The 461,373-nt window shown below is 37.9% G+C and carries 409 protein-coding genes, 1 other RNA gene, 11 pseudogenes and 1 riboswitch (2 of these 422 only partly in view); of the genes and pseudogenes, 182 read left to right on the top strand and 239 right to left on the bottom strand.

What is annotated here, in order from left to right; translation table 11 throughout:
* On the top strand, window positions 1-361 hold the final stretch of the coding sequence (gene fatA, locus SOI76_RS09285; protein WP_104079620.1) for a TonB-dependent siderophore receptor. 1,844 nt of this gene lie to the left of the window's left edge; the window shows 361 of its 2,205 coding nt (coding positions 1,845-2,205); its start codon lies beyond the left edge, outside the window; it ends in the stop codon at window positions 359-361.
* Between the two features lie 54 nt (window positions 362-415).
* Here fatA and aspA read toward each other — a convergent pair whose 3' ends face one another.
* Complete coding sequence (aspA, locus tag SOI76_RS09280; RefSeq protein ID WP_032054960.1) at window positions 416-1,834, bottom strand: aspartate ammonia-lyase; 1,419 nt, start codon at window positions 1,832-1,834, stop codon at window positions 416-418.
* A gap of 417 nt (window positions 1,835-2,251) precedes the next feature.
* Between aspA and SOI76_RS09275 the strand changes: the two genes are divergently transcribed.
* The 4 genes from SOI76_RS09275 to SOI76_RS09260 all read left to right on the top strand — a co-directional run bounded on the left by SOI76_RS09275 (window position 2,252) and on the right by SOI76_RS09260 (window position 5,335).
* Window positions 2,252-2,434, top strand: coding sequence for a hypothetical protein (locus SOI76_RS09275; RefSeq protein WP_104079621.1), 183 nt, complete (start codon window positions 2,252-2,254; stop codon window positions 2,432-2,434).
* A 110-nt stretch (window positions 2,435-2,544) separates the two neighbouring features.
* Window positions 2,545-2,766: a hypothetical protein gene (locus SOI76_RS09270; RefSeq protein WP_080649678.1), complete on the top strand. Its 222-nt coding sequence runs from the start codon at window positions 2,545-2,547 to the stop codon at window positions 2,764-2,766.
* 548 nt (window positions 2,767-3,314) lie between these two features.
* Window positions 3,315-4,208 (top strand): LysR substrate-binding domain-containing protein, encoded by an 894-nt coding sequence (yjiE, locus tag SOI76_RS09265; protein WP_032062278.1) that lies wholly within the window; start codon window positions 3,315-3,317, stop codon window positions 4,206-4,208.
* A 233-nt stretch (window positions 4,209-4,441) separates the two neighbouring features.
* On the top strand, window positions 4,442-5,335 hold the full coding sequence (locus tag SOI76_RS09260; protein WP_003651675.1) for a LysR family transcriptional regulator: 894 nt from the start codon (window positions 4,442-4,444) through the stop codon (window positions 5,333-5,335).
* 47 nt (window positions 5,336-5,382) lie between these two features.
* Here SOI76_RS09260 and SOI76_RS09255 read toward each other — a convergent pair whose 3' ends face one another.
* The 5 genes from SOI76_RS09255 to SOI76_RS09235 form a co-directional block, all read right to left on the bottom strand.
* Entirely contained in the window at window positions 5,383-6,555 is a 1,173-nt protein-coding gene (locus SOI76_RS09255) for a thiolase family protein (RefSeq protein ID WP_104079622.1), read from the bottom strand.
* Between the two features lie 65 nt (window positions 6,556-6,620).
* On the bottom strand, window positions 6,621-8,030 hold the full coding sequence (atoE, locus tag SOI76_RS09250) for a short-chain fatty acid transporter (RefSeq protein WP_104079623.1): 1,410 nt from the start codon (window positions 8,028-8,030) through the stop codon (window positions 6,621-6,623).
* 115 nt (window positions 8,031-8,145) lie between these two features.
* Window positions 8,146-8,787 carry a 3-oxoacid CoA-transferase subunit B gene (atoA, locus tag SOI76_RS09245; protein WP_104079624.1) on the bottom strand — a complete coding sequence of 214 codons (642 nt, stop codon included), beginning with the start codon at window positions 8,785-8,787 and terminating at the stop codon, window positions 8,146-8,148.
* Window position 8,788: 1 nt separating this feature from the next.
* Complete coding sequence (atoD, locus tag SOI76_RS09240) at window positions 8,789-9,493, bottom strand: CoA transferase subunit A (RefSeq protein ID WP_104079625.1); 705 nt, start codon at window positions 9,491-9,493, stop codon at window positions 8,789-8,791.
* A gap of 245 nt (window positions 9,494-9,738) precedes the next feature.
* Window positions 9,739-10,620, bottom strand: coding sequence for a LysR family transcriptional regulator (locus SOI76_RS09235; RefSeq protein ID WP_104079626.1), 882 nt, complete (start codon window positions 10,618-10,620; stop codon window positions 9,739-9,741).
* A gap of 108 nt (window positions 10,621-10,728) precedes the next feature.
* Between SOI76_RS09235 and SOI76_RS09230 the strand changes: the two genes are divergently transcribed.
* The 5 genes from SOI76_RS09230 to SOI76_RS09210 all read left to right on the top strand — a co-directional run bounded on the left by SOI76_RS09230 (window position 10,729) and on the right by SOI76_RS09210 (window position 15,744).
* On the top strand, window positions 10,729-10,986 hold the full coding sequence (locus tag SOI76_RS09230; protein ID WP_250621805.1) for a hypothetical protein: 258 nt from the start codon (window positions 10,729-10,731) through the stop codon (window positions 10,984-10,986).
* A gap of 439 nt (window positions 10,987-11,425) precedes the next feature.
* Entirely contained in the window at window positions 11,426-11,764 is a 339-nt protein-coding gene (locus tag SOI76_RS09225) for a hypothetical protein (protein WP_001260887.1), read from the top strand.
* Window positions 11,765-12,193: 429 nt separating this feature from the next.
* Window positions 12,194-13,615, top strand: coding sequence for a GntP family permease (locus SOI76_RS09220; RefSeq protein WP_205668413.1), 1,422 nt, complete (start codon window positions 12,194-12,196; stop codon window positions 13,613-13,615).
* A 33-nt stretch (window positions 13,616-13,648) separates the two neighbouring features.
* Window positions 13,649-14,434: a 3-hydroxybutyrate dehydrogenase gene (gene bdhA, locus SOI76_RS09215; protein ID WP_104079627.1), complete on the top strand. Its 786-nt coding sequence runs from the start codon at window positions 13,649-13,651 to the stop codon at window positions 14,432-14,434.
* 323 nt (window positions 14,435-14,757) lie between these two features.
* Window positions 14,758-15,744, top strand: a complete 987-nt coding sequence (locus SOI76_RS09210; protein WP_005076090.1) for an AraC family transcriptional regulator — start codon at window positions 14,758-14,760, stop codon at window positions 15,742-15,744.
* Window positions 15,745-15,811: 67 nt separating this feature from the next.
* On the opposite strand, the gene SOI76_RS09205 is transcribed toward SOI76_RS09210, so the two are convergent.
* A complete protein-coding gene (locus SOI76_RS09205) occupies window positions 15,812-17,155 on the bottom strand; it encodes an MFS transporter (RefSeq protein WP_104079628.1) in 1,344 nt (447 codons plus the stop codon).
* Between the two features lie 330 nt (window positions 17,156-17,485).
* On the opposite strand from SOI76_RS09205, the gene tcbE reads away from it, so the two are divergent.
* Genes tcbE through SOI76_RS09180 form a run of 5 tightly spaced genes read left to right on the top strand, consistent with a single transcriptional unit; the run spans window position 17,486 to window position 22,375 of the window.
* Entirely contained in the window at window positions 17,486-18,736 is a 1,251-nt protein-coding gene (gene tcbE / locus SOI76_RS09200) for a dienelactone hydrolase family protein (protein ID WP_104079629.1), read from the top strand.
* Between the two features lie 12 nt (window positions 18,737-18,748).
* Window positions 18,749-19,534: an SDR family oxidoreductase gene (gene bacC / locus SOI76_RS09195; RefSeq protein WP_104079630.1), complete on the top strand. Its 786-nt coding sequence runs from the start codon at window positions 18,749-18,751 to the stop codon at window positions 19,532-19,534.
* A gap of 43 nt (window positions 19,535-19,577) precedes the next feature.
* Entirely contained in the window at window positions 19,578-20,816 is a 1,239-nt protein-coding gene (locus SOI76_RS09190) for a styrene monooxygenase/indole monooxygenase family protein (RefSeq protein WP_205668414.1), read from the top strand.
* 28 nt (window positions 20,817-20,844) lie between these two features.
* Window positions 20,845-21,375, top strand: coding sequence for a flavin reductase family protein (locus SOI76_RS09185; protein ID WP_104079632.1), 531 nt, complete (start codon window positions 20,845-20,847; stop codon window positions 21,373-21,375).
* A gap of 52 nt (window positions 21,376-21,427) precedes the next feature.
* Window positions 21,428-22,375, top strand: coding sequence for a transporter (locus SOI76_RS09180; RefSeq protein ID WP_104079633.1), 948 nt, complete (start codon window positions 21,428-21,430; stop codon window positions 22,373-22,375).
* Between the two features lie 66 nt (window positions 22,376-22,441).
* Here the strand turns inward: SOI76_RS09180 and eutR are convergent, their stop codons facing one another.
* The 4 genes from eutR to antA form a co-directional block, all read right to left on the bottom strand.
* The gene (eutR, locus tag SOI76_RS09175; protein ID WP_104079634.1) at window positions 22,442-23,500 is read right to left on the bottom strand and encodes an AraC family transcriptional regulator; all 1,059 of its coding nucleotides are present in this window, start codon (window positions 23,498-23,500) and stop codon (window positions 22,442-22,444) included.
* Window positions 23,501-23,947: 447 nt separating this feature from the next.
* Window positions 23,948-24,982 (bottom strand): anthranilate 1,2-dioxygenase electron transfer component AntC, encoded by a 1,035-nt coding sequence (antC, locus tag SOI76_RS09170; protein ID WP_104079635.1) that lies wholly within the window; start codon window positions 24,980-24,982, stop codon window positions 23,948-23,950.
* A gap of 5 nt (window positions 24,983-24,987) precedes the next feature.
* The gene (antB, locus tag SOI76_RS09165) at window positions 24,988-25,479 is read right to left on the bottom strand and encodes an anthranilate 1,2-dioxygenase small subunit (RefSeq protein ID WP_104079636.1); all 492 of its coding nucleotides are present in this window, start codon (window positions 25,477-25,479) and stop codon (window positions 24,988-24,990) included.
* 2 nt (window positions 25,480-25,481) lie between these two features.
* Entirely contained in the window at window positions 25,482-26,897 is a 1,416-nt protein-coding gene (antA, locus tag SOI76_RS09160; RefSeq protein WP_104079637.1) for an anthranilate 1,2-dioxygenase large subunit, read from the bottom strand.
* A gap of 219 nt (window positions 26,898-27,116) precedes the next feature.
* On the opposite strand from antA, the gene modE reads away from it, so the two are divergent.
* From modE to modC, 4 genes are all read left to right on the top strand, one after another.
* Window positions 27,117-27,467 (top strand): winged helix-turn-helix domain-containing protein, encoded by a 351-nt coding sequence (gene modE / locus SOI76_RS09155; protein WP_104079638.1) that lies wholly within the window; start codon window positions 27,117-27,119, stop codon window positions 27,465-27,467.
* A gap of 471 nt (window positions 27,468-27,938) precedes the next feature.
* A complete protein-coding gene (modA, locus tag SOI76_RS09150) occupies window positions 27,939-28,724 on the top strand; it encodes a molybdate ABC transporter substrate-binding protein (RefSeq protein ID WP_104079639.1) in 786 nt (261 codons plus the stop codon).
* Entirely contained in the window at window positions 28,721-29,413 is a 693-nt protein-coding gene (gene modB, locus SOI76_RS09145; RefSeq protein ID WP_104079640.1) for a molybdate ABC transporter permease subunit, read from the top strand. Before modA ends, modB begins: the two co-directional genes overlap by 4 nt.
* A gap of 4 nt (window positions 29,414-29,417) precedes the next feature.
* On the top strand, window positions 29,418-30,038 hold the full coding sequence (modC, locus tag SOI76_RS09140) for an ATP-binding cassette domain-containing protein (RefSeq protein ID WP_104079641.1): 621 nt from the start codon (window positions 29,418-29,420) through the stop codon (window positions 30,036-30,038).
* A gap of 46 nt (window positions 30,039-30,084) precedes the next feature.
* Here the strand turns inward: modC and SOI76_RS09135 are convergent, their stop codons facing one another.
* Window positions 30,085-31,689: a PepSY-associated TM helix domain-containing protein gene (locus SOI76_RS09135; RefSeq protein WP_104079642.1), complete on the bottom strand. Its 1,605-nt coding sequence runs from the start codon at window positions 31,687-31,689 to the stop codon at window positions 30,085-30,087.
* A gap of 2 nt (window positions 31,690-31,691) precedes the next feature.
* Entirely contained in the window at window positions 31,692-31,982 is a 291-nt protein-coding gene (locus SOI76_RS09130) for a hypothetical protein (protein WP_104079643.1), read from the bottom strand.
* 413 nt (window positions 31,983-32,395) lie between these two features.
* Here SOI76_RS09130 and SOI76_RS09125 point away from each other — a divergent pair, with 413 nt between their 5' ends.
* Window positions 32,396-33,127 carry a 4'-phosphopantetheinyl transferase family protein gene (locus SOI76_RS09125; protein ID WP_104079645.1) on the top strand — a complete coding sequence of 244 codons (732 nt, stop codon included), beginning with the start codon at window positions 32,396-32,398 and terminating at the stop codon, window positions 33,125-33,127.
* A 42-nt stretch (window positions 33,128-33,169) separates the two neighbouring features.
* On the opposite strand, the gene entS is transcribed toward SOI76_RS09125, so the two are convergent.
* The 4 genes from entS to fes are packed head-to-tail and all read right to left on the bottom strand — an operon-like array spanning window position 33,170 to window position 43,025.
* Entirely contained in the window at window positions 33,170-34,420 is a 1,251-nt protein-coding gene (gene entS / locus SOI76_RS09120) for an enterobactin transporter EntS (protein WP_104079646.1), read from the bottom strand.
* Window positions 34,417-41,568: a non-ribosomal peptide synthetase gene (locus tag SOI76_RS09115; RefSeq protein WP_104079647.1), complete on the bottom strand. Its 7,152-nt coding sequence runs from the start codon at window positions 41,566-41,568 to the stop codon at window positions 34,417-34,419. Before SOI76_RS09115 ends, entS begins: the two co-directional genes overlap by 4 nt.
* A 12-nt stretch (window positions 41,569-41,580) precedes the next feature.
* Window positions 41,581-41,796, bottom strand: coding sequence for an MbtH family protein (locus SOI76_RS09110; RefSeq protein ID WP_003651732.1), 216 nt, complete (start codon window positions 41,794-41,796; stop codon window positions 41,581-41,583).
* A 29-nt stretch (window positions 41,797-41,825) separates the two neighbouring features.
* Window positions 41,826-43,025, bottom strand: a complete 1,200-nt coding sequence (gene fes / locus SOI76_RS09105) for an enterochelin esterase (RefSeq protein ID WP_104079648.1) — start codon at window positions 43,023-43,025, stop codon at window positions 41,826-41,828.
* 266 nt (window positions 43,026-43,291) lie between these two features.
* On the opposite strand from fes, the gene SOI76_RS09100 reads away from it, so the two are divergent.
* The 5 genes and pseudogenes from SOI76_RS09100 (at window position 43,292) to SOI76_RS09080 (ending at window position 47,896) form a co-directional block, all read left to right on the top strand.
* Entirely contained in the window at window positions 43,292-44,062 is a 771-nt protein-coding gene (locus SOI76_RS09100; RefSeq protein WP_104079649.1) for an SDR family oxidoreductase, read from the top strand.
* Window positions 44,063-44,105: 43 nt separating this feature from the next.
* The gene (locus tag SOI76_RS09095) at window positions 44,106-45,344 is read left to right on the top strand and encodes an isochorismate synthase MenF (protein WP_104079650.1); all 1,239 of its coding nucleotides are present in this window, start codon (window positions 44,106-44,108) and stop codon (window positions 45,342-45,344) included.
* Window positions 45,341-47,005, top strand: a complete 1,665-nt coding sequence (locus tag SOI76_RS09090) for a (2,3-dihydroxybenzoyl)adenylate synthase (RefSeq protein ID WP_104079651.1) — start codon at window positions 45,341-45,343, stop codon at window positions 47,003-47,005. The genes SOI76_RS09095 and SOI76_RS09090 overlap by 4 nt, the downstream gene beginning before the upstream one ends.
* A gap of 21 nt (window positions 47,006-47,026) precedes the next feature.
* Window positions 47,027-47,677 (top strand): annotated as a pseudogene (locus SOI76_RS09085) (isochorismatase family protein); the annotation flags it as partial.
* A 24-nt stretch (window positions 47,678-47,701) separates the two neighbouring features.
* Window positions 47,702-47,896 carry a phosphopantetheine-binding protein gene (locus tag SOI76_RS09080; RefSeq protein ID WP_414017397.1) on the top strand — a complete coding sequence of 65 codons (195 nt, stop codon included), beginning with the start codon at window positions 47,702-47,704 and terminating at the stop codon, window positions 47,894-47,896.
* Between the two features lie 56 nt (window positions 47,897-47,952).
* On the opposite strand, the gene SOI76_RS09075 is transcribed toward SOI76_RS09080, so the two are convergent.
* A complete protein-coding gene (locus SOI76_RS09075; RefSeq protein ID WP_104079653.1) occupies window positions 47,953-51,114 on the bottom strand; it encodes a multidrug efflux RND transporter permease subunit in 3,162 nt (1,053 codons plus the stop codon).
* Window positions 51,115-51,331: 217 nt separating this feature from the next.
* On the opposite strand from SOI76_RS09075, the gene SOI76_RS09070 reads away from it, so the two are divergent.
* Together SOI76_RS09070 and SOI76_RS09065 are read left to right on the top strand one after the other, a co-directional pair.
* Window positions 51,332-53,293 (top strand): TonB-dependent receptor plug domain-containing protein, encoded by a 1,962-nt coding sequence (locus tag SOI76_RS09070; RefSeq protein ID WP_104079654.1) that lies wholly within the window; start codon window positions 51,332-51,334, stop codon window positions 53,291-53,293.
* Window positions 53,294-53,433: 140 nt separating this feature from the next.
* The gene (locus tag SOI76_RS09065) at window positions 53,434-53,835 is read left to right on the top strand and encodes a transcriptional repressor (protein WP_004792413.1); all 402 of its coding nucleotides are present in this window, start codon (window positions 53,434-53,436) and stop codon (window positions 53,833-53,835) included.
* A 55-nt stretch (window positions 53,836-53,890) separates the two neighbouring features.
* Here the strand turns inward: SOI76_RS09065 and SOI76_RS09060 are convergent, their stop codons facing one another.
* The gene (locus SOI76_RS09060; RefSeq protein WP_104079655.1) at window positions 53,891-55,669 is read right to left on the bottom strand and encodes a bifunctional metallophosphatase/5'-nucleotidase; all 1,779 of its coding nucleotides are present in this window, start codon (window positions 55,667-55,669) and stop codon (window positions 53,891-53,893) included.
* 248 nt (window positions 55,670-55,917) lie between these two features.
* On the opposite strand from SOI76_RS09060, the gene pqqA reads away from it, so the two are divergent.
* From pqqA to SOI76_RS09015, 9 genes are all read left to right on the top strand, one after another.
* Window positions 55,918-55,992 carry a pyrroloquinoline quinone precursor peptide PqqA gene (gene pqqA / locus SOI76_RS09055; RefSeq protein ID WP_001982218.1) on the top strand — a complete coding sequence of 25 codons (75 nt, stop codon included), beginning with the start codon at window positions 55,918-55,920 and terminating at the stop codon, window positions 55,990-55,992.
* Between the two features lie 75 nt (window positions 55,993-56,067).
* A complete protein-coding gene (gene pqqB, locus SOI76_RS09050; protein WP_104079656.1) occupies window positions 56,068-56,979 on the top strand; it encodes a pyrroloquinoline quinone biosynthesis protein PqqB in 912 nt (303 codons plus the stop codon).
* A gap of 8 nt (window positions 56,980-56,987) precedes the next feature.
* Complete coding sequence (pqqC, locus tag SOI76_RS09045; RefSeq protein ID WP_104079657.1) at window positions 56,988-57,746, top strand: pyrroloquinoline-quinone synthase PqqC; 759 nt, start codon at window positions 56,988-56,990, stop codon at window positions 57,744-57,746.
* The gene (pqqD, locus tag SOI76_RS09040) at window positions 57,743-58,027 is read left to right on the top strand and encodes a pyrroloquinoline quinone biosynthesis peptide chaperone PqqD (RefSeq protein WP_104079658.1); all 285 of its coding nucleotides are present in this window, start codon (window positions 57,743-57,745) and stop codon (window positions 58,025-58,027) included. Before pqqC ends, pqqD begins: the two co-directional genes overlap by 4 nt.
* The gene (pqqE, locus tag SOI76_RS09035) at window positions 58,024-59,178 is read left to right on the top strand and encodes a pyrroloquinoline quinone biosynthesis protein PqqE (RefSeq protein ID WP_104079659.1); all 1,155 of its coding nucleotides are present in this window, start codon (window positions 58,024-58,026) and stop codon (window positions 59,176-59,178) included. Before pqqD ends, pqqE begins: the two co-directional genes overlap by 4 nt.
* An 18-nt stretch (window positions 59,179-59,196) precedes the next feature.
* Entirely contained in the window at window positions 59,197-60,249 is a 1,053-nt protein-coding gene (locus SOI76_RS09030) for a dipeptidase (protein WP_104079660.1), read from the top strand.
* A 580-nt stretch (window positions 60,250-60,829) separates the two neighbouring features.
* The gene (locus tag SOI76_RS09025) at window positions 60,830-61,003 is read left to right on the top strand and encodes a hypothetical protein (RefSeq protein WP_205668417.1); all 174 of its coding nucleotides are present in this window, start codon (window positions 60,830-60,832) and stop codon (window positions 61,001-61,003) included.
* Window positions 61,004-61,254: 251 nt separating this feature from the next.
* Entirely contained in the window at window positions 61,255-61,491 is a 237-nt protein-coding gene (locus SOI76_RS09020) for a hypothetical protein (RefSeq protein ID WP_032056373.1), read from the top strand.
* A 238-nt stretch (window positions 61,492-61,729) separates the two neighbouring features.
* Complete coding sequence (locus SOI76_RS09015) at window positions 61,730-62,317, top strand: hypothetical protein (RefSeq protein ID WP_016141041.1); 588 nt, start codon at window positions 61,730-61,732, stop codon at window positions 62,315-62,317.
* Window positions 62,318-62,334: 17 nt separating this feature from the next.
* Here the strand turns inward: SOI76_RS09015 and SOI76_RS09010 are convergent, their stop codons facing one another.
* Window positions 62,335-63,900 (bottom strand): phospholipase D family protein, encoded by a 1,566-nt coding sequence (locus SOI76_RS09010; RefSeq protein WP_104079661.1) that lies wholly within the window; start codon window positions 63,898-63,900, stop codon window positions 62,335-62,337.
* 225 nt (window positions 63,901-64,125) lie between these two features.
* On the opposite strand from SOI76_RS09010, the gene SOI76_RS09005 reads away from it, so the two are divergent.
* From SOI76_RS09005 to SOI76_RS08995, 3 genes are all read left to right on the top strand, one after another.
* A complete protein-coding gene (locus SOI76_RS09005) occupies window positions 64,126-64,560 on the top strand; it encodes a GFA family protein (RefSeq protein WP_104079662.1) in 435 nt (144 codons plus the stop codon).
* Between the two features lie 194 nt (window positions 64,561-64,754).
* Complete coding sequence (locus SOI76_RS09000; protein WP_057076262.1) at window positions 64,755-65,216, top strand: hypothetical protein; 462 nt, start codon at window positions 64,755-64,757, stop codon at window positions 65,214-65,216.
* 826 nt (window positions 65,217-66,042) lie between these two features.
* Entirely contained in the window at window positions 66,043-66,351 is a 309-nt protein-coding gene (locus SOI76_RS08995; RefSeq protein ID WP_057076263.1) for a hypothetical protein, read from the top strand.
* A 5-nt stretch (window positions 66,352-66,356) separates the two neighbouring features.
* On the opposite strand, the gene SOI76_RS08990 is transcribed toward SOI76_RS08995, so the two are convergent.
* The gene (locus tag SOI76_RS08990; protein ID WP_104079663.1) at window positions 66,357-67,514 is read right to left on the bottom strand and encodes a catalase family protein; all 1,158 of its coding nucleotides are present in this window, start codon (window positions 67,512-67,514) and stop codon (window positions 66,357-66,359) included.
* 182 nt (window positions 67,515-67,696) lie between these two features.
* On the opposite strand from SOI76_RS08990, the gene SOI76_RS08985 reads away from it, so the two are divergent.
* Window positions 67,697-69,568: a phage capsid protein gene (locus SOI76_RS08985; protein ID WP_205668415.1), complete on the top strand. Its 1,872-nt coding sequence runs from the start codon at window positions 67,697-67,699 to the stop codon at window positions 69,566-69,568.
* 227 nt (window positions 69,569-69,795) lie between these two features.
* Window positions 69,796-70,905, top strand: a complete 1,110-nt coding sequence (gene adhC / locus SOI76_RS08980; protein ID WP_104079664.1) for an S-(hydroxymethyl)glutathione dehydrogenase/class III alcohol dehydrogenase — start codon at window positions 69,796-69,798, stop codon at window positions 70,903-70,905.
* 56 nt (window positions 70,906-70,961) lie between these two features.
* Here the strand turns inward: adhC and SOI76_RS08975 are convergent.
* Window positions 70,962-71,225, bottom strand: a pseudogene (locus SOI76_RS08975) (DUF4882 family protein); the annotation flags it as partial.
* 651 nt (window positions 71,226-71,876) lie between these two features.
* Here SOI76_RS08975 and SOI76_RS08970 point away from each other — a divergent pair.
* Entirely contained in the window at window positions 71,877-72,113 is a 237-nt protein-coding gene (locus tag SOI76_RS08970) for a VF530 family DNA-binding protein (RefSeq protein WP_104078647.1), read from the top strand.
* A gap of 195 nt (window positions 72,114-72,308) precedes the next feature.
* Window positions 72,309-74,570: an ATP-binding cassette domain-containing protein gene (locus SOI76_RS08965; protein ID WP_104078648.1), complete on the top strand. Its 2,262-nt coding sequence runs from the start codon at window positions 72,309-72,311 to the stop codon at window positions 74,568-74,570.
* 124 nt (window positions 74,571-74,694) lie between these two features.
* Here SOI76_RS08965 and SOI76_RS08960 read toward each other — a convergent pair whose 3' ends face one another.
* Window positions 74,695-75,999 (bottom strand): MFS transporter, encoded by a 1,305-nt coding sequence (locus tag SOI76_RS08960; RefSeq protein ID WP_104079218.1) that lies wholly within the window; start codon window positions 75,997-75,999, stop codon window positions 74,695-74,697.
* A gap of 298 nt (window positions 76,000-76,297) precedes the next feature.
* Window positions 76,298-76,714, bottom strand: a pseudogene (locus SOI76_RS08955) (efflux RND transporter permease subunit); the annotation flags it as partial.
* Between the two features lie 270 nt (window positions 76,715-76,984).
* On the opposite strand from SOI76_RS08955, the gene SOI76_RS08950 reads away from it, so the two are divergent.
* The 3 genes from SOI76_RS08950 (at window position 76,985) to SOI76_RS08940 (ending at window position 79,283) form a co-directional block, all read left to right on the top strand.
* Window positions 76,985-77,914, top strand: a complete 930-nt coding sequence (locus tag SOI76_RS08950) for a transporter (protein WP_104078649.1) — start codon at window positions 76,985-76,987, stop codon at window positions 77,912-77,914.
* A gap of 32 nt (window positions 77,915-77,946) precedes the next feature.
* Window positions 77,947-78,732 (top strand): cyclase family protein, encoded by a 786-nt coding sequence (locus SOI76_RS08945; protein ID WP_057076305.1) that lies wholly within the window; start codon window positions 77,947-77,949, stop codon window positions 78,730-78,732.
* Between the two features lie 113 nt (window positions 78,733-78,845).
* Complete coding sequence (locus SOI76_RS08940; RefSeq protein ID WP_104078650.1) at window positions 78,846-79,283, top strand: MarR family winged helix-turn-helix transcriptional regulator; 438 nt, start codon at window positions 78,846-78,848, stop codon at window positions 79,281-79,283.
* A gap of 99 nt (window positions 79,284-79,382) precedes the next feature.
* Here the strand turns inward: SOI76_RS08940 and SOI76_RS08935 are convergent, their stop codons facing one another.
* The 5 genes from SOI76_RS08935 to SOI76_RS08915 all read right to left on the bottom strand — a co-directional run bounded on the left by SOI76_RS08935 (window position 79,383) and on the right by SOI76_RS08915 (window position 84,047).
* Window positions 79,383-80,363: a fumarylacetoacetate hydrolase family protein gene (locus SOI76_RS08935; protein WP_104078651.1), complete on the bottom strand. Its 981-nt coding sequence runs from the start codon at window positions 80,361-80,363 to the stop codon at window positions 79,383-79,385.
* Window positions 80,364-80,430: 67 nt separating this feature from the next.
* Complete coding sequence (locus SOI76_RS08930) at window positions 80,431-81,573, bottom strand: FAD-dependent oxidoreductase (RefSeq protein ID WP_104078652.1); 1,143 nt, start codon at window positions 81,571-81,573, stop codon at window positions 80,431-80,433.
* A gap of 14 nt (window positions 81,574-81,587) precedes the next feature.
* Window positions 81,588-82,748 (bottom strand): alpha/beta hydrolase family protein, encoded by a 1,161-nt coding sequence (locus tag SOI76_RS08925; RefSeq protein WP_104078653.1) that lies wholly within the window; start codon window positions 82,746-82,748, stop codon window positions 81,588-81,590.
* A 10-nt stretch (window positions 82,749-82,758) separates the two neighbouring features.
* Entirely contained in the window at window positions 82,759-83,118 is a 360-nt protein-coding gene (locus SOI76_RS08920) for a Rieske (2Fe-2S) protein (protein WP_104078654.1), read from the bottom strand.
* Window positions 83,118-84,047, bottom strand: a complete 930-nt coding sequence (locus tag SOI76_RS08915; RefSeq protein WP_104078655.1) for a VOC family protein — start codon at window positions 84,045-84,047, stop codon at window positions 83,118-83,120. Before SOI76_RS08915 ends, SOI76_RS08920 begins: the two co-directional genes overlap by 1 nt.
* Before the next feature lie 218 nt (window positions 84,048-84,265).
* On the opposite strand from SOI76_RS08915, the gene SOI76_RS08910 reads away from it, so the two are divergent.
* Window positions 84,266-85,429: an MFS transporter gene (locus SOI76_RS08910; protein ID WP_104078656.1), complete on the top strand. Its 1,164-nt coding sequence runs from the start codon at window positions 84,266-84,268 to the stop codon at window positions 85,427-85,429.
* A gap of 74 nt (window positions 85,430-85,503) precedes the next feature.
* On the opposite strand, the gene SOI76_RS08905 is transcribed toward SOI76_RS08910, so the two are convergent.
* Window positions 85,504-87,276, bottom strand: a complete 1,773-nt coding sequence (locus SOI76_RS08905; RefSeq protein ID WP_104078657.1) for an amidohydrolase — start codon at window positions 87,274-87,276, stop codon at window positions 85,504-85,506.
* Between the two features lie 494 nt (window positions 87,277-87,770).
* On the opposite strand from SOI76_RS08905, the gene adeT1 reads away from it, so the two are divergent.
* A complete protein-coding gene (gene adeT1, locus SOI76_RS08900) occupies window positions 87,771-88,766 on the top strand; it encodes a putative multidrug efflux protein AdeT1 (RefSeq protein ID WP_104078658.1) in 996 nt (331 codons plus the stop codon).
* Window positions 88,767-88,809: 43 nt separating this feature from the next.
* Here the strand turns inward: adeT1 and SOI76_RS08895 are convergent.
* Window positions 88,810-88,905: pseudogene (locus SOI76_RS08895) on the bottom strand (hypothetical protein); the annotation flags it as partial.
* A 130-nt stretch (window positions 88,906-89,035) separates the two neighbouring features.
* Here SOI76_RS08895 and SOI76_RS08890 point away from each other — a divergent pair.
* Window positions 89,036-89,671: a PolC-type DNA polymerase III gene (locus SOI76_RS08890; RefSeq protein WP_104078659.1), complete on the top strand. Its 636-nt coding sequence runs from the start codon at window positions 89,036-89,038 to the stop codon at window positions 89,669-89,671.
* Window positions 89,672-89,749: 78 nt separating this feature from the next.
* On the top strand, window positions 89,750-90,451 hold the full coding sequence (locus SOI76_RS08885; RefSeq protein WP_104078660.1) for a hypothetical protein: 702 nt from the start codon (window positions 89,750-89,752) through the stop codon (window positions 90,449-90,451).
* Window positions 90,452-90,593: 142 nt separating this feature from the next.
* Here the strand turns inward: SOI76_RS08885 and SOI76_RS08880 are convergent, their stop codons facing one another.
* The 4 genes from SOI76_RS08880 to SOI76_RS08865 all read right to left on the bottom strand — a co-directional run bounded on the left by SOI76_RS08880 (window position 90,594) and on the right by SOI76_RS08865 (window position 99,484).
* Window positions 90,594-96,653, bottom strand: a complete 6,060-nt coding sequence (locus SOI76_RS08880) for an ATP-binding protein (protein WP_104078661.1) — start codon at window positions 96,651-96,653, stop codon at window positions 90,594-90,596.
* Window positions 96,654-97,133: 480 nt separating this feature from the next.
* Window positions 97,134-98,195, bottom strand: a complete 1,062-nt coding sequence (locus tag SOI76_RS08875; protein WP_068930487.1) for a hypothetical protein — start codon at window positions 98,193-98,195, stop codon at window positions 97,134-97,136.
* A gap of 222 nt (window positions 98,196-98,417) precedes the next feature.
* A complete protein-coding gene (locus tag SOI76_RS08870; RefSeq protein WP_049067824.1) occupies window positions 98,418-98,633 on the bottom strand; it encodes a hypothetical protein in 216 nt (71 codons plus the stop codon).
* 302 nt (window positions 98,634-98,935) lie between these two features.
* Window positions 98,936-99,484, bottom strand: coding sequence for a TetR/AcrR family transcriptional regulator (locus SOI76_RS08865; RefSeq protein ID WP_104078663.1), 549 nt, complete (start codon window positions 99,482-99,484; stop codon window positions 98,936-98,938).
* A 797-nt stretch (window positions 99,485-100,281) separates the two neighbouring features.
* On the opposite strand from SOI76_RS08865, the gene SOI76_RS08860 reads away from it, so the two are divergent.
* Window positions 100,282-100,722, top strand: coding sequence for an HD domain-containing protein (locus tag SOI76_RS08860; protein ID WP_104078664.1), 441 nt, complete (start codon window positions 100,282-100,284; stop codon window positions 100,720-100,722).
* A 34-nt stretch (window positions 100,723-100,756) separates the two neighbouring features.
* Here the strand turns inward: SOI76_RS08860 and SOI76_RS08855 are convergent, their stop codons facing one another.
* The 23 genes and pseudogenes from SOI76_RS08855 to SOI76_RS08745 form a co-directional block, all read right to left on the bottom strand.
* A complete protein-coding gene (locus tag SOI76_RS08855; protein ID WP_104078665.1) occupies window positions 100,757-101,401 on the bottom strand; it encodes a hypothetical protein in 645 nt (214 codons plus the stop codon).
* 11 nt (window positions 101,402-101,412) lie between these two features.
* Window positions 101,413-102,384, bottom strand: a complete 972-nt coding sequence (locus SOI76_RS08850; RefSeq protein WP_104078666.1) for a 5'/3'-nucleotidase SurE — start codon at window positions 102,382-102,384, stop codon at window positions 101,413-101,415.
* A 232-nt stretch (window positions 102,385-102,616) separates the two neighbouring features.
* On the bottom strand, window positions 102,617-103,780 hold the full coding sequence (locus SOI76_RS08845; RefSeq protein WP_104078667.1) for a hypothetical protein: 1,164 nt from the start codon (window positions 103,778-103,780) through the stop codon (window positions 102,617-102,619).
* On the bottom strand, window positions 103,773-105,101 hold the full coding sequence (locus SOI76_RS08840) for a TolC family protein (protein ID WP_205668343.1): 1,329 nt from the start codon (window positions 105,099-105,101) through the stop codon (window positions 103,773-103,775). The genes SOI76_RS08845 and SOI76_RS08840 overlap by 8 nt, the downstream gene beginning before the upstream one ends.
* Window positions 105,098-106,684, bottom strand: coding sequence for a GH3 auxin-responsive promoter family protein (locus SOI76_RS08835; protein WP_104078668.1), 1,587 nt, complete (start codon window positions 106,682-106,684; stop codon window positions 105,098-105,100). Before SOI76_RS08835 ends, SOI76_RS08840 begins: the two co-directional genes overlap by 4 nt.
* The gene (locus SOI76_RS08830; protein WP_171293214.1) at window positions 106,681-107,469 is read right to left on the bottom strand and encodes a hypothetical protein; all 789 of its coding nucleotides are present in this window, start codon (window positions 107,467-107,469) and stop codon (window positions 106,681-106,683) included. Before SOI76_RS08830 ends, SOI76_RS08835 begins: the two co-directional genes overlap by 4 nt.
* A 188-nt stretch (window positions 107,470-107,657) precedes the next feature.
* Complete coding sequence (emrY, locus tag SOI76_RS08825; protein WP_104078670.1) at window positions 107,658-109,205, bottom strand: DHA2 family efflux MFS transporter permease subunit; 1,548 nt, start codon at window positions 109,203-109,205, stop codon at window positions 107,658-107,660.
* A gap of 23 nt (window positions 109,206-109,228) precedes the next feature.
* Window positions 109,229-110,291 (bottom strand): annotated as a pseudogene (locus SOI76_RS08820) (HlyD family secretion protein).
* A gap of 685 nt (window positions 110,292-110,976) precedes the next feature.
* On the bottom strand, window positions 110,977-112,437 hold the full coding sequence (gene iaaH, locus SOI76_RS08815; protein ID WP_104078671.1) for an indoleacetamide hydrolase: 1,461 nt from the start codon (window positions 112,435-112,437) through the stop codon (window positions 110,977-110,979).
* Window positions 112,438-112,529: 92 nt separating this feature from the next.
* Window positions 112,530-113,249: a helix-turn-helix transcriptional regulator gene (locus SOI76_RS08810; RefSeq protein WP_104078672.1), complete on the bottom strand. Its 720-nt coding sequence runs from the start codon at window positions 113,247-113,249 to the stop codon at window positions 112,530-112,532.
* 199 nt (window positions 113,250-113,448) lie between these two features.
* Entirely contained in the window at window positions 113,449-113,877 is a 429-nt protein-coding gene (locus SOI76_RS08805) for a hypothetical protein (RefSeq protein WP_104078673.1), read from the bottom strand.
* A gap of 118 nt (window positions 113,878-113,995) precedes the next feature.
* The gene (locus tag SOI76_RS08800) at window positions 113,996-114,790 is read right to left on the bottom strand and encodes a hypothetical protein (protein WP_063098864.1); all 795 of its coding nucleotides are present in this window, start codon (window positions 114,788-114,790) and stop codon (window positions 113,996-113,998) included.
* A gap of 659 nt (window positions 114,791-115,449) precedes the next feature.
* On the bottom strand, window positions 115,450-115,572 hold the full coding sequence (locus SOI76_RS08795) for a hypothetical protein (RefSeq protein ID WP_000737387.1): 123 nt from the start codon (window positions 115,570-115,572) through the stop codon (window positions 115,450-115,452).
* A gap of 167 nt (window positions 115,573-115,739) precedes the next feature.
* The gene (locus SOI76_RS08790) at window positions 115,740-117,134 is read right to left on the bottom strand and encodes a methylenetetrahydrofolate reductase C-terminal domain-containing protein (protein ID WP_205668344.1); all 1,395 of its coding nucleotides are present in this window, start codon (window positions 117,132-117,134) and stop codon (window positions 115,740-115,742) included.
* A gap of 73 nt (window positions 117,135-117,207) precedes the next feature.
* The gene (locus SOI76_RS08785; RefSeq protein WP_104078674.1) at window positions 117,208-117,975 is read right to left on the bottom strand and encodes an NUDIX hydrolase; all 768 of its coding nucleotides are present in this window, start codon (window positions 117,973-117,975) and stop codon (window positions 117,208-117,210) included.
* Between the two features lie 60 nt (window positions 117,976-118,035).
* The gene (locus SOI76_RS08780; RefSeq protein ID WP_104078675.1) at window positions 118,036-119,529 is read right to left on the bottom strand and encodes a nicotinate phosphoribosyltransferase; all 1,494 of its coding nucleotides are present in this window, start codon (window positions 119,527-119,529) and stop codon (window positions 118,036-118,038) included.
* An 11-nt stretch (window positions 119,530-119,540) separates the two neighbouring features.
* Window positions 119,541-120,425, bottom strand: coding sequence for a phosphoribosyltransferase family protein (locus tag SOI76_RS08775; protein ID WP_104078676.1), 885 nt, complete (start codon window positions 120,423-120,425; stop codon window positions 119,541-119,543).
* 274 nt (window positions 120,426-120,699) lie between these two features.
* A complete protein-coding gene (locus SOI76_RS08770) occupies window positions 120,700-121,314 on the bottom strand; it encodes a hypothetical protein (RefSeq protein WP_104078677.1) in 615 nt (204 codons plus the stop codon).
* Entirely contained in the window at window positions 121,307-121,681 is a 375-nt protein-coding gene (locus SOI76_RS08765; protein WP_104079221.1) for a mCpol domain-containing protein, read from the bottom strand. The genes SOI76_RS08770 and SOI76_RS08765 overlap by 8 nt, the downstream gene beginning before the upstream one ends.
* A 183-nt stretch (window positions 121,682-121,864) precedes the next feature.
* On the bottom strand, window positions 121,865-122,326 hold the full coding sequence (locus SOI76_RS08760; protein WP_104078678.1) for a Mov34/MPN/PAD-1 family protein: 462 nt from the start codon (window positions 122,324-122,326) through the stop codon (window positions 121,865-121,867).
* Window positions 122,316-124,082 (bottom strand): E2/UBC family protein, encoded by a 1,767-nt coding sequence (locus SOI76_RS08755; protein WP_250621791.1) that lies wholly within the window; start codon window positions 124,080-124,082, stop codon window positions 122,316-122,318. Before SOI76_RS08755 ends, SOI76_RS08760 begins: the two co-directional genes overlap by 11 nt.
* 4 nt (window positions 124,083-124,086) lie before the next feature.
* Window positions 124,087-125,388, bottom strand: a complete 1,302-nt coding sequence (locus SOI76_RS08750) for a CBASS cGAMP synthase (RefSeq protein WP_104078680.1) — start codon at window positions 125,386-125,388, stop codon at window positions 124,087-124,089.
* A gap of 4 nt (window positions 125,389-125,392) precedes the next feature.
* Complete coding sequence (locus tag SOI76_RS08745) at window positions 125,393-126,460, bottom strand: CBASS cGAMP-activated phospholipase (protein ID WP_104078681.1); 1,068 nt, start codon at window positions 126,458-126,460, stop codon at window positions 125,393-125,395.
* A gap of 813 nt (window positions 126,461-127,273) precedes the next feature.
* On the opposite strand from SOI76_RS08745, the gene SOI76_RS08740 reads away from it, so the two are divergent.
* Window positions 127,274-128,341 carry a hypothetical protein gene (locus tag SOI76_RS08740; RefSeq protein WP_031976659.1) on the top strand — a complete coding sequence of 356 codons (1,068 nt, stop codon included), beginning with the start codon at window positions 127,274-127,276 and terminating at the stop codon, window positions 128,339-128,341.
* An 82-nt stretch (window positions 128,342-128,423) separates the two neighbouring features.
* On the opposite strand, the gene SOI76_RS08735 is transcribed toward SOI76_RS08740, so the two are convergent.
* Window positions 128,424-129,575 carry a hypothetical protein gene (locus SOI76_RS08735; RefSeq protein ID WP_104078682.1) on the bottom strand — a complete coding sequence of 384 codons (1,152 nt, stop codon included), beginning with the start codon at window positions 129,573-129,575 and terminating at the stop codon, window positions 128,424-128,426.
* Window positions 129,576-130,113: 538 nt separating this feature from the next.
* On the opposite strand from SOI76_RS08735, the gene SOI76_RS08730 reads away from it, so the two are divergent.
* Complete coding sequence (locus SOI76_RS08730; RefSeq protein WP_104078684.1) at window positions 130,114-130,866, top strand: ATP-binding protein; 753 nt, start codon at window positions 130,114-130,116, stop codon at window positions 130,864-130,866.
* Between the two features lie 351 nt (window positions 130,867-131,217).
* Here the strand turns inward: SOI76_RS08730 and SOI76_RS08725 are convergent, their stop codons facing one another.
* Window positions 131,218-132,021: a sulfite exporter TauE/SafE family protein gene (locus tag SOI76_RS08725; RefSeq protein ID WP_104078685.1), complete on the bottom strand. Its 804-nt coding sequence runs from the start codon at window positions 132,019-132,021 to the stop codon at window positions 131,218-131,220.
* 98 nt (window positions 132,022-132,119) lie between these two features.
* Between SOI76_RS08725 and SOI76_RS08720 the strand changes: the two genes are divergently transcribed.
* Window positions 132,120-132,908, top strand: coding sequence for an AraC family transcriptional regulator (locus tag SOI76_RS08720; protein ID WP_104078686.1), 789 nt, complete (start codon window positions 132,120-132,122; stop codon window positions 132,906-132,908).
* Here SOI76_RS08720 and SOI76_RS08715 read toward each other — a convergent pair.
* The 4 genes from SOI76_RS08715 to SOI76_RS08700 are packed head-to-tail and all read right to left on the bottom strand — an operon-like array spanning window position 132,903 to window position 136,184.
* Window positions 132,903-133,394 carry a GNAT family N-acetyltransferase gene (locus tag SOI76_RS08715; protein WP_104078687.1) on the bottom strand — a complete coding sequence of 164 codons (492 nt, stop codon included), beginning with the start codon at window positions 133,392-133,394 and terminating at the stop codon, window positions 132,903-132,905. The two genes, SOI76_RS08720 and SOI76_RS08715, sit on opposite strands and share 6 nt — an antisense overlap.
* Window positions 133,391-134,155, bottom strand: coding sequence for an ABC transporter ATP-binding protein (locus SOI76_RS08710; protein ID WP_104078688.1), 765 nt, complete (start codon window positions 134,153-134,155; stop codon window positions 133,391-133,393). The genes SOI76_RS08715 and SOI76_RS08710 overlap by 4 nt, the downstream gene beginning before the upstream one ends.
* Window positions 134,152-135,162 (bottom strand): FecCD family ABC transporter permease, encoded by a 1,011-nt coding sequence (locus SOI76_RS08705; protein WP_104078689.1) that lies wholly within the window; start codon window positions 135,160-135,162, stop codon window positions 134,152-134,154. Before SOI76_RS08705 ends, SOI76_RS08710 begins: the two co-directional genes overlap by 4 nt.
* Before the next feature lie 2 nt (window positions 135,163-135,164).
* Window positions 135,165-136,184: an ABC transporter substrate-binding protein gene (locus tag SOI76_RS08700; RefSeq protein ID WP_104078690.1), complete on the bottom strand. Its 1,020-nt coding sequence runs from the start codon at window positions 136,182-136,184 to the stop codon at window positions 135,165-135,167.
* 324 nt (window positions 136,185-136,508) lie between these two features.
* On the opposite strand from SOI76_RS08700, the gene SOI76_RS08695 reads away from it, so the two are divergent.
* The gene (locus tag SOI76_RS08695) at window positions 136,509-137,852 is read left to right on the top strand and encodes a PepSY-associated TM helix domain-containing protein (protein ID WP_104078691.1); all 1,344 of its coding nucleotides are present in this window, start codon (window positions 136,509-136,511) and stop codon (window positions 137,850-137,852) included.
* A gap of 73 nt (window positions 137,853-137,925) precedes the next feature.
* Here SOI76_RS08695 and SOI76_RS08690 read toward each other — a convergent pair whose 3' ends face one another.
* Window positions 137,926-138,978 carry an NAD(P)-dependent alcohol dehydrogenase gene (locus SOI76_RS08690; protein ID WP_057074829.1) on the bottom strand — a complete coding sequence of 351 codons (1,053 nt, stop codon included), beginning with the start codon at window positions 138,976-138,978 and terminating at the stop codon, window positions 137,926-137,928.
* 285 nt (window positions 138,979-139,263) lie between these two features.
* Here SOI76_RS08690 and SOI76_RS08685 point away from each other — a divergent pair, with 285 nt between their 5' ends.
* Entirely contained in the window at window positions 139,264-140,151 is an 888-nt protein-coding gene (locus tag SOI76_RS08685) for an AraC family transcriptional regulator (protein WP_104078692.1), read from the top strand.
* A 94-nt stretch (window positions 140,152-140,245) separates the two neighbouring features.
* Here the strand turns inward: SOI76_RS08685 and yhaE are convergent, their stop codons facing one another.
* From yhaE to SOI76_RS08665, 4 genes are all read right to left on the bottom strand, one after another.
* Window positions 140,246-141,118 (bottom strand): NAD(P)-dependent oxidoreductase, encoded by an 873-nt coding sequence (yhaE, locus tag SOI76_RS08680; protein WP_104078693.1) that lies wholly within the window; start codon window positions 141,116-141,118, stop codon window positions 140,246-140,248.
* A complete protein-coding gene (gene hpaX / locus SOI76_RS08675; protein ID WP_017392709.1) occupies window positions 141,118-142,494 on the bottom strand; it encodes an MFS transporter in 1,377 nt (458 codons plus the stop codon). Before hpaX ends, yhaE begins: the two co-directional genes overlap by 1 nt.
* Window positions 142,495-142,527: 33 nt before the next feature.
* Complete coding sequence (gene denD, locus SOI76_RS08670; protein WP_104078694.1) at window positions 142,528-143,499, bottom strand: D-erythronate dehydrogenase; 972 nt, start codon at window positions 143,497-143,499, stop codon at window positions 142,528-142,530.
* Between the two features lie 213 nt (window positions 143,500-143,712).
* Window positions 143,713-144,648 carry a LysR family transcriptional regulator gene (locus SOI76_RS08665; RefSeq protein ID WP_104078695.1) on the bottom strand — a complete coding sequence of 312 codons (936 nt, stop codon included), beginning with the start codon at window positions 144,646-144,648 and terminating at the stop codon, window positions 143,713-143,715.
* 111 nt (window positions 144,649-144,759) lie between these two features.
* Here SOI76_RS08665 and SOI76_RS08660 point away from each other — a divergent pair, with 111 nt between their 5' ends.
* The 3 genes from SOI76_RS08660 to SOI76_RS08650 all read left to right on the top strand — a co-directional run bounded on the left by SOI76_RS08660 (window position 144,760) and on the right by SOI76_RS08650 (window position 149,404).
* A complete protein-coding gene (locus tag SOI76_RS08660) occupies window positions 144,760-145,935 on the top strand; it encodes a fumarylacetoacetate hydrolase family protein (protein WP_104078696.1) in 1,176 nt (391 codons plus the stop codon).
* A gap of 87 nt (window positions 145,936-146,022) precedes the next feature.
* Window positions 146,023-147,810, top strand: a complete 1,788-nt coding sequence (locus SOI76_RS08655; RefSeq protein ID WP_104078697.1) for an IlvD/Edd family dehydratase — start codon at window positions 146,023-146,025, stop codon at window positions 147,808-147,810.
* Window positions 147,811-147,826: 16 nt separating this feature from the next.
* Entirely contained in the window at window positions 147,827-149,404 is a 1,578-nt protein-coding gene (locus tag SOI76_RS08650) for an aldehyde dehydrogenase (NADP(+)) (protein ID WP_104078698.1), read from the top strand.
* 81 nt (window positions 149,405-149,485) lie between these two features.
* Here the strand turns inward: SOI76_RS08650 and SOI76_RS08645 are convergent, their stop codons facing one another.
* Window positions 149,486-150,106, bottom strand: a complete 621-nt coding sequence (locus SOI76_RS08645) for a TetR/AcrR family transcriptional regulator (RefSeq protein WP_104078699.1) — start codon at window positions 150,104-150,106, stop codon at window positions 149,486-149,488.
* Between the two features lie 166 nt (window positions 150,107-150,272).
* Between SOI76_RS08645 and yhcA the strand changes: the two genes are divergently transcribed.
* The gene (gene yhcA / locus SOI76_RS08640) at window positions 150,273-151,850 is read left to right on the top strand and encodes an MFS transporter (protein ID WP_104078700.1); all 1,578 of its coding nucleotides are present in this window, start codon (window positions 150,273-150,275) and stop codon (window positions 151,848-151,850) included.
* Window positions 151,847-152,932, top strand: coding sequence for an HlyD family secretion protein (locus SOI76_RS08635; RefSeq protein ID WP_104078701.1), 1,086 nt, complete (start codon window positions 151,847-151,849; stop codon window positions 152,930-152,932). Before yhcA ends, SOI76_RS08635 begins: the two co-directional genes overlap by 4 nt.
* A gap of 55 nt (window positions 152,933-152,987) precedes the next feature.
* Here SOI76_RS08635 and SOI76_RS08630 read toward each other — a convergent pair whose 3' ends face one another.
* The 3 genes from SOI76_RS08630 to aptA all read right to left on the bottom strand — a co-directional run bounded on the left by SOI76_RS08630 (window position 152,988) and on the right by aptA (window position 157,545).
* Entirely contained in the window at window positions 152,988-154,379 is a 1,392-nt protein-coding gene (locus SOI76_RS08630) for an amino acid permease (protein ID WP_104078702.1), read from the bottom strand.
* Window positions 154,380-154,483: 104 nt separating this feature from the next.
* Window positions 154,484-156,052: a CoA-acylating methylmalonate-semialdehyde dehydrogenase gene (locus tag SOI76_RS08625; RefSeq protein WP_104078703.1), complete on the bottom strand. Its 1,569-nt coding sequence runs from the start codon at window positions 156,050-156,052 to the stop codon at window positions 154,484-154,486.
* 110 nt (window positions 156,053-156,162) lie between these two features.
* Window positions 156,163-157,545, bottom strand: a complete 1,383-nt coding sequence (aptA, locus tag SOI76_RS08620) for an aspartate aminotransferase family protein (protein ID WP_104078704.1) — start codon at window positions 157,543-157,545, stop codon at window positions 156,163-156,165.
* A gap of 97 nt (window positions 157,546-157,642) precedes the next feature.
* Between aptA and SOI76_RS08615 the strand changes: the two genes are divergently transcribed.
* A complete protein-coding gene (locus SOI76_RS08615) occupies window positions 157,643-158,560 on the top strand; it encodes a LysR family transcriptional regulator (RefSeq protein WP_104078705.1) in 918 nt (305 codons plus the stop codon).
* Here the strand turns inward: SOI76_RS08615 and SOI76_RS08610 are convergent.
* From SOI76_RS08610 to SOI76_RS08600, 3 genes and pseudogenes are all read right to left on the bottom strand, one after another.
* A pseudogene (locus SOI76_RS08610) lies at window positions 158,557-158,673 on the bottom strand (hypothetical protein); the annotation flags it as partial. The gene SOI76_RS08615 and the pseudogene SOI76_RS08610 overlap by 4 nt on opposite strands.
* 87 nt (window positions 158,674-158,760) lie before the next feature.
* Entirely contained in the window at window positions 158,761-159,219 is a 459-nt protein-coding gene (locus SOI76_RS08605; RefSeq protein WP_002047413.1) for a DMT family transporter, read from the bottom strand.
* Between the two features lie 9 nt (window positions 159,220-159,228).
* Window positions 159,229-159,663: a DMT family transporter gene (locus SOI76_RS08600; protein WP_001166493.1), complete on the bottom strand. Its 435-nt coding sequence runs from the start codon at window positions 159,661-159,663 to the stop codon at window positions 159,229-159,231.
* A gap of 102 nt (window positions 159,664-159,765) precedes the next feature.
* Between SOI76_RS08600 and SOI76_RS08595 the strand changes: the two genes are divergently transcribed.
* Window positions 159,766-160,698, top strand: a complete 933-nt coding sequence (locus SOI76_RS08595; RefSeq protein WP_104078707.1) for a LysR family transcriptional regulator — start codon at window positions 159,766-159,768, stop codon at window positions 160,696-160,698.
* 100 nt (window positions 160,699-160,798) lie between these two features.
* On the opposite strand, the gene SOI76_RS08590 is transcribed toward SOI76_RS08595, so the two are convergent.
* Entirely contained in the window at window positions 160,799-162,142 is a 1,344-nt protein-coding gene (locus SOI76_RS08590) for an MFS transporter (RefSeq protein ID WP_104078708.1), read from the bottom strand.
* A gap of 295 nt (window positions 162,143-162,437) precedes the next feature.
* Here SOI76_RS08590 and SOI76_RS08585 point away from each other — a divergent pair, with 295 nt between their 5' ends.
* Window positions 162,438-163,316 (top strand): SMP-30/gluconolactonase/LRE family protein, encoded by an 879-nt coding sequence (locus SOI76_RS08585; RefSeq protein ID WP_000404160.1) that lies wholly within the window; start codon window positions 162,438-162,440, stop codon window positions 163,314-163,316.
* A gap of 93 nt (window positions 163,317-163,409) precedes the next feature.
* Here SOI76_RS08585 and SOI76_RS08580 read toward each other — a convergent pair whose 3' ends face one another.
* Complete coding sequence (locus SOI76_RS08580; RefSeq protein WP_104078709.1) at window positions 163,410-164,141, bottom strand: GntR family transcriptional regulator; 732 nt, start codon at window positions 164,139-164,141, stop codon at window positions 163,410-163,412.
* A 111-nt stretch (window positions 164,142-164,252) separates the two neighbouring features.
* On the opposite strand from SOI76_RS08580, the gene SOI76_RS08575 reads away from it, so the two are divergent.
* The 3 genes from SOI76_RS08575 to SOI76_RS08565 are packed head-to-tail and all read left to right on the top strand — an operon-like array spanning window position 164,253 to window position 167,712.
* Window positions 164,253-165,542 carry an SLC13 family permease gene (locus SOI76_RS08575; protein WP_086376233.1) on the top strand — a complete coding sequence of 430 codons (1,290 nt, stop codon included), beginning with the start codon at window positions 164,253-164,255 and terminating at the stop codon, window positions 165,540-165,542.
* Between the two features lie 7 nt (window positions 165,543-165,549).
* Window positions 165,550-166,362, top strand: a complete 813-nt coding sequence (locus tag SOI76_RS08570) for an amidohydrolase family protein (RefSeq protein ID WP_104079222.1) — start codon at window positions 165,550-165,552, stop codon at window positions 166,360-166,362.
* 9 nt (window positions 166,363-166,371) lie between these two features.
* Window positions 166,372-167,712 (top strand): MFS transporter, encoded by a 1,341-nt coding sequence (locus SOI76_RS08565; protein WP_104078710.1) that lies wholly within the window; start codon window positions 166,372-166,374, stop codon window positions 167,710-167,712.
* Window positions 167,713-167,828: 116 nt separating this feature from the next.
* Here SOI76_RS08565 and SOI76_RS08560 read toward each other — a convergent pair whose 3' ends face one another.
* The 19 genes and pseudogenes from SOI76_RS08560 to SOI76_RS08470 form a co-directional block, all read right to left on the bottom strand.
* Window positions 167,829-168,542 carry a DUF2314 domain-containing protein gene (locus SOI76_RS08560; RefSeq protein ID WP_104079223.1) on the bottom strand — a complete coding sequence of 238 codons (714 nt, stop codon included), beginning with the start codon at window positions 168,540-168,542 and terminating at the stop codon, window positions 167,829-167,831.
* Between the two features lie 251 nt (window positions 168,543-168,793).
* On the bottom strand, window positions 168,794-169,105 hold the full coding sequence (locus SOI76_RS08555; protein WP_001046232.1) for a hypothetical protein: 312 nt from the start codon (window positions 169,103-169,105) through the stop codon (window positions 168,794-168,796).
* 147 nt (window positions 169,106-169,252) lie between these two features.
* On the bottom strand, window positions 169,253-169,393 hold the full coding sequence (locus tag SOI76_RS08550) for a hypothetical protein (protein WP_104078711.1): 141 nt from the start codon (window positions 169,391-169,393) through the stop codon (window positions 169,253-169,255).
* A gap of 201 nt (window positions 169,394-169,594) precedes the next feature.
* On the bottom strand, window positions 169,595-170,452 hold the full coding sequence (locus SOI76_RS08545) for an Imm49 family immunity protein (protein ID WP_104078712.1): 858 nt from the start codon (window positions 170,450-170,452) through the stop codon (window positions 169,595-169,597).
* 66 nt (window positions 170,453-170,518) lie between these two features.
* Window positions 170,519-170,980, bottom strand: coding sequence for a hypothetical protein (locus SOI76_RS08540; protein WP_104078713.1), 462 nt, complete (start codon window positions 170,978-170,980; stop codon window positions 170,519-170,521).
* A 118-nt stretch (window positions 170,981-171,098) separates the two neighbouring features.
* Window positions 171,099-171,578 (bottom strand): SMI1/KNR4 family protein, encoded by a 480-nt coding sequence (locus tag SOI76_RS08535; RefSeq protein ID WP_104078714.1) that lies wholly within the window; start codon window positions 171,576-171,578, stop codon window positions 171,099-171,101.
* A 66-nt stretch (window positions 171,579-171,644) separates the two neighbouring features.
* Window positions 171,645-172,151 carry a DUF2247 family protein gene (locus SOI76_RS08530; protein WP_104078715.1) on the bottom strand — a complete coding sequence of 169 codons (507 nt, stop codon included), beginning with the start codon at window positions 172,149-172,151 and terminating at the stop codon, window positions 171,645-171,647.
* Window positions 172,152-172,252: 101 nt separating this feature from the next.
* Window positions 172,253-172,735: a hypothetical protein gene (locus SOI76_RS08525; protein WP_104078716.1), complete on the bottom strand. Its 483-nt coding sequence runs from the start codon at window positions 172,733-172,735 to the stop codon at window positions 172,253-172,255.
* Between the two features lie 25 nt (window positions 172,736-172,760).
* A pseudogene (locus SOI76_RS08520) lies at window positions 172,761-173,456 on the bottom strand (hypothetical protein).
* A gap of 93 nt (window positions 173,457-173,549) precedes the next feature.
* Entirely contained in the window at window positions 173,550-173,843 is a 294-nt protein-coding gene (locus SOI76_RS08515; protein ID WP_104078717.1) for a hypothetical protein, read from the bottom strand.
* Between the two features lie 98 nt (window positions 173,844-173,941).
* Window positions 173,942-174,496, bottom strand: coding sequence for a TetR/AcrR family transcriptional regulator (locus SOI76_RS08510; protein WP_205668345.1), 555 nt, complete (start codon window positions 174,494-174,496; stop codon window positions 173,942-173,944).
* A gap of 762 nt (window positions 174,497-175,258) precedes the next feature.
* Entirely contained in the window at window positions 175,259-176,161 is a 903-nt protein-coding gene (locus tag SOI76_RS08505) for a bile acid:sodium symporter family protein (protein WP_104078719.1), read from the bottom strand.
* Between the two features lie 74 nt (window positions 176,162-176,235).
* Window positions 176,236-177,876 carry an AMP-binding protein gene (locus SOI76_RS08500; RefSeq protein ID WP_104078720.1) on the bottom strand — a complete coding sequence of 547 codons (1,641 nt, stop codon included), beginning with the start codon at window positions 177,874-177,876 and terminating at the stop codon, window positions 176,236-176,238.
* 137 nt (window positions 177,877-178,013) lie between these two features.
* Window positions 178,014-179,387, bottom strand: a complete 1,374-nt coding sequence (gene fadL / locus SOI76_RS08495) for an outer membrane protein transport protein (RefSeq protein WP_104078721.1) — start codon at window positions 179,385-179,387, stop codon at window positions 178,014-178,016.
* 156 nt (window positions 179,388-179,543) lie between these two features.
* Window positions 179,544-181,367, bottom strand: a complete 1,824-nt coding sequence (locus tag SOI76_RS08490) for an acyl-CoA dehydrogenase (RefSeq protein ID WP_104078722.1) — start codon at window positions 181,365-181,367, stop codon at window positions 179,544-179,546.
* 9 nt (window positions 181,368-181,376) lie between these two features.
* Window positions 181,377-181,838, bottom strand: coding sequence for a MaoC family dehydratase (gene nodN / locus SOI76_RS08485; protein WP_104078723.1), 462 nt, complete (start codon window positions 181,836-181,838; stop codon window positions 181,377-181,379).
* A gap of 2 nt (window positions 181,839-181,840) precedes the next feature.
* A complete protein-coding gene (locus tag SOI76_RS08480) occupies window positions 181,841-182,752 on the bottom strand; it encodes an SDR family NAD(P)-dependent oxidoreductase (RefSeq protein WP_000154577.1) in 912 nt (303 codons plus the stop codon).
* Between the two features lie 44 nt (window positions 182,753-182,796).
* Window positions 182,797-183,552 (bottom strand): SDR family NAD(P)-dependent oxidoreductase, encoded by a 756-nt coding sequence (locus SOI76_RS08475; RefSeq protein WP_104078724.1) that lies wholly within the window; start codon window positions 183,550-183,552, stop codon window positions 182,797-182,799.
* Between the two features lie 12 nt (window positions 183,553-183,564).
* On the bottom strand, window positions 183,565-184,329 hold the full coding sequence (locus SOI76_RS08470) for an SDR family oxidoreductase (protein ID WP_104078725.1): 765 nt from the start codon (window positions 184,327-184,329) through the stop codon (window positions 183,565-183,567).
* Between the two features lie 179 nt (window positions 184,330-184,508).
* On the opposite strand from SOI76_RS08470, the gene SOI76_RS08465 reads away from it, so the two are divergent.
* The 3 genes from SOI76_RS08465 to SOI76_RS08455 all read left to right on the top strand — a co-directional run bounded on the left by SOI76_RS08465 (window position 184,509) and on the right by SOI76_RS08455 (window position 187,266).
* Complete coding sequence (locus tag SOI76_RS08465) at window positions 184,509-185,405, top strand: LysR family transcriptional regulator (RefSeq protein ID WP_104078726.1); 897 nt, start codon at window positions 184,509-184,511, stop codon at window positions 185,403-185,405.
* A 132-nt stretch (window positions 185,406-185,537) separates the two neighbouring features.
* Complete coding sequence (gene yhgD, locus SOI76_RS08460) at window positions 185,538-186,107, top strand: TetR/AcrR family transcriptional regulator (RefSeq protein WP_104078727.1); 570 nt, start codon at window positions 185,538-185,540, stop codon at window positions 186,105-186,107.
* 139 nt (window positions 186,108-186,246) lie between these two features.
* Complete coding sequence (locus tag SOI76_RS08455; RefSeq protein WP_104078728.1) at window positions 186,247-187,266, top strand: MBL fold metallo-hydrolase; 1,020 nt, start codon at window positions 186,247-186,249, stop codon at window positions 187,264-187,266.
* Window positions 187,267-187,323: 57 nt separating this feature from the next.
* On the opposite strand, the gene SOI76_RS08450 is transcribed toward SOI76_RS08455, so the two are convergent.
* A complete protein-coding gene (locus SOI76_RS08450) occupies window positions 187,324-187,692 on the bottom strand; it encodes a hypothetical protein (protein WP_002061057.1) in 369 nt (122 codons plus the stop codon).
* A 407-nt stretch (window positions 187,693-188,099) separates the two neighbouring features.
* On the opposite strand from SOI76_RS08450, the gene SOI76_RS08445 reads away from it, so the two are divergent.
* On the top strand, window positions 188,100-188,648 hold the full coding sequence (locus SOI76_RS08445; protein WP_005074213.1) for an RrF2 family transcriptional regulator: 549 nt from the start codon (window positions 188,100-188,102) through the stop codon (window positions 188,646-188,648).
* 156 nt (window positions 188,649-188,804) lie between these two features.
* A pseudogene (yjlD, locus tag SOI76_RS08440) lies at window positions 188,805-190,009 on the top strand (NAD(P)/FAD-dependent oxidoreductase).
* Window positions 190,010-190,101: 92 nt separating this feature from the next.
* Here the strand turns inward: yjlD and SOI76_RS08435 are convergent.
* Window positions 190,102-190,794 carry a type 1 glutamine amidotransferase domain-containing protein gene (locus SOI76_RS08435; protein WP_032003727.1) on the bottom strand — a complete coding sequence of 231 codons (693 nt, stop codon included), beginning with the start codon at window positions 190,792-190,794 and terminating at the stop codon, window positions 190,102-190,104.
* 156 nt (window positions 190,795-190,950) lie between these two features.
* Here SOI76_RS08435 and SOI76_RS08430 point away from each other — a divergent pair, with 156 nt between their 5' ends.
* On the top strand, window positions 190,951-191,367 hold the full coding sequence (locus tag SOI76_RS08430) for a MerR family transcriptional regulator (RefSeq protein WP_002113932.1): 417 nt from the start codon (window positions 190,951-190,953) through the stop codon (window positions 191,365-191,367).
* Between the two features lie 226 nt (window positions 191,368-191,593).
* Here SOI76_RS08430 and lysl read toward each other — a convergent pair whose 3' ends face one another.
* The 3 genes from lysl to cpo all read right to left on the bottom strand — a co-directional run bounded on the left by lysl (window position 191,594) and on the right by cpo (window position 194,905).
* Window positions 191,594-192,661: a saccharopine dehydrogenase family protein gene (lysl, locus tag SOI76_RS08425; RefSeq protein WP_104078729.1), complete on the bottom strand. Its 1,068-nt coding sequence runs from the start codon at window positions 192,659-192,661 to the stop codon at window positions 191,594-191,596.
* Between the two features lie 15 nt (window positions 192,662-192,676).
* Window positions 192,677-193,915, bottom strand: a complete 1,239-nt coding sequence (locus SOI76_RS08420) for an NADH:flavin oxidoreductase/NADH oxidase family protein (RefSeq protein ID WP_104078730.1) — start codon at window positions 193,913-193,915, stop codon at window positions 192,677-192,679.
* A 159-nt stretch (window positions 193,916-194,074) separates the two neighbouring features.
* A complete protein-coding gene (cpo, locus tag SOI76_RS08415; protein WP_104078731.1) occupies window positions 194,075-194,905 on the bottom strand; it encodes an alpha/beta fold hydrolase in 831 nt (276 codons plus the stop codon).
* A gap of 328 nt (window positions 194,906-195,233) precedes the next feature.
* Here cpo and SOI76_RS08410 point away from each other — a divergent pair, with 328 nt between their 5' ends.
* Window positions 195,234-196,130 (top strand): acetoacetate decarboxylase, encoded by an 897-nt coding sequence (locus SOI76_RS08410; protein WP_104078732.1) that lies wholly within the window; start codon window positions 195,234-195,236, stop codon window positions 196,128-196,130.
* Between the two features lie 96 nt (window positions 196,131-196,226).
* On the opposite strand, the gene SOI76_RS08405 is transcribed toward SOI76_RS08410, so the two are convergent.
* From SOI76_RS08405 to dapA, 8 genes are all read right to left on the bottom strand, one after another.
* The gene (locus tag SOI76_RS08405) at window positions 196,227-199,667 is read right to left on the bottom strand and encodes a pyruvate carboxylase (protein WP_250621792.1); all 3,441 of its coding nucleotides are present in this window, start codon (window positions 199,665-199,667) and stop codon (window positions 196,227-196,229) included.
* A 53-nt stretch (window positions 199,668-199,720) separates the two neighbouring features.
* Complete coding sequence (locus SOI76_RS08400; protein ID WP_104078733.1) at window positions 199,721-200,890, bottom strand: hypothetical protein; 1,170 nt, start codon at window positions 200,888-200,890, stop codon at window positions 199,721-199,723.
* Between the two features lie 102 nt (window positions 200,891-200,992).
* Window positions 200,993-202,507 (bottom strand): alanine/glycine:cation symporter family protein, encoded by a 1,515-nt coding sequence (locus SOI76_RS08395; RefSeq protein ID WP_104078734.1) that lies wholly within the window; start codon window positions 202,505-202,507, stop codon window positions 200,993-200,995.
* A 765-nt stretch (window positions 202,508-203,272) separates the two neighbouring features.
* A complete protein-coding gene (locus SOI76_RS08390; protein WP_086376209.1) occupies window positions 203,273-203,986 on the bottom strand; it encodes a GntR family transcriptional regulator in 714 nt (237 codons plus the stop codon).
* A 35-nt stretch (window positions 203,987-204,021) separates the two neighbouring features.
* Entirely contained in the window at window positions 204,022-205,044 is a 1,023-nt protein-coding gene (locus SOI76_RS08385) for a proline racemase family protein (protein WP_005110721.1), read from the bottom strand.
* 12 nt (window positions 205,045-205,056) lie between these two features.
* Complete coding sequence (locus SOI76_RS08380) at window positions 205,057-206,535, bottom strand: aldehyde dehydrogenase family protein (RefSeq protein ID WP_104078735.1); 1,479 nt, start codon at window positions 206,533-206,535, stop codon at window positions 205,057-205,059.
* Window positions 206,536-206,562: 27 nt separating this feature from the next.
* Window positions 206,563-207,819, bottom strand: a complete 1,257-nt coding sequence (locus tag SOI76_RS08375) for an NAD(P)/FAD-dependent oxidoreductase (RefSeq protein WP_005110708.1) — start codon at window positions 207,817-207,819, stop codon at window positions 206,563-206,565.
* A gap of 122 nt (window positions 207,820-207,941) precedes the next feature.
* Window positions 207,942-208,817 carry a 4-hydroxy-tetrahydrodipicolinate synthase gene (gene dapA, locus SOI76_RS08370; RefSeq protein ID WP_104078736.1) on the bottom strand — a complete coding sequence of 292 codons (876 nt, stop codon included), beginning with the start codon at window positions 208,815-208,817 and terminating at the stop codon, window positions 207,942-207,944.
* A gap of 625 nt (window positions 208,818-209,442) precedes the next feature.
* Between dapA and SOI76_RS08365 the strand changes: the two genes are divergently transcribed.
* The 6 genes from SOI76_RS08365 (at window position 209,443) to SOI76_RS08340 (ending at window position 215,660) form a co-directional block, all read left to right on the top strand.
* Window positions 209,443-210,777 carry an aspartate aminotransferase family protein gene (locus SOI76_RS08365; RefSeq protein ID WP_104078737.1) on the top strand — a complete coding sequence of 445 codons (1,335 nt, stop codon included), beginning with the start codon at window positions 209,443-209,445 and terminating at the stop codon, window positions 210,775-210,777.
* Between the two features lie 16 nt (window positions 210,778-210,793).
* Entirely contained in the window at window positions 210,794-212,296 is a 1,503-nt protein-coding gene (locus SOI76_RS08360; RefSeq protein ID WP_205668346.1) for a CoA-acylating methylmalonate-semialdehyde dehydrogenase, read from the top strand.
* A gap of 98 nt (window positions 212,297-212,394) precedes the next feature.
* A complete protein-coding gene (locus tag SOI76_RS08355) occupies window positions 212,395-213,174 on the top strand; it encodes a helix-turn-helix domain-containing protein (RefSeq protein ID WP_104078738.1) in 780 nt (259 codons plus the stop codon).
* A gap of 99 nt (window positions 213,175-213,273) precedes the next feature.
* The gene (locus SOI76_RS08350; RefSeq protein ID WP_104078739.1) at window positions 213,274-214,032 is read left to right on the top strand and encodes an SDR family NAD(P)-dependent oxidoreductase; all 759 of its coding nucleotides are present in this window, start codon (window positions 213,274-213,276) and stop codon (window positions 214,030-214,032) included.
* A gap of 109 nt (window positions 214,033-214,141) precedes the next feature.
* Window positions 214,142-214,897: an SDR family NAD(P)-dependent oxidoreductase gene (locus tag SOI76_RS08345; protein ID WP_104078740.1), complete on the top strand. Its 756-nt coding sequence runs from the start codon at window positions 214,142-214,144 to the stop codon at window positions 214,895-214,897.
* A 10-nt stretch (window positions 214,898-214,907) separates the two neighbouring features.
* Window positions 214,908-215,660, top strand: a complete 753-nt coding sequence (locus tag SOI76_RS08340; RefSeq protein ID WP_104078741.1) for an SDR family NAD(P)-dependent oxidoreductase — start codon at window positions 214,908-214,910, stop codon at window positions 215,658-215,660.
* 53 nt (window positions 215,661-215,713) lie between these two features.
* On the opposite strand, the gene SOI76_RS08335 is transcribed toward SOI76_RS08340, so the two are convergent.
* On the bottom strand, window positions 215,714-216,919 hold the full coding sequence (locus tag SOI76_RS08335) for an MFS transporter (protein ID WP_104078742.1): 1,206 nt from the start codon (window positions 216,917-216,919) through the stop codon (window positions 215,714-215,716).
* 71 nt (window positions 216,920-216,990) lie between these two features.
* Window positions 216,991-217,695: an SDR family oxidoreductase gene (locus tag SOI76_RS08330; protein ID WP_086376201.1), complete on the bottom strand. Its 705-nt coding sequence runs from the start codon at window positions 217,693-217,695 to the stop codon at window positions 216,991-216,993.
* Window positions 217,696-217,815: 120 nt separating this feature from the next.
* Here SOI76_RS08330 and gcvA point away from each other — a divergent pair, with 120 nt between their 5' ends.
* Window positions 217,816-218,700 (top strand): transcriptional regulator GcvA, encoded by an 885-nt coding sequence (gene gcvA / locus SOI76_RS08325; protein WP_104078743.1) that lies wholly within the window; start codon window positions 217,816-217,818, stop codon window positions 218,698-218,700.
* Between the two features lie 126 nt (window positions 218,701-218,826).
* Window positions 218,827-219,738, top strand: coding sequence for a LysR family transcriptional regulator (locus tag SOI76_RS08320; RefSeq protein WP_104078744.1), 912 nt, complete (start codon window positions 218,827-218,829; stop codon window positions 219,736-219,738).
* A gap of 9 nt (window positions 219,739-219,747) precedes the next feature.
* On the opposite strand, the gene SOI76_RS08315 is transcribed toward SOI76_RS08320, so the two are convergent.
* Entirely contained in the window at window positions 219,748-220,209 is a 462-nt protein-coding gene (locus SOI76_RS08315; protein WP_104078745.1) for an Lrp/AsnC family transcriptional regulator, read from the bottom strand.
* Window positions 220,210-220,316: 107 nt separating this feature from the next.
* Here SOI76_RS08315 and rarD point away from each other — a divergent pair, with 107 nt between their 5' ends.
* Window positions 220,317-221,219 (top strand): EamA family transporter RarD, encoded by a 903-nt coding sequence (gene rarD / locus SOI76_RS08310; RefSeq protein WP_104079226.1) that lies wholly within the window; start codon window positions 220,317-220,319, stop codon window positions 221,217-221,219.
* A gap of 63 nt (window positions 221,220-221,282) precedes the next feature.
* Here the strand turns inward: rarD and SOI76_RS08305 are convergent, their stop codons facing one another.
* From SOI76_RS08305 to hmgCl, 3 genes are read right to left on the bottom strand one after another with little or no spacing between them, the layout of a single operon-like run.
* Window positions 221,283-222,611, bottom strand: a complete 1,329-nt coding sequence (locus tag SOI76_RS08305) for an MFS transporter (protein ID WP_104078746.1) — start codon at window positions 222,609-222,611, stop codon at window positions 221,283-221,285.
* Between the two features lie 50 nt (window positions 222,612-222,661).
* Entirely contained in the window at window positions 222,662-223,855 is a 1,194-nt protein-coding gene (locus SOI76_RS08300) for a CaiB/BaiF CoA transferase family protein (RefSeq protein WP_086376197.1), read from the bottom strand.
* Between the two features lies 1 nt (window position 223,856).
* Window positions 223,857-224,795: a hydroxymethylglutaryl-CoA lyase gene (gene hmgCl / locus SOI76_RS08295; protein WP_086376196.1), complete on the bottom strand. Its 939-nt coding sequence runs from the start codon at window positions 224,793-224,795 to the stop codon at window positions 223,857-223,859.
* 218 nt (window positions 224,796-225,013) lie between these two features.
* Between hmgCl and SOI76_RS08290 the strand changes: the two genes are divergently transcribed.
* From SOI76_RS08290 to SOI76_RS08270, 5 genes are all read left to right on the top strand, one after another.
* Window positions 225,014-225,937, top strand: a complete 924-nt coding sequence (locus SOI76_RS08290; protein ID WP_104078747.1) for an SMP-30/gluconolactonase/LRE family protein — start codon at window positions 225,014-225,016, stop codon at window positions 225,935-225,937.
* 44 nt (window positions 225,938-225,981) lie between these two features.
* Window positions 225,982-227,253 (top strand): CitMHS family transporter, encoded by a 1,272-nt coding sequence (locus SOI76_RS08285; RefSeq protein WP_104078748.1) that lies wholly within the window; start codon window positions 225,982-225,984, stop codon window positions 227,251-227,253.
* Between the two features lie 165 nt (window positions 227,254-227,418).
* Window positions 227,419-228,189: an IclR family transcriptional regulator gene (kipR, locus tag SOI76_RS08280; protein ID WP_104078749.1), complete on the top strand. Its 771-nt coding sequence runs from the start codon at window positions 227,419-227,421 to the stop codon at window positions 228,187-228,189.
* Window positions 228,190-228,677: 488 nt separating this feature from the next.
* A complete protein-coding gene (locus SOI76_RS08275) occupies window positions 228,678-229,022 on the top strand; it encodes an SMR family transporter (protein ID WP_104078750.1) in 345 nt (114 codons plus the stop codon).
* A complete protein-coding gene (locus SOI76_RS08270; protein WP_104078751.1) occupies window positions 229,023-229,580 on the top strand; it encodes a TetR/AcrR family transcriptional regulator in 558 nt (185 codons plus the stop codon).
* A gap of 66 nt (window positions 229,581-229,646) precedes the next feature.
* On the opposite strand, the gene SOI76_RS08265 is transcribed toward SOI76_RS08270, so the two are convergent.
* Window positions 229,647-230,174, bottom strand: coding sequence for a TetR/AcrR family transcriptional regulator (locus SOI76_RS08265; RefSeq protein WP_414017396.1), 528 nt, complete (start codon window positions 230,172-230,174; stop codon window positions 229,647-229,649).
* Window positions 230,175-230,525: 351 nt separating this feature from the next.
* Between SOI76_RS08265 and SOI76_RS08260 the strand changes: the two genes are divergently transcribed.
* The 7 genes from SOI76_RS08260 to yddG all read left to right on the top strand — a co-directional run bounded on the left by SOI76_RS08260 (window position 230,526) and on the right by yddG (window position 237,518).
* On the top strand, window positions 230,526-231,092 hold the full coding sequence (locus SOI76_RS08260) for a TetR/AcrR family transcriptional regulator (protein WP_104078753.1): 567 nt from the start codon (window positions 230,526-230,528) through the stop codon (window positions 231,090-231,092).
* A gap of 9 nt (window positions 231,093-231,101) precedes the next feature.
* Window positions 231,102-232,199, top strand: coding sequence for an alcohol dehydrogenase family protein (locus tag SOI76_RS08255; protein ID WP_104078754.1), 1,098 nt, complete (start codon window positions 231,102-231,104; stop codon window positions 232,197-232,199).
* Window positions 232,200-232,300: 101 nt separating this feature from the next.
* The gene (locus tag SOI76_RS08250) at window positions 232,301-233,425 is read left to right on the top strand and encodes a mandelate racemase/muconate lactonizing enzyme family protein (RefSeq protein ID WP_000695106.1); all 1,125 of its coding nucleotides are present in this window, start codon (window positions 232,301-232,303) and stop codon (window positions 233,423-233,425) included.
* A gap of 326 nt (window positions 233,426-233,751) precedes the next feature.
* On the top strand, window positions 233,752-235,086 hold the full coding sequence (locus SOI76_RS08245; protein ID WP_250621793.1) for an MFS transporter: 1,335 nt from the start codon (window positions 233,752-233,754) through the stop codon (window positions 235,084-235,086).
* A 202-nt stretch (window positions 235,087-235,288) separates the two neighbouring features.
* Window positions 235,289-235,495, top strand: coding sequence for a type II toxin-antitoxin system Phd/YefM family antitoxin (locus tag SOI76_RS08240; RefSeq protein ID WP_000816059.1), 207 nt, complete (start codon window positions 235,289-235,291; stop codon window positions 235,493-235,495).
* 41 nt (window positions 235,496-235,536) lie between these two features.
* Complete coding sequence (locus SOI76_RS08235) at window positions 235,537-236,451, top strand: DMT family transporter (protein ID WP_205668347.1); 915 nt, start codon at window positions 235,537-235,539, stop codon at window positions 236,449-236,451.
* A 158-nt stretch (window positions 236,452-236,609) separates the two neighbouring features.
* Window positions 236,610-237,518 (top strand): aromatic amino acid DMT transporter YddG, encoded by a 909-nt coding sequence (yddG, locus tag SOI76_RS08230; protein WP_057070260.1) that lies wholly within the window; start codon window positions 236,610-236,612, stop codon window positions 237,516-237,518.
* Between the two features lie 47 nt (window positions 237,519-237,565).
* On the opposite strand, the gene SOI76_RS08225 is transcribed toward yddG, so the two are convergent.
* The 8 genes and pseudogenes from SOI76_RS08225 to SOI76_RS08190 all read right to left on the bottom strand — a co-directional run bounded on the left by SOI76_RS08225 (window position 237,566) and on the right by SOI76_RS08190 (window position 245,342).
* Complete coding sequence (locus SOI76_RS08225; protein ID WP_000097917.1) at window positions 237,566-238,180, bottom strand: MarC family protein; 615 nt, start codon at window positions 238,178-238,180, stop codon at window positions 237,566-237,568.
* Between the two features lie 76 nt (window positions 238,181-238,256).
* Window positions 238,257-239,429 (bottom strand): hypothetical protein, encoded by a 1,173-nt coding sequence (locus SOI76_RS08220; RefSeq protein ID WP_000049454.1) that lies wholly within the window; start codon window positions 239,427-239,429, stop codon window positions 238,257-238,259.
* Window positions 239,430-239,634: 205 nt separating this feature from the next.
* Window positions 239,635-239,988, bottom strand: a complete 354-nt coding sequence (locus SOI76_RS08215) for an ethanolamine utilization protein EutQ (protein WP_000665859.1) — start codon at window positions 239,986-239,988, stop codon at window positions 239,635-239,637.
* 13 nt (window positions 239,989-240,001) lie between these two features.
* Complete coding sequence (locus SOI76_RS08210) at window positions 240,002-241,318, bottom strand: NAD(P)/FAD-dependent oxidoreductase (RefSeq protein WP_104078757.1); 1,317 nt, start codon at window positions 241,316-241,318, stop codon at window positions 240,002-240,004.
* A gap of 17 nt (window positions 241,319-241,335) precedes the next feature.
* Window positions 241,336-242,541, bottom strand: coding sequence for an FAD-dependent oxidoreductase (locus tag SOI76_RS08205; protein WP_228289834.1), 1,206 nt, complete (start codon window positions 242,539-242,541; stop codon window positions 241,336-241,338).
* A pseudogene (locus SOI76_RS08200) lies at window positions 242,530-242,691 on the bottom strand (rubredoxin); the annotation flags it as partial. The pseudogene SOI76_RS08200 and the gene SOI76_RS08205, both read right to left, overlap by 12 nt.
* Before the next feature lie 28 nt (window positions 242,692-242,719).
* Window positions 242,720-244,150, bottom strand: coding sequence for an aldehyde dehydrogenase family protein (locus SOI76_RS08195; RefSeq protein ID WP_044103496.1), 1,431 nt, complete (start codon window positions 244,148-244,150; stop codon window positions 242,720-242,722).
* 1 nt (window position 244,151) lies between these two features.
* Window positions 244,152-245,342: an aromatic ring-hydroxylating oxygenase subunit alpha gene (locus tag SOI76_RS08190; protein WP_104078758.1), complete on the bottom strand. Its 1,191-nt coding sequence runs from the start codon at window positions 245,340-245,342 to the stop codon at window positions 244,152-244,154.
* A 328-nt stretch (window positions 245,343-245,670) separates the two neighbouring features.
* Here SOI76_RS08190 and SOI76_RS08185 point away from each other — a divergent pair, with 328 nt between their 5' ends.
* Window positions 245,671-247,374: a BCCT family transporter gene (locus SOI76_RS08185; protein WP_057070266.1), complete on the top strand. Its 1,704-nt coding sequence runs from the start codon at window positions 245,671-245,673 to the stop codon at window positions 247,372-247,374.
* Window positions 247,375-247,617: 243 nt separating this feature from the next.
* Window positions 247,618-249,309 (top strand): BCCT family transporter, encoded by a 1,692-nt coding sequence (locus SOI76_RS08180; RefSeq protein ID WP_104078759.1) that lies wholly within the window; start codon window positions 247,618-247,620, stop codon window positions 249,307-249,309.
* Window positions 249,310-249,356: 47 nt separating this feature from the next.
* Here SOI76_RS08180 and SOI76_RS08175 read toward each other — a convergent pair whose 3' ends face one another.
* The 4 genes from SOI76_RS08175 to abaQ form a co-directional block, all read right to left on the bottom strand.
* The gene (locus tag SOI76_RS08175; RefSeq protein WP_000695009.1) at window positions 249,357-250,283 is read right to left on the bottom strand and encodes a LysR substrate-binding domain-containing protein; all 927 of its coding nucleotides are present in this window, start codon (window positions 250,281-250,283) and stop codon (window positions 249,357-249,359) included.
* Window positions 250,284-251,000: 717 nt separating this feature from the next.
* The gene (locus tag SOI76_RS08170; protein ID WP_104078760.1) at window positions 251,001-252,575 is read right to left on the bottom strand and encodes an aldehyde dehydrogenase (NADP(+)); all 1,575 of its coding nucleotides are present in this window, start codon (window positions 252,573-252,575) and stop codon (window positions 251,001-251,003) included.
* Window positions 252,576-252,585: 10 nt separating this feature from the next.
* On the bottom strand, window positions 252,586-253,584 hold the full coding sequence (araD1, locus tag SOI76_RS08165) for an AraD1 family protein (protein WP_104078761.1): 999 nt from the start codon (window positions 253,582-253,584) through the stop codon (window positions 252,586-252,588).
* 10 nt (window positions 253,585-253,594) lie between these two features.
* Window positions 253,595-254,899: a multidrug efflux MFS transporter AbaQ gene (gene abaQ, locus SOI76_RS08160; RefSeq protein WP_032003735.1), complete on the bottom strand. Its 1,305-nt coding sequence runs from the start codon at window positions 254,897-254,899 to the stop codon at window positions 253,595-253,597.
* A gap of 169 nt (window positions 254,900-255,068) precedes the next feature.
* On the opposite strand from abaQ, the gene SOI76_RS08155 reads away from it, so the two are divergent.
* Both SOI76_RS08155 and pdhR read left to right on the top strand, forming a co-directional pair.
* A complete protein-coding gene (locus SOI76_RS08155) occupies window positions 255,069-256,802 on the top strand; it encodes an IlvD/Edd family dehydratase (protein WP_104078762.1) in 1,734 nt (577 codons plus the stop codon).
* 83 nt (window positions 256,803-256,885) lie between these two features.
* A complete protein-coding gene (gene pdhR, locus SOI76_RS08150; protein ID WP_002113901.1) occupies window positions 256,886-257,602 on the top strand; it encodes a FadR/GntR family transcriptional regulator in 717 nt (238 codons plus the stop codon).
* A gap of 68 nt (window positions 257,603-257,670) precedes the next feature.
* On the opposite strand, the gene SOI76_RS08145 is transcribed toward pdhR, so the two are convergent.
* Together SOI76_RS08145 and catM are read right to left on the bottom strand one after the other, a co-directional pair.
* The gene (locus SOI76_RS08145) at window positions 257,671-258,465 is read right to left on the bottom strand and encodes a TorF family putative porin (RefSeq protein WP_205668348.1); all 795 of its coding nucleotides are present in this window, start codon (window positions 258,463-258,465) and stop codon (window positions 257,671-257,673) included.
* 81 nt (window positions 258,466-258,546) lie between these two features.
* Window positions 258,547-259,461 (bottom strand): LysR family transcriptional regulator, encoded by a 915-nt coding sequence (gene catM, locus SOI76_RS08140; RefSeq protein ID WP_104078763.1) that lies wholly within the window; start codon window positions 259,459-259,461, stop codon window positions 258,547-258,549.
* A gap of 100 nt (window positions 259,462-259,561) precedes the next feature.
* On the opposite strand from catM, the gene catB reads away from it, so the two are divergent.
* The 8 genes from catB to pac all read left to right on the top strand — a co-directional run bounded on the left by catB (window position 259,562) and on the right by pac (window position 268,689).
* On the top strand, window positions 259,562-260,668 hold the full coding sequence (gene catB, locus SOI76_RS08135; RefSeq protein ID WP_104078764.1) for a muconate/chloromuconate family cycloisomerase: 1,107 nt from the start codon (window positions 259,562-259,564) through the stop codon (window positions 260,666-260,668).
* A 23-nt stretch (window positions 260,669-260,691) separates the two neighbouring features.
* Complete coding sequence (gene catC, locus SOI76_RS08130; RefSeq protein ID WP_000897235.1) at window positions 260,692-260,982, top strand: muconolactone Delta-isomerase; 291 nt, start codon at window positions 260,692-260,694, stop codon at window positions 260,980-260,982.
* Between the two features lie 160 nt (window positions 260,983-261,142).
* Complete coding sequence (catA, locus tag SOI76_RS08125; RefSeq protein WP_075383079.1) at window positions 261,143-262,063, top strand: catechol 1,2-dioxygenase; 921 nt, start codon at window positions 261,143-261,145, stop codon at window positions 262,061-262,063.
* A 135-nt stretch (window positions 262,064-262,198) separates the two neighbouring features.
* A complete protein-coding gene (catI, locus tag SOI76_RS08120; protein WP_017386040.1) occupies window positions 262,199-262,870 on the top strand; it encodes a 3-oxoacid CoA-transferase subunit A in 672 nt (223 codons plus the stop codon).
* A gap of 18 nt (window positions 262,871-262,888) precedes the next feature.
* A complete protein-coding gene (gene catJ / locus SOI76_RS08115) occupies window positions 262,889-263,542 on the top strand; it encodes a 3-oxoacid CoA-transferase subunit B (protein WP_000121798.1) in 654 nt (217 codons plus the stop codon).
* Window positions 263,543-263,961: 419 nt separating this feature from the next.
* Window positions 263,962-265,176 (top strand): 3-oxoadipyl-CoA thiolase, encoded by a 1,215-nt coding sequence (gene pcaF / locus SOI76_RS08110; protein WP_104078765.1) that lies wholly within the window; start codon window positions 263,962-263,964, stop codon window positions 265,174-265,176.
* Between the two features lie 10 nt (window positions 265,177-265,186).
* Entirely contained in the window at window positions 265,187-265,966 is a 780-nt protein-coding gene (pcaD, locus tag SOI76_RS08105) for a 3-oxoadipate enol-lactonase (RefSeq protein ID WP_104078766.1), read from the top strand.
* Between the two features lie 260 nt (window positions 265,967-266,226).
* Window positions 266,227-268,689: a penicillin acylase family protein gene (pac, locus tag SOI76_RS08100; RefSeq protein WP_104078767.1), complete on the top strand. Its 2,463-nt coding sequence runs from the start codon at window positions 266,227-266,229 to the stop codon at window positions 268,687-268,689.
* 68 nt (window positions 268,690-268,757) lie between these two features.
* Here the strand turns inward: pac and pad are convergent, their stop codons facing one another.
* The 13 genes from pad to SOI76_RS08035 all read right to left on the bottom strand — a co-directional run bounded on the left by pad (window position 268,758) and on the right by SOI76_RS08035 (window position 283,037).
* Window positions 268,758-270,245 carry an NAD-dependent phenylacetaldehyde dehydrogenase gene (gene pad / locus SOI76_RS08095; RefSeq protein ID WP_104078768.1) on the bottom strand — a complete coding sequence of 496 codons (1,488 nt, stop codon included), beginning with the start codon at window positions 270,243-270,245 and terminating at the stop codon, window positions 268,758-268,760.
* 33 nt (window positions 270,246-270,278) lie between these two features.
* A complete protein-coding gene (locus SOI76_RS08090) occupies window positions 270,279-271,496 on the bottom strand; it encodes a hypothetical protein (protein ID WP_104079228.1) in 1,218 nt (405 codons plus the stop codon).
* A 144-nt stretch (window positions 271,497-271,640) separates the two neighbouring features.
* The gene (gene tynA, locus SOI76_RS08085; protein ID WP_104078769.1) at window positions 271,641-273,956 is read right to left on the bottom strand and encodes a primary-amine oxidase; all 2,316 of its coding nucleotides are present in this window, start codon (window positions 273,954-273,956) and stop codon (window positions 271,641-271,643) included.
* Between the two features lie 207 nt (window positions 273,957-274,163).
* Window positions 274,164-275,078 carry a transcriptional regulator FeaR gene (gene feaR, locus SOI76_RS08080; RefSeq protein ID WP_057052367.1) on the bottom strand — a complete coding sequence of 305 codons (915 nt, stop codon included), beginning with the start codon at window positions 275,076-275,078 and terminating at the stop codon, window positions 274,164-274,166.
* Window positions 275,079-275,276: 198 nt separating this feature from the next.
* The gene (locus SOI76_RS08075) at window positions 275,277-276,233 is read right to left on the bottom strand and encodes a p-hydroxyphenylacetate 3-hydroxylase reductase component (protein ID WP_104078770.1); all 957 of its coding nucleotides are present in this window, start codon (window positions 276,231-276,233) and stop codon (window positions 275,277-275,279) included.
* A gap of 44 nt (window positions 276,234-276,277) precedes the next feature.
* Window positions 276,278-277,231, bottom strand: a complete 954-nt coding sequence (locus tag SOI76_RS08070) for a PDR/VanB family oxidoreductase (protein WP_104078771.1) — start codon at window positions 277,229-277,231, stop codon at window positions 276,278-276,280.
* A 34-nt stretch (window positions 277,232-277,265) separates the two neighbouring features.
* Complete coding sequence (locus SOI76_RS08065) at window positions 277,266-278,003, bottom strand: SDR family NAD(P)-dependent oxidoreductase (RefSeq protein WP_057086177.1); 738 nt, start codon at window positions 278,001-278,003, stop codon at window positions 277,266-277,268.
* A gap of 10 nt (window positions 278,004-278,013) precedes the next feature.
* A complete protein-coding gene (locus SOI76_RS08060; RefSeq protein ID WP_001056937.1) occupies window positions 278,014-278,499 on the bottom strand; it encodes an aromatic-ring-hydroxylating dioxygenase subunit beta in 486 nt (161 codons plus the stop codon).
* Window positions 278,500-278,509: 10 nt separating this feature from the next.
* Window positions 278,510-279,787, bottom strand: coding sequence for an aromatic ring-hydroxylating oxygenase subunit alpha (locus SOI76_RS08055; RefSeq protein WP_001084470.1), 1,278 nt, complete (start codon window positions 279,785-279,787; stop codon window positions 278,510-278,512).
* Between the two features lie 29 nt (window positions 279,788-279,816).
* Window positions 279,817-280,344 (bottom strand): nuclear transport factor 2 family protein, encoded by a 528-nt coding sequence (locus tag SOI76_RS08050; RefSeq protein WP_104078772.1) that lies wholly within the window; start codon window positions 280,342-280,344, stop codon window positions 279,817-279,819.
* 10 nt (window positions 280,345-280,354) lie between these two features.
* Complete coding sequence (locus SOI76_RS08045; protein ID WP_000387550.1) at window positions 280,355-280,714, bottom strand: hypothetical protein; 360 nt, start codon at window positions 280,712-280,714, stop codon at window positions 280,355-280,357.
* Between the two features lie 28 nt (window positions 280,715-280,742).
* Window positions 280,743-281,891 carry an acyl-CoA dehydrogenase family protein gene (locus SOI76_RS08040; protein WP_060706136.1) on the bottom strand — a complete coding sequence of 383 codons (1,149 nt, stop codon included), beginning with the start codon at window positions 281,889-281,891 and terminating at the stop codon, window positions 280,743-280,745.
* Between the two features lie 36 nt (window positions 281,892-281,927).
* On the bottom strand, window positions 281,928-283,037 hold the full coding sequence (locus SOI76_RS08035) for an amidase (RefSeq protein WP_104078773.1): 1,110 nt from the start codon (window positions 283,035-283,037) through the stop codon (window positions 281,928-281,930).
* Between the two features lie 149 nt (window positions 283,038-283,186).
* On the opposite strand from SOI76_RS08035, the gene SOI76_RS08030 reads away from it, so the two are divergent.
* The 3 genes from SOI76_RS08030 (at window position 283,187) to SOI76_RS08020 (ending at window position 286,766) form a co-directional block, all read left to right on the top strand.
* Window positions 283,187-283,654: a MarR family winged helix-turn-helix transcriptional regulator gene (locus tag SOI76_RS08030; RefSeq protein WP_009392094.1), complete on the top strand. Its 468-nt coding sequence runs from the start codon at window positions 283,187-283,189 to the stop codon at window positions 283,652-283,654.
* Between the two features lie 398 nt (window positions 283,655-284,052).
* Entirely contained in the window at window positions 284,053-285,402 is a 1,350-nt protein-coding gene (locus tag SOI76_RS08025) for a spinster family MFS transporter (RefSeq protein WP_009392087.1), read from the top strand.
* A 107-nt stretch (window positions 285,403-285,509) separates the two neighbouring features.
* Window positions 285,510-286,766, top strand: a complete 1,257-nt coding sequence (locus SOI76_RS08020) for an OprD family outer membrane porin (protein ID WP_104078774.1) — start codon at window positions 285,510-285,512, stop codon at window positions 286,764-286,766.
* Between the two features lie 39 nt (window positions 286,767-286,805).
* Here the strand turns inward: SOI76_RS08020 and SOI76_RS08015 are convergent, their stop codons facing one another.
* The 4 genes from SOI76_RS08015 to SOI76_RS08000 are packed head-to-tail and all read right to left on the bottom strand — an operon-like array spanning window position 286,806 to window position 290,640.
* The gene (locus SOI76_RS08015) at window positions 286,806-287,549 is read right to left on the bottom strand and encodes an SDR family oxidoreductase (RefSeq protein ID WP_086376173.1); all 744 of its coding nucleotides are present in this window, start codon (window positions 287,547-287,549) and stop codon (window positions 286,806-286,808) included.
* Between the two features lie 15 nt (window positions 287,550-287,564).
* Window positions 287,565-288,263 (bottom strand): histidine phosphatase family protein, encoded by a 699-nt coding sequence (locus SOI76_RS08010; protein ID WP_104078775.1) that lies wholly within the window; start codon window positions 288,261-288,263, stop codon window positions 287,565-287,567.
* Entirely contained in the window at window positions 288,260-289,381 is a 1,122-nt protein-coding gene (locus SOI76_RS08005; RefSeq protein ID WP_104078776.1) for a phosphotransferase family protein, read from the bottom strand. The genes SOI76_RS08010 and SOI76_RS08005 overlap by 4 nt, the downstream gene beginning before the upstream one ends.
* A 17-nt stretch (window positions 289,382-289,398) precedes the next feature.
* A complete protein-coding gene (locus SOI76_RS08000; RefSeq protein ID WP_104078777.1) occupies window positions 289,399-290,640 on the bottom strand; it encodes an acyl-CoA dehydrogenase family protein in 1,242 nt (413 codons plus the stop codon).
* A gap of 89 nt (window positions 290,641-290,729) precedes the next feature.
* On the opposite strand from SOI76_RS08000, the gene leuO reads away from it, so the two are divergent.
* Window positions 290,730-291,650: a LysR family transcriptional regulator gene (leuO, locus tag SOI76_RS07995; protein WP_014206919.1), complete on the top strand. Its 921-nt coding sequence runs from the start codon at window positions 290,730-290,732 to the stop codon at window positions 291,648-291,650.
* Window positions 291,651-291,692: 42 nt separating this feature from the next.
* Window positions 291,693-292,505, top strand: coding sequence for an IclR family transcriptional regulator PcaU (gene pcaU / locus SOI76_RS07990; RefSeq protein WP_104078778.1), 813 nt, complete (start codon window positions 291,693-291,695; stop codon window positions 292,503-292,505).
* An 88-nt stretch (window positions 292,506-292,593) separates the two neighbouring features.
* Here the strand turns inward: pcaU and SOI76_RS07985 are convergent, their stop codons facing one another.
* The 20 genes from SOI76_RS07985 to chuA form a co-directional block, all read right to left on the bottom strand.
* Window positions 292,594-293,466, bottom strand: a complete 873-nt coding sequence (locus tag SOI76_RS07985; RefSeq protein ID WP_104078779.1) for an MBL fold metallo-hydrolase — start codon at window positions 293,464-293,466, stop codon at window positions 292,594-292,596.
* A 4-nt stretch (window positions 293,467-293,470) separates the two neighbouring features.
* A complete protein-coding gene (locus tag SOI76_RS07980) occupies window positions 293,471-293,884 on the bottom strand; it encodes a YeeE/YedE family protein (RefSeq protein ID WP_032003759.1) in 414 nt (137 codons plus the stop codon).
* A gap of 4 nt (window positions 293,885-293,888) precedes the next feature.
* Window positions 293,889-294,302, bottom strand: coding sequence for a YeeE/YedE family protein (locus tag SOI76_RS07975; protein WP_104078780.1), 414 nt, complete (start codon window positions 294,300-294,302; stop codon window positions 293,889-293,891).
* Between the two features lie 135 nt (window positions 294,303-294,437).
* Window positions 294,438-294,896 (bottom strand): DUF6438 domain-containing protein, encoded by a 459-nt coding sequence (locus SOI76_RS07970; RefSeq protein WP_014206923.1) that lies wholly within the window; start codon window positions 294,894-294,896, stop codon window positions 294,438-294,440.
* Window positions 294,897-295,551: 655 nt separating this feature from the next.
* Complete coding sequence (gene quiA, locus SOI76_RS07965) at window positions 295,552-297,978, bottom strand: glucose/quinate/shikimate family membrane-bound PQQ-dependent dehydrogenase (RefSeq protein ID WP_104078781.1); 2,427 nt, start codon at window positions 297,976-297,978, stop codon at window positions 295,552-295,554.
* An 82-nt stretch (window positions 297,979-298,060) separates the two neighbouring features.
* Window positions 298,061-299,380, bottom strand: a complete 1,320-nt coding sequence (gene quiX, locus SOI76_RS07960; protein ID WP_104078782.1) for a carbohydrate porin — start codon at window positions 299,378-299,380, stop codon at window positions 298,061-298,063.
* 69 nt (window positions 299,381-299,449) lie between these two features.
* Window positions 299,450-300,904 (bottom strand): nitrous oxide reductase family maturation protein NosD, encoded by a 1,455-nt coding sequence (gene quiC / locus SOI76_RS07955; RefSeq protein ID WP_104078783.1) that lies wholly within the window; start codon window positions 300,902-300,904, stop codon window positions 299,450-299,452.
* A gap of 19 nt (window positions 300,905-300,923) precedes the next feature.
* Entirely contained in the window at window positions 300,924-301,751 is an 828-nt protein-coding gene (aroD, locus tag SOI76_RS07950; RefSeq protein ID WP_104079229.1) for a type I 3-dehydroquinate dehydratase, read from the bottom strand.
* Window positions 301,752-301,820: 69 nt separating this feature from the next.
* Window positions 301,821-302,450, bottom strand: coding sequence for a protocatechuate 3,4-dioxygenase subunit alpha (pcaG, locus tag SOI76_RS07945; RefSeq protein WP_104078784.1), 630 nt, complete (start codon window positions 302,448-302,450; stop codon window positions 301,821-301,823).
* A 14-nt stretch (window positions 302,451-302,464) separates the two neighbouring features.
* The gene (pcaH, locus tag SOI76_RS07940; protein WP_000077913.1) at window positions 302,465-303,190 is read right to left on the bottom strand and encodes a protocatechuate 3,4-dioxygenase subunit beta; all 726 of its coding nucleotides are present in this window, start codon (window positions 303,188-303,190) and stop codon (window positions 302,465-302,467) included.
* 10 nt (window positions 303,191-303,200) lie between these two features.
* A complete protein-coding gene (gene pcaC, locus SOI76_RS07935; RefSeq protein WP_104078785.1) occupies window positions 303,201-303,614 on the bottom strand; it encodes a 4-carboxymuconolactone decarboxylase in 414 nt (137 codons plus the stop codon).
* Window positions 303,615-303,629: 15 nt separating this feature from the next.
* On the bottom strand, window positions 303,630-304,985 hold the full coding sequence (pcaK, locus tag SOI76_RS07930; RefSeq protein ID WP_104078786.1) for an MFS transporter: 1,356 nt from the start codon (window positions 304,983-304,985) through the stop codon (window positions 303,630-303,632).
* Window positions 304,986-305,027: 42 nt separating this feature from the next.
* Window positions 305,028-305,813 (bottom strand): 3-oxoadipate enol-lactonase, encoded by a 786-nt coding sequence (gene pcaD, locus SOI76_RS07925; protein WP_104078787.1) that lies wholly within the window; start codon window positions 305,811-305,813, stop codon window positions 305,028-305,030.
* Window positions 305,810-307,168 (bottom strand): 3-carboxy-cis,cis-muconate cycloisomerase, encoded by a 1,359-nt coding sequence (gene pcaB, locus SOI76_RS07920; RefSeq protein WP_104078788.1) that lies wholly within the window; start codon window positions 307,166-307,168, stop codon window positions 305,810-305,812. Before pcaB ends, pcaD (SOI76_RS07925) begins: the two co-directional genes overlap by 4 nt.
* Window positions 307,169-307,170: 2 nt before the next feature.
* Window positions 307,171-308,382 (bottom strand): 3-oxoadipyl-CoA thiolase, encoded by a 1,212-nt coding sequence (gene pcaF / locus SOI76_RS07915; protein ID WP_104078789.1) that lies wholly within the window; start codon window positions 308,380-308,382, stop codon window positions 307,171-307,173.
* Window positions 308,383-308,394: 12 nt separating this feature from the next.
* A complete protein-coding gene (pcaJ, locus tag SOI76_RS07910) occupies window positions 308,395-309,048 on the bottom strand; it encodes a 3-oxoacid CoA-transferase subunit B (protein ID WP_004792017.1) in 654 nt (217 codons plus the stop codon).
* An 18-nt stretch (window positions 309,049-309,066) separates the two neighbouring features.
* A complete protein-coding gene (locus tag SOI76_RS07905; RefSeq protein ID WP_104078790.1) occupies window positions 309,067-309,738 on the bottom strand; it encodes a 3-oxoacid CoA-transferase subunit A in 672 nt (223 codons plus the stop codon).
* Window positions 309,739-310,078: 340 nt separating this feature from the next.
* Complete coding sequence (gene ispD, locus SOI76_RS07900) at window positions 310,079-310,795, bottom strand: 2-C-methyl-D-erythritol 4-phosphate cytidylyltransferase (RefSeq protein ID WP_104078791.1); 717 nt, start codon at window positions 310,793-310,795, stop codon at window positions 310,079-310,081.
* Window positions 310,761-311,150: a cell division protein FtsB gene (ftsB, locus tag SOI76_RS07895; RefSeq protein WP_005069056.1), complete on the bottom strand. Its 390-nt coding sequence runs from the start codon at window positions 311,148-311,150 to the stop codon at window positions 310,761-310,763. The genes ispD and ftsB overlap by 35 nt, the downstream gene beginning before the upstream one ends.
* A gap of 315 nt (window positions 311,151-311,465) precedes the next feature.
* Window positions 311,466-313,646, bottom strand: a complete 2,181-nt coding sequence (gene chuA / locus SOI76_RS07890) for a TonB-dependent siderophore receptor (protein ID WP_350308354.1) — start codon at window positions 313,644-313,646, stop codon at window positions 311,466-311,468.
* Between the two features lie 370 nt (window positions 313,647-314,016).
* Between chuA and SOI76_RS07885 the strand changes: the two are divergent.
* Window positions 314,017-314,696: pseudogene (locus tag SOI76_RS07885) on the top strand (hypothetical protein).
* Between the two features lie 306 nt (window positions 314,697-315,002).
* The gene (locus tag SOI76_RS07880) at window positions 315,003-315,680 is read left to right on the top strand and encodes a DUF421 domain-containing protein (RefSeq protein ID WP_032053889.1); all 678 of its coding nucleotides are present in this window, start codon (window positions 315,003-315,005) and stop codon (window positions 315,678-315,680) included.
* Window positions 315,681-315,763: 83 nt separating this feature from the next.
* On the opposite strand, the gene eno is transcribed toward SOI76_RS07880, so the two are convergent.
* From eno to pyrG, 3 genes are all read right to left on the bottom strand, one after another.
* On the bottom strand, window positions 315,764-317,053 hold the full coding sequence (gene eno / locus SOI76_RS07875; RefSeq protein ID WP_002121066.1) for a phosphopyruvate hydratase: 1,290 nt from the start codon (window positions 317,051-317,053) through the stop codon (window positions 315,764-315,766).
* A gap of 63 nt (window positions 317,054-317,116) precedes the next feature.
* Window positions 317,117-317,974: a 3-deoxy-8-phosphooctulonate synthase gene (kdsA, locus tag SOI76_RS07870; protein WP_002121042.1), complete on the bottom strand. Its 858-nt coding sequence runs from the start codon at window positions 317,972-317,974 to the stop codon at window positions 317,117-317,119.
* Between the two features lie 30 nt (window positions 317,975-318,004).
* Window positions 318,005-319,642: a CTP synthase gene (pyrG, locus tag SOI76_RS07865; RefSeq protein WP_104078792.1), complete on the bottom strand. Its 1,638-nt coding sequence runs from the start codon at window positions 319,640-319,642 to the stop codon at window positions 318,005-318,007.
* A 223-nt stretch (window positions 319,643-319,865) separates the two neighbouring features.
* On the opposite strand from pyrG, the gene SOI76_RS07860 reads away from it, so the two are divergent.
* On the top strand, window positions 319,866-320,342 hold the full coding sequence (locus tag SOI76_RS07860) for an internalin (RefSeq protein ID WP_032053892.1): 477 nt from the start codon (window positions 319,866-319,868) through the stop codon (window positions 320,340-320,342).
* Between the two features lie 241 nt (window positions 320,343-320,583).
* A complete protein-coding gene (locus SOI76_RS07855; protein WP_032053894.1) occupies window positions 320,584-321,429 on the top strand; it encodes a metal-dependent hydrolase in 846 nt (281 codons plus the stop codon).
* Between the two features lie 67 nt (window positions 321,430-321,496).
* On the opposite strand, the gene SOI76_RS07850 is transcribed toward SOI76_RS07855, so the two are convergent.
* From SOI76_RS07850 to fadH, 4 genes are all read right to left on the bottom strand, one after another.
* Window positions 321,497-322,591: a YheT family hydrolase gene (locus tag SOI76_RS07850; protein WP_104078793.1), complete on the bottom strand. Its 1,095-nt coding sequence runs from the start codon at window positions 322,589-322,591 to the stop codon at window positions 321,497-321,499.
* Window positions 322,592-322,610: 19 nt separating this feature from the next.
* Window positions 322,611-323,327: an SGNH/GDSL hydrolase family protein gene (locus SOI76_RS07845; protein WP_068531030.1), complete on the bottom strand. Its 717-nt coding sequence runs from the start codon at window positions 323,325-323,327 to the stop codon at window positions 322,611-322,613.
* Window positions 323,328-323,365: 38 nt separating this feature from the next.
* A complete protein-coding gene (locus tag SOI76_RS07840) occupies window positions 323,366-323,773 on the bottom strand; it encodes a nuclear transport factor 2 family protein (RefSeq protein ID WP_104078794.1) in 408 nt (135 codons plus the stop codon).
* A 71-nt stretch (window positions 323,774-323,844) separates the two neighbouring features.
* Window positions 323,845-325,869 (bottom strand): NADPH-dependent 2,4-dienoyl-CoA reductase, encoded by a 2,025-nt coding sequence (fadH, locus tag SOI76_RS07835; protein WP_205668349.1) that lies wholly within the window; start codon window positions 325,867-325,869, stop codon window positions 323,845-323,847.
* A 135-nt stretch (window positions 325,870-326,004) separates the two neighbouring features.
* Here fadH and SOI76_RS07830 point away from each other — a divergent pair, with 135 nt between their 5' ends.
* Together SOI76_RS07830 and SOI76_RS07825 are read left to right on the top strand one after the other, a co-directional pair.
* A complete protein-coding gene (locus tag SOI76_RS07830) occupies window positions 326,005-326,565 on the top strand; it encodes a PadR family transcriptional regulator (RefSeq protein ID WP_032053900.1) in 561 nt (186 codons plus the stop codon).
* Window positions 326,566-326,567: 2 nt separating this feature from the next.
* Window positions 326,568-327,485: an alpha/beta fold hydrolase gene (locus SOI76_RS07825; RefSeq protein WP_104078796.1), complete on the top strand. Its 918-nt coding sequence runs from the start codon at window positions 326,568-326,570 to the stop codon at window positions 327,483-327,485.
* 48 nt (window positions 327,486-327,533) lie between these two features.
* On the opposite strand, the gene SOI76_RS07820 is transcribed toward SOI76_RS07825, so the two are convergent.
* From SOI76_RS07820 to argC, 6 genes are all read right to left on the bottom strand, one after another.
* Window positions 327,534-328,589 carry a 3-deoxy-7-phosphoheptulonate synthase gene (locus SOI76_RS07820; protein WP_104078797.1) on the bottom strand — a complete coding sequence of 352 codons (1,056 nt, stop codon included), beginning with the start codon at window positions 328,587-328,589 and terminating at the stop codon, window positions 327,534-327,536.
* A 424-nt stretch (window positions 328,590-329,013) separates the two neighbouring features.
* Window positions 329,014-329,376 (bottom strand): YnfA family protein, encoded by a 363-nt coding sequence (locus SOI76_RS07815; RefSeq protein ID WP_016140792.1) that lies wholly within the window; start codon window positions 329,374-329,376, stop codon window positions 329,014-329,016.
* A 3-nt stretch (window positions 329,377-329,379) separates the two neighbouring features.
* Entirely contained in the window at window positions 329,380-331,656 is a 2,277-nt protein-coding gene (gene clpA, locus SOI76_RS07810) for an ATP-dependent Clp protease ATP-binding subunit ClpA (protein WP_016140791.1), read from the bottom strand.
* Window positions 331,657-331,665: 9 nt separating this feature from the next.
* Entirely contained in the window at window positions 331,666-332,079 is a 414-nt protein-coding gene (clpS, locus tag SOI76_RS07805; RefSeq protein WP_002121129.1) for an ATP-dependent Clp protease adapter ClpS, read from the bottom strand.
* A gap of 9 nt (window positions 332,080-332,088) precedes the next feature.
* Window positions 332,089-332,847 carry a DUF6776 family protein gene (locus SOI76_RS07800; RefSeq protein ID WP_079284188.1) on the bottom strand — a complete coding sequence of 253 codons (759 nt, stop codon included), beginning with the start codon at window positions 332,845-332,847 and terminating at the stop codon, window positions 332,089-332,091.
* A 75-nt stretch (window positions 332,848-332,922) separates the two neighbouring features.
* On the bottom strand, window positions 332,923-333,978 hold the full coding sequence (gene argC / locus SOI76_RS07795) for an N-acetyl-gamma-glutamyl-phosphate reductase (protein WP_104078798.1): 1,056 nt from the start codon (window positions 333,976-333,978) through the stop codon (window positions 332,923-332,925).
* Between the two features lie 184 nt (window positions 333,979-334,162).
* On the opposite strand from argC, the gene SOI76_RS07790 reads away from it, so the two are divergent.
* Window positions 334,163-335,683: a hypothetical protein gene (locus tag SOI76_RS07790; protein ID WP_104078799.1), complete on the top strand. Its 1,521-nt coding sequence runs from the start codon at window positions 334,163-334,165 to the stop codon at window positions 335,681-335,683.
* On the opposite strand, the gene SOI76_RS07785 is transcribed toward SOI76_RS07790, so the two are convergent.
* Entirely contained in the window at window positions 335,680-336,360 is a 681-nt protein-coding gene (locus SOI76_RS07785) for a SprT family zinc-dependent metalloprotease (protein WP_104078800.1), read from the bottom strand. The genes SOI76_RS07790 and SOI76_RS07785 overlap by 4 nt on opposite strands.
* Window positions 336,360-337,031 carry a ribose-5-phosphate isomerase RpiA gene (gene rpiA / locus SOI76_RS07780; protein WP_002046900.1) on the bottom strand — a complete coding sequence of 224 codons (672 nt, stop codon included), beginning with the start codon at window positions 337,029-337,031 and terminating at the stop codon, window positions 336,360-336,362. Before rpiA ends, SOI76_RS07785 begins: the two co-directional genes overlap by 1 nt.
* Window positions 337,032-337,132: 101 nt before the next feature.
* Between rpiA and ilvA the strand changes: the two genes are divergently transcribed.
* The 3 genes from ilvA to ntpJ all read left to right on the top strand — a co-directional run bounded on the left by ilvA (window position 337,133) and on the right by ntpJ (window position 340,831).
* Complete coding sequence (ilvA, locus tag SOI76_RS07775) at window positions 337,133-338,680, top strand: threonine ammonia-lyase, biosynthetic (RefSeq protein ID WP_171293210.1); 1,548 nt, start codon at window positions 337,133-337,135, stop codon at window positions 338,678-338,680.
* A gap of 144 nt (window positions 338,681-338,824) precedes the next feature.
* Window positions 338,825-339,475, top strand: coding sequence for a potassium channel family protein (gene trkA / locus SOI76_RS07770; RefSeq protein ID WP_005069007.1), 651 nt, complete (start codon window positions 338,825-338,827; stop codon window positions 339,473-339,475).
* 18 nt (window positions 339,476-339,493) lie between these two features.
* Window positions 339,494-340,831: a TrkH family potassium uptake protein gene (ntpJ, locus tag SOI76_RS07765; protein WP_017386029.1), complete on the top strand. Its 1,338-nt coding sequence runs from the start codon at window positions 339,494-339,496 to the stop codon at window positions 340,829-340,831.
* A 39-nt stretch (window positions 340,832-340,870) separates the two neighbouring features.
* Here the strand turns inward: ntpJ and pldA are convergent, their stop codons facing one another.
* From pldA to SOI76_RS07750, 3 genes are all read right to left on the bottom strand, one after another.
* Complete coding sequence (pldA, locus tag SOI76_RS07760; RefSeq protein WP_104078802.1) at window positions 340,871-342,022, bottom strand: phospholipase A; 1,152 nt, start codon at window positions 342,020-342,022, stop codon at window positions 340,871-340,873.
* 21 nt (window positions 342,023-342,043) lie between these two features.
* Entirely contained in the window at window positions 342,044-344,983 is a 2,940-nt protein-coding gene (locus SOI76_RS07755) for an insulinase family protein (protein ID WP_205668350.1), read from the bottom strand.
* 251 nt (window positions 344,984-345,234) lie between these two features.
* Window positions 345,235-347,325 carry a TonB-dependent receptor gene (locus SOI76_RS07750; RefSeq protein WP_104078804.1) on the bottom strand — a complete coding sequence of 697 codons (2,091 nt, stop codon included), beginning with the start codon at window positions 347,323-347,325 and terminating at the stop codon, window positions 345,235-345,237.
* A gap of 238 nt (window positions 347,326-347,563) precedes the next feature.
* Between SOI76_RS07750 and SOI76_RS07745 the strand changes: the two genes are divergently transcribed.
* The 8 genes from SOI76_RS07745 to SOI76_RS07710 all read left to right on the top strand — a co-directional run bounded on the left by SOI76_RS07745 (window position 347,564) and on the right by SOI76_RS07710 (window position 353,240).
* A complete protein-coding gene (locus SOI76_RS07745) occupies window positions 347,564-348,568 on the top strand; it encodes an adenosine kinase (protein ID WP_104078805.1) in 1,005 nt (334 codons plus the stop codon).
* A gap of 16 nt (window positions 348,569-348,584) precedes the next feature.
* Window positions 348,585-348,893: a Rieske (2Fe-2S) protein gene (locus tag SOI76_RS07740; protein ID WP_002121079.1), complete on the top strand. Its 309-nt coding sequence runs from the start codon at window positions 348,585-348,587 to the stop codon at window positions 348,891-348,893.
* Window positions 348,894-348,918: 25 nt separating this feature from the next.
* Window positions 348,919-349,527 (top strand): OB-fold-containig protein, encoded by a 609-nt coding sequence (locus SOI76_RS07735; protein WP_002121106.1) that lies wholly within the window; start codon window positions 348,919-348,921, stop codon window positions 349,525-349,527.
* Between the two features lie 378 nt (window positions 349,528-349,905).
* Window positions 349,906-350,100 carry a cytochrome oxidase putative small subunit CydP gene (gene cydP / locus SOI76_RS07730; protein ID WP_005073962.1) on the top strand — a complete coding sequence of 65 codons (195 nt, stop codon included), beginning with the start codon at window positions 349,906-349,908 and terminating at the stop codon, window positions 350,098-350,100.
* Window positions 350,100-351,686 carry a cytochrome ubiquinol oxidase subunit I gene (cydA, locus tag SOI76_RS07725; RefSeq protein WP_104078806.1) on the top strand — a complete coding sequence of 529 codons (1,587 nt, stop codon included), beginning with the start codon at window positions 350,100-350,102 and terminating at the stop codon, window positions 351,684-351,686. The genes cydP and cydA overlap by 1 nt, the downstream gene beginning before the upstream one ends.
* Complete coding sequence (gene cydB, locus SOI76_RS07720) at window positions 351,683-352,828, top strand: cytochrome d ubiquinol oxidase subunit II (RefSeq protein WP_104078807.1); 1,146 nt, start codon at window positions 351,683-351,685, stop codon at window positions 352,826-352,828. The genes cydA and cydB overlap by 4 nt, the downstream gene beginning before the upstream one ends.
* Window positions 352,829-352,838: 10 nt before the next feature.
* A complete protein-coding gene (cydX, locus tag SOI76_RS07715) occupies window positions 352,839-352,940 on the top strand; it encodes a cytochrome bd-I oxidase subunit CydX (RefSeq protein ID WP_000270276.1) in 102 nt (33 codons plus the stop codon).
* On the top strand, window positions 352,941-353,240 hold the full coding sequence (locus tag SOI76_RS07710) for a cyd operon YbgE family protein (protein WP_004791954.1): 300 nt from the start codon (window positions 352,941-352,943) through the stop codon (window positions 353,238-353,240).
* Window positions 353,241-353,252: 12 nt separating this feature from the next.
* Here SOI76_RS07710 and SOI76_RS07705 read toward each other — a convergent pair whose 3' ends face one another.
* The 6 genes from SOI76_RS07705 to SOI76_RS07680 form a co-directional block, all read right to left on the bottom strand.
* Window positions 353,253-353,777, bottom strand: a complete 525-nt coding sequence (locus tag SOI76_RS07705) for a GNAT family N-acetyltransferase (protein ID WP_104078808.1) — start codon at window positions 353,775-353,777, stop codon at window positions 353,253-353,255.
* Window positions 353,778-353,855: 78 nt separating this feature from the next.
* Window positions 353,856-354,527: a DUF2057 domain-containing protein gene (locus SOI76_RS07700; protein ID WP_104078809.1), complete on the bottom strand. Its 672-nt coding sequence runs from the start codon at window positions 354,525-354,527 to the stop codon at window positions 353,856-353,858.
* Window positions 354,528-354,750: 223 nt separating this feature from the next.
* A complete protein-coding gene (locus SOI76_RS07695) occupies window positions 354,751-355,347 on the bottom strand; it encodes a nitroreductase family protein (protein ID WP_104078810.1) in 597 nt (198 codons plus the stop codon).
* A gap of 189 nt (window positions 355,348-355,536) precedes the next feature.
* Window positions 355,537-356,649, bottom strand: coding sequence for a signal recognition particle-docking protein FtsY (gene ftsY / locus SOI76_RS07690; RefSeq protein ID WP_002121114.1), 1,113 nt, complete (start codon window positions 356,647-356,649; stop codon window positions 355,537-355,539).
* A 120-nt stretch (window positions 356,650-356,769) separates the two neighbouring features.
* Window positions 356,770-357,096, bottom strand: a complete 327-nt coding sequence (locus SOI76_RS07685; RefSeq protein ID WP_104078811.1) for a hypothetical protein — start codon at window positions 357,094-357,096, stop codon at window positions 356,770-356,772.
* A 99-nt stretch (window positions 357,097-357,195) separates the two neighbouring features.
* Window positions 357,196-357,555, bottom strand: coding sequence for a hypothetical protein (locus SOI76_RS07680; RefSeq protein ID WP_002120892.1), 360 nt, complete (start codon window positions 357,553-357,555; stop codon window positions 357,196-357,198).
* Between the two features lie 216 nt (window positions 357,556-357,771).
* On the opposite strand from SOI76_RS07680, the gene SOI76_RS07675 reads away from it, so the two are divergent.
* From SOI76_RS07675 to SOI76_RS07665, 3 genes are all read left to right on the top strand, one after another.
* Entirely contained in the window at window positions 357,772-358,005 is a 234-nt protein-coding gene (locus tag SOI76_RS07675; RefSeq protein WP_104078812.1) for a hypothetical protein, read from the top strand.
* Between the two features lie 202 nt (window positions 358,006-358,207).
* On the top strand, window positions 358,208-358,582 hold the full coding sequence (locus tag SOI76_RS07670) for a DUF2750 domain-containing protein (RefSeq protein ID WP_032053918.1): 375 nt from the start codon (window positions 358,208-358,210) through the stop codon (window positions 358,580-358,582).
* 144 nt (window positions 358,583-358,726) lie between these two features.
* Window positions 358,727-359,158 carry a CBS domain-containing protein gene (locus SOI76_RS07665; protein WP_032053919.1) on the top strand — a complete coding sequence of 144 codons (432 nt, stop codon included), beginning with the start codon at window positions 358,727-358,729 and terminating at the stop codon, window positions 359,156-359,158.
* 55 nt (window positions 359,159-359,213) lie between these two features.
* Here SOI76_RS07665 and argD read toward each other — a convergent pair whose 3' ends face one another.
* On the bottom strand, window positions 359,214-360,422 hold the full coding sequence (argD, locus tag SOI76_RS07660) for an aspartate aminotransferase family protein (protein WP_104078813.1): 1,209 nt from the start codon (window positions 360,420-360,422) through the stop codon (window positions 359,214-359,216).
* Between the two features lie 227 nt (window positions 360,423-360,649).
* Between argD and grxD the strand changes: the two genes are divergently transcribed.
* Window positions 360,650-360,991, top strand: coding sequence for a Grx4 family monothiol glutaredoxin (grxD, locus tag SOI76_RS07655; RefSeq protein WP_002120913.1), 342 nt, complete (start codon window positions 360,650-360,652; stop codon window positions 360,989-360,991).
* 47 nt (window positions 360,992-361,038) lie between these two features.
* Here grxD and SOI76_RS07650 read toward each other — a convergent pair whose 3' ends face one another.
* Entirely contained in the window at window positions 361,039-361,362 is a 324-nt protein-coding gene (locus tag SOI76_RS07650) for a hypothetical protein (protein WP_104078814.1), read from the bottom strand.
* A 234-nt stretch (window positions 361,363-361,596) separates the two neighbouring features.
* On the opposite strand from SOI76_RS07650, the gene ltrA reads away from it, so the two are divergent.
* On the top strand, window positions 361,597-362,496 hold the full coding sequence (gene ltrA / locus SOI76_RS07645; RefSeq protein WP_057075240.1) for a LysR family transcriptional regulator: 900 nt from the start codon (window positions 361,597-361,599) through the stop codon (window positions 362,494-362,496).
* 47 nt (window positions 362,497-362,543) lie between these two features.
* On the opposite strand, the gene map is transcribed toward ltrA, so the two are convergent.
* Window positions 362,544-363,338, bottom strand: coding sequence for a type I methionyl aminopeptidase (gene map / locus SOI76_RS07640; protein ID WP_032053925.1), 795 nt, complete (start codon window positions 363,336-363,338; stop codon window positions 362,544-362,546).
* A 353-nt stretch (window positions 363,339-363,691) separates the two neighbouring features.
* Between map and brnQ the strand changes: the two genes are divergently transcribed.
* The 3 genes from brnQ to SOI76_RS07625 all read left to right on the top strand — a co-directional run bounded on the left by brnQ (window position 363,692) and on the right by SOI76_RS07625 (window position 366,116).
* Window positions 363,692-364,993 (top strand): branched-chain amino acid transport system II carrier protein, encoded by a 1,302-nt coding sequence (gene brnQ, locus SOI76_RS07635; RefSeq protein ID WP_104078815.1) that lies wholly within the window; start codon window positions 363,692-363,694, stop codon window positions 364,991-364,993.
* 189 nt (window positions 364,994-365,182) lie between these two features.
* Entirely contained in the window at window positions 365,183-365,602 is a 420-nt protein-coding gene (locus SOI76_RS07630) for a GlcG/HbpS family heme-binding protein (RefSeq protein WP_032053927.1), read from the top strand.
* 259 nt (window positions 365,603-365,861) lie between these two features.
* Window positions 365,862-366,116, top strand: a complete 255-nt coding sequence (locus SOI76_RS07625) for a hypothetical protein (protein WP_004791919.1) — start codon at window positions 365,862-365,864, stop codon at window positions 366,114-366,116.
* A gap of 25 nt (window positions 366,117-366,141) precedes the next feature.
* Here the strand turns inward: SOI76_RS07625 and SOI76_RS07620 are convergent, their stop codons facing one another.
* Window positions 366,142-366,597 carry a hypothetical protein gene (locus SOI76_RS07620; RefSeq protein WP_104078816.1) on the bottom strand — a complete coding sequence of 152 codons (456 nt, stop codon included), beginning with the start codon at window positions 366,595-366,597 and terminating at the stop codon, window positions 366,142-366,144.
* Window positions 366,598-366,738: 141 nt separating this feature from the next.
* Between SOI76_RS07620 and SOI76_RS07615 the strand changes: the two genes are divergently transcribed.
* The 8 genes from SOI76_RS07615 (at window position 366,739) to uspA (ending at window position 378,431) form a co-directional block, all read left to right on the top strand.
* Window positions 366,739-367,599 carry an alpha/beta fold hydrolase gene (locus SOI76_RS07615; RefSeq protein ID WP_104078817.1) on the top strand — a complete coding sequence of 287 codons (861 nt, stop codon included), beginning with the start codon at window positions 366,739-366,741 and terminating at the stop codon, window positions 367,597-367,599.
* 321 nt (window positions 367,600-367,920) lie between these two features.
* Window positions 367,921-370,773, top strand: a complete 2,853-nt coding sequence (gene ptsP, locus SOI76_RS07610; protein ID WP_104078818.1) for a phosphoenolpyruvate--protein phosphotransferase — start codon at window positions 367,921-367,923, stop codon at window positions 370,771-370,773.
* 15 nt (window positions 370,774-370,788) lie between these two features.
* Window positions 370,789-371,736, top strand: a complete 948-nt coding sequence (gene pfkB / locus SOI76_RS07605; protein ID WP_104078819.1) for a 1-phosphofructokinase — start codon at window positions 370,789-370,791, stop codon at window positions 371,734-371,736.
* Window positions 371,723-373,441 (top strand): fructose-specific PTS transporter subunit EIIC, encoded by a 1,719-nt coding sequence (fruA, locus tag SOI76_RS07600; protein ID WP_104078820.1) that lies wholly within the window; start codon window positions 371,723-371,725, stop codon window positions 373,439-373,441. The genes pfkB and fruA overlap by 14 nt, the downstream gene beginning before the upstream one ends.
* A gap of 847 nt (window positions 373,442-374,288) precedes the next feature.
* Window positions 374,289-374,753, top strand: coding sequence for a MarR family winged helix-turn-helix transcriptional regulator (locus tag SOI76_RS07595; protein ID WP_002121027.1), 465 nt, complete (start codon window positions 374,289-374,291; stop codon window positions 374,751-374,753).
* Window positions 374,754-374,947: 194 nt separating this feature from the next.
* Window positions 374,948-375,163, top strand: coding sequence for a hypothetical protein (locus SOI76_RS07590; RefSeq protein ID WP_016145543.1), 216 nt, complete (start codon window positions 374,948-374,950; stop codon window positions 375,161-375,163).
* A gap of 585 nt (window positions 375,164-375,748) precedes the next feature.
* On the top strand, window positions 375,749-377,845 hold the full coding sequence (ykoW, locus tag SOI76_RS07585; protein ID WP_104078821.1) for a putative bifunctional diguanylate cyclase/phosphodiesterase: 2,097 nt from the start codon (window positions 375,749-375,751) through the stop codon (window positions 377,843-377,845).
* Window positions 377,846-377,987: 142 nt separating this feature from the next.
* On the top strand, window positions 377,988-378,431 hold the full coding sequence (gene uspA, locus SOI76_RS07580; protein ID WP_032053937.1) for a universal stress protein: 444 nt from the start codon (window positions 377,988-377,990) through the stop codon (window positions 378,429-378,431).
* A gap of 53 nt (window positions 378,432-378,484) precedes the next feature.
* On the opposite strand, the gene gdhB is transcribed toward uspA, so the two are convergent.
* On the bottom strand, window positions 378,485-379,924 hold the full coding sequence (gene gdhB, locus SOI76_RS07575; RefSeq protein ID WP_057075232.1) for a glucose/sorbosone family PQQ-dependent dehydrogenase: 1,440 nt from the start codon (window positions 379,922-379,924) through the stop codon (window positions 378,485-378,487).
* 403 nt (window positions 379,925-380,327) lie between these two features.
* Between gdhB and SOI76_RS07570 the strand changes: the two genes are divergently transcribed.
* Together SOI76_RS07570 and ybaR are read left to right on the top strand one after the other, a co-directional pair.
* Window positions 380,328-380,960, top strand: a complete 633-nt coding sequence (locus SOI76_RS07570; RefSeq protein WP_104078822.1) for an SOS response-associated peptidase family protein — start codon at window positions 380,328-380,330, stop codon at window positions 380,958-380,960.
* 226 nt (window positions 380,961-381,186) lie between these two features.
* Entirely contained in the window at window positions 381,187-382,641 is a 1,455-nt protein-coding gene (ybaR, locus tag SOI76_RS07565; protein WP_104078823.1) for a SulP family inorganic anion transporter, read from the top strand.
* Between the two features lie 45 nt (window positions 382,642-382,686).
* Here the strand turns inward: ybaR and aprA are convergent, their stop codons facing one another.
* From aprA to kynU, 5 genes are all read right to left on the bottom strand, one after another.
* A complete protein-coding gene (gene aprA / locus SOI76_RS07560) occupies window positions 382,687-383,865 on the bottom strand; it encodes a S8 family peptidase (RefSeq protein WP_104078824.1) in 1,179 nt (392 codons plus the stop codon).
* Between the two features lie 559 nt (window positions 383,866-384,424).
* Complete coding sequence (locus tag SOI76_RS07555) at window positions 384,425-384,706, bottom strand: DUF6527 family protein (protein WP_104078825.1); 282 nt, start codon at window positions 384,704-384,706, stop codon at window positions 384,425-384,427.
* A gap of 598 nt (window positions 384,707-385,304) precedes the next feature.
* Window positions 385,305-386,051 carry an alpha/beta hydrolase gene (locus SOI76_RS07550; protein ID WP_104078826.1) on the bottom strand — a complete coding sequence of 249 codons (747 nt, stop codon included), beginning with the start codon at window positions 386,049-386,051 and terminating at the stop codon, window positions 385,305-385,307.
* A gap of 7 nt (window positions 386,052-386,058) precedes the next feature.
* Window positions 386,059-387,465 (bottom strand): amino acid permease, encoded by a 1,407-nt coding sequence (gene pheP / locus SOI76_RS07545; RefSeq protein ID WP_104078827.1) that lies wholly within the window; start codon window positions 387,463-387,465, stop codon window positions 386,059-386,061.
* A 40-nt stretch (window positions 387,466-387,505) separates the two neighbouring features.
* Window positions 387,506-388,756: a kynureninase gene (gene kynU, locus SOI76_RS07540; RefSeq protein ID WP_104078828.1), complete on the bottom strand. Its 1,251-nt coding sequence runs from the start codon at window positions 388,754-388,756 to the stop codon at window positions 387,506-387,508.
* 147 nt (window positions 388,757-388,903) lie between these two features.
* Here kynU and gigD point away from each other — a divergent pair, with 147 nt between their 5' ends.
* Together gigD and SOI76_RS07530 are read left to right on the top strand one after the other, a co-directional pair.
* Window positions 388,904-389,353, top strand: coding sequence for an Lrp/AsnC family transcriptional regulator GigD (gene gigD / locus SOI76_RS07535; protein WP_004791887.1), 450 nt, complete (start codon window positions 388,904-388,906; stop codon window positions 389,351-389,353).
* A 29-nt stretch (window positions 389,354-389,382) separates the two neighbouring features.
* Complete coding sequence (locus tag SOI76_RS07530) at window positions 389,383-389,919, top strand: GNAT family N-acetyltransferase (RefSeq protein WP_104078829.1); 537 nt, start codon at window positions 389,383-389,385, stop codon at window positions 389,917-389,919.
* Between the two features lie 36 nt (window positions 389,920-389,955).
* Here SOI76_RS07530 and SOI76_RS07525 read toward each other — a convergent pair whose 3' ends face one another.
* The gene (locus tag SOI76_RS07525) at window positions 389,956-390,249 is read right to left on the bottom strand and encodes a hypothetical protein (RefSeq protein ID WP_014206979.1); all 294 of its coding nucleotides are present in this window, start codon (window positions 390,247-390,249) and stop codon (window positions 389,956-389,958) included.
* 426 nt (window positions 390,250-390,675) lie between these two features.
* On the opposite strand from SOI76_RS07525, the gene yrfG reads away from it, so the two are divergent.
* The 4 genes from yrfG (at window position 390,676) to recX (ending at window position 393,511) form a co-directional block, all read left to right on the top strand.
* Complete coding sequence (gene yrfG / locus SOI76_RS07520; protein WP_205668351.1) at window positions 390,676-391,362, top strand: HAD-IA family hydrolase; 687 nt, start codon at window positions 390,676-390,678, stop codon at window positions 391,360-391,362.
* On the top strand, window positions 391,346-391,774 hold the full coding sequence (gene hslR / locus SOI76_RS07515; RefSeq protein ID WP_104078830.1) for an RNA-binding S4 domain-containing protein: 429 nt from the start codon (window positions 391,346-391,348) through the stop codon (window positions 391,772-391,774). The genes yrfG and hslR overlap by 17 nt, the downstream gene beginning before the upstream one ends.
* A 145-nt stretch (window positions 391,775-391,919) precedes the next feature.
* Window positions 391,920-392,966: a recombinase RecA gene (gene recA, locus SOI76_RS07510; protein ID WP_016140739.1), complete on the top strand. Its 1,047-nt coding sequence runs from the start codon at window positions 391,920-391,922 to the stop codon at window positions 392,964-392,966.
* Between the two features lie 62 nt (window positions 392,967-393,028).
* Window positions 393,029-393,511, top strand: coding sequence for a regulatory protein RecX (gene recX / locus SOI76_RS07505; RefSeq protein WP_104078831.1), 483 nt, complete (start codon window positions 393,029-393,031; stop codon window positions 393,509-393,511).
* Window positions 393,512-393,524: 13 nt separating this feature from the next.
* Here recX and ffs read toward each other — a convergent pair.
* Window positions 393,525-393,621, bottom strand: an RNA gene (ffs, locus tag SOI76_RS07500) — signal recognition particle sRNA small type.
* A 314-nt stretch (window positions 393,622-393,935) separates the two neighbouring features.
* On the opposite strand from ffs, the gene SOI76_RS07495 reads away from it, so the two are divergent.
* A complete protein-coding gene (locus tag SOI76_RS07495; RefSeq protein ID WP_104078832.1) occupies window positions 393,936-394,811 on the top strand; it encodes a YbgF trimerization domain-containing protein in 876 nt (291 codons plus the stop codon).
* A gap of 58 nt (window positions 394,812-394,869) precedes the next feature.
* Here SOI76_RS07495 and lpxA read toward each other — a convergent pair whose 3' ends face one another.
* The 12 genes from lpxA to rimO form a co-directional block, all read right to left on the bottom strand.
* Window positions 394,870-395,658, bottom strand: coding sequence for an acyl-ACP--UDP-N-acetylglucosamine O-acyltransferase (gene lpxA, locus SOI76_RS07490; protein WP_032053955.1), 789 nt, complete (start codon window positions 395,656-395,658; stop codon window positions 394,870-394,872).
* Window positions 395,655-396,140, bottom strand: a complete 486-nt coding sequence (fabZ, locus tag SOI76_RS07485; protein ID WP_002115603.1) for a 3-hydroxyacyl-ACP dehydratase FabZ — start codon at window positions 396,138-396,140, stop codon at window positions 395,655-395,657. The genes lpxA and fabZ overlap by 4 nt, the downstream gene beginning before the upstream one ends.
* 6 nt (window positions 396,141-396,146) lie before the next feature.
* Complete coding sequence (gene lpxD, locus SOI76_RS07480; RefSeq protein WP_057075219.1) at window positions 396,147-397,217, bottom strand: UDP-3-O-(3-hydroxymyristoyl)glucosamine N-acyltransferase; 1,071 nt, start codon at window positions 397,215-397,217, stop codon at window positions 396,147-396,149.
* 4 nt (window positions 397,218-397,221) lie between these two features.
* Window positions 397,222-397,722: an OmpH family outer membrane protein gene (gene ompH, locus SOI76_RS07475; protein WP_104078833.1), complete on the bottom strand. Its 501-nt coding sequence runs from the start codon at window positions 397,720-397,722 to the stop codon at window positions 397,222-397,224.
* Between the two features lie 41 nt (window positions 397,723-397,763).
* Window positions 397,764-400,271 carry an outer membrane protein assembly factor BamA gene (bamA, locus tag SOI76_RS07470; protein ID WP_205668352.1) on the bottom strand — a complete coding sequence of 836 codons (2,508 nt, stop codon included), beginning with the start codon at window positions 400,269-400,271 and terminating at the stop codon, window positions 397,764-397,766.
* A 36-nt stretch (window positions 400,272-400,307) separates the two neighbouring features.
* The gene (rseP, locus tag SOI76_RS07465) at window positions 400,308-401,663 is read right to left on the bottom strand and encodes an RIP metalloprotease RseP (protein WP_104078834.1); all 1,356 of its coding nucleotides are present in this window, start codon (window positions 401,661-401,663) and stop codon (window positions 400,308-400,310) included.
* A 1-nt stretch (window position 401,664) separates the two neighbouring features.
* On the bottom strand, window positions 401,665-402,861 hold the full coding sequence (gene ispC, locus SOI76_RS07460; RefSeq protein ID WP_104078835.1) for a 1-deoxy-D-xylulose-5-phosphate reductoisomerase: 1,197 nt from the start codon (window positions 402,859-402,861) through the stop codon (window positions 401,665-401,667).
* On the bottom strand, window positions 402,862-403,686 hold the full coding sequence (cdsA, locus tag SOI76_RS07455) for a phosphatidate cytidylyltransferase (RefSeq protein WP_016140731.1): 825 nt from the start codon (window positions 403,684-403,686) through the stop codon (window positions 402,862-402,864).
* Window positions 403,686-404,438, bottom strand: coding sequence for a polyprenyl diphosphate synthase (uppS, locus tag SOI76_RS07450; RefSeq protein ID WP_016140730.1), 753 nt, complete (start codon window positions 404,436-404,438; stop codon window positions 403,686-403,688). The genes cdsA and uppS overlap by 1 nt, the downstream gene beginning before the upstream one ends.
* 5 nt (window positions 404,439-404,443) lie before the next feature.
* On the bottom strand, window positions 404,444-404,998 hold the full coding sequence (gene frr / locus SOI76_RS07445; RefSeq protein WP_016140729.1) for a ribosome recycling factor: 555 nt from the start codon (window positions 404,996-404,998) through the stop codon (window positions 404,444-404,446).
* An 85-nt stretch (window positions 404,999-405,083) separates the two neighbouring features.
* Entirely contained in the window at window positions 405,084-405,812 is a 729-nt protein-coding gene (gene pyrH, locus SOI76_RS07440) for a UMP kinase (RefSeq protein WP_000852257.1), read from the bottom strand.
* 51 nt (window positions 405,813-405,863) lie between these two features.
* Complete coding sequence (gene rimO / locus SOI76_RS07435) at window positions 405,864-407,207, bottom strand: 30S ribosomal protein S12 methylthiotransferase RimO (RefSeq protein WP_002115588.1); 1,344 nt, start codon at window positions 407,205-407,207, stop codon at window positions 405,864-405,866.
* Between the two features lie 341 nt (window positions 407,208-407,548).
* On the opposite strand from rimO, the gene glnL reads away from it, so the two are divergent.
* The 5 genes from glnL to SOI76_RS07405 all read left to right on the top strand — a co-directional run bounded on the left by glnL (window position 407,549) and on the right by SOI76_RS07405 (window position 412,804).
* Window positions 407,549-408,658 (top strand): nitrogen regulation protein NR(II), encoded by a 1,110-nt coding sequence (gene glnL / locus SOI76_RS07425; protein WP_002115631.1) that lies wholly within the window; start codon window positions 407,549-407,551, stop codon window positions 408,656-408,658.
* Complete coding sequence (glnG, locus tag SOI76_RS07420) at window positions 408,645-410,138, top strand: nitrogen regulation protein NR(I) (RefSeq protein ID WP_002115702.1); 1,494 nt, start codon at window positions 408,645-408,647, stop codon at window positions 410,136-410,138. Before glnL ends, glnG begins: the two co-directional genes overlap by 14 nt.
* A 265-nt stretch (window positions 410,139-410,403) precedes the next feature.
* The gene (gene adeN / locus SOI76_RS07415) at window positions 410,404-411,057 is read left to right on the top strand and encodes a multidrug efflux transcriptional repressor AdeN (protein ID WP_057075211.1); all 654 of its coding nucleotides are present in this window, start codon (window positions 410,404-410,406) and stop codon (window positions 411,055-411,057) included.
* Window positions 411,058-411,169: 112 nt separating this feature from the next.
* The gene (argF, locus tag SOI76_RS07410) at window positions 411,170-412,087 is read left to right on the top strand and encodes an ornithine carbamoyltransferase (protein ID WP_016140724.1); all 918 of its coding nucleotides are present in this window, start codon (window positions 411,170-411,172) and stop codon (window positions 412,085-412,087) included.
* A gap of 192 nt (window positions 412,088-412,279) precedes the next feature.
* Entirely contained in the window at window positions 412,280-412,804 is a 525-nt protein-coding gene (locus SOI76_RS07405; protein WP_057075210.1) for a protein tyrosine phosphatase family protein, read from the top strand.
* Here SOI76_RS07405 and ispF read toward each other — a convergent pair.
* Complete coding sequence (gene ispF / locus SOI76_RS07400) at window positions 412,792-413,283, bottom strand: 2-C-methyl-D-erythritol 2,4-cyclodiphosphate synthase (RefSeq protein WP_002115651.1); 492 nt, start codon at window positions 413,281-413,283, stop codon at window positions 412,792-412,794. The two genes, SOI76_RS07405 and ispF, sit on opposite strands and share 13 nt — an antisense overlap.
* Before the next feature lie 100 nt (window positions 413,284-413,383).
* On the opposite strand from ispF, the gene SOI76_RS07395 reads away from it, so the two are divergent.
* Window positions 413,384-414,028 carry a hypothetical protein gene (locus SOI76_RS07395; RefSeq protein ID WP_205668353.1) on the top strand — a complete coding sequence of 215 codons (645 nt, stop codon included), beginning with the start codon at window positions 413,384-413,386 and terminating at the stop codon, window positions 414,026-414,028.
* A gap of 44 nt (window positions 414,029-414,072) precedes the next feature.
* On the opposite strand, the gene SOI76_RS07390 is transcribed toward SOI76_RS07395, so the two are convergent.
* From SOI76_RS07390 to SOI76_RS07380, 3 genes are all read right to left on the bottom strand, one after another.
* Entirely contained in the window at window positions 414,073-415,317 is a 1,245-nt protein-coding gene (locus tag SOI76_RS07390) for a D-amino acid dehydrogenase (RefSeq protein ID WP_104078837.1), read from the bottom strand.
* A 176-nt stretch (window positions 415,318-415,493) separates the two neighbouring features.
* Window positions 415,494-415,582: riboswitch (glycine riboswitch) on the bottom strand.
* Between the two features lie 149 nt (window positions 415,583-415,731).
* Entirely contained in the window at window positions 415,732-416,223 is a 492-nt protein-coding gene (locus SOI76_RS07385; protein ID WP_104078838.1) for a hypothetical protein, read from the bottom strand.
* A 241-nt stretch (window positions 416,224-416,464) separates the two neighbouring features.
* Window positions 416,465-416,908, bottom strand: coding sequence for a BLUF domain-containing protein (locus SOI76_RS07380; RefSeq protein WP_205668354.1), 444 nt, complete (start codon window positions 416,906-416,908; stop codon window positions 416,465-416,467).
* 227 nt (window positions 416,909-417,135) lie between these two features.
* Here SOI76_RS07380 and SOI76_RS07375 point away from each other — a divergent pair, with 227 nt between their 5' ends.
* The gene (locus SOI76_RS07375) at window positions 417,136-417,399 is read left to right on the top strand and encodes a hypothetical protein (RefSeq protein ID WP_104078840.1); all 264 of its coding nucleotides are present in this window, start codon (window positions 417,136-417,138) and stop codon (window positions 417,397-417,399) included.
* On the opposite strand, the gene SOI76_RS07370 is transcribed toward SOI76_RS07375, so the two are convergent.
* A complete protein-coding gene (locus SOI76_RS07370) occupies window positions 417,394-418,095 on the bottom strand; it encodes an alpha/beta fold hydrolase (RefSeq protein ID WP_104078841.1) in 702 nt (233 codons plus the stop codon). The genes SOI76_RS07375 and SOI76_RS07370 overlap by 6 nt on opposite strands.
* Window positions 418,096-418,268: 173 nt before the next feature.
* Between SOI76_RS07370 and SOI76_RS07365 the strand changes: the two genes are divergently transcribed.
* Entirely contained in the window at window positions 418,269-418,562 is a 294-nt protein-coding gene (locus tag SOI76_RS07365) for a hypothetical protein (protein WP_032006888.1), read from the top strand.
* Between the two features lie 97 nt (window positions 418,563-418,659).
* Here the strand turns inward: SOI76_RS07365 and fumC are convergent, their stop codons facing one another.
* Both fumC and galE read right to left on the bottom strand, forming a co-directional pair.
* A complete protein-coding gene (fumC, locus tag SOI76_RS07360; protein WP_104078842.1) occupies window positions 418,660-420,054 on the bottom strand; it encodes a class II fumarate hydratase in 1,395 nt (464 codons plus the stop codon).
* Window positions 420,055-420,170: 116 nt separating this feature from the next.
* Window positions 420,171-421,178 carry a UDP-glucose 4-epimerase GalE gene (galE, locus tag SOI76_RS07355; RefSeq protein ID WP_032053980.1) on the bottom strand — a complete coding sequence of 336 codons (1,008 nt, stop codon included), beginning with the start codon at window positions 421,176-421,178 and terminating at the stop codon, window positions 420,171-420,173.
* A gap of 65 nt (window positions 421,179-421,243) precedes the next feature.
* On the opposite strand from galE, the gene tusD reads away from it, so the two are divergent.
* Genes tusD through tusE form a run of 4 tightly spaced genes read left to right on the top strand, consistent with a single transcriptional unit; the run spans window position 421,244 to window position 422,639 of the window.
* A complete protein-coding gene (tusD, locus tag SOI76_RS07350) occupies window positions 421,244-421,612 on the top strand; it encodes a sulfurtransferase complex subunit TusD (RefSeq protein WP_104078843.1) in 369 nt (122 codons plus the stop codon).
* Between the two features lie 44 nt (window positions 421,613-421,656).
* Window positions 421,657-422,007 carry a hypothetical protein gene (locus tag SOI76_RS07345; protein WP_104078844.1) on the top strand — a complete coding sequence of 117 codons (351 nt, stop codon included), beginning with the start codon at window positions 421,657-421,659 and terminating at the stop codon, window positions 422,005-422,007.
* Window positions 422,008-422,024: 17 nt separating this feature from the next.
* A complete protein-coding gene (locus SOI76_RS07340) occupies window positions 422,025-422,309 on the top strand; it encodes a DsrH like protein (RefSeq protein WP_104078845.1) in 285 nt (94 codons plus the stop codon).
* An 18-nt stretch (window positions 422,310-422,327) separates the two neighbouring features.
* A complete protein-coding gene (gene tusE / locus SOI76_RS07335; RefSeq protein WP_002115694.1) occupies window positions 422,328-422,639 on the top strand; it encodes a TusE/DsrC/DsvC family sulfur relay protein in 312 nt (103 codons plus the stop codon).
* Between the two features lie 2 nt (window positions 422,640-422,641).
* On the opposite strand, the gene SOI76_RS07330 is transcribed toward tusE, so the two are convergent.
* On the bottom strand, window positions 422,642-423,505 hold the full coding sequence (locus SOI76_RS07330; RefSeq protein WP_205668355.1) for a DMT family transporter: 864 nt from the start codon (window positions 423,503-423,505) through the stop codon (window positions 422,642-422,644).
* Window positions 423,506-423,628: 123 nt separating this feature from the next.
* Here SOI76_RS07330 and SOI76_RS07325 point away from each other — a divergent pair, with 123 nt between their 5' ends.
* Window positions 423,629-425,020 carry a PLP-dependent aminotransferase family protein gene (locus tag SOI76_RS07325; protein WP_104078847.1) on the top strand — a complete coding sequence of 464 codons (1,392 nt, stop codon included), beginning with the start codon at window positions 423,629-423,631 and terminating at the stop codon, window positions 425,018-425,020.
* Between the two features lie 16 nt (window positions 425,021-425,036).
* On the opposite strand, the gene SOI76_RS07320 is transcribed toward SOI76_RS07325, so the two are convergent.
* The 12 genes from SOI76_RS07320 to SOI76_RS07265 all read right to left on the bottom strand — a co-directional run bounded on the left by SOI76_RS07320 (window position 425,037) and on the right by SOI76_RS07265 (window position 441,288).
* Entirely contained in the window at window positions 425,037-425,519 is a 483-nt protein-coding gene (locus SOI76_RS07320) for a winged helix-turn-helix transcriptional regulator (protein WP_005068860.1), read from the bottom strand.
* A gap of 216 nt (window positions 425,520-425,735) precedes the next feature.
* Window positions 425,736-426,971, bottom strand: coding sequence for a molybdopterin molybdotransferase MoeA (gene moeA, locus SOI76_RS07315; RefSeq protein ID WP_104078848.1), 1,236 nt, complete (start codon window positions 426,969-426,971; stop codon window positions 425,736-425,738).
* Window positions 426,971-427,894: a bifunctional molybdenum cofactor biosynthesis protein MoaC/MoaB gene (moaCB, locus tag SOI76_RS07310; protein ID WP_000799986.1), complete on the bottom strand. Its 924-nt coding sequence runs from the start codon at window positions 427,892-427,894 to the stop codon at window positions 426,971-426,973. The genes moeA and moaCB overlap by 1 nt, the downstream gene beginning before the upstream one ends.
* A gap of 23 nt (window positions 427,895-427,917) precedes the next feature.
* Complete coding sequence (gene moaE, locus SOI76_RS07305) at window positions 427,918-428,403, bottom strand: molybdenum cofactor biosynthesis protein MoaE (RefSeq protein WP_013197471.1); 486 nt, start codon at window positions 428,401-428,403, stop codon at window positions 427,918-427,920.
* Window positions 428,404-428,406: 3 nt separating this feature from the next.
* On the bottom strand, window positions 428,407-428,661 hold the full coding sequence (locus SOI76_RS07300) for a MoaD/ThiS family protein (protein ID WP_031962498.1): 255 nt from the start codon (window positions 428,659-428,661) through the stop codon (window positions 428,407-428,409).
* The gene (gene moaA, locus SOI76_RS07295; RefSeq protein WP_104078849.1) at window positions 428,662-429,702 is read right to left on the bottom strand and encodes a GTP 3',8-cyclase MoaA; all 1,041 of its coding nucleotides are present in this window, start codon (window positions 429,700-429,702) and stop codon (window positions 428,662-428,664) included.
* Window positions 429,703-429,932: 230 nt separating this feature from the next.
* Window positions 429,933-432,206, bottom strand: coding sequence for a molybdopterin-dependent oxidoreductase (gene fdhA / locus SOI76_RS07290; protein ID WP_104078850.1), 2,274 nt, complete (start codon window positions 432,204-432,206; stop codon window positions 429,933-429,935).
* A gap of 148 nt (window positions 432,207-432,354) precedes the next feature.
* On the bottom strand, window positions 432,355-432,984 hold the full coding sequence (gene mobA / locus SOI76_RS07285; RefSeq protein ID WP_005068841.1) for a molybdenum cofactor guanylyltransferase: 630 nt from the start codon (window positions 432,982-432,984) through the stop codon (window positions 432,355-432,357).
* The gene (nasA, locus tag SOI76_RS07280) at window positions 432,981-435,761 is read right to left on the bottom strand and encodes a nitrate reductase (protein WP_104078851.1); all 2,781 of its coding nucleotides are present in this window, start codon (window positions 435,759-435,761) and stop codon (window positions 432,981-432,983) included. The genes mobA and nasA overlap by 4 nt, the downstream gene beginning before the upstream one ends.
* A gap of 18 nt (window positions 435,762-435,779) precedes the next feature.
* The gene (nirD, locus tag SOI76_RS07275) at window positions 435,780-437,402 is read right to left on the bottom strand and encodes a nitrite reductase small subunit NirD (RefSeq protein ID WP_104078852.1); all 1,623 of its coding nucleotides are present in this window, start codon (window positions 437,400-437,402) and stop codon (window positions 435,780-435,782) included.
* A gap of 13 nt (window positions 437,403-437,415) precedes the next feature.
* Entirely contained in the window at window positions 437,416-439,962 is a 2,547-nt protein-coding gene (gene nirB / locus SOI76_RS07270; RefSeq protein WP_104078853.1) for a nitrite reductase large subunit NirB, read from the bottom strand.
* A 27-nt stretch (window positions 439,963-439,989) separates the two neighbouring features.
* Window positions 439,990-441,288 carry an MFS transporter gene (locus SOI76_RS07265; protein ID WP_228148547.1) on the bottom strand — a complete coding sequence of 433 codons (1,299 nt, stop codon included), beginning with the start codon at window positions 441,286-441,288 and terminating at the stop codon, window positions 439,990-439,992.
* Between SOI76_RS07265 and SOI76_RS07260 the strand changes: the two genes are divergently transcribed.
* From SOI76_RS07260 to nasF, 3 genes are all read left to right on the top strand, one after another.
* Entirely contained in the window at window positions 441,182-441,418 is a 237-nt protein-coding gene (locus tag SOI76_RS07260) for a hypothetical protein (protein WP_228132447.1), read from the top strand. The genes SOI76_RS07265 and SOI76_RS07260 overlap by 107 nt on opposite strands.
* Window positions 441,419-441,786: 368 nt before the next feature.
* On the top strand, window positions 441,787-442,377 hold the full coding sequence (nasT, locus tag SOI76_RS07255) for an ANTAR domain-containing response regulator (protein ID WP_016140698.1): 591 nt from the start codon (window positions 441,787-441,789) through the stop codon (window positions 442,375-442,377).
* Window positions 442,378-443,400 (top strand): ABC transporter substrate-binding protein, encoded by a 1,023-nt coding sequence (gene nasF, locus SOI76_RS07250; RefSeq protein ID WP_104078854.1) that lies wholly within the window; start codon window positions 442,378-442,380, stop codon window positions 443,398-443,400. It abuts the gene before it with no gap.
* 23 nt (window positions 443,401-443,423) lie between these two features.
* Here nasF and SOI76_RS07245 read toward each other — a convergent pair.
* A pseudogene (locus SOI76_RS07245) lies at window positions 443,424-443,519 on the bottom strand (hypothetical protein); the annotation flags it as partial.
* Window positions 443,520-444,026: 507 nt separating this feature from the next.
* On the opposite strand from SOI76_RS07245, the gene sbnA reads away from it, so the two are divergent.
* From sbnA to accC, 11 genes are all read left to right on the top strand, one after another.
* Complete coding sequence (sbnA, locus tag SOI76_RS07240; RefSeq protein ID WP_104078855.1) at window positions 444,027-445,031, top strand: 2,3-diaminopropionate biosynthesis protein SbnA; 1,005 nt, start codon at window positions 444,027-444,029, stop codon at window positions 445,029-445,031.
* Window positions 445,032-445,052: 21 nt separating this feature from the next.
* Window positions 445,053-446,066, top strand: a complete 1,014-nt coding sequence (gene sbnB / locus SOI76_RS07235) for a 2,3-diaminopropionate biosynthesis protein SbnB (RefSeq protein WP_003652251.1) — start codon at window positions 445,053-445,055, stop codon at window positions 446,064-446,066.
* Between the two features lie 71 nt (window positions 446,067-446,137).
* Window positions 446,138-447,778 carry an IucA/IucC family protein gene (locus SOI76_RS07230; protein ID WP_104079234.1) on the top strand — a complete coding sequence of 547 codons (1,641 nt, stop codon included), beginning with the start codon at window positions 446,138-446,140 and terminating at the stop codon, window positions 447,776-447,778.
* A gap of 3 nt (window positions 447,779-447,781) precedes the next feature.
* Window positions 447,782-448,987, top strand: a complete 1,206-nt coding sequence (yuxJ, locus tag SOI76_RS07225; protein WP_104078856.1) for an MFS transporter — start codon at window positions 447,782-447,784, stop codon at window positions 448,985-448,987.
* Window positions 448,984-452,511, top strand: a complete 3,528-nt coding sequence (locus tag SOI76_RS07220) for an IucA/IucC family protein (protein ID WP_104078857.1) — start codon at window positions 448,984-448,986, stop codon at window positions 452,509-452,511. The genes yuxJ and SOI76_RS07220 overlap by 4 nt, the downstream gene beginning before the upstream one ends.
* Entirely contained in the window at window positions 452,504-453,277 is a 774-nt protein-coding gene (locus tag SOI76_RS07215) for an HpcH/HpaI aldolase family protein (RefSeq protein WP_104078858.1), read from the top strand. The genes SOI76_RS07220 and SOI76_RS07215 overlap by 8 nt, the downstream gene beginning before the upstream one ends.
* 153 nt (window positions 453,278-453,430) lie before the next feature.
* On the top strand, window positions 453,431-455,701 hold the full coding sequence (gene iutA, locus SOI76_RS07210; RefSeq protein WP_104078859.1) for a TonB-dependent receptor: 2,271 nt from the start codon (window positions 453,431-453,433) through the stop codon (window positions 455,699-455,701).
* Window positions 455,702-455,967: 266 nt separating this feature from the next.
* Window positions 455,968-457,293: a Y-family DNA polymerase gene (impB, locus tag SOI76_RS07205; protein WP_104078860.1), complete on the top strand. Its 1,326-nt coding sequence runs from the start codon at window positions 455,968-455,970 to the stop codon at window positions 457,291-457,293.
* A gap of 235 nt (window positions 457,294-457,528) precedes the next feature.
* Window positions 457,529-457,984, top strand: coding sequence for a type II 3-dehydroquinate dehydratase (gene aroQ, locus SOI76_RS07200; protein ID WP_002115614.1), 456 nt, complete (start codon window positions 457,529-457,531; stop codon window positions 457,982-457,984).
* Window positions 457,985-458,001: 17 nt separating this feature from the next.
* The gene (gene accB, locus SOI76_RS07195) at window positions 458,002-458,421 is read left to right on the top strand and encodes an acetyl-CoA carboxylase biotin carboxyl carrier protein (RefSeq protein WP_000354611.1); all 420 of its coding nucleotides are present in this window, start codon (window positions 458,002-458,004) and stop codon (window positions 458,419-458,421) included.
* A gap of 17 nt (window positions 458,422-458,438) precedes the next feature.
* The gene (gene accC, locus SOI76_RS07190) at window positions 458,439-459,806 is read left to right on the top strand and encodes an acetyl-CoA carboxylase biotin carboxylase subunit (protein WP_104078861.1); all 1,368 of its coding nucleotides are present in this window, start codon (window positions 458,439-458,441) and stop codon (window positions 459,804-459,806) included.
* Between the two features lie 46 nt (window positions 459,807-459,852).
* Here the strand turns inward: accC and SOI76_RS07185 are convergent, their stop codons facing one another.
* Together SOI76_RS07185 and hcaT are read right to left on the bottom strand one after the other, a co-directional pair.
* Window positions 459,853-460,356 (bottom strand): hypothetical protein, encoded by a 504-nt coding sequence (locus SOI76_RS07185; protein WP_002115710.1) that lies wholly within the window; start codon window positions 460,354-460,356, stop codon window positions 459,853-459,855.
* Window positions 460,357-460,515: 159 nt separating this feature from the next.
* A protein-coding gene (gene hcaT / locus SOI76_RS07180) for an MFS transporter (RefSeq protein ID WP_205668356.1) crosses the window boundary here: on the bottom strand, window positions 460,516-461,373 show its 3' portion. Its footprint extends 306 nt past the window's final position; 858 of the gene's 1,164 nt are visible here — the last part of the coding sequence; its start codon lies off the right edge, out of view; it ends in the stop codon at window positions 460,516-460,518.

Below are 461,373 nucleotides of genomic sequence, written 5' to 3'. Positions count from 1 at the left end.
TATTGATAATGACAGCTACAAAGGTCATCAAACTCAAAATGTACCGAAAGTACGCGCAACTGCACAGTTATCTTATAAAGTTCCGTCAGTTGAAGGATTAAGATTATTGAGTGGCATGCAATACAGTAGCAGTAAATATGCAAACAAAGAGGGAACTGCAAAAGTAGGCGGATATAGCGTCTTTAATATTGGTGCTGCCTATAAAACAAATTTTGCTGGGCATGACACAACTTTTAGATTCAATATTGATAACCTATTTAATAAGAAATATTGGCGTGATGTAGGCGCATTTATGGGTGATGACTACTTATTTTTAGGTAATCCTCGTACAGCTCAGTTCTCTACAACTTTTAGTTTTTAAAATATAAAACAAATAAAAAAGGAGCTTCGAAAAGCTCCTTTTTTATTTCAGGAATTAAGCCGACATTTTTGGTTTAACCATATTATTAATCGACAAGATATCATTAAGCACTTGTGCCGATAATAAACCTTCATTTTGAACTAAAGCCAATACGCTTTGTCCAGTTTCGTTTGCGGTTTTAGCAATACGAGTTGTAGTTTCATAACCTAGATATGGGTTAAGTGCAGTCACGATACCAATTGAGTTTTCAACCAAAGCTTTACAGTGTTCAGGGTTCGCCGTAATTGTATCAATACACTTAGTTTGGAACATTGCCATTGCTTTACCGAGCAAGTCCATCGATTCAAATAGTTTGAATGCAATAAGTGGTTCCATTGCATTTAACTGTAATTGACCAGCCTCAGCAGCTAAAGTTACAGCCAAGTCATTTGCAATAATTTGGAAACAAGCAAGGTTCATTGCTTCAGGTATAACTGGGTTTACCTTACCCGGCATGATCGAGCTACCCGGTTGGCGAGCTTCTAAATTAATTTCATTAATGCCAGTACGTGGACCACTTGAAAGTAAACGTAAGTCATTGGCAATTTTTGAAAGTTTAGTTGCGGTACGCTTTAATAAACCAGATAAAAGAACAAAGTCACCCATATCTGAAGTTGCTTCAATTAGATCAGGAGCAGATTTAATTTTCTTACCAGAAATTTTTGCAAGTGCTTGAATCGCAAGTTCACGGTAACTATATTCAGTAGTAATTCCCGTACCAATCGCCGTACCACCAAGGTTCATATAGGCTAAAACATTTGGAATAAGCGTATTAATTTGCTCAAGGTCTTTTTGTAAAGTTACTGCAAAAGCACCAAACTCTTGACCTAATGTCATTGGCACAGCGTCTTGTAACTGTGTACGGCCCATTTTTAAGATGTGAGCAAATTCTTGAGATTTATTGCGGAAACTTAAGATTAAATTGTTAAAAGGAAGATTTAGTTCATCTAAGCTTAATAACAAACCTAAGCGAATTGCAGTAGGGTATACGTCATTTGTTGACTGTGACATGTTAATGTCGTTATTAGGATGCAAATATTGATATTGGCCTTTTGCATGTCCCATATATTCTAAAGCGACGTTTGCTAATACTTCATTTGCATTCATATTGGTTGAAGTACCAGCACCGCCTTGCATCATATCAATCGGGAACTGGTCGTGAAAATTACCACGAATAAGTTGATTACAGCTATATTCAATCGCTTCAAATTTAGTCTGATCTAAGCTTTTAAGATTATAGTTCGCTTCAGCACAAGCAAGCTTTACCATTGCTAAAGCTTTAATAAGGTGAGGGAAATTTCCGACCTTGCTTTGAGTTAAATTAAAGTTTTCTAGAGCACGTAATGTTTGTACCCCGTAGTAGTCGTTATTATTGATCTCTCTATAACCAATAAGATCCTTCTCAATACGGGTGGTAATTTCAGCGTTCATCATTAAACTTCGAATTAGTAAAGAAGATAATTCATATTAGATTTCGAAATGCTTCACTTCTAATGCATTTATCAAGTTGATTATGCATTTTTTGCATATCAAGTTTTTAATTTTACAATGAATGCACTAGGAGATTCCGTTTTTAACTATCAATTCGAATGGAATTTTGCTATTTAAATTAATAACTTAATATTAAGATAAATTTAATTTCAAAATTTGTTTTATGAAGTAGATAATTATCTAATTTTTTAAAAATAACTTTTTAAAAAAATATAGGATTGATTAATTTAAGTGAAATATCAACTTAATTATCTATATTATTTTCTTTTAAAATGAAGCTTATCTAACAAATTTATATAAAAATGTGATGCATTTCACATAAAAAGCACTATAATACGAAAAAATCTTAGTTTTAAGTTTATGTTAAAAATCACAGCCGCATTAATTATCTTGGGAAGTTTTACATACTATGTACTTTGCCACGGTGAAGAGAAAAGTGAGTCTAAAACTTCTCGTCTGCTTAAAGAAGCAGAGCAATCTATTGCTTCTGCTGAAACCTCTGTAAACAAGGCCAATAGTATTGTACCCATATCTTATAAATAGCCCGCAGTTCTTAGGTTAACCTTTTATATCATCCATCAAAATATTGTTTTACTTAAACTTTCTTAAAATTTAGGTAAAAGACTGTATGTATAGAGACAAAATTCATGAGAATGAAGTTTATCGCCTATGATCCCAACTCTGGGGAAAAATTAAACTTAAAAGAGCATATTCACCATATGGATAAATACACCACTTATATCTTTTTTAGCGATGAAAAAGACAATATGGTTTTTAATCCCCAGAAAAAGCAAGTTTTTGAAATTACTCAATATACTTCTAATATGATGGTTGAAATTTCAAGGAAGCTATATTATCTCATTGGTGAATATTAGAAATTCATTTTTTAATTCAATCTTAAGCTAAATACTTTAGTAGAATAGTCAGGTTTTTTTGTTTGGGCTATACTGCAAACATATCTTCTGATTTAGATGAATTTATTAAATCAAAGAGCTTAAATCCTGAAATAGGCAATATATTAATTTTTCAGTTTTACATTCCGTATTCTTCCCCAAGGTGCGGACTTTTTTTATTAAAAATAAAACTTGAGTAAATTTTAGGATTATTTCTGTTTTTTATTAAGGTGAAATTTGTTATTTACTTGAATTATATTAACCTTAGTTTTTGATTTAAAATAATTTTTAGAATAATAATTTTATCTTTTTATGAGTTGTTGAGTTAAATCAAAGTCTTTTATTCTCTTAAGCTCGTTTCTATGTCAGAATTATTCAATACCTATTTTTATTGTTTGGCTTTGCCAATCCTTCATCGCATTTTTGCAGGTACTCCCATGTTTTACAGTTTTTATTCATCTATTCAGCTATTTATTCAGCTTCCCAACCAGACAAATTAAGGACATAACTATAAAAAGGGAATGCATAAAATGAATTTAGAAGTACGTTGGGTAGAAGACCTTTTGACACTTGAACGAGAGCGTTCTATTTCAAAAGCAGCCGAAAAACGATTTATTAGTCAATCTGCGTTTACGCGTAGAATTCAGCAAATAGAAGAGATGATTGGAGCTGAAGTCATTATTAGAAATAATAAAAATAATATTGAATTTACAGACATCGGGCGAATTATGCTGGTCATGTCTAAAAATATTGAGAAGCAGGTAGAAGAAACAGCAAAGCTGATTAAAAACATCAAAAATGAAACCGAATCTACTATTCGTTTTTGTGTGGTTCACTCATTAGCATCGGGTTTTTTAACGACTTTTTTAAAAAAATTTCCAACGTTTATGCGTGATTTAAAAATTGAAATTGTCGCGACGAATAGTGGTGAAGGCTTATCTCTTTTAAAAGAAGGTGCCTGCGATTTTATGATTTGTTATGCAGATCGATCTAATATCAATCGAGTTGGCGATGATATTTTAAGTGGCATCAAGATCGCTGAAACAGAGATTGTTCCAGTGTCAGCTACCGAAGCAGATCATACGCCTAAGCATACAATTCAGAGTAATTTTTCATTACTTGCTTATAGTAAACATGCTTATTTGCGTAAATTGGTCGATCAATTGATTGAAGGTAAACTGATCTATAAAACCTTATATGAAACTGACAATGCCACCAACTTGAAAGAGCTTGTATTACAAGGTTTAGGTGTCGCATGGATTCCAAAAATTAATGTAGAGGAAGATCTGGCTACCGGGAAATTGGTCATGTTGGACCATAAAGAATATTGCCTGCCACAGGATATTTATATTTTTAAAAATAACTTGAGTGATAACAAATCAGTTCAGCAAATCTGGAAGGGCTTCCAAACTCAGCATGATTAAAATTTATAATGATATGTGATGTATTTAACATATTTACATACAAAGTAATCAATTAAATAGCTCATACCTTTGTCTTTGTGATGAAAGGCTTTATAAAGCATTGCTCATGGTCTAGATTCTTTGTTAATTTAGACCATATATCAATAATTCAGAAATCTAGTAAGCATTTTTATATCTGCTGTGCCTGATTTCATTCCTTTTGAATGGATTATTTGATCCAGACGGAGACAATTTTGTTTGATCTAGATAGTAGATTACTAAATATTTTTTATCATATTTATCGGTTTAAAAGTGTTTCAATGGCTGCTGATGCGATTGGCCTTACACAACCGAGTGTTAGTAATGGACTCAACAAAATCCGTCAGCATTTTAATGACCCGCTTTTTATTCGTGTTGGGAATGAAATGATTCCAACCGAATTAGCAAAAGAGATTTTTCCACTCATTAGTGAAGTGATTGATAAAGTAGAAAGCATTAATAACTTTAGTGTGAACTTTGATCCGCTAACTTCAGATCAGCTTTTTACAATTGCGATGACAGATGTCTCTCATCTGGTTTTATTACCGCAATTAACCAACTATTTAAAAGAGAAAGCGCCTTTAATTCGCTTGAATATTAGGCCGATTACGCCAGAAACCAGCTACCAAATGGCAAATGGTGAAATTGACCTCGCAATTGGTTTTTTACCCCAGTTAGAAGAAGGCTTTTATCAACAAAAGTTTTTTAAACAGCATTATGTGGTGATTAGCTCTAAAAGCCATCCTCGTTTAGACCCAAATAATTTCACTTTAGATGATTATATGCGCGAATATCATATCGATATTGATGCAGGAATCGGGCACTACCATATTAAAAATGAATTACAGAACAAAGGATTAGATCGAAATATTTTAATTCGATTACCGAGCTATCTTGGAGTGGGATTAGTCGTTCAAGAAACAGATGCGATCGCAACGGTACCGTATTATTTAAGCCAAGTCTTATTGGTGAGAGAAAATTTACAGATTTTACCGGCACCTCTAGACTTTCCAACTTATGATGTTAAACAACATTGGCATATGTCTTGCCATCATAAAAGTAGCCATAAATGGTTCCGTCAAACCTGTTATGAACTTTTTAAAGTCTAAAAAAAAGATGTAAGAAAAATTCTTACATCTTCCGTGCACTTTAATTTTTAGATTTCAATTGCAACAGCTGTAGCTTCACCACCACCAATACATAATGCAGCAACACCTTTCTTCTTACCAAGGCGTTTTAAAGCATAGATAAGAGAAAGAATAATTCTTGAGCCTGTTGCACCAATTGGGTGACCTAAAGCACAAGCACCACCATGTACGTTGACTTTTGCTTCATCAATGCCGAGCTCATGAATTGGTGCCATTGCCACCATTGCAAAAGCTTCATTAATTTCCCAAGCATCTACCTCGTCAACTGACCAACCAGCGCGCTCTAGCACTTTTTGAATTGCACTAATCGGAGCAATGGTAAATTCACTTGGATGCTGTGAGTGAGTCGAAGTTGCAACAATTTTCGCCAAAGTATTTAAACCATGACTTTGAGCATATTCTTCAGTGGTGAGTACTAACGCAGCCGCACCATCAGAAATTGAGCTTGAGTTTGCAGCAGTAATTGTTCCATCTTTACTAAAAGCTGGGCGTAATGTTGGGATCTTCTCAAGATTGGCTTTTAATGGCTGTTCATCTTGATCGATAACTTCAACACCTTTACGTGTTTTGACTTCAACAGGAACAATCTCTTCTTTGAAATAACCTTCAGTAATCGCAGTGTGCGCTTTTTTAAGTGAAGAAATTGCAAAGTTATCCATTTGCTCACGTGTAAAGCCTTTAGTGTTTGCCATGTCTTGCGCAAACGAACCCATTAAACGGCCTGTTTCAGCATCTTCAAGACCATCTAAAAACATATGGTCCTTAATTTCACCGTGTCCCATACGGTAACCACCGCGAGCTTTCGGTAAAATATAAGGTGCATTGGTCATAGATTCCATACCACCGGCAACAATAATATTGGCACTGCCTGCTTTTAAAGTGTCTGAAGCCATTAACACCGCTTTCATGGCAGAGCCACACAGTTTATTAATAGTCACTGCACCGACATGGTCAGGTACACCAGCTTTACGCATCGCTTGACGAGCTGGACCTTGGCCTATGCCTGCACTCAATACACAACCAAAAATAACTTCATTTATTTGGTCAGGTGCAACGCCTGCACGTTGAATCGATTCACGAATGACAGCCGCGCCAAGTTCTGGTGCAGTTAAAGCGGATAGGCTGCCTTGAAAACCGCCCATTGCAGTACGGCTACCTGAAACTATAACAATTGAACTCATCTTAATATCTCTTATTGATGTATTTGCTAAATTTGCCTTTAGCCGAAACTAAAGGCGCCAGTAAATTAAAAAGTAGGTGGGGTGTAGCTAAGCGTTCTTCCAAAGAACCACAATAAAAATAAAACTAACGGAAAATGCACAACGAGCTGAGTGACTGTAAAACCAATCACATCTTTTGCTTTTAGTTTTAGAATGCCTAACATTGGAAGCATAAAGAATGGATTGATTAAGTTCGGTAAAGCTTCGGCTGCATTATAAATTTGTACAGACCACCCTAAATGAACTTTCAAATCATTTGCTGCCTGCATGACATATGGGGCTTCAATAATCCATTTTCCACCGCCAGATGGCACAAAGAACCCAAGGATGGCAGAGTAAATTCCCATCACAATTGCAAAGGTTTCTTTTGAAGCGATTGAAACGAAAAACTCAGCTATATAATGCGACAGCGATAAATCTTGACTGTTTAAAGCTTGCGTCATAATAAAAGCGATGCTTCCGTAAAGTGGAAACTGAATTAAGATTCCTGATACAGCTGGAACTGCCTTTGAAACAGCATTTAAGAAGTTTCGTGGTGTGCCATGCAATGCTAGACCAAGCATTAAGAACACAAAGTTGTAGGTGTTTAAACTTGAAATAGCAATGATTGGATTGCTTTTTGAAAACTCAAAAAACATCCAGATTAAGCCTAATGCGACCACAATAATCGTTAAGATAGGCGAGTTTTCTAACCAGTCACCTGGACGATTAGATTTCTCATCATGGGGTTTATCTTCTTCAAACTGAACATCAAAACTATCAATCGTTTTAACATTATTACCTTTTGGAGCTGACCAATAAGCGATTGCGATTGAAACAATCACCAAAATAATAGTCATCGCAATTGATTGCCAAAGGAAAATCGTTTCAGTAAATGGAATAACACCAGTTAGGTTGTAAATTGACTCAGGTAAACTGGTTTTATTCGCTTGAAGCTGTGCTGCCGAAGAGCTGATTCCAAGAGCCCAAGTTGCACCCATACCAATGATTGCTGCCGCAGCCGCAGCGCGGTAATCCATGTTCAGCTCTTTACGTTTCGCTAATGCAATCACTAAAAGTGCAGTAAGAATCGTGCTTACTGCCCAATTGACCAGTGAAATTAACAAGCTGACGGTTGCAACTAAAACAATAGCACCACGTCCAGAATTTGGAATACGTGCCATTTTTTGAATGAGGTATTTTACGGGCTTAGATACGGAAACGACATAACCTACAATAATGAGCATCGTCATTTGCAGGGTAAAGGGAATAAGGCTCCAGAAACCGTTACCGAAGGAAGTCGCGACATCATGTATCGGCGCACCAATACCTAAAGCGGCAACAGAGACAATAATGACACCAAGTAGAGCAAAAATATATGAATCAGGAAACCATTTTTCAGACCAGTCACTAATCTGAAGAGCAAATCTTTCAAAAATTCCTTGCTGTTTTTCCATAGCTGAAAAATCCTTCTCGTTCTTATTTATAGACAGCACATCCGGTGCTTAAAAGGGCTAAGACTTAAGCTCACTTTGTAACTTAAGTCTTATATAGCTAATCAAAAATTAAAATTTACGCAACTAAGGTTTTATAAAACTCAACACCTGTAGCAGCTTGAATCTGTTCAAGCGTGACATCTTTAGCAAGTTCAATCAGCTCTACGCCTTGTGGTGTAATGTCCATTACACCTAAGTCAGTAATTACGCGATGAACCACGCCTTTACCTGTTAAAGGTAAGCTACAGTCTTTCACGATTTTTGGCGTACCATCTTTTGCGCAGTGTTCCATAAGCACAACAACTTTTTGGACACCAACAACCAAGTCCATTGCACCGCCCATACCTTTGACTTTTTTACCCGGAATCATCCAGTTCGCTAAGTCTCCTTTTTCAGAAACTTCCATTGCACCTAAAATGGCAATGTTTACATGGCCACCACGAATCATGGCAAAAGATTCTGAGCTTGAGAAAAAAGCAGCGCCGGGACGAGCAGTAACCGTTTGTTTTCCAGCGTTAATTAAATCAGCATCAATAGTTTCTTCAGTTGGAAACTCACCAATGCCTAATAGACCATTTTCAGATTGAAGCCAAACATTAATATTTTCTGGAATATAGTTTGCAACTAGGGTAGGTAAGCCAATACCTAAATTGACATAAAAACCATCTTCAAGTTCTTGTGCAGCACGTTGTGCCATTTCATTACGTGACCAAGCCATTTTATACTGCCTCCGTGCTTAAAGTTTTATGCTCAATACGTTTTTCAGGTGACGCATTAAGTACAATGCGGTTTACATAGATACCCGCTAAATGAATCTCATCCGGATCTAATTCACCAATTTCAACAACCTGTTCAACTTCGGCAATTGTAATTTTTCCAGCCATCGCACATTCAGGGTTAAAATTCTGAGCAGTTTTACGGAATACTAAGTTACCAGCCTTGTCTGCCTTATAGGCTTTAACAAGAGCTACATCGGCTGTTAAAGATTCTTCTAAAATGTAATTTTTGCCGTTAAAAATACGTTCTTCTTTACCTTCAGCAATGAGTGTACCTACACCAGTTTGTGTGTAAAATGCTGGAATTCCAGCACCTCCAGCACGTAACTTTTCAGCTAAGGTGCCTTGTGGGGTTAGTTCAACTTCTAATTCACCATTTAAATATTGACGCTCGAATTCTTTATTTTCACCCACATAAGAAGAGATCATTTTTTTGATCTGTTTGGTTTGAAGCAATATACCTAAACCGAAATCATCTACACCTGCGTTATTCGAAATACATGTGAGACCAGTCATACCACTTTGCTTAACTGCAACAATTAGTTTTTCCGGAATTCCACACAAACCAAAACCACCAACAGCAAGTGTTTGATTGTCTGCAATTACATCTTTCAGTGCTGCCTCTGCGTTAGCATAAACTTTATTCATTCTGTTGTTTTCCTATATCCCTTAGTGTTTCTAGTTTTAGCATCACATTTTGTGTTATAGAAGTTAATTTTTTTAAATGATTAATAAGTATAATCAATGAATAATACCAAATTAAGTATAAAACTTAAGACGCATATAAGCTAAAAAATTTAAAAATCAATATACAACATATTGAAACTTATAGGAATTAAAGAATTTAACTTATCCATAAGCTTAACTTATACTAAAAGACAATCTTTAATTTTTTAAAATTTATATTGAACGAGTGCCTCAATAAATTGAGCAGAAATATTTGAAATTTCAAAGTTCTTTTTATAAACAATTCCTACTGTTTTATGAATGGCTTCATCTTTTAAATCAATCAGAACGTTATGTTCTTTATCAATGTGTTTAGCAAAATGCCTTGGAATTGCACTTACCCCAATTCCATAAGCCACAAAACTTGAAAGAGATGAAATTTGATGACATTCAACTTTTAAATCGAGCGTTATATTATTTCGCAAACAATTTTGCTCAACTAAATAACGAACAATTGAAGGTTTCTGCAATGTCACGAATGGATTTGAACAAAGCTCTTGCCATGTAATATAAGATGATTGAGCAAGTGGATGAGTCTTAGGTAATAAAGCTAAGAAATCTTCTTCGAATAGTGGCTTGAATTCTAAGCCCTCGGTGAGATCAGGTTCAAAGCAGATACCAAGCTCGAAAATACCATCTTGTACTTTTTCTATAATAGTTTCGTTTGGAATATCGTGAATTGAAAAGTTCAGGTTGGGGTGAAGCTCTAAAAACTGATGAATCACCTCAGGCAAAATTGCATGAGTCACAAAGGGCATTGAAGCGATACTTAAAGTTCCACGATTAAGCTTAAAACGTTGTTTGACATCGTTCTCCATTTCATCCCAATTGGCGAGTAATTTTTTTGCATAGGGAATTAGGGATTTACCTTCTTGGGTAAGCTCAACACGACGTGTATTACGATTAAACAATTTTCCGCCTAACTCTTCTTCTAAGCTTTTAATAGTGAGGCTTAAAGCAGACTGGCTTAGATGTAGCTCTAGTGATGCATTGGCATAGTTGAGGGTACGTGCAAGAGCTAAAAAAGCTTTTAATTGTTTAAGCGTCATTTCATTCCTTTAGATTGCTCAGCTCACCTAGAAGGGTAATTTATACGAAAATTTATCTAATATGATGTTTTTTTGAAAAAAAATTAAGAAAAAGAAGTAGAGAATAATGTGTTTATACTCAATATTAAAATTATTAAATTTTGGTCATGGTTCCAACCTGGATTTGCTTCAATAAAAATTCACTCTGAAATTGATACCGAGATTTTAGATACTAAACACCCTAAGCGTCCGCCATTTAAAATCTATAGTAAGGTAACTAGATCAGCTCAAGTAGCGAACGAGTCAAAGTGGGTTGAGAATATTGACAATGTGCTCAATGACTATGAAAAGAAATTGATTATCGAGCTTTCTAAGCAAAGTCAGTAAATTTATTAAGTATCTGATACTTATTTAAATTAAAAAGCACCTTTGGGTGCTTTTTTGTATCTTAGTATTTTAATTCATAAGCTGTATTATTATTAAGAGATATAGAAAAGGGAGTTAAGAATTACAAATAACTTTTGTAATGAATTGTGGTAGATTTTTAATAATTAAGCTTTTGATAATATTTTCGTATACCATTACCTGATTAAAAAATAATTAAAATCTCTAAGGTAAAATTGAATGAATAAGATAGCCGGAATTTTGATAGTTGCTCTTCTTTTTTGTATTTTTGCTAACTGTGAAAGTTTCAAATTATTAAAATTTGATCAAAACACAAGTGCTAAAATTAACAAAACTCTTCCTAAAAACTAATCCATCTAAGGGTGGTTTTTTTATATCTTGAACCTTTAAATTTTACTTATTAATAATAAAGGGTAATTTCATGAGAACAACATTAATTGGAGCTTTATTCTTAACGTTTGGAGCCTCGGTAAGTGCCGCATCGAAAATTGAAAAAGAGGAAACAAAAAATTTTTCAACAATGAAGCAATGCATTGAATGGTTAGATTCTAAATATCCAAATAGTAAGTGGCATGACAACAAAGGTACTTCTTGGAAATTAGAAAATAATAATTCAAATTTTCTATCTGGGTTTACTCATATTCCTAGCGAGGAGAATCAAAAACTAATACATTCAGTGGCCATTTATTGCAAATTAAAAGAAACAAGCACCGAAGGCCTTTTCTATGAAGGAAAATATATTGTTATAGAGGCTATTTAGTTTAGATTTTGATTGTCTGAACCCACACATCAAGTGGGTTTTCTTACTCGCTAATAGATTATTGATCTCAACTAACAAAATATTTATTAAATTAATTTATAAAATATATTATTCAATTGGCTTTATTAAATAATATAGAAATATTAATTTAATTTACTCAATAATTAATAAGTTTTATAAAACAATAATATTTTTTAATAATTAAATTTTACCAAGAGAGCCAAATAAGTGCTTGTAATTTATTGTTATTTAAAAATTTTAATAAATTACATTGTTTTTAAATATTTTAGTGATATTTTATTTTTAAGCTCATTTACCTATTACCACACATGGATATTGTGATTTTTATCATTATAGGTTTGGGATAACCTAAATATCTTTTGGTAATTTTATTGAACCTAATATCTATTCTTTAGGGAGAAAGAATATATGTGGGAATTATTTGTAATTCTACTTTCGCTTGGGCTGTTAATGTATACAGCTTACAAGGGATTTTCAGTCATTCTCATGGCACCAATTTGTGCCTTACTCGCTGTTCTTCTCATTAACCCTGCCAATGTCTTACCATTTTATTCGGGTGTATTTATGCCCAAAATGGTGAACTTTATTAAAGATTACTTTCTTGTATTTTTGCTGGGGGCAATTTTCGGTAAAGTTGTTGAAATGTCAGGAATTGCTGAGTCTATTGCTCGAACCATTGTGAGATGGATTGGGGCAAAAAAAGCAATTTTAACTGTTGTACTTTTAGGTGCAATTTTAACCTATAGCGGTGTGAGTCTTTTTGTTGCTGTATTTGCCATTTATCCATTTGCAAACCAGCTATTTAGACAAGCGAATATTCCAAAACGCTTAATTCCGGGAACCATTGCCCTTGGTGCATTTACCTTTACCATGGATGCATTGCCGGGTACGCCACAAATCCAAAACGTAATTCCAACCACATTCTTTGGCACCAATATTTATGCCGCACCATTTTTAGGAATTATTGGTGCCATTTTTGTTTTATGTATGGGTTTGGCTTACTTGGAATGGCGTCGCCGCGCTGCTGCAAAAGCAGGTGAAGGCTACTCTGGCTTTGGAGTAGACAATACCTCGTCTCAAGAAATTGAAGCCGATATGAACTTGCAAAATAATGGAAGTACGGCGCGTCAGTTCTTTGCTTTTGTACCTCTTATTCTTGTTGCTGTAATGAACAAATATTTGTCTAAAGCAATCAAAGAGTGGTATCCAAATGGTTTTGATTTTGCCACTGTCGGTCTAGCGGATTACACCGTAGATGTTGCGAAAACTGGTGCGATCTGGGCAGTAGGCCTTGCACTTATTGTCGGGATTATTTCTGCAATTTTATTTGATTATCAGCGTGTAGTGACGAATTTCAAAGAGGGCATTAATGCCAGTATTGGTGGCTCACTTTTAGCGGTGATGAATACAGCTTCTGAGTATGGTTTCGGGGCAATTATTGCGTCATTACCAGGCTTTGCTCTGATTAGCCATGCAATGAGCAGTACCTTTACAAATCCTTTAGTGAATGGGGCTGTGACCACAACCGTTTTAGCGGGTATTACCGGTTCAGCTTCTGGTGGTATGAGTATCGCTTTAAGTGCAATGGCTGAACATTATAACGCCGCGATTTTAGCCGCCGGTATTCCACCAGAAGTTATGCACCGTGTGGTTGCGATGGCATCGGGTGGTATGGATACGCTTCCGCATAATGGTGCTGTTATTACTTTACTCGCTGTTACAGGTTTAACCCATAAACAATCTTATAAAGATATTTTTGCAGTCACGGTAATTAAAACGTTAGCGGTATTTGTGGTGATTACGGTCTTTACCGTAACGGGTATTGTTTAAATCAGCGCGTTATAAGTATTAAGGAGTAAATAAATGACAAAACTTTTAGACGGTAAGGTCGCTTTTATTACAGGTTCTGCAAGTGGTATCGGTCTAGAGATTGCTAAGAAATTTGCTCAAGAAGGTGCCAAAGTTGTTATTTCTGATATGAATGCTGAAAAGTGTCAAGAAACGGCGAACTCACTTAAAGAACAAGGTTTTGATGCATTATCTGCACCATGTGATGTGACCGATGAAGATGCTTATAAACAAGCAATTGAGCTCACTCAAAAGACCTTTGGTACGGTTGATATCTTAATTAATAATGCTGGTTTCCAACACGTTTCATCTATTGAAGAGTTTCCAACGGCTGTTTTTCAAAAGTTAGTTCAGGTCATGTTAACTGGAGCGTTTATTGGTATTAAACATGTTTTTCCAATCATGAAAGCTCAGAAATATGGCCGTATTATTAATATGGCTTCAATTAATGGCCTAATTGGTTTCGCCGGAAAGGCAGGTTATAACAGTACTAAACATGGCGTAATTGGCCTAACAAAAGTTGCGGCATTAGAATGTGCGCGTGATGGCATTACGGTAAATGCTTTATGTCCGGGGTACGTAGATACACCACTGGTTCGTGGGCAAATCGCAGATTTGGCTAAAACGCGTAATGTAAGTTTAGACAGCGCACTTGAAGATGTTATCTTGGCAATGGTTCCTCAAAAACGTTTGTTATCTGTTGAAGAAATTGCTGATTATGCAATTTTCCTTGCGAGTAGCAAAGCAGGTGGGGTAACAGGCCAAGCTGTTGTTATGGATGGTGGTTACACCGCTCAATAATTTAAGTATTTTATAAAAGCCGCTTATTTAAAATAGGCGGTTTTTTTATTCATTAAAAATTTACGATAGTCTGCTGTTCAAGATTATGATTTATCTCTAAGATATTTTTGATAAAAATCTAATAAAATAAGTTTGTTAAGGTATGAAATTATACTTTTAAGGTATTTAACTTATTTCCATTTTTAAAATCTAATAGAGTATGAGAAAGTAATCTTTACTCTCTTTCTTGATTCGATATTTTCAGGAAAACTCGTCAATTAAAGGATATTAATTGGCATACAAGTTGCTTTTTTAGCAATAAGTTTTAGCTAGGTGAAAAGGATATGATATCACTCAGCCAACAGATGGAACTCAATCATTATTCACGCAAAGCAGAATTTGCGCAGAATTTGATGTCCACGATTTGTGGTGAACACCGTCTAGATACAATTTACAAAGACACTCTCGATTTTCACTATGACGGAATGCGTTTGCCTAATAAAAAAATGGCGATCGGAACAATCAGTTATGGTGCAAACGTTGCCATCAACATCTCAAATTTAAAAGCTTATAGCATTAGTTTGCCTATACAAGGTCGACAAGCTCTCAACATTCGTGGTGCTCATTATCAATCTGATGAAAACAGAGGCCTCATTGTTTCAAATAACGATCAGCAAGATTTGATTATCGATAAAGACTGTAGAAAATTTCAGGTGGTTATTCCTGAGCGAAGTATGCAGATTGTCCTTGCAGATCTACTCAATAAACCTATAGAAACGCCTATCATTTTTAACCCTGAAATGCACTTAGACTCTGAGCAACTGATTGGAGCGTGGTGGAAGAATATTCAGAATTTTTTACAGCTAAAATCGCAATATAGCAATTTTTATGGTTTACAAATGTTATCTGAGGACTATGAAAATTTTGTAATTAAAGCCTTACTATTATCTCAAGAAAACAACTACTCTGAAGCCTTAAAGTCACTTTCACATCAAGATGAGCCAGCTTATATCCGTAAGGTTCGTAATTTTATTATTGAACATGCTCATGAAGAAATCTGTGCAGAAGACTTGCAGCGTCTGGCTGGGGTTTCAAAATCAAAATTGTATGATGAATTTCAACAATACTACGGCACCAGCCCAATGTCGTATTTAAAAAAATATCGCCTCCAACAAATTTACAAAATCCTGAGCACCACAGGTGCAGATAGAAAGGTTTCTATTTCAAAGCTTGCCTATGACTGGGGCTTTAACCATTTAAGTCGTTTTTCTCAAGAATATCGTGAAGAGTTCGGCGAAAATCCAAGTGAGACCAAAGGCAAAATTTTCTGATATTTAATTTTCCCAATAAAAAACTGATTTAGTTGCCTAAATCAGTTTTTTATTTATTGATTAATATTTATAGACTTTCTTCGAGCTTTAACACTTGTTTGTTTTTAGATTTCTCATAAATCACTTTCAGGCTAAGTGCAATAAATGAGATGAATGTTGGTAGCGCGAGAATAAAGAAAATACCGCTTAAGCTTAGGTTGAAAGTGAAAATGAGCGAGCCAAAGAAAGCACCTAAAATTGCACCAATACGACCAATACCATGCATCCATGAAACACCAACTGCACGGCACACTGCTGGATAGAACATAGCTGCAAGTGGCAGTAATGAAGACTGAGCACCTGCGAGTAAAGCACCAATTAAGAAGATAGTAAGACCTAACAAGAAAATATTTGAGCTTACTAGACCTGCAACAATAAATAGGGCGAAGGCAATTAGATATGAATATTTAATCACTGTAGTTGGGTTCAGTTTATCCATGTACCATCCCATAATGGTTGCACCAATTACACCACCAAAAGGGAAAATCGCGGCAATTAAACTAAACTGTTGGGTACTGAAACCAGCTGTTTTTAAAATTGTTGGCATCCAGCTTGTTAAAAGATAGAACACCAAAAGACTAGTAAAGCAGCAGAGCCAAAGCATGCTTGAACCCCACAGGTATTTACCTAAAACGATTTTAACCGGATTTTCATCTGATGCAGTTTCTGCTTGAGTTAAAACAAGTTTTACCGGCTCTTGAAAAGAATGGCCTTGAATATTTTCTAAAATACGCTGAGCTTTGTCTTGTTGATGACGTGTAATTAAGTATTGAGTTGATTCAGGTAATTTAAGCAATAAAGCAACCACTAGAATTAGGGGAATGCTTCCGCCAATAATAATCACCTTAGCCCAGCCATAACTTTCTAATAGATAAGCTGACAATACACCGCCGCAAGAAATACCCAGCATAAATCCACAGCCAGCAAGACCTGTAAGAAATGCTTTACGTTTTACAGGCATATATTCTGAGACAATGGTACTGATGTTTGGCATGGCCGCGCCTAGACCTACACCTGTAATAAAGCGATAAATCATTAAGTCTTGAGTTGAATTGGCAAAGCCACACAAAATGGTAAATATGGAAAACAAAAGGCTTGTAAAAACAATAACACCTTTACGGCCAAATTTATCGGCTAAGGGTCCCGAAATGATTGCACCAATTGACATGCCAACTAAGGCTGCACTTAAAACTGGTGCAAGTTGAGGCTTGGTAATTCCCCAGTCATCTAGTAATGCCGGAGCAACAAAACCAATAATTCCTGTGTCTAGACCATCACAGAAAAAGACAAAAAAGCCTAGGATAAAAACCATCCACTGTAAGGGAGACAGTTTTTCGCGGTTGATAATCGTGTTTGCATCTATCGTTTTCATATGTATTCCTTCTTAAAATTATTTAATTCCCTGAGTAATTCAATGTATTCGTTACAAAACCTGTATCTTTGATTGAACTATTTTTAGCCAATCGTCACTATCCAATAAGTCCTAATCTTCATCCATTTTTTCCAAATTAGATAAAAAGCATTAATTTAATTTTTTAATTTAAACTTTTGAAATATAGATATTTCTTTGTTTTTAATTTTTTATCCAGTTTGATTGTTTTTGATAATTGCGCAGAGATTGGATAGTGCTTGCAGCTTTTGGACAGTCTAAAAAAAAATTCGGATAGAAGATAAAGCCATAACAATGTCAGGAGTTGACACTATGGCTGGTCAAACCATTCAAATTAAAACTGCATCTGGAAAGCAGTTCAGTGCATATCTAGCGACACCAGAAACAGGAAAAGGACCGGGTGTGGTGCTTTGTCAGGAAATCTTTGGGGTGAATGCAGCAATGCGGGAAAAGGCAGATTTTCTTGCAGAAGAAGGCTATACCGTTTTAGTTCCTGATCTATTTTGGCGTGTAGCACCTAATATTGAACTCGGTTATACACCAGATGATTTTCAAAAAGCTTTTGAACTTTATCAGCAATATGACGAAAACCTCGGTGTTGAAGATATTCAAGACAGCTTAGCTTTTTTAAAGACACGACCAGAATGTGATACCTCTACAGGTCTCGGCGTGGTTGGCTATTGTTTAGGTGGAAAGCTAGCTTATTTGGCAGGCTGTCGACTTTCGGAAGTGGCATGTGCCGTAGGTTATTACGGTGTAGGCATTGAAAAAGCGTTAGATGAGTTAGCCAACGTAAAAGGACGTTTGGTTTTACATATTGCAGAACTGGACCAATTTACACCGCCAGATGCGAGACAAGCGATTGTCGATGCAGTTAACCAATATTCAAATGTACAAGCTTATGTTTACGAAGGTGTTGATCATGCCTTTGCACGACCAAAAAGCAACCATTACCACAAACCTTCAGCACGCTTTGCTCACGAACGTACAGTAACAGCTCTACATGAAACGATTGGCCCGAAATATGACTTAGTTACACTATGGGAAGAACATATTCGTCATGAGTTCGATACACGTGACGTCCCCGCAACTATGGCAACAATGGTCGCAGAACCTTATGTCAACCATATTCCAACGTTAACTGGTGGGGTAGGCCAAAGCCAGCTTGCTCGTTTTTATCAGTATCACTTTGTTCATCAAAACCCAAAACATATGAAGATCACTTCGATCTCTCGTACGGTTGGCTCAACGCAAGTGGTAGACGAGTTCATTATGAGCTTTACCCACGATGCTGAAATTGACTGGTTATTACCGGGTGTAAAACCGACTGGTAAATATGTCGAAATTCCAATGTTAGGTGTGATCCAGTTTAGAGGGTCAAAGTTGTGCCATGAGCATATTTACTGGGACCAAGCGTCGGTACTCGTTCAAATTGGTTTATTAGATCCAACGGGCTTACCAGTTGCAGGTGTCGAGACAGCGCGAAAACTTCTTGATGAAGATCTTCCTTCCAATACGTTGATGCCATCTTGGTCAAGTAGTGAAGGTAAGCCAGTCAGTTAAGGAGTATTTGCAATGAATATAAATTTAAGAGGAAAAGTCGCTGTGGTGAGCGGCGGTGCAACACTCATTGGTAAAGCTGTTGTACAAGCCTTGGTGAGTGCAGGTGCTCATGTCGCTATCTTAGATATTGATGCCAAAGGTAAGGCGATTGCCGAAAGCTTTAACCATGACGTGATGTTTATTCAAACCGATTTAACCAGCGATGCGGCTATTCAACAAGCTGTGGCGGATATTCACCAACATTTAGGTGAAGTGAGTTACTTGGTCAATCTGGCATGTACCTACTTAGATGACGGTTTTAAATCTTCACGTCAGGATTGGTTACAAGCACTAGATCTTAATTTGGTCTCTACCGTTGAGCTGAGCCGTGCTTTATACAATGACCTAAAAAAGCAGCAAGGTTCAATCGTTAATTTTACTTCAATCTCGGCCAAAGTGGCACAAACAGGGCGCTGGTTATATCCAGTGTCTAAAGCCGCGATACGTCAACTCACACAAAGCATGGCAATGGATTTTGCTACCGATGGTATTCGCGTCAATTCAGTTTCTCCGGGTTGGACATGGTCTCGAGTCATTGCAGAAGTCAGCGGTAATAACCGCGAAAAGGCCGATAGCGTGGCAGCCGATTATCACTTACTAGGTCGATTGGGTCATCCCGAAGAAGTCGCCAATGTTGTTTTGTTTTTATTGTCACCCGCTGCGAGTTTTGTCACCGGAGCAGATTATGCGGTCGATGGCGGATATTCAGTGATGGGCCCTGAAGGATCACAGCCCGCTATTCCACGTTTAGCCGAATAGCACAGCGTTTTAAAAGCACATTTAGAAAATTATGGAGAATATTATGCGCCGTATTGCAATTGTTGGAGCAGGACAGTCTGGTTTACAGCTTGGTTTGGGTTTATTAGATACAGGCTATGACGTGACCATGATTACCAACCGTACTGCCGATGAAATCCGTCAAGGTAAAGTTATGTCAAGCCAGTGTATGTTTCATACCGCTTTACAAGCTGAACGTGACTTAGATTTAAATTTTTGGGAAGAACAATGTCCAGCGGTAGAAGGCATTGGGCTAGCTTTAGTTAACCCTGAAAATGGTAGTAAAGCATTTGAATGGAGCGCTCGTCTTGAGCGCTACGCTCAATCGGTCGATCAACGCGTCAAAATGCCATATTGGATGAAAGAATTTGAACGCCGTGGCGGTCGATTGGTGATTCAAGATGTAGGAATAGAAGAGTTAGAACAACTCGCAAACGACTACGAGCTTGTATTGCTCGCCGCTGGTAAAGGTGAAGTTGTTAAACAGTTTGAACGTGATGATGTACGAAGTGTTTTTGATAAACCGCAGCGCGCTTTGGCTTTGACCTACGTCAAAAATATGAAGCCAATTTCACCTTATTCACGTGTGACTTTTAACATTATTCCTGAAGTCGGGGAATACTTTTCATTTCCGGCACTGACCATCAATGGACCCTGCGACATTATGGTATTTGAAGGTATTCCAAATGGGCCAATGGATTGCTGGCAAGATGTGAAGACACCTGAACAGCATTTGCAGTGCAGCTTGAACCTACTTAAGAAATTTGTGCCTTGGGAATATGAACGCTGCGCAAATGTTGAATTAACCGATGCTGGCGGTTATTTGGCAGGGCGTTTCCCGCCGACGGTACGCAAGCCCGTTTTAACCTTACCGTCTGGCAAAAAGATTTTTGGCATGGCAGATGCCTTAGTGGTCAATGATCCAATTACCGGTCAAGGCTCAAACAATGCGGCTAAGTGTAGCAAGATCTATTTTGATGCCATTTTAGCCAATGATAATCAAAGCTTTAGCGAACAATGGATGGTTCAAACTTTTGAACGCTATTGGGCTTATGCAGAAAAAGTCGTGGCTTGGACCAATAGCCTGTTAGTACCACCGCAGCCACATGTTGTTGAACTATTAGCAGCCGCAAGCCAAAACCAAAGCATTGCTTCAATTATGGCCAATAACTTTGATGACCCGCGCGCCTTTGCTCCGTGGTGGTTTGATGCAGATCAAGCTCAGGCATTCTTGGCCTCAAAAACCGCAGCAAAAGTCGCTTAAGGCCAAAATATCAAAGGGAGATATGAAAATGGACACAATTGAAACTTTAGCTTTACAAACGATTAATGCCGAAAACCCAAGAGAAATTCGTAATTTGCTTGGTCAGTTTGCAACTGGCGTTACCGTGATTACCACTCGTGGTAAAGATGGTCGAAAAATAGGAATGACAGCCAATTCCTTTTCATCTCTGTCGTTAGACCCGCCATTAATTTTGTGGAGCCTTTCAAAAACGGCGCCAAGTTTGCCTGATTTTGTAGAAGCTGAATATTTTGCCATTCACATGTTAGCGCAAGAGCATCATCAACTTTCTGGGCATTTTGCTCGAGGTGCCGAAGACAAATTTGCAGGCATTGCCCATCAACAATGCAATGCAGGCGTTCCAATTTTATCCGATGCACTCGCAACCTTGGTTTGCCGCAATGTAAATCAATATGAAGGCGGAGATCACCTGATTTTTATTGGTCAAATTGAACAATACCAACAGCGCCAAGGTGAACCATTGGTATTCCACGCAGGAAAGTATCGGATTGCCGCTGAGCATCCAGAATTAGCAGGTTAATTCACCATAATCACGATCAATCCGGTCGTGATTTTTTATAGGAAATAAGAAGATGAAAAGCACTTTAATTAAACATGGCTTTTTAGCAGGGACATTGTTGGGTTTGCCATTAGTTTCTCATGCCTACGATTTACCGACCGTAAACTTAGGTATGACCAGCTTTCTCGACGGTGGATTACCCGCAGGGCCCGGCTGGTATGCTCAAACCTATTTTCAAAATTACGATAGCAATAAACTGGTCGATGCCAATGGACAAAATTTAGGTTTACCTAAAACAGATTTAAATTATCAAGTATTGGTTGAACAGATTAGTTATTTATCGAATGTCCGAGTAAAAGATAAAGCCAGCCTAGGTATGAATTTTTTAATTCCTTTTGTCAGCAAAATGGACATGGATGATGGCTTAAATAATACTGCTATTAAGGCCCAAAGTGGCTTTGGGGACATCATGATCGGACCTTTTATTCAGTTCGATCCAGTCATGGGCGCACAAGGACCGAGGTTTGTACATCGTTTTGAGTTTCAAGTGAATTTACCTACTGGCGAATACGACCAACAAAAAGATATTAACCCAAGTAATAATGCTGTTTCATTTGATCCTTATTGGGCTGCCACATATTGGTTTAATCCCAAATGGACTGCTTCAACACGCATCCATTATCTCTATAACTTTAAAAATAATGACCCAAGCTATGCGTTTGCTGGAGCAAATGATATACAAGCTGGGCAAGCAATTCATGCAAACTTTGCAACAGACTATGCCATTACCGAACAGTTCCGTTTAGGACTAAATGGCTACTGGCTAAAACAAGTGACAGATACTGAAGTTGATGGTGAAAAAGCCAAAGGTCGACGTGAACAAGTCTGGGCGATTGGTCCGGGTGCGATGTATAGTTTTTCTAAAAATGATCACTTGGTTGCAAATGCTTATTTTGAGCAAGATGCTGAAAACCGCCCAGAGGGAACACGACTACAAGTTCGTTATGTTCACCATTTCTAATCTATAAACAATTTATAAAAAAGCCTTTTATATCTAAAATATAAAAGGCTTTTATCTATTTTTAGTTTATGAAAAAATTGAAGTAATTAAGCCTGAACCTTCAATGTGACCAGAACGGCGGGTAGAAGAAGGTAATTCACCATAACGGCGTTTATACTCTTGAGAAAAACGGCCTAAATGGCTAAATCCCCATTTAAATGCAACGTCAGTGACCGATAGATTTTCATTGTGCATCAGCTCTAAATGGGCTTGTTCAAAACGTAATTCTTTTAAATAAGACATTGGGGTTGTCCCCAAATAGTTTTTAAAACCAGTAAATAACGTTCTCACACTCACGCCAGCATGTTCAGCCAAAATTTCGACATTAAGCGGCTCATGTAAATGTTCTTTAATATAGGCTTCTGTACGCTTTACGAAATAAGGAGAGACTGTTTTTTCTTTATGCTGATCAAGCTTATGTAATGCATTGTTGGGCTGACCATAAATGAGTGCATTGAATAGATTCGACTCAAACTGTTTAAAGGCTAAAGGATGATGAAGCGGGTGTTGATCACAGGCTAAAGCATCCATCAGTGTTCTAACGAGCTGTAAGAAGTAGCCTCCACTTTGTGTAGAAAAGTCTAATTTTGGGTCAAAAACGAGTAAATTATTTTCTGAATCAGCAATGTGTTGACGGCAATGGTAAGTAAAATCATCCTTTGAAACTTTTAGAATGAGCTGTGGTGAGTTCGCGTGCCAGCGCATACGTAAAGATTGCTGTGGAGAAATAAGAGAAGCAACTTGAGAATAAGAAATAAACTTTTGTGAACCAAACTCGATTTCTGCATAGCCTTGAGTTGGAATTTGAATTAAGTAAAAGTTATCAAGGTGATCTGGTTCAATAATGACGTCCGCACCATATTCCAAACGACTAATAGACAATGCACCTGTTTTAACATGGTGCATGGTTGCACTGAAATCTCGCTTCTGTTGAGAGATTTTAAGATCATGCGGTTTAAAAATTTGACCTACATTTCGGCAGGTTTCGCTTAAATCGTGGTGATCAAACACCAGATTATGATTGGTAAAGATAGACTCATTTTGAAAATGGCGCCCACTGAGTTCTGGGGAGTTGGCTTGGTTCATATTTATCCCTTTTGGCTCACTCCTGTATTTACTGTGCAAAATGTATGAAGCCTTAGCTTTGCAACACGTAAATACGGCACTTAAAAAAAATAAGTTACTCGCAAATTACAATGAGATATAAGCAAAATACAGACCAATTTAACCGCTAATTAATATGATTTTCTCAAATTTTTACGTTGGATTTTGTCCATCAATTTAATACATTCGAGAAATAGAATAGGAGGATATAAAAGGTGCTATAACTTAATCTCATCATGATCTTATTCCTTAAGATCTATCAAAATTTATAGCAAATCCGAGTGAGCTGGTCAATTTATTTTGTCGGAATTAATTATTTTATATTATTGATATATAAAAACTTTTAATTTAAATGCAAAAATTCAATATACCCCTTGCAGAGTATATTGAATCATTTCAGGTTTAGTAGTTTTTAAGCTATTTATACTTTTAACGTGAGGTATTGCTTTGTAAAAACTTCTCGCTATAAATACGATAGTTTTGCAAAGCTTGCTCATCCAACCAATTTTTAACGGCTTCAATCATTGGTGGTGGGCCACATAAATACATATCAAAAGCCTGCTCGGCCAGTTGATCTTTATTTAAGTGCTCGTGAATATAGCCTGCTTTACCTTGCCAAGCTTCCGTTGCCTTAGTCACAATCGGGTGATAACTAAAGTTGGGTAGCTGTTCAGCATAGGCATGTAAACGTTGTTGTTCACATAAATCGGTTTCATTATTTACGCCGTAATACAACTGAACGGCAGGTGAGTTAGGCTGATCAACCAAGTTATCAAGCATACCTAAAAATGCAGATAAACCTGTTCCACCTGCTACAAAAACCAGTGGTCGCTCTACTTCACGTAAATAGAAACTGCCAAGCGGTGCTTCAATAATTAAGCTTTGTCCTACCTGACAACGATCACGCAAGTAATTACTCATGACGCCGTCTGGCAAGAGACGAATTAAAAACTGTAATTGATTGGTTGCGTTTGGTCTATTTGCAAAAGAATAAGAACGCCAGTCTTCAGTATCTGGAATTTGCAAACGAGCATATTGACCTGGCAAAAACTGAAGTTGTGCAGCATGACTGCTCGCATCAAGATGCAAAATTGCTGTTGTTTCAGAAACCAGCTCAACCGCAGTCACTTTGGTTTCAATTTTTAAAGTATCACCAGCGTTACAGATCGCAGAATCATGATCGAAATAAAAAGCTGCATCTGATTTCACACGCGTCTGGCAAGCTAACATTTTGCGCTCAGCCAAATCACGTTCACTTAATGCATCTTCATCAACATATTCTTGTTCATAAATACCAGTTTCACACTGACCCTGACAGGTACCACAAACACCTTCACGGCAGTCTAGCGGTAGGTTAATTCCTTGACGAACTGCTGCATCAAGCAACAATTCGTCGTTATTTACCGAAATGAAAAAGGTTTTGCCATCGGCAAAGTTAAGTGCAACTGAATGTCCCATTTTCATTCCCCTTAAACGTGATAGAAGTCTAAAACGGAATCAATTTTGTCATTCAGCAAAATGCTGTGCTGACGACTAATGCGGAAACCATCTGCTGTTTGGCGTAAAAGATAAGTAGCGTGTCCGTAAAAACAGCCTTCTAAACCTTGACGGTTATACAGCGTTTGCCATGCAACTTTTGCTTCAATTAATCCATCATCCAATGTTTTAACTCGAATGTTGTTTATGCTGTGCAACGTACGTGGTAACGGAGTTGCAGACGCAGCTTTTCCGGTACGAATACGGAATACACGGTCTTCGAGTCCAGTACGGTCCGCATAATAAATATAAGACAAGCCCTGATTTGGATCTTGAACATAGTTATGGTCATCAATCCACTGTGGGATATGATATTTACTATCTTCATCGTAAAGCTCTAGATAGGCATCCCAGTCATAAGCATCGCAAAGTTCTGCTTTTTTGTACAAAAACTGAGATACAGCAAAATGTAGTTCTTGTGACATGGTTACACCTCATCCATTACGGCATTGTTTTCAAAAGTAATATCTTGCATTTTCAATGCTTTCTTGTTTAAGCCATCAAGCATTAGACGTTGCCAGTGTCCATGCTGGTTTACATAGAGTCCTTCATGGGTAAATTCACGGCCAGTAATGACGGGTTGAATGCCTAAGTCTTGTGAGTTTTTAGTTGCACCGTATTCCCAGGACTGACAGCCACGAGAAATATCGCTCCAACGTTCAAGACGCGCTTGAAAACCTTTTTGCTGTTCACGGAATTCGACTAAATCGTCTGGTGTACCAAGTCCTGATACGTTAAAGAAATCTTCAAACTGGCGAATACGGTTACGGCGTGCTTCTGCAGATTCACCTTTAACGCCAATACATTGGCTGATGACTTCAGTTTTATTCCATGCCACAGGACGAACAATACGAAGCTGTGAACTAATTTGATCCATGAAGAATAGGCTAGGGTATAAGTTCAAGTTTCTTAAACGGTGCATTGCCCATTCTGCATATTTTTCGCCATATTTTTCAACCATATATGGCATAACTGTACTGTAGCCCGGACGAACTGTTGGATTTGGCATGTCACTAAATAAAACACTATGGCCATTCTTAAAACTAAACCATCCATCGTCAGTTTCTGAGTCACCGGCACCTAACTTGCTGTAGTCAAGCGTATCGAGTTCTTCACCTTTTGATGCATTCACTTGTTGACGGTGTTGGACTGTAGAGACATAGTTATAGTGAACAGTGCTGACATGGTAACCATCTAAGCCATTTTCATTTTGTAGCTTCCAGTTACCTGCAAAAGTATAAGATGACTTGCCTTGAAGTACTTCGAGTTCACCTGTTGGCGATTGGTTGATCATTAAATCAAGAAACAATTTTACATCGCCCAAAAAGTCTTCTAGTGAATCTGTTGCTTGAGTATCAAGGCTTACAAATACAAATCCACGATAGCTGGCAATACGGCCTTGTTTTAAACCACGGCTTGATTTATCAAAATCTTCACAATATTCACCAGGTGCTTTGACTTTCACCAAACGACCATCTGACTTATAGCACCAAGCATGGAATGGACAAGTAAATGTAGATTGGTTGCCTTTAGCAACACGTGTTAAAGTCGCTCCGCGGTGTTCACAAGCATTGACCATGGCATGTAATTCACCTTTTCCATCACGGCTCACGATAATCGGTTGACGACCAATTTGAACGGTTAGGAAATCATGATTGTTTGGAATTTCACTTTCGTGGCATGCATAAATCCAAACCTTTTCAAAAATAAGTTCCATTTCCAAGTCAAATAGTTCAGGCTCAGTAAACATATTACGTGCAATACGAAACACGCCATCATTAGGACGGAAGTCGATACATCCATCTATAAAATCATTCCATTGTTTTAAATTAGATGAGGTCATTGCTCAATCCTCCAATCAATCAGCTTTTAACTGATTGAACCGCGATTAAGCCTTTGCCTCTATCCGTTTTTTCCAGAACTTTATCCACTTTGTGCAGTTTTGATTTTTTAATCAAACTTTTTTAAGAAAGAGTAGAGACTTAAATTTGTATGTATTTCAACCTATTAAAGTTCCTTATAATGTTAAGTAGCATAAAATGAGATTTTGTGAACTAAGTCTATGAAAGAACAAAACTTAAAATTACAAATTAGAATTCTTTTAGAGCAAAACATTGCATTTGGTCCAGGTAAGGCAGACTTACTCGAAGCAATTGAAAGAACTGGATCGATCTCACAAGCTGCAAAATATATGAATATGAGCTACCGCCGTGCATGGCAATTGGTCGATACAATGAATCAGTGCTTTGAAACAGCTTTAGTTGAAACTCAAACAGGCGGAACACATGGTGGTGGGGCGGCCGTTACAGCTTTGGGCCAGAAAGTCTTACAACATTATCGCCAAATGGAAATCAATGCTCGACAAGCCTTAGAACATGATTATCAAATCATGAGTAGCTATTTAAAACGCTAAATAAAAACTCTCATAGCGACTGAGTTTTTTAATGTGGTATAGCTTTTGCTTCATATAAATTGCACGCTGAAAAAGCACTGCTGCAATTTTCAGTTACACAGACAATGGCGTCTATTCTGCACTATCGTAAAAGATGGTTTTGGATAGGCGTTTTTTATTGCGTATCTAAAAAAGTAGCTGGCATAAACGACTGATCTTTATGGTTATCTCTATGTGTTTTTTGGCATAGGGATAATCATAAAACCAATTAAATTATTCACTAAAGTTTAAAAGAAAATAAGTTTTATATAGTGCTCTTTAACGGTTAGCCTCACTACCGAGTGCACCAAAAATGAAGTTTGAAATACAAATTGCGCTATTTACCTTCATTCCGATCATCTATATTTGACGAATTATACTTTTCATAATCTTTATGTAGCGCTATATTCTTGGATATATATCGCTGCAAAAAACGACAAAAAGGTAAACATAATGGTAAGTGATACGAAGATAAGAAAGTTGGCTTTAGTCTGTTCAGTCCTCAGCATAGGATTGGTCTTTAATGTTCCAACCAAAGCTGAATCGGTTACCGTTTATGCAGCAGCGAGCTTAACGAATGCGATTAACGATTTAGAAAAAATTTATGAAAAACAAAATAAAGTAGAAGTTAAAACTTCATATGCCGGCTCATCGACATTAGCGAAACAAATTGAAGCTGGGGCACCAGCCGATGTATTTATCTCTGCTGATACCCAGTGGATGGATTATCTGCAAAATAAAAAATTAGTTGCAGCAAGTGACCGTATAAATTTATTAGGCAACCGTTTGGTGCTAATTATCCCAAAAGGGCAGTCATTAAACATAAAATTAGATAAAACCAATGATCCAAACAAAGTATTTAAAGGCAAGATTTGTACAGGAGATACCAAAAGTGTGCCTATAGGCAAATATGCTAAACAAGCTTTTACTAATTTAGGTTGGTGGAGTCGTATTGAGCCAAAGTTAGTTGAAACAGAAGATGTTCGGGCGGCATTAAATTTCGTTGCACGCGGTGAATGTCAGGTTGGGATTGTCTATGCAACTGATGCAGCGATTAGCAAAGATGTGAAGGTAGCTGGCGTATTTCCGGAAAATACGCATTTGCCAATTACTTATCCTGTAGGGTTGATTAAAAAGAACTCAAACTCAGTAAAGTTCTATCAGTTTTTACAAAGCAACCCAGCCAAAGCTGTCTTTAAAAAGTATGGCTTTAGCGTGTTGGTTCCAGTTAAACCATGATGTTTTCTTTAACCCCAGAAGAGCTCAGCGTTCTGTATCTTTCTTGTAAGGTTGCAGCAAGTTGTCTTGTGGTCAGTATTATTCCTGCAATTTGTGTGGGATGGTTTTTGGCACGTAAAGAGTTCTGGGGCAAGTCATTCATTGAAACATTGGTGTTTTTACCTTTGGTTTTACCGCCAGTTGTTCCTGGTTATTTGCTTTTACAAGTTTTTGGGAGCCGCGGCTTTATTGGACAACATTTGGCACCGCTTGGAATTGATTTTGCATTTAACTGGAAAGGCGCTGTTCTTGCTTCGGCAGTGATGGGTTTTCCGCTATTGGTGCAATCGATTCGTCTAGCGATTGAACTGGTCGAGCAGCGTTTAGAAATGGCAGCAAAGACATTAGGTGCCTCATCTTTAGGGGCTTTTTTTCATGTCACTTTGCCTCTAGCTAGCAGTGGTATTTTAATTGGTGCTATTTTATGTTTTTGCCGCAGTTTAGGTGAGTTTGGGGCAACCATTACCTTTGTGGGTAATATTTCTAATGAAACACGGACTTTACCTTTGGCCATGTATAGCCTAATGCAACAACCCGACACCGAGGCCGCTATTCAAAGGCTTATTGTTTTATCGTTAAGTGTAGCTTTTCTGGCATTATGGTTTGCCCAGTGGTTTCATCGTTATCAAAAGAAGCGTTTAGGGCGGTAAAATTATGTTGATTGATTGCCGTTTTCAGCTACAAATGGGTCAATTTCATATTGAACCTAATTTCCAGTCGGATGCTTCTGTTATTGGGCTATTTGGTGCATCGGGTTCAGGTAAAACATCGATTTTACATGCCATTGCAGGGTTGAACACACCGCATAGTGGACTCATTAAGATACAGGACCAAACATGGTTTGATTCAGATCAAAACATTAACTTGAGTACCCAAAAGCGGCATGTTGGATTGGTTTTTCAAGATGCTCAGCTTTTTCCGCATAAAACGGTAAAGCAAAACTTATTATTTGGTCTTAAGCATCTTTCCCAACAAGAACGTCACTTTGAAGCAGATTACATTATTGAGTTATTAAAGTTAGGGCAATTATTACAACGTATGCCCATTAAACTCTCAGGAGGGGAAAAACAGCGCGTGGCACTAGGTCGAGCATTGTTATATTCACCTAAGCTGTTATTACTTGATGAGCCGTTATCAGCACTGGATGCAAACCATAAAGCTGAAATTATTCCTTTTTTTCAGAAAGTAAAAGAGGAAATAAAAATTCCGATGATTTATGTGAGTCATGATATTCAAGAAATTAAACAACTGACCGAAACAATGTGGATTTTATAATTTTTCATATTTCACACATTATTTCAGCCATGTTGATTTATGGTTGTTAGCTAGCCCATAAACTACCAGTTGGAGCAGATTTTCGGCGATCTTGGGCTTGTTGATAAAAACGCCAAAAAGCGAATGCAAAAATGACAGCTAAGAAATCAACTACTAAGATTTCTCCGCCATGTATCCATAAGCCACTTTGAGGAATGAAGTAGGCTAAAAGGGATGTAAGCGGAATCGAAAATAATACCAAAACCAAAGTTAATAGCAGTTGTGGTAAAGCTTTCGCGTAGCCAATCACAAAGGTATAAATCAAAGTCAGTAGGAAAATCGCATAATAACCATACATAAAAAGGTGATTCATGCTTTCAATGTTAAGCGCTGCGAAAAGCCAACGACTGGCCAACATTGTACCTACGACAGCTAAAACACACCCTAGGCACGCGCCTATAGTTAAGTTCGCGAGGAACACCACATCTTTACGTTGAACAGGAACAGGGTCTTCAGCACGCTTTTGCTTACGTGCACGAGTTTCAACCCAAAGAATGTTGCCCGTATAAAATAAGAAGGCACCACCAACACCTAAAACAAAATAAATCCAACGTACGCCAGTACCACCAAAACTGCCAAAATGCAGGCTAAACATGGCGTTGATTAACTTATTCCCAGCATCAGTCTGTGTGTTAATACCTTTATGATTAAAGTGCTCAACTGCATATGGATTCATACGCATAAAGTCATGATTTGCACCGCGCAACATCTGATCTGAGCTATAGAGAGCAATTCGTGCATTGGCTTTTTCAGGTTTGTCTAGGCCACTGAACTGGATATAGTCAACTGAATATTCAGGTGCTACTTTTTTAGCTTGAGCTAATATTTGCTGCACATCAATGTGCGTTTGTTTAGGTTGAATCAGCGCTGGGGGAGAACGCTGAAAAACAGGCTGTCCTTTGAGTGCAAGTTGTCCAATCGCATCATAAAAAAGGTCATGAAAAGCAAAGACAATAACGCTAATACTAATAATGATGTGGAACGGTAAGCTCGTAATTCCAATCACGTTATGCGCATCTAGCCAAAAGCGCTTTTTATTTTTGCCAGGCCGAATAACAAAATAATCCTTTACCAAGGTTGGTAAAAGTATGATCACTCCTGAGAGCAGAGCAAGAAAATATAAAATTGAAACCACGCCCATCACATAGAGACCTAATCCGTGATGGCCTGTCATGCCCGGTATGCCTGCTGTTTCATGCAACTGTTCAATTAGCCAGCCTGCTTTAGATAAGTTTTCTTGGGCAACGATTAACTGACCTTTATCGTCTAAGCTTGCCATCCACGTAGACTGAGCAGCATTAAAACCATCGCCACGTTCATGTTCACTCCACGTAATAGGTGCATAGTGAAATTCATTGGACGATAAATTTAGTGTGAAGTTCTTTTGTGCAGCAGGATAGGCAGTCTGTACTTTTTGAATAAGCTCATTATATTGGTCGGGTGAGACTTTCGGTAAAACTTGCTGTGTTGGCGTAGCCCATTTACTAATATGGTGCTGAAACATGCTGAGCCCACCAGCAAAGAAACAGATAAAAAGCAAAATCCCAGCACATACACCCACCCAAGTATGCATGCTTTTTGCTAATTTCATGATGTCTGAACGTACTTTCATGTTTAACCCCGCAATACAAAAATACAGCTATACGCTAGGGCATTGGCAATCAATAAATACATAATCGCTTTTCGTCCGGTCGTGAAAAAATAACTGCCAAACATAATCGGCATCCAAACCCAAGGAACACTCCACATACCCACTTGCACCAATAAATCCATGGCAACATAAGGCTGGCCTAATAAAACAATTAAATTCCCAATCGCGATAGAAAGACTTAGACCTAAAACACCACCTGCAAACGTTTTACTCCACCAGTCTGGCTGGATTGGAGACTGAATTTTAACTTTCATGAAATCAGTTTCCGTTTAAAAAGCGCCATAAAAGGGAGGAAAGACCACGCAAAAATGATGAGCATGAACCAGCAAAAAGCGGCAACCACTTTTGGTAAGCTTGCAAAGAGAGCAATAAATCCAACGCCTAATAGCACTAGACCCATATACTTAAAGAAAGGAGGAAGATGTTGAGACAACAGATTTTGATTGCTATGACTACAATAGATACTGACCGCTCCCAACAGGGTCAAAAAAATTCCTATAAGTTTCATAATCGATGTTTATAAGTAAATTAAAGTCAAAATTTACCCAACAGTATAGGTAAATAATAATTATTATCAAATGATAAATATAATTATTTATAAATTTGCAGTGAGTAAGTTAAGATAGGAGATTACTCATTAAAAATATTTATTTTGAAGTCGAATACAGTGGGTCATTATCTATATATTCCTGAACAAATCAGTACATCAATTTATGAAATTTCGAACCCTATTTTTTTTACATCAGAGCTATTTTGTTATGGGCTAGATTTATCAAAAACGCAGCATTTGCATATAGATCAAGAATTAGAGCATCCCCTAAAAATTGCTCAAGCGCGTGTCGAACGTAAAAATGAGTACTTATGTGGCAGAGTATTGGCTCAGGCAGTTTTAAATCATCATTTCGGTTTAGATCAGCCCATAACCTCTATGCATGAACATTTACCCATTTGGCCAACCCATGTTTTGGGGAGTATTAGTCATTCACAAAATAAGTTAATTGTTGCGCTCTCTAACAATGCGATTTATTTGGGAATTGATATTGAGCAATGGGTGACCTCAGAATTTGCTCAAGAGAGTGCACATCTTATTTTAACGCCATTTGAGTTTGATTTATGGAAAAGTAAAGCGGCTGAGTTTTTTGATTTTGCCCGCTATGTGAGCTTAATTTTCTCTGTAAAAGAAAGCCTATATAAAGCGGTTTATCCCACTGCAAAGCAATATATTGATTTCTTGGAAGCATCTATAGTCGATATTAATTTTGAAAATCAAACATTAACGCTAAATTTTTTGCCGGAAATTCAGCAGCGCTACCAACTCTTAGAACGCTATGACGGTGGCTGGACCATAGAACAAGACCATATTATGACTTGGGTTTTTCAGGCACGAAATTCTTCTTAAAATAAAAGAAGGCAACGAATTGCCTTCTTTCTTATTTAGAGTTTAATTTTCTTGTAACTTAGGATCTTGGAAGCCTGTTTCACGTATATCTTGAGAGTTGAATAAGAACATAAAACCGACTGCAAAGCTTAATATGCCAAAGAAGAGGATACTTCCTGATATTGGTAAAAACCGAGTTAAGAGACCTAAAGTTGTAGTGGCAATCGAATCGCCTAATGCATCTTGTGCAAGCCAGATTGAATTAATACGCCCTAAATATTCATCAGGTGTATGTCCTTGCACAATGCTGTATTGAAGCAAATTGGCAATCGACATCAAATATCCGAAAACACATAAAATGGGCAAAGTCACGATGAGCCAAGGTGAAAGCCCAATCATAATCATGCAACTAAAAACACCTAAGCACGTATAGAGCATGACCAAGCCGGGTCTGAGTAAACGTGTTGTCCAGCCACTGAGTAAAGCTCCTAAAGTCGAGCCTAAAGGCACTGCCGTATACATAAGCCCGAGTTCGAATGCACCGCCGTGAAAAATTTCATCTGCCATTTGCGGAAAAATAATTCGAATAGCACTGCTAAAACTAAGCAATGTACCTATTAAAATCGTGCTGCCGACTACTTTATTTTTAAAGACGAATTTAAAGCCTTGGACTAATTGACGAAGAGGACTTTCGCCATTTGATACATGTTGCGGTTTAAGCGCAGGTAGTTCCATTAATAAAAATACAGTAAGTAAAGTACCCACCGTTGAGACCCAATACACGGTTGCAACACTACTAGCAGCAATTAATATACCGCCGATTGCTGGTGAAATAACGGTTGCAAGACGTACGGATACCATACTGATCGCACGGGCTTGTACAATATTTTCGCGCCCTACAATTATAGGCATGATCGCCATCATTGCCGTTACACCGAGTGCACCAAAGAAACCATCCCATGCTGAAAGAAAGTAAATGGTATAAAGCGAAGGATGCTCAAACATGGCATTAATCGCGAGGCCAGCAAAGCCTAACCCACATACACCACGTGCCAATAAAATTAGCCATTTTCGGTCTTTGCGATCTGACAGCAAACCACCAAGTAATAAACCAATAAACATGGCAATGCCTTCAAAAGCCATTGCAACGGCAACGTTAAGCGAGTTACCCGTGATGTCGTAGACTTGTTTGGGAATAGCCACGACTAACATGCCAATCGTTAACAATGATAATGTGCGGGCAATAAATACATGTCGAAAATGAGCATTACGTTTTAAAAGACTAAAGTCGGTCAATAAAGATTTGAAACTCATGGTGTACGCTCCTCTAAACCGCGCGCTTGACAAATCATGCGGTTTAAAATCGGGCCAAGTGTTTCAAGCTGCTCTGGAGACAATATATCGGTATGGTCAGCTTCGCTTAGTCGAACAATATTGAGTTTTTTAACTAAAGGTGACCATTGTTGTTCTGGTTGGATATACGGCAGCAAGTCTTTTTCAGCGACAACTAAGTGTAGTTCACCATCAAAGTGCGGCATCTTATACGGTTTTAATAAACGGACGGCATCGCGATAGTTTGCAAAAATATCCTCTTGTAAACGACGGGTTTCTTCATTTAATGCCGTATCTGCATCGGCTAAAATATCATTGAAGAATTGAAGCTGTTCTTGTTCAGCTTCAGCATTCATTTCCTCTACCGACAAATCTAACCACTGATGAATTTCAGCAGGGTAAGTGTCTAATAAGCCGAGATAATCAACTTTTTCACCTTGTTCAGTGAGCTTCGCTGCAACGGCATAGGCCACAGTGCCGCCAAGTGAATAACCTAGTAACGTATAAGGTCCTGTTGGTTGTTGCTTGCGAATAATCTCAAGTTGTTTTTCAACCAGTTCGTCCATATCAGTACTATTTGCCAATAAGCCATCTGGTCGAGGTGACTGTAATCCAATAATTGGTAAGTCAGAATGCAAATAACGATTCAGCACTGTATATTGCCATGCTGAACCAGAACCTGGGTAGAAACAGAACAATGGATGCCCAGAGCCGGAGCGGATTGGCAAAATAGGTTGCATGCCAGTTTGTTCAACTTCTGCCAAACGTTCTTGTGTAAGAAGTAAAGCTGCTAAACGTTGAATCGTGACATGACTCATCAATTGGCCAATTGGAATGGTCCGCTTGAATACCTTTCGGATTTCAATTGCAAGCTTCATCACCAAAATGGAATGTCCACCAATCGCAAAGAAGTCTTCGTTCACGCCAATATTTTGATCGGTGTTTAAAACTTGCTGGAAAATACGTGTCAGTTCATGTTCAAAAGCAGTGGTGGCGTACCGTTTTTCTGTATCTGAATGAGTAAGTTGTGGTTGTGGCAGCGCTTTACGGTCCAGCTTACCATTATGACTTAATGGGAATTGCTCAACTAATATATAGTGCGTTGGCACCATATATGCAGGAAGCTGTTTCGCCAATTGTTTCTTTAACTGTTCAATGTCCATAGGTGCTGTTGTTTGTAAGTAAGCGGCCAATTGAACATCAGCTTTATTTTGTTCAGAAGAAATAGGATGTACAACCACATCTAGACCGCTGATTAAGCGTAATTGCTGTTCAGTTTCACCCAGTTCAATACGTTGCCCACGTATCTTTAACTGGTCATCAGCACGGCCCACATATTGAATACTGCCGTCTGCATGCCATCGAGCAATATCACCAGTGCGATACATGCGTTGACCTGCTGCGAATGGATTTGCCACAAAACGTGATGCTGTTAAGTCTGGTCGATGCAAATAACCCATGGCGAGTTGATGGCCTGCCAAATAAAGCTCACCGTCCACTCCAACAGGAACAGGACGTAAGTATTGATCTAAAATATAAAGCTGGGTATTCCAGACTGGATAACCAATCGCAACGCTACTTTCTTCAGGGTGTAATCCTAGTGTTGCATCCATATAACTCACATCTACCGCAGCTTCCGTTGGGCCATATAAGTTATGTAGCTCACAGCTAAAGTGTTCGGTAAATGATTTTGCTAAAGCCGTTGGCAAAGCCTCACCACTACAGAATACTCGGCGGATTGGTAAACTTTGACGCTGAGCAGATGACAAAATTTCGGTAGCAGCATTTTCAAAAACAGCCAACATTGAAGGTACAAAATGTAAAGTTGTTACCTGATATTTTTGAATGAGGCTTAATAATGCCAATGGATCACGGTGTGCATCTACAGGTGCCATAACCAATCGTGCACCCACTAAATATGACCAGAAAAACTCCCATACTGAAACATCGAAAGTACATGGCGTTTTTTGCAAAATCGTATCGTTGGCTGACAGTGGATATTCTGATTGCATCCATAAAATACGGTTCACAATGGCTTGGTGAGAAACCATGACACCTTTTGGCTGGCCTGTTGTACCCGATGTATAGATTAAATAGGCCGGATGCTGTGGGGTAATAACTGTCGTTTTATAGCTACTTAAATCAACCTTTGTTTTATCAAACAATTCATTAAAACCAAAGGTAGCTATTGATGGGTGAACAATAGCAGCTAGATCTTTTTGTTCACCAATCACAAGTTTAGATTTAGCATCCTGCAACATAAATTTGATGCGTTCAGACGGATGTTGTAAATCAATAGGTAAATAAGCTGCACCTACTTCAATTACTGCCAAAATCGCAATACTCAGTTTGACTGATCTTGGCAAGGCAACAGCAACAATATCTCCAGCCTGTACACCCGCTCTTTGCAATTGCTGTGCTAAAGCACAAACTTGCATACGCACTTCATTAAAACTGAGCTGATGATTTTCATCAGATAACGCCGTTTGTTCAGGCGTAATTCGAGCTTGTTCTCTGAGTAATTGTTGTAACGTGCTCTGACGAACATAGTATTGGGTTTGATTTGTTTTCTGAATTAAATCGCGCTCTTCAGCCAACTGTAAGCGATAATGAGCTAGAGAAGTCTCTGGTTCATTTAATGCAATTTCAATCAATTGAACCATTCGCTCTAAGAAATGTTCTGGCTGATCAATTACACCACGCTGCTCAAGTAATAGCTCAATTTGATGATCAGGAATAACTAACAAAGCAAGCGGGTAATGGCTATAACCACGATTTGTGAGTTTGGAAATCGCAGCATCACCAAGTTTTTGCTGTAAATACTGGTTATCAGGGTAGTTTTCCACGACTAACAAACTATCGAAAAGATTGCCTTGTCCCACTAATTGCTGAATTGCACCCAGACCCAAACCATCATGTTCTAAATGTTCAACATGTAATTGCTGTAACTGAGTCAATTGTTCCCAAAGTGTTTGCTGCATGTTGAGCTTTACACGTACTGGAATCGTATTTAAAAACAATCCAATCTGCTGCTCTAAACCATTGATAGGTGCTGAACGCCCAGAAACAGGGGTACCAAACACAATATCTTCACGGTGAGCATAAATATTTAAAGTCATTGCCCAAATCATTTGCATGAAAACATTGAGCGTGATGCCTTGCTGGCGTAATTTGTGCTGAAGTTTTGCGCCCAACTCAGCACTTAAACGATATGAAGTTTCCTGTACAGCTTGCTGTGCTTGATTAAATAAAATAAGTGGCTGTAAATCTGCTAAATCACGTTGCCATATTATTTTTGATGTTTCATGGTCACGTCCAGATAAAGCTTTAATCACTGTTTCATAACTATATTCAAGCACTGGCAATTGTTGATTAGTTTGCTGATAGGCTTTAATAAAGTCTTGTAAAAACAGCGGAGTTGACCAACCATCTGTTAACAGATGATGCACCATAATCAATAATTCTGAATGTTCTGGAGCATGTTGAATTAGGGTTGCCCGAATTAAGCCATAGGGTTGGTCGAGGTGAATCGGTTGCTGCAATGCTTCTTGAATTGTTTGCTCAAGCAGATCGGGAGTGACTGAGCAAAACTGAACTGGCCAAGCTTGAGTAGGATGTAATGAATAGATAAAAACAGGTTCTTCAGCTAATTCACTATCAAAATGCCCACCTAATTGAGGGTGTCGTTTTAATACGGTAATCAACGCTTGCTGTAAACGTACCGGATCAATGTCTCCATTTAAACTAAGACGAGTAAAGGCATTATAGTTCGATTGATTTTCTATTTGAGATAAGAACAGCATGCCTTTTTGCAAAGGAAGTAAAGGTAAAATAGTGCTGTTTTTTCCATATTTTTCTTGTACCTTTTGTTCTAGGTCTGCTGAAAATAAAGGTTTTGAAACGGCCGCTTGTTGTTCATCTAAACGGGTGAGTTGCAGTGCCATAGCGGCGACTGTTTTAAATTGGAATACATCACTTGGTCTTAAGCCGTAACCACGTTGGCGTAATTGAGTACAAAGCATAATGGCCGAAATACTATCGCCACCTGTCATAAAGAAGTCGTCATCAATCCCAATGGCGTCAAGCTTAAGAACAGATGCAGTAATTTGACATAAAAGCTGTTGTTCAGGCGTTTCGGCCATTCGGCTATGGGTACGAATTTGAGGCTTTGGCAGTGCTTTTTTATCGACTTTGCCACTTACATTTCGTGGAAATTCGGACATAACCGTTAGGGCAGAAGGCACCATATATTCAGGTAAGTTTTGACGTAACTGACTTAGATATTGCTGACTTAATTGCTCACTGGTTTTTTCATCAAGTTCAATGTCTTTGACCACACAATAACCGAGTAAACGATGACTGTTATTAATCGGTTCTGCAATGACTACTGCGCTTTCAACATTGGCTAAAATCGAAAGCGCATTTTCAACTTCACCAATCTCAACTCGATAACCACGAATTTTAATCTGGTCATCACAGCGCCCCATAAACTCCAGTTTACCCGCACTATTCCAGCGGACTAAATCACCCGTACGGTACATACGCTGTCCATGTTCAAATGGATTCGCTACAAAGCGGGTAGCACTTAAGTCAGCTCGGCCTAAATAACCATTGGCAATACCAAAGCCAGAAATATACAGCTCACCAATAACCCCAGTCGGGCATCGTTGCAAGTGGCGATCTAGTACATAGGCCTGTGTATTACCAATAGGGTTACCAATGACAGGGCGAGCTGTTTGCTTTAATTCTGCTCGGAAAGTATCAACCGTATATTCTGTTGGGCCATACAAGTTATGAGCAAAAAGTTCTGGCTGAGCATTCAGCTGTTGCCATAAAGCTAACGGTGCAGCTTCACCACCAATCAAAATAAGACTTGGTTGATGCTGATTTTCAGAAAATAAACCATTCGTCATCATTTGCGCACAAAAAGATGGCGGTAAATCGAGTGTATCGATTTGTCGTTGTTGAATTTCTTGCACTAAGCCAAATGCATCACGACGCATGTTTTCATCAAAAATATGTAGCTCTTGGCCCCATAACATCCAGAAAACTTGCAACCAAGATGAGTCAAACGAGAAAGAGTGTGTATGCGCTGCACGTAACGGACGGTCAGGGAAACGCTCTTTTACCGCTTCTAATACAGGCCAGTAAATGGTTGGTTTATGCGACAAAATGAGGTTGAGTAAAGAACCATGTGTATTCATTACTCCTTTAGGGCGACCCGTACTTCCTGAGGTAAAAATTACATACGCGACATCTTGGAAATCAAATTTACGATTTTCGGAAGCAATATCACTCGCATCTTGCTTTCGAATTTGTGTTTGAACATCTTCCTGATCGAGATATAACTGCTGAATATTTTGTGGCAATTGCTGTGCAAGTGCTTGTGTGGTTATTACAAATAATGGATTGGCATCTTCACACATCATCTGCATACGATCGATTGGGTAATCTAAATCGAGAGGTAGGAAACTCGCACCAGAATTTAATACGGATAACATCACCACAACTGAGTCAATTGAACGAGGAATAGCTCCAGCAATGACAGTTTGCTTTTTGGCTCCATTTTCTTGTAAAAAACGAGTCAGTTGATTCACTTTTACAGCAAGCTCAGCAAAACTAAGATGCTGAAGGTTTGGACGTTCACCACTCACAATGGCGGTACGTTCAGGATATTTTTTCACCTGCTCATAAAAAATATCTAAAACATTATTATATTGTTTAGGGTGACTAACACGCGGACCAATACCACTTTGGGTCAGGGCAGCAAGCTCTTGTGGTGTTGTAATATTAAAATTGCTACATGGCTGTTCTGGACGAATCAAGGCTTGTTCGAGCAATAATGTTAGGCGTTGACCGTGGTTAAATAGCTCATCTTGTGTATAACGCTGCGAATCTGCACGTAGTTCGATAATGAGTTCATGATCTTGAACAATAAAGGAAAACTCAAAATCATCAATTGGTCCTGTAGAAATATGGTGTGTTTTGACATTTTCACCATCTACAACCAAGTCTTGATCAAAAGCTTTATAATTTAAAATAGGACCGTACATTCGTTCATGAATATCGATACTATTTAAATCTCTTAAAATTTGTTCTGCATCGTATTTCTGATGCAGACGAATTTCTCGTAATTGCTTTTGTACATGTTGAGCTAAGCTCACCCAACTGTCTTTTTCAGCAACTTTAAACTTCACAGGTAGAACATTTACCGTAGGTAAGGTTGAGCGAATCGCTTTTGAACCTAAACGGCGCATAAATGGAATACCGTTAACCAACTCGGCTTTATCGGTCATTTTGTAAATATAATGTAATGACAATGACATCATCATGTCATTTAAAGCTAGCTTGGATTGCACAGCTAAAGCTTGAATTTGCTCTAAAATTCCTTGCGAAAAACGCAGCTGATGCTTAACAAATGTTGCTGTAGTTTTTGCCGCTAAATGATGAGTACTTAAACTAACTGGACTTGGTAAATCTTCACAGTAAGTTTTCCAAAAAGCTTGGTCTACTTTAAATTGATGGCTATTTTCATATGCTTGACGTTCCGAAATAACATCATTGACGCCAATGAACGGAGAAACTGAAAGTTCTTTTCCTTCTTGTAATTGTTGATATAGCTCAACAATACGTTTGGTTAAGTTAATCATGCTAAACCCATCAAGCATGATGTGGTGATAACGTTGATACCAATACACTTTATCATGCGTCGTAAATAGCACCTGACGAAACAGTTGAGATTCACCAGCTTTAAGTGATTTAGCACATTGACGGTCTGATGGCATCCAGTCCCATAAGCGTTGTTGAGCTTTTTTAGGCGTTAAATGACAAAAATCAAATTCTTCGATTTGAAACTGAATTTGATTATTGAGTTCAATAAATGGTTGAGACGCTTCAGATGAATATGAAGCAATGACCGTATCGGCTTCATTTAAGCCGATTTGAATTGCTTTTTTAAACGTTGGGATATCGACAGTTTTTGGTAGTTCCAAACAATGCGCAATGGTATATAAATCTTCAATTGAACTTAAATGATCGGCAAGAAAAATACCGAGCTGAGTAGAGGCCAATGCAAAACGAGCGGGTTGAGAAAGGTCCGGAGTAAATTCATTATTTAATGCCTGATTCATGACAATACTCCTTTACGCTTGTTGAAAGGGGTTAATCGCAACCCAGTGTTTTTCCACATATGCAATACACGAAGCCCGTGTATCCGGTCCATGCTGAACATCCCACCCCGACGGCACTTGATGTTGAGCAGGCCATAAACTGAACTCACCTTGTTGATTTTTTAAAACCTGAAAAGACAAACTTTCGTTATCGAAAGGATTAATATAGTTTTCCTGTAAGTTGCTCATGATATTGTTATCCTTGATGAAACAAATGGTTATAGTGAAAGAATTTTTTGCAATGCCTTAAGCAAGTCGATACGCCAGTTCACGGCATCATGTCCGCCTGAAAAACTGTGAAAGCTCACTTGATTGAATGATTGCAATTGTTGATAAAGCTGTAGGGCATCGTCCCGCATATCGGTTTCATACGTGCCGGCACTGATATAAATTTGAGTTGTTTTTGATAATGGATGAGATCGGTTTTGAAGCAGTTCTAAAATATTCCCTTTATATTTTTGACCTAACGTGCTGTTCGAAAAATCTGACCACCAATAAGATCCAGATTGTAAAATCAGAGAAGTAAAAATGGTCGGGAACAACAAAGCGCTATGTAAAGCGCATAATCCACCTAAACTTTGACCGCATAACGTAATGTCTATTTTAGAAATAAAGGAATATTCTTTTAGAAGCGTTTCAATAAGTTCATAAACCAATGCCTGACTAAACGCATCATGACAACCATAATCTTGTTGGCGTTGTTGACTATTTAAACTATGAACAAAAACATAAACTGCTGGACGAATCTTATTTGAATCAGTCAAATGCTGAATTTCGGGAATAATCGAAAGCTCTCGGCTCCAGAGTTGGCCATCAAGCAAAATGATAAGTGGTAAGTCTTCTTGAGTCGATTGATGACTAATAAAAACGTCGACTAAATAGTCCTGCTGGCATAAGCGACTTGACCATTGAAATGTCTTTGTAATTGGGTAATCGCCTATTAAAAATTTTGTGCTTTCGAGTTGAATTTGATTGATGTATCGAGCCAGATGTCCCGTGTAAAACCGATGTTGATTGAATGGATCAATTTGAGCACTCTGTTTAAGCTGGGTTTGCCACCATGCGCGTCGCGTTGCTGCACAATCTGTTTCTGGGGCTTCCTCACTAGCAGTAACTACAACATAACTACCAGCCCAAGCTAGAGGCAACTCTATTTCAAAAAAGTACACATCTGTCCCAGCTATACGGCTAAAACGATTCCACTTTTGATAGATAGAAGGGCTTTGTGAATAGATATCGATATAAACAAAAAGGCTTTCTTTGAGTTCAGAACTACGCCAAATAAAGGTACATAGCGCTTTATTTTTTTGTAGGTTGACCAGCGGGCTACCTAGTTTTTTTACGGTATTCCACCAGACTTCACTCCCAACATTGATTTGTTGAAATAGGGGATGTAAGGGTTGAGAAAATGGCTTCATTTTGAGTCCATCTCGACAAGAAAGCGCGGTCAAATTATCAGAATGATTCTCATTAGTAAATGAAAACAATTATCATTATAATCAATAAAAAAAGATGGGTTTTATTAATATTATTTAAAAACAATAATTTAAATTAGGTTTATGGTTAATAAATAACTTGATTTAGATTGTAATCTTATGTTTGATATTTATCGCACTTGATAATAATGATAATTATTTGCAATTATGTGGCGCAATTTAATATTCGAGTCAAATTGGAGTAAAACATGAGCTCTACCATCGTAGTCACAGGTGCTGCAAGAGGTATTGGAGCTGCTATTGCAAAAAAATTATTGCAGCAAGGGTATCAAGTGATCGGCATCGACCGACAGGAAAACCCAGAACAATGGGAAATCACTCAAAAGCTAGAAGAACGTGAAATATCGCGTTGGCAAGGCTTTCAGCAAGATATTACTGATCAAGAAACAACAGCAAAGCTCATTAACAATATTTTAAACAAATATAGCGTGACAGGTTTAGTGAATGCGGCAGGCGTTTTGATTATGCGTTCTATGCTTGAAGCAAACACAGAAGACTGGCAAACACTTTTCGCAGTAAATGTCATGGCACCTATTGCGATTAGTCAACAACTGGCCAAGCATTTTTGTGAAAAAAAGCAGGGAAGTATTGTCACGATTAGCTCGAATAGCTCACGGATGCCACGTATACAACTTGGCATGTATGCAACGAGTAAAGCTGCATTGAGCCATTACTGCCGTAATCTTGCGCTTGAAATCGCACCTCACCAAGTAAGGCTTAATATTGTTTCACCAGGCTCTACGTTAACCCAAATGCAGCAGCAGCTCTGGACAGATAATTCACCTCCGCCTGCGGTAATCGATGGAGATTTAAGCCAATACCGTACAGGCATTCCCTTAAGAAAATTAGCCCAGCCTGAAGATATTGCGAATACGGTCAGCTTTTTACTTTCTGATCAAGCTGCACAAATTACCATGCAAGAAATTGTGGTTGATGGAGGAGCCACTTTAGGCGTTTAAACATTCATTCATTACAACAAAATAACTGATAAGGAGTTGCGAGATGTCGGCACAGCATCCGTATTTTATCCAACGAGAAAATTTTACTGAAAGCCGCGTTGCATTAGCACAAGAAATTTTAAATTGTGGAAATGACGCAGGTTTTATTTTCACAACGCCAGAATACACCATCAATAGTCATCAAAAATTACGAGATATTCAAGTCACAAAAAATAGCCTTTTAAAAGATTGGCTAGATGAAGCACGAGCTCAATTACAGCTTGCAATAAATGACGGTTATAAAGACGTCAAAATTATGGGTGGACTACCATTTTGCTCGGCAGCCGATGTCAATTTAATGCTCATGCAAAATGCAAAAATCTATCAGAAAGTACTCTATGCACAATCCGATATTGATTTTGGTTCTTTATCTTTAGAAAAGGCGGATTATTTCCCTTTAGGTGAACATTACCAACAGCAAGTTGAGTATTTAGTTCAGCAAATGCAAGCAAAAAAACTTGATAAAGCCGTCCTTGCTCGTATTTTACAACTTGAGTTTGAACAAAATATTCCCGTCTCGGACTTATTTTATAACTTAGCTAAGCATAATCCCGAAGGCTATAACTATGCAGTCGCGAGGCATCCTCAAAGTGAAGGATGGTTTGTCGGTGCAAGCCCCGAACTTTTAATTGCAAAGCAAAATACAAAAATCTGCAGTAAACCGGTTGCTGGCACATTGGCTCGTGATGACGATCCAACCCTAGACCAAAATAATGCCAGAGCGTTACTGGCTTCACAAAAAGATCAACATGAGCATGCACTCGTCATCGAAATGATTGCCGATGAGCTCACACCTTTTTGTAAGCAGTTAAAAGTACCTAAACAACCATCCCTCATTCGTACCAAACGTCTTTGGCACTTGGCATCCCATATTACCGGCGAACTTAAGAAAGCCGATACACATGTTTTTGACTTAATTGAACGCTTGCACCCAACACCTGCAATTTGTGGGGAGCCTAGTCCAATTGCGAAAGAACTAATTCAGCAACTTGAACCATTTAACCGTGAATTATTTGCAGGGACTATGGGCTGGGCAGATGAACAAGGTAATGGTGAATGGTCGGTGACTGTTCGCTGTGCCCGAATTTATCAGAATATTGCCCGTTTATTTGCTGGTGCAGGAATTGTGGAAGCTTCTCGTCCGCAAGCTGAACATGCTGAAACTGCCGCTAAATTTCGTACTGTACTGGACGGATTCCAGATTTCACCCAATCAATTGGCAATACAAGGACCAAACACATGACAACACAGGTTTATCTGGATGGCGCCGTGCCATATCCAGCAGAGTTTGCTGAGATTTACCGTAAAAAAGGTTATTGGCTTGGACAAAACTTGAGTGATTTCTTGCGTGAAAGTGCTCAAGAATACCCGCAAAATATTGCGGTATACGATGGGGATAAAGCCGTTAGTTACGCTGAGTTTGATTATTTAGTCGATTGCTGTACAAGTCATCTATATCAATATGGACTAAGAGCGGGTGATAAAGCAGTTGTACAAATGCCGAATCACTATCAGTTCTATATTTTATTTTTTGCACTGATTCGGCTTGGTGCTTTACCTGTAATGTCTTTACCTGCACATCGCTTTGCAGAACTTAGTAATTTTTTTAAACAAACTCAAGCAAAAGCTTATTTCTGTGCTGATTTTGGAGCACAAAAATTTGACTACCGAGAGCTTGCCGAAAAGCTTCAGCAAACTGCTCCTTGCTTACAACATGTATTTGTCCTTGGAAATGCCGATAAATTTGTAGCGGTTCAAGATCTATTAAAAGAAACCCATATTTCAGATGAGGTGATTTCGCCAACTACGGCAGATCAGGTTGCTTTCTTACAACTTTCAGGTGGAAGTACTGGTGTTCCTAAACTAATTCCACGTACCCATGACGACTATTTATATAGCGTACGCGAAAGCGCAAAAATCTGTCGTCTCACTCAGTCATCACGTTTACTCATGGTTTTACCTGCGGCACATAACTTTTCAATGAGCTCGGCTGGTTCTTTAGGCATTTTTTATTCGGGTGGTGCTGTGGTTTTAGGAACTGATCCAAGCCCTGAAACTGCTTTTTCATTAATCAAAAAACACGGTGTGACTGATGCTTGCTTGGTTCCTGCTTTGGTTCGACCATGGATGGATAAAGCAGCGAAAGATCAAGATCCAATATTGTCGACTCTTCGTTGCTTGCAAGTCGGAGGAGCACGTTTACCTGATGCCGTTGCCTCACGCCTAATTGATGAGTTCCAAGTCAATCTACAACAAGTTTTTGGCATGGCAGAAGGACTGGTGAACTACACCCATTTTGACATGACGAAAGAGCAAATTATCCATACCCAAGGTCTAAAAATCTCGCAAGATGATGAAATCTTGGTGCTGGATGATAACGATCAGCCAGTAGACGCTGGGGAAGTAGGGCATTTGCTGACTCGTGGGCCTTATACCATTCGCGGCTATTATCAAGCACCAGAGCACAATGCTCGTTCTTTCACCCCGGATGGTTTTTATCGAACAGGCGATTTAGTGCGTATTCGCGAAGATGGCTGCATTGTGGTAGAAGGCCGTTCAAAAGAACAAATCAATCGCGCTGGTGAAAAAATTGCGACCGAAGAGGTTGAACAAGCTTTATTAACTCACCCACAAATCCGTTTGGCAGCACTAGTTGCTATGCCTGATGAGATTATGGGGGAAAAAAGCTGTGCATTTATTGCATGGCAAGCACAAAGTGATGACCCAAGCCCCATTCGTCTTGCAATGTCAGTTCGTCAACATCTTAAGGATTATGGACTGGCTACCTACAAAATTCCCGATCGAGTCGAATTTATCGAGCAATTTCCATATACAGCCTTTGGAAAAATCGACAAAAAAAAATTACGTCAACAACTTGAAACTAACACCAATGTTCTTGCTTAAAGATGAAAAAGGAAAAATTTGATGAGTATTCCTAAAATTGCTAGTTACAGCATGCCACAAGCGCACGAGTTTACAGCGAATAAAACACATTGGCAGTTGCATACCAATCGTGCTGTTTTATTAGTACATGATATGCAGCAATATTTTTTAGATTTTTATGATCAAACTCAAGCGCCTATTCCAGAGCTTATTAAAAATACCAAAGAACTGATTGAAACTGCGCGTAAGTTTAATATTCCTGTGGTCTATACGGCACAGCCCGGTAACCAGACACCTGAACATCGCCAGTTATTAACTGACTTTTGGGGAACTGGCCTAAAAGATGATCCGAAAATCACTCAAATTTTGCCGGAAATTTCCCCTCAAAAGAATGATACTGTCTTAACAAAATGGCGTTATAGCGCATTTAAGTTTTCTCCACTTGAACAACTCATGCGTGAGTCAAACCGCGACCAGCTCATCATTTGTGGTGTTTATGCTCATATTGGCTGTCTTATGAGTGCAGCGGAAGCCTTTATGCTAAATATCCAGCCATTTTTATGTGGAGACGCGCTCGCTGATTTTAGCCGTGAAGAACACGATATGGCTTTAAAATACGCAAGTACACGTTGTGGGCAAGTGATGACAACTCAGCAAGTCACACGAGCTTGGGCGCTTGAACAAGCTGCATCACCACTTACTGAAGAAGGTATTGTTTTGGCAGTTAGTGAACAGCTTCAGATTCCAGCTTCAGACATTCAGTTAAATGATGATTTGCTCATGCTTGGGCTTGATTCGGTACGACTCATGACATTAGTGGGTAAATGGCAAGCTTACGGTGCACAGGTGAGCTTTGAAGATTTAGCTGAACAACCAACCTTAGAGGTTTGGATTGAGAAGCTAGTCGCTTAAATTGAAAGAATAAAAAAATGGCAGATTTAATATCTGCCATTTTTTTATTTTAACTTTTAAAAGGATGTATTGTCCTTTTTTATACGGCTATTAAATCTCAAAGTTCGACTTAACCATGGTTTACTCATTGACCACTGAAAATTCGGTAAACTATGAACCACAACAAAGAAGAACACAGTAAATAGCGGTACCAGTAAAGTACCAAACACGACACTACCAAATACGCTCATTCCAATTTCATATCTGCTCGCAGCACCTGCACCAGTTGCAAAAATTAAAGGAATCACACCCGCACCAAAGGCAAGAGATGTCATCAGAATCGGGCGTAAACGCAGCTTTAAAGCCTCACTTGCCGCATCGATTTTACTTTTTCCTTGTTTGAGTGCTTGAGTCGCAAACTCAACAATGAGAATCGCATTTTTACAAGATAAGCCAATACCTGTTAATAGGGCAATTTGAAAATAAACATCGTTAGGTAGCTTAAAAATCCAAGCAAAAATAATAGTGCCTGTAATACCTAGAGGAAGCCCTAATAAAATAATAAAAGGAACTTGCCAGCTTTCATATAAGGCAGCCAAACATAAGAAAATAAATAGAATAGAAATGAGATATAAATAGATCGCTTGGCGGCTAGATTGTTGCTCTTGTAGAGAAAGACCGCTCCATGCTACATCTATACCAGACTGTTTACTGACCATATCACTTAACTGTTGCATTGCCTGACCTGAGCTAAAGCCTGGACTTACATTGGCTTCAAGTTGAATGGCAGTTAGTCCCATAAATCGGGTAAGAGCTTCTGGGCCACCTGTCCACTGACTTTGCGCAAAATGAGCAAGGGAAAGCATTCCACCTGAGTTATTGCGTACATGCCAATACGCTAAATCCTCGGGTTTAGAACGAAACTCTGAATCACCTTGCATAATGATTCTTTTAATTCGGCCTCGTTCAACAAAATCGCCAACATAGTTTCCACCCCAAGCAGTCGATAGTGTTGAACGAATTGCTTGTTGGTCAATTCCTAGCATTTTGGCTTTATTTTGGTCGAGTTGAATAAATACTTCAGCTTTATCTTCACTTACCAGAGGACTTAGGTTTTCAAAGGCCGAATAATTTTGAGATTCTTTTTCTAAGGCTTTATATTGTTTAATTAATTCATTGCGCCCTTGACCATTTACATCTCTAAGCCAAAGTTCTAAAGCATCAGATTGACCTAAACCAGATACACTTGGTGGCATTCCTACCATGACTTTAGCCGGCAAGTTTTTTTGTAAATATGCTTGGGCACGTTCACGAATAGCACTCGCCGTATTAGCTTCTCCTTTACGCTCATTCCAATGTTTAAGCGAAACAAAGGCCATACCTAAATTTGGACCGCTCCCTGAAAAGTTTTGTCCATTTACGACCAGTACGGTATTTATATTTTTACCTTCATGTTCAAAGAAATAATTATTGACGAGTCTTCCAATTTCTTCGGTTTGGCTCATTGAAGCACTGTTATGCAAACTATAGGGAACAGCAAGTAATCCTTGATCTTCATTTGGAATAAAGCTTGTAGGCAAACTGCGGTAAATCATCAATAGAATAACCGCGATGCCCACAACCAACAGACTGGAAAATACTTTAAACTGGATTAAACGAACAGATAAAAAACTAAAAGCTGATCTGAATTTTTGAAGAGCAAGCTCAAGCATTTGTCCCCATTTTGGTTTTTTATGATGTTTTTTTAATAAAACTGCGCACATTGCTGGCGTGATGGTTATAGCTACAAATAGCGATAACAACATGGCTGCTGCTAATGTAATAGAAAACTGACGGTAAATCATACCCGTCGAACCACTAAAAAAAGCCATTGGAATAAATACCGCGGTTAAGACCAGCGTAATACCCACCAATGCACCGCTAATCTCTTGCATCGACATCAAACAAGCTTCACGTACACTCAGTTGTTGTTCGTGCATGAGACGTTCAACGTTTTCTACGACTACAATCGTGTCATCAACCAATAATCCAATCGCTAAAACCAGTGCAAATAGCGTAAGCGTGTTAATACTCATCCCAAATAGATATAACACTACAAATGTGCCACTAATGACGATCGGAACAGTAATGGTTGGAATAAGAGTTGCACGCCAATTTTGTAAAAAGAGATACATCACAATAACAACGAGCACGATTGCTTCAAGCAACGTGATCATGACCTGCTTAATTGACTCTTCAATAAATGGTGTATTGTCTCGTGGATAAACGACTTTATATCCTGCTGGTAAATGCTGGCTAAGCTGAGCCATTTTTTCTTTAATAAGAGCAGAAGTCTCGATTGCATTCGCATCAGGGCTTAGAGAAATACCTAAACCTGCCGATGGGTAGCCATTAAGTGTATTAATGCTTTCGTAATTTTCTGCTCCTAACTCGACTCTCGCGACATCTTTTAAATAAACAAGACTACCGTCAACATTTGCTTTAACGACTACCGATTTAAAGTCATCAATTGTTTTTAAGCGCGAACCTGCTTTTACTTTTGCATAAATATTTTGATCAGAAGCAGAGGGCATTGCACCAATCGAACCAGCAGCAATTTGGGTATTATAATCTTCGAGGGCCTTTTCAATATCACTCGGCACAAGTTGGTAATTTCTAAGCTGATTTGGGTTTAACCAAATGCGCATGGCATAACTTGAACCAAAAACATCAACTTCACCAATTCCTTGTAATTGACTTAAAGGTTGTTCAAAGTGATTCACCATATAATCAGACAAATCAATATTGCTGGTTTTTCCTGTTTCATCATATAGCCCCACAATCAGCAGCATATCGCCAGTGGTTTTCCATATGTTTACGCCTTGTCTTTGAACTTCCTCAGGTAAACGGTTTAAAGCACCATTAATTCGGTTTTGTACTTGGAGCTGCGCTTTATCGATATCTGTGCCAATTTTAAAATGAATATCAATGCTGCTCGTTCCGGACGATTCACTATGTGACGTAAAGTACAGCAAATTATCCAGCCCCTTTATTTGTTGTTCTAAAATTTGGGTCACACTTTCTTCTACGGTGTCAGCAGCTGCACCACGATAGTTTGCAACAACCGTAACACCGGGCGGTGCAAGGTTTGGATAGCGTTCGACAGGCATGGCTAAAGTGGCAAAAAAACCAAAAATAAGAATAGTGATTGCAATGACACAAACAAAGATAGGGTGGTAGATAAAAAAACGAGAGAGCATTGTTATGTCTACTTTAAGATTGTTTTAAATAGGTTTTTAGGCACACGAAAGTTTAATGTTAACGCTTTTTTAAGCCACAAACAATAATGATTATCATTATACAACTAATAATTATTTTTATCTTGAACAGTAAAAGTCATGAGTATATGATGCTCGGCACATCATAAATGATAATAATTATCATGTGGTAATCATTATCCAGAATAAGGGCCGAGAAATGACGTTAACTAAAAAGGCGCTGGTGGTCGCCATCTCAACACTGCTTCCGTTTGCAGTTCAAGCAAATACAGATAGTGAACAGCCGAGTAATAATGAATCAGTTCAAAAACTTAAAACTATTGTAGTTTCCGCTGCATTAAAAGAACAAGATGTAGATAAAGCACCTGCATCCATTAGTGTGATCACGAGTGAAGAGATTGAACGTAGTGCGGCGCTCAGTCTTGCTGATGTTTTACAAAAACAAGCTGGGGTTTATAACTATAACAGCGGACAAGATAAAATCGTTATACGGGGAATGCTAAATACATCAGGTAACTACACCTTAATTCTTTTAAATGGTAAGCGCATGTCATCTAATGGTGCCATGTGGCGAGGTAATGACTTTGACTGGAGTGCAATTCCTTTAAATAGTATTGAACGAGTAGAAGTGATTCGAGGACCAATGTCATCTCTCTATGGAGCAGATGCTATGGGCGGAGTCATCAATATTATTACTAAGAAAGCCGAAGACGGGCAGCTGCATGGTTCTGTCTTTGGCCAATATAACCGAGCAGACCGCGGAAATGGAAAAGATCAATTCCGTTACGGATTTAACTTATACGGCGGTTTAACCGACAATCTAAGTTTTACTTTGGCAGGAGATGCCTATAACCGTGATGCATGGTACCGAAATGGCAAACCAGATCCAGATGGGGCTTACTTTGTAGAAAAAGATACTAAAAACGTAAATGGTACATTAAGTTGGAACATTAATGACCAACAAACTTTAGACCTAGATTTGGGTTATAACAACGATAAACGCCCACTGACCCAAGATGCGGCAACTTCAATTCAAGAATCAGAAATGAAACGAACCAATGTGGGAATTGCTCACCGCGGAAAATGGGGTTGGGGTAAAACAGAAGCTTACATTGGTAAAGAAACAGCTAAAATTTCTGACTATGACAGCGAATATGATGCGCCACAAAATCGTCAATATAAGCAAGAAAATTTAATTGCTCGTGCTTTTGCGAACTTTGACTGGCTCATGAATAACACCACAGCAGGTTTTGATTATAAAGACCAAAAAATTACAGACGTTGTGAGCTATATCGGCACTGGAAAAAACCAGCAGAAGAGCTACGGTGTATTTGTTCAAAACGATACCCATATTAATGATGCACTGACCTTAACTTTAGGCGGCCGATACGACGACTTTGATGACTTTGATGGTAAATCGACTGGTAAAGCTTATTTGTCCTATGAACTCGCTGAAGGTGTTGTCTTAAAAGGTGGTGTAGGCCAAGCTTATAAAGTTCCGGCTCCTGCACAGTTAGACATCAATTACTCAATGATTTCATGTGGTGGTAGTTGTCACATTCGAGGTAATCCTGACTTAGAACCAGAAGAAAGCACCAACTATGAAGCATCCTTAATTGTGACTCGTCCAAACTGGAATGCTGGTATTACCGTTTTCCAAAATGATGTGAAGAATCTGATTGAAGCCATTACTTTAAGTGATGGAGACCCGCGTTTAGTGGGTGATTTTAGAAAAATCTGGACCAATGTAAGCCGTGCAGAACTCAAAGGAGTCGAACTTACAGGTGGTTATGATTTCACGGATAATTTAGGTGTTAAGGCAAACGCTACTTACCTCGATGCAAAAAATAAAACCACAGGTAAAGACTTAACTGAACGACCAGAATGGCTGGCTAATGGTTCAATTTCTTGGGCACCCGTTGAAGACTTCCGCGTAAATGCAGGGGTAAGCTACGTTGGTAAGCAAATGTACTCCGCAACTAAAGAGTTACCAGCTTATACCACTTATGACGTGACATTTACTTCACCACTTTCACCACGCTTAACATTGGACTATGGTGTGAAAAACCTGACCGATGTTGATCTGGAAGATAAAAATAAAACCTTTAATACCAAACTTTATGGCCGTAATTATTTTGTAAAAGCGACTTATAGTTTCTAAGGTAAAACGAAGGGCAAAGCCTATTCATAGGGGAATAGGCTTTGCTTTTTTTAACGTACAAATATCCATAATTTTCAAGTAAGTATAGACAAAATAATTTTAAGAATTTCTATACTTTTCAACATTAAGGCTAATTAATCATGACGGCAACTTCAAAATCATTATTAAATGGACTACCAATAAAAAAATCGAGAATTCAGGTTTTTGAAATTTTAAATCAAAATCCACAAGGCTTAAGCGCGGTGAGCATTTATGCACAAATTAAAAATGAACATAAAATTACGCTAGGAACAATTTATCGAATCTTATCTGAATTTGAAAATCGCAAGCTCATCAAAAGGGTATTCTTAGGAAAAAGTAAGAGTATCTATAAGCTTAGAAAAGATAAGATGAGCTGTAACTTGATTTGTCTAAAAACGGCAGAAGCAACCAGTTATGAACATGAAAAAGTAAAAGAGCTACTGCATGAAGTTATAGATGTTATTTTTGCGAATACAGGAACTAATATCAGTAGTATTGAACTTAATCTCTATACAGAATAAGAACTATAAATAAAAACCAAAGGACAGCCTAAACTGTCCTTTTTTATTAAATTTACTATTTGATGACTTTAATACGTGTTGTAGCTGGAATAATTAAAGGTGAATTCTTAGCGACATAGCTTTCAAGGGCATCAATATCTTGACCGCCACCTACACGGTTTTGGCCTTCTTTTAATACCGTAAAGTTGTCACCACCATCTGCCAAAAAGCTATTTACAGTCACGCGGTATACTTTACTGTCAACCAGCGGTGAACCAACAACCATGATGTTACTTGCTCTTGGTGAAACAGCCGCATTTGCCGCATATTGATAACTCAACTCTTTAGATGGTTGTAAAATTCTAGGTGAATTTGCATTTGCACCAGACCATTGCTGTTCAAGTACATCTCTAATCTGTTTGCCAGTTAAGCTCAGAGTCACAATAGAGTTACCAAAAGGTTGCACCGCAAAAACATCTCCAAATGTAATCTGGTTACTACTGTTAATGAGTAGGTCGGCACGGACACCACCTGGATTCATTAACGTAAAATCAGAGCCTTGGTTACTTGCTTTTAACGCAAACGCTTGTTGAGCATCGGCAATCATAATACCGAGCGGGCTTTCACCACTTTCGACTTGAGTACGACTCACCACTGCTGTTGCAGTTCCGATCACACGACTTGAAATGGTGGTCACAGCTTGGCGGTATTTATCTAAAATCGCTTCAATGCTTGGGGTTTTACTAAATTTTTGATAGAGATCGGTAAGGCTTACCGTGGTTGTGCCAGAGGTATAGGCCTCACTTTGTACAGGAACTTGTTTGGCATCTTTTTTAATGATATCACCAGTTTTACCATCAAGTTCAACCTTGATGTCAGTAATGAGCGTGCCATATTGTCCAGCTGAAGTAAGCAAGAACGGTTTTGCCGGATTTTTTGTTGCATAGTCACAAATATAAGATTGATGTGTGTGACCTGAAACAACAATATCCACTGCCGGATTAAGCTTATCCAAAATTCCTAAAATCGGGCCGCTTAAGCCATCACATGTTTTTTCATTAAACTTCGTACTTGGTGCTGCACCTTCATGTACCACCACTACAATTGCTTCAATTCCTTGTTTTTGTAATTCAGGAATCAAGGCGTTTACCGTATCGGCTTCATCACGAAACTCAACGTCTTTAATACCAGCAGCAGAAACAATACTTGGCGTTGCTTTCAGAGTTAAACCAATAAATGCAACTGGAATTCCACCATAAGTTTTAACTTTATAAGCAGGAAAAATTGTTTTACTGGCGTCATTTTTCATTGCTACGTTAGCAGCAAGGAAATCAAATTTTGCACCACTAAAGTTTTTATTAATTTGGCAAGGCGCAGTGCTTGTATATTGCTGACATCCACCGTTCTTTAAACGGCGTAATTCATCTGTACCACGGTCAAATTCATGGTTACCCACAGCATTAAAGTCAATTTGAATATCATTCATGACTTCAATGGTCGGTTCATCTAAAAATAAAGAAGAGGTTAGAGGAGAAGCGCTAATTAAGTCACCTGCTGAAACTACAGCATTATTTGGATTGTCTGCTTTAAGTTTTTTAATCGCATCGGCGAAGTAACTCACTCCACCCACAGGAATACGAACAGATTGAGCAGCATCATTTGGATTTGGTGCCTCGACATAACGCTTAGGTGGCTCAAGATTTCCATGAAAGTCATTAAAAGCTAAAATATTTACGGTTTGATTGCTTCTTTGGGCAGGTGGTGCGGTGTCATTATCATCATCATTACATCCCGCCAATAACGCTACTGCCAGAGAAAGTGTTGTTACTTTAAAAAGTATTGTTAAATTTTTCATTTTTTTATCATTTGATCAATTAAGACGGATAAAAAATACGCTTTTAGTATGAATGTTTGATGAAACATCCAATAAGCAAATATGTTCGAAATATTAAAATTTGGACAAAGAATACAATTATCGAACAATATCTTAGCTAGGGGTGGTCTACAAACCCAATTTTTTTATTTAGAATAAATTTTTAATTGCCTTATAAATCTTAATCAAGTGATTCATTTCATAAGATTAATATGAACCGGAGATAATTTATGCAATGGACTAAACCAGCTTTTACTGATTTACGCATTGGTTTTGAAGTTACTATGTACTTCGAAGCGCGTTAATCAGTTTCATCCAAATATGTCATAAGCCCTAGTCTTGTTCTAGGGCTTATCTCTTTCTAATAAGATATTAATTTTATGTATATTTATGTTTTAGGTTCAGCTGCCGGAGGCGGGTTCCCGCAGTGGAATTGTAATTGCCCGAACTGTCATGGTGTACGCACAGGTACAATCCAAGCCAAAGCTCGTACTCAATCATCAATTGCTGTTTCTGAAAATGGGTCAGACTGGGTTTTATTAAACGCATCACCTGATATCCGTCAGCAACTTTTCGAATTTAAAGCAGCTCAACCAGCACGTAAATTGCGTGATACAGGAATAACAAGCGTTATTTTAATGGATAGTCAGTTAGACCATACGACTGGGCTTTTAACCTTACGTGAAGGTTGCCCAATGAATGTATGGTGTACAGAAATGGTCTACCAAGATTTAACGAGCGGCTTTCCAGTTTTTAATATGCTCAAACACTGGAATGGTGGTCTTCAATACCATGAAATTAATCCTAAACAAGCCTTTAAAATTGATGGTTTCGAAAATTTAGAATTTTTGCCCTTAATTATTAAAAGCGCTGCGCCACCATATTCACCGCATCGAAATGATCCACATGACGGCGACAATATTGCTTTAATTATCAAAGATCATAAGACACAAAAGCAGTTATTCTATGCACCGGGTCTTGGAAAAATTGACGATCAAATCATGCAGATTATGCAGAGTTCAGACTGTGTCATGATTGATGGTACGCTTTGGACAGACGATGAAATGCAACAAACAGGGGTTGGAACTAAAACTGGCCGTGAAATGGGGCATTTATATATTAGTGGCGAAGGTGGTTCATTGTCTTATTTAAACCAGTTGAGTACACCTAAAAAAGTGCTAATTCATATTAACAATACCAATCCAATTTTAAATGAAAACTCTAGCCAGTTTGCTGAGCTTAAAGCAAATAGTGTAGAAGTTGCCTATGATGGCATGCAGATTGAACTCTAAGGTGAAACATGACTCAAACACCTGAAGCTTTAACGACTGAACAATTCAAACAAGCTATTATCGATAAAGGTCAGTACTATCATATCTATCATCCATTTCACGTGATGATGTATGAAGGTAAAGCCACCCAGCAACAAATTCAGGCTTGGGTTGCAAACCGATATTACTATCAAATTAATATTCCGCTTAAAGATGCGGCAATTATGGCAAATTGCCCTGACCAGCGAGTCCGTCAAGAATGGATTCAACGCATGATCGATCAAGATGGGGAATATCCAGATGGCGGTGGTCGAGAAGCATGGTTACGCTTAGCCGAAGCTGTGGGCTTGAGTCGTGAACAAGTTATTTCTGAAGAACTGGTATTACCGGGTGTTCGCTTTGCAGTAGATGCATATGTGAACTTTGCTCGCCGTGCTTCATGGCGTGAAGCAGCAAGCAGTTCTTTAACTGAACTTTTTGCTCCACAAATTCATCAGTCACGACTTGATTCATGGCCACAACATTATCCATGGATTGATGATAAAGGCTATGAATATTTCCGTTCTCGTTTAAGTCAGGCACGCCGTGACGTTGAACATGGTTTAACAATTACACTTGATTCATTTACAACTTTAGAGCAACAAGAGCGAATGCTTGAAATATTGCAGTTTAAACTGGATATTTTATGGAGCATTTTAGATGCTTTAACACTTGCACATGTTCACAATGAAGCACCATATCACACTGTGACAAGCAAACGAGTTTGGCACAAAGGACTATTTAAATGAATAAAGGGCAGTTTGATTTAAACCTTGTGCCGACATGGCGACAAGGTTACCGTTTTCAGTTCGAGCCAGCTCAAAATGGTTTTGTGATTTTATATCCTGAAGGCATGATCAAGTTAAATGAAAGTGCAGGAGCAATCGGGCAATATATTGATGGGCAGCAAAATGTTTCTACAATTATTGCCCAGTTAAAGCAAAAGTTTGGTGATATTGCTGAGATTGATCAAGATGTAGTGGACTACATGCTCGTCGCAAAGCAACAACACTGGATTGATTTAGTATGACAGAAGGTGTTGGCCTGCCTTTATGGTTATTAGCGGAACTCACTTATCGTTGTCCGCTACAATGCCCATATTGCTCAAACCCATTGGACTATGCTCAGCATAAAAATGAGTTAACTACTCAAGAGTGGTTTGATGTTTTTGATCAGGCACGACAGATGGGTGCTGTTCAACTCGGTTTCTCTGGTGGTGAACCACTGGTACGTCAAGATTTAGAACAACTCGTTGCACATGCTCATCAACAAGGGTTTTATACCAACTTAATTACCTCGGGTATGGGCCTTACCGAACAACGTATTGCTGATCTAAAACAAGCGGGTTTAGACCACATTCAAGTGAGCTTTCAAGCTAGTGACCCTGTGGTGAATGACGCCTTGGCAGGTTCAAAGCATGCTTTTGAACAAAAGTATGAAATGTGCCGACTGGTTAAGAAATACGATTATCCAATGGTGCTTAACTTTGTTATTCATCGACATAACATTGACCAGATTGAACAAATCATTGAACTTTGCCTTGAGCTCAATGCAGATACAGTTGAGTTGGCAATTTGTCAGTTTTACGGTTGGGCTTTTTTAAACCGCCAAGGTTTATTACCCACACAAGAGCAACTGACACGTGCGGAACGGATTACCAATGAATATCGCGAAAAATTAAAAGCGCAAAATCATCCTTGCAAACTCATTTTTGTAGTGCCTGATTATTATGAAGAACGGCCAAAAGCTTGTATGAATGGCTGGGGTAAAATTTTCTTTACAGTTGCTCCAGATGGTATGGCGTTGCCTTGCCATGCAGCACGACAATTGCCAATTTCATTTCCAAACGTCCGCGAACATAAATTGTCAGATATCTGGTATAAATCAACTGGATTTAATCATTTCCGTGGTGATGCATGGATGCCAGAAGGGTGCCGTAGTTGCCCAGATAAAGACCGAGACTTTGGTGGATGTCGGTGTCAGGCCTATATGTTGACTGGAGATGCGGCTAATGCCGATCCTGTATGTGGGAAATCGCCGTATCATCAAATGATTGAACAAGCGCGGGCAGAAAGTCAGTTGGCTGCACCTCTGCAAAATTTAGTCTTCCGTAATAGTAGAAACTCCAAATCTTTAAGCGCTACACAAAATATTCCAGTCCACACGATTACAGACATATAGCAAGTAATAGGAATGCTCATGAAGCCTAGCCATATTCCAGTTTTTGATGGACATAATGATGCATTAACACGTTTATGGCTAAGTGATCATCCAGATCCTGTACATACTTTTATTCATGACCGTTTAGCTGGCCATCTTGATTTAAAACGCTGTCAAGAAGCTGGTTTTATTGGTGGAATGTTTGCGATTTTTTTACCTCCATATGGCTATGTGCAACAACATCATCCCAATAGATTATTTGATCAGAATGCTGCTGATTTTACCCAACAGCAAATTGAACAAATTTGTTTAGAACAACTCGATTTAGCTCACCAACTTGCTCAGTATTCTAAAAATATTAAAATCTGCACATCGGTTCAAAATATTCAGGATTGCCGGGCAGAGAAAAAGCTAGCAATTGTATTGCATATGGAAGGTGCTGAAGCTTTACAGCAAAATCCTGATTTACTCGATGTATTTTATGAAAGAGGCTTGCGTAGTATTGGCCCACTTTGGAATAGACCTAGCCGCTTTGGACATGGTTTAAATGCTAAGTTTCCTCACTCACCTGACACAGGAGCAGGTCTCACGAGTGATGGCAAAGATTTTATAAGACGCTGTGCTGATAAAAAGATGGTGATTGATGTTTCACATATGAATGAGAAAGCTTTTTGGAATACTGTAGATATATTGCAGCAGCCAATTGTAGCAACCCATTCTAATGTGCATGCCTTATGTCCTCAAGCACGCAATTTAACTGACCCACAACTCAAAGCAATCCGAGAAAATAAAGGGATGGTAGGGGTAAATTTCGATGTCGCTTTTTTACGATCGGATGGACAACGAAATGCAGATACATCCATTGATGTAATTTTGGAACATTTAGAATATTTAATGGATCATTTGGGCGAAGAGCATGTGGGCTTTGGTTCGGATTTTGACGGTGCACTTATAGGTACTGAACTTGAAGATGTGACAGGCTTACATCGCTTAATTGAACATATGCAACAGCGTGGTTATTCTAAAACACTGATTGAAAATATATGTCTTAATAATTGGGTGAGGGTGCTTGATAGAATTTTGGGTCAATAATGAATGACTAAACAGAGTTAATCTACAGAATCATAACTATTTTTTTATTGGCCGAAATGACTAAAAAAAATACAAATAGTTTAATTGTCAACCATTCGGTATATTCACTACACTCAACCTTACTGAATGTAAGAACATTTGGTATTTCAGGTCTTTTGTGGTTTTCACATCGCCCATTTCTTTATGAGAAGTAGAAATGGGTTTTTTCTTATCCCAATCAAATAAACGTGATAGTCATCACAATAATCGCCAATTATTGGTAAAACCCCTCAATCCCATCTTGACTAAAAGTTCAGCATTAAATACATTTGTATTGTATTTAAAGATAATAAGATTGCTTAGAGCAATTCATAATACTGCTTAATCCTGAAATACAGTAAAAAGCCTGTTCTTTTTTAGAATAGGCTTTTTGCTTTGTATCAAAATTTATTTTTTCAGAATATTCTACTCTTCAATTAACATAAAAAATAAACACCTTACAAAAGCGGAGCAAATGAAAGCCTTTAAATAACAAATTTTGTGCTATTAATTTAAGCTAATTGCTCAAAAGTTACTCCGTTAATCAAAGAGGTGCAAAATGTTGAAATCAATTATAGTGTTGGGAACCGGTATTGCGATTGGCATGTGTATGTACAAGAAAAAGCAAAAGAACAGTAAGAGCTTTAACACAGATAGTGATACTGACACATTGATGAGTAAAGACACTGCTAAAAATAAAGACGATAGTTCGCTTGATAATGCAGTACAAGTTTAGAATTAAATAAAAAAGGGTTCAGTTAATGAACCCTTTAATTTTTATTAAAAGTAAAAATTTATCAGCAATATTTAATTTTAATAGTTTAACTTAAAAATAATCTTTAAATTAAATAATTACTCAACTATTCATTTAATTATTACAAAAATATGATTAAAACAAAAAAAACACTTTCATTATTAAAATTTACATATTGTATCAGTGAAGTCCTTATTATTATTGATGCGGATAATAAAAAAATGGAGACTAGAATGTCAAAGCGCCATATTTTAAAGGAAGTAAGTGCCAAAAGTATGTGTGGTATGGAAATCGTTGTTGAACAAATTTATGAAAATATTTATGAAAAAAATTTTGTCCAAGCTGAACAAGAGCAGAATTGGTTACCACTTTCTAAAATTGTGATTTCGGATAAAGTCATTAATTTAGATCAGGATAATACTTTTGCTCATCCAAGAACGGGTAAAGTTTTTAAAGTCCTTAATTCTTAATATTTTTGTGTGAGTATCTTTTTAATATTTCTAAGTGATTGAGGCGAAGTATAAATATGTCTCGCCTTACACTTACTTAAGAACAAAAAATATTTTTAAAATAAGCATTCTTCAACAATGCTCATTTTTGTGACATCCTTTAACGCTTTAATGAAGAGAAATTGCATTTCATGACTCGTGATTAACTAAAAAATAGGTTAATTTGTTGATAAGATTTTTAAGTAACTACTGATTTTTTATGATAATTGAGATAGAAACACATCCACTTGAACCTTTTTTACCTGAAAATGCTCGTTTACTCATGTTAGGCAGTTTTCCACCACCACGTAATAAATGGAAGATGGATTTTTATTATCCAAATTTCCAAAATGACATGTGGCGTATTTTCGGTTTGATCTTTTTCCAAGACAAAACTTACTTTTTAAGTGAAAGCCAAAAAAATTTTAATGAAGAACGTATTCGAAATTTCTTGATTGAAACTGGTATTGCAATCTTTGATACGGCTTACCAAATTAAAAGGTTGAAGGGGAATGCTGCTGATAAATTTCTTGAAATCGTAACGCCGACAGATCTTGCTGTTTTGCTTCAGCAGATTCCTCTATGTCAGACTATTATGACCACTGGCGACAAAGCAACTGATACCTTAATTTCTGTTTTACCAGAACACACCGAAAAACCGCTTATTGGAATGTCTACCTCGACTTACTTTGCAGGACGTAACATCAATTTATACCGTCTACCATCGTCTTCTAGAGCCTATCCATTGGCACTAGAAAAGAAAGCAGAGGCTTATCGAAAATTTTTTAAAGAAATTGGGATTTTATAATTAAAGCTAAAACGCTTTTACATCATCCATTCAATTGGTAAATATGAAACTGCTTTAACCATGGTACGTTGAAAAAGGCTCGTATCTGGGTCTTTGTCGTATTCAATAATTTTTCCATCTGCCTGATAATCTAACCAAATGATCTTTCCTTCATTATTTAACTTAAGCTGGTAGGCAACTTGTGGTAAATGCTGATCAAGCATGACTGAAACTTGAGCTTGTAGTTGACTCGACTCAATAACAAGGCCAACCTCAGTATTTAAATAGGTTGAACGTGGATCAAAGTTAAATGAACCAATGAATACTTTACCGTCTACGTCAAAAAATTTGGCATGTAAGCTCGATTTATTTTTACCTTTTGCAGGGATTACACTTCCTGTAACTACTTCATACCATGTTCGGCGTCTTCGTTCTAAAAAGGGCTTAAACTCAAATAGTTCTACACCACTTTTGAGCATCTCGACTCGATATTGACTATAAAAAGCATGCACAATTGCTACATCATTTGCAGCGAAAGAGTTAGTTAAAACCCTGACTTTAACTCCCTGTACTTTTAACTGTTTTAAATAATAAGTTCCTTGCTGAGTCGGTACAAAATAAGCTGAGGCTAATTCAATATGCTGCTCAGGTTCACCCATAATGGCCATAACTTGACTATAAAGCATCTCTTCTTTAGAGGCTGACCCTAAGATTTTTTTAGGTGAATCTGCAACGAAATATGCTTTTGACCATTGAATTGGATAATTTTGTAGGAGCTCTTTTAAATAAGTTTGTGCATCAGAAAGTTTATCTTCAGTTTGAATATGATTTTCACTTTCATGAAGTAGATCATGATAGTGCTGCCTGAGTGATTGTAAGTGGTGGACAGCACATGTTCCTATGAGCTCGGTAGCATTTTGACTTAAATCACTTTGCCAAAAATCATTAAATACGACTTGAGCATGCTGTACTGTATGGCCATAAAATAAAATATCTAAATCTGTAAACTGAAACTTACTACTTGCATCAAAATATTCACTGCTGATATTTCTACCGCCGGTTACAGCAATCATGCCATCTGCAATAATTAATTTATTATGCATGCGATGGTTTACTTTTTTGAATCGAAAAATATAGTCCAAGATTCTTAAATATCTAAATTTATATGGATTAAATAATCGAATTTCAAAATTAGGGTGGTGTAGAAGACTCCTGAGAACGCCATCAAGCTTTATTCCGTTTTGATCATCGATGAGTAAACGGATTTTTACGCCACGATCTGCCGCCGTTAGCAACTCATGCAGCATTAAGTTTCCAACAAAATCATTGGTCCAAATATAGTATTGTAAATCGATCTTTTCTTTTGCATTTCTAATGAGGTACATACGAGAAGCGATACTGATAAAGGCATCATCTAGTGCGACAAAAGCAGTTAATCCTTGTTTAGTTTTTTCTGCTGCATGCTCATCATTTAACCAATTAAAGCTATTCGTCACTGTATCATTCTCATCAGGGTCGTATGTACCGTTATACGAAGGTGTATTTGTAAAGCCCCAAGCATTTAATGCCATATTACTATACTGCTGATACAGTTGATTAATCATGTAAGCTTTTAAGTCGCATCCAAGATAAGCACATCACAGCATTTTTATATTCAATTTTTATGTCAAAATTCATATTAAACGCTATAAATATATTCTGCCAAGTCTCAACTCTAGCAATTTCTTATATTTATAGGTAACTCTAAGAAAACATATCTATTTAAAAATATAAAGATAAATTTATCCCTTTTTAAGCTTAATGCTATATTCAACATTATTTTTCAGAGGATACTCGAGATGAGCCATGTAGGTTCTTGTCTATGCAATGAGATCAAATTTTCTATTCGTAATGAAATAAACACGGTTTATCATTGCCACTGTAGTCTCTGCCGTAAACAAACCGGAACGGGATCAAACGCAGCAACGTTAGTGAATAAGAATAGATTTGAATGGTTATCAGGTTTAGAACTTGTCCGCACCTATAAAAAAGAAACTGGCTTCACGTCTTCATTTTGTAGCAAATGCGGATCACCAGTACCTAACTTAGTGGGCAGTACCGACTTTATGTGGATTCCACTAGGGCTATTAGATCAAGATATTGTTGTGCTAAAGAAACTTAATTTTTGTATGGTTTCAAAAACCAATTGGGCAAATACAATAGCGGCTGATGAGTCCTATAACCAACTTCCCACTTTAAATGAACTAAAAATACTTTTTGATTAAAGTAAATTCTTATCAAAAAAATGAGACTTAGTTTGCATTAAATTTAATTTTTTCGGATGGTTATGCTTGCAAGTTTCACAAAAACACATTAATTACAATTGGCAGCACAACAATTACATTAGAAAACATGATATCTATCATACTTCCTTAAAAGGCTGAGTGAGTAGCTTAACAATAAAAGGGAGAAAATAGAGATGCCACAATATTTAATCATCGCTGAGAACGTGTATAAAAAGATTGAGGACAAAAATTTATTTTCAGAAAGCTCGGCAGAAAACTTAAATCAACTCGTGGGTGCAATTCGTAATGAAATTAAAGGCACCAAATTTAAACTTAAATACAATTTTATAGATTTTGAAGAATGCCTAACTAAGCCTTTAGAGGAATGTGCCATAAAGTTAGACATGAGCCTTATGCCGAAATATAAAAATAAGGATGAATATATACTTTGGCTCGCAGGTTTCATTGAAAGAATTACGACAGGAGGAGAGACGAAGCTTCCACCAATCTCAAAATTTATACCTCCAGATTTTAAATTTAATTATGACGAACTATCAAAAGTATCGACTTCCACTTCGACTCGAGATGATGGAGAGATGATTATCAATTACTTCAAATCAGATGCTTTTACTAAAATTATAAAAGAAGAAAAATAAGTACATAAGAAATATAGAAGTGATCGTCCACTACACTTCTATATGTCGCTGTAAATTCAGCAACCGCCTACTGGGGCGGTTTTTTAATTTAGAGTTCTTATTCCTAAAAAATATATTGTTATATCTTTTCACAAAAGTTTGCATAACGCACAGAAACAGGCTCATTGGCCTAAAAACAGATACATCCTTCAATGTTAGTTTTAAGTTTACTTAACTATCTTTTGGAGATAAGTATGTTTAAAGCTATGTTTTTCTTTGGTGCTGGTGCTGTTTTCGGTTACTGCTGTAAACACAAGGAGGATAAAGCTAAAGAGGAAAACTCATCAAAATAAGCTAAGTACATTGATAAAGAACTTGCTACTGAGTCGGTTTTTTATAAGGAGGTGTCTATGCTCCAAAATTTTAGACAAATTTTCTGTATTCATGTATGGGAATATGACTTTGATATGACTCATAATGAAATTAAAGAATGCAGGAAATGTGGAAAAATTCATAAAATGAAAATTTTCCAGAAACTTACTTAAGGTCCAAAAAGAGTACTTTTTAGTCTTAAGTAAATATTAAAAATTAAATGGGCTTAATAGATTAAATATATTGAGCCTATTTAATATCAATTTAAAATCCGAGTATTTTAGTCAATATTAAATACCTACTAATTTAATCAGAATAAAAAACCAAACTAAATCACATTTTAAAACAATAAATAGTTATACTAGTCACAACTTGTGAATTAAAATTAAAAAACTAGAAACAATTTAATAAAAATTAAAAACTTATTTTTATAACTTTAAACTTATACTTATAAATAATTAATAAGGAGGTAGAAATGCCAAAATATTTACTATTAGCAGAAAAAATTAATAAAAATATTAAAAATAAATATTCAAACAATCATTTGAAGAACTTAAACAATCTTATTCTAGAAATCAAAAAAGCTATTGCAGGTACAGAATTAAAATTTTTATATAACTTTGTGAATTTTGAAGGCACTGTAATTAGCGTTAAAAATGAATTACCCATTAGATTAGACGTGAGCTTGATTCCAAGACATAAAAGTGAAGATGAGTTTATTTTATGGTTGGCAGATTTCATTGATCGTATCACTATAGATACAAGCAAGGGCATTAATGGATAAAGTATTTAAGGTTCTTGCCTAGGTGCTGAATTCATATCATGCCGAACTCTACTGATATTTTCATAAATGACTTTACGCATTCTATTTACTGCACCTAATGGTCTATGTTCCGGTAAGGCGTGCCACGGCGTAAAAGATAGATTTTCACAAAACTTATTTTGTTCAGCTATATCAAAATTCTGCTTTGGAATATGGATAGTCGCCACTTGATAGAAAGGAGCTGCTTTCTCATCCCATTCTGTCATTGAATCTTCTACTGACATTTTGCTTGAGGTTCGTGGCTGAATAAGAAATTCCATACAAGCATCTGTACTTTGTAAAGTGCTCTTTAAAGCTTCCCTTAAATAATTATGACTAGGATTTTTAGGTAGATTGTTTGGTGGCATTGAACAGGCACGAACTGAATATTTGACTGCTCTTCGATCATTATCCAGCCCTAACTGATAAGGAACCATAGACCAGTACCGTGCATATAATGGATTTGCGATTTGCGAATTACGTGCTCCGAGTGCATTCATGGTTCCTTTAAAACCTAGGGTAATCGGAATATGGAGTTTTCTGATCATATTATGGCTATTCACATCATTCATGAAAGAAAGATATCGTTTAGCATCATTGGCAAAAAAGACCGGATGATTAATCATAATAAAATCTTGAGTGGTTGCTTGCTTTTCACTTTCTAAAATTTTTTGTCCAGACACACCTAGAATTTTGATTGCTATACCACGCGCATCTTTATTAATGTCCGCATTAGAGGCGTCATTTGAAACATTTGAAAAGCGAATCCATGCTTGATAAGTTTGATCTGGAATAAATATCCCTTTAGTCAATTGAGTGGGTATATTTTTTGAAACATGAAATTCAGCTCGCACACAGCCATGCGCTTTAGGATGTGCATCACGTAGAGCATTTCCAGCCCTATATTGTTCACGGATCGACTTTTCAATCACTTGGGCTATATTGTGAGCGATGAGTTCCTCATTAGGTTGTAACTTTTCTCCTAAAACTGGATCGATCTCTGGATAAGCAATATTCTCTGAAGAGGGCTTCACTGATAAGGGTGCCTGAGAGTGTAAAGTTTCACTGCAACCTGTTAATACAAATACAAGAGGAGTAAATACATACAAAACCTTAAAGTTTATAGGCTGTATAAAATTTGCCATTTATTATCTCCTTAGTACAAAAATATTTTAGGTAATATTAAGTTTTCTTGTTTAAGATCATTTTGAACTTTATAAAAAATAATCACTGTAAATAAATTAAACTCCATTGTTACTTATCTGAACAATGCAATAAAAATTATTATTTAAGATAAAACCTCTTAATACATTAAGAGAATGTAGACATGATAACTAATCGACAAAATGTGCAAAATAATTCTAATTCATCACCTCACCCAATCACTCAAAATACACTTATTGATCGGTTTAGTCCTATTTACTGGAAAATAGACGGACCACAAACCATGTCTTTTGCCATTACGAATTATGGGAATGGATTTGAGGCATCTTTTAGATCACGTATGGCAAATGACTTGGTAGGAATTAGTTGGGATTCTTCCGATACTAAAGATCATAAATTTTTAGCGTATGAAACCAAATATAGCTATGCAGGGGTAGTTTGGGATTTCGATATTGAATTATCTGCCTCTATGCCGGTGCTAAACAATCCGAGTTTAACGCCGACTTTAACGGTGTACTATAAAGATAATGGTGTAGATAAAATTGCATATATTGTCCTATTTAATTACGCAAATAATCCTTCATCGCGAACGGCGCACATCCGTATTAACTGGGATACAGTAAAAGCAGGTTTTTCGGCTACAGATAGCTTTCCGGTAACTAATATTCAGCGAATTTCATTCTCTGGATTTACCAGTGACTATAATAGCCAATCCGCCACGCCTTTAAGCCAACCAAAAGATGGCTACATTCGTCTGACCAACTCAGTCGTGACTGGAACAAATGCAAAGTTAAATTTGAGCCGTGTGGTTGTCCCTCAGCACAATTATGGTATCTGTACCAGCTATGACGACCACTATGATTTAAACCCCCAGCGCCTAGTCAATAATATGGTCGCTTTGGGATATCAAGGTTTGGTTAATCACTATTGTGGAATGTCACATTATCCTGAAATGACATGGAAAAGTGATATTAATAAATGGCAAATACCAGATACGTTGGTAACAGGTGAGGCGGTCGTTAACTCATGTACCCGTAAATGGCATGAGAAATATGCTCAGGCTTTACATAGCGCAAGTATGCAACCCATCTTTGGGGTAAGCTTTGAAATGTATTCCTTGGGGGCTAATGAATATTGGGCACAGCGTGACTGGAATAATAACTTAGGTCGGACAGGTTATGAGCCACCTAGCTATTTCTTTAGTTTAAGCCATCAAAATGCTTTGGCCTATCTACATAAAGTCTTTATTGAATTTGCAGATACAATGGTTGCAGGGGGATGTGATGTAAACATGCAGATTGGTGAACCTTGGTGGTGGTATAACACGGGTACAAATCTACCTTGTGTATATGACTATCCAACTAAACTGGCATTTAATGCAGATACGGGTTTATATGCGCCAGATCTTGGCACTATTTACGAAGCAATGAATAAAACAGGAACGCCATATGATGAGTTTAAAACATGGCTTAGAAATAAATTAGGACAAACTTGTCAAAACATTCGCACCGTGATCAAAGCAAAATATTCCAGTGCAAAAGTTAGCCCACTTATTTTCTTTCCTTCTATTCAATCTCCAATTCAGACATTAGCAACTTATATTAACTATCCAAGCCAACACTATTCATATCCTAATTTTGATTACATGATGACAGAAGCTTATGACTGGTTATTAGAAGCTCGCCTAGACTTGGCACATCAGGCAGTTTCTCAAATACCGATACAAGGGCTAGGCTATCCTGCCAATAAAGTCATTTACTTATCTGGATTTGTTCCTGATGAATCTATTGCTTATATTTATGGGTTCGACAAAAACAAACCTTATCGCACACCTATCTGGCAAAGAATTTTTGGTGATATGAAAAACAATGTTCCTCTCGGTTTAATGAAGCAATTTATTTGGGCCTATCCACAAGTTATGTATGATTCAATTACGATTGATACCACTCAAGCCCCAAATGGCTTCTTTGTTGAAAATACGCTTTATTCGCCAATTAGTGATAACACACCATATCCACCAGATATTTACCTCTAAGTAAAAATAAGCCGCTTATAAGCTAATGATTTGATAAGAAACCTCTTCAAGTAAGAGGTTTTCTTCTTTTTTAAATGTAGGCTTGCTTAGATGTATCTGACTGGCTATGCTGTGATGGATTGTCATGAAAGCCAATTTAATTTAAGCAAAATTAAGCTCTTGTATTATCAATATATAATCTATTTTGCTCGACTATAAATACCGAATGATTTAAAGGAAACCCAAAGATGAAATCTCGTGCAGCTGTCGCCTTTGCCCCAGGAAAACCTTTAGAGATTGTTGAAGTTGATGTTGCACCACCTCAAGCGGGTGAAGTTTTAATAAAAATTACCCATACGGGCGTTTGTCATACCGATGCTTTTACATTATCTGGCGATGACCCAGAAGGTGTTTTTCCTGCCATCTTAGGTCATGAAGGCGCAGGTATTGTGGTTGAAGTGGGTGAGGGCGTAACAAGCGTTAAACCTGGTGACCATGTGATTCCACTTTATACAGCTGAATGTAAAGAATGCTTATTCTGTAAATCTGGAAAAACTAACCTGTGTGTTGCGGTACGTGCTACTCAAGGTAAGGGTGTAATGCCAGATGGCACCACACGTTTCTCATATAACGGCGAACCAATTTACCACTACATGGGTTGTTCAACATTTAGTGAATATACGGTAGTTGCAGAAGTCTCTTTAGCTAAAATCAATCCTGAAGCGAATCACGAACAAGTTTGTTTACTTGGATGTGGTGTGACAACGGGTATTGGCGCCGTGCATAACACAGCAAAAGTACAAGAAGGTGATTCGGTTGCTGTATTTGGTTTAGGCGGTATTGGTTTGGCTGTTGTACAAGGTGCACGTCAAGCGAAAGCAGGGCGCATTATTGTCGTAGATACAAACCCAGATAAATTTGAACTTGCTAAACAGTTTGGTGCTACCGATTTCTTAAATCCAAAAGATTATGATCAACCTATTCAGCAAGTGATTGTAGAAATGACAGGTTGGGGCGTAGATCATTCATTTGAATGTATCGGTAACGTCAATGTTATGCGCTCGGCTCTAGAATGTGCACATCGTGGGTGGGGACAATCAGTCATTATTGGTGTTGCTGGTGCAGGCCAAGAAATTTCGACTCGTCCATTCCAGCTAGTGACAGGCCGTAAATGGTTAGGTACTGCTTTTGGTGGGGTAAAAGGCCGTTCACAACTTCCTAAAATGGTCGAAGATGCTATGAAAGGTGAAATTCAACTTGAGCCTTTTGTGACTCATACTATGCCTTTACAAGACATTAATACTGCTTTTGATTTAATGCACGAAGGTAAATCAATTCGTACTGTTATTCATTTCTAAATGAAAGAAAAAAGGGCTGTGATTCAGCCCTTTTTTACCACTTATAATTTTATATCTTAAATGGCATTACCACACATGTCTGTTGTGCCCTGAGGATAGTTAAACTGTAGCGCATTACGGTCAGTAATGAGTTCATTAGACAAATCTTGTCCAAATAATTGTTCGGCATCTATTGATATATCACTTGAAACAAAAAAGCGTATATTCTCAAGTGGCGCAGGCAAAGTAGATTTATATCCTTGATCAACACCATTTATAATAAAACCAACTTGCTTAGTGTTCTGATTAATATAAATACCTAATCTTTGGTATCCACTGGAGAACAGCAATAGAATACTCAAAACCGAGAGAAATCATTTTTTATTTAAGTTTTTATAATTACTATTTGGTGTAAGAAATTTTACTTTAAGAAAAAATGATCTCCAGAAACAGAGCTACAGAGCTACAGAGCTACAGAGCTACAGAGCTACAGAGCTACAGAGCTACAGAGCTACAGAGCTACAGAGCTACAGAGCTACAGAGCTACAGAGCTACAGAGCTAAGGATATTCTTAAAGGGAAACTAAGCCAAGGAAAAGACTAGATTATTGAATTATTAACTGTTCGTATAATGTATATTATGTTAAATATAATATTTGGAAACCTACCATATATAAGGCTCTGGCTACTCTATGTTGCTGCTACGCTGTTTATGCTTCACTACACTGAATTATAAAAAGCTTATTCAACTGCACATGTTGCTCAAGCAACTTACTAAGTCGCGGCAAACCTAACTACGTACTTAAACTGGCTTAACCCTATTTCTAATCTTCGTCAGAATAATTCTCTAGGTAGTTTCCTATAAACTGAAATCAGTCAGTTTCGATAATCAATTACAACCTAATACGCTTTGGAATGTGTTTCCGCAATCCCTCTCATTTTCTAACTAGCTCAGGTTATAATAATGGACTCCCAAAATATTGTTGATCTATTATGAACGCCTCCAATGACCCTTTACACGGCAAAAAACTTGCTGACATTTTGGATGAATTATTGGATTACTACGGTGGATTCGAAGGCTTAAGTCGCAAAATTGAAATTAGATGTTTTTGCATAGATCCAAGTGTTAAATCCTCATTACAATTCTTACGGACCACACCATGGGCACGTGAAAAAGTAGAAAACTTATATTTGTATGTCTTACGCCAAAAAAACAAACAGAAATCGTAGCTATCAAAATCCTAGCTTCAGTATTTTAATGAGTGGTGGACTACCACCACTCTTCTAGATGCTTCTCTAGATAGCGTCCTAACAATTAAGCCCTATAAGTTGAATATCTAAACTATTTACTTAAGAAACATATACATCCCTTACATAAATTTTATTTTACCTTTACTATAAATCCCTAAATTCAAGTGATCACACATGACTAAAAGAACAATAAATATTTATAGAGCCAGACAAAATAACCTTAAAAATATTTCGTTAAAAATCCCTAAACATGAAATTGTTGTCTTTACTGGAGTCTCTGGTTCAGGTAAATCTTCTTTAGTTTTCGAAACTATTGGCGCAGAGGCTCAAAGACAAATCAATGAAACTCAAGATAGTTTTGTACGCAATCGTTTACAACATTTTGGGGTGGCTGACGTTGATAAAATTGAGAATTTAAATGTACCTGTCATTATTAATCAAAAGCCTTTAACAGGTAACATTCGCTCAACAGTGGCAACAATTACAGATATTTATGCCAATCTTCGCTTGTTATTTTCCCGCATGGGAGAACCATTTATTGGATATTCGAATGTTTTTTCTTTTAATCATCCAAATGGCATGTGTCCACAATGCGAAGGTATTGGTTTAAAGCAAACAATTGATATTTATAAAATATTAAATTTAGATAAATCCTTAAATGAAGAAGGCGCTATCAATTTTCCTACCTATCAACCTACAGCATGGCGTTGGACGCGATATGCAGATTCAGGTTACTTTGATTTAGATAAAAAGTTAAAAGATTATAGTGAAAAAGAATGGGAATTATTGTTATATGCCCCTCAGCACAAGCCTTTAAATCCAACAAGTAAATGGAGAAAAACTGCACTTTACGAAGGACTAGTGACCAGATTTGAACGTAACTTTTTAAAAGGTGAAGCGCAAGAAAGAAATCGTTATCGGAATAAACTTGAGGATATTATTACCCCCAAAGAATGTTCTTTATGTAAAGGTCAACGACTTAATCAAAAATCGTTATCTTGTAAGATTAACGGTAAAAATATTGCTGATTGTACAGCTCTATCTGTATCAACACTTTTAGAGTTTATAGAGTCCATAAAAAGTGAGAAATTTGAAACCGTTTTACATGAACTCATTAATAAGCTGAGTAACTTAAACTTAGTTGGTCTCAGTTATTTAAATCTTAATCGTGTGAGCAATACATTATCGGGCGGTGAATCACAACGAATCAAAATGGTTAAACATTTGGGTAATAGTCTAGTTGATCTACTCTACATTTTTGACGAGCCAAGTATTGGGCTGCATCCAAAAGATTTAGATAATATTATTAAAATCATTCAAAAGATTAGAGATAAAGGAAATAGTGTTTTACTGGTTGAACATGATCCTGATCTTATTAGAACAGCTGACCATGTTATTGATATGGGTCCTCTTTCTGGTGTCAATGGTGGTCAAATCATTTACCAAGGAACTTTCGAAGAATTAAAGAACTCATCAGGTTTAACAGGTGAGTTTTTTAGAAGGCCAAATACCTATAAGAAAACACCCCGTATGAGTAATGAATGGATTTCGATTAAAAATGCTCATTTATTCAATCTAAAAAATATTGATGTCGATATTCCCAAAAATTGTCTAAGCGTTATTACAGGTGTTGCGGGTTCTGGAAAAAGTACGTTAATCAGTAAAGTCTTACCACAACGATATCCTGAAACAAAAGTGATTGATCAATCTGCAATTACTGCAAGCATTCGGTCAAATTTACTGACCTATCTAGATCTTCTTGATCCGATTCGCCAACTATTTGCAAAAGCAAATAAAGTGAGTGCTAAGCTCTTTAGTTTTAACAGCGAAGGTGCTTGTCCTCAGTGTAAAGGATCAGGTATCGAGAAAATTGAACTTGCATTTTTAGATGATGTTGAAATGACATGTGACCTTTGTCACGGCTCAGGATATGCCCCAGAAGTGTTGAAGTATCATTATAAAGATAAAAATATTGCTGAAATTCTAAAAATGACTGTTACAGAAGCTAGTCACTTTTTTGAAGATCGTAATTTGCAGCAGCAATTTAATTCATTGGTAAGCTTAGGGTTAGACTATATTGCAATTGGCCAACGCTTAAATACCTTCTCAGGTGGCGAGCGCCAAAGATTAAAACTCTCAAAAGAGCTCAATGAAACGGATAATATTTTTGTATTAGATGAGCCGAGTACGGGCTTACACCCCTCTGATACTGAAAAATTGATTAGTTTATTAAATAGCTTAGTTGAAAAAGGTAATACGATCATCGTTATCGAACATAATTTAGACATCATTAGTCAAGCAGATTGGATTATTGATATTGGTCCATTAGCTGGTGACAAAGGTGGTGAATTGGTGTTCTCTGGAACAGTCGGCTCCCTACTCTCTGCAGAAAAATCTTTAACAGGTCAATATTTGAAAAAATATCTAGAGCTGTAACAATTTAATTGGCTAGCTTGACACAATCAAATTTTAAATGTGAAAGCCCTCTCGACTCTCACACCACCAATTGCTGTAAGGAATACTCAAGCAACCTCTCCGGTTCATTCATTTGTAAATAGCGTTATGATCGGTACTTAGCCTGAATCATCAGCATAACAATAACGAACAATGAAGGTATAGCCGCAATTACAAATAAATGGGTAATGACCAGAAATTGAGAAAGATAGCCACCAAATAACGGACCAATGACCGAACCTAAACGGGCAATGCCAATACTCCAGCCCACACCAGTGGTACGAAGTGAAACTGGGTAATAACTCGCAGACAGTGCATTAATGGCAGGTTGCCCACCAACAATCGCAAAGCCAGCAATAAAAATGATGACAAATAATAGAACGATATGGCTAACAGCATAGCCAATTAAAGCAACACTAATCACTGCAACCAAAAAAACAGGAATTAATACTTTATAAAACCCAGTTTTATCGATTTTAAGACCCATCACAACACTACCAATCGTACCGCCTAATTGTAGAGTAGAGCCAATCATCAATGCCTGATTTAATGAGAGTCCTGACTCTTTAGACAAAGTCGGTAGCCAGTTCGCCAGAAAATAGAGGCTGATCATATTTAAAATACTAATGATCCAAATAGAATAGGTAAAAAACGCACGCTTATTTTTAAATAACTCAAGCGGTGACTTCTTAACCTGAACTTCAGTCGTATTGATGATTTTCATCTCTGAATTGAATGTTAATGCAGGATAAAATTTATTTAACCAAAACAAAATTTTGGGCGTATTTTTACTATTTTCACTTAAAAAATATAAAGACTCTGGCAGCTTAAAGAACGTAATAAAGAAAATAATTAAAGGAACAATACCGCCAAAATAGAAAATCGCTTGCCATCCTCCCCAAGGAACCAATAAGGCGGATATGCCTCCTCCTAACATTGCCCCGACCGTATAGCCACAAGAAATGACCATCATGGTGAAAATACGAGATTTATATGGAACAATTTCGGAGCTATAAGCCATAACATTTGGCATGATACCTCCTAAAAAAATTCCTGTAACAAAGCGGATTGCAGTCAATTGTTCAATGTTGCCGACATGTGGTGTTACCAGCATCAATATGGAGAACATAAAGGTTGAGATCAGTAGGATTGGACGGCGGCCAAAACGATCGGAAAGAGAACTTAATAAAAATGATCCGACAAACAAACCAAATAAGCTGGCGCTAAACACAATGCCTAACATAGTTTTATGAACGCCCCATTCTTCAATAATCATGGGGGCTGCGTAAGCCATGGACTGAATGTCATATCCATCCATAATCATCAGCAATAAACAGGTTAACAAAATAAATTTCTGATATCGCCCAACTTTCTGCTGATTGATCAGATCACTTAATGCAACTTCTTTCATGGTCATCCTTTCTCCATGTTGCGCTTTAAATTATTCTCATTTTAATTACGTTATTCATAATTAATTTACGAATAACGTAAAACAAAAATAACAATATTATCCCTACAAAGTCAAAAGATTATTTTTTGATTTATCGCACGGCGCTCATGGCCTACTCATCACACCATATTTTTAAATTATTCCTTTTCACTCAAATACTTGATTTAAAAAACAGCTCTAGCATGACATCCTTTTCTTTCAATCTTAAATTTCAATCAAGCATCAGAGGAAATTGTGTATTTCCCCTGATGCATTTAACTTAAGATGAGATTTTTTTCTTAGAAGATAGCTTTTCCACGGCGCCCAAAATGAAGATAAAGAACACAGGAACAAAGAAAATAGCCAGAATCGTTGCCGAGATCATGCCACCAAATACACCAGTACCTAAGGCATGTTGAGTCTCAGAACTTGCACCTGTTGCAATCACAAGAGGAATTACACCGCATGTAAAAGCAAGAGAAGTCATCAAGATTGGTCGTAAACGAAGTTTGGCTACTGCAACTGTGGCTTCAATCAAACTCATTCCTTCCTCTTTGAGCATCTTTGCAAACTCAACAATCAAGATGGCGTTCTTTGCGGATAGACCAATAATCGTAATGAGTCCAATTTTGAAGAACACGTCATTCATTAGACCTCTCGACCTAATGGCAATAATTGCACCGAAAATACCAAAGGGTTTTTATAAGAGCTATTAAACTAAAGAATACCCATATTGTTGACATATCAACAATATGGGTATTTAATGAGCTATCGGATGAAATTTAAACGCATAGGAGATGCTCATGATCGGTAAATACATAGAAAAATAAAATTTAAGTTATTAAATTAATTAATTTTTATTTTCATCTTTCTAAAAGATGGATAAGGACCTTTATTGCTCTAAAAAAGCTAGATGACAGGATTATCTCCAAACATCGGACCGTTTGGATTGTACAAGGAACAAACAATGTATATTCACTTTAAATACCCTCCATTCATTGCGATAGCTAGCCTTTCATTAGTTATAGCATCAGGACAGACTTTGGCAGCGCCAAATGGTAACCCTACTCTGCCTGGCGGCACCACCCAATTTTTTATTGCTGAATTTCCTCCAATTACTGGAAATTATCTTCAAATTATTTCTAGTTATTCTACGGCGGATCAATTTAATGATCAGAATGGTGATAAAAAATATGATCAAGACCTTAAAGTGGCTGCACAAACTTTAAGACTTACAACTACTTGGGATAAGAAGATTTTAGGATCAGATATTACGATATCTGAGATTATCGGAACGTATGTAGATCTAAATAATAAAATTCAAACACCATATGGAAATGTCAAACTTAACGATGATGGACTTGCAGATGTTTTATTTGAGCCATTAATTCTTCAATGGAATAAAGGACAACAGAAACAATGGCAAATGGTTGCTGGCTTAGGTTTTGTTTTACCCATCGGTACTTATAGTAAAAGTCATGATGTGAATGTCGCAGGCCACTATTTCTCAATCGCACCACGCGTAGCTCTTAAATACAAGTTTGAAAATGGACTTGAAGCAGCCATAAGTCCGATGGTTAATTTCAACTGGAAAAATTCAGATTCTAATTACAAAACGGGTAATGAAATGACCATTGATTACTTACTTGCTTACCACAGCAATAAATGGCGCTTCGGAGCGACTGGATATTATTACACTCAACTTGAAAATGACGAATTAGATGGCCAAGAAATTAAAGATTCAAAAACGAAATCATTTTCTATTGGGCCCGCTATCCAATATCAATTTATGAATGGAAAAGGCCCATTAGTTAGTGCGAGCTGGATTAAAGATGTGGAGTCTGAAAATAAAGCTGAAGGTCAAACTTTCTGGCTAAGTGCAGCAATCAAATTTTAAAAGAATTAATATTTTTTCAAAGGTACAAAATTATGGAAAATTTTCTTAAAGATCGTAAATATATTGATCTCTCCGTTACTTTAGAGAATAACCCATATACAGACCCTCCTCCTTTATTGCCAAAAATTGAATATATGGATCATCAAGAAGGTTGGCCTGAAATGGAGGCTATGTTTCCCGGTTTAGAGTTAAAAGATTTACCCGGAGAAGAAGCGTGGGCCGCAGAGCGTTTAATTATTACCACGCATAGTGGAACACACATGGATGCACCTTGGCATTACAGCTCTACAACTGATGGCGGAAAACCTGCTTATGGAATAGATGAGCTACCTTTAGATTGGTGTTTTCGACCAGGTGTAAAACTTGATTTTCGTAATAAACCAGATGGGCATGTAGTATCAGCATCTGAAGTGCAAGAAGAATTAAGCAGAATTGGATATACACTTAGTCCTTTAGATATTGTACTTATTAATACCTCAGCTGGGGCTTATTTTGGACAACCTGAATATTTAGGTAAAGGTTGTGGAATTGGTCGTGAAGCAACTTTATGGATGCTAGAACAAGGCGTTCGAGTAGTTGGTACAGATGCGTGGAGTTGGGATGCTCCCTTTAAATATACAAAAGAGAGATTTGCCGAAACAAAAGATGCTTCTATTATTTGGGAAGGACATAAAGCTGGTCGAGATATCGGTTATGGACAGATGGAAAAATTAGCAAATCTAGAAAGCCTACCTGACTATGGATTTTTAGTCTCATGTTTTCCTTATAAGATTAAACATGCTTCCGCAGGTTTTGTGCGTGCTGTTGCTATCTTATAAAGATTAAAAATAAGATAAATATTAAGGATATATTTTTCTACAAAGTTAAATATATCCTTAATTTATTGATTCTGTATAATTTCATTCTCTCCTCTAATTACTACGATCATCGAATGCAAAAAATTAATATTGACCGTCATGCAACAGCACAAATCAATATGTTAGCAAACAAGCTTATGTTGAAATCAAGTACCGCTTATACACAAAAATTTGGTATCGGGATGACTGAATGGCGGATCATTTCAGTTTTATCCAGTGCTTCTGATTGTTCAGTACAGAAAATTAGCGATATTTTAGGATTAGATAAGGCAGCGGTAAGCCGCACAGTTAAAAAGCTTGAGGAAAAAAAATATATTGAAGTTAATGGACATTCTGAAGATAAACGCACCTATGTTATTAACTTAACTTCAGCTGGACAAGAGCTTTATGACATAGCTTCAGATTTTGCACTTGAGAGAGAGAAGCAACTTCTTGAAGAACTGGAAGAGTCTGAAAAAGACCAATTATTCAATTTATTAAAGAAACTGCGTAACAAAGTTGATCAAATGTAAAATATAAAAAAGCTTTGTAGGTAGTTATTCTATAAAGCTTTTTTATAAACTAAGCGACCATTATTTTTAAGGGATACTATTTAACATTTAAACTAGCCATCATGAACAAGGAATAAATTTAGTTTTAATAGCCCCAAATATTGATTTCTTACTTTTATCGAAGACATTAATTTCGATGGTTTCACCAAATTGAATAAATTCACTTTTGGCTGCCCCATGTTCAATCACTTCCAATGCAATTTTTTCGGCTAGACAAGCAGAACCGGTATGTTTTGCATCTTTATTCGATACAGTGCCTGACCCGATAATGGTACCCGCCTTAATGTTACGGTTATAAACTAGGTGAGAAATAAGATCACTAAAGGAATAATCCATCTCTTTTCCATTCGGTGCTCCAAACCACTGATCATTGCGTTTAACTTCAATATTTAAGGCAATTTTTTCATTTTCCCAAGCTTTTCCAAGCTCATCAGGTGTAACGGCGACTGGGGCAAAAATGGTGGCGGTTTTTGCTTGAATAAAGCCGAATCCCATTTTTATTTCACGATTTAAAATACCTCGCATGCTCACATCATTTAAAATCATGACTAACTTGATGCTAGATTTAATTATGTCTTTTGAGCTTCCCATTGGAATATCTGAAACAGCTACAGCGAATTCTGCTTCAAAATCGCACAGATCTCTTGTCGAAGGAAAAGCATAATCATCTACACCTGAGCGGAAGTCATCACTTTGGCGTTGTATTAAAATCGGAATCCCTTCCGGTTCTTCATTTTTAATTTTGTAGGCTTCTTTCATAATTCGGCCATGATTTAAAAAAGCAGAGCCATCTACAAACTGATAACAGCGTGGTAAGGGCGCTAAAGTTTTTTGTGTATCAAATACAAATCCATTTTGATCAGGGTTGTCATTAAATAATTCATAAGCTTCATATAGCTCATTTTCCCACTCATCCCATTGTTCTAATAGTTGCAGCATGGTTTGTGCAAATTCTGGAATAGGTCGAGCAAATTTTAGATCACGGCTTACAAAAACTAGTTGACCGTCACGAGTTCCATTTTTTAATGTGGCAAACTTCATGTTTCACCTCTATTCTTTCAAAAATTTAGCCCAAAGATCTTGCACTTCTTCGGGCCAGTTTTAAGTTTTAAGCCTTAAGCGGCTGTGTTAATGCTTCAAATGCTTTAGTTGCCAACTCTCGATGCTCAACAGGTGAGCCATTACTCATCTCAATTTCACCTAGACGAGTCGAGACACTAATAACCATTTTTGCTCGATCAAAGTGCCGTACTTGATACCGATTTAAAGCGTCTTCTAAAGGCTGATCTTTTACTAACTCTTCACTTAAAAGGATGGCACCTTCAATTGCGAGTCCCGCTCCTGAGGCAAGATGCGGAGTTGTGGAATGTACTGCGTCACCCAATAGAACAACACGACCTTTATGCCAAGACTCTTCAACAAGTAAGGTGTGTAATGGACGATAAAGAATATCTTCTGCTTTAATTTTTCCTTGATCGATATCAGCTTTTACTTCCTGAACAACGCTACCAAATTCAGCTAATAAACCAGATAACTTTTCAGGCCATAGATGCTGTTCAATAAAATCATCACTTTCATGACGGTCTAATACGCACATATAGCTTTGTGAATCACTAATAGGACTAAAAGAAGCCTTAAGCGTTTTACCAATCAGCATTGAAAAGTTATTAAAATATTTTGGCACTACAATTCGCCATGCCCCTTGGTGGGTAAAGGTACTTTCAGGTAATTCAGGAAAGACCAGATGGCGTATTTTTGAATGTATGCCATCAGCTCCGATCACTAAATCAAATTGTTGCTCCCGCCCATTCGTAAATAGAACCTTGACGGAATCTTTGTTATTTTCCAACTTGTCTACAGTTGTACCCAAAATAACGTTTACGCCTAACTCACGTAATTTATTTTCCAATACTTCAGCAAACTTGGTGCGCATCACTCCAATACTATTTGCGGCTAAATCTTCCGCACCAACTGCTGGCTTAATGGGTGCTTCGGCAATCTTATGTCCATCTGATGTGTACATGTCGAATTGTGAAAACTGACCAGATACTTTAAATAACTCTTGTACGACACCAATTTCTTTAAGTGCTCGGAGTGTTGCCGCACTTAAGGTAATACCAGCACCTATAGGTTTAAGCGTATCTTTAATTTCAATTAAAGATACGTTTTTTCCAAGCTTCTTAAGTTGGATAGCTGCGCACATGCCACCTATGCCACCACCGATAATGGCAATATCTACGATCCCTGTCATATTGTTTCTCCAATTTACTTTGAGGTTCTACCGCCTAAATGTTCTGCCAACCAATCCGCAATATACGCACCAGCATTTAATGGATTATCAATTGAACTGTGTTCAACTCCTCCCATCTCATCATCAATAACCAATAGCTCTTTATCTGGCGAATTAATTAATTGATCATAAGTTTCATAAGCATATTTCAATGGAATCTGGCGATCCTTTTCACCATGAGTCACTAAGAAAGGCACTTTAATGCGGTCAAGAACTCCATTAAGGTGCATGTTCTCTGCTATCTCAAAAAATTCTTTCTGGTCTTTAGCCCCAAATACCCATTCCACATGTTTCCAATAATGAGGAACCGGGTTTTCGCCTTCACGTTTTAGACGAGCTTGTTGTACTGCTCGCCAATCATGATTTGCCCCCCAAATTGCTGCACAACAAAAGCGAGGTTCAAAAGCAACAGCTCGTGGGCAATAATATCCACCTAAAGAAATACCAAAAGCAGCAATTCGATTTTGATCAATTTCCGGTTGTTCACATAACCAGTCAACAATGGGAGTAGCCCATATTTCAGAGTTATAGACAGCACGTAGATCTTGTAAGCGAATCGCCTCTCCTGTACCTGGTTGGTCAACCATAAGTACTGATATTCCACGCTCTACGAGTTCATCAGCTAAAGGGCTGTAGGACATTAATTCTTTGGTAGAATCAAGCCCATTCATCATGACAACAATGGCCTGCTTTTCATCTGTCGTTTTTCCTTTTGCATAAATCGCGCTTAGATGGCTATTTTGATAAGGAATTTCTACTCGTTTAACATCATCTTTCTTATATTTTCGGTATAGCTCAGCTAACTCTAAATAACGTTTATATACTTTTAAACGTTCAGGATGCCCTTGTTCTTGCATACGCTCTGCAATTAAATAATATAAGGCAGCACGATAATATTTTTTCGCGGCAGACAACTCTCTGTTTTTCTCAAGATCTTGTTCAGCCATCTTAATCAGCTTATCTGCACCGCCAATCCACGCATGAAGAAACTCGACAGTGCCAACATCTGCATCATCAGAAGACTTTTCTAATAATGGACGGCAAAACTCATCAATTTCACCGATACTTCCACCATGTGTTGCAGCAATAACGGTGGACATACTCCAAACATAGTTTTTTGGAAAATAAACAAACATAAAAAACCTCTTAACCCTTAAGATTGATTAAACTTTTCGATTCAATATAAATCTCACCATCTATTACGTGATGCTGAATCTTTCTTAACTTTTTCCCTTTACATGGGCCTGCAAAACACTCTCCAGAAACTTTGTCAAAATGTGCAGAATGGGCATAACAAACAATATGTTTCCCATCAGCCGATAAAAACTTATCCTTTTGATATTCCAGTGGACGATGGTTATGTGGACAGTCATTTACCCATACCGCTACTTCTGTATCTGTCATAACCAAAAAAAGCTGATCATTTACTCCGTCTAATGAAATTCCTTTCGCAGTGCTTTGACTAAGTTCCGAAGTTTTTGCGATAAAAATATTTTTATTTGACATTATTCTCCTGGTGACCATTTTTTACGTTGGTCAAATAAGAAGACTTGTGAGGCGTCACTTCCCATTGGCATTGCACGTGGTGTCCAATTGTCATCGTGCAAGTCCATATCTGCATCAAACTCCATCGTTCCACCAAATGGGCTATTGAAATACCAAAAGAAATTACTTCCCATAATGTGGCGGCCTGGTCCCCAGAAGCTCTTATATCCTTTCTGAGCAAATTCCCAACCATTTCTTAAAACCTCATAACCTGATCCAAAATGGAAAGTAAAATGATTTACACCCACCATATGTGGATTAAAGCTTTGAATTAGAAATAAAGAATGGTGTTCATTTAAGCCAGCTGGACGCATAAAAGGTCCAATATTGATAAAACGATCAGTCGTGATGAAACCGAGTCGATCGGCATAAAAAGCTTCAGCCTTTTTATGATCTGGAACGAAATAAACGACATGAGAAAGAGATCGTGGTGTTTTACTATGATCTTCAAGCAATACGCCACATTCATTAATGGCACGCCCAGGTTCTTGACCCGGTACATTTATCCCTACATGAGGGGCAACTATTTTACGTTTACGTGTAATACGAAATGCAATTGCAAATCCACTATCATCAAAAGAATGGATTGTTCCTTCATCGTCAGTATTCACTTCTCTATCTTTAGAAAGTTCTGCTGCAATAAGGTCTAATTCATTTTGATCAGCAACGCCGTACACTGTTTCACGGATATTAGGTGCTGGAGCATTCGCTTTTGGTAAAGATGGGTCTGTATCTAATTTAAAAACAATAGTACCGCCATCTAAAGCTTCGTAAATTCCCCCACGTTCATTTTTTTCAACAAGATTTAAACCGTAATCTAGCAAGTACTGGTGACACGCATCTAAGTCTAATACTCCAAAAACCAGACTTTCTAAACCAAGAATGTTCATGCATTCAACTCCATTTGAGAAACTTCAAACTAAAAACTCGAAGGCTTCTAATTCATCTGGAATTATTAAAATACAAATTTCGTTGATGTGTCAACAATTATTGTTGACACATCAACATGTTTCATCTTATCTTTTATTTAGGATGTTTTTTGTCCACTCATACAATGATGGACTAAGGAAAAATCTAATCTTTAAAGGGATTATTTAAAGGAATAAGGATGATGCATAAAATCGAAAGTAAGCGAGGAATGCTTGCGCTCATGACGTCTCACTGTGCAGGTATGGTTGATTTGGTTGCCTTACCAATCTGGATAGGCACACTCATTGCGAATTATCATTTTGGTTTTCAACAAGCGGGTGGCCTAGTCACCCTGTTCTTATTAGGAGCAATGCTTGCAAGTTTAATATTTGCGCCTATTTTTAACCGTTTTAATCCTAAATGGCCCGTTTTTATTGGATTCCTTTCTGCTTGCTGTGCTTTTTACTTAGCCTCAAAAAATACTCATTTTTCAGTATTAGCAATATTACATCTGGTAGGTGGCTTTTCTGCAGGCCTTGCCTTGAGCTTCACTCATGGCACTATGGGAAGAAGTATAAATCCTCATAGAATATTTGGATTTGCCGGTCTAGCACTTGGTATTTTTGCTATTTTATTTTTAGCAGGTTCTTTAAATTTAATTAGGAATTTTGGCGGCTCTACACTATTTTTGATTCTTGCCTCAATTATGGCTGTTGCAGCGTTTATTGCTTTTTTATTCTATCCCCAAGTCAATAAAAAACAGGACAATATTCAATTTGAATCGTACCATCGTCCTAAATTTTCAAAATATATTTGGTGCTGTATTTTTGGAATATCTTTATTAGCCATGACAAATTCTATGAATGTCAGCTTTTATGAACGTATTGGAATTGCACGTGGTTTTGGAGAAAGTTCTGTTGCACTGACATTAATTATTTACGGTATTGTTTCTATTTTTCCAGCGCCGATCGCGGCTTTCACTCAAAAGTATTTTAATCCACTCGCCGTTATTTGTATTGGTCCCATCTTTCAAGCCATATTTTCATTAGTGCTTACCCATAGTCATAACTATTTTCTTTATACGGTGGCTGGGTCATGTATGGTTTTCACTATTTTATTTACTCATACGTATGCTTTTGGATTACTCGCCAGACTTGAGCCAACAGGCCGAGCTGTTGCCGGAACCCCTGCCATGTTAATGTTCGGTGCAGCCTTAGGACCAATATTAGCGGGGACTTTAGTTCAATATATTAGCTTTGAAGCTATTGGGATCATGGGCTGTATTTTGGTTATTGGTCAATTGATTTTATTTAATATAGTTAGAGCCTATTACACTCATCATGGTATAGCTCAAAATGCTTAAATTCTAAAATTTATGTTTGAGCCAGCAAGTGAGCTGATTTTTCTTCAGCTCACCTCAAACTCTAAATAACGAGTTTATTGTTGATAAACTTTCTTTCCATTAAAAATGGTCCATACCACTTTTGTTTCAGCCAACTGTTCAGGTGAAACATTAAAAATATCTCTATCTACAACAATCATATCGGCTTTTTTGCCCGGTTCGAGCGTGCCGATGCTTTTATCCAAATAAAGCGCTTTTGCCGAATTAATCGTATAAGCCTTAAATACTGTATCTCGGTCGATTGCTTCTGCTGGGTTTAAAACTTCGCCTTCATTACCTTTTCTGGTAATTGCTGTCGCCATAGCAACAAAAGGATTGGCTGTTGAAACTGGTGCATCACTTGCGCCCGCAATGGTTGCGCCGTTAACTAACAATGAATGTGCTGGATACATGCCCTTATAAGAAGTAGCATCTATATAAGGTTTTACCAATTCTTTGTTAAAACTGTCTTCATAGGCCCACGCCAATTGCATGGAGGCAATCACATTATTTTGTTTAAAGCGCTTATAGTCTTTAGGGTCTACGAGCTGAAGATGAGTAATGCTATGAGGGACATTGCTCTGACGCTTTGAACGAGCATATTCAAATGCAATTAAAGATTCATGTACAGCTCGATCACCAACAGCATGGATATGAACCAACATATTTCGCTTATCAGCTTCATCAACAACTAACTTAAAAGTATTGGGGTCAAATAACAAAGTCCCTTGTTTATTACTATTAGAATAACGACCAAGTAATGCAGCCGATTGGGCTGGAAACTCTAATACCCCATCCGCAAAGACTTTTATACCAATTAAATTAAAGTTATCTATATTTTTATATTTGCTATTGATTGACTCAATGATGTTAAACACCTGAGGTGTACTTTTTGAGTTAATGACATGCAACCCTGAAACTCGCGCTGTTAACTCTCCTTTCTGAGATAATTCTTTATACATTGGAATCATCCCTAGGGTTTCCTCTGTATTTTTAATATTAGTAATTCCTTTATTGGGACTAGCATTTGCAGCAATGTCCATCCATGCCGTTAAGCCCAAACTATTATAGTATTTGACCGCTTCTTTAGAGCCTTTATAAAGTAGTTCGTGTGATACAGATGGAATTTTATCACTCACCATATCCCAGCCTGAATCGACCACAAATCCAGTGGGTTCGAACTTATCATTATGTGCAATGTTTTGCTGATCCTCTGGGCTTAATTGCTGAATAAAGTTTGCGTCTATACCAGCTTTCTTAAGGAGTGCTTGGTTTGCCCAAGCTGTATGATGGTCACTGCCGACTAAAGCAATTGGACGATCTTTCCATTCATTATTATTAAATACATTCGATAGTTGGTCAGCCAATTCCCAATATTCTGACGACAAACCATTTAAAAATAAAACATCTCCAGCAACACCCGTACCATCAAGGCTAGCTTGTTTAAGTTTTGCTTCTACTCTGGAAATATCTATGGAGGTATCGCCGCTATCCATGGTTGCTAATACAGCCTCAACACCAGAAGCTAAAGCATGAATATGGCTATCAATTAATCCTGGTATTAAAACTTTATGGTCCAGATCAAAAACTTGCGTATGACTATCTGCAAGTTTTTTGATTTCTTCGTTACTACCTACTTTTAAGATGGTTCCATCATGGGCAACGGCGATAGCCTGTTGTAAAGAATCTTTATCTTTAGCGGTATAAATCTTTCCATTAATATAAATACTTTCAGCACTACTAATATCAGTACTATCATTGTCTGTACATCCCAAGTTTATAAAGAGCAAACCTAGGCTAAGCACTAAAAATCCTTTTTTAAAACTCATTGTTAACTCCAAAAATCATTCAAATTCTAATAATCGTTTTCTAATCTTCTTGTTGATCTATTTGCATCAAATGTTTGAGTACTGAGGTCTATCCATTGCCTACAGTTTTATTACTCTTGATACACTTAAACAGATCTATACGATGTCTTGCGCTACTTGCAAAATTCTCTATTTCACTATTGGGTATGCCCGTTAGTTCTGAACCCGTAATTGCAATTTTTGTTTTTAAGATTTCCATAAATTAATCTCCATTGTGGAATGGATAAACTAATTTTTAAGTTTATTTAAGGATATAAAAAGAATAGAGAAAATACCGATTTATGAGATTTTTGTCCGCAAATCGGACATTAAACACTCTAATAAATCATTAAATGACTTCCTGAACCAAAGCTGTCTTTTGACCTTTTCTCTTTAAATTCTTATTGAAATGTCATATCTAATCTAATCAAGATTTATAAAATCGTTTTTATAATTTAAATAATGGATAATTAAATATGGATCGTTTTAAAACTATTTTACTTATTGCAAGCACATGTTTAACAACAACTCTTTATGCCAAGCAACAAGTCGTGTGTGTGTTTGACCCCATTGGTAAGTCAGGAGATGCTTTCGCTTTAGCCAAAGACTATGCACTTGAAGCCAAAAATTGGGGAGCTGATCTATCTTTAAAAGCATATGTTGATGAGCGCGTTGCGGCTGAAGACTTAAAAGTTGGAAAATGTGATGGGGCTATTATTAGTGGTTTACGTGGCCGTCAATTTAATAAATATACAGGATCTTTAGATGCGGTTGGCGCATTAACAAATATGAAAACGGCAATTAATGCCTATAAGCTGTTGTCTTCACCAATGGCCGCAAAAAATATGGTGGTAGGCCCTTACGAAATTGCTGGCTTAGGGACAATTGGCCCTGCATATTTATTTGTAAATGATAGAAGTATAAATACACTCGCGAAGGCTGCTGGTAAAAAAATTGGGGTATTTAAATATGATGAAGCCCAACCCAAGCTTGTTCAACATGTTGGAGGTCAGGCTGTATCTGTAGATGTGACCAATGCTGGTGCGAAGTTTAATAACCATGAAATTGATATTGTGCCCGCTCCTATTGTGGCATTTAAACCTTTTGAACTACACAAAGGTTTAGGTGAGAAAGGAGCAATCATTCGTTTTCCTTTGACTCAAATTTCAGCAAACTTCATTATTCGTAAGGACCAGTTTCCAGCAGGTTTTGGACAAAAGTCGCGAACTTGGGTAGCAAGCCAATTAAATAGAACTTTTGGCATTATTGCTAAATATGAAACTGATATTCCTTCAAAGTATTGGATGGATATTCCTAAAAATGAACAATTGAATTATATGAAAATGATGCGAGAAGCACGCATACAGCTAACCAAGGCTGGTATCTATGACCCTAAAATGATGAATTTTTTGAAAAAAGTGAGATGTAAAGAAAACCCAAGTAATTTTGAATGTGCGTTAAATGATGAATGAATACTCAAAACATGTACACATCTTATTTTAAGAAGCTCTACCCTCAGTTATTCATTTCCTCGCGGGCTTGTTGTGGTATTTTACCCGACCACTCTTTATAAGCCCGTGTAAATGAGCTGTGCTCGGCATAACCTAACAGCTGAACATATTACTTACTAATATCATTTCAATATTAAGATAAGTTAACTTAGTGCTATCTTTGACTTAAAGCTATTATGATGAAAAGTGTTGTGCTCTTAATACCTAATTTCTAATAGAGAAAGCGTTTTATGAATGTTTCGCCAATCATTGTACTTGATTTCGAGACCACAGGAGTCAGCCCTGAGGCTGGTGATCGTATTACAGAAGTCGCGGCTTTACGTATTGTAGAAGGTGAAATCACAGAACGTTTTGTTTCATTAATAAACTGTGGTGTAAATATTCCATACTACATCACAAAGTTGACTGGTATTACTCAAGATATGGTTAATCATGCTCCTTTAGTGGAAGAAGTCATTCCTTCTCTATTGGACTTTATTGGAACAGATCCTTTACTTGCTCACAATGCAGGATTTGACGAGAAATTCCTAAAAGCAGAAAGTATTCGACAGGAGTTAAGTCCATCACACAATGGACTCATTTGTTCTTTGAAACTTGCTCGCCGTATTTTACCTCATCAACCCAGTTATCGACTTGGGGCAATGGCAGACTTATTTAATATTAAGTTTAATGGCACAGCTCATCGCGCAGAAGCAGATGCTGAAGTTACGGCTCAATTATTCAACTATCTTTGTATGAATATTTGTCACACATATGGCTTCAATAGCATTGATCAAGATTTATTATTAGCCATTAATAAACTTACGATATCTAGAGTACCGAAATACCTAAAAAATATAGCTGCCCAATCCTTAGTTCTTAAATAGCAATCCATAGGCGACATTCCCTGCTAATTTACAGGTGTCCTCATGACAAATTTAAGATCTCATTTTTCGACGTAAATCATGAATAGAAAATTAATCAGTACTATTGTTCTCATTTCTGTATTTGGAGTTACTGCTTGTAGCAAGGCATCAAATGAACAAACAAAGATAGATACTACTGCGAAAAGCAGTTCTCAAAACGTAAAAACGGAATTATCCGAAAGTGATAAAGCAATTTTAGATAGATATGAAACAATTACAAATGAAGTTGTAATGTCTGGTGAAGATGAAAAGATAAAACAAACTTTAGCACCTTTAATACCTGAAATTAAGAAAGTTACTGCCAAGAAACAAAGAGAAATGGCATTGATGAATATTTATATGCTGTCTGGTATGTACAAAGAGGCTTATGAGTTAAATGAGCAACAGATCAAAGAGAAACCCTTGCCTCAACGGGTAATGTTCAGATGTACATTGCTTGAAAAATTAAATGAGGCCAAAGTAAAAATTCAACAGTGTCACGAAGCTTCAGCCCGACTCATACAAACCGAATTAACTAAATCATCTAACAAAAATGATCCCCAGTACAGAGACGCCGAATTTGTATATTTAACTGAAATGTATAAAGCTGGTCACACTGACTATAAAGCTAAAATACAGAAATTTATTGATGAGACTAAAGATGTCGCATCAAAAGATAGATATAAGTCTTTGTATGATGCAGATATTGAGTCATTTTATGGTACTGATTCACCAAATTATGTACCAGAATCATTAAAGTAAAACTTAAATGAAAAGCCCTGTAGACTCAGGGCTTTTTAAATTGCTTTAACGTAAATAAAAGTATCTGACTTAAATAGTCTAAACTAGCTATATATTTCGTTCGTAAGCGTTCTATTGGTAAGACAATTCATTCACTACAAAATTAAATATCAATGCTCTGTATAAACTGATAATTAACTAAACTTGAGTTGTACATTATGTTAAGTTTAGCAAATATTTCAGGATGTACTATTAAGTCCATACCTTTTAGCGTGTATGTCTCAGAGCTTATTTGCTCTTCACGTACTTCCCATGATCTCAATCTAAGAAATTCTTGTCCTTGAGAATCTTTTAGGCAAAGTTTCTCATTAAAATCTGCAGGCATATAATCAGGAGTAATTAATAACAGTTCAACAGGTGGAGTAAATATAAAGTCTTTGCCTAACATATCAGTGGAAATTGATACACCAACTAGAGAAGTCAATCCCCCTCCCAAATGGATCATTATTTCACCATTTTTTGTCCACCATAAATTTTCAATACCGTCTTTCACTGGCATAAAATTCTGAGGAAGACTAGATAATTGAGATATTAATGAAAGCCCAGATATATTCTTAATCAACTTATTAGGTCTTGAAAAACTATGTTCTTCATTAATATATTGAGTTTCCATACAAGCTAACTGTACCCAATTTTCATACTTTGGATCATTCTTAACAATAGTAATAGGACTTATTCCATTTGTTAGCTCATTTGGAAGGGGTAACGCTGGTCTTGTTACCCGACTTTGATAAATTCCTAAATGTGACTCTATATTAGGTAACATATGGAAAACGAGCTGTTCTTCTGCTTCTAATGACCATAGACCTTCTGCTTTTAAATCTTGTTGAAGGGCTTGCCCACAATTGTTCAACTCTGCAATAAATAGTTCTTCTCTCCAAGTAAGTCCATCTACAGGAGGAATAACATCTCTTGATCTCCCATAAATGAGTTCAATAGTTTCACTCATTAATTCCATATTGAAATTTTTCTTCAATTCTGCATCTAGAAAAGACTCTATTTCTGAAGGCAAACTAGGAACATATAAGCTTAAAGTTTCTAAGCTCTTAGTTGGATCTAATTGCATAATATATGGATTAGGTAAATAGGTCTGAGAGTTGCTTCCAGAATAACCATTTATATTGTTATAAGCCTCATAACTTAGTCCTGCTCTATCTAATAAAGAACGGCTTATGACTTGGGCCCCCCATATAGAAGAATTTGCATATATTTCTAATGTATCCTTAATCCCTTTACTCAAAGTAAACGGTTTATCTTCAAGCAGGAATATAATTTCTAAAATTAGCAGTAATGATGAGGTAGGCGTGCTATTACAAGCAAACCATGTTAATGGTTTAGATAAAAGATTAGGTAAATATTTTAAAATGCTAGTAAAACTTGTTAATGTTGCAAGTTTTCTAGATTTTCTGGGTTCAGATAATCTCAATAAAATTATTAAAATTAAACTCTCATCTATATCATGTCCAATTGGATCAGAAGATCTATATTCAGCAAAATAATGAGAGATTTTAGTTAAAGTTAGACGATGTTCTATGACGCTAAAAGCCTCATGCCAACAATCAATTGCTTCAGTGTAATACCCCCAATCTCTCAATCTTTCGATCAAACTTTGCGTAATACCTGCACCATAATCTGTATATTTTAATCTTCTTCCTAATTCTTCTGAAAATACCTTTGTTGTTAAATCCTCATTAAGACTTTTAGCAGTTAGTAATAAATTTTTCTGCTTAGAACCGCCAATACTACTCCATCCTCCATTCCCTCTAGATTTCATATAAGACAGAGTATAGGCAATAGCTGCTAAGTCGGAGAGCCCAGCATTTTCAAGGCATTGGGCTAGGCTAGCTAAAGGGTGATCTTCCGACCATGAAAAAACTTCTCGGCCGTAGAAGAAGAGAATTCTTTCGGCATCATTTCTATTCCCCTCTATACTTAGCTCTTGCAATTTATATGAAAGATAGACATTAAGTTTTTGATAATTTTTATTCTTTGTTTTTTCAATAAGTCTAATACATTTAATTATATCTCCAAGAGTGGCATCCTCTGGTGGATGTGGAACTATTTCAGGATAAATATAATCAGGATTAACTTTAGATAGTGAATCCCTTCGTGAATAATTGGTTGAGCTAGAAGTCTTTTTAGGTTTAATCTGACATTTAATCGGATAACCAAGATTATTGGAAACTACTTCTAATTCTTTAATGGCAGCTTCATTATATTTGTAAACATCATTAGAAACTTGGGCAGCCAATAAATGGAGTCTATTTTCTACAAATTGAGGATAGAGAGTATTTAATTTCAAAGTGCATTCTAGACGTTCTTTTACTGCTGTAAGATCATCATTTTCATATTCAATTTCAAAAGGTATAGTTTGCCATAAGCTATCAATTATTAACGGATTTGCTTGATCTAATAGCTTATTAGCAACTAATTTAAGCGCCTCAATAGTTGGCCAACTTTCATGAAAGTTTTCCTCAACAATTGTTCTTGCTAACACATCTAAAGCAGCTTCAGGATATATATCCAACAGCTCTTTAAACCAACGATTTGGTGTATGCTTAGTACTTCTACCATCTGTATGTCTTAATACAGATGAAATTAGTGGCTGTAATTTTTCTAAAGCTATTAAACATGCTTCCCTAGATTCATGAGTAATTACAGAAACAGTATCAATTATCTCAAAAAGCGTTATATCCTTCCTAAAACCGTAGCTAGTTAGATATATGCCTATGTCTTTCCATTCTTCATAAGCTTCTGGCTTATTATTATTAAAAAGGATTTGAGAATATTTCAACTTTAGTTCAGCATGAGTTGAGTAATATGTTCCATTACTTTCAACATGCTCAATTTCAGCTTTTAAAGCTTCCAATATGTACCTATTGATATTTTCGATATTGGAGTAAGGTTCAAGTAGATTAAAAATAACATCACTTGAAACTGGTCCATTAACTTCTCTATCAAGTCTTGTTGTGGTATTTAAATTAACTTGTTTGAGTACTTCTAAGATATGTGCCCATTCTTCTTCAGTTTTTACTAATCTTAATCCTAACCCTATTGTATAGCTGATAGTCCCATGAATTGCATATAGATCACATGCTCTTGGCCTACCCACAAATGGATGACTTTCTTCCAAAAGAATATTAAAAACTTCTTTGATATTATAATCTTCTGCTTTTTCTGCACAAAATACATTAATAACAAATTTTAACCAGCATCGATACCACCCTGTACCTCGAATTCTTCTAAGTTCTCGATTTAATACTTTATCAAGTTGATCGGAATGAGCTAATATCCTGATTGTAGCTACCCATAATTTCAAATTATTTTTTTCGGGATGACCATCAAAACCTAAATTTATAGAAAAAATTTTTCTTCCATCAATGACTAGATTATTTAAATTTATTCCATAATCTAATAATTGTGAAACCAGAATAGGTGACGTTGTGAGCTTTAATGCACATTCAGCATATTCTCTCGCATAGGAGTGTGCATGTTGTTGATGATAGAAATCAGATAAGCCCCAATATAATCCATATGAAATTAAACTTCGATTCTCATAATTTCTAAATTTTTCAGCTAATCTTATTACCGTTTTAGTTAAATTATTCTTTAATAATCGGCATGCTAAACACTTAATAAAATAAACAGGAATATCTTGATTTCTTTTAAATTGATTTAAATAATTTAAAATTTTTCTTAATATTTTAAAACCTAAACCTAAACCTAGACTTAAGTAAGCTTGTACTAGTGCTAAGGTATTTTCTTCAGAAGTTTTTAACTGTGTTAAATGATCAAAGTAGTCAGATAAATAAGTTCCATCCTCATAAGACATTTCAAGATTAATGTATTCTCTCCATGGAGCGATACCTCCCATATCATCAACAATCAAACAAGCTTGCATGCCATTTAAATAATCTAATGTAGGTCGACCATCAAAAAGTAATCTTTCGGATAAAGCTTGATGACCAAAAAGCCTACCATATGTTAACCAATAATCTTTGCCTCCTAATCGCTCTTGCTCATATGTATGAAGAGCCCGACGTAACTCATTACATCTAACTAATATTGCCCAATTTTGATCGTATGAAGCAATATTGGCTGTGATTGCAATATTATTTTGAATAGCATCTACAGTATGGCCATAATTAATACTTGTAGATACAAAATCAAATGAAACTAAGTCATAAATCTCATTCGATTTATTTGCATTTTTTAAGGCAGATAACAAAAACCGATAGCTCTTAGCATTTTCATAGAAACCTTTATCCTTCATCCAATCAATCACTGGATCTAAAATATCTACTAAATTAATCCCTTGTTCTTTTAGCTCTTCTCTAATAAATCGCCGGAAACTTTCATGGAATACTCTAAGTCCACCTTGGGCTTCAATTTGGACAAATACAGGTTCAAATACCTTTAGGGCAGCAGATACATGACGTGCTTGGTGGCGAGGATACATTTCCTTAAGTTCACCTTCAGTAATAGAAAATTCTATTACTGCAAATAAATCTGCAACGAAACGACCTTCATCTGAAATTTTTTCATATAAATATTTGTAATAGACTTTAATATCACCATTAATAATTGGCAGTTGGTTTAACCAATCTTCAGGTTTTTCAGTCGGATTTTGTTTTAAATTAGAAATTATCCCTTTACATAAATACCTTGCATATAGAGGTATGCTATTGGCTTTCTGGGCAACTAGACTAAATATTTCATTATGATTTTCAATACCATGCTCTGAAAATAGAGTGTCTAATTCATGTAGCTTACATAGTTCAATTGTGTCTTGAAGAGTCCAATCAGGTATATAGTAAGTTGAAACATCATCTTCCCTTCGTTTTAAAATTGGGTCTAAGTGTTCTCCTGGTTGTGTTCCTAATATAAGCTTTATCCCATTTGGAATATCTAAAGATGCTAGTCTTTCTATTATATCAGTTTCATTATCATTCAGATTAGATGATGCTGACTTAACTCTAGAAATATGATCTAAACCATCAATAATTAAAATAACCTTCTCACTCCGAGAAGCTAATTCATTTAAGGCATTTTCAAAATTTGAAATATCTGCCGAAAGTCCAATCTTTGAACTGAATGGTGTATTAATTGAATCTTGTAATTCAGCTAATAAATTAGCAAAGAATACATCTGTAGTAACCCTTCTTTCAGATATTTCATCATTAGGGGATAGATAACAGTAATGTCGTGCAACAATTGCATCTTCTTTTAAAATTTCTGACAAATTTGTTAATTCCCATGATTTCCCTGAACCTGGAGGTCCAATCAAAATATGGAATTTTTTGTCGTTATCTAATTTTAAAATGTTTTCTCTAAAAATAGGACGATCATAAAAATATTTTTTATCTAATGGAAAAGCTTGTGAAACTCTGCCAAAATCTGTTCTTATTTCAAGATGCTTAACAATCTCTTGAGTATCAAGTTTGGATTCATTAGCTCTTGCCCACGTTGCAAGTGCGATTGCTAATGCTGCAACATCCTCTACTTTACGCTCACTATTAGGATATTGGCCAATCCCTATCTTCTCATGTAAGAGCGTTAATAATTCAGTTTCAACACGACTAGGTGAAAATAAATCGCTTGATGCATGAGGTAGCTCAAGCTCGATAACAAATTTTTTACAAAACTCGATAAAGTCTGATCTATTAAAATCTGTTCGATTTTTTAGTGGCTTCCATAAAGGAGTCTGATTTTGAGGCCATATTTTTTCATAATCTAATCGATATATTTTTGAATGAATAGTATCAAAAATAGGATTTCCTGCTATCTCTATTAAACAGTCGTGATATTTATCTTCAATTAATGGAGCATTCCAAGTAGCACATAGGCGATATTCATCTGCTGGTTCAGTAGCTAATTTATTTGTTAAAATTAGTCTATCAATAGTTAAGTTTGCACTAGTTTTATTAGTAAATTCAGAGAGAGCAAGTGGCTTATTAGCATCTGTACTATGTTTGATTTGAATTTTAGTTTTAAATCCATCTTTTTTTATAATTTGTAAGTCATCAAATCTATCATCATCTAATTGTTTCTTATCGACAGTAACGGAATCAAATTTCTCAATAATACCTAATACAAAAAAATATGCAGTAATAATATCTTGATAACGATAACCAGCATGTGCTGGTTTAAGGTTTCCACTCATATCAATCCTAATGGCTTATTAACAGCAACTACAAGTTATTGATTAAAAAATTGTATTTTATATGAAATTTTCTGCTCTGTGTTGTAGCTAGTTCTTTACGCGTCACTACACTGAATTATTAAAAGCTTCTTCAACTGCATCTGTTGGTCAAGCAACTTACTAGGCCTTGGCGCTCTTAATAACTTAAACTGACTGAACCCTATTTCTAATCTTAGCTAGAGTAATTCTCTAGAAAGCTTCCTATAAGTTGTCATTACACTTTTATATTTACCCTAGTGAACTACACATCACCTTTATGAGATGTTGCGTAGTACTGATGTACCTGATATGCTTTACCCAAGCGATCGTTGACATATTTCAAATAATCTTCCGGCATAAATGAACGTGTGGATTCACTTGGTGTAAAGTCACTCACCTTGAGCGGTAAATATTTTTCATAAATTGCTCTTAATAAAAAACCCACCAGATGGTGGGTTCAGATTAAAAATTTACCTTTCTTATTTCTTTAAATCTTATATTAGGCAATCTATAACCATCATATTTAAGAGGGTGTTTTAGCCTTTTTAAAAAAGGGTTAATATTTCGATTCATAGTATTAATAAGATATTCATTGTGTTCTTTACCTAAGCTCTCCCACCACTCAGGTGACATAAAAATATTTTCAAAAAAATGAAATGTCATTTTTAATAAATGGTTAAACTTGTAATTATCTTTAATATTTAAAAATGAATCAATAAATTTATCAATGGGATTATTCTCAATATTGAGCCATGTAAAAACAAAATAACCCTTATCGTTACTAGAGAAACTTGTACAACCTAGAGAATAAAATGGATTAAAATCCCTTGCTAATAGATCTTGAATTATTTTCCCATCAAAGCCTTGTTCTGGATATACTGCACCGCTAACCATAAACGGTAATGTCTCATCAAATTCTATAATTAAAGCCTTAACTTTAGCATATTCTTGGTTTTCTAGAATTTCATCCATTAAAGGTTTAAGTCTACTAATATCATCAATAGCAATTCTCATACCGGTAAAGTGATCATCCAAATAGCTTTTTAATAATATTTTTGTTTGAAATGGTATTTTTTCATTTGATTCCAAAATCTTATAGTTAGTCTCTCGATCATTATAGTTAATCTTTTTATTATATACTTCTTTAGCATATGCTCGATAAAACAACAGAAAACACTGCTCAGGACTTCCTATAAAATCACTTATTTCAATGGGTGCAAATAAGGCTCTATCATGTTTCCCACAGAACCCCTTAAATGTGGAAGCTTTATTAATTCCATTTAACTGGGGCAGAATTTTTCCTTTTGATTCATTTAAAGCTAGTAAGTCCTTTTTATCGAAAGAATATACATGCCCATTCCTTTCAATTTTTTTTAAACTGCTACTTTTAGGAACTGTATGAGAATTAATAATTTTCCCTTCACATTCTATTCGTGTTAAATTTTCTGCTAAACACATTTCTACAGAATAACGCTTTAGAAAAGCGGCCCCTACTTCAACTATTTTCTTTCTATCTTGAGTCAACTTTTCACCAAATTTTTATTTAAAACCTAAAGTTTAATAATACTAGAATTTAAATAATTAATAAAAACAAAAAAATCTTAAATGATTCAAACCAAATATCCTCATAATTAGACAATGCTGTTCAACGTCACCATATAGACTGACTGGGATGCCCGTCATTTATTGGAGAATCTCATCTGAATGTCTTGCACTTAATATATAAAAAATACAATTAGATAATTTTTAGATTTCATAAGCTACTCCAGTATCCGGATGATAAAAATAACCTAATCCTTCTATTTGAATTCTTTTTTTGTCGATTAATACATACTGTGGAATAAAGTTATATTCCGTTGGCTGATCTATTGATATAGATTTCACAGCACTACATAAAGCAACAACTTCTAAAATGCTTCCATCCGTACCTTTTGCTTGAATCAACTTTTCGTAAAGCTTCATTTTTTATTCTCATTAATAAAAAGTTCAGTTTATTAATTTTTTTGATTGGAAGCAAATAGCTGTGCTTGTTTAAAGGCAACTATTCTCAAGCGTACTTTTTTGAAGTTCACTCAAACATACTCTAAAAAGAAGATGTATTAAACTCAGACACTATAATCTTGAAGGATTTAAGCAGGAAATACATCTAAAGTAGTGAAAAACACATCATCTTCATGTTTATCGAATACAAATAAATTCAAGTCGTCTTTTCTTAAAAAATTGAGTAATCATCTTTCTTCTCAAAGTTATTTAAATGAAATAAATTACCTAAACTGTAATAAAAACACCTCCAATACCCTTTCATCAACTTCACCCAAACTTAAACGCTGAATAATTACGCCTTCGATCATATATAAAAATAATTTGGCATCGGTAAAGGAAACATCGGAGTTAAGGACTCTAAGCAGGCTATAGATTTCGTTGGTGAGCCATGTTCTATATCGCACGGCGGTTATGTACGCTTTTGGATGGGTCAGTTTTGTTTCAAAAATAGCTTTAAATAATAAGTAATACAGCCCGTCTAGGTCTGTGTGTAAAAGATAGAGTTTTTTGAGTTTATCGATTGCGTTTGTGCTGCGGTCATATTCAACCAATGAAATCACTTTTTCTTTTAGGCGCTCTTTTTGCACAATCAGGCAGATTTCAATCAACCGTTCTTTAGAGTGAAAGTAGTTATAAAAAGTCGCTTTGGTCACTTCACACTCTTTCACAAGTCTGTCGATGCCGACTAGATGAAACCCATTGTAGTGAAATAACTCAATTGATTTATTTACGACTTGTACTGCACGTGTTGGGAGAACTATTTTTGGCATATTTTTACCGTTATAAAAAATTATTGTTGTATATAAATGAGATATAAAAACCGCTGTCTTTTGGGAGAAAAAAGGCATAGCAAAGCCGTAAAGACTGTGCACAGCACATCTCAAGTTTGAATTGTCTAAGTTTTAAGTAATAACGAGCTAAAGCCTGAAAAAGCCTTATGGCGATCAAGCTGCGTTAAATGTTTTAAGCCGTGTTGTTATAGCTTTTGGCAATGGCTGCCAAGAAATGATGAATGTACAAAGCCAACTCCTTATATATGGAGTTCTGCCAAGGCATTAGAATTATGGTGGCAGAACGAAAGAGGGTTGACAGACTGGTACGACGCCAGCACACCCGAGGGTGTCCCTCTCCCGTCCTACCGCTACGGGAGGGAACGAGGAGCTTACACATAAGACTATTCCTCAGAAGAAATAATCCTGATGCGGTCGTATAGCAGTCTGTCAAAACTGCCTGGCAATGTAGGCCAGCCCGCAAATGGTAATCTCCAATATTTGAAGTGTCAATGTGAAATTGGCTAGAAAATATTTAAATAATTATTATTTTTCATTTAATTACATAATTAAGGATATTCTTAAGTAATATTTACAATCTGCTTTTATATCATTAAGTTAAATTTTAAAGTTGAAAAAATTTAAGGTCGGTTTTGTTCTTATCAAACAAGAATGAATAAATAAAAATGAACGATTACTCTTATGCCTAACTTAAGTATTCAGTATAAAATTATGACTTAAGCTACCCATCTCGCCCATTAGGCCGTGTCATATACTTAAATTAATAAGAGCAAAAAATGACTCAAAATAAAGTTGAATTAGCAGAGAAATTATCAAAAGAATCTCATCAAAGTCAAAAGTATGGTTCTCATGATTACTTTGATTACCATATTAAAGGTGTGGTCAATTCATTAATCGAGCACCAATTTTCAGAAGTCTATATTATTACAGCCCTTCTACACGATAGCGTTGAAGATACACCTCTTACCCTAGCCAAAATCGAAAGTTTATTTGGAAAAGAAGTCCGTGATGCCGTTGATGCATTAACTAAACGAGAACCTGAAACACGCGAAGAATATTTAATTCGTTGTAGTTTGAATCCGATCGCTCGAGTCGTGAAACTTCATGATGCAGCCTTTAATGCGCATAACTCACATAAAGAAAATAATCAATCACGAGTAGATTATTATCTTCAAACCATGTTGATTGTTTCAACGGCGCAAGATAGGTTGGGATGAAAAGACAACGAAATGAATCCGTTGCCTTTTGTGTTTAAGATTGTGCAAATGCCCAAATGTCTTTTGATGCAACCGTGTCAGATACAAGCCTAAAACTCATAGGTTCTAAATCTTCATCTATCACAACATAACCTTTCGAGTTATTTTTTAGCGCATCACACTTGTTATCGGTCAGTTGATAGTTTGCAGTATTGGCTAATGCGCTTTCAGTAATAACACCTGTAAACACACAATTTGGGTCTTTCGAGACAATTTTGCCTTGTGCATTCACCTCGGCATTGACCGTTGTTCCATCTGAAAATGATAAATCGTAATTGCCGACCAATTGATTCAGCGTAATTTTCTGATCATCAATTTTTTCATAATGTGCTAATTCAACTTTCATCGCTTGATTAGACTGGTTGCTTTGCCAAGCTTTGGTTTTTGCGTCATAGCTCATCACAATTTTGGCACGGTTTTCGTCATCATCTAAAACCAATAATTTAGAACCATCTGCACCAGAATAGTATTTACCCGCCATAGGTAACTCTTGATCCGTTTCGGTACTAATAATATAAGTGCCGACATCTAAGCTCGGAGCTAGTGCAGGTTTTTCAGTCGAGACTTGGTCATCATGATCATTGTCATTACACGCCGCCAATCCAAACCCAAGAAGTAAAACCAACAAACAACGTTTCATGGTCTTCTCCCTTACTTGTTAAATAGGCTTTTTAAACGAATTTTGAGCCATTCTTGAGCTGCTGGTCGCTGATCATAAGCAACTTGCATTGCAGTTACAGCAATTTTGCTTTGCATGACGGCGCTTTCATCCGACATTTGAGCTGCGGTTGGCGCTGATGGTGCCGCATCAATTCCTAGACCAAATTGGTTAGTGCCTTTATTGTCCTTAGTTACTTGGAACTTCAGCTTATATAAGTCATAAGTTCCAATTTTGGAAAAAGCAAAAGGTGTGCTGGTTGTTAAATTTTTAGGAAAATTCACATTTAGCGTAATGCCTTTTGGCAACAACTGACCCTTGCCTGCCTTAGCTTGTAATTCTTTTAATAACACTACGGTTTGTTTTGCCACAATTGCAGAGTTAGGGTTGTTTAACGTTTTATCATCTACCGTGTTTGTATCGGCGCTTAATGCAATAGACGGAATGCCACGACCTGCCGAAAACTGTACATTGCCAATCGTGCCAGAGTGCACAACGACTTTTCCGACATTTTGTCCTTCATTCGGGCCAGATAAAACTAAGTCCGGCGCTTTACCCCAGCGTTTTGGTGCAACTACATCTAGTCCATAAACTGTTGCCATCACTGGTGTGCCATGCGTGTAGTTCCAGTCACCATTGGTATAACCTGCTTTGGTAAAGGTTCCAGCCGCAGGTGCGCCAACGGGTGCTGCACCATTGTGACAACCATTTTCAGCCGCAATTTGCTTATCGTTATCCGCGGTAATCGTCGTCGAGCTGTACATCACGATTGCGCCACCACGGCCACTTTGTGGTGAACACGGTACAGACACAAGCACGCTATGACCATTTGCTTTTAATTCATCATAAAGCGCTTTGACATTGCTGGTTAGACCGTCATCGTTAACCAATAAAATATTTAGTGCAAAAGCTGGAGTTGTACACAAAGACAGAATAAGGCCGCCCAATAAACTTTTTTTCATCACTTAACTACCATGTTCTTAAATTTCGTTTTGTATAGTAGTTGCGCTATATGTACGTTTAGTGACTACTCATCAATAAAAATTAAAATACTTTTCCATTAAAAATTAAATAATTATATTATAAATTATTGCTATATTTTCTTTTATAAACTGATCTTCAACTTACTCGCTCATATTCAAAATGACAAAACCCACTTCCGTGGGCTTCATTCAAAGTATCACTTCAAGCTTTAAATTAAATACGTCCAACCTCTAAGTATGGAATCAAGTTTTTATCAAAATTTGGTCTTGGGTCGCCTTCATAACTAATAAAACCATGCATTCCTGTTAAGCGTTCACCTTTATAAAACTGGTTTAACTGATAGCGCGGGTCTTTATGTGAAAGCGTAAAGCTCACCACCCCAACGCCTTGCTGTTTTGATTTGTTATAGGCATCTTCGAGCATTTTATGATGCAAAGCCAAATCTTCTGGATGGCACATAAGCGTATGTAGCACATGGTACTTGATAGAGTCGCCAAGTTTAGGCAAACGCATACCTTTGGTAATTGGAGTTAGCAAGTTATAAACGGGTCTAAAAATTCCAATGACTGAACTGTAATGCAAAATTTTGGTTTGCTTAATACTGTGCTGATCCCATAAACCAAACATGCCCACCAGTTTTTCACCCTTAAAGTAAAGTGAAAAGTCTGATAGTTTTATTCCTGAAAAATACCGATGCCCTTGGGCCAGTTCTTCAAAGTTATAGGCAGGTATAAAGTTATAAAACTCTGCCATGTCGCGAATAAACTGGTTCATGGCTTCCACATGCTGAGCTTCAGCAACACATGTACGGATTTCTTGAATGTCACTCTGCGGAGAAGCCTGCTTTAGAAAAGCCGTGACTTTTCTTTTCGCACCTGTACTCGTCAGACTAAGTGTTTCTATAAGCCCTTCATCATAATAATCGGGCATTCCCGTTTTGCCTGTTTGGATGGCAGCGCGCGCCGCGTGGTTATCATCAAAAATAATCATTTGACTATAGTTCGGTTCATGCATGGTCTGTTTTACATGCTTTGCCAGAACTTTTACCAGTGATTTACCCCGATAACTATGATCTACACGTAAGTCTCCAGCGTATCGCAAGTTTTGAATGTTTCGATCGACATAACACGGGCGGTAACCATTACTATAACAAGCGACATTTTTTTGACTCTCGGTGTCTTCAATCAACACATGTAATTTATATCGATAGACAATGTCGGACGCTCTAAAATAGCTCGGTTCGCGCTGAAAGCTAATTTGTATGCCTTTAGTGGTCATGGGTACGGCGATTAAATCTCGTAAAGCCTGATCATCTGCCAGAGTTGCTTCTCGGGTAATCAGCGTATTGTCAGCAAGTGGTGTATTTGTTTTATTCATTATTCACCTGTTGTGCGGTCTGTGTGGGAACCAAGTTATTTAAACGCCCCATTTGGTCGAGTAGCTGATAGACAAACACCACTTCATCTTGGTCATTCACGGTTTTTTGGGTTTGTGCATCGAGTAACTTTTGCTCGGTATTGAGCAAATCAAAGGTGGTTTTGGTACCGACATCAAACTCTTTACGGGTGTACACAAAGGCAATAGATGCTGCTTCTATGGCATTTGCCAATGCTTCTTTATTTTGTCGAATGGTTTGAAGCTGCGCATAGGTGGTACGTGTACGTTTATTTAAATCTAGTTCAAGACTTCGCGTTTTTTGGTTAGCCAAATCGATATCGGCCTGTGCTTTTTTAACGTTGGCGCGATTTAAGCCATCGTCATAGAGCGGTACATTCAACTGCACCCCAACCATATAGTTATTACTTTCAGAACCAATATAACTCGCTTCATCTTGCTTTCCGGCACGGCTGGTGAGCATGACCGTTGGCCACAGTTCCCGTTTAGTTAAAGCGTATTGTTTCTCGGCGGCCTGCTTTTCGTATTTGCTACGCATTAGAGCTGGATGGTTTTTGGTTTGCGCCAAAATTTCATCTAAGCTCGCAGGAATAGCAGGTAGCTGTTTAATGGCAACAAGGTTATCAGGCGTTACACCCGTTACTTGATAAAACTGTGCTTCGCTTACGGTCAAGTTAGATTGGGCTTGTGTGATATCGGCTTGGCCTTGAGCAACTTGCGCCAAAACCTGAGCCAAGTCTGCACGGGTAATCATTCCCACGTCAAAACGGCGTTTCGACTCATATAAAGACCGTTGTAGATTTGCCATGGTCTTTTGTCTAAGTTCTAAAATGGCTTTCTTTTTTAATACGTCGGTATAGACCATCACGGTATTTAAAATGGTTTCCGATCGTTGATCTGACAAACCTTGGTTTTGTGCAGAAAGCTGACTTTCGGCAACATCAATTCCTAAACGGTGTCGCCCAGAGGTATAAATCGGATAATCTGCCTGCAATTGCAAACTTCGGCCTTTACGGTTTCCTTCGGTTGGAAACAGGACGTGTGAAGGCGTATTTATTCTTTCATAGTCCAGTTGCCCGACTAAATTGACTTTAAGTCCATCACGCTGTTTGGCTTGCTCAAGCATTGCGGTGGACTGGTTCACGCTTAAACGGCTCACTTCAAGCTGACTTTCATGCCTTAAACTGGCAGACAAAGCCTCGTCTAAAGTCATGGCATGTGTATTCGACACAACCAACACGCCTAAATACAAGGCGTGTCGAAGTGTTAAAAACCGAGTATTAAATGGCTTCATCCCTTTCATAGTTGTTCCAAACTATTGAGGGTGACTTTTTTGAGTGGCTCAGGTTTGATATTGCCTTCGATAATGCCATCAAACATGACCAGTTTTTTATAGGCATTCCAGCCATTATTGGCTTGGCGAATTTGAGGCTGGTCGAGCTGCCCCAAGTTTCGTGCAAGTTCATAATGGAAATTTTGACGCAAAATACTGTCGATATATTCATTACTAATGCTGTGATGAATATCACCTTCAAAAAGCACGCAGTAAAATGGTTTAACCTGTTGCTGCGTATCAATCGCAAGTAAAGAAATCGCTTTCGATTCGGTTTCATTTAACTGTGACAATAATTGCTGAGCGGTTTCAGGTGCGAGTTTTTCACCGACCAGATCTACCCCAAAACGGCGGCCTTGAAATTCAAAACACGGAATTTGCTCTATAAAGCCAGTCACCCGTAAGCAATCATCCAAACAGTAGCGAAGTAAGCCATTGCCCGAAGTAATGAGCGGGCTGACCACATCACCTTGTTTAAGTTGCCACGATGGAATAATTTGACCTTGTTTATCGCCTTCTAAATATTCAAATTCATAGAAATGACTTTGGTATGCGAGTGGGTATTGGTCGTTATAGGGAATAGTCACTACACCTTCCGTCGCCCATAGGCCTTTACCTTCAAACTGAACACTGGGTAATTTCTCTTTTAATTTCTCCGCCCAAGCTTTTGAACCTGCAGTGTCCCAACTCGACACCAGACTTAACTTTGGCCAGAGCTTTTTAAAGTCGATCTGTGTGCCGTTTGAACTTGCAATTAAGGCTTGAGCACTTTCAGAGCTACGCGGTGCTGTCACTTCTTTTAATGAAGCCTGACGGCTGCCCCATGAACCACTTTGTAAAACCTCAATCACGTCTTGCTGCAGCAACTCCAAACGTTCAAGTAATTGCAGCGCAAACGTTGGACTCCACACCGAAATCATGGCTAAGTTACGGTTTGCGACCAAATAACAAATGGTGGCAAACAGTGCATCGTCAGCATTTGCTGCAAAGGCAACATTACTTGGAACCGCTTGAGTAAACTTAGACAAAATTCGCTTACCTACACCGAGTAGCGCACTATCGTCATTTAGGTTTTTATCTTTTAAAACTTCACGTTGACTTTCAGGCAACCATGACACCGACCAATAATGTGTACCCGAGCTGAGCTGTGGGCATTTGCGGTATAAACTCGCCATCCACGGCGCAATCGCATGGTCAAGTTCATCTAAAAACAACTTGGTGTATGGAATGAACTTGATTTGCTCACTCGAACCACTGGTCGGTTGGAAACGAACCAGTTTACTGCTCGAGAGTGAAAGCTTTTGTTCACGGTAACGTTGAATGTCTTCACGCCATGCGCCGTAACGTGTCGGAGGAAATGCTTTTACAAACTGCTCATAATTTTGAACCTGTTTATCTTTGGCCAAAGTAGAGGTCTGTAAAATCGAATGCAAAATTTGACGTTGCGTAGTCTCTAAGGCATTAAACTGTTTTTGGAAATTACGGTCAGATGCATCACACCATTTTTTTAAAATCAGATGCGAGCCAAGAGTTAGCCATTCATTAGATTTCATTGGATGGCCTCTCTACGTTTTGTTTTAGACGTTACACAGGCTTCAAATTTTCCCTTACTTGTAGGTTTGGTCATTAGCTTCACTGGGAAACGGGCTATGTCTTTCCAGCCTAACCGACCAATACACGGTAGTTCTGTGCCTGCTTTCCATGTTGGATTCATCTGCTCAAAGAAATGAATATTTGGGTTTTTCTCTCTCATTTCGGCAGTAATTGGTGCGACTTCATCTTTTAATGGCTGATAGTCATCACCAAAGTTTAAAAGGCCTGCTTCACGGTCGTAGTACTCCCCAAAGAATTTCTCACAGTAATGCTCGACAACTTCCGAAAGATGCTGGTTTTCATCTTTAATATTTGGGTAATAGACATAGTAGTTATTGGCGAGCAGTAAGTAGGTTTTATAACCTTTAGAAATGAGGAGCCAATAGAGTTCGTTAAATGGGTATTTGATTCGAAGCTTAATCATAAGTTTGAGCATGGTACTTTGTAGACTACGCGTGCCCCAAAACTTCTTCAAAATGACCGTATCACCGCTAAATAACACGGTGTAGTCTTTACCGTTTAAATAGAAATGCTGCACCACCACAGTCGAAAAACCCACAATCTCATTTGTTTCCGAATCAAAAATTAAGATCGCACCGCTTTTATTTTGGAAATCATCTACGAAAATAGAAAATCTCGTATTTTCATAATACTGTTCGTAAATGGAATACATCACTTTTAATCGTTCAGTATCGATTTGCTCTTTTTCAAAATATTGACCATAAGTCGTGTTTTTCAGGTTCAATTTTGAAATTAGTTTATACGTTGTATTAATCATAATCCTTTAACCTTCCACCTCTAATTTGCGAGTTCCCCGATCTCATCAACCGATTTTAGAAAACTCATCTCAATGTTCTTTTTCTATGAAGGGATACGTTTTGATATGCCCTATTGTTTTTCATTCTTTGAAAGCTGCTCTTTATTTCTAAATCGCTACATGTTCATTTTCTTCCCCCGATCCATAAAGATGGTTAAAAATGCGGTCACAAACATGATGATTGCGAGCATGCGTAATAAGTCGTTAAAGCTAGAGGTCAGTGCCTGAAAATGAATGTTGCGATAGATCACGCTGAGCGCGATTTGCTGTGCATTTGAGCCGACTTCCTGATATTGCGCCGTAAGTTGGTCGAGTCGTTCTGTAAAGATCCAGTTTTGTGGTGTCATAGACTGATTAATCTGGGTGACATGCATGGCAGTCAGCCAATCTAATGATGAGTTAATCAGTGCCAATCCAACCGCGCCGCCGATATTACGCATCAGGTTATAAATACCGCTAGCATCGGCTACTTTGCTGAGTGGCAATGTGCTCATGGCTAAATGCGAAACCACAATTAGACAAATCATGAGGCCAATACCACGGTAAATTTGCGGCCAAAACATAAAGTCATAATCGCTATGAATGCTGAGATGCGAATTGAGCCATACCCCAAAACCCGCCAAAATCATTCCGACAAATACGGTTTTGCGGGTATCAAAATTGGGAATGAGCCACGCAAGGAACGGCGCAAAGCAGAACATGACAATGCCTGTCACCATCATGACGTGACCAATTTGGCTACTGTTCATTTCACGGACTTGCCCAAGAAACACGGGAATCATGTAGCCCAAGCCATAGAGCGCCATGCCAATCACAAAAGTCGTGATAGCACTTAAGGTAAAGTTCTTGTTTTTAAATACGGATAAATCGAGCAAAGGCTTAGGCTGGGTGAAACTTCTAGAGAAGAAAATCATGCCGCCCAGAACGCAGATCATGAAAGCAATCCGAACGCCTGTGTCTGCAAGCCAGTCATGCCGTGCGCCTTCATCAAGGAAATATTCAAGCCCACCCAAAAACATCGCCATACCGACCAAACTAAACCAGTCCATACTTTTGATGAGTGAATAGTTGGCACGGTCGATATTTGGGCCTGAGTAAATGACCGTAGCAATGATGATGCCCGGAATAATATTGATCAAGAACATCCAGTGCCATGAGAAATTATTGGTGAGCCAACCGCCAATGGTTGGGCCAATAGCCGGTCCCAAGGTACTGATCATTCCAAACATCACCAAAGGCAATGAACGTTTTGGTTCTGGAAAAAGTAAGTACAACGCCGTCATGGAGGTCGGAATCATGCCGCCGCCCATAAAACCTTGTATACCACGGAACACCAATAAACTTTCTAAGTTCCATGCCAAGGCACAAAGTAAAGAACTCACCGTAAAACCAATTGCACAGATGGTGTAATACACCCGTGTTGAAAGTACCCTCGAGACAATACTCGACATTGGAATTGCAATAATTTCGGCAATTAAATAAACCGTTTGTACCCAAGTGACTTCATAACGACTTGCACTCATCCCCGCTTGAACTTCGTTTAGAGAACTCGCCACGATCTGAATATCAAGAATCGCCATAAAGTTTCCAAAAATCATGGCAGCAAAAATTGCCCACGCCGTTTTTGCTGGGAATCTCCACTCGGCTTCAAGGTGCTTATTCATTTTTTATTACCTAAAATTTTTTATTAAGTTCTTAGGTCAACGGTGGCACTCACCGACATTCCAGGTTTTATCAAATCAATATGTGGGCTTGAATCTATGGCGATACGCACAGGAATACGCTGAACAACCTTGTTAAAGTTGCCTGTGGCATTGTCTGGTGGCATGAGTGAAAAAGTTGCGCCTGATGCTGGTGAAAAGCTTTCAATTTTTCCGGTATAGGTGATGCTCGGATAGGCATCAAGTTTGAGCTCAACTTTCTGACCAATATGCATTTTTTCAATTTGGGTTTCTTTGAAGTTTGCTTGTACATACAAACTATTTTCAGGAATGATCGCCATTAAGCGAGTTTGCGGAGAAACACGTGAACCTTTCTGGATTGCAAGGCTACCGATCTTACCGTTTACAGGACTAACCACTTTTGATGAAGCCAGATCGACCTGATACAGGTTTAAGTTTGCATTAGCACTTTGAATATCTGCTAAAAGCTGCGCTCGACTGGCCTGTAAACTCCCCAACTGAGCTTCTGCTGCATTTACGGCGGCTTGCGCTTTGCTGAGCTGTGCCTGAGCCGTTAAATATTGAGACTGAATGCCTTCAAAGTTTTGACGGGTAATCACGCCATCTTTTAGTAAATCTTGATAACGTTCAAAATCTTTTCTTAAACGAGTTAAATCAGCTTGTGCTGCCACTACACCACTCTTTGCTTCAGTAATGGAAGACTTAGCAGACTTTTCATTTTGCTGTTGTACACCAAGCGCGGCTTCTTTTAAGCTGACTACAGAACTCGCCTGATCATAACGAGCTTGGTAATCGCGGTGATCTAATACCGCTAAAGTTTCCCCTTTTTTTACCACCTGATTATCGTTAATTAATAGCTCAATCACTTCGCCTGAAATCTTTGGCATGACCCAAGTCACATCGGCTTGCACATAAGCATTATCAGTAGTTTGATAAAATCTGTATACAAAAAAATAATATACGATACCAGCAATTAAAAGTAATAAAAGGACACTAAAAAACACCCCAAGTTATTTTCTTTCGACTTTGGAAATTAGTATCAGTTTCTAGCTGAGCTACGTTATCCATATTCATTCCGTTTATTTGTAATATTCGATTTTTTATTTACACCAATAAACTATTAGCGTCTTTTTTACGTAACTTTTCACTTGGTTTATTCAATGAATCGTGACAGCGTAAAATTTGGTGCAAATTATGATTCTTAAATCGATTAAATATCATTGACCCTTTTGACATATATTTTTTCTATTTACGCCAATACACTGCATGCTATAAAAAATATGTTTAAAAATTATGTAATTTCATATTTTCTAAAAAATTTAATTATAAAAACTTTCTTTTAGTATTAATTTAAATAAACAAAAACAATAACTTGTAAATATAATTATTTATATAAAAGTGATTAATTAGTAGAAAAATTTATTGCATTAATATTAAAAATTAGCGTTTACTTTGTATAACTTATGTTGATTTAATTAGAACAATATGTAATTTAAAGAAATTCTTCGAGAATTTTTATAATATTTATAGAAGCATAAAATATAAAAATTATGGTTTATCAACAATAGTAAAGCACAGCTTATTAAAGATGTACCTATGATTAACAATATTAAATAATATAATATAAAAACTTTTCGACTAAATCCAACTTCTTTTTAAGAAACCAAGTATTATTCAAAAACAAAATTAATCTAAAAAAGAGTTACTTTTAACTCTTTTTTATTTAGAAAATAGAGAATTATTAGTTTATATTTTACTTATTTAGAACCTTAAGTATTTCTTCTAAAGCCATCCCAATCGCAAGTATTTCACCATCTTGATGAGGTAAACCATCAATTTCTAATCCAACGGGTAGTTTCGATTTCGCTCCCTTTCCAATCGGAAAACTCAGCCCTGGTAATCCGATATTACTGCCGGGGTCCGTATTTCGAATGAGTATCTGGAAATTTTCAATTGAATTGGATTGTTCATTTGCTAACGGTGCAACAATCGGTGATGTCGGAAATAATAAACCATGTAAGTTATGCGCTTTAAATGTGTTTTGGTAGAGTTCAAGCAATTGTGGCCGAGCTTCACTGATGGCCTTTTCATAGAAAGGTAAAACAGGAACAAGTTGCCCCGTCTGATCTTGAATTAATTGGGGAAGAATATTCTGTTTAAAAATTACCTGTACATCTGGGCTTGAGATCTGATCGACTACAGTCTCAATAGTCAAATTTACATGATGATCTTTCAAATATTGAATAAGGTCATATTTGCCTTCATAGACGACCACTGGAAATGAAATCGCATGATTGAGTTGTTCTAAATTCGGCATATCAACATTAATAATTTCGACTCCCGCATCTTTTAAAAGCTCAAGTGCAATATGCGCCTGCTCATGAACGTCTTCATCTAAATGATTCCAAAAATATGGATTGATACCGAGCCTAATTTGATGAGGCTGTAATGGTTCTTTCTTTAGCTCTTGAGTAATAAGCTGATCAATTAAAATAATGTCAGATACGGTGTGTGCAATAGGGCCAGCTGTATCGCGAGTATGTGAAATTGGGGTAATACTCTCTTGTGAATATCGTTCTACCGTGGGACGAAAACCGACACAACCATTTAACGCACTTGGCAAACGTATTGAAGCACCAGTATCTGTACCAATCGAAATTGGAACCATTCCTGCTGCTACTGCCACAGCACTACCTGAAGAAGACCCACCAGCGATATGCAATGGATTTACGGCATTTCGTGTACCGACAACGCCTTCAATATGCATGGCAGTATTATAACCTGTTACTCCGAAGGCCAATTCGTGCATATTGGTTTTACCAACAATAATCGCGCCGTGATCAATAAGTTTTTGAATAATCGGTGCGGAGCTTTGAGGCTTAAAATCAGCTAAAGCTGGTGTACCTGCACTATTAGGGAAACCTGCAACATGAATATTATCTTTAACCGCAATTAAAATACCCATTAAAGCTGGACATGTTTTTCCACTAAGCAGGTATTTATCCCAATATTGAGCTTGTTGAATTGCTGAAGCTTTATCTGTGCTAATAAATGCATTTAAAGACTGTTGTTTTTCAATAGCGGCAAAGTAGTGATGCACGAGTTCTTCACAAGATACTTTTCTCTCATGAATCAATTGAGTAATGACATCTACTGAAGCATTTGCTAAACCCTGTAATTCAATCCAATTATTTTTTTCAAGTGCATTTGACATGATGACTTAAAATCCATTTAAGTTGTGATCTTAAGAACTTAGTACAAATTGCTCATTCATTCGCATCCTCAAAATTGAGAATTGTTTTTGTTTTAATGTTGAATGAGTAAAGTCATTTCAGTGCGATTATTACAGCCTATTTTTCTCATAGAGTTGTTCAGATGGGTTCTTAATGTGGTAAAGCTTATACCAAGTAAATTTGCCACCTCTTTATCACTTAAGCCTTTAGAGACTAAATGAACCACTTCTTGTTCTCGTGGAGTCAGACCATATTGTGTTGACAAATCTGCTGGTAAGGCTTGAGTAAAATAAGGTTCAAGCAGATTTAATATTCTTTTTTCACGTTCACCAAACATGTCAGCATCTTTTGCACGCCAAATACGTAAATCGCCAATATCTATACCATTTCGGACAAAATAAATATTTATGCCGTGATACAAACCATAGGCTCTCAAAAACTCATTGTAATAACTTGTTTTTTTAAGGTCTGCAAGAGGCATGACTTCATTTACAAATGTTGGTTTTTGACGTTTGCGAAGCTGTGCAGTAATAGGGTCATCAAATTGCCAAATACACTCATAGTCCTCCATCGCTTTTGGGTCGATTTTCCATATCACACCTTCTTTCGATAAATTATGCGTTGAATCCCAAATATAAGACGCGGCAAAATCAGCACGTAACAAAATGGCAATATCTGCAATGATATTTTCACGTAAATTGTATTGCCCTTTGCCTGAGCCAAGTTTCCATAATATTTCAGAGAACAATGTAAACTCAGACGGGCTGAAATCCTTTTCTAAAAGTGCGGTCATCGTCTACCTATTTAACGAAATCCATCGAATTTTAAGAAGATCGGTTAAGTGCTTCCTCTGAGCTTAATACCAACCCCATCCTTTTCTACAACATATCTATTTTTTGATTTGGTAGGTAATAGCTATATTTTGTTCGTAAAAATATTAATTTTCTAGCTTTCCTAGGGCGCTTTTAAATATTGAAATTCATCTTCTGAAATTACTTATCTAATAGGTACCAAAGGCTTCGATCAACTTTTCTCTCTTTTCTTTTTTTCTCCATTAGCTGTTCATATTCTTCCTCTGAAATTACTTTTCTATTAGGTGTAGATTCAATGTATGGAGAATAACCTCTATAATTAGCAAACTTATTTTCTCTGTAATATTGTGATTTATCATAATCAGTCATATTTGACGTTTGGAATAGAACATCTTTATCTCGCTCAGCCCTTCTAAAAAGTTGATTTGTACGATCTATTTTTTGTTGCATTGCTGACTCAAAAAAAACAACACTCTCACCACTTTTAGTATTTTGAGCCTCTTCATCTTTAGCAATTAAAATAGAAGGTTTTTTTTCGAAAAAATCATCAGCACTGTACACTGGGCCAATAATCAATAAACTTATAAAAATTAATAATATTCTACCCATAAAATTCTTTTGCCCATTATAAAATATTGGAATACGTAAATATTATATAAATTTAGTAAAAAATCTATTGTCCTGCATCTTATTCTAAAGAGTAAAAAAAGCATATTATGGTGCTTTTTTACTCAATTTCTGATAATTGCTGATGAATTCTTTTTATGACAATATTATGCTTTTCTTCAAATGGTTTTAAACTATTGACAAGCATAGCAATTGTCTCGGGAGAAACACCACTGAGACGCCGATCTTGCTGGGCTAATTTTAAAGTAGTCTCAATCTTTGTGAGTGCATTACTAGTATTACTTTGGAAATCATAATCATTTATTGTCAAATCTAATAATTCACAGGTCTTTCTTATAGCATTTTCATAAATTTTTCTATTTAAGTAATCCTCATAATCTGACTCTAGTGATCTTCTTTTTAATTCTCTCAAGTCCCGAATAATCGGTCTCAAATTGTTGATTAAACCAGCATTTATACTTTTTCCTAAATTTTCTGATTTTTCTAAAATAGAAGTTTTAAGGTCATTTTCTAATAGTTTAATTGCTTCATTAGAGGCTGCTTTACTTTCTAATAAAGCTTCATCTACTTTCTCATTCAATTTATTTCTAATTGAAATTAATTCATTTTGTATAGTTTCCTTTTGTAGTTGAGCCTCTTTTTCAAGATTCCTATTATTAGTAAACCAGTTAATACCTGCTAAAAAAACGACTAAAGCGGCAACTGTACCAAGTGACCAATAAACTGTTGAAAGGAATTTATCCTGATAACTTTTCATCACTTCAACTTGAGCCTTTAAAACCTCAATTTGTAAGTTTGCTGCTTCTAAATTTTTCTGAAGTAAAGCATTATCAACTTCTGCCCCATACGCCGTAGCAGAGAACAAAATAAGTAAAGAAAAAATGATTTTATTCACTCTTGTTTTAACCATTCTAAGTTAATGTTATTACAGATATTAATATACTATTTAACTTCTTATTCCAAATATAATTTAACTAAAAATCATCATACGTAAATTACTTAATATTTTATTCGTACCCAATAAAACCATACTGGGTGCGTTCATCATTTACCATTTCTGACCACGAAATTAATAGTCTATCATCGCTTCCATCCATAACTTCACTCTGCCCCATTAAATTCAATATTAAACGTTGTACTGCACGAGCTTGATTGTCATCAATCTGGCACTGCGTTTTAGATTTAGTTTTACGAAACGGATCTGATTCACTCACAAAGTAATTGGCGATAATCTCTCGTTGTTTTTCCCTACCCAACCGTTTTAAATGGCATTGCTTTCAATGCTTTTACCATGTCTGACGCAATTGGGTTGAAAACTCAAAATGTTGAGAAAGCTTTTGAGCGAAGGTATGAATCTGTTTGTCACTCAACAGGTACGGTGCGCTCGGCGAGCATCGAACCTACGACCCTAAATTTCGGAAATCTATCTGTTCACGTGTTTAGTATTTATCACATACATTATATAACCAGTCTGCAAAGTGGTAATGCATGAGTTCATCACAAAGATTCTTTGCAGCATTGTAAAACCCACTCATTGAGTGGGCTTTTTTATTACTAACCGTTTTGCCTGAGGTGATCTTGGAACTCTTGGTCGTGTATTTTGTTGTAATTAACAGGGTCGTAAACGCATCCAGTTAAAACAACAATTACAGTAAGTACAGCAACCAATTTTTTCATTGAGACAGCCTTTCCTTTAACGCAAAAGATTTGCTTTAAGTATACTCCTCGATAGCCATTTTGATTGGACATAATTAAGGCAAACGATTGTTATTTTTAAATTATTGCCATTCTTTAGCATATCATTTGATTTTTTAACAAGTTCAAATCAAGGGTTAATACAAAACTTAAGCTTCTGTTGCTAAATACCAGTTTTTCCAAGAACTGGTCCCTCTCGTTTGAAGTGGTACCGTTGGAATCAATTTCTCTTTTAGTATTTCAGTTTGTGCAACTGCTTTTGCAAGTCTTGCTTTGACTGAGTGAATACATTCACGGTCACCAAATTCACAGCGGTCTAAAGTTGTTCCGCCACAAGGCCCATTGGCTAAACCTTTTGGACAGGTTTCAGGACAAATATACAAAGTGTCACCTAAGCGGCACTGACCACAGCTTTCACATCCCACTAGGCTATGTTTACTCAGCACTTCCGTTTTAAGTAAGAGTTTGGCGATCAAAGCGTTTTCCCAAAAAGATGCTTTGAAAATAAAACGTCCGACGCCTTTGGCAATTTTTGATCCAAACATTGCTTCATGCATAACATGTAGCTGACGATATTTAATTAATTGTTTAGAGGTTGGCTGACGTGAAAAATACGTAATTTCAGGTGAAAACTCTTTGCCTGACGTGACTTGCCAAAGTGAATTCCAAAGCTCTTCTAAGGCTTTAAGCTCCAGATGTCTGTATTGCCCAATGTAGCTTTCAAGCAACATTTGCTCTTCTGGCTTATGACAGGCAGATAAATGAATTCCAGCAAATCCTAAGTGTTTACATATCAAAATCTGTAAAGCACAGCGTAAATAAACGCGGTCTGTATGCCCTGCCTGTTTTTCTTCTGCCAAGACTTTTAACATGTGCGGGGTAATCACAATACCTGCGACTTTATGCTTCACCATAAAATTGGCTCGGCCTAAAGTCAGAGGCATCACACAAGCCAGTATTTGCTGCGAATAATCATGCTTGGTTAAAAATGATTTGGCTTGTTTTAAGGCTTCAATGTCATAGCCCAATTGGGTAATGATAAAGTCAGCACCTGCTTTAATCTTCTTATGCAGTTTTAAATACTGTGCATCACGCTCAGCTTCGACATATTTAAATGGATTAAAGGCAACGCCAATACGAAAACCACCATGCTGCTTGGCAGCCATTACGGCGTTTACAGACTCTAGGTATCGGCTACGAAGCTGTCCGTCTCGACCATTATGATGCTCTTTAAGTTTGTCGCCTGTAAGCAATAACAAGTTTTGAACATTGGCAGACTTGGCTTGTTCTAAAAAGAACTCGAAGTCTTGTATGTCTCGGGCCTTACCTGAAAAGTGTAAGACTTTCTCTATTGAGTCAGGGTAACTTTTGCTGGCTTCTAGCGGCGCGATATCATGATCTGAATGTACACGATCTGCCAATGTCATTGCAGCCGGATACCCTGCAAACTCACGTCTTACAGGATAAATTTCATGTAGTGAAGTGAGGTACTCCACCAACACAAAAAACTGGTTTTGCTGGAAGCAGGGAGAAAGGTGTGACATAGGCAAAGCGCTGACTAAAACATGAAATCAATCATAAGCGCGGCATTATAAATCAAAAGTGCATCAAGATGCGCTAGTCAGAAAGCTCATTGTTTTGCTTGTCTTCACTCTCTTTATTTCTAGGTAATTCGAGTGAACGAGGAAATATAAAATCGAAAGAATCAAGTGCATAGCGGTAAAGCTGAGCTGGTCGTTTGCCTACAATTTTACTGTGGTTGGTTTCTTCAACTGCGCCTGCTTCTATCATACGGCGTCTAAACGCTTTTTTATCTAAGGATTGCCCAAGAATAATTTCATAAATAGTCTGTAGCTCGGTCAGTGTAAATAACTCGGGCATGAGACTAGCTGGCAAAGCGGTATAGCGAGTTTTATTGGTTAAACGCTCTAAAGCTAAGCTGAGCAGTTCATTATGATCAAACGCCAACGTTAAATCTTGTGCTTTTGCTACAGGCACCCATTCACTGTATTCAGCCAAAGCTTGATGTTGATAGGCATTAAAATCAATTAAAGCAAAATACAAAATGGTCACGGCCCAGCCACGCGGATCACGTTTCGCGTTACCGACAGAAGCAACTTGTTCTAAGTAAGGTGAACTAATTCCTGTTTTTTCGACAAGCTTCCGATATGCCGTTACCATCAAATCTCGGTCATGGGTTAAATCGGCAAAACCACCCGGTAAGGCCCATTGGTCTTTGGCTGGAAAGTTGGGCCGCTTAATGAGTAATACCTGTAACTGGCCATTAAATACCGAGAAAATAGCCATATCGACAGTGAGTAAAGGTGCGTCATAATCTCGGCGATCATAACTGGCAAGGAATTCTTGTTCAGTTTGAATAGTCACGTTCAGTCTCTCAATAAAAATGATGAGCCGATACACATGCAACGGCTCATCTAAACTCAGTTATGCGATGGATAAACGCTCACGTATTTGATCCAAAGTACACTCATATTGAAGTTTACCATTTTCAAAGACAGTTTTTAGCGCCCCGTCTTGTTCTTGCTCGGCTGTTTGTTCATCAAATAAGGTAAAGCCATTTTCACTTTCCTCAATACGTAATAGACCTTTCGCCGATTTTTTTACGCCTGAGTCAGTAATCGGGTCTTTAAACAGCTCTCGACCTACACCATTCACCTGTCCCCAAGTCGCTTTCACAGCAAATCCAAAAGTATCGCGAGTTAAGTAGTTATAGGTAAAACTGCCAATCCCAAACACCAAGTTGTTTGAAGCAAAACCTTTGGCTTCTAACCCTTCTAAAATACGCTGTGCACGTTCTAGAGTAATCGAGTCGCCGTAAATTAAACCGACACGTTCATTGAGTACTTTATAGCCTTGTTCAGTTGTTATACCGCCAAATACTTCCCATAAACATTCAACTGCTCCTTTATATGCTGGGCTGCCGACTTCGGCATCTGGGTCACCACAAATAATTTTAACAGGATCACCAGAGTCAGGGCGGAAAACCAATTTAGCCAAGCCTAAAGCATTAGGTTGTCGCGCCAAAATTTCAGGTTTTAAAGCAACCGTAAATTCTGTAATGACTCGCCAAAAGTCCCAAGTGTCAGACACAATACTGACAACACCAGACGGATAAAGCTCGCAAATTAAACGCTTAAATGTTTCTAGCTCACTGTCTTCTGTACCCATACACATCACGCTGTGTTCGGTCGCTGGTACAGATACCCCTATCACACCTGTTGCATTGTAATATTCTTCTGCGTAGTCGATTGAAGCAACCGAGTCTGTTCCAATGAAACTGGTTAAGTGGCCTACTCCTGATTGTGCCGCATCATAAATTCCACTCATGCCACGGCTACTAAAATCGTGTCCTTGCACAGGTACGAAATCGAGTGGTGCGCCAGTTTTTACGGCATATTGAGTTAATAATCGTTTGTACTCGTAGGCAATCGTTGCTGTAGTGCAGCTTTTCCAAAGTTCAGCACTTAACACGGTTTCAATATAGTTGGTGAGCCAAAAGAAACACGGGTCGGTATTAATTACGGTGAGCACAGGTACACGCATATTGACGCGGCTACCTTCCGGCAATGCTTTAATACGTAATGGTAAATAGCCCAAGTCGTGTAATGCTTCAATGTGATCAACTGGTACAGCACCTTCACCTAATGAACTATCCATACGGCGTTTATATGCAGCTACCACCTTGTCTTTAGGTTGCTTAAAAAAGCCTTCATTCCATGTATCGATTAAAAAGTGTTTGATAAAACCCTGAAGACCAAAGAACACCACTTTATCGTCGAAGTCAGGCAACATTTTAGCAAGTCGAGATGAACGCGGCGTAAAGTTTGCGTACACGTACTCTGTACCTGCTGGATACTGACGTCTGTGATCCGCTTTATAAAAATCGATAGCGTTTAATGGATTAAGTTTAATCGTCATCTTTGTTCTCTTTATTCTGCTGCAAAAGCAATTACTGAAATTTTGTCTGATGGTTGTTGTGGAAAGCTGTCTGAGGTGAATAGTTGATCTAACAGTCCATCAAAAACCTCTATTCCTTTACTGAAAATACCGTGGGTCACATATAGAACGACCTTATGGCAATTGAGGCGACGCAGTTCTTTGGCAATACCAATAAAGGTTGCACCGCCGTCGCAAATGTCATCGGTAATGACCGCTGTGAGGCCTGATAAATCAGTCGCATGTACATGTGTACCTAAAATTTTGCCAGTTACCGGATCACGTTTTTTATCGCACTGAACAATAGTGATTGGTTTTTTGCGTTTAGAATTAAAAGCATCTGCGACCCTTTGTGTACGCGCTTTTGCGCCTTTGTCTGGGCAAACCAGCACTGTTTTTTCATCTTTTAACAATGTACTTAGCGCTTCACTCTTTGCGATGATATCGACTGAACTGACATTTACAACTTCGCTAAAAGAAGTATTGGCAGCAAGTAATGCTGTTGTTACTTCACTATGGCAGTCCCAAACAGTCACCTTGCCTTGTTTGCCCGCTTTTTTGTCTGCGTTGATGTTAAGTAGCTTCGTCATCACATCGAGTGAGAATGCTTGGCCTACTGCACAAATACGGTCCTGACGTGCATATGGAAAATACGGAATTTCTAGGTCAACGGTTAAACCCTGAGTCAGCAATATATTTTCAAGTAGTAAATAGTCCATCACATCGTGACTTGAAGTCATTTGCGCGCGGACCAATACGTTGCCAGATAGTGAACCTAACGTTGTCTCATCAATTTGAACATGACGCTCTCCACCAGAAAACTGCGTGAATTTCACTGGAATTTCATTTCTTGCCGCATCTAAAAGCTGGATAGCCATATCATCCTCTTTTTGTCTGATGACCTTCGATGAATATATAGTGGTATAAAGCCACTATATATTGCAAGTCTAATTTTTAAACTTTTTTCAAAGCCGCTGAATGACAGTTGATGTGAGATTTTTGACACATATTTCGAGATTGTTACAATCTCAACCTATAAAAAAATAGAGCCTGATAGGCTCTATTTTTTTGCGTTTTGAATAATACTACTGCTCTAAAACAACAATTGAAACTTCCTTGGAAAAAGCTATCTCACATATGCCAATTACTACGTTAATAAAATGAAATATCCTTTTTAACGCAACTCCCAACTTGGCTGAACCTAATTCTTCCCGTAGTTTTACGATCAGTATAGTAATACCCTGACAACTCTAAAATACAATTATCATCAGTTCCAACGTTACGTATATCAAAAATAGTAGAGCCCGTATATGAGCTCCAATTAGGATCTTTAGGCAATGAACGATATATGTAATAAAGTTTTGGCTCACCACTTTCAATCGTTGGAGTGGTTTCTAAAGTCAAGGACTTTGAAGTTTGCGTATGGATATTGATTTGTGTTTCGAGCAATGTTTGTTTAATCAAAACACGGACTGGTATCACTTGGTTTTTCTCAGTTGTAATTTCACCTTCCCAAGTACCATTCAAATCAGGATATAGTGAAGGATTAACCTTTTTCAAAACTCTCCATAAAGCTCGGGCAGTAAGGCTAGTAGTTAAAGCAATAGTTAGCAATAAAGCAATCCAAGGAGCAATACTTAAAATTTTCACTATCTTGAGATCATTTAACCAATAGCTTTGTACTAACTCATAGGCACCGATACTTAAGATAGTCGTAATTATGGCTATGTATCGCAATAGCGATTTAAAATCTATAATTCTAAACATTAGAATTTAAAAAACAAAAATCATGTAAACGACATTTTCCACTACTTTTAGCAGAAAGTAGCGCTATGTATGCCTCTTGTAAAGTTGAACCTATCCCAGCAGAAAAGCACAACTCTGGTTCAGCTAACCCCTTAATGGACTCAAAAATGAATACTTTGTCTATACTAGTTTGATCAATGTAGCCAGCAACACCATCAGCTGCACAAAATATAATATTGAACCCTTGTTCTTTTAAAAAGTTCGATATCAATAGCGTTTTCTCATTAACTACAAAATTGATTCTAGAGAGTTCATGCACATCATTCTGCAAATATGATGATGTAATCATTTGACCAATATCATCACCATCAATTGTTATATAGATCATATACATCCGGTTATCATTGTATTAGTACATTATACTTAAAGAATGAAGAAACACACTTAATTTTGTTTAATCCACCCAATCAGTAATACACTTTTGTAATAGGCTACTCAAATGATGAATCAGCCTTTATTTTTATAATATTGATGATATGCTTTATTTAAGGCTATTCTAACCTATGAAAATTTATATCTGTTCTAAGACTTTAATTTCTTGATTCATTTTCTTTCCAACCCACCATTTGGTCCTCCCAACAATAATCAAAATTAAAGGGTCTGGGGAACATAAATATTTCTTCCAACTATTGTAATCTACCATAGAGGGAGAAGGTATATCCTCAGGATGAGTATGCCACTCACCTAGATACTGCCATGTACCATTAGATTCACGAAATGCTGTATCAACCTTTTCTTGATGATGTTTACCAATTCGATTAACTGAAAAACGGCTTCGAATATCTGTAAAATTAGGTACTGATACCATTCTAACTACTAAATGAACTCCTCTGCGCTCACCGATGATCACACCAGCACTTTCAGGATTTAAATCCACCAACTGGCGATATGAAAGTAAAATTTTAACTACTTCTGACAAAATAACCACTAAGGCATCATCATCAGCCTTAAAAACTAAATCTTTATCCCGCATTACAAATACCACAGTTAGACTCTGAATGAACTAATTTGGGCTTTAGTGTTCGGCCACCTTCAAATATATGTTCCTTGTAATTCCAAGTTCTTTCATACTCTAACGTTGCAAGCGTTGCCTCTTGAATTAAGGCTGCCGTCATAACGCTTACGGCAGCATCATATGGTATATAGGTACTGCCACAAGATACTTTTTTCTCATTCAAGCCAGCAAATTGCTTAAAGCGAATATCATTTCCATTATGATAAAAAGTAGGATTACTCCAAAGACAGTTAATACATCCATTTGAATAATCAATAAAAACTTTTGATGCACGACCATTACCATCGTTAAAACCATGAATTAGTATTGGTCTCTTCACACCGTCTAATTTACGAAGTAAGTATGCAAGCCGTTTGGCAATAGGTGCTCTGCCAGTCGCATCAATGATAATGTCATAAAAAGATAGATATCTCTCAATTAATGGAAATTCACAATCAAATCCATGAATATTCGTTTTAAGATGGGTTGATGTAGTCAATCTCTCTTGTAATGCCACTGATTTACTCTTTCCAAAGTCTGATGAAAAAAGTGTATGCCTTCCGAAGTTTTGGGGACCATAATTGTCAAAATCGAAAAGATGCAATTTGCCAGTATGAACTCCAGCCCCTGAGCGAATTAGAAGTTCAGATACATAACCACCAATTGTGCCACATCCAATCAAAGCGATTCGCTTTGAGCTGAGATCACCAACATCAGGACGTGATCTATTTCTTGAAAGAACAGTACTCTTATCTGCTTTAATAAATGAAATTCTTTTAAATTTTTTAAAAGCATACTTCCCCGACAAAACAGCAGTAATCGTAGAAAGCTGGATAGCTCGACCACCTTTTTTACCAGTCTTTTTAGTATTTGCATAAGTGGATAACTGAACGGTCTGAGTATCCAACTCCAATATAAGGCCAAGAGTATCTTGTTTCTCAACCTCTAAAAGAATTAAATGTTTTTTGAGTCTATTCTGAACAAAATAGTTCGCTAAATGTGCTTTGGCATTGTGATCAACAGCCGAAAGCCAATCAAATAGCTCCTTTGAGTTTTTGGGAGGCCAATTAACACCTGATAAACGATTGGCTCTAACTTTAATTATAAAAGTGTGAAGTCTCTGAGATTCGATCTCATAGAAACCTCGCTGTATTAACCAGTTTTTGTGCTCATGTTCTGTATTACTGTGATATAGAACAGATTCCTTTGTTGTTTCTTTCTCTAATGATTGATTAAAACTTAGAGTAGAAAATCTATTGTGTAGGTCATGAAAACTCGATAATGAATATACATAGCTTTCCGGCTTCCAATAAGCACTAAATTCCCCTTCAAGCTCCACTTGCTCTATACATCTGTCATGAATTGATTCAACAGAGTTATTTAAAGTAATTTGAATTTGACGATCTACGGTCGTATACAATGAGAGAAGATCATTGGGATTCCAGTCAGCTTCCATTTCTTGTACATAGCATAAATACCAACCATTGTTTACATGTGGAAGCAGCACATCTTGTAGATGTGCTGGTTTGTCAACGATGTACGCATATGGCAAGCTAGTATAAGGATCGTATGTAAATATCAATGCTATCTTGAATATGCCTTCCCTAGTTACAAAATCTTTAACATAAAATTGCTTACTTTGAGACAAATCAGATAGATGTTTGTAGGCTTTGAGATGCCGAGATTCGATATATTCATACCCACATCTCAGCATCAAGCTATGTAATTCACTCACGCACCTACCCGCTTATCATAGTTGAGCTAATTTGAAATGTTGCACTAGCTTGACTTGCTTCATCCTCAAATGCAGGGGCTGCTGTCTGGGAAACAATTAAACTGTAGTCTTTGACACGGTCACCAAAGTTTAAATTCAGAAGGGTGAGAGCTTCGTGTTTAGTATCAGCAACGAAAGCATTTTCTAAATTTGTTAATAGTGTTTGCATTTTCTCAATAATTTCCTTTTCACGCTTCCCGTGTTCGGAATAAGGAGGGAATAATGGTCTTTCATCAGTATCATCTGGACTTTCTACTCCATTTCTAAATGTATTAGGAAGTTCTCTCGCAATGGTTAACATCGTTGAACCGAAGTCTTGATTATCGATGTATTTACGATTCAAAATGTTCACTGTTGCTGCCATTAATGAAATAGATGATGGTCCCCCACCCGCCTCCCATTGAGCATCGCGCCAAGCTTTCAGAAAGCGACAGATTTTACGCAAATGCGGTCCGATTCTTCTGCAATTTTCTTCAAACCAGTCTGAAACAACTTTAGGATCACTTTTCATCCATTTCTGATCATGAGCCCGAATTGCTAAATTTACACAGACTGAGTCGAGTTTATATTTTTTTTGATCTGCAATTGAAACACTGCTGTCATACCCATCATAAGTCAAACGAGTATTAACAGCCTCTTTAAAGAACTGCTCTTTTTCTAAAAATTTATCTTCAGGAATTGCATACATTGGCACATCGACATGTGCATTCATATGGGGAATAGTGATACGTCCACATGTACGTTTCGCTTCAAATGTCCAGCTTGGATTTTCAGCGACCAAAGATTTAAGAGAGGTATCAACCAAAAGTAATAGCAAATGATGACCAATAACAGGTTTTTCATTAAAAAATACCATTGGCAGATATGTGCCATCGTCAATATCCATTTCCTGAGGCGGAGTTACGTAAGGCTTATTTAGTGTGTTGTATGTAAAACTACCTTGTGTCCAGAATCGTGGTGTAAGCTTCAAAAATTCTGCTTTGGCATTACTATCAAGCTGAATGATTAGTTCAGCAAATTTATTCTGGTCTTCTTGAGAAAGGTATCTAAAATTAGTTATAGACATTTCTACACGTAAAAATTCCAATCCAATGTCCTTTTTAGCCTGATTCACTAATTTTTTTGCTTCTACAAAAATATCTCGCGTTCGCTCCCGCACTTTATCTCGCAGTGCTTTTAAAGCATCTTTTTCTCTATCACTCAGAAGTAGCTGTCCCATTAAACCATCTGTACGGTTTGAATAATATTGATGAAAATTCCAGTTCATGCTTTTAGGTTCCCGAATTAGTTGATTTATTGATAAATGGTTCAGCAGTGCATTCAAAAAAATGGCGCAACTCTGCTCTTTCTGTGTAGGCTTCCGCACCTAACTTTTTACCTAATCCCATCAGTGCATCCAAACTACTTCTACATGCATTATCTAACGTAATATCTGAAGATGCTTCATTCGGAATCGTTGCATCCAGCTCAACGTAATTTTGAGAAATTCCTAAAACTTTAAACTCTCTAATCAACATGAACCTTTGTAAGTGCTGATTAGCCGTCATTGTGCTTAAAACGAGGCGTTCTCCCATGTTCCATAAACCATGGTAGCCTTTGCTGCAATTTTTCTCTAAAACCTTCGGACTGATGCAATAATTCTCACTTAATGTTCCTACATTAAGAATTTTTACGTCTTTGGGCTGAGCATCAGGAAAATCAGATTGCATATCGATTAATACTTCACGAATACCAATAAAGCTTGGATTATTGGAAACTAGCCCCCCATCAGCAAAATAATGATTTAAATCACTACAATAATGTGGTTTAAAGTAAGTCGGGGCAGCGGACGTGGCCATCGCAGCATCAATCAACTTTAATTTACCATCTAATGTAAACATGGGGTTATGAGGGGTTTTAAAGAATTTTGGGCACCCTGTTGATAAGTTTACAGACGTAACCATGACTCGACGTTGCAGGTCATTGAAACGCATGCTTTCAGGTATCATGCTAGTTACAACTTCTCTCAACGGTTCGCTATTATAAATAGGGCGAAACAGTGTTAATATTTTCTTCCACTTAAATAGGTGGGCTGGGAAAATCTTTTGAGCATTATTTTTAAAAGTAGCTTGTAATTCTCGCGCACTTTTACCACTAGCTAAACCAAGTGCTAAAATCCCCCCAATCGATGTACCTGTAATTAAATCAAAATATTCACCAATCTTTACATCGGTTCGCCCTTCACGCTCTTCAATAATATTCTCAAGCTCCGCTAAAAGACTGATGGTAAATAAACCACGTACACCACCACCATTTAGACTTAAAATCTTAATATCACGTTTTTTTTCAGTCGCTTCCAAGATATGCTCATTTTTTTATGTTTGTTATTAGATTGTGATTAAATAAAATATTTCAAGCAATAGTAATGTTAAAAAAAGCGACACAATATGTCGCGGTCAAACCCAAAGTACCCAAGTTTTATATATTCAGCAAATTGCCTCATCTTTCTTATTATTCAAATTACTCAGAGCACTATACTTTTTATGATAAAAATCGGAACAATTTTGGAAGTAATTCACAATAAATCTTTATTAATGCTTATATTAATTTCAAGCTACACAGGCCCCACATGCTTATCATAGATTTAGACCTATTTAAATAATCTGTTCAATGAATAGCATTTTGGAAGCCTAGAAGATTCTAGATCTATATAACTCGAACCGCCAAGAATAGAAAACATTACATTAGATTCGAACATCATAATTATGAGTGTTATTTGGTTCTAAATGGTATTAATCATACGAAAAAATACCATTTACTCCCAGCGAAAGTATTCAACTTAAAGATTGCTGAACAATACTTTAAAGTACTTTATTAGTCACATTAATAAAGTGATTGAAGAATTTTCAATAGCTACATTTGTACCATCCTTATAAGATAGAATATATAAAATTTATATTTTTCAGTAATTAGAATAATTTCATCTAATTGAATTTTTGTGCCTATTAAGAAACAAAATTACTTAAGTTCTCAACAAAATTTTACCTAAAATTACTGTAAATTTAATTTTATACACTAAAGGCAAATAGCATCAAATACTTTAAAATTGGATTGATGCTAACTGTCTAAAAGTAGTTGACAAGATAAAATTATACGAAACGGCATAGGTAAAAATGACAACTAATATCGAAACCAAAGAAATTTACAGACTCAACCATAGAGAGACGGGAAGTTTTTTGGGAATCATAGTCCTCAACATAAAAAGTGAAGAAAAACAGTTTCATTATGATGGCAAATTAAATATTGAAGCAAAACTTACAATCAATTTAGATTTTAGGGACAAGAATAGTGAACGTTGGAATTCTTCCGCTTGCTCTTTCTATGCTGGTTTTAACAACAGTCGTTTCTACAATTATCCAGCAAGTGTTTCAAAACATTCGCCTAGTGGTCATGGTGGCATAGACATTAAACCGTTGAAAATCCAAGGTCATCGAGTAGGTACATTAATGATGTCTAAAGTGGTATCTTGGTTAAAAACCTTTCCGCATCACGAAAAAGTACATCCAATTTATTTCGTTCCAGCAGGAAATAAAAATGTTGCCAAGAAATTCTATACCAATGCAGGTATACCTATTAATGATAAGATCATAACGATTGCTGATCTTAAAATACATGAAAGTTGGCAAAGTAATATTGAGTTAATTCCTGAGGAAAAGCTTCAAGAACTAGTTTTTGAATTGTATAAAGAAGAGTCTTTTTTAGTACATCAAAAAGAATTACTAGAAAAACAGTGCATTGAAGCAAGTTCCTATGTACATACACACAATCCTTTAAAAGCATTAATTTCCTATTCAATTGAGCCAAAACTATTGAATAAAAACTTCAAAAATCAGATTAATATATCTCATGAACAATGTGAATCAACTGCTGATTTACTCATTAAGTATGTTGATCGCAATAGGAAAATAGAAGATCTCAAATTTGAAATTGAACGTTTAATAAAACTAATTGAAGAGTACAGACAACAAAAGCTACCTGAAAAGCGTCTCGATAATTTTCTGAATGCATTTAATGCTATGATATATATCTATGCAGAAAGAACACTAATTATTCCTGCAATTATTGTTACTTTATTAAATTTTTTATACCCTGATATACGCTATTATTTAGCATTTTTCTTAATTACCTATTATATTTATTGGTCTACAATTATCTTTAAATTTGGATCTAACCGTTGGTAAAGCAACGGTTATTATTTAAACAAAAATAAAAGAATAGAATAGACTTCTTTTTTCTCTAATTAATAACTCAACCTGAGTTTTTTTATTTGTTAATATTATTGACTAACCCTAAATGGGTTTTCCAAAAAAGCGTAAGCTTTTCTCCAAATCTATCCTCATTAAAATAAATAACTTCTTGTAATACTGCTCTTCCTACTAGATGTTCTAAAGTTTTCCAATCTTGCGCATCCCCAAATATCATAGTCATTGTAATAATATTCTCTTTATCTTGGGCAATAATATTAGGAGACAATGCCGATGGAAAAAATTTGATTGCAAAAGGAATAAGTATTTTATAATCAACACCTTGTAATAGAGAAAGTCCTAGTGGAATACTATAATATAATCTTATAGTTATATTTAGTTCTCCCTGACAATAATAATTTTCAAAGCAGCTGACTTGAGCCCTAGCGAGATATGCACCATCACTGATATGTTGTTGTGGTGAGTTATGATCATTAATAGTTGAAACCATCATGTTAGGATAAGATGTCATAATGGGATCATATTCCCAAATAATCAGTGGTATTGGAACACCAAACGTCTGCTCTCCCTTTTTAATTAAATATAAATCTAATGCTGATAAGAAGTTTGCATAAAAGTTTGAAAAAACAGGATGTTCTTGTAATCTTGGTCGAATTATATGGTAACCATGAAGTGCTTTCTTCAAAATTTCTAGATTTTTTTTCTCAATGCTTATTAACACTGATATCACAGCAAGTGTAAAAACATCAACTAAATCATATTGCTTCAATCTTTTTAAATTTTTCTGGTTTAACTCCTTGATCTGTACTCTTGGTGAACCATCTGAAGCGATTGTTATTTTGAAAAAGGATTGGGTCAAATTTTTATCTAGTGCAAGTAACCACAAATTGTATTCTAATTCGCTACACCTCTCATCTAAAATATTCCAAATTATTGCATGAAACCAATCTGCTGTACCGCTATAAGATTTCTCTACAATATTAACCAAATTTTCCCCAACACTTATTTTTCCTTGTTTATAACGATCAAATAGTCGAGGACGAATCACTTTTCCCTCAACTTTCTTAAAGTTTTTAGGAAAAAATTCTTTTTCTAATGAATATGCAGTTTTATTTGAAGCAGCATTTTGTACTGCATAAAACCAAGCTTGTGTACCAAAGCCTTCAAATAGCCCTTTTTTTGGTCTACCCTTTAATTTTAACTTATTCATAATATTACACTTTATATAAAAATAGAGTCATAAAAATATTCATTTTTAGGTCGTGTTGAGTTTACTCATATTTTTATCAATAATTCAAATCATTATGAATAATACTGATGCGGTTATATGCAGACAAAGAGTATGAGAATTAACTAAGAAAAAAGAGGAACAAAATATGTTTTGGAGAATCTGAGTCAAAGAGAATGTGTATATTCTCACAGTAAAAATCAATTTATTTTCTATTTATTAAGTTAGTAATAATTATATTTTTTCGACTTAATGCGGGAGAAAACTGATGTAAATCTTATTGAAATTATCAAATCACAAAGAAAGGTCAATGACTCATGCTGGAACATGAATCATTGAAGTGTCTTGTGTACGCAGACACTAGCATTTTGTTCAATGAGTGGCTCAAAGTCAATTCAAATAGAACATTATTACCTTTCTCCCTAATTTACTTTAATTATTTTGGAGAAGTTTCCATTATGAAAATTTTAACTGTTATTCAAAAGAAGACTAAAAACTATTTGGGTGGAGGGAATGCAACATGAGCATTAAAAAAAGCGTCATAGTTAACCATTTACAATCTTTAAAACTACTAGGTGCTCTTAACTATTTTGTGGATCACTTTGATGAGATGATGATAAAAAATACTTCAACTATTGAAGTACTTAATCAGCTCTTAATCGCTGAACAGAATCATGTGGCAAATAAAAAAATATTCCGCTCTTTGAAAAAAGCAAATAATAACTATTTGAAGAGATGTTCAATGCACGCAGATTGTACAAATAAGATTGAGTCAAATAAAAATATTTTATTAAATCTTATGAACTTTCAATGCATTAACATTAAGCATAATCTAATTTTTACTAACAGAGTAAATGCTGAAAAAAACTGTCTCATCTCAGCACTTGGTGATCAGGCATTTAAAAATGGATTTGAGATATTATTTTACAATACAATAGAGTTTTTTGAAGAATTTGAGATTGCATATAGACTTGGAACTCTCCCTCTTTTCAACAAAAAATTTTTATCCTGCAATCTATTAATTCTTGAAGATTTTGATTTATCTAATGTCAATATGGATTGGATCGCCCAATTCATTAATTTTCTAGATAAATATACAAATAATGGGTCATTATTAATTATAAGTAGGTATGAAACAAAAATGTGGCTAAACCATTTTGAAAATCCCGTTATCGGGAAAGCACTACTAGATCTTATTATTAATCGATCATATATTTTTAATTCTAAAGGAAAATTTTCGTTTAAGAAACATAGCACCTCACTAAAAGCATAGCTACCAAAAGTCAAGCTAGTTTCCACTTTTTTGGGAATTTTTAATTAAGTGTCAACTAGCTTTTAAGAAAAATATCTTGCATCCTCTATTTGATATATCTGAACATATCAATGATAGAGAAAATCTCAACTTATCTGGCAAAAAATTAAGAAAAGTCTTAACTTATGTGACAAAATGATGCTGAGATCATGTGTCAAAAAAAATTACAATCTATTGATTTTATTTAATAATTAAATCTCAAACTATCTGTCATTTAGCGAAAGCCCTTTAAGACATAAAATTTGCAGTTTTAGAGCATTTAGAAATTCGATATTTAAAAGAGATTATTCTTCAATTAATTGAAATAGAAAGTTAATTTACAAAAAGTATGACGAGTAGAACTATTATTAAAAGTAGCGGATATAACTTTGCCCGCCATAAATCAGGTAGTTTTGAAATAAATTTTTCTGAAAAATATAGCCCGATCCATGTTCCAGCAACCAAGAATAAAGCAGCTTCAAACCAGATTAGTCCGATAAATCCGTTGGGTGTAGATTGCCAAATTGATAATACACAGTAGGTCAGCGTTGCAGTGAAAGACAAAGGCAGCGTGAGAATATTTGCAATAGCCGCAGCCTCTGCCATAGAACTACCCCGACGCCTTAATAACGGAACCGTGATTACGCTGCCACCAACCCCTAAAAGTGCTGCAACCCACCCAATAACTCCCCCTTTAACGAGTTCACTATTTTGTCTATAGTTTTGCTTTTGCACTGATGTCACCATAAAGCCTGGTCGGTAATAACAATCTAGAATGGTTATGAACACATAGCCCATAAATATCCAGCGAAGCCAATTTCCATTAAACAATGAGGCCATTACCGCACCAACAATTCCACCAAGTGCAATACCACCCCATAAAAAGCGGATTTGTTGCCAATCTATATGTCCAGAACGATAGTGTCGAAAGGTTGCAAAACTTGCCGAGCAGAGCATGACAAAAGCTGATGTAGCTACGGCGATTTGCATGGCATGTATGCCGACACTACTTTCATTGCTCCACTTTTGAATAATGACTGTATAAAGCAAAGGTACAGCAACAAATCCGCCGCCAAAACCAAATAACCAAGTGGTTATGCCTGAAAGTAGCCCAAATAAAAATAGCTCATATAGCATCATCATCTTCCTCACGTTTATAGAGGCATGATATAAAATAGCTATATGGCAAACTAACGTAAAAAAGCCATCTTTTTATTTTTTTCAGCCAAAAATATATGCGTAATATTCCAATTAACGATGTAGACCATCTACCGCAAGCGGTTCTAGCGTTAGGGTCAGATTATCCTGCTGATACCTTGTTAGATACGCATAGCCATCGCCGTGCTCAGTTCTTATATGCACCCGAAGGACTCATGAAAGTTGAAACCGAAGATGGTCAATGGCTCGTGTTACCTTACAGCGGTGTATGGATACCGGCAGGTAAACCACATCAGGTATGGTTGTCTAAAGTCAGTACTTATAGTTTGTATATAGAAGTGAGTAATGCCCCAAGACAAGCAAACTATTGCGAGGTTATCCAAGTCTCGCCTTTGTTACATCAACTGCTCATTCAGGCAAATCAGCTACCTGTTGACTACCAACGCGCAGGCCGTGATGGTTCTCTTATCGATTTATTGTTATATGAGTTAGAAGTTGCACCAGCCCTACCTCTATTTATTCCGTTACCTCACAACACATTATTATCTAAACAGTGTGCTGAGTTTATGGAGCATCCTGATATTCATAGCAGCCCTAAAGATTGGGCACATGACCACAATAAAAGTGAGCGGACTTTTCATCGTTGGTTTAAGTCAGAAACTGGCATGTCCTTTCAGGCTTGGCGTAATCGAGTCTGCATCATCTATGCTTTAAATGCCTTAAAAGAAAATATCTCAATTACGGAAATTGCCTTTAGTTTGGGCTATGAACACTCGGCAGCTTTTACCGCAATGTTCAGTAAAATTATGGGTTATCCACCTACCCATTTTCAAAAAAGATTTCATGCGTATGATAAAACGCTATAAAGATTTACTCATGTGTATAGTGTCATAGGTATCGATCCATTCGCGCTGAATAACCTCAAAGCCTTGTAGTCGCCAAAATTCTTCAGCTGCCGGTAAAAATGGATGGGTATGTAAATACAAACTAGTAATAGCATGGTTTTTGGCATGGCTAAACAACATGTTGCATAGCTGAGTTGCGATGCCATTACGGCGGTATTCAGGCAATACAAACAACTTAACCACCTCAACCGTATTGGACGGTAAATTTAAATCAAAACGATGGTCATACGCCCGATAAGCAATCGTACCAATAATACGGTTTTTATCTTTTACCGTAATAAAGCAGCCCAATGAATCATTAACATAATATTGTTCAAAATTTTTTAAATCTTTGGGGACTTGCCCATGATAGATTTCTGGGAATAACAGCTGTCTTGTATAAAGTGCAAATTCTACAGCAGACACATAGTCTGTTTTGCCCACTACCTGATAATTCAACATATTCATAGCCACGAATGATCAGGGATAACGATGGTTTTGTCTTGAATCATGGCTTCATGGAACTCAACATCGTAGACACTTTTTAAAAACTTCGGATCGGTGATTCGTGTTTTAGACTCAGGCTTAACCACTTCGTGTTGGCGCATAAAAAACAAATGGTCTGCAAATAAAAAAGCTAAATTGGGATCATGCATAATTGCAATCACCATAAAATTTTGCCGCGACAACTGACGCAACTTTTTCATTAAATAAGACTGATAATAAACATCGAGATGATTAGTTGGCTCATCGAGCAAAATGACTTTCGGTGCTTGCACTAAAATACGCGCAATCATAACTAATTGCCGTTCACCACCCGATAACTCGGTATAAGGACGGTCACGCAAATGCTCGATGTCTAAATCAAGTAAAGCTTGATCTACACGTTCCCAGTCTGATTTTGAAGGTCTATATCTGCTAAAAGCAGCACGCCCCGTAATCACCACATCTTTAACCAAAAATGGAAATACTGTTTTATGAAACTGTGGTAAAAAACCGAGTAATGCAGCACGATCTTTCCCTTTAAAGCCCGATAGTGGTTTTCCAGAGTAACGAATCAAGCCATCTTTTACGGGTTCTAGGCCCGCCATCAATTTAAACAGTGTCGATTTACCACAACCATTACGCCCTAAAATTACGGAAAACTGATTTTCAGGAAACTCCAGATGAATGTTTTTAAGAACCTGTTTGTGCCCATAGGCATAATTTAACTGATCAATTTGAATCATGCCCAATGAGTCCTCTGTGTTTTCATTAATAATAAGAAAAATGGCGCGCCAAGTAACATGGTAAAAATACCAATTGGTATTTCAAACGTCAGTAAAACCCGAGAAAAATTATCAATCAACAGTAGAAAACTGCCGCCCAACACCATATTGGCAGGAATACTGTAGCGGTGATCTGGTCCAACCAACATTCTCACAATATGCGGCATAAACAGCCCATATAGACTAATAATGCCAGCAGCAGCCACAGACGTTGATGTACATACAGTTACTAGTACAATTAAAAGAAGCTGTTCCCACCTTGGGTTAACACCAACTGCCTGTGCTTCTTCAGCACCAAGTGCCATTAAGTTTAAGCGCCAACGCATTGCAAATAACCCGGCAAGGCCAATACAAATTGGTAGCACGGCGTATTGAATTTTTTGCCAAGAAGCCTGATGTAAGTTGCCCATGGTCCATTGCACAATAGCTTGTAATTTAAATGGATCGCTTAGGTATTGAATAACGGTAAGTCCTGCTAAAAACAGTCCCGAAACAATCATGCCCGATAAAATTACCATGACTAAAGATGTCTGGCTTTCATGTTTTTGATGTGCAAATAAATACGTTAAGGCAACAGCACATACACCAAAAATAAAGGCTGATAGGTTTGGTGAAAGCCAACTTAAAGAAAGTGCCAAAGCTGCACCGAACGCAGCGCCAGATGAGATACCCAGCACATAAGAATCGACCAATGGATTACGAAACAATGCTTGTAAGCCATTACCCGCAGTTGCTAATGCGGCTCCCACCATAAAGGTCAGTAAAATTCTGGGCAATCTGACATTGACCAGAATGTTTTGCATCAACCTAAATTGTTCCGCATCAAAATATGGTGTATCAAAGACCGCTTGTACACCCCAAAGCAAATAATCCCATGCACTTAGCGTTTGAGTTGGCCCAATAAGCAATGAGATAAAAATCATGACGACAGGTAACGGGTAAAACCAATAATATTTTAGTTTTTCCATATTCATTGCACCAACGCTTTTGCAAGGTGCTCACCATACAACTTAGTTAAAATACGCTGTTGTAAAGCACTTACAGGTAAATCAGACTGTTCAGGATAAATACTGTGATTTAGATAAATCGCCGTAATAATGATTTTGATGGTGTGCGGGTTATATATAAATGCAGGACTCAAATTAAATACCTTTCGGTTTTGTACAGCGCTTAAGCCTTGTAATTCTTTTCGTTCATAAATCAGTTTAGGGTTGGTATTCCAAAGCACAATATTGTCAGGGTTCCATTCAATGAGGGTTTCGGGATTTACGTTGGGTTGGTTAGCAGCGGTCTGAACAATATTGTATGCACCCGCTAGCTCAATAAAATCATTGGTAATCGACTGACGTCCCGAGGTAGAAAAAATACGCCCTCCTGACCAAGCATAGTAAATCGATTGTTTATTTGGCTGACGAGCCGTTTTGGCTGCGACTTCTGCCACAATTTCATCAGAGAAATTTAAAATTTCCTGAGCTCGCTTTTGGGCTCCGCTCAGAATAGCAATTCCAGAAAGTTCTTCTTTCACTTGTTTGTAGGTGCCTGACTCCATGACATATACAGCAATGCCAAACTGCCGCAACAGTTCAATCGTTTGGGTTTGCCCGCTCCCCAAAATCACCAGATCTGGTTTTAACAGCACCAGACTTTCAATATTGGTTGCATTTGCCCCTTGTGTAGGCGTAGCAAGCTGTTTATTGGCAATACGTTGATCTATCGTTGAGTAGGCATTAAATAATAAAGGTTGGATGTATACTTCGGCTGGTATGCCAATCACTTTATGACCTTGCCCTAGCATATATAAGCCATCTAAACCTGACTCAAACAGAGAAACAATTCTTTGGGCAGGTTTGGCTACACAGACTTTTGTATTTGTACTATCAAAAACGCATATTGAATGAGAGGATGAGTTTTCTTGAGTTTTTCTATTTTGTTCAGATGAAGAACATCCACATAGAATGAGTAAAGTAAGTAATGAAGCGAATAACTTCATTATGGCACCTTTTGCACAAATAGAGTGCGTAATAAAAAGATGCGTTTATTTGGTGCATTTTTCATGTGAAAAACACACCATAAGAGAGCAAGATGGCTTGAAACATAAGCTATAGAATTATCAAATAAAGTTTGGTAGATAAGATCTTAAATACTAAGCAAAAAAAGCGCCAATTTTACCAAGCAATAAAAACTGTCTAATTATTAGGCTAAGCCCTCTACCTAAGCGCTATTCAAATAATTTAATAGCGCTTACAACTCAATCAACATCAATAGAAATAAATCGCTATAATCCGCCCCAACACCTGATAGACACTCTTTTCTGATGCTGACTGAATCATCCTTCTGGCGTAGTCTTTACCGTTTAATCCATATTTATGCTGGTATTTTTATTGCACCATTTATCTTGTTTGCTGCAATTACCGGTTTACTCTATGCAATTACGCCTCAACTAGAACAAGCCATTTATAAAGATGTTCTATATGTTGAGCCACTAGATCAAACACCACATAAGCTGAGCCAGCAAATTGAAGCCGCAAAGCAAGTAATGCCTAAGTCTGCACAGGTAATTGAAGTTAGACCAGCCTCAAGCACTGACCAGACAACCCGTGTCATTTTCTCAGACCCTATCCACGATTTTACAAGTGAAGCCGTTTTTATTGATCCTTTTACACTTAAAGCTCAAGGCCATCTAGCGGTCTATGGTACGAGCGGGGTTCTACCGTTTCGAACTACGCTCGACCAGTTACATAGCAATTTATTACTCGGAAAATGGGGGCGATTTTATAGTGAACTGGCAGCAAGCTGGTTAGCAATTTTGACTTTAACTGGACTGTATAATTGGTGGAAACGCCGTCAAAATCTTAAAATCAGACAAACACAAAAAAATAAATTACTAAGATGGCATAGCACATTTGGTTTAGTCTTATTTCCACTTCTATTATTAATTGCCATTACGGGGCTTACATGGTCCGAGTGGGCTGGAGATAATATTCGAATTGTTCGTCAGTGGCTCAATTGGCAAACTCCAACATTGGCAACTTCTCTTCAAGAAGATAATTTACCGACAGTGATGCACCATGAACATCACGAAATGCCACACAGTGAAAACCTTAATTTAAATATTGTCTCAAGTGAGTACGATAGCGTTCTTACAATCGCCAGAGCACATGGTATTGATGCAGCACAAATACAAATCAAACCACCAACCAGTGGAAATCAAGCTTGGGAAGTAGCCGAGATTCAGCGTAAATGGCCAACTCAAGCAGACAGTATCGCCATTGATATGGAACAACACAAAGTTATCGATCAACTTGCTTTTAAAGACTATTCACTGGTGGCAAAGCTCACTCGTTGGGGAGTTGATGCGCATATTGGTGTTTTATTTGGCTGGATAAATCAATTGGTACTGGCACTTTATGCTTTGCTACTGTGCATTATGATTATTTACGGATATAGGGCTGCGTTTAAAAACTCGAATTTAAAACTCATGACAAGCCACTTTGTTGGGCAAAGCTTATTAGTTTGGAACCGTGCAACTGGCTCACAAAAAATAGGGTTAATATTGGTGGGTCTAGTGTTAGGACTCAGCTTACCTGTTTTCGGTTTTAGTATTTTGTTTACGCTATTTATTTTTGCTATGCGTAAATACATTCCTTCTAAATCATAACACTCACATTGGTATTAAACTTTTGAGCTGTGCACACTACTCATCGTATGCACAGCCGAAAATGACTACTAAATTAATCTTCAGACAGTGTTTTCATATCAATCACAAAACGATACTTCACGTCGCTCTTTAGCATACGTTCAAAAGCTTCATTAATGTTTTGCATATCAATCATCTCTACTTCAGACACAATATTATGCTCACCACAAAAATCGAGTAACTCTTGTGTTTCTTTAATTCCACCAATGACCGACCCTGCAATTGATTTTCTTCCTAAAATCATAGGTACTGAATTTGCGCTAATTTCACCTAAATATCCAACTAACACAATAGTTCCATTTAAAGCTAAGGTTGGAATATAAGGCTTCAAATCATGGTTATAAGGCACCGTATCAATAATCAAATCAAATTGATTCAACACTGATTTCATTTGAGCTTCATCTGTTGATAACACAACATGATGCGCTCCGAGTTGTTTTGCATCCTGTTCTTTGTTTGCTGAGCGAGTAAATAGTGTCACTTCAGCGCCTAGAGCATTGGCAAGTTTAATCGCCATGTGCCCTAAACCACCTAAACCAACTACCGCGACTTTACTGCCTTTTCCAACATTCCAATGACGCAGCGGCGACCATGTGGTAATGCCAGCACAAAGTAGTGGTGGTACAGCTTGAGCATCCAGATTTTCAGGTACTTTTAATACGAAATCTTGGCTACAGGTAATGCTTTGTGAATATCCACCATAAGTTGGGCGTTGGTCATGGCGATCTACGCCGCCATAAGTCTGGATATTACCTTCTTCACAATATTGCTCGAGTCCTGAATGACAGGCAGAACATGTACGACATGAATCGACCATACAGCCAATGCCGACTAAATCACCAACTTTATATTTTGTGACTTTGGGGCCAATCGACGTTACACGACCTACAATTTCATGGCCCGGCACTATCGGATAAGCACTAAATCCCCAATCGTTTTTAGCTTGATGTAGATCGGAATGACAAACACCACAGTATTCAATTTGAATGACAACATCATCTTCACGTGGGGTTCTACGTTCAAACTTAAACGGAACTAAAGGAGTTTCTGATGACAGCGCGGCATAACCTAAAACTTCAATTGTCATATTTTTTCTCTCATGCTTAATGTAAATAAAGACGATTTTTTCGTTGAACACTCAGCGAGGGCTACAGGTTTTTAAACTCATAAACGTGTTTTAAAAGGTGTTGACTCAATAGGTTGCAACTCATCATCTTTTCGCCATGTTTCTCAGTATAAAAATGAAAGCTATAAGGTGTTGTTCTATTCCTCTTACAGATTTGCCTAATCCTCCGAATTGTTGCACTTCTCACTATTTTTCTTATTTGAAATGCCTACAATAAAAACACAGAGGGTAATCGGTGGAATCTGAATGGCGAATAGGTCTCTAGACAGTAATCAAGAATTAGCTCAACTTGTCGATCAATGGACCCGAGAAAAAGGTACATTCGAAACACCTATTACGGGACTGACTTTATATCGCGCAGAAACATTGACCCAACCAAGTAGCAGTATGATGGATGCAAGTCTATGTATGATTGCTCAAGGTAAAAAACAGGTGATTCTGAGTGAAGAAACCTATACGTACGACTCTAACCATTTCCTTTTTACTGCAATTGACCTGCCTGTCATTGCGCAAGTTCTGGAAGCTTCAGTTGAACGACCTTATCTTTCAATCGTCTTACGCCTAGACCCGTATGTACTCGCCCAAATCATGCTTGAAGCCCACATACCTTTTAAAGATGTAAATACTGAGAAAAAAGGAATGGCGGTTGGAGTAGTCAATTCAGAGCTGAATGATGCTTTTATACGGTTAATAAAACTGCTGGATACACCACAAGACATCCCCATCTTATCTCCTCTTATTATTAAGGAAATTTTTTATCGTTTATTGATGAGTCCGCAAGGCGATCGACTTAAACGAATTGTAGCGGCAGGAACTACAGGCCATCGAATTGTGAAGGCGATTGAATGGCTAAAAACAAATTTTGCAAAACCATTTAGTATTGAAGAACTGGCAAGCACGATGGGGATGAGTGCATCAAGTTTTCATCAACATTTTAGGGATACAACCTCAATGAGTCCCTTACAGTATCAAAAGAGAATGAGATTGACCGAAGCACGGCGTTTATTAATGACCGAAGAATATGACATTTCAACGACGAGTATTCAGGTCGGTTACGAAAGTTTGTCGCAATTTTCCAGAGAATATAAACGTTTTTTTGGGGTTTCTCCCTCAGTAGATATTAAAAATATATAAAAGCAATAAACGCAGACTTTCAAAAATTAATACCATAAAAAAAGCGGTACTTGATTATGTCTATTCATCAAGTACCGCTAAATTTAAAGCAATTTCACACTGGGTTCATTCGCTCAAGTTCACGAATTAAACCAGAATGGTCAAGCTCACCATCTCCAGCAGCAAGCATATTTTCAAATAATTGGCTGACTTGTTGGGCAACAGGTAAATTCAATTCTAGTGATTTAGCATAGCTAACGGCTGTATGAATATCTTTATGCTGGTTTCGAGCAGTGCCTCCCGGTTTAAAATCTCGATTTAACATACGCTCGCCATGTTGCTGTAAAATTGGAGAATCTGCAAAACCTCCTGTGAGTGCTTGTTTTAGCTTAATAGGGTCGGCGCCGGCTTTACTAGCAAGCAATAAACCTTCACTCACTGTTGCAATGGTGGTTGCTACAATCATTTGATTTACCAGTTTTGCGAGCATTCCACAGCCAGCACCACCAACTAAAATTGGGCGCCCCATTGCACTTAAAATAGTTTCAGCCTGTGAAAATGTTTTAGCGTCACCGCCCACCATAATAGCAAGACTTGTATTTTGGGCGCCTTTTTCTCCACCAGAAACAGGAGCATCTAAATATCTAAGTCCTCGTTCTCTACATTTGTCACCTTGTAGTTTCGCAACTTCAACGGGTATCGAACTCATGACAATAACCGTACTTTCAGGTTTTAACTGAGAGATTGCCCCCTGTTCTTTAAACAGGATTTCATCACAGGTTTTTCCATCGCTGAGCATACAAATCAGAAACTCTACATCTTTTCCGACTTGTTCAAGGTCAGAGCAAACTTGGGCACCAGTTTTTTTTAAACTATCTGCTTTAGATAAAGTTCTATTCCAGACTTTTAGCTGATGACCTGCCTTGAGTAAATTCATAGCCATCGGCATTCCCATAATGCCTGTACCCACAAATCCGATGGTCGCCATTATTTCATCTCCGTAGCAGTTCGAACTTTAAGTTGCTGCTGTTCTACTTTTAAGCTATTCGATTTTAACTTTGCTAATAACAACAAGCCCAAACCACCCATCGCTACAAAGCCAGCAATTGCAAGGAATGCCACTGTATAGGTGCCTGTGGTGGTATATAAATATCCAGTTAAATATGGACCAGTAAAACCACTTAAATTACCTACCGAGTTAATTAATCCAATTCCTGCTGCGGCACCCACACCTGTTAGAGTTTGACCAGGAATGGTCCAGAAAATGTTAATTGCGCTAAATACACCAATCGCAAGAAGAATAAAGCCGACAATAATGGCCCAAGGCTGATTCACAATAAGTGCAATCGCAATAGCTAACGCCGCCATAAGTGCAGCACAAGCACCGTGTTTATAACGTTCTTGTTTACGGTCAGAACGGCGGCTCCATAAAACCATCCCAACAGCTGCAAATGCATATGGAATTGCGGTGAGTAAGCCATTTTGAATAAGGCTAATTTGCATACCGAATGTGTTACGGAATGACTCTAAAACACTTGGTAAGAAGAAGAACATCGCATTTGAACCAGAGGTAATACCAAAATAAACAACCGCCATAATCCAAACCAAAGGATTTTTAAACACTTGTTTAATGAGTTCACCTTTAGTTAAAGCAGCATCGGCAGATTGCTCTTTTTCTCTTTCTTCACGCTCTAGTGTAGACATTAACCATTGGCGCTGCTCAGCTGTTAACCACTCTGCTTCTTTCGGGTTATTGGTTAAATATTTAAGACAGATTAACCCTAAAATAATGGAAGGGATCCCTTCTAGCACATACATCAAACGCCAACCTTCATAACCAATGGTATTACCCCATTGCATAAGGCCAACTGAAATTGGTGCTCCAATAATTTGAGCAATTGGCAATCCCAGATAAAACGTGGCAAAAACACGGGCACGATATTTTGCAGGAAACCATAAGGTTAAATAAAAGATCACACCAGGAAAGAAACCTGCTTCAGCAATACCCAGTAAAAACCGTAAAACAATAAACTGCGTACCGCTATGAATAAAACCCATGAGTGCTGCAATAATGCCCCAAGTAATCATGATTCGGGCAATCCAGATTCGCGCTCCAAACCGATGAAGCAAGATATTACTCGGCACTTCTGCAATAAAATAACCTAGAAAAAATACACCTGCACCTAAACCAAAAATGGTTTGAGTAATTCCAAGTGCATCATTCATATGTAACGCAGCAAAACCAATATTGGTCCTGTCTAGAAATGCCATAATGAATAAAATAATGAGAAACGGGATAATTCGGTTCGAAATACGTTTGATTGTCTGCTCTTCGAGAGCAGTTACATTTTTGATATCTTCCATAATAACTCTCACATCAACTGGCGATCACTGCCATTAATTTTGGGTATCTTCTATATGTGCCTGAATCACGCTTTCAAAATTTTTATCTGCTTGGAAACCTAAAGATTCGGCATATTCAGCTTTCACTTGAACAGGCCAACTTTGAACAATACGTTGAATGGTTTTGTCTTCTTGCCATTGCACCAAATCAGTTGCTTGTTTGCCCGCAACTTTTTCAAGCGCCTCAAGCATTTCTTTAACCGTGACTGTTAATCCCGGTAATGGAATAATTCGGTTATCTTGAAGTACATCTGAAGAAATTGATGCCGCTTTAATCATTGATTCAACACAACGTCGCGGTGAAGTAACAAAGACTGGAGTATCTGCCGGTACTGGGCAAATAGCCGTTTCGCCTTTTAATGGTTCTCGGATGATTGAGCTGAAAAATGTCGATGCCGCTTTATTAGGTTTACCAGGACGAACCACAATAGTCGGTAACCTTAAAATACGGCCATCAATAAAGCCTTTTCTTGAGTAATCCGAGACTAGCAATTCTCCTACTGCTTTTTGCATGCCATACGACGACTTTGGTGTAACCACTGTCTCATCTGTCACAACTTCTGGTAATTGACCACCAAATACAGCACAGCCACTCGCAAAAATGACTCGAGGCGTGGTTTGTTTCTTTCTTAGTTCTTCTAATAAATTTAAGAGTCCATACAGATTAACATCCATACCTAAATCAAAATCAGCCTCCGCTGCCGAGCTCACTACAGCAGCCAAATGCCAAACGACATCAATATTTTCTGTAATATGAGCAACTGTAGTTTTATCGGTAATATCACCGACAATCACTTCAACTCTTGGATCTTGCGGTAAATCATCGCCAGCAAATGCATCAAACAGAATAATTTTATCGATGGGTTCAGGTTTATTGTCATCTAAAGTCAAACTGCCAGATTTTAAGATCTCTTTAGCAATTTGTTTTCCAATAAAACCTGTTCCACCAGTGATTAGTACATTCATACAGAGGTCCTTTCCTAGTTTTTATTCACTTAAAAACTTTTGTAATTGTCGTGAATTAAACGATAAGGAGTCCCTGCAATAATTTCCAATGAATAATTTCTAAATATTGATAACTTTTTAATATCAGTTTTATGTTTATAAATTTACTCAATAAAGCAAGTTATCTTTCAACTTGAAAACCTCAAACCGCCCCATGGCTTGAGGCTGAATACTTTATTTACGTTTCGCATTTTTAAGTAAGATATTTATAAATGCTGCTGCAATATCAGAAACTGGTTCATCTTTACGCGTCAAAATTCCATAATCCTGCGCATCTAAAATTAGATCTGTTTCTAAAATCTGCAATTGCCCTTCTTTTACCTGATCGATCACCATGGCTTCGGGTAACATTCCTACCATAGGCGCGCCTTTTAAAATCTGCAAAAAGGTCTGCATCGACATGGTATTAACTGTATTTAAGGGAATTTTAACTTTAGCTCGCGCAAATACGCCTTCCATACGTTGTCGAATTGGCGTGCCTTTAGGATAAAGTACCCACGGCCAATTTAATAATTCTTCTAATGTACAAAACTTTTTCTTGGCACATGGATGAGCATTATTAACAACAATGCAAAACGGCTCTGGGCCTAAAGGTTGGAAATCAAAAAACTGACTTTGCGTCACATCGGTAAAACGACCAATAGCTAAATCTAAAGTATGCTCACTTAGCATTTCCATTAAATGGTCACTGGTTTGCTCAACAACATCGATAGAAAGTAACGGCCATTGTTTTTTGATCTCAATAATTGAGTTTGGAATCACCACTGCGGTTGCGGCAAAAATACCACCAACTTTTAAAAAACCGTGACCACCTAATCGTAAAATTTCAATGTCTTCGACAAAATGCTTTGCATCATTTAACACACGCTGGGCATATCGAATTACATGTTCACCCAAGGCTGTTACTGGCATATTTCTAGGCAGCCGCTCAAAGACCTGAAACCCAAGCAGACCCTCAATTTCCTTTAGCATTTTACTAACAGCAGGTTGACTTAAATTCATCTGCTCGGCAGCTAAATGCATGTTATTGGTTCTCGCCAAAGTTTCCAACAATACCAAGTGTTTAAATTTCAACCAATTATTTAAACTTGTGTAAGTCAAATCTGCCATTTATAAAAATCCTTTTCGATAACTTTTCGTTATTAATAATTAAATTATTACGATTGGTGTTTATTAAATAAGAAACATATCATGATTTCAAATAAAAGAAGGATGCTTTAAATGAACTTTACGTTAAATTCCCAGAACTCATTACCAGACGACGCTACCCAAGGATGTTTAATTGGTCGCGCGTGGATTCCAAATCAAATTTCCGGTCCATCTCCAATTCTTTTAAAAGGTGATCAGGTTTTTGATATTTCTGAAAAGTTCCACACGATTTCCCAGTTACTTGAGAGTTCAGATCCTTTAAAAGCTTTATCTGAAATTGAAGGAAAATTAGTTGGATCAATTGATGATTTATTTGCCAACACAGTCGCTGAACCAGATATCAACAAGGCATATTTTTTAGCCCCTATTGACCTGCAAGTGATTAAAGCAGCTGGTGTTACTTTTGCCGCAAGCATGTTAGAACGAGTGATTGAAGAGCAAGCGGGCGGCGATGCACAAAAAGCCCAATCCATCCGTGAAATTGTACAAGGCGTAATTGGCGATAATTTAAAAACAATTGAACCCGGTTCTGAAAAAGCGCTGCAACTCAAAGAATATTTAATTGAACAAAAAATGTGGTCTCAATATCTTGAGGTGGGTATTGGTACCGACGCTGAAATTTTTACCAAAGCACCTGTTTTAGCAGCCGTAGGAACGGGTCAAAATATTGGTATTCACCCAAAGTCTGAGTGGAATAATCCAGAACCGGAAGTTGTATTGGTTGCAAATAGCCACGGTAAAATTTTAGGTGCGACTTTAGGTAATGATGTGAATTTACGGGACTTTGAAGGCCGTAGTGCCTTACTGTTGAGTAAAGCCAAAGATAACAATGCATCTTGTGCAATTGGACCGTTTATTCGCCTTTTTGATCATACTTTTACTTTAAATGATATCCGTGCTTGCGATGTTGAACTGAAAATTGAAGGGACAGATAACTTTGTGCTTAATGGTGTGAGTTCTATGTCTCAAATTAGCCGTGACCCGGAAGATTTAATTCAACAAACACTGAATGAAAATCACCAATATCCAGACGGTTTCGTTTTGTTTTTGGGTACTTTATTTGCACCTACTCAAGATCGAGAACAAGCTGGGGCTGGCTTTACCCATAAAGTTGGAGATGTGGTTCGTATTCATTCACCTAAACTCGGCACTCTATACAACACGGTCATGACCAGTGACAAAGCAACGCCGTGGAATTTTGGAATAAATGCTTTGATGCGTAATTTAAAGCAACGTGAATTACTATAATTTTCACGTATTATCGATCGGTTGAATTGCAAAATTCATCTCGTAAGTGAACTAAATTTCAAAAAGTATGAGTGAAAGGATCAAAAAATGAATGATCAAAATAAACGGATTTTTTTACGTAGCCAAGAATGGTTTGATGATCCTGAACATGCCGACATGACAGCACTTTATGTTGAGCGTTATATGAATTATGGCCTGACCCGTGCCGAGCTACAATCCGGCCGCCCGATTATTGGGATTGCACAAACTGGCAGTGATTTAACTCCATGTAACCGTCACCACAAAGAACTTGCTGAACGGGTTAAAGCGGGTATTCGAGATGCGGGTGGTATTCCCATGGAATTCCCTGTCCACCCGATTGCGGAACAAACCCGTCGTCCAACTGCTGCACTTGACCGCAACTTAGCCTATTTAGGTTTAGTTGAAATCTTACATGGTTATCCACTTGATGGCGTGGTGCTGACTACTGGCTGTGACAAAACTACTCCTGCATGTTTAATGGCAGCCGCAACAACAGATTTACCAGCCATTGTTTTATCTGGTGGACCAATGCTAGATGGTCACTTTAAGGGTGAATTAATTGGCTCAGGCACGGTGCTTTGGCATGCAAGAAATTTACTTGCCACGGGTGAAATTGACTATGAAGGGTTCATGGAAATGACCACTTCAGCATCGCCTTCAGTCGGACATTGCAACACCATGGGCACTGCACTTTCTATGAATGCTTTAGCAGAAGCGTTGGGTATGTCTTTACCGACATGTGCAAGTATTCCGGCGCCGTATCGTGAACGTGGGCAAATGGCCTATATGACAGGCAAAAGAATTTGTGAAATGGTTCTAGAAGATTTACGCCCATCTAAAATCATGAACAAACAATCATTTGAAAATGCCATTGCGGTAGCCTCAGCATTAGGCGCATCAAGTAACTGTCCTCCTCACCTCATTGCAATTGCTCGTCATATGGGTATTGAGCTGAGTTTAGAAGACTGGCAACATGTTGGGGAAAACATTCCGCTCATTGTGAATTGCATGCCTGCGGGTAAATATTTGGGTGAAGGTTTCCATCGTGCGGGTGGTGTTCCTGCCGTTTTACACGAATTACAAAAAGCTGGTGTATTACATGAAGACTGTGCATCAGTCAGCGGTAAAACAATAGGTGAAATTGCTAAAAATGCAAAAACCTCAAATGCCGATGTCATTTTTCCTTATGAACAACCTCTTAAACATGGTGCCGGTTTTATTGTGCTCAGTGGTAATTTCTTTGACAGCGCCATTATGAAAATGTCTGTAGTGGGCGAAGCATTTAAAAAAACCTATTTATCAGATCCAAACAATGAAAATAGCTTCGAAGCACGTGCAATCGTTTTTGAAGGTCCCGAAGACTACCACGCAAGAATTAACGACCCTGCCTTAAACATTGATGAACATTGTATTTTAGTCATTCGTGGCGCAGGTACAGTGGGTTATCCGGGCAGTGCTGAAGTCGTCAATATGGCTCCACCAGCAGAGTTAATTAAAAAAGGGATTGATTCACTGCCTTGCTTAGGAGATGGCCGCCAAAGTGGAACTTCTGCCAGCCCATCTATTCTCAATATGTCACCCGAAGCGGCTGTAGGCGGTGGGATAGCCTTACTTAAAACCAATGACCGTTTACGTATTGATTTAAATAAACGTTCTGTCAACGTGCTCATTTCTGACGAAGAGTTAGAACAACGCCGCCGTGAATGGAAACCGACGGTATCTCCATCTCAAACACCTTGGCAAGAAATGTATCGCAACATGGTAGGTCAATTATCTACTGGTGGTTGTTTGGAACCCGCAACTTTATATATGCGAGTCGTAAACCAAGACAACCTTCCAAGACACTCTCATTAATTTCAGGATATTTGTTATGACCATTATCGGACACAACTTTATTGGTGGTTCACGCAGCGCACAAGGTACAACCTTATTAAAAAGTATTCATGCTACGACTGGTGAAGCTCTGCCTTATGAGTTTCACCATGCAACCGAGCAAGAAGTGAATCAGGCTTGTGAAGCAGCCAGTCAAGCGTTTAAGACTTACCGCCATACCACACCTGAACAGCGTGCTGTTTTTTTAGAAAACATTGCCGATGAACTCGATGCTCTAGGTACAGATTTTCTTGAAATCGTCTCACAGGAAACTGCTTTGCCACTTGCACGTTTGCAAGGTGAACGTGGTCGTACCAGTGGACAAATGCGCCTGTTCGCCAAAGTATTACGCCGTGGTGATTTTTTAGGTGCCCGTATTGATACTGCCTTACCTGAGCGTCAACCTTTACCACGCCCAGACCTGCGCCAGATTAAAATCGGTGTTGGCCCTGTGGCAGTCTTTGGGGCAAGTAACTTTCCTTTAGCATTCTCAACTGCGGGTGGTGACACTGCTTCTGCACTAGCGGCTGGTTGCTCTGTAGTGGTGAAAGCCCATAGTGGACATATGGCGACAGCAGATTTTGTAGCGCAGGCAATCGAACGTGCCGTAGAAAAATCAAGTATGCCAAAAGGTGTATTTAACATGATCTACGGTAATGGTGTGGGTGAACCTTTAGTGAAGCATCCTTTAATACAGGCTGTGGGTTTTACAGGTTCACTACGTGGTGGTCGCGCTCTATGTGACATGGCCGCAGCCCGTCCACAGCCGATCCCCGTATTTGCTGAAATGAGCAGTATTAATCCGATGCTGATGTTGCCAGAAGCCTTAAAAAACCGTGGTGAAAAGATTGCACAGGACTTGGCAGATTCGGTTGTTTTAGGCTGTGGTCAGTTCTGTACCAATCCGGGTTTAATCTTGGGAATTAAATCAGCCGAGTTTACTCAGCTCATTAGCAACCTAACCGATATTATGGGGGCTAAGCCTGCACAGACTATGCTGAATGCCGGAACCTTAAAAAGTTATGCAGCGGGTCTTGAGCACTTGACCCAGCATCAAGGCATTAAGCATTTGGCAGGTCAAACTCAACAAGGCAATCAGGCACAGCCACAACTGTTTAAAGCGGATGTTAAACTTTTATTAGCAGGCGACCAGCTTCTGCAAGAGGAAATCTTTGGGCCAACCACAGTCATTATTGAAGTTGAAGATAAAGCCCAACTCATTCAAGCCCTACAAAGCATGAATGGTCAGCTGACTGCGACTTTAATTGCCGATGAAGCTGACTTAAACGAGTTTGCAAATGTGGTTCCTGTGCTAGAGGAAAAAGCTGGTCGATTACTCATAAACGGTTACCCAACGGGTGTGGAAGTGTGTGATGCAATGGTACACGGCGGACCATATCCGGCGACTTCAGATGCACGAGGCACTTCTGTTGGAACCTTGGCCATTGACCGCTACTTAAGACCTGTGTGTTACCAGAACTACCCGCAAAGTTTATTGCCGGAAGCCTTAAAAGACAGCAACCCATTGCAGATTTTAAGACTTGTGAATGGTGAGATGACCAGAGAAGCGATCTAATCAATTTAAAAAAGAGACCCATAGTGGGTCTCTTTTTAATTTCTACATCCAGAGCTTATAGATAGAATAAAATTTTCTAAATTAATTTGGTTTGTAATTGATATTTTTTAAAAATAAATCAACTGCATATTCAACCCAAGTGCTAATTTCATTCTCTGATATTAAATAATCAGGATGCGTCAAACATTTTAGATGAGCATCACTTCTTAATAACGATAAAAATATATTCGCAGCAACTTCTGAAGAAGAGCTTAATTCAATTTCGCCCTGTCTAACGGATTTTTCTAGATATCCTGCAATGATATTTGCAAGCCTTTGCGGCCCAACTTCAAAGAATTTTTCGGATAACTCTGGAAATCTTACTGCTTCCGCAATACAAACCCTAAAAAATGCCAACCCTGAATGCGACAATATAAAACAAAGATAAGTTTTTCCAATCTCGGTTAAAGCTGAGCGTAAGTTTTTAGCTTGTGTCTCGACTAAAATAATTTGCTCTTGCATGTTGGTACATTGACGTTCAATTACGGCCGCAAACATCGCTTCTTTATTCTTATAGCAACCATACATTGTTGCTTTTGAAACCCCCGCTTCCTTTTGAATCATGTCTGTCGTTGTGCCACTAAAGCCGTGGATCAAAAAAAACTTTGTTGCTGCATCCAGAATTTTTTGATCTTTTTCATGAGCTTTCGTTAAACCAGACATATTGACCTTATAAAAATTTTAGCGATTTCGTTCTAAGTGTAACTCATCGAAAAGTTCAAAATCGAGAATTGACGGAAATTTAATTAAAGAGTAGAGTACCGATCGGTACAGTACAGTAAATATCTACTCCGTGCAATGAATTGATGTTTAAGATTTAAGGTAAAAGATGAATACAAAACCACTCATCGGTTTAGCAGGTGCAATATTTGCTGCAATGACTGTTGAATTTAATAACCGAATTACCAGCATTACTTTAGTCGACATTCGAGGTGCAATGGGCATTAGTGTCGACTCCGGTTATTGGGTCAACAGTATTTACGCCAGTGCAATGATTATTGGAATGATCCTGTCTACGAGTTGGGCAGTCATTTTTTCTATGCGCAGAGTTCTTCTTTTTGCTATAGGACTTTGCCTTTTTTCTAGCGTTTTAATTCCTTTTAGTCCAAATATCGAAATCTTTTATCTATTACGTGGCTTACAAGGCCTCGCCAATGGTTTAACCATTCCTTTACTCATGGCCTGTGCGCTTAGATTTTTAGGACCTGATATTCGACTATGGGGATTAGCCTGCTATGCATTAACTGCGACGTTCTTTCCCAACTTAAGTGCCGCGCTTTCTGCTTTTTATTTAGATGTGGTTGGTTGGAAAATGATATTTTTCCAAACCATTCCTTTTTGTGCGCTAAGCGCTGCTCTCGTTTATTTTGGGATTCCCCAAGATCCATTGAATTATTCAAGAATAAAAACTTACGATTGGATGGGTGCCATTTTAGCGATTATTAGCTTAGCGAGCCTGAGCACAATGTTGTTGCATGGCAATCATTTAGATTGGTTCCATTCCCAATTAATTTGTGTATTAGCCTTAATTAGTGCGATTACTTTACCTTGGTTTTTCATACATGAATGGCGTTATCCGTCACCATTGATTAAACCGCAAATGCTCGAAATTCGAAATTTTGCTTATGCTGTTTTCGCACTCTTTTGCTTTGTCATTATTGGTATGTCCACAAGCACACTACCACTCAATTACTTAAGTGCTGTACATGGCTATAAACCTACTCAGACCATGTGGATTGGCTTACAAATTGCTGCATTGCAATTTATCTATATTCCTATTGTTGTGAAGCTTTTAAATCAAGCTTGGGTGGATAGCCGATATGTACACGGGTTTGGTTTACTTCTGGTCATTGCTGGTTGCCTAGGTGCAAGTCAACTTGATACTACATGGAATCAAGAGCAGTTTTATTTTTGGCATGCCATCTCATGTCTGGGGCAAACCTGTGTCGTGCTCTCACTCTTAATGATGGGAACAAACAGCGTTCACCCAACCATGGCAATTTATGCATCACCAATGATTAATACCCCGCGTGCGATTAGCGGTGTACTGGGTGTGTGTATTTTGGACTGGGTCAATCGAGTTCGCGGTGAATATCATTCAACCCGGCTGATTGAAAATACAGCCCAACATGTTTTTCAAAATATTCAAGGTCCTGTTATTAATCCTCTTACCCCGCCTGTGCTCACCGCAAATGGCGCAGATCGTGTTTCCGGTGGTTTATCTGCCTTAAATTCTGCGATTCAAGCGCAACAATCAGTTTTAGTTATTAGCGATCAATATCTCATCTTAGCTGGCCTTACCGCTATTTTGTTCATCGTGATGTTGATTTTGCCAGTTCGAACTTATCCGCCACGTATTGCTCTCATTAAGTTAATGAATAGTCATAACTCAGGAAAATCTTTATGAGTACTCTCGAAGCCCAAGACACCACCCATACCGAACCGCCCAAGTTAACCAAGGTGCAATTTCTCAAAAAGCATTGGGTTATGGCTATTGCGTTTATTATTGTCTTAGCATCTATTTTGTGGGTTTTAAAACTTATATTTTTACCCTCTTCGGTTATTGAAACAGACGATGCACGTGTAGATGTAGAGTACTCAACCATTGCCCCAAAAGTATCTGGCAACATTGAGGAAATTTACATTAAAGATCACCAGACCGTAAAAAAAGGCCAACTTTTAGCAAGGATTGATGCACGTGATTATCAAGCTGCTTTGGCTGAGGCAGAATCTAATTATGCAAAAGCACAAGCTGACCTGAGTGAAGCAATGCTCGCAGTGGATAGACAACCGACTGTTATTCGAGAAACTGAAGCACAGCTGAGAAAAGTAGAAGCCGGAATTAAACTCACCAAAGACAATACGGCACGTTATGAGCAATTACAGGCACTTGGGGCCGAGTCTAGATTAATTACCCAGCAATCTAAGACTACATTGACTGAACAATATGCCGACTTAGACAGCAGTAAAGAAAAAGTGATTGATGCACAGTATCAGCTCAACCAATACAAGATTCAGGTACAAGCCAAACAAGCTGCCCTTAAACAAGCACAAGCGGCACTTGATAAAGCAAAACTGAATTTGAGCTATACAGAAGTACGTGCACCTATTGATGGCATGATTGGTCAAAAGTCAGCTAACGTAGGTAACTTTGTGAGCGCTGGTAATCCACTCATGGTGGTTGTTCCTTTAGATCAGGTTTATGTAGAAGCCAACTTCCGTGAAATTGAATTAAAAAAGATTAAAATCGGACAACCAGTTAATGTCTATGTAGATGCTTATAACGTTGAATTAAAAGGTGTGGTAGACAGCTTCTCTCCATCTACTGGCGCATTTTTCTCTCCGATTTCAGCGACCAACGCCACCGGTAACTTTACCAAGATCGTTCAACGCCTACCTTTACGAATCAAGCTTATTGAAAATCAAAAAGACGTTAAATTATTACGTCCAGGTTTATCTGTTTTAGTCTCTATTGATACGACTAAATAGTTAGTCTAAATCTTGGAACATGAGAGAAAAGAGACCATTTACGGTCTCTTTTTAATTAATCTAAATTCATGGCAACCGCTCCGGTTGCTTTACGCTTTCGCGTGACAAACAACCCACAAACCACCACAAGCGAAGTTACACCTAAAGATAAAGTGGTTTCATAACTATATGCTGGCGATAAGAACATATAAGCCAGCACACTTAAAATAATAATAATCACAAACCAAGTAAGCCATGGAAATAACCACATTTTAAATGGTATTTCCGCTCCAGCTGCTTCTAACTTATGTCTTAAACGTAGTTGGGAGAAAGCAATAACCAAGTACACCAGTAAAGCAATTGACCCTGTGCTTGAAAGCAATAAGCCAAATACTTTTCCGGGGAATACATAGTTAATAACACAACACACTAAACCAATAAAAGTTGAAGAAAATACTGCAATTGCAGGTACGCCCGCATAATTAATTTTAGTTACGGCTTGTGGGGCTTCACTACGAGTGCCTAAACGAAATAGCATACGAGAGGACGTATAAATTGCGGCATTCATACAACTCGCAACAGCAATAAATACAACCGTATCAATGATGAGTTTAGTACCTGGTACGTTCAAGCTCATTAAAACGTATTGGAATGTCCCGTACTTCTGTAAATCTGGTGAACGCCAATCGACAAGTGAAACGGCAATAAACATTGAGACCACGAAGAAAAGAATAATGCGGTACAACACGAGATTCGTTGCACGTCTAATTTTCTGTTTAGGGTTTGATGATTCTGCTGCGGCAATTGAGACAATTTCTACACCAAAGAATGAAAATGCCGTAATTAAAATAGCAGATAAAATTCCGCCCATACCGTGCGGCATAAAACCAGCATTATTGTATAAATTGGCAACACCGCTAACATTTTTAGCTAAAGGCCAAATACCTGAAATTGCCAAAATACCAATAACAATGAAACCAATAATAGCCACTACTTTGACTAAAGAGAACCAGAACTCAAACTCACCAAAACTTTTGGTACTAAAAAAATTAGCTAAGCTTAGAAATACAATAAAACAAAATGCGTAGATAGAAACAGAAATGTTCGGAAACCACGAATGTAAAATCTCAGCACCCGCAATGGCTTCAACCGGAATCGCAAGCACCCAAAACCACCAATATAACCAACCAATGGTAAAGCCTGCCCAAGGGCCAATCGCTTTACGGGCATATGTAGAAAATGAACCAGTGTCCGGTTCTAAAACGGCCATTTCACCTAACATCCGCATCACCAGAAATACCATAATGCTGGTAATCAGGTATGCAAGAATTACTGCTGGGCCGGCCTTGGCAATTGCAGAGGATGAACCGACAAATAAACCTGCGCCAATAACACCGCCAATACTAATCATTGTGATATGGCGATTTGAAAGTCCTTCGCCTAATTTTTTTGTTGTATCATTATTCATATTTCAATCCTTAAAAATATATCTATAAAAACAATCTATTACATGTTTAAAATCCTACGATAATGAAAAAGGGAAAACTTAATATTTTCCCCTTGTTGCAATAATTAATTTAAAGTTGGCATTGAAAATTGTTTTGCTTCACGGACCTGAGCAGACGGCCAACGTTGCGTAATAGTTTTACGGCGTGTGTAGAAACGGACACCATCTGGACCATAAGCATGTAAATCACCAAACAATGAACGCTTCCAACCACCAAAACTATGATAAGCAACAGGTACCGGTAAGGGCACATTAATACCCACCATACCAACTTGAATATGACTGCTAAAATAACGTGCTGCTTCCCCATCACGGGTATAGATACAAGTACCGTTACCATATTCATGGTCATTAATGAGTTGCATGGCTTCTTGCATAGTATTCACACGCATAACTTGCAACACAGGACCAAAAATCTCTTGCTGGTAGCTGGTCATGTTTGGTGTGACTTGATCAATTAAAGTTGGTCCAACAAAGAAACCTTTTTCGTAACCTGTCGGTTTTGCATCACGACCATCAACCACAATTTTTGCGCCTTGTTGTTCTGCACTTTGAATATAGGCTTGTACCTTGTCTTTATGTGCTTGGGTAATAAGTGGCCCAAAGTCGTTGCTTGCATCTGCATAGTTGCCGAACTTCAATTTTTTCATTTCTTGAGTTAGCTTATCAATCACGACATCAGCAACTTCGTCACCAATGGCTACTGCTACCGAGAGTGCCATACAACGTTCACCTGAAGAACCAAAAGCTGCGCCTAACAATGAAGCTACTACGTTATCAATATCGGCATCCGGCATAATAATCGCATGATTTTTTGCCCCACCTAATGCTTGGCAACGTTTACCCGTGGATGTTGCAGTACGGTAAATATATTCAGCAATTGGTGTTGAACCCACAAAGCTAATCGCCTGAATACGAGGATGATGCAATAAGGCATCTACCGCTTCTTTGTCACCATTCACCACATTAAACACGCCGTCAGGTAAACCCGCTTGTTTTAATAATTCTGCAAGGTATAAAACCACAGAAGGCGCTTTTTCAGAAGGTTTTAAAATAAAGCAGTTACCGCAGACCAGTGCCATTGGGAACATCCATAAAGCTACCATGGCCGGGAAGTTAAACGGTGTGATCCCAGCGACAACACCTAACGGTTGGAACTCGCTCCATGAGTCGATATCTGGACCAACATTTTTTGAATATTCCCCTTTTAAAAGCTCTGGTGCGCCGCAAGCATATTCAACATTTTCAATACCACGTTGTAATTCGCCTTGAGCATCATGAGAAATTTTACCGTGCTCTTGCCCAATCAAAGCACAAATCTTTTCGGCATTTTGCTCTAATAATTGTTTGAACTTAAACATGACACGCGCACGTTTAATGACTGGTGTATCGCGCCATGCAGGAAATGCTTGCTCGGCTACCTGAACTGCTTCATTTACCGTTTGAGCATCTGCAATTTCGACTTCTTTACTAATTTCACCCGTCGCAGGATTGTAAACTGGCTGTTTTCTTGCCGTTTTAGATACAATTCTTCCTTGAATGAAATGCCCTAGCACTTTTTTGGCTTGTTCACTATGCGTACTATTTTCAGTTGAAACTTCTTCATAGCTAAAATCTTCTAGGCCATTTGTCATTGTTGTTACTCCTTACTACAATTAGTTTTCAGATCAAACTGTATTTTTCATTTAGATTTTGAAGATGGGTCTGTTGGCATTACAGACCTTGGTAAAATGCCTAATAAACCTTAATTCACTTGATAAAGTGCATCGCCCACGGCATTCATTAAGCGATCAATATCAGCCTCAGTGCTGTTAAACATTGGACCGAACTGAAGCGTGTCACCTCCAAAGCGAACATAGAATCCTTCTTTCCAAAGTTTCATACCAAGCTCGAAGCCTCGGATGGTGGCATCCCCATCACGCGGAGCTAACTGCAAAGCACCAATCAAGCCACAGTTGCGAATATCTAAAATATGCGGTGCGCTTTTTAAGCCATGCAGCATTTTTTCAAAAGTTGGTGCTAACGCCGCAGATTGAGCTAACAGGTTTTTCTTTTCTAAAACTTCAAGCGCAGCTAAAGCAGCCGCACAAGCAACCGGATGCGCCGAATAGGTATAGCCATGGGTAAATTCAATGGCATGCTCTGGTAAGTCTTGTTGCATAAAGGCTGAGTAAATTTCATGGCTTGCCACCACACCACCTAAAGGAATAGCACCATTGGTCACCTGTTTCGCAAAGTTCAAAATATCTGGTGTTACCCCAAAGTATTCTGCCCCTGTCCACGTTCCTAAACGCCCAAAACCTGTAATCACCTCATCAAAAATTAACAAGATGTCATGCTGATCACAGATCTCTCTTAAACGTTGTAAATAGCCCGTTGGCGGTACAATACAACCTGCTGAACCGGAAATAGGCTCCACAATTACAGCTGCAATATTTGAAGCATCATGTAGCTCAATTAACTTAAGCATTTCATTGGCAAGCTCTACCCCACCTGTTTCTGCACAGCCCTTGGTAAAAGTTAAATTTGGCTGCAAGGTATGCGGTAAATGGTCTACGTCCATAAGTTGACCAAACATTTTACGGTTGCCGCCAATACCGCCTAAGCTTGTTCCCGCAACGTTTACCCCATGATAGCCACGTGCGCGCCCAATCAATTTAGTCTTGCTTGGTTTACCTTTAATGCGCCAATAGGCACGTGCCATTTTAATAGCGGTATCTGCCGACTCTGAACCCGAGTTAGTAAAGAAAACGTGTTGTAGTTTTTCAGGCATATGCTGAACAATTTTATCTGCCAACTTAAAAGACAATGGATGACCAAACTGAAAAGCTGGCGAGTAGTCGAGCTGACCTAATTGAGCACTTACCGCTTGTTGAATTTCAGGAAGCGTATGACCAGCACCACAAGTCCATAGGCCTGAGAGTGAGTCATAAATTTCACGTCCTGAATCATCAATTAAGTACGACCCTTTGGCACCCACAATCATACGTGGGTCTTTAGCAAAGTTTCGGTTTGCTGAAAAAGGCATCCAGTGTGCCTGATAATTTATATGCATATTATTATTGGTTTGAACCGCGTCCAAAGTATGTTCAGAGTCGCTGAATTTATCCGTATCAAACATAACCATTCCTGTTTATTTTCAAATTATGGTTTGAGTGTACATAGCGTGATAAGTTTGATAAATTCAAATTATCTTGAGTTTAGATTTAAAAAAACAAAACTAAATGAAACCTAAAAAATTAAATCAAGTCACTGATTTTGATATTAAATTACTTAAAATATTTAAAACGGTTTGCGACTGTCATAGCTTTACATCCGCCGAAAGTATTTTAGGTATTAGCCGCTCTGCAATCAGTTTGCATATGAGTGATTTAGAAAATCGTCTTGGCATTCGACTATGTCAACGTGGTCGCGCAGGCTTTGCCCTAACCGACGAAGGACGGGAAATTTTAGAATATATCGAAGTGCTTACGGCAGCGATTGAAGACTTTCGCTCTAAAGTTAATCAAATGCATAATCGTCTTAAAGGTGAGTTTAATATCGGCATTATTAACAACCTTGTGACTATGCCTAGAGGCTATATCACCAACACCTTGACACAACTTGCCGAGGAACATGCTGAGGTTATTATTAATATCAGTATGAGTACTTTGTCAGATATTGAATGCCGTGTACTTGATAACCGTTTGCACGCAGGCGTTATTCCAGTTGTTACGCCTTTGTCTGGTCTAGACTATTTTGATTTATATAGTGAAAGTTCATTTTTGTACTGCGGCAAAAACCATCCGTTGTTTAGCCAGTGCAGCAATATGAATCTAGATGAGTTAAAAACATGGCAAGCGGTTCTTCCTAATTATGCCATCACACCAGAAGCGGCAAAGTTGCATCAGCTTTTAGACTGTAAGGCGACAGCAAGTGACCGTGAAGGCATCGCATTTCTAATTTTAACTGGAAAATTCTTAGGTTTTTTACCCGATCACTATGCAAAAAAATGGGTTGAAGATGGTTTTATGCAAGCTGTTTCAAAGGAAAAAATGCATTACAGCACACCTATTTGTTTAATTACTCACAAGGGCAAAAATCATAATATTATTTTAAAAACTTTTATGGAGATGCTTGAGAAGCGGATTGGTGGGAGTTAAAAATCTTTGTTTTTTAATTTATTGAGCTCAAACATTGCATTTTTATATTCAAGGTATGCCTTTTCACTGATTAGAACCACAGCATCTTTCTCTTTTCGTGTAATTCTAACGGCTAACCTAATATTAAGCATGGCCTCATTATTAGTAGGCTTTACGACCAACAATGAGACCTATATTAATTTCAATATTAAGCCCGTATTTTACCCTTCTACCTTTTTATCCTTACTGCTTGAATAAATAAAATATAAAGCAATCCCTAAGCAAATTAGCGCCCCTAATCGATACAGTGAAAAAGGAAGCGTTTCATTGCCAAACCAGCCAAAGTTATCAATTAAGATACTCATCAAAAGTTGCCCAAAAATCACAGCCACCGTAGCAACTGCAGCCCCAATTCTTTGTACAGCCAGTACCATAATGACAATATAAGGTACGCCACACATGGCACCTAATAACTGCCATTTAGGAACATCTAATAGTGTTAAGGTTTGTTTAGGTTCAAAATAAAAAATAAGAAGAGCCGTAATTAGAGCACCGACCGAGAAAGTCAAAAAAGCACTACGAAATACACCAACTTTTGCTCCAAGTTGACCATTAATTGCGGCCTGTACACTCAGCAAAGCACCACCAATGACGGCGAGAAGAATCATTAAAATTATCATGGCTGTCTCCTACGCTTTTGCCACAAGTACAAGTGCAGCAACAATAAAGATGAGTGCGACTACCCGTTTACGGTCTACTTTCCTATGTGGAGTTCCTAGTAAACCATAGTGGTCGATAATCAGACTTTTAGATACCTGTCCCGCTAAAATGCCAATCATGGTCATTGCAATGCCAATAATTGGAGTGGTAATGGTCAAAATAATGACGTAAGCCGGACCTAAAACGCCACCGAGTAATTGCCAAGATGGAAGTGTAAAAAATGAAGGGCTATTGCGTGGGCTAAAAAACAACATGAGTAAAAAAGTAAGTGCTGCACCCACACCAAAAATACTAAACGTGGCCCATAACTCACCCACTTCCTTTCCTAACGGCCCTAAAAGCCCTGCTTCGACCGATAGCCCCATTCCCCCTAAAATGGTTAGGAGTAGTAATAGAATTTGCACCTACATTATTGCCTCTTCTGTATCTAGGCAACGAATACTAAGGTAGTCAATTCATCAGAAAAACAGCATAATTCATGAATCACTTTTGCAGAAATTGCACAAATGGATTTAACAAATTCGATTGATATCCGCACGCTTCGCTTCTTTATTAGTGTTTACAATGCTCAAAACTTCTCGAATGTAGCGCGTAAAGAAGATGTGTCTGCCTCCATGATTTCTCGCACCATTCAACAACTTGAAGATGCGTTGGGGCAACAACTTTTCTACCGAAATACACGAGCAATCACACCGACCGAATCGGGTAAATTATTTTTTGAATATGCAAAAAGAATTACCGAACAATTTGATGAAGCACAAAAGGCATTGCAAGATAAAACCATAGAACCATCCGGACTCGTCCGAATTAATGCCCCTGTGTTTTTTGGTCAACGGCATATTGCGCCGTGGTTAGCGGGTTTATCAGAACGTTATCCAAGACTTTTAATAGAACTAATACAAACCGATGAATTTATAGATCCGTTACGCGAAAGCACCGATTTAATATTTCGTATTGGTGCACTGACTGATTCATCATTTCATGCACGTATTTTTGCTACACAAAAGTATCATTTGGCCGCCTCTCCTCAGTATGTTGCCAAATACGGTACGCTCGACCACCCAACAGAATTTAATCAACACAAGTGCCTAGTTTATAAAGGTTTTGAAGGTCCTAACCGCTGGTTAGTGAGAAAGCCTGATGAAGAATGGGTACATTACCCCCTTACTCCTTTACTTTCATCGAATAATGCCGAGAGCTTAATGACGGCTGCGCTTCATGGCATGGGAATTGTTTTATTTCCTGATTGGCTGATTGGCGAAGCTTTAAAACAAGGTGACTTAATAAAGCTTTTACCTGAATATGAAGTCGCGATTAAATCACAACCCCAGCATATCGCAGCCATTTATCCCAATGTCCGCCATCCGCCTTTAAATATTCGAGTAGTGATCGATTATTTTGCTGAAATCTATGGAGACACACCGTATTGGCAGAATTAGTTTTCTTATCAATGCCAGCAAAGTATTCCAATATCGACATACTTTGCTGGTATCTCACCATAGATAAAAATAAGACTAAAAACTTGAAATAAATAAGAATTTAATTTGCACTCAAACTTAAATTATCAACTTGTTCTGATTTTTCTTTTTTAATGAGATAACCTAATATCAATTGCAAAATCACGCCAATAAACGCACAACATGACATTAAGAGAAAACACCAGATATACCCCTGATGACTATGCCAGCCACCAAAGCTCGTAAGCAAATATCCCATAATAATCGGTGCGACTGCCCCACCTACATACTGAGCAACTGTAATTAAACTATTTGCAGTTCCAATTGCTCCGGCTGGTGCATAATCTGATGCTGTCGCATAGAAAATAGGCCAAATTGCGTTGGCAGATAGTCCAAAAAACAGTTGTATTGCAATAACGGAAACCACGCCTGAGGTTAAACAAAAACTTGCAATGCTGACCGCCATCCAACAACCACATAAAATCAATGTGAGTCGTCTGCCAATCTTATCGGACAAAGTCGGCCAAATAATTTGCCCCATCATGCCGGTAATTGTAAATACAGCGCTCAAGCCAGCCGATTTCGCCAGATCTAACCCGACAATATTGTATAAAAATGCAGGAAAGATAGTTAAAAAACCAATATAAACCACATGGGTAATTAAAGTACTGGCTGCGGTAAACACAATTCCTCGAGAACTTAGAGTTTGTTTTAAACGTTCCCATGTACTATGCGTACTTGTTTTTTCTTCTCCTTCATCGTGCACAAAATCTGTTGGTGGTGTGAATTGATTATCTACACAAGATTGGTGAAACTCTGAATAACGTTTACGAGTGGAATAAATCGCCCAAAACGTTAATGCCGGTACAGCAAATATAATTCCAAGAAAAAAGGCATAGCGCCAGTTTTGCGGACCAAAATAGGTAATGATGGTGGCCATTGCAACACCGCTAAGTAGCGCTCCAACCGGATAACCTGAGTGATGAGCACCTATGGCAAAACCGCGATGTTCCTTGGGCCACCATTCTGCGGTATTACTCACCCCAACTGGCTCTGCCACCCCACAACCCAAAGAAACCATAATACGTAAGGTTACGAACTTATAAAAACTTGAACTTAAAGATGTAATGCCTGAAAGCAACGAAATAAAAGTAAATCCAATTACTAAGGGCCACTGAAAAATTCCTCGCTTCCAACCGGACGCATGTTTATCACTTAAAGCAGCAACCGGAATACTAAGAACGGCCAAAGAAAGTGTAATTGCAGCAATGGTGTATCCCCATTGCGTTGGAGATAAATTAAATTCATTACAAATCATATTGGCTGCGCGGAAAATCAACTCTCGGTCGTATGCAACAACCACCCAGATAATCCAGCAAATCACTAATGATACCCAAGAGTGGCGATGAACTTTTTTTAGGCTCATTTCTAATTCCTTTTTAATTAAAATGCATCCACATGCTTTTACGTATAACGCTATGTCATTTGTCCACTCTTAAACTATCAAGTCGATTTAGAATTACTAATGATATTTCTACACCACGTAATAACTTATATTTATCAATTTAGTTTTACCTATTTATCTCCATACATTTTTAATTCACAGGACCAATAACAATCTCTTATTAGATAAAGAAAAATTTTCATTGGTTTTTATATTTAGCTTTCATTAATTTAGTTTCATCGATGAATGACTGAATAAAAGGACTAAAAAAGGAATTATGGAAATTAAAGTACTGGTAGATGTAAAAACAAAACTTGGAGAATGCCCAACTTGGGATGCTGTTCGCCAACGCCTATTTTGGGTAGATATTGTTGATGGACGATTATTCTGTTGTGATGAATTCGGTGGGAATATACGGGCGTGGGAAGTTCATAAAAAAATAGGTTCTTTTGCTTTACAAGAAAATTATAACGGCGCAATTGTTGCGCTCGAAGACGGGTTATATCAACTCGACTTTGACACAGGCAACTTAAAATTTATTTGCAACCCTGAACCAGACCTACCTCAAAATAGATTAAATGATGGTCGTGTTGATCGGCAAGGTCGATTCGTTTTTGGCTCTATGAACCGTCTTGAAGATGGGAATACCGCGTCTCTCTATCGATTAGATGCAGATTATAAAATAGAAAAATTAGAAAATAATATTAATACTTCAAATAGTATTTGCTGGAGTCCTGATGGTGCTAAGCTCTATTTTGCAGACACATGGCAAGGTGAAATCTGGTCTTATGATTATGATCTTGAAACAGGGCAAATCTCAAATAAAACTATTTTTTGTAAGATAGATACATCAGACGGTGGTTCAGCAGATGGCTCGACAGTAGATCGTGAAGGTTATTTATGGAATGCAAAAGTATATTCGGGTCAGTTAGTACGTTATCGTCCTGATGGACAAATCGACCGTATTATTGAAATGCCTGTAAAAAAAATTACCAGTGCAGTTTTTGGCGGAAAAAATCTTGATGTCTTGTTTGTTACCTCTATGTCACAACCGCCTCTTCCGAGATTCCCTGATGACAACCAATTGCGAGGCAGTGTTTTTGCCATTTATGGGCTGGGCATTCAAGGAATAGCCGATGCTCGATTTATGGGATAATGACTCACTTCCTACAAGAAATACTTAACCATAAAAGATAGTGAACCAGCTCTGCAGCTCAATAAGGAAATCTTTATTAAGCTGCATAAAGAATTAATTAATTGATATCTCATAATGAAAATTATCGGCCAAACCATAAGACTCACGGTATTCGACCGCTACACCTTCAAGATTTTTTGCGATACGGCATACCTTCACTAAAGGGGCTTCAAGGTGATTATTTAAATAGCTATCTTTAATATTTTTCTCAAAAGTTAACCGTTCTGTTGCAGAAGAAACAAATTGACCGCAGTGCTGATAATAAAAAGGATAAAGTAAGTTACCAAACTCAGCGATTGGAATTTCTTCCAGATTTTTAAATAAGCGTTCAGGCAGCCAGATTCTCTCACTTAATACAACGACATCTTCATGCTTACGGACACGCTCGATATAAAGCAACTTTTCGGTGTGCTCAAGCCCCAACTCGGCATTTACTTCTGGAATTGCATCACACACTTCTACTTTTTTGATTTGTCCTTGTGGCTGAATGAACTCGCCCTTTTTATTACGTAATCTAAAAAAACGAATGAGCGAATTTTCAAAATTAGGTTGTTTGAGGAAAGTTCCTTTTCCTTGCTGTTTAACTAATAAGCCATCTTCAACCAGCCCTTCAACCGCTTTTCTAACGGTTCCTACCGATACGCTATACATTTGCGCAAGTTCTTGTTCACTTGGAATAGGCTCTTCAACTGTCCATTTTGACTGGATCAGTAATTTTTGAAGTTCCCAACGGACCTTTTCGTATCTTGGCAATTTAAAATTTTTAAATGCAGTCTCATCAAGCATTTGCGTTAAACATTATGAAATCGATTTGACAATATTAGCATAGTTCTGTGTAATACAAAAAACCAAACATATATATGTTTAGATGTTTATATATTTATCAAGGAAGATAATATGACTGCATTGATGCTGATGGCTTTAGCCGTATCGATAGGTTTAGGTTATAAAACGAAAATTAATATCGGATTTTTTACGATAGCGTTTGCCTACTTGATTGGTTGCTTTGGCATGGGTCTTAAACCTTCCGAAGTTATTGAATTATGGCCTGTCAAAATTTTCTTTATTATTTTATCTGTCACTCTGTTTTATAACTTTGCTTTGGCTAATGGTGCTTTAGAGAAGCTTGCCAGCCATCTTTTATATAAATGCCGTAAGTTTCCTCAGTTTTTACCTTTAGCAATTTTTTTCGCAGCAACCATTATTGCAGGCCTAGGTGCTGGTTTTTATACAGTACTTGCCTTTATGGCACCGATTACACTGCTGCTGTGTAAAAAAACCAATATGAATATGATTATTGGTGGGATGGCTGCAAATTACGGCGCTTTAGCTGGCGCAAATTTTATGACATCGCAAAGTGGCATTATTTTCCGAAGCTTAATGGAAAATACTGGCATTAGCTCGCAAACAGCTTTTTCATATAGCAGTGGAATTTTTGTCTTAACTTTAATTATTCCAATTGCGGTGTTGGGAATTTATACCCTCTGGAATAGAAAAAGTAATTCAATTGTGATTGAAGATCAAAAGCCTGAGCCATTCGACAAAAAACAGAAACAATCCATCTTCCTTATTATTTTAATGATGTCGATTGTTTTAGTTTTTCCAATCTTGCATCTTGTTCTTCCTGATGTAAAAACGATTAGCTTTTTAAACTCCAAAATTGATATTGCCTTTCTTGCGATTACCTTCTCGCTCATTAGTTTACTTATGAAACTTGCGGATGAGAAAAAGGTCATTGCACTGGTGCCTTGGGGAACACTGATCATGATTTGCGGTGTCGGTATGCTCATCGCATTAGGTGTGAAGCTTGGCATTATTACTACCCTTTCTGAATGGTTAGCAAACAATGTTCCTGTGTGGGTCATTCCCGTACTGTTATGTCTGATCAGTGCCATTATGTCTGTATTTTCAAGCACTCTAGGCGTGGTTGCTCCTACCTTATTCCCAATTGTTCCGGCGCTTGCACTTACCTCTGGCCTAAACCCACTAGTGCTTTTCATTTGTATTGTGGTTGGCGCTCAGTCTACAGCGATTTCCCCTTTCTCGTCTGGCGGTAGTCTCATTATGGCTTCAGCACCAGCAGACATTGACAAAACCAAATTCTTTAATCAACTGTTATTTAAAGCAATTCCTGTAGGAGTCATTGCCGCTTTAATCGCTATTTTCGCTTTAAAATTTGTAATGTGAGATGAAAATGAACTGTATAGATACACATGCACATGTTTTTTCGACTCAGGACCACAGTATCGAAACAGCACGTTATGCACCTGGTTATGAGGCAACTGTACAAAGTTTTATCTCTCATCTTGATGAACATAATTTCACGCATGGTGTTTTGGTTCAACCCAGCTTTTTGGGTACCAATAACCAAGCGATGTTAAACGCAATTCAGCAATCCCCTGAACGTTTAAAAGGGATCGCCGTTGTTCAACATACGACGACTTTTGATGAGCTAGTGAATCTCAAGGCACAAGGCATCGTTGGTGTTCGCTTAAATCTATTCGGTCTTAACCCTCCTGCGCTAAATACGCCTGACTGGCAAAAATTTTTACGAAATGTGGAAATCCTCAACTGGCAAGTTGAGATACACGCACCGCCGAAATATCTGGTGCAGCTTTTACCTCAATTAAGTGAATACAGCTTTGATGTCGTAATTGACCATTTTGGCCGAGTTGACCCTGTTAAAGGGATTGAAGATCCGGATTATCAGAAGTTTTTAAGCTTACTTAACGTAAAACAGCACTGGATTAAAGTGTCCGGTTTCTACCGTTTGGGTGCTACACCCAACAATATAAATATAGCCAAACAGGCATATAACATTTTCAAAGAAAAAGGTTTTTTACACAAACTCATTTGGGGAAGCGATTGGCCGCATACCCAACATGAATCCTTAATAACTTATGAGGACGCATTTAAAACTTTTAAACAGATTGTGTTTGATAAACACGAGCAATGTTTAATTTTAAATCAGAACCCGACCAAGCTGTTTGATTTCCCACGTACATAAGGAGTATGTATGAAAAATGATATATCTATATCGGAAGTAGAAAAGTCAACGATCCGTAAACTTTCTTTTCGTATTCTTCCCTTTCTCATTCTTTGTTATTTCATCGCTTATATTGATCGGGTGAATATTGGATTCGCCGCTTTAACCATGAATCAAGAAATTGGTTTAACTGCTACCGCCTTTGGCTTCGGTGCGACATTATTCTTTATTGCCTATGTTATATTTGAAATTCCCAGCAACATGGCAATGGAAAAGCTGGGAGCACGCATCTGGATTGCCAGAATCATGATTACTTGGGGAATTGTCGGTTGCTGTACCGCCTTCATTACCGGCCCCATTTCTTATTCGATTTCAAGATTTTTACTCGGCGCTGCCGAAGCTGGTTTTTTCCCGGGCGTATTACTATATTTAACGCTCTGGTTCCCTAAACGATATATGGCGCGAATTGTTGCTGTATTTATGGTTGCCATTCCTTTATCTAACTTTATTGGTTCGCCGTTATCTGCCTTACTGCTAGGCTTACATGGTTTACTTGGGTTTAGCGGATGGCAAGTGCTTTTAATTCTTGAAGCATTACCTGCAATTCTTCTTGGTTTATTGTGTCTCGTATGGCTACCTAACACTGCAAATAATGTTAAATGGTTAAGTAAAGAAGAAAAGGAATGGCTCTCAAACACCTTAACTTTTGAAAAAAACCAGTTGTTAAATTCTGAAAAACAAGACAGTGCTGAGCAGAAAAAGAGTAAGTTTAAGCTTCTTATTACCAATAAATATTTATGGTTCTTCGCAATTATTTATGCAGGAAGCTCAGCAACCAGCAATATTTTGTCGTTATGGATGCCTCAAATACTAAAAGCTTTCCATCTGACAGCCATGGAAACAGGTCTGTTAAATATGATTCCGTTTGGCTTAGCTGCAGTTTTCATGATTGTTTGGGGCGTACATGCCGATAAAAGTGGCAATAAGAGCTTAAATACAGCGATTCCATTATTTGTGACAAGTTTGGGTTTGCTTCTTACTATTTTTACTTCGTCTTTAACCTTGAGCTTAGTTTTATTCTCTATCGTTTTGATGGGTAACTATGCAATCAAGGGTCCTTTCTGGGCGTTGGTTTCTGAACGCTTACCACCGACTCTGGTAGCTGTAGGCATCGCAGCGGTCAACACCATTGCGCATATCGGTACTGGGCTTATGAACTCTATTATGGGCATTGTGAAAGATTATTCGGGTAGCTTCCCTATCTCTCTTTTACCGTTATGTATGCTTACATTTACGGGTGCCATGATTGCGTTGTATTTGGGAAGAAAACCATCGTTACCAAAAGCGCAAAAGGTTCAAAAAGCAGTTTAGGTTTTAGAAATAAAAGATTTAATCAAAAGAGACCCATTGATGGTCTCTTTTTTAATTTATAAGAAACTTAAATTCCCTTACTTAAAAACACACTCAATTAGAGGGCCTGCTCAAAGCTACTTAAGTAAATTTACAATATTGGACCACCCCATCTTATGAGCCAAATCTAAAGGAGTCATTGATTGATTATTTACCTCCAGCTTATTCGTATTCAACCTTAAAAGCTCTTGAACAAATAAATAATTCCCCGCTATAACTTCACGATGTAATAATTGATTACCACTTCCATCTTTTTCAGTAATGATTGTAGGGTCTGTATTTATAATATTTATGAACTGATCAAAAATACTCTTACACATAGGATGTTCTTCTAGATTTTCGGGACAATTTTTCTGGTCATAAACTAGAAAAATTTCATCAGGATTACCAAAATCAATTCCCCATGCCTCATCATATTCTTTACGACCTGATTCATCTAAAGTCTTACGATATTCTTGAATCGTAAACGCACCATGAACAGTGCCATTAGATAAGAACATCCAATCAACTATAGACTCAAATTTAAGCCTTACTGTTTCACCAGCTTGCACATTATCAATAATATAAGGTTCGTTTAACAAAGTTCCTGAAATTGTACTCCCATCAAAATCAACTTGATCAATCCACATATACTCAATTAAAGGTTCATTTTTATCTTCAAGGTTTTCTTGGATAAATGCACACTTCACATAAGCCAGTTCTAAAGCAGGAACAATTCGTCGATATTCCCAATAAAGTTCACGCCAAAAATATTTAAATGTACTTATAGCACTCTCAAAAGCTAGAATCATTTCTGGAGATTCATTCTTATGCAATTTATTCATATAATCCATATTACAGTTAATTAATATTAAACTTGTTTACAATAACACTATGATAAATTTAAATATCTTTAAATTTCTTAACTATGACACCCATGTTCAAAGATAAAAAGACCAAGACTAAATAAAAGTAAGCCTCTTGAACCGTAAGAAGTTCGTCAAATTAAAATTACCTTTAAAAAACTCACCGAAGTGGGTTCAATTGCAATCTGTAAAAGTGGTTAATTACATTTAATCGTCTTATTGAAAGTCTTATAGGTACCTGTTGTAATTACTTGAGCTGTATAAATCTGTTGGCTATGAGTTTGATGATTATTATTTATTTCACTAAAGCCTTTACCAGCACAAACGGTTTCAGCCTTTTTGTTTACTTTGTTTTCCATTGCTTCATTAGAACCTAAAATATTGGAAGTGGTTTGAATCATATAATTTCCATTTTCAAGTTTGGTAGCTTGAGCTGGAAACATTTGTGCGCAACCTGTCAAAGAAAGAGTAGAAGCTGCAAGAAGAGTTAGCATAAGATATTTATTCATAATTTCTTAGTTCGTTGAATTAAAAAACAAAAAAGACAAAATATATTTTTAAATTTTAACAGTCAACAATAAAATAAATAAAAACCACTACAATAAAAAAGCCCATCTTCCGATGAGCTTTTTATTTAATTAAGATTATTAAATGCATTAGGCTTTAAATTCTGCTAATACAAAGTTTTTTACTATTTCATCAAAATTAGATTTCAGAAGAGTTTGCTTGCTATCTTTTATAGTTTTATACCAATAACTCGCTGCAACTCCCATACTAATCAAAGCTAACAATTTCATTGCTCACCTCACTTATTGGGAAGAGTGAAACTTAAAGTATCATTCGCGTTTGTAGCGTTCCAACTCGTTTTAGGGAGGTTTCTGTATATTTTTTAATCAATGTGTAATAAAAAAGCGTACATCGTTGGGACGCTTTCGTTGGTCTTTTCAACTACAAAAATTTATCTGAACATGGACAAGTTTTCAAGAAAATTTCGATACTTATCTATTATCTCTTTTTGGGGACCAATCTTTCCAATCACCTTCAAAAGGAGTGAAAATATCAAATTCGCGCATAAATTCCCAAGGCTCGTGATATTCAAGTAAAGGCTCTACAGGCAACCATTCTTTAGGTATCCAAGGAGTATCTATATTTAAATGATATCCATTTCTCCATGCTAGTTTGCTATAAATTACTGCATGAGTCGCAATAAAATGCTCAGTAAAAGTAAATGCGAATTCAAAATTACGGACTTTGGCAATTTTTTGACTAGTTAATTCAGTCAAAATATTTTCCATTTCACCCTTATCCCCATTGGCTAAGGCAAGATAAAAATGATGATCAATTAAATACTTTTTATCCTTTTTTAAATCAGTTTGCAAAATGAGTTCACAACGTTGACGTAATTTATCCCACTCATGATCAAGAGCTAAGATCAACTGGTACCCATGAAAATCGGGTTTACGTGGATTATCACGGTCTTTAATTGAGCCTTGTCGATCATACGATATTCGGTGCTGACTATACCAAGAAATAATCTCTTCGTTATCTGATAATAAAGCATATAAATGTTTATAGGCAGGAAACCATTCTACAGTATCAAACTGAAACACCATACGATTGAGTTTAGCTGCAATAAAACACCACTGTTTAAAACCAATTAAATCACTATCCCGAAACCAAGATACTATTGCGTTAGCTTCAGCATAAATCCCTAACATTCCTATACAAAATGGTACATCACCTTTATTATTTGTAATGTAGTCAATCAAATTAACTGTATTTTCATTAGATTCAGCATGTTGAATTACATGTGCTAATGCTTTTTGATATTCTTCCTTATTTCTAATACTATTCATAAAGGCTGATTTTCCATGAAGGAGCTAATTTTCTTAACATTAAATATTAACTAAAACTCTAATTAACTACTCAAGCATAATATTTGAATCTTCTAATAAATCACCATACTCATAAATATCTTTAAATAAATTTAAGGCTAACTCTAAATCTTGGTTAACATACTTTGCTTTCCATTCATCTTCATGGGGCTCAAAAATATAAATCTCATCAGGATTTTTAGTTTTTCTGTTTACAAGGCGTAAATAAATACCGGCAGGATATTCTTCATTCTCACTAATACTACATCCAAACAAATAACCATATCTAGGGTCACAAACCATGCTGTAGCTATCAATATCACTATATATTAATCGCCCAGATGCTTCAGAATAGGCAGCATCTGTTTTATGAATAATGATACTACCTCCACAAGAAAAAACCTTCTTGACTATATTTGATAGTTTTTCCCAACCCATTTCTTTTAAATCAACTCTTTTCTCTGAAAAAAATGGTTTTCTTAAAACATAACTACAAACATATAAAATCATTAGTAACCTTTAATATTCACTGTACCAACTGCTCCGTCTCCAAACTGCTATTTTTTAAATTACTGGCTCTCTGTTAAATAACAGTATTAGTTAAATAATCAAAAATTATCATAGAATACTAATACTCAATAAATTCATGTAATGAATTTATAAAATGCATAAAGTTATCTGCTAGATACAGAACCTTTCTTTTACCCTCATTCATTCCAAAATCATAGAATTCATCATGTAAAACAAGCACAATCTTAGGTTGATCTTTGATCCAAGGAAATCTGTAATCGAAACAAATAAAATTTCCACCAGGTGTAGATCCAAAGCTAATTAATTTTCCCTCATAGTCATCATCACCTTCGGGAAATTGCATCCCTTCTATTCGAGGTTCATGCAAGTATCCTCCTAACTCTACTGTACTGATATTTAGTTCACCATCAATGTCAACATAATCAAAGCTAGAAATTTCAGGATAGATGCCATCATGTTGAGAAATAAGTTCAACATATTCTGGTGGAAATGTAACTTCTAAGGTAGCTGCAAAATTTTCAATAATTTCTTTATTAATTGCGCCATTTGGATACTGATCCCCAATATCTTGTAGCATTCGATGGTTCTCCACTATTTAAAAAATTTGCCTAATATTCTTAAGTGTCATAAATCACATAGTGCTTTATTTGTACTTTAGAGCACTTTTTTGTAAGTAATTTTCCCAATTCTTCATTAAGCGATTAATATTTTCTGCATAAGAATACAATGATGGATTATATCCATCTGCAGAAGGCATATATTTAATAAAATTATCGATTTCGGCTGGATAATCAAAATCTGTATAAATACGTTCCACCTCATCTAAAGGATCTTCAAAACTTTCTCGATTAAGCCAGAGCCAACTAAGAATTACATATAACCATTTTTGACTGATGTTCTCATATTCATCTTCTTCAAAGTTAGGACATAGTTCATTAATAAATGGAGTGATGTCATTTGATTCAGTCGAGATAAGGAATGACAGCTCAAGTTCAGCTTTAGTAGAGCCCCCTGTTGATACAATATTTTCTGCTTTTTTTATCGGTATTTCTGAAGTAAGAAGATTATTTTCATAGCCCCATTTGATATCACACCATGAAAGGTTCACCTTTTCATTAATAAAATCAGCAGGTATTGGAAACAACGTCATCTCTTTGTGTCTCGGTTCTTAATAAAAGGACTGTAATTCTACTATGTGCAAAATTTTAACAAGTAATAGTTTATTGACTATCAAGCATATATTTAAAAATATTATAACAATTTCAAATTAAGTCTTTTAGCTTCAGCTTGATTGCCATACCACCACACGGCTTTGTATTTCATTGGTGCAGACATTTCTTCATCAACCCCATAATATTCCTCTGGATATTTTGGAGCTGGGCTACCATCTTTAAATCTAGTTAATGTTGTATTATTAACGAATAAATCATATGCCTGTTGATGACAATTTGGGCAGGAAGGTAATGAACTTAAAAACCTTTTTAGATTATCTTGAATATATTCACGATAAATAGGCCCGCTATCTGGAATATTTTTAGGTTTTGTCTCATTTAAAATAGGATCGCTACGTCCTGTTATCCATAGAATAGTATGACAATTCGCACATTGCGCACCCAATGGTTCTGCTCTTTCATATTCATTCACTCCGTACTGCAGACCATTCTGTTGATATCCATTCAAATAATAAGGTACTACAGCTATTTCTCTAGCTGCTACCTGATGTAAAGATCTCATAGGTACTCCTTTTTAGGATTCATTTTTAGAAGAAAAGATAGAATAAAAACATAAAGCAACTACCAAGTCCTATTGCTATCCATGATATTAATTTAGATATAAATCTATCTTCTTTAAAAAAGAATGGAAAAACCCATTTATTGATGTCTATTTCTCTTAGTCAAGATAAATACCAAGGAAAAGTTAAGGCGAATATAAGAGAACTTGTGAACATAGCAACAGATGAAGGTCTCTTGTAAAATTCAGACTCACTCATTTTAAAAAACATTACCCAAAAAATTACTTCTAGAGCGCATAGCACGACACATAAATAAATATAAAACTTACTCTTCAGATTAGTGATAAAAATTGGAGTTAGTGTCCAGAATGGAAAAACGAAACCAAAACCAAGTCTAAAACCATATAAACCATCATGAATTTCAACTAAAAAGCAGCGTAGAGGTACTATTACATAATAAAAAGTAAAAAATATAAGGCTTAAAAACTTAATTCGATTAAGAGTGTTAGAGTCAAGGTCTAAAACAATAGGTTTAGATATTAAATATCCAAAAAAATAATTAGCATAGAAACTAATTAGATAAATAAATATGGAAGAATATGACTCATAGTCAAAAACACTATACAAGAATAAAGATAAAATCCAAAGCAATCCAAAAATAAAGAAATTTTTAGCAATAATAAAAAATGGAGATTTGGTTCTAAGAACTGATGGCTCAATCATAATTTGCACTGCGGCATATCCAATCTATACATAGCCATTCCTATATTAAATTAACTACTATATTCTTTGAAAAATTCAATTCCTATAACTTCCCTAATTAGTATTTCCATTTTGTTTTTTAAATATTTTTAATGCCTCATGTCTGGTTTTTTGTGTATATTTTTTTGGCATGCCTGCTATTTCTTTAAGTATTAAGATTATTTCATCAGAAATATACTCGGATTTTTTACTCAATAGGTTTAGAGCTAATACAGTCCAATATTCAGAATTACTATCAGATAGAGCAAAAATAAGTATTTCTCTAATTTGTTCAAAAGAATAGACTTCAGCAATATTCTCAACTTCTTTATTTTCAAGTATTAATAAACCTTCCCTCACATCTTGCATTAAAAATCCCTCATTATTTGTTTATTTTTCATGATCTACAGTTATAACTTTAAATTTATCTCTAACCTTTAGTTAGTAAAATTTAGAATTAAGCATTATCAAATATTATCCCAAAAAAACCTCTCCACCACCACATCCCTTTCATCCAAACTCTTTGAGCTTAAAATCTGGAACATCAAGCCATCAATTAAGTTTAAAACCATGTCAGCACTTGGTTTTAATGCATGAGTTTCTAGACTAAAAACTAGATTAAAAAGCTCTTTAAGCAGCCATTTTCTATATTCAAGCGCTATACGGTAGGCCTGCGGGTAAATCTGTTTAGTTTCAAAAATGGCTTTAAGCAATAGATAGTACAGGCTATTAAAATTGACATGTAAAACAATAATCTCTTTGAGTTTATCGCTTGAGGTTCGGTAACGGCTTGAGTAGATAATTGCCAGCACTTCTTCTTTAAGTTTGCTTTTTTGAAAAGATATGCACATTTCAATAAGCCGCTGTTTTGAGTGAAAGTAGTTATAAAAAGTGGCTTTAGGAATTTTGGATTTTTTGACAATTAAGTCCACGCCCGTATTGTGAAATCCATAGAGATTGAACAACTCTGTTGCTGTATGAAGAACCTGTAATTTTTTGGAAGATCTTTCTAAAGTTGGCATCATTTTACCGTTATAAATTCTTGTTGTGCTAAAAGAGATAAAAAAGCCTGTGCCTTTTCTGGGAGAAAAAAAGGCACAGCAAAGCCGTAAAGACTGTGCGTGGCACATCCCAAGTTTTATTGTTGCTAAGTTTTAGACGTAATGATTTAAAGCCTGAAAAGCCTATAGGTAATCAAGCTGCTTTAAAATTTTAAGTTGTGTCGAGATAGATTTTGACAGCGACTGCCAATAATTTATGAATGTGCATAGCCAACTCCTTCTTTTGGGAGTTCTGCCAAAGCATTATAAATTATGGTGGCAGAACGGAAGCAGGTTGACGGACTGGGTTCGACATCCAGCACACCCGAAGGTGTCCCACTCCCGTCCTACCGCTACGGGAGGGAACGAGGTGTGCACACAAGACTATTCCTCAGAAGAAATAATCCTGATGTGGTCGATCATCGGTCCGTCAAAACCGACTGGCAATGTAGGCCAGCCCGCAAATGGTAATCTTCAATATTTGAGCTGTCAATGTGAAATTGGCTAGAAATTATTTAATTAAATTATTGTTTTTCATTTAATTACATAATTAAGGAAAACCTTAAATATTGGCTTAACAATTTGCTTTTATAACAGCACTCTAACGCTTTCTTTTTATTATGACTGCGCTTGCTCGGGCATAAATATTTTAAATTTTGAGACTAAAAAAGGAGGTATTAGCCTCCTCTTTTAATTCAAACTCTCAACATCTGATGGTAGTTAAATACTTTTATCTGCCAGATATTACTGAAGATTCTTTGAGTACGTTTTAGTTGATATTTGTGTGATCTCTTTCTTTTCTAGACGATTTAACAATGTGCCAAAGATTGCAGCAACAATGTACATAAATAATGAATAAACGGCTGCTGGCATAGCGGCCATACTGCTTGCCATTACTGTAAAAGCAATGGTCATGGCTAAGGTACTGTTATGAATTCCAATTTCAAACGCGCAAGCTTTTGCCTGAAAGCTATTTATACCCAATAATCGTGGGACAAAATAGCCAACCATTAAACTACATACGCAGAACAGCAAAGTTGCCAATCCAATTTGCCCAATATACGTCATCAGATTTTGATAATCTCGTGCAACTGCTAATATGATGATCGATACAAGAAAAACGATAGCAAAGATACGCACAGGTTTATTGAGCTTTTCAGCCGTATGCGGCGCAAAATGACGGACTAACATCCCGATCCCAACGGGCACTAAAATAATAAGAAAAACTTGTATGATTTTAGAGAATTGCAATCCTACATTTTGTCCATTTTCCATAAAGTGTTGTATTGCAAGATTCACAATTAACGGAAGTGTAAAGGCAGCAATGACCGAATTTATAGCCGTTAAAGTAATATTTAAAGCGATATCTCCTTTATAGAGATAACTAAATAAATTAGCTGTTGGCCCGCCCGGTGACGCAGAAAGGAGCATTAATCCAACAGCAAGCATTGGTGGTAAAGCGAGAACCTTACAAATAATAAATGCAATACCGACTAAAATAACTAGTTGGCAAAATAATGCGATAAATACAGCTTTTGGGTGCTGTCGCACGCGTTTAAAGTCATTTATGGTCAACTCTAGACCCAAACCAGCCATAATAATTGCGAGTGCAATTGGTAAAAATACGGTAATTAATCCTGAACCCATAATCTCATTCCTTTTTTCATTTATTTATGGAGCTTCTAGCCCCATACGCTTATGTTTTTAATTAAAAGTTTTTATTAAACCTTGAGTTCTTTTCTTAAAATTTTACCCACATTCGACTTGGGTAATTCATTGATAAATTGGATATGACGGGGTTGTTTATATCCTGTCAGGTTTTCTTTTGCATAGTTTTGGATTTCTTCAACCGATAAAGAGTCATCTTTTTTGACAATAAAGGCTTTAGGCACTTCACCCGATTTTTCATCTGCAATCCCAACCACGGCGACTTCTAAAATTTTTGGATGTTGGGCTAAAACTTCTTCAATTTCGTTTGGAAAAACATTAAAGCCTGAAACTAAAATCATGTCTTTTTTACGGTCAATAATTTTGGTATAGCCTTTTTCATTCATAAAGCCAATATCACCCGTTCTAAAGAAACCATCAGCAGTCATGACCGCTTTCGTTTCTTCAGGTAAATTCCAATAACCTTTCATAACCTGCGGGCCACGAATTGCAATTTCTCCAGTTTCACCGGGCGCTAATTGGTGACCTTCATCATCCAAAATAGCAATATCCGTGCTCGGTACAGGAATACCGATCGTGCCACTAAAAGTATTAGAGATTGGCGGGTTAAAGGTCGCAACAGGCGAAGTTTCTGATAAGCCATACCCTTCACGGATAATACGTCCTGTCAGTTTTTCCCATCCATCGGCAGTGGATTTCAAAATTGCCATACCGCCGCCTGTGGTAATTTCTAAACGGCTGTGGTCCAATTTATTAAAGCCTTCATGATGAAGCAGTGCATTAAATAAAGTATTTACAGCAGGAAAAACCGTAGGACGAAATTTTTCAAAACAATGCACGAGAGCATCTAAATCACGCGGGTTTGGAACTAAAACAGTGGCATAACCTTTATTCATTGCGCTGTGCAATAAACAGACAGTAAAACCAAAAATATGATAAAGCGGTAAGGCACAGATCGCTATTTCATCTTCATAAGCATCTCGATCGCCAAAATAGCTTTTAAAAACCACATTATTTTGTAATAAGTTGGCGACAATATTTTTATGGGTTAGTTCTGCGCCCTTCGATACCCCTGTTGTTCCACCCGTATATTGCAAAAGCGCAGTATCCTCAAGAACTAGCTTAGGACGTATATAATCTTGGGCATTTGTCTTCAATAAGATTTGCTTAAAAGCGTATTTTTTAGAATCTAAGGTGTTTAATTCAGTAGGTTGCTCGACCAACATTTCAGTCATGGTGGTGGTAATAATTTGTTCAACCGACACTTGTTCTTTGACAGCATCATAAACAGGTAAAAACTGTTCTAATATAAATAAGACTTTTGCGCCTGCATCATTTAATTGATGCTTTAACTCACGTGCTGTATAGAGGGGGTTAATATTGACCAGAATGTAACCTGCACGAATGACGGCAAGTGAAATAATTGGGTACTGAATAATATTGGGCATCATCACGGCAACACGTGTACCTTTTTCTAGCCCTAAACTTTGCAAGAATGTTGCTACTTGTCGGCTATATAAATCGATTTCAGCATAAGAAAAAGATTGATCTGCAAATATAAAAGCCTTTCTTTGCTGGAACTTATTAAAGCTGTTGTCCCAAAAATCGAGAAGTGAAGTTTGTTCATCCGGCAATGTAATCGTACTTTCTATATTCCATTGCTTATATTCATCTAACCAGATCTGATTTGTCATCTTATTGTCCTTTTATGAGAGGGAGAAATGGAACTGTTCCTACTCCACTTTTTATATTTTCTTTAATCTCTTAATCTGCTTACTCTCGTGCAGAAATAAACTCTTTATATAACTAAGCGATCCATCAAATAGTTGAATTAAAATTTATAACCAATTTTCAAACCGTAACCGATTGAATAGTTATTTTTATATTCACCCACATAATATTCACTGCCTGCCTGAGCACCAAGCTGTCCTTTGGCATCACCGAGCCATAGATACTTCATGCCACCTGAAATAAAGTATTTTGAAGTTGGACTATATTGCGCACCAAGACCAACACTGTAATAACCTTTAGCTGGCCCGCCTGTGGACACGCGCTCACCAGCTCCCGAGTCCCAACCTACAGAAACTGAACCCGACCATTTATCGCTTAGGCGTTGCCCAATTCCAAGATTGGCAGACCATTGATCATCATAATAACGAACCAGATTAAAACCATTTGGACGACTTGGCGTTGATAGAACCCCAACAACTTCTGAGATTTCACCGAAACGATACGGTTTAAACTCAAAATCATTCCAGTGAACCCAACGCACGTTACCGAACAATAAAGTACCTTTGCGTAATCCGGTCTGAAATTCCAAATTCACTGACTCTGGCGCTCTAAACTTAGTTGAGCCTGTTGTACCTGCTTCGGGTAAGCCCGCAACAATACGATTGAGTGCCTCCTTGCGAGATTCAGTGAGTTGTCCTATAGAAACCATATACGCCAAATGCTGATCAAGAAAATCACGGCCTTGCTGCGTACTTAACATATCAACCAGTGGCGCATTTTCATTGGCAGTCACTTCATGCATAATTTCTGAACGATAGGTCAATGAGGCTTTAATGGCTTTTTCGGGAATTTGATAACCAAATCCTGCCAACCATCCCCAATCTCCAACTTCTTTGGCATTAAAGTCATAGCCATTATATAAACTGAAAACTTGACCTCTTAAATTGACGTTACTTTTAAATGTCTGATAAACAGGACCTGCATAAAAATTCCAGTTTTTATCCGGTTGATAACCAAATATCAGACTAAAATTTTGCATAACAAAATTCGATTTGGTGTTCCCTGTTACGACTTCTCCACTGGTCTTTTGGGCAAGTGTTGCTGAATCAATGCCCGGTACTAAAATCGTATCACTCGGCTTAGCAACAAAACTGTTATTTCCATAATATTCAGAGTCGGAAGTAAATGGCTGATCGTAAAGAAAACCAAATGAAAACTGAGGTGCTAACTGTAATTTCAAAGCTGCACTGGGACGATAATCAGAGTTTGCAATATCAGAAATACTATTACGTGTTGGGTTTGTACCTGCTTCTTGTCCTTCTAACGAAGTGTCTGAAACAGATAAACTTGCCTCAAAATAATTACCAGGTTGTAGAAATGCAGAAATTGATTGTCCTGTTCGATCAAATGCTGCCGCATAAAGTGGGCTCGTACAAAATGAAGCCATGACCATGACTAATGTTTTCTTTTTCATCTTTTAATCCGTCCTAGATTTTTATTTTTACTTATAGAGCGCTCTTTACTGAACGCCTGATGTTTGTTTTTACATAGTGATTCTTATTAGGCATTTTCTATAAAATCAGGTTGTTCTCCTTTTCTGTCAAACGGCGCGGTTAAGGAATGGTTCTTACTAGAACCATTCTTCTGACATATTGAGTGGAGTCGTCTCTACCGGATCAAGTACCGCTAACCAACTTATAATTTTCGGCATTTCCCAGCCAAAGAAATAATCACATGCGGCAAGCTTCCCACGCAGAAAATCAGGGTCTGTTGAGTTTGGCATGAGTTTATGAATAACTACTGCTTGATCAAGCCATAACCACCCCACCACAAGATGCCCAAAAGCTTCCAGATAATTGGCGGCATTTGCCAGTTGAAGTTCTACATCGGTTAAGGCATGCAATTTCTCCGTTACATTTCGGATGAGTTGCCACTTTTGGTCTAATTGATCTGCATGATCTTTTAAAGAAGGCTCGGCCTTGGCTTGTTCAATCGTATTCATGATTTTTTCATGTAATAGCTTTATTGACTGCCCCTGATTAAGACGAGTTTTTCGTCCTAATAAATCGAGCGCCTGAATGCCAAATGTTCCTTCATGAATGGGGTTGAGTCGATTGTCCCGATAAAACTGTTCAACATTATATTCACGGGTATAACCGTAGCCGCCATGAACTTGAATGGCTAAATCATTTGCTACAAGTCCCCATTCAGAAGACCAGCTTTTCACTACTGGCGTTAATAGATCAAGTAATTGATGGGCTTGATTGCGCTGCTCGGCATCTTCAAGCGAGTGAATATCATCGGTTAATCGGGCTGCATATAAGCACAGTGCCAACGCACCTGAGACATATGCTTTTTGCGCCAAGAGCATACGGCGAACATCCGCATGTTGAATGAGCGGAATTTGTGGAGAACTTGGATTGCGTTCACTACGAGAGCGACCTTGTACTCGAGTTTTAGCATAATCTAAAGCATGAAGATAACCTGTATATCCTAATGCTGCTGCCCCAAGTCCAACCGAAATTCGGGCTTCATTCATCATATGGAACATATAGGCCAGCCCTTTACCAGCTTCGCCGACTAGTTCACCAATTGCGCCTGCTTCTCCTTCGGGTGTGAAACGACCTTCCCCAAAATTCAGCACACAATTCACTGTTCCCCGATAACCCATCTTGTGGTTAATTCCAGCTAATACCACATCATTGCGTTCACTTGGCTGTCCATTTTCATCGAGTAATTTGCGCGGTACGGTAAACAGAGAAATGCCTTGCACACCTGCTGGTAATTGTCCATTTTCATCTGGAATTTTTGCCAGAACCAAATGAACAATATTGTCAGAAATATCGTGCTCGCCGCCTGAAATCCACATTTTGTTTCCAAACAAACGATAACGTCCATCTTTTGTTTTAATCGCACGTGTACGAATATCAGCCAGACTTGAACCTGCTTGTGGTTCAGATAAACACATCGTTCCGAAGCATTTGCCTTCTATCATGGCGTTGACATAGGGTTTAACTTTTTCAGGTTCACCATGAGCCATTAATAAATTTGCATTACCAATGGTTAAAAAGGCATAGCCCGCTGTTCCAGAATTGGCACCGAGTAGATATGCCATACCTGCACGCTCGATGGTATTGGGTAAGTTCATCCCATTCCAATCTGACGGAAACGCTGTACTCATCAAACCTGCGTCAGCAAAGGCCTTAAGCGCTACCCCGACTTCAGGATTGACAGTTACACGTTCACCATCAAAAACAGGTTCGTTACTGTCATTTTTTTTATTATGAGGAGCAAATAAATCGGTTGCCAAAGCCTCGTAAACGTTTAAAACAGATGTATATTCAAAACGGTCCTGTCCTGCAAAAGTATCTCGTTGGCTGAGTTCTTCAACTTTTAGCCAATCGAATAGCAAAAAATCGACATCACGGCGAGAGAGAATTAATTCATTGCTCATGGTTTATTCCTATACATTTACAAGTGTAAGCCACTCGGCCACAAGTGCCGGTTTTGCCTGATCTTCGATTTCAATCGTGACTTCCATGATCAACTGATAACTTCCCTTATTTTTTGGGGAAACATTTTTTAAGTGAAAATTTCCACGCACCCGCTTACCGCTATGTACAGGACTAATAAAACGCAAATTATTGATGCCATAATTCACGCCAGATTTCTGCCCCTGAACAGTCGGCAACACCTGAGCGGCCATCGCTGAAAGTAAAGAAAGTGTTAGAAAACCATGGGCAATCGTGCCACCAAAAGGTGTCTGACGAGCAGCTTCTTCATCCACATGAATAAATTGATGATCTTGTGTGACATCTGCAAAGGTATTAATCATGCTTTGATCAATGGTCATCCATTGCGAGCTACCTAATGCTTGACCTTGCAACTCAACCAGTTGGTCGATGCTTAATGTATTTTTTGTCAAAATTATTCTCCTGCCATTAATGAAGCTTTTTTCAGCTCAAGCTCACCCTGAGCGCCTCCTCTGACAGGCACAAACTCATCTGTTCGGTCTGAAACATCAGCTAAACGTTGTGCTAAGACATGCGGAACTTGTTCATCCGTACCTAAATAAATTCCTTGCGTAAGGGTAATGTGGGCAGCTTCAAAACTACCTGCGCCCGCACAAAGAATCATACGGGTAGGTGCATCTTCGCTAACCAAAGTCGCGATTGCAGGACTGACCGCACTTGGAGCAAGTGCTTTAAGGGCTTCTTCGGGTAATAACCCTTCAAGCATACGAGTTGCAGCTGTTGGTGCTAAACAATTCACCCGAACATTAGATTTTTCACCCTCTAAAGCCAGTGTCTGCATGAGCCCAACCAATGCCATTTTTGCAGCACTGTAGTTGGACTGCCCAAAATTGCCATATAGACCAGAGGATGAAGTCGTCATAACGATACGACCATATTTTTGCTCGCGCATGATATCCCATACCGCTTTAGTGCAATTTACTGCCCCCATCAAGTGGACATCAATCACGGTACGGAAGTCATCTAGTGACATTTTGCTAAAAGTTTTATCTCGAAGAATTCCAGCGTTATTAATTAAAATATCTACACGTCCCCAACGGGCAATTGTTTCATCTACCATCTGTTGAACTTGTTCAATATCAGTGACTGAAGCACCATTTGCCATCGCCTCGCCACCAGCCGCAATAATTTCATCCACGACTTTTTGGGCCGCCATGGTTGAGCCACCTTTTCCGTTTACATCGCTACCAAGATCATTCACGACCACTTTTGCACCCAAACGAGCCAGTAACAATGCATGTTCCCGTCCTAAACCTGCGCCTGCACCTGTAACAATAGCCACTCGATTGCTTAAATTAATTGTCATGATTTTTTCCTAAACATATGAATAAGATGTATTTAATAAATGTTTTAATAAGCTGTCACGCCGCCATCAATTGCAATGGCTTGACCTGTGAGATATGAGTTTTCTTTGGCACACATCATCAGCATCATTGCCACCACTTCGCTTGGATGGCCAAGACGCCTCATTGGCGAGGCCTGCGCTAAAAAGTCTTGTTTCTCTTTGAGTTCACTGTCGACCACCATCGGGGTGGTTGTATAAAATGGACAAATTGCATTAACTCGAATGCCTTTATTTGCATATTCAATCACTGCTGTTTTGGTTAATCCCACCACAGCATGCTTTGCCGCAGAATAGGCAGCCAATTTGGGAGCCGCACCTAAACCGGCAACAGAAGCAACATTCAGAATAATGCCACCACCTTGTTGCAACATCTGACGAATTTGATGCTTCATTCCAAAGAACACGCCTTTGGCATTGACGGCAAAACTCAAATCCAGATCTGCTTCATCGGTATCAATAAAGCTTTTCATAGGCGGACTCATACCTGCATTATTGATCCCGACATCGATTCTACCAAACTGAGTAACTGCACTTTGCACCAAAGCCTGTACATCTGCTTCACAGCTAACATCACACACTTGCGCAACCACCTCCACTCCTGCTTGGCGTAGCGGTTCAGCTACAGTATTTAACCCTTCAATATTCAAGTCACCCAACACTAATTTTGCACCATACTTCGCCAGTTGCTCTGCCAGCAATGCACCCAATCCACTCGCCGCACCTGTGATTAAGACCACTTGACCTGAATAATGTTCGTACATTGCTATTCCTCCCTAAATAGTTAAACCGCCATCAACCACAATACATTCACCATTGGTGTAACTCGCAGCATCTGACACTAAATAAAGTACAGTTCCAGCCATTTCACGTGGTTCTGCGTGACGGCGTAATGGAATTGTGTCCATCCAGCTTTTATAAATATCTTCATTTTCAAATAGTGCCGAAGCAAATTTGGTCTTGGTAAGACCCGGCAATAAAGCATTTACTCGAATACCCAATGGTCCACATTCTTTTGCAAAAGCTTTAGTCATATTCACCACCGCAGCTTTGGTAATAGAATAAATACCTTGTCGATCTCCGGGTTGCAGGGCATTTACAGATGCGGTATTCACAATTGCACCGCGGCCCTGTTCTTTCATTAATTTGCCCGCTTCAATAGACATGAAGAAATATCCACGAATATTGACTTCAACCGTTTTGTTATATGCAGCAATATCCGTATCAAGAATATGACCAAAATAGGGATTGGCGGCCGCATTGTTGACTAAAATATCTAAACGCCCATGTTCCTTACGGATATATTCAAAAATTTCTGCAATATCTTCTAACTTACCCACATGGCAAGCAAAAGCCTCCGCCTTTCCATTTGCTGCAATAATTTCATTAGCAACACGTTGGCAATCTTCAACTTTCCGACTAGAGACAATTACATGTGCGCCTTGTTCTGCTAAAAGTTTGGCAATTTCCTCACCAATACCACGGCTTGCACCTGTAACTAAGGCTACTTTTCCAGTCAAATCAAATAAATGTGTTGCCATATCACTTCCTTATGTACCTAGGTTGTATAAAAATTAGTTGTTATCAACGCTTTCTAAATGTTGTTACCACAAGCGCTACATTCAAAATTCACGGTTTTAATCACTCTATTTCTTACACTATTTCCTGACCATATCTAACTTGTTACAATGAATAAAATGAATTGTTTGAATAACAAACTATGAATGAAATGAATAATAATATTGCCTCTCTTGCTCGTATTGACCTGAATTTATTTCGTGTATTTGTGGCAATTTATAAAGAAAAAAATCTAACACGGGCCAGTGAACAACTTTTTCTAAGCCAACCTGCTGTTAGCCATGCATTAGCTCGTTTACGCGATCATTTTAATGATCCATTATTTATTCGAGATGGACACGGTGTTGTTCCATCACCTTTAGCCAAACGTTTATGGCCTAAAATTGAACAGTCATTACAACTTATGCATCAAGCAATTCAAAGCACACATGACTTTGTGCCAGCACGAGATTTAAAGCATCTCACAATTGCTATGAATGATGAGTATGAAGGAATTTTTTTACCCTCTATTATTCAGCACTTAACTCAATTTAATCCTAATTTGCAGTTAAATAGCGTACGCATTGATCGTAAAAACTTAAGACATGAGCTTTCTACGGGGAAAATCGATTTTGCGATTGATGTGCAACATTCGGTTGAAGATAGCATTGGTTATGAATGCCTTACTAAAGATCAGTTTGTAGTAATAAGTCGCAAGCAGCATCCCTTATTATCCAAAACGAACCTAACCAAAAAAATTTATTTAGAAGCTAAGCACATTACAGTGTCCTCTCGTCCTACAGGTCGTGTTTTTGAAGATTTTTTCTTATCTAAACAAGGTATCAAAAGAACAATTAGTTTCCGCTGCCAACAATATGAAACGGCAATCCGATTAATTACACAAATGGACCATTTACTCACGATTCCTCAATGTCAAATTGCTCATTTTAAAGATACTTATCCTCAAATTAAGGTGCATCCACTACCGATTGATATTGTTAGATATCAGATGAATTTATATTGGGATCAGCAAAAGTCCCATGAACACCAAATCCTATGATGTAAGAGTCAAATATTGCAGCTTATGAATAGTTTATAAAATAGTAAATTTATGACAGTAAAATTCTATTACGCTTGCGCTGCTCATATTTTTATGTATGATTGAGTAATCACTCAATTAATATTTTTGTATATGGCTCGTCCTCGCAGTGAAGATAAACGTAATGCAATTTTAAGTGCTGCTATCGAAACATTGGCAGAGCTTGGCGAGCGTGCGTCTACCTCAAAAATTGCCAAAGTTGCTGGCGTGGCAGAAGGTACTTTATTTACCTATTTTAGTAATAAAGAAGAGCTGCTTAACCAGTTATATCTTTCGCTAAAGGCTGAGTTACGTCAGGTGATGATGCTTAGTTACCCTGCTGATTCTGACCTACAAACACAAATGTCGCACATTTGGCAAAGCTATTTGGACTGGAGTTTAGAAGCTCCCCTTAAACGTAAAGTGATGGCGCAGCTTTCGACCTCAGAACAAATTACTGAACAAAGCAAACAAATTGGCATGCAAACCTTTTGTGACCTCACCCAAAACATTCAAGAATGTATTAATGACGGAAAATTAAGAGATTACCCACCGTTATTTATTGCTTCAATTTTAGGTGCGCTTGCCGAAGTTACACTCAATTTTATTGCCCAAGACCCTTCTCAAACCGAGCGTTATCGCAAATCAGGTTTTGAAGCCTTTTGGCATGCAGTTTCAATATAGATAAAAAATAAGGATGCGCGGCGTCCTTATTTTTGAATGAATTAATAAGTGAGTAAATACTCATTTAAATAATCAAAATAAGCACTTAGCCCAAGTTCTTATTTGTACATATAGGTTTGTTCCAATAAGGAAAAACAAAATGACTATTTCAAACACAACAGACTTGCCTGCTCCCTTAATGCCATCTCAACAACACAATGGCAAATTTAGAAATACGCGTCCGAACCAACACCAGCCTTCTTTTGGCAAAACGCTTCAACTTATGTGGAAGTTTCTATTTAACAAACCTAAAGACACAGTTCCGAACAAAGAAATTCCTGTTTTAAGTTTGTCAAAAGAACAGCTTTTAAGTGCACCCGATCGCTCTCTATTTCGTTTGGGCCACTCAACCATCTTGTTAAAACTTCAAAATGAGTTTTGGTTAACCGACCCAGTTTTTTCAGAGCGTGCATCACCTTTTCAATGGCTTGGACCAAAACGTTTCCATCAACCCCCAATTAGCATTGCCGAATTACCACCCATCAAAGGCGTGATTTTGTCGCATAATCACTACGACCACCTCGACTACCATGCAGTCATGCAACTTAACGATAAAGTTGAGCATTTCTTAACACCGCTTGGTGTGGGTGACACTCTCATTAAATGGGGAATTCCAGCAGAAAAAGTTCAACAGCTCGACTGGTGGGACACAACATCTGTCGATGGACTCGAACTGGTGGCTACCCCTGCCCATCATTTTTCAGGCCGTGGTATGGGTGATAGCAATGCGACTCTTTGGGCTTCGTGGGTAATTATTGATAATGATCTACGGGTATTTTTCAGCGGTGACACAGGCTATTTCGATGGGTTTAAAGAGATTGGACATCGTTATGGCCCTTTCGATCTGACCATGTTAGAAACTGGTGCTTACGACCCCGAATGGCCCGATGTTCACATGCAGCCAGAGCAAACTTTACAAGCGCATATCGATTTAAAAGGTCGTCATTTGTTGCCTGTGCACAATGGGACTTTTGATTTGGCACTTCATGCTTGGGATGATCCATTTGAACGTATTGTCGCTTTGGCTCAAAAAAATAATTTAGCGATTAGCACACCGCAAATGGGTGAACTCTTGAATCTTAATGAACCGAATGTCGAAAATTATTGGTGGCGTTCGTAAGTTTGAAGAAATTATTTGGAGAGTAAAAGAATGCTTTTTCTCTCCAATATTTAAATTTTAACTTTTCTTATGTGCCTTCCAAGGAAACTTAATTGTGCACACAACAAAAACCAGAAATAAAAATTGGGAAATATACATATAGTTGAGCAAGTCTCGCCCTACCTTTAATGTAATCCAAGTGTTGTGAATGACATCACTAAATATAATAAGAAAAGTTAGAATTAAGCCGATACGAGGTCTATAAAATAGAAGAATTGCTGCAAGTGGATCAATAAACGTTAAAGATGTCCAATAAATACAAGTAAATAAAGGCGCATTGTTATAGTCCCAAAACAAACCATGCATCAAAACTGTTTGTAAATGGTTGAACCCTGCACCGATAAGGCAAAGTGCATAAATACATCTAATAATAAATTCAGTTTTCAAAACAACTCTCTTATTCATTCATCATGCTATATAAAAAAATATTTTTATTCAGATAAAGCTATTTAATATTTTAAGTAAAACAATCTACGTAAATATAATTTAAATAACTCTATAAATAAATGATAAATGCCTATCCCGTTTCATCTATCTTACTTATAAGTGGTGAACTATTTGATTAAACACCTGTTAGACATTCTTACGATTAAGAGAACTTAATAAAATATTTTTTATAAATTATTAAAATCTGTTTGTTTAATAAAGTTTAAATTATTCAATCAGATACATTCATAATTAACACTTTTAAATAGCCTTCTTTAAACTAGGACTAACCTTGTCCTAGTTTTATTGTTGACTTAAAACACAGACTACATTAGTCTGTGTTTGTAATTGATCAATTATGAAATTAAATGGCTTATATCACTAGTAGCGTCGAGTATGCGATTCATTGTCTTCTTTTTCTTGTGAACAATGAAGATAAACCTTTGAGTAGTAAGGACCTTGCTGAATTACAAGGAGTCTCTCCGAGTTTTATGGCCAAGATTTTTCCTAAACTTGAAAAGGCAGGTCTCGTTATTGCTCAGGAAGGTGTTCGTGGTGGATATTTACTGGCTCGATCTGCTCACGAAATCAGTTTTTTAGATATCGTGAATGCAATTGAGGGTGAAAAACCGCTTTTTGAGTGTCAAGAAGTTCGTGGAAAATGTGCAGTTTTTAACAATGCCCCGCCAGATTGGGCAACCAGTGGTGTGTGTGCAGTGCATGCAGTCATGCTACAAGCCGAAAAAGCCATGCGAGATGCTTTAGGTGCTCATACACTTGGCGATATTGCAGACCGTTTTGGCCGTTATGCACCTGACGTGTTTTTTAGTGATGTAAATGGCTGGATCAATGAACGCATCGAAGGAAGAACAGCAAAAATGCGTAAAAGTAAAATATCGCGGGATACCCCCGACTAATGAACTGATAGGGTTCGTACCCTAACATAAAATTCCCTTAATTCTTTTTAAACGCCTTCTCAGATTTTTCGGACAATCAGGGAAAGGATTCGCTCACCCAAAATTTTGTGATGAGTTGGAATGTGATGTCCGAAAATCTATCAAAAGGATAATCAAATGAGTAAGCGTATTATTATTGCAGGTTCTGGCTTTGCTGGTTTATGGGCGGCACTCGCTGCACAAAGAGCAATTCACTTAGCGTCGCAAGAACAAAACATTGAGGTGCTGATGGTTTCCCCTAGCCCCAATGTTGGGATTCGTCCTCGTCTTTATGAAGCTGTGCTTGAAAACATGAATCCAGATATTTCAGCGTTATTAAGTGTGGTGGGGGTTAAATTTCTGGCAGGTTGGGTAGATAAAATTAACGCCGATCAACAGACCATCGAAGTTTCAACCACCGATGGCAACAAACAATCCTTAAGCTATGACCGTTTTATTCTGGCAACAGGAAGTGCGACGTTTATGCCCCCGATATCAGGTCTTACCGAATATGGCTTTAGCGTAAGCACACTAGAAGATGCTGAAAAACTAGACCAACATCTTAAAAACTTAGCCAGTAAACCTGCAAATGCAGCGCGTAATACCGTAGTCGTTGCAGGTGGTGGTCTTACCGGGTTAGAAACTGTTACCGAAATGCCTGAACGTCTGCGTAGCATTTTAGGTGAAACTGATGCCCGTGTAGTTTTAGTGGATTCCTCAACAGAAATTGGCGCGGCGATGGGTGACCAAGCTGCTACTGTTATTCGAGAAGCCCTTAACGAGCTGGGTGTTGAAGGTAAAGCTGGACTGCGCGTGACTGCACTTGATGCAACTGGTGTGACCCTTTCTAATGGCGAAAAAATTGAAGCAGAAACCGTGATCTGGAATGCGGGCATGCGAGCTAACTCACTCACTTCTCAAATTGCAGGTGAAAAAGATAATTTGGGCCGTTTGATTGGGGATGCTTATTTACATGCACCCGAAGCAAAAAACATTTTTGTGACTGGCGACACTGTAAAAGTTCCTACCGATGATTTAGGTAACTTTAACATGATGTCGTGTCAGCACGCCATGAGTCTAGGCCGTGTAGCGGGTTACAATGCTGCGGCAGAATTAGTTGATTTACCACTTCATCCATACAGCCAACCGAAGTATGTCACTTGTGTTGACTTAGGTCCTTGGGGCGCACTTATACTGAAGGATGGGATCGACAGGTTCAATTTGTGCGTGATGAAGCTAAAAAAATTAAACAAGAAATTAATACTGTTTGGATTTATCCACCAGCTGCAAACCGTGAAGCAGTTTTTGCAATAGCAAACCCTGATTTTGTAATTGTTCCTTAAGGTTAATTTTTACACGAATTCATTTATTTAAAACCCTAAAAGAAAGCCCATCGCTGGTCCTACTTTTAGGGTTTTATATTTGAATCATTAAATTATGACTTTTCTAGCTCTTCTATTATCGCTAAAGCCGTCTTTTTAGCTGAAAAAGGGTTTTGACCGGTAATTAATTTGCCGTCTTGAACGACATATGGTGCAAAAGGAATAAAAGCCTTTTCATAACGAGCACCATATTCTTTCGCTAACTCTTCGGCATTGTACGGCACTTTTTTTGCCACCCCTGCCAAAACCTCTTCACTCCATGCAAAGCCTGTTAATTTTTTACCTTTTATAAGTCGTTCACCATTTGAAAGTCTGACATTGAGCAAGCCACAATAGCCATGACAAACACTCGAAACAATGCCGCCTTTTTCATAAATGTTTTTGGTGATTTCTTGCAATTCAGGGTTATCTAAAAAATCCCACATCACCCCATGGCCACCTGTGTAATAGATCACGTCATAGTCTTGCCAATTAATATCGGAAGGCTTAAAGGTATTTGCCAGCAGCGTAATAAAAGCCTGATCTTTTTCTCGGTCTTTAACAGATTTATCTGCCACTAAAGGCACAAGCGATTTTGGTTCAATTGGAGTTTTTCCACCATTTGGACTCACAATATCTTGCACATAACCTTGTTTTTCAAACTCATCATAGGCATGGGTAAGTTCACCTAACCACAGTCCTGTTTGTTGATCTACATCCTTATAGCGTGAAACATTGGTCACGACATGTAATATGCGTTTAGACATTTTCTCACCTCATTTTTCATATTTATAATTCTATTCTTTCATCTATCAAAGCATAGAAAGTTGTTACTGAAAGTGTGTGCTTGGTAAAGTTATGAACCTTGCTTTTGTGTTACTATAAGTCTAAAGTTAGCTTGAATGTCAAGAGAGTATGTAGCTATGAATATTAGCGAGTTATCGAAATTAAGTGGTTTAAGTACCCCTACTATTCGTTATTACGAGCAAATTAAACTCTTGCCTAAAGCCAAAAGAAAATCGAATGGTTACCGTGAATATACCGATAACGATTTGAAACAACTTTCTTTAATTCAACAAGCCCAGCAAGTTGGGTTTTCCTTAGCAGAAATTAAAGCATTTTTGCCGTCGAAAGTTGTCGCTTGGGATCATGATGCTCTCATTCAAACGATTGAAACCAAAATTCAGGAAATAGAAATTTTAGAACAAAAGCTAAAAGTCAGTAAGCAAAACTTACATACCATGATTGAAGCTATTAATAACAAACCAGATGAAATTACATGTGAGCAAAATGCAGAACGTCTGATGAATCTCTATTTTGACAACGCAAAAACACCATAATTTCAATTAGAGTTAATCGCTCTCGCGTTGTATAGATGGGTACTGGTATCAACTAAGTAACCACAGCATTTAAGTATCATTTTATAAATCTAAAAAAACGAATTACGGACCCACGCTGTAATTCGTTTTTTCATGCAAATACTATAGAAAAAAATCAGCCAATCTTTTGATAGTGAAAACCTTACTCGGGACCATCAATAAATGTGCTGTTTTAATAAAGGCTTTATTAATTAATGACCAGTGGACCAGAACCCGGTAGTTCGGTCACTAGCTTATAACCCATCAATTTTGCAGGTGTGTATGTACCACCCTTAACGGTATTTTTGAGTAAATAATTCACCACAGTCAGTGAGCCATTTACGGTAAGGCTATAAGCGTTTTCCGTTTGGATGCGGGCGGTTTTGATTTCCCCACGCGTATTTCTTGCTTCACCCCAAACATAGGTAGGTACTTTTGCGCGAAGTTCCTCATTTGGCCCAACAACCGTTTTTTCAATACGCGATTTAATAAACTTCTGTACAGCATTAATTTTTAATACTGGGCGTAAATAGTTCATCATTTTCGCGCCCATAATCATTTTGGGAAATGCAGGTACAAATACTTCAATGTTTGGAATACCTGTTGTATAGAACGCTGTAGATACGTCTCCCCACGGAACACTCATGGCACTTTTTTTACCGTCACCAAAATCAATGGTTCGAACATAATGGGCTAATGGAACGGTGGTAATTTTTCCGTTTTTACGAATTTTTCCGCCTTCGGCCATGCCTTCTGTACTTGTTTTAGCTGTACCTGGTGAAAACCCTGTTCTAGAGTCAAAACCAAGCGCTAAATGAGTCGCATCTGGCAATGCTTCTTTCAGTGCAGCAGCAACACAATCTGTCGGGATCACATCGAAACCGACACCCGGACAAAGCACAACATCGGCTTTTTCAGCTTGGCTGTTAAGTGACTGTGCCAATTCAAATACGGCGATTTCACCAGTAATATCTAGATAGTGAGCACCAGCCTTTATACAAGCTTCCATCATGGGTTTTGATGTTGCTGAAAATGGCCCTGCACAGTGCATCACCAATTTAAAGCCTTGGAGTTGTTCACTTACCGCATCTACGTTATCAAGCCCAAAAGCTTTATAGTCGAGCCCCAACTCTTGAGCAAGTGCAGCAACTTTCGCTTTATTACGACCAGCCAAAGTTGGTTTTAGATCTTGGCGTACAGCTTCACGAGCGATTAACTCGCCCGTGTAGCCATTTGCTCCATAAATTATCCAGTTTGAATCGTTAGGATTTGTCATAACACAACTCACTTATTAAGAAGCAAATGAATAGTCACGCATGCCTTTTTTGTATTGGCGGGTACGGCATGACATCGCTGATTGTTGCAAAATTAAAGCCCAAGCTGGTGAAACATTTGGTTTTGTTTTTTTACCAGCGCTTAAATTACGTAACTGGAATTTCACCACTGCCATATTGGCAAGAGAAGCGAATGTTTTATTTTCCCACGTAATTGGCTTGAGTTCAGGTGAAACATTTTTGCCTTGTTTCCAAGCTTTTGGCAAATTAGGTTCAATCGCTAAAGCTGTGGCGATACCGACCATATCAACACCACTTTCAACCACTTGCTCTGCCACTTGTTTACGGCGTATGCCACCTGTGACCATAACAGGCATTTTGGCAACTTTACGAATTTCTTGTGCAAACTCTAAAAAGTAAGCTTCTCGAGCGAGTGTTCGGCCATCACGTGCTTGACCTTGCATGGCTGGCGCTTCATAGCTACCACCTGAAAGTTCAACCAAATCGACTGCATGCTCATTTAGCATTTTAACCACTTGTTGAGCATCTTCAGCGCTAAACCCACCACGTTGGAAATCGGCTGAATTTAGTTTCACTGCAACAGTAAACTGAGGCGAAACTACTTTACGAACAGCTTCTACAATCTCAATTAAAATACGAGCGCGATTTTCTAAAGAACCACCCCATTGATCTTGGCGTTTATTACTCAGTGGAGAAAGGAACTGACTTAATAAATAACCATGTGCTGCATGAATCTCTACACCAGTAAATCCTGCTTTTTCACCTAAACGCGCCGTATTTGCAAAACGCTGAATCACCTCTGCAATCATAGATTCAGTCATTTCAATTGGCGTGTTGAAGCGATTTGACATTTTGCCAAGATCAAGTGAAATAGCTGATGGTGCCCACGTCTGCTGACCAAGATTGGCTTGCATCTGGCGACCTGGATGGTTAATTTGAAGCCACATCTGAGCGCCTTTTGAGCGCCCAATTTGTGCCCATTTTTTAAAAGTATCCAGATGCTTTTCATCTTCAAGCACGACACCGCCCGGTCCAGTCATTGCTCGGCGATCTACCATTACATTTCCGGTAATGATTAGACCTACGCCACCATTTGCCCAAGCCTGATATAAACGCATTAATTCTTCTGATGGTGCATGGTTTAAATCAGCCATATTTTCTTCCATGGCTGCTTTAGCAATACGGTTAGGAACATATGAGCCATTTGGGAATACTAATTTTTCGAACACTTTCATTGGAATGACCTCATTCAGTATGGCTTTACTTTAAGATTAAAGCTAACTTTAATGTCAATACCTTTTATTATTTCTATATTTATTACTTTCAGTTTCAGTAATTTGTAAGTAAAAAAGAGGCTCTTAACGCCTCTTTTTTTAAAGTTTAAATGTTTTTAATTATTCACGAATAAAGGCCAATAAATCAGCATTAATCACTTCATGGTTTACAGTTAACATGCCGTGAGAAAAACCCGGATAGATTTTGAGTTGGCTATTTTGAAGTAATTCAGCAGATTTTACGCCAGACGTTTTATAAGGCACGATCTGGTCGTCATCACCATGTAACACCAAAACAGGAATGGTGATTTTCTTTAAATCTTCTGTAAAGTCAGTTTGTGAGAATGCCACAATGCCATCGTAATGCGCTTTTGCACTGCCCGTCATGCCCTGACGCCACCAGTTCGAAATGATACCTTCCGATGGTTTCGCATCTGGTCGGTTAAAACCATAGAATGGGCCAGATGGAAGGTCTCGGAAAAATTGCGCACGGTTTGTGAGTACTTGATTTTGAAGGTCATCAAAAACTTCTTTTGGTAAACCTTCAGGATTATTTTCAGTTTGAACCATTAGTGGGGGTACTGCACTGACAAGTACAGCTTTTGCAACGTTTTCCTGACCATGACGTGCAATATAGCGGACTACCTCGCCACCACCAGTTGAGTGTCCAATATGAATAGCATTTTTAATATCGAGATGTTTAACCACTTCTGCAACATCATCTGCATAATGGTCCATATCGTGACCATCCCACACCTGACTTGAACGCCCATGGCCGCGTCTGTCATGAGCCACCACACGGTAGCCTTGTCCTAAAAAGAAAAGTAATTGTGTATCCCAATCATCTGAACTCAAAGGCCAACCGTGATGAAAAAATAAAACTTGGGCATCGCGTGGCCCCCAGTCTTTATAGAAAATGTCTATGCCATCTTTTGTGGTTACATATCCCATCTTTGTACTCCTGCTGAAAATCTGCTTCTAGATTCGTTATAAAGGTATGAATGTTTATCGTAAGATTAAAGTTAGCTTTAAGGTCAATAGTCTCAATCTTATTGTTAAAATAAAATTTATATGAAGACTCTACTGTACTCTGTATCTTTTTAATCTTTAATTGTTTTTTATTTTATTTTTTTTAAATGTCAAAGACTTTACAGCTAGAAATTAAAGTCTTGACTTTAAAGTGAACTTTAACCTTATAGTGCCGACATTGGCTATAAATTAACACGTCTTTATAAGGCAACCGTAGCTACTTGGTCAGTTAATGTTAAAGGTAACACTCATGAATATAAAACAACAATTTACTGAGGTTGAATTTGGGCAACAAAAAGTCAAAGTACCTAAAGGTGGTTACTATGACCGTTTTAGAATGCATCCAGATCTAGATGAAATTGCCCAAGATCCAGCTGCTGGCAACATCGATTTTTTCCGTCATATTCCTAAAAAAATTGTAGAGTCACGTGTTGGTCCTGTTTGGGCGCCGAACTTTTATTATCATAGTGCAAATGTTCAGCTATTAATGCTTGCTCCCATTAAATATATTAAGGCAAAACTTCCTGATGCTTTAACGCCCTTACAACCATTTCCGGGTTATGGGTTAGTCGCCGTCACTTTTTTCTCTTATTCGGTTTGTGACAATGATCCCTATAACGAAGTGTCGATTGCGATTGTTGTACGCAAACCCAAGGCTCGTGGGCCACATATTGCAGAGTTAATGAAATCGATGCGTCAACGTCATTTTCATGCACATGTTTTAGCTTTACCTGTCGATACTGAAATCGCCCGAGTACGGGGTATATATGGTTACCAGCTACCAAAATGGTTAACTAAAATTGACGTCGACATTAATTCAAAAGAAGTTCAAGCCAATATTTTTGATCTTAATGGAAAACTAGATTTAAGTTTAAAAACTGCTGTTCCTACTTTAAAACATATCGATTCTGAAACACATATTAATAAAGCAACCATGCTACATGTAGTCGATGGCAAATGGCATCAAACAGACGTTCAATCAAACGTTCTTTCTTTTGCGCAAAAGCTTTTTCCAAAGAAATTACAACTTGTGAAAAATGAAGGCCCTTTGACAAAGCTGCTAAATGAACTTGGCGCTTCAAAAATTCTCCGCTTAGATGTTATCCAAGATGCTCAGGTAGTACTTAATTTGCCTACTCCGCTATAAATTTATTGTTAAAAATATCACTATTTTTGAAAATATATTAAGAAGCCTGTTGTTAGAGCTTCTTAATATATTGAAATAAAAATATATTTTCGATTTCTAACTTAATGTTAAAACCAAATCCATATTTCTAACTTGCTTACCCGCACTCATTAAAACTTCCTGAACCACACAGTCCTGATCAGCTTTAATGGCAAGCTCCATCTTCATCGCTTCAATGGTAAATAAGGTTTCACCCTTCTTGACCGACTGACCCAATTTCACAGGTACTGTACTAATCATCCCTGGCATTGAAGCACCGATATGTTTCGGATTTGTCGGGTCAGCCTTCGGATGAGCCGTTACTTCTTTTTGGCTTGCCTGTTTAATCTGGACCAGACGCAACTGACCATTCAGCTCTACAAACAGATCAATCACACCATCTTTGGCTTCTGAACGGCCCAGCAGTTTTATTTCCAGTGTCTTGCCGCGTTCAAGTTCGATTTCAACTGGACTTTGCTCTTTTAAACCATAAAAGAAGGCTGAAGATGGAATACTTGATACCGTGCCATACTTCAGTTTGTGCTTCATAAAGTCGTTAAAGACTTTTGGATACATAAGATATGACGCCAGTTCCTGTTCGGTCAGTTGTTTACCAAACATATTTTCAAGCATTGCTTTTTCACCGTTCAAGTCGACTGACGGCATCACTGCTCCAGGACGATCACTTAAAGGCGTTGCTCCTTTTAATACTTTGTGCTGTAACTCTTTTGGAAAACCATGTGCCGGTGTACCTAGCTCACCTTTAAACAGTGAAACCACCGATTCAGGGAAATCAATCTCAAGTTTCGGGTTTTCAATATCTTCTGAATTCAGGTGATTCGACACCATATATAAAGCCATATCACCCACCACTTTAGAGGTTGGGGTAACTTTCACAATGTCACCAAACAATAAGTTGACTTGTGCATAGGCATCGGAAACTTCTGACCAACGTTCTTCAATGCCAAGGGAACGAGCCTGTTCACGTAAATTGGTATATTGTCCACCCGGCATTTCATGGTGATAGACATCGGCCGTACCCGCGCGCATATCCGCTTCAAACGGTGCATAAATATGGCGTACACCTTCCCAGTAAGTTGAAAGCTGTTGCAGGTTATTAGGGTTGAGTCCTGTATCACGATCGGTATTTTGTAAAGCTGCAACCACCGAGCCCATGCTAGGTTGTGAAGTGAGTCCACTCATGGCATCCATGGCGGTATCGACTGCATCAACGCCAGCATCGATGGCAGACAAAATGCTGGCCGCGGCAATACCACTGGTATCATGGGTGTGAAAATGAATCGGCAATCCGGTTTCTTCTTTCAATGCCTTGATCAGCTCACGTGCTGCGGCGGGTTTACAAATACCGGCCATATCCTTAATGGCAAGGATGTTCGCCCCTGCTTTTTGCAGTTGCTTTGCCATATCGACATAGTAGTTAAGGTTATATCTGCGGTTGTTGTCAAAGATATCACTGGTATAGCAAATTGCTGTTTCACACAGCATGCCTGACTCTCGAACTGCATCAATGGCAACCCGCATGTTATCGACTGCATTGAGTGAGTCAAATACACGGAATAGATCAATCCCACCTTGTGCGGCCTGCGTAATAAAGTGACGGACGACATTATCTGGATAGTTGGTATACCCTACAGCATTAGATGAGCGAAGCAGCATTTGGAATAGAATGTTTGGCACAGCTTGGCGAAGTTGAGCCAGACGCTCCCATGGGTCTTCTTTTAAAAAGCGCATCGACACATCAAAGGTTGCCCCGCCCCAACATTCCAGTGAAAACAGCTCACTGGCCATATGAGAATAATAAGGTGCAATCGCCAACATATCTGCGGTACGCATTCGTGTTGCAAATAAGGACTGATGGGCATCACGCATGGTGGTATCAGTGACCAATACCCGCTTTTGATCTAGCATCCAGTTTGAGAAACCCTTTGCACCCAGTAATTTAAACTGGTCTCGGGTTCCACTCGGAAGATGCTGGTTTAAGTTAAATGTCGGTAACTGTGCTGGAGCTGGTACAGTTTCGGGAAGTGAACGCCCTTTGAGTTCGGGTTGTCCATTAACGGTAATGTCACCTAAAAACTCCAGTAACTTAGTCGCACGGTCCTGCTTAGGTTTAAGGTTAAATAGTTCTGGTGTGCTATCAATAAATCGGGTGGTACAGGTGCCTTGTGTAAATAAAGGATGAGTCACCACATTTTCTAGAAATGCCAGATTATTTGAGACACCGCGGATACGAAACTCCTGTAACGCTCGCAGCATACGGGCATTGGCTTCATCCCCACTTGCACCGCGAACTGTGACTTTAGCGAGTAAGGAATCATAATATGGCGTAATGACTGCACCAGTATAAGCTGTACCACTGTCTACCCGCACGCCGAAACCAGTTGCGCTACGAAAAGCAGTGAGACGTCCATAGTCCGGCATAAAACCATTTTTAGGGTCTTCTGTGGTGAGTCGACATTGCAGTGCATAGCCTAATAATTTGATCTGCTCTTGTGGCGGAATAAAACTACTGCCATCTCCGACCGCAGCTCCCTCAGTCACCCGAATTTGTGCCTTAACAATATCAATGCCAGTAATTTCTTCAGTAACCGTATGTTCAACCTGAATGCGCGGGTTTACTTCAATAAAGTAAAAGTCCTCTGTTTCGGCATCCATTAAAAACTCAACCGTACCCGCATGGGTGTAATCTACCGCACGGGCCAGTCTTAAAGCAGCGTCACAAATTTTACTGCGCTGCGTTTCTGACAAATAAGGTGCTGGCGCACGCTCGACCACCTTCTGGTTACGTCGTTGTACCGTACAATCCCTTTCAAACAGATGTACGATATTGCCATGGGTATCCCCCAAAATCTGTACTTCGACATGGCGGGCATGGCGAATCAGTTTCTCTAGATAGACTTCGTCATTGCCAAATGCGGATTTGGCTTCACGACGTGCAACGATAATTGCATCTTCGAGTTCATTTTCATTTTCAACCACACGCATGCCACGACCACCGCCACCCCAGCTCGCTTTAAGCATGAGTGGATACCCCACTTCAGCCGCTAGTAATTGGCAGTCTTCAATACGTTCCGGTAGTGCCGATGTGGCAGGAACAACAGGCACACATGCAACCATTGCAACGTTACGTGCCATTACCTTGTTGCCTAACTGACGCATTACTTCCGGTTTTGGACCGATAAAACGGATTCCCGCTTGGCTACAGGCCTCGGCAAACTCAGGGTTTTCAGACAAGAAACCATAGCCCGGGTGAATGGCATCTACGCCTGCCTCAAGTGCAATACGGATAATATCTTCAATATCCAGATAGGCCGCGATTGGCTTTTTGCCAGCGCCTACCCGATAAGCTTCATCTGACTTAAAGCGATGCAGGGCAAATTTATCTTCTTCTGCATAAATTGCGACCGTGCGGATGCCCAGTTCTGTAGCAGCACGCATCACTCGAATTGCGATTTCACCACGGTTGGCAATTAGTATTTTTTGAATAGGTTTAATCATCTCTTTAACCATCAAATTTATAAATCTCTATGAAAATCTTTTGAGATAACTTTTTAGAAGTTATAGAAGAATAAAAGATTCAATAATCTACTCCACCCTTGGTCATCACCTTGGGCAAAAGAGTCTGCATTTCCGCCTATAAACGGGTCATTTTTTCCGAGCATATATTCGGCCGCGACAGAAAAATGCCCTTTATCTGCCTGAACACCAAAAATATTTCGGGTAGAAGTTTTAAAATCTTTAGGGTCTTTACGCAAAGCACTGTATGTTGCATAGGGGGTTAGAGACCAACCGTAAAGTACATCCTTAAAAACATAATTGATGTCTGCGGTATAAAAATTGCCTTCATTAGCTAAGTTATAAGAACTATCAAATGAACCGATTACGGAATAATCGCGACCTAAAACATCATGATTAGAAACCTTATTTTTGCCTGCGGTTAGCGTAATATTTGCATTCTTATAATTTATCTTACTAAACAGAGCCCAAGCATTTCGGTGACCAGTTTCAGAGTTATCTTTATTTTCAATGTCTGAATACCAGTAAGATGAACCTACATTTAGCTTTAAATCTGGATACACAGATAAAGGAACTTCTTGTTGTACCCGTACAATAAACATATTTTTTTCTTTTACATATGGGTCACTGTCATTATCGGGATCAACATAATTAGCCGAATAACGGGAAGAATCTTTACTATTACCCGTATAATTTCCCGCATCACGTGCGAAAAATGCTGCATCGAGTTTGGTAGTCGTAAAAGGTTTTGTTGAATAGCTGATCCCCAGATTATGTACATCTTCTAAACCAGCATTAATTAAAACACCACCATACCAACTCGTAGACCAGCCACGCCCAGGTCCAAAAGGTACTTCCTGAACACCTAAGGTAACTCTATTATTTTCATTAAACTTGTACCCTAAATTAGCATCAACAAGTGATGAAAAATCGCATAATTTATCGAATTGATAACAACGATATTCAAAGTTTCCGAATAAATTCTTAGCATCGTATTTAACAGCTATTTTTGCTGCGTCAAACTTTAGTTTGTGCTCATTATCAGAATAGTCTTTATCCTGAATATTAGCCCGTAACCAACCGGAAACTGAGACCTCACCAGAATCAGTATTTGCGTCCCCAAATTTTAATGTGTCTGCAAAAAGATGAGGTGAAAGTGTAGATAAAGCTCCGCCAAGAAGAAGATTGATTCTCCATTTTAACATTTCATATTTCCTTTAATATCAAGATTATTCTCTTCTTTAATTTCCTTTTTAAAGAAGAAAGATGGGTGCTTAGACTTATTTAACTCTACATAGGGGAAACATTTAAGCTATTTTACGACTGCTGTTTTTTTTTACAGAAACTGACTTTTCAATAGATGGTGTTATTAGGGACGCTTTTTTCTGATCAGCATATTCCTCCCAATAAGTCGCATTTTTAATACCTACTTCTCTCGGGTCAAACACCGGATCTTTTCCAGCTTTGCGTTGTCTGTCGTAATCTTTTAATACTTTCAATAATGGTTTACTTAACAAAATTAAAGCAATTAGATTGACATACGCCATGCTACCGAAAGTGATGTCACCAAGTGCCCACATTGTTTCGGTACTTGAAATACTGCCCAAGAACAATGCAGTAAGACTAGCAATTTTTGCAATTGTCTTAAAAATTGGATATTTATTTTGACGATCAAAGTACGCAATACCTGACTCAGCAATATAGTAATAGGTCATTAATGTTGTGAATGCAAAAACTAGAATTGCTAGAGAAATTAGCCAAGCACCAGCATCATGAAATACTGTTTGTAGTGCCATAGAAGTCCATTCTGCACCTGCTGCTACGCCAGGTACATGTTCAACTAATGGTGATGTACTACCAGGAGGTGTAACGTTATACATTCCGGTAATTAAGATCATTAACCCAGAGCTAGTTAAAATTAATGCTGTTTCGAAGAAAATAGAGAATGCTTGAATTAGACCTTGTTTAACAGGATGGGAAGTCATCGCAGCAGCAGAAGCAAATGTTGACTCGCCAGCACCTGCGGCACTTGCAAAGACTGCACGGCGTACCCCCCAATTTACAGCTTGACCAATAATCGCACCAAAAACTGCATCCATACCAAATGCACTTTTTACAATTAAAGCAAATGTTTCAGGTATCTGATCATAATGTGCACAGAGTAAAACTACTGTAGCCAAAACATACAGACCTGACATGGTTGGTACAATTTTTTCAGCTGCACGAGCAATACTTTTTACACCACCCCAAATTATTAATCCGATCCCAATAGTCACCACGATACCAGAGATATATGGGGGGATATGGAATGTAGATTTAAAGGTAGTTGCAATAGTATTCATTTGAATACCAGGCATCATAACCGTATAAGAAATAATTAATACGACTGCGGCTATAGCTGCAAAAGGCTTAAGTTTTAATCCACGATCAATATAATAGTGAACACCACCATAATATTGATCGCCCTCTTTAAACTTATATAACTGAGCTACTGTAGATTCACTGAAAGCTAATGCACCTGCAAGGAATCCCATTATAATCATCCAGAAAATTGCACCTGGACCGCCCATACCAACAGCTAAAGCTACCCCTGCAATATTTCCAACACCAATACGTCCAGCTAATGCCATAAATAGTGCTTGTCTTGGCGATATTCCCGAACTATCTTCTTTTTTCTCACGTATTACACGGAACATTTCGCGAAAGTACCGAAATTGAACGCCTCGAGTAATAAACGTAAAATAAATGCCAACACCAAGCGCCAAATAAACTAGCGTATCGCTCCATAGATATCCCACTATGGTATGTATTAATTGTTCCATTTCCGTTACCTTATTCCATTTCCTTATACGAATTAAGCAAGGTTCAGTTTTTTAAAGACGCAAGAACCCTACATAATGCATGTATATGTATTTGATCTATATGCCATAATTACTATTTAGTAGAACTAAAATGGCATAATTGAAAACTTCCTTATCTAGTCGCTATATCCTTCTTGTTCTTTTTAGCTCCTGAAATACTCTTCTAGATTTAGGCCATGACAAAATAGTCTTAAGACTTTTGCAGAGGTACTTACTTGGTTTGAAGAATGAAGAACCCAATTAAAAGTGATTATTAAATTTAATAATCGCTTTATCTGCTCTTTCATACATATAGATAAATTCTTATTTGAAAAAATCAGAAGGTCTTGTTTGGTCGTATAACCAGCTATCCCTACTATTGATCTTTTTAAACGTAGTAGATTTTGTCTCATAATTATTCCCTTTATGACTAATCCAAGCTTTGTATCTCAAAACGATATGTGTACTTGAATGCATCAAATGCTTTTGAAATTTCACTATTAGACTCATCCCAACAGCTAACTTTCTATATGTACAAACTTAGTTTTTCATCCATTTTAAGTTGTGTACAATATTGCATACATTAAAAATATAACGAACTTTATTACTTGTCAATGAAAAAAGATAAAAAATAAACAAATAAAAATATTGATTAAACTCATGTTTTTTAAATAAAAAAACCAATAAAGATCGTCATAAAACAATCTTTATTGGTTTTAATTATTAGATAGATTTGCTGATTATTTTTTAAGTTGCTACGCTTATCTGATCAATTAAGTTTTCTTTCATGTGTTCCATAAAACGATCTCTAAACAGCAAGGTGTGAGCATGTGCCTCACTTTCAGCTTTATCCAGTTCTTTATTAGCTATCGCTTCTATTAGGCTTAAATGATCACTTTCCAAATTATCAAAACTAGTCGATTTAGCTAGATGATCAAAATGTAAATAGAATAGTCGTTGGCCCTCTTCTAATAGCCGCTCATAGTACTCAATTAAGAATGGATTTCGTCCTGCTTTAGCAATCTCAAGATGTAATTGCTTATTTTGTTCAAGCATTAGTTGATAGTTACCTTCTCTTGCTGCTTGCACATAAACAGTATCAACATCTTTAATTCTTTGTATATCATCTTCAGTACAATTGGCTGCTGCCAAACGTGTTACAGCACGCTGTAGAAGGTCTAATGCGCTAATATATTTTGAAAAATCTTGTAAGTTAAACGGCCGAACAATAGTTGTTCTATTCGGCAGAGTCATTGCTAAACCTTCAGCAACAAGACGTGCAAGCGCATCACGAACGGGCGAACGTGAAACCTCAAACCTTTCAGCAAGTGAAATTTCGTCAAGTTGAGTATTCGGTCTTAGCTTTAAAGTTAAGATTTCTTCACGGAGTTGATCATAGACATATTTACCATTATGTCTCTTCTTTACCCCGTCTGTTTCTTTTTTTACTAAACTATTCATAGGCTAGGCCTTATCCAATTCTAACTTTAATTTAATTATATACCTTCTCCCCATGTATCACTTACCATAAAACCTTCTGATAATGGGTCTGTTGGGTCAATACCAAGTTGATGAATACCATATAGCCATGCACGGCCAGTAATATTAGGAATAATCGCAGATTTATCACCAATTTGTACATTACTCGCATACTTCACTTTAAACTGTCCGCCAATAATTGATTGTGAAATTAATTCATCCCCTGGTTGAACAAGTCCACGTTTTGCTAAAGTAGCCAAATTAGCCGAGCTGCCCGTTCCACAAGGAGAGCGATCTACACGGCCTGGTGGTAAAGTTGTACACGTCTGAACTGTTTTTTCATCTAATCGATTTCTAAACATAACGTATGCAATTTCATTAATATCAGAATAAATAGGATGTTGAACATTAAACTGTTGATTAATGAGCTTTCTAAGCTCGATACCTAGTGTCGCTAATTTACGAGCATTATCAGGTACAATCGTTAGATTAACTTGATCAACATTAATAAGTGCATAATAAACACCACCAAACGCGATATCGAATTTGATTTTCCCGAATGGTTCGACATCTATTTCAGCGTCTAACTGTTCTACAAATGCAGGCATCATTTCTAAGGTGACACTTTCACAGCGCCCATCTTTACACTGAGCTTTTGCAGTAACCAATCCGGCTGCCGTATCTAAAACAACATTTGTGACTGGTTCCTGCATTTTTACCATACCCATTTCAAGCAATGCAGTTGTCACACAAATACAATTACTACCAGACATTGGGTGAGTCTTATCTGCTTGAAAAATTGCAAAAGCAGCATCTGCGTTGGGAACTGTAGGAGGTAGCAATAAATTTACAGATATCTGTAAACATCCTCGAGGTTCTTGGATAACAAAGCGACGTAAACTATCATCCACCTCGTTCAAGTAATTAACTTTTTCAACCATGCTATTACCTGGGATATTTAATACCCCTCCAGTAATCACTTTTCCAACCTCACCTTCACAGTGAACATCTACAAGTTGAATCGTTTTTTCCCAACGCATGTCATCACTTCCTTATTGAATATACCAAGCCCATGGTTCTTGACTGTCGTAACTCGTAATCTGTTTAACTTCTAGATAATTTTCAAGCCCCCAGACTCCTAATTCCCGGCCAATGCCACTTTGTTTATAACCGCCCCACGGAGCTTCGGTAAAAGTAGGTTGAGAACAATTAATCCAGATAATGCCAGCTCTTAGTTTTCGAGCCACACGATTACAGCGCTCTAAATCCTTCGACATTACTGCACCAGCCAATCCAAATATAGAGTTATTTGCAGACTTGATTGCTTCTTCTTCAGTTTTAAATGAACGAATACTCACAACTGGACCAAAAATTTCTTCAGCCCACAATGGGTGATCTTCTGGAACATCAGCAAAAATGGTTGGTTCTATAAAATAACCTTTCGTAAGATTTTTAGGTGGTTTTCCACCACTCAAAAGAGTGATGTTATCTTCAATACCACACTGAATTACATCCACAACATTTTGATATTGTTTTTGGTTAACGAGTGGACCAAGTTTCACGCCTTCATCAAAACCATTTCCAATTTTAATTTTTTGGCTCTCTTGTACTAGTCTTTCCATAAGTTTTGGATAGATGCCTTCTTGTACCAAAACTCGAGATGTTGCTGAACAAACTTGTCCTTGGTTCCAGAAAATACCAAACATGATCCATTCAACAGCAGCTTCAATATCACTATCATCAAATACGATAAATGCAGATTTTCCACCTAGCTCCAAACTAATATTTTTAACATTTGAAGCCGCTGATAACATAATTTGCTTACCTACAGGTACACTACCAGTAAATGCAACTTTATCAATATCAGGATGTTCTGTTAAGTACGGACCAATTTCTCGCCCATATCCAGTCAAAATATTTAAAACACCTTTCGGTAAACCCACCTTTTCAGCAATACGCCCTAATTCAACAGCTGTAAGTGAGGTTGCTTCAGCAGGCTTAAGAATCATTGTACAACCTGCAGCCAATGCAGGTGCTACCTTCCATGCAGCCATTAATAGTGGGTAATTCCATGGAATAATTGCACATGCCACCCCTACTGGTTCTTTTGTTGCTACGCAACTAAAGCGATCATCACTCAGCTCTATTTTCTCTTCACTATTTTCATCCAGTGATTCAGCTAAATTTGCATAAAAATCAAAGCAACCTGCAGCATCACTGATATCCCACTCAGCTTCTGGGTAAGGTTTACCATTATCTTTAACTTCTAAAGACGAAATTTCTTTTAGATTATCTCGAATTTCTTTAGCTATTGCTCTTAGATAATGCGCTCTCTCTTTACCTGATAACTTCGACCATGAACCATTATCAAATGCTTCTCGCGCTGCACGAACTGCAAGCTCGGCATCTTCTACTGAAGCACAAGCAACATGAGCAATAACCTCTTCAGTACTTGGATCGATACTTTGGAAAGTATTTCCTTTTCGTGTCGGAGTCCATTTTCCATCGATATATAATTGATCGTAAGTCATATCTATTTATCCTTATTAGTTCAATAATTAAAATCTATTTGCTTTAAATGGTGTGAGATCCACTTTGGTAGGTTGCTGACATAGCATCTCTGTGACTAAACGTCCTGTAGTCGCACCTAAAGTTAACCCAAGCTGCCCATGGCCAAAGGCTAAGGCAACATTTGGTAAACGTGAGCTCATATCAATAATTGGCTTTGTATCAGGCAAAAATGGTCTATAACCAACACCAAATTCCATTCCTTCGGTATTTAATTGAGGTAAAACTTTTTTAGCTTTATCCAAAATAATTTCAGCACGTTTCATATTGGGTTTTGCGCCAGCTGCAGCAAATTCAATCGTTCCACCAATTTGCAGGCCTCTGCTCATTGGGGCAAAACAAAAGCCACCTGACGCATAGATAGTTGAATGCTTAATGTCGACTTCAGGTTTTGGCAAAACGACTTGATAACCCGCAATGCCTGCTAAAGGTGGATCTATACCGAGTTGTTTTGAAAATAGTTGTGAACCAACACCTGCAGCAACCACTGCATAGTCAACATCAATAATTTGATGATTACTTAAAAGAACTTGGCGCAATCTATTATTTTCTTCACGTAATTCGACAACTTCTGCACGTATCCTTTCACCCCCCTTTGCAATAAAACTTTCAGTGAGTGCAGCAATAAAACCTTTAGTATCTTTTACAGCGGTCCAATCATTAAATAACAAACCGTGTTTGAATTTTCCTGTAAAAACAGGTTCTAAGTCTGAAATTTCTTTTTCATTTAGAATTTGATGTTTGAAACCAAAACTTTGTCTTAACTCCAAATATTTCTTCTCATGTTCAATATCATCAGCACTGTCAAAAAGCTCTAAAATAGGTCGTGTGCCTATTAAATCTTTGTCTGGGCAGTCTTCCAACAATACTGCATAGTCTTCATAGACATGTTGAGTTAATGAAGCCAAAGAGCTAGCAATCTCATTTATACGAGATTCTCTTGCACAATTTAAAAAACGTAAAAACCATGGAATAATGCTTGGAAAAGCGGATGGTCTTAATGCTAAAGGTCCCTGTTGATCTAGTAACCAACCAGGAATCTTCATTAAGATCCCTTTTTTTGAAAGTGGAATAATTTCACTCACGGCCATCTGTCCACAGCTCCACTTCGCGGTGCTTTCACCAGCTTCGGATGGGTCAACAACAGTGACTTTAAAACCTTTTTTTTGCAGATAAAGAGCGCAACAGATACCCACTATACCGCCACCAATTACAACAGTATTTTTCAAATTAGATTCTATAGACATTTTTACATTCCATTGATTAATTGAGGTTTTATATTGATGAGATATAATAAAAACCTATCCTACTCTTTTAAAAAAACTTTATTCAACCTATGAGCCTTTTGACTCATAGGTTTCAAATTTACTTACTTATCGATTGCATCAAATGCGCGTTTAAATTCAGCTTTTTCTTCTTCAGTTAAAGGTAATAATGGCATACGTGCATTACCAACTTTAAATCCAGCCAATTCACAACCATATTTAACTTTTTGAACGAATTTACCTGATTCCATAATTGCCATAACTGGGAATAATTGACGCATAACATCCTGAGCGCCTTTAATATCACCAGCATTATATTTATCGATAATTTCAACGACTTTGTTTGGGAAACAGTTAGCCGGACCACAGATCCAACTTGTTGCGCCCCACAAGAAGAAATCCAATGCCTGATCATCTGAACCACATGAAAGCTGGTAGTTATCTTTATACTTTCCACCAATTTCAATAGCACGTAGTAAATTACCACTACTTTCTTTAATACCAATAACACGTGGATGGTCTTTAAAAGCTTCAAGTACTTCGTAACCAACTTCTACATTTGTACGAACAGGATAGTTATATAGAACAATATTAATTTGTGGAAAAGCATCTAAAATCGCATTGTAGTGAGCAATCAACTCTTCTTGAGATGGTAAAGCATAATAAGGAGGTGCAATTAAAAGGTTTGTATAACCAAGATCAACTGTTTGCTGAACCTGTTCTAAAACTTCACGTGTACATGAACCATTTGCACCAGCAATTAAAATACCTCGTTCGCCAACTGTGTCTTTTACTACCTTAAGAATTTGACGACGCTCTTCATTAGTCAGTGCGTAATACTCACCAGTTGAACCTAATGGTACGAAACCTTTAACACCTGCTTTTAATTGATATTCAATAATATCAACCAACGTTTTATAGTCGACTTGGTTATTTTCATCAAAAGGTGTTACTAGAGCAGGAAGAATACCTTGCAACATTTTAAATTTCTCCATAAAAATTTTTAAATCTGAATTTCCCTATCTCGTACAAAATTAAGAAAATAACTAATGTTATTTCAATAACTTAAAATTGAAGATTTAGTATTCAATTCCAGATCATTACATTGTGTACAATATTGCATACACAAACAATATCTGCAATTTTTTTAGATGTCAATCATTCATGAGAAAATTAATTTACCTATAAAAAGAATAGATTTTTCAAAGATATATTTTTTAAGAAAAGGATTTTTCATATTTAACTCATCTTATTTTTAATTAAGATTTAAATTGCGAGATATCTTTTAAATAGAATTATTAGAAATAATTAAGATATTTAAGCCCCCAAATAGATTTTTGTTTTAATTGGATATTTCTCTTTTCCAAACTAAATCTTGCCCGAATGTTAGAAATTTAAATAAAAAAATCTTTTTTGAACTGATTGACAGGATAATTTTTATCTCTTAACCTCATTGCATACAATATTGCATACATTTCAAATTCTACATTTTAATGTATTGAATTTTAGTTATTTAACTCGTCATGCTCATCAGATGAATAATAGAAATATTGGATTTGTTGAGTTAAAGCGATTACTTCGCTAACCATTTTCATAGGAACGATTATGGATATGTCCTCAATCAGTCATGTATCAACCATCGATAACGATGATGTTTACGCAATGGATCGCAAATACGTATTCCATTCTTGGTCAATCCAAGGCAATTTAAATCCTTTAGTTATTAAATCTGGTAAAGGATCGAAACTGTGGGATTTTGATGGTAATGAATATCTGGATTTTAGCAGCCAATTGGTGAATACAAATATTGGCCATCAACATCCAAAAGTAGTTGAAGCAATTGTTAAACAAGCTCAAGAATTAATGACAATTGCCCCTTCAACTGCAAACTTAGCAAGAAATGAAGCTGCAAAAAGAATTGTAGAATTAGCGCCTGAAGGCTTTAATAAAGTTTTCTTTACAAATGGTGGAGCAGATGCCAACGAAAATGCTATTCGTATGGCTCGACTATATACAGGTAAAACAAAAGTTTTATCTTCATACCGCTCATATCATGGCAATACAGGTTCAGCAATTGTAGCAACCGGTGATGCTCGCCGTATTCCAAACGAGTATGCACGTGGTCACGTTCACTTTTTTAGTCCCTATCTTTATAGATCAGAATTCCATGCATCAAATGAAGTGGAAGAATGCGAGCGTGCTTTACAACATTTGAGAAGAATTATCGAAAGTGAAGGACCATCAAGTATTGCTGCAATTTTACTTGAAAGCCTTCCAGGCACCGCTGGAATCTTAGTGCCACCTAAAAATTATATGCAAGGTGTTCGTGAACTCTGTAATGAATTTGGCATCATCATGATTTTTGATGAAGTCATGGCTGGTTTTGGTCGTACAGGCAAATGGTTTGCACTTGAACATTATGGCGTTATTCCAGATTTAATTACCTTTGCTAAAGGCGTAAATTCTGGATATGTGCCAGTAGGTGGAGTGATTATTTCTGAAAAAATTAGCCAGTACTTTGACACTACTTTCTTCCCTGGAGGTTTGACTTACTCAGGTCATCCTTTAGCAATGGCTTCTATTGTGGCAACTATCGATGCTATGAAAGAAGAAAAAGTTCTAGAAAATGTGGAATACATCAGTAATGAAGTTTTAGGACCTGGTCTTAAAAAGCTTGCTGAGAAGCACAATATTATTGGTGAAGTACGCGGTGCTGGTGTTTTCTGGGCAATTGAATTAGTTAGCAATCAAAAAACAAAAGAGCGCGTTTCAGCTCAGACTATGACTGAAATTAAGAATCTTTGTGCACAAAAAGGTCTTTTAACCTTCCTTGCAGATAACCGTATTCATGTTGTACCTCCATGTATCGTTACTGAAGAAGAAGTTCTAGAAGCTTTAAAAATCTATGACGAAGTTTTAACAGAAATTGGTTGCCATTAATTTTAGGAGATAATAAATGAGCGAGTTGAACGTTGTTGGTCATTTGATCAATGGTAAAAAAATTCACGACACTCAAAGAACACAGGATGTTTTTAACCCATCTACAGGCAAAGTTTCTAAACAAGTTGCGTTAGCTTCAAAAGAAACTGTAGAGGAAGCAATCACTGCTGCTCAGGCCGCTTTTCCTGCGTGGAAAAATACGCCGCCCTTACGTCGTGCACGTATTATGTTTAAGTTTAAAGAGCTACTTGAACAAAATGCTGAAAAAATTGCTCATCTTATTGGTGAAGAACATGGAAAAATTTTGCATGATGCAAAAGGTGAATTACAACGTGGTATTGAAGTTGTTGAATATGCATGTGGTGCTCCTGAACTACTAAAAGGTGAATTCACTAAAAACGTAGGTCCAAATATTGACTCTTGGAGCGATTTTCATCCTTTAGGTGTGGTAGCTGGCATTACACCATTTAACTTCCCAACAATGGTGCCATTATGGATGATTCCAATGGCTCTAGTTTGCGGTAATACATTTGTTTTAAAACCTTCAGAACGTGATCCAAGTTCGACCATGTTTCTTGGGGAATTACTCTATCAAGCTGGTTTACCTGAAGGTGTTTTTAACATCGTTAATGGTGATAAAGAAGCTGTAGATGTTTTATTAAGTGATAGTCGTGTACAAGCGGTAAGTTTTGTAGGTTCAACTCCTATTGCTGAGTATATCTATAAGACTGCTGCTGCAAATGGAAAACGATGCCAAGCTTTAGGTGGTGCAAAAAACCATGCGATTGTAATGCCTGATGCTGATCTTGATAATGTTGTTAACTCATTACTTGGTGCTGCATTCGGGTCATCAGGTGAGCGCTGTATGGCCCTATCTGTTGCTGTAACTGTAGGTAAAGAAATTGGTGATCAATTAATTGAAAATCTTTCTAAAGCTATCGGCTCTTTAAAATACGGCGCTTATTCAGAAAATAGTAACGATTTTGGCCCAGTTATTACTAAAGCCCATAAAGATAAAGTTGTTAGCCATATTACAAGTGCAGAACAACAAGGTGCAAAAGTTGTTGTTGATGGCCGTGAAGCAAAAGTTGCAGGTCATGAAGATGGTTTCTACGTAGGTGCAACCTTAATCGACGAAGTTACGCCTGAAATGGACAGCTATAAAGCAGAGATTTTTGGCCCAGTATTACAAGTTATTCGTGTTGATACTATGGAAGAGGCTTTAGAACTCATTAATAAACATGAATATGGCAATGGTACATGTATCTATACTCGCGATGGTGAAGCTGCACGTTATTTCTGCGATAACGTACTTGTAGGTATGGTTGGCGTAAATATTCCTCTTCCTGTCCCAGTTGCTTATCACAGTTTTGGTGGGTGGAAACGCTCCCTATTTGGTGATCTTCATGTCTACGGTCCAGATGGTATTCGCTTCTATACTCGCCGTAAGACAATTACTCAACGTTGGCCATCTTCAAGTGTTAGAGAAGGTGCTCAATTCTCAATGCCAACACTGTAGTTGTTTATAAATATAGCGTTAGAATTAGCCCATTCTGATTTTAACGCTATTTATGTTTTCTAAAATACTCAATATCTTACTTATATAGTTATATGTCTATGAACACTTATCTAAGCGAACCTCATTTAAGTCATAATGATATAGAAAATATATTTATAAACTACAATGCTTTTGATTGTTCAGAACCAAAAAATGGTTTTGGAATTTTCATCTATTGTTATTCCAAAAAATCAAATGTCAGTATAGGTTCATCATTGATTCAAGCACCTCCCTCATATGGTACTTGGATACCAACAAAATATTTAAATGAAAGAATTACTATCAATTCTCAAGAATATTGTGTCATCAGGATCCCCAACGAATTCGCTAATACATTACCACTTGTTGTAAGTACAGTTATTTGCAATTCCATAACAGATTCAATTTTGAGGTACTGTAAAGAGAAAACCATTTCATCGATAAGATCTGAAAAAGATAAGCACCTATATCAAGTATTGTTAGATCAAATTACAGATTCAGAATATTCAAATAGTTTTCTTCCTCTCACAAATCATCCAAAGCTCGCGGCTATACTTCAATATATAAAAGACCACTCTTCTCAAAACATTAATATATCGGCTTTAGCAAAACAATTTGAAGTAAATGAAAGAACCTTAAGTCGACAATGCAATCATGAGTTAGGAATGAGTCTTATAGAATGGAAACAACGATTAAAGATCTTAAATACAATTTCCTTATTAGATGAGAATTCTTCAATCGATAATATTGCTAAAAACTTAGGTTACTCTACAACCTCAGGTTTTATAACCATGTTTAAACAGTGGACAGGATTAACACCTAATAAATATAAAAAAAAAATACTATCCAGATTTAACTAGATAAAATCTCATACTTCAATTTAAACAATAAGTTACATAATAAAGCATTCTACTTAACTTTTAATTTTCACTGCTCACTTTAACTTAAGGAAATCTAAAATGAAACTCTCTTTAGAGGGCCAGAATATATTGGTAACTGGTTCTGAGAATGGTATGGGTAAATCAATTGTAAAGAAATTATCCAGTGAGGGGGCTAACGTCATTATCCAATTTGAAAAGGATAAAAAATTAGCTGAATCATTGCTTGTAGAAGTTGGTAATAAAGGCTGGATTATTCAAGCTGATTTATCAGCTCTAGACGGGCCATTTATATTGTGGGAAAAAGCACTTATAGCAGCAGGTCAAATACATGCGATAGTTAATAATGCCAGTATTCGAACTGAACTAAGTATAGATTCACCTCCTGAATCTTGGCAGGCAATATGGAGAAAAGAGTTTCAAATAAACTTCTTTGCTGCTGCAGATCTTTGTAAAGAAGCGATTGCTCATTTTAAATTAGCCGGTAAAGGTAGAATTATTAATATAACAAGCCGCGCAGGACAACGAGGTTATGTAGCAGAAGCTTTACCTTATGGTTGCAGTAAAGCAGCTTTGATTAATCTAACAAAATCTATCGCACGTTCTTTCGGAAACGACGGTATTACTGCTGTTGCGATTGCTCCAGGATGGGTTCAATCTGAACTTGATGAAAACTCAATTTCTAGCAATGCAGAGCAATCCGCCTTGGCTGAAATTCCTATTGGTGAAATAGTTAAGCCTGAAGAATTAGCTGAATTAGTTTCTTTCGTTCTTATACCCTCACAACTTTCTTTAAATGGTTCAACTATAGATATCAATGGCGGTAGCTATATTCGTTAATTTTCTCTCAATTAAGAATTGACAAACTTAATCATCAAATATAATTTGTATACAAATTTGTATGCAATTTACATGAAGTATTAATAATAACCATTTAAAAGGAAATAAAATGGCTAGATTCATTGGCAAAACAGCTTTAGTAACTGGTGCTGGAGGTGGTATTGGCTCAGCAACTGCTCGTCGTTTAGCAGAAGAAGGTGCTACAGTTATCGTTGCAGATGCCGTATCTGAGACAGCAGAAAAAACTGTAAGTACTATTATTAAACAAGGCGGTAAAGCGGAAACTTTAGTATTTGATTTGACGAATGGAAATGCATGCCGTCAGGCGATTGCAGATGTAGAAGCTAAGTATGGGCATATAGATATATTAGTTAATAATGCTAGTGCTATGCGTCGTGGTGATTTACTGCATACGAATGAAGCTGATTGGTTGTTAAGTTTAGAAGTGAATGTGAATGCCCTCTTTCACTTATGCCAAGCAGTATTACCCAAAATGATTGTTGCTGGTGGTGGAGCAATTGTAAATACAGCTTCTCAGTGGGGTTTAACACCTGCTCCAGGTCATATCGCTTACAATGTAAGTAAAGCAGCTGTAGTCGCTTTTACTAAGAGCTTAGCTCGTGATTATGCTCCTCATAAAGTTCGAGTAAATGCAGTTTGTCCTGGTGAAATACATACACCGATGCTTGAAAAAGGTATTGCAGAAAAAGGGAAAACAATTGCGGACTTAGATGCAATGGTTCCATTTGGGCGCATTGGCAAACCAGAAGAAGTTGCAGCGTTAATCGCTTTTTTAGCATCAAATGAAGCAGCATTTACTTGTGGTGCATGTGTAGAAATTACTGGGGCTCAAGCTGTAGCGTAAGGAAATACTAATGACAAATACTGCTTTAGATCTACAAGATAAAATTATTTTAGTTACAGGTAGTTCACGAGGTATAGGCTTAGCTACAGCAAAGCTTCTTCATAAGCGAGGAGCTAAAGTAGTTATTCATGCACGTTCTTCGACATCTCATTTAGATGAACTATTAAATCAGTTAGATGAAAATGTTCGTTTAGTATTGGGTGACTTAAGTAGTATAAATGGTGCAGAGAATGTTTGGACCAAAGCCATTAGCTGCTTCGGGAATATAGATGTATTAGTTAATAATGCAGGAGCTTGGTTACCATCTGATATCACTTCTAGCCAAGCTTGGCGTGAGGGATGGGAAAGCAACATTGCTATTAATCTTGCAGCTCCTGCTGAATTATGCCGTTTAGCTTTATTACACTTCAAGCAACGACATGGCGGTATTATTATCAATATTACCAGTCGTTCAGCGCATCGTGGTGATGATGCTGAGCATTTAGCTTATGGAGCAGCTAAAGGCGGCTTGCTTGCTTTGACAAAAGGTATTGCCAGAGGATATGGTCGTGACAATATTCTTGCTTATGCAATTGCACCAGGATGGGTTGCAACAGATTTAGCAGAGGGTGCAATTGAGCCTTCTGTATTAGAAAATCTGCCTTTGGGTGAAGTTACTCCTGCGAGTGATGTTGCTGAAATGGTAGCCTTTTTGGCTACTGGTCTTTCCCGTCATACGACTGGAGCAACGATCGATATTACAGGAGCAGATTACGTTCGTTAAAATTAAGTTATTTGAGTATTGGGTCTTTTCCCCCAATACTCTTATTCTAAAAATTAAATTATCTGTTGTTTAGTGTCTTTAAGAAATAAAAAATATAGAAGAATTATTGATAATAAAGTTATACAACCCATTACTCCATAAAGATTTTGCAAGGAAGTAATCGGGATTAATAGGCCTGCAATTGGACCAATTAATAATAAAGCGATATCAAAAAAGGCTGTAAATACACCTAAAGCTACCCCTTTGTTTTGGTCATTAAACTTTTTCATTGCTTCAACACCCATCGCTGGGAAGACCATAGAAAAACCTGTCCCGACAAGAAATGCTCCCGCATAAGCAATTATTCGGTCACCTGATTGCCAAATTGTTAAAAGGCCGATAGCTTCGACAAGAAATGCGCATAGAGCTACATTCTTACCGCCGAAAACTTGAATGGTATTAGAGAAGATAAATCTTACACCTACAAATCCAATACTGAATAAGCTCAAAGCCAGTGCTGCATTACTCCAACCCTTTTCCAAGAAAAATAAAGCTACAAAGGTTGAAAGTACACCAAAACCAAGAGTTCCAACAGCTTGCCCTAAACCGAAAATCCAAACTTTAGAAACTACTGATAAAATTGGTAGACTTACAGGTCGAACATTCCCAGTCCGTATTGCTGTCTTTCTATATGCAAGAAAAAATCCAACAATAGCTAAAATTATAGTCAAAATGGCAAAGCCGAATTGACCAAACTGCGCATTACAAAAGACTCCTAATGGAGCCCCGATTGCCATAGATAGATATGTTGCTGCGCCATTCCAAGAAATTACCCGTGAAGTTTCTGTGGGGCCAGCTAGCTGCATTCCCCAAAGTGTTGCACCAGTACTGCAGTAGCTTTCACTACTACCTAAAAATAGTCTTGAAATTGCGAGAAAGGAAATACTTACTAGTGGATATGAAACTAACAAAAGTGCTAAAAAAGCGAATACTCCACTTAATCCACAACAACTTAACCCTAGAAGAACTACATATCTGGAGCCCTTTCTATCGACAAGCTGACCAGCACTATGGCGAGTCAATAGCGTTGCTAAATATTGTAAACTGATAATTAAGCCAACCAAAAAAGGTGCAAAATTAAGGTCTTTTACAATAAATTCTGGTAAGACTGCTAATGGCAACCCTACCGATAAATAAGCAAAAGCTGTAAAAATAACGACTGAAATGATTTTCCTTGTCACGTCTAAATTAGACTGTTTCCCTAGAGTCAATACTGCCATCTTTTTTACTCACTTAAAAAGCCCCGTAAATTATTTTACGAGGCTTAACCAACTCATTTGATGAAACATATTTAGACAGAGTGAGTGATGCCTCCATCTACACGAATATTTTGTCCCGTAATGTACGCAGCCCCTTGGGAAGCCAGGAAGCTAATAGTTGCAGCAATTTCCTCACTGGTACCATATCTTTGTAATGGTACAGATTTGCGACGCTCTTCTGTTTCAGGAAGACTATCTATCCAGCCAGGTAGAATATTATTCATACGAATATTATTCACTGCATATTTATCAGCGAAAATTTTAGTAAAGGATGCTAAGCCAGCACGAAAAACAGCTGATGTCGGAAACATATCGCTTGGTTCAAATGTCCATGCGCTAGAAATATTAATAATTACGCCTGAATTTTGCTTCTCCATAATTGGAGTCACTAAACGAGTTGCTCGAATGACATTCATGAGATAAGTATCTAGACCTAAATGCCATTGCTCATCTGTAATCTCTAAAATAGGAGCTCGAGGACCATGTCCCGCACTATTAACTAATACATCAACTCTTCCCCATTTTTGATAAGCTTGATCAACAAGGTTACCTATGTCTTGAGTTGATTGGTTTGTTCCCGTCACACCAATACCATTAAGCTCTTTGGCAATGTCTTCTCCTTTTCCAGAAGAAGAAAGAATACCTACATGATAGCCATCTTTATTTAATTGTCGTGCTGCAGCCGCTCCCATGCCACTACCACCCGCTATAATTAGCGCTACTTTTTCTACAGTCATATATGCTATCCTTTAAAAGTGCTAAAACCATGCACACCTTAATATTTTGAATAGAATATCATGGTGAACTCTTCAGCTGACTTTAACTTTTCTCTCTACTGAATGAAGAAAAACTACAGTATGAATCAGGCCAATCGTTTACCCTCATTGAATGCATTAAAAGCTTTTGAGGCAGCAAGTAGACATTTAAATTTTAAACTCGCAGCAGAAGAGTTAAATGTTACTCAAAGTGCAATTGCTCAACAAATTCGCAGTCTTGAAGAAGAGCTAGGTTCAAAATTATTCGAGAGACATTCTAAAGGCGTAACTTTAACTCCAAATGGTAGGAACTACTCTCATAGCATTACTCAAGCTTTTAATTTGATTTTTGAAGCAACTCAGTCATTTCGCCATTCAAATAAACATATTACTATTAGCGTAACTCCAACATTTGCATCTAAGTGGTTAATTCCTCGGCTCAACCAGTTTACTCAAACTCATCCCGATATTGATTTACAGATTTTAGCTACAGAAAGAATTTCACATTTTCAAAATGATGGGGTCGATTTAGCAATCCGTTATGGTAAACCTCCTTTCGGTGCTGGTCTTCATACAGAGTTACTCTTACAAGATTCTTTTATCGCTGTAGCAAGCCCTCACTTAATCCCTTTAAAAAATCAGCCTTTAGAGTTAAATGATTTATATAAATATACTTTATTACATGATGCTAATAATCTTTGGCCCCACTTTTTAGATAAATTAGAAGTAAAAAAAACTAAAAACCTATTTAAAAATATCCGTTTTAATCAAACCTTATTGGCTATTGATGCCGCAGTTGCTGCACAAGGTATTACATTAAGTAATCCCATATTTGTAAGTTCCGACTTAGAAACAGGAAAGCTCATTAAAATTTTTGAGCAAGACTTAAAAATGGAAACTGGATTTTATTTAGTTACACCTCGATATTCTATAAATGCTGAATCTATAGCTAAAGTTCGTAAATGGTTATTTGATCAGTTCAATTAAAAATAATTTTATTTATAGCTTTATTCTTAATAAGGACTTTCAAATTATTTTTTTCTTTTAAAATTATTTCACAATCAACTATATGTTTGGTAAATTTGGTTTTAAAAAGCTTAAAAAACCACCAAAATGAAGCTCAAACAACTACAGCAAATTAGCAATGCTGATATAAAGCTTTTAAAGATTTTTAAAACTGTTTGTGAATGTGGCAGCTTTACATCTGCTGAAAGTATGTTGGGTATTAGCCGATCTGCAATTAGCTTACATATAAGTGACTTAGAGCAAAAAGTGGGATTTAGATTATGCCAACGAGGTAGAGCTGGCTTTGCTCTAACAGAAGAAGGAAAGAAACTATTAGAATATATTGAGATACTTTTAGTATCTATTGAAGATTTCCGCGTAAAAGTTAACCAAATCCATAATAAGCTCAAAGGTGAATTTAATATAGGCATTATCAATAACTTAGTTACAATGCCAAATTGTAATGTTACTTATACATTAAGGCAGTTAAGTAATGAACATCCTGATGTAAAGATAAATATTAGTATGAGTACTCTTTCAGATATTGAGAGTAAAGTATTAGATGGTCGTCTACATGTTGGGGCAATTCCATTTGTTGCTTCCCTATCTGGACTCAATTACTTTGATCTATATGAAGAGAAATCTTATCTTTATTGTGGTGATAAACATCCTCTATTTTCTTCAACCACTTTATTATTAAAAAATGATTTGAAAAAATGGGATCCTGTAATACCTAACTATAATATAACTGCAGAAGCTATTAATTTACATCAATTTCTTAATTGTAAGGCAACTGCTATAGACAGGGAAGGCATAGCATTTTTAATTTTGACAGGAAACTTCCTCGGATTTCTTCCTGATCATTATGCTTCTAAATGGGTACAAGAACAGAAAATGAAACCTATACTTAAATCAGAGATTTCTTATAAAACTAAAATTTGTTTGATAACTAAAAAGAGTAAAGCGAATAATATGATTCTTAATTACTTTTTAGAGAGAATCTATCTTAAAACTGAATGAATATATATTTCACCCTATTTCTGGAATATCAAGTGTAACTTTTACTCGATCAAGTACTACAGTAGTTTTAAACCACTCAACATTAGAATTATTGTGAAATAAGTCATCACAAATTTTTTGAAAACGGTTCATACTAGGCACTAATATTACCAGCATAAAATCAGCCTCCCCAGTAACGTAGTAACATTGTTGTACTTCTGGACCCGAAAAGCTTTTTTTTAAAGTATTTAAATCTGTAACATGAGTTTTATTAACTCGTATTTCTACCAATATTGTAATTACCTGATTTAATTTATCAGGATCCAAAACAGCAATATTTCCAACTATATAGCCGTTTTCACGTAGTTTTTGGATACGGCGTTGTACAGATGCTGTAGACAAATGAACAATATCTGCTAATTCTCGCAGTGGAATAAGACAATCTTTTTGTAAAAGTTCAAGTAAGGCTGAATCAAATTTATCTAATAACATTCTAAACAATAGTGTGAGAAATTTTCTCATTTATGGTAGGAAAAACAAGGCTAATTATCAATCGAAATGAAATAAAATATTTTCATGGATTTCTTACAGTTTTAATTATGCTTAATAATTCAAAAACATTACTTGGTATAATCTTGAATGTGATTGCTTCAATTTTATTTGCTTCAATGTTTGCCTATACATCTTTGCTAGGTTCTTTGAAGGGCAATGAAATGTATGGTTGGAGAATATTACTGACTTTGCCTTGTTTAACTTTATTCATTATTTTAAAAGGAAATTGGTATCAAGTAAGTTATATATACAAACGCCTATTTCAAGATCGTTATTTCTTTTTAACACGAATACTTTCTTCATTTCTTATCGGTTTACAACTTTGGTTATTCATGTGGGCCCCTACTAATGGTTATGGGATAGATGTATCTCTTGGATATTTTATAATGCCCATCACCATGGTTATTGTAGGCCGAATCGCATTTAAAGAAAAAATGTCAAAATTGCAAAATATGGCGTGTATCTTTGCAATACTTGGAATTATCAATATGGTAGTGGTAGCAAAGACATTTACTTGGCCAACTTTACTTATATGCCTGGGTTATCCGATTTATTTCTGGTTAAGACAAAAGACAAATACCAATAATATTGGTGGGCTATGGTTTGATATGCTTTTGAGTTTACCAATTAGTCTATACTTTATTTTTAAGGGAAATATTGGTTCAGCTGAATTGATGAGTGATCCCGAAATAATTTGGTTAATATTAGGGCTTGGCTTAATTAGTGCACTTGCATTAGGGTTTCAATCTCTTTCAGCCCCATATTTGAATTTAACTCTTTTTGGTCTTTTAGTATATGTCGAGCCAGTGTTCTTATTAGCTGTATCAATCTTGCTTGGCTATTCAATTCAAACTGCTGAATGGCCTACTTACATAGCGATATGGCTGGCTGTATTGGTACTCATAATTGAAGGAATAAGAAATATAAGAATAAGGATAAAAAGTTTATAAGATTTTAAAACTATAAAGATGGTAGTCTTTAAATTGAATCAAAGACTACCTTTCACTAATTTATTAAACAGTTTTGGCAGAAACTTCTTTTTTTCTCATTGTCATATAAAGAAGTATTGTCATAAAGGCTGCTAAAAAGAGAATACATCCCATAATCATAAATCCACTTGTGAAGGAACCGGTTGCTGTTTTCAAATACCCCATCAGATAAGGTCCAACAAAACCTCCAAAAGCGCCAATTGAATTGATTAAAGCAATCCCACCTGCTGCTGCCTCTCCAGATAAAAATTTACCTGGTAATGTATAGAAGATTGTTTTTGCTGAAATTGTACCAACTAAAGCGAAAGTAATTCCAATCAATGCGGGAATTAAACCAGACAAGTTCAAAGCAATAATCAGTGCGATCCCAGCTAACACTAGTGCAACCACAAGATTACGAATAGGTTTACCTGTTCGATCGACATGTTTAGCCCAGATTAATAAACCAACTGTTGAGAAGAAATACGGAATAGCGGCAATCCAACCAATTAAGTTTATTTCAACGCCCTGAGCCTTTAACATCTGTGGTAGCCAAATACCAATTCCATAAGTGCCTAGCGTAAAACTAAAAGTAATAGAGCCTAATATCCACACTCTAATATCTTTCAGTGCATCTTTAAAATGATGATTACCTGCTGCTTTTTGCTTTTCATTTGCTAACACGTTTGTTAAAGCGTTACGCTCATCATTGGTTAACCAATGTGCATCTTTAGGGCTATTCTTTAGTACTTTATAAGTGATAACACCTAAAATACACGCAGGTAGTCCTTCAATTAAGAACATCCATTGCCAACCGTCTAGACCCATATGACCATGCAAACCTAATAGCCATATAGATAAAGGTCCACCGACTAAGAATGAAATGGGAGTAGCAATCGTAAATAAAGCCAGAATATGGGTTCTATACTGAGCTGGAAACCAGATAGTTAAAAAGAAAATAACACCAGGAAAAAAACCAGCTTCTGCTATACCTAATAAGAAGCGAATAAAATAAAAACTATATGGTCCAACCACAAATGCTGTAGCAGCAGCTGCGATTCCCCATGTAATCATGATTCGGGCCATCCAGACTCGTGCACCGAATTTATACATTGCCAAGTTACTTGGAACTTCACATAAACAATAACCTACAAACATGATCCCCGCTCCTAACCCAAATTGAGCTGCGGTTAAACCAAGGGTGTCAGTCATTTGTAATGCGGCATATCCCACACTTGTGCGATCTAAATAATTAAAGAAATATGCAAGGGCTAGCAGTGGAATAAAACGCCAAGTTGCCTTTTTGATTGTGCTATCACATGCCACTTGTTGCAAATTGATAGTATCATTTGAAAAGTTGTTTGAAGAGTTCATATATGCAGTCCTTGCATAAAACACGAATTAAAGAACTAATGCTCAAAGCATTAGTTCGATTTAATAATTTGCGAATCTGTTAGTTCTTTGATTTTCGCTTGGTCATAGCCTAAAGAAGCAAGAACTTCAACAGTATCTTCACCTACTTCTGGCACATTCTCACGGACACCGAAGCGTTGACCATTCATCGTAAATGGCAATAAAGGAACCTTTACTTGCTTACCATTTTCTAGAACTACGTTCCCCATCCCTCCTGACTGATTTAAATGAATATCATCAAATAAATCTTCTGGACGTTGAATCGGAGAAAAAGGTAAACCCGCCTGTTCACATAGCTCCATTACTTTTATTTTGTCTAATTGGCTAAGCGTCTCACGAATAATAGGATGGATTTGCTCACGTGCTTTTACACGTTGATTATTTTGAGCAAAATCTGAATTATTTTTTAGAGTTTCTAAGCCAAAAGCATCACAGAATGCAATCCACTGCGAGTCAGTAACTACACCAATAAACACTTGTTCGTTGTTTTTAGTGTTGAAAACGTCGTATACAGCCCACGCTGAAACACGATTTGGCATTGGAGCGACGGGCTTATCTGTCACTGCTCTTTGCATCATGTGCTGTGCAACCAAAAATGCAGAGTTTTCGAATAAACCTGTTTCAACAAGTTGACCTTGACCAGTTAATTGACGTTGGTATAAGGCTGCCACAATTGAATAAGCACAAAACATTCCGCCCATCACATCATTAACAGATGCTCCAGCACGTAATGGACGTCCCACAGGACCCGTCATATACGCAAGCCCAGTCATCATTTGTACGACTTCATCCAAAGCAGTTCGATGTTCATAAGGACCGGGTAAAAAACCCTTCATTGAACCATAGATAATATCGGGCTTAATTGATTTAACCCCTTCATAATCGAGTCCTAGTTTTTTCATCGCTCCAGGTCTAAAGTTTTCAATTACTACATCAGCAGTTTTGATTAAGTCCTTGATAAGCGACATCCCTTTTTCGCTTTTAATATCAACTGACAAACTTTTTTTATTACGGTTATATGTCATCCAGTAACCAGCACCAGACCCCATAAGTCTGCGTGTGTTATCACCTTGTGGTAATGGCTCAATCTTAATAACTTCAGCGCCAAGATCAGCCAGTAGTAAACCACAAGCAGGCCCCATAACCATATGTACGAATTCTAAAACTCGAATCCCAGCCAATGGAAGTTTCTTTTCATCGTTCATGTTACAGGTCCTTTGCATATTTAAAATTTTTACCTACGCCTGCATCTGGAATAAATCCGTATAGTGGCTCTCCCGGTATTCCTTGCTTCAACCACTCTCGCGCTTCAACAAGTCGATCTATATCAATACCAGTACGTAGTCCCATGCTTTCTAATAAGTAAACTAAATCTTCAGTAACAATATTCCCTGATGCACCAGGGGCATATGGACAACCACCAATACCACCTTGTGAAGCGTCAAATGTGGTCACACCCACTTCAATCGCAGCTAAAACATTTGCCAGACCTTGCCCACGCGTATTATGGAAATGGGCACTGCCTGCTAAATTCCCGACTTCCTGTTTTAATTTTTTAAAAAGACTGCGGACTTGGACAGGATTTGCATATCCAACCGTATCTGCTAGACCAATCTCATCTACGCCTAACTTTGCCATTCGATGAGCCATCGATAGGACTTCATTTTCTGTAACAACACCTTGAATTGTGCAGCCAAAAACTGTGGATAGGCCTGCCTCTATTAATATTCCAGGATATTTTTCATTTCTAAGCTGAATAATTGAATTTACTTCTTCATAAACTTCAGCATGGTTTTTATGGATATTTGAGAGTGAATGAGGTTCACTCACTGAAACAGGGATCGTAATTTTTTGAACCCCTGCGTTAAATGCATTTTCAGCACCCTTTAAATTTGGGACTAAAGCTGCAACGAATACATCTTTTAAAGTCAAAGAGTGTTTAACCAACTCTCCGCAATCCGCCATTTGTGGCAGCAATTTTGGAGATACAAAAGATCCAACTTCTATTTCAGTTAATCCTGCTTGAGCTAAAGCTGAAATCCATTTTTTCTTCATATCGGTTGGCATGGTTTGTTTAATACTTTGCAAACCATCGCGAGGTCCGACCTCGCTCACCAATATATCGATGTCCTTTGAATGGCTCATAAGCTGACATTTCCTATTGCACAAGAATAATTTCACATATAACGCCAATAGCGTTCTATCTAATAGAACATAGTTCTATTTTTAATGCAAATTAAAATTTTGATAGCTCAACAATAAAATTCGAAAAATTTAAAAATACTTGACAGGACTAAAAATAATCTAAAAAATAGTTATAAATAGAACATTGTTCTGTAGAATAGAACAGTAAGGATGCTTGTATGAGTCTTTTCGCACCACCGAAAGAATTACAAACTCAGGTTTTTAGTCAAATTCCTGAAGTTTTTTTAAAGCATGTTGAATCAGACTGGGTTCGTGCTAATAAACCGGGACAAAAAGTAACGAGCTTTTTAGAAGGCCCATCTTTCGATAAGCATGGAAATTTATTTATTACTGATATTCCATTTGGACGAATTTTTAAAATATCTCCAGAAGGTCAATGGGACCTTATGGCAGAATATGACGGCTGGCCGAATGGTCTAAAAATACATAAGGACAGTCGAATTTTTATTGCTGATTATAAAAATGGAATCATGCAATTAGACCCCAATACAGGTGAGGTTAGCCCATTTTTAACGCATCGCAAAAGTGAAAGTTTTAAAGGGGTAAATGATTTATTTTTTTCTCAAGATGGGAAGCTTTATTTTACAGATCAGGGCCAGACAGGCATGCACGACCCAACAGGACGTGTATTTAGCTATGACATGAATACAGAACATCTAGAATGTCTTATTAATAATGCTCCAAGTCCTAATGGTTTGGTCATGGACTATGAAGAAAAAGCTTTATTTGTCGCAATGACCCGTGGAAATGCTGTATGGCGTTTACCAATCCAAAAAGATGGCTCCACTACAAAAGTGGGCATTTTTACTGCACTCGCTGGAGGTTTAAGTGGAGCTGACGGAATGGCTTTAGATGCTGATAAAAATCTATATGTTTGTGATGCGGGCCAAGCATGTGTATGGGTGTTTAACCAATATGCAGAACCACTTTATCGCATTAAATCATGTGCTGGCAGAACGATTACCAATCTAGCCTTTGGTGGTCATGAAAATAAGCAATTATTTATGATCGATTCATCTACCGGTTCTATCTTAACTACCCATTTAGAACATTCGGGTAAGCCAATGTTTTCTCATCATTAATTTCTACTTAAAATTTATTTCTTAAGTAAATCAAGGATTGATTTATGTTAGTCTTTTTAAGTTACAGCATGATCGCTGTATTTATGTATGCGGTAATGTCGAAACGCTTATCTGCGCTTACAGCTTTAGTACTTATTCCAGTAATTTTTGCGCTTTTGACTGGTCATGTCGCAGACATGAGTAGCATGATGATTGATGGAATTAAGCTACTTGCTCCCACTGGCATCATGATTACCTTTGCAATTTTGTATTTTTGCATGATGACAGATGCTGGCCTCTTTAATCCGCTTATTCAATTCATTCTCAAAATTGTTAAAGGTGACCCGTTAAAAATTGTTGTGGGCACCGGTATTCTTGGAATTTGTGTCGGGCTAGATGGTGACGGTGCAACGACTTATATTATTGTTGCAACAGCCTTATTACCTTTGTACAAAAAAGTGGGAATTCGACCACAAGTCATGGCAACTATTCTATTACTGTCAATTGGGGTAATGAATATTTTACCGTGGGCTGGTCCATTCTCTAGAGCTGCGAGCGCACTTAAAGTTGATCCGACTGGACTCTTTTTACAAATGTTGCCAGTAATGTGTGCCGGTCTTATTTGGGTCATATTTGTCGCTTTTTACTTGGGTTTAAAAGAAAGAAAGCGCTTAGGTATCCATGAAATTAAACCAGATAACGATCTTATCCATCATGAGCAAAATACGAAAAGTTGGAAATCATGGTTCAATCTGATACTTACTATTCTTCTCGTTTTTTCAATGATTAAAGGTTATTTACCTTTAGCGCCTCTGTTCATTTTGGCATTCTGTATCGGTTTAGTGGTTAACTTCCCAGAACTTTCTGAACAGAAAAAATTAGTCGCGAAATATGCAGATAGTGTTTTAGCAGTTTCTTCTCTGATCTTTGCTGCGGGTATTTTTGTAGGAATCATGACAGGTACAGGAATGATTGAAGCTATTGCTCAGCATCTCATCTCAATTATTCCTGAAACATCTGGATCTTATCTATCATCGATTACTGCTTTTATCAGCATGCCATTTACCTACATTTTGACAAATGATGCGTTTTATTTTGGAATTCTACCTATTCTTGCTGAAACTGCTTCACATTATGGTATAAGCGCAAATGAAATGGCTATCGCAAGTTTAATTGGTCAACCTATTCATTTGTTAAGCCCAATGGTTGCCTCTACTTATCTATTATGTTCTTTAACCAATGTAGATTATGGTGAGAATCAAAAGGCGTCTGTTCTTTGGTGTACTGGGACTTGTGTAGTGATGTACATTGCTGCTCTAGTGATCGGTCTTATATAAATCATGAAAAGTGCTTTCAACATTTGAAGGCACTTTTTATATTCTTTTATGTTTTATCTCGCCACGTACTGACATTCACTAAAAAATCTATTTCATCTTTTAAATTACAGCTATACTTACTTATTCCTGAATCACTTAAAATTAATTGAGTTTTTATATTTTTGTATGACGAAATCAACACAAGATCCTGATAGCCAAATGGATAAGCAAAATTCAGGTGTAGCTGCCGTAGATAGAGCATTACTTATTTTAGATGCTTTTGATATAGATAGCCCCGTCTTATCTCTCGCAGAAATTTCACGCCGTACAAAGTTATATAAAAGTACTATTCTTAGATTATTGAGTTCATTAGAACGTCATGGTTATGTTGTTAGAAATGAAGATGGCCAATTTTCTTTAGGCATTACACCGTTAAAACTATCAAGAATTTATCAAAATTCTTTTAAGCTTAAAGATGTGCTTTACCCGATATTAGAAAGAATTACAAAAGAAACAGGTGAAACGTCTTCATTTTATATTTTAGATAACGATAAGCGCGTGGTTCTGTTTCGCATTGAACCCGCTCGATCTGTAAAGGTTTCTATCTCTGAAGGAGATACTTTCCCAGTCAGTGTTGGTGCTTCGGGTAAAATTCTTCGCGCATTTTCTCAAACTGATGTAGATGAGAATCTACAGCAAATCCAAAATCAATTTTGGGCAAGTTCCTTTGGAGAACGTGATCCAGAAACGTCCTCTTTGTCTGTCCCTGTATTTAGCAATGGTAGACAGTTACAAGGGGCGCTTACCATTTCAGGCCCTTCTGAACGTTTAACACAAGAAAAAATTGCCGAAAATACTTCGCTTTTACTTGAATGCAGTATCCAAGTTTCAAAGTATTTAGCAGGAAGTATTTATGGTTTAGAAGATGCTATTAAACGATTATCAATTTCTATTTGATGTATAAAAATATTCATAATAGCTCTTCATATCTCTAAAGAGCTATTATGATTGTTATCATTATATAGACAACAATTAACAGCTGAGAATATGCCAGATCAGATTAAGGAACAAGTTAAATCTGAAATTGAGCGCCAACTTGCGAAAGGAACACTCGTTAATGATTGACTCAAACATGATGGCAGTAAAGTAATCGAAATTGATTTTCAAAACGTATTCATTAGAAAGTCTTTGTATCAATAAAATTCAAACCATCCAGCAAAAATAGCCAAGCTATGGAGCTATTAAATATTACCATATAAACGAACACTTACTGATTTTTGGAACTAAATGAACTTTTAACGTTGGTTGAAATTTCACCATACGTGTGCTCTACCCATATTTTCTGCCTTGTAGGGAAAATCCCACCTGCTAAAAATAAATAATTTACTTCAAAAAAATTACTATATAACATACCAACCGAACGGTATGTTTGCAGGATAAGTTACATGAACAATCTTTTATTTGCTTATGGACTTCTTGGATTAGCAATAATTTCAGAAGTTATAGGAAGCACTTTTTTAGTAAAGTCAGCAGGTTTCACAAAATTATTTCCAAGTTTAATGGTGGTTATTCTTTTTAGTATTGCTTTTTACTTGTTATCTCAAGTGATTAAAATCATTCCGTTAGGAATTGCATATGCGATTTGGGCAGGTGTAGGAATTATATTAACTGCCATAGTTGGTTATATTATGTTTAAGCAAACTCTAGATACACCAGCTTTAATTGGAATAGCTCTAATTGTGGCTGGAGTATTAGTTATTAACTTATTTTCTCAATCTACAGGTCACTAAATGCAAAAAATACAGCAACCTAAAAAGCAGCCTGAAATCATTCGAAAGAATATTATTGAACAAGCCATTATTCTTGCCTCTGAAAAGGGTACTTCAGGCGTTTCTATACAGAACGTTGCAAATGGTGCTGGAATTACTAAAGGTGGAGTCTTTCACCACTTTGCAAATAAACAAATTTTAGTAGAAGCAATGATTTCAGAGATTATCTCTCATCTGGATCGGAAGGTTGAGGCTTTAATTGCCGAAGATGACACACAACATGGAAAGTTTACTAGAGCATATATAAATACTGCTTTCATGTCTCAAATAGATGGTCTTGTCTCCCCTTGGTCTGCTTTAAATATGACAATGATTAGTGACCAAACATTTAATACAATGTTTGGTACATGGCTTAAAGAAAAACTAAAGCAATACTCAAGTACAGATAGCCACGATGAATTAGAATTCATTCGGTTAGCAAGTGACGGATTATGGTTGCAGACAATTACAGAAATTATAGATATAGAAACTTCTTTAAAATATAAAAATAAACTAATAGAAAGAACCTATTTAGATTGATGTTAGCTGAGCCGAACAGTAATTTTCTCAGCTCGGCCTGAATTTTTAGTTGGTAGCTATAAAATTTTAAATATGATAGATCTTATCAGCAAAATAGCTCCATATATATTCTCTATGGTCAATCTCATCATTTACAAGCGACTGGATAATAGAACTATCAATGATATATATAAGTAATCTCGCTTCTTCAATAGAAGAACTACTTTTAATATTTAATAATATTTCTAGTATTGTATTAATTAACCATTCTCTATACTTAATAACTACTCGATAAGCTTGAGGATACATTTTTTCTATTTCAAATATAGCCTTAAATATTAAATGGTAGTGACTTTTTAAATCAGCATGCAAAAAATAAATTTCTTTTAACTTATCTAAATTCTGGCTTTTTAGGTTTGTACTTAAGATTGAACTTACTTGTTGCTGCAAGGTTTCCTGATGAAACTCAAGACACAACTCAATTAGTTTCTCTTTACTTTTGAAGTGCTTATAAAAAGTCATCTTACTAACATTTGACTCTTTAGAGATACGGTCTACTCCCACATTATGAAATCCATGTTGATCAAAAAGATATCTTGAAGTATGAAGAATCATTGATGAACTAAAGGGAATTTCCATATTTGACATAAATAAACCGCACTATAAAAAGATTGAAAAAATATATGTAAGAACTTCATATATTCCATATTTATAATTATAAAATATAAAAATTATAAAAGTCAGCTAATTAATGTTTATTTTTAATTAACTTGCACTTCAAAATTAATACACAAGTACCTTAAATATAAAATATAAATTCTTATTATTTATTTAATTTTCATTAATTTAAATTTAACTCACTATCTATCTATGACTTTTTCTCATGCATTCATGCAAATTAATCCTTTGAAAATAAGCTAATCACTACCTAATTTAAATATAACGTTCACTATACCTCCTTTCTATATGAGCAAAGCCCAAGACATTCTCAACACTGCCGAAAGACTTTTTGACTTTCAAGGCTTTCATGCAACTGGAATTGATCAGATTGTTCGTGAAGCGGAGGTAACTCCACGAACTCTTTATCGACATTTTCACTCGAAAGAACAATTGATTTTAAAAGTACTCGAGGAAAGAGAATTACGCTTTTTTAGAAAGCTACAGCAATGCATTGAGAATAAAGAAAACTCTATTCCAAATTGGGTAGCCGTTTTTAATGAATTAGAAAACTGGTTCACAGAAGAAAGTGATAGAGGATGTTTATTTTTACGTGCTCTAGCTGAGTATCGTCATAAAGAGACTGAAATAGTGCGAACCGTGCTTATTCATAAACAACGCACACTAGATTTTTTAATGGGCCAATTTGCCAAAACTTCCCCTAATCATTTTAAAGATATAGCTGAAAGTTTGATGCTCATCATTGAAGGTGCTGTTGCTTTGGCTCCTGTTATTGGGGGAAAAGCCGCAATTCAAAGAGCCAGTAAGTTAGCCCATCAACTATTAAAACCTACAACCCACCCATTACTTCACTAGGAGAAACACATGGTACTGCCTACTAAAATGCATGCTGTGCTATTAAACGGACACGGTGGTCTTGACCAGCTTGAATATCGCACTGATGTGACAGTCCCTACCCCAGCAGATGATGAAGTTTTAATTCAAGTTTCAGCAGCTGGTGTAAACAATACAGATATTAATACTCGTATTGGTTGGTACTCAAAGACCAACGAACAAGCTACAAACACTGGTGGAGCTAAAGGTCTTGAAAGTATTAGCGATGATGATGCCTCTTGGTCAGGTACACCTCTTAAATTCCCATTTATTCAAGGTGCGGATTGCTGCGGAAAAATCGTCGCAGTTGGTAAAAATGTGGACCCATCTCGTGTAGGCGAACGCGTCATTGTCCGAACTATGCTACGCGCTTATGTTGATTACCGTCCGTATGAGTGCTGGACTTTTGGTAGTGAATGTAACGGCGGTTTTGCTCAATTCGCTACAGTTAAATCTGCTGAAGCTTATAAAGTAAATTCAGATTGGACAGATGAAGAGTTAGCTTCAATTCCCTGTTCTTATTCAACAGCTGAAAATATGCTCCACCGAATTGGATTAGGCGCAGAAACTGTATTAATTACAGGTGCATCTGGTGGTGTAGGTTCTGCAGCAGTACAACTTGCAAAACGCCGTGGTGCTCAAGTTATTGCTCTTTGTTCATTATCTAAAGCTGATGAAGTATTAGCTTGTGGTGCAGATCGTGTAATTGACCGTAATGCTGACTTAGTTAAAGAGTTAGGTAAAGAATCAATTGATGTAGTCATTGATTTAATTGGTGGACCACAATGGCCTTCTTTATTAGAAGTCTTACGTAAAGGTGGGCGCTATGCAAATGCTGGGGCAATCGCTGGGCCTATTTCGCAGATCGATCTACGTACTGTGTATTTGAATGATTTGACTTTAATGGGCTGTACATTCCAAGAAGATGAAGTGTTTACAAACCTCATTTCATATATCGAGAAAAATGAAATTCGTCCTTTAGTGGCCAAGACTTATCCTCTCAATGAAATCGCTAAAGCTCAAGAAGAGTTTCTGAGCAAGAAACATCTGGGCAAGCTCGTTTTGACTGTTCCAACAGTTCAGGCATAGATCAGATTTAAATGAATGGTGTTACTTATGCTTCTTTCTAATCAATAAGGAAGTCATCAGTAACACCAAGAATAATTAGTCTTAAAGACAAGGATATATTCATGAAAATTAAGCGTATTGAGCTCTATCAAATCGATCTACCTTACTCTGGTGGTGTATATCATCTTTCGGGTGGCCGTGAATATCGTAGCTTCGATGCTTCCATCGTAAAAATTATTGCAGATAACGGGTTAGAAGGCTGGGGAGAAAGTACGCCATTTGGTTCAACATATATTGCATCTCACGCTTTAGGTGCACGTGCCGGTATTGCTGAAATTGCGCCTCACTTATTAGGTAAAGATCCCCGTCAAGTCGATCGTATCAATGAGACCATGGATAATGCTCTTGTTGGGCATAACCACGCCAAATCAGCACTTGATCTAGCGTGTTGGGATCTATTTGGTAAATCGGTAAATTTACCTGTATGTGAATTATTAGGTGGTTCAACTGGTCGTAGACTACCTGTGATTTCTTCTATTCATGCCGACACACCTGACGCAATGCGTGAAAATGTGGCTAAACATCGTGAACTGGGTTATTTAGGTCACTCAGTGAAAATTGGTGCTGTCGATAGCGAGGGTGGGCCAGTCCTAGATGCTGAACGTATTAAAGCAAGTTTGGCTGATCAAAAACCAGGTGAATTTTTTATTGTTGATGCGAATGGTGGCCTTACACCAGAAATGGCATTAAGAATTTTCCGTTTACTCCCGAAAGGTCTCGACTTTGTTTTAGAAGCACCATGTAAAACATGGCGTGAAACCAAATCATTACGTCAACGTTGTGATGTCCCTTTCTCTCTTGATGAACTCATCCAACAAGATGAAGATTTAATCCATGCAATTACTGAAGATCTCATTGATGGAGTGGGTTTAAAAATCTCCAAAGCTGGGGGATTAACTCATTCACGCCGACATCGTGACATTGGTCTTGCAGCTGGGCTTTCTCTAAGTGTTCAAGAAACTGTAGGTTCAGATATTCCATTTGCAGCAATTGCTCATCTTGGAGCAACGATTCCTGAGAGAAACCTACGATGCCTTTTAGATACACGAGGGATGGTAAGCATTCACACAGCAGAATTTGATGCACCGATTGTTGATGGCGGTGTGATGGTCCCTAACAAACCTGGCCTTGGTATTACTGTTGATGAAGATTTATTGGGTTCACCAGTCGCTGTTTGGGGTGACTAAACAGGATTTCATTTAAATAAGGCAAGCTCAAGAAACTATACATTTATGACTGTTTTTAAAAATTAAAACAGTCATCCCTATGTACGTTTTAAGCCAAATTTTAAGACTTCAAAGTTATCTAGACATTCATTTCTAATGAGTGTTATTCCCTTCTATTGTCTTAAATATACCTACTCAATAGAAAAATAACGCTCAAGGACTAACAAAGATGGCGCGAAAAGGATGAAGTATGAGGAGCCACTTTATTCAAAAGTACTCCTCAATCGCCCATAAAAACTAAAGCAAGTACATATGTACAAAAAAGGAAGAAACACAAGGAGCGTATCATGAATCAACAACAAGTGGTTTCCCCACCTCAGTTAATTTCCCAAGATCAAATAGCACGTCGCTTTATGACAAAACTCGCTTGGCTCATGGCAGGCGGGATGTTTATTGATGGATTTGTTTTAGGTTATTTAGGTGCATTAATGCCCTCTATTACAGCCGATTTGCATTTATCAACTACATGGCAAGGCTTAATTGGAGCCGCCTCACTCATTGGAATTTTCTTTGGCGCTCCAATTGGTGGATATTTTTCAGATCGCTTTGGTCGTAAACCACTATTCATGATCGATCTTTTTATCTTCTTCATATGCTCAATTGGACAATTCTTTGCATCTGATCCCTACACACTTTTTATAGCTCGTCTATTAATGGGTGTCGCGATTGGAATTGAATATGCAGTAGGTTGGCCGATGCTTGCAGAATTTGCTCCAGCTCGCCTAAGAGGTAAATTATTGATTTTGACTGAAACCTCTTGGTTTATTGGATATCTAATCTCATATACCCTAGGTTTTATTATGATTGAGAATCACATTGCAAGTTGGAATGTGATTCTAGGAATCAGTGCAATTCCGTCTTTAATTGTTTTATTAATGCGTAGTGGTATTCCCGAATCTCCTCGCTGGCTCATGAGTAAAGGCCGTAAAGAAGAAGCATCTAGAATTGCGCATAAATATTTTACTGAAGAAGACAAGAACGATATTTTAAATCAGAAGCATGCCAACGTTGGACATAAGACAAGCTTCTTTGATTTGTTTAAAAGTAAAAATATCAAAGGCACCACTTTAGTTTCTATATATTTTATTGGTACTTCTGCACCTTATTTCGCAATTGGTGTATTTATTCCAATGATTTTAGAAAAATTAGGTTTGCAAGATGGTATTAAAGGAGGATTGTTCCTCAACACATTTGCTGTATTTGGCACACTTGCAGCTGTATTGTTAATTGAAAAAGTCTCACGCCGTAAAATGGCAATTCTTCCTATCCTTATTTGTACTATAGCGTTAGTCGTAGTGGCTTTAGCAGCAAATCATCCCACATGGATTCTGATTGGTTTCTTAGTTTTCGCATTTGCTAATGCTATTACAGCAGGGATGATTTCAGTTATCCCCGGAGAAGTGTTACGCCCAGAAATAAGTTGTTCAGGTACAGGTTTTGCAGCAGCAATGTCCCGTATAGGCGCTGCTATAGGTGTGTTTTTGATGCCTATGTTTGTTGCAGCACATGGAGCAGCATTAGCAGTTTGGATCGCTGCTGGGGTGTGCTTAATAGCAACAATAATTACCTACCTATTTATGCCTGAAACCAAGGGTAAATCAATGAGTGAAATTTTTCATTAACTCAAACTTTCTGAATAAAAAGCAAAATACTTTCTCTTAAAAAAGAGAGTATTTTGCTTTGAGTCTTTATTTTAAATTGCTCATCAAGAGCAGAAATCGCCTGAATATATGATTAAAACTCATCATATCTTGAAAATATATCCATTGAAGCGAACCGTACATTTCACCTATCTTGAGCATGTTTTAGTCAGGGAGAATACAGATGAAACAGTGGAATTATTCAAATGCTAGAGCACAACTTACCATGATTATGGATCAAGCTGTTGCTGGTCATCCTGTAGAAATTACTCGCAGAGGCAGGGAATCTGCAGTAATTATCAGCAAAGCTTCTTATGAGGCTTACAAGAAAGCCGAATACGATGTTGCTTACTATAAAATTTCAGCTTCTAAAGAAAATTCAGAAGCTTAAATCATCTCCAAAAATTCTCTTTATTCATGCAGCAAGGTTCCATGAAGCTCAATATTTCTTTAATTCAACTTGGTGCCTTGTTTGCATTTATCTCTGCATTTCTTTTTAGCAGTAAAGCTATTTTCATTAAACAGGCATATAGCCTTACTCCATCATTAGATGCCATTACCCTAATGGCTATCCGTATGGGAATTGCTCTACCCTTCTTTTTAGTTATCTGTTGGTTTTGTCGCCATCAAAATCGGAATATCAAGCTAATAGATTTTCTATATCTACTTTCTGTTGGCTTGTTAGGTTATTACATTTCTAGTTGGCTCGATTTCTATGGACTCATGTTTATTACCGCGTCACTAGAGCGAATTATTTTATTCTTATACCCAACTATGACCGTTTTAGCGTCTAGTTTTATCCTCAAGCAAAAATTAAGTTCAAAAACGATATTTGCACTTGTCTTAAGTTACGGTGGTACAGTCATTGTTATGCTACAAGAGCAAAAAACGCTTCCGGATCAACATAACTTCTGGTTTGGAGCAAGCTTAGTATTTGCTAGTGCAGTTGCTTTTGCTTGCTACCTCTTACTTACCCCACCATTAATTAAAAAATTTGGTTCATGGAACTTAACGGGACTATCTTTATCTGCAGCTTGTATTGGCACACTTATACATTTTCTAATGGTAACCAGTCATCCTGTACAACTACTTAGCTCTTTACCTGTACAAGTTATTTGGTACGGAATCTGTTTAGGTTTATTTGTTACAGTTCTACCCACACTCTTATTAATATTGAGTATAGAGTATGTAGGTGCAACACAATCAGCTATTATTTCATCTATTAGCCCAATTGTTACTATTATTTTTTCAGTCTTTCTTTTAAACGAGCATTTAAATACAATCCAGTGGCTAGGGTGTTTTCTTAATATTTTTGGTTTAATGCTCATTACACTTAAAAGAAAGTAAAAATAATAATTATTTTATAAAAATTTATTTTAAATATTTTCATTATTTATTTTCAATGATGATAAAAAGTCATTAACTCATGATTATTTATCGTGCTCGACTAACTATTAAAATACCTATTTAAAAATTATGATTAATTTTTTAATCGGGTCTATCGTATGAGCCGCCAAATCTCAACTTTAATCGGTGTTTCAGCTTTATTACTTTGGTCCACTTTAGTTGGCTTACTTAGGCTTTCTACAGAAAGTTTTGGTCCTATCTATACAGTGACTTATGTATATACCATCAGTGCTATTATTTTATTCTTAACATATGGTCTGCCCGATTTAAAAAAGGTTTCAAAAAAATTTCTTATTTTATCTAGCTTGCTTTTTGTTGTTTTTGAATTGTGTTTTGCCTTTTCAATTACTCTAGCAAATTCATCAGAAAAATCGATTGAGATGAATATTATTTTTAATATGTGGCCAACTTTAATTATTATTATGTTGGCAGTATTAAAAGAAGAAAAAGTAAACTTATTGACCATATTAGGAGTGATCGTAAGTTTTGCAGGTATAGTTATAATTAACTATCACCCAAATCTAAACTTTATTGATAACTTTTTAAAAAACCCAATTAGTTACCTACTTATTTTTTTAGCAGCTATTCTTTGGGCTGTTTATTGTATCTACACCAAAAAGCAAAGTAATGGAACTAATGCTGTTTCGCTTTATTTTATCTTAACAGCTATAGCCTTATGGATTCTTACTCTCTCTACTCAGGGTTTCCATCTACCTCATACGCATGGAATTAACGGCTACCTGTTTGTCTTTATCAATGCTGTTTTTTTCTCTATGGGCTATCTAGCGTGGAATATTGGTATTATCAAAGGCAATATGCCCGTTTTGATTATGCTTTCTTATTTTTCTCCAATTTTCTCATCGGCATTTTCAGCTTTTGTTTTGAACTCCGATTTAACAATCAATTTCTGGTATGGCGCATTAACGGTTACTTTCGGGTCATTGATCTGCTGGTTCTCAATTCGAAAAAACCATGTTCACCATAACCAAGCGAAATTAGCTTCTTAATTTTTTAGTCACAGCCATACTATTTTGGCTGTGACTTTTTACTTTTATCAAACTTTATCAATCAAACGTGTAACACCATTTACAATCATATCGACTGCGATTGTTCCAATTAATAAAGCAGCTAACCTCCCTACAATATCAAAATAACGATCAATATATTTGGCATGGCTATAACGTAAGTGATCATGAGAAAATTTCATTGCTATTAAAACACTACAGCTCACAAATAGTACTAAGGCGATCACTATAGCCGCCTCTAAAAGAGACATACTCATGCCTGTAACTACAGCTGCACTAATTGTTCCAGGACCAATCATAAATGGCATAGCTACTGTGCCAGCCAAATGTTCAGGTGCTCCTCGCATTTCTCCAATAGTATCGGCACCCTGAAATACATACCGATATCCAATCACCAGAAAAATCAGGCCACCAAAAATTAGAAATGATTCAAACCTTACATTTAAGTACCTATTAAAAATTGCTTCACCACCCCATGCAAATAAAAGAAATACCACATATGCAATGAGGCTTCCTTGAATCAAAGCCTTATTAAATACTCTGGTTTCTGTATGACGGATTAGCCCAATCATATAGATACTCATGAGGAATGGATTAAGTAATGAGAAAAATAAAATAAATGTACTAATAAATGGTGAAGACATTTTTATTATTCCTAAACGACTTCAGGAAGCTTTTAAACTTCCTGAAAATTGATAAATGAAAAACCTGTACAAACTTTTAGAAGCTATAAATCAACATTAGATTGAGGAGTTTGTTCCACTTCCCATCATCACCTGCTGCAAGAGAACTACCATTGCCGCCAACAAACGGATCGTTTTTACTCATCACATATTCGGTATATAAAGAAATATTTTTATAGTCCCACGCCACGCCAACAATGTTGCGCTGAGAGTCATCAAATCCATTTTCTTTCTTGTTAAAACCACTAAAAACAACATACGGCGTAACATTGAGCGAATCTTTAACATTCTTAAAAACATAGCTCGTATCAACAGTATAGAAATATCCTTTGTTCGCAATGTCATATTCGCCATCAAAAGAACCGAAAGTTGAGCTAGCTGGACTTAATGCATCTTTATTACTAATAGATTGTCGCCCTCCAGTAAGCACGACATTCAGATTTTTATAGTTAATACGGTTAAATAGAGCCCAAGTGTTTCGATTTCCATCAACAGAAGTTTTTTTATTCTCAATGTCTGAATACCAATAACTTCCCCCCACCGATACTTTGAGATCATCTGTACTTAAAAACTTAAGATCTTGATCGACACGTGCCATCCACATGTTTTTTTCATTCAGGTTTGTTTTGAGTGGATCAGATGAGGTAACAACATTAGCCGTATAACGTGCTGAGTCTTTACTACTTCCGTGGTAGTTACCACCATCAGTTGCAAAATAAGCCAAATCTACTTTAGTCGCAGACGGTAATTCAAAGTGATAGTTCGCACCTAAATTGGAAGCATCTTGCAAACCCATTGTGTTGTTAATACCAGCATAAAAGCTGCTATCCCAAAAACGACCTGGACCGAAAGGAATGGGTTGCACACCTACAGTAATATGATCTGTCGCGTTTAAATGGTAGCCAGCATAGCCATAAACTAGAGTCGAGAAATCACAGAATTTATCGTATTGATAACAACGATATTCGACTTTTCCAAACCAGTCGGGTGACTCATAACCTAGCCTTAAAATAGCTGCATCAAATTTTATTTTCTGATCTGATGCAGACTCGCCGTAATCCTTATCTTGATAATTCCCACGTAAAGCACCTGAAATTGTTAAAGCACCCGTATCACTTTTAGGATCTCCAAAAGTTACTCCGGCAAAAGCAGGTAACGCCATTCCAACTGAAATTAACCCAAATCCAAGTGTTAAATAGACCTTGCTCATTTACAAATCCTTGTTTAAATGAAGATTTGCAGAAAACCTTTCCTGTCCTCTGCTTATTTTTTTCAGACAACACTTCCCTGTTCAGGAGAAGCTCCTGAAATTTAAAATTTTCGTTAATTTGTATTAGCCCTAATTCAAAGCTACGTTCTCAGAAAGAATAAAACGACCCACATTATTTTTTCCTGAACAATATGGGTCGTTTCTTTTATGCAATTCCGTGCAGCTCTTTCCAGTTACCTGGATGTACTACGTAACCAAATACCGCATGTCCACCATAAATTAGCTCGGTTCCTTCAGGAATCCACAACATTTGTCCTGGACGAACTTCATATTTTTGACCGTTAGCAGTAAGCTCAAAACAGCCTTCAATTACAAAAATGACTTCGTCATAAAGTAATTTCCAACTTACCTCTGCCCCTTCCCAACGTGCAAAACCAATACCCATATTTGGGGAAACATCAGCTCCTAATGCTCTTGCAACATAAGCCGTACCATCTGGTGTTTCGCCACGTAAATTGAAATTAAGTTGAGCGCTATCAACTAACTTTACTTCTTTCATCTATTTCTCCCGCTTACAATTCACTACGACTGCGCCATTTTTCAAATCTGATACGTGTTCTAACACCTAAACCTAAGAACGGTTCTGGTGGATTTAAACTAGGCATACCAGTTACATACTGAATATCTTTTAAAGCTTGGGAATCTGAGCCAACAACGAGATCAGCCAATAACGTTCCTGAAATTGTGCCCCATGCTGCTCCTACACCATTGTCGCAAGCACTCGCATAAACGCCGTCTTCTAACTCCCCAAAGAAGTTAGTGAAATTACGAGAAATCGCATAAACACCACCCCATGTATGGGTAAATGGAACATTAGCTAAATTCGGATAACGAGCTAAAAATGCCTTGCGATGATCTTCTTGTATCCAACGACGATTATCATCACTTACATTTGCACCGTATTTTGGGACATGCTTATAAGTGTTACGGATTAGAATACGGCGATCTGCTGTCATTCTTAACGTTGTCCCAGCATGATCAGCTGGAGTAAGCCCCCAATCTAACTCACCCTGATAAACTTTCATTTCTTGGTCAGTTAATGGACGCGTCCAGCTCGCAAAGGTCATAACTGGTAATAAACGGTTCTTCAAATAACCAAATTCACGAGTAAAAATACTAGTTGCCAGCAATACTTTCGGTGTTGTGATTGACCCATGGTCACCCTGTAATAGCCATTGGTTATTACTTTTTTGCAAACTACGAATTGGTGATTGCTCTAATAACTCCACATTGTCTGGTAAGTGGTCACCCATACCACGCACTAAAGCTGCTGGTTGCATCAAATATGAACCAGGAGTAAAAATCGCACGACTATAAAAATCTATACCTAAAACTTTTTTAAGTTCTGCTTTTTCAACCCAACGATATGGTTCACCTAAATCTTTCATTAGATGCTCAAAATGATTGAGATGTGCTTCACCACGCTCACCTACAGCACCTTGATATTTACCGGCGGCAGACCATTGGCAATCAATGTTATGGCGCTCCACGAGGCCTTGTAATTGAGCAATTGCTGAACGATTCAGACTTAATAATTTTTGCTTATGAGAAGGGTCAGGATGCGATAACGCAAACTTATGAGGTAAATCAATTACAAACCCTGAGTTACGACCGGAAGCACCTTCTGCTACACGTTGTGCATCAACTAAAATAATACGGGCGTTCGGTTTGAGTTCAGCTAATCTTCGAGCTGCTGCTAAGCCTGCAAAGCCTGCTCCGATAATGGCATAGTCAGCTTTTTGTGGACCTATTAACTTTTTAGCAGGACCTGCTGGAGGTAATGCCGCATACCAACCACAGGTACTATCATCATTTGGTAAAGCAATCATTTTGTTATTCCCTTAACTTAAACTGTGGATGGACACGAATTTAGTTTTTCAAGCCACTCGCTACGATGGTGCTGTAATTGGCGGCCAAGTAAGGCAAAGCCTGTTAATTTGCCTTGTTCATTGTAAAAACCTGCAGCTAATTCGCCGTCATGTTGTTCCACTTTCCACTCACCTGTTCCCATTGCTGGCAAAACAGAAAGCGGCAAAATTGGTGTTTTTACTAAAACTGGTGTTGATTTCAAATCTGCAGCAGTTGACTGACCTAAAAGATTATTCACCAAAGCTGGTAATGCTTGCGTGATTGGGTTGATATAAGGTGCCCACTGGCCGTTCACTTCTGCACAATCACCTAAAGCAAAAATTGCAGGATCACTACTACGATGATCAAGTCCGGTACAAATACCACGTGCTGTTTCTAGACCAGCTGCTTGAGCAAGTGCAATATTCGGTCTCAGTCCTACGGCACTTAATACCAAGTCAGTCTCAACACTTTGACCGTCTTGGAGTGTTAACTGGTAGCGACCGTTTGCAGATTGAATAGAACGGATACTATTTTGTAATTTCCACTCTACGCCTAACTGGCTTAGAGCATTTTGTAGAGCATGACCTAAAGGTTCTGGAATAAGACGTTCCATTGCCCATTTACCAAGCCCGACAACTGTAACTTTGATACCATGTGCAGCTAAATCATTAGCAAATTCACAGCCGATGAGACCATCACCCAGAATTGTGACATGCTCTTTATTAGATAATTGCTGACGGAAACGGCGATAATCCGCTAGATCATTTACGCTTAATGTTGCAGACGAATCACCATCAATTGGAATTACAACTGGTGTTGCCCCAGTAGCGAGTACGAGTCTGCCGTAAGGATAATCACCAATAGTGGTTTGAAGCTTTTTATTGGCACGGTCAATATGAGTTACTTTTGTATGTGGATAAACGCGGATATTTAAACGTTGTTCCCAACTAAGAGCAGACTCACGAACTAAACTGTCTCCGTCTTTACCTAATGCTAAAGCATTAGATAAAGCTGGTTTGCTATATAAAGCACCATCATCAGCAGTAAATACGGTGATAGACAAGTTTGGAGATTGTGCACGTAGAGTTGAAGCCACTTGATAACCAGCATAGCCGCTACCAATAATAACAACTGGTTCAATAACTGCAGCGGCTGCTACTTGAGGGATTTCGTCCTCTTCAATATCTGTGATATCAAGCATTTCGAAATCAGCTTTACCCACCTGACACTCTGGACACATCCAGTCATCTGGAATATCTTCCCATTTTGTTCCTGGTGCTATCCCGTCATCAGGCCAGCCTTTAGCTTCATCATAGATCCAGCCACAGACAATACATAACCACTTTCTCATCTTGTCTATTTCCCTTATTTCTTACAAATTACACGCTATGTTTCAAACGGATACCGATATTACGAGTTTGAACATAACTGTAGATGGCTTCCTGCCCTTTTTCGCGACCAAAACCAGATAAACCCACACCACCAAATGGTGTTTCGATACCACCGGCAAACCATTCGTTAACAAAGACTTGACCCGCAATAAGACGGTTTGCTACTCGAAGTGTTTGATTCAGATTTTCACCAAATACACCTGCAACAAGTCCAAAGTCCGTACCATTTGCAATTGCAACTGCCTGGTCTTCGTCATCGAATGGCATGATCACCATTACAGGTCCAAAAACTTCTTCTTGAGCAATCGACATATCATCTTTTGCTTCAATAATTGTTGGCAGGACGAAGTAACCTTCTAGATCTGCAGCTTTCCCACCTGTTAAAACATTGGCACCTTCTTCACGTGCCTTATCAATCATGGCAAGAATCTGTTGTTGCTGATCTTTAGATACAACTGGAGTAAGTTCAGCATTACTTTCGCCAATACCTACCGTTAAACTCTCTGCAAGATTAACGACTGCTGCTTTAACTTCTTCATAGCGACTGCGGTGAACCAATAAGCGAGACATCGCTGAGCAAACTTGACCAGAGTTATAGAAAATTCCGACTTTAACGCTACGTAGTAATTGCTCAAGATCAACATCAGCAAAAGCAATTGCAGCTGACTTACCGCCTAATTCCATTACTGAAGGTGTTGCACGTTCAGCTGCATCTTTCAAAATGCGTTGGCCTGTTGGAACTGAACCAGTAAATACGATTTGATTCGTATCTTGATGTTTAACCAGATGAGTACCAACTTCTGAACCTTTACCACAAAGTAAGTTCACTGCACCTTGTGGAAAACCAGCTTTCTCAATAGCTTTGATGAGTAAAATCATTCCTAAAGGTGAAACTTCAGGTGACTTAATTACAACCGCATTACCAGCAGCTAAAGCAGGTGCTAATGAGCGTGCACAGATCGAAACAGGAAAGTTCCAAGGTACGATTTGAACCGATACACCCATTGGAATATATGATGTGAAATCGACATAATCTTTACCTAAAGGTACCGAGATACCTTCAACTTTATCTGCCATTCCAGCGTAGTATTCAAAATAGCGAGCAGCTTCATCGAACTCTTCACGCGCAGTATCAATATTTTTGCCATTTTCACGACACAGGATTAATGCACCCTCTTCAGCAATTTCACGAATCGCTTCTGCAGCTTTTAACATCCATGCTGTGCGCTTTGCAGGACGCACATCTGTTAATGCTCCACTATTTACACATCGACGTGCTGCCGCCATTGCAGCATCTGCATCTTCGATACTTGCTCGAGCCACTGTTGCAAAAGCTTTATCAGTTGCTGGATTGATAACTTCCAATTGGCGAGAAGCATCTCGCCATTGGCCATCAACGTAGTTGAGGTAATGTTGCATATTATGCCTCCAAAGCTTTTTTAGCTTGAGTCGCCAACCATTTTTGGAAGAAGTGAGTCGGTAAATCCATCTCTGGAGAGAAAACTCCACCACCAAAACCAGGTGAATGACGACCTTTTTGCATGGTTTCTACTGCAAATACATCTTCAGCAAATACAACTTTCCATGATTCTAAAGTTGCTTCACGGCATGCATCATATTTAGGGTCAAGTGACTCATCACCAACGTAATAGAGGCGTAATTTTTCAATTGTTTGTTCTGGAGCAATTGGATCAATCATCATTGCAAATGCATGATCAGCTTGAATACCTAACAATACGTTCGGGAACACAGCTACATATTCTGCATGACGCAATTGATCTTCTGGCCAGCTTGGGAATTTTGGTAAATGCGTACCCGCTGTAGCTGACAAGTTATATTTATAACTGCCCTGACCAGCAAAGCGATCTTCGAACATAATGTTGTAATGATCTTCAAGTTTTGAATACGTATTTAATGCTGGGTGTACCCATGGTAAGTGATAAGCTTCGCAATAGTTTTCAACTGTAAGTTTCCAGTTACTTTTTACAGGTAACTCAAAAGTTGAACCTACTTTACTGCTACGAATAAGCTCTAAACCATTTTCACCCAAGAAAGGCTTCCAGCGTTCAACTAGTGGTGCAATATGCTCTTCAAAAGTTGGTGCATCACCAGAGATATTGACGAAAACCATATCCATCCAGATTGCTGAACGAAGAGCTTTTAAACCATGTTTTTCACATTTAAAGCGTTCATCTTTATGTTGGTTAATTCCGCCAACATGTGGAGTACCTTTTAAGTTACCGTTTAGGTCATAACTCCAAGAGTGATATTGGCAACGAATCACACCTTCAATAGTGCCTTCTTCTTGCACCAAAATCATACCGCGATGGCTACAAACGTTATGGAAAACTTGGATTTCCCCTTCGCGGTTACGCATCATTACCAAAGGCATGCCCATAAAATTAACAGGCTTCACATAGCTATTTTTAGGTAAATCTGAAGAAAAACCAATACATACCCAAGTTTTACTTAAAATATTGTCACGTTCAAAATTAAAATATTCGTTACTGGTATATGCTAAATTTGGCATACCATTTGATTCAGTAATAGGATTCAAAACGTTATCGACTTGCTGAACCGTAATTAATTGCTGGCTAACTCGACTATTCATCTGATGATCTCCATATATTTAAAACTAACGCAGAACTCCCTGCGTTGAGATGATTTGCACACTCTGCTATTTCTTTAGAGATTGTGTTAAATATCGATTCATCCGACAAACGACTTTTTAGCTAGGCATATATGAGTTTTTCTCATACGTGAGAAACAGATTTAGCCACTACGATTTTTATAAAAATAATTGCTATCCATGACTAAAACTCACTAGTCGGTGAGAATAAATCAGTTGAGCAATCTTCTCCCACCTTACTACCCTGTATTATTAGTATTAAGCAGCTAATCGTTTTTTTAGCTGTTGGAAACGCATCCAAGGAGTAGTTATGCGTACAACAACAGGAGTCATGAAAGGGCTTAATCCGACTGTTACTATTGTCTCGAAGTTATTACTCTTCATTTTTATCGCTTTTTGCATTTTTAAGGAAAAACAGGCAGGTGAATATTTTCAGCTGATATCAAGTGCCTTATTACAAAATGCAAAATGGTATCTTCTACTTTTAGCAACTTTCTTATTAGGATTTATTATCTATTTATGTATGAGCCGTTATGGCCATATTCGTTTAGGAAAGGATGACGAAAAACCCGAGTATAGTAATATTGCCTGGATCTGCATGCTCTTTTCATGTGGGATGGGTATTGGCCTGATGTTTTGGTCAGTAGCAGAACCAATCAGCCACTATGCAAGTAATCCATTTACTAAAGGACTTTCAGATGAATCTGCCCGGATGGCGATGCAGCTGACATTCTTTCATTGGGGATTACATCCATGGGGATTATTCTGTTTAGTAGCGGTTGCTTTAGGATATTTTGCTTATCGTAAAAATTTACCTTTTGCCATGCGCTCAATTTTATACCCATTAATAGGTAATAAAATTTATGGGCCGATAGGTAATATCGTCGACATCATCACTATCGTAATTACTGCTTTCGGTATTTCACAGTCACTAAGTATGGGAATACTTGAATTAAATACCGGACTTAATCACACTTTTGGCATTAGTGTAGATGTCAAAATTCAGCTCGTAATGGTCGTAATTCTTTGTGCCTTAGCTACCATTTCTTTATTATCTGCAATTAGTAAAGGATTCAAGATCATTGCTGAAGGCAACATGATCATTTCTTATTTATTAGTCTTTATTATTATTTTCATTGGCTCAACTCACTATATCTTGAATACCTTTTTCGAAGGAATTGGTGATTATTTACAAAATATTGTAGGTATGAGTTTATGGAGTGATGCACAAAAGGACTCAGGTTGGCAAAATTGGTGGACTGCATACTATTGGCCTTGGTGGATGACTTGGGCACCTTTTGTTGGTCTTTTCATTGCACGTATTTCTCGTGGTCGCACGATTCGTGAAGTCATTCTAGGTTCACTTGCCGCACCCACACTTTTGACCTTCCTATGGATTGCTGCATTTGGTGGCGCTGCACTCAAAATTGAAAAAGCCAATCATCAACCTGTTGCTCAAGAAGTTGTTGTAACTACTTCACAAGCGACCCCTCCTCCAGTAGCTCCCGTACATGAAATGACTATTGCAGAAGCAACTAAAAAGGAACCAGCACGAGCTGTGTTTGTATTTTTTGATCATCTTGCTTCTAGTCATAACACAAAAGTATTCTTGAGTGCTCTGCTCTGTCTATTACTAGCTATTCACGTCATTACGCTAGTTAACTCAGGCACACTTGTGCTCTGCTTTCTGGATTCCAATGGCGCTACTAACCCATCTGTAGCTATTAGGCTCATTTGGAGCATTATTATCCCATTAATAGGTGGAGGATTACTTTTAACAGGCGGACTATCAGCTATTCAAACAGCTTGTGTAATTGCAGGTTTCCCGATATCCATTCTTTTAGGAATTACCTGTATTTCACTAATTAAAAGCTTAAGGGAAGATCCATTAGCGTGGGTCATGATGCCAGAACATGTTCGTCCTGATTCTTGTAAAACTGAGCAAAAACCAGTTGAGAAACCTAAAGAGAAAAGTTTAACGGAAGCAGATACTCGATATGTAACTGAAACTTAAATTAATTCTAAACAATAGGGATGTTCGCATCCCTATTTTTATTATATTTCTCTAAATTTTTATGAATTATTTGAGCTACCAAATAATTAGTCTCCTCTATTTAAAAATTGATCAATCTATTACAAAAACTCAGTCATTAGTGAGAATAAATCGGTTGAGCTAACTTTGTACTCCTCATTACTCTGTAAATACAAATTCAACAGCTAAAGGTTTAGCTGCTTGTAGCGCATCCAAGGAGGAGTTATGCGTACAACAACAAAAGCCCTGCAGGGGCTTAATCCAACTGTTACCATTGTTTCTAAAGTACTGCTCTTTATCTTTATCGCCTTTTGTATTTTTAAAGAAAAGCAAGCAGGCGAATATTTCCAGTTAATTTCAGACGTGCTTTTACAGAATGCAAAATGGTATCTCCTGCTCCTAGCTACTGCGTTACTAGCTTTTCTAATTTATTTATGTATGAGTCGTTATGGTCACATACGCTTAGGAAAAGATGACGAGAAACCAGAATATAGTAATATCGCGTGGATCTGTATGCTCTTCTCTTGCGGAATGGGTATTGGTCTTATGTTTTGGTCCGTAGCAGAGCCAATCAGTCATTATGTAAGTAATCCTTTTACAAAAGGACTTTCAGATGAATCAGCTCGAATGGCAATGCAATTGACTTTCTTCCACTGGGGATTACACCCATGGGGACTATTTTGTTTATCAGCCGTAGCGTTAGGTTATTTCGCTTACCGTAAAGATTTACCATTAGCTTGTCGATCTATTTTACATCCTTTTATTGGCGATAAAATTTATGGACCTATTGGCAACTTTGTAGACATCATTACTATTGTAATTACTGCTTTTGGTGTCTCCCAAGCAGTCAGCATGGGAATTTTAGAACTAAATGTGGGTTTAAATCATAGTTTTGGTATTAATATCGACGTTAAGATCCAATTAGTTTTAGTCCTTGTTTTAGGCGTCTTAGCAACTCTTTCTTTATTATCTGCAATTAGTAAAGGATTTAAATTTATTGCTGAAGGCAATATGGTTTTATCTTATCTCTTAGTCATTGCTGTTATCTTGATCGGCTCATCAAGATTTATCTTTAATACATTCTTTGAAGGTCTAGGCGATTATTTCCAAAATATCGTAGGTATGAGCTTGTGGAGTGATGCACAAAAAGATTCAGGTTGGCAAAGTGGGTGGACAGCTTACTACTGGCCATGGTGGATGACATGGGGTCCATTTGTAGGTTTATTTATTGCCCGTATTTCTCGTGGCCGCACTATTCGCGAAGTGATTCTAGGTTCTCTTGCCGCTCCAACATTACTTACCTTTATCTGGATTGCTGCATTTGGTGGTGCTGCGCTCAAAATCGAAAAAGCAAATCATCAACCAGCTGCTCAAGAATTAGTTGTTCCTACCACACAGTCGACTACTCCTGTAGAGAAAACAACTAAACATGAGATGACGATTGCTGAAGCAACTAAAGAAGATCCTGCACGTGCGGTATTTGTATTCTTTGACCATATCTCAACCAATCATACAACTACACTGTTTCTTAGCGCGTTACTGTGTTTATTGTTATCTATCCACATTATTACTATAGCCAACTCCGGAGCTCTAGTTTTATGTTTCCTAGATACAAATGGTTCAACCAATCCCTCCGTAACTATTCGCTTAATTTGGGCCACTATTATTCCCTTAGTGAGTGGCGGATTGCTTTTAGCTGGTGGGCTATCAGCAATTAAAACTGCCTGTGTAATAGCTGGTTTTCCTATCTCTATTTTGCTTGGAATAATGTGTGTTTCTCTTATGAAAAGTTTACGGCGTGATCCTCAGGCTTGGGTCATGATGCCAGAACATATTCGTCCTGATTTCTGTAAAACTGCAACTCAGAATAAGGATGAAAAAGCAGAACAGAAAGTTCCACTCGTGATTGAAAATTAAGTACCAAAAAAAGAGCTCTATTGAGCTCTTTTTTTATTTCTTAAATTTTAATTTAAACCCTTTTGCCCAACTTGGCCTGGTAATTGATCTAGCAGCCAACTGCGGAAATGCTTAACACTAGAAGGAATAACTCCCCTATCTGCTGGTTCCAGCATACTGAAATTTGCTTGAGTACGAAGAACAGTCTCAACAGGTCTAACTAAAGCACCACTTTGTAAATAATCATCCACGAGTGAACCCCACGCCAAAGCCACCCCCTGACCATTAATTGCCGCCTGTAAAAGCATTGGATAGTTATTGATATTCACCCTATTTTTTGGTTTTACAATAGGATAATTTACTGCTTCAAACCACTCTGACCAAGTAATCCAATCTTTTTGAGCATCATCTAGATATAATAGAGCTTTTCCAAAAATCTCTTCTGGAGAACTATCTTCTTTAAATTGAGCAAGATAATTTGGACTACAAACAGGAAAAACCTCTTCAGGAAATAAAGTAGTAACTCTCATACCTGCTGGAGGAACACGGCAATAAAATAATGCCAAATCGAAGTCCATTTTGTGCAGATCTGAAATATTGTCTGTCGTTAAAATTCTTAAATCTACGCCCTCATTATTCTGTTGAAAAGCAGCCACTTTCGGTAGTAACCAAAGAGCGGCCATAGCATTGGTCGTAGCCACAGTTATTTGATGCTCTCCTTGCCATTTCTTGATTTCAGCAGTAGCCTGAGCAACATCTAATAAAGCACTATAGATCGTTTGATAGTATTGGAGTCCGGTAGGAGTTAGGGAAATATTTCGATTAGCTCTTAAGAATAATTCCTTACCTAGGTATTCCTCGAGCTGTCGAATTTGTCGACTGATAGCGCCTTGAGTAACATTCAATTCATTTGCAGCTTTTGTAAAACTGAGGTGGCGTGCGGCTGCCTCGAATACAATTAAGCTGTTCATTGGCGGCAATGGCTTAATTTTCATGGACACTCCTAATTTGTCCCATTTCCTTTAAAACTCTTTTCCAATTCGAGTTCTTTTATCCAGCTATTTACTATAAAAACAAACTTTTGAACATTGTAATAGTAAGTAAGCCAGATATTCTCGTCACAAATGGTGTGAATTTCTTCAATTATGATCCATTTCTCAGGAAAGCCCTAAAATCTCATAAATATAATTTAATAAAAAGTGAGTAAAAGTATTCAATCTATGAGTTTTTCTCATTTGAATTTTGACAATAGAAGGTATTGTTAAAGAAGTAGCTCCTTAATGATTTAAAATTTTAATAAACTTTAGAAATTTCAATCACTTATTCATTAGTACATTAAATTTACTCTCTTGTTATCGTTTAAAGAAAATTATCTATTTAATTTAAATTTTTCTTTAGAAGTATTGCTAAATAAACTTATGAAAAGAACCAATTTATTTTAACTTTTAAGTTATCGTAATGAATAATTTACTTATTACTCTTAAAAACAACTATACATTCTATGTTTTTTTACTCTAGATAAGTTTTCTACAAATTAGAAAAATACAAATATTTCATCTTTTCTAACCTTATTTATATATAAAATCTACGCTAGATAATTCTCCGCTTAGATGTTATTCAAGATGCGCAGGTCGTGCTTAATTTGCCTACTCCGCTATAAATTTATTCTTCAGAATATAAAAAAGAGACCAGCTTGTGGTCTCTTTTTTATTTTAGATCGCTTCTCTGGTCATCTCACCATTCACCAACCTTAAAATCTGCAACGGGTTGCTGTCTTTTAAAGCCTCTGGCAATAAGCTTTGCGGGTAGTTCTGGTAACAGACTGGGCGCAAATAACGGTCAATGGCCAATGTTCCAACTGATGTACCTCTTGCATCAGAAGTCGCTGGGTATGGTCCACCGTGCACCATGGCATCGCACACCTCAACACCCGTTGGATAACCATTTATGAGTAAACGGCCTACTTTTTCCTCTAAAACTGGAACCACATCTGCAAATTCTGTTAAGTCTGCTTCGTCGGCAATTAAAGTCGCGGTCAGTTGCCCATTCATGCTTTGTAAGGCCTGAATGAGTTGGGCTTTATCTTCAACTTCAATGATGACTGTGGTTGGCCCAAAGATTTCTTCTTGTAAAAGCTGGTCACCTGCTAGCAATAATTCAACATCAGCTTTAAAAAGTTGAGGTTGTGCCTGATTGCCTTGCTGGGTTTGACCTGCTAAATGTTCAATGCCTTGATGCTCGGTTAAGTGCTCAAGACCCGCTGCATAACTTTTTAAGGTTCCGGCATTTAGCATAGTCTGCGCAGGCTTAGCGTCCATAATTTCGCTCAGGTTGCTAATGAGCTGGCTAAATTCAGCTGACTTTATTCCCAAGATCAAACCCGGATTGGTACAGAACTGACCACAGCCTAAAACCACTGAATCTGCCAAGTCCTGCGCAATTTTTTCACCACGTTTTTTTAAGGCTTCTGGCAACATCAGCATCGGGTTAATGCTGCTCATTTCAGCAAAGACTGGAATCGGTTGTGGGCGGGCTGCTGCCATATCACATAAAGCGCGACCACCACGAAGTGAACCTGTAAAACCTACAGCCTGTATTAAAGGGTGCTTCACTAAAGGTTCACCTACGCCATTACCGTAGATCATGTTAAATACACCTTTTGGAATATTTGATTTTTCTACGGCACGTTCGATTGCCTGAGCCACAAAATCTGCTGTGGCCATGTGACCACTATGGGCTTTCACCACTACAGAACAACCTGCGGCGAGTGCCGAAGCAGTGTCACCACCAGCGGTTGAAAAGGCGAGCGGAAAGTTACTTGCCCCAAAGACTGCCACAGGGCCAACACCGATTTTAATCTGGCGCAAGTCTGGACGAGGTAAAGACTGGCGCTCTGGTAAAGCCGTATCAATACGGGCACCTAAAAAATCACCACGGCGCAACACTTTAGCGAACAGGCGCATTTGCCCACTGGTACGGGCACGCTCACCTTGTAAGCGTGCAAGTGGCAAAGCGGTTTCCTGTGATACGATTTCAAGAAAATCTGTACCCAAAGCATCGAGTTCATCGGCAATATTTTCTAGAAAAATAGCACGCTGTTCAGGTGATGTATGACGGTAAGTCTTAAACGCTTTACTCGCTGCTTCACAGGCCTGATTGATCTCTTGCTCAGTTGCATGGTGAAATTCATAAGGCAAAGCTTCACCTGTCGTAGCATGAATACTTTTTAATAAAGTTGAACTTTGTGCACTGCGTGAACCACCAATAAAGTTGTGTCCGATGACCATTTTAAATTCCTTAAAGTGTTATAACTGAACCGATCGGTAACTCTGCTTGTGTATGAGCAAGTTTGTTTTTAAGGGGAAGACCGAATTCTTTCATTTCGATTTCAAACTCATCATTAACTTGCGCTTGAATACCATCGGCAAAAGATAAAGTGGCTGTACCGAAGTAGTGAATATGAACATCCCCTGCTTTTAAGAATTGTTGATACTTAAAGTGGTGATACTCCAGATTTGCCAAGCTATGGCACATATTGTCCTCACCCGACAAAAACTCTTTTTCCCAAATGATTTGTCCATCACGGCGTAAACGGCTGGTTCCGACTAAATGTTTTGGTAATTCGCCTGTCCGTAAAGCTGGACCAAAACTACAAAAACGTAATTTTGAATGCGCCAGATATAAATAATTACGACGTTCCATCACATGGTCAGAATATTCATTGCCCAGCGCAAACCCAATTCGGTAAGGCTTTAAGTCTTCTCCAATCACATATAGGCCTGCGATTTCAGGTTCTTCGCCGCCATCTTCGGCAAATGGAGGTAAAGGCAACTCTGCTCCCGGCCTTACCACAATTGAACCGTCGCCTTTATAAAACCATTCCGGTTGCGCCCCGATCTGACCTTGTGCTGGACGCCCCTTTTGTAGTCCCCATTGAAATATCCGCATGGTGTCGGTCACTGAGCTATCATCGCTTAAATTTTGCTGATGCATTTTGTCGCGTGCTGATGCAGAACCTAAATGAGTTAAACCTGTACCCGAAACTAAACAATGCGTTGGATCTGGATGGTCTAAAGGCGGCAGTACCTTTAAGTCAGCTAATAAAGATGAATAATCATAGGTTTCTGATTCAAACCCTAATGTCTCAACTTGTTGCTCTAACGAAACTTTATTGCGGATTGCCAAAAGTGCTAAATCACGAACCGATTGAATATTTTTAACCGGATATGCCATGTTGCCTTCTACTTTGGCAACAGCACGTTGATTTACACGATTTTCAAATTGAATAATTTGCATGTTTTATTCCTTACAAAGGCTTTTGAATATTCACTGTTTGTGTTTTTTGACGTTCGAGCTTGGCATAGACGATGTAAGTCAAAATCAGGCCAAAAAGCATAACGATAGATAAGAAATACAAACCAGCAGCCATATTTCCTGTGTATTCTTTTAAAAGTCCGATGCCAAATGGCCCGACATAGCCACCTAAATTTCCGACAGAATTAATTAAGGCAATGCCAGCCGCTGCACTTGCGCCTGTTAAGAAACGGCCCGGTAATGTCCAAAACACAGCAGTTGATGAAAATAGACAGAACGCAACCACGGCCAAAGCAGCCAACTGCATAACTGGAGAATTTAGCCAACCACTTAAAAACATTGCACAAGCGCCTAGGGCGTAGAGAAAACTTAAGTGTCCGTAACGATCGTTCAGGCGGTCAGTACTACGCGGAATAATGAGGAGTCCAATAATTCCAAAAACGTAGGGAATGCTAGATAAGAACCCAATTTGAAGATCAGTACCGCCTCCAAATTGCTTGATAATAGAAGGCAACCAGAGATTTAAACCGTAAATACTTAAAGTCACTGGTAGGTAATACAATGCCAATAAAAGTACGCGTTTGTCTTTTAAAGCATGTAGTGGATTGGCATGTCGGGTTTGGTCATATTCGGCTTCATCTTTAACAAGTTCATTTTTAAGCCATTGTTTTTGTTCAATGCTTAACCATTTCACTTTATCAATGTTATCAGGTAACCAGAGAAATGTCGGTAAAGCCAATAAAACCGCAGGTAAGCCGACTGCAATGAATAACCATTGCCAACCATGTAAGTTTGCAATGCCATCCATTCCAAGTAATAGACCAGCTAAAGGCCCTGCAATCATCATGGCAATGGGTTGTGAAAGCACAAACATTCCCATGATTTTTCCGCGATGTCGCACCGGATACCACTGTGTAATTAGGTATAAAACACCAGGAAAAAAACCCGCCTCTGCTACACCTAGTAAAAACCTTAAGAGATAAAAACTTTTAGGGCCTTGAATAAGCGCCATGGCCATGGTGATGAGGCCCCATGTTAATAAAATGCGGGTAAACCATTTACGAGCACCAAATTTGTCTAAAAGCAAATTACTTGGAACTTCAAAAAGAAAATATCCAATAAAAAATAAGCCAGCTCCTAGACCATAGGCAGCATCACCAATTCCTACATCGGCACCCATATGCAAATGAGCGAACCCGACAGCGGCCCGATCAATATATGCCACCAGATATAGTATGACTAATGCAGGTATCAGCTTAAACGTGACCGTCCGTATTACATCCTTTTCGAAATCCATGTTCGACTCCATTTCCTATTATTTACTTATAGAGCATCTTGCTCGTAAATTATCCTTTCAATTTAAAATATAGTAATACTATTTAAATTTCAAACCTTTTAAAAATAAAATTTATGGTGTATTTTTAATTTAATTAATTCTAATAGTAATACTATATAGGGAAATTTGTATGAATAACAAACAAGTTCTTCGTTCGGCTGCCTGGTTTGGTACAACGGATAAAAATGGCTTTATGTATCGCAGCTGGATGAAGAACCAAGGAATTCCAGATCATGAGTTTCAAGGCAAACCGATTATTGGAATTTGTAATACGTGGTCTGAACTCACCCCATGTAATGCGCATTTTCGAAAAATTGCAGAACATGTAAAAAAAGGGATTTTAGAAGCGGGCGGCTACCCTGTTGAGTTTCCAGTGTTCTCAAATGGTGAGTCGAATTTGCGTCCTACCGCCATGTTTACCCGTAACTTAGCCAGTATGGATGTCGAAGAAGCGATTCGAGGTAACCCTATTGACGGTGTGGTGTTACTGACAGGTTGTGACAAAACCACCCCTGCACTATTAATGGGTGCTGCAAGCTGTGATATTCCTGCCATTGTAGTGACTGGTGGACCTATGCTTAACGGTAAGCACAAAGGTAAAGACATTGGTGCAGGTACAATCGTTTGGCAAATGCATGAAGAACTCAAAGCAGGCAAAATTGATTTAAATGAATTTCTGTCTGCCGAATCTGGTATGTCACGCTCAGCTGGTACATGTAATACCATGGGCACGGCTTCTACAATGGCGTGTATGGCTGAAGCCCTAGGCACTTCTTTACCACACAATGCAGCCATTCCAGCGGTAGATTCGCGCCGTTATGTGTTGGCTCATCTTTCTGGCATGCGTATTGTTGACATGGTTCATGAAGATTTACGCCTTTCTAAAATCTTAACCAAAGAAGCTTTCGAAAATGCGATTAAAGTCAATGCAGCTATTGGCGGTTCAACCAATGCCGTGATTCATTTAAAAGCAATTGCTGGACGCATTGGGGTTGATTTACAACTTGATGACTGGAACCGTGTTGGCCGCGGCATGCCAACCATTGTTGACTTACAACCTTCAGGCCGTTTTTTAATGGAAGAGTTCTATTATAGCGGCGGCTTGCCAGCCGTGATTCGTCGCATGGGTGAAGCCAATCTTTTGCCACATCCACAGGCTTTAACCGTAAACGGTCAAACCATTTGGGAAAACTGCCATCAATCACCTATTTATAACGATGAAGTGATTCGGAAAATAGATAACCCAATTCGACAAGATGGCGGTATGTGTATTTTACGCGGTAATTTAGCGCCTAAAGGTGCGGTGCTTAAACCATCTGCCGCAACACCGGAACTGATGAAACACCGCGGTCGTGCAATCGTATTTGAAAACTTCGATGATTATAAAGCCCGCATTAATGACCCAGATCTTGATGTCGATGAAACTTGTATTCTTGTGATGAAAAATGCTGGTCCTAAAGGCTACCCGGGCATGGCAGAAGTGGGTAACATGGGATTGCCTCCAAAGGTTTTAGCTAAAGGCATTACAGACATGGTCCGTATTTCAGACGCACGTATGAGTGGAACAGCGTATGGCACGGTCGTTTTACATGTTGCCCCAGAAGCCATGGCAGGCGGGCCTTTAGCCGTAGTTCAAAATGGTGACTTTATTGAACTCGATGCCTATGCAGGAAAACTTCACCTAGAAGTGAGTGATGAAGAACTTAAACAACGTCTTGAGAATTTAGCGCCTCCAGCACCGCCAAGTTTTATTGGCGGCTACCGCAAACTCTATGTAGAACATGTTCTACAAGCAGACGAAGGTTGTGATTTTGATTTCTTGGTCGGTTGCCGAGGCTCAGAAGTTCCACGCCATTCCCATTAATATTTATTCTTGAAAAAGATGATCTTGTTAAAACACAAGGTCATCTATACCATAGGATATTCAACATGTCGTAATAGTGAAATATGAGTAAAGCTGACTATAAAAATCCTATTCCAAGCAAAAGCCAACATGCATTAATTGTTCAACAATTGGGATTAAAAATTGTTTCTGGTGAAATCTCAGAAAATGAAAAACTCCCGAGTGAAGTTGATTTATGTGAGGAATATAAAGTCAGCCGTCCTGTCTTTCGCGAAGCAATCCGTGTTTTAAACGCTAAAGGTTTAACTTACTCAAGACCCAAAATTGGGACGGTGGTGAGGCCTAAAGAAGAGTGGCATTTACTCGATCCGGATGTATTATTTTGGTTGATTCAAACGACGCCTGAACATGAGTTTTTTAAAACCCTTTCTACTGTACGACGCGTTTTGGAACCAGAACTGGCTTATATTGCGGCAAGTACGGCAAACGAAGAAGATATTGAACGCATTAAACATGCCTATGATGGGATGGAAAAAGCGACAACAGTTGAAGAGTTTATAGAACCCGATATCCAGTTTCACTTAGCAATTGCTAAAGCAACGCATAATGACTTATTGGCTTATATGTCAAAAATGCTGGTTTTACCTTTACAACAATCCATTCAAGTCACCAGTCTACGCCCAAATTTACAAGGCCATTCGTTACCTAGACATAAAGCGATTTTAACTGCAATTGAAAATAAAGATCCGCTTTCTGCTCGGCATGCTTCACTTGTTCAGCTGGACGACACCAAAATGGCTTACGATTTAATTAAAAAATAATTTTTATATATTTTCTATTTAAAGCCTGATTATTCAAAATAAAGTCATCAGGCTTTTTTATTTATAAATTAGAATACTTTTTTAACTGAGACAGTAAATGTCGAATCAATCGGGTTTGAAATTGGTGCATCGGGTTCACCATTAGTATATTTCTTATAAAACCCATCTTTATCCCAGGCTTTAGTATAGGCTAAGCCAGTAGTCCAGCCATCCCCTAAATCTTTAATCAGCTCGACTTTCATATCCTGAAAATTAGCTTCCGAAAAATTTTTAATTTTTTCATAACCATAGTGAGCACTAAAAGTCCAAGACTCATTGATAGGCTGAGTAAAAGTTAAGTCTAAATAAGTTGTTCCTCGTGAACGTTTACCTGCTGGGCCACCCATCGTATCGGAGTTATAGCCTGCATAATCTGGGGTATAGGTAATATAATATTTAAGAGTCAAAGGTCCATAACCAATTTGAGGCACAATTTCTCCATAGTTATAGCTTGTATTCCCCGTTTCAGGCGTGCTTTCAGCTCCCGGATAGTAGTAATAAAAAACCGTCATTCCGGCCGAAAACTTATCGAAAGTTTTGATATAACCTGCATAAACATCCCACTCAACTGAAGCATCTCGCAAATAGTTAGAACTTACATTCGAGGCCCAAGTTCCCACAAATAATCCATTCGGATTTGCATAATCTAGACCAATTTGTAATGCAGGCTTGCCCCAAGTTTGTTGAAAACCACGTGAAATGTATTGGCTAGCAAAAGTAATATTCGCACTATACGGAGAAATTTTTTCTTGTTCATTTAATTGTTCAGCATGTACAACACCAGTAGACATAATAAGTGAAGCTATCCCTAAAATTTTTCTCATTCAATAATTCCTTTTACATATTACCTATAGGTTTAAAGTTTTAAAATAACATGATAATTCAATTTAAAACGTATTAAAAAGTTATAAATTTAGATTTCTAGATACTTCTTCTTGACTATAGATCTCTTCAATACAATCTAAGATTTTAGGAATGTATGAACTTTGGTCCATGTTACGCATCGATAGAGAAATGGGACTATAGGCTTCTAAATCCAAGATATTTAAATAAGTTAAATTCTTCATTCCAATGTCACAGGCACTTTCGGGAATAATACATATACCCTCACCCGATGCCACTAAACCGAGTGCCATGTGAATTTCGCGGACTTCAGTCAGTTTGGCAGGAACAAGACCTAATTTGGTAAATAAAGCTTGAATAGTAGTCGAAAAGTTCGGTTTAGGTGTGGTTGGATAAGAAAAAATTGTCTCATTGATAATTTGAGATAAATAAATTCCTGATTCTTGGAACTCACTTAAAGGATGTTTTTTATGAATCGCGAGTTTTAATTTTTCTTTTCGAAGTAGAAGTCGCTTAATGGCTGGGTCACTAATTGGTAAGCGGCCAAAACCTAAATCAATTTTTCCTAACTTTAAAGCTTCGACCTGATCTCGTGTGCCACATTCAATAAGCTCGACATAAATGTCAGGATTTTTTTGTCTAAATAGATAAATGACCTGCGGTAATCGTCCATAAAGAAGCGAACTCACATAGCCAACTTTAACAACATTCTCGACCAGCTTCATTTTTTTAGCCATCGAAGCTGCTTGAGCCGTATGCGTTAAAATCTGAACAGCATGTTGGTAAAAAAACAGCCCTGCCTCTGTCACCTTTAATGGACGCGAGCCTTTCACAAACAAATCAATGCCTAACTCTTCCTCTAGCTTTTTGATTTGACGCGTGAGTGGTGGCTGAGCAATAAAAAGCTTTTCTGCGGCTTTAGTCAGACTTTGTTCTTCAACAACGGTAACAAAATAACGTAGATGTCTTAATTCCATTAATATACCTTTTTAGTATCTTAAAATACCGTTCTATATCTATTTTAGGCTATTACATTCTTCTATGGTATGTAAACAAGTTTGAAATAGTTGAAACTTCATGTATAGAACCATAGAAACCATACTTGTGGATATTCCAACTATCCGTCCTCACCAGTTGTCTGTGACTACCATGCGTACTCAGACTTTGGTGCTCGTTAAAATTACGACCACGGATGGTATTGTAGGTTGGGGTGAAGCGACCACCATTGGTGGACTGAACTATGGTGAAGAAAGTCCTGAAAGTGTCAAAGCCAATATTGATACTTACTTTGCACCATTACTCGCATCAGTTAAAGATTTAAACGTTGCTCAAACACTAAAACTGATTCGAAAAAATATTAATGGTAACCGTTTCGCGAAATGTGCCATTCAGACTGCTCTACTTGATATTCAGGCAAAACGTTTAGGCGTGCCGTTAAGTGAAGTTTTAGGCGGCCGTCTGCGTGATAGTTTACCTGTACTTTGGACGCTCGCGTCTGGTGACACAGAAAAAGATATTGCTGAAGCTCGAAAAATGATTGAGTTAAAACGCCATAACACGTTCAAACTCAAAATTGGTTCACGCCCTTTGCAACACGATGTTGATCATGTGATTGCAATTAAAAAAGCACTCGGTGCAGATATTAGTGTACGTGTTGACGTAAATCGTGCATGGTCAGAGCTGGAATGTATTCAAGGTATTCAACAGCTACAAGATGGCGGGATTGATTTAATTGAACAGCCTTGTGCTATTCAGAACACTGAAGCTCTTGCGCGCCTAACACAGCGTTTTGATGTCGCAATTATGGCAGATGAAGCTTTAACTGGTCCCGACAGCGCATACCGTATTGCAAAAAGTCATGGTGCAGATGTATTTGCCGTAAAAATTGAACAGTCTGGTGGTCTGATCGAAGCATGTGAAGTAGCCAAAATTGCAGGCTTAGCTGGAATTGATCTTTATGGCGGCACTATGCTTGAAGGCCCTGTAGGTAGCATGGCTTCTGCTCATGCGTTTGCAACCTTTGAAACATTAGCGTTTGGTACTGAATTATTTGGTCCGTTATTGCTTACCGAAGAAATTTTAAAAGAGCCACTACGTTACGAAAACTTTGAATTGCACTTGCCAACGGCTCCGGGCTTAGGCATTGAAATTGATGAAGATAAAGTTGAAAAGTTACGTCGTTAAGGCAACAGGATAAGGAGTTTCCCATGTTATTTCATGTACGTATGGATGTGCATATTCCACTTGATATGCCAGCCGACAAAGCGAATGAAATTAAGGCTGTTGAAAAAGCCTATTCGCAAGACTTACAGCGACAAGGTAAATGGCGCCACATCTGGCGTATTACAGGCCAATACTCAAACATTAGTATTTTTGATGTCGAGAGCAATGAAGAATTGCACAATATTTTACAAGGTTTACCTCTCTATCCATACATGGACATTGAAGTGATGGCACTTAACCGTCATCCATCTTCTGTTCGTGATGATGATTCGTAAATAGAAAGAATTTTTTAAATGCGATCTCTGAAGTCCATTTAAAAACCAAGCAGATTATTCAGAAGGTAACAAGGAACGTGGCAGCAACCATTCGCTAGCAAAATAAAATGCCCGCAACGCTGCCACCCAAAACCGTATTGCATACTTAAGGAGCTTTAGTATGAACCGTCAACAAATTGATGCGCTTGTAAAACAAATGAATGTCGACACTGCAAAAGGCGAAGTTGATGCACGTGTTCAACAAATTGTGGTGCGCCTTCTTGGGGATTTATTTCAAGCCATCGAAGACTTAGACATCCAACCTTCAGAAGTATGGAAAGGTTTGGAATATTTTACGGATGCAGGTCAAGCAAATGAACTTGGTCTTTTGGCAGCAGGCTTAGGTCTTGAACATTACCTTGACTTACGTGCAGATGAAGCAGATGCCAAAGCTGGTGTTACGGGTGGCACACCGCGTACCATCGAAGGCCCACTTTATGTAGCGGGTGCACCTGAATCTGTTGGTTTTGCGCGTATGGATGATGGTACTGAAACAGGCAAAATCGATACCTTAATTATTGAAGGAAAAGTAACTGATACTGATGGCAATATCATTGAAAATGCCAAAGTTGAAGTATGGCATGCTAACAGTTTAGGTAACTATTCATTCTTTGATAAGTCTCAATCTGACTTCAACTTACGTCGTACTATCTTGACTGATGCTGATGGTAAGTATGTTGCATTAACAACTATGCCTGTAGGTTATGGTTGCCCGCCAGAAGGTACAACTCAGGCCCTTCTTAACAAATTAGGCCGTCATGGTAACCGTCCATCTCACGTTCATTACTTCGTTTCTGCACCGGGTTACCGCAAGCTGACTACTCAATTCAACATTGAGGGTGATGAGTACTTATGGGACGACTTTGCTTTCGCAACTCGTGACGGCTTAGTTGCAACAGCAGTTGATGTAACTGACCCAGCTGAAATTCAACGCCGTGGTTTAGATCATGCTTTCAAACACATCACATTTAACATCGAACTTGTTAAAGATGCTGCTGCCGCTCCTTCAACTGAAGTTGAACGTCGTCGCGCTAGCGCTTAATTGAAAGTGTATGTGAGTTAAAAGTTCGCTTTTGACTCACAAAATTTATTCCATTTATTACTACCATTAAGAATTTAAATAAATTTTTAGCGGTAGTAATAACATCACGTTACCTCATGCTCTAAGGTTTCTCACATGATTGACAAAAGTAAGTCCTCACTAAGCGAGGTTCTATCGCAGATTAAAGATGGTGCGACCATTCTGATTGGTGGTTTTGGTACCGCAGGACAACCCGCTGAACTCATTGATGGTCTTATTGAACTCGGTGTTAAAGATTTAACCATTGTCAGCAACAATGCCGGTAATGGCGATTATGGTCTGGCGAAACTGCTTAAGGCTGGTTCAGTTAAAAAAGTGATTTGCTCTTTCCCACGTCAGTCAGATTCTTATGTATTTGATGAACTGTACCGTGCCGGAAAGGTCGAGCTTGAAGTGGTACCACAAGGTAATCTGGCGTGTCGTATTCAGGCAGCTGGTATGGGGCTAGGTGCTGTATTTACCCCAACAGGCTTTGGGACACTTTTAGCTGAAGGTAAAGAAACCCGTGAGATTGATGGTAAAGATTACGTACTTGAGTATCCGATCAAGGCGGACTTTGCCTTGATTAAAGCCTACAAGGGCGATCGCTGGGGCAATCTGGTTTACCGTAAATCTGCACGTAACTTTGGCCCAATTATGGCGATGGCTGCTGATGTCACTATTGCTCAGGTTTCTGAAGTGGTTGAGCTAGGTGGTTTAGACCCAGAGCACATCATCACCCCAGGTATTTTTGTACAGCACGTTGTACAAGTAGCGCCAGCACAGTAAGCAATAAGGAGAAATAACATGAGCTACCAGAAACTCAGCCGTGACCAGATTGCACAACGTGTGGCACAAGATATTCCAGATGGCGCCTATGTAAACCTAGGCATTGGCTTACCAACCAAGATCGCTAGTTACTTACCGAATGACAAAGATATTTTTCTTCATTCTGAAAATGGCCTATTGGCTTTTGGCCCACCGCCAGCTGCAGGTGAAGAAGATCCTGAACTGATTAATGCGGGTAAAGAGTTTGTGACCATGCTTGAAGGTGGTAGCTTTTTCCATCATGGCGACTCATTTGCCATGATGCGTGGCGGTCACCTTGATATTGCAGTACTCGGTGCATTTCAGGTGGCAGCGAATGGTGACTTGGCCAACTGGCATACAGGTGCACCCGATGCGATTCCTGCTGTGGGTGGTGCGATGGATTTAGCTGTGGGTGCCAAGAAAGTATTTATCACTACAGATCATGTGACCAAGCAAGGTGAGCCGAAGATTGTGGCTGAGCTAACTTATCCAGTTACGGGTAAAAAATGTGTTGACCGTATTTACACCGATCTTTGTGTGATTGACGTGACCAAAGATGGTTTGAAGGTGATTGAGAAAGTGGAAGGTCTTAGCTTTGATGAGTTACAGGCTTTAACGGGTGCAACTTTGATTGATGCGACTCAAGGGTAAGGTTTGCATAGCAAAAATCTATTACACAGTATTCACTATGGTGACAGGCGACATGGATGTCGCCCGTTGGACAGGGAGGCAAGGAAGCCTCCTCTGTTAAACAAAGGTTTTTTGTTACTTTTGACCTTTCAAAAGTAAGGTATCGCTTATGCAACAGACCTACGGATATCACAGTAAATTGCAGCCGTGATGTTATCCGTTGATATGAAAATTTATAAATCATCACAACGGGGTCTTATCTGTTTAAGCCAGATGCCACCAGCTAATTCGTGTCACTTTTTTAAAAAGTAACCAAAAACCTTTGTTACTCAGACACAACTTCCCTGTTGTGCTGAGCAACGAGGCAACATCCATGTCGCCACCGCGAAATACTTACGGAGAATGGCTAAAAAGGCCTGAAGTAAAGGACGAAAGTTAGAATGAAAAACGCTTATATCATTGATGCCATCCGTACTCCATTCGGCCGTTATGCCGGTGGCCTTGCACCTGTCCGTGCCGATGACCTTGGCGCTGTGCCAATTAAAGCACTCATGCAGCGTAACCCGAATGTAGATTGGGAACAGGTCGATGATGTGATTTATGGCTGTGCTAACCAAGCCGGTGAAGATAACCGTAATGTCGGTCGTATGTCAGCACTTCTTGCAGGTCTACCCTATCAGGTACCAGCAACCACCATTAACCGTTTGTGTGGTTCTTCACTCGATGCGATTGCTATTGCTACCCGTGCTATTAAAGCAGGTGAAGCGAATTTGGTGATTGCTGGTGGTGTGGAAAGCATGAGCCGTGCACCCTATGTGATGGGTAAGTCAGACAGTGCCTTTGGCCGTAGCCAGAAGATTGAAGATACCACCATGGGCTGGCGTTTCATTAACCCTAAACTTAAAGAATTGTATGGTGTAGACACCATGCCCCAGACTGCCGAAAACGTGGCTGAACAGTTTAACGTGAATCGTGCAGATCAGGACCAGTTTGCCTTGGTAAGCCAACAACGCACCGCAAGCGCGCAAGCCAAAGACTTTTTTTCTAAAGAAATCGTGGCAGTTGAAATCCCTCAGCGTAAGGGTGATGCTGTTGTGATTGATACCGATGAGCATCCACGTGCATCGACCACGCTTGAAGCTTTAAGCAAACTTAAACCTGTAGTTAAAGCAGAGGGTACGGTCACTGCGGGTAATGCTTCAGGCATTAACGATGGTGCAGCAGCTCTACTGATTGCATCTGATGAAGCAGTTCAAGCTTACAACTTAAAACCACGTGCCAAGATCATTGCCTCAACAGCGGTGGGTGTAGAACCACGCATTATGGGGTTTGCTCCGGCACCAGCCATTAAAAAATTACTGAAACAAGCCAACCTGACTTTAGAGCAGATGGATGTAATTGAGCTCAATGAAGCCTTTGCTGCACAGGCTTTGGCCGTGACCCGTGATTTAGGCTTGCCAGATGATAGCAATAAGGTAAATCCAAACGGTGGTGCGATTGCATTAGGTCATCCTTTAGGTGCATCAGGTGCACGCCTTGTGACCACAGCCTTAAACCAGCTTGAACAAACAGACGGTCGTTACGCTTTGTGTTCAATGTGTATTGGTGTAGGTCAAGGCATTGCTTTGATTATTGAACGTGTTGAAGCACTTTAAGGAGAAACAAATGCCATCTTTTCAATCTGCCGATGCACAAATTAACTATCAAACTTTTGGCGAACCGTCGTCCCCTGCTCTGGTGTTTTCCAACTCTTTGGGCACCAATTATGGTATGTGGCAAAAACAGTTTAATGAGTTAAAAGATCAATTTTTTGTGATCTGCTATGACACACGTGGTCACGGTTCATCCTCTACACCTGACGGTCCATACACTGTAGAACAATTAGGTGAAGATGTTGTCCGCTTACTGGATCATCTGAATATTAGCAAAGCTGCTTTTTGTGGTATTTCAATGGGTGGTTTAACCGGTCAATGGCTGGCAATTCACTACCCTGACCGTTTTAGTCATGTGGTTGTGGCAAATACTGCCGCTAAAATTGGACAAGAACAAGCATGGCTTGACCGTGCAAAATTAGTATGTGAGCAAGGTTTACAACCGATCGCAGCTACAGCAGCTTCGCGATGGTTTACAAATCCCTTTATCCAAAGTCATGCTTCAATTGTCAACAACCTGTGTAACGACTTAAGTGCTGGCAGCGCAATAGGTTATGCCAATTGTTGTGAGGCTTTGGCTAAAGCGGATGTCCGTGAGCAATTAAAAGACATCAAAATTCCAGTATTAGTGATTGCTGGAACCCAAGACCCTGTAACGACAGTTGCAGATGGCGAGTTTATGCAGCAACGTATTCCGCAATCAAAACTTGCAGAAATAGATGCCTCACATATTTCCAATGTGGAACAACCAGAAGCTTTTAATAAAATCCTCAAGGATTTTTTAGTGAACTAATTTCGCTATCAATAAACTTTATTCATCTCTAAAAAGGCCAATCATGGCCTTTTTTATTTACTCAAAATAGAAAATTAAATAACTTGTTCGAGAAGGTATAAATATATACCTCAAATGTAATGGAAAATTACATGGATAAATAACAGTATTTTAAATTCATGAACAGGGCTTGTTCATCCGTGACGTGAATCTAAGAAGATTCTTAAATCGCTCACTTCTACATCATAATGAAAGTAAGGATATCTAAATTGAACATATCTATGCTGAACTCTCGGCCTCACCCTACACGCCCTTTAATTAAATATGGAACATTACTTTTAGGTGCGCTTTTAGCGGGTTGTAATTCCTCATCAAGTTTAGACCCCACACCGACACAAAAGCAGATCACAATTAAGCGCGATAAATTCGGTACACCACATGTATATGCAAATGATACCTATGGACTTTTCTACGGTTATGGCTATTCGGTAGCGACCGATCGATTATTCCAGATGGAAATGTCGAAACGTACAGGACAAGGTACAGTGGCCGAGGTGCTCGGTCCCGACTATCTTCAATATGATATTGCAACACATAGCCGTTTTGATCCAGAAAATATTAAACAGCAACTCGCCGCACTCCCACCAGAAGACCGAGCAATTTTTGAAGGTTATGCCGCAGGTTTTAATAAGCGTGTTAAAGAGGTTTTAGCAGATTCAGCTCTTATGCCTAAAGAGTTTACAGATCATGGTTTTAAACCATCAACATGGCAACCGGAAGATATTGCTATGGTTTGGGTGGGCTTAATTTTAAATCGCTTCTTTTCAGCAAGTTCGGAAGTATCAAATTTAGATTTACTCACGCAACTGCAAAAAGAAAAAGGTCAAGAAGAAGGCCTTAAAGTCTATCAACAATTACGTTGGCTAGATGACCCAAGTGCCCCAACTATTATTCAATCTGCACAAAAAACTCAGCTTTTAGCACATCAACAGCAAATACTTAAAGACATTAGCCCTATTTCAAACAAGGCAGCCAAAATCTATTTAGCTCAAGCTCGCATTGCTTTAGGCAAAAGTGTTGTAGATGGTGTACCTACCGCCAGTAATGCATGGGTCTTAAAAGGTGATAAGACCATTGAAGGCCAAGCAGTTTTATATAATGGCCCACAGCAAGGATGGTATACACCAGCAATTACTTACAGTATTGGTTTACATGGAGCTGGCTATAATTTGACAGGTATAACTCCTGTTGGCTTACCTGCAATTTTATTTGGAACTAATGGCAAAATCGCATGGGGTTCGACGGTAGGTTCACTCGATACTAACGATGTTTATCAACTCACCCTAAATCCAAGTAATTCAAAGGAATATTTATATAAAGGGACATATATTCCATTTGAACACAAGCAAGTAAAAATAAAAGTTAAGAATCAGGCCGACCATGTTTTAAATGTTTATAAAAGTAAACAAGGCTTTGTAAGTACATGGGATGAAAATAACCATACGGCGTATGCGCAAAAACGTAGCTGGGAAGGCGTAGAAATTGAAACCTTATTAGGATGGGCAAATGCAGCGAAAGCCTCAAATTGGGATGAGTTTCTTGCTCAAGCCAAACGTGTCGCAGCCTCTATTACTTGGTTCTATGCCGATACTAAAAATAATATCGGTGTGGCTGCTTTAGGTCGTTTACCTATTCGCCCTGAAAACCAGCATATTCAGCTTCCAGCTAAAGGTGATGGTTCAATGGAGTGGCAAGGTTTTTATGACTTCTCACACAATCCTAAAGAATACAATCCGCAAAAAGGTTATGTCACAAGCTGGAATAACAAAGCCTATGCAGGTTTACGCTCAGATTCGTCAAACTTTTCTTATGTAGATCGGGTCAATGAACTAATTGAACCTTTAGAAAGTAAAGCAAAACTGAGTCAGCAAGAAATTTGGGAAATTAATAAAACGGCTGCATGGTCTGATTTAAATGCGCGTTATTTTGTTCCTTATATGGTCAAAGCTGCACAAAGTCCCAAGGCATCACCGTTAGCCAAAAAAGTCGCGCCATTACTTGCCAATTGGGATCTTAAATTACGCCCTGATAGCGAGGCGAAATATTATCAAGGTGCAGCACCAGCAATTACACGTGCATGGCTTAATCAAATGATTGAACTGGTACTCAAACCAAACCTTTCAGAAAATATTTATAAGCGCTATACCGATACACTTTATCCGGTAAATAATGATCCGCGTAGTGCCCAGCCAGCGAGTGCATCAAAATTAATCTGGAATTCCTTACAAGGAAAACAGGCAAGCGTTCCTCAGGATGTTGATTTCTTAAAAGGACAAACAGCAGATGAAGTCGTATTAAAAGCTTTAGAAAATGCGCTGAATGAACTTTCAAATCAATATCACTCTACCGACCCGAATGATTGGAAAATTCCGGTGGCAACCATGGGCTTTTCCAGCAAAAATTCGGTAGGCATTCCTTGGGCTGATCCATCGCATGAACAACACCTCAGCACTTATGGAAATACGGGAAGCGCTACTTTTAGAGTGGTCTTAAATCCAAATCAAGTCACCATGTGTTCGATTTTAGCTCCAGGACAAAGTGGCTTTATCAATCAAAATGGAAAACCTGATGCCCACTTTGCAGATCAGCTCCCTTTATTTGAAAGTTATAAATGTAAAGATGATGCGGTGAGTCAAAAAGAAATCGATCAAGCGACCCAGCAAACTATCACGTTAAATTATTAGTTTTTAGTTCAACTGATCTTAAAAAACGAGGTTTGTTATTTATAAAAATGACAAACCTCTTTATTAGTTTAATACCGAATCATGACTGATTTTAATTCGGTGTAATCTTCAATAAATGCATCTGAAAACTCTCTGCCAATTCCTGAAGCTTTCACACCACCAAATGGAACTGATGGATCTAAGAATGTATGCATATTAACCCACAAAGTACCTGCTTCAATTTTAGGAATTAATCGCAAAGCTTTCGATAAGTCATTTGTCCAAATACTTGCGGTTAAACCAAAGCGCGACTGATTCATAAGCTGAATAAGCTCTTCATCAGTTTCAAATGGCATTACCCCGACCACTGGACCAAAAGTTTCTTCTGAAAATAAAGGATCATCCGTATTTTTAAAGGAAATTAAAGTCGGTTGTACAAAATACCCTGTCTGATCTAAAGCCTCACCCCCTGCAATAATCTGGTTGTTGGCTTTAGCCATATCTAAATAATGTTTCACTTTATGAAAATGTGGCTGATTAGAGAGTGGACCAAACATACTTCCCTCATCCATAGCCGAACCAATTTTGAAACCAGAGAGAGCTTTAGAGAGTTTTTCTACCAATTCATCATATTTTGTACGGTGTACAAAAAACCGTTCTGGAGATGCACAAACTTGCCCTTGATGCACAAAAGTTGCTTGCAACAAAGTTGGTAAAATCTCATCAATATTTGCATCAGCCAAAACGGCTATGGCATTTTTACCGCCCAGCTCTAGACTTACACGGGTTAAATCACTGCTCATCGCGAGCTTACCAATCGCAATACCTGTTGGTACTGAACCTGTAAAAGAGACTTTCTTAACGAGTGGTGACTCAATTAAATATTGCCCTGTATCCCCCTTACCCGTAACCACATTAATTACACCGGCTGGAATACCTGCCTCAATCGCAAGTTCAGCTAAGCGTAATAAAGATAAGCTGGCAAACTCACTTGGTTTAAGCACAATGGTACAGCCAGTGGTTAAAGCTGAACCGATTTTCCAAACACCAATCATCAGTGAAAAATTCCAAGGCACAATCCCTGCAACCACACCAATAGGTTGTCTTAAAGTAAAGGCCGTATATTTTTCACCTTGCATAGAAGGAATAGACGGTTGCATGGTTTGACCATTAATTTTGGTTGCCCAACCCGCAAAATATCTTAAGAAAATAACGGATTGTGCGACTTCAAGATGTCGTGAAATATTAATAAGTTTTCCTGTAGACAACGTCTCGAGCTGAGCAAGTTCTTCACCATGTTGCTCAATTAAATCTGCTAACTTATTTAGTTTAACGCCACGTTCATACGGCGTAGTTTCAGTCCAAGCATTTTGAAAAGCATGTTCAGCACTTTTAACGGCGCTTTCGACATCTTGTTGACTACCAATACTAATTTGAGCAACCACTTGTTCAGTCGATGGATTCACAATATCCACTTTATCTAAATGCTCGGCAGCAACTAATTTTCCATCAATAAAATGTCCATGTTGACGTGCCATAAATTGTTGCACGCTTTGTAAAATCTGAACTTCACTCATTTTTATTTCTCTCAATTCATTTAAAAGGATCTATTAATAGATGTATTGCAAAATTAACTGCGCATATACATTGGTCTTGTCATTGTAGTTTTGAGTACCACCACTATGGATATCGTGTTTTGGTTTATAAAGTCCCACTAAAGGAATCACGTTGAATTTTTTATTGACCGACCAGACTGAAAAGACATCCAGCTCATGTCCATCTACATTAGTTAAAGACTTATTTACTGTTTTGAACTTATAGGCCAAAGCACCCAGCATAAAATTTTCTTTCAAGTTCATCATGTAAGAAACTTGATGAATATCTGCATTTTTATTAAATGGACCAGCATAGTTTCCGGCAACTTCGCCCTGAAACCATGTACCAAAGCCGACTGTATTTCCATAAAACATAGGGTCGTATTGGTCTGAAAAATGGCTAAAACGGTAGCCTAATGAGGGCGTATATTTTGAAGATAAAAAGCTATAGTTCAGTGCCAAATAACCAGCATTTTCGTGACTATCTTTTTTATCTTGAACTACAAACTCAGTTTTAACTTGTAGCTCTGGTAAAGGTTGATAACTCAAGCGTAAAGCATAATTCTTAAGATCTTCGCGCCCTGAAACCTGTTCAGCATCTTCAAGGTCTAATACATTTAAATAGGTAAACCCGACGCCCTTATCTTTAAGCTGATACATCAGATCAGTCACAAAGAGTTCAGGTGAAAATTGTGCTTTGTTATTTGATTTTAAATAAGCCAACTTTAGCGTTGTATTCTCTTGCGGTTTGTATTGAAGCAAACTTGTAAAATCAAAGCTTCGACGAGCTGCTAGATAATATGCTCCGCCCCGATCGAGTGCACCATCCGCCGGCACTTTACCGAGGTTTAATGCATCACCCGCAATAAAGAACCCGTCACCAATCACGATATTTTGTCGACCAATACTTAAATCATAGGTCGTTAACTCATCTTTATTGTTGCCGTCTTTAAAACCAATGATCCATTCATTCACATCTGTTTTACGTTCTTTGCCATTACTATTTTGGCCTGCGTCTCCATCACCAAATGTTGCCGAGCTAATACCGCTCAAGCTTGCATAGAGCTGATTGTTTTTGAAGGTGTATTGTCCTTTTGCACCATATTTAAGATGACCTTCTTGCCAATTGATTCTTTCATCATCTAGGTTTTCACCGTTATAGCTTTTACCGCTACTAAAAGCCCCCAAAGTTGCTTCAAAAGTCGGTTTAATTTCAAGCTCACCAGCATGCACAGTTGAAAAAAATGAGACAAAGAAAGTTCCTCTCACAACCTGAGAAAATAAGTTTTTCATTGAGAAATTCCTTTTTTGCGAACGGTCTAACCGTGCTCAGGTATGGGTAACCGATTCGTTACCCATTCTGGCTTATTCACATTTTTATTGATGGTCGTGCTGTGTGTTTTGCTCTTCTTCACCCAAGTTTAAAGTCGGGGTGCTGTCAAAGAAGTTCCAAGGTTTGATGAGCGTATTTACCCATTCTGTTGGCATAATTGGCCATTCTTCAGCACGTGCCACATGGGTTGTACCTGTTGTCATCCACACCACAAGATCTTTATTTTCAATATTTTCATTGTTGCCAATGAATTGTCCTAACCCTGTGTCATGAGTCGAACGATTTGAATATTTCCCTTCAGGATAGCGTTCGTCTGGATTGTACTGAGTCACCCAAATTTGCTTATCCATAAAGTTCAAACGTTTAAATAACCATTCATCTTTAGAAAAATTGGCTCCTTTCGCCACAGGGTGTGTTCCACCTGCAAAAGGAATGAGCTGGTAAGAAACCGGATTACCTAATTTATTTTCCTTGTTGAAATTTGTGAGTAAGCGAATGGTAGATGGATCAAACTTTTCAGCTGCATTTTGCTCATTCGTAATGACTTTACTGTCAATTTGCATTGAGCTTGTACGAACACCACCTTTGTCATTGGCTTTCACCACAGGGTCCATATGCATAAAGCTGTTGTTTTCCCCATCTACATCCATGTCTAAGCGGAAGTTATAGATGTGCTGATGGGTTGTACCCACAATATTATGGTCAATTAAAGTTCCATATTTGGTGTCTTCTTTGGCGGTACTGTCATGCATGGTGCGTGATTTAACGCCTTTAACAGCTTCAATACCCGTTGCACCCGCATTAATTCCAATTACACCATTTTGGGAAAATACCCAGTCAAACATGTAATCGTAGTTTCCCACCGTACTAATCCAGCGCACCACAAGTTCACGGCGAGCTTCACTCGCATCCTGGTTGCCAAAAATTTCGTGATGTTTATATTCAGGTCCTGCATAACGTTCAAATACAGCAATGGCATTTGGAATCACTTGTGGCTGGCCTTTGTAGTCTGCAATCACGGCATCAAGTAAAACAGCGTTGTCGGGTGCATCTGTTCCCGGAATAATAGATGAGGTAAGTGTTCCCATACCATATTCGCCAGAGTCCAAATAAGATTTGAAGTACCATCCAATATCAGGATCACCATATGGAACCACCATTCCACCCAAGTTGCCTTCATACATGACTTTACGCTTCACACCTTTATCTTTATAGGTCACCGTTGAAAGTTGTAAGCCAACACGAGAGTCTAACGCCACATGCAAACACCAATTCCCCCAATGTATAGTTTGACCGGTAATGCTAAAGTTCTTACCCTCAGGTTCAGAAATATTGAGTGGTTTTAGCTTACTTGCTACTGGCTTATTCGACATATAAGGTCGATTTGCCATTGGCACAGGAATGATTGCGCCTTCTTCAATCTTAATAATTTTTTCTTTATCTAAATCGACTACAGCAACTAAATTTTCAATTGGATGCGCCCAGTAGTTACCATCTCCTACATCTAGGTAAGCAACGACTTTTAATATATTGAGTTGTTTGTCCAGACCATCTTTACCGCCAAAATATCCAACAGTTAGCGGTGTAGCAATCACTTTCTTCACATTGGTAATACCGCGTTTGCGTAACGCATCTTGATATTCTTTACTTGTCTCAATTACACGCTGTACGGCTTCAAAGTTATCGAGCAACACCATTCCATGAGTGTCTTTAAGTACATTCCATTTGGTGACTTGTTGAGTGTTAAGATTAACTTCACCTTCAATTGCTTGACTCCCCTTTAATAAAATAAATGAGGCAATACGATCTTCTTTAAATTCTTTGTGATTAATAAAGTAATCCCATACTTTGGCTTTTTCAGGTTCTTTAAGCTTTAACTCAGCAAAACGCATATTTTTATAAGCGTATTTCGAGCGATTAATCACATCAAATGTCTTTTGGATTTCATCAGAATTTAAGCTATTGAGCGGGTGAAAGGTATTTTCAACTTTAAAAGTTTGATCTAACCCAGACTGGAAAACTTCGTTAAAAAAATCTTTTCCAATAACAGGTTTACCATCTTTAATTAATAAAGGCACGCTGAGCTTGAAAGGTTTGCCATTCACTAAAACCTGATTTGAGTTTGGCTTGGCTCTAACTACCATAGAGCCTTTGGTAATTGTATAGGTATTGGTAAAGTCATCTTTAACAACTTTAGCGCCTTGCTCACTCATGTTCTGATAAAGTGAGACCATGTCAGCCTTGCCACCATGAGCAAACGCTTGAGTATTGAGTCCCCAAAAGCTTGCAGCGATTGATAAGTTAAGTGCCAGTATTTTTTGTATGTCATTCAATAATCGTTGTTTACGCATTGGTTTCATCCTTATCATCTATCCCTGAACTATCTGAATCAGACAGTTAAAATGCACTTCTTGTGAGTGAAATTCATTAGACTAACTTAATAGTTTTATGGTTATTAAGCTTATCTAACCTGCTCTAATGAATTTAATTTCAACACAGTTACATAGGGCTAGCTTGTTCAAGAATGACGTCGTATTTGTCTAAAAATGACATTCAAAGATGAAAAATTAAACTGTCATACCCTCTCTAAACTCTTTAGGAGAGATACCATAGGTCTTTTTAAAGATTTTTGAAAAATGAGCACCGTCCCAGAAACCCCACTTCAAGGCAATTTGGGTAATCGAGCTTTGTTTGTTCTTTTTATCAAGCAAATCCGCTTTGACTTTTTCTAGGCGTTTTAGCTGTATGTATTTGTTAATAGATAGGTTTTCTTGAAGGAATAAACGGTAGAGATGTCGTAGTGATACTCCAATATGCTCTGCAATTAATTTAGGGGTTAAATCGGGTTTTGCTAAGTTTTCTATAATATAGCGCTCGGCTTTTTCCATCAGATTATTGGAGCTATGAACATTTTTATAATTGATTGTGGGTTTGATTAGAGCAATCAGTGCATCTTCAAAAGCATTGCCATCTTCAGTTGCATACCAAAGTTTGATGTTTTCAGCAGACATATTTTTCAAAATATTCTTGAGTAAAAAACCACTCATATTTTGCGTAATTAGTTTTCCAAAATATTCGGTACTAATATTTTCTTTAAGTAATTTTTCACGTGAGAGATGGACTGAAATCTGGCTGACTAATCCCTGCGGATACATCGAAATTGTTTCGACCGGATCGACCAACACAATATCGCCTTCATTTAGGCTTAAGGTTTCATTTTTATACTCGAGCAGCATTTTTCCCGAATACTGCAAAATCAAAAAACAAAAACGATTATTCACTCGATCGATTTCATCGGCTTTCCGGACAATTTTATTGGCATTATTTTTAATAAAAGCAATTTCGGTATCACCCAATAAAAAGCACTGAACTTCACCAATGAATAAATTACGAGTTCCGTCAAAATCGGTTTCAAAATTGCCGCACACATTTTTAATATGGTGCGTCCATGTGAGTAATGCATCGCTTACATATTGGTTCATCCCTTACCTCTCTATACATGTGCCACCGCTCAAAATTTTGCGTTTGCGGTGGTGCACTGTCTTGGCTTATTTGCAATCTTGTTTTATTGATAAACAAATTGTGTGCCAAAAATTCCTTATCCTTGGAATTGTTTTGATGATAGTCAGCTAGATATGAATAAGCTGATAAATCAATTCAATTTATCAGCTTAATGGGACTTATGCTACTCCTGCAAAGTCTCGCAGCATGGTAATAAAAATATCCTTTTGCTCCTCAGAATACTTTTTAAACACCTCATTTTGGTGGCTATCGGCAATATCAAACAAATACTGCGCCGTTTGTTTACCTTTCTCGGTCAGTGCATACAAATTATCGTGATCGACCAATAATCCTTCAAATTTTAAGATTTCAGCCGACCTTTCAACTTCCTGCATTGGCATAGCAATATCACGCGGTAAATCTTCCTTACTTGAGGCAGTACCACTGGCTAAAACCAGTAAAAGACGTGATTCACTAGTACGGAAACCAGAAGCCATTTGCTTAGGAATATAGTCTGTTTGATAAGCTTTAAAAGCACGGCTCATTAAGTAGCAGACATTATTATATAAGTGCCCATAATGTGTTTGGTCTACGCCGTTCTGTTCAGTTTGTTTAACTTGAAGGCTTGGATGCGGCATGACACAAGAATATGCGCCTTGATGGTAGACCAGTGGGCTTCGGCCTTGGTCATAGAAACGAACCACTTTACCAACAATAATCCAATGGTCACCACCTTCAATCACTTGATAACGTTCGCACTCAAACACCGCAGAACAATTTTCTAAAATGGGTGAGCTTCCTGCACCAAGTTGAAAATTGGTGTCTGCAAATTTATCAATATTACGTCTCGAAAACTTATTAGACAGCTCAATTTGCGTACCCGATAAAATATTGACTGCAAAATGTGTCGCTTCTTCAAATACTGAAAAACTTGACGATTTTTTATCAATACTCCACAAAATAAGTGGTGGGTCGAGTGATACCGAGTTAAAACTATTTGCAGTGACTCCTACTTTTTCACCTTGTGCATTTTGTGCAGTAACAATGGTAACGCCTGTTGCAAAATTTCCTAATGCTCGTCGGAACTGTAGTGGATCGACCGTAAACTCATCTATTTGTTGTAATACATTCATCATCTTCTCCTAAACCTTCTCATACATCCATATAAATCGCGAGAGCATTAGATATCTAAAACTAGTCTTGGTGTTTTAGAGCGTGAACAGCACACCAAGATTTGTTCATTGCTGGCTTTTTCTTCATCAGTAAAATAAACATCTCGATGATCAGGTTCGCCTTCAATCACGTCGCACATGCAGGTTCCGCATACGCCTTGCTCGCATGACATTTCGATGTCGATGCCTTCTTTAGCCAAAGCCTGCAAAATGGTTTCGCCAGCTTCAACCATAATGATTTTTCCACTACGCTCAGCCACCACCTCAAATGAATCTCCAGAGATGTCTGTTTCAACTTGGAAATATTCTTTGTGGATTTGCTGTTCAGGAAAATCGTGAGTCGTTGCAAGGTTAATCACCCAATCCATGAAACCGACTGGACCACAGGTATAGATATGGCTCTCAAGGTCAATATCTTTAATAGCAGATTCAAAAAATGCTCGGTGGCTTGCACCTTCAGATTTAAAATGGAAGGTTGTATATTTTGCTAACTCACCATTTTTAATTTCATCAACAAAAGCGCAGTTTTGAGGGCTAGCGCCACAGTAGTGAAGCTCAAATGATTCGCCTTCGTGTGCAAGTTGATAGGCCATCGTGATTAACGGCGTAATTCCAATTCCACCGCCAATCAATACGCTGTGTTTGGCTTTTAAAAGTGGAAATAAGTTTTTCGGCTCGCTCACCTGAATTTGCATGCCATCTTTAATTTCATCAAAAGCCGAGACTGAGCCACCACGTGATTCAGGGTCACGTAAAATTCCAAGGCGAAACTTACCTTCATCATTTGGATTTTGGCAAAGTGAATATTGGCGCACCATACCATTTGGTAAGTGCACATCAATATGTGCACCGGGTTCAACCTTTGGTAATGCAGCAGAAGTTGCAGATTCAAACTCCATAACTGCAATATTTCCACCTTCCACATGGCGATTTTTAACGACAACATCATAAAGTGTAGTCATGATTTAACTCCCTTTTCATGGTTAAGCGATTGGCTTAACGCATGAATAAACCACCGTTAATATCCCATGTTGCACCAGTCACAAACCCCGCATTTGGACTCGCAAGCAACCCACAAGTTTCAGCAATAAAATGCATACTACCTAAGGCTTTAACCGGAATATTCTGGATGAACTGTTCCATTTTTTCGTCTGGCACTACACTATGAACGATTGGTGATTCCATCGGTCCTGGTGCAACCGCATTGACTGTCACCCCTTTTGCCGCAAACTCTTTGGCAAAGATTTTGGTTAACGTCACAATGGCACCTTTGGTTGCCGCATAGTGTGCACCTGTTGCAGTACCGCCATTTTGTCCCGCTAACGACGCCATATTAATGATGCGTCCATAACCCTTTTTAGCCATATATTGGCCAATAATTTGGCAAGCTTGAAAGGTGCCGCGTTGGTTAACTTGCGTGATCCAATCAAAATCGGCTGCGGTAATTTCTAATACAGGCGTTGCTTTGGTGACGGTGGCATTGTTAATTAACACATCAAGTTTAGAAAATTTCTCTTCAATCCATTGCACCGCTGCATGAAAATCTGCCTCGACCGAAATATCCAGCTTTAAAGGAAACATATTTTGGGCATACTGACTTTGTGCCTTAGCATTTTCGGCTTTTTCAAGCGTACTGGCTGACAAAATCACTTGATGGCCTTGGCTCGCAAAATATTCAGCAATCACATTACCGAGTCCAGAAGCAGCACCTGTCACTAAAACAACCTGTTTCATGTTACCGCTCCTAAAGAATGTAGCTAATACCAGCCAAGGTATCGGTTGAGTTAACCAAGTTAATGATTTTACGGTTAATTTTAAAACCAGTATCAGCATCACGGGTTAGATGGTACGTAATATCGGCCGTGTAATGCTTGAGGTTTTCTTTACGAAATTCACGTAAATTTTGAGCACAGCGTAAAACGATTTCATCATCTTGATCTTGAATCACTCGTACTCGCGAAATACTGCGTACCGTATTTGCCTTTGGTGCCGTAGAAATTGCCTCACCATTTTCGAGACGCTCTACCCGTAACTTACGCATATGATTATCGTCATAAGCATAATTTAAGTTGTTTTCGTAGTCTGTGAGGTTCGGGTCAATCGGAATGATATAAACACCTTTTTCATTCCATAAATTGAGCCATTCACGGTATTCACTGTGGTCTAACATATCTGCTTCAGCCCAGATGAAAGCAGTGACTTCATTTAATAATTGCAGATTCATATTCATTGCTCTCTCCTTAAGCTGTCATCATCTTTTTCCATTGCTGATATGCTGCACGCATACCTGTTTCAGCACTGACATCACTTTTTAAGCCATCTTCAGTTTTAACTTCGCCCGGTAAACCGCGGTTGAGCATGATCCATAAATCATTACCGGCATTGGCACCATGTTGTACGCGTTCCCAAGCCTCAGAGTCATCTGGCGTACCAAAACCAAATGGACCTTGGAAATGTTCATGCAAACGTAAACGATATTGATTGGCAATTTGTGGACCGCCATCCATCGTAATCACCGAGTGATGAATTTCTGTTTCAGCAACTGAAATTGGCTGTAACACACGGAAGAACGCCATTGAGCATGCAATATTCGGAAATAAATTTAAGTTAAAGCCAGAACCACCCACTGCTCGAACAATACGGCGTACTTCTAACTCTTCATGCCCTTCGTCACGCAAAGCTTGAGCCAAGTCTTCGAAACGCTCTTGAATTGGTCGCTCCATTAAGTCTTCTTCTAAATCGACCAGTTCAGGAATCATCACCATGACACTGTGACCATTACCTAAGTCTTCAACAAAGCCCGGCTGGTTTTCGAAGTTAAAGAGTTCTTCGGTTTTTTCATCTACAGAACTTAAGAATGACTTGTGTACCAGCGGGAAGTGATATGCATCGGTGGTATTTTCAAGCTGGATTTTCCAGTTACCCGGGAAACGGAAACGATGTTCACCCAACACTTTAATTGGATAACCCGCACCTTGTTTCATAAACAGATCAATCCATTTTTTTGCTGGCCCAAGGAACTCTTCAAGCGGTTGAATGTCTTCTTTAAATGAAGCGAAGATCATGCCGTTATATTCTTCTACCCGTAGACTCACCAGTGGTAATTCTGATTTATCTAAACAATCACCGTAGCTTTCCGGAGATGGCACACCACGTAAACTACCGTCAAGTGCATAACTCCAACCGTGGTACGGACATACAAAACTATTAGTTTTTCCTTTTTTATGTTCACATACGGTTGCTGCACGGTGACGACAACGGTTTAAAAGTACATGGACTTTCTTTTTACGGTCACGCACCACAACCACAGGTTGTTTACCGATATTAATCGTTTTATAGCTTCCGCCTTCTGGAATTTCGCTGGCATGCGCAACCCACACCCAAGTGCTATAAAAGATTTTTTCCATTTCTTCATCAAAAATGCGTTCATCTTTATAAAGAGAAGTATGGGCACGGTCACTTTTAACTAAAGCATCGTAATCAATGCCAATGTTATGCGTTGGGATAATACTGTTCATATCAATAGTCCTTTTAAATATGTCCTGGGTCATTCCTGGGAAGGTACCGGCAACTCGGCTTCACTTTGCCAATGCGATACCGGACGACTGAAAATATTCTGTGTTTGGAAATGTTTAATTTTCCATGTTCCATCTGCTTGCTTCTGAAACTTCACCTTGAGCTTTGCCGCATTCAGATGACTACGGCCATCTTGAAAAGTTGAAGTTTGCAACATCAGCCATGAAGCATTTGCATCATTTTGATTTACATAAATTTGTTCTGAATTTACAAAGTGTGCATTCATAACAAAGTGAGATTCTTTTTGGGTATAGCTTTTAAACATGTCGTAAATCGACTGCCAAGAATCATAACGACCAAAAGATTTGGAATATTTCTCACCAATACCTTCCCAAATACAGTCTTGATCAAAAAGATTCATCAACTCATAAAGATCTGTATTTGCATTGAGCTCGTCGCAGATTTCCATATAACGGTTTATGCAGTTACGAATGGCATTGAGTGCTTCCAACTGTTCTAGCCGTTCTATAATCTCTGCAATATTCACTTTGTCAGTCATTGCGGTCGCCTTAACGTTGAATAATCAATTCACGACCAACACGAGCTTCAACTTTGCAATATTTCCAAAGTTTGTATGGCCCTTCACCCACCACGGTCGTTCTAAACAAGTTACAAGCTGCATGTACTGTCTCAATATCCGGAACATCTGCAAGCAAATAAGTGGTCCAAGGCCAGCCCGTACTTGCACCCACCATGCTTTGGTCATCATCAAGATTCCCAAAAACATGCACACCAGGTAGGTCATGAATGCCATTCCACATTTCACCAAATGCTGCCCAAACCGCTTTTGCTTCAGCAGGTTCTGCATCAAAAAAGTTCTGGTTAATACCCATGCAAAACAACACGCGTAATGGTTTTTTAGCTTCCATCTCAATATTCCTTTTTCAAAATTTAAACTTATAGATAACCTGGGGTTGGCTTTAATCCGAAACTGACTAAACCTGCATTTTGTAAAGTTGCATCACCCATAAAGGCATGTTGGGTCACCACGTTGGTGTCATTTACAAAACGGCTAAATGGATTGTTGGTATAAATCGCTGTCATACCCGCGAGCATTTGCATTTTTCGGGTCACTTTGGCGCAAACGCGAGCTGCATGTGTACATGCCAGACGCATATCACTAATCTGTTCAGCAGTTGCTTCACGACCAGCAATAATTTCATTCCAGACAATATCCATGGTTTGATAAAACCAAGACTTTGCCGCCTGAAACTCTGCATCAGCTTGAGCAAACTCATATTGAGTCACTGGGCGGTTTGCAATTTCTGACCCACCCGTAATAGATGCTTTACCCGGTGCTAATTTTTCAAATTCTTCTAATGCGGCAGCTGCAACACCAATACCCACCACGGTTAATACTTGAGTCGCTAAAGACAGTGATGGATATTTAAAAAATGGCTCGCTGAGTTTTGAAGGTTCGCCACGTACAAAGGTCCATTTCTTTTCGACCAATACATCTTCAACCACCAAATCATGGCTTCCGGTACCTTTTAGGCCAACAGTGTCCCATGTCATTTCGATTTTGGCTTTGTTGGCAGGCATCACGGCCATGCGTGGTAAACCTTGCATTTCATTGTTTTTAAGAGGTGAAATTCCCACGCCAACAATGTCAGCGCCCATACAGCCGCTTGAAAATTTCCAACGTCCGCGCACCACCACACCTTCATCGGTAATTTCGGCAGGCTGAGGTGGGAAAATACCTCCGGCAAATACGACATCTGGCCCGTTTTGGTACAACTCTTTCAGCGTTTCTTCCGGCAAACTTCCTAAATACGCAGGACTCATACCGAAACTTGCTACCCAACCCACTGAACCATCAGCTTTAGATAAAGTCTCGATCAACTCACAAAATTGCCGTGGTGACCATTCTTCACCACCAAAACGTTTAGGCACCAAAGCACGGTAAACACCAATTTTTTTAAGTTTTTCGATAATGTCTTGGCTTACATAGGCCTGATTATCAAACTCACCTGCACAGGCACGCTCACGAATTTCTTGGCACAAAGCATCTAAGTCAACTGCTTTGTCTTGAGAAGCAAACTCCATTTTAGACAACTTATTCATCATCTAACTCCTTGTAATTTATTGCATTGCATCAACACAAAATTTAGCTATTGCACATAATTGCTCATCTTTTTGATGCTTTGATACGAACTGTAAGCCCACAGGCAAGCCTTCACTGGTTTCAAGTGGCACTGAAATAGCTGGATGTCCTGATAAATTAAATGGTCGAACTAAACCGGTTAGGTTCAAAAAAGCGACCGTGTTTTCAGCTTCAGAAACTTTTGGTGGAATTTGTGGAAGTGTCGGTAGAACCAATGCATCATATTTTTCTAATAAAGCATCGAGTTCTTGGGTCAACTGCGCTTTCACAACTTCTGCTTGCTTTACTTGCTCTAAAGTGGTGTGGGCTGCTTTTAATAAACGATTATTTACATCAGAACCAATTAAGCCTGTTTGAGTTAACTCACCAAAAGCTTGCCAGTTTTCATAGTTAATAATCTGCATGCCTGCATCATAAGCTGCTTCAAAATGTTCAACTTTTTCTAAAACGGTCTCTAAATTTGCTTTTTGAAATGCTTGATATATACAGTTCCAAATAATCTCATCTGCTTTGACATCGAGCACTGCAAGTTTTGGTGTAAGAGTGCATTCAGCCGGCTTAAAAGTTGGATCAATAATTTGCATGGCTTTTTCAATCATCTCGACTGAATTTGCAAAAGGACCAACGCAATCTAAAGAACTTGACGGTGGGTATACACCTTTGCGACTTACCCGACCGAAAGTCGGTTTTAAACCAAAAACTCCGCAGCACGCAGCGGGCATACGAATTGAGCCACCTGTGTCTGTCCCTAAAGTAAAGTCAGCTTGCTTTGCTGCAACTGCTGCGGCTGAACCACTTGAAGAGCCACCCGGAATAAGTTCAGGATATTTAGGGTTAATTGATGTACCAAAAGCGTGGTTAATGCCCGTAATTCCAAAAGCCAATTCGTGCAAATTTGTCTTGCCAATAATTTCGCAATCAGCTTTTAAGATGTTTTTAACCACCTCTGCATCATCGTGCGCAGGTTCAACTTCTAATAAAGCTTTACTGCCAGCAATGGTTTTTAGACCTTGAATATCTATAGTGTCCTTCACCATCACCTTGAGCTTGCCACTTCCTTTGTGCACACTTTGGCTAATAATATTCATTCACTTTTCCATGTATTTTTATCCATTAATTAAAATATCAGAAAATTTAATGGAATTGTCAAGTAATTTTTCTAATGTGCGTTCAAGGAAATATGCAAAATTTTGTTTATAATAGAATTACCCTTTTTTTACTAAGTTATTGCTTAGCTATGCTTGATCATTTAGAACAATTTCTTCCTAATAAAGAACCGTCGAGTATTCAAAATTTCCCTTTTTTTTGGGTTTCCCAAGTCAATGGAAAATACTCACAACTCATTGAAAAATCAATAAAAAAACTAGGTATTGATAATACACGTCGTAAAATCATTTTAAGTACCAATGCCTTGGGTGAAGCGAGTATTACTGACATTGCCAATCTTTCTACTTTAAAGTTAACTACGGCAACTAAGGCTGTATATCGCTTGGTAGAAGATGGAATTGTTGAGGTCTACTCTTCTACTACCGATGAACGGATCTCGATGGTGAAATTAACCGCCAAAGGAGTTGAGCTGGTTGAACAGATTAATCAGATTAGTGTGGTCACTTTGGCAGGCATCCTAAATGCCTTCTCAGAAGATGAGCTTCATAATTTAAATCATCAGTTAAAAAAATTATTTGATCTCATGCCCTCAAGTTAATTACTTCATTTGATGAAAAATTAGCTCACTTAAGCAGTTAAAATTTATCTTTTTTAGCTGCTCTCTTATTAAAAATAATAAAAAACTAATATAATCAATTTATTATCTCATTAAATTATTAGTATATGTTTACTTAACATACTTTTTAGGTATTCTAACATACTCAAGAAGTAATGGAATTTTACATATAAAAAGAAAATAATAATTCCATGATCTTAACATCCCAATTATCTCTTAAATGGGTTTAGACACTCTTTTTCAGGTCTGGACAAGGCCAAACTACTCATTTCCAGTCTATTTATTATTCAGTTTGAAGGGGGAAATATCGAAAACTTCTGAGGAACAATAAAAACTGGATATCAATTTTTTAAAGCGTTTTATACATAAGGATTAAGTGTATGAACCAAAGTAATATCGCTGTTGAAAGGACACAAAAGAAAAGCAATGCGTATGCATGGTATGTCGTCACACTTTGTATGTTGGCATATATATTTTCATTCATTGATCGTCAGATTCTGGCGCTTATGATCGAGCCCATTAAAGCCGATCTTCAACTTTCAGATACCCAATTTAGCTTGTTACATGGCCTCGCCTTTTCACTCTTTTACGCCGTAATGGGTTTACCTCTCGCTTATATTGCCGATCGTTTTTCACGACCAAAACTGATTTCAATCGGGATTATTGTTTGGAGCCTAGCAACGGCAACTTGTGGTTTAAGTAAAAACTTTATTCAACTGTTCTTGAGCCGTATGGCCGTAGGCGTGGGTGAAGCTGCTTTATCTCCAGCCGCTTACTCGATGTTTAGCGACATGTTTAGTAAGGACAAACTAGGTCGTGCTGTCGGGATTTATTCAATTGGCGCTTTTTTAGGTGGTGGTATTGCCTTTTTAGTGGGCGGTTATGTTATTAACTTGCTTAAAGGTGTGACATTAATTCAAGTTCCTCTATTAGGTGCACTTAAAGCCTGGCAAATTGCCTTTTTTGTAGTAGGGTTACCCGGCATCATTATTGGTTTGCTATTTATTCTGACTGTTAAAGACCCTGCACGTAAAGGACAACAGCTCAACCAAAATGGACAAGTTGACCAAGTTAAATTCTCACAATGTCTTCAGTTTATTAAAAAACATTCCAAAACATTTGCCTGTCACTATTTAGGTTTTACCTTTTATGCAATGGCACTCTACAGTCTGACTAGCTGGACACCTGCATTTTATATCCGAAAGTTTCAACTTGCGCCGACTGAAACAGGCTACATGCTCGGCACGATTCTATTAATTGCAAACACATTAGGCGTATTTTGTGCGGGTTGGTTAAACGATTGGTTTATTAAAAAAGGACGCCAAGATGCACCGATGATTACGGGTGTGATTGGTATTGTTGGTCTGATTATTCCAATTTCATTTTTTACCCAAACAGATCAGCTCTGGCTGTCAGTAAGTTTACTGATTCCTGCAATGTTCTTTGCATCTTTCCCTCTGGTGATTTCGGCAACTGCTTTACAAATGTTAGCGCCAAACCAATTTAGAGCACGTCTTTCTGCCCTCTTTCTTTTGGTCAGTAACTTAATTGGATTAGGTGTTGGCACAACATTGGTCGCAATTATCACAGATAAAGTTTTTGGTAGTCCGTTAATGGTGGGCTCTTCTTTATCTATTGTGGGTGGCCTCTCTTGTGTGTTGGCTTTAATTTTACTTTTCAAAGGCTGCAAATTCTTTAGTGAAAGCATGAAAATCGAAAAATTAAATTAATACACCGCTCTATTCGCAAAACGTACTCTCTGTCTAAACACATAGAGAGTACCGAAATCTTCAAAATAAGTAATGCCGAGGACTGGCATACATCTTGGAAATGGATTATGGAATCATTACACCGCTTTAAACCACGCACTTTATCTGTTGCCACTTTATTACTGATGTGCAGCAACTCATGGGCCGCAAATCCAAATCAGCAAACTGAAGATGAATGGAAATTCACTTTAAAAAATGCCTATATCAACCGCGACTATGATAATGACGCACTCAAAGATACTGGCAGCTGGTCTCAGGCAGCATCATTATTTTATAAATCGAAAATGCACGACACCCCTTTAGTCATAGCAGATAAGCCAATCACGATTGGGGCCGATGCATCTGTTCAATACGCCGTGCGCTTAAGTTCAGACAAACATGTCGCCGATACAGTTTTGCCTTTTAATAAAGAAACCCAGTCACAAGCGTCAGACTATCTAAAATACGGCGCGTCCTTAAAACTCGGCTATGACAAAACTCTTTTGAGTGTTGGTGAACTCTGGTTAGATTTACCTGTAACGGCAGTCGATGCCAGCCGTCAGTTACTTACTTCATATTGGGGAACCAACTTAAAATCACAACTTTCAGATCAGCTCTATGCAGAAATTGGTCGGGTTGAAAAAGTATCACCACGAAATGAAGAAGACTTTAAAAAGTTTTCGTTCACCGCAAATGGAATCACCAAAGAATCTGATGGTTTGAATTATATTGACTTACGTTATCAATTCACGCCGTCTTTAAAAGGCGAGTACTACTTTGGTAATTTAGAAGACCTCTACAACAAACACTATGTTGGGCTAGAACACACGTGGAAGCAGCCAACGTTTGCCTTAACATCTAAGTTTAAATACTTCAATGCAAAAGATGATGGCAACACTTTTGATATTGATGCTCAAAATATCGGCGTACTTGAAACTGTCAAGGTGAAAAACCATACCTTTGGTTTAGGTTACCAACAGATTATCGGTGAGTCAGCCTACCCACTACCAGATGGATTCTTACCAGAGACGTATTTCATTAACTGGAATGCCACGGGCTTCTTTAAAGAAGATGAAAAGTCTTACCATGTGATGTACGGCTACGACTTTAAAGATTATGTTCCGGGCTTAAATGCGATGGTGAAATATGTTTATGGACATGACTTTAAAGCAGCCAATGGCGACAAAAACCATGAAACTGAGTCGAATGTAATTTTAAATTATGCGTTTCAGCAGCCATTCTTAAAAGGTGTTGCTCTGCAATACATTCGTATTGATTACAACGTAAAACATGGCAATGACTTTGGTGAAGACCGTTTATTTGTGAATTACACCAAAAAGTTTTAATTATCAAAAAATAACCCCCTAAAATTTAGGGGGTTATTTTTAGCCTAATTTATTGACTAACCTTAAAGGTAAGACCTTCATGGCAATACTCATTGGTAACCATGGCCACTGCGGCACATAAGCTTTTACAGGTTGCTTTTCGATGGCTTTGACCAAAGCTTTACATCCCGTTTTGGCATCTACTTCAAAAGGAAGATGTTTAGCACCCTCATTTATTTCAGTACGAATGTAGCCTGGGAAAATGGTTGAGACTTTAATTGGCGTATCCAATAATTCAGCTCGAATACCTTCAGCCAAATGAGCAACCGCGGCTTTACTTGCCGCATAGGTCGATAAATGCTTTGGTAATCCACGCATCGCACTCATGGATGACATCACCACCAAGTGACCGGCGTTTTGTGCTCTGAAAATTTCAACCGCAGCTTCACACTGCGCTAAAGCAGAAATAAAGTTTGTTTCAGCTGTGGCTCTGTTAATTTCAAAATTACCTTTACCAATACGACGGCCATTTCCGACTCCCGCATTTACAATAATTCGGTCTAAAGAGCCAAATTCTTGTTTAAAGGCGCGAAATACTTCAAAAACCTGATCGTAATTGGTAACGTCCAGACTTTTTGCAATGACTTTAATACCATACTCATTTTCAAGTTCAGTTTTTAAAGTCTCTAATCGATCTAAACGGCGTGCACAAATCGCTAAGTTATAACCTTTGGCTGCAAATTCATGCGCCATACCTGCGCCCAATCCAGAACTTGCACCTGTAATCAAAATTGTCTTTGCCATGTTTTTATCCTTATTTTAAATCCATGTCAGTAAATCTGGCCGCTCAGCTTTTATAAAATGATGTTCATTTAAACTTAAAACCTGAGCTTCATTTCCAACCAAACGCAAAGTTGTGAGGCTTGTATTAGCAATTGCCCAATTCAATGCAAAAGTTCGATTGGGACTCAGTTCAAGCAATTTTCCAATTGCTACAGAAATCACACCACCAGAGGTAAAAACAACTGCATAACGAGGCTTAGTTTTCGCTAACTCATCACAAAGTTGCTGCAATGCTGTTTCGACTCTTTCTTTAAAGTGCGGCCATGACTCATCATATTCATGATGAAAATCACCATCAGTCCATCGTCCAATGGCACCTTCGAATATTTTGGCAAGATAAGCGCGTGGGTTCTGTTCCTGTGCTACGTCGGTTTTTAACAGTTCAGGTTGTTCAAAACGTGGTTCATAGCGTGCAAAAACCTGTTGATGGTTAAACTCATTCCATAAATTATTATGATGAATTACTGCATCTGGAAAACATTCATTGAGTGCGAGCTTTGCAGTTTGCTCATGGCGTTGCATAGTTCCAGCAACCACATAAGGTTGTTCTTTCAATATTTGCTTAAAATATTGGCCTAACAAAGTCGCCTGAGCTTCACCATTTTCAGACAGCTCATCATAGTTACTTTTACCAAATGATGCCTGACCATGTCTTACCAGATAAATTGTGGTCATTTTCTTAAAATACCCTGTATTTTCTGTAGAGATTGCTGAGCAAATTCTGATTCTTGCAATTTTTGCTGTGCGATAAGTTTTAAAGCTCGGATATGTAGCGCATGAATCACGATCCAGAAATCTTTAAAAGCAGGATTTCGGGTTTGTTTATGGTAATAACGGTAATAGATTTGCTGGGCAATCACGGCTAAACGGAATACACCAAATACTTCATAAAAAGCCCAGTTTTGAGGTTTTAGACCTGTTTTTTGCAAATAATAGTCAACGACTTCTTTACGAGAGAACATTCCCTTTAAATGAGTAGGCTGACGGCGCGTCGATCTAAAAATCATATTATCTGTTGGCTCAACCCAATAAGCCAAAGCACTGCCTAAATCCATTAATGGATCACCCAAGGTCGCCATTTCCCAATCCAAAACACCAATCACTTCTGTTGGATGCTCTGGATCTAAAATCACGTTATCAAAACGCCAATCATTGTGAATAATACAAGTCGTAGAGTCTTGAGGGATATTATCGTTCAGCCATTTTCGGACATATTTAAATGAAGGAACGTTGATTGTGCGGACTTTTTCATAGCGTTTATCCCAACCTTCAACTTGTCTACGGCAGTACCCTGCACCTTTGCCTAGTTCAGCTAAAGGCGTGTTTTCATAAGGAACTTGATGTAGCTCAATCAGCTTATCAATAACATTTACACAAAGTTGATGGACATCATCTTCATTAAAACCAAGCTCAGGCGGTAATTTTGCACGAGGAATAATGCCTTCAATGCGTTCCATGACATAAAAATCACAGCCAATGACCGATTCATCCTGACAAAGTGCAACCATTTTAGGAAGCACTGGATAATAAGGCGCAAGATTTTTCTGCACCATATATTCACGGGCCATATCGTGGGCTGACTTCGCTTTTGTTCCTTTTGGGGGACGTCGCAAAATTAAATCGGTATTTTCATACTTTAAACGATAAGTCCAATTCGACGCCCCGCCCGTATATTGAGTAACGACTGCTGGACCAACCAACTCAACACCTTGGTTTTTTAACCAGTTTTCAACTGCCCCAATATCAAGCTCTTCACCTTCACGTATTTCACCGCCTACATCAATTACCGACATATTCACTTCCTTTAAACTTATACTTTCTTATGACGACCATAACCACGTTTGGCCAACTCTAATTTGGCAATCATGCCTTTATGCACTTCATCCGGACCATCAGCTAAACGTAAACTGCGTGCTTGAGCAAAGAAACCTGTTAATGGCGTATCTCTTGAAACGCCCGCACCGCCATGTAGCTGAATCGCCATATCGACTACTTTTTCTAATACACTTGGAGCGACTACTTTAATTGCAGATATTTCTGTTAAAGCAGCCATATTTCCTAAAGTATCCATTTTATAAGCAGCATACAAGGTTAAAAGTCTAGCTTGATCTATGGCTACTCGCGCATCGGCTACACGCTCTAGGTTTCCACCGAGTTTTAGAATTTCTTTGCCAAACGCCGTTCTAGACATGCCTCTATCAATCATAAGTTCTAGTGCTTTTTCAGCAGCTCCGATACAGCGCATGCAATGGTGAATACGCCCCGGCCCTAAACGACCTTGTGCAATTTCGAAGCCTTGCCCCGCTCCACCAATAAAGTTTTCAATAGGCACTCGAACATTATTAAAATGAACTTCACCATGTCCATGCGGTGCATCGTAGTCACCAAATACAGGTAACATACGTTGAATTTCAACACCTGCCGTATCAATCGGTACTAAAACCATAGAGTGTTGATGATGGCGGTCTTTAGTTTCATCTGGGGTATGTGCCATAAAAATAATGACTTTAGCATTTGGGTCTCCTAAGCCAGACGACCACCATTTTTCGCCATTTAAAACAATTTCATTACCATCGATGAGCGCAGTCGCTTGCATATTCGTTGCATCACTTGAAGCAACGTCGGGTTCAGTCATACAAAAAACCGAGCGAATTTTTCCGTCCAATAAAGGCTGTAACCATTGCTGTTTTTGCTGCTCACTGCCATAGCGCCATAACAATTCCATATTTCCCGTATCAGGTGCATTACAGTTAAAAACCGTAGGTGCCAATAAACTACGACCAGTCAGTTCGGCAATGTGGGCATATTCTTGAACTGTTAACCCAGCACCGAGCTTTTCATCGGGTAAAAACATATTCCAAAGACCAGCTTGTTTAGCTTTAGATTTCAGAGTTTCTAAAAGCTCCGGCCACTGCCACTTTTTCCAGTTTCCATCTGGATTTAACTCGTGAACCTCTTCCCAAAATTTTGCTTCGACAGGTTCTATTTCTTCTAAAATAAATTTTCTTGTTCGCTCAGCAAAATCTTGAGCTTTCTTTGAAAGTTCAAACATTCTTTTTTCCTTCACATCATTATCTGGTCTTTACATCAACATAACTTGAAACTTAATATGAATGAAATGATTTTATTAAATAACATCTCATGAATAATATTCATAACCTACATGGCCTAGACCTAAGTTTTTTCCACCGGATTGATATCAATTTATATCCGCTTTTTATCGCGATTTATGAACAAAAAAGCATTTCTAATGCCGCAAGTAGCCTTAATATTACCCAGTCAGCAGCAAGTCATGCTTTACAAAGATTACGCCAGCAACTTGAAGATGATGTATTCATACGAGTAGGCAATAAAATGTCAGCCACTCCTTTTGCAGAACAGATTTATCCAACTGTGAAACAAGCACTTTTAACCATTCAAAATATTAGCCAGCAGAAGCATGTGTTCGATCCAACAAGCTTAAAAAACTTAAAAATCGCCGTGCATGATGAAATTGAGCCAATTATTCTTCCAAGGTTAGCTCAACACTTTCAAAATCTTAATTTAGATTTGCAGTTTGTGAGTATGAAGCTAGATCGAAAACACATCATGGCGGACTTGGCGACGCAGCAGCTCGATTTCGTGATTGACCTAGAACAATATTTATCTCCAAAAATTACCTTTGACCATTTGGTAACAGATGAGTTCGTCATTTGCAGCCAACTTAAAGAAGTCGATTTAGCTAGTTATATTAGTGGTCGACATATTGGTGTTTCGTCACGCCGTACGGGCGCTTTACTTGAAGATATTTATTTAAACCAACACCAAAAAATTTCAAGAAATGTATTTATGCGCTGTCAAAACTACTCAACAGCGTTACAAGTTTTGGGAGCTCAAGCCGACGCAATACTTACGATGCCTCGTATGATTTTGCAGCATTTGTCTTATAGTGCTGCAATTCGCTTACATTCTCTGCCTTTTGAGATAACCAATATTAAAATGGGTATGTTTTGGCACGAAGATTTAAGGGATAATTTAAGACATCAATTTTTGCGACATGAAATTATTAAACTTTTTCAGTAAAGCGAATTGATCTATTAAGCTTCTATCGTACAAGGATCAGTAATGAGTAAAGATGAACGGATAATCCAGAATCAGGACAATAAAAAAACGATTCGTCATGAAGATTACATTGCTGGCATCGGTAAAGGTATGTCAATTTTAGATAGCTTTAGCAGTAATCAACATCGTTTAAATATTTCTAAGGCGGCCGAAAAAACTGGACTCACCCGAGCGGCAGCAAGACGCCATTTATTAACTTTAGAATATTTAGGTTATCTTGAGTCAGATGGTCACTATTATTATTTAACACCTAAAGTTCTCAAATTTTCAGGAGCTTATTTAGGTGCAGCTCAGCTTCCAAAAGTGTCCCAGCCTTTATTAAACCTTCTAACTAACCAGACTTCCCTTATTTATTCAGTGATGGTACTTGATGGTTATGAAGCCATTACCATTGCCCGTAGTGCTGCCCACCAACAAACTGACCGGGTAAATCCATATGGTTTGCACTTGGGTAACCGTCTGCCTGCTCATGCGACATCTGCAGGTAAAATTTTACTGGCACATTTAAGCCAAGAAGAGCAATTGGACTGGCTCCAAAAATATCCTCTTCAGCGTCTAACCAAATATACGCATGTCGAAAATGATAAATTTCTAGAGTTACTACAAGAGATTCGAGAACAAGACTGGTGTTATTCACGTGAAGAACACGAATTAGGAGTTCATGCGCTCGCCGTACCGATTTATGGACAAGACTTTAAAGTGGTTGCTGCTTTAAACATTGTTTCTCCAACCATGAGAACAACTGAAGAATATTTAATTCAACATATTTTGCCCCTATTGCAAGAGACTGCGCGGGATTTAAGACAAGTTCTTTAAATCTCGCTTAGGCTATTTTGATAGGGTCAATTTTACTATTTACTTAGGCTATTTGAATAGATTGAACGATCCTGAATAAATGCTTAGGCTATTTATAAAAGTAATTGAAAGGGATTTTCAAATAACGGATGCCATTCGCTTCAGGTTCCGGAAAATTTCCACCATTCATATTAATTTGAATTGAAGGCAGAATTAATTTTGGCATTGCCAAAGTTGCATCTCTTTCTTGGCGCATTTTTATGAATGATTCTTTGGAAACGCGTCGATTTAAATGAATATTGCTTTGCTTTTGAGTTTTTATATCTGTTTGACAGACATATTCATCACGACCTTCAGGCTTATAGTCATGGCATAGAAACATGCGCATATTGTCGGGAAGTGTATAAAGCTTTTGTACTGAATCATAAAGCTCGGCAGCACTTCCTTTAGGAAAGTCGCATCTGGCCGAACCATAATCAGGCATAAATAAGGTATCCCCGACAAAAACAGCATCATCAATCACATAGCTTAAGCAAGCAGGTGTATGCCCTGGTGTAGGAATGTTATAGGCTTCTATCTCCCCGATTTTGAAATTTTCATAATCTTCGAATAAATAATCAAAGGGCTGATTTTCATTAAATTTCTTAAAATCAAAATTATAGATAGCCGAAAATGTTTCTTGTACTACCGAGATTTTTTGACTAATCGCAATTGTACCGCCCAATTTAGATTTTAAATATTGAGCCGCGGTCATATGGTCGGCATGTACATGGGTTTCTAAAATCCATTGTACTTTGAAGTTTTGAGCCAAGACATAATCGACAATCAGATCAGCATTGGTTGTTTTTGTAGTGGCCGATGCGGCATCGTAATCAAGCACGCTATCAATAATAGTGCATTGAAGAGTCGCTAAATCCGCAACAACATAGCTAAAAGTATTGGTGTTTTCATCAAAAAAATCTTTTACTAGAGGTTGTTGCATAGGCTTAATTTCCTTTATTTAAAATTCGGTAAATAAACATTCCTAATAACATTGCGACAATAAAATAAAGCGCTTCAAAATGTCCTAACCCAATAAGCGTTAAAGCAGGCGCTGGACATATACCAGCTATTCCCCAGCCTATACCGAAAATAAAAGCGCCCACAATTAACCTTTGGTCAATCTGTGTATTTGTTGGTAATTGAATTTGTTCATTAAAGAGTGTTTTAGGACTTTTTATAGCCTTTTGAAATGGAATAAATGCCACAGCAATAGCACCTAACATTACAAACATTAAGCTAATATCCCACTGCCCAAAAATATCTAGAAAACCTAACACCTTTTCTGGATTAGACATTCCAGAGATCATCAAACCTAATGAAAATAAGCTACCAAATAAAAAAGCAAAAATATTTTTCATAAGACTACCCCAACACATGACGAATGATATAAACCGTTAATATGCCAGCAAACATAAAAACTGCTGTCGCTATCATCGAGCGTTTTGATAGCCTGCTCATACCACAAATGCCATGGCCACTTGTACAGCCTGATCCAAGCCGAGTACCAAAGCCTACAAGTACACCTGCTAGAATAAGTGCAAATGAATTGGCTTTAATTTCAATTTCAGGGTGATAAAAATAACCATATATGAAAGGTGTAAGCACAAGTCCCGCAATAAACCAGAATGCAGAACTTTTAAAAGTATCTTTAGTAGGATTAATGATTTGAGCAAGCAAACCACTAATTCCGGCTATACGGCCATTTATATATAAATATCCAACTGTTGCGATGCCTAGTAATAAACCACCCAAAAAGGCATAGACAATATTTGACATATAACCACGCTTTACAATATACATTTTTATAATATGTATTATACGCTGATTTGTTTAGGAATACTTAAAGTAAAACTTTTAAGTTTATAATTCTTCTTAACAAGAAAAAGCCCCAAGATTTTGGGGCTTTTATCATTAAATTAGATCTTTAATGCCTAATTGTTCAGGTAGTTTTTCCATTACTTTGTTCAATCTATTATTTGCTGGAGAGATACAACCTGTGTAATGGCTTAATTTAGTTTCTGTGCCATTAGGTTGAATCCAAGTAATGTAGTAGCTAGACATGTCGGTCGCTGTTTGCTGGCAACCCGCAGTTTTTGATTGTGTACCTGTTTCAGGGCGATAAGTTTTTAGATCATCTGCAAGTTTTTTATAATCTTTTACGCTACCTTGAATTTCTTTAACGCCTATAGCCTTAGTGTATTGTTTACCTTCAAAGCGAATTAAACCTGTAGGTGTTACTTCTACAGAATAAATCGGACAAGCGCCAAAGCATGGGCTAGAAGCATAACGAATTGTCTCTTGTGTATTCGGTGCTTGCTGAACAGAAGCACAACCCATCAAAGCTAAACCAGATAAAGTTGCAAGAACCAAAAATCTCATTACATCACCTATTATTATCAAGTGGCTTTAATTTAACAAATCATATACTTCTTGTCATTAAAGACTATTTTTTGTGATTCTCATCGGCATTTATTCGCTTAATTTTACTTAGGCTATTTTAATAGTAATTAAAAATAGCTTTCGTCATGTCATAAAAAAAGGCTCATCTTGCGATGAGCCTTAAGCTAAAAAGAGCTTAAATTCCTGAAATACAAATTATTACTGGATAGTAATAACCTGCGACGACCATTCTAACGCAACCCAATAAATTATATAAATATAATATAAGTATATATTTACGCTCATTTTTCCAACAAAAATAACCTAAATTTTTCTATCAAAAACTTGATAATGTTTATTTCTAATTAAAATTCACAACGTTAAGTTAAACAAAACTTAATAAATACTTGTCTTTTATTTATAGGTAAAACATTATAAAAAAATGCTTAATAGTTCGACTGTGTCTAGTGTTCAAGATGAATTACTTTTAGGAATATTTTAAGTTTGACAATAACTTCAAGCATTTTTTTACTATTTGGTAAAGCTATCTTGTTAAAAATGTAGAGTTTACTTTTATGCATTTATATAAAAAATATATTAAAGATAAAGGCAAAAGAGAAATTCTCTCTTTTGCCTCATTTAATTATTACTCTAAAGTATAAGCGATCACATAATCGCCATGATCTGGTGATTGACGTGCTCCACCCGCGGTAACAACCACATATTGTTTACCCGTTTTAGGTGAAACATAGCTTATTGGAGTACCTTGGCTACCTACTGGCATGCGTGATTTCCACAGTTCTTTACCTGTAGATGAATCAAATGCACGTAAATAGTAGTCTTGTGTTGCAGCAAAGAAAACCAAACCACCTTGAGTTGCCATCGGACCACCAATAGTTGGCATACCGATCGGTGCTCTTAAGCCCATCTTAATTCCCATAGGTCCAGTATCTTCAACCGTACCGAGTGGTACTTGCCATGCAATTTGACGAGTTTTCAAATCAATCGCAGTCATCGTACCAAATGGTGGTTTCTGACAAGGAATGCTTAGTGCTGACATAAAGCGGTTTTTATTCACTTTATACGGTGTGCCTTTCATTGGTACAGCACCCATACCTGTGTTTACTTTCTCTCCACCATTTGCCTGAATCTTAATGTCCTCTGGAGTTTGTTCCATCAATTGAATCCATAAGCCAAGGCGCATATCGTTCACGAACATATAACGATGAGTCGGGTCAAAAGCGATGCTACCCCAGTTCATACCGCCCAAAGAACCTGGGAAGCTTAATGAAACATCAGTACCCGGTGCAGTAAAGAGGCCTTCGTAACGCATTGACTTAAAGTTAATACGACACATCAGTTGATCGAACGGCGTTGCACCCCACATATCTGATTCAGTTAAAGTCTGATTACCAATTTGAGGCATTTCAACTGAACGAGGTTGAGTTAAGCTGTATTGTTCACCCGGGATATTGGCAGGTTTAACTGGTTGTTCAATCACTTTAGTCAGCGGTTTCCCCGTTACACGGTCAAGAACAAAGAATTGGCCTGATTTGGTTCCAATAACAACAGCTGGTTTTGTCGTACCATCTTTTAATGGGAAGTCGACTAGACTCGGTTGCATTGGTAAGTCAAAGTCCCATAAATCGTTATGAACAGTTTGATATACCCACTTCTCTTTACCTGTTGTCGCATCAAGTGCTAACACAGAAGTATTGTATTTATGATCTAACGGATTACGGTTACCACCCCAAATGTCGACAGATGAACTACCCATAGGTAAGAACACCGTATTCATTTGCGGATCATATGACATTGCAGCCCATGAGTTTGCCGAACTACGTTTATAGGTTTCACCTGGTTTAAGTACATAGTTCGGGTTTGGATTGCGCGGGTCAAATGCCCAGCGAAGTTTACCCGTAATCACATCATAACCACGAATAACACCGCCCGGCATATCTGCGGCTACGTTGTCGGCAATACGGCTACCCACCACAATGGTTGTACCCGCAATAGTCGGTGCAGAAGTCACTTCAAAACGTGGCGCTTTTGTTCCAGCCCCAAGACCTTCTAGCAAATCAACCGTTCCATTTACACCAAAATCAGCACAGCGCTGACCGTTATCTGCATTGACTGCAATTAAACGACCATCAGGTGTATTGGTATATACACGGCGTGGACATGCTGTATTGGTTGCAACCGTAGTTACTGCATTTGCACCCGCTAAAGTTGGTTGTACAAGCGGTTTAGTTGAATCAAAGTATGCAACACCACGGCAACGTTCCCAAGCATCAGCTGTAGAGTTCACCTCAGCTTTCCAGAGTTGTTTGCCCGAGTCAGCATCTATCGCAAAAATATTGTTATGTGGTGTACATAAAAAGACTCTATTTTCAACCTGTAGCGGTGTCATTTGGTCTTCAGCACCATTACCGCTACCCGTTGTGAAATCACCTGTTCTAAAACGCCAAGCTTCTTTTAGTTTATGAACGTTATCTCGGTTAATTTGATCGAGAGCAACAAAGCGGCTACCGCCTGCATCATTACCATAATTTTCCCAATTTACCTGTTTTTTAGCAGGATCAACTGGTACTAAAGGTAGTTTTTCACCTGAACTTGCTACTGTTGGATGCGGTTGGAACATTTGATAGAGCGCAATCAACATACCCACAACAACTAATCCACCTACAGCATAAGATGAAGATGCCAAGCTCGTTTGAAATTGGTAACGTCGAATTGAAGGTAAGGTAAATAGCAGTGCGGCAAAAAGACCAGCAGGAAACATTAACCGCGAGAATAACGGCCAAAATTCCCAGCCTGCATCAATAAATGACCAGATTACGGTACCAACAAAAACAGCTGCAAAAATCCAGACGCCCAGCGCTTTTTTTCGGAAAATACTAATTGCTGAAATGGTTATAAACAGTCCTGAGATAAGGAAATACCAAGAACCACCAAGAGATACTAGCTTTCCACCACCTACGATGTAAAAAACACCAGTAGCCAATAAAACTAGACCTAATATAAAACACCATATTTTGAATAAGATATGAAACTTAGAATCTGACTCAGACATAGATCCTACTCCACATATACTGAACCCGAATAGTTCAAGCATTTGGGCCAGTTAAACTATGTCTAACCAGCCATCAATATTGTTAAAAATTAACTTTTACACTCAGGCCTGCCACCCAAGCATCATCGACTTCTTTCACACCAGCAGGTTGATGAATATATTGAATGTTTGGACGTAACATGACGGCTGGAGACCATTGGTAGGTATAGTTCAACTCGACATTTAATTCGTCGTCTTGAATTGGAATATAGTCAGATGCAATCGAATCATAGCTATAGTATCCACGACTTTCATTTGTTGCGATCTGCTTATCTTTAGCACGGTCATTAACTATATAATTGGCTATACCAAAACCAATCGAATCATTTGGACGGCTATCAAACGGCCCCTTATACCAAAGAGCAAGCTGTTGCGTACTTTGAACGAAGGTAGTTGCTTTATCATTTACAACACCATTAAAACTGATATATAAACCGCGTTTCGGATCTTGGCCTTTATTCGTCAGTTGTTGTTGTGCATTAATCCAGAAGCTTTGTTTTCCGTCATGCACTTTACCGGCAGTTTTAATATCATTGGCTTCTGCGGTTGAATACAGTGCACCTACTTTATATTCACCCGGCAAACCATTAAAGGCAGCAAGTTTTGGTTTCCACGCCAGCTCAACCGGTATGGTTGCACCCTTCACATTGTTCATATCCAGATTAAAACCATCACTATTTGATTCGGTTTTAATGTTGTCTGGATTTACTTCATACACACCCAACCCGAAAGTCCATTCAGGTGCAAACTGATATTTAACGTTTGTCGCCCAAACACCTACTGGTGAGTTATACCAAATTGAACCAATTGATTTTCCTAACTGCCCACCGCAGAGCAATAAGTTCTGAAATTCACATTGAGAACTATTAAAGTCCTCTGACATCCCCATACGACCAAATTTGACCTGTACAGTATTATCAACAAAACCCTTCTTCACCCACGCTTGAGACAGACGCCAGATTTTACCGCGTCCGTAAATTTCTTGAGCATTGCCCAATTGGCTAGAACGTGGGTCTTTAATACGCTCGAGAGTTAGTGCATTGCCGTCACGTTTAGTCACGACTAGGCTCGCTGTTGTATCTTTCCATCCAGCGATTTTTTCTAAATCGAAGTTTGCACCTAAAGAAAGTTGCGCAGCATTTTCAAAAGTATTGCTGTCGTTGTAACCACCATCTAAATTTGTAGCACTTTGGCTCATAATAGAAGCTGTAAATTTATAGCCCTGCTGCTCTAATTGCTGGCGTTTTCCATTCCAGTCGCCTAACAACCATTGACGGTCTTGTGACCAAGACTCATTCGCGAGCGCAAATTGGCTACCTAATACAGCGAGTGTTAAAACACTCAATTTCATTAAATTTGGCATTTCAAATCCCTTTTATCATTTCTATATTTCTATGCTGCGCCTCAGGTTGAGGCGCTTTCCTTATTGTTATTATTTAGTTTGCACGGCCGAACTAAGTTCAGACGTCGCTCCAACGTGATCAGTTACATTCGCTGTAATTGAGGCAACTTTTACAGACGGCTTCCAATTTGCTTTTGCGATCCCTTGTGCATCTGTAGCAACAGTTATTGCTCCTAAATATTGCTCAGCTTCTTTTGATGCCGCATTTTGATTGCCAAAAAATTCAATTTGGTAACGTTGATTTGGTAAACCATTAATTTCTACAGCCAATGAACCTTTGTTCGCAGTTAATTTAGGAGCTTTAATACCCTGATTAGGTTGAGCATTACAGCCTTGTTCATTTGGCTGAGTACATGTTTTTTGCTGTTTAGATGGGTCAACAACCACACCACCACCACGAGAGCCAACAAACCCTTCATGCTCAAGTGCAGGCACTCCAAATACAATTGCCCCTAAACGCTGATCTGGTACACACGAACCGCCAGCTTCACAGCGTTTAATATCTTTACCATTGTCCCAAATCAGGTTTTTAGTCAATGTAATTCTTGCATTTGCATCTTTTTCCGAACGAATAGCAACACCAATACGATTACCATGCACTCTATTGCTATCAAGAATGTTGCCATCGCCTGTCATGTTGAAACCAATCGAGTTATTGGTCATTTCATTGTAGGCGATATAGTTACGTTTGCCCCAGTTAATCTGTAAGCCATCTGAATAGTTTTCGAATTTATTACCAACTACCGCATTGTCATTGCCCCACAAAATTTCAATGCCTTGTGATGGTTCAGGATTTGTTTTGGTTGAAACAAAATGGTTATTTGCAATTAAGTTAAACGCAGCGCCACGGGTCAGTTCTAAACCATCACCATTGTCTTGGAAGATGTTGTCTAAAACTTTGTTGTTATTGGTCGTGGTTGCAGTTGGGTTACCTTGACCATCATCACCCGTCAACATAACACCAGCACCACCATAGTTATTACTAATACGGTTGTGTTGGATGAGGTTATTGCTTGAACGGTTAATCAATACACCAATACAGAAGCGATGAATGTCCAAACCTTTTAAAGTGACATTGTTGACGTCACGTAGTACCAACCCTGGTAAAGTCATAGTACGTACATTGGTGCCGTACTGCTCAGGGTTTGCACCTGGACAAGCTTTTGCACCTTCGCCTTTAATATAGTTTGAACCATCAATTGCGATGTATTCGCCAGTTTTATCCCACTGAGTACCAATGATTTTGACAGGTGCTTTAATTTCAGGAAGTGCACTATTTAATTTAATCGCATAAGGCGCCTTGCCTACTGCTTGAATCAAAATGTCGCTAGCTTCGCCTGGGTTTGCATTAGCTTGTTCAATTGCCCAGCGTAAAGAGCCTTTATTGCTATCGTCTTGATAACGGTCAACCACATAAGTTTGAGCCGCAGCTATGCCTGAAACCATCAAACCTAATGCAAGAGTAGTTAAACGTAATGTATTCATTTCATCATATCCTTATGATTTATGGGTTTATTGGTTGAACTGTTTGTAAAATCTGTTTGAGCTTGGTCACATCAATTTGACCCGGTGCAGAAGCCTGACCAATCATGCCAAAGCTATAACTTCCGCCCATGTTGGTAGTCGCAACACGCGAAATCGTACCAAGTTGCCCCATCGACATCGTTAACAATGGTTTAGTGGTTTGCTGACTTACTTTTAAAGTTGCGTTCATTAAAATGAAAACATCTTGTTTAGATTTTGGCATTACGGCAATTTTGAGAATATCTGCACCCATTTGATCTTGTTTTAACAAGCGTTTTTCAATTTCATCTTGGCTTGGTGTTTTTTGGAAGTCATGATTAGACATCACAATCAGCACTTTCTTTTGATGTGCTTTTTGAACAATTTCTGAAACTACTTTTTGATCACGGAACATTTCAACATCTAACCAATCCATGAACGGACTCTTTAAGTAAGCTTGATAAGTCTTACCATAATCCACATCACTAATTTCAAGCTGGCCGCCTTCGTTTTTCGTACGAATGGTGGCAATCATTGGCTTATTGCCCAAAATCTTTTTCAACTCATGACCCAAGGCAATCACTTGTTTTGTATCACTCGCAAAACTAAGTAAATCGATACGAAACTCTGCCAAATCAGCATCTGCTGTCTTTGCAATGACTTGAGCTTGTGCCAAAGCTTGTTCTTTGGTTTTTGCGGTAATCGGAACAATCGTTTTAACGGCTGTAGCGGCAGGTTGTGTTTGAGCAGCTAAAGCAACAGGTTCAGCATTTACCTGTGCAGTAAAAAATGGGAGTGCAAGCAAACTTAGGCTTAATAATGTTTTCATATTCATATCGTTCATCCTTAAAAAGGCTACACGTATCCTTGAATAATCAGGTGTAGCCTTAGGTGTTTCTTAAATATCAAAAAATACTGTTTCGTCATCGCCTTGAATACGGATATCAAAGCGGTAAACAACTTCACCATTTTCTTCAAAACGTTTTGCAATAAGTGTTTGGCGACGTGGGGCCCATTCAATGCTATTTAGAATTGGATCGTTAGCATTTGCGTCAGCTTCATCTTCAAAATAAACACGTGTATGAAGCCCTAAGTTGATACCACGAGCGAAAATCACTAATGCAATATGAGGTGCCTGAGTTGAACCTTTGCGGCCTGCTGTTGCACCTGGCTTAATTGTATTAAAGCTCCAAACGCCTGTTTCAAAGTCGGCACCTGTACGGCCCCAACCCTGAAATGCTGGGTCAGCTTTTTGCTCACGCGTATCTGCCTGACTTGGGTAAATACCATTTGCATCGGCTTGCCAAATTTCAATCAGCACGTCGCGCAGCGGTAAACCTAATCCGTCAAATACCTGACCTTCAAGACGAATACGCTCGCCTTTGGTTTGGTCTTGTACTAACTGGTTATTAAAGTTGTTTTCAAACACTTCAATATTTGCTTGTTGTGGCAACAAACCAATGTGAACGTAAGGACCACCTGTTTGAGATGGAGTTTCTTTTAATTCCTGAAAATTCCAGTTATTCATGCTCGTGCTCCCGATTAAGTCAATTCGTTTTCGAAGTAAGTCGCTCGACGGCCACGTAAAGTGATGTCAAAACGGTAACAACGGCTATCAGCTTCGATAAAGTTGTTTTTATCTTCTAGTGCAATCAATGCACGACGTTGATCTTCAGAAGGGATCGTTTTTAAGATCGGGCAAGTATCAATGAGCGTATCGCCTTCAAAATAAAACTGCGAAATCAGACGCTGCGCCCAACCATCAGCAATTAAAGAGAAGTGGATATGAGCTGGACGCCATTCATTAATACGGTTACGCCATGGATATGGACCTGGTTTAATGGTACGGAAAATATAAAAACCGTTTTCATCAGTTAAGGTACGACCACAACCACCAAAGTTAGGATCCATTGCTCCAATAAACTTGTCGTTTGGATGGCGATAGCGACCAGAAGCATTGGCTTGCCATACTTCTAAAAGTGCATTTTTTACAGGACGGCCAAATTGGTCACGAACATAGCCATGAACAATGACACGTTCACCAATTGGTAAACCATCTTTGGCATAGTTCAAAATCAAATCATTATCTTTTGGGCCAAACAGATTTGAAGAAAAATGCGGTGCAGTGACTTCAGTTAAAGTCTCGTTAATAGAGATCAATGCATTTTTTGGCGAACGTAATACACTTGTTTTATAACCTGGCGTATACGCTGGTGGATGATCATCTGTATTACGTTGGGCGTAAGCACCCCAGCTATGTTGTGACATCTTTATCTCCTTAATCCTGTTCTTTCGCTGCAATTGGGTTTACTTCTATCCCCAACTCTTGAAAGACTTCTTCAGCCATATGCATTGCAGCGTTTGCAGCAGGTAAACCTGCATAGAGTGAACTGTGTAAGATCAACTCTTTTAAATCTTCTTTAGTTACACCATTGTTGAAACAAGCACGTAAATGCATGCGTAGTTCATCTTCACGACCAAGCGCCAATAAAATTGCGATCGTCACTAAACTACGTGTATGACGCGGTAGGCCCGGACGAGACCACACCTCACCCCATGCGTAACGGCTAATAAAGTTTTGAAAATCTTGGTTAAAGTCATTTAAGTTTTGCAAAGACCGACCCACATGCTTTTCACCCAAAACTTCAGTCCGCACCTCAATGCCTTGTTTATAGCGTTGTTCATCATTCATTGTGATAGACCTCTATTAAGTTGCATCGGTATGCGCAACAAGTGATTTAACAAATACAGCAACAGCCGCAGCAGTCGCTGGAATTAGTAATAAACTGAGAATGGCAGTAAACGACCAATCATTACCGAGTAGTACGGCACCAATCCAAGCACCAAATACCGCACCGAAACGTCCAATACCCGTCATCCAAGACACACCCGTTGCACGGCACTGCGTTGGATAGAAACGAGCACTTAAAGCTGGCATTGAAGATTGCGCACCGTTAATTGCGATACCCGCACAAAGCACCAATACTGCAAGTAATGTTGAGTTTCCTAAGCTTTGACCAACAGCAATCGCAAATAAACCTGCAGCAAAGTAGAAAATAGCAATCACTCGGTTCGGGTTGAATTTGTCCATCGCCCAACCGATGAACAATGCACTTACCACACCACCAAACTGGAACAATCCACCAATAAATGCAGCACGCTCCATGGAAGCCCCTGTTTCACGCATAAGCGTTGGTAACCAGCTTGTAAGCAAGTAAACAACCACTAAGCCCATGAAATAGGTCAACCAAAGTAAAAGTGTTCCTTTGGCATATGGTTTAGAAAACATAATTCCAAAGACATTTTTCTTTTGAGCTGTTTCAGTTTTCTCTTCAGGTACGTGAAATGCAGTCGCATTTTCGATCTGAGCTGGCGCGATATGATTTAAGATTTTGCGTACTTTTTCAGGATTCTTACCTTTCACAATTAAAAAGCGGTAAGACTCAGGTAAAACTAAAATCACTAAAACCATTAAAATCAAAGGTGACCAGCCGCCAAGTAAAAACAGACTGTGCCAACCGTAGGTCGGGATGAGCCAGCTACTAATAAAACCGCCTGTAGCCATACCTAAGTTGTAGCCACAGAACATGCATGTCACGAGTAATGAACGAATGCGTGTTGGACAATATTCAGAAAATAATGTAGTGGCATTCGGCATCGCTGCACCAAGCCCAATACCTGTCAAAAAGCGTAAAACGACAAGGCTATCTAAGTTGGTTGCATAAGCAGATGCCAAGGTAAATCCACCAAACACAAGCATCGAAAAAGCCAGTACGATTTTGCGACCAAAACGGTCAGCTGTCGGACCAGAAACCAAAGCTCCAATAATCATTCCACCAAGTGCAGCACTCATCACTGGGCCTAACTGAGAGCGGTCAACACCCCAATCTTGGGCCAAAGCTGGAGCGATAAAACCCATTGCAGCAGTATCGATTCCATCAGTAAAAATAATTAAGAAACAGATGATTGCGATCATCCATTGATACTTACTGAGTGGAGCATCATTAATTAATGCTTGAGCATCGATACTTTTATTTGGTGCAGCGTAATCCTGAGACGCCATATTTGCCTCCTTAAGGCCAATTCCTTTTAAATCACTAAGCTATTAGATTTGCTGAATAAACCTAGTCAATTCCTGAGTAAATCTTTGCGGTTGCTCAATATTAGAAAGATGAGATGCTTCCAATTTAGCAATCTGACTATTGTTGATAGCGCGCTGCATAAATTCGGCATCTACTACTGTTGTCACTGGATCTTCTGTCCCCGCAACCAGCAGTGCCGGAATTTGAATTTGTGCAATTTCATCTCTTAAATCGGCATGTGCTAAAGCACGACACGCATTGGCATAACCTTGTGCTGGTGTGTTTGCCAGACTTTGAATCGTCGTTTGTGCAACCACATTATGTTGATAGTCGAATTTTTCGCTAAACCAACGTGTATGTGTGGTTTTAACCAATTCAGCTAGTCCATTTTGTTCTACTGATTCTGCGCGACTCAACCACGCCTCAGCCTGTCCAATTTTTGCCGCCGAATTTGCGACAGTAATGCTTAGAAAGCGCTCTGGGTAATGGATAGCTAACCAAAGCCCTGTAATTCCGCCCATAGAAATGCCACAAAAATGAGCTTTTTCAATATCTAAGGCATCTAAAATATCAGCAACATCTTCACCTAAATTTTGTAAAGATGTTTCAGCGATCACATCACTTTCGCCATGACCACGTGTGTCGTATGTAATGACATTAAAATGACTTTTAAGCTCATCTACTTGCGGCTGCCACATTCCATGATCTGTTCCTAAGGAGTTAGATAACACAAGTGCTGGAGCATCTTTTAATCCGTCGGTATATACAGCGAGCTGTTTCCCTTGTCGGTTGGTTATAAGCTGTTTCACTTTATGTCTCCTCCTTGTGCTTCTTGCAGAACAGCATCAATTTGAGCTTGAATGTTGCCCAAATAGTTTTCTGCTTTAAATATTTCCAAAATTTCTTTTTGACTAAAATGTTCTTTTACTTCATCTAACTGACTAACAACCTCAGATAAATGCTGCTTTTGAGCCACGGCTGTTTTACAAGCTGCTTCAACAACATGATGAGCATTTAAACGTCCAATTTTTGGAGCAAGCGCCATCATCACAGCTTCTGCCATAATCAACCCGTTGGTGCAGTCAAGGTTCTGCTGCATATGCTCAGCATTAACTTCGAAACCTTGTAAAACCTCACCAGTACGAGTTAATGCTCCAGCACAAAGCTGAAAAATTTCAGGGATTGCTAACCATTCTGCATGCCACGCACCTAAGCTACGCTCATGTTCCTGCACCATGCTTTGATAGATACTAGACATAAGTGCTGGTACACGATTTGCTGCTGCAAGTACTGAAGCTGCTGCAACTGGATTACGCTTATGCGGCATGGTTGATGAACCACCACGACCCTTTGCAGTTGGTTCAAATAACTCTGCAATTTCAGTTTGCATCATGAGTGACCAATCACGTGCCATCTTGCCCGTATTCCCGACAATCATGCCAAGCACACTTGCGATTTCTACAATACGATCACGCTCACCATGCCATGTGCTTGTCGGTACAGTCAGATTCAGTTGCTGAGCAAATGCACTGACTACAAGCGAACCTTGATCTTGCAAAGAAGCGAGTGAACCCACAGCACCACCTAACTGAGCAGTAAGTACACGTGATTTCATTGCTTGAATACGGTCTAAATCCCGTTTAAATGCAGAAGCCCAGCGAGCAAGCTTATGCCCTAAAGTAATTGGTAAAGCTTGCTGTAACCATGTACGTCCAATCATGACTTGATAGCGATATTGCTTAGCTTGTTGTAATGCAGCGGTGTAGCACTGCTGAAGTTGTGCTTCCACAATATTTAACGCATCGCGGCATTGCAAAATACAAGCTGTGTCTAAAATATCCTGACTTGTTGCGCCCCAATGCACATAACGTGAAGCATCTTCATCCACATCTTTAACAATTGCCGTAAGCTGTTTTACAAATGGAATTGCGATATTTCCAGCTAAGCCTGTTGCTACAGCCAACGCTGGAAAATCAAACTTTTCTATTGCCTGCTCAGCTACTTGGGCAATGGTATTAGCCGCATTTTGAGGAATCACGCCAACTTTTGCCTGTGCTTGACCTAACGCAACTTCAACCTGAATCATATATGTGATTAAAGATGAGTCACTAAAGATGTCAGTGACGTCTTTTTGATAAAACAAGCTGGCATATAACTGGCTCATGATTAGACTCTCTCAATAATCAATGCGATGCCTTGGCCTACACCAATACACATTGAACACAAAGCGTAACGACCACCTGTCTGCTCAAGTTGGTTTAAAGCTGTGGTCACAAGGCGTGCACCTGATGCACCTAAAGGATGACCTAATGCAATTGCACCACCGTTTGGATTTACTTTGTCAGAATCATCTGGCAAACCTAAATCACGGGTCACGGCTAAAGCCTGAGCAGCAAATGCTTCATTTAACTCAATCACATCCATCTGATCTAAAGTAAGGTTGGCTTGTTTAAGTAATTTCTTAATCGCTGGTGCCGGAGCAAAACCCATAATCCGTGGTTCTACACCCACTGCTGTTGAAGCAATGATCTTGGCACGTGGTTTTAAGTTGTAGGCCTGAACCGCTTCGTCAGATGCAATCAGTAGAGCTGCTGCACCATCATTAATACCTGAAGCATTACCCGCAGTCACAGAACCATCTGCTTTTACAACAGGCTTAAGTTTGCTTAAACCTTCAAGCGTGGTCGATGCACGAGGATGTTCATCGCTATCAATCACAACAGCATCACCCTTACGCTGAGGGATTTCAACTGTCACGATTTCTTTAGAAAAAAAGCCTTTGGCTTGCGCGCTTGCGGTGCGTTGTTGGCTCACCAAGGCAAACTGATCCTGATCTGCACGATTCACGTTAAATTGTTCAGCCACGTTTTCGGCAGTCTGGGGCATGGTGTCTACACCATACAATTCTTTAAGTTTAGGGTTAATGAAACGCCATCCCATGGTGGTGTCTTCAATCTTCTGGCTACGGCCAAAAGCACTGTCTGACTTACCCATCACATAAGGTGCACGGCTCATGCTTTCCACACCACCGGCAATCACCAAGTTTGCTTCACCTGCTTTAATGGCACGGGCAGCAATGGCAATGGCATCGAGTGAAGAACCGCACAAACGGTTAATGGTGGTTGCTGGTACTTGATACGGTAAACCTGCAAGCAGTGCTGACATACGGCCAACGTTACGGTTATCTTCACCCGCTTGGTTGGCACAGCCATAGATCACATCATCGACCTGTTCCCAATCTACATTCGGGTTACGTTGGATTAAGGCTTTGATCGGTATAGCGCCAAGGTCATCGGCACGAACAGGAGCAAGGCCACCGGCATAACGGCCGAATGGAGTACGGATGGCATCGATGATATAAGCGTTTTTTAATGTCATTTCCTTACTTCCTTACCCTTGAGTGGCATCAATCAAAGTTGCACCGGTTAAAGCCTGTAACTCATCAAAGCTAAGACCTTCAACTTTCTCAATCACCTTTAAACCATCTTTGGTCACATCAATCACACACAGGTCGGTGTAAATACGGTCAACGCAGTGTTTACCCGTAACTGGATAGCTCAGCTCAGCTACAATCTTCGGTTCACCTTGCTTGGTCACATGGTCTGTGGTGATAAATACTTTCTTGGCACCCACAGCCAAATCCATCGCACCACCTACCGCAGGAATCGCATCCGGTGCTCCCGTGTGCCAGTTGGCCAAGTCACCATTTGCTGCAACCTGAAATGCGCCAAGCACAGCAATATCAAGGTGACCACCACGCATCATCGCAAATGAGTCGCCATGATGGAAAAAGCTGCCGCCTTCAAGCATGGTCACAAACTCTTTACCTGCATTAATCAGTTCAGGGTCTTCTTCACCTGCCGCTGGTGGTGGGCCAAATGCCAACAGGCCATTTTCAGAATGAAGGAAAATATCTTTATCGTTAGGTAAGTAGCTTGCGATCTTGGTTGGTAAGCCAATACCCAAATTCACATAGGCGCCATCTGGAATATCTTGTGCCACACGTTTTGCAATCTGGTCACGGCTGAGTTTCTGGTAGCTCATGTTATTTCTCCTTATTGCTTACTGTGCTGGCGCTACTTGTACAACGTGCTGTACAAAGATACCTGGGGTGATGATGTGCTCTGGATCTAATCCACCTAGCTCAACCACCTCAGACACCTGAACAATCGTGACATCAGCAGCCATGGCCATAATCGGGCCAAAGTTACGTGCAGATTTACGGTAAACCAGATTGCCCCAGCGGTCGCCCTTGTAAGCTTTAATCAGAGCGAAGTCAGCTTTAATCGGATACTCGAGTACGTAATCTTTACCATCAATTTCACGGGTTTCTTTGCCTTCAGCTAAAAGTGTTCCAAAGCCTGTTGGGGTAAATACAGCGCCTAGGCCCATACCCGCTGCCTGAATACGACAAGCCAAATTACCTTGCGGAACAACTTCAAGTTCTACTTTTCCGGCACGGTACAGCTCATCAAACACATAAGAGTCTGACTGACGTGGGAAAGAACAGATTACTTTTTTAACCGAACCAGCCTTAAGTAGTTTAGCCAGACCATAATCGCCATTACCGGCGTTATTACTCACAATAGTCAGGTCTTTAATACCCAGTTCAATCAGTCCGTCAATGAGTTCAGCGGGTTGTCCTGCGGTACCAAAACCACCAATCAGAATGGTCGCGCCATCTTTAATCTGCGATAGTACCTCGCTAAGAGAGGACTTACTTTTGTCAATCATTAGACAACTCCATTGTGCTCATTCAGGAAGGAATAGATAAGAGATTTAGGCACACGGAGGCAGAATGAACAGATAGATATTTCACTCAATCCCGAGTGTTTCCCTTAGATTTCCTTTTAAACATTCTTGATAATTTTTGTAATTTGATCTAGTTATCAAACCATGGTTTTGTTCGGTATAAATATTTTTTGTTCGATGATCGAACATTATCTAGTATAGTTGTCCGATCTTGATAAATCCTAAAACTTATCAATGTAAAAGAATATGGGTGGTTATAAATAGATATGTAGAAAGCTTGCTTAGATAAGCAAATCATCCCAGCAAGTTAAAAATAATAGAATTAAGACTGAGATTGAAGAATCAAACGTGCAAGTTCTAAATCATCGGGATAGGTAATTTTTATATTATCCGAACGCCCCATTACGACCTGTACAGTTTCACCCATATACTCGAGTGCACTTGCCTCATCGGTAATAGTGACGTCATTTTCTAAAGCATATTCAATTGCTTTTTTTAGTTTACCGATTTTAGTAATTTGAGGAGTTTGAGCTTGCCATAATAAATCTCGGCTGACTGTTTTATCAATTTGATTGCCTGACTTAACCTGCTTTAAAGTATCACGAACAGGAATTGCTAAAATAGCACTATGATTTGACTCAACTGCTGTTTGAACAAGAGTATTTAAACAGTCAATTGTTACACAAGGTCGTGCAGCATCATGCACAAGGACCCAATCATTTTCATCGGCAAAAGTTAAAAGATGATTTAAAGCGTTTAATACCGAATGGACTCGTTCCGCCCCACCCGTACAAAAATGCGCCTTATCCATATCATGAAATGCAAGAGTCTGGGCAAAGGTATCTTGGGAACCGATTGCTAAAATATAACCATCTAATGGAAGTTGACTTATACGCCGAACAGTATGCTCTAAAACAGTTGTATTCTGAATATATTGATACTGTTTCAATTCGGTTTTAGAAAATCGACTTCCTGACCCTGCAGCTGGAATAACTGCCCATAATTTAGTCTGGGATATCTGGGGATGCAGGTGTCTCATTCGTTTCCAAATCAACTTTAGCGTTCGGGTCAATATAAATAGGCTTGTAATGGGTACTAATTGTACTCATTTGAACAAATGTCTCATGTGGTTTAACCAAACCAAGATCAAGGCGTGCATGTTCTTCAATTGCTTCTGTACCATTTTTCAGGTCAAAAACCTCTGCTGCCAAAATACGGTTTCTTTCTTTAAGCTCTTCATTAACTTCAGCTTGTTGCTGAATTTGTTGCATGAGAGCTTGATGAGGGAGATAACCACCCTCACCTAACCAAAATTGATATTGTAGTATGGCCACTAAAACAATAACCAGTAGCAATATCAGTTTGCTTGAAGTGGATCGAAATACTTCTAACATATCATTAAGAGTTTTAATTAAAAACTTTGATTAAGCTTTTGTATTGTATAACAATTTAAAAAGAGCATGCAAAATTCCTGCAAAATCAGTGCAAAACTATTAATGCGCATGTTACTTTAAATTGACCATTGTGACATGTTTCATTTTGTCAAAAATGAATGGAATTTGAAAGGGAAATCATATTTATAAGTACAACTGCTTATAAATCACTCTATGTATATAAAAGCTATTCTGCGTATCACGAAATTATGTTGAATAAATAGAAAAAAGTCCTCCGAAGAGGACTTATCAATAGAGATTTAAATGAACTCGTAATTAGAAGTTATAACGAACACTTACTGTTGCATTTCGTGGTGTGCCCCAATTCATTGAGTTAGCACCAATACCTTCATAATATTTCTCATCAAAAATATTATCGATATTAAATTGAAGTTTGATATTTTTATCCACTTGATAGCCAAGCATCGCACTTGCTAAAACATACGCATCTTGCTCAATACGAGAGCTTCCACTATCCGTATAGTATTTACTCTTATAATTTAAACCAAGCCCTGCACTCCATTGATCAAGTTTGTACTTAACAAATAGATTCGAGGTTGTTCGAGAGTTTGTCGTATTAACCTTTGTGCCCTGTGCATCTTTTGCTTCAAAATTAGCAATACCAAAGCTAATACCCCAATTGTCATTAATCTCGCCATCAGCTTCAAACTCAAAACCTTTACTTTCAACCCCATCTACAGCGCGATAGGCCTGCTCTGTAGTTTGTGTACCATTGCGAATAATGAACGTATCAGGTATCAATTCAGCAAAATTAGATTGTTCTATACGAAATACGGACAACGCTGTATTTAAACGCCCTCCAAACCATTCGCTTTTTAAACCGGCCTCATAACTCTTACCTGTAATCGGGTCAATATATTGATCATTTATATCTTTACGTTCTTGAGGTTTAAAAATTTCTGTGTAACTCGCATACACAGAATGATCTTGGGCAAAATCATAAATAGCGCCAACATATGGTGCTAATTCATTGTTAAATTCACGGTTACCTTTATCATTTTCAGACTTATATTTCCAGTTAGATAAACGTGCACCAGCAATAACTTTTAAAGGATCAAAAATTTGAAATTTACCAGCAATATATGCGGCAGTTTGTGTAGTTTCATTTAGCGCATTTTTACCGTTTAAAACAACAGGCTGAAGCAACTCTTGAGCCATATCATTATAGTTAAGTGGTCCACCTAAATACTTTTCAATATCTTGGTTGGTGTTAGACCCACCGAAAATATCCTTTGTTTTCTCATTCTTATTCCAAGATCCACCAATAATGATTTCTTGTGGACGATTAAAAAGCGTAAATGGAGCATTGATAAAAACATCAATATTATTTTCTTCATTTGCAGCTTTTGCGCCATATACTGAGACATTATCCTTGCCCTCTTCATTTTTTAATGGACTGGTATTGGTTGCCCTGTCTACTTTTCCAGCTGTATACAACAACATAGAAGCTGTATCTTCTTTACGGAAGGTATAAGCAATATTTAAATTAACGTCATTAAATAAATTCTGCTTTAAGTTCGCAAATACTGCCATTGTATTTACATCCCAATAAGTCCAAGGTGCACTTACTGTTAAGCTTCTAGAAAAATTGGTACGAGTTCCATCAGTATAAAAAGCAGGTGTACCGCCCCAACGAATACCGTCACGATGTAACTCTTGATAAGTTGCACCAAGCGACATACTGGTTTTATCACTCAAATCATAATCAACCGCACCATAAAATACATTCCGTTCTTTCTCATAGAAATCCATAAATGAATTTTCATCAGAATGCTTCACAAACATACGGCCACGCAATGATCCATCAGCATTAAGCGGTGTAGAAATATCTGCCGAACTACTCCAAGAGTTCCACGAACCTAATGATGTACTGACATTGCCAGTAAGTTCTTTAGCATTAGCATGCTTACGAATCATATTGAGGGCCATTGCGGGATTTCCCGCACCTGTAGTTAAGCCACTGGCACCCTTAACGACTTCGACACGATCATAAATATCTAAATCTAAATCTCCAGTGCCTAAGTTTGTAGTACTAGGTATTCCATCAATTAAGTAATAATCTACTTCAAAACCACGTGCATAAACTCTTTGGCGCTCATCGGTACGTGAAGTTGAAACACCCGTAATATTATTCATTAAATCTTGAAAAGAATCGATTTTTCGATCATCTAAATATTCACGAGTTAAAACTTTGACTGATTGAGGAGTTTCACGAAGTGATAAATTTAATTTTGTAGAAGTATTTGCGCTTTTAGCTGTATAACTGCCTGAACCTTCGGTAATAGCGGAATTTTCTTGTTCTGCTTGTACTTTTATCGTTTCTAAAGTGGCTGTACCATTTTTCTCATCTGCATAAACAAATGAAGGAACAGTTAAAGCCATAGCGAATGCTAAAGGATGAGCTCTAAATACTTTTTCAAAGGGCGAAGTGTACATAAGAAAATTCCATAATAACTAGTGTGCTGTGCGAGATTCCCTAGTCTTTTGCTGCTTTTTCTGTGTTACATAACAGCAAAAGTTCGGTACAAAAACTAACACGAATGATAATTGTTATCAATAATATATTAATAATTATTCCTATTTGTTTAGAACAAATTATCAATAGTTCTAATTATTTATATCCCTTATTCCCCACCAATCTTGCTTAACCACCCGAACTTTTAAAGTTATTACTCTATAAATTAATGAATACTATGTTAATAAAAGTCTTACGCCTAACTCAAAAATAACAAACTAAACAGTATTTTCTTTTATATTTTATTATTCTTCTCAAATCTCATAACAGAGAATAAAGGTATAAGTTGTAGTGTATAAAGTATTAGTATTTTCTTTATTAAGCATGGGCTTGAGCGCTTGTAACAACCCCCCAGAGGATAGTCCATCAAAAATAATTAATGTAGAGGAAATCCCAAAGCAATATAAACCAATCAATACTTATATATATGAATATAATGATATTATTTACAGACTAAACACTGAACAAGACCAAGCCACTACCTATTTAAAATTAAAAAATTTATTAAAAAAGATGCCAGCTAGTGATGACAACTTAAATATTTTAAAAACTAAAAGTAAAATACTTGTACATTTAGGTTGTCTAAATGAGGCTTATATCGTTACAGAAAAAATACTAGCTAAAACAGAAAGTTCAAAGCTACAGGAGATGCAATGTATTTTCTTGAGTAAAATGAAAAAAGATGCTCATGAAATAAAAGCATGTTATGAAAAAACCGCTAATAGTTACTTAAATGAGATAAATTTAATCCCCAAAGCTGCTTTGAGATATCAATATGCTTTATGGGGACTTTATGCAGCAATGTTCCACGCTGGACATATAGAATATAAAGATAAACTCAAAGAAATTATCGATTATCACAACATAGAAGATCACAAAAAACATATCAACAAATGTATGAAAACGTTATGAACTCTTCTATTTTTCAAAAACGTTTAGACGCAATCCCTTATACCTCTGATTGTCATTAATTTGTCTTCTTATTCTTATGATCCACCATATTTATAGCCTGCACCGTTATTAAGCTTAATTTATTTAACAATAAGAAAGTTCGCCTTGGAATATATTTTCTAATGCTCCCCCACTCTCTTGTAAATATAATCTCGCACAACTTTACAGCCTCCTTCATAAATCTTTTTTAAATGCAAGATTCATACAAAATCACATATATTTCTAATTTTTAACTAATAACTACTTAAAAAGTATATTTTTTTATTTTTTACTTTGGTAAAAATTTTATAAGGATTTCTTCTAACTATTTTAATAAGGAGAAAAAAATGGATTTTTTTAATATTTTCATCGGCGATACGACTTGGAACTTTGTTTTAGAAATTTTAGTTCGATGTTTTGTGATGTTTATTATTATTATCAGTTTTTTAAGGTTATCGGGTAAAAGAGGAATTCGGCAGCTTTCACTTTTTGAACTAGCCATTATTTTATGTTTAGGTTCAGCCGCTGGTGACCCGATGTTCACTAAGGACTTACCTATTGCCCATGCTTTAGTGGCTTTTACGGCCATTCTTTCTCTTTACCGACTTGTAACCTGGGCCATGGTGAAGAATAAAAAAATTGAGGATTTACTGGAAGGGAAAGCTTTATGTGTAGTTAAAGAAGGACTTTTAGTCTATAAAGATTTCCAGAAACAAACATATTCACATGATGAGTTTTTCTCGGAAATGCGTCAGCAAAATGTTGAACATCTTGGACAAGTGAGAACAGCTTTATTGGAATCCGATGGCATTTTGAGCTTACTTTATTATGAGGATGAAGATGTCAGATGGGGCCTACCATTATTCCCTGATGCCTACTGCAAAGCCGATGTACTTAAACTTAATACTTTTTATTCATGTATGAAATGTGGTGAAACTAAAATTTTAAATAAAATTGATCAAGAATGTACACGCTGCAAACATCATAGTTGGGCTGAATCTTTGAAAACACGCCGATTAGGATAATAAAAAAGGTGCTATTCCCTATTTAAAACAGAAAAAAGCACCTTAAAATGTTAAAAAATTAATTTTAACTTTTTATTTAAAGATTAGTTTAAACCTTTAAACTCAGCTTTACCGCGGTAAGCAGCTTTGGTCAATTCTTCAATACGAAGTAATTGGTTGTACTTAGAAACACGGTCAGAACGGCAAAGTGATCCAGTCTTGATTTGACCAGCTGCTGTACCTACTGCTAAGTCAGCAATAGTAGAATCTTCTGTTTCACCAGAACGGTGAGAAATAACAGTCGAATAACCATTTGCTTTAGCAAGATAGATCGCATCTAAAGTTTCAGTCAAAGTACCGATCTGGTTGTATTTGATTAAGATTGAGTTACCAACTTTCTCATCAATACCACGTTGTAAAATCTTAGGATTAGTTACGAACAAGTCATCACCAACCAATTGGATTTTATCGCCAAGGATTGAAGTCAAATAACTCCAGCCTTCCCAATCAGATTCATCCAAACCATCTTCGATCGAGATAATTGGATATTGATTTACAAGACCAGCTAAGTAGTCTGCAAACTGATGGCTTGTAAATGCACGATTACCTTCACCTTCTAAAACGTATTGACCGTTTTTGTAGAATTCTGAAGATGCGCAGTCTAATGCAAGCATCATGTCTGAACCAGCTTTATAACCAGTCAACTCAATTGCTTGTAAAATGATTTGAATTGCTTCTTCGTTAGAACGTAAGTTAGGAGCAAAACCACCTTCATCACCTACAGCAGTATTCAAACCTTGTTTCTTTAAAACTGATTTTAAAGAATGAAATACTTCAGCACCCGCACGTAAAGCTTCAGCAAATGAAGTAAAACCTACAGGCTCGATCATGAACTCTTGAATATCAACAGTGTTGTCCGCATGCTCACCACCATTTAAGATGTTCATCATCGGTACAGGCATTGTCAAAATTGTTTGACCGCGAAGATCTGCGATGTATTGGAAAAGAGGAAGTTTCTTTTCTTCTGCAGCAGCACGCGCAGCAGCCAATGAAACAGCTAAAGTTGCGTTAGCACCTAATTTTTCTTTGTTTTCAGTACCATCAAGCGCAATCATTGTGTTATCAATGTCTTTTTGCTCAAAAACTGATTTACCCAACAAAGCATCACGAATTAACGTATTTACATTGTTAACTGCTGTACGAACGCCTTTACCTAAGTAACGTGATTTATCACCGTCACGAAGTTCTAAAGCTTCACGAGAACCAGTTGAAGCACCAGATGGTGCACATGCACGACCAACAACCCCAGATTCTAAAATTACGTCTGCTTCGATGGTTGGGTTACCACGAGAGTCCAAAATTTCACGTGCACGAATGTCAACGATTTGGCTCATGAACAATTCCTCTTTGAATGAATATGAGCTGCGGTTAAAGCAGCGTAAGGGTTATAAAACAACTCAATGGGTGTCTAACTTTTTGAATCCTTTAACTAAAGTATCCAATTCTTTTATTTGTGCCAAGAATGGTTCAAGTTGCGACATACGTAATGCACAAGGTCCATCGCATTTTGCATGTTCTGGGTCTGGGTGTCCTTCCAAGAACAATCCAGCCAAACCAGTTGCCATTCCAGCGCGTGCTAAAGTTGTAATTTGAGCACGACGACCGCCTGCTGAGTCAGAACGACCACCAGGGGTTTGTAACGCATGTGTCACGTCAAAGAAAACTGGCACATTCATTTCTTTCATGGTGTCAAAGCCAAGCATATCTACAACAAGATTGTTATATCCAAATGCCGAACCACGTTCACAAAGAATAAGTTTGTCGTTTCCTGCTTCTAAACATTTATGCAGGATATGACGCATTTCATGAGGTGCTAAAAACTGGGCTTTCTTAATATTAATAATAGCCTGTGTTTTCGCCATCGCTTCAACAAGATCAGTTTGACGACTTAAGAATGCGGGTAACTGAATAATATCGGCTACTTCTGCAACAGGTGCAGCTTGATATGGCTCATGCACATCAGTAATGATAGGAACATTAAAATGTTTTTTAATATCACCTAACCATTCGATACCTTTTTCAAGTCCAGGACCACGAAATGAATGCAGACTAGAACGATTTGCTTTATCGAAACTCGCTTTAAATACATAAGGAATATCTAAGCGTTTGCAAATATCAACATACGTTTCTGCAATTTCGAAAGCTAAATCTTTTGATTCAAGTACGTTCATTCCGCCAAATAATACAAATGGCAAATGATTTGCCATTTGTATATCGCCTAAACGTACAACTTCTTGTGGTTTTAATTGTGACATTTAAACTTTCCCAGTTTATTTAAAATCGCATTATTTACTTTTTTGATGCTGTGTTTTTGCAGCGTCAATAAAACTAGCAAATAATGGATGTCCATCACGTGGTGAACTTGTAAATTCCGGGTGGAATTGTACAGCAATAAACCAAGGATGTTCAGGAATTTCTACAGTTTCAACTAAATGTTGTGCTGAAGAGTAACCTGAAATCTTCATACCAGCTTGTTCAATCGCCTCAATGAAACGGTTATTCATTTCATAACGGTGACGATGACGCTCAGTGATTTCAGCTTTACCATAGACTTCGCGTGTTTTTGTGCCTTCAACCAATTCAGATTTTTGTGCACCTAAACGCATTGTTCCACCTAAGTCAGACTCAAGGCTACGTTGTTGTAATTCACCGCGCTCATCTAACCATTCAGTAATTAAACCAATGAGTGGATATTTTGTAGAGCGGTTAAATTCTGTTGAAGAAGCTTCTGGCATACCTGCAACATGGCGAGCGTATTCAATAACAGCCAATTGCATGCCTAAACAAATACCCAAGAATGGGATTTTGCTTTCACGTGCGTATTGAATAGCTTTCATTTTGCCTTCAGTACCACGTTCACCAAAACCGCCTGGAACTAAAATTGCGTCAGCTGTACTTAAAATAGATACGTCTTGGCTTTCAAGTTCTTCAGCGTTGACATAATCAATTTGTACTTTTACGCGATTTTTAATACCTGCATGTAATAACGCTTCATTTACAGACTTATAAGCATCTGGTAATTCAACATATTTACCAACCATAGCTACACGTAAAGTGTATTCAGGATTAAGCAATGCTTCGACTACATTATCCCAATCTTCTAAATTTGCTTCTGGAAGATCATTAAACCCAAAACGCTCACAGATCAAGTCATCAACGTTTTGTTCATAGAATGTACGCGGAATTTGATAAATCGTTTTCGCATCTTTACATACCACTACAGCACGCGCTTCTACGTTAGTGAACAATGCAATTTTGCGTTTAGTATCAACATCCACATCATATTCAGTACGACAGATAAGAATATCTGGTTGAATACCAATCGAAAGCAACTCTTTTACAGAGTGTTGAGTTGGTTTTGTCTTAAGCTCTGCTGCAGATTTGATATATGGCAACAAAGTTAAATGCATAAGCATGGTTCTTTTATGACCAAGCTCAACCATTAACTGACGAACTGACTCCATAAACGGTAATGATTCGATATCACCTACCGTACCGCCAATTTCTACGATAGCAACATCGTAGCCTTCACCTGCGCGAAGTACGCGTTCTTTAATGTTGTCAGTAATATGTGGAATAACTTGAACTGTGCCACCAAGATAGTCACCACGACGTTCTTTATTTAAAACGTCCTGATATACACGACCACTGGTAAAGTTATTAAGTTTGGTCATTTTCGCACGACGTAAGAAACGTTCGTAATAACCCAAGTCTAGATCAGTTTCGGCACCATCCTCTGTGACAAAAACTTCACCATGTTGGAAAGGGCTCATTGTCCCTGGATCGACATTAATGTAGGGATCCATTTTAACCATTGTGACTTTTAAGCCACGGGCTTCCAAAAGTGCAGCAACTGAAGCAGCAGAAATACCTTTACCTAGCGATGAAACTACACCACCAGTGACAAAAATAAAATGGGTCATTAAGTTTCTCGTACAATCAAGCCGAAATCGGCCTACAATGTTTGGCAATTTTACTGTACTCTGCCCCTATAAAGCAAAGTCAAACCGCATCAATTCAAAGATCATTAAACAACTGGCTATTCTATCAGCATTTTTAATAAAAAATTAGGTCAATCTCACATGATTTTTTCATTCTCTTTTGCTGTTATAATGCCAGCTCCTCAATTAAATGTTGTTTAGGACAATGGCAAATAAAAAACTTTTAATCTGTGCTGCAATTGCTGCTGGACTATTGTTAACCGCATGTGTCAAAAAAGAAACACCTAAAGAAGAAGAGCAAGAAAAGGTTGAAACTGCTGTTTCAGAACCTAAACCTGCTGAACCTGCAAAATTTGAGTCTTTAGAAAGTGTGCAAACTGAAGAAGCTCAAACTCAGGAACCACCGCAAGTTGAAGTTCACCGCGAAGAAACAGCGAATACGACAACTGAAATTCGCCGTGAAACTCGCCCTGCCCAACCTGATCAAGGTTCACAAACAACAGTTTCTGAGCAACCTAAAGTAGAGCCGAAACCAAAACCTGAACCTAAGCCTGAGCCAAAAACAGAGCCAAAACCTGAAAAGGTTCAGTCAAAACCAGCTAAGCCTGCTGAACCATCTCAAACTGAAGATGATGCTGTTGCCGCTGCAATTGCTGCTGCTACCCCAGCGCTTAAAAACTAAGTTCGTATTCGAATATGCCCAAATTGATCCATCGGTTTGGGCTTTTTAATTATTATTCAAATTATCAATTCAATAATAAGTTTTAGTTTTCTTTCTATTTATCTTTAAAGTTTCCTTAGATATCAATTAGGGACAATCTACTTTTTCTGCCTAAAAAAGCATTGACGATATATATAGAGCGATGTAGTTTTTTATCAAGTTCCTTTTTGGAACTCTAATTAAAAGAAGATTGGAGCTTAAAATGAATACTGTATCAAACCGTGTGCCTGCCTCATTTCCAGTCCGTCGTATGGACTATAATTTTGAAAATACACCTCGTTACTGGTGTAATAACGAACCAACTTTCACACATTATTTTACGGGCTTGTCTACGTTGTTTCCTGAAGGTGAATCATATTTCGTTCGCTCAGTTAGAGCTTTACGCGCACAAGCAAAGTCAAATGAACTTCTAGATCGGGAAATCAGTGCTTTTATTGGCCAAGAAGCTATGCACTCTAAAGAACATCATGCTTTTCATGTAAGTGCACAGCAATATGGATTAGATCCTCAGTCTTTAGAAAAAGTAACTGGCATCGTTTTAAAAACGATTGAAAAAGTTTTTAGTAAAAAATGGAATTTGCTTGTAACAGTAGGTCTAGAACACTACACAGCAGTACTTGTGGTTAGCATGATGGAATCTGTTAATGAGTTAATGACAGACTCAACTATTCGTAATTTGTGGCTATGGCACAGTATTGAAGAAACAGAACATAAAGCTGTTGCCTTTGATCTCTATCAACATTTATATGGAAACGGCTTAAGTGCTTACCTTCCGCGCATTACAGTCTTTACTTTAAGTCTATTTTTAATTACGGGCTTTTCAACAATTTATCAATTTATTTTAATGAAGCGTGATCGCCAACTCCTCAATTTCAAATCTTGGGGTAAGTTCTTTAGTTTTGCTAATAAACAATATAGAACATTAATCCCTAAATTTTTTGATTATTATCGCTTTGATTTTCATCCCAACCAAACAGATGAAAAAGACCTCGTTGCCAGCACAAAAATCAAAATTGGACTAAAAGATCCCAATTTACTTTTATCTTGACCAAATAAAGTCATAAAGCCCATCTATTGAATGGGCTTTATTGAACTTATAAAAACGATCGATATATTTATTGTTTATGTTCGACCATAAAATAATTTGAAATTAATTTGGCAGCCCATGAGGTACTTTTCCAACCTTCGTAAAAGCCACAATGACTTCCCTTTTTTGTGGTGATTACCGCAATATTACTCATTTGCTGAATCGTTTCTTTGTATGGTTCCAAATTTTTAATAGAACAGACAGGATCATCCTCAGCATTAAGAATCATTAATGGAATTTTGACATTCTCAAATACATAAATTGGATTAATGGCTTGGCAATAACTTTGATAGTCCTCAAAGCCAGCCATTTCAAAATATTCTTTTTCAAATTCTTCCAGACTTGTGGTCGCTAGAACTTTTTCTATAGAAGAAAGTTGGTTCCATGTATTTTGATAAGGATGAATAAAATATTTAAATAACTTTTTGGTCATCATTTTGCTATAAAACGGATGAACATTTTTAAAGCCAATCTCCGTGTTGTAACCTGGACACATTGCAAAAGCAGCTTTAAAGGGTGTATCAGCGCCTTGCTCACCCAAATAACGAACCAACAAGCCGGTTCCCGCAGAGGAACCTATGGCATATAAATCTGATTTTGGAAACAAGTTTTGAATGTGTACAAGTTGCTCTTTAAGATCGCTTGTTGACCCAAAAAGAGAAATCTGTGGTACAGGCATAGGTAAGCCAGCATGCCCACGGCGTAAGCATAGAGCTATTCTCCATCCTGTATAGTGATGTATATCTTTCACAAGTTCACGCATACTTTCAGGTGTCCCTGTAATGGTATGCATAATGACAACTGTTGGAGTATCTGGAGGAAGATCATAGCCATACCACGCGATCGCAGTTACGCCACCATCTTTCATGGTGAGCTGATCAATACGATCATATTCAAGCTTAATGGTTTTTTTTCTAATAATATCAAAATATAAAAGATGAACGTGATTGTTGCTTAACCACGGTGTGGGCCGATATTTTTGCTTGAGCTGGGGCAATTTCTCTAAAATATCTTTTATTTTCCCATTGGGGTCATAATAGATTTTTGGCTGTTCAGCACCTAATACCGAATCGAACAATTCTGAACCGAAAGCTTTAATTTTATTTAAAGTAGATATGCCCATTTTCAATCACTACCTCTGATTATGAGTTAAATGATTGCCGCACTAAGGCTGCAACCTGTTGTCCCCAAATTGCATAAATTTCCTTGCTCGGATGAAAACCATCACTTGCCATAGGCAGATTCATCGCTTGAAAATGCTCAATATCATATTGAATGAACTTAAATTGGTTTTGTGATTCTAACCATTTATCTAGTACCTGATTCATTTGTTCCGCATATTTTCCAAACAACCAAGCCAATGGATTTGGTAACGCTGGGAAATGCTGCATTGGCGGAACACCAGAAACAATAATGAGCTTAGGCTGAAAACGTGCCTGTATATATTGAAATAATTGTTTTTGTTGTTTTATCCATGAACTTGCTGAGGTTAGTTTCGTGACATCATTAACACCAATCGACGTAACCACCACATCGTAATTTTGTTGCTCTAAATGCTGTACTGCTTGAAAAACCTGCTTAGTTGTATCACCTGTTTTTGCATGCAGTTTCCAGCGTATCGAATATTGATCTTGCAACTCAGAAATAATTGCACCAGATAAAGCCTCTTTTTGGGTTTCTACCCCAACACCTGCTGCGGCAGAGTCTCCTAAAATAAGTAATGATAGAGGTCTTCCCTTGCCAACGATGCCTTGTCTCTCACCACTGGCTTCTAGCAAGCGTGGTGTGTTCTTACGAACCTTTGTTCCTTGTACAAACAGTACAGGAAGCAATGCTAGAGTTGAAAGCTTTAACCACATTTTATTGATCTCTATCTTACTTAGGCTATTTACTAAAATTATTGAGGTTGAAACTTAGCAATTCTTATACCCATTTGTTCAGCCAATGCCGCTAAACCACTCATTGGACGAATCATTACTTCAAAATCAATAATTTTGCCTTGGTCATTAAAATGGATCATATCAATACCTTTTAATGACTTACCACTGACATTAGCACTGAACTCAAGCACTACATTTTCACCGTCTTCTGTGTAGAACTCACGATGATAAGTAAAGTCTTCGAACACCTGAATCACATTGGTAAGAATGAAGAAAACAATCTGCTTTCCTTCATAAGGTTTGTAGGCAACTGGTGAGCGAAAAACCACTTCATCCGCCAGCAAGTCATTTAGATCAGACAAGTTACCAGCCTGAACCATTTCATGCCATTTTTCTAAAGACTGTTTTGTTATTTCGAGTGTCATTGTTTTTATATCCTATAATTTAACCAAAGAAGTAACGGACATTTCTGTTTAAAAGAAATGCCCATAAAAATTTATAGTATCGCTGCTAATTCAGCACCTTGGCGTATTGCACGTTTTGCATCTAGTTCACCCGCCTCTTTGGCCCCGCCAATTAAATGAACATTTTTTCCATCTGTTTTTAATTGATCATACATTGCAGTTAATGACTCTTGACCCGCACAAATCACGACATGATCGACCTCAAGTACACTTGGTTTTCCATCTATAGCTATATGTAAACCTTGGTCATCTACTTTGTCATATTGCACTCCTGCAAACATTTTGACCTGACGGTTTTTAAGCCCTGTACGATGAATCCAGCCTGTTGTTTTACCTAAACCAGCGCCTACAGCAGCAGTTTTACGTTGCAGTAAATAAATTTCTCGTTCAGATGCCTCAACTTTTGGTTGTTTTAAACCACCAACATGCTCATATTGAGTATCGATTCCCCATTCTTCATAGAACTTTTCTGGATTTAAACTGCCACTTTCACCTTCATGAGTAAGATATTCAGCTGTGTCGAAACCAATACCACCTGCACCAATAATGGCAACACGTTGTCCTACTGGCACACGCTCTTTTAGAACTTGTAAATAGCTCAGCACTTTAGGATGATCAATTCCCTCAAACTGTAATTGACGAGGTGTTACGCCTGTTGCAACCACAATTTCATCAAAATTTGCTTGGCTTAATTCTTCATAAGTCGCTTGATGATTTAGTACAAGTTCAATATTTGGTCGCAATTCAATTTGACGGCTAAAGTAGCGTAAAGTTTCGTAGAATTCTTCTTTTCCAGGAACTGTTTTTGCGATATTAAACTGACCACCAATTTGATGACTTGCCTCATACACTTTAATTTGATGCCCGCGATCAGCTGCATATACCGCAAAACTTAAGCCTGCTGGACCTGCGCCAATCACAGCGATATTCTTTTTCACCTGGGCTTCTTTAAAAATCAGCTCAGTTTCATAACACGCACGAGGGTTGACTAAACAAGTTGCAACTTTCATTGAGAAAATATGATCTAAACAAGCTTGGTTGCATCCAATACACGTATTAATTTCATCACTACGACCTTCACTTGCCTTCAAGACAAATTCAGCATCAGCTAACATTGGTCGTGCCATAGACACCATATCAGCATGACCCGATGCCAATACATGCTCAGCCATTTCAGGCGTATTGATTCGGTTAGAAGTAATTAAAGGAATAGAAACTTCACCTTTGAGCTTTTCAGTCACCCAAGTAAATGCAGCACGAGGGACTTTAGTTGCAATAGTCGGAATACGCGCCTCATGCCAACCAATACCAGTATTGATAATTGTTGCACCAGCTTTTTCAATTTCTTTTGCCAGCTGAACTACTTCATCAAAACTTGAGCCACCTTCAACTAAATCAAGCATAGATAAACGATAAATGATGATAAAGTTTTCACCCACTAATTCACGTGTACGCTTTACAATTTCGATAGGAAAGCGAATACGATTTTCATAACTACCGCCCCATTCATCATCACGGTGATTCGTACGAGCTGCAATAAACTCATTAATTAAATAACCTTCAGAACCCATGATTTCCACGCCATCATAGCCCGCATATTGAGCAAGTTTGGCACAGTTGGCAAAGTCATCAATCGTTTGTTGCACTTCGGCAGAACTTAAAGCTTTAGGCTTAATCGGGTTAATCGGTGCTTGAATTGCTGAAGGTGCAACGTTATTTGCCTGATAAGAATAACGCCCCGTATGCAAAATCTGCATAGCAATTTTGCCCCCAGCTTCATGCACAGCTTGGGTAATTACTTTATGTTTTTCAGCCTCTTCAACTGTATCTAGTTTGGTCCCGTGGCTAAACACAACACCATCATCATTTGGAGAAACACCACCAGTTACAATCAGTCCCACATCACCTTTTGCACGCTCAGCATAAAACGCAGCCATGCGTTCATAGCCTTGCGGTGCTTCTTCCAACCCAATGTGCATAGACCCCATAAGCACACGATTTTTTAAAGTAGTAAAGCCTAAATCAAGGGGCTTTAATAAATGTGGATAAGCTGACATATTTTCTCCTATGGCTAGCAATAAGCTTGCTAATGCAACTTGTTGCATAAATTTATAATCAAATTTTGACTTTTATGCAACATGTTGCATAATCTCATGAGTCACACTTTACTTTTGCTTACAAACTGGATTGCCATGTCACTTCCTCATGTTTTATTGACCAGCTTGCTTGAACGTCCAAGTACAGGGTTTGAACTTGCCCGTCGCTTTGACCGCTCAATGGGCTTTTTCTGGAATGCCACTCACCAGCAAATTTATCGTGAACTCAACAACATGCTTAAAAAGGGCTGGGTTTCTACTTTAGAAAATGAAATGGATAATGGCCGAAAAAAAACATATCAGGTCGAACAACTAGGTCGTATAGAACTGGCTTCATGGATGACGCAACAAAGTGAACCTGCGCAGCTTCGTGATGATTTAATGGTTAGATTGCGTGCAGAAGCACAATTGAGCAATAATCAGATATTACCTGAACTGTTAAGGCATCTTGGTTTACATCAAGAGAAGCTCAAACTTTATCAAAGTATTTATGATAAAGATTTTAAAGACAGTGATGATCTAAATGACCGTGTGTTATACATCCACAAAATGATCTTAGAACTTGGAATTACGATGGAAAGTGAATGGATCAAATGGTTGGAACAAGTCATCCCTCAATTAAAACGCTTTGCCCAAGATAACTCATCTGGAGAATAGCCATGCCGTATTACACCATGCCCGATCGGGAAAATTTATTTGTACGCCGTGTTGGTCGTGGTGAGCCTGTTTTGGTTTTATCTGGCCTTGGCATGCAAAGTTGGCAGTGGCTCCCGTTTATTTATGCAAACCGCAAAGAATATGAGTTTATTATTCCAGACTGGCGTGGTTTCGGTGGGTCAAAAAATTGTGCAATTCCCGAGCAAGATGCCATTTCTAGCCATTGGCAAGATGTTGCTCATTTAATAGATCAATTAAAACTTAATAACTTTATCTTGATGGGTTATTCAATGGGCGCGACAACCGCCATGCATGGCATGAAACACGCTCAACTGGCACAGCAGTTAAAAGCCTATTTACATATTGATCAGACACCAAAAATATCAGTAGATTCAACTTGGGAATATGGTTTATTCGGCCCTCTTCACACCCAGTTCAAACAACTATTAAATGATATTTATCAATTATTGCTAAAGCATAAAAACGCCAAATATCTTTATGAGCTATCATTTCCAGATCGACAAGATCTAGTCCGTCTATGGGTAGATTTTATTGAATTACAAAGTAGCAATCCATTTAGTCCGCTAGTTTTTAAAACAGCTTTAAAACAGCCTTTTCTACAAAAATATTTATTACCTATTCAACGTTTGGATTACTTGTTTTGGTATGTCGAAAATTATCTTTATCACAATGAAGATTATCGAGAAGCAATTCAGCAGTTAGCATGTCCTACCACTTTCTTTATTGGTCGTAATTCGACACTTTATCCAGAAACTGGGCAAACGCTGATTGCACATAGTGTTGAGCATGCAAAAGCTATATACTTTGAACGTTCAGGCCATACACCTTTATTAACCGAGCCTAAAAAGTTTGGACATGAAATCAATACATTCCTATCCGAACTCAAACATGCTTCTTAAAAAATAAAGGGATCTATTTATAGATCCCTTTTTAAAGCCCATAAATAATTAAGCGGAATGAGCTAATTCTTTTGCTTTTAATTGCTCCGAGACACTTAACAAAAGCTGCTCTGTTTTTTCCCACCCTAAACAACCATCAGTTACTGACTGACCATAAGTCATATCACAAGAAATCTTTTGGTTACCATCAACCAAATGACTTTCAATCATGACACCTCGAACTTGTGTTTTTAAACGTTCAGCAACGATTTGCTGTAAAACTTCTGGCTGACGCAACGGATCTTTCCCACTGTTACCATGACTACAATCAATCACCAGTGCCGGTAGATTTTGTTTGTACTTTTCGCGTATCGCCTGAATTGAAGCTAAATCGTAATTTGGCCCATGATTCGCACCACGCAAGATCAAGTGCGGTAATGGGTTTCCAGCACTCTGAATCACTGAAGGCAAGCCTTGTTGATTCATTCCTAAAAATTGATGTTCATTTTGCGCGGACTGAATCGCATCTAATGCAATCTGAATAGAACCATCAGTACCATTCTTGAACCCAATACTATATGGCATATGACTTGAGATCTCACGGTGAATCTGAGATTCGCTTGTACGAGCACCAATTGCCCCCCAAGCCAATAAATCATCAAAATAGCCAGTTGCCATTGGGCTTAAAATTTCACTCGCAATTGGCAAACCCTTTTCAATAATTTGTAGGTACAGTTCACGAGACTTTTCTAAACCAAGTTGTAAATTTGATGAACCATCTAAATTTGGATCATACATGAACCCCTTCCAACCAACAGTGGTACGTGGTTTTTCAATGTATGTACGCATCACGATAAAAATCTGATCTTTAACTTTTTCTTGTAATTTTTGCAGTTTTTCAGCGTATTCAAGTACTGCAACGGGATCATGAATTGAACAAGGCCCTGTAATTACCATTAGACGTTGATCGTTGCCGTTAAGAATATTTTGAATAATTTGGCGGTGTTCGGCAATTTGACATGCGAAAGTGTGTGCAAGCGGATATTTCGCTTTTAACTGGATAGGTAAACTAACTGGTGTTTCTTTTGTATTCGTTTGAGTCAGTAAAGTATTTAGGGCATTCATTGGTTTTTTCCTTGGGACTGCAATCTACTCAGTCCGATCATTTATTTGAGCGTTTTGGATCTATTCGTTGGTAAAGGTAAGCAAAAGTAAAACCAATAAAAGTTGCTAAAGTACGAATAAGTCATGTTGTTCATTTTAAGTTCCTCGATTCAAAAAAGATAAAGCATAAAAAAACCTGATCGGGGTTGCCGATCAGGTATTAACTGTGATGGGCAACTTTCTCATGCCCGAATACGCTCAGGCAACTATCTAAATTGCCAAAAGTAATAGTAAGCGTTAGTGTTCACAGATAGATTTAACATCTTTATCTCAAATATTAAAAAATGTTCCTTGAATCTAAAATACGCATTGTTGATGAGTTTGACAAGTCTTTTTTTTGAAAAAACTTCTTATTTTCTCGCTTAAGATTTGATTCAATTACCTATTAGCGAATCAACCCTTGAGGCTGCAAAATAATTAAGCTCGCTCCACAAAGTACAATTAGACCACCTAATAGATCCCATCTGGTTAACCCGACCTGATCAACAAAGCGTAGCCACATAAGCGCAGTAAAAATATAGATACCACCATATGCAGCATAAATGCGCCCAGAAGCTGCTGGATGTAAGGTCAGTAGCCATACAAAGATAGCTAGACTTAAGGCTGTAGGTATCCACAACCAAGCTGACTTACCTTCTTTTAAAATCAGATAAGGAAAATAACAACCCAGAATTTCAGCAATTGCTGTGATAATAAATAACCCGAATACACTGAGTATTCGGGTTATAGCAAGACTATCAATTAACATAATTTACGCAGGTTCTGCCGTATGATGATCTTCAAACACTTCAAGTTTTAAGCCGACAGCTTTGCCATCTTCTTTTTTCACTGATACAGCCACATTACCACCATGATCTGCAAGTTCACCAAACAGAATCATTTCAGCGAGTGGTTTCTTCAAGTGCTCTTGAATGAGACGTTGCATTGGACGAGCACCCATTAAACGATCATAACCGTTTGTTGCCAACCAATCTCGTGCACTTTGATCGACATCAAGAACAACTTGTTTTTCATCTAATTGTGCTTGCAATTCTGTTAAGAATTTGTCGACTACAGACTCAATCACAGTAGTTGGTAATGCTTTGAATTGAATAACGCCATCTAGACGGTTACGGAATTCTGGTGAGAAAGCACGTTTCATCGCCTCTTGGTTATCAGAACTATGATCTTGTTCCGTGAAACCAATGCTCGCACGAGAAATACTTTCCGCGCCAATATTCGTAGTCAAAACAATAATCACATTTCTAAAGTCTGACTTGCGTCCATTGTTATCCGTTAAAGCGCCATGGTCCATGATTTGTAGCAAGAGATTAAACACATCTGGATGTGCTTTCTCTATTTCATCAAGCAACAAGACACAATGCGGATTTTTATGAATCGCATCAGTGAGCAACCCCCCCTGGTCATAACCCACATACCCTGGAGGTGCACCAATTAAACGTGAAACTGCATGACGTTCCATATATTCGGACATATCGAAACGTACCAGCTCCACACCTAACAGTTTCGCCAGCTGCTTAGTAACCTCAGTTTTACCCACCCCAGTTGGGCCTGCAAAAACAAAACTACCCACTGGTTTATCTGGCGATTTCAATCCAGCACGAGATAACTTAATTGCGGAACCTAATGCAGTGATTGCTTCATCTTGACCAAACACCACACGTTTCAAATCACGCTCAAGATTTTCAAGCACTGACTTATCATCTTTAGACACAGTTTTTGGCGGAATACGAGCAATCTTAGAAACGATATCTTCGATATTCTCTACGGTAATCAAGCTATCATCACTTTCAGCTTTCAAACGTCGTTGAGCACCTGCCTCATCAATGACATCAATTGCTTTATCTGGCAAGAAGCGATCATTAATGAACTTAGCAGAAAGTTCTACAGCTGATACCAAGGCCTTATCGTCATACTGTACATGGTGGAAATCTTCAAACTTAGTTTTCAATCCACGCAAAATATCAATCGTTTCCGAAATACTTGGCTCATTAACATCAATTTTTTGGAAACGACGTGATAACGCATGGTCTTTTTCAAAAACCTGACGATATTCTTGGAAAGTCGTTGAACCAATACAACGTAAAGTACCATTAGCTAAAGCTGGCTTAATGAGATTTGAAGCATCCATCGTGCTACCCATACTTGAGCCTGCACCAATGATCATATGAATCTCATCAATGAATAAAATCGCATTTGGATTTTTCTTCAATGCATTAAGCAGTTGTTTTAAACGTTTTTCAAAGTCACCACGATATTTCGTTCCAGCAACCAATGCACCAATGTCCAGACTATAGATTTCAGCCTGACTTAAAGGTTTAGGTGCTTTACCATTCACAATTAACCATGCCAGACCTTCAGCAATCGAGGTTTTACCAACGCCCGGGTCGCCTACAAGTAATGGGTTATTTTTGCGACGGCGGCACAGAATTTGTGCTGTACGCTCAATTTCTTTTTCACGACCAATCAGTGGGTCAGTTTTGCCTTTTTGCGCTTCAACATTTAAGTTCAGCGTATAAAGCTCTAATGGCCCTGCATTGCCTGCGCTAGTTTCACCTTCAATATCTTCAACTTCTTCTTCAACTTGAACTTCGTCTTTACGTGTCCCATGAGACAAGTATTGAGTTAATGTCAAGCGATTGATTTGATGACGTTTAAGTAAATACACAGCAAAAGAATCACGCTCTGAGTACATTGCGACCAAAACATCCGCACCTTCAACAGTACGATCGCCGCCACTTGATTGCACATGGAAAATAGCACGTTGCAAAATGCGGTCAAAACTTTCTGTTGGATGTGGAGCTTGCTCGCTATTTTCGCCAAGCTTAGGAGTATGTTGTTCTACATATTCTTCTAATTCTTTACGCAAAGAAACTATATCAGCCCCACATGCTTTGAGTGCATTCACGGCTGAATCGTTGTCGAGTAATGCTAATAATAAGTGTTCGACTGTAAGAAACTCATGTCTCTTTTGACGAGCCATGCTAACAGCCAAACGTAATGATACTTCTAATTGACGACTGAGCATGTAACCCCCTTATGCTTTAGGCTCAATCTGGCAAAGTAATGGATGACCTTGCGATCGAGCGTAATTATTAACAAGGTTTGCCTTAGTTTCCGCGATGTCTCTTGGATATACTCCGGCAATACCTTTACCTTCATAGTGTACTGTTAGCATTACTTGAGTTGCTTGGTCAAGATTCATTGCAAAGTATTGTTGTAAAATTTCAATTACAAAGTCCATTGGGGTGTAATCGTCATTCATTAATACGACTGCATATAATGGGGGACGCTTGAGTTCTGGAGGGGCTGTCTGTACAACAACCTCTCCGTCATGATCTTCGTTTTGCGAATCACTTAAGCGTGGATGGAAATGCCAATCGACATAGCCAGACTGCTGAAAAGAAGCCTTGATATCTTTTAAGTTTGTTTGACGCTTATTTGTTCGCATAGGATGTTACTATTGTGAATTTGCTTCAGCTTGAGGAATTTCTGCTACAAAAGCAGAAGATGTTTCGACAGGTTTACCACGCTGCCAACTAAAACGTTTAATAACTGGTGTTTCAGAGCCACCTGTTAAACGCACTTCAATAAATTGAGGCGTAAAACCTTTAGGCATTGTCCAGCGACCTGTTAAACGTTCAAAGTCAGTAAAGTTGAAGTTCTTCGCTTCAAGCGGTACGACTAAAACTTCAGTATCTTTGATCAATCTTATTTCAACCGATCCTAAAGCACGACGCTTACTTGGACTTACCTGTACTAAATCTAGCTGATATTCATAAGCATTTTCAGGTAAAGGCTTAATGGCTAAATTTTGAATCGTTAAGCTTAAACCACCGCGCTGTCTCAAAATTTCACGGTAGATATTACTCATACCTTCTTGCTGAGTCTTATCGGCGTTCGCTTGATTAAGCGCTTCAAACAGATCATTTGCATTGGTCACAGCCACATCACGCTCTTGTACTGCCGCGTTTAAGCTTTTGTTAACTGCATCTAAAGCTGTTTTTTGCTTTTGCACTACTTCAACCAATTGCTCCGCATCTGCATCGTAACCAACAACAGTTAAACCTTGACGGTGCCCAATTGTATAGCCGAGCGCAAAACAACCACTCATTAAAATGGCAGCACCAATAAACAAAGGTTTATTGGTGTTTAAAAAATTTTTCTTTTGCAACGAACTTTCTGCCGAAGTCGTCTGTCCAGAGTTTTGCATCGTCATCTCAGTGTTCAAGATCAGAGTCAAGACACACATTTAAATCGAAATTTAAATGTGTGTGAAGCAAAAAAGAGTTTTTTATGGTAATAAACCAATCCCTTGTAAGCCTTCATCTTCACTAAAGCCAAACATAAGGTTCATATTTTGTACAGCCTGACCCGATGCACCTTTTACAAGGTTATCTTGAGCTGCCAAAATAATCAGTTTATTTGGTTGTGGTTTATACAAAGCAATACGAAGCTCATTTGCACCGCGTACACTACGTGTTTCAGGTGAACTATTCGCAGGCATGACATCTACGAATTTTTCATTAGCGTAGAAGTTTTCATATAAAGCTTGTAAGTCTGTCTGCTTACCCGCTTCCGTTAAATCTACATAAATTGTACTCAACATACCGCGAATCATCGGTACTAAATGCGGAACAAACAAGAGTCCTTCAAACCCACCTTTTTGTCCTGCAATATTTTCTAGTGCTTCTACAATTTCCGGATGATGGCGATGGCCTGCAACGCCATATGCTTTAAAGTTATCTGCATTTTCACTATAAATCATGCCTAAGCTTGCTTTACGGCCAGCACCAGAAACACCAGATTTCGCATCAATAATAATATTTTTTGTTTCAATCAGTGCTTGTGCTGATTTTAATAATGGCGCCAAACCTAATTGAACAGTCGTCGGGTAGCAACCAGGGTTACCAATAACTTGAGCTTGTTTAACTTTTTCACGGTTTAACTCAGTTAGACCATATACAGAATCTTTTAATACATCTGGACAAGCATGCTCCATGCCATACCATTTTTCAAACTGTTCAAGATTTTGTAAGCGAAAGTCTGCTGCTAAATCAATAACTTTAGTTCCAGCTGCAATCAAATCTTTGGCATGCTGCATCGCAACGCCATGTGGAGTTGCAAAAAATACAACATCACATTCTTTTAATGCATCAATGTTTAAATCTGAAAATTGAAGATCAGTATGTCCACGTAAATTAGGGAACATATCTGCAACTGGTTTGCCCGCTTCTGTACGTGAAGTCAGAACTCGAACCTGCGCTTTAGGATGTCGTAATAAAATACGTAATAGTTCAACGCCTGTATAACCCGTTCCACCAACAATTCCGACAGAAATCACGTGCATTACCTCAATTTTTGAATCTATACTTGGGCAGTAGTATGACAGGATGTCCAAGCTTACAAAACCATTTCATGCTTGGTAATTTTAATTTTTTTAATTTTAGCGACAATCAGATAGCACTTACTGGACTGTCATAACCACATAAATATCAGCAAATAAATACCAGATTAATTTTTGGAGAGCTAGGATGCTTCAACAATCAAAAGAAACAAAATTACGCACGTACCTTGGCTTGAGCACATTAATTTTAAGTGTAGCCCTTACTGGTTGCGGAGGTGGAAGTAGTAGTGGAGGCAATTCACCCACTACCCCAACGCCTGTTGACCCTACACCTGAAGCAACAACTGATGTGACCTTAAAAACTCCTGTAGAGATGCGTAATATCCAACTTAAGGTATATGACAACACCAACAACGCTGTTTTAGTGGATACTTCAATTGCAAGTTTAAATAGTTTTAATGTCAAAATTCCTACTACAAAATTGAATCGTTTATATCGTGTAGAAATTACAACTCAAAGCTCATCTCAAGTGTTTGACCCAATTACTTCAAAATATCAAAATTTATCTGGCACTTACCGTACATTCATTACACCCAATACGGTAAGTAGTAGAACCCAATTCATTAGTCCAAGCAGTGAAGCAGTTTATCAACGAGCTGTCATACGTTCGGGACAACTCTCTCAAGAAACGGTTGACCCAACCCGTATTGAGCAATTACATGTGGATTTAGCTTCTCACGATGTTTATAGATCTCTTCTTAATGCGTTCAAAGATGCAGACATTCCAAGTTTAAGTCCAACCAACCTTCTTATTGATTTAACTTTTTCAGAGTACTCAACTACTAAACCTAGTACATATGTGGATAGCTACCTTAGCTTTGGTTACTTACAATATTGGTCAACAATTCATGGCGGAGCAAACACCTACCAAGAACTTGTTAAAAGTTTAGCAACTGATTTAAAAGATGGCTTTCTGGATGGGAAAAAACTTCATGGGGACCCAGCAATATTCACCCCTATTTTTAATGCTGCTCCTGATAATATTGATCCAATCAAAAACACTCTGTTAGATATTGCAGCCAATCAAAAGGCGACACGTGATTATTTTGCTACTAATCTACGAGCAGCCACCTTACAACTAGCAGTTTTGCAAGACCAACCTCGTCTTGACCAAGTAGGATATGATCTTTTAAAAAATAAACAGTACTCAGGAATTGTTCCTACTGTAAATTCAACAACATTCATTCGCATTGACGGTGCTGGAGATTACCGTAGAGCTGTTGGGTTTACCACCACAGCGACGTGTAATGGATCAACCTACCCATGCAAACAAGGCTTAACCAGCATCAATCTATCAGATCCAAACCTACCAGCTACAGACTATTTAGTGGGTCACTATGAAGACACCTCAACTGGATGTCAGCTTAATTTTCGCGCGAACGGTCAAATCGACTTAAGTAAAGGTTCACAAATTTATCGTGCTGCTTTAAGTGCTGATAGTACCGATAATTTATTGCAAACAGATGCTGCTAGTTCAAGTTATTTACTCAATTCAAGTTCAGCCGCACCAAATAACACGACGCAACAATACAACTTTATCCAATTATCTATTAAAGCAAATAAAATTATTAGTGCTAAAGCAGGTTTAGATAGCCGAAAAGCACCCGATAGCTTACAAACACCTCAACTAGAATGTAGTTTTAGTTAAGCTGAAACATACCACCATGCAGGCAATGGATTTAATTTAAGTTGTCTGCGGTGTTTTTGAAAATATAGATCGTATTTTTCAACTTCTGCCCAAAATGCAGGGCTATGATCAAAATGTTTAGTATGTGCCAACTCATGAATAGCCACATAGCGAGCAATTTCATATGACATGAGTACTAGTCCTGCATGTAGCATAATATTATGCTGACTACTACAACTTCCCCACCGAGTTTTCGGGCGGCGAATTGTACACTCCCTATAAGCCAAATGAGTGTGCTCACTTAATTCTTTTAAAAGCTCTGGTAATTCTTGTTTAGCATAGGCAATAACTGCACTTTGTAATGCCAAATATGGCTGTGTATCTTTAATAAATAAAGAATTGTTTTCCCAGTCGAATTGAAAAACACGATGCTGCTTTTGCACAATCACTTGAAATGGCTGTTCTTTATTAAAGAAATAGATTTCGGAAGGAATATCAATGGATGCCGATTGGACGTTTTGTTGTTTATTCCACGTCTCGGTTAACCATTGTTCAGATTGCGCTAAAAAATGCTGAATTTGCTTTTTACTACAAAATAAAGGAACCGTAAGACGGATTGAAGCAGGCTCAACACGTAAGCGCAATTTTCTTGCTCTTACGTGTCGAACGATTTTAATCTCTGGCATTTTTGCAGACATTACTGTGCTGTACGCTCTTCAATACCATTATTTGTTGCAACAATTGCAATCGTTGCTGGATTTAAGGCGAAGATACCATTAGTTACCACACCAGGAATATTGTTAATTGTTTTTTCCAGCTCAATAGCATTTAAGATATTAAGATTGAAAACATCCAAAATCACATTACCGTTATCTGTAACTACACCTTCACGATAAACTGGGTCACCACCTAAACTTACCAATTTACGAGCTACAGCCGAACGCGCCATTGGAATAACTTCTACAGGAAGTGGAAAATCACGTCCAAGTTGATCAACCCATTTTGAATCATCAACAATACACACAAATTTCTTAGCAATTGATGCAACGATTTTTTCACGTGTTAATGCAGCACCGCCACCTTTAATCATATGCATATGACGGTCAATCTCATCTGCACCATCAACATAAGCATCTAGGCTACCTACATGGTTCATATCAACCACTTCAATACCAAGTTTTTTAAGACGATCAGCAGTTGCTTGAGAACTTGCCACAGCTGCTTCTAATTGTAATTCTGGGAGTAAATCAATTAGAAAGTTTACGGTACTTCCAGTCCCAACACCCAAAATGCCACCTTTGGGTAAGTGTTTTAAAGCAGCTTTCGCAGCAGCTTGTTTCTTTTCATCTTGGGTTGCATATAGGCTCATTACATCACTCAACTATTTTTTGACATTTATGCGCCAATAAACGGCGCAAATGCACAAGGGTTTGCTACAATAATTTCCTATTTTAAACTGTTATAGGGAAGATGAACATGCTGTCTCGTGTGGTACGACAAATTTTACAAGCAACGGTTTATGATGTTGCAATTGAAACACCTCTCGAAGCAGCTCCACGAATTAGTCAAAAATTAAATAATACAATTCGTTTTAAGCGTGAAGATTTACAACCCGTTTTTTCTTTTAAATTACGCGGTGCCTATAACCGTATTAGTCAATTACCTAAAGAACAACTTGAACGCGGAGTAATTTGTGCCTCTGCGGGTAACCATGCTCAAGGCGTCGCATTGTCAGGACAAAGATTAGGAATTCCCGCTATTATTGTTATGCCGAGCACAACACCTGACATTAAAGTTCAGGCTGTTAAACGCTTAGGTGGTCAAGTCGTATTACATGGCGATAGCTTTGATATCGCAAATAAATATGCTCAACAACGTGCAGAAGTTGAAGGTCTTGTATTTATTCCACCTTATGACGATGAACTTGTCATTGCAGGTCAAGGCACAATTGCCAATGAAATTTTACGTCAATGGCGTGATGTAGAGTACGTGTTTGTTGCCGTAGGTGGCGGTGGCCTTATTTCAGGCGTAGCAGCTTACCTTGGAGAAGTTGCACCGCATGTAAAAGTTATTGGCGTTGAATATGAAGAGTCTGCTTGTTTAAAGGCAGCTTTAGAAGCAAATGAACGTGTAATTTTGCCACATGTAGGCCTATTTGCAGATGGTACAGCTGTTGCCCAAATTGGTGCTTTACCATTTGATATTATTCGTTTGCGCAAATCTGATAACTCAGGCCCGATTGTTGATCCTGATATTGTGACTGTGAATACAGATGAAATTTGTGCAGCAATTAAAGACACATTTGATGAAAACCGCAGCATTGTTGAACCTTCTGGCGCAATGGCTTTAGCGGGTATCAAAAAATATATTCACGAACATAAAATCAGTAATAAAAATATGGTGTCGATTGTGTGCGGCGCCAATATGAATTTTGACCGCCTCCGTTATATTGCTGAGCGTACCGAGTTAGGTGAGCAACGCGAAGCGATTTATGCAGTTACCTTATCTGAAGAAAAAGGCGCATTCTTAGGCTTCTGCCGTGCTTTACAAGGCCGCAATATTACTGAGTTTAACTACCGAGCAAACAATACAGAGGAAGCACAAGTATTCGTCGGTATTAGTTTAAAAGGTGGAGATGCAGAGCGCCATGAAATTTTGGAACAATTAAAACAGCAAGATTATATTGTAGATGACCTTTCTGACGATGAAGTTGCCAAATTACATATTCGTTATTTAATTGGTGGTCATGCAAATCTAGATGATGAAAGATTGTTCCGTGTTGAGTTCCCTGAACGTCCAGGCGCCCTCTTAACATTCTTAACTCGTTTAGGTCCAACTCACAACATTACCCTCTTCCATTACCGTAACCATGGTGCAGCAGAAGGTCGTGTTTTAGTTGGCTTACAAGCAACCGATGCTAAACAAAACCCTGATGGATTGATTGAGACACTCGAGCAAATTAGCTATCCATATGCAGAAATTACTGACAATGTGGGCTATAAGCGTTTCTTGAAATAATCTTTGATTTTGATAAAAAAGCTGACAAATTTGTCGGCTTTTTTATTATTTAAGCCCAATATTTTCTATATTTACATTGCTTCTCTTTATCTCAAAGAAAATATCATTAAAAATAAAGCCCTAATTAAGTATAAAAGGTTATTTATGGCACAGTTCGCGGTCATCGGCTTGGGAAGTTTTGGAGCAACAGTTGCTCAAGAACTCACAAAATTAAATCATGATGTTATTGGCATTGATACAGTCAAAAAGAATGTAGAGAACCTTGCCGATGTTTTAACTCATGCCGTCATTGCTGACGCTACCGATGAACATGTGCTTGACGAATTGAATATTCAAAATTGTGATGCGGTTGTTGTTGCAATTGGTGAAGATATTGAAGCCAGTATTTTGTGTGTATTGAACTTAAAAAATCTGGGAATTGATAAAATTTGGGTCAAAGCAAAAACCAAAGCTCATCACACGATTTTGTCACACCTCAATATCAATAAAATTATTCACCCTGAAGAAGATATGGGGGTGAGAGTTGCTCAAGCTCTGAATTACCCAATGGTAAGTCGCTATATGTCTTTAGAAGATGACCATTACATTATAAAAATTGAGATCCCAGATAAGCTTAATGGCATCAATTTATATGGCATTATGCAGCAAGCTCCTCAGGTTAAAACATTGCTCGTGAAAAGACAGCAGCAAATTTTGTTTGAGACTGAAGAAAATTTTACTTTGCAAACACATGATATTCTTATTTTAGAAGGTCATTTATCGCAGTTAAAGAAACTTTCTAATTGCTTCTTATAAGAAAACGAACTCTAGAATATGTCTATATATCCCAAGCCTCATAAAACGTTAAATTTAAGCCCTCCTTCACTTTTAGCGCTAGGGTTTTTAGGCTTTATTACTTTTGGCACTTTATTACTTAAATTGCCATTTGCGAATACAGGCAATGTCAGTTGGATGGATGCGCTTTTTACAGCCACCTCAGCAGTTACCATTACTGGTCTATCTGTTTTAAATATTCATGAGTCTTTTACCCTCTTTGGGCAAACTATTATTTTATTACTGATCCAGTCTGGCGGTTTGGGTTTTATGACTTTTGCGATATTGGCCGCATTAAGTTTGTCACCAAAAGTTGGTCTTAAACAGCAAATGATGGCTCAAGATAGTCTCGGGCAAACAAGCCTATCAAAAGTTACCTTTGTTGCTAAAGGAGTTGTCACTTACACCCTTATTTTTGAGCTGATTGGTACAGTTATTCTTACCGCCGCTTTTGCACCAACCTATGGGTTTGCACGCGGTTTATATTATGCAGCTTTTTACAGTATTTCCTCATTTAATAATGCTGGTTTTTCATTATTTTCCAACAGCTTAATGAATTTTCAAAGCAACTATATTATTTGTATTACCATTAGCATCCTTTATACCTTAGGTGGTCTTGGTTTTTTAGTGCTCATGGATATTAAGCAAAACAAAAGATGGAAAAAACTAACGCCAAATAGCAAGCTTATTCTTACCACTATTGCAATTATCAACCTCGTTGCCTTTATTTTAATATGGGCTTTAGAAGCTCAAAATCCCGCGACTTTAGGGATGTTAAACTCAGGTGAACAAGCCTTAAACGCTTGGTTTCAAGCAACAGTCCCTCGTTCCTCAGGTTTTAATACCATTGATACAGGTGCAATGACCAACAGTAGCTCGCTACTGATGATGTTACTGATGTTTATTGGTGGTGGTTCACTGAGTACCGCGGGTGGAATCAAAGTTGGCACCTTTGTCATTTTAGTGCTGAGTGTAATTTCATTTTTGCGCCGTACAGATGAAATTAGGATATTTAATCACTCTGTATCTCACGAAACCACCTATAAAGCATTAGCAGTGACTGCTATTACGAGCATACTGATTTTCATTGGCTTCTTTATTCTTTTACTTTTAGAGCCTAAAGCAGATTTTATGAATTTGCTTTTTGAGGTTGTTTCAGCGGCATGTACAGTGGGCCTGTCTCGTGGAATCACACCAGATTTACATAATGGTAGTTTATTCATTTTAAGCCTACTCATGTTTGCTGGACGGCTTGGACCATTAACACTCGCCTATTTAATTGCTACTCCTAAAAAGAGTCGACTCAAACACCCTCAAGCCAACATACAAATTGGATAATAAAAAAGCCGCTTTAAAAGCGGCTTTTCTTATAGCGTCTTAGTACCAATTCAAGAGCGATACACCCAAACCGACATACGTTGCTCGATGGTTATAATCAATCAAGCTTTCACCATAACCATTAAATAATTGGAAATGTCCGCGTAACTTGCCACTGATTGGAAAAGCCCAATCAAATTGCACCGCACCATGAGAGTCATCACCACCTTTCAATGAATGACGCAGCATTAAAGAGAAGTCATTCTGCTTCCACTTATAAAACGCTGTTAAATCACCACGACCAATGTAATCTTCAATATCCGGATTATTATCATCTTTACTATCTTCTTCAAGACGAATCCATGGACGAAGCATTAAAGCAAAATTACCACGCTCCAATCCAACATTAAAAATTACACGGTTCCAGCTACGAGATAATGGATCTGAACGACCATTTGACTGATGGTTTAAGGTAACTCCAAGCAAACGCCCATCTAAACCAAGCAACTCGTAGTTCGTTCTAAACATTAAACTTGCTTCTGGCTCATAGTTCGTTTCACGGAATGGGCGAGATTCTTCAGCATTGAACGTCTGCCAGCGTGAAGATTGTGTATACCCTACCCACAAATCCCCATTATTTCCAAAAATATTTTCCCAAGCTTTGGTCTTTAAAGAAATCTGAAATTTACTTTCTGTTGATTTCAGGTTTTGGGCTGTATGTTCTACGTTGTTTGGATTTGGGCTAGTAGGTAATTCATTTTTATCACTAGTCCAGAATACAGGTAGTAAATAGACAGGCTGATAAGCACGAATATTCCAAACACCTAATTTACTCTCTTCAGATAGCTCCCAACGTTGATCTAGCAGAGAGGTAGTAGGTTGAAGTTTCGGTGCTTTACCAATCACTTTAATATTACTAACTGTATCTACTACCTTCTCTTTAAAGGTTTCTGGTTGAACAACAGGCTGATCAATTTTTTTAACAGGTTCAGGTACTACCGCGGTTTGTACAACAGGTAGAGCTGCTGGTTTAAATACAGAGTCGTAACAAGCCAGACGATCGGCATTCGAAGCAAGAGCAACACATGCATCTACTGTCGCGGGGGTTACAGGTGCCAAGGTGTCAGCATATGTCACAGACGCACACAAACAGCTAAGCACGATTCCCATGCTTAGCTGTAAAGATGTGCGTTCAAATTGTTTGAACGCCATGTTCAATCTCCAATTTTTATTTTAATTAACTTGTTGAATGGTGAAACCTAATTGCTGCAATTCATCACGTTTAGCAAATGGCGCAACTACAGCTTTTACAGGAGTTTGCTCTACTAAATATTGACGAGCAACACGTTTTAAATCATCCAATGTTACATGCAACAATCTTTCACGCAAAGTACGACGGAAAGCTGGTGTTCTCGCATGCAACAATGCATAACATGCTGTAATCGCTTCACCCGCTGGAGAGCCTGGTTTATCCATACTTGCCACTAAACCAAGAATCGCTTCTTCAAGCTGATGTGGTTGTTGCTCTGTATTTAATAACCATTGCACGCTTGCTTCAAAGTCTTTAAACGTCTCCGCTAAACGTGGGTCACGGTAGCTAAAGAAACGGAATGAACAAGCATTTCCATCATAACTAGCACCGCCACCATAAGCACCACCTTTTTCACGGATAGCACTGTGCAAGAATCCGTTACGTAAATAAGCTGCCAACACCATTAATGGAGCCGCATCTGGATGTGATACTTCTACGGCTTGATATGCAGACGCACAGAATTGAACATTGGCCTGAATTAACCATGCTTCATGATTATTATCATTAGCTTGCTCTACTTGAGTTAACTCAGCTGTAGCTGTATCAACATTTAATTTATCCCAAACATTCTGGATTTCTTCAACCAAACGTTCAGATTGATGTTCTTCACAGACAAGTAAGAACTGTTTAGGTGCTTGCAACAACTTACTATGAATACGTTTTAATTCCGCAATCAGCTCATCGTAAGCAGCAGCATCTTGGGTAATTTTAGTAACAAGCTCACCCAACCAGTTCAAAGCACCTAAACCTGTGTTTTGATAGTCGCGTTGAGCCAAGGCACTCATGTTACGGGAAGCAATCTGCATCGCATAGCTATGACCAGCACCTGACAAACGAGACTGCCAACGTGTCTTACGTTGTTGTAACAACTCGATAATTCGCTCTTTTTCATCAAATCGAAGCTGTTCAAATGCTAATTTTAATAAATGAATTGCATCAAATTTCTGAGTCAAAGATTTAGTCGTTAACGTTAACCAAGCACTAATTTTATCTTTATCGTCAACTTTACTACGTAATGAAGCGCCCATTCCCAAACCACCACTTACAGCTGTTTGTAAGTTTTGTAGTTCAAGATAGTCATACTCACCAGCACCTACTTCACCCATCAAAATAGAAAGCAAATTGAAGTAAGGTGACTTCACAATATCTTCAGGGATCTGGATAAGTACTTGTTGATAGTAAATACCGTTCGTACCCGCATGGTACAAGTTCAACGGCGTATCCATACGATTACAAATAATTTCGCGTAACTGACCTTGTACAATATGCAAGTCAGCAGGTACGTCTTCCAAGCCTACTTTCGGTAATAGCTCAAGGTTATCAGGCGTATCCTGACGTTCCTCTAGAGCCTTGGTCTTAGCAATAATTTCCGCCTTATCAGCGTCTGTTAGTTTTTCACCAATAGCTACTAAGCGTGCTTTTTCAGCTTCTTGTTCTTTTACAGACTTGGTTGGATCTGGAACTAAAGTCATCTGTACACGGTGCGGATTATCTAACAAGTGCGTTTGAATCAGATTTGATAACCACATTGGGTCCTTCAACTCTTCTTTAACCTGTGCAATTGCGCTGTCGACATCCCAAATTTGGATTGGGTCACTATGGTGAATCGCACCACTTAAACCATTTAAAATTAGACTTAAACCATATGGTGTACCATCACCATTAATTTCACGTTGATGCAACTCGATTTGATGCAAAATTGCATCGACTAAATTACTATCAATTGGTTTAGCAGCAACATCACGCAGAATATTTAAAACGCCCTCTCTAAAGCTTTGCGCATGTTCAGGATTTGAACCTTGAACGCCACAGTAGAAAGTCATTTCAAAATTACTATCGTCTACACCCATTAATGGGCCTGTTGATTGAGCATAACCACAAGTTTCTAAGTAATGACGGAGTGGTGAAGCTGAATTTTCTAATAAAATTCCTTCAACTAAACGCATTCCTAAACGCAATTTAATGTCATTTGCTTCTGGTAATAACCAAGATAAAACATGATAAGTCTTATCTTTTAAATCATCGCTATCAACACCATAGTTCTCTGTTACTTCAATTGGCGCTGCTAAACGTTTTTCAGGCTTAGAATATAAAGTTGTACCCGCAGAAAACTTATGTAGAGCTAGTTTTTCAAATTGCTCTTGCAACTCATATGCTGTCTGATTACCAAAGGTCATAAAAACAGCATTACTTGGGTGGTAATGTACTTTATAAAATTCGACTAACTGCTCATACGTTAGATCAGGAATATCTTTAGGATCACCACCTGAGTTGTAATGATAGGTCGTTTCAGGGAATAAATGATGGGCCAATTGATGATAAAGTTGGTCAGACGGTGCACTCATTGCACCTTTCATTTCATTAAAAACAACACCTTTATAAACAGGTTGTCCATTTTCAAGTTCAATACGAATACCTTCTTGAGCAAAATCAAGTGGATTCAAATTTGCAGCAAATGCCGCATCAAGATAAACAGAAAGTAAGTTTTGGAAATCTTTTTTGTTTTGAGTAGCAAATGGATATGCAGTCCAATCTGCTGCTGTAAATGCGTTCATGAACGTATTTAGAGAACGACGAATCATTAAAAAGAATGGATCACGTACCGGAAACTTTTCAGAGCCACACAAAGCCGTATGTTCTAAAATATGTGCCGTGCCTTTAGAGTCCATAGGCTGTGTCCTAAAAGCAACAAGAAATACATTTTCATCATAATCAGTTGCCAAGTGATAATGCACCGCACCTGTAACTTTATGCTTATATTCAGACACTAAAATATCTAATGCTTCAACATGGTGCTGACGTAGCAACTGAAACGCAGGGTGAACAGTTTGAGAAATGGTTTCAGTGACATCTACAGTCATGTGATCTCCTAACATATCGGATAAGTCAATAAATCTCATTATAGCCTGAGTCAGCTTGAGATTGGCGAACAAAAGCCAAGTAAAATACTATGTTTTTGTTGAGTATTAGTTTTCATCGGCATAGCTTTGATATCAAGCACATAGCCATGAATGTTTTATCCTACCAGAACAAAAGCTTTTAATTCTATTTATATATTAACCAATAAATAAAAAAGCCCATCAAGTCGATGAGCTTTTAGAAAAACTTTTACTTAAAATCGATAACGAAGTGCAATTTGGGCATTCAGTGGATCGCCCATCATATTTGAATCATTGGCTCCGCTATGTCCTGAAACAAAGTAATCACGATCAAACAAGTTATTTAAGTTGAAGTTCACATCGTAACGTTCACTTTGATAACCTAAGGCTGCATTTACAACAGCATAGCCTGGTAAAACATTCTTGTTATCTGGCGCACTAAAACGTGATGATTCACCACGACCACCTACAGCCGCATACCAATGATCATTCATTTGATATTTTAACCATAGGTTAGCAGTATTGTTTGGCGTAAGCGCAGAACGATTGCCTGTCAGTCCAATAGCAGATTTTTCAATCTTACCATCCATATACGAATAGCCTGCCAATACCGATAATTGATCAGTTAATTGACCTGTTAGTGAAAGCTCAACACCCTTGGTTTTTTGCTCACCTGCTAATACTGCTAGTGTTGAATCTGTAGGATCTTGATTTTGAATATTTGTTTGGCTCATTTCAAACAAAGCCAGTGTCACATTCAATTGATCATTCACATCCCACTTCGCACCGACCTCAATATTTTCGGTTTTTGTTGGGCTCAAATCATCACTATTTTTATATAAAACAAATGAATCAGCTAAAGGCTGGAAAGATCGATTATAAGAAGTATAGAGTGAAATATTGCTTACTGGCTGATAAACCACCCCGATACGTGGAGAATAGGTGTTATCAGTTCTATTTAATATTTGAGACTTCACTTTATCATTGCGATCTTGTGACAAATTATCATAGCGTAGACCAACTAAAACTTTCAGCTGATCTGTAACTGTCATTAAATCTTGTAAATAGATACCGTAGTTTTCAAAGGTATTACTATTATTATTACGTGCAGTTGTTGAGCCTGTATTAATCGGCGCCCAGTATTCTAATTTAGGGTTATACAAATCAGTTGTGGTTTTAGCACCTTGCCAAAGTATTTCATCTTTGTGCTGCTTACTATACTCCGCACCAATTAAGGTATTGTGCTTTAAGAAACCAGTATTAAATAAACTACTTAATTCTTGCTGAACATAGACACCATCTTCATTACGTAAACGCTTATTTTGAGTCAAAGTAATTTGTGACTTATCAGCGGGATGTGAATCAACACTATACTGGCGGTCTAATGAATAGTTATAGTGACGAACTGCACCGTGATATTTTAGATTATCGTTAAACTCATGATCTAAGCTTATGGTTTGGCTTGAAATTTCCGTATCAACCTCACCAACCTCTTTACCGTTTAATGCACCGTAAAAAGTTTTAGGATTTGTTTTAACAGGTTTACCAGTTATCAGATCTGTCGGGAAACCTTGATCTGCTAAACGGTCATCATGCAAATAGTCAGCCTGAATTAAAAGCTTCGTCTTGTCTGAAATATCCCATTGTAAAGATGGAGCAATGGCTTGGCGTTTTAAAAAAGCCTGATCACGATAACCATCTGAATCTTCAACTGCGCCAGTTAAACGAACCTTAACATTCTCTGCTACTTTTTCATTCACATCGACTTCTGCACGGCGTTGCCCTGTTGTGCCGCCAATAAGACTGACTTCGCGCAAAGATTCATCCATTGGCTTTTTATTAATTTTATTAACCAATCCACCCGCAGAACCACGTCCATATAATACAGAAGCAGGCCCTTTTAATACTTCAATCCGCTCAACATTCGACATATCGCGAAAATACAATGCATCATCACGAATACCATCTACATAGTTATCTGTGATTGCAGAGAAACCACGAATCATAACCTGATCACGTTGTCCATCACCCACACTAAAGCTCAGACCAGCAACGTTTTGCAAGGCACCTTGCATAGAGGTCACCGTTTGCTCTCTCAAAACTTGTTTAGGCACCACATTTACGATTTGAGGAACATCTTTTAATTGCATAAGTCCTTTAGTTGCAGTTGATGCTTGTCCCACTTCTTGTTTTAAGCTTTGTTCCTTTTCAGCTTTTACTGAAATTGTTGGAAGGTTGGTTACAGCCTGTTGCTCTGCCTCTAAGGCATATACGTGGCTTGTCATAACCCCAACTGATGAAATAAATAAAATAGAACGTTTCATGTAAGTTCGCTACGAAAAATTTCAGGCGAAGTTTCGATGAAATACAATATATTTGTAAATATTAGCAAGAATCATTATTAATTGATAATTTTTATTAAAAACATTATTTCGATAGCTTAATTAAACAATATTTTTCCACTAATTTTTGATTTAACTGAATTTTATTCAACAAACTACAGCAAATCCAAGCAATGGTGTAAACTTAGCAACCTGATTTTTTTATTTTGTGACAACACATATGGTAACTGTAGATCTTTTTGCAATTGGTAATGCATTAATCGACCAAGAATTTAAAGTGTCTGATGATTTTCTTAGTCAGCAAGGCTTGCAAAAAGGCACCATGCAGTTGTCCGATGGCGACACTCAATCTGCTCTTTATGCAGAGTTAAAACAGCATCAAGATTACAAAGGTCAAGCAAGTGGTGGTTCTGCTGCGAATACTACTGTAGCCTTTAGTGCATTAGGTGGAAGTGCTTTTTATGGTTGCCGCGTTGGTAACGATGATTTGGGTTCAATTTATCTGCAAGGTTTAAATGAAGCTGGCATCCAAACCACTCCAAAATCAATCAGTGAAGGCGTGACAGGTACCTGCATGGTACTCATTAGCCCTGACTCTGAACGTACAATGCATACCTATTTGGGCATCACTGCTGAACTTTCTCAAGATCAAATCGACTTTGAACCGTTAAAAACAGCAAAATGGCTTTATATTGAAGGTTATCTTTCTACAAGTGAAACAGCGCGCAAAGCTGTAAAACAAGCCAGAGAAATTGCAAAAGCAAATGGCGTTAAGATTGCTTTATCTCTTTCAGATCCTGCCATGGTGCAATACGCTCGCGAAGGCTTAGAAGAGCTCATGGATGATGGCGTAGATTTACTATTTTGTAATGAACAAGAAGCCTTAATGTATACAAATACAACAACTGTTGAAGATGCTCTTGCTCAATTACGTTTTAAAAATCATACAGTAGTCATTACACAAAGTGCTAAAGGTGCTTTAGTTTCTAACTCTACTCAACATTTCCATGTGGCAGGCCGTCATGTAGAAGCCGTTGATACCAATGGTGCGGGTGATGCATTTGCAGGCGCATTCCTATACGCCCTAAACCATCATCAAGATTTGAATGCTGCTGCACAGTTAGCTGTCTTAATTTCTAGTGAAGTTGTTTCTCAATTTGGCCCACGTTTAGCGATTAATGATTATGCTAAACTTCTTGAAAATTTTCAGAAGGAATGTGCTTGAAATGGAAAGGATCTGTATGACGGAAGAAGTTCCTGAGCGTGAAGCTAGAGCTTTTGACACTTTACAAGGAACTACTATTTTCATTACACAACGTGATGGCGCATTCTATGCTTATCAAAACTTATGCCCTCATTTGCAAACAGAGCTTGAATATTTAGAAAATCAATTTCTCGATCAGGACCAAGAATATATTCAATGTTCTACCCATGGTGCTTTATTCACTGTGGAAACAGGCGAATGTATCTCAGGACCATGTTTAGGTGATTTTCTAAATAAAGTTGAGATTAAAGTACATTCAGATGGCGGTATCTACATCGTAGACTGAAGCGATCAACATTAGAGTTTCTGCCATGGCTGATTTCTTTTTCAATTATTATCTTATGCCATTTCACTTAAGTGTAGTGGCTTTGATATTACTCAGCGTGGTAGAAACCATTGGTATGTATATTGGACTTCGTCCAAGTCAATTACTCAAAAAAATTGCGCCTGTTTGGCTTTCTAATTCACCACTACTTAACGTTAAATTTTCTAAAGCTTTAATTTTCGTTTTTTTACTTATCAATTTTAGTTTTGCAGGCTATTTTTTACAGCTCTCTTTCTTTGCAATCCAGCATTATTTTATTTCACCATTTTATTTAATCGTCCCAGCTCTTGTCATCGCAATCTTTTTTACTGTGTTCATGATTCACTGCCTTGACCAAGTAATTAAACCAAAGCTTACTCATACAAACTATAATCTTTTAGGACGATTAGCGACGGTTTCCAGTGGTAATGCTAGACCTGGGTTTTCTGCCCAAGCGCGAGTGCGTGATGAATTTGGCCAGCTCCACTACGTTCAAGTCGAACCAGAATACGGCGAACTCGAATTATACTCTCAGGTTATCCTTGTCAGAGTGCATAAAAGCCATTATGTAGCCAAGAAAATTTCTGTATCAAACGATCTTTTTGCCCCCGATTAAATTTTCACTACTATTCTATTTACTTGCTGCTTTTTGCAGGCTTTATTACGTCTATATTTTATTATTTTCTTTTTAATTAATTATTTATTATTCCAACTATTTTAGTTTGAAATATAATTTATAAATATAATATACAATCATTTTAGTCGGTATTAAATTAAAACAAACTATTTTAATCAACTTAATATTTTTATTTACAAGTGTTTTAGTAGGATTTAATAATCAATTCAAACCATTTTAGTATAGTATTTATTTTAAAATATTAAGTATTTGTTTTATAAAATTTAATTATTTAAATATTCATTTAAAATATATTTAATGTTTATTTTTATTATATTTTGATTAATAATAAAATTAATCTCAAATGAGGTTTAATTTATGAGCCTTAATTTTAAAAATCTTAATGGTCGTTTAGTTAAAGAAATCACTATTATTCTAATAATAAAAATAGTGCTTCTCTTAACGATCAAACATATTTGGTTTGATGCTCCCACCATCCCCAAAAATTTTGACAATCAGGTCGCCGAGCATATTGCTGGCGATAACATTTCCCACATTAAGGAGACACGTTGATGATTTCTGAAAGCGTGGTTGATCTTTCGCGGTTTCAATTTGCGATGACCGCAATGTATCACTTTCTTTTCGTCCCTTTAACTCTAGGTTTGGCATTTATCCTTGCCATCATGGAAACCACTTATGTCATTTCCGGTAAAGAAATTTACAAGGATATGACTAAATTTTGGGGAAAATTATTTGGTATTAACTTTGCTTTAGGGGTAACAACTGGCTTAACAATGGAGTTCCAATTTGGAACAAACTGGGCTTATTACTCACACTATGTAGGTGATATTTTTGGTGCTCCATTAGCAATTGAAGGCCTTATGGCATTCTTTCTTGAGTCTACATTTATTGGTTTATTCTTCTTCGGATGGGATCGTTTAAGTAAGGTTCAGCATCTAGGCGTAACATGGTTAGTTGCTCTCGGGTCGAATATGTCAGCGCTTTGGATTTTAGTGGCGAATGGATGGATGCAGAACCCTGTAGGTGCTGCATTTAACTTTGAAACAATGCGTATGGAATTAGTTGATTTCGGCGCGCTTATCTTTAACCCTGTAGCTCAGGTGAAATTCGTACATACCGTTTCTGCGGGTTATGTAACTGGTGCAATTTTTGTACTTGCCATTTCAAGCTATTACTTACTTAAAAAACGTGACCTTCCTTTCGCCCGTCGCTCATTTGCAATTGCTGCCATTTTCGGTCTTGCATCTACACTTTCAGTGATTTTGTTAGGTGATGAATCTGGCTATGAGCTAGGTGATGTTCAAAAAACTAAACTCGCTGCAATCGAAGCCGAATGGGATACTCATCCTGCTCCCGCTCCGTTTACTTTGTTTGGTGTACCAAACCATGAAGAGATGCGGACAGATTATGCAGTTAAAATTCCCTATGCATTAGGTTTAATTGCAACTCGTTCAACAACCAAAGAAGTTACTGGTCTTAAAGATCTCATGCAACAACACGAAGTTCGTATTCGCAACGGTATGCTTGCCTATGCTGAACTTGAAAAATTGCGTGCAGGTGATCGCTCACCCGAACTATTGGCTTCTTTTGAAAAAAATCAGAAAGATTTAGGTTATGGCCTACTTCTTAAGAAATATGCACCCAATGTAGTTGATGCAAGTGAACAAAATATTAAAGCTGCTGTAAAAGATACTGTTCCAAATGTTACAGCGTTATTTTTCTCTTTCCGTGCAATGGTTGCCTCTGGTTTCTTAATGCTACTACTCTTCATTTTAGCGACTTGGGCTGTAGCAAAAAGAAATGCTGAAAATAAACCTTGGCTTCTGAAATATGCATTGTTTGCTCTACCGCTTCCTTGGATTGCTGCACAAACTGGTTGGTATGTAGCTGAAGGCGGTCGTCAACCATGGTCTATTGGTGAAATCTTACCAACTCACCTCTCTACTTCTAGTTTAAGTACTGGTGACGTATGGGGTTCAATTATTGCACTAGCAGCGTTCTACACCGCTCTTTTGATTATTGAAATGTATTTAATGATTAAGTTTGCTCGTTTAGGGCCAAGCTCTCTGCACACTGGCAAATATCATTTTGAAAAGCAAGAACCAAAAGCATCTGTTAATGGGGAGGCCTTATCATGATTGAATATGAATTATTGAAAATCATTTGGTGGGTGTTAGTTGGTGTGCTACTCATTGGCTTTGCTCTTACCGATGGCTTTGACATGGGGTCTATGGCTCTCATGCCTTTCGTTGGAAAAACCGATAGCGAACGCCGTGCTGCAATCAACACGATTGCCCCACATTGGGATGGTAATCAGGTTTGGTTTATTACAGCGGGTGGTGCACTATTTGCTGCATGGCCAATGGTCTATTCCGTTGCCTTTTCTGGCATGTACTGGGCACTCTTGTTAGTTCTATTTGCACTCTTCCTAAGACCAGTCGGTTTCGATTATCGTTCTAAACTTGAAAATACCAAATGGCGTAACTCTTGGGACTGGGGTCTGTGCATCGGTGGTGCTGTTCCAGCACTTGTATTTGGTGTAGCCTTCGGTAATTTGTTCTTAGGTATACCTTTTAGTTTAGATAGCACATTACGCTCTGAATATATAGGCAGCTTTTTTGCCCTTCTTAACCCCTTTGCTCTAGTTTGCGGTGTGGTAAGTCTGTCTATGCTTTGTGCACATGGCGGTGCATGGCTCATGCTCCGTACTGATGAAGCTTTAAAACAGCGCTCTGCCAAAGCCACACAAATTATGGCAATTATCTTTTTAATTTGTTTCCTTGTAATTGGAGCATGGCTGTATTTTGGGCAAGTTCCAGGTTATAGCTATGCTGTTGCTATAGATCCAAATGCTGCGCTTAACCCTTTAGCTAAAGAAGTGATTACCAATAGCAATCCAGGTTGGATGAACAATTACAGCACCTATCCAGTGACTAAAGTTGCCCCTGTTCTTGCTATATTAGGCGCAATCATTGCAATTTTTGCATCTTCAAAAGCAAAAGCGGGCTTAAGTTTTACTGGTACAAGTTTAATGATTGTAGGAGCAATTTTAACTGCTGGTTTTGCCCTATTCCCATTCCTACTTCCATCTAGTATCAATCCTAACTCTAGCTTGACGATGTGGGATGCTGTATCAAGTCACCTTACTTTAGGCGTTATGACAGTTGCTGCCTGCATTTTTGTTCCTCTTATTTTGATCTATACCAGTTGGTCTTATTACAAAATGTGGGGAGTCATCACTAACAAACATATCGAGTCAAACTCGCATAGCTTGTATTAAGGAGAAAACTATGTGGTATTTCGCATGGATCCTAGGCATTTTGATGGCATGTTTTGCGGGTGTACTCAGTGCACTTTATATCGAACATCATCAAAATTTAGATGAGGAATAAATGATGGCAAAAGCAATGACAGCATCAAATCATCGAAAAGCTCAAGCATTTGCAATGGCCCTTTCTTTTCTGTTGGCATTGCCTCTTGCTGCAATTTTGTTGGTTTATCCTTCACTCATGCTAGATGCTAACGGGCACTACAATCATAGCCAGCTTATGCTGGTGATGATTGGCATTTCTGGTGGCTTTATTTACGGAGTGGGTTTCGTACCTAACTTCTGGTTATGGAAATGGCTATTTAGCCCATGGGTGGCTTGGCCTCTCATGCTATTAGGTTATTACATCTGGTTTCTAACCTAAGTCAAAAAGACCTCAAATGAGGTCTTTTTTCATTTCAACCAACTTAATAGGCACCCTTGGCACGCCTACATTTGCCTCAACTGGATATGGCTGTTCATTACCCGTTTTCACATATCCTCGTCTTTCATAATAAGCGATCAATTCCAAACGGACATCTAGCACATACATTACGGCGCTAGTCAAATGGGGATCTTCTTTCAATGCATATTGCTCTGCATATTCTAAAACAGATCGACCCACTCTCATATTTTGAACTTGAGGATCAGTACAAAATGTTCCAATCTCAACCTGATTATTTTCAAATGTAAGCCCAATACAAGCAATAAGCTTAGAAGCAGAAGTTTCCGCTATCAATAATGTTGAATTCCTAAGTTGTAGTTGTTCTTCTAATTCAAACTCTGTAATACGCTGTCCTTCTACCCAATCAAGTTCTGTTGTCCAACTTCCATCTTGTTGTTCTCGATAGGACTTATTAATTAAAGCTACAAGTTGTGGAATATCAGGAAATTGAGCTGAACGGAAATTTAAATTATTCATAAAATATACTTAGGCTATTTATAAAAATTCTAAAAATAAAGCCGATATTAAATCGGCTTTATTTTAAATAGCAATTAATTAATTTGATTGTTCAGCTAACCATGCCATAAATTTTTGACGCTCAGCTTTAGAAGCCTTCTGCCAAGTTTCGACTAAACGTTGATCATTTGTTTGGGCTACGCCTGTTACAGGCATAGATGTTGGAGCTGGTAAAGCCACCTGAGCAGAAGTAGGTTTAGCAGATGCATAAACCGCCTCAGGCTGCGATTTAGATGATTTAGTCGTAAAGTCAGTGACTTTACCTAATAAGCCAGTTGCAAACCATGGTTTTGCCTCATTGTTTGCACCAGTTTGTTGTACGATCAATTCATTATTTGCGCTGTACAAAGCCACAGTTGGTTGCTCAGCATATTTCTTCGCTTGTTCAAATTGCTTTGGTGCATCTACCATCGAAAGCTTATAAGTTTGCCCATCTTTAAGAGCCGGAGTTTGAATCGTAACTACTCCAGATTTAACAATGTCATGCTCCCCGCTTAAATGTTCAAAGTATTCTTGGTAGCGCACACTTAAGCTTGTTTCACCAGCATCGACTTTATAATTATTTTTAGATGAACGAAATAACCCAGAGTTGACTTCCTGACCATTCACCGCAAGGATTACAATTTCCTCTGGTGCTGTAATTGTAACTGCTGAAAATACCGAACCGCTGAGTAATAAACCAATTGCAGCAACACCTAATCTTAAAGTCATCTGTCTCTTTCTCTGTATTTGATAAGCTATTAAATCATGAGCAATATGCAATATGATTGTGACTATTTTATGACAAAGCAGTTATCGACTAATTTCTTGATTTATTATTTTGAAATATGCATTTGAATTTCATAAATTTTCGTTTTATATATTCTTCCTATTCATTCTAAAAACATAAAAAAAGCACCTAAAATAGGTGCTCTTTTTTTTAACTTCAATTAAATTAATTGAAAGTTTTGAAACGATCAGCATCATTAATAAATGCTTTTTCACCTGCTGGTGCTTCAACCGAACCAAATACTAATTGAGCACGTAACTTCCAAGTTGCAGGAACATCAAATGCTTCAGCTGCGTCTGCATCGACAATTGGGTTATAGTGCTGTAAAGAAGCACCTAAACCAAGCTCTGAAAGCGCAGTCCAAGTTGCAAATTGAGCAATTGCACTTGAGTGTTCAGACCATACAGGGAAATTGTCTGCATATAGTTCGAATTGCTCTTGTAAGCTTTTAACAACAGCTTGGTCTTCATAAAATAAAACCGTACCAACACCCGCTACAAAGCTATCAATTTTTGCATTTGTACCAGCAAAAGCCTCTGCAGGAACAATTTTACGCAAAGCTTCACGAACTAAATTCCAGAATTTAGCATGAGATTCACCGTATAGTGTCACTACACGTGAAGATTGTGAGTTAAAAGCTGAAGGACTATGTTTAACTGCTTCACAGATAGTTTCTTCAATTTTAGTGCGATCTAATGCAACGTTTTTACCAATTGCATAAATTGTACGACGGTTTTTAATTTTATCTAAGAAAGTAGACATTTTGTTATTTCCTACCTATTGATTTGACCAAGGGTCGTTGTTTGGGAATGAGTACAGTGTATTAAAGTCATTTTTCATAATCAGCATTAAAAATATGACAGTTCGTTTTATTTTCGCAACAATAATAAAAGATATACATATAAAAAAAGCTTCACGATTTAGTGAAGCTTTTTAGGGTTACCAATCAATTTACTTATCAGTTTCGAACAGCGCAGCAACAAAAGATTTAGCCGAGAATGGTCTTAAATCATCAATTTTTTCACCTACACCAATAAAACGAATTGGCACATGGGTACGACTTGCAATATTAAAGAGTACACCACCTTTAGCTGTTCCATCCAACTTGGTAATGGTAATACCCGTTAAACCTACAGCTTGATCAAACTCTTGTACTTGGTTAATCGCGTTTTGACCTGTTCCTGCATCTACCACCAACATAATTTCATGAGGTGCAGTTGCATCAATTTTCTGCATAACACGTTTAACTTTTTTGAGTTCTTCCATCAAGTTACTCTTATTATGTAAACGACCTGCCGTATCCGCAATTAATACGTCAATTCCTTTAGCACGAGCACTTTCAAAGGCATCAAAAATAACAGAAGCACTATCAGCTCCATGACCTTGCGCTACTACAGAGATATCGTTACGTTCGCCCCAGATCTGTAATTGCTCAGTTGCTGCGGCGCGGAATGTATCACCAGCAGCCAACATCACTTTTTTACCTTCACCTTGTAAACGTTTCGCCAACTTACCAATAGTTGTAGTTTTACCCACTCCATTTACCCCAACCATCAGAATCACATACGGTGATTTATTAGGGTCAATATGCAATGGCTTAACACGTGGAGCCAACAAAGCAACCAACTCTTCTTGTAACGCTTTATATAAAGAGTGGGAATAGATCAAATCACCACGAGCTGTACGCTCTGTTAAATTGGTAATGATGGTTTTTGTTGCTTCAACACCAATGTCTGCAACCAATAATTGCTCTTCGACTTCTTCAAGTAACTCATCGTCAATTTCCTTTCCGCCAATCAAGATATTGACCATACCATCAGCGAAATTACGACGAGTTTTGGTTAAGCCTTCTTTCATCCGGCCAAAAAAACCAGTTTTTGGTTGTTCAACCGGTGTTTCTGTAGAAGCCACTTCGTCTTTGGCTACTTCAATATTTTCTTGTGATTTAGCAGGAGATTCAACGATGGGAACATCGATAGCAGGTAAATTAGGTAATGTGACATCGTCATCACCGATCTCAGCATCTATCAAGAATTTATTTTGCATATTCGATTGTTGCTCCATGCGGATTCCTTGAAAAGCAGCGCGTTTAAAAAGATAAAGTTTAGCATAAATTCAAAATTTTGCCTGCCACAATAGTGCTCAAAAAGCTTTTGAAACCAAGATTTAGCCCGATAAACCTATTTACTGAGTATCTTCCTGAGCAAGTGCTGGATATTGTCTAATATGAGCACCTTCAAATTGGTATGCATGCATTAACTTTAAATACTCTGCTCTATGAATTTCTGATTGAGCTATTAGCAGCTCAGCCATATCCTGAGTTTTAGGATAAGTAGCCTGATGAGAGAGTTGTATAATTCGTTGATATTGTTCCGGACTAATAGGCCGAAGTAATGCTAAATATGACAGCACAAAAATACAGCCAATGACAATAACCACAAATAGGTTAAAACATTGATCAATTTTTAACTCAGACTTTAATTTAAGAAAATTTTGTTTGAATATGAGCATGACCTACCTCGAATTAGTGTAGTGTAGGGTTCAATACTCATAAGCACAAGATCAAACATCCAGTAAGGCTAAGAATCGTACCTTACTGGATCATAATACTTAGCTTATTAGTGAACGAATGACGGAAAAGTATAAAATTGCCGCAATAATCACCAAAACTAAAAACATGGCAAAAATACTTAACCCTTCTTCTGCATCTGCTGGATGCAACTCGTCTTCATCAGCAATTTTTCTCAATTCACCATCATAAACTTGATAAAACCAGTTTTTTTGTGCAGGTTCCAAATGCCTTGCAAAGTCAAATACTCTTTTGCGCTGAGCAAGACAATAATCCCCTAAATGGATCTCTTGATGAAAGATCGCTTCATCTAATAGTTTACGATGATAATGGGCTAGTTCTATGATTTGTTCCTCTCTAGGCGGAGTATCAAAAACAAAGCCGTCGATAGTATTTGTCATATTTTATTCTCCTTGTCTTTTATTCTCATATTGATTTTACTCAAAATTATTTGTGAATAATGTTTAATCATGTATCCTAATAGTGAATAAAGTGGTTTGCACCAATAGTTGACAAATCCATTAATTTGTAATATTAGTTTAACAATACTAAGTTAAATTAATTTAAAGGCAGTGGCCTTTAGAAAAAGTAATCATAATTACAATAAGGAGTTTTATATGATTCAACGTATCTCTCATCATGATTTAGAACATGTGTACGCAACTGCAGTAAACACAATTCACTCTCAAATGAATTTTCAGGAGGCAGTTGCACAGTTAGAAGAAGTTGCTCGCGCTGGGCACGGTAAAGCCGCACTGTTCTTAGCAGAATTGTATTATCAAGGTTTCCGTGTTGAACGTGACTCACTTAAAGCACAATACTGGCAAAAGTTAGCCACAATGCAAGCATAAAGAGACGTCACTTAGGTGGCGTTTTTTTTATGCCCGTAAAAACCCAAATTTATCAATTCATTTAAAAACTTTAGACACTTTAAATAGATGAAAGTAATTTCATAGCTGGAATATTTGTTTACGATTTGATACCTGTTTAAACTGAAATGTCATCTGATTTTTTTATAATAAGCAAGACAAGTTAAGAACCATTAAATTCACAATGAATAGTTTAAGTAATCTACAACCGGTTTCAAGAGACTTGATGATTAAGATTTATATTTTAAGAACCATGATGTATTGTGGGGTTCTTTGGGGTTTATTTCATCAAGGCTGGGCAATTAAATCAGATCAGGAAGATTTTATTTTCCCTTTTTGGCTCAATGGCTTGCAGGCACATCGCTATGCAAAAGAGCATTGGCCGCACTATAAACCTAGAAGAATTACCCCTAAAGACTTCCATGAGTCTTTGTTACCAACTTTAACTCGACTCAACGTTACTCCTGCTTTATTTAATTCCTCTCATAGAAAATTAAAGTTATCTACTCAGCAAATGCAACATTTCTTTTTTAAACATCCAAATTGGCAAGGAGCGTAAACTTTTCTTTAGGTTCTTAATCTCTATTAGAATGCTTTTTGAACGCTTGAGTGTAAAACTTGTATTTGAATGACTATCCAGTCTTTGCATTTTTATAAAATCAAGCTAATTTAAAACAAAATGATAAAACACAGGACAGAAGAAATGACAATTGTTGCACAAGTAATCAAGAACAAAGTAGAGCAAGATATTTTTACAATTTCTCCAGAAGCCACTGTCCTTGAAGCAATTAAAATCATGGCAGACAAAGGGATTGGTGCGCTTGTCGTAGCCGAAGGCGAAAAAGTTGTCGGAATTTTATCTGAACGTGACTACACGCGAAAAGTAACGCTTATGGAACGTTCTTCATATAGCACTACCGTTGCTGAAATTATGACATCTAAAGTGATTACAGTAAGCCTAAACAATACGGTTGAAGAGTGCTTACAGCTCATGACAGACCGCCACTTACGTCACTTGCCTGTACTAGACAATGAAAAATTAGTTGGATTTATCTCTATTGGTGACTTAGTAAAAGCTGCAATGGAAGATCAGAAAAATCTTATTGAACAATTAAAACAGTACATTTCAGGTTAAGTATTTCACATAAAAAAATGGGCATTTATATGCCCATTTTTTATTGATATAAAACTTAAAGATAGTCATTAATTAAAGCGACTAAACGCTCTAGTAAGTCATCAGCCTGTGCTTGAGTCATGTTAATTGGTGGCAATAAACGAACGACAGAACCTGCTGTCACATTAATAATCAGCTTATGTTGGTCACGAGCAATTGCAACGAGCTCAGCACAGTCTTTAGGTAATTGAATACCAATCATCATACCAAAGCCACGTACTTGCACATTTTTATCTGCCAATTGCGCACGTAATTGATCAACAATATAACCACCAACAACTGCCGCGTTTTCTACAGCATTCTCTTTTTGGATTGTATCAATTACTGTATAAACCACACGAGAACCTAACACTGTGCCACCGTAAGTAGAACCGTGACTACCAGGTCCTAATAGGCCTACAGCTTTACCTTGTGTCATTACAGCACCTACTGGAAAGCCATTACCCAGCCCTTTTGCAGTCGTAAGAACATCAGGCACAATATTTGTGTGTTGATAAGCAAAATACTTACCTGTTCGGCCATTACCAGTTTGGATTTCATCTAACATCATTAGCCAGTTATGTTGATTACATATAGTGCGGACTTCTTCAAGATAGCTAAAGCCTTGAGGCGCTGTATTAATACCACCCTCACCTTGAATTGGCTCAATCAAAATCGCAACAATATCTGGGTGCTGCAAAGCAGCTTCTTGAATTGCATCTACATCACCAAATGGCACACGAATAAAATCATGGGTTAAAGGAGCAAAACCATCTTGTACTTTCTTATTACCAGTAGCTGAAAGTGTTGCTAAAGTACGACCATGAAATGATTGCTCTGCCACAATAATCTTTGGGGAGCTTACACCTTGTTGAGTACCAAATTTACGAGCAATTTTAATGGCGCCTTCATTTGACTCTGCACCACTGTTTGAAAAGAAGATCTCTTCCATCCCTGAAACTTCAGCAAGCTTCTGAGCAGCTGCCGTTTGCCAAGGAATCTCAAATAAGTTACTCGTATGCACAAGTGTTGCAGCTTGTTCAGCAATTGCTTCTGCAATGACTGGATGCGCATGACCTAAACCACATACAGCAATACCGGTTAAAGCATCTAAATACTCTGTGCCATCTTCGGTATATAAGTATGCCCCTCGGCCTCGTACAAAACTGATCGCTTGGCGACCATAAGTAGCCATTAAATGTGATGGTTGATCAGGTTGTATTGGAGCTAGGGTAATATCATTCATAACGAACTCTGTCTGTATGAGGTTTTAAGAAGGGTTTATATAAGCAAAAACTGGCCCTGATGAAAAGTCTCATCATTCATTTATCTAAAATTTCGTCCGCTTTTTGCTATCACTTCGGTTTATACAATAAAATATTGAATATTCAATGCAACTTTAAGTAATCAGGTGGTTTGCAAAGCGATGTAAACACCCCCTATAATGCTGCTAGATTAGTTGAGGATCTCTTTATGACTGAACAAGCACGTGATACTGAAGCGTTAATCCGCGATCAAATTGCGAAGCATCCCGTTTTACTTTACATGAAAGGCACTCCACAGTTTCCACAATGTGGTTTCTCTGCACGTGCTGTAGAGGCGCTCAGTCAAATTGGTCGTCCATTTGCATATGTAAATATTTTGGAAAACCCTGATATTCGTGCAACATTACCAAAAATTGCGAACTGGCCTACATTCCCGCAACTTTGGGTAAATGGCGAACTTATTGGTGGTAGCGATATCATGCTTGAAATGTTCCAAAATGGCGAATTAAAACCATTAGTTGAACAATACAGCGCAGCGCCAGAAGCGTAAATAATAAAAAAGCCAATCAACAGATTGGCTTTTTTATACTCTCAAATTTAACGATCACTTATCCCAACATAGCGAAATAAATTTTCTACACCTAAATCAGATTTCAAAATAATTAGATTTTCATAAGCAGTTGTCGTTAATGCTTCAAATACATTCATATCTGGATCTTCGTGCAACTCATCTACATTCTGGTTCATACCTTCTTCAAATCGATCAGCAACAAATTCGAACCCTAAATCCATAGCAATAAATAAAGTATGTTCACACGGCTGAATATATTGTTCTTGCGCCCAGTCAATTATCGCTTGTTTACAAAATGGACATTCAATATTCGCCAAGGCATCGTTAAGTTCGATCAGTTGATAAGACATGAAATTTGAGGATAGAGAAAAATTGTAGTGTAAAAGAAATTAATTCAAACTTCTATAAAAGGCTAGAATACTGATCAAAACAACACACATTAAAATTACAAAGTAATTACAATATAATTTCAAAATTCTATTTTTATTTAAAGGGTTAGTTAATTACAAATAATTTAATTTAAGAATTATCGTTGCAAAAATAATAATGTAAAATCGTTGGTGTTGCAGAAATAGGATATTTTAATGCTCACTGATCTTGATGATTTTTATTGTTTTGCTCTCGTTGTTGAGCATGGTGGCTTTAGTGCTGCTGAACGTGTAACGGATATACCAAAATCAAAACTAAGTCGTCGCGTGTATAGTTTAGAAGAAAACTTAGGGGTTCGCCTCATTCAACGTAGTTCACGTCATTTTGCTGTTACAGATATTGGGATGGATATTTATAGACATGCTCAAGTCATGATGAATGCTGCACAAGCCGCACATGATCTGGTTGATCATCTAAGCATTCAACCTAGAGGTGTTGTTAAAGTTAGTGTTCCAGTTGATGTGGCTCAAAATCAACTTCCTAAAATTTTGCCTGCTTTCTTAAAAAAATATCCAGAAATTCGTTTGCAACTTATGGTTAGCAATCGTCGAGTAGATGTTATTAATGAAGGAATTGATATTGCGCTACGAGTTCGCTCAAAACTAGATGATGACCCGAGTTTAGTTCTTAGACAATTTGCTCTTATAGAACAGAGCCTATTTGCAAGTCAGGCCTATTTAAATGAGTTTGGTGATATAAAAATTCCTGAGCAGCTAAGCGAACATCGTATTTTAAGTCTTTCTGAAGAACACCTTGATCAGCAATTCCTTTTGCATGGGCCAGACAATCAGCAAAAGAAAATCAAAGTCAGCCCTACCATAATGGGTACAAACATACACATGTTGGCGCAGTTGGCGAGTCAAAACTGTGGTATCGCTTTGCTTCCAGAGAGTGCGGCAGAAGATTTTCTAAAATCTGGACAACTTGTGCAAATATTACCAGAATGGAAAGCTCCTCACGGTATATTACATGCTGTATATCCATCACGCCGAGGGTTACTACCTGCTGTACGAGTATTTATCGATTATTTGGTAGAACACCTATCTGAGCATTAAAACAAATGAAAATAAAAAAGTTCGATAATTATCGAACTTTTTTATTTTCAAATTGCAGGATAATTTCCTACACCTTCAGGCCATGGTGTTAATAACTCAAAGCCTGTATCAGTTACAGCAACCATATGCTCCCATTGAGCAGATAATGAAAGATCTTGGGTAATAACAGTCCATCCATCATTCAACTCTTTCACTTGCGGTCTGCCCGCATTAATCATCGGTTCAATGGTAAAGACCATTCCCTTCTTTAAAACTAAACCTTGGCCACGTTGCCCATAATGTAGAACATTGGGTTGTTCATGATAAACCTTACCAATCCCATGACCACAATATTCTCGAACAATGCTATACCCTTCTCGGTGAGCAACTGACTGAATAGCGTAACCGATATCACCTAATGTAGCTCCCGGTTTAACGGTATGAATACCAGCAACCATCGCCTCATAGGTTGTTTCAACAAGTTTTTTTGCTTGCGGGTTTACATTACCCACAAAATACATGCGGCTCGTGTCACCAAAGTAGCCGTCTTTAATAATTGCGACATCAATATTGATAATATCGCCATCTTTTAAAATTTTATTCGGCGATGGAATTCCATGGCAAACCACTTCATTTACTGATGTACATATTGTTTTAGTAAAACCATGATATCCCACATTCGCAGGAATAACTTTTAGAGTATTTACAATATAGTCATTACACAGGTTATCTAAATATTCAGTAGATACACCCGGTTTAATATATGCCCCTATCATTTCTAAAACTTGTGCAGCCAAGCGTCCAGAAATTCTTAACTTTTCCAGATCTTGTTCAGTTTTTATTGTAACAGTAGAAGCTCTCATTCAGTTTTATCCTCGTAGACACTGCTTTTTACCACGCCTACAAAAATGTAAGTTAATTTAGAATATTCTAGAACGGATATAGGATAGGCTGGAAGCATTAAATGCCCAAATATTCAACATTCATAATAGAAATTTATACTTTTATTTTTGCATAATTTCTTTAAAAAGTCAGAGACAAAAAATGATTTCCTAATTTCTTTCAATGGTTTTTCAAATACATACCTTAACCAGTTGATATTTTTAATATCTACTAAAGGTTTTTATGCTCTGAAAAAAATCTTTTTCACATAAAATACCGCTTGATCATGATCTCTTTTGCTCTAAAATTCCTTCTTTTTTATTAATTTTAATTTATGCAACATCTTCGTACTGGAGATATTATTGCCCTAGGTTTTATGACCTTTGCTCTTTTTATTGGGGCTGGCAATATTATCTTTCCTCCCATTGTCGCTCAACAAGCCGGTGATCATGTATGGCTAGCTGCTATAGGCTTTTTGATTACTGCAGTTGGTCTACCTGTAATTACCATTATGGCACTCTCTCGTATGCAGGGTTCCATTGAAATTATTAGCTCTCCTCTAGGTCGAGTTGCAAGTCTGATTTTAACTGTAGTTTGTTATTTATCAGTAGGTCCTTTATTTGCAACTCCACGTACAGCTACTGTTTCTTATGAGATTGGTTTTTCTTCTTATTTTGGAACATCAAGTAGTAGCCTTTTAATCTATAGCGCAATTTATTTTTCATTTGTAACGCTAGTTTCTCTTTATCCAAACAAGTTATTGGATACAGTTGGACATGTACTCGCTCCGCTAAAAATTATTGCACTAGCAATTTTGGGCATTGCAGCAGTCATGATTCCGTCTGGTTATGTTCCTGCTCCAATCAACCATTACGTTGCATCTCCAGTTTCGGAAGGTTTCGTAAATGGTTATCTCACCATGGATACTTTAGGCGCATTAGTATTCGGTATCGTAATTATTCAAGCGATTTACTCTCGTGGTGTTACCGATAAAAAGCTAGTGACTAAATATGCAATTATTGCCAGTCTTATTTCAGGTGCTGGTCTTACATTAGTTTATTTAAGCTTGTTTAAATTAGGTTTAGGTAGCCATGAAGTTGCACCAAATGCAGCAAATGGTGCAGTAATTTTACATGCATATGTTCAACATGCTTTCGGCAATATGGGTTCACTATTCTTAACTGGCCTCATTTTTCTAGCATGTATGGTAACAGCGATTGGCTTAACTTGTGCTTGCGGTGAGTATTTTGCTCAGTTAACTAAATTACCTTACAAACTTTTAGTATTCATATTAGTTGGTTTCTCTTTCGTTATTTCTAACCTTGGTTTAACTAAACTTATTGCTGTATCAGTGCCTGTTTTAAGTGCAATCTACCCACCTGCAATTGTGGTAATTATGCTGAGCTTCTTTTGGAAATTCTGGCACAAGCCTTCTTTTATTGTTGGTTCAGTAACAAGTATTGCTTTTATCTTCGGGATTATTGACGGTCTTAAGGTTGCAGGTTTTGGCGATTATTTACCCGATTTCCTTCAACACTTACCTTTAAACGAACAAAACTTAGCTTGGTTGATCCCATCTTTAGTTGTTCTCATCATTACCGTAACGATCGACAAAGTTAAATTTAAAAATATTTAATCTAGTGTCTCTTTTGAAATCGAGTTTTACCCAAACATGATTTTATATATTGAATAAAATGCTGAGTTTATCCAACCAGCATTTTGTTTCCACACTAATTTGAATGACAAAACAATTATAGATATAATCAATTTTTACTGTAAAATTACACTAAAATAATTTTTAGCTTACTAGGAAAGAAGAGCAACAATGAAAAGTAAATATTATCTAACACAAGCAGATGCAGAGTTTTTAATGGAAGAAGCTCAAAAATATGCAATTGAACACAACTTTAAAGTTAGTATCGCTATTGTTGACGAAACAAGTTCTTTACTACTCATGAAACGTTTAGATGGCGCCTCACCTTTAAGTTCCCATTTATGTTTAGAAAAAGCAAAATGCTCTTCAATATCAGGTAGACCTTCAAAATTCTACGAAGAACTTCTGCAAAATGGTCGCTTAGGTTTTTTAAGTATGCCGAGTGCTCAAGGCATGCTAGAAGGTGGTAAACCAATTCTTTATGACGGCCAAATTTTAGGTGCAATTGGAGTTTCTGGTGTTCAATCTTTTGAGGATGCAGAAATTGCTCAACATGCCATTGACCTCTTTTTAAAAAAACAAAATAGCTAATCTGAACTTATTAGAAAAGAGAAATTATTGTACTTTTCACTTAAATATTTCTCTTTTCTAAAAAAGTAAGTATTTTATACAAAAATATTTAATATTTACTTTTTTAATACCTTAACCTTTTATAAACATAGAGTTTTTTATAAAACTGTTCAAAAAATTTTCTATTCACTATTGAATTGAATTAAAAATAGAAGTACAACATTAAACTTATTCTTGACTAAAACATTCAGTTTTAGCACAACCACAAGGAGGGATGGAGATGTTATCATTACATTTCAACAAACAAGTCTTCATTAACACTCTGAACAGCAAAGATTCAGTTGTTTATGGAGTAACGCCGCTTGCTCTTATGCTGACTTTACTGTTTCAAGGTATGATTAAGGGAAATCTGAAACCCGAATACTTTATGTATGCGATGGTCGTTTCTTTCATATTTTGTGTGTGGGCCTTTGTCGATCATAAGATGCGAAAATTAGCTAAAAGACGTCTTAGTCAACAAAATTTGAATTCTTAAAAAATGGATGAGTAATCATCCATTTTTATATATCTAAAAATAAAAAAATTGTTCCGATAACTAAAATAGCCGTAGCCAGTAATTCAGTCACAATCAAACCTATCATCATTAAAGACATCATCCATGAAGGCAAGCTAAAACGACCTAACTTGTGTGGACGTTTAAATTGATTTGTCGTGTCTTGTAAATAGCCATGTAGGATATAAACTAAAATGGAAAAACTAAAAAATAGAATATTAGCGAACACACACCACAAAGTAAGATTTTCATTTAAAACAGTAAAATAGCTTAAGGCAGCAAGAATTAAAGTAGCAGCTGCATATAACAAGCTACTCCGATGAGCGATATCTACATAATAATGCGCGCGACTTAATTCTGAACGGCGTATTTGCCAATATTTCCATACCCCAGTTAACATTCCTATCCATAAAAATATGCCACTAAACACAATAGCTAACTGTACGGCTTTCGGTAAATCCATCTTTTTTCCAATTGTTCGTTTTATTTAAATTTAATGAGCTGTATAACATAAATATTGACTTTATAGTCACACTTTAACCAAGTATCATTTTAGAACTCATATAAATTAAAGATATCAACAAACCAATCACTACGAAATATTATGGATAACACTTTTGAATCATTGTGGATGACCTGCAAAGATGGTTATCAACTTGCTGCACATTTTTATCCAGCTCAATCAAGACAACTAGACAATCCCGTGTTGATTTGTCCAGCCACAGGTATTACCAAAAACTTTTATCATTCTTTTGCTAGCTGGTTAAGTGAGCAAGGCTATGATGTATTAAGCTTTGATTTCCGTGGAATTGGAGACTCTTTGCATGGGCCGTTAAAGCAAAGTAGTGCAAGTATTAATGATTGGGGAACCCTTGATATCCCTTGTGCAATTGATACTTTATTAGGAAAAATCCAAGCACAACAAGTTACTCTTCTTGGTCATAGTGCTGGTGGGCAATTGCTAGGAATTGTGCCTAACTTTCATAAAGTAGCAAAAGTTGTTGCTGTTGCAGGTTCCACTGGCCATGTAAAGGGTCTCAAAGGTAAAACCAAGTTTTTAGCACCAGTAATGTTCAATGTTATCTTTCCCATTTCTAGTGCGTTTAAAGGTTATGGAGCAACTCAATTTATTGGAATGGGAGAAAACTTACCTAAAAAAGTCGCTCAACAGTGGCGTGAATTTTGTAGTCATCCCGGCTATGTGAAAAATGCTATTGGTAAAACTATTTTCCATGATTTTCATACTGAAATTATCTGCCCTATTACTTCTATTTGGGCAAGTGATGATGAAATTGCAACCGAGCGTAACGTTGAAGCTTTATTAAAGCTGTATCCGAATGCACCTACAAAAATGCTAGAGCTAAACCCTATCAAACTCGGCTATAAATCAATTGGGCACATGTTAATGTTTAAAAAATCACATCAAAAGTTATGGTCACTCTTGGAACAAGAAATTCGACACTAATCTTAATTAATCTGTTACTTTTTGCCTCTATACTCGTAATCCGGTATAGAGGTTTTTTTTAATATACGTATTCAACTTCATTATAAAATTCTTTTATTATCTTTATATCTATCATAAAAGATTAAAATATTATTTAGAAATTATCCTTTGTATTAAAAACAAGCATTTTTTACGTAAATACGTCGATATAGCTTTAAAGTTCTGCTATGGTAATTTATACGAAGCTGTTGTTTAAAAACGGTTAAATTAACCTATTTTTAATACAAACGGCTTCTTTTTTTCTGTTTTAGCTAAACCCAGAGATATTGTTCAAGGATAAATATGCTAGCACTAGAGCCTCGACATATTCATATGAATCAACATGCTGTTGATAAAACACATGCATTACAGTGTCTAGTAGATATATTGGAGAAAGATGGGTTAGTCACACCTGACTATATTACAGGACTCATTAATCGTGAAGAGCAAAGTGCTACCTATTTGGGTCAAGGCATTGCTATCCCCCACGGTACTCCCCAATCTCGTGAATGTATTTTAGAAACAGGTATCCGTTTAGCTCACTTCCCCGAAGGAATAATATGGGATGGTGAAAACAGAGTTTATTTAGCTGTTGTTATTGCAGCAAAATCAGATGAACACTTACAAGTCCTACAAATATTAACCCGAGCTTTAATGCATGATGTAAGTGAACAGGTAAAAAATGCGAACCAACCTGAGCAAATTATTGAAATATTACAAGCTCAGCCGTTATCTTTAAATTTACATGAAAATTTAATTCAAACTGAAATTGAATCTCAAGATATTGAAGATTTGTTTTGGTCAGCATCTCAAATTCTAAAAAAACACAATTTTGTAAAATGTGGTTTTCTAAGTTCACTTGACCCTGATCAAGTTATTCAACTACAAGATCAGATCTGGTCTATTTCAAGTAGTAAGTTTGTTCAACAACCAGCAATCAGTATCGTAAAGCCTCGCCATGCTTTAGAGCTAGATGAAAAAAAGTTAAATACACTCGTATGTATCGCTGCCAATGAACAATTAGATAGCCAGAGATTTAATCGACTGATTGATATTCTGTTTAATCCAGAGCAAGTTGCACAACTAGATCAAACACAAACACCAAATGAAATTGCCAAAATCATTGGGGCAGATGTTATTCCAGATTGGCCTCATCGTTCTGTTGTACTCGCTAATGCACATGGATTACATGCTCGACCAGCCACTCATCTAGTGAACTTAACAAAAAGTTTTCAAGGTGATATTCAGGTCGCAGTAGATGAAGGAAATTTTGTTTCTGCTAAAAGTTTGACGCGCCTCTTGGCTTTAGGATGTAAACGTGGACAAACTCTACGTTTCATTGCCGAACCAGAAACAGATGCAGTCGAAGGTTTAGATAAAGTTATTCAAGCAGTGCAACAAGGTTTAGGTGAAGAAGTTGAACCTATACAAACTTCTGATATAAAAATAGAGCCATCAAATAAAATTGAAGCTCCATCAAAACTACTTAGTTCAAATACGGGCATTGCCGCTTCAAGTGGTTTAGCTTTTGGGCCTGTTCATGTCATTAAACCTAAGGTTTATCAATATGAACGTATGGGTTCGAGCGTCAAAGTAGAAAAAGAAAATCTTGATATTGCCCTTCACGCTGTTAAAAACAATATTCACCAAGTTATTGCAAAATCCGAAGTGGCTGAAATTAAGCAGATCTTCCAAGCACATTTAGAAATGCTTGACGACCCAGATCTTATTAATGGTGTTATTCAAAAGATTAACTTAAACCTTTCTGCTCCTGCTGCTTGGCATGAACATATTGAAGCAGCGGCCAAAGAACAAGCAGCTTTACCAGACCGATTACTAGCTGAGCGTGCTACAGACTTACGTGATATTGGTGATCGCGTTTTGGCTCAACTCTGCGGTGAGGTCATCATCGAAGAGCCTAAAGAACCTTATATACTGATCATGTATGACGTAGGGCCAAGTGATGTAGCCCGCCTTAATAAAGATCGTGTAGCAGGTATTTTGACAGCTGTAGGTGGCGCAAGCGCTCATAGTGCTATTGTTGCTCGTGCTTTAGGTATACCTGCAATTGTTGGCGCTGGTGATCAAGTACTAGACATTGAACAAAAAAGCTCTCTTTTAATTAATGGAGATACTGGAGCTTTTATCTTAAATCCTAATGCTCAACAAATCGAACAAGCAAAACAAGAACGTGAGCATCAGAAAAAAATTCGTGAAGAAGCTGAACGTCACAGTCAAGAACCTGCGATTACTGTAGATCAACATCAAATTGAAATTGCTGCCAATTTAGGAAAAGTTCAAGCAACAGCCCATGCGGTAGAATGTGGCGCTGAAGCAATTGGCCTACTCAGGACTGAGCTTGTTTTTATGGCGCATAGTAGCGCTCCGAGTGAAGCTACCCAAGAAGCAGATTATCGTATTGTTTTAGATGCTCTTGCAGGCCGACCACTCGTAGTACGTACGCTAGATGTAGGTGGTGACAAACCACTTCCTTATCTTCCAATTGCTGAAGAAGAAAATCCATTTTTAGGATTAAGAGGCATCCGTTTAACTCTGAGACAGCCAGAGTTGTTGCGCCAACAACTTATTGCTTTGCTTAAAGCAGCAGATGACCGTCCTTTACGAATCATGTTTCCAATGATTGGCCGTGTAGAGGAATGGCGTGCTGCCAAAGCGATCCTTGACGAAGTTAAAGCGATATATCCATGCGCCGACTTACAAGTTGGTATCATGATAGAAGTTCCTTCGGCTGCTTTACTTGCACCTATCCTTGCTCAAGAAGTGGACTTCTTTAGCATAGGAACAAATGACTTAACTCAATATACTTTAGCCATTGACCGTGGACACCCTATCCTCTCGGCTGAAGCAGACGGCCTACACCCAAGTATTTTGCAATTGATTGATCAAACCGTAAAAGCTGCCCACAAACATGGCAAATGGGTGGGCATATGCGGTGAACTCGCTGCTGATCCAAAAGCAGTGCCTATTCTGATGGGATTAGGTGTAGATGAGCTTAGTATGTCACCGAATAGTATTCCTTTGGTTAAAGCTCAAATTCGTACACTCAACTACAGCAAAGCTCAGGTGCTTGCAAAGCGTGCACTAGAATGTGATAGCGCCTCTGCTGTACGTCAGTTATCCGAACAAGAAATGTAAAGATTAGGAATAGTAATGGCTAAAGTTTTAACAATTACTTTAAATCCTGCAATTGATGTGACTATACAAATCAATGAGTTACAGATAGGTCAAGTAAATCGTCAAGAATCTGTAGAAATACATGCAGCAGGCAAAGGCTTAAATATTGCACAAGTTTTAAAAGATTTGGGGCATGAGGTTATTGTTTCTGGTTTTTTAGGAACAATGAACAAACAGATTTTTGATGAGCATTTTAAAAAAGCTCAATTCCAACCAGAGTTTATTTATATTGAAGGCGAAACTCGTCAAAATATAAAAATTGCTGAACATTCTGGACGTATGACCGATTTAAATGGAAAAGGTTTCTTTGTTTCTGAACTAGATAAGAAGAACCTCTTTCAAAAAATCGAAATGATTTTGCCACAGATAGATGTAGTTGCCATTGCCGGGAGCCTTCCACAAGGTTTTAGTGTTGATGAATTACAGCAACTTATTAAGCTCATTCAAGCGCAAGGGAAAAAAGTTGCACTTGATACAAGTGGTAAAGCATTGGTCGCTGCAATTGAATGCCAACCATGGATGATTAAGCCAAATACAGATGAGTTAGTAGAAAGCTATCAACTTCCTGCCGCGACTTATTCTGAACAAAAAAAGCTTTTTGAAAACTTAGCTAAAATTGAGCATGTCGTTATTTCTATGGGAGAAGACGGTGTAAACTGGCTACACGACACTCACCCACTTCATGCCAAAGCTCCTAAAGTGATCGTTAAAAGTACCGTTGGTGCAGGTGACTCTCTTTTAGCAGGCATGATTCATGGCTTAATAAATGGTTTTTCTGCCGAAGAAACATTAAAAACAGCCACAGCAATTGCGAGTCATGCTGTAACACAAATAGGCTTTCACATTCCCAATGCTGAAAAGCTAAACCAATTAAAAGCCCAAACTACAATCAATTCATTGAGTGAATCTGATGCTAACTGCTAAACATTTATTATTTGTCATTAATAGTCCGCAACAGCAAGTCAATGCTTTGATTTTAGCTCGTAAACTTGCACAAGTGGCATCCCAACAAGGTTATCAAAATAGCATTATTTCGCTTGATGAATTCGATCCGAATGAAAGCTTTGAACAAGTCATCGTGATTGGACAACGGCCGAAAGATCTTCATATTTTTGGTACACATCCATTATCTTTCATTAGCATTGAAGAGATAAAAAATGATGCTCACACAGCTTTCCAAACTGCCTTAGATCACTTTAAGCCAGCTCAAGATTGGTTAAGTGATAATAGCTTGACAGTAATTACTACTAAAAAGTTTGTAGCAATCACTGCCTGCCCTACGGGTGTTGCCCATACTTTTATGGCTGCTGAAGCTTTACAACAAGGTGCAGAAAAGCTTGGGTATGAGATTGAAGTAGAAACACAAGGTTCTGTTGGTGCAAAAAACATTTTATCAGCTCAAGCTATTGCTGAAGCAGACATTGTGATTCTTGCGACTGACATCGAAGTTAATACAGATCGTTTTGTAGGTAAGCGCGTTTATCGATGCAGTACAGGCTTTGCTCTAAAGCAAACAGATAAAGCCTTTGCAGAAGCTATCAGCAATGCACAAGTTTTAGAACAAGGTAAGCAACAAACATCTGCAGAAAACAAAGATAAAACCGAAAAAGTTGGCGTATATAAACATCTCTTAACGGGTGTCTCTTATATGTTACCTATGGTGGTAGCTGGAGGTCTGTTAATTGCTCTCTCCTTATGCTTTGGTCTAAATGCTGCTGAACAAGCAGGTAGCTTACCTGCCATATTAAAACAAATTGGTGCTGCTGCATTTATGCTCATGGTCCCGATGTTATCGGGCTATATTGCCTACTCAATTGCTGATCGTCCTGGTCTTGCACCTGGTTTAATTGGGGGCTTACTCGCCTCTCAGCTACAAGCAGGTTTTTTAGGTGGCATTGTCTCAGGTTTTCTTGCTGGCTATATCACGCTTTTTATTGCAAAAAAACTCAAACTTCCTACAAGCTTAGAAGCACTTAAACCTATTTTAATTATTCCCCTATTAGGTACATTATTCGTTGGCCTTATCATGTTTTACGTGGTGGGTCAGCCAGTAGCACATATTTTTGAGCTAATGAAAGACTTCCTAAACAACATGGGTACAACAAATGCCGTGTTAATGGGTATTATATTAGCAAGCATGATGTGTATTGATTTGGGTGGTCCAATCAATAAAGCGGCCTACGCTTTTACTGTCGGCTTACTGACAACAAATACTTATATGCCTATGGCAGCAACAATGGCTGGCGGCATGGTCCCTGCTATTGGTATGGCTATTGCGACTTTCATTGCAAGGAATAAATTTAGTACCGGAGAGAAAGATGCCGGAAAAGCAGCTTTCGTATTAGGTTTATGTTTTATTTCTGAAGGTGCTATTCCTTTTGCAGCTAAAGACCCAATGCGTGTTATTCCAACCTGCATTTTAGGTGGAGCTGTGACTGGAGCACTTGTTGCCCTTTTCCATTGCGAGTTGGTTACTCCTCACGGTGGTGTATTTGTTCTTTTAATTCCGAATGCAATTAATCATGCTTGGTTATATCTTGCTGCAATTGCTGCAGGTAGTATCGTTACAGGAATAAGTTATGCCATTGTTAAGAAAAAGTTAGAAGAAAAGCCCGTAGCTATTTCATAATAAAAAAGGGAGAATTTATATTCTCCCTTTTTTATAAATTATATATGCCTGATCTCATAAAAATTTAAATTAAAAACTACTTGATAGTTAATTGTCTAAGACTTAACTCATTTAATCTGAATAGCTCTAGCCATAATTTGTGCTGACATTTCCTCTGCTAACATTACAGTTAAAGTTGGTTGCTTTTGCGATTTAAAAGAGATATTTCAAGTAAAATTTATAAAAAATATAATTTATAGACAAATTCCACTCTCTATCATAATTTAAGATTTAAAAGTAAATACTTAAATTATAAATAAAAATCAAATACTTAAAATAAAAAATAATTTTAATTTACTAAATAATAGATGTTTCATGTTAAATGTATGGTAAATTTTATCAATATAAAAATAAAGCAAGGCATTGATATATAAAAATATTTATTATTTAAATATCTTGATTTTTCATAATTATGACTTTAGAGACAAAAACTTTCTCGTTCAATGCCACGGTCAAATCATAATTTTTTTTCTACGATGCGGTTGCAAGCAATATCGTTCATTTAACGATCAAGCAAGCTTAGATGCGATCTTATATATCTATTCAAAGAGCTTTTGAGGCTGCTTTGTTAAGTAGTATTAATTTTCAATACTCTTTGATTATAGAGGAAGAATATTTTTAAGTTCATGCAAAGATATAGTAATGCTCTATAAAGATAAGGACTATTCAACGTCATTATCAAATGAAGCTATATAACTTTTGCTCATCAAGTAAAGTCCTGTTATAACTTGCTTGATGAAACTATATTTTTCAACTATTAAAGATAGTTCACCAGGAATGCGATCCACCAAGGTATGGGGAAAAGTCAATGACAAAGAAGTATGCGCGTTTTTTACCTACAACAGAATCTTTTACTCTTGAAGATTTTCCATATTATTGGATTACTCAAGTACATGCTCAATATGTACAAAACATTGATAATGCTTTAAAAAAATATGGTTTAGATAACTCACGTCGACGCATCATGTTGGCTTTAAGCAGCAAGCCCCATGCGAGTGTTTCTGAACTTTCAGATATGATTATTTCAAAAATGTCGACTACCACAAAAATCGTTTATCGATTAAAAGATGAAGGACTGGTTGAAACATATTCTTGTCAGACTGACGGACGAATTACCCGTGTAGTACTTACAGAAAAAGGTACTGAAATGATCAACAAGATCAATGATCTAACCAGCGTAGTACTTGAGCAGTCTTTTGAAGGTATTACTCCTTTACAACTCGAAAAAATGATGGAAAGCTTAAAATTACTTTTAAAGAACCTGTCTCGTTAAAACCAAATAAAAAACCATCAGATAAATAATAATTAAGCTCTCCTTACGAGAGCTTAATTATTTTAATATTTTTCTATGTACCATTGAGATATAAATCCTACATAAAATAATCAATTAACTTTCCATCTGTTGACTTGAGCTCGTAACTCCAGTAGAAATTCTCTTTCAATAACTGAATAGCAAACTCCGGAAAAATGGCTAAAAGAAAATACAAAAGTGACAAGTTTCAGGTACGTCGTATTAACCGTAAATGGTGGGTACTCGAAAAAGATCTTGAATCAAATTGCTATTTAAAACATGAGCAAGTGGCGACAAAAACATTAGCAAACAACTATGCTGATGATTATATCGAACAATACTATATGAATCTGTACATTCAAGAACAGTTGAAAAAACCAGAAACTGTGTAAAAAGCCATTTTGGCTTTTTTTATTTTTAGTAGTTAGAATTTCTAAAAATTATGCATAAAAAAAACCTACATCTTGGGGAAAATGTAGGCTATAAAATGCACAAAAAGGAAATATATATCCTTTTTGACAAAAAGAATTTTACGATAATAAAAGCCTTTATTTTATGTTACTTTTGTAAACTTAGTAGTAGTTATTGTATTTATTTAAACTATTTTTAAGATGTTTTTTATTTATATAATCTGAATAAAATTTAATTTACTATCGTTTTATTTTTTCTCGTTTTCTTCTACTCATCGTTAAGCTTATTTTTATTAAACTAATTATATCAAGCCAGTTATAAGCTTCTGTTTTAATAAGTTTTTTACAAAAATCATCATAAATATTTTTTTTAAGACAAGATCGTTAAAAACCAATAAATAACAAAAACATAAATTAAATATTAAGTATATAATAGTTTTAACAACCCAGCTTTAGTTCAAAAAAAGTACACTTAAAATTTAGTTATTACTATTTTGGACACTACAGAAAGATTACAATACCTACTAATAAATAGATTAATCAACTCTCAATCTTTCTAGGCATGTTATGACTTCAATGTCGAACACTACTCAAAAGCATTTTATTGTTGAGCAAATTCCATTACCAACTTGGGTGAGTGATGAAAATGGCTTGATATTATATTGCAATGTAGAGTGTACAGAATATTGGTTAGATACATTTTCTCCCTTGCCCGAGCAATGGTTAGATTTTATATATCCTACCGATTTAGATGAAGTCAAAAAGAGATGGCTCGAAGCAATTCGCCTTCAAAAAAGAATAGAATTAAAATGTCGACTTTTACAAATTGGAAATCAATATAGATGGTGCAAACTCTCTATTCAAGCCTCTAAGTATCGCGGCCCATCTCAGGTTAACGAATGGTATGTTAGCTTTTTAGATATTGATCATGATATCCAAGAACAACAAAACTTGCAGAAGAATATTGAAATACAAAATCAAATGTTAGACATCAGTGAGGATTGCATTAAAGTACTTAATGTAGATGGCACAGTTTCTCATATGAATAAATCAGGGTGCCTCGCCTTAGGTGTCCCTGTTGACGAAACAGAATTTGGAATGAAATGGCTTGAGTTATTGCCACCCCATATTCGTAAACGTGGACGCATTGCTTTAAAAAAGGCTCTTCAAGGAAAGGTTGCCCGATTTGCAGGGATGAGCTGTTTACCCGATCAAGACCCTGAATATTGGGATAATATGCTTACCCCGATTCATCGGGAAAATGGTGAAATCGGACAAATACTTTGTGTCTCCCGCAATGTTACTCAACAACATTTGGCAGAAAACCAACTCAGGAATATGAGCGAGAGAGATGAGCTGACTGGTTTATGTAATCGGCGCTCATTTAAATTTCAGCTTAAACGTATCCTCGCCTATTCAAAAGACACCCAAACAAGTGTGGGGTTACTTTTAATCGACCTTGACCACTTTAAACATATTAATGATACTTTAGGGCATAGCGCAGGCGATCATCTATTAAAAGTTCTCTCCAAACGCTTTAGCCATTGTGTCGATGAGGAACGATGTTTTGTTGCACGATTAGGTGGAGATGAATTTGCGGTTATTATTAATAACCTCAAATCTGAAAATGATGTGCGCGACCTAGCAGCCATTTTACTTCAACAGCTAAATCAACCGATTACCTATTTAGGTAATGTTCTAAATGGTGGCATGAGTATTGGTTGCGCAATTTACCCACAAGATGCCATAGATCAGTCAGGTTTACTTAGTTGTGCTGATATGGCATTACATGACTTAAAAGCACGTGGTCGTGGTGGAATTCGCATGTATGATCCATGCATGATGCAAATGACCGAAACAGTCGCTTCTCAGCTTAATTTAGCACGCCAGTTGATTCGCCATCATACAATTCAGCCCTACTATCAACCTAAAGTAGATTTAAGAACCCATCATGTAGTTGGTTTTGAAGCTTTATTAAGATGGCATACCACCTCAGCTCAAAGAGGCTACCCTGCACAAATTGCAGAAGCTTTTAAAGATTATAATTTAGCGAGTAAAATTGGTGAAACAATGCAGCATCAAGTTTTACGTGATATCGCAAAATGGATAAATCTTGGTATTACACCTCTTCCTGTTTCCTTAAATGCCGCACCTGTAGAGTTCTTAAGAGATAACTACGCTGAGCGGCTTTTGAAAAAGATTAATCAATTTCAAATACCGACACATTATATTGAAATTGAAGTCACCGAACACATGTTGGGTGATCGAGGTTCAGAGTATGTAATCCGAGCTCTGAATAAATTAAAACAGCATGGGGTCCGTATTGCACTAGACGACTTTGGTACTGGTTTTTCATCGCTTACGCATATTCGCGATTACCCGATTGACAGTTTAAAAGTAGATTGTAGTTTTATACAAAAGATGCAGCATGACCCATCCATTTATGCAATTGTTCAAGCAATTGGGTTACTCGCTCCGAATTTATCACTTGGGCTTATCGCTGAGGGGATTGAGACGCCTGAACAAGAAGAACTACTTCGACAATTTGGTTATAGCATAGGTCAAGGATTCTTATTTGAATCTGCTATAGATGCCAATCAAGTTATTTCAATACTTAAACAAAAACAACCTTACTTAGAAAGTCATTACAATACTTTAAGCTAAATATAGCTAATAAGCTTTTTCGGTTCTATTCATACTAAAAGTAAACAATAACTTTTAAAAAAATTGTTCATAATATAGACATAAAGATAATAATTTGGTGTTTTGCCACCCCACATTGTCACAGGACAATAAGGAGCAATATATGAGTTATCACCATATCTTGGTTCCAGTCGATGGTTCTCCTACTTCACTTATTGCTGTCAATCATGCAGCGGCAGTTGCTAAGGCCTTTGGTAGTAAAGTGACTCTAGTATATGCGCTGACCATAGATCCTTTTATTTCTGTAGAATTTATTGATAGTACAGAATTAGCACAGGATTACTTTAATAAAGCTAGAGCATCTATTCAGACTATTTTAGACCAAGCGAAAGAACAATTTAGCCAGCATGGAATTTCTGTTGAAACAAAAATTGTTGAAGGTCACACAATTCACACAGAAATTATTAAAGCAGCTACCGAGCTACAAGCAGACTTATTAGTGATTGGTTCTCATGGTCGAAAAGGGTTTAAAAAGTTCTTCTTAGGAAGTGTGACTCAAGCTCTTTTAGGAGAAATTCATTTACCGGTACTCGTCGTAACTGAATAGTTTTTCTAAAGCAAAAAACCGATCTATAAAGATCGGTTTTTTAATGAGCAGTGTTACTGAGCCTTATATGTAAACTTAATGAGAGATCCTGGATTTTCTAATGTATTGGTTACAGAGCCATCATCTTTTTGAACATTTCCAGCGGTATCAGTTAACACATATAAAACATTCCCATCTGGGCTTGCAATTACATCACGATAACGGTTGTTGCTTTTAAACATTGGTACAGCATCATCATAAGTCGTACTGTAGGTTGGATCTAACTTGATACGGAAAATAACGCCACGTTTTAAAGAAGGAACCAATAATGTATTTTCCCAACCAGTAATTGCTTTTTTACCGCCCTTATAGACATAAGCAGATGACGGCGCAACTGTTGGCCAACAAATATAAGTCATCTCTCCACAAGTTGGATCATTATAGTTGTAGGTATCTTGGACGGTATATAAAGTTTTTAATGGTGGGACAAAGTTTTTACCAGTCCATTCAGATTCTTTCGTTACAGGAACTCCTGCAGCTACTTTTACTCCGTTCTGAGCTAAATCCTTAATTGACTTATTGGCTGCTGCTGAATAATTAGCATAAGCATAGCCACTATCATCTTTATAACCTGCGACATTCGGCCAACCATAGTTGCCACCTTTGACAATGAGGTTAATTTCATCGTCAGAGTTCGGGCCTTGTTCAGACTGCAACAATTTACCATTTGGAGTGAATGCTAAGCCCTGCGGATTACGATGTCCAAGTGTATAAATATGGCTAACCACCCCATTAAAACTTGGATTATCCTTTGGAATACTTCCATCAAGATTTAAGCGTAGTACTTTACCCATGTAGGTATGATAGTCTTTGCCATTCAGTTCTTGTTGAGTTGGCGTATGTTGTGCTTGGTTTGGCAAGAACAAATAAGCAAGCTGGTTACGCCCTTGGTCACCAATCGTATAATAAATCTTTTGATCTGGCCCAATGACAAGACGACCTGACTGATGGTCTTTTGATGAAGGTAATCCTGCTAATAAATCGACTGGCTTCTCGAGCGTATCTGTTGATTTATTATAGGTATAACGACGAATAATAGTTTGATTAGGCAATTCTTTATCTGTAGATTTCGGATTTTTAAATGTGCCTGAAATATAGATATAAGGATTATTTTTAAAGTCAGGATGGAAAGCAAAGCCTAACAAGCCGTTTTGTCCGTCAGCATCATTAACAATCTCAGGCACCTGAAAAATTGTTTTTACACTGCCCGACTCAGGATTCACTCTTAAAATCTTGCCTGTTGCTCTTTCAGTTAACCAAATTTGATTATCTGGTCCCCACAACAAAGCATGCGGCTTATTTAAATTAGATAGAATAACTTTCTTGTCAAAGTTATCTGTTTTTGCTTTAGCAAATTGAGAAGGAGTAAGAGGAACATCAGCTAATGCTGCATTGATAGTAACTAACTGAGCAGCGCCCAGTAAGGCAATTTTAGCCAATAAATGTTTATTCATGTGTCCACCTTATAAATTGTCAAAATTTTCCGAGAATTTTTAAACCTTTAATCATTGGTTTGTATGAGTTCTCTATATGATTTGTATTATGATGAATAACTAATCTATTAAAATCTAAATTTCTGAAAGGCTCTGTTGCATAAAAGTAGCTATTAAAAATAAATAAACTCTCTTTAAGATGAGCAACTTAACTTTACGATTTTTCTATTCATTCACTGCTCTACTCATTTTATATCTAGCTTGTCTTTAAAACGGCTTAAATTAAATAAACACTAATTACGAAGTAATTGATTGTTAAAAATTAATACTCAAAGAGACAATTCTAATGAGAAAAATATACATGATAAAAAGATAAAAGTTAGAAGCTGTAATTAAAGAAGAGTTTTATAAGCAAGGCGGTCTTATGTGTGCGAACTTTAAACCTATTCAGAAAAAACATGCCGATCAATTAAATTTATTTGAACCAACTTTTGAATATAAGTTGGATGTTTTTCCGAGTGATGATTGTCCACTCATTTTATCTCATCAAAATGAGCTTGAGTGGCGAAAAGCTAAATTTGGAATGCTTCCTCCTTATGCCAAAGAAATCGCATTCAAATATGCAACCTATAATGCCAGAACAGAGACAGTAGAACAAAAGCGCTCTTTTAAACATGCTTGGTTAAATGATCAGTTTGCACTTATTCCTGTTGAAGCCATCTATGAACCTAAATACATTAATGGAAAAGCTCATTGGTATGGAATTTTCCGTCAAGATAGACAACCTTTTACCCTTGCTGCAATCTATGAAGAAACACTTATAGATGAACAGAAAGTTAGATCAATGTCGATATTAACAATTAATGCTGATCATCACCCTTTCATGAAACAATTTCACAAATCTACTGATGAAAAACGCTCAATTATTGTAATACCTGAGGATCTTAGAAATGATTGGCTTAACTGCTCTCACGCTGAAGCAAAAGACTTTTTCTTAGAGATGCCTTCGAATGAGTTTACTTCAATGCCTAAAGCCGAAATGAAAAATTATGATTAATCTGTTTTAGCAAGCTTAAGTTAGTCAACCTTAAAAAACTTATGTTATTCTTCGGGCACTTTTAAATGTCCCAAATCTTTATACCTATGACACTTACGCCACCTTAAGTTTATTTACCCCTATCCCTTGTAAATAACTCATCACTGTTTAGTGATGTGGTGTAGTCGCTTGTGTTGGTATATCACATCACTAGCCTTTTCAAAATTTAGAACTTAGGCTATTTCTCATGTTATTGAATGTCCGAGAACAATGGTTCTCTAATGTCCGCGCAGATATTCTTTCCGGTCTTGTTGTGGGTCTTGCTTTAATTCCAGAAGCAATTGCATTTTCAATTATCGCAGGTGTAGATCCAAAAGTTGGCCTATATGCCTCTTTTTGTATTGCCGTCATTATTTCTTTTGTCGGTGGTCGTCCCGCTATGATTTCGGCGGCTACGGGTGCCATGGCTTTGGTTATGACTACGCTCGTAAAGGAACATGGACTTCAATATTTATTTGCTGCAACGGTATTAACTGGCGTCATACAAATTTTGGCTGGATATTTTAAACTCGCCAAACTCATGCGTTTTGTTTCCAAGTCGGTTGTTATTGGATTCGTTAATGCTTTAGCGATACTCATCTTTATGGCTCAATTACCAGAATTAATAAGCGTGACATGGCATGTCTACTTACTAGTAGCCATTGGTTTAGGAATTATTTATCTATTCCCCTATATTCCCAAAATTGGAAAATTCTTTCCTTCTCCCCTTATCTGTATTGTAGTAGTCACATTACTGGCTATTTTTTTAGGTTTTAATGTTCGAACGGTTGGTGATATGGGTTCACTACCAGACACTTTGCCGATATTTCTAATTCCCGATATTCCTTTTAATTTAGAAACACTCCTGATTATTCTTCCATATTCTTTAGCTCTTGCTGCCGTTGGTCTACTTGAGTCAATGATGACGGCAACAATCGTTGATGAAATGACAGATACATCTAGTAATAAGTTTCAAGAATGTAAAGGTCAAGGCATTGCGAATATCGCTTCAGGTTTTATGGGAGGTATGGCGGGTTGTGCCATGATTGGTCAATCAATGATTAATGTAAAATCGGGTGGTCGCACACGCTTATCCACTTTTTGTGCAGGTATATTCTTACTTATTCTCGTTGTATTTTTAAGTGACTGGTTAAAGGTTATTCCCATGGCCGCTCTGGTTGCCGTCATGATTATGGTATCAATTAGTACTTTTGAGTGGAGTTCACTGACTCAATTTAAAAATAATCCTAAAAGTAGTAATGTTGTTATGATCGCTACCGTTATTGTAGTAGTTGCTACCCATAACTTAGCGTTAGGTGTTTTAACCGGCGTATTACTTTCAGCACTGTTCTTAGCAAATAAACTTGAAAATGATATTCGTATAGAAACTTCATTCGAAGATCAAGCTCGCTTATATGAATTAAGAGGCCAAATATTTTTCAGTTCATCTGAAAAATTTATGCAAAGTTTTAACTTTAAAGAAGCAGTTAAAGAAGTCATTATTGATCTCACTCATTCTCATATTTGGGATGTGACCTCAGTTGCCATGCTAGATTCAGTAGTGAATAAATTTCAGAAGAACGGTATTAAGGTAACGGTGCGTGGTTTAAATGAAGCCAGCTCAATCATGATTGATAAATATGGCACCCATGCAAAAATTTAAGAAAGGTCCTTCGGGACCTTTTCCAATCTCAAGCCTTATTTCTTATTACGGAGATTTATATAGCAACCGATTTGGGCTACCAGAAGGATTTTTTACCACATTACTACTTGCTTGATTTAAAAGATTGGTCGAGATTGTCTGAGGTGTTGCGTTAGGTGTACTTTGCAACATTTCAGCAACTACCCCAGCAACATGTGGCGTAGCCATTGAGGTTCCATTTAAAATTTTAGTTGCTGTATTGTTACCAATCCAAGAAGAGTTAATCTGACTTCCAGGTGCAAAAATATCAACACAGCTTCCATAATTAGAATAGCTGGCTCGAGTATCTGTATTATCTGTAGCAGCAACCGTAATCGCCTTACTTACTCTGGCAGGAGAAGAACTACATGCATCTGTATTAGAATTTCCTGCAGCGACAACCATCACATAACCGTTATTAAATAAGTTTTCTACTGCGCTATCTAAGGATGTGTTCGCATCACCGCCTAAAGACATATTCACCACAGCTGGCTTTTTACCATTTTTTAATATCCAATCTAACCCAGCAATCACGTTACTCGAAGCACCAGACCCATCACATCCTAAAATTCGTATTGGTACCAAACTTACGTTCTTAGCAACACCATACGTACTACCACCAACTGTTCCTGCAACATGAGTACCATGACCATTACAATCCGTTGTGCCATTTCCATCAGATATCGCGGTATAACCACTTAATACCCGTCCAGAGAACTGTTGATGTGTAGATAATATTCCTGTATCAACAATATAAGCCGTTGTCCCAGAGCCTGTCTGTAAGTAGGAGTAAGCAGAATTTAAAGGTAAGGCTTTTTGGTCAATACGATCTAACCCCCAATCTGGATTGCTTTGAGTAGTCGCATCAATTTTTATGATTGTGTCATTTTCTACTGAAAGGACATTTGGATTTTTTTTCATGGCTTCAACAAAAGCAGTACCAGCAGCCTCAGGCAGATAAACAGCAAACCCCTTAAGTACAGTGTCATAGGTCTGTAATACCTTCCCACCATGTTGTTTAGCAATATTTTTTGCAAAATCGTTAGAAGGACCAGCATCTTTATTGAGAATAACAATATATTGGTTTTTAATGATTCCTTTTGCTTGAGAAGAACCTAATACAGGATTGGTTGTAGCTGGTGCAGCATAAATTAAATGACTCACAGCTATTGTTAAAAGAAAACTCGAAACTTGGCAAAACTTCATAAAAAATCTCCATATCTTTTACTTCAGATATCATTGTTATGATTAGTACAGTTTTTATATTGAGAAGTTAATTTTTTTAGAAAGGAATTTTTATTATATTCTCCATGTATTATGACCAAGTCATATTTTCATAAAACTTGGGTACATGCAATGCTCTTATCTTTTTTTAATCAAAAGTGAGAACTAATTCAAATAAATTAATAAAGCAAAAATTTTAGAATAGTTAATTATTTTACTATTTTATCATTTAGATTAGGTTGGATGTATAATGTAAAAATATATAAGTATTAATAATAATATAAATGTAGAAATAATGAGATATGTTCCAGTCGTATTAAAGCTTTTTAAAAATTTCCAGATATCCATACATAAAATATAAAATAGTAAGTTATAAAAATTATTGCAAATTTAAATACAGCCTTCAAACAAAAGAGATTTACATTTTTTTAAAATATAGCTGTTCAATATCAAATACGTAAAGATATATTGCGTAAATACCGCTTACTTAAAGTAGTATACTTTCTTTAAAAGATTACAGTTAAAATAAATACCCAAATTATTATAATCTATAATTATTTAATTCTAGTTCTGGTAACTCAACCGTACATCCAGCTAAAGGATGTCTACAATTAATAGTATACTCAATAAAACCATCTTTAATAAAGTAATTACAATATTCATTTATAGTTATGATGGGAGCAAATGTCGGTTTTTCCAAGTTACCATTAAAAAACCATTGGTTGCCGTTAGAGAAAGGATAATGTACAGGAATATAATGAAGATATCCGCAAGCAGGACACATATGTTTATACATGCCTCCTTCGAAATACTGTACTTTCATTAACACTCCTTTAAAAATAAAAAAACCAGCTCATAAGAGCCGACTAAACCAATTATTTGCAGATGCCATATATTATTAAATTATGTTCTATAGCCTTGTCTCTTTTATTTTTCTGTTTTTAATTTATCTAACCTATATGACAAATTCATGAACTTCCGAGTGTAATCTCACACTTTGTCAGTTTGGTAAAATATATTTTATATAATTCATTAATTAAATAATAATTCGAGTTAAATCATGAAAAGAAAATCCTAATTTATTTCTTATTTATCACATGTCTATCTTATTCATTCATATTAATCTTTGGATAGATATTATAGCTACACCACCCTTTATCTTATTGTTTTTAAAAGTCAAATAAAAAAGTCCGCATCTTGGGAAGCTACGGACTTGAAACTCAACTAAACAACAGCTAAACATTTTGCCATTTAGAGAGAAAGCACTATCTTTTTAATCTAATTAAATTCTTTATTCCGGTCAATAAGAACACACTCTTTCTATAAAAAATACAGCAAGCTGTGAACTAAATCACATTTAGATCCTGCTCCCTAAGTTAATTATTTCATAAAATAATATCTTATATATTATTTTCAAATATCTAACTTAATATATATCTAAAATAATGCTCTAAAATCGTATAATGATTAATATGAGGTATAAGTTTAAAAGATACTAAATTCTGATCTTGCCCTTTTTTACTTTCAAAATAAGTTTGGCTTTGCCATTTCAACTCATCAAGTTCCAGCTCACCACATAAAATTGAACATGAAATAGTAACTCGATCACTGTAATGAATAGGGCTATATTTTAAGATATCTTCCCTTGAAAGATTGAGCGCATGATTTAAATGAGTGCTTTGTATAGGCTCTAAATCATAAATTCCACTTAACAACACCATCTCAGATATAAGTGGATGACCTAAAAAAAAAGCAGCTAGATGTGCCCCTGCCGAATGCCCCACCAGAACCACCTCATCGGTTCTCCAGTCTTGCTCTCGAATAAAATCGAAAGCTTGATTAACTTGAGAAGTAATATCTGAGATTTTACTTTGTGGTGCCAGATCATATTCTAAAAGCACACACTGTGCGCCCTTGGCTAGAACATCCGGTGCGATAAATGCAAAATCTGACTTATCACACCATTGCCAATAACCACCATGAATAAAAATAACAGTCTTCTTGGCTTGCTCTAAAGGAAATAAATCTAAAGTTGATCTTGGGTTCGGACCATATTGGATATCTGCCATATGGGTGAATTTTTGGTAGCTAAGTAAACTTGTCCGTTGAAATCCTGCCAATATCTTATGTTCATTTGCCACAGTTCTAGCATTGTCATATAGTCTCATAAATCTCTCACTTCAATGATTCTTCATGAGCATTTAAAGCAAGTTTGGCTGATGAACGTTTTAAATAATAAAAAAACGTAAGCACAACAACTAATGGAACTCCGAATTGTAAAGTTGACTTAAATTCATTGGTAAACCATGTCGTGATGGTGATACTTAAAATTGCGATTAATCCCAACAGTGAAATTAACTGGCTCGCTGGAACCTTAAATTTTAACTGTTCTCCTTTTCGTGCCATATTCTTTCTAAAAAACATATGGGTAATGAAAATACTGCCCCAAGTGAACAACGCACCAAACATAGATAAAGCAATCATGATCGGGAAAGCAGAGCTCGGATTAATGGTATAAACAATACTCGCGATACCAATACCAACAGCTGACAATAACAATGCGTTAATTGGTACCCCATTGTGACTAATACGACCGAATAGTTTTGGTGCATCACCAGCTCGTGACAAACTAAATAGCATACGTGTCGAGATATACAGCATACTATTCATGGCTGATAAGGCCGCGACAATTACAATAAAATTTAAAATACTGTCTGCATATGGGATGCCTACAATTTTCATCACCATCACAAAAGGACTGGTCGCGTCGATTCCAATTAAAGTTGTCCAAGGAACAAGTGCCACTATGAGAAATAAAGACAGTAAATAAAATAGGATTAAGCGAATTGCCGTACTTTTAAAAGCTTTCTTAACTGCTCTTTCTGGATCTTTAGCCTCACCTGCCGCTACAGCGATCATTTCAATACTTAAATAGCTAAATATTGAAATGATTACTCCAATCCAGACTCCACTAAAACCATGAGGGAAAAAGCCCCCATGTTCAGTTAGATTAGAGACAACCTGAGCTGCTCCTCCATGACCTTGAGTCAAAATACCAATTGCTAAAAGAATAAATACAATAATTGCAAAGACTTTTATGGTCGAAAACCAATATTCAACCAATCCAAAAGCTTTAACACTATATGCATTAACCACAAGTAACGTCAGCGAGAAAAAAGCGATCCAGACCCAGGAACCTACATCTGGAAACCATAATTTCATATAGTCAGCAACTGCTGTAATTTCTGTACCGACCGCTAACACAATACATGCCCAATAACAATAACGGACTAAAAACCCAGCAAGCGGACTTACATAATGCTCAGCATATGCCCCAAATGAGCCTGACGTAGGGTGCTGAACCGTCATCTCAGCCAAACAAGCCATGATAGCAAATGCGATTAAGCCACCAATGGCATAACTCACAATGACGGCTGGGCCAGCAAAGCTAATTGCGAACTTGCTCCCCATGAACAGCCCTGTACCAATCGCTCCACCAATTGCAATCATTCCCATCTGTTTTGCGGATAATTTTTTATGTAACCCCGCTTCTCGATTTTGTATTTCATCAAAACTGCTCATAGGCCCTCCTAGCCATTCTTCTGATATTAACCTTTAACGATTAGGTCACTTCGCTACGCACCAGATAACGCTCATTTTTCCATTCACTATTCAACATAATCTGCTTAAGTTGCTGTACGGCATTCCAAATATCTTCAAAACCTAAATATAGAGGTGTAATTCCAAAACGTAATACTTCCGGCTCTCGATAATCCCCAATCACACCACGAGCAATAAGCGCCTGAATAATTTCATAACCAAACTCATGTCTATAACTGACATGACTACCGCGATATTTATGGTTTAAAGGTGTAATCAATTCAAAACCAAACTGAGAACATTCTTGTTGAACAAGTTGAATAAATAAATCAGTTAATTTGAGGGATTTCTCGCGTATTTGTTGTATATCAGCTTGTAAGAAAATATCGATACCACATTCGATTAGACTCATCGAAATGATAGGTTGAGTTCCACACAAATATCGGCGAATGCTATTGGCTGGTTCATAATGCTGAGCCATATCAAATGGTTTTTTGTGCCCCCACCAGCCTGAGAGAGGTTGCCAGAACTGATCACGATGCTTTCGATTTACCCACAACAACGCAGGTGAACCCGGACCACCGTTTAAATATTTATAAGTACAACCAATCGCAAAATCACTATTACTCTGATTAAGATCTATAGGCACCGCACCAACCGAGTGACACAAATCCCAAATAATCAAAGCATCTTTAGCGTGAATTTGTTGATTGATAGTCTCCATATCATAGAAATATCCAGTCCGATAATTCACATGAGAAAGAACAACTACGGCTATATCTTTTGCCAAAACACGAGATAGATCATCTGCACCATCAATCAATTCAACTTGATAACCTTGATGAATCAAATCAATAAAGCCTTCAATAATATAAATATCGGTTGGGAAGGCATCTTTTTCTGCAACAATAATTTTACGTTCTGGAAAATTTTCAGCTTGAATTTTTACCGCTGCTGATAATACTTTGAATAAATTTAAAGTCGTTGAGTCTGAAATAACCACTTCCCCTTTTTCAGCACCGATAAGCCGCGCGACTTTATCTCCAATTCTAGTCGGTAGTCCCCACCAATCCGCTTTATTCCAACTATTAATGAGGTCCTCGCCCCACTCTTTGGCAATAATATGCTGAGCAACCTCTAATGATTTCTTTGGTCTTGCTCCCAAAGAATTCCCATCTAAATAAATGACGTTTTTTGGCAGTGCAAATTCATTTTTAAACTTTTTAAGTTCATCTTCCTGGTCCCAATAGAGGCATTGTTCGTGAGTAATCATTTGTTATTTCACCTATTTTCAACATTTCCTTTGTTTTTGAATTTTATCACGCCAATTCTTACGATTTATACGATAATATTTGATTAAAATTTGCCATTTTCGTATAAAATTCGAATTAAAATTAAAAAACATGGATGAAATTCGAAAATGAATGTAGATGCGATTGATCTTAAAATTTTAAAATATTTACAAGATAACGCTCGGTTAAGTAATCAAGAGCTAGCCGATCTGGTTAACCTTTCGGCTTCGGCATGTCATCGACGAGTTAAAATTTTAGAAAGCAATGGTGTAATTGAAAAATATCAAGCCAAAGTTAACTATGAAAAATTAGGAATAAAAATTGAGGCAATTGTCGAAATAAAACTTGCACAGCTAACTGAAAATGATCACAACTTCTTTTTAAGTCAGATCAAAAATTTTGATGAAGTCATTAATGCATATATTATTACGGGTGAATCTAATTATGTTTTACACGTTGCGACCAAAGATTTGAGCTCTTTTTCTCATTTCGTCATTAATACCTTAAATAAAATAAAAGGTGTAGTGAGCATCAATTCCAAGATCATTTTACAGAAGATTGTGCAAAAGCCACTTTGACCCATCATTTTTAATTATAGAGCCATCTCATGATCGAAACTCAGCGTTTAATTTTAAGACAGTGGAAAGAAAATGATGTTGAGCCTTTTATAACAATGGGCTTAGATCAACATGTTATGCAATTTTTCCCAAATCTATTAACACCCCAAGAAAGCCATAATTTAATCCAAAAAATTTCATCTCTCATTGATAAAAATGGTTGGGGCTTCTGGGCAGTAGAATTAAAAGAAACTCATCAATTTATCGGGTTTATTGGTTTACATAGTCAACCTGAACAATTTGATTTTTCTCCATGTGTGGAAATTGGGTGGCGACTTGCAAAAGAATTCTGGAAACAAGGTTATGCAACTGAAGGAGCAAAAGCGGCTTTAGACTATGGTTTTAATGTACTGAATTTAGATAAGATCGTTTCATTTACCGCTAACATAAATACACCCTCTCAAGCTGTCATGGAAAGACTTGGAATGCACAAAGTTAAAAACTTTGATCATCCCAAGGTTCCTCTCCATCACCAATTAAAAGCACATGTGTTATATGAAATTACGAACTCTTCATTTAATCTTTGATTAAAGTCAAAATTTTAAATTATTAATAAATATTTTTTAATCATCGAAATCATAGCCAACAGATGTAGAGCACTCCCAATACTCATGGATTTTACTCGCGATATCATCTTTTCCCATTGTAGTGAGTACATAAAAGAGTTTAGCCTCTTTATTTTTTCTTAGTATTAATAGGTTGTAGTAATCATACTCAGGCCCATTAAGACCTAATGTTGGCTGTGTTTCACAGTGCTTTTCTGCTTTGTAATGCCATTCAAGCTTATAAGTATCAAGGCCATCAGCAGCATTGATTACAATACCGTCATTGGCTCCGCCAATAAATCCAATTTTCATTGCTTTCTCTAAATTCTTATTAGGGGTAAATTTAAATATAACTTTAAACAAGTATCCTTCAATTTATAAAATGTATGTCAATACGTATCCTATGTAAGCAAAATTAACCATAAATATAGATGACTTTTAAGATTTCTTAATTGCAAAACTTTGGCACCCTATTTTTACTTTAAACACAGGAAAAGTTTTCTACTAAAAAGCATTTATTATTGTTTCCTGTTTTGCAAAATTACACGCTATAATTTTCAAATCATTTATCCTCCCTACCCATCACATTAATTTAAACAACTTTTGAAAAAAATTAGTGCGCGGAGTTTTAAATTAATTTTTTATATCCCAAGCTTCTTTAATTTATGATTTTAAAAAGGATATATGGTAGATGTGTCTTAAAAAATTTGCTTTGAATGATTTTGGAGATATTTAGATATGTCTAAAATCATAATGTTTGACATGGATGGAACTTTATTAGATCTCGCTTTTGATGATTTCATCTGGAATGAATGTCTTCCTAAGCGACATGCAGAGATACATCAACTTCCACTCGACCAGAGCCAAAAAACACTATATCAGTTTTATCAATCACATAAGCATACACTTGTTTGGTATTCATCAGCTTTTTGGACTAAAACTGTAAGCGTTGATGTACTCAAATTACAGCAAGAGTTTCAGACAAAAATTCAAGCTCGCTCAGGTTGTATTGAGCTTCTGCAGGAACTGAAAGAACAAGGATATAGTTGTTGGTTAGTTACAAATGCTGACCGTGCAAGTTTACAATTAAAGCTCGATAATATTGCAATTGAACACTTCTTTAACGTAATCGTATCGAGTGAGCAAATTGGTTATGCAAAAGAAGATATTCATTTTTGGCAAGAGCTCCAAAAATTACACCCTTTCGACCCAGACGCAACCATTTTTATTGATGATACAGCTCCTGTACTAAAAACAGCTGAAAAATTTGGTATCAGGCACTTGTTTACTATCTTACAGCCCTCAAGTCTAAAGGATGTAAGAAAGCATGAGGATTTAGAGTATAAAGCGCTAGATCGACTTACAGAATTGCTGTCTATATTGAATCAAATTGATAGAAAGGATAATGATGTCAAAATTGCTTGAAAACGATGCTGTAGAGACCATGCGTGTCGACAAATGGTTATGGGCTGCTCGTTTTTTTAAAACTCGTTCAATTGCTAAAGCAGCAATCGAAGGAGGTAAAGTACATCACAATAATGAGCGTGTAAAAGTTTCAAAAGAAATTCGTGTCGGAATGGAACTTATTATTCAACAAGGTTTTGATAAAAAAACCGTTGTCGTAAAAGCGCTTTCGAATACACGTGGTCCAGCGCCAGTTGCCCAGCAACTTTATGAAGAAACAGAAGTAAGTATTGCTAGACGGGAGTTGATTGCATCCCAACGAAAATTGCATAATCTTGCTCGACCTGATCATAGACCGAGTAAAAAGGATCGTAGACAGATTAATCGGTTTAAACAGGACAATGATCAACACTGGTCGTATGGTGATGAATAAAAACGTCGAGTTGTGTCGCACACACACAGACAACACATAGAAGCTATATAAAAAATCTGTCACTATTAGCCCTGTGAAACAAGTTGAGATTCAATGCATCCACTTGGGTTAAACGTGATGAACTTAGAGTATTGAGGTTTTTGAGATGGATGAGAATAAAAGCAAAGCATTACAAGCCGCGCTAAGTCAAATTGAGAAGCAATTTGGCAAAAATACGGTGATGCGTCTCGGTGACAACACTGTTCAAGCAGTTGAAGCTGTATCTACAGGTTCTTTGACTTTAGATATTGCATTGGGGATTGGCGGTTTACCAAAAGGTCGTATCGTTGAGATTTATGGTCCAGAATCTTCTGGTAAAACCACAATGACTCTCCAAGCAATTGCGCAATGTCAAAAAGCTGGTGGTACTTGTGCATTTATCGATGCAGAGCATGCATTAGATCCACAATATGCACGTAAACTTGGTGTAGACATTGATAATCTACTTGTATCACAGCCTGACAACGGTGAACAAGCTCTTGAAATTGCAGATATGCTAGTTCGTTCTGGCGCAATTGATTTAATCGTTGTCGACTCAGTTGCTGCACTTACTCCTAAAGCAGAAATTGAAGGCGAAATGGGCGACTCTCACATGGGCTTACAAGCTCGTTTAATGAGTCAGGCGCTACGTAAAATTACGGGTAATGCTAAACGCTCAAACTGTATGGTTATTTTCATTAACCAGATTCGTATGAAAATTGGTGTAATGTTTGGTAGCCCTGAGACTACGACTGGTGGTAACGCATTAAAGTTCTATGCTTCTGTACGTTTAGATATTCGCCGTATTGGTCAAGTCAAAGAAGGTGATGAAATCATCGGTTCTGAAACTCGAGTTAAAGTTGTTAAAAACAAAATGGCTCCTCCTTTTAAAGAAGCTATTTTCCAAATCCTATACGGTAAAGGTACAAACCAGCTTGGCGAACTTGTAGATTTAGCTGTACAACAAGATATCGTGCAAAAAGCAGGTGCTTGGTATTCGTATCAAGGCAATAAAATTGGTCAAGGTAAAAACAACGTTATCCGCCACTTTGAAGAAAATCCTCAAATGGCTGGAGAAATTGAAAAGGTTATCCGTGAACAACTATTAACTACGGGTACTAATGGCGCTGTACAGGTCGAAGAGGAAGAAGAAGATCTTCTATTAGAATCTTAATCATTATCGCTCATTAGTCTTAAAAACGCCCTTCGGGGCGTTTTTTATAAGGAAACCTTAATATGTTCAAAAGATCAGAAGAACAGTCTCAACAACGTGCATTGCTTACAGGTCAGCGTTTGCGCTCCTATGCTTTCGCGCTATTGACTCGTCGAGATTATTCAAAAGCAGAACTTACTGAAAAATTAAATCGTTATGCACAAAATCCAGAAGAGGTTAAGCAACTAGTTGAAGAATTATCTGAACAAAACTATCAAAGTGACCAACGCGTTGCAGAACTAACATTGGCTAGCCAAATTAGAAAAGGTAAAGGTCCAAAACGTATTAAACAAGCTTTAAAAACAAAACAAATCGAAAATGATTTAATTGCAGATGAAATTCATAACATTGATTGGTTAGAACAGGCTTATCAGCTTAAAGTGAAAAAGTTTGGTGAAGAAGTAGAAAAAGATCCTAAACTTAAAGCAAAACAAATGAGATTTTTACAGTATAGAGGATTTGATTTAGATGTAATTATAAAAGCAATCCAACGAAGATCGGATTAGAAGATGGTGGCAGCCCCACTAGCAAAACTTCGGCACATCATAGATCTGCTACCGTTGCTACCTTCCGGTCCTGGCGGGGTTCACAGAGTACAATTGCGAAGCCACCAGCGGGGCTACCATTGCAAAACAGAGTATAGAGATTTTTAAAAGAGTTGCAAGTCTTCTTCTCACTTTTAAGCAAGTTTATGTTTCAATTGATTAATTCATCAGCAAAAATACATAAATTTCTAGAACCTCTAATCTTATATTCTTTCTTGATAATTATTTTGAATAAAATATGCTTGAAGATTGTAAACTATTCTTGCATTTATATTGTTAGCTGTTTTAATTGCAATGATTAATTAAAACTTTAGATAGCTAGCGTGAATAGTTTATATATTCCCTTCTTAAGTTGGCTTTTACATAAAATTATGGACCTATACTCATGCGATTGATGAAGCATTCTTTATTATTTATTGCCTTAATGAGCACTACTTCTCTCTATGCCAATATTCCAATTGAATCGCGCGGTTTAAGCCAAAGTGGCGGCAGCTCAACCACTACTGCATCTAGTAATTCTTCAGTTCCTAGTAATTTAAATTGGGAATTGATGCAAAAAAATCAACAATTAGAAAGTGATATACGCACTCTACGTGGACAATTAGAAGAACAATCCAACGATATTGAACAATTGAAAAAAGATTTAGCTAATCGCTATACTGATTTAGATCAACGTCTAGAATTACTTAATCAAAAAGTAGATCCGGAAAGTGCAACGCCAGATAATACAGCAAATAGTGATGCTACAGCTACTGGAAGCTCAGAAGCTCCATCTACTGATAATAAAACAGCAAGTATTACCACAGCTTCTACAAGTCAAGTGACTTCCCCATCCCAAACGCAAGTAACACAACCAGCTTCACTGCCTGCTACGCAAAATCAATCAAACCCTGTAGAACTTGAAAAAGCAGCTTACACTGTTGCTTTAGATGCCTATAAACAAGGTGGAGCCAAAAAAGCGATTGCTCCAATGCAAAACTTTATCAAAAATCATCCTAATAGCGTTTATACAGGGAATGCCTACTTTTGGTTAGCCGAGTTTAATTTAGCTACTGATCCAGTGAATTATAATGAAGCTAAAAAGAACTATAACGTAGTGGCTACACAATACCCAAATTCTAGTAAAGCTCCTCGCGCCCTTTACCAACTCTACAGTATTGCCAAAGATGTTGATAAAAATACTGTTTCAGCAAATCAATATAAAGCTAAAATCTTAAGTCAGTATCCAAAATCTGAAGAAGCCAAATTTTTTAATAAATAAAAGTTCTTAAGAAAAAAAGACACCGCAGATTGCGGTGTCTTTTTCGTAATATTTTTGCTTAGCGCACAATACCACGTTCTGACCGTTCAACAGAGTCAATTAACAATTGAGCTTCTGGAACATTCGGAAGGATATCATTTTTAATCTGCTCAACCGCTTGAACAGAAGTCAGGCCTGATTTAAAAATCAATTTATAAGCTTCTCTAAGACCTTGAATTGTATTTTTAGACCAACCCTTTCGGCGCATACCTTCTATATTAATACCAAACGCATGTGCTGGATTACCAGATGCCATAACATAGGCCGGCACATCTTTTAAGATTAAAGATGCTCCACCAACCATACTGTAAGAATCAATTTTACAGAATTGATGAATCCCAGAATTACCACCAATAATGACATGATCACCAATATGTACGTGTCCAGCAACGCCGACATTATTTGCGAAAATATTATGATCACCAACAACACAATCATGTGCAATATGCGTATTAACCATCAATAAGTTATGACTACCTATTTTAGTTAAAGCATTATCTTGTACAGTTCCTCTATGTAAACTGCAATGCTCACGAATTAAATTATGATCTCCAATCTCTAACCAAGTTTCTTCCCCTTGGTATTTCAAGTCTTGGCAAACTTCACCAACACTTGCAAATTGGAAAATCTCATTATTTTGACCAATTTTGGTAAAACCACCAACTACAACATGTGAGTGTAATTTAGTACCAGCGCCAATCGTCACATTTGGACCAATAATACAATAAGGTCCTATCTGGACATCTGGGGCAATCACTGCAGATGGATCAATAATGGCCGTAGAATGAATTAAATCGTGATTGCTCATGCCTGCTCTGTTTTTTGGTGTGAAATCATAATTTCAGCGGTTGTTGCTACAATACCGTCAACGGTAGCCGTACAGTTATATTTGTAGATACCGCGTTTTTGCATTACTAATTCAGATTTTAATACAAGTTGGTCGCCCGCAACTACTTGTTTTTTAAATCTAACCTTTTCTGCACCAGCAAAGAGGAATAAAGAACCTGGTTTTGGCGTCTCATTGTTCATAATGAAACCTAGAACGCCTGAAACTTGAGCTAATGCTTCTACAATTAAGACACCCGGCATAATTGGATATTCCGGGAAATGCCCTTGCAAGAACTCTTCATTAATAGAAACATTTTTATAACCAACAATACTATTGTCAGTTACTTCAGTCACACGATCAACCAATAAGAATGGGTAACGATGCGGCAAATATTGACGAATCGTTTGAATCTGCATTGGTAATTCAGGGATGGCAAATTTAGGTGTAGTTGACTCGGTCATAATATTCTATTTACGCAAATTAAAAGTTGATTCAAGAGACTCTATTTGAGCTTGTATATGATCAAGTCGTTTAGTGATTTGGGTCAATGGCACATCTGCTAATTGTCGCAAGCGTACAATCGTCTTTTTCCAATGACTATTTTCAAATAATCCAATTCCTGAAGAATAGGTACCCGCTTCAGAAATATTTTTTGTGACCATTGACATTCCAGTTAAAGTCACGTTATCAGTGATTGAAAGGTGACCAGACACACCGCAGGCTCCTGCAAGAATACAGTTTTTGCCAATTTTAGTGCTTCCAGCAATTCCACATTTAGCAGCAATAGCAGTATTTGAACCAATATGAACGTTATGTGCAATTTGCACAAGGTTATCAATAATTACCCCATCTTCCAAAATTGTATTATCTAAAGCACCCCGATCAATACTACAATTTGAACCAATGCGGACATCATTACCAATAATAACTGAACCTAGTTGAGCAATACGATGCCATTTACCCTGATATGGAGCAAATCCAAAGCCTTCGCTACCAATTACGGTACTTGCATGGACTCGAACGCGGTCAAGTAATTTAGCTCCACCCGTAATGGTGACATGTGAATCAATGAAACAATCCTTTCCAATTTCCACATTATCATCCAGACGAGTATGAGACTGGATAATCGTATTATCTCCTACTACACAATTTTCACCAATTACAACATAATGGCCAATATATGCATTTTCAGAAATAATTGCAGATGGATGAATTTGAGCAGTACTTTCAATACCTATTGATGTGATCTTTTTATCAAAAGCATGGGTAAGGATGGCAAAAGCTAAATAAGGATTATCAACAATAATAAAATTTTGTTTATCAGTAAGCAGTTCTTTAATTGAGTTTGTAACAATGTACGCACCCGCACGGCTAGCTTTTGCTTGATCGATATACTTTTCGCCATTCACGAAAGTAATATGAGAAGCTTCAGCATTTTCTAAACTTGCTAAGTTTACGAATTGAAGACTACCCGTACCCACTAACTCACCATTCACTAGGTGAGCTAGTTCATCTAAACGATAATGTTGCACTTTCATTAATTTATTTCATTGAATTAACCTTTTGTATTATTTTATCAGTTAAATCATATTTAGCGTCATAGGCAACGGTCGAATTTTTATTCAAAATGAAGTCAAGATTATTTTCTTTTCGTAATTGTTCAGCAGCTTGTTTCACACGACTCTCAAAAGTTGAGTTCATTCCTTGCAAACTAGTTTGAACTTTAGACTGCAAACCTTGTTGAGTCGAATTAAATTCATTTAATTTTGACTGATATTGAGTCTGAAGCTTTTTAATATCATCTTCTTTCATTTTTTGCCCTTGGGTTTGGGCTTGACGTTGCAGACCTTCTAACTCTTTACCCAACTGCTCAAGACGTGTTGTTGTTGGTTTAACAGATTGATTTAAACTTGCATTTTGTTGTTTTAAATAAGTACTGCTTTCAACAACTTTAGCAAGATCAATAACACCATAACCAGCTGCATTCGTCATAGCAGAAACTGTAAGGCCTAACCCTAACATTAATATATTTAATTTTTTCATCTTAATTTGTGTCCTTATTTGATTGTTTAGTCAAGTCGCACTTAGAAAGTACGACCGATTTCAAACTGAATCTCTTTAGTTTCGTCACCAGGCTTATCATTTAACGGGAATGCATAGCTAAGAGATAATGGTCCAATCATAGTGATCCATGTAAATCCTACACCTACGCTATAACGCATATTGCCTAAATCAAAACCGTAGTTATCTTCACAGTACTTTTTAGCATCTGCAATTTGTTGACCATTCATAATCATAGAATAGGAGCCAACATCACATTTAGTATCAAATACCTGACCACCTTCAGCAAAAATGACTGGTCGTACTTGGCGAGTCCAGTCCCCTTTGAAAGGTAACGGTAAAGCAAGCTCTGTACCAAACTGAACTAAAGCATTACCTCCAACTTCTTCTGGAGAAGGGTCATTAGTTTTTGTTTCTTGTAAATTTACACTTGCATACTTAGGACCCAAGGTACTGTTGTCATAACCACGCACAGAACCATAACCACCTGCATAGAAGTTTTTATAGAATGGTAAATCATTACCATAGCCAAGTTTACCGTAACCACGTAATACGAAACCAGTATTACTAATTGGCCAGAATGCCTGTGCATCATAAGTTGCTTTTTGATAGTCAACATCACTACCTGGCAAACCAATTTCAAGACCTACACGATGTGACATACCTGAAGTAGGGAAAATAGGACGGTTTAAGGTATTGTATGACCAACCTAAATTTAAGTTATATGTAAAGAACTCACCCTCAAACGCGTTATCATATTGTTCTTCTCGGACCTTACATTCCCCCTTCTCGGTATCATACTGCGACTCACCATTTAAGGTTGGACAATATGAACCCTTACTTGTTGCTTTACCACCATTTGCTAACAAATAATCACGCACATAAGTAGAGACATAAGGACCAGTCGTTACTTTAGTATTATCAATACCAACTGAGGCACTTAAACTTTGATTTTCATCAATTGGATAACCAAAACTTAAACTGCCGCCAAAACTATCGGTAACATAGTTATTAACGTTATAGTCATCATTTAACTTTGTTTTACGATAGTAAACATTATAACCGCGGCTTACCCCATCAATCGTAAAGTAAGGGTCGGTAACACTTAAATTATAGTAGTCTTGAGTTTCAGAGCGAGATAAATCGATCGAAACACGATTACCTGTTCCCATAAAGTTAGTTTGACTCAAACCTGCTTGGAATGTGATACCGCCACTTTGCGAGTAACCTACAGCTAATGTTGTAGTTCCCGAGTGTTGTTCTTCAACATTTACGTTTAAATCCACCTGATCTGGTGAGTTTGGAATACGAGCCGGTTTAATATCAACTGTTTTAAAGAACCCTGTACGCTCTAAACGAACTTTAGACAGATCAATTTTTTCATTACTCGCTAAAGCGCCTTCCATTTGACGCATTTCACGACGTAATACTTCATCGGCAGTTTTACTGTTACCTGTAAAGTTAATGCGACGTACGGTTACTTGCTGACCTGGGTTTACATAGTAATTTAAATCAACAACGCCCGTTTCATTATTAATTTGCGGAACAACGTTCACATCTGCAAAGTAATAACCAGCATTACCATATTTACGCAATAACAATTGCTTAACAGCATTTACTTTTTCTTGTGAATAAGTATCGCCATCTTTATAGATTTTTAAAGCTTGCAGTTCTTCAGGTTTATAAAGTGCGTCACCTAAAAACTTGGTTTGACCAAATTTGAACTGATTACCTTCCTCTACAGCAACTTCAATAAAGATATTCTTTTTATCTTCACTAATATTAAGCTGTGAGTTATTGATATGAAAATTGATATAACCTTTATTCAGATACATGGCACGCAAAGCTTCAAGGCTCGCTGCCATTTTCTCTCTAGCATAACGGTCGTTACGGGTTACAACAGAAGCCCAGCCACTTTCTTTAACTGCGAAAGCTTGTTTAATTTCGCTGTCTTTGAAAACAGTATTACCAATAATATTGATATTAAAAACTTTAGCAGCCGTACCTTCATTAAAATTTAATTTAAGTTCAACACGGTTATTTGGACGAGCTATCGTATCAACAGTTACATCAGCATCATAACGGCCTTGCTGAGTATATTGCTGCTCTAATTCAGTTTCAATTGTTTGTAAAGCTGACTTCTTAAAAACTTCGCCTTCAGCAATGCCCATTTTTTTGAGGCCTTGCTCTAAAGCCTCTTTAGGAATAAGTTTATTACCCTTAAATTCAAGCTTTGAAATAATTGGGCGCTCTACGACATTAAAAACTAAAGTATCGTTGTCTCTTGATGCTTTAATATCGTCAAAAAGTCCAGTGGCATACAATGTTCGAATTGCTTCTGCGATCATCGGTTCATTAACGCGATCGCCACTGTTGATTGGCAACATGGTAGAAACATTTGCAGGAGTTAGACGGACCAATCCATCTATACGAATATCTCGAACAACGAAATCATCAGCTGCATATGCTTGTTGTACCGCTGCCATAGCGCTAACAAGTGCCAAAGGCATTAAAAAATGTGTGTGCCGCATGCCAGTTTTTCCAGTAAGTTATAAATCCATATACGTTTACAAACGCATAAAATCGTTAAATAAAGCTAAAAGCATCATACTACCGAGCAGTACCATACCAATTTTTAGACCAAACATTTGTATTTGTTCAGAAACAGGCTTACCACGAATAGCCTCAATAATGTAATAAACGAGATGTCCACCATCTAGCATTGGAATTGGCAATAAATTTAAAATTCCAAGACTTACACTCATTAAAGCCATAAATGAGATAAAAGTCTGCCATCCCATTTCTGCACTTTGTCCTGCCACTTTCGCGATTGTAATTGGTCCAGAAAGATTCTCTAAGCCAATTAAACCCTTAACCATTTTTACTATCGAACTCAATATCATGCTAGAGATTTGACCAGTCTTATCTAACGACATCTCGAAAGCTTGTATTGGAGTATATTGAATTGTTTGCTTATATTCGTCAGGAATTGTAATTTTTCCTGCATCACTTTTTACGCCTAAGACACCGCTCACTTGCCCCATATTGTCACGCTTTCCTTGAGGCATGACTTGCAAATGAACAAGTTGACCATTACGCAACACATCAATACTAAGTAACTTTTCTGGTGAGTGTTGTACAACTTCAACAACATCAAACCAGTCTTTCATCGCTTGACCATTAATGGATACAATACGATCACCGACTTTCATTCCTTGTCGAATTGCTGCTCCATCTGTAGTCAACTCGGTTACAACAGCTGGAATAACAGGACGATATGGTAAAAAGCCTAATACATCTAAAGCTGATTCATTCTGATTTTTTAAAAAGTCTTTAATAGGCAAAACAATATTTTTTTCAGCGCCTGCACGATCTACATCAAGATTTAGACTACCGGTTTCACCTACACGGTCAATCAAAGCAAAGTTAAGTTTTTCCCAAGTTTGCGTTTCCTTTCCATCAACAGCAATAATCTTGTCACCGACTTGCAGTTGGGCAGTTGCTGCTGGCGAGTTTGGTATAACTTTACCTACTCTCGTATTTAGTTGTTCTTGTGCTGGTAAAAATAGAATCCAGAAAAGTAAAACAGCAAAAATCAAATTAATTAAAGGTCCGGCCGCAACAATTGCTATACGTTTCCATGGATTTTGACGGTTAAATGCATAAGGTAAATCTTGCTCGGCTACATTACCTTCTCGCTCATCGAGCATTTTTACGTAACCGCCTAAAGGTAAAGCTGAAAGTTGATATTTAATTCCAGATTTTTTTGATGTCCACTTAAGTAATGTCGGACCAAAACCAATAGAATAAACTAGAACCTTAACACCAAGTTTTCGTGCCACCCAATAATGACCGAACTCATGAATTGCAATTAATGGACCGAGCAAGAGAGCTGCTGCTGCAATCATAAATAATGCGCTCATTTCAGCCTCCTATACTTGATATATACTGCTGTGCTACATGTCGTGCTACTTCATCTTTATTCAAAATAGACTCGATATTATCAGCAACTGAGTTTTCCAATTTTTGCAAAGTATGCTCTACCACTTGTGGGATATTTGTAAATCCAATCTGTTCCTTTAAAAATGCAGCAACGGCAACCTCATTTGCAGCATTTAAAATAGTAGGTGCCAGCCCTCCCGCACGCATTGCCTGACGGGCTAAATCCAGTGCTGGAAATTTCTGGATATCCGGTGCTTGAAAATTAAGCTGAGAATACTCAAATAAATCTAAAGCAGGAACATTAGTCTGTAAACGTTCTGGCCATGCTAATGCATGAGCAATCGGTGTACACATGTCTGGATTACCCATTTGAGCCAATGTTGAACCGTCAACATATTGCACCATAGAATGAATAATACTTTGTGGATGAACAACAACTGTAACAAAATGTTCAGATATTGAAAACAAATGACATGCCTCGATCAACTCTAACCCTTTATTCATAAGAGTAGCTGAGTCAACTGAGATTTTTTGCCCCATAGACCAGTTCGGATGTTTACAGGCTTGCTGTGGTGTAACTTTCTCTAATTGTTCTAATGAATGATTTAAAAATGGGCCACCTGAAGCGGTCAATAAGATTCTTGATACGCCCTGTTGCGGTTGTCCATTTCTTTCAGCCTCTAAATAATTATGAGGTAATGATTGGAAAATAGCGTTATGTTCTGAATCTACTGGTAACAATAATGCTTGATGATCACGTGCTGCTTGCATCATGATTTCACCAGACATTACCAAAGCTTCTTTATTAGCTAGCAAAACGCGTTTACCAGCTTTTACAGCCGCTAATGTTGGCAATAAACCCGCTGCACCAACAATCGCAGCCATAACTACATCAACATCAGGGTGAGATGCGATACTTATCAACCCTTCCTGATCAGTCAAAATCTCAATATTTTGTAATTCATTTTCTACAAATAAGGCTGCTAATTCATCAACTTTTTGCTTTGGAACAACTACAACTTTTGGTTGAAATTGTTTACATATATCAACCAATTCAGAAATTCGACTATGAGCCGAAACTGCAAATACTGAATACTTATCAGGATGTTGATTTAAAATTTTTAAGGTACTTTGCCCAATGGAACCGGTTACGCCCAATATGCAAACAGATTGTGTCATTTATAAATCTACACCAATAAGTTTTAATATATACATTCCCGTTGCAAAAATCGGGGCTGCAGCAAGTAAAGAATCAATACGATCCAAGACACCACCATGACCAGGTAGCACGCGTCCAGAATCTTTAATACCAGCACGTCGTTTAATCATTGACTCAAATAAATCACCCAAAACTGAACCAAATACTGTAATGAGTGACAATATAAGAAATAGAATTTGCTGGATTAGAGTTAAATTTAAATAATTATATTGCACAACCAACATAACCAATATAGTAGTGATAATACCACCATATAATCCTTCTACTGATTTGTTCGGACTTACGGTTGGCGCTAACTTTCTTTTACCAAATTTACGTCCAACAAAGTAAGCACCACTATCTGCACCCCACACGAGCAAGAACAGATACATTAACCACCATGGTGAACTTTGCCACACAACAAAGATTGAAGTTACTGCAGCACAGACTAAAATTATGCCAATTACATACAAAGTCGCGTTATACCAACCATCAAATTCAGGAAAAGATTTGACCCAATAAACGCTTACAAGCCAAGTCAAAATTGAAGCAGACCACAACAATAATGCAATATCATGGAAAAATAAGGCAACACCTGAAACGAATGCAACAAGCAGACCGTAGCACCAAGCTTTAGGCTTTACAGCATTTACAGTTTCACGAGGCATTAATTTATACCATTCATACCCCGCAACCCCTGCTGCTACAATCATAAGAACCAACATTGGATAATGTGATTGCGTAGCAAACATACAGCCTAAAACAACTGCAACAAGTACCAATGCGGTAACAATCCGCTCTAACATTATAAATTCTCTATTTTCTCTTGCTGAATTTGTTCAGATGTTTTGCCAAAACGACGCTCACGCCCTGAAAAAACATTCAATGCATGATCGAATTCTTGTACTGTAAATTCTGGCCATAAAGTATCAGTAAAATACAGCTCCGCATACGCTGCTTGCCATAACAAAAAGTTAGATATGCGATAATCTCCGCCTGTACGGATCAATAAGTCCACAGCTGGCAGATCGTTTAGACTGACATATTTTTCGAACAAATCAACATTTATTTGATCAGCACCAAATTCACCACGAGAAACTGCTTCAGCAACTTGTTTTGCTGCATTTGCAATATCCCACATCCCACCATAGCTCACGGCAATAGTTAAGGTCATAGTGTCATGATGTGCTGTCTGTTGCTCTGCATCTTCCATTAAGGCAACTAAGTGTGAAGGTAATCGAGAACGATCACCGATAAAACGCAAAGCAATATTGAATTTCTTCATGCGAGGTATTTGCTCATGAATAGTTTCTTCAAGAAGCTTCATAAGCAGATCGACTTCAAATTGTGGTCGATTCCAATTTTCGCTTGAAAATGCAAAAACCGTTAAAGCACGAATACCCGTTTTTTTACAATGTTCAACGATAGGATCAAGAACATTTTTACCTTCTCGATGTCCATCGCCTTTTTGCATTTGATTTTTTTTTGCAAAGCGGTTGTTGCCATCCATGATGATGGCAACATGCTTAGGAAGATGATACTCTTCTGAATCGGTCATAAAATTTAGACCTTCATCAATTCTGCTTCTTTCGCTGCAAGACGTTTGTCTACTTCTGCAACATATTTGTCTGTAATTTTCTGAATATCCTCACCTGCACGACGCTCATCATCTTCAGAAATTTCTTTTTCTTTCAATAGCGCTTTAATATCACCTAACACATCACGGCGAATATTACGAATCGCAACTTTTGCATTTTCAGCTTCACTACGTGCAACTTTTTGCATATCACGACGTGTTTCTTCAGTTAATGCAGGTAAAGGGACACGAATTGAATCTGCCGTAATCGGGTTTAAACCAAGATCGCTTTCACGGATTGCCTTATCAATAGCAGATACCATAGTACGTTCAAATGGTTGAACAACAAGGGTACGAGAATCTTCAATACCTACGTTTGCTACTTGATTTAAAGGCACATCAGAACCGTAGTAAGGAACCATCACACCATTTAAAATTGATGGGTGTGCACGGCCGGTACGAACTTTAGCAAACCCTTGTTCCAAAGAATCAAGAGTTTTTAACATACGCTGTTCGCTGTCTTTTTTCAGATCGTTAATCATATGATCTACCTTACTTATTTATTCAAGAATGTATTTAACAAATTTAATTTAGCGCTAGTATAAAGAGCTTTCAACAACACGTACATTATTTAGTAACGCGTGTACCTTCTTTTTCGCCCATTACCACTGACAATAGCGCACCTGATTTATTCATATCAAAAACTTGTAGCGGCACATTATGGTCACGACACAAACAAATAGCTGTCAAATCCATAACACCAAGCTTTTCGTCTAATACCTGATCAAAAGTTAAATGATCGTATTTAACTGCATCTTCGTATTTACTTGGATCTTTATTATATACGCCATCTACTTTAGTTGCTTTTAGAATTAAATTCGCTTCAATTTCAATTCCGCGTAAGCATGCTGCTGTATCAGTTGTAAAGAATGGATTTCCTGTACCAGCAACAAAAACACAAACTTCACCCTGACTCAAATGACGAATCGCATCACGACTTGAATAAGATTCTACCACCGTACCAATTGGCAATGCAGACATAAGACGAGTTCTGATATTACGGCGAACCAATGCATCACGCATAGCCAAACCGTTCATTACAGTTGCAAGCATCCCCATTTGATCGCCAGTAACACGACCAACCAAGCCATCTTTTTGCAACTGGCTACCACGATACAAGTTACCGCCACCAACAACGATACCCACTTGCACGCCCAAACCAACTAAGTGAGCAATTGAAAGGGACATTTGATCAAGAACTTGGGCATCAATACCCATGTCTTTGTTACCTGACAATGCCTCACCAGATAGTTTTAATAAAATGCGTGAATAACGGGGGCTAATTGTTTCCGCCATGAGTTTGCTCCAAAACCTCTTAAACTGAATGCTTTTTTGAATCGTTATCGATTAAACCGACTTAATTTTAATTAACTTTGCAAATAAGTCGTATTCATCCGCATCGGTGATTTCGACTTCCAACATATCGCCTGGTTGAATAGTGCTCTTATCGATATCTTCTACAAAGACATTACCGTCAATTTCCGGAGCATCCGCATAAGAACGTGCAACAGCAACAGGATATTCATCTTCCAAACTATCGACTAATACAGTCATCGTTTGACCAATACGTTTTTGCAACTTAGCAGCAGAAATTTGTTGCTGCACCTGCATAAAGCGCTCGTAACGCTCTTGCTTAATTTCTTCAGGCACATGATCTGGTAAATCATTTGCCGTAGCGCCTTCTACTGGTGAGTAGGTAAAGCAGCCAACACGATCAAGTTCAGCTTCAACTAACCAATCGAGCAATATTTGAAAATCTTCTTCAGTTTCACCTGGGAAACCCACTACAAATGTAGAACGAATCACAAGATCCGGGCATTTTTCACGCCACAATTTAATTTTTTCGAGTGTATTTTCACTGTGAGCCGGACGCTTCATTAACTTAAGAATACGCGGGCTTGCATGTTGGAATGGAATATCAAGATATGGCAGGATTTTACCTTGTGCCATTAAGTCAATAACTGCATCGACATGTGGATATGGATAAACATAATGTAAGCGCACCCAGATGCCAAGTTGGCCTAGTGCTTCACACATATCAAAGAATTTTGTTTTAACAGGTTGGCCATTCCAGAAATCAAGCTTGTATTTGGTATCCACACCATAAGCTGATGTATCTTGAGAAATAACCAAGATTTCTTTAACGCCTGCTCTTTTAAGCGCAGCAGCTTCTTCCAGTACACTTCCGACTGGACGAGAAACAAGATCGCCACGCATACTTGGAATAATACAGAAGGTACAACGATGGTTGCAGCCTTCAGATATTTTTAAGTAAGCATAATGTTTAGGGGTTAAACGAATTCCCTGCTCAGGAACCAAATCAACAAACGGATTATGTTTAGGTGGTGCCGGTACATATTCATGTACAGCTTCCATCACATCTTGATAAGCTGCTGCACCAGTAACCTTTAAAACGTTTGGATGCATTTGACGAATTTTATCTTCGTCTTTACCTAAGCATCCGGTAACGATCACTCGACCATTTTCACTCATGGCCTCGCCAATTGCATCTAGCGACTCTTGTACCGCAGATTCAATAAAACCACAGGTATTAACAACTACTAAATCAGCACCATCATAATCTGATGCAACTTGATAACCTTCAGTCTTTAACTGAGTTAAAATTCGTTCAGAATCTACCAATGCCTTAGGACAACCTAAAGAAACAAAACCGACTTTGGGGGTCTTCATGAATCTGCGCTCCACTTGAATGCGCGTATTGTATGTCTTTTCTTGCCGCAAGCATAGGTGGAAAGCCTACTCTTTGTGTAATGCACCAAAATACGACCAACATTTGCACCAAAACTCACCTTTGCACCAAGTTGGTTCATGTTATTATCTATTTTTAAGCCATCAGTTTTTATCAATAGACATAAAGACCGATTTCAGCGCGTTTTTAAATACCTTAAAACTTTAAAATAACCCATAAACAAAGTTGGCGTATATTTTGCATCGTTCATGTTCTATAACGGTGAAAATCCGATAACCAAGAAGATGCCATTGCGCTATTTTAAGACAGGAACGATTCGCTAATGGATCAACACAACCCTATCGACTATCGCCTATTGGTAGACAACCTAACTACTGCGATTTTATTGATCGATAGTAACTTAAATATTTTTTATTTAAATTCTGCCTGCGAAGCACTATTTGATATTAGTTTGCTTCGAGCTTCAGGACAGCCCGTTCTAAACCTACTTCATGCGCCTGATGATACTTTTAATACACATGAAGCGTTATTAAACACCATAAAAACCGGTCAACCTTATACACGTCGAGAAGCTGTTATTAATGTCAACTTTAAAGACCTTCATGTTGATTACACGGTGTCTCAATTAAATGCAGGTAAGAGTTATCATCCATTACTCTTGATTGAGCTCAACCCGATTGATCGTATGTTAAAGATTTCTAAAGAAGAAAATCTGGTACAACAACATCAGGTAGCCAGACAGCTTGTACGTGGCGTTGCGCACGAAATTAAGAACCCACTGGCAGGTATTCGTGGTGCAACTCAATTACTCGCGCGCAGTTTGAATGATAAGAGTTATGCTGAATTTACAGATGTCATTATTAATGAAGTAGATCGTTTAACTAACTTGGCAGATACTATGTTGGGTTCTAGACAACTCCCAAGTTATGAAAATGTTAACGTACACGAGCCTTTGGAGCGAGTGCGTTCACTTATCGCCAACCAGACAAAGAAGAAAATTAAAATTATACGGGATTATGATTTGTCTTTACCCGATGTTAATGCTGATCGTGATCAGTTAATACAAGTCATGCTCAACATTAGTGTAAATGCAATTCAAGCCATCACAGAAAACAAAGCATTTTTTATAGATCACGAACCGGAGTTAATTCTACGTACACGTATACAACGTCTTGTCACAATTAACGGTGTACTAAATCGATCTACAGTGCGAGTCGACATAGAGGACAATGGACCAGGCATTCCTGAAAGTATTTTGGAGTCAGTATTCTATCCATTGGTTACTGGACGAGCAAAAGGTACTGGGCTTGGCCTGAGTATTGCACAGAATATTATGCATCAACATAACGGAATGATTGAATGCCAATCTGTTCCTGGAAAAACAATTTTTAGCTTATATTTACCTTGGGAGTCAGACCGTGTCGCGAAATAAAATATGGGTTATTGATGATGATCGCGCCATGCGATGGGTATTGGAAAAGACCTTTAAAGAGGAAGGTTTTGATGTTACCAATTTTGAAGAAGCTCAAACTGCGCTTGAACGTTTGCACCATGATGCTCCCGATGTCATCTTAACTGACATCCGCATGCCTGGAATTGATGGTTTAACTTTTTTATCTAAAGTCAAAAACACTCATCCAGATTTACCTGTCATTATTATGACAGCACATTCTGACTTAGAGTCTGCTGTATCAAGCTATCAAACAGGTGCATTTGAGTATTTACCAAAACCTTTTGACATTGATGAGGCTTTAGCTTTAGTCAATCGTGCGATTCTGCATATCAACAAACTACAACAACAAGAAGCTACGAAAACTGCTTCACCTCTTCAATCAACAGAAATTATTGGTGAATCTCCGGCAATGCAGGAGGTTTTCCGTGCTATCGGCCGTTTGTCTCAATCCCATATTACCGTTTTAATTAATGGTGAATCGGGTACAGGTAAAGAATTAGTTGCTCATGCTTTGCACAAGCATTCCCCACGCCGTGCCAAACCTTTTATTGCTTTAAATATGGCTGCGATACCAAAAGACTTAATTGAAACCGAGTTATTTGGTCATGAAAAAGGCGCTTTCACAGGAGCAAATACTCAGCATCAAGGCCGCTTTGAACAGGCAAATGGCGGAACGTTATTCCTTGATGAAATTGGTGATATGCCATTTGAAACTCAGACTCGATTGCTTCGCGTACTCGCTGACGGTGAGTTCTATCGTGTAGGTGGACACATTCCAGTTAAAGTTGATGTTCGAATCGTGGCAGCAACACATCAGGATTTAGAAAAGCTAGTAAATGAAGGTCGCTTCCGTGAAGACTTATATCACCGCTTAAATGTGATTCGTATTCACATTCCTAAGCTTGCCCACCGTAGTGAAGATATTCCAATGCTTGCGCAGCATTTCCTTGCGCGTGCAGGTAAAGAACTTGGCGTAAGTCCAAAAATTCTACGCACTGAAACAACGGACTACATGCAACAGTTACCATGGCCGGGTAACGTACGACAACTTGAGAATACTTGCCGCTGGCTAACTGTAATGATTACTGGCCGCGAAGTTTATCCAGAAGATTTACCTTCTGAGCTCAAACAAGTTCCATTGCAAAAGAATAGTGATTCTAGTCAACCGGCACCTTCTTTTGAGCGTATTTCTCTACATCATTGGGATGAACTACTAAATCAATGGGCTATTCAAAAGCTTAAAAATGGTGAAATGAAAATTTTAGATATTGCCACACCAATGTTTGAACGCACGTTAATTAATGCTGCTTTGCAACAAACACGTGGACGCAAACGTCATGCAGCAGAATTATTGGGTTGGGGTCGCAATACCTTAACACGCAAGTTAAAAGAACTTGGAATGGATTCTGCAGATGATGACGAAGAAGATGAGCACAAGGTTACTCAAACTGAAGCCTAGACAGCTTATGAGTTAAGTTCAGAGCGGTTAAGTCATTCTTAGCCGCTTTGTTTTTATTAGTAATTTTTAATTAAATTCTAAATAAACATAAGGTTACATCATTATACCTATCTAAAACCTAATCTAAGCTTATATTTTCTATTAGTTTATTTCATTAATTAACCACTTACTGCTCAGCAGATAACCTAAAAGAAAGCTAATAGCCATCCTTAAAGCTAGTTTTGCTATACTAGATAGGCAAAGTTAACCGTTGTTATGAAATTATATGCATGATCCAGTCCTTGAGTCACATCACTCAGTATGTGATAAACCACAAACACGTCGCGGTATTGAACGTCGTTTAGCATTATTGTTAAGCGCAACCGAGCTGTTTCTGGATAAAGGATATGATGCCGTTTCACTCGATGACATTGTGAATCATGCGGGTGGCTCAAAAGCTTCAATATATAAGTATTTTGGCAATAAAGATGGTTTATTCACAGCAATTTGCGACTATCGACGAGAAATGTTCTTTAAAGATATTTGCATTCCATTTCAGCCCTCACAAACCTCTCTACGCGATTATTTAGTTCAAACTCTTATTCGTTTTTATACTCATATTATTCAACCTGAACATATCGCTTTTTTACGTCTAGTTATTGAGCAAACCCAATGCAATGCAACTTTGAGCCAATACTTATATGAAAAGTGCGCTCAAGATGTACAAAACACAATTGCTCAGGCACTTTTACTCTCTCACCAAGCTGAAGAAATTTTTTGCGCATCTCCAGATTATTCTTCATTAATGTATTTTGGAATTTTACGTGATATTGAATGGCGTATGATTATGGGAATGCCACTCCCTCCTGATGAGAAAGAAGTCATTGATTATATTAATTATTGTGTAGATATTTTCTTAAAGGGCCATCATAAAGACTAATTCTTTTGCATTTTAAAATGCTTATAGTATAGTAGACTTCTTTTTTCCCACATCCACCCAGCCAACAACAGATAATTGTTGTATTTCAAAACAATTATTATGGAGTAGCTACATGGCTCTAAGACATTTCCTGACTTTACGTGATCTATCCACTCTAGAACTTAATCGCATCTTAGAACGCGCGAGCGAGCTTAAAAAAATGCAACATGACAATAAGGTCTACCAACCTTTTGTCGGTAAAGTATTGGGAATGATTTTTGAGAAATCTAGTACGCGTACACGTATCTCTTTTGAAGCAGGTATTAACCAATTTGGCGGCAGTGCGATTTTCTTATCGCCTCGTGACACACAATTAGGTCGTGGCGAACCAATCGAAGACTCAGCACGTGTAATTTCAAGTATGCTTGATATTGTGATGATTCGTACCTTTGGTCATGACATTGTTGAACGCTTTGCATCTTACTCAAAAGTTCCTGTAATTAACGGCTTAACTGATGATCATCATCCATGCCAGTTACTTGCTGACTTACAAACTTATATTGAACACCGCGGCAGCATTGAAGGCAAAACCGTTGCTTGGATTGGTGATGGTAATAATATGTGTAATTCATATATTGAAGCTGCACACATGATGGGTTTCAAACTCAAAATTGCATCGCCAAAAGGATATGAACCTAAACCTGAATTTTTAGCAGAGTTTGGTCATTGTGTTGAGCTTTTTGATAATGCAGAAGATGCAGCAGTAAATGCTGATCTCATTGTGACAGATGTATGGGCAAGCATGGGCCAAGAAGAAGAACAAAAACTTCGTGAAAAGGCCTTTGCTGATTTTCAGGTTAACGAAAAATTAATGAGCCTTGCTCACCCGGACTGTTTATTCATGCATTGCTTACCTGCTCATCGTGGTGAGGAAATTTCTGAAACCATGCTCGATCATAAAAATGCAGTCGTATGGGATGAGGCAGAAAATCGTCTTCATGCTCAAAAAGCTTTAGTCGAATTTTTATTGAATGAAAATCTAAAAGCTTAAGTATTTACATAGGAAACAGCATCTTTATGATGCTGTTTTTTTATTTTATAAGACTTGTACTTTTCCAGTTAATTATTTTTAAAATTTTGATAACGTTGTCGAATATATAAGCAGGCTGTATTTCAACTATTCTCTAGAATCGTGTATAACATTCTACACAATAAGCTAAGCCTACTCTTGTAGAGTGCGATCATGACAACCCTTGAACAATCATTATCTCAAATTCCCGCATTTTCGATTATTCATGAACATTTATTTAGCTCGGCCCAGCCTTCTGCTGAACAACTAAAATTGATTAAAGAGTTTGGTTGTAGCACAGTCATTAACCTTGCTTTAACTAATGCTTCAAATCATCTTGAGAATGAAGACCGTATTTGTTTAGACCTTGGTTTAAATTATATTCATATTCCAATTGATTGGGAGATGCCTTCTGCTGAGCAGTGCTTATTAGTTTTAGATCTAATTGATCATTTAGTGCAAAATGAAATTGTTTGGATACATTGCGCCAAAAATAAACGCGTAAGTTGCCTTATGTATGTTTATAGACAGTTTTATATGAATATGGATATGCCTGCATCTCAAGATTTATTACACGAAATTTGGGAACCTAATGAGACTTGGACTGGACTCATTCATAGTATTACCTTACAGCTACAAGGCCGTAAGGCAACTTTAGAACTTCAACAGTCTTTGCAGCAGGCCGATCACTTGGTGTGATGAGAGACTAAAACAGTCGCTGTAGCCAAAATACCTTCTTGACGACCGGTAAACCCAAGTTTTTCGGTTGTCGTTGCTTTAATACTAATTTGATTAATATCGACATTTAAAACATCAGCAATGCTTTGACGCATTTCAAGATTATGCTTAGCTAATTTTGGACGCTCGCAAGCCACCGTAATATCGGCATTATTTAACTGATAACCACGGTCTAAGATTAATTGATAAACATGCTTTAACAATACTCGGCTATCTGCGCCTTTGTATTCTGGGTCAGTATCAGGAAAATGTTGTCCAATATCACCAAGTGCTAAAGCACCTAATAAAGCATCACATAGCGCATGAAGTACCACGTCACCATCAGAATGCGCTTTCAAACCATGTGTATGTGGAATTTGAATACCCGCCAATGTAACGAAGTTCCCCTCTTCAAAGGCGTGTACATCCATTCCTTGTCCAATACGAATCTGAGCAACCATATAAATTATTACCTTCCATAAAAACTTAAGAAATCTTGTATTCAGCCGTTCTGTTTCGCTATAGTACACCTAGCAAAGTAGACTGAAAGTATAAGCGATCATGCTGTCTAATACTGATATGAATCAATTGAAAAGATTAAGTTTTGTCGTGACACTGAGCTGTTTATGTTCACCTCTTGTCTTTGCAGAAACAATAGACTGCTCCAATACTGGAGCTGAGCTTAAAATCTGTTCAAAAACATTTAGTGAATCGAGAAAGCAACTCAATAATAAATATCTTTCTGCATATTTAGTCACTGATGCCCCCTTACAGCTCTTACAGGATACACAAAAGTTATGGTCTAAACATACTGAGCAATGCAAGAGTAATACATGTATTCAACAACAGTTTGATTTACGTACTGATGACTTAAATTTTTATGCATCGCTTAAGCAAACGCTTACCCAGCATTATCTTAAGTTTGAGAATGGACATCTAGCAGCACAGCCTGTACACATTCAGGTCCATCAGCTCGCGAAAGATAAAATCAAGATTGAAGGTATAGCATACCGCAATCCAAATAACCGCAAAGAAACTCAAACGATTTCTTTGATGGCTTATAGTTCACCTGAAGAAAAAAATGAAATTTTAGACAATGAGCATAACTGTAAATATCAGTTTAATTTCCAAAAAGCTTTACTGAATGTGAAAACCCAGCAAAAAGGCTGTGAGCGTTTTAGCGGAATCTACCGCTTATATGACTAACTCTTTAGATAAAAGCCAGTGTTTGAACACTGGCTTTTTACTTTCTACGCTGGATATTTTTGAGCAATATCCTGACCGACTAAAACTGCGGTTGCTGCAGACAAAGTCCAACCTAAATGCCCATGCCCTGTATTATAAAAAACGCGAGGTTGTTTAGATTGTTTCACTACTGGCAACATATTCGGCATCATAGGTCTTAACCCTGCCCAAGGCACCACATGCTCTGTTGAAATATCAAAATTACGGTTTACCCAATTCACTAATGGTTGAATACGATCAGCCCGTATGTCACGGTTATAGCCGTTAAACTCAGCAGTCCCCGCTACACGTAGTCGATCTTTACCTAAGCGAGAGGTCACAATTTTTGCACTTTCATCTAGTAAGCTCACCCAAGGAGCATTCTTTACGCTATGCTCATCTTTTAATTGCACAGTAATTGAATAACCTTTTACTGGATACACATTTACTCGCTCACCAATCATATCGGCAAGTTGATAGCTCCCTACACCACCACAAACCACAAGTACATCACCTTCAAGTTGGATGTGATCAGATTCAACCAGATAAGGATGCTCCGCACTTGGCTGACAAGTCACGACTACTTTGTCTGCGCTGCACTTAATGTCCATAACTTCTAGGCCGAACTTATATTGAACGCCATATTCTTTAGTCTTTTCAGCCAAAGAGGTTGAATATTTATGAATATCCCCCGTTGCATCACTTGGCGTGTAGTAACCACCGAAATAGTCACCCGTCAAAGATGGTTCTATTGTTTTCATTTCATCAGGTGAAACCGAATAGCGCTCTAATGTACCTTTGTTCAATACGTTATTAACTTGTTTAGCAATCTCATAGTCAGCTTTACTATGATACATATGGAGGATTCCACGTTTCTCCAAATCAAACTCAAGCTGCTCTTTTTCAGCAACTTCAAACAAACGCTTACGAGCAAGCAATGCCAAACGCACCGTCTCGATCGTATTTGCTTCATAGTTTTTAATATGCGATAGAAATTCAACTAGCCAACTATACTTATGCAAACTAAATGAAGGGTTTAACAATAGAGGAGCATCTTTTTGTCTCATCCATTTAAAGCCTTTAATCACGGTGGCTTTTTGGTTCCATACTTCAGCGTTACAAGCCGATAATTGCCCTCCATTGGCAAAGGATGTTTCCATTGCAGGATATAAATGTCGATCAATCACTGTGACTTGATAACCCAGTTGCGATAATTCATAAGCAGAGGTAACCCCTGTGATTCCCGCACCTATCACAATAACATGTGGCATAACAGACTCCTCAGAAATGCAAAAACATTTCATCAGTACAGCCCATCTGTCATTGGTACCTGAGAGTTTCGACCCCAACGTTACCTTTTAACGTTTAGATCTTCCCCTTCGGTGAGTTTATAATTTATAAGTTATTGTTTTCCATTCTTATAAATCTAAGCTTCTCTCCAGATTTTTTAATTATTACAGTCCTTTTGCCTGAGAGTTTCCGGGCTTGTTGCTCCTTCGGCGGGTTCTTAATGAACCTCTCTCCCGCAATAATTTTGTATTTATATAAGCAATGTATCTGCCACATTGAAAAAAACGCATTCTTTTCTTGTAAACTTTTGTATAAGCAAACTTAAAATTATAAGATATTGATTTAATTAGAAAATAAAAAGGTGAATTTTTATAAATTCACCTTTTGCATTTAAATTATAGTTTTCCGTTGAGCACTTGGTCTGAAACTGTACCCTTCCATTGCTCACGCAAGGTGGGTAAGTAGAATTTCTCACCAATAGTGACCAATTCAGCATCAATTAATGCATGAACTTCGTGCATAAAAATATAATCAAGTGCAACTAAAGAAAGCTGGTGGTTCTTTTGGGCTGTTTTCTTACGTTTTACCTGTGCTTGTTTCACTAACTCATTTGCAAAGTTTTTATCTTTGTAAGCAGTAATTGCATTTAAACGAAGCTCAATAACACCCCATCCCGCTAATAGCTTTTTAAAGATTTCAAAATCTTTTGAGGTTGATTCCCAAGTTACATTTTCTAGGTCATTATCTTCAGGTAAAACTGGCAATAATAAGTCCGCTGTACTTGGAAAAATCTTTTTAAGATTTAACAGAAACTTAACCGGCTGATCACTAGGATAATCATTAAATTGCACATGTTGCTGGGTATCTGTTAAATAAATAGAGAGCATTCAAAAGTCCTTAACTAAGCAGCTGTTTTTAATATTTTTATCTCTAACTTCGCAAAACAAATGCAAAACAAAAAACAATATAAAAACAGAATAAGGTGGGCATTTTAACAATTATGACGGCTTATTCAACGCCAATTCATTATTAATTAGTGAAACTTTCAGCCTTTGTGATAAAAAGCTCTCCGAAGAGAGCTTAAATTTAAACAGAACACTTAAAACCCAATGTCATTCCTAATTTTGATTAAACTTGGTATTGATCAACTTTATGATTAGGTTGATCTACAAGCAATTCAATAAAAGTTGGAATGGATGTAGTGTTAAGCAAATATGGATTAAACTCATCAACATGATGATGGCGAAAGAAATCTTTTATTTTCGTATTAATAGGAGCAAATTTCATGCTCCAATGTTTAAATAAACGTTGTTCGGATGATTCAGAAAAAATGATTTCGCAGTTTTGGTGTCTCGAATCTTTTAAAATTAAATTATAAAAAAGCGATTCGACCTGTTCTTTCTCACCTTCCAAATATTGCAAGAAGTATCCATTACCATAGTAAAGTACTCCTGTAATATCATTATGTGAATTGAATTTGACCGCTTCTGTGAGAATATCAATTAAATCTTGTTTTATTTGACTATGTTCACTATTGGTTTTACTTGCATACATAAAGCCTATTAAACTCATAGCGATACTCGAAGATAAATTTCAATGTCCATTCTGACATCTACCTCCTCTTCTTACAATGTAAGCTATTTAAAACCTTGTATTTCAAAAGTAAAGATTATTTTCATTTTGAAAATGACAAACTTTACAACTCGAAATCTTTTGTAAATGAATGCCAACCTAACAAGTTAATCAAATAGTATTAATTTGAGTAAAATTAAACATTGTATTTAATGGATGGATGTCTAATGGAGAACCATGAAATTATTCTTCAAGACGAACATCATAAACAGTTTAAGATTGTCAAAGTACAAGATGTCCGTTTTGATAAAAGTACGCTTAATAATAGCTACCAATGGTTATGGATATTTGATCATAGTTCAGAGTTTTTCCCATTTGAGTTATGGGAGCAGCTTGATCATGCAACCATTCATCAAAAAATTAAACTCGGTAATCAAGTTTACAAAATTATTAAGATTTTAACGAAGAAAACAAAAGTTAGGCCTTCATAAATGATAAGTACTTAACCAAGTTGAAATCACTGAAACCAATGTCTTCGGCTGCTCAATCGGAATCATATGGCCCGTATTTTTAATTATCTCAAGCTTTGCATGTGGCAACTGATCTAATAATTCTATCGCCTCTTCCTTAGAACGCAGCTGGTCCTCTGCACCAGAAATAATTAAAGTTGGGCATGTGATCTTACTCATATCATAAGAATTTCTATCTAACATAGATTGTTTAACGAACTCTTCGTAACCTAGAGTCTTGCCCATCTCTTGGATTCTTTTTACGAGAGCACGATTCTGAACATTCGATGGATGAAGTGTTTTTTCAATCGATATTGAACTTAGTCCATGGAAATTTTTCCCCGAGTTAAGCTTAATCGCCGTTAACTTTTGACTTTTCTGCTCTTCTGTATCTGAACGTAATGAAGATGCTATTAAAACAAGTGCCTTAACTTTTTCAGGAAATTGCTCCACTATAGATCTCGCAATGTATCCTCCAAGTGAGAATCCAATTAGTACAAAGCTCTCAGGCGCATTTTTAGCAATATTCTGAGCAATCTCTTTGATTGTTTGCCCTTCTTCTAAAGTAGCTCGAGATATATTCCACTCTTTAGGCACCTCATTTATGACTTCATTCCACAGAGATTCGTCAAGCATATAACCAGGAATTAAAACAACTGAAAGTGGCTTTTGATTCATAATTTTTTTAATACCTTACTTGTAAATTATAGCTAACAGTATTTTATGCTAATAAAAAATCTATAATTAGAATATTGAAGTAAAAAATAAAATCACTATATAAATTAAACAGTATTAACTCTACAAGCACGCCAGACTAAAACATTCCCTTTCTACGCTTGAAGGAGGTACACATGAAAGTTAGAGCATCACGTACGTATTCCGCTTCAGCAAATAATTATTTTATTTCCAAAGAATATGACTGTACTGTTATTCCTGTAAAAGGAATATGTTTTATAGACTCTGGTCTAACTGAGAGTGGAGTGATCCAACCAGTAGAAATTATTGAAGTGACTATAGAACCAGAAACTAACTCGTATCATGTTCTTTTAGCAGGCGATCCTCATAACTACGAAAAAGAAGAGCTAAAAAAGAAGTTTGAGACTATGAAATCTCATGGTTGGGAATATATAGAAGGCTTACTTTGATATTTTCCGATCTCAAGCTATAAGTTAGTCTCTACCTATAAAAGCCCTCAGATGAGGGCTTTTATATAAACATTAACGCTTACATTGTTTTTAGTGATTACTTACTATTTGGTGAAACCATCTTTTCAGGTTTAACTACTTCGTCAAATTGTTCCGCTGTAACCAAACCAAGCTCAACAGCGACCTGCTTCAACGTTTTATTTTCTTTATAAGCAGTCTTTGCAACTTTTGCAGAATTTTCATAGCCAATTACCGGATTTAACGCTGTGACCAACATGAGAGAGTTATGTAAGAAGTGGTCAATCTTATCGCGATTAGGCTCAATTCCTACTGCACAATGGTCGTTAAAGCTATTACAAGCGTCCCCAAGCAATTGAATAGATTGCAATAAGTTATAAGCAATTACAGGCATAAATACGTTTAACTCAAAGTTACCTGAGGCACCAGCCACATTAATGGTTGTGTCATTGCCAAGCACTTGTGCAACCACCATGGTCATTGCTTCACTTTGTGTTGGGTTTACTTTCCCCGGCATAATGCTTGAACCAGGTTCATTTTCTGGAATACGGATTTCACCAAAACCACAACGTGGACCACTTGCCAACCAACGAATATCATTCGCAATTTTGTTTAAGCTTACAGCCAACGTTTTTAATGCACCTGATGCAAAAACAGCGGCGTCCCGTCCTGCTAGAGCTTCAAATTTATTGGGTGCAGTTACAAAAGGTAAACCTGTAAGTAGAGCAAGCTGTGCGGCTGCTTTTACTGCATAGTTAGGATGTGCATTTAACCCAGTCCCTACAGCAGTTCCACCCAATGGCAATTCATATAAACCAGTTAAAGCCTGTTGTAATCGAACCAATCCATGCTCAAGCTGAGAAACATAGCCACTAAACTCTTGGCCTAAAGTTAATGGCGTGGCATCTTGCAAATGAGTACGGCCAATTTTGACAATATCTTGGAACTCATCAGATTTTTTTTGCAAAGTCGCTTTAAGTTGCTCGACCGCAGGGATCAGTAATTCATTAATTTGCAAACTTGCTGCCACGTGAATGGCCGTTGGAAATGAGTCGTTTGTTGATTGAGCACGATTGACATGATCGTTTGGATGTACTGGCTTTTGAGCCCCTAAGGCTTGCCCTAATTTCTGGTTCGCAATATTGGCAATCACTTCATTACAGTTCATATTACTTTGCGTACCAGAACCCGTTTGCCAGACAACTAAAGGAAACTGTGAATCCCACTTGCCATCAATGACTTCTTCAGCTGCACCCACAATATATTGGCTCAAGTCTTGCGGTAATTGTTCAAGTTCAGCATTGGTTATTGCAGCAGCCTTTTTGACCAAACCCATTGCTCGAATCATGGCACGAGGTAATCGTTCTTGCCCAATTTTAAAGTTCTGTAAGCTGCGTTGAGTCTGTGCTCCCCACAATGCTTCATTTGGAACTTCAATCTCACCCATCGTGTCATGTTCAATTCGTGTTTGCATAGAAACCTCGGTTATCTCAATAAAGAACTCACGGGCTGAAGCAAGTGTTTGCTCTGGCTAGTTAATTTTGAATATCGTACTCAAGCATTCCATTATTGTAAATAAGAATCATTATCTTATCTTCCATTTAATGTATTTTGATAAAAGCGCCATTCATCTTCGATCATTTGTTTTAATGGGCGTTTTGGTGCCCATTGCAGTAATGTTTTGGCTTTTTCAATATTAGCTCCAACTTGATCCAACTCAACATGCTTATAAATTGCTGTTTGTGTTGGAATCTCAGCTTGAGTGACTTGTGAAATTTCATCGAGTAATTGACGAATTGAATGAACTTGATCATGGGCAATATTAAATGCTTCGCAACAATGTGTTTGATCACGCAGCCAATGTAAACTCGCACTCACCGCCTCGCACAAATCTAAAACATGGAGAAAACTGCGTTCAGTCGTATGATCTGATGTTTCAGCTTGATCTTGTAATTCAATCAAATCACGCTGCATTGCTGCGACTTGCATCGCGAGCGGCACGATATTTTTAGGGAGCTGAGCGACATACTCACCTAACACGCCATGTTCAAATGCACCTACAATATTAGATAAGCGCAAGATTGCAATTTTCCACTCATGATCAATTTTATAAGTATCACGGATAATTTCTTCAATCATCTGTTGAGACTTAATGTAGGGATTAGGATAAGCGTAATTAAATTCTTCTGTTTCACTTAATTGCAGTCCAGATTTACCATAAGCTGCAAGGCTAGACAGATGAATAAAGTGACGAACACCTGTACGTTGCATTGCGCGTAGTAAACTCATGATGCAACTAACATTATCATTATAATATTCAAGAGGTTTAAGGTTAGATTCTTCAATTGATTTAAACCCGGCAGTATGAATAACCGCATCAATTGAATATTGCTCGAAAACCTTATTCAATGCGGGTGTATTACGTACATCAAGTTTAACAAATGGAACGTACATACCAGAAATAAACTCTAGCCGTTCAAGCGTTTGCAAGGTCGAATTAGCCAAATTATCGACGATTACCACTTCTTGCCCTTGAGCCATAAGACTCAACGCAATGTGTGAACCGATAAAGCCTAAACCACCTGTCACTAAAATCATTGTATACTTACCTTTCTCTTAATGTATCTACGCCCATTTAGACGTATGACCATAGTGAATTCTCAATGAGTACATTACTACTAATTACCTCTGCTCCTACTTCCATTCATGCTTGGCATGCGTTAGGACTTGCTCAGGCACTCAAAAGTAAAAATGAAGACTTCCGTGTATTCTTTTACCAAGATGGCGTGCAGGTTGCTAATGATTTTCAATGGGTTCCTGACGACCAGCGTAATTTAACGCATGAATGGCAAAAGCTTGCTATTCGTCTTCCTGTTTGTGTGAGTGCTGCCCTCGCTCGTGGTATTACAGATGCAGAAAATGCCAGTCGCCATCACCTTACTCATCACAACCTTGCCAAAGACTTTGAACTTGTCGGGTTAGGTGAACTTGCTGATGCAGTACAGACAGCATCTCGTCTTATTCAATTTTAAGTTACTTTGTTTGCTTAGATTGTTGCTTTTAAAAGGTATATTGTGTGAAATCTGTACTCGTCATTTTAAGCCAAGCCAATTTAACCAGTCTTCAAATCAATGAAAGCCTTTCCGCTACTATGGTTTTAGCAACCTTTGGCTCACCAGTCAAAGTATTATTGAAAGATGCGGCTCTTAGTCTTTTGCAAAATGATCTGAGCTTTGATCAGTTTGCTCAGTCTTTTAAAGTAGCTTCAAATATGGTCGAAAGTTTTGAGTTCTATGACTTGAGTCCTATTCTGATTGAAAGTAAAAATCAGCAGCATCCTCTTGTACAAAAAACCGAACAAGAAATTGAATTCGTTCAGTTGAATGCTGAGTTTATTCAATCTTTTGATCATGTTCTATATTGGTAGATGAAGGTGTAATTTTAATGAATCCATCAACTCTTTATCTTGTGCAATCTTCTTACCACGCTACGCCTAAGATTATTGATGAGTTAAGTCATCTTTTTCAGGCAGGTGACCAGATTGTTTTTATGGGTGATTCTGTTGCACAGCTTTCTACTGAAATGATTCGATCATTTGAATCTGTTTCATGTTTAAGCATCGAAAAAGACTTACTTGATACAGGTACTTTAGCTCAGATTAATGTATTAGATTATGATCAATTTACGGATCTGATTTTGACGTTTAATCGCTGTATTTCTCTTAAATAATATATTTAGGCTGGTTTCATGAATTTAGAATTAGATCAAGATGGTCATTTGGTTGATTACACAATCTGGAATCCCGAAGTTGCACAAGAACTTGCCAAATCGCTTGATCTTGAACTCACTGATTGGCATTTTGAAGTTTTAGCAGCTGTACGTCAGTTTTATCAACAATTTGGACATTCTCCAGCAACTCGCCCGCTGATTAAATTTTTAATGAAAACGGTCAGTCCAGAGATTAATAATGCTGTTTTACAGCAACAATTTAATACTGGTTTAGTGGCGCGTCATTTAAGTCGTTTAGCAGGAATCCCTAAACCAGCAAATTGTTTATAAAATTAAGTAAATTTTTTGGCAGCAGCGACGCATAAAATCGTTGCTGCTGTAACCACCAACATTGACCAACTTACCTGCTCATGTAACAAGGCCGCAGCAATTCCTAATCCCATTAAAGGTTGTAAAAGTTGTAGTTGGCTAATCGCAGCAATTCCTCCTTGTGCAAGTCCTTTGTACCAAAAGAAAAAACCAATCAGCATACTAAATAAAGACACATAAATAAGACCGACTAGAGCTGATGGAGACACACTTTGGAATGAAACCGGCATATAAAAAATAGTCAGAAACAGCATAAAAGGTAGTGACAAAATTAGCGCCCAACAAATGACCTGCCACCCTCCTATTTTTCTTGAAAGTACACCGCCTTCTGCATAGCCAAAACCACATAAAATAATCGCCATTAACATATAAAAGTCTCCTATCCCAAGTGAGGTATCACCAGAGATGAAGAACATATAAGCAAATACAACCGCGCTCCCCAAGATTGCAAATATCCAGAAAAATTGATTAGGTTTTTCTCCGCCTCTCAACACAGCAAATATTGCAGTTGCAAGCGGCAAAAGACTAACAAAAACGATTGAATGAGCCGCATTCATGTATTGGAGAGCAAGCGCTGTAAATAGTGGAAAACCTATCACCACGCCTAAAGCAACGATGGCAAGAGGCCACCAATCTTGCTTGGCTGGTTTTTTTTGTTTTAAAACCAAAATAAGAATAAGACCTAAAATACCTGCAATTGCCGCACGGGCCGCAGTTAGAAAACCCGGTTCGAACCCCATTACGGCTACGCGTGTTGCTGGTAGTGATCCCGCAAAAATAGCCACGCCAATAAAACCATTCACCCAGCCATTCATAAACCTATTCATAATTTTCTCCATTACTATACGAAGAATTTAAGCTGTGCTAAGGTGAATAAACCAGATACAAAGCAGTACAATTTAAAAGAACTGTAATGTATTAATAACCAGTACAGTTCGGATTGTAAGTCAGTGAACCAGAACAAAACCAAAATTGAAATTGTCATTTCAGAGATTGAGCAACAAATAAAAAATCGGTCTTTAATGCCTGGAGCACGCTTGCCTTCTGTTCGCAAATTGGCGAATGAGCTTGGCTTTTCTGTCTCAACCATCGTAGAAGCATATGAAAGATTAATTGCTTTAGGCAAAATCGAGTCAAGAACTGGATCTGGTTTTTATATTGTTGGTCCGCTCGCACCTTTAGCTTTAAGTGAATTAGGTCCTAAATTAGATCGCTCAGTCGATCCATTATGGATTTCACGTCAATCTTTAGAAGCAAAAGCAGATGTTTTTAAACCCGGCTGCGGTTGGCTACCTGATGATTGGATGCCATTAGACAGTATTCGTAAAGCATTAAGGTCGGCCGCAAGAAGCCCAGATGATTGTTTGATGGGTTATTCAACGCCATTAGGATTACCCGCTCTACGTGGTTTACTGGCAAGACGCGCTCAAGCAAAAGGTATCAATGCAAATCTTAATCAAGTACTTTTAACAGACTCAGGAACTCAAGCGATTGATTTAGTATGCCGATTTTTACTAAAGCCCGATGATGTCGTTCTCATTGATGATCCTTGTTATTTTAACTTTCATGCATTACTTAAAGTTCATCAAGTCAAAGTTATTGGTATTCCCTACACACCAACAGGTCCTGACTTAGAGGCATTTAAAGAAGCAATTGAGACTTACAACCCACGTCTTTATATCACCAACTCAGGAATTCACAATCCAACTGGAGCGACACTGTCTCTTTCTACAGCACATCAACTATTAAAACTGATTGAACAATCCAATTTGATTGTCGTTGAAGATGATATTTTTTCAGATTTTGAATATAACGCCGCTCCTCGACTTGCAGCTTTGGATAATCTTTCACGTGTAATCTTTATTGGAAGTTTTTCTAAAACGTTATCAGCATCTATTCGTTGTGGCTATATTATCGCTAAACCAAAATGGATTGATCAGCTCACTGACCTGAAAATTGCCACAAGCTTTTCTCACAATGGCGTATCAGCTGAAGTTTTATTAAGTGCTTTAACAGATGGGTCTTATCGTAAACATATAGAATTATTAAAGGTCCGATTAGCAAAAGCAATGCACGATACCATTACTCAGTTAGAACCTTTGGGTATAAAACCATGGATTAAGCCTCAAGCGGGAATTTTTGTTTGGTGTCATTTGCCAAAGGGAGTTGAAGCTTCAGAAATTGCAAAATATTGTATTAATCATCAGGTTATTCTTGCACCAGGAAACGCGTTTAGCCAAGCTTCCAATGCTGGCCAATTCATACGCTTTAATGTAACACAGTCAAATCATGACCATATCTATAAGACTCTAGCTGATGCGATTCAACAGGAGTCTTCGTAATTTATAGAGAGGAAAATTAAGCTTGTTTCTGTTTTTGCTGCATATATGCAAAGTAGCCCGGCCCAGCTGAAACCTGAACTTGTTTTGCATGTAAAGGTTCACGGCAAACCGAACATACCATGACTGGTTCAAACTTATGACCACACGTTTTATGGCGATATTCTAAAGGTTTGCCTAAACCTTGATCCATCCATTTATCTGCCCAATTCGCCATAGATAAAATAATTGGATAAAGCTCAAAACCTTTATCAGTCAATTTATATTCAAAGCGTTCTTGACGATCAAAATAAGGGGCTTTGACTAAAATTTCATATTCAACCAACCGCTTTAAGCGATCCGAAAGGACATGACGAGTGACACCTAATGACTTTTGAAAATCGTCAAAACGGCGTATTCCCATAAAAGCATTACGTAATATTAGCATCGTCCATCGATCGCCAATCACTGATAGCATACGAGCAACCGAACAAGGTTGATCACCGATGTCGTCCCATTTCATCTTTATGCGTTCCTCGATATTTCCTAGCCTAATGGCCCTATTGTTTATACCCTAAACCACTTACCACGAGTTATGCAAGATTCATTATAAAAATAACTTCTTATCAACTTTATAAAAGAATTTTTATTATAAAAAATTAAAAGTTATTATTTAAAATTGCTTAATAAATATAACTCACTCAATTATATAGTGAGTTATATTTATCAATACTGGTTATTAATTTGAAATAAATACGCCCTTCAAAATATGACCTGCTTCTAGTTTCACACTTGCCGGAATTCGCACCAGACAATTGGCCTGCATTAAATTACTGAGCATGTGTGATTGCTGTTTTGCCAGACTTTTAACTTTAAGTTGTCCATTGTCAAAATAAGCATGCATTCTTAGAAAACGTTCACGCGCATCTTCTTTTAAATCATGATCTAAAATTGCACTAAACCATTCTGGCCCTGCTTGATTTCCCTGCAAAGTGTCAAGCAATGCTTTACCGTAAACCTGCATAGAGACATAGACCGCAGCCGGATTACCCGGTAACCCAAGCAAATAACAACGGTGATCTTTTCCAGTGTGAGAATATTCAGCAAAAAAGAGTGGCTTACCCGGCTTTTGTTTTACTTTCCAAAAGATCTGTTCAAAGCCCGTCTCAAAAGCGCATGGTCGAACAAAGTCATAATCACCTACTGACACTCCGCCTGTGGTTATGATGACATCATGACTATCTTTTAACTGATTAAAGTAATACGTGACTTGCTCCGCTTCATCTACCACATGAATGAGTTCAATCTCTAAACCGTAATCTTCAAACCAAGCTTTTAGTAATGGTCCATTTGCATCAAAGATTTTACCTTCAGCAAGATCTTCTGCTGTTTCGGCAACTTCATCACCCGTGATCAAAACAGCTACTTTCGGCGCACGATAGACTTCAACGGTTTGCACTCCCGCCATACTTAAGGCAGCCAAACTTCCAATATTCAAAAATTGTCCAACTTGCGCAAGTAACTGCCCTTGCTGGATTTCTTCGCCAGTAAAACGAATATCAGCTTGAGGGCGTATATACTCCGTTAAACAAATCTCTTGTGGCGAAACAACCGATACGACTTCTTGCCGTGCTACATGCGTTGTCCCTTCAGGAATTTTGCCGCCTGTAAATATACGAATTGCTTGACCTTCACTCAAAATGTTATGACTTTCGCTTCCAGCACGAATCTCGCCAGTAATCTGAAACTTTTGATTATTTAAATCTTCGGCATGACAACAAAGTGCATAGCCATCCACAGCACTTTGAGAGAAGCTTGGCAAATTAATTTCTGAATAAATTTCTTTAGCAAGATACCTACTTAGGCTATTTTGAAGAGGTTGCTGAATTGAACCTAATTTTTTAGGTCGGTTACTAATCAGTCCAATTGCTTCGTCTACGCTAATCAATCCACGTTCTGCACCACAACCAGTCATTACTCATAGCCTCCCGGATGTGGTAGATCACGGCAAACATCAAAAATATGGACTAAGGCAGGTAAAATAGCAGCCATTGATTCGCTTGCTCCACCACGGCTTCCCGGTAAAGTCACCACTAAAGAACGATCAATAAAACCAGCTACTCCACGCGACATTGCAGCATATGGCGTGCGTTTTTGTCCAAATGAACGCGCAGCTTCCATTAAGCCATCTAGCTTACGCTCAAGAAGAGGTTCTAGCGTATCAACCGTAATATCACGCTTACCAATTCCAGTTCCACCAACGGTCATAATGCAAGCATATGATTTGCTCAACTCAAGCACTAAGTTTTTTAAAGTATCCGCTTCATCTGGCAAAATTTGGTAATGAATTGGATCAAATCCTGCCTCGGTTAAAGTTTCAACCACAGATTTTCCGGCAGTATCGGGCTTTCTACCCGCTGCTACGGTGTCTGACAACACAATAACAGCAGCCGAAACAGGCTGACGAAGAACTCGCTTAAAGTGTGATTTGCCACCTTTTTTCTTAAGCAATTTACATTGATCCATCCAGAGTTCTTCTGGTTCACAATGCGGTTTTAACATGTCGTAAATGGTTAACCCTGCAAGACTTGCAGCCGTTAAGGCTTCCATTTCTACGCCAGTTGGACCAATGGTTTCCACCACGGTAATAATCTTTACAAAATCATGTTCTAGTTCATATTCGACATCTGCCCGATAAATCGGCAGTGGATGACACAAAGGAATCAGCTCATCAGTTCGTTTTGCTGCCAAGATTCCTGCTACACGTGCGGTTTTTAATGCATCTCCTTTTTCGGTATTTCCCTGTCTTAATAATTCAATACAGTGCGGTGGTGCATATAAAATTGCTTGTGCTTCAGCAACACGATAACTTTCCGGCTTCATTCCTACGTTTTTCATTATTTATCCTAGTCTTGCTTATTTCAGTGTGAGTGTTCATGGCCGGCATGATGGTGATGCTTGTGTTCGTGCGGTGCATCCTTACGAATACAGCAGCCCTCTACATAATGACTCGTGCCATCTGTAAAGAACTCTTCTTTAAACACAGGCACTTCATGTTTAACCCGCTCAACCGCTTCTTCGCATGCTTGAAAAGCTTCACGGCGGTGGGCTGCATAAGCAATTGCAATGATTGCTGTTTCGCCCACATCTAGATATCCAATCCGATGAACAACTCGCACATAAGATACCTGATACTTTTTCTCAATTTCCAGTTCAATTTCACGTATCATTTTTTCAGAAAGCGGTTTATACGAGGTATATTTCAAGGCCTTAACCGCTTTACCTTCATGGTGATTACGAACTGTACCCATAAAAATATCAATTCCACCGCATTCAGGAAATGATTCAATAGGATCAAAAGTATCTAGGCTTAAAGCCTGCTCTTGTATACGTGCAAAATCTCGCATGACTTACCCTCCTGCAACTGGTGACAATAAAACCAAAGTACATGGCTCACTTAAGGCAGATTGTCTGGTTATAACGTTATCCTCTATCGCACATGCACATTTTTCCATGGCCTGTGTGCATTCCGGATGTAAAGTCACAATTTGATCTAAGACATCTTTCACTAAAATATTGGTAGGACAAACGATCGAAAGATTTTGGGGAAGCAATTTTTCAATTGCACCGAATGATTCGATTTTAATTTGGATAGATTGCTGCATTTATCCCCCAAGCATATGCATACTGATTTTACGGGTTTGTTGATGTTGTAAGGCGTGAAAGCCTTTTGCTTTGTGCCAGATATACGGTATAACTTGATCTTTTAATTGCTGACTATGCAGAACATGATCGGTTGAGTTATGTGCGCGTAATAATGCTTGAAGCTGCGGCTTAATATTTAAACCCTCCTGCGCAAATAGACAGTTATATAGCTCACCTTGTGCCGTTAGTCGTATGCGGTCACATTGGTGGCAAAATGAATGAGTAATGGTCGAAATGATGCCTAGAGTGTAGCTATTATTAAGTAGATATTGACGCGCTGGCTCATGTTGTTGCTCGATGACTTGTACCGAATAATGCGGTTGTAATGTCTGTAAAATTTCTGCTTCACTCACCACATCTTTATTTGACCAGAGTGCATCACCATCAAGCGGCATAAACTCAATAAAACGTAGCGGAATATGATTGGCGATTGACCATCTCACCATAGGTAAGATTTGATCGTCATTTTTATTTTTCATTAACACACAGTTAATTTTAAAGGGTAGCCCTGCATCTTTGGCAGCTTGAATACCCTCAAGAACTGGTTCTAACTTTTTCTTGGTGAGTTCTTTAAATTGAACTGGATCTAGGCTATCTAGACTAATATTTAAATCATCTAGACCAGCATCTTTTAATTGCTGAGCGTACTTTGCAAGGTAATGTCCATTGGTGGTCATTGAAATACGTTTTAAGCCTAATAATTTTAAAGCTTGTAAATCACGGACGAAATGGACAATGCCTTGACGCATTAATGGTTCGCCACCCGTAATACGGATGCTTTCAATACCTTGTTGCACCATAAAACTGCAAAACTGAAAGAGCGCCTCAAAACTAAGCAAATCTTGTTTATTTAGCCATTCAGGATGTTCAGGCATGCAATACACACACTTAAAATTACAGCGATCAGTTACCGAAATTCGTAATTTTCGCTTGATGCGCCCATATTGATCTTGCAAAAGCATTGGCGCAGTTTCAGAGTGATATTGTTTCATCATTTGCACTCATATCGAGAACAGTTCAAATATTGCAAGCACTGATTATGAGCAATTAAACTTTTAAAATTGCGCCTTAGTAGTGCTTTGATCTTTCATTGCAAAATTTGTTCCAATTCTATTTATCATCCATAACTTTTCGGGTTGTATTTGAAATTTCGGCCGTACCGTTTTAGCTCAAACTTTAAAGCTTTACAAAATCAGTGCGGCGTCAACCTGTTATATGCCCTACTTTATTTCTAGCACTTTTCTAAGCGGATGGGTACATATTTATGGTACGGCGTTTTAGATAAAGGATCACAATGTTCAGCGGAAATTAATTGATTTAATTGTGGTCCAATTGGTTCTCCACCTTGAAAGCGCATGCCATAACCATGTGGAAGCGAAACAACTCCTTTTCGCATTCCCTCATCAAAATCTACAGTAACTTGGATTTCTCCATGTTGTGAAATACATTTAAGCTGACCTCCTGCATCTACATTTAGTTGTTTTGCATCTTCTGGATGAATTCGTAAAGCCCCTTCAGCATCTACTTTTCGCCAAGCTGGGTCACGGTAAATTTGATTGGCGTTATAGCTACGTCGCTCACCTGATAAAAGTATGAATGGAAATTCTTCAACATTAACCGGATGATTTTTTAAATTTGTGAGCTCAGTTAACATCTCGGGAATAGCTAGACGTATTTTCTTATCTTTATAAGCTACCAGTTTCCAGACTTCATCATATTCATGTTGCGATAAAACCATACCTGAACGTTGCTTTAAAATTTGTTCAAATAGTTTGACACCTTGTGTTAACGGATTACCCTTGTACCCTGCACGGCGTACCGCTTTAGTATGTAAGACAGCATATTGAATCGACAGCGGTAATAAAAAAGCAACTGAACCAGCTGATTTTTCTAACTGTTTACCTAAAGTACGATAGAGAATTGAAGCAGCAAAAGGAATATATTTTTTATTTCGTGCAAAAGTAAGTCCCAATGCCAACAAGTAAGGTAAATAGGCTGTTTTTTTCGAGTCGACCGCAGCTATTTTTTCTAAAACTGGAAAGCGTTTTGGAATCACCTGCATGGCTTCAAGTAATCGAGTATAAATTTCGGCTTCCGGTAAAGTATTCGTTTGAGCGGTCAATACAGGATGTCTGAGATGAAAGCCATTCTTAGGGAACTCAAGATTAAAGCCCGTAAATTCCCATTTTTCAAACTGAGTGTGAGCCGGCAAAATGTAGTCCGCAAGCCTAGCGGTTTCCGTCATGGCAACATCCACCACAACCAACAAATCTAATGCTTTAAATGCTTCCTCATAAGCTGGTGTATCAGGATAGGTTAATAGTGGATTACAGCTATCTACAAACACAGCACGAATTCGCTTTTCCCCTGCTTTTAAGATTTCATCGGGTAAAATATTAGGCGGGAAAAACCCGGAAATCGGGAACATTTTATGGTAAACACTACGTCTATATTTCGGCTTTCTTTCATCTGTATCGCTTAAGATTGGAATAAACATGGTATGCAAATTATTGGCACCTTGTTTTCCAAAGTTTCCAGTCAGTAAGTACAGTAGTTTTTCTAAATACCCGTTTAAGGTAGTATTTAAAGTATGTTGAATACCTAAATCGATACGTACACAGCCTCTTTTTGCCTTGGCAAAATCTCGAACTACTTGGTAAATCAAATCGACTGGAACATCTGCCTTGACAATATAGTCTTCAATTGGAACTCGACTAAATGCAGCTTTTACTTCTTCAAACCCATGTGTATGCTGCTCAATAAACGCTGCATCATAAAGCTTTTCTTTAATAATGATCGCAATCATGGCCGACATTAAAAAAGCATCTGTCCCCGGTTTTAGTTGCACATGAATATCAGCTTGTTTTGCTGTTTCGGTAACACGCGGGTCAAACACCACCATGGTTCGATTTGGATCTTTCTTAATATGTTTTAGCGTGTCTCGAGCGTTGGGAATGCCATGGGCCTGAAAAGGATTTGTTCCAATGAAAAGTACATAGTCGGCGTGTTCAACATCTTCTGTAGTATGGCAGGCCTGACTACCAAACAAACGTCCATTGAGCCAAAAATCGCCCGTTTTTTCTTGGGCAAGTGAGTTGTAAGCATAATAACTTTTCATGGCCAGCAAAAGTTGTCGACCATACGCTGCACCTAAATGATTGCCTTGGCCACCGCCCCCAACCGAAGCAAAAGCAGTCCCACCAAAATCATCTCTAATCTGCGCTAATCGATCAGCAATTTCTTGTATGGCAACATCCCAACTTACTTCTTGAAATGATCCATCAGGTTGACGTTTCAAAGGTGTGGTCAAACGGTCTGCGTGTTGCTGGTAATGCTGTAATCTGGCAGCTTTTTGACAAATGTAACCTTGAGAAAAAGCATGTTCGGGATCACCTTTAATTTTGACAAACTGGTTATCTTTAATTTCAACACTTAAACCGCAATTTCTAGAACATAAGATACATGCGGTCACATCTGTTTTACTTTGCTGAGCTGCGTCCATCATTTTTCTGGCTCCGTTTATTTTTATACATCTAGCTAGAATTAAAATAACAAGTTCCAAAATAGAACTTATATATTAGATAGTCAAGAACGCATCATTTAAAATTTGTTTATAACATCACTTTAGTTTGTAAATTGATAGAATCTAATGTTTAACTCGCGGTAAATATCTCTTTAAAAGCATTGATTTGTTTATATTGTTGGAGCTCATCCAAAGAGTTAATGCTATGAAAAAATAAGTTTTGTTTTTGAAATACGGCGACTTGTGCATGTAAAAGCTTAAAGCACTCTTTTAAACTTAATCGTTGTTTATCAATTTGCTCTCGTATCGTAATCAGGCTTTCACGCTTTAATAAGCAAAATGGGTATAAAGCATCCCCATTAATTGAAACATAGGCTGCCTGAGCTTGTTTATTTTTGCGTAGTGCGCTGTGTAATTTCGCAACGACTTGCGTAGGTATATACGTCACATCACAGGGAATACACAAAACATAATCTGCTTTTACATGTGACCATGCGCTTTTCATGCCCATAAGTGGGCCGAAAAAACCGGAAGCATCATCTTGAAAACACTTAATATCAGGCACAATACTTTGATAAATCGAATAATCACGATGACTATTTACCCAAATTTCAGATACAGATGACTTTAGTTTTTGATGAATTTTGAGTAGTTGCGTATCGCCATCAAATTGCTGCAACAGCTTATTTAAACCATTCATACGGCGGGCTTGTCCACCCGCCAAAATGACCAGATCAGTTACGGGATATCCCTTATTCACACTTCCACCTCTTGTTGGCAAGCTTTAATTAAGCCACGAATCTCAGGTAAACATGAACCACAGTTCCCACCTGCTTTTAAACATGCAGTAACCTGTTTTTCATGGGTAATGTTTTGTGTTTTTATCACGTCGATAATTTTATTCTTACCTACTTTAAAACAACTACACACTAAAGGCCCATCATTATTGGTAGCCGACATTGGCATACCCGCTAGTAAAGCTTTTCGGTGCAAGGCACTCAAACGTTCTCGTTTAAAGAGACTCGCTACCCAATCACGGTCTGGCAATAAATCTGGCGGTGCAATATATAGACTTGCAATTACAATGCCATCTTTCAAAATAACGCTATGGCTCAGTTGTGAAGAGATATCTTCTATGCTTAACCATTCAAAGGTTTCATCGGCAAATGGTAAAAAGCTTTTCAGATTCTTTTGAGTATCGTGAAAAGTTTGGCGGTCTGCAAGTTCATAACGGTTGGTTTTAACCATTTTGACCTTGGTCCACCATGCACAGTGATGTAGCGATTCTTGAATATGCGAATCGTATCCTTCACGAATATAGAGCACGCCCTGCCAAGTGGTATAGAACGGCTGAATGATTACAGGCGTATGTTTGAACTCAGGTTCACCTGAAATTGCATCAACTTCTGGATTAACGACTTTACCAATGCGGGCGTCGGATGCAACCTGTTCAGTCCAGTGAATCGGTGCAAAAATTTGCCCACGACGTACCCCCGATGAGAAGGTCACACGTAGTACACAACTGCCCCATTTCGAACGAACTTCTACTAAGCCTTGATCACGTACGCCAAACTTCAAAGCATCACTTGGATGAATCTCACAGAATGGTTCAGCGCGGTGACTGGTCAAATTTGGTGACAAACCAGTACGAGTCATGGTGTGCCATTGGTCACGGATACGCCCCGTATTCAAAATGAGCGGATAATCTTCTGAAATTGCATGTACGGGATTAATTGCAACAGTCGGAACCAATTTTGCCTTGGTGTTTTTGTGACTAAACTGGCCCTTGCCAAACAGTTGTTGAACAGCTTTAGCGTCTTGTTTTTTATCCCATACTGGCCATTGTACTGGTTGCAGAGCATCGTACTCAGCACCACTTAGATTCATTAACCCTTTCAGATTGAAATAACGAAAATTATTACTTTGTTCACGAGTATCTATTTCTGCATTGTCTTGTGCCGATAACGCTGCATGCTCATTGAAAATATCAACAGCACTCGCGAAATCAAAACCATTGAAGCCTAATTTTTTCGCGACTTGGCTAACAGACCACCAATCCGCTTTTGCTTCACCCGGCGCAGGTAAAAAAGCACGTTGACGTGAAATACGGCGCTCAGAGTTCGTCACTGTGCCATCTTTTTCACCCCAACCTAAAGCTGGAAGCAAAATATCGGCGTAAGCTGTAGTATCCGTATCGGCACAGATATCTGACACAACGACCAATTCGCATTTCTCTAAAGCACGTTTCACCTGATCGGCATCTGGCAAACTCACCACTGGATTAGTTGCCATAATCCAGATGGCTTTAATTTTTCCAGCTTCAACCGCATTAAATAAATCAACTGCTTTCAAACCAGCTTGAGTTGCAATAAATGGGCTATCCCAAAAGGTTTGCACTACTTTTTGATGTAATGGGTTATCTAAGTCCATGTGTGCCGCTAGCATATTGGCTAAGCCACCCACTTCTCGACCACCCATCGCGTTGGGCTGACCAGTCATTGAAAATGGAGCAGCGCCGAGCTTACCAATTTTTCCAGTCAATAAATGACAGTTAATAATACTATTGGCTTTATTTACACCCTGACTTGATTGATTCACACCCATTGAAAATAGGGTAATGACTTTTTCAGTCTGCGCAAATTTCTCAAAAAACTGTTGCAACTTATCGAACGTAATTCCCGTACGCTTTGCCACATATTCAATATCGGTTTCTGGCTCACTGCTTTCCAAAACATCGTGCAAACCTTCGGTATAAGTATCTACAAAGGCCTGATCGGCATGGCCATTTTGATATAGATATTGAAATAAGCCATTAAATAAAGCGACATCTTGGCCCGGCAAAATCGGTAAATGTAAATCCGCTTGTTCACAAGTACTGGTAAAACGTGGATCAATCACCACAACAAACATATTTGGATTGTGGCTTTTAGCCTGCATAATCCGCTGATACAGCACAGGATGGCACCATGCGGTATTGGAACCGACCAATACCACCATGTCGGCATGTTCAAAATCTTCATAACTTGCAGGGACAAGATCTTCACCAAAGCTACGTTTGTGACCTGCCACCGCAGATGACATACAAAGGCGCGAGTTGGTGTCGATATTTGCAGTACCCAAATAGCCTTTTACAAACTTGTTCACCACATAATAGTCTTCAGTCAAAAGCTGACCAGAAACATAAAATGCAATGCTGTCATGTCCATATTTGTCGATACAAGATTGGAATTTATCAGCAATTTTATTGATGGCGGCATCCCATGTCGTTACCACCCGATCAGCTTTTCGTCCCATCATTGGTTGTAAAACACGTGTTTCTAACCCCAAAGTATCCGCAAGTCGGCTACCTTTAATACATAAGCGTCCAAAGTTGGAAGGATGCTCGGCATCCCCCTCAACTTGTACTACAGGCCCTTGAGGTTTTTGTTGGACGTTTACGCTAACACCACAGCCCACCCCACAATATGGACATGTTGTTTTGATTGTTTTTGCAACATGGTCGGAGCTATCAATTTCAACGCTTGGAATACTATTCATAACTGCTCCTTTCCCTATTTAGCCTGCATTTTTTAATGCAAAATCTCGACCAAATAGCAGTTTATTTCTAAATGAAGAAACAGGGGTTTGGTCTGCAATTAACTCTGCATACCACATGCCATCTTCAGTATCACCAAACAATACTGCACCGATTACTCGATCGCTTTGAATGATAATACGCTTATAAATCTGGCGTTTTTCATCGTTCAGGATAATGTCTTCATAATCATCTTTCGGCTCAAAATTGCCTGCCGAGAATACATCGACACCACTGACTTTTAACTGAGTCGGTACGGTTGGCGCTTTAAAAGTTAAGCTGCCATGCTCTGCTAAATGGGTCGCGCAAATAAAAGCTTGGCCCCATAGTGGCTCAACCAAACCAAAAGTTTGACCACGATGTTCAATACATTCACCCACCGCGTAAATACTTGGATCAAACGTTTGCATGGTGTCATTCACCAATACACCACGATTACAACGTAATCCTGCACTTTGCGCCAAGCTAATATTTGGACGAATACCTACAGCGAACACCACAAGGTCAGCATCTAAAACCGTACCATCTTTTAAACGGATTTGTTTCACATGACCATCTTCATCACCAATTAACGCCTCTGTATTTGCTTCGGTAATAATATGAATGCCTTTTTGCTCAATACTATGACGAAGTAATTGACTCGCACGGCTGTCGAGTTGGCGTTCCATAATACGGTCCATTAAATGCAGCACAGTCACATTCATACCGCGTTGTTTTAAACCGTACGCTGCTTCTAAACCAAGTAAACCACCGCCAATCACCACAGCGTTGGTTTTTGAACCGCAGTATTCAATCATGGTGTTGACGTCATAAATATCGCGGAAAGTTAACACGCCTTTTAAGTCAACACCTTGAACTGGTGGAATAAATGGTGCCGAACCAGTTGCCAAGATCAGACGGTCATAATCGACTGTCTGACCTTTTTCGGTGTAAACCACTTTACGTGGGCGATCAATTTTTACAGCCTTGTCACCGGCAATAAATTTAATGCCTTTATCGTCATACCACTTTGGTGGGTGCAGCATAATATCTTCAATGGTTTTTTCGCCTGATAAAACCGGAGATAACATAATACGGTTATAGTTACCCCATGGTTCTTCACCAATTACTGTGACGTCATAACGGTCTGGTGCCATATCCAGTAAATCTTCTAGACAACGCATCCCTGCTAAACCATTACCAATCAGTACTAGTTTAAGTTTGTCTTGAGACACACCTGTATTAGTAATATATGTTTTTTGCGGCACAGGATTGACCAAAACACGACCATCAACAATTTTGCTCGGATAAACTGAGAGTTTTTGGTCTTTATCTTCTAAACAACGACCTGTTGCTAAACTAAAGTGTTGTTTATAGATTGGCGATGCAATGACCCGCTCACCTTGCAAATCGCCAATAATGCCGCGGCTCATGACGTTGGCTTGGCTAAACGGATCTTTATTGCTTAACACGTAAACACGTTTTTCATGCCCTACACGAAAGATTGCCACAGCTTGACCACCCACTAGTGCACCCGCGCCAGTGTTTGGGGTTAAATCATCGAGTGCACATACATCAATCCATTGATCATCAGGAAGCATATTTTTGTCTTGTACAATATTCATAGAGATTCTCCTTTTATGCTTCAACCATTGGAATGCGGTCTTCTGAACGTTCAGCTTCAGTTAATGGGCGGATTTGACCACGTTCAGTCGTAAATTGAATGTGTGGATCAGCCTGTTCATTTGCATCTGCATTGATATAAGTTTGGAAACGTTTACGTACTTCAGGATTTTCTACCGCAGTACGCCATTCGTCTTGATATGTGCCAATAATGTGTTCCATACGGCGCTCAAGCTCAGCCGCCAAACCAAGTGAATCATCTACAACTACAGATTTAAGGTAATCTAGGCCACCTTCCATGTTGTCACGCCATACACTGGTACGTTGTAAACGGTCTGCGGTTTGAATGTAGAACATATAGAAACGGTCGATATAACGGATGAGCGTTGCTTTATCGAGGTCAGAGGCAAGTAATTCTGCATGACGTGGTTTCATACCACCGTTACCACAGACATAAAGGTTCCAACCTTTTTCGGTCGCGATAATACCGACGTCTTTACCTTGTGCTTCCGCACATTCACGAGTACAGCCAGACACCGCCATTTTTAATTTATGCGGTGAACGTAAACCTTTGTAGCGGTTTTCAAGTTCGATCGCTAAACCAACCGAGTTGTCTACACCGTAACGGCACCAAGTACTTCCCACACAAGATTTCACGGTACGCAATGATTTACCGTAAGCATGACCAGACTCGAATCCCGCAGCATTTAACTCTTCCCAAATGAATGGAAGCTCGTGGACTTGTGCGCCAAACATGTCAACGCGTTGACCGCCAGTAATTTTGGTATATAAGTTATATTTTTTCGCGATTTGACCAATGGCAATCAAACCATCTGGAGTCACTTCACCACCTGCCATACGCGGCACAACCGAGTAAGAACCATCTTTTTGAATGTTACCCAAGTAGTAGTCATTACTGTCTTGTAGACCAGCATGGCTTGGCTCAAGGACGAAATCGTTCCAGCAAGATGCCAAGATATTTGCCGCAGCAGGTTTACAAATATCACATCCTAAACCATGACCATGTTGATGAATCAAATCATCAAAGGTTTTGATTTCATTAACACGAACCAAGTGATACAACTCTTGGCGCGAGTACGGGAAGTGTTCGCAAATGTGATTGTTTACAGTTACACCTTGACGCTGTAACTCTGACTTCAACACTTGAGTCACTAATGGTGCACAGCCACCACAAGCAGTTGCTGCTTTGGTACATTTCTTTAATGCACCTAAAGAGGTCGAACCATCGCTAATTGCTTGGCAGATGTCCGCTTTTGAGACGTTGTTACATGAACAGATTGTTGCGCTATCAGGCAATAAATCGACACCGCTACCACCAGATTTTCCTGCCGACTGCTCAAAGCCCGGCATAATCAAGCTTTCAGGTACTTCTGGTAAAGCCAGACCGTTTAACATCATTTGTAAAAGGTCGTTGTATTCTTTGGCATCACCCACCAAAACTGCACCAAGCAATTTGGTTTTATCTGCATTTACAACGATCTTTTTATAAACCAGTGCATGCTCATCTGCATAAAAATAGCTTAATGCACCCGGCGTCATGGCATGCGCATCACCGACAGAAGCAACATCAACACCCATCAACTTCAACTTGGTGCTCATGTCTGCACCAGCGAAGCAATGACACTCTTCATCTAAAATGTGTTTTGCTGCAATACGTGCCATGTCATAGCCCGGAGCAACCAAACCATAAATTTTGTTTTGCCAAAGTGCACATTCACCAATGGCATAAATATTGTTATCTGAAGTTTGGCAATAATCATTAATGACAATACCGCCACGCTCACCAATCGCGAGACCACTGTTACGTGCAAGTTCATCACGTGGACGGATCCCCGCAGAGAATAAAATGACATCTGCTTCAAGCTCGCTACCATCTGCAAATTTCATTACATGTGTAGTGCTGTTGCCACATTCGATAGATTGAGTCGCTTTTTGTGTATGAACTTTTACACCAAGGTTTTCAATTTTACGGCGTAAAACTTTACCGCCCAAGTCATCAATTTGAACTGCCATTAAACGTGGCGCAAACTCAACAACATGGGTTTCTAAATCTAAATCACGCAACGCTTTGGCTGCCTCAAGACCAAGTAAACCACCACCAATGACTACACCCGTTTTTGCATTGAGACTCGCTGCACGAATCGCATCTAAGTCTTCAATCGTACGGTAAACAAAACAGTTTTCACGGTCATTACCCGGAATTGGAGGAACAAATGCATAAGAGCCCGTTGCCAACACCAATTTGTCATAGCTAATCACATCACCATGGTTGGTTGTAACTATTTGCGCAGCTGTATCAATTGCCGTTGCTTTCGTGTTTAAACGTAAGTCAATGCCATGCGCATCTGCAAAGTCAAAACGAGCTAAAGATAAATCTTTTGCCGATTTCCCCGAAAAATATTCTGTCAAATGTACGCGGTCATACGCGATACGAGGCTCTTCCGCGAGAATCGTGATTTCCAGTTCATCATCTGCTTTTTCTAAAATGGCTTCGATGAATTTGTGGCCCACCATACCATGACCAATCATTACCAATTTCATAGTGTTTCTCCTCAAATCACGTTGCTTTTAAGCTGCGTTATTGCGATCTAAAATAGCTTGCTCAAATAGACGTTGTTCTTTTGCCTTGTGCTCTACCGAGAAGCGAATCAACATCACGAAGCATCCAGCGACAATGACAAATCCACCTAATGCCATCAGGCAAGATTGAATATCTGTCATACCTTTTAATAAAAAACCTGCAACGACCGCGCCTGCATTGCCTCCGGCACCGATAATGCCAGATACACCGCCCAGTGCTTCGCGGTCGATAAATGGAACCATGGCATAGGTCGCACCGCATGCCATGTTGATGAAGAGTGCAAAGACCACCATGCTCATGATGGCTAAGTGCGCGACATTCATTTGTGAAAATAAAATCAGGAATAGCCCTTCGCCTAAAATCATGACAAAGAGTAGTTTTGTACGGCCATCCAAGCCTTTTTTGATTGCTACTTTGTCAGAAAGAAAACCTCCTAAAGAGCGAGCAAATATGGCAAGTAGTCCTAAAATTCCGGCAGTTAAGCCTGCCTCTTTTAAGCCAAAGTGAAATTTTTCGACGTAGTACATGGCCAAAATGTTGTGCATAAAAATCTCAACACCAAAACATGCGCCGTATGTACCAAATAAAATCCAGACACGGTAATTGCCAGCTGCTTGTTTCATTACAGCCCAGCCGCCTTTTTTACCGCTATCGGTTGCGATGCCTTGAGCGCGCAGCTCATCAAAGTTGCCTTGTGGGCAGTCTTGGGTAAATTTCCAGTACATGAATGCCACCACAAGCATCATTACGCCGGGCATTAAAAGTGCGATACGCCAGCCCATAGATTGCTCAACGCCAAACATCACAATTGCAGAGAGAATCAAAGGCATGACTGCTTGTGTTGTCCCACCGCCGGCATTACCCCAACCTACGGCGGTTGCATTGGCTGTGCCCACTACATTTGGCGCAAACATGACGCTGGTGTGATATTGAGTGATGACAAAGCTTGCGCCAATAGCACCAATCAAAAAGCGGAAAAAGAGAAAGGATTCGTAACTTCTAACCGCAGTGATTCCAATGACAGGAATACTGCCGACAAGTAAAAGTGTGATGTATGCTTTACGTGGACCATATTTGTCACACAAAGGTCCCACAACCAAACGTACGACAATCGTGACAGCAACGGCTGCAATACTAATGTTAGCAATTTGATCTTTTGTTAAATGGAACTCACCTGCAATGACAGGCATGAGAGGTGCACAGGCAAACCACGCAAAAAAGCAAGCAAAAAAAGCGAGCCAACTCATGTGGAAGGCCCGCATCGCTGGAACTGTAAAATTAAACAGCTTAATAGATGTTGCTTTTGTGGCTGACAAATTCAAAGACATTGCCTTCACTCCGACTGAACGTAACTTCTTTGTGCACACCAAGGTATTCACAAACTCGATCAGAACGGACATCATTGGCCGTCTTTAAAACTCATGGTCGTCTTCGACCTGTTATTGAATAAGCATTTTGTATGCCAGCTTTCTAAAAAATTAAATTAATATTTTTTTATTATTATTTTTCATATAGATAAAATTTTTAAAAAAATAAAAATGATCACTCTCACCTCTTGAACTACTCTAGCCTTGCACACTTATAGGGTTCAGGTAAAAATACGCTCTGCTACAAAATGAATCGCATTTTTGCACCAAGATTGATCAGTAGCGTCATTAAGCATGCTAATTTAGCGATAAAGCTCGATTTTTTCTTTAGTTTGCTATGGCATTAATCTTGCTTAAATAATTGATAACAAAAACGCGTCGAATTGGCGCATTTTCTTAGCCTGATTTTCTGAACTTATGCCAAAACTCAAAATAGCCCTTATTGATGATGATCATGCGCGAGCCGACTATATAAGAAAAAGTTTGCTTGAAAATGATTTTGAAGTAGTTGCATGCCTTACTTTGGATCATTTGAATATTTTCCGTCTGGAACATTTGCAAGCTGATGTCATCTTGCTTGATATGGATCATCCCCATCGTGACATTATTGAAAGCTGTGTCAGTAGCTATGACCTGCCTACAGTTCTATTTACCAAAAATTCCGATAAAGACACCATTAAACAAGCCATCGATGCGGGAGTAACTGCGTATATTGTCGATGGCATCGACCCTTCTCGCTTACATACCATTTTAGAAATCTCAATTGAGCAATATAAAAAGCACAAAAAACTCGAAGGTGATTTAAAAGAAGCTCAAACCAAACTTGCTGACCGTAAGGATGTTGAAAAGGCCAAAGTGCTACTTATGCAACTGCATGGCTTACCTGAAGAAACTGCATTTCAACTTCTTAGAAAAAATGCGATGAGCCACCGCATTACAATTGGAGAAATGGCACGGCGTTTACTTGACGCTCAAAAATTACTTGGCAATCAATTAAAGGATGAATAAATGAGCAGATTAGAAAAGACTCAATTACAACTCGGCTATATTCCTTTGCTTGATTGTCTTGCGTTGCTTTGGGCAAAACAAAGAGGTTTCTTTGAAGAAGAAGGTTTAGAAGTTACTTTAGTTAAAGAAGCATCGTGGGCGAGTCTGCGCGACCGTCTTGCTTTTGGTCTATTAGATGCAGCGCATTGTTTATCTGCAATGTTACCTGCGGCGGCTGTAGGCGCAGATCAAATTGGTACACCGTTACAAACATCGCTGGTTTTAAGTGAAAATCGTGCTTTTATTAGCTTAAGTCAAAAACTTACTCATCAACTTGCAATTCAAGAAAATGACACCGCACAAGTAACGGCACGAAAAGTGGCAAGTTATCTTGGACAAGGCCACTCCATTTCGTTGGCGCATGTGTTTAAGCATTCTATTCACCATTACTGTTTAAGAGAGTGGCTCGCTTTAGCAAACCCTGAACTTGCTCAATCTATTCAGCTCAAAACATTACCGCCACCTTATATGGTCGAAGCACTGGATAAACATGTGATTGATGGTTTTTGTGTAGGCGAACCTTGGAATACCCAAGGTGAGCTTCTTGGTTTAAGTAAAATAATTTGCTCAAGCCAAAACGTTATTCCGTCTATCGCTGACAAGGTTTTAGCCGTAACGCAAGAATGGGCGGAGCAGCATCCACAAACGCTCGTCGCACTCACCGCCGCAATCATGAAAGCCCAACAAGAGTTGAGCGAGTTACAGGACTTTGCTCCAATTCTAAAATTATTAGTTGAGTCTGGAATCGTTCGTTTTCATTGCTCAGAAGAAGTGCATGTCGATAAATATTTTATGATTCAGGATATTGTCCGTCATTTAGTAAAAGAAAGTGCACTTCCAAAAGTAGAAGACTTTTATTGGCTGCTCGAACAAATGCAAAAATGGGATGAACTTCAAATCGAGCAAGCACAAATCACCAGTTTGGGAGCTCAATGTATTCATCTTGAGGCTTATAAACAAGCCAAACAGCGATATACTTCATAAACTATCTGGGTCAAATCAGCATAAAAAAAGCTGTCTTTTATGACAAAGACAGCTTGAAAGACCCATAAGACAAAATGCGAAACACGCATTACTATACTTTCTGGACTCAACTGATCCATTGAAAATATAGCGCTTATGAAAATGATCATATCTATCTAAACATATCATTTTCAGACATTTTCATATCAATAACTGCCACTTGATTAATTTCAGTTCATTATTCAAAGCATCTTAAGTCAGTCTTTAAATACTTATCTCTTCTTTAAGCCTTAAATCTACCCATGCTTACTACAGAATAGTGATGCATCAATTACGCGGGTGAGTTCATAAATTTCATTTTATTTCTTCAAAAGAATTTCTTGCATCTGTCTTAATTAAATTAATTTTTTTAGATTAAAAGTAATTTATTGCCTATGTCATTATATTTAAAAAGATTTATTTATTAATCCTTTTGTAAAACTTAAATATTACGATTCAAATAATTAGATAAAAAAAATTAGTGAAAAATCCTCTAAGTCCCTCCTTTTTTGAGTTACAAACCGCAACAATCATGGCACAAATGGTAATAATAATTTAATTAATAATCATTATCATTCACACCACATAAAAACCTGAGAAGATCTACCATGATCCATGAAAATATTCTCGACTGCATAGGTAAAACGCCACTACTACAATTATCAAGGCTATTCACGCATCAATCGATCTCAGTGATTGCGAAAATGGAATTGTTAAACCCAGGAGGAAGTATTAAAGACCGTCCGGCATTATTCATGCTACAGGAAGGCCTGAAATCTGGAGTGATTAATAAAGATAGTCATATTGTTGAAAGTTCATCAGGGAACTTAGCTATTGCGCTTGCAATGGCATGCAAAATCTATGGATTAAAATTTACTGCGGTTATTGACCCGAAAATTGCCTCAGCAAACTTACAAATGTTGAAGCTCTACAAGGCCAATATCGAAATGGTCTCTGAAAAAGACCAAAACGGCGGTTACTTAAAAACCAGAATTGACACTGTAAAACGACTCTGCCAACAACTGCCGAATGCTGTCTGGATTAATCAGTATGCAAATCCAAACAACTGGAAAAGCCATTATTTTGGAGAAGCAGAAGAAATCCTAAATCAAATTGACCGCAAAATTGATTACCTCGTGATTGGGGCGAGCACCTCAGGCACGATTATGGGCGTATCTCGTCGCCTTAAAGAAAGATTTCCAGAATTAAAAGTGATCGCAGTCGATATCGTCGGCTCTGTGTTGTTCGGTGGCACATCTGGTCCACGCGAAATTCCTGGTATTGGTGCAAGTACTGTCCCACCACTACTCTCCCCCGATGAAATTGATGATGTCATTTATGTAGATGACTATGAGTCGGCACTCGGTTGCAGAGAGCTTCTTGAATATGAAGGAATTTTTGCAGGCGGTTCGAGCGGCTCGTCAATTTCAGCCATCAAAAAACTGATTCCAACCATTCCTGATGGATCGTGCGTCTTAACGTTGCTGCCCGATCGCGGTGACCGTTATCTCGATCTGGTTTATGAAGATGAATGGTTCGAAATGATCAAGAAGCGCCACTTCAATCGAAACGTACGACGCCAAGAAAACCTTACTTTACAAAATGTTGTTTAACCTTCTCCTTAGGAAATATTCATGAGCAATTTGGCTACCCTTCGCTATTTAAGTCAATCAGATTTATTAAATCTTGGCGCAAATCATAGTAATTCATTTATTGAAGCGATTACTGAAGGTTTAACCCTGCATGCAAATAAGCAGTTTGTACAACCCTTAAAACCTTATCTTCGCTGGCAAGGTGCTGACCATATTGCGGACCGTATTATCGCTATGCCTTGTTATTTAGGCGGCAACGACCCGATTGCCGGAATCAAATGGATTGGTTCAAGACAACATAACCCTAAAAAATTCAATATTCCGCGTGCCAGCGCACTGATTGTTTTAAATGACTCAGAAACAAATTATCCAGTTGCAGTGATGGAAGGCAGTCTCATCAGTGCCATGCGAACTGCGGCAATTACTGGTGTTTCAATTAAATATCTAGCAAAAAAAGACTTTTCAGACATTACTGTAATTGGCTGCGGTCCAATTGCTCAAATGCAGATTAAAACTGTACTTGAGCAATACGCTCAAGTGAAAAAAATCCATTTATTTGATGTGAACCCTGAAGCAGCTGAAAAACTCAAAGCGTTGTTTTTATCAGAATATCCACATTTAGAAATTGAAATTCATGACAGTGCTAAGTCTGCGATTCAACAAGCCGATGTCCTCATTACCTGCACAGTTTCAGATAAACCTTACATTCCATTTGAGTGGCTTAAAAAAGGCTGCTTTGTTTCAAATATTTCAATTATGGACATTGAGCCTGAAGTCTTCTTAAAAGTAGACAAAGTGATTGTAGATGACTGGGATCAATCAAACCGAGAAAAGAAAGTCATCAACGTACTGGTTGAAGATGGCTTATTCAGCCGTGAAAAACTACATGCTGAACTTGGCGACATCATTATTGGTCATAAAAACGGCCGCGAACACGAAGATGAAATCATTTTGCTAAACCCAATGGGCATGGCGATTGATGACATTGTCTGCGCTAAATGGTTCTTCAATGCTGCACAAGAACAAAACGTTGGCACGGTTCTACCGCTTTTATAAGAATAGGAATAACTAAAATGTTAGATCGGATTTACACAGCACAACTACAAAAAACGATAGATGCACTCTACATGGAGAATTATGGAGATTTTAAAGATCATATTTCCTATAAAAAGCCTTATCTGGCAATTACTCTCAATGATGAGTTGGAACTCTATTTCAACTGTTTAAAAGTAGATGGTGTAAATCCTTTCTATGTTACTCATCCCGAAGTTCTGCTTCATAACCTGTTGAGCAATACGACATCTAAAATTTCTATTTCTGAAGTTTTTAACTATTTAACCCAAGCAAATTGGTGGCCATCGCCACACCATCAAAAAGCGATTAATTACTGGCTAGACAACTTAGTAACGGCTGAAAAAATTCCCCAAATTTTACAGTCAGCCCTTTCATTTTCTTCGCCTTTAGTTACTAGCGAACTGCTCTCACTGGTAGCTGACCGTCCATTTCATCCGTTCGCTCACTCAAAAGGTGAACTTGCACCAATCACAACTCAAAAAGAAATTGAGGTGTATTGGTGGGCATTTAAGAAGGATGATGTGATCAACAATATGGAGTCGATTCCTCACAAAGAGCTTCTGTTATCAGAAGTTGAGGAAAGTCTTATTACTGACAAAATGGCTGAGCTTTCAGATGACTACTTAGCCCTGCCTTTGTTAGAGACGCAACATCGCTATTTAAAGCTTAAAGAAAATAAGTATGAAGGTATTGACCTAAACCATGTCACCACGATTGGTTTACCGACTTCTTCTTTAAGAACGCTGATTCACAACACAAACCCTACTCTACATTTAAAACTATCAACCAATGCCAAAACATTAGGCGCAATCCGTTCTATGCCAGGCCGTTATTTAATGAATGGACATACGGCTTATGATTTTTTAAATGACGTCATTAATGAAACTGCTTTAATAAAAAATCGCCTCTTTTTGAGCAATGAAACCCACTGGTGGGTGCTGGGTAAACAAGAGCCGATTGTAAAAAATTTAGGGGTGATTGGTTGCCAAGTCCGACATTTACCGGACTTTTGCCGAGACAAAAATGTCACTCCAATCACTATGTCAGCTTTAAGCTGTACCTATGTCGACCCATGGGAAGCTTTAGGCGTTGAAGGCGACAAATGGTCATTACTAAAAGACTTAAGTGTTCATTTTATTCAAACATTCTTAACGCTTTGGTCGAAAGGCATCATGCCTGAATGTCACGGGCAAAACACCATGGTGTGTTATGAAAATAATAAGTTGAAATGCTTTATTTTGCGTGACCACGATACCTTAAGAATATGTACCACAGCCATTGAAGAAAGTGGTTTTACTCCTCCGATTTATACCATCGATACCAGCACGCCGAACAATCTTATCTTTACTAAAAACGAAGACTTATTTAATTACTTCATTACCTTAGGGATTCAAATTAATCTCTACCCGATTGCTTTAGCTATCTTGAAATATACGGATCTTACAGAAAGCGATTTTTGGGAGATGGTTCAAGACATTATTCAAGATTTTGTAGAAACCCAACCCATTTCAGAACAAACAAAATCGCAAATTCAAACCTATCTTTTTGACAATAAGACTTGGCCATTCAAACAGCTACTTACGCCTTTACTTGCGCAAGAAAGCGACTCAACAGGCATGCCAAGTAAAATCGGAACTACGCCAAACCCCTATCACAGCTTATCTGTTTCTAGCTATGAGACCATGGATATCTAAATCATGCGCTCATCTCGCCTAGATCATTTCATTATTTTGCTCTGTCAGTTTTTTTCCACTTTCGGGCTCATGGTGCTTATTCCGATCATGCCGCTCTATATGGAAAAACTGACGGCGCATATGAGTGCTCCCACTATCTGGGCAGGTTTGGCACTCGCGGCTCCGGCTATTGGCAGCTTATTTACAGCACCGATTGTTGGCCACCTATCCGACACATTCGGCCATAAAAAAGCCTTGTTACTTTCTCTGGCGGGTTTCTGTATTTCAATACTGCTCATGGCGAGCGCCCAGCATTTATACCTATTTATTTTCGCGCGAATTTTACTCGGGTTTTGCGGTCTTTCCGTGATTTTAAATGCTTATGTTTCATATCTCTCGAATGAGCAAGAACGAGGCGCCGCTTTTGGACAACTGCAAAGTAGTGTTGCACTCGCTTGCCTATGTGGTCCCGTACTCGGCGGGATATTTATGGATCAATGGCGGGTTGAAATATTACTCAACGCGACAGCATTTGTTGTGATGACACTCATTGTGATTGCGTCATTTGTATTAACCAATCCCGTTAAAACCGAAACCACAAAAACCAAAGAGAAATCTAAGCTTCCAGCTTTCTTTGATAGAACGATTTTTTCATGGTTAAGCGCCGGCATTTTGGTTCAAGCGGGCGGCTTTGGTTTGGTGTCCTGCTTCGTTTTATACATTAGTGAAATAAGCCAAAGCACTCACTCATCGTTATCTGCTGCGAGTTTAACGGGAACCATTCATGCGCTTTCATGGGGAGCAGCCTTTATTGCTGCAACCTATTGGGGAAAAAGAAATGATGATAAAGGAGATTCTTTTAATAACTTCATTTACGCATCCTTAATTTGCGGTATCACGATTTTCGCATTGATCTGGGTTTCTAATCTCTGGCTGATTCTTGTGTTACGACTCATACAAGGCTTCTGCTTTGCAGCCCTTATTCCTTCGATCTTGCACACAATTTCTCTAAAAGCCGGCGCTCAAAGCCAAGGAAAAGTGATTGGTATTTCTAACAGTGCCTTTGTCTTAGGACAACTTATTGGCCCAATCACGATCACGCTCACCTACTCATTTTTCAATATTACTGCTGCATTAATTTGCACCTCACTATTTTTTATCGGTGCGGGATTAGTGGTGATTTTGAACAGATTCTTAATGGATACAATTTTAGAAGAGGCACAAGAATGAACTCAATTATTACAACCGATGCATGGTCTTATAAACTTTTCGAACAGTACCTGAATACTTTCTTTCGTGAACTCAAAGTAAATCTTGAAAAGCACATTATCCCAGCTCAAGATTCTCCTTTATTCACCCTATATGCGGAGCAACCAGACACACTGTATTTTGCTTATACCTTTAATGCGTCTAACACGACTGTTTATGGTGCAGTTCAGCATCTATCCACCACTGGCTACCATAGATATCAACGTGGTTTTACCTTGCAAAATTTAAGTGACAATACATTTGACTCACTCACCGACCCTAAAAAATTAGTGAAGCTGATTACAGATGAATTGAATAGCTTATTTAAAGATAAAAATCAAAATAAGAACCTGTACTCCGATATTGTAAATAGTATCGAAAATACAAAATTCTTTTTAGAAAATAAGCCTTCCCAAACAGTAACTAAAGCGTTAAGTGGTTTTCAGGCAACCGAACAAGGCATGTTATATGGGCACCCTTTTCATGTGACCTCTAAAGCCAATTTAGGTTTCTCTAAAGAAGACATGAAAAAGTATAGCCCTGAGTTAGGCGCAAGTTTCCAACTTCATTACTTTGCAATCCATTCTTCTTTAATCCAAAAGCTTGTAAGTGAAGAACAGCCTTCTCATTGTATTGAAGATGAAGTTTTAAAAACTGCAAAAGAACGTTTACAAGAAAACTTAGCAAATTACGAGCTAATGCCAACCCATCCTTGGCAAGCTAATTTCTTACTTCAACATCCATCTTTAAAGAAACATTTAGACAGCCAAGACGTGATCTATCTGGGAGCTTTAGGTCAAACCGTATGGCCGACCTCATCCGTTCGTACAGTATGGTTGCCTCAATCGAATCTATTCTTAAAGCTATCAATTGATGTACGAATTACCAGTTTCATTCGCAATAACCCAATGGACGAAATGGAACGCGCGATTGATGCGAGCAAAATTATTATTAATCAAAACATTAATGAGCAATATCCAGACCTTATGATTCTGCCGGAGTTAGAGGCAAAAACAGTCAAAATTCCAGAGCTTGAAAGTTCATTTGGCATTCTTTATAGAGCAGGACTCACGCCAGAGGTATTAGAAAATACCAGAATGCTCGGTGGCTTGGTTGAAGAAAATGAAAACCATGAAATCCCGCTTTTAAGCATTATTCAGCAAGCAGCACCGAATCAAAATCTACAATCGAAAGACGCGAAAGACTTCATTACTTTCTGGTGGAAACAGTACGTTAAAGTTTCACTCATTCCATTAATTGAGTTGTTTGCAAATAAAGGCATTAGCGTAGAAGCGCACATGCAAAATAGTTTAATGGAATTTAAAAACGGCTATCCACATCGCCTTATTCTTCGAGACATGGAAGGCATTAGCATTGTCCCAGAAATGATAGAAGATGACTCATCTATTTCTGAAGATAGTACCGTTTGGTTCTCTCAGAAAGATGCGTGGACCTTTTTAAAATATTACTTCGTGATCAATCACATTGCTCATCTCATCAGTGCAATTGCACGAGTTACAGCCATTGAAGAATCTGAACTTTGGCAAGCCACACGCCTTACGCTCACGCAAGAAAATTTTAGCGTAAAAGGCCAGCAGTACCGCGATTTATTAATTAATTCACTCACATTACCAATCAAGGCAAATATGTTAAATACGCTCTACCACAGTGGTGGCAATCCTATCTGGATTGAAGTTGAAAACCCTATTTATAAATATCGCGGCGCAGAAGCACTTTGCCCTATTCAACCAACCCAACAAACCAATTATAAAACCCTCGCGGAAAATCGCGTAATGAGTCAATTATTAGAAGCACTCATTTTTGAAAATACTTTTAAATACGAGTTTTCTAAAGGTCAGATCAAGTTTTATATTTCCGATACCGTTTTTTATACTTGCGCGGCCAAACGACATTTTAGTTTTAAACGAATTAAGTTAGATCCTTCAAGCTTAGTCCGTTCTGATATTACTTTAGGCACTGAAACTCGTCCTAGCTTAAAAACGCTACTTGCCGATTTAAAAAATATTATTGAAGCTGACCCAGTTAAATGGCAAAACTTTAATGATGAACTCAATTTAACTTACATTAAGCATGCGCAAACTTTAAGCCAAGCCCCTGCTCAACCTTTAAGAACCTTGCCTTATTTAGAACAAGAAGCACGGATTACCAATGCACATTTATATCACCCGAGTTTTAAGTCTCGTATCGGCTTCGATTTAAAAGAAAATCAAAAGTATGCACCAGAGCTTTCCGAAGGTTTTACGGTTCAATGGGTGGCGACTCATAACAGTTTATGCAAACTGGTTTTAAGTGAAACCATTAACTTAGAGCAGCTTTATAAACAGCATTTTTCAGAGAAAGATCTGCAAACTATCAATGATCAATTGAAAGAGCAAAATGTAGAGTTTAAAAATTATATCCTTACCCCAATTCACCCGTGGCAGTGGGATAAAATTATTGAATTATATTATCAAGATGCTATTAGCAACCAACTGATCATCCCGTTAGATATTGAAGGTCCGACTTATTTACCGCAACAGTCCATTCGAACCTTATCAAATATTAGTGATATCTCGGCGCTTTCTCTTAAATTGGCAATGAACTTGGTCAATACTTCTACCTCTCGTGTATTAGCACCACATACCGTCCAAAATGCGGCAAAAATGAGTGACTGGCTTTATAACATTGTTGAACAAGACCATATTTTAGAAAAACAGCGTAAGCCTGTTATTTTAAGAGAGATCGGCGGTCTTTCAGTGAACCAGCAAATTGCGCTTCCTGTTCAATACGGCGCACTGGCTTGTATTTGGCGCGAAAGTATTTACAGCTACTTAAAAGAAGGCGAATCAGCAACGCCTGTAACGGGTCTAATGCAAGTTGATACGGACCAAAAACCACTAATCGATGAGTGGATCCAAGAGTATGGTATTGAGTTCTGGTTAGAAAAATTACTTACCAATGCTTATTTACCCATCATGCATATTTTGTGGTGCCACGGCCTTGCTTTAGAGTCACATGCACAAAACATGGTACTAATTCATAAAAATGGCTTACCCGTTAAAGCGGCTTTGAAAGATTTCCATGATGGAATTCGTTTTAGTCGTCATCTTTTACGTGAGCCGAGCCTTTTACCCAACTTACAAGATGCGCCAAAAGAGCACGCCAAGATTAACCCGAACTCGTTCTTGGAAACCCACTCTCCAAATGAGTTAAGAGACTTTACTCAAGATGCGCTTTGGTTTGTAAATCTGGCTGAGTTAGCGATTTTCTTAAATGAACATTATGACTTCGATGAAATCAAATTCTGGACCATGTTAAGAACCATTATTAATCAGCATAAAGAAGCTCACCCAGAGTTTGCCGAGCGATATGAATTGTTTAACTTTACAGATGACACCATTGATATTGAACAGCTCGCAAGCCGCCGTTTCCTTCCAGAAATTCGCTTAAGAGTACAAACCACGCCGAACCCGCTCAGCCTTATTAAGGAAATTGAATATGAATAAACATTCGATTTCTTTTAAGAAACGAATAGCAAATGGCGAGACGCTCTACGGAATCTTTTGTTCCGTAGCTTCTCCGATTAATGTCGAGCAAATGGCACTTGCGGGTTACAACTTTATTATTATCGACTTGGAACATACTTTATTTAGTACGTCTCAAGTCGAGACCATGATTTTAGCCGCTAGAGCCATGAGTCTTGATGTCTTTGTCAGGGTGCCGTTAAACACCAACCATTTAGTTCTACCTCTGCTCGATGCAGGGGTAACGGGTATTGTTTTTCCGCGTATTGAAAATGCTCAGCAAGCTCAAGAAGCTGTGAACTATTGCCACTATATGCCGCTTGGGCAAAGAGGACTCAACTCGACAAGGTTAAATCGATATGGCATAGATGATTTAGCTAGTTTTGTTCAACACGCAGCAAACGAAACGGTTGTCGTTACCATGATAGAAAGCTTAGAAGGACTAGAACAACTAGATGAAATATTAAAAGTTGAAGGCGTTGATATTATTCTGGAAGGTGCTGCCGACCTTTCTCAATCTATGGGAATGCCATGGCAATCTAGCCATCCAAAAGTGAAAGAAAAAGTTCAAGAGATGTATATAAAGACTAAAAATAGTCAAAAGCATTTCTGTGCTATTCCGCGCCAACCTGAAGATATTGCAGCGTGGAAACAACAATCCGTTCAGCTTTTTGTACTCGGTGATGACCGCAGCATTATTCGCCGTGCCCATCAAAATCATTTGAATTCTTATAAAGAAATCTCATAAATTTTCAGTTGTGTAGAGCGATGGGTGCACCTTCCTCTACACAACAATTAATAAAAATAAATTTTATTATTTTTTGTCCAACAACGATATTGTGAATTACAATCATTCTCACTTATAATTCGACAAATTTAAAATCACTCTCAGGGCGAGACAATGGTAAATAAGATAAAAAGTCACAAACTTTTTACGAGGAAGTCTGAAGTAAAAAATATCATTCCACTCCTTTCACTTGGTGGGGCCATTATTCTTTCCAATTCAGCTTTTGCTGCTTCACCTGCTGAAACTACAGAAACAGAAAAGAAACCCGAAGCTCTCCCGACAATTACAATTACTGCTTCACGCGCAGATGAACTCTCTACCTCTGCCAAACAAGTCACCAAGCTAGATGAAAAACAAATTGAACTTTTAAGAAATGGTTCATCTGGAAGTATTGCAACCGTTTTAGCAAAAGCCGTACCGGGCCTGTCAGATTCAAGCCGAACCATTACCGATTACGGTCAAACTTTACGTGGCCGTAATGCCCTCATCTTGGTTGATGGCGTACCAATGAACCTTACACGTGACACATCACGCGGACTTTCAGCAATTGACCCTGAAAGTATTGCCAACATTGAAGTGATTCGAGGCAGTAACGCAATTTATGGTGGTGGCGCTGCAGGTGGTATTATTTCAATTACCACGAAAGCGGCTGGTGGCGAACCTACAGCAAAAACAGTTGTTGGACTTCAAACACCTTTAACAAATTTCCGTTCTAATGCTTTAAGTGGCGATATTCATCAATATTTCACAGGCAGCTTTAACGCTTTTGACTATGCGCTCGACTTTGGTTACCAACGTATTGGTAGTCCGTACGATGCAAGTGGTGACCGTGTTGCACCGGAACCAAGTCAAGGCGATTTATATGATGCCGATGCTTACAGCGTAGGTGGTAAACTTGGTTATCATATTGATGACAACCAATACCTACAATTCGCTGCAAACTATTATAATGCCGAGCAAGACTCAGATTATGCATCTGACCCAAGTGTGAAGAATGCCCCTGCTGGAACCGTACCAGCGAAAGCAATTAAAGGCTTAAAGCTCAAAGACCAAAATAAAAACGAAAACCAGATCTACAATTTAACTTATAACCATAAAGACTTTTTTGGTAATAAGGTTGATGCACAAATTTATTATCGCGACTTCTTTACACGTTTTTCACCATTTGATGCACGAAAAAATCCGAATCGGGGTGGAAACGTAGACCAAATCTATCAAGAAAATAACATACTCGGTAGCCGTTTAACTGTTACCACACCGCTTGAGTTTTTAGGTGACACCTCACTGGTTTGGGGTGGTGACTTTAGCCGTGAAAAAAGCGAAATGCCTTTAGATACTTTCAATCCTGATATTTATGACCAATCTGGTGGCCTAGATTTTGTAAAAACTGGTAAGCTCATTTATTTACCTGAACTTACCACACAAAGTGTTGGTGGCTTTGTACAGTTAAAACATCGCTTTAATGACCAATGGTCGGCTGAAGCAGGTACACGCTATGAAGATAGCTATGCCCAAATTGATAGTTTTATTCCATTATCACAATTTGATCCTAAAACACAATCATATAAGCCAAACCCTTATGTATATCAAGGTGGGAAAGTAAAAGCTGATGCATGGTTATACAATGCCAATTTGACTTTCTCTCCAAATGACCAGCACTCGATTTATGCATCGTTTAACCAAGGTTTTCAATTACCCGATGTTGGTGTAATTATTCGTAATGCAGATAATACTAATAAGGAAAAAAATTATGAATTATCATCTTCATTTTTAGAACCTATAAAAGTTGATAACTATGAATTGGGCTGGAAAGGAACCTTCAACAATTTCTCTTCAAGTTTAGCAGTCTTCCACTCTACTTCTGATCTAGGCGCTGTGCAATCTTTCAGCAATGGTCTGGCCCTTACTAGAACCAAAGAGAAAGTCACTGGTGTTGAAGCAACTTTTGACTATATTGACGATGCTAATGTTTGGGGAACTGGTGGTAGTGTTACGTGGATGAAAGGTCGTGAAAAACCTCAAAACGGTGCTGAACAAGACATGACAGGCTTCCGTATTCCACCATTAAAACTAACGGGTTATATTTCTTATAGTCCAACTGAAACATGGACCAACCGCCTACAAGCTACTTACTTCGGTTCAGAAGATTACCGCTTAAATGGCAAAAATAGTTTTGGTCGCTATGATGTAAAAACTTATACAACAGCAGATTTAATCAGTAGCTTTGCGCTTAACAAAAAAGACACTGTGACGATTGGTTTAGAGAACATGTTTAACCGCAAGTACTATCCTCTCTATAGCCAATTATTACGAACTAGCGATAACACTAGCCATTTAGTGGCAAATGGTGCAACGCTGAAAGTTTCTTATAGCCATAAATGGTAATCAAAAACTGACATTGAATGTGTCACAAAAAGGAGATCCATGCGATCTCCTTTTTTATTAAAAATATTAATTCCTTATCTATTTTTTCCATGGTTAACCTAAGTTAAACCCACAGAACCACCCTAGCATTCTGCTAAAAATTTTGTTAACTTGATTTTGTTACATATTCAAGATACAACTTTTTCATCCTATACTTCCCATCACTGTGTTTATGAAAACTATATCAATATGTAGTTTTACCAATATTCTTAATGGGGCAAATCATAATGGAAATCTCACACCGCGAAATTTACGCGCTCGTAGACATTAATAATTGTTATGTGAGTTGTGAGCGACTATTTAATCCCAAACTTATTGGTCTACCAGTCGTAGTACTTTCTAACAACGATGGATGTGTTGTATCACGTAGTGAAGAAGCAAAAAATATGGGTATCAAAATGGGTATTCCATGGTATCAAATCGAGCAAGACGCTCTTCAAGCAGGTGTACACGTCTATTCAAGCAACTACACTTTATATGCCGAGATGTCGCGTCGCTTTTTTTCAGTTCTTGGTGAGTTTTTCTCGCCCGATGATTTAGAAGCTTATTCTATAGATGAATGTTTTATTCGCCTTACCCCTTACCTTCAATCTCTAGATATCCAATCTTACTGTGCCAAAGTCGTAGAAACTCTAGAAAGTTGGTTAAGCTTACCTTGCTGTATTGGCATCGGATATTCAAAAACTCAAGCAAAATTAGCCAATCACTATGCTAAAAAGATTCCAAGCTTTAATAAAATTTGTAATTTCACTACTTTAGATCCTCTGCTTCTTGAAGACCTCATGCAACACACTTCAGTCAAAGAAGTCTGGGGAATTGGCCATCAATTAGTCAAACAATTACGTAGCTATGAGATTTATTCATGCTTAGACTTAACTTTTGCCAATGAGCATCATCTAGCAAAAGCTTTTTCTGTGGTTATGGCACGTACCATTCGTGAGCTAAAAGGCCAATCCTGTATTCAACTTGACGATCCTGCCATCGTCACCAAACGAATTTTAGCTACACGTAGTTTTGCTCAAGCTTTGTCCAACATTGAGATTATTAAACAAGCGCTTATTTTTCATCTTAACCGAGCTCATCGCCGTTTAATGAAACAAGAACAGCTGTGCGCCTGCGTTCAGGTCATGCTTTATGAAAAAATAGATAAACCACCTTATAAAAAAGCGTCTTCTCAAGCGATAGGCTTAAATTATGCCACAGATGATTTATGCATATTAACAAAAGCAGCTATGCAGCAAATAGATGTTTTATATAAAGAAAATAAAAAATACATTAAGATTGGAGTTTTATTTTGTGGTTTGCATCCCCGTCAACATCACATTGATGATTTATGGCAACCTCTTGAGTTGATTCAGCAAAGACAACAATTAATGCAAACACTCAGCACAGTTCGTAACCGATTCGGTAGTCACTATTTACAAGTCGGTTATCATTCCCGTAATCCATCTTGGCATATGAAACAATGTCACCGTTCAAAAAATTATCTAACTCGATGGAATGAGCTATTAGTGATTGGAGAGAACTCTATAGCCGTTACACAAAATACATGAACTGTTTTTGTCAATTCAGTTTAAAATAAGCTCCATTAAATTACTTGAAATTTTGTCATTTTTTAACATTGCTAAATCATCGCAAAATTTACAATATATAAGCCGAATTTGGTATACCCTTTCTGCGATGATGAAAACAAATTATAAAAAAATTGTAGAAACATATGCCATAATAAGCAAACTTTGCAGACATCTTGCAAAGAATATTTGCAACTTTAGAGCTGGAGCAATCTGAATGAGTTCGACCATTTTGGTGATTCATGGACCGAATTTGAATTTGCTGGGAAAACGCGAACCAGAAGTATATGGTCATCTTACCTTAGATGATATTAACCAACAACTTATTAGCCAAGCTCAACAAGCTTCAATCACATTAGATACTTTTCAAAGCAACTGGGAAGGTGCCATTGTTGATCGTATTCATCAGGCACAAACTGAAGGCGTAAAACTTATTATTATTAACCCTGCTGCCCTCACCCACACTTCAGTTGCTCTACGTGATGCCCTACTTGGCGTTGCAATTCCATTCATTGAAGTTCATTTGTCTAATGTCCATGCAAGAGAGGCATTCAGACATCATTCTTATTTATCTGATAAAGCAATTGGCGTGATTTGTGGTTTAGGTGCAAAAGGCTATCGTTTTGCACTCGATTACGCTATTGAAAAAATTCAACCATCTAACCCAAACTAGTTTAGGAATAGTCGCCCATGGATATCCGCAAAATTAAGAAACTCATCGATTTAATGATTGAGTCTGACTTGCAAGCGATCGAAGTTAAAGAAGGTGATCAATCAATCGCTTTAACTCGTCGCAATCCTGTCGTTGCTGCGGCTGGTGTAGCACTTCCGGCTGCTCCTGTTGCAGAAGCACCAGTTGCAAAAACACCGCGTGGAGCAGTTGAAACTTCTCCAATGGTTGGCGTGTTCTACGCTGCTCCAAGCCCAGGCGAAGCACCATTTGTTAAAGTAGGTCAAACAGTATCTGCTGGTGAAACTTTGGGTATTATTGAAGCAATGAAAATCATGAACCCAATTGAAGCAACTCAAAGTGGCGTGATTGAAGAAATTTTAGTGAAAAATGGTGAAGTTATCCAATTCGGTCAACCTTTATTCCGTTATCGCGCGTAATTACCCCGGGGACGTCTATGTTGCAAAAAGTTTTAATTGCAAACCGTGGTGAAATCGCTTTACGTATTACCCGGGCTTGCAAAACATTAGGAATCAAGACTGTTGGTATCTATTCAGATGCCGATAAGGATTTGATGCATTTACGTTTTGTTGATGAAGCAGTATGTATTGGTCCGGGCGCAAGTAGTGATAGCTATTTAAATATCCCGGCAATTATTACTGCTGCAGAAATTACCGGTGCTGATGCTATTCACCCGGGTTATGGTTTCCTTTCAGAAAATGCTGAGTTTGCTGAAATTGTAGAAAGCTCAGGCTTTACTTTTATTGGTCCACGTCCAGAACATATCCGCCTTATGGGGAATAAAGTTTCTGCGATTGTTGCCATGAAAAAAGCTGGCGTACCTACTGTACCAGGTTGCGACCACGCAGTAACCATCCACAATGCCTTGGCAGAAGCGAAAGAAATCGGCTTCCCGCTTATTGTTAAAGCGGCTTCTGGTGGTGGTGGTCGTGGTATGCGTATTGTTGAGCGTGTAGATACACTACTTGAATCAGTTCAAGCAGCACAGCGCGATGCAGAAATGTGGTTCGGTGATGATACCGTTTACATGGAACGCTTCTTACAAAAACCTCGCCATGTCGAAGTTCAAGTTCTTGGTGATGGTAATGGTCATGCAATCCATTTATATGACCGTGACTGTTCATTACAACGTCGCCATCAAAAAGTACTAGAAGAAGCACCTGCACCAAACCTACCAGAGCAAGCTCGAGCTGATATTTTAGAAGCTTGTGTTCATGCTTGTCAGTTAATGCAATATCGTGGTGCTGGTACGTTTGAATTCTTATTTGAAGACGGTGAATTCTTCTTCATTGAAATGAATACTCGTGTTCAGGTAGAGCACCCTGTAACTGAAATGGTTACTGGTGTCGATATTATTGAACAACAGTTACGTATTGCAGGTGGCCTAGGACTAGAGCTTCAACAAGAAGATATTAAAGTTCAAGGACATGCAATTGAATGCCGTATCAATGCAGAAGATCCAACAACATTCTTACCTTCACCAGGTAAAATTGAAAGTTTCTATGCACCAGGCGGCGCTGGTATTCGTTTAGATTCTCATATCTACCCAGAATACAGCATTCCACCTTACTATGACTCTATGATTGCTAAATTGATTTCTCATGGTAAAGACCGTGAAACTTCAATTGCTCGTATGCGTCAAGCACTAGATGAAATGATCCTTACGGGAATTAAAACAAATATTCCTTTACATAAAGATCTTATTTTGCAAGATAACAGCTTCTGCTCTCAAGCAATGGATATCCATTACCTTGAAAAACACTTGTTAAAGCAAGTGGAAGAAAAGAAAGCTGAAACTGCATAATAAAAAAAGCCTCTTATTTTTAAGAGGCTTTTTTATATCTACCATTTTATGGTAATACACGACGTAAAGTGGCAAAGCACTGCTCACCTTTAGCTGTTGAACAGAAATTGATGGTATGGTCGTTTTTCCATTGTACAAAATATTGTGAGACATCACCTGTTTGGTCTTGCTTCTGACCAGAACAATCTACTTTATTATTATCAAATTTAATTTGCATCACTAAAGCGGCTAGCTGTTCTTTAGGATCATCAGATGGTTGATATTCATAAATACCATAAGACCATTCCTGACCGCTTTTGATCACTACATCATTACTACTACGAAAGTTATAATATTCCACACATTTCTTATTATTTGGAATTTCCATTCCCCATAATCCCATAATTTCAGGACGCGTAACAATACGTATAGCGTTAGGATTACTTGCAGTCCGAACAGGTTGTTCGGCTGGCTGTTGAGTAGCTGTTTCTGCCACAGCTAAACCAGAACAAGCCCACAATAATCCAATAATATAAATATTTTTCATAGATTTATTAATCATTAAACGCATGAACTTAAGTTAGCATATTTTTTTAGAAAATCATTGCTCCATAACCATATAAAAACAATATTTTTCAACTGTAACGTGCGACTATAGCTCATCAAACAATTTTTATATTTATTTGCTTTTTTCAATACAAAGTTATTAAAGTTTTATCTCACCTCAAACTTATGTGGAAGAGTCGATTTGTTTGGGAAGCCACGTCACAAAACCTAAGCCTAATAGCACTACCGCACTTGCACACATAAAAATGACTTCACCAGAAAGAATTTTCCAGAAGTGCCCAGCTAAAACACTACCAAAGGCTACCCCTAATCCCCACATCGTGCTGTAAAGTGCTTGTCCGCGGCCCTGTTGCCCCGCTGAGAAGTTTTGAAAAATAACCCTCATTGCAATCAAGTGAAATAAACCAAAACTAAAGGCATGTAAACACTGAGCAAAAAGTTGACCAATAAAATAATGTGAAAATACTGCAACTAGCATCCAACGTATACTCGTCACCAGCAGACACACAATCACTAAACTGCGCCACGAAAAGCGTTGAAAAATCTTTGAGGCAATTGAAAACATAAAAATTTCAGCAAAAACGCCCATAGCCCATAAAAATCCAATTTCAGTCGTATTGAAATTCAAAGATTTCAGAAAATTACTATAGAAACTATAAAAAGGTGCGTGCGAAAAAAGTAGAATAAATTCAATTGCAAAAAAAGCAGCCACTGTTGGGCGCTTAAGAACAGGAAGTAAAGATTCTAAATATTTTTGGGAAGTAGGTGCGCTATCAGGTTCGCGGATTGTGAAAGACCAAATAAACGCTAGAGACGCGATAATTAATAGTAAAATTGGGAGCATTGAAATAGGTACTATTTCTAAAATTGCTCCAATAGTGAATACCCCAACAATAAACCCAACAGACCCCCACTTACGAATTTTGCCGTAAAGTTTAGCTTTTTGATCACCCAACCAAAATAAAGTAACTCCCTCAAATTGAGCTAAAATCGCATTTTGAAAGAAACTAAAAATAAGCAT

Source organism: Acinetobacter pittii, assembly GCF_034064985.1.
GTDB lineage: Bacteria > Pseudomonadota > Gammaproteobacteria > Pseudomonadales > Moraxellaceae > Acinetobacter > Acinetobacter pittii_H.
The sequence above is the reverse complement of the archived record's forward strand: the minus strand, read 5'-3'. Positions and strand labels throughout refer to the sequence as shown.

Bases quoted from the DNA above. Each gene is read 5' to 3' on its own strand.
- aspA (WP_032054960.1), bottom strand. From the start codon at position 1,834: ATGATGAACGCTGAAATTACCACCCGTATTGAGAAGGATCTTATTGGT.
- SOI76_RS09275 (WP_104079621.1), top strand. From the start codon at position 2,252: ATGTTAAAAATCACAGCCGCATTAATTATCTTGGGAAGTTTTACATAC.
- SOI76_RS09270 (WP_080649678.1), top strand. From the start codon at position 2,545: ATGAAGTTTATCGCCTATGATCCCAACTCTGGGGAAAAATTAAACTTA.
- yjiE (WP_032062278.1), top strand. From the start codon at position 3,315: ATGAATTTAGAAGTACGTTGGGTAGAAGACCTTTTGACACTTGAACGA.
- SOI76_RS09255 (WP_104079622.1), bottom strand. From the start codon at position 6,555: ATGAGTTCAATTGTTATAGTTTCAGGTAGCCGTACTGCAATGGGCGGT.
- atoE (WP_104079623.1), bottom strand. From the start codon at position 8,030: ATGGAAAAACAGCAAGGAATTTTTGAAAGATTTGCTCTTCAGATTAGT.
- atoA (WP_104079624.1), bottom strand. From the start codon at position 8,787: ATGGCTTGGTCACGTAATGAAATGGCACAACGTGCTGCACAAGAACTT.
- atoD (WP_104079625.1), bottom strand. From the start codon at position 9,493: ATGAATAAAGTTTATGCTAACGCAGAGGCAGCACTGAAAGATGTAATT.
- SOI76_RS09235 (WP_104079626.1), bottom strand. From the start codon at position 10,620: ATGACGCTTAAACAATTAAAAGCTTTTTTAGCTCTTGCACGTACCCTC.
- SOI76_RS09225 (WP_001260887.1), top strand. From the start codon at position 11,426: ATGAGAACAACATTAATTGGAGCTTTATTCTTAACGTTTGGAGCCTCG.
- SOI76_RS09220 (WP_205668413.1), top strand. From the start codon at position 12,194: ATGTGGGAATTATTTGTAATTCTACTTTCGCTTGGGCTGTTAATGTAT.
- bdhA (WP_104079627.1), top strand. From the start codon at position 13,649: ATGACAAAACTTTTAGACGGTAAGGTCGCTTTTATTACAGGTTCTGCA.
- SOI76_RS09210 (WP_005076090.1), top strand. From the start codon at position 14,758: ATGATATCACTCAGCCAACAGATGGAACTCAATCATTATTCACGCAAA.
- SOI76_RS09205 (WP_104079628.1), bottom strand. From the start codon at position 17,155: ATGAAAACGATAGATGCAAACACGATTATCAACCGCGAAAAACTGTCT.
- tcbE (WP_104079629.1), top strand. From the start codon at position 17,486: ATGGCTGGTCAAACCATTCAAATTAAAACTGCATCTGGAAAGCAGTTC.
- bacC (WP_104079630.1), top strand. From the start codon at position 18,749: ATGAATATAAATTTAAGAGGAAAAGTCGCTGTGGTGAGCGGCGGTGCA.
- SOI76_RS09190 (WP_205668414.1), top strand. From the start codon at position 19,578: ATGCGCCGTATTGCAATTGTTGGAGCAGGACAGTCTGGTTTACAGCTT.
- SOI76_RS09185 (WP_104079632.1), top strand. From the start codon at position 20,845: ATGGACACAATTGAAACTTTAGCTTTACAAACGATTAATGCCGAAAAC.
- SOI76_RS09180 (WP_104079633.1), top strand. From the start codon at position 21,428: ATGAAAAGCACTTTAATTAAACATGGCTTTTTAGCAGGGACATTGTTG.
- eutR (WP_104079634.1), bottom strand. From the start codon at position 23,500: ATGAACCAAGCCAACTCCCCAGAACTCAGTGGGCGCCATTTTCAAAAT.
- antC (WP_104079635.1), bottom strand. From the start codon at position 24,982: ATGAAAATGGGACATTCAGTTGCACTTAACTTTGCCGATGGCAAAACC.
- antB (WP_104079636.1), bottom strand. From the start codon at position 25,479: ATGTCACAAGAACTACATTTTGCTGTATCTCAGTTTTTGTACAAAAAA.
- antA (WP_104079637.1), bottom strand. From the start codon at position 26,897: ATGACCTCATCTAATTTAAAACAATGGAATGATTTTATAGATGGATGT.
- modE (WP_104079638.1), top strand. From the start codon at position 27,117: ATGAAAGAACAAAACTTAAAATTACAAATTAGAATTCTTTTAGAGCAA.
- modA (WP_104079639.1), top strand. From the start codon at position 27,939: ATGGTAAGTGATACGAAGATAAGAAAGTTGGCTTTAGTCTGTTCAGTC.
- modB (WP_104079640.1), top strand. From the start codon at position 28,721: ATGATGTTTTCTTTAACCCCAGAAGAGCTCAGCGTTCTGTATCTTTCT.
- modC (WP_104079641.1), top strand. From the start codon at position 29,418: ATGTTGATTGATTGCCGTTTTCAGCTACAAATGGGTCAATTTCATATT.
- SOI76_RS09135 (WP_104079642.1), bottom strand. From the start codon at position 31,689: ATGAAAGTACGTTCAGACATCATGAAATTAGCAAAAAGCATGCATACT.
- SOI76_RS09130 (WP_104079643.1), bottom strand. From the start codon at position 31,982: ATGAAAGTTAAAATTCAGTCTCCAATCCAGCCAGACTGGTGGAGTAAA.
- entS (WP_104079646.1), bottom strand. From the start codon at position 34,420: ATGAGTTTCAAATCTTTATTGACCGACTTTAGTCTTTTAAAACGTAAT.
- SOI76_RS09115 (WP_104079647.1), bottom strand. From the start codon at position 41,568: ATGAATCAGGCATTAAATAATGAATTTACTCCGGACCTTTCTCAACCC.
- SOI76_RS09110 (WP_003651732.1), bottom strand. From the start codon at position 41,796: ATGAGCAACTTACAGGAAAACTATATTAATCCTTTCGATAACGAAAGT.
- fes (WP_104079648.1), bottom strand. From the start codon at position 43,025: ATGAAGCCATTTTCTCAACCCTTACATCCCCTATTTCAACAAATCAAT.
- SOI76_RS09100 (WP_104079649.1), top strand. From the start codon at position 43,292: ATGAGCTCTACCATCGTAGTCACAGGTGCTGCAAGAGGTATTGGAGCT.
- SOI76_RS09095 (WP_104079650.1), top strand. From the start codon at position 44,106: ATGTCGGCACAGCATCCGTATTTTATCCAACGAGAAAATTTTACTGAA.
- SOI76_RS09090 (WP_104079651.1), top strand. From the start codon at position 45,341: ATGACAACACAGGTTTATCTGGATGGCGCCGTGCCATATCCAGCAGAG.
- SOI76_RS09075 (WP_104079653.1), bottom strand. From the start codon at position 51,114: ATGCTCTCTCGTTTTTTTATCTACCACCCTATCTTTGTTTGTGTCATT.
- SOI76_RS09070 (WP_104079654.1), top strand. From the start codon at position 51,332: ATGACGTTAACTAAAAAGGCGCTGGTGGTCGCCATCTCAACACTGCTT.
- SOI76_RS09065 (WP_004792413.1), top strand. From the start codon at position 53,434: ATGACGGCAACTTCAAAATCATTATTAAATGGACTACCAATAAAAAAA.
- SOI76_RS09060 (WP_104079655.1), bottom strand. From the start codon at position 55,669: ATGAAAAATTTAACAATACTTTTTAAAGTAACAACACTTTCTCTGGCA.
- pqqB (WP_104079656.1), top strand. From the start codon at position 56,068: ATGTATATTTATGTTTTAGGTTCAGCTGCCGGAGGCGGGTTCCCGCAG.
- pqqC (WP_104079657.1), top strand. From the start codon at position 56,988: ATGACTCAAACACCTGAAGCTTTAACGACTGAACAATTCAAACAAGCT.
- pqqD (WP_104079658.1), top strand. From the start codon at position 57,743: ATGAATAAAGGGCAGTTTGATTTAAACCTTGTGCCGACATGGCGACAA.
- pqqE (WP_104079659.1), top strand. From the start codon at position 58,024: ATGACAGAAGGTGTTGGCCTGCCTTTATGGTTATTAGCGGAACTCACT.
- SOI76_RS09030 (WP_104079660.1), top strand. From the start codon at position 59,197: ATGAAGCCTAGCCATATTCCAGTTTTTGATGGACATAATGATGCATTA.
- SOI76_RS09020 (WP_032056373.1), top strand. From the start codon at position 61,255: ATGTCAAAGCGCCATATTTTAAAGGAAGTAAGTGCCAAAAGTATGTGT.
- SOI76_RS09015 (WP_016141041.1), top strand. From the start codon at position 61,730: ATGATAATTGAGATAGAAACACATCCACTTGAACCTTTTTTACCTGAA.
- SOI76_RS09010 (WP_104079661.1), bottom strand. From the start codon at position 63,900: ATGATTAATCAACTGTATCAGCAGTATAGTAATATGGCATTAAATGCT.
- SOI76_RS09000 (WP_057076262.1), top strand. From the start codon at position 64,755: ATGCCACAATATTTAATCATCGCTGAGAACGTGTATAAAAAGATTGAG.
- SOI76_RS08995 (WP_057076263.1), top strand. From the start codon at position 66,043: ATGCCAAAATATTTACTATTAGCAGAAAAAATTAATAAAAATATTAAA.
- SOI76_RS08990 (WP_104079663.1), bottom strand. From the start codon at position 67,514: ATGGCAAATTTTATACAGCCTATAAACTTTAAGGTTTTGTATGTATTT.
- SOI76_RS08985 (WP_205668415.1), top strand. From the start codon at position 67,697: ATGATAACTAATCGACAAAATGTGCAAAATAATTCTAATTCATCACCT.
- adhC (WP_104079664.1), top strand. From the start codon at position 69,796: ATGAAATCTCGTGCAGCTGTCGCCTTTGCCCCAGGAAAACCTTTAGAG.
- SOI76_RS08970 (WP_104078647.1), top strand. From the start codon at position 71,877: ATGAACGCCTCCAATGACCCTTTACACGGCAAAAAACTTGCTGACATT.
- SOI76_RS08965 (WP_104078648.1), top strand. From the start codon at position 72,309: ATGACTAAAAGAACAATAAATATTTATAGAGCCAGACAAAATAACCTT.
- SOI76_RS08960 (WP_104079218.1), bottom strand. From the start codon at position 75,999: ATGAAAGAAGTTGCATTAAGTGATCTGATCAATCAGCAGAAAGTTGGG.
- SOI76_RS08950 (WP_104078649.1), top strand. From the start codon at position 76,985: ATGTATATTCACTTTAAATACCCTCCATTCATTGCGATAGCTAGCCTT.
- SOI76_RS08945 (WP_057076305.1), top strand. From the start codon at position 77,947: ATGGAAAATTTTCTTAAAGATCGTAAATATATTGATCTCTCCGTTACT.
- SOI76_RS08940 (WP_104078650.1), top strand. From the start codon at position 78,846: ATGCAAAAAATTAATATTGACCGTCATGCAACAGCACAAATCAATATG.
- SOI76_RS08935 (WP_104078651.1), bottom strand. From the start codon at position 80,363: ATGAAGTTTGCCACATTAAAAAATGGAACTCGTGACGGTCAACTAGTT.
- SOI76_RS08930 (WP_104078652.1), bottom strand. From the start codon at position 81,573: ATGACAGGGATCGTAGATATTGCCATTATCGGTGGTGGCATAGGTGGC.
- SOI76_RS08925 (WP_104078653.1), bottom strand. From the start codon at position 82,748: ATGTTTGTTTATTTTCCAAAAAACTATGTTTGGAGTATGTCCACCGTT.
- SOI76_RS08920 (WP_104078654.1), bottom strand. From the start codon at position 83,118: ATGTCAAATAAAAATATTTTTATCGCAAAAACTTCGGAACTTAGTCAA.
- SOI76_RS08915 (WP_104078655.1), bottom strand. From the start codon at position 84,047: ATGAACATTCTTGGTTTAGAAAGTCTGGTTTTTGGAGTATTAGACTTA.
- SOI76_RS08910 (WP_104078656.1), top strand. From the start codon at position 84,266: ATGATGCATAAAATCGAAAGTAAGCGAGGAATGCTTGCGCTCATGACG.
- SOI76_RS08905 (WP_104078657.1), bottom strand. From the start codon at position 87,276: ATGAGTTTTAAAAAAGGATTTTTAGTGCTTAGCCTAGGTTTGCTCTTT.
- adeT1 (WP_104078658.1), top strand. From the start codon at position 87,771: ATGGATCGTTTTAAAACTATTTTACTTATTGCAAGCACATGTTTAACA.
- SOI76_RS08890 (WP_104078659.1), top strand. From the start codon at position 89,036: ATGAATGTTTCGCCAATCATTGTACTTGATTTCGAGACCACAGGAGTC.
- SOI76_RS08885 (WP_104078660.1), top strand. From the start codon at position 89,750: ATGAATAGAAAATTAATCAGTACTATTGTTCTCATTTCTGTATTTGGA.
- SOI76_RS08880 (WP_104078661.1), bottom strand. From the start codon at position 96,653: ATGAGTGGAAACCTTAAACCAGCACATGCTGGTTATCGTTATCAAGAT.
- SOI76_RS08870 (WP_049067824.1), bottom strand. From the start codon at position 98,633: ATGAAGCTTTACGAAAAGTTGATTCAAGCAAAAGGTACGGATGGAAGC.
- SOI76_RS08865 (WP_104078663.1), bottom strand. From the start codon at position 99,484: ATGCCAAAAATAGTTCTCCCAACACGTGCAGTACAAGTCGTAAATAAA.
- SOI76_RS08860 (WP_104078664.1), top strand. From the start codon at position 100,282: ATGACTCAAAATAAAGTTGAATTAGCAGAGAAATTATCAAAAGAATCT.
- SOI76_RS08855 (WP_104078665.1), bottom strand. From the start codon at position 101,401: ATGAAACGTTGTTTGTTGGTTTTACTTCTTGGGTTTGGATTGGCGGCG.
- SOI76_RS08845 (WP_104078667.1), bottom strand. From the start codon at position 103,780: ATGAATAAAACAAATACACCACTTGCTGACAATACGCTGATTACCCGA.
- SOI76_RS08840 (WP_205668343.1), bottom strand. From the start codon at position 105,101: ATGAAAGGGATGAAGCCATTTAATACTCGGTTTTTAACACTTCGACAC.
- SOI76_RS08835 (WP_104078668.1), bottom strand. From the start codon at position 106,684: ATGAAATCTAATGAATGGCTAACTCTTGGCTCGCATCTGATTTTAAAA.
- emrY (WP_104078670.1), bottom strand. From the start codon at position 109,205: ATGAATAAGCACCTTGAAGCCGAGTGGAGATTCCCAGCAAAAACGGCG.
- iaaH (WP_104078671.1), bottom strand. From the start codon at position 112,437: ATGTCAAATGCACTTGAAAAAAATAATTGGATTGAATTACAGGGTTTA.
- SOI76_RS08810 (WP_104078672.1), bottom strand. From the start codon at position 113,249: ATGACCGCACTTTTAGAAAAGGATTTCAGCCCGTCTGAGTTTACATTG.
- SOI76_RS08805 (WP_104078673.1), bottom strand. From the start codon at position 113,877: ATGGGTAGAATATTATTAATTTTTATAAGTTTATTGATTATTGGCCCA.
- SOI76_RS08795 (WP_000737387.1), bottom strand. From the start codon at position 115,572: ATGAAAAAATTGGTTGCTGTACTTACTGTAATTGTTGTTTTAACTGGA.
- SOI76_RS08790 (WP_205668344.1), bottom strand. From the start codon at position 117,134: ATGTCACACCTTTCTCCCTGCTTCCAGCAAAACCAGTTTTTTGTGTTG.
- SOI76_RS08780 (WP_104078675.1), bottom strand. From the start codon at position 119,529: ATGACGATTAAACTTAATCCATTAAACGCTATCGATTTTTATAAAGCG.
- SOI76_RS08775 (WP_104078676.1), bottom strand. From the start codon at position 120,425: ATGGCTATCCAGCTTTTAGATGCGGCAAGAAATGAAATTCCAGTGAAA.
- SOI76_RS08770 (WP_104078677.1), bottom strand. From the start codon at position 121,314: ATGTTTAGAATTATAGATTTTAAATCGCTATTGCGATACATAGCCATA.
- SOI76_RS08765 (WP_104079221.1), bottom strand. From the start codon at position 121,681: ATGATCTATATAACAATTGATGGTGATGATATTGGTCAAATGATTACA.
- SOI76_RS08760 (WP_104078678.1), bottom strand. From the start codon at position 122,326: ATGCGGGATAAAGATTTAGTTTTTAAGGCTGATGATGATGCCTTAGTG.
- SOI76_RS08750 (WP_104078680.1), bottom strand. From the start codon at position 125,388: ATGAACTGGAATTTTCATCAATATTATTCAAACCGTACAGATGGTTTA.
- SOI76_RS08740 (WP_031976659.1), top strand. From the start codon at position 127,274: ATGACAACTAATATCGAAACCAAAGAAATTTACAGACTCAACCATAGA.
- SOI76_RS08735 (WP_104078682.1), bottom strand. From the start codon at position 129,575: ATGAATAAGTTAAAATTAAAGGGTAGACCAAAAAAAGGGCTATTTGAA.
- SOI76_RS08730 (WP_104078684.1), top strand. From the start codon at position 130,114: ATGAGCATTAAAAAAAGCGTCATAGTTAACCATTTACAATCTTTAAAA.
- SOI76_RS08725 (WP_104078685.1), bottom strand. From the start codon at position 132,021: ATGCTATATGAGCTATTTTTATTTGGGCTACTTTCAGGCATAACCACT.
- SOI76_RS08720 (WP_104078686.1), top strand. From the start codon at position 132,120: ATGCGTAATATTCCAATTAACGATGTAGACCATCTACCGCAAGCGGTT.
- SOI76_RS08715 (WP_104078687.1), bottom strand. From the start codon at position 133,394: ATGAATATGTTGAATTATCAGGTAGTGGGCAAAACAGACTATGTGTCT.
- SOI76_RS08710 (WP_104078688.1), bottom strand. From the start codon at position 134,155: ATGATTCAAATTGATCAGTTAAATTATGCCTATGGGCACAAACAGGTT.
- SOI76_RS08705 (WP_104078689.1), bottom strand. From the start codon at position 135,162: ATGGAAAAACTAAAATATTATTGGTTTTACCCGTTACCTGTCGTCATG.
- SOI76_RS08700 (WP_104078690.1), bottom strand. From the start codon at position 136,184: ATGAAGTTATTCGCTTCATTACTTACTTTACTCATTCTATGTGGATGT.
- SOI76_RS08695 (WP_104078691.1), top strand. From the start codon at position 136,509: ATGCTGACTGAATCATCCTTCTGGCGTAGTCTTTACCGTTTAATCCAT.
- SOI76_RS08690 (WP_057074829.1), bottom strand. From the start codon at position 138,978: ATGACAATTGAAGTTTTAGGTTATGCCGCGCTGTCATCAGAAACTCCT.
- SOI76_RS08685 (WP_104078692.1), top strand. From the start codon at position 139,264: ATGGCGAATAGGTCTCTAGACAGTAATCAAGAATTAGCTCAACTTGTC.
- yhaE (WP_104078693.1), bottom strand. From the start codon at position 141,118: ATGGCGACCATCGGATTTGTGGGTACAGGCATTATGGGAATGCCGATG.
- hpaX (WP_017392709.1), bottom strand. From the start codon at position 142,494: ATGGAAGATATCAAAAATGTAACTGCTCTCGAAGAGCAGACAATCAAA.
- denD (WP_104078694.1), bottom strand. From the start codon at position 143,499: ATGAATGTACTAATCACTGGTGGAACAGGTTTTATTGGAAAACAAATT.
- SOI76_RS08665 (WP_104078695.1), bottom strand. From the start codon at position 144,648: ATGGCAGATTTGACTTACACAAGTTTAAATAATTGGTTGAAATTTAAA.
- SOI76_RS08660 (WP_104078696.1), top strand. From the start codon at position 144,760: ATGAACTTTACGTTAAATTCCCAGAACTCATTACCAGACGACGCTACC.
- SOI76_RS08655 (WP_104078697.1), top strand. From the start codon at position 146,023: ATGAATGATCAAAATAAACGGATTTTTTTACGTAGCCAAGAATGGTTT.
- SOI76_RS08650 (WP_104078698.1), top strand. From the start codon at position 147,827: ATGACCATTATCGGACACAACTTTATTGGTGGTTCACGCAGCGCACAA.
- SOI76_RS08645 (WP_104078699.1), bottom strand. From the start codon at position 150,106: ATGTCTGGTTTAACGAAAGCTCATGAAAAAGATCAAAAAATTCTGGAT.
- yhcA (WP_104078700.1), top strand. From the start codon at position 150,273: ATGAATACAAAACCACTCATCGGTTTAGCAGGTGCAATATTTGCTGCA.
- SOI76_RS08635 (WP_104078701.1), top strand. From the start codon at position 151,847: ATGAGTACTCTCGAAGCCCAAGACACCACCCATACCGAACCGCCCAAG.
- SOI76_RS08630 (WP_104078702.1), bottom strand. From the start codon at position 154,379: ATGAATAATGATACAACAAAAAAATTAGGCGAAGGACTTTCAAATCGC.
- SOI76_RS08625 (WP_104078703.1), bottom strand. From the start codon at position 156,052: ATGACAAATGGCCTAGAAGATTTTAGCTATGAAGAAGTTTCAACTGAA.
- aptA (WP_104078704.1), bottom strand. From the start codon at position 157,545: ATGGTTATGTTTGATACGGATAAATTCAGCGACTCTGAACATACTTTG.
- SOI76_RS08615 (WP_104078705.1), top strand. From the start codon at position 157,643: ATGAAACCTAAAAAATTAAATCAAGTCACTGATTTTGATATTAAATTA.
- SOI76_RS08605 (WP_002047413.1), bottom strand. From the start codon at position 159,219: ATGATAATTTTAATGATTCTTCTCGCCGTCATTGGTGGTGCTTTGCTG.
- SOI76_RS08595 (WP_104078707.1), top strand. From the start codon at position 159,766: ATGGATTTAACAAATTCGATTGATATCCGCACGCTTCGCTTCTTTATT.
- SOI76_RS08590 (WP_104078708.1), bottom strand. From the start codon at position 162,142: ATGAGCCTAAAAAAAGTTCATCGCCACTCTTGGGTATCATTAGTGATT.
- SOI76_RS08585 (WP_000404160.1), top strand. From the start codon at position 162,438: ATGGAAATTAAAGTACTGGTAGATGTAAAAACAAAACTTGGAGAATGC.
- SOI76_RS08580 (WP_104078709.1), bottom strand. From the start codon at position 164,141: ATGCTTGATGAGACTGCATTTAAAAATTTTAAATTGCCAAGATACGAA.
- SOI76_RS08575 (WP_086376233.1), top strand. From the start codon at position 164,253: ATGACTGCATTGATGCTGATGGCTTTAGCCGTATCGATAGGTTTAGGT.
- SOI76_RS08570 (WP_104079222.1), top strand. From the start codon at position 165,550: ATGAACTGTATAGATACACATGCACATGTTTTTTCGACTCAGGACCAC.
- SOI76_RS08565 (WP_104078710.1), top strand. From the start codon at position 166,372: ATGAAAAATGATATATCTATATCGGAAGTAGAAAAGTCAACGATCCGT.
- SOI76_RS08560 (WP_104079223.1), bottom strand. From the start codon at position 168,542: ATGATTCTAGCTTTTGAGAGTGCTATAAGTACATTTAAATATTTTTGG.
- SOI76_RS08555 (WP_001046232.1), bottom strand. From the start codon at position 169,105: ATGAATAAATATCTTATGCTAACTCTTCTTGCAGCTTCTACTCTTTCT.
- SOI76_RS08550 (WP_104078711.1), bottom strand. From the start codon at position 169,393: ATGAAATTGTTAGCTTTGATTAGTATGGGAGTTGCAGCGAGTTATTGG.
- SOI76_RS08545 (WP_104078712.1), bottom strand. From the start codon at position 170,452: ATGAATAGTATTAGAAATAAGGAAGAATATCAAAAAGCATTAGCACAT.
- SOI76_RS08540 (WP_104078713.1), bottom strand. From the start codon at position 170,980: ATGATTTTATATGTTTGTAGTTATGTTTTAAGAAAACCATTTTTTTCA.
- SOI76_RS08535 (WP_104078714.1), bottom strand. From the start codon at position 171,578: ATGCTACAAGATATTGGGGATCAGTATCCAAATGGCGCAATTAATAAA.
- SOI76_RS08530 (WP_104078715.1), bottom strand. From the start codon at position 172,151: ATGACGTTGTTTCCAATACCTGCTGATTTTATTAATGAAAAGGTGAAC.
- SOI76_RS08525 (WP_104078716.1), bottom strand. From the start codon at position 172,735: ATGAGATCTTTACATCAGGTAGCAGCTAGAGAAATAGCTGTAGTACCT.
- SOI76_RS08515 (WP_104078717.1), bottom strand. From the start codon at position 173,843: ATGCAAGATGTGAGGGAAGGTTTATTAATACTTGAAAATAAAGAAGTT.
- SOI76_RS08510 (WP_205668345.1), bottom strand. From the start codon at position 174,496: ATGCCAACTTTAGAAAGATCTTCCAAAAAATTACAGGTTCTTCATACA.
- SOI76_RS08505 (WP_104078719.1), bottom strand. From the start codon at position 176,161: ATGGGTTCAGGATTAATTACCGTATTTTTACCAATTGCACTCGCAATT.
- SOI76_RS08500 (WP_104078720.1), bottom strand. From the start codon at position 177,876: ATGACAAATCAGATCTGGTTAGATGAATATAAGCAATGGAATATAGAA.
- fadL (WP_104078721.1), bottom strand. From the start codon at position 179,387: ATGAAAAAGAAAACATTAGTCATGGTCATGGCTTCATTTTGTACGAGC.
- SOI76_RS08490 (WP_104078722.1), bottom strand. From the start codon at position 181,367: ATGAGCAATGAATTAATTCTCTCTCGCCGTGATGTCGATTTTTTGCTA.
- SOI76_RS08480 (WP_000154577.1), bottom strand. From the start codon at position 182,752: ATGACAATTAATTTAAGCAATCGAGTGGCTATTGTTACAGGTGCAGGC.
- SOI76_RS08475 (WP_104078724.1), bottom strand. From the start codon at position 183,552: ATGTACGAACATTATTCAGGTCAAGTGGTCTTAATCACAGGTGCGGCG.
- SOI76_RS08470 (WP_104078725.1), bottom strand. From the start codon at position 184,329: ATGGCAACACATTTATTTGATTTGACTGGAAAAGTAGCCTTAGTTACA.
- SOI76_RS08465 (WP_104078726.1), top strand. From the start codon at position 184,509: ATGAATGAAATGAATAATAATATTGCCTCTCTTGCTCGTATTGACCTG.
- yhgD (WP_104078727.1), top strand. From the start codon at position 185,538: ATGGCTCGTCCTCGCAGTGAAGATAAACGTAATGCAATTTTAAGTGCT.
- SOI76_RS08455 (WP_104078728.1), top strand. From the start codon at position 186,247: ATGACTATTTCAAACACAACAGACTTGCCTGCTCCCTTAATGCCATCT.
- SOI76_RS08445 (WP_005074213.1), top strand. From the start codon at position 188,100: ATGGCTTATATCACTAGTAGCGTCGAGTATGCGATTCATTGTCTTCTT.
- SOI76_RS08435 (WP_032003727.1), bottom strand. From the start codon at position 190,794: ATGTCTAAACGCATATTACATGTCGTGACCAATGTTTCACGCTATAAG.
- SOI76_RS08430 (WP_002113932.1), top strand. From the start codon at position 190,951: ATGAATATTAGCGAGTTATCGAAATTAAGTGGTTTAAGTACCCCTACT.
- lysl (WP_104078729.1), bottom strand. From the start codon at position 192,661: ATGACAAATCCTAACGATTCAAACTGGATAATTTATGGAGCAAATGGC.
- SOI76_RS08420 (WP_104078730.1), bottom strand. From the start codon at position 193,915: ATGAAAGTGTTCGAAAAATTAGTATTCCCAAATGGCTCATATGTTCCT.
- cpo (WP_104078731.1), bottom strand. From the start codon at position 194,905: ATGGGATATGTAACCACAAAAGATGGCATAGACATTTTCTATAAAGAC.
- SOI76_RS08410 (WP_104078732.1), top strand. From the start codon at position 195,234: ATGAATATAAAACAACAATTTACTGAGGTTGAATTTGGGCAACAAAAA.
- SOI76_RS08405 (WP_250621792.1), bottom strand. From the start codon at position 199,667: ATGATTAAACCTATTCAAAAAATACTAATTGCCAACCGTGGTGAAATC.
- SOI76_RS08400 (WP_104078733.1), bottom strand. From the start codon at position 200,890: ATGTTAAAATGGAGAATCAATCTTCTTCTTGGCGGAGCTTTATCTACA.
- SOI76_RS08395 (WP_104078734.1), bottom strand. From the start codon at position 202,507: ATGGAACAATTAATACATACCATAGTGGGATATCTATGGAGCGATACG.
- SOI76_RS08390 (WP_086376209.1), bottom strand. From the start codon at position 203,986: ATGAATAGTTTAGTAAAAAAAGAAACAGACGGGGTAAAGAAGAGACAT.
- SOI76_RS08385 (WP_005110721.1), bottom strand. From the start codon at position 205,044: ATGCGTTGGGAAAAAACGATTCAACTTGTAGATGTTCACTGTGAAGGT.
- SOI76_RS08380 (WP_104078735.1), bottom strand. From the start codon at position 206,535: ATGACTTACGATCAATTATATATCGATGGAAAATGGACTCCGACACGA.
- SOI76_RS08375 (WP_005110708.1), bottom strand. From the start codon at position 207,819: ATGTCTATAGAATCTAATTTGAAAAATACTGTTGTAATTGGTGGCGGT.
- dapA (WP_104078736.1), bottom strand. From the start codon at position 208,817: ATGTTGCAAGGTATTCTTCCTGCTCTAGTAACACCTTTTGATGAAAAT.
- SOI76_RS08365 (WP_104078737.1), top strand. From the start codon at position 209,443: ATGGATATGTCCTCAATCAGTCATGTATCAACCATCGATAACGATGAT.
- SOI76_RS08360 (WP_205668346.1), top strand. From the start codon at position 210,794: ATGAGCGAGTTGAACGTTGTTGGTCATTTGATCAATGGTAAAAAAATT.
- SOI76_RS08355 (WP_104078738.1), top strand. From the start codon at position 212,395: ATGAACACTTATCTAAGCGAACCTCATTTAAGTCATAATGATATAGAA.
- SOI76_RS08350 (WP_104078739.1), top strand. From the start codon at position 213,274: ATGAAACTCTCTTTAGAGGGCCAGAATATATTGGTAACTGGTTCTGAG.
- SOI76_RS08345 (WP_104078740.1), top strand. From the start codon at position 214,142: ATGGCTAGATTCATTGGCAAAACAGCTTTAGTAACTGGTGCTGGAGGT.
- SOI76_RS08340 (WP_104078741.1), top strand. From the start codon at position 214,908: ATGACAAATACTGCTTTAGATCTACAAGATAAAATTATTTTAGTTACA.
- SOI76_RS08335 (WP_104078742.1), bottom strand. From the start codon at position 216,919: ATGGCAGTATTGACTCTAGGGAAACAGTCTAATTTAGACGTGACAAGG.
- SOI76_RS08330 (WP_086376201.1), bottom strand. From the start codon at position 217,695: ATGACTGTAGAAAAAGTAGCGCTAATTATAGCGGGTGGTAGTGGCATG.
- gcvA (WP_104078743.1), top strand. From the start codon at position 217,816: ATGAATCAGGCCAATCGTTTACCCTCATTGAATGCATTAAAAGCTTTT.
- SOI76_RS08320 (WP_104078744.1), top strand. From the start codon at position 218,827: ATGAAGCTCAAACAACTACAGCAAATTAGCAATGCTGATATAAAGCTT.
- SOI76_RS08315 (WP_104078745.1), bottom strand. From the start codon at position 220,209: ATGTTATTAGATAAATTTGATTCAGCCTTACTTGAACTTTTACAAAAA.
- rarD (WP_104079226.1), top strand. From the start codon at position 220,317: ATGCTTAATAATTCAAAAACATTACTTGGTATAATCTTGAATGTGATT.
- SOI76_RS08305 (WP_104078746.1), bottom strand. From the start codon at position 222,611: ATGAACTCTTCAAACAACTTTTCAAATGATACTATCAATTTGCAACAA.
- SOI76_RS08300 (WP_086376197.1), bottom strand. From the start codon at position 223,855: ATGAACGATGAAAAGAAACTTCCATTGGCTGGGATTCGAGTTTTAGAA.
- hmgCl (WP_086376196.1), bottom strand. From the start codon at position 224,795: ATGAGCCATTCAAAGGACATCGATATATTGGTGAGCGAGGTCGGACCT.
- SOI76_RS08290 (WP_104078747.1), top strand. From the start codon at position 225,014: ATGAGTCTTTTCGCACCACCGAAAGAATTACAAACTCAGGTTTTTAGT.
- SOI76_RS08285 (WP_104078748.1), top strand. From the start codon at position 225,982: ATGTTAGTCTTTTTAAGTTACAGCATGATCGCTGTATTTATGTATGCG.
- kipR (WP_104078749.1), top strand. From the start codon at position 227,419: ATGACGAAATCAACACAAGATCCTGATAGCCAAATGGATAAGCAAAAT.
- SOI76_RS08275 (WP_104078750.1), top strand. From the start codon at position 228,678: ATGAACAATCTTTTATTTGCTTATGGACTTCTTGGATTAGCAATAATT.
- SOI76_RS08270 (WP_104078751.1), top strand. From the start codon at position 229,023: ATGCAAAAAATACAGCAACCTAAAAAGCAGCCTGAAATCATTCGAAAG.
- SOI76_RS08265 (WP_414017396.1), bottom strand. From the start codon at position 230,174: ATGATTCTTCATACTTCAAGATATCTTTTTGATCAACATGGATTTCAT.
- SOI76_RS08260 (WP_104078753.1), top strand. From the start codon at position 230,526: ATGAGCAAAGCCCAAGACATTCTCAACACTGCCGAAAGACTTTTTGAC.
- SOI76_RS08255 (WP_104078754.1), top strand. From the start codon at position 231,102: ATGGTACTGCCTACTAAAATGCATGCTGTGCTATTAAACGGACACGGT.
- SOI76_RS08250 (WP_000695106.1), top strand. From the start codon at position 232,301: ATGAAAATTAAGCGTATTGAGCTCTATCAAATCGATCTACCTTACTCT.
- SOI76_RS08245 (WP_250621793.1), top strand. From the start codon at position 233,752: ATGAATCAACAACAAGTGGTTTCCCCACCTCAGTTAATTTCCCAAGAT.
- SOI76_RS08240 (WP_000816059.1), top strand. From the start codon at position 235,289: ATGAAACAGTGGAATTATTCAAATGCTAGAGCACAACTTACCATGATT.
- SOI76_RS08235 (WP_205668347.1), top strand. From the start codon at position 235,537: ATGAAGCTCAATATTTCTTTAATTCAACTTGGTGCCTTGTTTGCATTT.
- yddG (WP_057070260.1), top strand. From the start codon at position 236,610: ATGAGCCGCCAAATCTCAACTTTAATCGGTGTTTCAGCTTTATTACTT.
- SOI76_RS08225 (WP_000097917.1), bottom strand. From the start codon at position 238,180: ATGTCTTCACCATTTATTAGTACATTTATTTTATTTTTCTCATTACTT.
- SOI76_RS08220 (WP_000049454.1), bottom strand. From the start codon at position 239,429: ATGAGCAAGGTCTATTTAACACTTGGATTTGGGTTAATTTCAGTTGGA.
- SOI76_RS08215 (WP_000665859.1), bottom strand. From the start codon at position 239,988: ATGAAAGAAGTAAAGTTAGTTGATAGCGCTCAACTTAATTTCAATTTA.
- SOI76_RS08210 (WP_104078757.1), bottom strand. From the start codon at position 241,318: ATGATTGCTTTACCAAATGATGATAGTACCTGTGGTTGGTATGCGGCA.
- SOI76_RS08205 (WP_228289834.1), bottom strand. From the start codon at position 242,541: ATGCTTGATATCACAGATATTGAAGAGGACGAAATCCCTCAAGTAGCA.
- SOI76_RS08195 (WP_044103496.1), bottom strand. From the start codon at position 244,150: ATGCAACATTACCTCAACTACGTTGATGGCCAATGGCGAGATGCTTCT.
- SOI76_RS08190 (WP_104078758.1), bottom strand. From the start codon at position 245,342: ATGAATAGTCGAGTTAGCCAGCAATTAATTACGGTTCAGCAAGTCGAT.
- SOI76_RS08185 (WP_057070266.1), top strand. From the start codon at position 245,671: ATGCGTACAACAACAGGAGTCATGAAAGGGCTTAATCCGACTGTTACT.
- SOI76_RS08180 (WP_104078759.1), top strand. From the start codon at position 247,618: ATGCGTACAACAACAAAAGCCCTGCAGGGGCTTAATCCAACTGTTACC.
- SOI76_RS08175 (WP_000695009.1), bottom strand. From the start codon at position 250,283: ATGAAAATTAAGCCATTGCCGCCAATGAACAGCTTAATTGTATTCGAG.
- SOI76_RS08170 (WP_104078760.1), bottom strand. From the start codon at position 252,575: ATGGTCATCGGACACAACTTTATTGGTGGTTCACGCAGTGCACAAAGT.
- araD1 (WP_104078761.1), bottom strand. From the start codon at position 253,584: ATGCAAATTATTCAATTTGAAAATCGTGTAAATCAACGTGCTGTTGCC.
- abaQ (WP_032003735.1), bottom strand. From the start codon at position 254,899: ATGGATTTCGAAAAGGATGTAATACGGACGGTCACGTTTAAGCTGATA.
- SOI76_RS08155 (WP_104078762.1), top strand. From the start codon at position 255,069: ATGAATAACAAACAAGTTCTTCGTTCGGCTGCCTGGTTTGGTACAACG.
- pdhR (WP_002113901.1), top strand. From the start codon at position 256,886: ATGAGTAAAGCTGACTATAAAAATCCTATTCCAAGCAAAAGCCAACAT.
- SOI76_RS08145 (WP_205668348.1), bottom strand. From the start codon at position 258,465: ATGAGAAAAATTTTAGGGATAGCTTCACTTATTATGTCTACTGGTGTT.
- catM (WP_104078763.1), bottom strand. From the start codon at position 259,461: ATGGAATTAAGACATCTACGTTATTTTGTTACCGTTGTTGAAGAACAA.
- catB (WP_104078764.1), top strand. From the start codon at position 259,562: ATGTATAGAACCATAGAAACCATACTTGTGGATATTCCAACTATCCGT.
- catC (WP_000897235.1), top strand. From the start codon at position 260,692: ATGTTATTTCATGTACGTATGGATGTGCATATTCCACTTGATATGCCA.
- catA (WP_075383079.1), top strand. From the start codon at position 261,143: ATGAACCGTCAACAAATTGATGCGCTTGTAAAACAAATGAATGTCGAC.
- catI (WP_017386040.1), top strand. From the start codon at position 262,199: ATGATTGACAAAAGTAAGTCCTCACTAAGCGAGGTTCTATCGCAGATT.
- catJ (WP_000121798.1), top strand. From the start codon at position 262,889: ATGAGCTACCAGAAACTCAGCCGTGACCAGATTGCACAACGTGTGGCA.
- pcaF (WP_104078765.1), top strand. From the start codon at position 263,962: ATGAAAAACGCTTATATCATTGATGCCATCCGTACTCCATTCGGCCGT.
- pcaD (WP_104078766.1), top strand. From the start codon at position 265,187: ATGCCATCTTTTCAATCTGCCGATGCACAAATTAACTATCAAACTTTT.
- pac (WP_104078767.1), top strand. From the start codon at position 266,227: ATGCTGAACTCTCGGCCTCACCCTACACGCCCTTTAATTAAATATGGA.
- pad (WP_104078768.1), bottom strand. From the start codon at position 270,245: ATGAGTGAAGTTCAGATTTTACAAAGCGTGCAACAATTTATGGCACGT.
- tynA (WP_104078769.1), bottom strand. From the start codon at position 273,956: ATGAAACCAATGCGTAAACAACGATTATTGAATGACATACAAAAAATA.
- feaR (WP_057052367.1), bottom strand. From the start codon at position 275,078: ATGAACCAATATGTAAGCGATGCATTACTCACATGGACGCACCATATT.
- SOI76_RS08075 (WP_104078770.1), bottom strand. From the start codon at position 276,233: ATGATGAATGTATTACAACAAATAGATGAGTTTACGGTCGATCCACTA.
- SOI76_RS08070 (WP_104078771.1), bottom strand. From the start codon at position 277,231: ATGACTACACTTTATGATGTTGTCGTTAAAAATCGCCATGTGGAAGGT.
- SOI76_RS08065 (WP_057086177.1), bottom strand. From the start codon at position 278,003: ATGAAACAGGTTGTTTTAGTGACAGGTGCTGCTTCTGGACTCGGTAAT.
- SOI76_RS08060 (WP_001056937.1), bottom strand. From the start codon at position 278,499: ATGAATATGAATCTGCAATTATTAAATGAAGTCACTGCTTTCATCTGG.
- SOI76_RS08055 (WP_001084470.1), bottom strand. From the start codon at position 279,787: ATGAACAGTATTATCCCAACGCATAACATTGGCATTGATTACGATGCT.
- SOI76_RS08050 (WP_104078772.1), bottom strand. From the start codon at position 280,344: ATGACTGACAAAGTGAATATTGCAGAGATTATAGAACGGCTAGAACAG.
- SOI76_RS08045 (WP_000387550.1), bottom strand. From the start codon at position 280,714: ATGGAAGCTAAAAAACCATTACGCGTGTTGTTTTGCATGGGTATTAAC.
- SOI76_RS08040 (WP_060706136.1), bottom strand. From the start codon at position 281,891: ATGGAGTTTGCTTCTCAAGACAAAGCAGTTGACTTAGATGCTTTGTGC.
- SOI76_RS08035 (WP_104078773.1), bottom strand. From the start codon at position 283,037: ATGAATATTATTAGCCAAAGTGTGCACAAAGGAAGTGGCAAGCTCAAG.
- SOI76_RS08030 (WP_009392094.1), top strand. From the start codon at position 283,187: ATGCTTGATCATTTAGAACAATTTCTTCCTAATAAAGAACCGTCGAGT.
- SOI76_RS08025 (WP_009392087.1), top strand. From the start codon at position 284,053: ATGAACCAAAGTAATATCGCTGTTGAAAGGACACAAAAGAAAAGCAAT.
- SOI76_RS08020 (WP_104078774.1), top strand. From the start codon at position 285,510: ATGGAATCATTACACCGCTTTAAACCACGCACTTTATCTGTTGCCACT.
- SOI76_RS08015 (WP_086376173.1), bottom strand. From the start codon at position 287,549: ATGGCAAAGACAATTTTGATTACAGGTGCAAGTTCTGGATTGGGCGCA.
- SOI76_RS08010 (WP_104078775.1), bottom strand. From the start codon at position 288,263: ATGACCACAATTTATCTGGTAAGACATGGTCAGGCATCATTTGGTAAA.
- SOI76_RS08005 (WP_104078776.1), bottom strand. From the start codon at position 289,381: ATGTCGGTAATTGATGTAGGCGGTGAAATACGTGAAGGTGAAGAGCTT.
- SOI76_RS08000 (WP_104078777.1), bottom strand. From the start codon at position 290,640: ATGTTTGAACTTTCAAAGAAAGCTCAAGATTTTGCTGAGCGAACAAGA.
- leuO (WP_014206919.1), top strand. From the start codon at position 290,730: ATGAATAATATTCATAACCTACATGGCCTAGACCTAAGTTTTTTCCAC.
- pcaU (WP_104078778.1), top strand. From the start codon at position 291,693: ATGAGTAAAGATGAACGGATAATCCAGAATCAGGACAATAAAAAAACG.
- SOI76_RS07985 (WP_104078779.1), bottom strand. From the start codon at position 293,466: ATGCAACAACCTCTAGTAAAAGATTTTTTTGATGAAAACACCAATACT.
- SOI76_RS07980 (WP_032003759.1), bottom strand. From the start codon at position 293,884: ATGAAAAATATTTTTGCTTTTTTATTTGGTAGCTTATTTTCATTAGGT.
- SOI76_RS07975 (WP_104078780.1), bottom strand. From the start codon at position 294,302: ATGTCAAATATTGTCTATGCCTTTTTGGGTGGTTTATTACTAGGCATC.
- quiA (WP_104078781.1), bottom strand. From the start codon at position 297,978: ATGTCTGAGTCAGATTCTAAGTTTCATATCTTATTCAAAATATGGTGT.
- quiX (WP_104078782.1), bottom strand. From the start codon at position 299,380: ATGCCAAATTTAATGAAATTGAGTGTTTTAACACTCGCTGTATTAGGT.
- quiC (WP_104078783.1), bottom strand. From the start codon at position 300,904: ATGAATACATTACGTTTAACTACTCTTGCATTAGGTTTGATGGTTTCA.
- aroD (WP_104079229.1), bottom strand. From the start codon at position 301,751: ATGAAAACATTATTAAGCCTAAGTTTGCTTGCACTCCCATTTTTTACT.
- pcaG (WP_104078784.1), bottom strand. From the start codon at position 302,450: ATGAATAACTGGAATTTTCAGGAATTAAAAGAAACTCCATCTCAAACA.
- pcaH (WP_000077913.1), bottom strand. From the start codon at position 303,190: ATGTCACAACATAGCTGGGGTGCTTACGCCCAACGTAATACAGATGAT.
- pcaC (WP_104078785.1), bottom strand. From the start codon at position 303,614: ATGAATGATGAACAACGCTATAAACAAGGCATTGAGGTGCGGACTGAA.
- pcaK (WP_104078786.1), bottom strand. From the start codon at position 304,985: ATGGCGTCTCAGGATTACGCTGCACCAAATAAAAGTATCGATGCTCAA.
- pcaB (WP_104078788.1), bottom strand. From the start codon at position 307,168: ATGAGCCAGTTATATGCCAGCTTGTTTTATCAAAAAGACGTCACTGAC.
- pcaF (WP_104078789.1), bottom strand. From the start codon at position 308,382: ATGACATTAAAAAACGCTTATATCATCGATGCCATCCGTACTCCATTC.
- pcaJ (WP_004792017.1), bottom strand. From the start codon at position 309,048: ATGAGCTACCAGAAACTCAGCCGTGACCAGATTGCAAAACGTGTGGCA.
- SOI76_RS07905 (WP_104078790.1), bottom strand. From the start codon at position 309,738: ATGATTGACAAAAGTAAGTCCTCTCTTAGCGAGGTACTATCGCAGATT.
- ispD (WP_104078791.1), bottom strand. From the start codon at position 310,795: ATGAGACACCTGCATCCCCAGATATCCCAGACTAAATTATGGGCAGTT.
- ftsB (WP_005069056.1), bottom strand. From the start codon at position 311,150: ATGTTAGAAGTATTTCGATCCACTTCAAGCAAACTGATATTGCTACTG.
- chuA (WP_350308354.1), bottom strand. From the start codon at position 313,646: ATGTACACTTCGCCCTTTGAAAAAGTATTTAGAGCTCATCCTTTAGCA.
- SOI76_RS07880 (WP_032053889.1), top strand. From the start codon at position 315,003: ATGGATTTTTTTAATATTTTCATCGGCGATACGACTTGGAACTTTGTT.
- eno (WP_002121066.1), bottom strand. From the start codon at position 317,053: ATGAGCCAAATCGTTGACATTCGTGCACGTGAAATTTTGGACTCTCGT.
- kdsA (WP_002121042.1), bottom strand. From the start codon at position 317,974: ATGTCACAATTAAAACCACAAGAAGTTGTACGTTTAGGCGATATACAA.
- pyrG (WP_104078792.1), bottom strand. From the start codon at position 319,642: ATGACCCATTTTATTTTTGTCACTGGTGGTGTAGTTTCATCGCTAGGT.
- SOI76_RS07860 (WP_032053892.1), top strand. From the start codon at position 319,866: ATGGCAAATAAAAAACTTTTAATCTGTGCTGCAATTGCTGCTGGACTA.
- SOI76_RS07855 (WP_032053894.1), top strand. From the start codon at position 320,584: ATGAATACTGTATCAAACCGTGTGCCTGCCTCATTTCCAGTCCGTCGT.
- SOI76_RS07850 (WP_104078793.1), bottom strand. From the start codon at position 322,591: ATGGGCATATCTACTTTAAATAAAATTAAAGCTTTCGGTTCAGAATTG.
- SOI76_RS07845 (WP_068531030.1), bottom strand. From the start codon at position 323,327: ATGTGGTTAAAGCTTTCAACTCTAGCATTGCTTCCTGTACTGTTTGTA.
- SOI76_RS07840 (WP_104078794.1), bottom strand. From the start codon at position 323,773: ATGACACTCGAAATAACAAAACAGTCTTTAGAAAAATGGCATGAAATG.
- fadH (WP_205668349.1), bottom strand. From the start codon at position 325,869: ATGTCAGCTTATCCACATTTATTAAAGCCCCTTGATTTAGGCTTTACT.
- SOI76_RS07830 (WP_032053900.1), top strand. From the start codon at position 326,005: ATGTCACTTCCTCATGTTTTATTGACCAGCTTGCTTGAACGTCCAAGT.
- SOI76_RS07825 (WP_104078796.1), top strand. From the start codon at position 326,568: ATGCCGTATTACACCATGCCCGATCGGGAAAATTTATTTGTACGCCGT.
- SOI76_RS07820 (WP_104078797.1), bottom strand. From the start codon at position 328,589: ATGAATGCCCTAAATACTTTACTGACTCAAACGAATACAAAAGAAACA.
- SOI76_RS07815 (WP_016140792.1), bottom strand. From the start codon at position 329,376: ATGTTAATTGATAGTCTTGCTATAACCCGAATACTCAGTGTATTCGGG.
- clpA (WP_016140791.1), bottom strand. From the start codon at position 331,656: ATGCTCAGTCGTCAATTAGAAGTATCATTACGTTTGGCTGTTAGCATG.
- clpS (WP_002121129.1), bottom strand. From the start codon at position 332,079: ATGCGAACAAATAAGCGTCAAACAAACTTAAAAGATATCAAGGCTTCT.
- SOI76_RS07800 (WP_079284188.1), bottom strand. From the start codon at position 332,847: ATGACGATGCAAAACTCTGGACAGACGACTTCGGCAGAAAGTTCGTTG.
- argC (WP_104078798.1), bottom strand. From the start codon at position 333,978: ATGCACGTGATTTCTGTCGGAATTGTTGGTGGAACGGGTTATACAGGC.
- SOI76_RS07790 (WP_104078799.1), top strand. From the start codon at position 334,163: ATGCTTCAACAATCAAAAGAAACAAAATTACGCACGTACCTTGGCTTG.
- SOI76_RS07785 (WP_104078800.1), bottom strand. From the start codon at position 336,360: ATGTCTGCAAAAATGCCAGAGATTAAAATCGTTCGACACGTAAGAGCA.
- rpiA (WP_002046900.1), bottom strand. From the start codon at position 337,031: ATGAGCCTATATGCAACCCAAGATGAAAAGAAACAAGCTGCTGCGAAA.
- ilvA (WP_171293210.1), top strand. From the start codon at position 337,133: ATGAACATGCTGTCTCGTGTGGTACGACAAATTTTACAAGCAACGGTT.
- trkA (WP_005069007.1), top strand. From the start codon at position 338,825: ATGGCACAGTTCGCGGTCATCGGCTTGGGAAGTTTTGGAGCAACAGTT.
- ntpJ (WP_017386029.1), top strand. From the start codon at position 339,494: ATGTCTATATATCCCAAGCCTCATAAAACGTTAAATTTAAGCCCTCCT.
- pldA (WP_104078802.1), bottom strand. From the start codon at position 342,022: ATGGCGTTCAAACAATTTGAACGCACATCTTTACAGCTAAGCATGGGA.
- SOI76_RS07755 (WP_205668350.1), bottom strand. From the start codon at position 344,983: ATGACTGTAGATGTCACTGAAACCATTTCTCAAACTGTTCACCCTGCG.
- SOI76_RS07750 (WP_104078804.1), bottom strand. From the start codon at position 347,325: ATGAAACGTTCTATTTTATTTATTTCATCAGTTGGGGTTATGACAAGC.
- SOI76_RS07745 (WP_104078805.1), top strand. From the start codon at position 347,564: ATGGTAACTGTAGATCTTTTTGCAATTGGTAATGCATTAATCGACCAA.
- SOI76_RS07740 (WP_002121079.1), top strand. From the start codon at position 348,585: ATGACGGAAGAAGTTCCTGAGCGTGAAGCTAGAGCTTTTGACACTTTA.
- SOI76_RS07735 (WP_002121106.1), top strand. From the start codon at position 348,919: ATGGCTGATTTCTTTTTCAATTATTATCTTATGCCATTTCACTTAAGT.
- cydP (WP_005073962.1), top strand. From the start codon at position 349,906: ATGAGCCTTAATTTTAAAAATCTTAATGGTCGTTTAGTTAAAGAAATC.
- cydA (WP_104078806.1), top strand. From the start codon at position 350,100: ATGATTTCTGAAAGCGTGGTTGATCTTTCGCGGTTTCAATTTGCGATG.
- cydB (WP_104078807.1), top strand. From the start codon at position 351,683: ATGATTGAATATGAATTATTGAAAATCATTTGGTGGGTGTTAGTTGGT.
- cydX (WP_000270276.1), top strand. From the start codon at position 352,839: ATGTGGTATTTCGCATGGATCCTAGGCATTTTGATGGCATGTTTTGCG.
- SOI76_RS07710 (WP_004791954.1), top strand. From the start codon at position 352,941: ATGATGGCAAAAGCAATGACAGCATCAAATCATCGAAAAGCTCAAGCA.
- SOI76_RS07705 (WP_104078808.1), bottom strand. From the start codon at position 353,777: ATGAATAATTTAAATTTCCGTTCAGCTCAATTTCCTGATATTCCACAA.
- SOI76_RS07700 (WP_104078809.1), bottom strand. From the start codon at position 354,527: ATGACTTTAAGATTAGGTGTTGCTGCAATTGGTTTATTACTCAGCGGT.
- SOI76_RS07695 (WP_104078810.1), bottom strand. From the start codon at position 355,347: ATGTCTACTTTCTTAGATAAAATTAAAAACCGTCGTACAATTTATGCA.
- ftsY (WP_002121114.1), bottom strand. From the start codon at position 356,649: ATGGAGCAACAATCGAATATGCAAAATAAATTCTTGATAGATGCTGAG.
- SOI76_RS07685 (WP_104078811.1), bottom strand. From the start codon at position 357,096: ATGCTCATATTCAAACAAAATTTTCTTAAATTAAAGTCTGAGTTAAAA.
- SOI76_RS07680 (WP_002120892.1), bottom strand. From the start codon at position 357,555: ATGACAAATACTATCGACGGCTTTGTTTTTGATACTCCGCCTAGAGAG.
- SOI76_RS07675 (WP_104078812.1), top strand. From the start codon at position 357,772: ATGATTCAACGTATCTCTCATCATGATTTAGAACATGTGTACGCAACT.
- SOI76_RS07670 (WP_032053918.1), top strand. From the start codon at position 358,208: ATGAATAGTTTAAGTAATCTACAACCGGTTTCAAGAGACTTGATGATT.
- SOI76_RS07665 (WP_032053919.1), top strand. From the start codon at position 358,727: ATGACAATTGTTGCACAAGTAATCAAGAACAAAGTAGAGCAAGATATT.
- argD (WP_104078813.1), bottom strand. From the start codon at position 360,422: ATGAATGATATTACCCTAGCTCCAATACAACCTGATCAACCATCACAT.
- grxD (WP_002120913.1), top strand. From the start codon at position 360,650: ATGACTGAACAAGCACGTGATACTGAAGCGTTAATCCGCGATCAAATT.
- SOI76_RS07650 (WP_104078814.1), bottom strand. From the start codon at position 361,362: ATGTCTTATCAACTGATCGAACTTAACGATGCCTTGGCGAATATTGAA.
- ltrA (WP_057075240.1), top strand. From the start codon at position 361,597: ATGCTCACTGATCTTGATGATTTTTATTGTTTTGCTCTCGTTGTTGAG.
- map (WP_032053925.1), bottom strand. From the start codon at position 363,338: ATGAGAGCTTCTACTGTTACAATAAAAACTGAACAAGATCTGGAAAAG.
- brnQ (WP_104078815.1), top strand. From the start codon at position 363,692: ATGCAACATCTTCGTACTGGAGATATTATTGCCCTAGGTTTTATGACC.
- SOI76_RS07630 (WP_032053927.1), top strand. From the start codon at position 365,183: ATGAAAAGTAAATATTATCTAACACAAGCAGATGCAGAGTTTTTAATG.
- SOI76_RS07625 (WP_004791919.1), top strand. From the start codon at position 365,862: ATGTTATCATTACATTTCAACAAACAAGTCTTCATTAACACTCTGAAC.
- SOI76_RS07620 (WP_104078816.1), bottom strand. From the start codon at position 366,597: ATGGATTTACCGAAAGCCGTACAGTTAGCTATTGTGTTTAGTGGCATA.
- SOI76_RS07615 (WP_104078817.1), top strand. From the start codon at position 366,739: ATGGATAACACTTTTGAATCATTGTGGATGACCTGCAAAGATGGTTAT.
- ptsP (WP_104078818.1), top strand. From the start codon at position 367,921: ATGCTAGCACTAGAGCCTCGACATATTCATATGAATCAACATGCTGTT.
- pfkB (WP_104078819.1), top strand. From the start codon at position 370,789: ATGGCTAAAGTTTTAACAATTACTTTAAATCCTGCAATTGATGTGACT.
- fruA (WP_104078820.1), top strand. From the start codon at position 371,723: ATGCTAACTGCTAAACATTTATTATTTGTCATTAATAGTCCGCAACAG.
- SOI76_RS07595 (WP_002121027.1), top strand. From the start codon at position 374,289: ATGACAAAGAAGTATGCGCGTTTTTTACCTACAACAGAATCTTTTACT.
- SOI76_RS07590 (WP_016145543.1), top strand. From the start codon at position 374,948: ATGGCTAAAAGAAAATACAAAAGTGACAAGTTTCAGGTACGTCGTATT.
- ykoW (WP_104078821.1), top strand. From the start codon at position 375,749: ATGACTTCAATGTCGAACACTACTCAAAAGCATTTTATTGTTGAGCAA.
- uspA (WP_032053937.1), top strand. From the start codon at position 377,988: ATGAGTTATCACCATATCTTGGTTCCAGTCGATGGTTCTCCTACTTCA.
- gdhB (WP_057075232.1), bottom strand. From the start codon at position 379,924: ATGAATAAACATTTATTGGCTAAAATTGCCTTACTGGGCGCTGCTCAG.
- SOI76_RS07570 (WP_104078822.1), top strand. From the start codon at position 380,328: ATGTGTGCGAACTTTAAACCTATTCAGAAAAAACATGCCGATCAATTA.
- ybaR (WP_104078823.1), top strand. From the start codon at position 381,187: ATGTTATTGAATGTCCGAGAACAATGGTTCTCTAATGTCCGCGCAGAT.
- aprA (WP_104078824.1), bottom strand. From the start codon at position 383,865: ATGAAGTTTTGCCAAGTTTCGAGTTTTCTTTTAACAATAGCTGTGAGT.
- SOI76_RS07555 (WP_104078825.1), bottom strand. From the start codon at position 384,706: ATGAAAGTACAGTATTTCGAAGGAGGCATGTATAAACATATGTGTCCT.
- SOI76_RS07550 (WP_104078826.1), bottom strand. From the start codon at position 386,051: ATGAGACTATATGACAATGCTAGAACTGTGGCAAATGAACATAAGATA.
- pheP (WP_104078827.1), bottom strand. From the start codon at position 387,465: ATGAGCAGTTTTGATGAAATACAAAATCGAGAAGCGGGGTTACATAAA.
- kynU (WP_104078828.1), bottom strand. From the start codon at position 388,756: ATGATTACTCACGAACAATGCCTCTATTGGGACCAGGAAGATGAACTT.
- gigD (WP_004791887.1), top strand. From the start codon at position 388,904: ATGAATGTAGATGCGATTGATCTTAAAATTTTAAAATATTTACAAGAT.
- SOI76_RS07530 (WP_104078829.1), top strand. From the start codon at position 389,383: ATGATCGAAACTCAGCGTTTAATTTTAAGACAGTGGAAAGAAAATGAT.
- SOI76_RS07525 (WP_014206979.1), bottom strand. From the start codon at position 390,249: ATGAAAATTGGATTTATTGGCGGAGCCAATGACGGTATTGTAATCAAT.
- yrfG (WP_205668351.1), top strand. From the start codon at position 390,676: ATGTCTAAAATCATAATGTTTGACATGGATGGAACTTTATTAGATCTC.
- hslR (WP_104078830.1), top strand. From the start codon at position 391,346: ATGTCAAAATTGCTTGAAAACGATGCTGTAGAGACCATGCGTGTCGAC.
- recA (WP_016140739.1), top strand. From the start codon at position 391,920: ATGGATGAGAATAAAAGCAAAGCATTACAAGCCGCGCTAAGTCAAATT.
- recX (WP_104078831.1), top strand. From the start codon at position 393,029: ATGTTCAAAAGATCAGAAGAACAGTCTCAACAACGTGCATTGCTTACA.
- SOI76_RS07495 (WP_104078832.1), top strand. From the start codon at position 393,936: ATGCGATTGATGAAGCATTCTTTATTATTTATTGCCTTAATGAGCACT.
- lpxA (WP_032053955.1), bottom strand. From the start codon at position 395,658: ATGAGCAATCACGATTTAATTCATTCTACGGCCATTATTGATCCATCT.
- fabZ (WP_002115603.1), bottom strand. From the start codon at position 396,140: ATGACCGAGTCAACTACACCTAAATTTGCCATCCCTGAATTACCAATG.
- lpxD (WP_057075219.1), bottom strand. From the start codon at position 397,217: ATGAAAGTGCAACATTATCGTTTAGATGAACTAGCTCACCTAGTGAAT.
- ompH (WP_104078833.1), bottom strand. From the start codon at position 397,722: ATGAAAAAATTAAATATATTAATGTTAGGGTTAGGCCTTACAGTTTCT.
- bamA (WP_205668352.1), bottom strand. From the start codon at position 400,271: ATGCGGCACACACATTTTTTAATGCCTTTGGCACTTGTTAGCGCTATG.
- rseP (WP_104078834.1), bottom strand. From the start codon at position 401,663: ATGAGCGCATTATTTATGATTGCAGCAGCAGCTCTCTTGCTCGGTCCA.
- ispC (WP_104078835.1), bottom strand. From the start codon at position 402,861: ATGACACAATCTGTTTGCATATTGGGCGTAACCGGTTCCATTGGGCAA.
- cdsA (WP_016140731.1), bottom strand. From the start codon at position 403,686: ATGTTAGAGCGGATTGTTACCGCATTGGTACTTGTTGCAGTTGTTTTA.
- uppS (WP_016140730.1), bottom strand. From the start codon at position 404,438: ATGACCGATTCAGAAGAGTATCATCTTCCTAAGCATGTTGCCATCATC.
- frr (WP_016140729.1), bottom strand. From the start codon at position 404,998: ATGATTAACGATCTGAAAAAAGACAGCGAACAGCGTATGTTAAAAACT.
- pyrH (WP_000852257.1), bottom strand. From the start codon at position 405,812: ATGGCGGAAACAATTAGCCCCCGTTATTCACGCATTTTATTAAAACTA.
- rimO (WP_002115588.1), bottom strand. From the start codon at position 407,207: ATGAAGACCCCCAAAGTCGGTTTTGTTTCTTTAGGTTGTCCTAAGGCA.
- glnL (WP_002115631.1), top strand. From the start codon at position 407,549: ATGGATCAACACAACCCTATCGACTATCGCCTATTGGTAGACAACCTA.
- adeN (WP_057075211.1), top strand. From the start codon at position 410,404: ATGCATGATCCAGTCCTTGAGTCACATCACTCAGTATGTGATAAACCA.
- argF (WP_016140724.1), top strand. From the start codon at position 411,170: ATGGCTCTAAGACATTTCCTGACTTTACGTGATCTATCCACTCTAGAA.
- SOI76_RS07405 (WP_057075210.1), top strand. From the start codon at position 412,280: ATGACAACCCTTGAACAATCATTATCTCAAATTCCCGCATTTTCGATT.
- ispF (WP_002115651.1), bottom strand. From the start codon at position 413,283: ATGGTTGCTCAGATTCGTATTGGACAAGGAATGGATGTACACGCCTTT.
- SOI76_RS07395 (WP_205668353.1), top strand. From the start codon at position 413,384: ATGCTGTCTAATACTGATATGAATCAATTGAAAAGATTAAGTTTTGTC.
- SOI76_RS07390 (WP_104078837.1), bottom strand. From the start codon at position 415,317: ATGCCACATGTTATTGTGATAGGTGCGGGAATCACAGGGGTTACCTCT.
- SOI76_RS07385 (WP_104078838.1), bottom strand. From the start codon at position 416,223: ATGCTCTCTATTTATTTAACAGATACCCAGCAACATGTGCAATTTAAT.
- SOI76_RS07380 (WP_205668354.1), bottom strand. From the start codon at position 416,908: ATGAGTTTAATAGGCTTTATGTATGCAAGTAAAACCAATAGTGAACAT.
- SOI76_RS07375 (WP_104078840.1), top strand. From the start codon at position 417,136: ATGGAGAACCATGAAATTATTCTTCAAGACGAACATCATAAACAGTTT.
- SOI76_RS07370 (WP_104078841.1), bottom strand. From the start codon at position 418,095: ATGAATCAAAAGCCACTTTCAGTTGTTTTAATTCCTGGTTATATGCTT.
- SOI76_RS07365 (WP_032006888.1), top strand. From the start codon at position 418,269: ATGAAAGTTAGAGCATCACGTACGTATTCCGCTTCAGCAAATAATTAT.
- fumC (WP_104078842.1), bottom strand. From the start codon at position 420,054: ATGCAAACACGAATTGAACATGACACGATGGGTGAGATTGAAGTTCCA.
- galE (WP_032053980.1), bottom strand. From the start codon at position 421,178: ATGATTTTAGTGACAGGTGGTTTAGGCTTTATCGGTTCACACATTGCG.
- tusD (WP_104078843.1), top strand. From the start codon at position 421,244: ATGAGTACATTACTACTAATTACCTCTGCTCCTACTTCCATTCATGCT.
- SOI76_RS07340 (WP_104078845.1), top strand. From the start codon at position 422,025: ATGAATCCATCAACTCTTTATCTTGTGCAATCTTCTTACCACGCTACG.
- tusE (WP_002115694.1), top strand. From the start codon at position 422,328: ATGAATTTAGAATTAGATCAAGATGGTCATTTGGTTGATTACACAATC.
- SOI76_RS07330 (WP_205668355.1), bottom strand. From the start codon at position 423,505: ATGAATAGGTTTATGAATGGCTGGGTGAATGGTTTTATTGGCGTGGCT.
- SOI76_RS07320 (WP_005068860.1), bottom strand. From the start codon at position 425,519: ATGAAATGGGACGACATCGGTGATCAACCTTGTTCGGTTGCTCGTATG.
- moeA (WP_104078848.1), bottom strand. From the start codon at position 426,971: ATGACTGGTTGTGGTGCAGAACGTGGATTGATTAGCGTAGACGAAGCA.
- moaCB (WP_000799986.1), bottom strand. From the start codon at position 427,894: ATGAAAAACGTAGGAATGAAGCCGGAAAGTTATCGTGTTGCTGAAGCA.
- moaE (WP_013197471.1), bottom strand. From the start codon at position 428,403: ATGCGAGATTTTGCACGTATACAAGAGCAGGCTTTAAGCCTAGATACT.
- SOI76_RS07300 (WP_031962498.1), bottom strand. From the start codon at position 428,661: ATGCAGCAATCTATCCAAATTAAAATCGAATCATTCGGTGCAATTGAA.
- fdhA (WP_104078850.1), bottom strand. From the start codon at position 432,206: ATGATGGACGCAGCTCAGCAAAGTAAAACAGATGTGACCGCATGTATC.
- nasA (WP_104078851.1), bottom strand. From the start codon at position 435,761: ATGAATAGTATTCCAAGCGTTGAAATTGATAGCTCCGACCATGTTGCA.
- nirD (WP_104078852.1), bottom strand. From the start codon at position 437,402: ATGAATATTGTACAAGACAAAAATATGCTTCCTGATGATCAATGGATT.
- nirB (WP_104078853.1), bottom strand. From the start codon at position 439,962: ATGAAATTGGTAATGATTGGTCATGGTATGGTGGGCCACAAATTCATC.
- SOI76_RS07260 (WP_228132447.1), top strand. From the start codon at position 441,182: ATGACAGGCATGAGAGGTGCACAGGCAAACCACGCAAAAAAGCAAGCA.
- nasT (WP_016140698.1), top strand. From the start codon at position 441,787: ATGCCAAAACTCAAAATAGCCCTTATTGATGATGATCATGCGCGAGCC.
- nasF (WP_104078854.1), top strand. From the start codon at position 442,378: ATGAGCAGATTAGAAAAGACTCAATTACAACTCGGCTATATTCCTTTG.
- sbnA (WP_104078855.1), top strand. From the start codon at position 444,027: ATGATCCATGAAAATATTCTCGACTGCATAGGTAAAACGCCACTACTA.
- sbnB (WP_003652251.1), top strand. From the start codon at position 445,053: ATGAGCAATTTGGCTACCCTTCGCTATTTAAGTCAATCAGATTTATTA.
- SOI76_RS07230 (WP_104079234.1), top strand. From the start codon at position 446,138: ATGGAGAATTATGGAGATTTTAAAGATCATATTTCCTATAAAAAGCCT.
- yuxJ (WP_104078856.1), top strand. From the start codon at position 447,782: ATGCGCTCATCTCGCCTAGATCATTTCATTATTTTGCTCTGTCAGTTT.
- SOI76_RS07220 (WP_104078857.1), top strand. From the start codon at position 448,984: ATGAACTCAATTATTACAACCGATGCATGGTCTTATAAACTTTTCGAA.
- SOI76_RS07215 (WP_104078858.1), top strand. From the start codon at position 452,504: ATGAATAAACATTCGATTTCTTTTAAGAAACGAATAGCAAATGGCGAG.
- iutA (WP_104078859.1), top strand. From the start codon at position 453,431: ATGGTAAATAAGATAAAAAGTCACAAACTTTTTACGAGGAAGTCTGAA.
- impB (WP_104078860.1), top strand. From the start codon at position 455,968: ATGGAAATCTCACACCGCGAAATTTACGCGCTCGTAGACATTAATAAT.
- aroQ (WP_002115614.1), top strand. From the start codon at position 457,529: ATGAGTTCGACCATTTTGGTGATTCATGGACCGAATTTGAATTTGCTG.
- accB (WP_000354611.1), top strand. From the start codon at position 458,002: ATGGATATCCGCAAAATTAAGAAACTCATCGATTTAATGATTGAGTCT.
- accC (WP_104078861.1), top strand. From the start codon at position 458,439: ATGTTGCAAAAAGTTTTAATTGCAAACCGTGGTGAAATCGCTTTACGT.
- SOI76_RS07185 (WP_002115710.1), bottom strand. From the start codon at position 460,356: ATGCGTTTAATGATTAATAAATCTATGAAAAATATTTATATTATTGGA.